381 protein-coding genes, 3 tRNA genes, 1 pseudogene and 1 riboswitch are annotated in these 387,787 nt (G+C 59.3%); of the genes and pseudogenes, 169 read left to right on the top strand and 216 right to left on the bottom strand.

All coding sequences use genetic code 11. The annotated features are described in order from the left end of the window. Positions 1-50: 50 nt before the first annotated feature. The 6 genes from ACYBHZ_RS10680 to ACYBHZ_RS10655 form a co-directional block, all read right to left on the bottom strand. The gene (locus tag ACYBHZ_RS10680; protein WP_460274269.1) at positions 51-515 is read right to left on the bottom strand and encodes a uracil-DNA glycosylase family protein; all 465 of its coding nucleotides are present in this window, start codon (positions 513-515) and stop codon (positions 51-53) included. Between the two features lie 271 nt (positions 516-786). Next, positions 787-984 carry a hypothetical protein gene (locus tag ACYBHZ_RS10675; protein WP_460274259.1) on the bottom strand — a complete coding sequence of 66 codons (198 nt, stop codon included), beginning with the start codon at positions 982-984 and terminating at the stop codon, positions 787-789. Positions 985-1,290: 306 nt separating this feature from the next. Continuing rightward, positions 1,291-2,511, bottom strand: a complete 1,221-nt coding sequence (locus ACYBHZ_RS10670; RefSeq protein WP_460274258.1) for a type II toxin-antitoxin system HipA family toxin — start codon at positions 2,509-2,511, stop codon at positions 1,291-1,293. Then, positions 2,504-2,806 carry a helix-turn-helix transcriptional regulator gene (locus ACYBHZ_RS10665; protein WP_321831838.1) on the bottom strand — a complete coding sequence of 101 codons (303 nt, stop codon included), beginning with the start codon at positions 2,804-2,806 and terminating at the stop codon, positions 2,504-2,506. Before ACYBHZ_RS10665 ends, ACYBHZ_RS10670 begins: the two co-directional genes overlap by 8 nt. A gap of 234 nt (positions 2,807-3,040) precedes the next feature. Then, positions 3,041-3,904, bottom strand: a complete 864-nt coding sequence (locus tag ACYBHZ_RS10660; RefSeq protein WP_460274257.1) for a hypothetical protein — start codon at positions 3,902-3,904, stop codon at positions 3,041-3,043. A gap of 445 nt (positions 3,905-4,349) precedes the next feature. Further along, positions 4,350-5,099: a nuclease-related domain-containing protein gene (locus ACYBHZ_RS10655; protein WP_460274256.1), complete on the bottom strand. Its 750-nt coding sequence runs from the start codon at positions 5,097-5,099 to the stop codon at positions 4,350-4,352. A 193-nt stretch (positions 5,100-5,292) separates the two neighbouring features. On the opposite strand from ACYBHZ_RS10655, the gene ACYBHZ_RS10650 reads away from it, so the two are divergent. Beyond that, positions 5,293-6,717, top strand: a complete 1,425-nt coding sequence (locus tag ACYBHZ_RS10650) for a UbiA family prenyltransferase (protein ID WP_460274255.1) — start codon at positions 5,293-5,295, stop codon at positions 6,715-6,717. Then, positions 6,714-7,151, top strand: coding sequence for a GtrA family protein (locus ACYBHZ_RS10645; protein WP_460274254.1), 438 nt, complete (start codon positions 6,714-6,716; stop codon positions 7,149-7,151). Before ACYBHZ_RS10650 ends, ACYBHZ_RS10645 begins: the two co-directional genes overlap by 4 nt. A gap of 188 nt (positions 7,152-7,339) precedes the next feature. On the opposite strand, the gene ACYBHZ_RS10640 is transcribed toward ACYBHZ_RS10645, so the two are convergent. Both ACYBHZ_RS10640 and ACYBHZ_RS10635 read right to left on the bottom strand, forming a co-directional pair. Then, a tRNA-Arg gene (locus tag ACYBHZ_RS10640) sits at positions 7,340-7,416 on the bottom strand. A gap of 78 nt (positions 7,417-7,494) precedes the next feature. Next, positions 7,495-7,806, bottom strand: coding sequence for an ETC complex I subunit (locus ACYBHZ_RS10635; RefSeq protein ID WP_460274253.1), 312 nt, complete (start codon positions 7,804-7,806; stop codon positions 7,495-7,497). A 516-nt stretch (positions 7,807-8,322) separates the two neighbouring features. Between ACYBHZ_RS10635 and uvrB the strand changes: the two genes are divergently transcribed. Next, positions 8,323-10,503: an excinuclease ABC subunit UvrB gene (gene uvrB, locus ACYBHZ_RS10630; RefSeq protein ID WP_460274252.1), complete on the top strand. Its 2,181-nt coding sequence runs from the start codon at positions 8,323-8,325 to the stop codon at positions 10,501-10,503. Positions 10,504-10,571: 68 nt separating this feature from the next. Beyond that, the gene (locus ACYBHZ_RS10625; RefSeq protein ID WP_460274251.1) at positions 10,572-10,958 is read left to right on the top strand and encodes a hypothetical protein; all 387 of its coding nucleotides are present in this window, start codon (positions 10,572-10,574) and stop codon (positions 10,956-10,958) included. Positions 10,959-11,073: 115 nt separating this feature from the next. On the opposite strand, the gene ACYBHZ_RS10620 is transcribed toward ACYBHZ_RS10625, so the two are convergent. From ACYBHZ_RS10620 to ACYBHZ_RS10610, 3 genes are all read right to left on the bottom strand, one after another. After that, positions 11,074-12,201, bottom strand: a complete 1,128-nt coding sequence (locus ACYBHZ_RS10620) for a mechanosensitive ion channel family protein (RefSeq protein ID WP_460274250.1) — start codon at positions 12,199-12,201, stop codon at positions 11,074-11,076. Positions 12,202-12,302: 101 nt separating this feature from the next. After that, a complete protein-coding gene (locus ACYBHZ_RS10615) occupies positions 12,303-12,884 on the bottom strand; it encodes a rhodanese-like domain-containing protein (protein WP_460274249.1) in 582 nt (193 codons plus the stop codon). Beyond that, positions 12,884-13,201, bottom strand: coding sequence for an antibiotic biosynthesis monooxygenase family protein (locus ACYBHZ_RS10610; RefSeq protein WP_460274248.1), 318 nt, complete (start codon positions 13,199-13,201; stop codon positions 12,884-12,886). Before ACYBHZ_RS10610 ends, ACYBHZ_RS10615 begins: the two co-directional genes overlap by 1 nt. Positions 13,202-13,623: 422 nt before the next feature. Between ACYBHZ_RS10610 and ACYBHZ_RS10605 the strand changes: the two genes are divergently transcribed. The 3 genes from ACYBHZ_RS10605 to ACYBHZ_RS10595 all read left to right on the top strand — a co-directional run bounded on the left by ACYBHZ_RS10605 (position 13,624) and on the right by ACYBHZ_RS10595 (position 15,929). Next, entirely contained in the window at positions 13,624-14,316 is a 693-nt protein-coding gene (locus tag ACYBHZ_RS10605; RefSeq protein WP_460274247.1) for a response regulator transcription factor, read from the top strand. 91 nt (positions 14,317-14,407) lie between these two features. Next, the gene (locus ACYBHZ_RS10600; RefSeq protein ID WP_460274246.1) at positions 14,408-15,304 is read left to right on the top strand and encodes a type IV pili methyl-accepting chemotaxis transducer N-terminal domain-containing protein; all 897 of its coding nucleotides are present in this window, start codon (positions 14,408-14,410) and stop codon (positions 15,302-15,304) included. A 124-nt stretch (positions 15,305-15,428) separates the two neighbouring features. Beyond that, positions 15,429-15,929, top strand: coding sequence for a HugZ family pyridoxamine 5'-phosphate oxidase (locus tag ACYBHZ_RS10595; protein WP_460274245.1), 501 nt, complete (start codon positions 15,429-15,431; stop codon positions 15,927-15,929). Between the two features lie 54 nt (positions 15,930-15,983). On the opposite strand, the gene ACYBHZ_RS10590 is transcribed toward ACYBHZ_RS10595, so the two are convergent. Beyond that, entirely contained in the window at positions 15,984-18,272 is a 2,289-nt protein-coding gene (locus ACYBHZ_RS10590) for a glycosyl hydrolase family 28-related protein (protein ID WP_460274244.1), read from the bottom strand. Positions 18,273-18,533: 261 nt separating this feature from the next. Between ACYBHZ_RS10590 and ACYBHZ_RS10585 the strand changes: the two genes are divergently transcribed. After that, positions 18,534-19,352 carry a CHAD domain-containing protein gene (locus tag ACYBHZ_RS10585; protein WP_460274243.1) on the top strand — a complete coding sequence of 273 codons (819 nt, stop codon included), beginning with the start codon at positions 18,534-18,536 and terminating at the stop codon, positions 19,350-19,352. 51 nt (positions 19,353-19,403) lie between these two features. Here the strand turns inward: ACYBHZ_RS10585 and ACYBHZ_RS10580 are convergent, their stop codons facing one another. Next, a complete protein-coding gene (locus ACYBHZ_RS10580; RefSeq protein WP_460274242.1) occupies positions 19,404-21,047 on the bottom strand; it encodes a lysine--tRNA ligase in 1,644 nt (547 codons plus the stop codon). Positions 21,048-21,160: 113 nt separating this feature from the next. On the opposite strand from ACYBHZ_RS10580, the gene ACYBHZ_RS10575 reads away from it, so the two are divergent. Together ACYBHZ_RS10575 and ACYBHZ_RS10570 are read left to right on the top strand one after the other, a co-directional pair. Further along, complete coding sequence (locus tag ACYBHZ_RS10575; RefSeq protein WP_460274241.1) at positions 21,161-21,601, top strand: tellurite resistance TerB family protein; 441 nt, start codon at positions 21,161-21,163, stop codon at positions 21,599-21,601. Positions 21,602-22,039: 438 nt separating this feature from the next. Continuing rightward, complete coding sequence (locus ACYBHZ_RS10570) at positions 22,040-22,411, top strand: hypothetical protein (protein ID WP_460274240.1); 372 nt, start codon at positions 22,040-22,042, stop codon at positions 22,409-22,411. Between the two features lie 68 nt (positions 22,412-22,479). Here the strand turns inward: ACYBHZ_RS10570 and dacB are convergent, their stop codons facing one another. The 4 genes from dacB to ACYBHZ_RS10550 form a co-directional block, all read right to left on the bottom strand. Further along, positions 22,480-23,991, bottom strand: a complete 1,512-nt coding sequence (gene dacB / locus ACYBHZ_RS10565; protein ID WP_460274239.1) for a D-alanyl-D-alanine carboxypeptidase/D-alanyl-D-alanine endopeptidase — start codon at positions 23,989-23,991, stop codon at positions 22,480-22,482. Positions 23,992-24,186: 195 nt separating this feature from the next. After that, positions 24,187-24,792: a nicotinate-nucleotide adenylyltransferase gene (locus tag ACYBHZ_RS10560; RefSeq protein ID WP_460274238.1), complete on the bottom strand. Its 606-nt coding sequence runs from the start codon at positions 24,790-24,792 to the stop codon at positions 24,187-24,189. A 169-nt stretch (positions 24,793-24,961) separates the two neighbouring features. After that, positions 24,962-26,095 (bottom strand): hypothetical protein, encoded by a 1,134-nt coding sequence (locus ACYBHZ_RS10555; RefSeq protein ID WP_460274237.1) that lies wholly within the window; start codon positions 26,093-26,095, stop codon positions 24,962-24,964. Positions 26,096-26,162: 67 nt separating this feature from the next. Beyond that, positions 26,163-27,257 (bottom strand): hypothetical protein, encoded by a 1,095-nt coding sequence (locus ACYBHZ_RS10550; RefSeq protein ID WP_460274236.1) that lies wholly within the window; start codon positions 27,255-27,257, stop codon positions 26,163-26,165. A 362-nt stretch (positions 27,258-27,619) separates the two neighbouring features. Between ACYBHZ_RS10550 and ACYBHZ_RS10545 the strand changes: the two genes are divergently transcribed. Continuing rightward, entirely contained in the window at positions 27,620-28,495 is an 876-nt protein-coding gene (locus tag ACYBHZ_RS10545) for a GNAT family N-acetyltransferase (protein WP_460274235.1), read from the top strand. A gap of 4 nt (positions 28,496-28,499) precedes the next feature. On the opposite strand, the gene ACYBHZ_RS10540 is transcribed toward ACYBHZ_RS10545, so the two are convergent. Continuing rightward, complete coding sequence (locus ACYBHZ_RS10540) at positions 28,500-29,897, bottom strand: DUF6161 domain-containing protein (RefSeq protein WP_460274234.1); 1,398 nt, start codon at positions 29,895-29,897, stop codon at positions 28,500-28,502. Positions 29,898-29,976: 79 nt separating this feature from the next. Between ACYBHZ_RS10540 and ettA the strand changes: the two genes are divergently transcribed. Together ettA and ACYBHZ_RS10530 are read left to right on the top strand one after the other, a co-directional pair. Then, entirely contained in the window at positions 29,977-31,632 is a 1,656-nt protein-coding gene (ettA, locus tag ACYBHZ_RS10535) for an energy-dependent translational throttle protein EttA (RefSeq protein WP_460274233.1), read from the top strand. Positions 31,633-31,918: 286 nt separating this feature from the next. Then, positions 31,919-32,596, top strand: coding sequence for a hypothetical protein (locus tag ACYBHZ_RS10530; RefSeq protein ID WP_460274232.1), 678 nt, complete (start codon positions 31,919-31,921; stop codon positions 32,594-32,596). 240 nt (positions 32,597-32,836) lie between these two features. On the opposite strand, the gene ACYBHZ_RS10525 is transcribed toward ACYBHZ_RS10530, so the two are convergent. Continuing rightward, on the bottom strand, positions 32,837-33,223 hold the full coding sequence (locus tag ACYBHZ_RS10525; protein ID WP_460274231.1) for a BrnA antitoxin family protein: 387 nt from the start codon (positions 33,221-33,223) through the stop codon (positions 32,837-32,839). A gap of 282 nt (positions 33,224-33,505) precedes the next feature. Between ACYBHZ_RS10525 and ACYBHZ_RS10520 the strand changes: the two genes are divergently transcribed. Then, positions 33,506-33,712, top strand: a complete 207-nt coding sequence (locus ACYBHZ_RS10520; RefSeq protein WP_066708083.1) for a cold-shock protein — start codon at positions 33,506-33,508, stop codon at positions 33,710-33,712. A gap of 61 nt (positions 33,713-33,773) precedes the next feature. Here the strand turns inward: ACYBHZ_RS10520 and ACYBHZ_RS10515 are convergent, their stop codons facing one another. Both ACYBHZ_RS10515 and ACYBHZ_RS10510 read right to left on the bottom strand, forming a co-directional pair. Beyond that, positions 33,774-34,724, bottom strand: a complete 951-nt coding sequence (locus ACYBHZ_RS10515; protein ID WP_460274230.1) for a class I SAM-dependent DNA methyltransferase — start codon at positions 34,722-34,724, stop codon at positions 33,774-33,776. Between the two features lie 130 nt (positions 34,725-34,854). Further along, a complete protein-coding gene (locus tag ACYBHZ_RS10510) occupies positions 34,855-35,364 on the bottom strand; it encodes an alkylphosphonate utilization protein (protein ID WP_460274229.1) in 510 nt (169 codons plus the stop codon). A 182-nt stretch (positions 35,365-35,546) separates the two neighbouring features. Here ACYBHZ_RS10510 and ACYBHZ_RS10505 point away from each other — a divergent pair, with 182 nt between their 5' ends. From ACYBHZ_RS10505 to ACYBHZ_RS10485, 5 genes are all read left to right on the top strand, one after another. After that, a complete protein-coding gene (locus ACYBHZ_RS10505) occupies positions 35,547-37,346 on the top strand; it encodes an autotransporter assembly complex protein TamA (RefSeq protein WP_460274228.1) in 1,800 nt (599 codons plus the stop codon). Then, on the top strand, positions 37,343-41,245 hold the full coding sequence (locus ACYBHZ_RS10500) for a translocation/assembly module TamB domain-containing protein (protein WP_460274227.1): 3,903 nt from the start codon (positions 37,343-37,345) through the stop codon (positions 41,243-41,245). Before ACYBHZ_RS10505 ends, ACYBHZ_RS10500 begins: the two co-directional genes overlap by 4 nt. Positions 41,246-41,332: 87 nt before the next feature. Next, positions 41,333-42,040, top strand: coding sequence for an ABC transporter ATP-binding protein (locus tag ACYBHZ_RS10495; protein ID WP_460274226.1), 708 nt, complete (start codon positions 41,333-41,335; stop codon positions 42,038-42,040). Positions 42,041-42,043: 3 nt separating this feature from the next. After that, positions 42,044-44,410, top strand: coding sequence for an ABC transporter permease (locus ACYBHZ_RS10490; protein WP_460274225.1), 2,367 nt, complete (start codon positions 42,044-42,046; stop codon positions 44,408-44,410). Positions 44,411-44,414: 4 nt separating this feature from the next. Next, on the top strand, positions 44,415-45,626 hold the full coding sequence (locus ACYBHZ_RS10485) for an efflux RND transporter periplasmic adaptor subunit (protein ID WP_460274224.1): 1,212 nt from the start codon (positions 44,415-44,417) through the stop codon (positions 45,624-45,626). 2 nt (positions 45,627-45,628) lie between these two features. Here the strand turns inward: ACYBHZ_RS10485 and ACYBHZ_RS10480 are convergent, their stop codons facing one another. The 6 genes from ACYBHZ_RS10480 to ACYBHZ_RS10455 all read right to left on the bottom strand — a co-directional run bounded on the left by ACYBHZ_RS10480 (position 45,629) and on the right by ACYBHZ_RS10455 (position 53,449). After that, positions 45,629-47,953, bottom strand: a complete 2,325-nt coding sequence (locus tag ACYBHZ_RS10480) for a sulfatase-like hydrolase/transferase (RefSeq protein WP_460274223.1) — start codon at positions 47,951-47,953, stop codon at positions 45,629-45,631. Beyond that, entirely contained in the window at positions 47,943-48,674 is a 732-nt protein-coding gene (locus ACYBHZ_RS10475) for a hypothetical protein (RefSeq protein ID WP_460274222.1), read from the bottom strand. The genes ACYBHZ_RS10480 and ACYBHZ_RS10475 overlap by 11 nt, the downstream gene beginning before the upstream one ends. Further along, positions 48,674-50,038 carry a hypothetical protein gene (locus ACYBHZ_RS10470; RefSeq protein ID WP_460274221.1) on the bottom strand — a complete coding sequence of 455 codons (1,365 nt, stop codon included), beginning with the start codon at positions 50,036-50,038 and terminating at the stop codon, positions 48,674-48,676. The genes ACYBHZ_RS10475 and ACYBHZ_RS10470 overlap by 1 nt, the downstream gene beginning before the upstream one ends. Positions 50,039-50,130: 92 nt before the next feature. Continuing rightward, positions 50,131-51,927: a glycosyltransferase family 2 protein gene (locus ACYBHZ_RS10465; RefSeq protein WP_460274220.1), complete on the bottom strand. Its 1,797-nt coding sequence runs from the start codon at positions 51,925-51,927 to the stop codon at positions 50,131-50,133. Positions 51,928-51,968: 41 nt separating this feature from the next. Further along, complete coding sequence (locus ACYBHZ_RS10460; RefSeq protein ID WP_460274219.1) at positions 51,969-52,619, bottom strand: sulfotransferase family protein; 651 nt, start codon at positions 52,617-52,619, stop codon at positions 51,969-51,971. A 20-nt stretch (positions 52,620-52,639) separates the two neighbouring features. Next, positions 52,640-53,449: a hypothetical protein gene (locus ACYBHZ_RS10455; protein WP_460274218.1), complete on the bottom strand. Its 810-nt coding sequence runs from the start codon at positions 53,447-53,449 to the stop codon at positions 52,640-52,642. Positions 53,450-53,689: 240 nt separating this feature from the next. Between ACYBHZ_RS10455 and ACYBHZ_RS10450 the strand changes: the two genes are divergently transcribed. Continuing rightward, on the top strand, positions 53,690-54,802 hold the full coding sequence (locus ACYBHZ_RS10450; RefSeq protein ID WP_460274217.1) for a glycosyltransferase 61 family protein: 1,113 nt from the start codon (positions 53,690-53,692) through the stop codon (positions 54,800-54,802). Here the strand turns inward: ACYBHZ_RS10450 and ACYBHZ_RS10445 are convergent. The 3 genes from ACYBHZ_RS10445 to ACYBHZ_RS10435 are packed head-to-tail and all read right to left on the bottom strand — an operon-like array spanning position 54,799 to position 57,499. After that, positions 54,799-55,608, bottom strand: coding sequence for a capsular polysaccharide synthesis protein (locus ACYBHZ_RS10445; protein WP_460274216.1), 810 nt, complete (start codon positions 55,606-55,608; stop codon positions 54,799-54,801). The genes ACYBHZ_RS10450 and ACYBHZ_RS10445 overlap by 4 nt on opposite strands. Further along, positions 55,605-56,336, bottom strand: a complete 732-nt coding sequence (locus tag ACYBHZ_RS10440) for a hypothetical protein (RefSeq protein ID WP_460274215.1) — start codon at positions 56,334-56,336, stop codon at positions 55,605-55,607. Before ACYBHZ_RS10440 ends, ACYBHZ_RS10445 begins: the two co-directional genes overlap by 4 nt. A 17-nt stretch (positions 56,337-56,353) precedes the next feature. Then, positions 56,354-57,499 (bottom strand): hypothetical protein, encoded by a 1,146-nt coding sequence (locus tag ACYBHZ_RS10435; RefSeq protein WP_460274214.1) that lies wholly within the window; start codon positions 57,497-57,499, stop codon positions 56,354-56,356. A 164-nt stretch (positions 57,500-57,663) separates the two neighbouring features. On the opposite strand from ACYBHZ_RS10435, the gene ACYBHZ_RS10430 reads away from it, so the two are divergent. Beyond that, positions 57,664-58,476: a glycosyltransferase gene (locus ACYBHZ_RS10430; RefSeq protein ID WP_460274213.1), complete on the top strand. Its 813-nt coding sequence runs from the start codon at positions 57,664-57,666 to the stop codon at positions 58,474-58,476. A gap of 6 nt (positions 58,477-58,482) precedes the next feature. Here the strand turns inward: ACYBHZ_RS10430 and ACYBHZ_RS10425 are convergent, their stop codons facing one another. Continuing rightward, on the bottom strand, positions 58,483-59,394 hold the full coding sequence (locus ACYBHZ_RS10425) for a LysR family transcriptional regulator (RefSeq protein ID WP_460274212.1): 912 nt from the start codon (positions 59,392-59,394) through the stop codon (positions 58,483-58,485). 83 nt (positions 59,395-59,477) lie between these two features. Here ACYBHZ_RS10425 and ACYBHZ_RS10420 point away from each other — a divergent pair, with 83 nt between their 5' ends. Further along, entirely contained in the window at positions 59,478-60,083 is a 606-nt protein-coding gene (locus tag ACYBHZ_RS10420; RefSeq protein WP_460274211.1) for a flavin reductase family protein, read from the top strand. Here ACYBHZ_RS10420 and ACYBHZ_RS10415 read toward each other — a convergent pair. The 13 genes from ACYBHZ_RS10415 to katG form a co-directional block, all read right to left on the bottom strand. Beyond that, positions 60,073-61,173 (bottom strand): amidase, encoded by a 1,101-nt coding sequence (locus ACYBHZ_RS10415; RefSeq protein WP_460274210.1) that lies wholly within the window; start codon positions 61,171-61,173, stop codon positions 60,073-60,075. The genes ACYBHZ_RS10420 and ACYBHZ_RS10415 overlap by 11 nt on opposite strands. Next, positions 61,173-61,391: a hypothetical protein gene (locus ACYBHZ_RS10410; protein WP_460274209.1), complete on the bottom strand. Its 219-nt coding sequence runs from the start codon at positions 61,389-61,391 to the stop codon at positions 61,173-61,175. The genes ACYBHZ_RS10415 and ACYBHZ_RS10410 overlap by 1 nt, the downstream gene beginning before the upstream one ends. Before the next feature lie 57 nt (positions 61,392-61,448). Beyond that, positions 61,449-62,015, bottom strand: coding sequence for a nuclear transport factor 2 family protein (locus tag ACYBHZ_RS10405; protein WP_460274208.1), 567 nt, complete (start codon positions 62,013-62,015; stop codon positions 61,449-61,451). A gap of 12 nt (positions 62,016-62,027) precedes the next feature. Next, positions 62,028-62,531 (bottom strand): flavin reductase, encoded by a 504-nt coding sequence (locus ACYBHZ_RS10400; RefSeq protein ID WP_460274207.1) that lies wholly within the window; start codon positions 62,529-62,531, stop codon positions 62,028-62,030. A gap of 1 nt (position 62,532) precedes the next feature. Next, positions 62,533-63,480 carry a PDR/VanB family oxidoreductase gene (locus ACYBHZ_RS10395; protein ID WP_460274206.1) on the bottom strand — a complete coding sequence of 316 codons (948 nt, stop codon included), beginning with the start codon at positions 63,478-63,480 and terminating at the stop codon, positions 62,533-62,535. 114 nt (positions 63,481-63,594) lie between these two features. Further along, positions 63,595-64,089, bottom strand: coding sequence for an aromatic-ring-hydroxylating dioxygenase subunit beta (locus tag ACYBHZ_RS10390; protein WP_460274205.1), 495 nt, complete (start codon positions 64,087-64,089; stop codon positions 63,595-63,597). Positions 64,090-64,092: 3 nt separating this feature from the next. After that, positions 64,093-65,352 (bottom strand): aromatic ring-hydroxylating oxygenase subunit alpha, encoded by a 1,260-nt coding sequence (locus ACYBHZ_RS10385; protein WP_460274204.1) that lies wholly within the window; start codon positions 65,350-65,352, stop codon positions 64,093-64,095. A gap of 98 nt (positions 65,353-65,450) precedes the next feature. Continuing rightward, positions 65,451-66,257: an ABC transporter permease gene (locus ACYBHZ_RS10380; protein WP_460274203.1), complete on the bottom strand. Its 807-nt coding sequence runs from the start codon at positions 66,255-66,257 to the stop codon at positions 65,451-65,453. Then, a complete protein-coding gene (locus ACYBHZ_RS10375; protein ID WP_460274202.1) occupies positions 66,254-67,051 on the bottom strand; it encodes an ABC transporter ATP-binding protein in 798 nt (265 codons plus the stop codon). Before ACYBHZ_RS10375 ends, ACYBHZ_RS10380 begins: the two co-directional genes overlap by 4 nt. Before the next feature lie 3 nt (positions 67,052-67,054). After that, positions 67,055-68,011, bottom strand: a complete 957-nt coding sequence (locus tag ACYBHZ_RS10370; protein WP_460274201.1) for an ABC transporter substrate-binding protein — start codon at positions 68,009-68,011, stop codon at positions 67,055-67,057. Between the two features lie 90 nt (positions 68,012-68,101). After that, positions 68,102-68,620 (bottom strand): V4R domain-containing protein, encoded by a 519-nt coding sequence (locus ACYBHZ_RS10365; protein ID WP_460274200.1) that lies wholly within the window; start codon positions 68,618-68,620, stop codon positions 68,102-68,104. 12 nt (positions 68,621-68,632) lie between these two features. Further along, a complete protein-coding gene (locus tag ACYBHZ_RS10360; RefSeq protein ID WP_460274199.1) occupies positions 68,633-69,844 on the bottom strand; it encodes an acyl-CoA dehydrogenase family protein in 1,212 nt (403 codons plus the stop codon). Between the two features lie 530 nt (positions 69,845-70,374). Continuing rightward, on the bottom strand, positions 70,375-72,549 hold the full coding sequence (gene katG, locus ACYBHZ_RS10355) for a catalase/peroxidase HPI (RefSeq protein WP_460274198.1): 2,175 nt from the start codon (positions 72,547-72,549) through the stop codon (positions 70,375-70,377). A 654-nt stretch (positions 72,550-73,203) separates the two neighbouring features. Here katG and ACYBHZ_RS10350 point away from each other — a divergent pair. Beyond that, a complete protein-coding gene (locus tag ACYBHZ_RS10350; RefSeq protein ID WP_460274197.1) occupies positions 73,204-73,548 on the top strand; it encodes a hypothetical protein in 345 nt (114 codons plus the stop codon). A gap of 124 nt (positions 73,549-73,672) precedes the next feature. Here the strand turns inward: ACYBHZ_RS10350 and ACYBHZ_RS10345 are convergent, their stop codons facing one another. Then, entirely contained in the window at positions 73,673-74,725 is a 1,053-nt protein-coding gene (locus ACYBHZ_RS10345; RefSeq protein ID WP_460274196.1) for a cytochrome-c peroxidase, read from the bottom strand. Positions 74,726-74,928: 203 nt separating this feature from the next. Here ACYBHZ_RS10345 and ACYBHZ_RS10340 point away from each other — a divergent pair, with 203 nt between their 5' ends. The 7 genes from ACYBHZ_RS10340 to ptsP all read left to right on the top strand — a co-directional run bounded on the left by ACYBHZ_RS10340 (position 74,929) and on the right by ptsP (position 82,122). Then, complete coding sequence (locus ACYBHZ_RS10340) at positions 74,929-76,227, top strand: 3-deoxy-D-manno-octulosonic acid transferase (RefSeq protein ID WP_460274195.1); 1,299 nt, start codon at positions 74,929-74,931, stop codon at positions 76,225-76,227. 167 nt (positions 76,228-76,394) lie between these two features. Beyond that, complete coding sequence (locus ACYBHZ_RS10335; protein ID WP_460274194.1) at positions 76,395-76,838, top strand: NUDIX hydrolase; 444 nt, start codon at positions 76,395-76,397, stop codon at positions 76,836-76,838. Between the two features lie 75 nt (positions 76,839-76,913). Further along, positions 76,914-77,408, top strand: a complete 495-nt coding sequence (locus tag ACYBHZ_RS10330; protein ID WP_460274193.1) for a DUF1178 family protein — start codon at positions 76,914-76,916, stop codon at positions 77,406-77,408. A gap of 81 nt (positions 77,409-77,489) precedes the next feature. Next, complete coding sequence (locus tag ACYBHZ_RS10325; RefSeq protein WP_460274192.1) at positions 77,490-78,137, top strand: SDR family NAD(P)-dependent oxidoreductase; 648 nt, start codon at positions 77,490-77,492, stop codon at positions 78,135-78,137. A gap of 108 nt (positions 78,138-78,245) precedes the next feature. Continuing rightward, positions 78,246-79,481: an aspartate kinase gene (locus tag ACYBHZ_RS10320; RefSeq protein WP_460274191.1), complete on the top strand. Its 1,236-nt coding sequence runs from the start codon at positions 78,246-78,248 to the stop codon at positions 79,479-79,481. Continuing rightward, positions 79,435-79,686 carry a DUF4260 family protein gene (locus ACYBHZ_RS10315; RefSeq protein WP_460274190.1) on the top strand — a complete coding sequence of 84 codons (252 nt, stop codon included), beginning with the start codon at positions 79,435-79,437 and terminating at the stop codon, positions 79,684-79,686. The genes ACYBHZ_RS10320 and ACYBHZ_RS10315 overlap by 47 nt, the downstream gene beginning before the upstream one ends. A gap of 183 nt (positions 79,687-79,869) precedes the next feature. Then, complete coding sequence (gene ptsP / locus ACYBHZ_RS10310; RefSeq protein WP_460274189.1) at positions 79,870-82,122, top strand: phosphoenolpyruvate--protein phosphotransferase; 2,253 nt, start codon at positions 79,870-79,872, stop codon at positions 82,120-82,122. Positions 82,123-82,147: 25 nt separating this feature from the next. On the opposite strand, the gene ACYBHZ_RS10305 is transcribed toward ptsP, so the two are convergent. Together ACYBHZ_RS10305 and ACYBHZ_RS10300 are read right to left on the bottom strand one after the other, a co-directional pair. Next, positions 82,148-82,918, bottom strand: coding sequence for an EcsC family protein (locus ACYBHZ_RS10305; RefSeq protein WP_460274188.1), 771 nt, complete (start codon positions 82,916-82,918; stop codon positions 82,148-82,150). Between the two features lie 15 nt (positions 82,919-82,933). Then, positions 82,934-83,425: a GNAT family N-acetyltransferase gene (locus ACYBHZ_RS10300; protein ID WP_460274187.1), complete on the bottom strand. Its 492-nt coding sequence runs from the start codon at positions 83,423-83,425 to the stop codon at positions 82,934-82,936. A 106-nt stretch (positions 83,426-83,531) separates the two neighbouring features. Here ACYBHZ_RS10300 and ACYBHZ_RS10295 point away from each other — a divergent pair, with 106 nt between their 5' ends. After that, positions 83,532-84,116, top strand: a complete 585-nt coding sequence (locus ACYBHZ_RS10295; RefSeq protein ID WP_460274186.1) for a flavin reductase family protein — start codon at positions 83,532-83,534, stop codon at positions 84,114-84,116. A gap of 83 nt (positions 84,117-84,199) precedes the next feature. Here ACYBHZ_RS10295 and ACYBHZ_RS10290 read toward each other — a convergent pair whose 3' ends face one another. Next, the gene (locus tag ACYBHZ_RS10290; RefSeq protein WP_460274185.1) at positions 84,200-85,810 is read right to left on the bottom strand and encodes a SulP family inorganic anion transporter; all 1,611 of its coding nucleotides are present in this window, start codon (positions 85,808-85,810) and stop codon (positions 84,200-84,202) included. A 168-nt stretch (positions 85,811-85,978) separates the two neighbouring features. On the opposite strand from ACYBHZ_RS10290, the gene ACYBHZ_RS10285 reads away from it, so the two are divergent. Next, on the top strand, positions 85,979-86,863 hold the full coding sequence (locus ACYBHZ_RS10285) for an S-methyl-5'-thioadenosine phosphorylase (protein WP_460274184.1): 885 nt from the start codon (positions 85,979-85,981) through the stop codon (positions 86,861-86,863). Positions 86,864-86,868: 5 nt separating this feature from the next. Then, a complete protein-coding gene (locus ACYBHZ_RS10280) occupies positions 86,869-87,399 on the top strand; it encodes an adenine phosphoribosyltransferase (protein WP_460274183.1) in 531 nt (176 codons plus the stop codon). A 156-nt stretch (positions 87,400-87,555) separates the two neighbouring features. On the opposite strand, the gene ACYBHZ_RS10275 is transcribed toward ACYBHZ_RS10280, so the two are convergent. From ACYBHZ_RS10275 to coxB, 10 genes are all read right to left on the bottom strand, one after another. Then, positions 87,556-88,968 carry an FAD-binding oxidoreductase gene (locus tag ACYBHZ_RS10275; RefSeq protein ID WP_460274182.1) on the bottom strand — a complete coding sequence of 471 codons (1,413 nt, stop codon included), beginning with the start codon at positions 88,966-88,968 and terminating at the stop codon, positions 87,556-87,558. A gap of 152 nt (positions 88,969-89,120) precedes the next feature. Then, complete coding sequence (locus ACYBHZ_RS10270; protein ID WP_460274181.1) at positions 89,121-89,711, bottom strand: GNAT family N-acetyltransferase; 591 nt, start codon at positions 89,709-89,711, stop codon at positions 89,121-89,123. Continuing rightward, positions 89,711-90,970, bottom strand: a complete 1,260-nt coding sequence (locus ACYBHZ_RS10265) for a M16 family metallopeptidase (RefSeq protein WP_460274180.1) — start codon at positions 90,968-90,970, stop codon at positions 89,711-89,713. Before ACYBHZ_RS10265 ends, ACYBHZ_RS10270 begins: the two co-directional genes overlap by 1 nt. Beyond that, on the bottom strand, positions 90,967-92,349 hold the full coding sequence (thrC, locus tag ACYBHZ_RS10260) for a threonine synthase (protein ID WP_460274179.1): 1,383 nt from the start codon (positions 92,347-92,349) through the stop codon (positions 90,967-90,969). Before thrC ends, ACYBHZ_RS10265 begins: the two co-directional genes overlap by 4 nt. A gap of 12 nt (positions 92,350-92,361) precedes the next feature. Next, entirely contained in the window at positions 92,362-93,042 is a 681-nt protein-coding gene (locus ACYBHZ_RS10255; RefSeq protein WP_460274178.1) for an SURF1 family protein, read from the bottom strand. Positions 93,043-93,116: 74 nt separating this feature from the next. Continuing rightward, positions 93,117-93,932 (bottom strand): cytochrome c oxidase subunit 3, encoded by an 816-nt coding sequence (locus tag ACYBHZ_RS10250; RefSeq protein WP_460274177.1) that lies wholly within the window; start codon positions 93,930-93,932, stop codon positions 93,117-93,119. 78 nt (positions 93,933-94,010) lie between these two features. Further along, the gene (locus ACYBHZ_RS10245; protein WP_460274176.1) at positions 94,011-94,592 is read right to left on the bottom strand and encodes a cytochrome c oxidase assembly protein; all 582 of its coding nucleotides are present in this window, start codon (positions 94,590-94,592) and stop codon (positions 94,011-94,013) included. After that, positions 94,592-94,753, bottom strand: coding sequence for a hypothetical protein (locus ACYBHZ_RS10240; protein WP_460274175.1), 162 nt, complete (start codon positions 94,751-94,753; stop codon positions 94,592-94,594). The genes ACYBHZ_RS10245 and ACYBHZ_RS10240 overlap by 1 nt, the downstream gene beginning before the upstream one ends. A gap of 1 nt (position 94,754) precedes the next feature. Further along, a complete protein-coding gene (gene cyoE / locus ACYBHZ_RS10235) occupies positions 94,755-95,693 on the bottom strand; it encodes a heme o synthase (RefSeq protein WP_460274174.1) in 939 nt (312 codons plus the stop codon). A 114-nt stretch (positions 95,694-95,807) separates the two neighbouring features. Then, positions 95,808-96,695: a cytochrome c oxidase subunit II gene (coxB, locus tag ACYBHZ_RS10230; RefSeq protein WP_460274173.1), complete on the bottom strand. Its 888-nt coding sequence runs from the start codon at positions 96,693-96,695 to the stop codon at positions 95,808-95,810. Between the two features lie 177 nt (positions 96,696-96,872). Here coxB and tldD point away from each other — a divergent pair, with 177 nt between their 5' ends. Together tldD and dprA are read left to right on the top strand one after the other, a co-directional pair. Further along, complete coding sequence (gene tldD / locus ACYBHZ_RS10225; protein WP_460274172.1) at positions 96,873-98,294, top strand: metalloprotease TldD; 1,422 nt, start codon at positions 96,873-96,875, stop codon at positions 98,292-98,294. A gap of 200 nt (positions 98,295-98,494) precedes the next feature. Then, on the top strand, positions 98,495-99,634 hold the full coding sequence (gene dprA, locus ACYBHZ_RS10220) for a DNA-processing protein DprA (RefSeq protein ID WP_460274268.1): 1,140 nt from the start codon (positions 98,495-98,497) through the stop codon (positions 99,632-99,634). 9 nt (positions 99,635-99,643) lie between these two features. Here the strand turns inward: dprA and ACYBHZ_RS10215 are convergent, their stop codons facing one another. Further along, positions 99,644-100,099 carry a hypothetical protein gene (locus tag ACYBHZ_RS10215; RefSeq protein ID WP_460274171.1) on the bottom strand — a complete coding sequence of 152 codons (456 nt, stop codon included), beginning with the start codon at positions 100,097-100,099 and terminating at the stop codon, positions 99,644-99,646. 160 nt (positions 100,100-100,259) lie between these two features. Between ACYBHZ_RS10215 and topA the strand changes: the two genes are divergently transcribed. Beyond that, positions 100,260-102,932, top strand: coding sequence for a type I DNA topoisomerase (topA, locus tag ACYBHZ_RS10210; protein WP_460274170.1), 2,673 nt, complete (start codon positions 100,260-100,262; stop codon positions 102,930-102,932). A gap of 82 nt (positions 102,933-103,014) precedes the next feature. Here the strand turns inward: topA and ACYBHZ_RS10205 are convergent, their stop codons facing one another. Both ACYBHZ_RS10205 and ACYBHZ_RS10200 read right to left on the bottom strand, forming a co-directional pair. After that, a complete protein-coding gene (locus tag ACYBHZ_RS10205; RefSeq protein ID WP_460274169.1) occupies positions 103,015-103,242 on the bottom strand; it encodes a hypothetical protein in 228 nt (75 codons plus the stop codon). A 99-nt stretch (positions 103,243-103,341) separates the two neighbouring features. Beyond that, positions 103,342-104,241, bottom strand: a complete 900-nt coding sequence (locus ACYBHZ_RS10200) for an MBL fold metallo-hydrolase (protein WP_460274168.1) — start codon at positions 104,239-104,241, stop codon at positions 103,342-103,344. Between the two features lie 234 nt (positions 104,242-104,475). Here ACYBHZ_RS10200 and ACYBHZ_RS10195 point away from each other — a divergent pair, with 234 nt between their 5' ends. The 6 genes from ACYBHZ_RS10195 to ACYBHZ_RS10170 all read left to right on the top strand — a co-directional run bounded on the left by ACYBHZ_RS10195 (position 104,476) and on the right by ACYBHZ_RS10170 (position 109,974). Continuing rightward, positions 104,476-105,180 carry a CoA transferase subunit A gene (locus ACYBHZ_RS10195; protein WP_460274167.1) on the top strand — a complete coding sequence of 235 codons (705 nt, stop codon included), beginning with the start codon at positions 104,476-104,478 and terminating at the stop codon, positions 105,178-105,180. A gap of 9 nt (positions 105,181-105,189) precedes the next feature. Beyond that, positions 105,190-106,251: a GSCFA domain-containing protein gene (locus ACYBHZ_RS10190; RefSeq protein WP_460274166.1), complete on the top strand. Its 1,062-nt coding sequence runs from the start codon at positions 105,190-105,192 to the stop codon at positions 106,249-106,251. Beyond that, a complete protein-coding gene (locus ACYBHZ_RS10185; RefSeq protein ID WP_460274165.1) occupies positions 106,248-107,039 on the top strand; it encodes a hypothetical protein in 792 nt (263 codons plus the stop codon). Before ACYBHZ_RS10190 ends, ACYBHZ_RS10185 begins: the two co-directional genes overlap by 4 nt. Positions 107,040-107,059: 20 nt before the next feature. Next, the gene (locus tag ACYBHZ_RS10180) at positions 107,060-107,704 is read left to right on the top strand and encodes a 3-oxoacid CoA-transferase subunit B (protein WP_460274164.1); all 645 of its coding nucleotides are present in this window, start codon (positions 107,060-107,062) and stop codon (positions 107,702-107,704) included. 217 nt (positions 107,705-107,921) lie between these two features. Further along, positions 107,922-109,235 (top strand): FAD-binding oxidoreductase, encoded by a 1,314-nt coding sequence (locus ACYBHZ_RS10175; protein ID WP_460274163.1) that lies wholly within the window; start codon positions 107,922-107,924, stop codon positions 109,233-109,235. Position 109,236: 1 nt separating this feature from the next. Next, positions 109,237-109,974, top strand: a complete 738-nt coding sequence (locus tag ACYBHZ_RS10170; RefSeq protein WP_460274162.1) for an SDR family oxidoreductase — start codon at positions 109,237-109,239, stop codon at positions 109,972-109,974. A gap of 33 nt (positions 109,975-110,007) precedes the next feature. Here the strand turns inward: ACYBHZ_RS10170 and ACYBHZ_RS10165 are convergent, their stop codons facing one another. Then, the gene (locus tag ACYBHZ_RS10165) at positions 110,008-110,862 is read right to left on the bottom strand and encodes a lytic transglycosylase domain-containing protein (RefSeq protein WP_460274161.1); all 855 of its coding nucleotides are present in this window, start codon (positions 110,860-110,862) and stop codon (positions 110,008-110,010) included. 385 nt (positions 110,863-111,247) lie between these two features. On the opposite strand from ACYBHZ_RS10165, the gene ACYBHZ_RS10160 reads away from it, so the two are divergent. The 13 genes from ACYBHZ_RS10160 (at position 111,248) to ACYBHZ_RS10100 (ending at position 122,336) form a co-directional block, all read left to right on the top strand. Next, positions 111,248-111,442, top strand: a complete 195-nt coding sequence (locus ACYBHZ_RS10160; RefSeq protein WP_460274160.1) for a Flp family type IVb pilin — start codon at positions 111,248-111,250, stop codon at positions 111,440-111,442. Between the two features lie 30 nt (positions 111,443-111,472). Next, positions 111,473-111,667: a Flp family type IVb pilin gene (locus ACYBHZ_RS10155; RefSeq protein ID WP_460274159.1), complete on the top strand. Its 195-nt coding sequence runs from the start codon at positions 111,473-111,475 to the stop codon at positions 111,665-111,667. A 29-nt stretch (positions 111,668-111,696) separates the two neighbouring features. Continuing rightward, positions 111,697-111,888, top strand: a complete 192-nt coding sequence (locus tag ACYBHZ_RS10150; protein WP_460274158.1) for a hypothetical protein — start codon at positions 111,697-111,699, stop codon at positions 111,886-111,888. 269 nt (positions 111,889-112,157) lie between these two features. After that, positions 112,158-113,000, top strand: a complete 843-nt coding sequence (gene cpaB / locus ACYBHZ_RS10145) for a Flp pilus assembly protein CpaB (protein ID WP_460274157.1) — start codon at positions 112,158-112,160, stop codon at positions 112,998-113,000. 258 nt (positions 113,001-113,258) lie between these two features. Then, positions 113,259-114,629 carry a type II and III secretion system protein family protein gene (locus ACYBHZ_RS10140; RefSeq protein ID WP_460274156.1) on the top strand — a complete coding sequence of 457 codons (1,371 nt, stop codon included), beginning with the start codon at positions 113,259-113,261 and terminating at the stop codon, positions 114,627-114,629. A 4-nt stretch (positions 114,630-114,633) separates the two neighbouring features. Then, complete coding sequence (locus ACYBHZ_RS10135; RefSeq protein ID WP_460274155.1) at positions 114,634-115,287, top strand: OmpA family protein; 654 nt, start codon at positions 114,634-114,636, stop codon at positions 115,285-115,287. Positions 115,288-115,495: 208 nt separating this feature from the next. Continuing rightward, positions 115,496-116,749 carry an AAA family ATPase gene (locus tag ACYBHZ_RS10130; protein WP_460274154.1) on the top strand — a complete coding sequence of 418 codons (1,254 nt, stop codon included), beginning with the start codon at positions 115,496-115,498 and terminating at the stop codon, positions 116,747-116,749. Between the two features lie 34 nt (positions 116,750-116,783). Further along, positions 116,784-118,250 (top strand): CpaF family protein, encoded by a 1,467-nt coding sequence (locus tag ACYBHZ_RS10125; RefSeq protein WP_460274153.1) that lies wholly within the window; start codon positions 116,784-116,786, stop codon positions 118,248-118,250. A gap of 12 nt (positions 118,251-118,262) precedes the next feature. Next, complete coding sequence (locus ACYBHZ_RS10120) at positions 118,263-119,234, top strand: type II secretion system F family protein (RefSeq protein ID WP_460274152.1); 972 nt, start codon at positions 118,263-118,265, stop codon at positions 119,232-119,234. A 15-nt stretch (positions 119,235-119,249) separates the two neighbouring features. Next, positions 119,250-120,230, top strand: coding sequence for a type II secretion system F family protein (locus ACYBHZ_RS10115; protein WP_460274151.1), 981 nt, complete (start codon positions 119,250-119,252; stop codon positions 120,228-120,230). Between the two features lie 49 nt (positions 120,231-120,279). Next, on the top strand, positions 120,280-120,855 hold the full coding sequence (locus ACYBHZ_RS10110; protein ID WP_460274150.1) for a tetratricopeptide repeat protein: 576 nt from the start codon (positions 120,280-120,282) through the stop codon (positions 120,853-120,855). Between the two features lie 120 nt (positions 120,856-120,975). Then, positions 120,976-121,836: a tetratricopeptide repeat protein gene (locus ACYBHZ_RS10105; protein WP_460274149.1), complete on the top strand. Its 861-nt coding sequence runs from the start codon at positions 120,976-120,978 to the stop codon at positions 121,834-121,836. Positions 121,837-121,844: 8 nt separating this feature from the next. Beyond that, positions 121,845-122,336 carry an A24 family peptidase gene (locus tag ACYBHZ_RS10100; RefSeq protein ID WP_460274148.1) on the top strand — a complete coding sequence of 164 codons (492 nt, stop codon included), beginning with the start codon at positions 121,845-121,847 and terminating at the stop codon, positions 122,334-122,336. A 7-nt stretch (positions 122,337-122,343) separates the two neighbouring features. Here the strand turns inward: ACYBHZ_RS10100 and ACYBHZ_RS10095 are convergent, their stop codons facing one another. After that, the gene (locus tag ACYBHZ_RS10095) at positions 122,344-123,978 is read right to left on the bottom strand and encodes a hypothetical protein (protein WP_460274147.1); all 1,635 of its coding nucleotides are present in this window, start codon (positions 123,976-123,978) and stop codon (positions 122,344-122,346) included. A gap of 172 nt (positions 123,979-124,150) precedes the next feature. Here ACYBHZ_RS10095 and ACYBHZ_RS10090 point away from each other — a divergent pair, with 172 nt between their 5' ends. Further along, on the top strand, positions 124,151-125,467 hold the full coding sequence (locus ACYBHZ_RS10090; protein WP_460274146.1) for an ATPase: 1,317 nt from the start codon (positions 124,151-124,153) through the stop codon (positions 125,465-125,467). A gap of 204 nt (positions 125,468-125,671) precedes the next feature. Here the strand turns inward: ACYBHZ_RS10090 and folD (ACYBHZ_RS10085) are convergent, their stop codons facing one another. From folD (ACYBHZ_RS10085) to ybgC, 12 genes are all read right to left on the bottom strand, one after another. Beyond that, complete coding sequence (gene folD, locus ACYBHZ_RS10085) at positions 125,672-126,589, bottom strand: bifunctional methylenetetrahydrofolate dehydrogenase/methenyltetrahydrofolate cyclohydrolase FolD (RefSeq protein WP_460274145.1); 918 nt, start codon at positions 126,587-126,589, stop codon at positions 125,672-125,674. A 3-nt stretch (positions 126,590-126,592) separates the two neighbouring features. Further along, the gene (locus ACYBHZ_RS10080) at positions 126,593-126,934 is read right to left on the bottom strand and encodes a chorismate mutase (RefSeq protein ID WP_460274144.1); all 342 of its coding nucleotides are present in this window, start codon (positions 126,932-126,934) and stop codon (positions 126,593-126,595) included. 69 nt (positions 126,935-127,003) lie between these two features. Continuing rightward, positions 127,004-127,777: a methyltransferase domain-containing protein gene (locus tag ACYBHZ_RS10075; protein WP_460274143.1), complete on the bottom strand. Its 774-nt coding sequence runs from the start codon at positions 127,775-127,777 to the stop codon at positions 127,004-127,006. A gap of 69 nt (positions 127,778-127,846) precedes the next feature. Beyond that, positions 127,847-129,757, bottom strand: a complete 1,911-nt coding sequence (gene ftsH / locus ACYBHZ_RS10070; protein WP_460274142.1) for an ATP-dependent zinc metalloprotease FtsH — start codon at positions 129,755-129,757, stop codon at positions 127,847-127,849. An 88-nt stretch (positions 129,758-129,845) separates the two neighbouring features. After that, positions 129,846-131,120 carry a tRNA lysidine(34) synthetase TilS gene (tilS, locus tag ACYBHZ_RS10065; protein WP_460274141.1) on the bottom strand — a complete coding sequence of 425 codons (1,275 nt, stop codon included), beginning with the start codon at positions 131,118-131,120 and terminating at the stop codon, positions 129,846-129,848. Continuing rightward, a complete protein-coding gene (ybgF, locus tag ACYBHZ_RS10060; protein ID WP_460274140.1) occupies positions 131,111-131,953 on the bottom strand; it encodes a tol-pal system protein YbgF in 843 nt (280 codons plus the stop codon). The genes tilS and ybgF overlap by 10 nt, the downstream gene beginning before the upstream one ends. A gap of 22 nt (positions 131,954-131,975) precedes the next feature. Continuing rightward, on the bottom strand, positions 131,976-132,509 hold the full coding sequence (gene pal / locus ACYBHZ_RS10055; RefSeq protein WP_460274139.1) for a peptidoglycan-associated lipoprotein Pal: 534 nt from the start codon (positions 132,507-132,509) through the stop codon (positions 131,976-131,978). Between the two features lie 189 nt (positions 132,510-132,698). Further along, complete coding sequence (tolB, locus tag ACYBHZ_RS10050; protein WP_460274138.1) at positions 132,699-134,036, bottom strand: Tol-Pal system beta propeller repeat protein TolB; 1,338 nt, start codon at positions 134,034-134,036, stop codon at positions 132,699-132,701. After that, positions 134,033-135,211: an energy transducer TonB gene (locus tag ACYBHZ_RS10045; protein WP_460274137.1), complete on the bottom strand. Its 1,179-nt coding sequence runs from the start codon at positions 135,209-135,211 to the stop codon at positions 134,033-134,035. Before ACYBHZ_RS10045 ends, tolB begins: the two co-directional genes overlap by 4 nt. A 12-nt stretch (positions 135,212-135,223) precedes the next feature. Beyond that, positions 135,224-135,691, bottom strand: coding sequence for a protein TolR (gene tolR / locus ACYBHZ_RS10040; RefSeq protein WP_460274135.1), 468 nt, complete (start codon positions 135,689-135,691; stop codon positions 135,224-135,226). A gap of 1 nt (position 135,692) precedes the next feature. Continuing rightward, entirely contained in the window at positions 135,693-136,388 is a 696-nt protein-coding gene (gene tolQ, locus ACYBHZ_RS10035; protein WP_460274134.1) for a protein TolQ, read from the bottom strand. A gap of 133 nt (positions 136,389-136,521) precedes the next feature. Then, the gene (ybgC, locus tag ACYBHZ_RS10030) at positions 136,522-136,911 is read right to left on the bottom strand and encodes a tol-pal system-associated acyl-CoA thioesterase (RefSeq protein WP_460274133.1); all 390 of its coding nucleotides are present in this window, start codon (positions 136,909-136,911) and stop codon (positions 136,522-136,524) included. Between the two features lie 67 nt (positions 136,912-136,978). Here ybgC and ACYBHZ_RS10025 point away from each other — a divergent pair, with 67 nt between their 5' ends. Next, positions 136,979-137,377 (top strand): hypothetical protein, encoded by a 399-nt coding sequence (locus ACYBHZ_RS10025; RefSeq protein WP_460274132.1) that lies wholly within the window; start codon positions 136,979-136,981, stop codon positions 137,375-137,377. On the opposite strand, the gene ACYBHZ_RS10020 is transcribed toward ACYBHZ_RS10025, so the two are convergent. Beyond that, positions 137,364-137,990, bottom strand: a complete 627-nt coding sequence (locus ACYBHZ_RS10020; protein ID WP_460274131.1) for a hypothetical protein — start codon at positions 137,988-137,990, stop codon at positions 137,364-137,366. The two genes, ACYBHZ_RS10025 and ACYBHZ_RS10020, sit on opposite strands and share 14 nt — an antisense overlap. A 116-nt stretch (positions 137,991-138,106) precedes the next feature. Here ACYBHZ_RS10020 and aroQ point away from each other — a divergent pair, with 116 nt between their 5' ends. Next, positions 138,107-138,544: a type II 3-dehydroquinate dehydratase gene (gene aroQ / locus ACYBHZ_RS10015; RefSeq protein WP_460274130.1), complete on the top strand. Its 438-nt coding sequence runs from the start codon at positions 138,107-138,109 to the stop codon at positions 138,542-138,544. Between the two features lie 3 nt (positions 138,545-138,547). Here aroQ and ACYBHZ_RS10010 read toward each other — a convergent pair whose 3' ends face one another. The 8 genes from ACYBHZ_RS10010 to ACYBHZ_RS09975 all read right to left on the bottom strand — a co-directional run bounded on the left by ACYBHZ_RS10010 (position 138,548) and on the right by ACYBHZ_RS09975 (position 145,276). Further along, positions 138,548-139,360 carry a hypothetical protein gene (locus tag ACYBHZ_RS10010; RefSeq protein WP_460274129.1) on the bottom strand — a complete coding sequence of 271 codons (813 nt, stop codon included), beginning with the start codon at positions 139,358-139,360 and terminating at the stop codon, positions 138,548-138,550. An 89-nt stretch (positions 139,361-139,449) separates the two neighbouring features. Continuing rightward, the gene (ruvB, locus tag ACYBHZ_RS10005) at positions 139,450-140,478 is read right to left on the bottom strand and encodes a Holliday junction branch migration DNA helicase RuvB (protein ID WP_460274128.1); all 1,029 of its coding nucleotides are present in this window, start codon (positions 140,476-140,478) and stop codon (positions 139,450-139,452) included. Between the two features lie 3 nt (positions 140,479-140,481). After that, positions 140,482-141,156 (bottom strand): Holliday junction branch migration protein RuvA, encoded by a 675-nt coding sequence (ruvA, locus tag ACYBHZ_RS10000; RefSeq protein ID WP_460274127.1) that lies wholly within the window; start codon positions 141,154-141,156, stop codon positions 140,482-140,484. Further along, entirely contained in the window at positions 141,153-141,662 is a 510-nt protein-coding gene (gene ruvC, locus ACYBHZ_RS09995; protein WP_460274126.1) for a crossover junction endodeoxyribonuclease RuvC, read from the bottom strand. The genes ruvA and ruvC overlap by 4 nt, the downstream gene beginning before the upstream one ends. Before the next feature lie 181 nt (positions 141,663-141,843). Next, positions 141,844-142,191 (bottom strand): hypothetical protein, encoded by a 348-nt coding sequence (locus ACYBHZ_RS09990; RefSeq protein ID WP_460274125.1) that lies wholly within the window; start codon positions 142,189-142,191, stop codon positions 141,844-141,846. 108 nt (positions 142,192-142,299) lie between these two features. Next, the gene (locus tag ACYBHZ_RS09985) at positions 142,300-143,178 is read right to left on the bottom strand and encodes a 50S ribosomal protein L11 methyltransferase (RefSeq protein WP_460274124.1); all 879 of its coding nucleotides are present in this window, start codon (positions 143,176-143,178) and stop codon (positions 142,300-142,302) included. 69 nt (positions 143,179-143,247) lie between these two features. Beyond that, entirely contained in the window at positions 143,248-143,949 is a 702-nt protein-coding gene (gene msrA, locus ACYBHZ_RS09980; protein WP_460274123.1) for a peptide-methionine (S)-S-oxide reductase MsrA, read from the bottom strand. 85 nt (positions 143,950-144,034) lie between these two features. Next, on the bottom strand, positions 144,035-145,276 hold the full coding sequence (locus tag ACYBHZ_RS09975) for an MFS transporter (protein ID WP_460274122.1): 1,242 nt from the start codon (positions 145,274-145,276) through the stop codon (positions 144,035-144,037). 128 nt (positions 145,277-145,404) lie between these two features. On the opposite strand from ACYBHZ_RS09975, the gene ACYBHZ_RS09970 reads away from it, so the two are divergent. Next, positions 145,405-146,466 (top strand): YeeE/YedE family protein, encoded by a 1,062-nt coding sequence (locus ACYBHZ_RS09970; RefSeq protein WP_460274121.1) that lies wholly within the window; start codon positions 145,405-145,407, stop codon positions 146,464-146,466. A 192-nt stretch (positions 146,467-146,658) separates the two neighbouring features. Here ACYBHZ_RS09970 and ACYBHZ_RS09965 read toward each other — a convergent pair whose 3' ends face one another. Next, positions 146,659-148,851: a primosomal protein N' gene (locus ACYBHZ_RS09965; RefSeq protein ID WP_460274120.1), complete on the bottom strand. Its 2,193-nt coding sequence runs from the start codon at positions 148,849-148,851 to the stop codon at positions 146,659-146,661. 105 nt (positions 148,852-148,956) lie between these two features. Between ACYBHZ_RS09965 and fsa the strand changes: the two genes are divergently transcribed. The 4 genes from fsa to ACYBHZ_RS09945 all read left to right on the top strand — a co-directional run bounded on the left by fsa (position 148,957) and on the right by ACYBHZ_RS09945 (position 151,700). Further along, entirely contained in the window at positions 148,957-149,610 is a 654-nt protein-coding gene (gene fsa, locus ACYBHZ_RS09960) for a fructose-6-phosphate aldolase (RefSeq protein WP_460274119.1), read from the top strand. A gap of 167 nt (positions 149,611-149,777) precedes the next feature. Beyond that, a complete protein-coding gene (locus ACYBHZ_RS09955; protein ID WP_460274118.1) occupies positions 149,778-150,497 on the top strand; it encodes a DUF484 family protein in 720 nt (239 codons plus the stop codon). After that, positions 150,494-151,438, top strand: a complete 945-nt coding sequence (locus ACYBHZ_RS09950; RefSeq protein ID WP_460274117.1) for a tyrosine recombinase XerC — start codon at positions 150,494-150,496, stop codon at positions 151,436-151,438. Before ACYBHZ_RS09955 ends, ACYBHZ_RS09950 begins: the two co-directional genes overlap by 4 nt. Positions 151,439-151,514: 76 nt before the next feature. Further along, positions 151,515-151,700, top strand: a complete 186-nt coding sequence (locus tag ACYBHZ_RS09945) for a hypothetical protein (RefSeq protein ID WP_460274116.1) — start codon at positions 151,515-151,517, stop codon at positions 151,698-151,700. Between the two features lie 110 nt (positions 151,701-151,810). On the opposite strand, the gene ileS is transcribed toward ACYBHZ_RS09945, so the two are convergent. Beyond that, positions 151,811-154,816: an isoleucine--tRNA ligase gene (ileS, locus tag ACYBHZ_RS09940; RefSeq protein ID WP_460274115.1), complete on the bottom strand. Its 3,006-nt coding sequence runs from the start codon at positions 154,814-154,816 to the stop codon at positions 151,811-151,813. A 338-nt stretch (positions 154,817-155,154) separates the two neighbouring features. Further along, entirely contained in the window at positions 155,155-155,334 is a 180-nt protein-coding gene (locus tag ACYBHZ_RS09935; protein ID WP_460274114.1) for a hypothetical protein, read from the bottom strand. Positions 155,335-155,650: 316 nt separating this feature from the next. On the opposite strand from ACYBHZ_RS09935, the gene ACYBHZ_RS09930 reads away from it, so the two are divergent. Beyond that, entirely contained in the window at positions 155,651-156,070 is a 420-nt protein-coding gene (locus ACYBHZ_RS09930) for a group III truncated hemoglobin (protein WP_460274113.1), read from the top strand. Between the two features lie 16 nt (positions 156,071-156,086). Here the strand turns inward: ACYBHZ_RS09930 and ACYBHZ_RS09925 are convergent, their stop codons facing one another. Further along, positions 156,087-157,088 carry a YcjF family protein gene (locus tag ACYBHZ_RS09925; protein ID WP_460274112.1) on the bottom strand — a complete coding sequence of 334 codons (1,002 nt, stop codon included), beginning with the start codon at positions 157,086-157,088 and terminating at the stop codon, positions 156,087-156,089. Continuing rightward, positions 157,085-158,488 (bottom strand): YcjX family GTP-binding protein, encoded by a 1,404-nt coding sequence (locus tag ACYBHZ_RS09920; protein ID WP_460274111.1) that lies wholly within the window; start codon positions 158,486-158,488, stop codon positions 157,085-157,087. Before ACYBHZ_RS09920 ends, ACYBHZ_RS09925 begins: the two co-directional genes overlap by 4 nt. 108 nt (positions 158,489-158,596) lie before the next feature. Between ACYBHZ_RS09920 and truA the strand changes: the two genes are divergently transcribed. The 4 genes from truA (at position 158,597) to ACYBHZ_RS09900 (ending at position 162,369) form a co-directional block, all read left to right on the top strand. Beyond that, the gene (gene truA / locus ACYBHZ_RS09915; RefSeq protein WP_460274110.1) at positions 158,597-159,376 is read left to right on the top strand and encodes a tRNA pseudouridine(38-40) synthase TruA; all 780 of its coding nucleotides are present in this window, start codon (positions 158,597-158,599) and stop codon (positions 159,374-159,376) included. A gap of 107 nt (positions 159,377-159,483) precedes the next feature. Beyond that, positions 159,484-159,633, top strand: coding sequence for a hypothetical protein (locus ACYBHZ_RS09910; RefSeq protein ID WP_460274109.1), 150 nt, complete (start codon positions 159,484-159,486; stop codon positions 159,631-159,633). Between the two features lie 209 nt (positions 159,634-159,842). Further along, positions 159,843-161,591 carry a sugar phosphorylase gene (locus ACYBHZ_RS09905; RefSeq protein ID WP_460274108.1) on the top strand — a complete coding sequence of 583 codons (1,749 nt, stop codon included), beginning with the start codon at positions 159,843-159,845 and terminating at the stop codon, positions 161,589-161,591. Between the two features lie 121 nt (positions 161,592-161,712). Beyond that, a complete protein-coding gene (locus ACYBHZ_RS09900; RefSeq protein WP_460274107.1) occupies positions 161,713-162,369 on the top strand; it encodes a TetR family transcriptional regulator in 657 nt (218 codons plus the stop codon). 6 nt (positions 162,370-162,375) lie between these two features. Here ACYBHZ_RS09900 and ACYBHZ_RS09895 read toward each other — a convergent pair whose 3' ends face one another. The 14 genes from ACYBHZ_RS09895 to ACYBHZ_RS09830 form a co-directional block, all read right to left on the bottom strand. Further along, on the bottom strand, positions 162,376-162,690 hold the full coding sequence (locus ACYBHZ_RS09895) for a DMT family transporter (protein ID WP_460274106.1): 315 nt from the start codon (positions 162,688-162,690) through the stop codon (positions 162,376-162,378). Positions 162,691-162,704: 14 nt separating this feature from the next. Beyond that, positions 162,705-163,745, bottom strand: a complete 1,041-nt coding sequence (locus ACYBHZ_RS09890) for a heme-dependent oxidative N-demethylase family protein (RefSeq protein ID WP_460274105.1) — start codon at positions 163,743-163,745, stop codon at positions 162,705-162,707. Positions 163,746-163,757: 12 nt separating this feature from the next. After that, entirely contained in the window at positions 163,758-164,702 is a 945-nt protein-coding gene (locus ACYBHZ_RS09885; protein WP_460274104.1) for a PDR/VanB family oxidoreductase, read from the bottom strand. Next, positions 164,699-165,301 (bottom strand): dimethylamine monooxygenase subunit DmmA family protein, encoded by a 603-nt coding sequence (locus tag ACYBHZ_RS09880; RefSeq protein WP_460274103.1) that lies wholly within the window; start codon positions 165,299-165,301, stop codon positions 164,699-164,701. Before ACYBHZ_RS09880 ends, ACYBHZ_RS09885 begins: the two co-directional genes overlap by 4 nt. Before the next feature lie 103 nt (positions 165,302-165,404). Continuing rightward, positions 165,405-166,538, bottom strand: coding sequence for an aminomethyltransferase family protein (locus tag ACYBHZ_RS09875; RefSeq protein WP_460274102.1), 1,134 nt, complete (start codon positions 166,536-166,538; stop codon positions 165,405-165,407). 118 nt (positions 166,539-166,656) lie between these two features. After that, on the bottom strand, positions 166,657-166,833 hold the full coding sequence (locus tag ACYBHZ_RS09870; protein WP_460274101.1) for a hypothetical protein: 177 nt from the start codon (positions 166,831-166,833) through the stop codon (positions 166,657-166,659). Between the two features lie 27 nt (positions 166,834-166,860). Further along, the gene (locus tag ACYBHZ_RS09865) at positions 166,861-168,240 is read right to left on the bottom strand and encodes an ammonium transporter (RefSeq protein ID WP_460274100.1); all 1,380 of its coding nucleotides are present in this window, start codon (positions 168,238-168,240) and stop codon (positions 166,861-166,863) included. A 402-nt stretch (positions 168,241-168,642) separates the two neighbouring features. Further along, positions 168,643-169,356: a FadR/GntR family transcriptional regulator gene (locus tag ACYBHZ_RS09860; protein WP_460274099.1), complete on the bottom strand. Its 714-nt coding sequence runs from the start codon at positions 169,354-169,356 to the stop codon at positions 168,643-168,645. A gap of 186 nt (positions 169,357-169,542) precedes the next feature. Continuing rightward, positions 169,543-170,427, bottom strand: coding sequence for a formyltetrahydrofolate deformylase (purU, locus tag ACYBHZ_RS09855; RefSeq protein WP_460274098.1), 885 nt, complete (start codon positions 170,425-170,427; stop codon positions 169,543-169,545). Positions 170,428-170,532: 105 nt separating this feature from the next. Then, positions 170,533-171,450: a bifunctional methylenetetrahydrofolate dehydrogenase/methenyltetrahydrofolate cyclohydrolase FolD gene (gene folD, locus ACYBHZ_RS09850; protein WP_460274097.1), complete on the bottom strand. Its 918-nt coding sequence runs from the start codon at positions 171,448-171,450 to the stop codon at positions 170,533-170,535. A gap of 30 nt (positions 171,451-171,480) precedes the next feature. Next, on the bottom strand, positions 171,481-172,050 hold the full coding sequence (locus tag ACYBHZ_RS09845) for a sarcosine oxidase subunit gamma (protein WP_460274096.1): 570 nt from the start codon (positions 172,048-172,050) through the stop codon (positions 171,481-171,483). Further along, positions 172,043-174,988 carry a sarcosine oxidase subunit alpha family protein gene (locus ACYBHZ_RS09840; protein ID WP_460274095.1) on the bottom strand — a complete coding sequence of 982 codons (2,946 nt, stop codon included), beginning with the start codon at positions 174,986-174,988 and terminating at the stop codon, positions 172,043-172,045. Before ACYBHZ_RS09840 ends, ACYBHZ_RS09845 begins: the two co-directional genes overlap by 8 nt. After that, on the bottom strand, positions 174,985-175,266 hold the full coding sequence (locus tag ACYBHZ_RS09835; RefSeq protein ID WP_460274094.1) for a sarcosine oxidase subunit delta: 282 nt from the start codon (positions 175,264-175,266) through the stop codon (positions 174,985-174,987). The genes ACYBHZ_RS09840 and ACYBHZ_RS09835 overlap by 4 nt, the downstream gene beginning before the upstream one ends. 11 nt (positions 175,267-175,277) lie before the next feature. Further along, positions 175,278-176,528, bottom strand: coding sequence for a sarcosine oxidase subunit beta family protein (locus ACYBHZ_RS09830; protein WP_460274093.1), 1,251 nt, complete (start codon positions 176,526-176,528; stop codon positions 175,278-175,280). A 120-nt stretch (positions 176,529-176,648) separates the two neighbouring features. Between ACYBHZ_RS09830 and ACYBHZ_RS09825 the strand changes: the two genes are divergently transcribed. After that, positions 176,649-177,581 carry a GlxA family transcriptional regulator gene (locus ACYBHZ_RS09825; protein WP_460274092.1) on the top strand — a complete coding sequence of 311 codons (933 nt, stop codon included), beginning with the start codon at positions 176,649-176,651 and terminating at the stop codon, positions 177,579-177,581. 201 nt (positions 177,582-177,782) lie between these two features. Here the strand turns inward: ACYBHZ_RS09825 and glnT are convergent, their stop codons facing one another. The 6 genes from glnT to ACYBHZ_RS09795 all read right to left on the bottom strand — a co-directional run bounded on the left by glnT (position 177,783) and on the right by ACYBHZ_RS09795 (position 184,246). After that, positions 177,783-179,099, bottom strand: coding sequence for a type III glutamate--ammonia ligase (glnT, locus tag ACYBHZ_RS09820; RefSeq protein WP_460274091.1), 1,317 nt, complete (start codon positions 179,097-179,099; stop codon positions 177,783-177,785). A gap of 59 nt (positions 179,100-179,158) precedes the next feature. Continuing rightward, a complete protein-coding gene (locus ACYBHZ_RS09815; protein ID WP_460274090.1) occupies positions 179,159-180,484 on the bottom strand; it encodes an FMN-binding glutamate synthase family protein in 1,326 nt (441 codons plus the stop codon). Positions 180,485-180,495: 11 nt separating this feature from the next. After that, positions 180,496-181,182, bottom strand: coding sequence for a GltB/FmdC/FwdC-like GXGXG domain-containing protein (locus ACYBHZ_RS09810; protein ID WP_460274089.1), 687 nt, complete (start codon positions 181,180-181,182; stop codon positions 180,496-180,498). Between the two features lie 4 nt (positions 181,183-181,186). After that, positions 181,187-182,077, bottom strand: a complete 891-nt coding sequence (locus ACYBHZ_RS09805; protein ID WP_460274088.1) for a class II glutamine amidotransferase — start codon at positions 182,075-182,077, stop codon at positions 181,187-181,189. 205 nt (positions 182,078-182,282) lie between these two features. After that, positions 182,283-182,918, bottom strand: coding sequence for a helix-turn-helix domain-containing protein (locus ACYBHZ_RS09800; protein WP_460274087.1), 636 nt, complete (start codon positions 182,916-182,918; stop codon positions 182,283-182,285). Between the two features lie 41 nt (positions 182,919-182,959). Next, the gene (locus tag ACYBHZ_RS09795; RefSeq protein WP_460274086.1) at positions 182,960-184,246 is read right to left on the bottom strand and encodes an ABC transporter substrate-binding protein; all 1,287 of its coding nucleotides are present in this window, start codon (positions 184,244-184,246) and stop codon (positions 182,960-182,962) included. Positions 184,247-184,427: 181 nt separating this feature from the next. Here ACYBHZ_RS09795 and ACYBHZ_RS09790 point away from each other — a divergent pair, with 181 nt between their 5' ends. Both ACYBHZ_RS09790 and ACYBHZ_RS09785 read left to right on the top strand, forming a co-directional pair. Then, on the top strand, positions 184,428-185,771 hold the full coding sequence (locus ACYBHZ_RS09790) for an NAD(P)-binding domain-containing protein (RefSeq protein WP_460274085.1): 1,344 nt from the start codon (positions 184,428-184,430) through the stop codon (positions 185,769-185,771). 128 nt (positions 185,772-185,899) lie between these two features. Beyond that, the gene (locus ACYBHZ_RS09785; RefSeq protein ID WP_460274267.1) at positions 185,900-188,269 is read left to right on the top strand and encodes a DUF1989 domain-containing protein; all 2,370 of its coding nucleotides are present in this window, start codon (positions 185,900-185,902) and stop codon (positions 188,267-188,269) included. 61 nt (positions 188,270-188,330) lie between these two features. Here ACYBHZ_RS09785 and ACYBHZ_RS09780 read toward each other — a convergent pair whose 3' ends face one another. The 6 genes from ACYBHZ_RS09780 to ACYBHZ_RS09755 form a co-directional block, all read right to left on the bottom strand. Further along, positions 188,331-188,531: a formate dehydrogenase subunit delta gene (locus tag ACYBHZ_RS09780; RefSeq protein ID WP_460274084.1), complete on the bottom strand. Its 201-nt coding sequence runs from the start codon at positions 188,529-188,531 to the stop codon at positions 188,331-188,333. After that, positions 188,528-189,259, bottom strand: coding sequence for a formate dehydrogenase accessory sulfurtransferase FdhD (fdhD, locus tag ACYBHZ_RS09775; RefSeq protein ID WP_460274083.1), 732 nt, complete (start codon positions 189,257-189,259; stop codon positions 188,528-188,530). Before fdhD ends, ACYBHZ_RS09780 begins: the two co-directional genes overlap by 4 nt. Further along, positions 189,256-192,180, bottom strand: a complete 2,925-nt coding sequence (gene fdhF / locus ACYBHZ_RS09770; protein WP_460274082.1) for a formate dehydrogenase subunit alpha — start codon at positions 192,178-192,180, stop codon at positions 189,256-189,258. Before fdhF ends, fdhD begins: the two co-directional genes overlap by 4 nt. Positions 192,181-192,256: 76 nt before the next feature. Further along, a complete protein-coding gene (locus ACYBHZ_RS09765) occupies positions 192,257-193,783 on the bottom strand; it encodes a formate dehydrogenase beta subunit (RefSeq protein WP_460274081.1) in 1,527 nt (508 codons plus the stop codon). Continuing rightward, complete coding sequence (locus ACYBHZ_RS09760) at positions 193,780-194,277, bottom strand: formate dehydrogenase subunit gamma (RefSeq protein ID WP_460274080.1); 498 nt, start codon at positions 194,275-194,277, stop codon at positions 193,780-193,782. Before ACYBHZ_RS09760 ends, ACYBHZ_RS09765 begins: the two co-directional genes overlap by 4 nt. A gap of 102 nt (positions 194,278-194,379) precedes the next feature. Beyond that, positions 194,380-195,267 carry a LysR family transcriptional regulator gene (locus tag ACYBHZ_RS09755; protein WP_460274079.1) on the bottom strand — a complete coding sequence of 296 codons (888 nt, stop codon included), beginning with the start codon at positions 195,265-195,267 and terminating at the stop codon, positions 194,380-194,382. 126 nt (positions 195,268-195,393) lie between these two features. On the opposite strand from ACYBHZ_RS09755, the gene ACYBHZ_RS09750 reads away from it, so the two are divergent. The 11 genes from ACYBHZ_RS09750 to ACYBHZ_RS09700 all read left to right on the top strand — a co-directional run bounded on the left by ACYBHZ_RS09750 (position 195,394) and on the right by ACYBHZ_RS09700 (position 208,170). Continuing rightward, positions 195,394-197,790, top strand: a complete 2,397-nt coding sequence (locus tag ACYBHZ_RS09750; protein WP_460274078.1) for a Tex family protein — start codon at positions 195,394-195,396, stop codon at positions 197,788-197,790. 90 nt (positions 197,791-197,880) lie between these two features. Continuing rightward, a riboswitch (cobalamin riboswitch) is annotated at positions 197,881-198,080 on the top strand. Between the two features lie 128 nt (positions 198,081-198,208). Beyond that, positions 198,209-200,032: a TonB-dependent receptor plug domain-containing protein gene (locus tag ACYBHZ_RS09745; RefSeq protein ID WP_460274077.1), complete on the top strand. Its 1,824-nt coding sequence runs from the start codon at positions 198,209-198,211 to the stop codon at positions 200,030-200,032. Next, entirely contained in the window at positions 200,033-200,911 is an 879-nt protein-coding gene (locus ACYBHZ_RS09740) for an ABC transporter substrate-binding protein (RefSeq protein ID WP_460274076.1), read from the top strand. After that, entirely contained in the window at positions 200,908-201,891 is a 984-nt protein-coding gene (locus ACYBHZ_RS09735; protein WP_460274075.1) for a FecCD family ABC transporter permease, read from the top strand. Before ACYBHZ_RS09740 ends, ACYBHZ_RS09735 begins: the two co-directional genes overlap by 4 nt. Then, positions 201,888-202,634 (top strand): ABC transporter ATP-binding protein, encoded by a 747-nt coding sequence (locus tag ACYBHZ_RS09730; RefSeq protein ID WP_460274074.1) that lies wholly within the window; start codon positions 201,888-201,890, stop codon positions 202,632-202,634. The genes ACYBHZ_RS09735 and ACYBHZ_RS09730 overlap by 4 nt, the downstream gene beginning before the upstream one ends. Then, positions 202,631-203,320: an adenosylcobinamide amidohydrolase gene (locus ACYBHZ_RS09725; RefSeq protein WP_460274073.1), complete on the top strand. Its 690-nt coding sequence runs from the start codon at positions 202,631-202,633 to the stop codon at positions 203,318-203,320. Before ACYBHZ_RS09730 ends, ACYBHZ_RS09725 begins: the two co-directional genes overlap by 4 nt. Before the next feature lie 33 nt (positions 203,321-203,353). Beyond that, entirely contained in the window at positions 203,354-204,271 is a 918-nt protein-coding gene (locus ACYBHZ_RS09720) for a homocysteine S-methyltransferase family protein (protein ID WP_460274072.1), read from the top strand. A gap of 264 nt (positions 204,272-204,535) precedes the next feature. Next, complete coding sequence (locus tag ACYBHZ_RS09715) at positions 204,536-205,444, top strand: metal ABC transporter substrate-binding protein (protein WP_460274071.1); 909 nt, start codon at positions 204,536-204,538, stop codon at positions 205,442-205,444. A 124-nt stretch (positions 205,445-205,568) separates the two neighbouring features. Further along, positions 205,569-206,480, top strand: coding sequence for a manganese/iron ABC transporter ATP-binding protein (locus ACYBHZ_RS09710; RefSeq protein ID WP_460274070.1), 912 nt, complete (start codon positions 205,569-205,571; stop codon positions 206,478-206,480). Further along, positions 206,477-207,340, top strand: a complete 864-nt coding sequence (locus tag ACYBHZ_RS09705) for a metal ABC transporter permease (RefSeq protein WP_460274069.1) — start codon at positions 206,477-206,479, stop codon at positions 207,338-207,340. The genes ACYBHZ_RS09710 and ACYBHZ_RS09705 overlap by 4 nt, the downstream gene beginning before the upstream one ends. Then, positions 207,337-208,170, top strand: a complete 834-nt coding sequence (locus ACYBHZ_RS09700) for a metal ABC transporter permease (RefSeq protein WP_460274068.1) — start codon at positions 207,337-207,339, stop codon at positions 208,168-208,170. The genes ACYBHZ_RS09705 and ACYBHZ_RS09700 overlap by 4 nt, the downstream gene beginning before the upstream one ends. Positions 208,171-208,231: 61 nt before the next feature. Here the strand turns inward: ACYBHZ_RS09700 and ACYBHZ_RS09695 are convergent, their stop codons facing one another. The 24 genes from ACYBHZ_RS09695 to ACYBHZ_RS09580 form a co-directional block, all read right to left on the bottom strand. Next, positions 208,232-209,008 carry a MetQ/NlpA family ABC transporter substrate-binding protein gene (locus tag ACYBHZ_RS09695; RefSeq protein WP_460274067.1) on the bottom strand — a complete coding sequence of 259 codons (777 nt, stop codon included), beginning with the start codon at positions 209,006-209,008 and terminating at the stop codon, positions 208,232-208,234. 22 nt (positions 209,009-209,030) lie between these two features. Continuing rightward, complete coding sequence (locus ACYBHZ_RS09690; RefSeq protein WP_460274066.1) at positions 209,031-209,705, bottom strand: methionine ABC transporter permease; 675 nt, start codon at positions 209,703-209,705, stop codon at positions 209,031-209,033. Beyond that, positions 209,695-210,756 carry a methionine ABC transporter ATP-binding protein gene (locus tag ACYBHZ_RS09685; RefSeq protein WP_460274065.1) on the bottom strand — a complete coding sequence of 354 codons (1,062 nt, stop codon included), beginning with the start codon at positions 210,754-210,756 and terminating at the stop codon, positions 209,695-209,697. The genes ACYBHZ_RS09690 and ACYBHZ_RS09685 overlap by 11 nt, the downstream gene beginning before the upstream one ends. Positions 210,757-211,066: 310 nt before the next feature. After that, the gene (locus ACYBHZ_RS09680; RefSeq protein WP_460274064.1) at positions 211,067-212,653 is read right to left on the bottom strand and encodes a gamma-glutamyltransferase family protein; all 1,587 of its coding nucleotides are present in this window, start codon (positions 212,651-212,653) and stop codon (positions 211,067-211,069) included. A gap of 135 nt (positions 212,654-212,788) precedes the next feature. Then, positions 212,789-213,814, bottom strand: a complete 1,026-nt coding sequence (hypE, locus tag ACYBHZ_RS09675; protein ID WP_460274063.1) for a hydrogenase expression/formation protein HypE — start codon at positions 213,812-213,814, stop codon at positions 212,789-212,791. Positions 213,815-213,866: 52 nt separating this feature from the next. Further along, positions 213,867-215,009: a hydrogenase formation protein HypD gene (hypD, locus tag ACYBHZ_RS09670; protein WP_460274062.1), complete on the bottom strand. Its 1,143-nt coding sequence runs from the start codon at positions 215,007-215,009 to the stop codon at positions 213,867-213,869. Next, positions 215,006-215,305 (bottom strand): HypC/HybG/HupF family hydrogenase formation chaperone, encoded by a 300-nt coding sequence (gene hypC, locus ACYBHZ_RS09665; protein WP_460274061.1) that lies wholly within the window; start codon positions 215,303-215,305, stop codon positions 215,006-215,008. The genes hypD and hypC overlap by 4 nt, the downstream gene beginning before the upstream one ends. Before the next feature lie 3 nt (positions 215,306-215,308). Then, a complete protein-coding gene (locus tag ACYBHZ_RS09660; protein ID WP_460274060.1) occupies positions 215,309-216,799 on the bottom strand; it encodes a sigma-54-dependent transcriptional regulator in 1,491 nt (496 codons plus the stop codon). Between the two features lie 2 nt (positions 216,800-216,801). Further along, on the bottom strand, positions 216,802-217,659 hold the full coding sequence (hypB, locus tag ACYBHZ_RS09655; protein ID WP_460274059.1) for a hydrogenase nickel incorporation protein HypB: 858 nt from the start codon (positions 217,657-217,659) through the stop codon (positions 216,802-216,804). Further along, positions 217,659-218,000: a hydrogenase maturation nickel metallochaperone HypA gene (gene hypA / locus ACYBHZ_RS09650; protein ID WP_460274058.1), complete on the bottom strand. Its 342-nt coding sequence runs from the start codon at positions 217,998-218,000 to the stop codon at positions 217,659-217,661. Before hypA ends, hypB begins: the two co-directional genes overlap by 1 nt. Then, a complete protein-coding gene (locus ACYBHZ_RS09645; RefSeq protein ID WP_460274057.1) occupies positions 217,993-218,877 on the bottom strand; it encodes a hydrogenase expression/formation protein HupK in 885 nt (294 codons plus the stop codon). The genes hypA and ACYBHZ_RS09645 overlap by 8 nt, the downstream gene beginning before the upstream one ends. Positions 218,878-218,880: 3 nt before the next feature. After that, positions 218,881-219,735, bottom strand: coding sequence for a [NiFe]-hydrogenase assembly chaperone HybE (hybE, locus tag ACYBHZ_RS09640; RefSeq protein WP_460274056.1), 855 nt, complete (start codon positions 219,733-219,735; stop codon positions 218,881-218,883). Further along, a complete protein-coding gene (locus ACYBHZ_RS09635) occupies positions 219,732-220,571 on the bottom strand; it encodes a hydrogenase expression/formation protein (RefSeq protein ID WP_460274055.1) in 840 nt (279 codons plus the stop codon). The genes hybE and ACYBHZ_RS09635 overlap by 4 nt, the downstream gene beginning before the upstream one ends. 12 nt (positions 220,572-220,583) lie before the next feature. Further along, positions 220,584-220,970 (bottom strand): hydrogenase accessory protein, encoded by a 387-nt coding sequence (locus tag ACYBHZ_RS09630; RefSeq protein WP_460274054.1) that lies wholly within the window; start codon positions 220,968-220,970, stop codon positions 220,584-220,586. Then, positions 220,967-221,287, bottom strand: coding sequence for a HypC/HybG/HupF family hydrogenase formation chaperone (locus ACYBHZ_RS09625; RefSeq protein ID WP_460274053.1), 321 nt, complete (start codon positions 221,285-221,287; stop codon positions 220,967-220,969). Before ACYBHZ_RS09625 ends, ACYBHZ_RS09630 begins: the two co-directional genes overlap by 4 nt. A 1-nt stretch (position 221,288) precedes the next feature. After that, on the bottom strand, positions 221,289-221,897 hold the full coding sequence (locus ACYBHZ_RS09620; RefSeq protein WP_460274052.1) for a HyaD/HybD family hydrogenase maturation endopeptidase: 609 nt from the start codon (positions 221,895-221,897) through the stop codon (positions 221,289-221,291). Positions 221,898-222,202: 305 nt separating this feature from the next. Beyond that, a complete protein-coding gene (cybH, locus tag ACYBHZ_RS09615) occupies positions 222,203-222,985 on the bottom strand; it encodes a Ni/Fe-hydrogenase, b-type cytochrome subunit (RefSeq protein ID WP_460274051.1) in 783 nt (260 codons plus the stop codon). Between the two features lie 2 nt (positions 222,986-222,987). Next, complete coding sequence (locus ACYBHZ_RS09610; RefSeq protein WP_460274050.1) at positions 222,988-223,188, bottom strand: hypothetical protein; 201 nt, start codon at positions 223,186-223,188, stop codon at positions 222,988-222,990. A gap of 14 nt (positions 223,189-223,202) precedes the next feature. Beyond that, a complete protein-coding gene (locus ACYBHZ_RS09605; protein ID WP_460274049.1) occupies positions 223,203-224,993 on the bottom strand; it encodes a nickel-dependent hydrogenase large subunit in 1,791 nt (596 codons plus the stop codon). A 3-nt stretch (positions 224,994-224,996) separates the two neighbouring features. Continuing rightward, positions 224,997-226,118 (bottom strand): hydrogenase small subunit, encoded by a 1,122-nt coding sequence (locus tag ACYBHZ_RS09600; protein ID WP_460274048.1) that lies wholly within the window; start codon positions 226,116-226,118, stop codon positions 224,997-224,999. Positions 226,119-226,339: 221 nt separating this feature from the next. Beyond that, entirely contained in the window at positions 226,340-228,598 is a 2,259-nt protein-coding gene (gene hypF, locus ACYBHZ_RS09595) for a carbamoyltransferase HypF (RefSeq protein ID WP_460274047.1), read from the bottom strand. 11 nt (positions 228,599-228,609) lie between these two features. Beyond that, positions 228,610-230,043, bottom strand: a complete 1,434-nt coding sequence (locus tag ACYBHZ_RS09590) for a nickel-dependent hydrogenase large subunit (protein WP_460274046.1) — start codon at positions 230,041-230,043, stop codon at positions 228,610-228,612. Then, positions 230,036-231,031: an NADH-quinone oxidoreductase subunit B family protein gene (locus ACYBHZ_RS09585; protein ID WP_460274045.1), complete on the bottom strand. Its 996-nt coding sequence runs from the start codon at positions 231,029-231,031 to the stop codon at positions 230,036-230,038. The genes ACYBHZ_RS09590 and ACYBHZ_RS09585 overlap by 8 nt, the downstream gene beginning before the upstream one ends. Then, entirely contained in the window at positions 231,028-232,359 is a 1,332-nt protein-coding gene (locus ACYBHZ_RS09580) for a PAS domain-containing sensor histidine kinase (RefSeq protein ID WP_460274044.1), read from the bottom strand. The genes ACYBHZ_RS09585 and ACYBHZ_RS09580 overlap by 4 nt, the downstream gene beginning before the upstream one ends. A gap of 250 nt (positions 232,360-232,609) precedes the next feature. Here ACYBHZ_RS09580 and ACYBHZ_RS09575 point away from each other — a divergent pair, with 250 nt between their 5' ends. From ACYBHZ_RS09575 to ACYBHZ_RS09565, 3 genes are read left to right on the top strand one after another with little or no spacing between them, the layout of a single operon-like run. Further along, positions 232,610-233,035 carry a MarR family winged helix-turn-helix transcriptional regulator gene (locus ACYBHZ_RS09575; protein WP_460274043.1) on the top strand — a complete coding sequence of 142 codons (426 nt, stop codon included), beginning with the start codon at positions 232,610-232,612 and terminating at the stop codon, positions 233,033-233,035. Further along, positions 233,032-234,672: an efflux MFS transporter permease gene (locus tag ACYBHZ_RS09570; RefSeq protein ID WP_460274042.1), complete on the top strand. Its 1,641-nt coding sequence runs from the start codon at positions 233,032-233,034 to the stop codon at positions 234,670-234,672. Before ACYBHZ_RS09575 ends, ACYBHZ_RS09570 begins: the two co-directional genes overlap by 4 nt. Next, on the top strand, positions 234,669-235,709 hold the full coding sequence (locus tag ACYBHZ_RS09565; protein WP_460274041.1) for an HlyD family secretion protein: 1,041 nt from the start codon (positions 234,669-234,671) through the stop codon (positions 235,707-235,709). Before ACYBHZ_RS09570 ends, ACYBHZ_RS09565 begins: the two co-directional genes overlap by 4 nt. A 59-nt stretch (positions 235,710-235,768) precedes the next feature. On the opposite strand, the gene ACYBHZ_RS09560 is transcribed toward ACYBHZ_RS09565, so the two are convergent. The 9 genes and pseudogenes from ACYBHZ_RS09560 to ACYBHZ_RS09520 all read right to left on the bottom strand — a co-directional run bounded on the left by ACYBHZ_RS09560 (position 235,769) and on the right by ACYBHZ_RS09520 (position 241,877). Next, the gene (locus ACYBHZ_RS09560; RefSeq protein WP_460274040.1) at positions 235,769-236,752 is read right to left on the bottom strand and encodes an asparaginase; all 984 of its coding nucleotides are present in this window, start codon (positions 236,750-236,752) and stop codon (positions 235,769-235,771) included. Positions 236,753-236,865: 113 nt separating this feature from the next. Further along, positions 236,866-237,024 (bottom strand): annotated as a pseudogene (locus ACYBHZ_RS09555) (integrase core domain-containing protein); the annotation flags it as partial. Between the two features lie 67 nt (positions 237,025-237,091). Continuing rightward, positions 237,092-237,298 carry a YgaP family membrane protein gene (locus ACYBHZ_RS09550; RefSeq protein ID WP_460274039.1) on the bottom strand — a complete coding sequence of 69 codons (207 nt, stop codon included), beginning with the start codon at positions 237,296-237,298 and terminating at the stop codon, positions 237,092-237,094. Positions 237,299-237,378: 80 nt separating this feature from the next. Beyond that, positions 237,379-237,795: a PaaI family thioesterase gene (locus ACYBHZ_RS09545; RefSeq protein ID WP_460274038.1), complete on the bottom strand. Its 417-nt coding sequence runs from the start codon at positions 237,793-237,795 to the stop codon at positions 237,379-237,381. After that, positions 237,792-238,469: an SOS response-associated peptidase gene (locus tag ACYBHZ_RS09540; RefSeq protein ID WP_460274037.1), complete on the bottom strand. Its 678-nt coding sequence runs from the start codon at positions 238,467-238,469 to the stop codon at positions 237,792-237,794. Before ACYBHZ_RS09540 ends, ACYBHZ_RS09545 begins: the two co-directional genes overlap by 4 nt. 228 nt (positions 238,470-238,697) lie before the next feature. After that, positions 238,698-239,003 (bottom strand): DnaJ family domain-containing protein, encoded by a 306-nt coding sequence (locus tag ACYBHZ_RS09535; protein ID WP_460274036.1) that lies wholly within the window; start codon positions 239,001-239,003, stop codon positions 238,698-238,700. Continuing rightward, a complete protein-coding gene (locus tag ACYBHZ_RS09530) occupies positions 239,004-239,477 on the bottom strand; it encodes a GFA family protein (RefSeq protein WP_460274035.1) in 474 nt (157 codons plus the stop codon). Between the two features lie 107 nt (positions 239,478-239,584). Then, positions 239,585-241,147, bottom strand: a complete 1,563-nt coding sequence (locus ACYBHZ_RS09525; protein WP_460274034.1) for a bifunctional metallophosphatase/5'-nucleotidase — start codon at positions 241,145-241,147, stop codon at positions 239,585-239,587. A 127-nt stretch (positions 241,148-241,274) separates the two neighbouring features. Then, positions 241,275-241,877, bottom strand: a complete 603-nt coding sequence (locus ACYBHZ_RS09520; RefSeq protein WP_460274033.1) for a TetR/AcrR family transcriptional regulator — start codon at positions 241,875-241,877, stop codon at positions 241,275-241,277. Positions 241,878-241,955: 78 nt separating this feature from the next. Between ACYBHZ_RS09520 and ACYBHZ_RS09515 the strand changes: the two genes are divergently transcribed. From ACYBHZ_RS09515 to ACYBHZ_RS09505, 3 genes are read left to right on the top strand one after another with little or no spacing between them, the layout of a single operon-like run. Continuing rightward, a complete protein-coding gene (locus tag ACYBHZ_RS09515) occupies positions 241,956-242,186 on the top strand; it encodes a hypothetical protein (RefSeq protein ID WP_460274032.1) in 231 nt (76 codons plus the stop codon). Between the two features lie 60 nt (positions 242,187-242,246). Continuing rightward, the gene (locus tag ACYBHZ_RS09510; RefSeq protein WP_460274031.1) at positions 242,247-242,594 is read left to right on the top strand and encodes a DUF952 domain-containing protein; all 348 of its coding nucleotides are present in this window, start codon (positions 242,247-242,249) and stop codon (positions 242,592-242,594) included. Further along, on the top strand, positions 242,595-243,668 hold the full coding sequence (locus ACYBHZ_RS09505) for a quinone-dependent dihydroorotate dehydrogenase (RefSeq protein ID WP_460274030.1): 1,074 nt from the start codon (positions 242,595-242,597) through the stop codon (positions 243,666-243,668). Between the two features lie 9 nt (positions 243,669-243,677). Here the strand turns inward: ACYBHZ_RS09505 and ACYBHZ_RS09500 are convergent, their stop codons facing one another. Genes ACYBHZ_RS09500 through ACYBHZ_RS09490 form a run of 3 tightly spaced genes read right to left on the bottom strand, consistent with a single transcriptional unit; the run spans position 243,678 to position 245,918 of the window. Beyond that, entirely contained in the window at positions 243,678-244,994 is a 1,317-nt protein-coding gene (locus ACYBHZ_RS09500; RefSeq protein ID WP_460274029.1) for an MATE family efflux transporter, read from the bottom strand. Between the two features lies 1 nt (position 244,995). Next, on the bottom strand, positions 244,996-245,493 hold the full coding sequence (locus ACYBHZ_RS09495; RefSeq protein ID WP_460274028.1) for a PaaI family thioesterase: 498 nt from the start codon (positions 245,491-245,493) through the stop codon (positions 244,996-244,998). Next, the gene (locus ACYBHZ_RS09490) at positions 245,490-245,918 is read right to left on the bottom strand and encodes a PaaI family thioesterase (RefSeq protein ID WP_460274027.1); all 429 of its coding nucleotides are present in this window, start codon (positions 245,916-245,918) and stop codon (positions 245,490-245,492) included. The genes ACYBHZ_RS09495 and ACYBHZ_RS09490 overlap by 4 nt, the downstream gene beginning before the upstream one ends. A gap of 277 nt (positions 245,919-246,195) precedes the next feature. On the opposite strand from ACYBHZ_RS09490, the gene ACYBHZ_RS09485 reads away from it, so the two are divergent. From ACYBHZ_RS09485 to ACYBHZ_RS09460, 6 genes are all read left to right on the top strand, one after another. Beyond that, positions 246,196-246,579 carry a MerR family transcriptional regulator gene (locus ACYBHZ_RS09485; RefSeq protein ID WP_460274026.1) on the top strand — a complete coding sequence of 128 codons (384 nt, stop codon included), beginning with the start codon at positions 246,196-246,198 and terminating at the stop codon, positions 246,577-246,579. Positions 246,580-247,000: 421 nt separating this feature from the next. Further along, positions 247,001-247,375: a MerR family transcriptional regulator gene (locus tag ACYBHZ_RS09480; RefSeq protein WP_460274266.1), complete on the top strand. Its 375-nt coding sequence runs from the start codon at positions 247,001-247,003 to the stop codon at positions 247,373-247,375. 36 nt (positions 247,376-247,411) lie between these two features. Beyond that, the gene (locus ACYBHZ_RS09475) at positions 247,412-249,184 is read left to right on the top strand and encodes an acyl-CoA dehydrogenase C-terminal domain-containing protein (protein WP_460274025.1); all 1,773 of its coding nucleotides are present in this window, start codon (positions 247,412-247,414) and stop codon (positions 249,182-249,184) included. Positions 249,185-249,277: 93 nt separating this feature from the next. Then, positions 249,278-249,490, top strand: coding sequence for a hypothetical protein (locus ACYBHZ_RS09470; protein WP_096806898.1), 213 nt, complete (start codon positions 249,278-249,280; stop codon positions 249,488-249,490). A gap of 42 nt (positions 249,491-249,532) precedes the next feature. Continuing rightward, positions 249,533-250,744 (top strand): acetyl-CoA C-acetyltransferase, encoded by a 1,212-nt coding sequence (locus ACYBHZ_RS09465; protein WP_460274024.1) that lies wholly within the window; start codon positions 249,533-249,535, stop codon positions 250,742-250,744. Positions 250,745-250,758: 14 nt separating this feature from the next. Then, the gene (locus ACYBHZ_RS09460) at positions 250,759-252,966 is read left to right on the top strand and encodes a 3-hydroxyacyl-CoA dehydrogenase NAD-binding domain-containing protein (RefSeq protein WP_460274023.1); all 2,208 of its coding nucleotides are present in this window, start codon (positions 250,759-250,761) and stop codon (positions 252,964-252,966) included. Between the two features lie 57 nt (positions 252,967-253,023). Here the strand turns inward: ACYBHZ_RS09460 and ACYBHZ_RS09455 are convergent, their stop codons facing one another. The 3 genes from ACYBHZ_RS09455 to ACYBHZ_RS09445 all read right to left on the bottom strand — a co-directional run bounded on the left by ACYBHZ_RS09455 (position 253,024) and on the right by ACYBHZ_RS09445 (position 255,191). Further along, on the bottom strand, positions 253,024-253,221 hold the full coding sequence (locus ACYBHZ_RS09455; protein ID WP_460274022.1) for a hypothetical protein: 198 nt from the start codon (positions 253,219-253,221) through the stop codon (positions 253,024-253,026). A gap of 257 nt (positions 253,222-253,478) precedes the next feature. Continuing rightward, on the bottom strand, positions 253,479-254,183 hold the full coding sequence (locus ACYBHZ_RS09450; RefSeq protein WP_460274021.1) for a Hint domain-containing protein: 705 nt from the start codon (positions 254,181-254,183) through the stop codon (positions 253,479-253,481). A gap of 342 nt (positions 254,184-254,525) precedes the next feature. After that, positions 254,526-255,191 (bottom strand): sulfotransferase family 2 domain-containing protein, encoded by a 666-nt coding sequence (locus ACYBHZ_RS09445; RefSeq protein ID WP_460274020.1) that lies wholly within the window; start codon positions 255,189-255,191, stop codon positions 254,526-254,528. A gap of 101 nt (positions 255,192-255,292) precedes the next feature. On the opposite strand from ACYBHZ_RS09445, the gene ACYBHZ_RS09440 reads away from it, so the two are divergent. Continuing rightward, positions 255,293-256,318 carry a hypothetical protein gene (locus ACYBHZ_RS09440; RefSeq protein WP_460274019.1) on the top strand — a complete coding sequence of 342 codons (1,026 nt, stop codon included), beginning with the start codon at positions 255,293-255,295 and terminating at the stop codon, positions 256,316-256,318. A gap of 78 nt (positions 256,319-256,396) precedes the next feature. On the opposite strand, the gene ACYBHZ_RS09435 is transcribed toward ACYBHZ_RS09440, so the two are convergent. The 6 genes from ACYBHZ_RS09435 to ACYBHZ_RS09410 all read right to left on the bottom strand — a co-directional run bounded on the left by ACYBHZ_RS09435 (position 256,397) and on the right by ACYBHZ_RS09410 (position 262,576). Next, complete coding sequence (locus tag ACYBHZ_RS09435) at positions 256,397-257,950, bottom strand: SPOR domain-containing protein (RefSeq protein WP_460274018.1); 1,554 nt, start codon at positions 257,948-257,950, stop codon at positions 256,397-256,399. 72 nt (positions 257,951-258,022) lie between these two features. Then, positions 258,023-258,655, bottom strand: a complete 633-nt coding sequence (upp, locus tag ACYBHZ_RS09430; RefSeq protein WP_460274017.1) for a uracil phosphoribosyltransferase — start codon at positions 258,653-258,655, stop codon at positions 258,023-258,025. After that, on the bottom strand, positions 258,648-259,625 hold the full coding sequence (locus tag ACYBHZ_RS09425; protein WP_460274265.1) for an adenosine deaminase: 978 nt from the start codon (positions 259,623-259,625) through the stop codon (positions 258,648-258,650). The genes upp and ACYBHZ_RS09425 overlap by 8 nt, the downstream gene beginning before the upstream one ends. A 26-nt stretch (positions 259,626-259,651) precedes the next feature. Next, a complete protein-coding gene (locus ACYBHZ_RS09420) occupies positions 259,652-260,863 on the bottom strand; it encodes a phosphopentomutase (RefSeq protein WP_460274016.1) in 1,212 nt (403 codons plus the stop codon). Positions 260,864-260,879: 16 nt separating this feature from the next. Further along, positions 260,880-262,187 carry a thymidine phosphorylase gene (locus ACYBHZ_RS09415; protein ID WP_460274015.1) on the bottom strand — a complete coding sequence of 436 codons (1,308 nt, stop codon included), beginning with the start codon at positions 262,185-262,187 and terminating at the stop codon, positions 260,880-260,882. 2 nt (positions 262,188-262,189) lie between these two features. Then, positions 262,190-262,576, bottom strand: coding sequence for a cytidine deaminase (locus tag ACYBHZ_RS09410; RefSeq protein WP_460274014.1), 387 nt, complete (start codon positions 262,574-262,576; stop codon positions 262,190-262,192). A gap of 303 nt (positions 262,577-262,879) precedes the next feature. Here ACYBHZ_RS09410 and ACYBHZ_RS09405 point away from each other — a divergent pair, with 303 nt between their 5' ends. The 4 genes from ACYBHZ_RS09405 (at position 262,880) to ACYBHZ_RS09390 (ending at position 270,454) form a co-directional block, all read left to right on the top strand. Next, positions 262,880-265,162, top strand: a complete 2,283-nt coding sequence (locus tag ACYBHZ_RS09405) for an NADP-dependent malic enzyme (protein WP_460274013.1) — start codon at positions 262,880-262,882, stop codon at positions 265,160-265,162. Between the two features lie 296 nt (positions 265,163-265,458). Then, positions 265,459-267,357: a propionyl-CoA synthetase gene (locus tag ACYBHZ_RS09400; RefSeq protein WP_460274012.1), complete on the top strand. Its 1,899-nt coding sequence runs from the start codon at positions 265,459-265,461 to the stop codon at positions 267,355-267,357. Between the two features lie 210 nt (positions 267,358-267,567). Next, positions 267,568-269,094: a response regulator gene (locus ACYBHZ_RS09395; RefSeq protein WP_460274011.1), complete on the top strand. Its 1,527-nt coding sequence runs from the start codon at positions 267,568-267,570 to the stop codon at positions 269,092-269,094. Beyond that, positions 269,084-270,454, top strand: a complete 1,371-nt coding sequence (locus ACYBHZ_RS09390) for a sigma-54-dependent transcriptional regulator (protein WP_460274010.1) — start codon at positions 269,084-269,086, stop codon at positions 270,452-270,454. Before ACYBHZ_RS09395 ends, ACYBHZ_RS09390 begins: the two co-directional genes overlap by 11 nt. Positions 270,455-270,480: 26 nt before the next feature. Here the strand turns inward: ACYBHZ_RS09390 and ACYBHZ_RS09385 are convergent, their stop codons facing one another. After that, positions 270,481-271,242: an NAD kinase gene (locus ACYBHZ_RS09385; RefSeq protein ID WP_460274009.1), complete on the bottom strand. Its 762-nt coding sequence runs from the start codon at positions 271,240-271,242 to the stop codon at positions 270,481-270,483. Positions 271,243-271,531: 289 nt separating this feature from the next. Between ACYBHZ_RS09385 and glyA the strand changes: the two genes are divergently transcribed. Next, the gene (gene glyA / locus ACYBHZ_RS09380; RefSeq protein WP_460274008.1) at positions 271,532-272,827 is read left to right on the top strand and encodes a serine hydroxymethyltransferase; all 1,296 of its coding nucleotides are present in this window, start codon (positions 271,532-271,534) and stop codon (positions 272,825-272,827) included. Positions 272,828-272,896: 69 nt separating this feature from the next. After that, entirely contained in the window at positions 272,897-273,745 is an 849-nt protein-coding gene (locus ACYBHZ_RS09375; protein WP_460274007.1) for a DUF817 domain-containing protein, read from the top strand. On the opposite strand, the gene ACYBHZ_RS09370 is transcribed toward ACYBHZ_RS09375, so the two are convergent. Next, positions 273,720-274,079, bottom strand: a complete 360-nt coding sequence (locus ACYBHZ_RS09370) for a hypothetical protein (protein ID WP_460274006.1) — start codon at positions 274,077-274,079, stop codon at positions 273,720-273,722. The genes ACYBHZ_RS09375 and ACYBHZ_RS09370 overlap by 26 nt on opposite strands. Before the next feature lie 65 nt (positions 274,080-274,144). Between ACYBHZ_RS09370 and ACYBHZ_RS09365 the strand changes: the two genes are divergently transcribed. Next, positions 274,145-274,927: an alpha/beta fold hydrolase gene (locus ACYBHZ_RS09365; RefSeq protein WP_460274005.1), complete on the top strand. Its 783-nt coding sequence runs from the start codon at positions 274,145-274,147 to the stop codon at positions 274,925-274,927. 3 nt (positions 274,928-274,930) lie between these two features. On the opposite strand, the gene ACYBHZ_RS09360 is transcribed toward ACYBHZ_RS09365, so the two are convergent. Next, the gene (locus tag ACYBHZ_RS09360) at positions 274,931-275,119 is read right to left on the bottom strand and encodes a CTP synthetase (RefSeq protein ID WP_460274004.1); all 189 of its coding nucleotides are present in this window, start codon (positions 275,117-275,119) and stop codon (positions 274,931-274,933) included. A gap of 262 nt (positions 275,120-275,381) precedes the next feature. Between ACYBHZ_RS09360 and ACYBHZ_RS09355 the strand changes: the two genes are divergently transcribed. From ACYBHZ_RS09355 to ACYBHZ_RS09340, 4 genes are all read left to right on the top strand, one after another. Then, positions 275,382-275,519: an entericidin A/B family lipoprotein gene (locus ACYBHZ_RS09355; protein WP_460274003.1), complete on the top strand. Its 138-nt coding sequence runs from the start codon at positions 275,382-275,384 to the stop codon at positions 275,517-275,519. Positions 275,520-275,613: 94 nt separating this feature from the next. After that, complete coding sequence (locus ACYBHZ_RS09350) at positions 275,614-275,751, top strand: entericidin A/B family lipoprotein (RefSeq protein ID WP_460274002.1); 138 nt, start codon at positions 275,614-275,616, stop codon at positions 275,749-275,751. A 207-nt stretch (positions 275,752-275,958) separates the two neighbouring features. Continuing rightward, a complete protein-coding gene (locus tag ACYBHZ_RS09345; RefSeq protein WP_460274001.1) occupies positions 275,959-276,129 on the top strand; it encodes a hypothetical protein in 171 nt (56 codons plus the stop codon). A gap of 77 nt (positions 276,130-276,206) precedes the next feature. Continuing rightward, the gene (locus ACYBHZ_RS09340) at positions 276,207-276,782 is read left to right on the top strand and encodes a hypothetical protein (protein WP_460274000.1); all 576 of its coding nucleotides are present in this window, start codon (positions 276,207-276,209) and stop codon (positions 276,780-276,782) included. Positions 276,783-276,839: 57 nt separating this feature from the next. Here the strand turns inward: ACYBHZ_RS09340 and lepA are convergent, their stop codons facing one another. Beyond that, complete coding sequence (gene lepA / locus ACYBHZ_RS09335; RefSeq protein WP_460273999.1) at positions 276,840-278,639, bottom strand: translation elongation factor 4; 1,800 nt, start codon at positions 278,637-278,639, stop codon at positions 276,840-276,842. A gap of 303 nt (positions 278,640-278,942) precedes the next feature. Here lepA and ACYBHZ_RS09330 point away from each other — a divergent pair, with 303 nt between their 5' ends. Together ACYBHZ_RS09330 and ACYBHZ_RS09325 are read left to right on the top strand one after the other, a co-directional pair. Then, a complete protein-coding gene (locus ACYBHZ_RS09330) occupies positions 278,943-279,260 on the top strand; it encodes a hypothetical protein (protein ID WP_460273998.1) in 318 nt (105 codons plus the stop codon). Continuing rightward, positions 279,257-279,988 carry a DUF4336 domain-containing protein gene (locus ACYBHZ_RS09325; protein WP_460273997.1) on the top strand — a complete coding sequence of 244 codons (732 nt, stop codon included), beginning with the start codon at positions 279,257-279,259 and terminating at the stop codon, positions 279,986-279,988. The genes ACYBHZ_RS09330 and ACYBHZ_RS09325 overlap by 4 nt, the downstream gene beginning before the upstream one ends. On the opposite strand, the gene ACYBHZ_RS09320 is transcribed toward ACYBHZ_RS09325, so the two are convergent. Beyond that, the gene (locus tag ACYBHZ_RS09320) at positions 279,985-280,431 is read right to left on the bottom strand and encodes a low molecular weight protein-tyrosine-phosphatase (protein ID WP_460273996.1); all 447 of its coding nucleotides are present in this window, start codon (positions 280,429-280,431) and stop codon (positions 279,985-279,987) included. The genes ACYBHZ_RS09325 and ACYBHZ_RS09320 overlap by 4 nt on opposite strands. Before the next feature lie 105 nt (positions 280,432-280,536). On the opposite strand from ACYBHZ_RS09320, the gene ACYBHZ_RS09315 reads away from it, so the two are divergent. Continuing rightward, entirely contained in the window at positions 280,537-281,226 is a 690-nt protein-coding gene (locus ACYBHZ_RS09315; RefSeq protein WP_460273995.1) for an NAD-dependent deacylase, read from the top strand. A 229-nt stretch (positions 281,227-281,455) separates the two neighbouring features. On the opposite strand, the gene ACYBHZ_RS09310 is transcribed toward ACYBHZ_RS09315, so the two are convergent. The 5 genes from ACYBHZ_RS09310 to meaB form a co-directional block, all read right to left on the bottom strand. Beyond that, positions 281,456-282,007: a 2OG-Fe(II) oxygenase gene (locus ACYBHZ_RS09310; RefSeq protein WP_460273994.1), complete on the bottom strand. Its 552-nt coding sequence runs from the start codon at positions 282,005-282,007 to the stop codon at positions 281,456-281,458. Between the two features lie 147 nt (positions 282,008-282,154). After that, positions 282,155-282,643: a copper chaperone PCu(A)C gene (locus tag ACYBHZ_RS09305; RefSeq protein WP_460273993.1), complete on the bottom strand. Its 489-nt coding sequence runs from the start codon at positions 282,641-282,643 to the stop codon at positions 282,155-282,157. A 39-nt stretch (positions 282,644-282,682) separates the two neighbouring features. After that, positions 282,683-283,030: a hypothetical protein gene (locus ACYBHZ_RS09300; protein ID WP_460273992.1), complete on the bottom strand. Its 348-nt coding sequence runs from the start codon at positions 283,028-283,030 to the stop codon at positions 282,683-282,685. Positions 283,031-283,166: 136 nt separating this feature from the next. Continuing rightward, positions 283,167-283,454: a 50S ribosomal protein L28 gene (rpmB, locus tag ACYBHZ_RS09295; protein WP_090062109.1), complete on the bottom strand. Its 288-nt coding sequence runs from the start codon at positions 283,452-283,454 to the stop codon at positions 283,167-283,169. Positions 283,455-283,712: 258 nt separating this feature from the next. Further along, entirely contained in the window at positions 283,713-284,690 is a 978-nt protein-coding gene (meaB, locus tag ACYBHZ_RS09290) for a methylmalonyl Co-A mutase-associated GTPase MeaB (RefSeq protein ID WP_460273991.1), read from the bottom strand. Between the two features lie 144 nt (positions 284,691-284,834). On the opposite strand from meaB, the gene hrpB reads away from it, so the two are divergent. Continuing rightward, a complete protein-coding gene (gene hrpB, locus ACYBHZ_RS09285) occupies positions 284,835-287,243 on the top strand; it encodes an ATP-dependent helicase HrpB (protein ID WP_460274264.1) in 2,409 nt (802 codons plus the stop codon). Between the two features lie 161 nt (positions 287,244-287,404). Here hrpB and ACYBHZ_RS09280 read toward each other — a convergent pair whose 3' ends face one another. Both ACYBHZ_RS09280 and gndA read right to left on the bottom strand, forming a co-directional pair. Then, a complete protein-coding gene (locus ACYBHZ_RS09280; protein WP_460273990.1) occupies positions 287,405-288,832 on the bottom strand; it encodes a TrkH family potassium uptake protein in 1,428 nt (475 codons plus the stop codon). Positions 288,833-288,922: 90 nt separating this feature from the next. Next, entirely contained in the window at positions 288,923-290,344 is a 1,422-nt protein-coding gene (gene gndA / locus ACYBHZ_RS09275) for an NADP-dependent phosphogluconate dehydrogenase (RefSeq protein WP_460273989.1), read from the bottom strand. Between the two features lie 200 nt (positions 290,345-290,544). Between gndA and ACYBHZ_RS09270 the strand changes: the two genes are divergently transcribed. Both ACYBHZ_RS09270 and ACYBHZ_RS09265 read left to right on the top strand, forming a co-directional pair. Continuing rightward, positions 290,545-291,003, top strand: a complete 459-nt coding sequence (locus ACYBHZ_RS09270) for an NUDIX hydrolase (protein ID WP_460273988.1) — start codon at positions 290,545-290,547, stop codon at positions 291,001-291,003. Between the two features lie 105 nt (positions 291,004-291,108). Then, the gene (locus tag ACYBHZ_RS09265) at positions 291,109-292,590 is read left to right on the top strand and encodes an inorganic phosphate transporter (protein ID WP_460273987.1); all 1,482 of its coding nucleotides are present in this window, start codon (positions 291,109-291,111) and stop codon (positions 292,588-292,590) included. An 82-nt stretch (positions 292,591-292,672) separates the two neighbouring features. Here the strand turns inward: ACYBHZ_RS09265 and argF are convergent, their stop codons facing one another. The 4 genes from argF to ACYBHZ_RS09245 all read right to left on the bottom strand — a co-directional run bounded on the left by argF (position 292,673) and on the right by ACYBHZ_RS09245 (position 296,816). Continuing rightward, positions 292,673-293,596 carry an ornithine carbamoyltransferase gene (gene argF, locus ACYBHZ_RS09260; RefSeq protein ID WP_460273986.1) on the bottom strand — a complete coding sequence of 308 codons (924 nt, stop codon included), beginning with the start codon at positions 293,594-293,596 and terminating at the stop codon, positions 292,673-292,675. A 22-nt stretch (positions 293,597-293,618) separates the two neighbouring features. After that, positions 293,619-294,785, bottom strand: coding sequence for an acetylornithine transaminase (locus tag ACYBHZ_RS09255; protein ID WP_460273985.1), 1,167 nt, complete (start codon positions 294,783-294,785; stop codon positions 293,619-293,621). Between the two features lie 285 nt (positions 294,786-295,070). Continuing rightward, on the bottom strand, positions 295,071-295,874 hold the full coding sequence (locus ACYBHZ_RS09250) for a trypsin-like serine peptidase (protein ID WP_460273984.1): 804 nt from the start codon (positions 295,872-295,874) through the stop codon (positions 295,071-295,073). 129 nt (positions 295,875-296,003) lie between these two features. Next, positions 296,004-296,816 carry an ABC transporter permease gene (locus tag ACYBHZ_RS09245; RefSeq protein WP_460273983.1) on the bottom strand — a complete coding sequence of 271 codons (813 nt, stop codon included), beginning with the start codon at positions 296,814-296,816 and terminating at the stop codon, positions 296,004-296,006. 185 nt (positions 296,817-297,001) lie between these two features. On the opposite strand from ACYBHZ_RS09245, the gene ACYBHZ_RS09240 reads away from it, so the two are divergent. Further along, entirely contained in the window at positions 297,002-297,583 is a 582-nt protein-coding gene (locus tag ACYBHZ_RS09240) for a GcrA family cell cycle regulator (RefSeq protein WP_460273982.1), read from the top strand. 290 nt (positions 297,584-297,873) lie between these two features. Beyond that, complete coding sequence (locus ACYBHZ_RS09235; RefSeq protein ID WP_460273981.1) at positions 297,874-298,446, top strand: YceI family protein; 573 nt, start codon at positions 297,874-297,876, stop codon at positions 298,444-298,446. Between the two features lie 261 nt (positions 298,447-298,707). Here ACYBHZ_RS09235 and ACYBHZ_RS09230 read toward each other — a convergent pair whose 3' ends face one another. Then, positions 298,708-299,901, bottom strand: a complete 1,194-nt coding sequence (locus ACYBHZ_RS09230) for a cytochrome b/b6 domain-containing protein (RefSeq protein ID WP_460273980.1) — start codon at positions 299,899-299,901, stop codon at positions 298,708-298,710. A gap of 338 nt (positions 299,902-300,239) precedes the next feature. On the opposite strand from ACYBHZ_RS09230, the gene rimO reads away from it, so the two are divergent. Both rimO and ACYBHZ_RS09220 read left to right on the top strand, forming a co-directional pair. After that, entirely contained in the window at positions 300,240-301,652 is a 1,413-nt protein-coding gene (gene rimO / locus ACYBHZ_RS09225) for a 30S ribosomal protein S12 methylthiotransferase RimO (RefSeq protein ID WP_460273979.1), read from the top strand. A 99-nt stretch (positions 301,653-301,751) separates the two neighbouring features. After that, positions 301,752-302,810, top strand: coding sequence for a type I restriction enzyme HsdR N-terminal domain-containing protein (locus ACYBHZ_RS09220; RefSeq protein WP_460273978.1), 1,059 nt, complete (start codon positions 301,752-301,754; stop codon positions 302,808-302,810). A 166-nt stretch (positions 302,811-302,976) separates the two neighbouring features. Here the strand turns inward: ACYBHZ_RS09220 and ACYBHZ_RS09215 are convergent, their stop codons facing one another. Continuing rightward, a complete protein-coding gene (locus ACYBHZ_RS09215) occupies positions 302,977-303,657 on the bottom strand; it encodes a DUF2270 domain-containing protein (RefSeq protein WP_460273977.1) in 681 nt (226 codons plus the stop codon). A gap of 142 nt (positions 303,658-303,799) precedes the next feature. On the opposite strand from ACYBHZ_RS09215, the gene ACYBHZ_RS09210 reads away from it, so the two are divergent. Both ACYBHZ_RS09210 and ACYBHZ_RS09205 read left to right on the top strand, forming a co-directional pair. After that, positions 303,800-304,192 (top strand): rhodanese-like domain-containing protein, encoded by a 393-nt coding sequence (locus tag ACYBHZ_RS09210; RefSeq protein ID WP_460273976.1) that lies wholly within the window; start codon positions 303,800-303,802, stop codon positions 304,190-304,192. Between the two features lie 9 nt (positions 304,193-304,201). After that, positions 304,202-304,585 carry a thiol-disulfide oxidoreductase DCC family protein gene (locus tag ACYBHZ_RS09205; RefSeq protein WP_460273975.1) on the top strand — a complete coding sequence of 128 codons (384 nt, stop codon included), beginning with the start codon at positions 304,202-304,204 and terminating at the stop codon, positions 304,583-304,585. Here ACYBHZ_RS09205 and ACYBHZ_RS09200 read toward each other — a convergent pair. Further along, positions 304,567-304,917, bottom strand: a complete 351-nt coding sequence (locus ACYBHZ_RS09200) for a YigZ family protein (protein ID WP_460273974.1) — start codon at positions 304,915-304,917, stop codon at positions 304,567-304,569. The genes ACYBHZ_RS09205 and ACYBHZ_RS09200 overlap by 19 nt on opposite strands. 95 nt (positions 304,918-305,012) lie before the next feature. Here ACYBHZ_RS09200 and ACYBHZ_RS09195 point away from each other — a divergent pair, with 95 nt between their 5' ends. Next, complete coding sequence (locus tag ACYBHZ_RS09195) at positions 305,013-305,696, top strand: hypothetical protein (protein ID WP_460273973.1); 684 nt, start codon at positions 305,013-305,015, stop codon at positions 305,694-305,696. Between the two features lie 24 nt (positions 305,697-305,720). Here the strand turns inward: ACYBHZ_RS09195 and ACYBHZ_RS09190 are convergent, their stop codons facing one another. The 3 genes from ACYBHZ_RS09190 to ACYBHZ_RS09180 all read right to left on the bottom strand — a co-directional run bounded on the left by ACYBHZ_RS09190 (position 305,721) and on the right by ACYBHZ_RS09180 (position 306,872). Next, complete coding sequence (locus tag ACYBHZ_RS09190; RefSeq protein ID WP_460273972.1) at positions 305,721-306,083, bottom strand: diacylglycerol kinase; 363 nt, start codon at positions 306,081-306,083, stop codon at positions 305,721-305,723. 194 nt (positions 306,084-306,277) lie between these two features. Continuing rightward, on the bottom strand, positions 306,278-306,562 hold the full coding sequence (locus tag ACYBHZ_RS09185) for a DUF6455 family protein (RefSeq protein WP_460273971.1): 285 nt from the start codon (positions 306,560-306,562) through the stop codon (positions 306,278-306,280). Between the two features lie 52 nt (positions 306,563-306,614). Continuing rightward, positions 306,615-306,872: a DUF6455 family protein gene (locus ACYBHZ_RS09180; RefSeq protein WP_460273970.1), complete on the bottom strand. Its 258-nt coding sequence runs from the start codon at positions 306,870-306,872 to the stop codon at positions 306,615-306,617. A gap of 327 nt (positions 306,873-307,199) precedes the next feature. Between ACYBHZ_RS09180 and ACYBHZ_RS09175 the strand changes: the two genes are divergently transcribed. Further along, positions 307,200-307,439: a hypothetical protein gene (locus ACYBHZ_RS09175; protein ID WP_460273969.1), complete on the top strand. Its 240-nt coding sequence runs from the start codon at positions 307,200-307,202 to the stop codon at positions 307,437-307,439. Positions 307,440-307,548: 109 nt separating this feature from the next. On the opposite strand, the gene ACYBHZ_RS09170 is transcribed toward ACYBHZ_RS09175, so the two are convergent. Further along, positions 307,549-307,812: a DUF167 domain-containing protein gene (locus tag ACYBHZ_RS09170; RefSeq protein WP_460273968.1), complete on the bottom strand. Its 264-nt coding sequence runs from the start codon at positions 307,810-307,812 to the stop codon at positions 307,549-307,551. A gap of 82 nt (positions 307,813-307,894) precedes the next feature. On the opposite strand from ACYBHZ_RS09170, the gene ACYBHZ_RS09165 reads away from it, so the two are divergent. Both ACYBHZ_RS09165 and ACYBHZ_RS09160 read left to right on the top strand, forming a co-directional pair. Further along, complete coding sequence (locus ACYBHZ_RS09165) at positions 307,895-308,473, top strand: nitroreductase family protein (RefSeq protein ID WP_460273967.1); 579 nt, start codon at positions 307,895-307,897, stop codon at positions 308,471-308,473. Next, positions 308,473-309,168: an EI24 domain-containing protein gene (locus ACYBHZ_RS09160; protein WP_460273966.1), complete on the top strand. Its 696-nt coding sequence runs from the start codon at positions 308,473-308,475 to the stop codon at positions 309,166-309,168. Before ACYBHZ_RS09165 ends, ACYBHZ_RS09160 begins: the two co-directional genes overlap by 1 nt. 12 nt (positions 309,169-309,180) lie before the next feature. On the opposite strand, the gene ACYBHZ_RS09155 is transcribed toward ACYBHZ_RS09160, so the two are convergent. Then, positions 309,181-309,462, bottom strand: coding sequence for a DUF1467 family protein (locus tag ACYBHZ_RS09155; protein WP_460273965.1), 282 nt, complete (start codon positions 309,460-309,462; stop codon positions 309,181-309,183). A gap of 1 nt (position 309,463) precedes the next feature. Further along, a complete protein-coding gene (mce, locus tag ACYBHZ_RS09150) occupies positions 309,464-309,868 on the bottom strand; it encodes a methylmalonyl-CoA epimerase (protein WP_434288486.1) in 405 nt (134 codons plus the stop codon). Between the two features lie 181 nt (positions 309,869-310,049). Here mce and ACYBHZ_RS09145 point away from each other — a divergent pair, with 181 nt between their 5' ends. Further along, positions 310,050-310,769 (top strand): response regulator, encoded by a 720-nt coding sequence (locus ACYBHZ_RS09145; protein WP_460273964.1) that lies wholly within the window; start codon positions 310,050-310,052, stop codon positions 310,767-310,769. An 81-nt stretch (positions 310,770-310,850) separates the two neighbouring features. Here ACYBHZ_RS09145 and aspS read toward each other — a convergent pair whose 3' ends face one another. After that, complete coding sequence (aspS, locus tag ACYBHZ_RS09140) at positions 310,851-312,644, bottom strand: aspartate--tRNA ligase (protein WP_460273963.1); 1,794 nt, start codon at positions 312,642-312,644, stop codon at positions 310,851-310,853. 104 nt (positions 312,645-312,748) lie between these two features. After that, positions 312,749-313,843 (bottom strand): phosphatase PAP2 family protein, encoded by a 1,095-nt coding sequence (locus ACYBHZ_RS09135; protein WP_460273962.1) that lies wholly within the window; start codon positions 313,841-313,843, stop codon positions 312,749-312,751. Positions 313,844-314,124: 281 nt separating this feature from the next. On the opposite strand from ACYBHZ_RS09135, the gene carB reads away from it, so the two are divergent. Then, positions 314,125-317,484 carry a carbamoyl-phosphate synthase large subunit gene (gene carB / locus ACYBHZ_RS09130; RefSeq protein ID WP_460273961.1) on the top strand — a complete coding sequence of 1,120 codons (3,360 nt, stop codon included), beginning with the start codon at positions 314,125-314,127 and terminating at the stop codon, positions 317,482-317,484. A 68-nt stretch (positions 317,485-317,552) separates the two neighbouring features. Here the strand turns inward: carB and ACYBHZ_RS09125 are convergent, their stop codons facing one another. Then, entirely contained in the window at positions 317,553-317,753 is a 201-nt protein-coding gene (locus ACYBHZ_RS09125; protein ID WP_460273960.1) for a hypothetical protein, read from the bottom strand. A 348-nt stretch (positions 317,754-318,101) separates the two neighbouring features. Between ACYBHZ_RS09125 and ACYBHZ_RS09120 the strand changes: the two genes are divergently transcribed. Beyond that, a complete protein-coding gene (locus ACYBHZ_RS09120; RefSeq protein WP_460273959.1) occupies positions 318,102-319,418 on the top strand; it encodes a DEAD/DEAH box helicase in 1,317 nt (438 codons plus the stop codon). Between the two features lie 191 nt (positions 319,419-319,609). On the opposite strand, the gene ACYBHZ_RS09115 is transcribed toward ACYBHZ_RS09120, so the two are convergent. Next, complete coding sequence (locus tag ACYBHZ_RS09115; protein ID WP_460273958.1) at positions 319,610-320,068, bottom strand: hypothetical protein; 459 nt, start codon at positions 320,066-320,068, stop codon at positions 319,610-319,612. A 363-nt stretch (positions 320,069-320,431) separates the two neighbouring features. Here ACYBHZ_RS09115 and ACYBHZ_RS09110 point away from each other — a divergent pair, with 363 nt between their 5' ends. After that, positions 320,432-321,034, top strand: a complete 603-nt coding sequence (locus tag ACYBHZ_RS09110; RefSeq protein ID WP_460273957.1) for a thymidine kinase — start codon at positions 320,432-320,434, stop codon at positions 321,032-321,034. Between the two features lie 62 nt (positions 321,035-321,096). Here ACYBHZ_RS09110 and ACYBHZ_RS09105 read toward each other — a convergent pair whose 3' ends face one another. From ACYBHZ_RS09105 to ACYBHZ_RS09090, 4 genes are all read right to left on the bottom strand, one after another. Beyond that, complete coding sequence (locus ACYBHZ_RS09105) at positions 321,097-321,438, bottom strand: tRNA-binding protein (protein WP_460273956.1); 342 nt, start codon at positions 321,436-321,438, stop codon at positions 321,097-321,099. Beyond that, complete coding sequence (proC, locus tag ACYBHZ_RS09100; RefSeq protein ID WP_460273955.1) at positions 321,435-322,241, bottom strand: pyrroline-5-carboxylate reductase; 807 nt, start codon at positions 322,239-322,241, stop codon at positions 321,435-321,437. Before proC ends, ACYBHZ_RS09105 begins: the two co-directional genes overlap by 4 nt. A 122-nt stretch (positions 322,242-322,363) precedes the next feature. Then, positions 322,364-322,864 (bottom strand): type III secretion system chaperone family protein, encoded by a 501-nt coding sequence (locus ACYBHZ_RS09095; RefSeq protein ID WP_460273954.1) that lies wholly within the window; start codon positions 322,862-322,864, stop codon positions 322,364-322,366. Between the two features lie 299 nt (positions 322,865-323,163). Next, positions 323,164-323,412, bottom strand: coding sequence for an accessory factor UbiK family protein (locus ACYBHZ_RS09090; protein WP_460273953.1), 249 nt, complete (start codon positions 323,410-323,412; stop codon positions 323,164-323,166). 118 nt (positions 323,413-323,530) lie between these two features. Here ACYBHZ_RS09090 and lgt point away from each other — a divergent pair, with 118 nt between their 5' ends. The 5 genes from lgt to ACYBHZ_RS09065 all read left to right on the top strand — a co-directional run bounded on the left by lgt (position 323,531) and on the right by ACYBHZ_RS09065 (position 327,719). Beyond that, positions 323,531-324,400, top strand: coding sequence for a prolipoprotein diacylglyceryl transferase (gene lgt / locus ACYBHZ_RS09085; RefSeq protein ID WP_460274263.1), 870 nt, complete (start codon positions 323,531-323,533; stop codon positions 324,398-324,400). After that, the gene (locus ACYBHZ_RS09080) at positions 324,397-325,464 is read left to right on the top strand and encodes a class I SAM-dependent methyltransferase (protein WP_460273952.1); all 1,068 of its coding nucleotides are present in this window, start codon (positions 324,397-324,399) and stop codon (positions 325,462-325,464) included. Before lgt ends, ACYBHZ_RS09080 begins: the two co-directional genes overlap by 4 nt. Then, positions 325,461-326,219: a peptidoglycan editing factor PgeF gene (pgeF, locus tag ACYBHZ_RS09075; RefSeq protein WP_460273951.1), complete on the top strand. Its 759-nt coding sequence runs from the start codon at positions 325,461-325,463 to the stop codon at positions 326,217-326,219. Before ACYBHZ_RS09080 ends, pgeF begins: the two co-directional genes overlap by 4 nt. Positions 326,220-326,517: 298 nt before the next feature. Beyond that, positions 326,518-326,658, top strand: coding sequence for a hypothetical protein (locus tag ACYBHZ_RS09070; protein WP_460273950.1), 141 nt, complete (start codon positions 326,518-326,520; stop codon positions 326,656-326,658). Positions 326,659-326,867: 209 nt separating this feature from the next. Further along, positions 326,868-327,719 (top strand): Hint domain-containing protein, encoded by an 852-nt coding sequence (locus tag ACYBHZ_RS09065; protein ID WP_460273949.1) that lies wholly within the window; start codon positions 326,868-326,870, stop codon positions 327,717-327,719. A 101-nt stretch (positions 327,720-327,820) separates the two neighbouring features. On the opposite strand, the gene ACYBHZ_RS09060 is transcribed toward ACYBHZ_RS09065, so the two are convergent. Then, the gene (locus tag ACYBHZ_RS09060) at positions 327,821-328,321 is read right to left on the bottom strand and encodes an Lrp/AsnC family transcriptional regulator (RefSeq protein WP_460273948.1); all 501 of its coding nucleotides are present in this window, start codon (positions 328,319-328,321) and stop codon (positions 327,821-327,823) included. 247 nt (positions 328,322-328,568) lie between these two features. On the opposite strand from ACYBHZ_RS09060, the gene trxB reads away from it, so the two are divergent. Together trxB and ACYBHZ_RS09050 are read left to right on the top strand one after the other, a co-directional pair. After that, positions 328,569-329,513 carry a thioredoxin-disulfide reductase gene (trxB, locus tag ACYBHZ_RS09055; protein ID WP_460273947.1) on the top strand — a complete coding sequence of 315 codons (945 nt, stop codon included), beginning with the start codon at positions 328,569-328,571 and terminating at the stop codon, positions 329,511-329,513. 294 nt (positions 329,514-329,807) lie between these two features. Next, complete coding sequence (locus ACYBHZ_RS09050) at positions 329,808-331,520, top strand: bifunctional sulfate adenylyltransferase/adenylylsulfate kinase (protein WP_460273946.1); 1,713 nt, start codon at positions 329,808-329,810, stop codon at positions 331,518-331,520. A gap of 419 nt (positions 331,521-331,939) precedes the next feature. On the opposite strand, the gene ACYBHZ_RS09045 is transcribed toward ACYBHZ_RS09050, so the two are convergent. From ACYBHZ_RS09045 to ACYBHZ_RS09035, 3 genes are all read right to left on the bottom strand, one after another. Next, positions 331,940-332,812: a glycosyltransferase family 2 protein gene (locus tag ACYBHZ_RS09045; protein WP_460273945.1), complete on the bottom strand. Its 873-nt coding sequence runs from the start codon at positions 332,810-332,812 to the stop codon at positions 331,940-331,942. 79 nt (positions 332,813-332,891) lie between these two features. Continuing rightward, positions 332,892-333,125: a DUF1150 family protein gene (locus ACYBHZ_RS09040; protein WP_460273944.1), complete on the bottom strand. Its 234-nt coding sequence runs from the start codon at positions 333,123-333,125 to the stop codon at positions 332,892-332,894. A gap of 3 nt (positions 333,126-333,128) precedes the next feature. Continuing rightward, the gene (locus ACYBHZ_RS09035) at positions 333,129-333,542 is read right to left on the bottom strand and encodes an Hsp20 family protein (RefSeq protein ID WP_460273943.1); all 414 of its coding nucleotides are present in this window, start codon (positions 333,540-333,542) and stop codon (positions 333,129-333,131) included. Positions 333,543-333,765: 223 nt separating this feature from the next. Here ACYBHZ_RS09035 and ACYBHZ_RS09030 point away from each other — a divergent pair, with 223 nt between their 5' ends. The 4 genes from ACYBHZ_RS09030 (at position 333,766) to pepT (ending at position 336,958) form a co-directional block, all read left to right on the top strand. Beyond that, positions 333,766-333,984: a YdcH family protein gene (locus ACYBHZ_RS09030; protein ID WP_460273942.1), complete on the top strand. Its 219-nt coding sequence runs from the start codon at positions 333,766-333,768 to the stop codon at positions 333,982-333,984. A gap of 54 nt (positions 333,985-334,038) precedes the next feature. Then, entirely contained in the window at positions 334,039-334,524 is a 486-nt protein-coding gene (gene purE, locus ACYBHZ_RS09025; protein WP_460273941.1) for a 5-(carboxyamino)imidazole ribonucleotide mutase, read from the top strand. Further along, positions 334,517-335,596 (top strand): 5-(carboxyamino)imidazole ribonucleotide synthase, encoded by a 1,080-nt coding sequence (locus ACYBHZ_RS09020; protein WP_460273940.1) that lies wholly within the window; start codon positions 334,517-334,519, stop codon positions 335,594-335,596. Before purE ends, ACYBHZ_RS09020 begins: the two co-directional genes overlap by 8 nt. A gap of 117 nt (positions 335,597-335,713) precedes the next feature. Then, positions 335,714-336,958 (top strand): peptidase T, encoded by a 1,245-nt coding sequence (gene pepT, locus ACYBHZ_RS09015; RefSeq protein ID WP_460273939.1) that lies wholly within the window; start codon positions 335,714-335,716, stop codon positions 336,956-336,958. 344 nt (positions 336,959-337,302) lie between these two features. On the opposite strand, the gene ACYBHZ_RS09010 is transcribed toward pepT, so the two are convergent. After that, the gene (locus ACYBHZ_RS09010; protein ID WP_460273938.1) at positions 337,303-339,027 is read right to left on the bottom strand and encodes an ATP-dependent nuclease; all 1,725 of its coding nucleotides are present in this window, start codon (positions 339,025-339,027) and stop codon (positions 337,303-337,305) included. Positions 339,028-339,426: 399 nt separating this feature from the next. Between ACYBHZ_RS09010 and ACYBHZ_RS09005 the strand changes: the two genes are divergently transcribed. Further along, positions 339,427-340,062: a recombinase family protein gene (locus ACYBHZ_RS09005; RefSeq protein WP_460273937.1), complete on the top strand. Its 636-nt coding sequence runs from the start codon at positions 339,427-339,429 to the stop codon at positions 340,060-340,062. A 74-nt stretch (positions 340,063-340,136) separates the two neighbouring features. On the opposite strand, the gene ACYBHZ_RS09000 is transcribed toward ACYBHZ_RS09005, so the two are convergent. Both ACYBHZ_RS09000 and ACYBHZ_RS08995 read right to left on the bottom strand, forming a co-directional pair. Continuing rightward, positions 340,137-340,652 (bottom strand): hypothetical protein, encoded by a 516-nt coding sequence (locus ACYBHZ_RS09000; RefSeq protein WP_460273936.1) that lies wholly within the window; start codon positions 340,650-340,652, stop codon positions 340,137-340,139. Positions 340,653-340,794: 142 nt separating this feature from the next. Then, positions 340,795-341,607, bottom strand: a complete 813-nt coding sequence (locus ACYBHZ_RS08995) for a helix-turn-helix transcriptional regulator (protein ID WP_460273935.1) — start codon at positions 341,605-341,607, stop codon at positions 340,795-340,797. Between the two features lie 482 nt (positions 341,608-342,089). On the opposite strand from ACYBHZ_RS08995, the gene ACYBHZ_RS08990 reads away from it, so the two are divergent. Further along, the gene (locus ACYBHZ_RS08990) at positions 342,090-342,593 is read left to right on the top strand and encodes a ribonuclease H family protein (protein WP_460273934.1); all 504 of its coding nucleotides are present in this window, start codon (positions 342,090-342,092) and stop codon (positions 342,591-342,593) included. Beyond that, positions 342,593-343,480, top strand: coding sequence for a hypothetical protein (locus ACYBHZ_RS08985; RefSeq protein ID WP_460273933.1), 888 nt, complete (start codon positions 342,593-342,595; stop codon positions 343,478-343,480). The genes ACYBHZ_RS08990 and ACYBHZ_RS08985 overlap by 1 nt, the downstream gene beginning before the upstream one ends. A 134-nt stretch (positions 343,481-343,614) precedes the next feature. On the opposite strand, the gene ACYBHZ_RS08980 is transcribed toward ACYBHZ_RS08985, so the two are convergent. Then, a complete protein-coding gene (locus ACYBHZ_RS08980) occupies positions 343,615-345,192 on the bottom strand; it encodes a DUF6538 domain-containing protein (protein ID WP_460273932.1) in 1,578 nt (525 codons plus the stop codon). 79 nt (positions 345,193-345,271) lie between these two features. Next, positions 345,272-345,346, bottom strand: a tRNA-Thr gene (locus tag ACYBHZ_RS08975). Positions 345,347-345,695: 349 nt separating this feature from the next. Between ACYBHZ_RS08975 and ACYBHZ_RS08970 the strand changes: the two genes are divergently transcribed. The 14 genes from ACYBHZ_RS08970 (at position 345,696) to ACYBHZ_RS08905 (ending at position 354,166) form a co-directional block, all read left to right on the top strand. Continuing rightward, positions 345,696-345,854: a hypothetical protein gene (locus tag ACYBHZ_RS08970; protein ID WP_460273931.1), complete on the top strand. Its 159-nt coding sequence runs from the start codon at positions 345,696-345,698 to the stop codon at positions 345,852-345,854. Positions 345,855-345,863: 9 nt separating this feature from the next. Then, a complete protein-coding gene (gene murA, locus ACYBHZ_RS08965) occupies positions 345,864-347,132 on the top strand; it encodes a UDP-N-acetylglucosamine 1-carboxyvinyltransferase (RefSeq protein ID WP_460273930.1) in 1,269 nt (422 codons plus the stop codon). Next, the gene (locus tag ACYBHZ_RS08960; protein WP_460273929.1) at positions 347,132-347,611 is read left to right on the top strand and encodes a DUF2948 family protein; all 480 of its coding nucleotides are present in this window, start codon (positions 347,132-347,134) and stop codon (positions 347,609-347,611) included. The genes murA and ACYBHZ_RS08960 overlap by 1 nt, the downstream gene beginning before the upstream one ends. Positions 347,612-347,700: 89 nt before the next feature. Continuing rightward, a complete protein-coding gene (hisD, locus tag ACYBHZ_RS08955; protein ID WP_460274262.1) occupies positions 347,701-349,005 on the top strand; it encodes a histidinol dehydrogenase in 1,305 nt (434 codons plus the stop codon). Between the two features lies 1 nt (position 349,006). After that, positions 349,007-349,483, top strand: coding sequence for a UPF0262 family protein (locus tag ACYBHZ_RS08950; RefSeq protein ID WP_460273928.1), 477 nt, complete (start codon positions 349,007-349,009; stop codon positions 349,481-349,483). A gap of 4 nt (positions 349,484-349,487) precedes the next feature. Then, on the top strand, positions 349,488-349,943 hold the full coding sequence (locus ACYBHZ_RS08945; protein ID WP_460273927.1) for an arsenate-mycothiol transferase ArsC: 456 nt from the start codon (positions 349,488-349,490) through the stop codon (positions 349,941-349,943). Between the two features lie 31 nt (positions 349,944-349,974). Further along, entirely contained in the window at positions 349,975-350,388 is a 414-nt protein-coding gene (locus ACYBHZ_RS08940; RefSeq protein WP_460273926.1) for a ketosteroid isomerase-related protein, read from the top strand. 6 nt (positions 350,389-350,394) lie between these two features. After that, a complete protein-coding gene (locus tag ACYBHZ_RS08935) occupies positions 350,395-350,982 on the top strand; it encodes a GNAT family N-acetyltransferase (RefSeq protein ID WP_460273925.1) in 588 nt (195 codons plus the stop codon). Beyond that, positions 350,979-351,848, top strand: a complete 870-nt coding sequence (locus tag ACYBHZ_RS08930) for a nitrilase-related carbon-nitrogen hydrolase (protein WP_460273924.1) — start codon at positions 350,979-350,981, stop codon at positions 351,846-351,848. Before ACYBHZ_RS08935 ends, ACYBHZ_RS08930 begins: the two co-directional genes overlap by 4 nt. Positions 351,849-351,930: 82 nt before the next feature. Further along, positions 351,931-352,149 (top strand): translation initiation factor IF-1, encoded by a 219-nt coding sequence (infA, locus tag ACYBHZ_RS08925; protein WP_009573923.1) that lies wholly within the window; start codon positions 351,931-351,933, stop codon positions 352,147-352,149. Between the two features lie 18 nt (positions 352,150-352,167). Continuing rightward, positions 352,168-352,746: a Maf family protein gene (locus tag ACYBHZ_RS08920; RefSeq protein ID WP_460273923.1), complete on the top strand. Its 579-nt coding sequence runs from the start codon at positions 352,168-352,170 to the stop codon at positions 352,744-352,746. After that, a complete protein-coding gene (locus tag ACYBHZ_RS08915) occupies positions 352,743-353,783 on the top strand; it encodes a ribonuclease E/G (protein WP_460273922.1) in 1,041 nt (346 codons plus the stop codon). Before ACYBHZ_RS08920 ends, ACYBHZ_RS08915 begins: the two co-directional genes overlap by 4 nt. Beyond that, positions 353,780-353,998 (top strand): DNA gyrase inhibitor YacG, encoded by a 219-nt coding sequence (locus tag ACYBHZ_RS08910; RefSeq protein ID WP_460273921.1) that lies wholly within the window; start codon positions 353,780-353,782, stop codon positions 353,996-353,998. Before ACYBHZ_RS08915 ends, ACYBHZ_RS08910 begins: the two co-directional genes overlap by 4 nt. Before the next feature lie 93 nt (positions 353,999-354,091). Next, positions 354,092-354,166 (top strand) — tRNA-Phe (locus ACYBHZ_RS08905). 676 nt (positions 354,167-354,842) lie between these two features. On the opposite strand, the gene ACYBHZ_RS08900 is transcribed toward ACYBHZ_RS08905, so the two are convergent. Then, positions 354,843-355,241 (bottom strand): helix-turn-helix domain-containing protein, encoded by a 399-nt coding sequence (locus tag ACYBHZ_RS08900; protein ID WP_460273920.1) that lies wholly within the window; start codon positions 355,239-355,241, stop codon positions 354,843-354,845. A 291-nt stretch (positions 355,242-355,532) separates the two neighbouring features. Between ACYBHZ_RS08900 and ACYBHZ_RS08895 the strand changes: the two genes are divergently transcribed. Continuing rightward, positions 355,533-356,399, top strand: coding sequence for a recombinase family protein (locus ACYBHZ_RS08895; RefSeq protein ID WP_460273919.1), 867 nt, complete (start codon positions 355,533-355,535; stop codon positions 356,397-356,399). A 31-nt stretch (positions 356,400-356,430) separates the two neighbouring features. On the opposite strand, the gene ACYBHZ_RS08890 is transcribed toward ACYBHZ_RS08895, so the two are convergent. Together ACYBHZ_RS08890 and ACYBHZ_RS08885 are read right to left on the bottom strand one after the other, a co-directional pair. After that, positions 356,431-357,669, bottom strand: a complete 1,239-nt coding sequence (locus ACYBHZ_RS08890; RefSeq protein WP_460273918.1) for a type II toxin-antitoxin system HipA family toxin — start codon at positions 357,667-357,669, stop codon at positions 356,431-356,433. Then, a complete protein-coding gene (locus ACYBHZ_RS08885) occupies positions 357,666-357,965 on the bottom strand; it encodes a helix-turn-helix domain-containing protein (RefSeq protein WP_460273917.1) in 300 nt (99 codons plus the stop codon). The genes ACYBHZ_RS08890 and ACYBHZ_RS08885 overlap by 4 nt, the downstream gene beginning before the upstream one ends. 726 nt (positions 357,966-358,691) lie before the next feature. Here ACYBHZ_RS08885 and ACYBHZ_RS08880 point away from each other — a divergent pair. The 5 genes from ACYBHZ_RS08880 (at position 358,692) to ACYBHZ_RS08860 (ending at position 366,257) form a co-directional block, all read left to right on the top strand. After that, the gene (locus tag ACYBHZ_RS08880) at positions 358,692-360,242 is read left to right on the top strand and encodes a type I restriction-modification system subunit M (protein ID WP_460273916.1); all 1,551 of its coding nucleotides are present in this window, start codon (positions 358,692-358,694) and stop codon (positions 360,240-360,242) included. After that, entirely contained in the window at positions 360,239-361,543 is a 1,305-nt protein-coding gene (locus tag ACYBHZ_RS08875) for a restriction endonuclease subunit S (protein WP_460273915.1), read from the top strand. Before ACYBHZ_RS08880 ends, ACYBHZ_RS08875 begins: the two co-directional genes overlap by 4 nt. Before the next feature lie 17 nt (positions 361,544-361,560). Beyond that, positions 361,561-364,443, top strand: coding sequence for a type I restriction endonuclease subunit R (locus ACYBHZ_RS08870; protein WP_460273914.1), 2,883 nt, complete (start codon positions 361,561-361,563; stop codon positions 364,441-364,443). Between the two features lie 795 nt (positions 364,444-365,238). Beyond that, a complete protein-coding gene (locus ACYBHZ_RS08865; RefSeq protein ID WP_460273913.1) occupies positions 365,239-365,655 on the top strand; it encodes a type II toxin-antitoxin system death-on-curing family toxin in 417 nt (138 codons plus the stop codon). A gap of 101 nt (positions 365,656-365,756) precedes the next feature. Further along, a complete protein-coding gene (locus ACYBHZ_RS08860) occupies positions 365,757-366,257 on the top strand; it encodes a hypothetical protein (protein WP_460273912.1) in 501 nt (166 codons plus the stop codon). Between the two features lie 3 nt (positions 366,258-366,260). Here ACYBHZ_RS08860 and ACYBHZ_RS08855 read toward each other — a convergent pair whose 3' ends face one another. Then, a complete protein-coding gene (locus tag ACYBHZ_RS08855) occupies positions 366,261-366,941 on the bottom strand; it encodes a hypothetical protein (RefSeq protein ID WP_460273911.1) in 681 nt (226 codons plus the stop codon). After that, positions 366,934-367,104 (bottom strand): HNH endonuclease signature motif containing protein, encoded by a 171-nt coding sequence (locus ACYBHZ_RS08850; protein WP_460274261.1) that lies wholly within the window; start codon positions 367,102-367,104, stop codon positions 366,934-366,936. The genes ACYBHZ_RS08855 and ACYBHZ_RS08850 overlap by 8 nt, the downstream gene beginning before the upstream one ends. Before the next feature lie 133 nt (positions 367,105-367,237). Here ACYBHZ_RS08850 and ACYBHZ_RS08845 point away from each other — a divergent pair, with 133 nt between their 5' ends. Next, the gene (locus tag ACYBHZ_RS08845; protein ID WP_460273910.1) at positions 367,238-367,384 is read left to right on the top strand and encodes a hypothetical protein; all 147 of its coding nucleotides are present in this window, start codon (positions 367,238-367,240) and stop codon (positions 367,382-367,384) included. Here ACYBHZ_RS08845 and ACYBHZ_RS08840 read toward each other — a convergent pair. From ACYBHZ_RS08840 to ACYBHZ_RS08830, 3 genes are all read right to left on the bottom strand, one after another. Continuing rightward, positions 367,370-368,746: a tyrosine-type recombinase/integrase gene (locus ACYBHZ_RS08840; RefSeq protein ID WP_460273909.1), complete on the bottom strand. Its 1,377-nt coding sequence runs from the start codon at positions 368,744-368,746 to the stop codon at positions 367,370-367,372. The genes ACYBHZ_RS08845 and ACYBHZ_RS08840 overlap by 15 nt on opposite strands. A gap of 399 nt (positions 368,747-369,145) precedes the next feature. Beyond that, a complete protein-coding gene (locus tag ACYBHZ_RS08835) occupies positions 369,146-370,588 on the bottom strand; it encodes a trehalase family glycosidase (protein ID WP_460273908.1) in 1,443 nt (480 codons plus the stop codon). A 211-nt stretch (positions 370,589-370,799) separates the two neighbouring features. After that, a complete protein-coding gene (locus ACYBHZ_RS08830; RefSeq protein WP_460273907.1) occupies positions 370,800-371,567 on the bottom strand; it encodes a DeoR/GlpR family DNA-binding transcription regulator in 768 nt (255 codons plus the stop codon). Between the two features lie 181 nt (positions 371,568-371,748). On the opposite strand from ACYBHZ_RS08830, the gene ACYBHZ_RS08825 reads away from it, so the two are divergent. The 6 genes from ACYBHZ_RS08825 to ACYBHZ_RS08800 are packed head-to-tail and all read left to right on the top strand — an operon-like array spanning position 371,749 to position 377,534. Continuing rightward, complete coding sequence (locus ACYBHZ_RS08825; RefSeq protein ID WP_460273906.1) at positions 371,749-372,729, top strand: ABC transporter substrate-binding protein; 981 nt, start codon at positions 371,749-371,751, stop codon at positions 372,727-372,729. Continuing rightward, positions 372,729-374,432: an ABC transporter permease gene (locus ACYBHZ_RS08820; RefSeq protein ID WP_460273905.1), complete on the top strand. Its 1,704-nt coding sequence runs from the start codon at positions 372,729-372,731 to the stop codon at positions 374,430-374,432. The genes ACYBHZ_RS08825 and ACYBHZ_RS08820 overlap by 1 nt, the downstream gene beginning before the upstream one ends. Next, positions 374,420-375,472: an ABC transporter ATP-binding protein gene (locus ACYBHZ_RS08815; RefSeq protein ID WP_460273904.1), complete on the top strand. Its 1,053-nt coding sequence runs from the start codon at positions 374,420-374,422 to the stop codon at positions 375,470-375,472. Before ACYBHZ_RS08820 ends, ACYBHZ_RS08815 begins: the two co-directional genes overlap by 13 nt. Positions 375,473-375,523: 51 nt before the next feature. After that, a complete protein-coding gene (locus tag ACYBHZ_RS08810) occupies positions 375,524-376,540 on the top strand; it encodes an MBL fold metallo-hydrolase (RefSeq protein WP_460273903.1) in 1,017 nt (338 codons plus the stop codon). 26 nt (positions 376,541-376,566) lie between these two features. Further along, the gene (locus tag ACYBHZ_RS08805) at positions 376,567-377,076 is read left to right on the top strand and encodes a histidine phosphatase family protein (RefSeq protein ID WP_460273902.1); all 510 of its coding nucleotides are present in this window, start codon (positions 376,567-376,569) and stop codon (positions 377,074-377,076) included. Beyond that, entirely contained in the window at positions 377,073-377,534 is a 462-nt protein-coding gene (locus ACYBHZ_RS08800) for a phosphatase domain-containing protein (protein ID WP_460273901.1), read from the top strand. The genes ACYBHZ_RS08805 and ACYBHZ_RS08800 overlap by 4 nt, the downstream gene beginning before the upstream one ends. Positions 377,535-377,639: 105 nt before the next feature. Here ACYBHZ_RS08800 and ACYBHZ_RS08795 read toward each other — a convergent pair whose 3' ends face one another. The 4 genes from ACYBHZ_RS08795 to ACYBHZ_RS08780 all read right to left on the bottom strand — a co-directional run bounded on the left by ACYBHZ_RS08795 (position 377,640) and on the right by ACYBHZ_RS08780 (position 384,845). Beyond that, a complete protein-coding gene (locus ACYBHZ_RS08795) occupies positions 377,640-378,992 on the bottom strand; it encodes an HlyD family type I secretion periplasmic adaptor subunit (RefSeq protein WP_460273900.1) in 1,353 nt (450 codons plus the stop codon). A gap of 3 nt (positions 378,993-378,995) precedes the next feature. Continuing rightward, the gene (locus ACYBHZ_RS08790) at positions 378,996-381,110 is read right to left on the bottom strand and encodes a type I secretion system permease/ATPase (RefSeq protein ID WP_460273899.1); all 2,115 of its coding nucleotides are present in this window, start codon (positions 381,108-381,110) and stop codon (positions 378,996-378,998) included. Positions 381,111-381,188: 78 nt separating this feature from the next. Continuing rightward, a complete protein-coding gene (locus ACYBHZ_RS08785) occupies positions 381,189-383,291 on the bottom strand; it encodes a hypothetical protein (protein ID WP_460273898.1) in 2,103 nt (700 codons plus the stop codon). 90 nt (positions 383,292-383,381) lie between these two features. Continuing rightward, entirely contained in the window at positions 383,382-384,845 is a 1,464-nt protein-coding gene (locus ACYBHZ_RS08780) for an autotransporter outer membrane beta-barrel domain-containing protein (protein WP_460273897.1), read from the bottom strand. Between the two features lie 926 nt (positions 384,846-385,771). On the opposite strand from ACYBHZ_RS08780, the gene ACYBHZ_RS08775 reads away from it, so the two are divergent. Together ACYBHZ_RS08775 and ACYBHZ_RS08770 are read left to right on the top strand one after the other, a co-directional pair. Then, a complete protein-coding gene (locus ACYBHZ_RS08775; RefSeq protein WP_460274260.1) occupies positions 385,772-386,518 on the top strand; it encodes a helix-turn-helix transcriptional regulator in 747 nt (248 codons plus the stop codon). A gap of 42 nt (positions 386,519-386,560) precedes the next feature. Then, positions 386,561-387,073, top strand: a complete 513-nt coding sequence (locus ACYBHZ_RS08770; protein ID WP_460273896.1) for a hypothetical protein — start codon at positions 386,561-386,563, stop codon at positions 387,071-387,073. A gap of 217 nt (positions 387,074-387,290) precedes the next feature. Here the strand turns inward: ACYBHZ_RS08770 and ACYBHZ_RS08765 are convergent, their stop codons facing one another. Next, a complete protein-coding gene (locus ACYBHZ_RS08765) occupies positions 387,291-387,428 on the bottom strand; it encodes a hypothetical protein (protein ID WP_460273895.1) in 138 nt (45 codons plus the stop codon). A 135-nt stretch (positions 387,429-387,563) separates the two neighbouring features. Beyond that, the coding region (locus ACYBHZ_RS08760) for an SGNH hydrolase domain-containing protein (protein ID WP_460273894.1) at positions 387,564-387,787 on the bottom strand (224 nt) is incomplete at its 5' end.

Genomic DNA, 387,787 nt, shown 5'->3' with positions numbered 1-387,787 from the left:
CTCAGAACAGAGGCAACCCAATTTCGCACGCTTCGGGCCGTGCGCCGACTTCACTCAACTGCAGCGAACTGGTCTTCAGCCCAGCGGCGGATTTTTTCTTCTCGCGGCATGCCTCGATATTGGCGCGGAGTATTCCAGGCTTGGGTTGATGGGTGCCCTGTTCGGTAGGCTCTTATGTCAGGAATATGCTCTTCAAACACTTCGTGGGCGAACTGTGCCGCCTTTCCCAGGTAAACGATGATTTCGGGCTGAACGCGCTGCAAACGGGCAATGAACCTAGCTCGGTTCTCGGGTGCCAGAACGTCCTGTTTGCGTGGCTGCGTGCTCCCATCATATCCCTCGCGCTCGGGATATCTTGGCAGTGAATGTGCATTGACTAAGCTGTAGGCATCTAGTTGCGGCGATGGAAAAACCAGCGGATGCAGGACCTGCAAGCGTCGCAGCATGATTTCAAGATTTTGGCCGGACTGCCCTGCGAAAGGCCTTCCGTCCCGTTCCTCTTCACGTCCAGACAGGCCCCGACCAGCAGTACTCTTGGATGTACATGGACAAATCTGAAATCAGCGGCGTTCCTACACATCTCGAAAGCCTAGCTGACCATGATCGGGAACCCAAGGGCACCGGCGACGTGGTGCGAATACGTCCTTACAGTCCAGCCGATAGCGAAGTGAATACGGCAGAAATAAATCGCCCATGCCCACGAAATTTCACCTGAAAGCCGAACTACAGCTTAGTTCTGTCGCCCCAGAAGAATGCCAGAGCGGGAAACCCGCCCTGGCGCTAAGATCACTCGGTGACCGGATTTTCATCGCGGCGCGGGAAGGCGACCATTTCGACATCGGGAAACATGCTGTGTTTGACGTTGATCGATGTGATGTTGCCGCTGTCGTCGGTGTTGACGAAGAGGACGCCGCAGCGGTCCCAGAAGTTTTTGCCGTCCTTTTCGCCGGATTTGACGTTCAGTTTCAGAGTTTGAGTAGCCATTTTTGATCCTCACTTTGAGTGTTTCGATGAACATGGCCAAAGCTGGCAGCAAGTGGCTGTCAGCGAGAAACTTGCTTCGCGAGGAATGCGCTGGCGCAGGGGAATTTTCTTGTTGAAGCGGGGCTTACACCGCGCCTGCTACGGCTGCCCGCTTATGTTCAGCAATCAGAAACACGGCGTTGAGGGTCTGAGTTCGGCACTCCACAACCGACTGCCACGTCGTAACGCATCGTAAAGACCAAGGACCTCAAAATCCCGCTGCAGCCAAACGGCTCTCGGTCAATCCAATTCCACAACGGCCCCAGCTCACGTTAGCGCCAAATCCGCTTCCTCGTGCTCGAAGGCTGTCGCCATCTCCTTGATTTCCCTCTCCGGAGCCCCCAAAGTCCGAGCAACGTCACGCCAAGCCATAGTTGCTTCGGCTACCTCTGCAATGATGCGGTCTGCCTCGCCGCGTTCGAGAAGATAGGATTCATGTTGCGCGCGGTGCAGGGCAATGCTGGCGTCCGGATTGTTGTCATCAACGTAGCTTTTGAGCACACGCGGTTGGTTCGGCACAGGGTTGATGTCGTAGGCCGGTGAGAGGTGCCATCCGCCACGCCCCCGCAGAAAACCGTGATTGCGCATATGGTCATCGAGGTTCGTGACGAGAATGGAAAAGGCAACCCGCCGGTAGAGCTCTTCTCTATCTTGGTCAGGCGTGACGCTTTCCGAGGTAATAATATCTGCCAGGTCCAAATAGCTGTAGCTTTCGCCGTCTTTGCCGCCCAGCATCGCCATGGCTGAGATGAACGGGATCCTGCCGTCACCGTTCCGGTCAAACCGATGGGACAAGAAAACCGGCTTGTCGCCTGCCATCTCAAGCGTGTGATCACAAACCGTGATTCCGGCGCGTCTTGCCAATTCTAGTGCAATGGTTTCCCAGCGTTCCACGCAATAGGTGTCGGTCTCTTTCGGGAACTTGGCGACAGACAGGCGGCCGTGTTGGTCGAGAATGCTGGCCTTCGGCCGAGCGCCGCCCAGAGAACTTCCCGGTGCAAACAGCATCTTGAGGTCCTCAGCAGTCTCTTCACCGCGCAGAACGCGCTGAGACGCATGAAGCAAATCCCCGAGGCTTACGAGCGCAGGCACGCCGATGCCTTCGCGCGCTTGAAACTCGCTATCAACCTTGAAGCGCAGCGCACCCAACCGGGTCTCGTCATTCACCCCAAGCAGGTAGTCGGTTTCTTGCAGCGTCCTCGGACGTCGCCCCTCGGCCTCTGCCATGCGCCCCTCATAGCGCCGCATCACCGTTCGTCCCCAGGTGTCGGGGGCAGAATCCCCAAGCGGTGCAAGCATGTCCTGCCCTGCCTCAGGCACGAATTGCCCTCTGACGAGAGGCATGTCCGGCGAAAGCCCGAAGGCATTTTCGTCGGCAAGCCAATCGTCATGATACGTAAAGGACACCCGCTCTCTGCCACGCCCCGCTGTGCGGTGGAGCGTGCCAACCCGTTTCAGCCCTTTCCAGTCGATCCAGACCTCAACCATTTTTCAGTCTCGCACGCTGCGGGAGGTCATCCAGGGCCATCTGCTCGCCAACCGGGTCATCGAGATCCCCCCAGCCTTTCAGAAGGCCGAGCGCCTGCAGTACTGCCACGTAAGTGCCGATCTTAACTGCAGGGTTCCCGCTTTCGATCTTGGCGATGGTCTGCCGCGTTGTGCCAGCACGCTGCGCAACAATCTCAGCGGTCAACTTGCGGCGCAGTCGCGCAACACGAATGTTTTCCCCAAGTGTCACGAGCTCCTTACGCGCCGCCCTGGGCATTTTGATTGAAACAGCCATAATGAAACCTCCAAGCAACACTAAGCGTCAATATGTTACGTTGAAATAACATTATTGTCAATTTTCACTGCTTAACCTTACGATCCAACGCCACTGCTTGCACCACTGCTTATGTTATCTAAATATAACATTGAGAGCATTAAGGTCACCCTTACGAAACATGGCTTATTACCTAACCGCACTCATCCAACGCGTCGTCTCGAACGAAACAATTGCGTTCCCTTCCCTCGAAAGTCACACCTGCAGCCCCGCAGCGCGCACCTGCTCGGGCGTCACCAGTTTTGACGCGACCAAATCCTCAATCTGCCGGTTGGTGATGTGGCGGCACAGGGGATGGCGCTCGTGGATCCACTCGGCGAGGCTGGCGCGCCCCTTGGCTTCGGCCTCTCGCGCTTTCTCTCGGTCGGCCTGGATCTGGGCCAGCCCCTTTTCCCAACGCCGCATCTTGAACCAGTTGTCCGAGAAACAAACCTTGCTGCGCGTGTAACCTTCGCTTTCCTTGGCATAGGCTTTGACCGCCTGCTTCAGATCATCGGGCTTCAGCCCTGCCTTCAGGGCCGCAGCGATCAAGCGCAGACTGGTCCGCCGGTCTCGGATCCTGTCTTCGGGATAGGCCGCCAAGATCCTCTCAACTTCAAGATCTTCAAGCTCCGCCGCCGCCTCGCGCCTGCGCGTAGGTGGTTTATGGATGGTTCTAGGATGGTTTGGGGTCCACCGTGAACCCCGTACCCCGTTCACCGTGGACCCCGTACCGGGTTCAGGCTGGACGGGGTTCACAGTGAACCCCGTCTCAATTTCGGGCTCTGCAGTGGGTTCTAGCGCGGCCACGCGCTCCAGAACGATGCGGTAAATAACGGTGTAGCCGTTCTTGCATTGCCGCCGCCCTGTCTCGATCAGAATGCCTTCACGCAGGAAGTCGATGATGGTGCGTTTGACGGTGCTTTCGCTGAGCTCAGTGTGGCGCTGGATCGTCCCCTTGGAACACCAGATGCCCGAGCCATCATCGCTCGCCTTATCGGCCAGGAACATGATGATCTGCTTGCGTGCGGCGCTGCCAAAGCGGCGCTCGGCGCATTCATTTGCGATGCGCCAGCTCATGATCTCACCGCCAATTGGGTTGAGGTCAGACCGGAAATGCCGTAGGTATTGGGGAGGAAATATTCTTCTATGCCGTTGAGGTGGGTGGCCGCCCCCTCAGCGGTTTTTCTTTGCCCTTTCGCCAGAGCGGGAGACTGTGAAAAACCGTTTACTTGGGCCTCGTAACCTACTGAAAAGTGACCCTGAACGAAACAAGTCCGTTTACAATTTTCCCCTTTGAAATCAACGAAATTTTCCGGATTGCAAATCCGTGTACACCGGTTCGATTCCGGTACTCGCCTCCACAAACTTCTCGAAGTTTCGACAGTGGTCCCACACACATTTCCCGACCGTTCTTCGCCGTCGTGAAGCCAATTCTACGCCAGTCGTCGTCAGCACCATTCCGTCAGGCTAGCCTCCCCCGCAGACAACGAGCGCAGCAAGACAATTGGGAACAAGAAGCCTCTCAGTTCTTCCGTGACCCTCGACATTTCGGGTATCGCGAACATCCCCGAAAAGTTTCTCCCGTTTTCCTATTGGTGCGCTCAACCATTTTTGCACCGCACAGCGGACATTTGCTTTTATCAATGGCCTTGCCTGCAACATGCGTTTTCACAGACCTCACATGCTCTCGTCGTGTTCGCCGGGTCGCCTCTAACGCGCGCGACTTGAGCCGCTCTTCAAATCGATGAAGATCACTTTCCGAAAATACAGGGTTTCGACGCATTTTGATGTAATCCGACAATCCCGAAGCCCCCCACAGAACATTTGGAGGCATAGGACTTTTCGGCTTAGCGTCACCGACAAAGACCACAACATTGTAGACATGCTCAGAAGGAATTTCGAGCAGCGCTTGCACAACCTTCACATGGCCATAGTTTTGTCGAAGCGGATTTTGAAACTGCTTTTTGAATTTCGGCAGCACTTGTGTCCAACGCGCTTGCCCTGCAGCGCCGAAAATCCAACCCGACATATTCTTGGTTTCGACGACAAAAACACCGGAACGCAAAAGAACGATGTGATCAATCTGCGTCGTTCCTCGCGACGTGGGCAGGGTCACATCTTTAAGCATTCGATACTGAACGTCACCAAGATGACTTTGGAGCGATGCGTTCACCCGCGCCTCACCCAGCGCGCCACGAACAGAGGGCGATTTCAGATAGGCGACAATCGTGACAAAAATTACAGAAACAATGACAACAACTGCCACTTCCATGGCTCACCTCCCCAACACGCCGAGAGGCTAGCAAGATTGTTCTGCAAAATCATGCAAAATGAAATATCACCGCCAAGCCTCACCCCGCTCCAATTCCCAACAGATTAGCCCTCCCTACCCGCTCAAGCATTGACACGCCCCCTCACGCCATACAGTCTTTGCACCATCTCGTGTTGTCGCTCGGAAAATTGTTTTGAAACAGGCCCCTCAGACCCTTGTTGTCGATCTCGACGGCACGCTTCTTCGCTCTGATATGATCTATGAAACCTTCTGGTCCGGCTTTGCGCGGGATTGGAAGCTGCCGTTTCGCGCCCTCAAAGCGCTCTCGAACGGCAAGGCGGCGCTCAAGCGGCTCTTGGCGGAACGCTCCGATGTCGATGTGACCACCCTGCCCTATGATGCGGCGGTGATCGAACGGGTGCGCGCATGGCGCGAGAGCGGCGGGCAGACTGCGCTTGTCACCGCGACGGACCAAGCCATCGCCGATAAGATTGCCGCGCATCTCGGGCTGTTCGATGTGGTGATTGGCTCCGACGGTCAGTCCAATCTCAAAGGCCCCGCAAAGGCAGAGCGCCTTGTCGCGGAGTTTGGCGAGGGCGGGTTTTGCTATGCCGGCGATCACGAGGCCGATCTGGCGATTTGGAAGGTCGCCGATGCCGCGATCACCGTGAATGCCAAGCCGGACCTGCGCGCTCAGGTCGCGTGCGAAGGCCCGATTGAGCATCTGACAACGAAAACCCGCGATCTGCGCCCCTATGCCAAGGCGATCCGCCCGCATCAGTGGCTCAAGAACATCCTGATTTTTGTCCCGATGCTGGCCGCGCATGAGTTGAACCTCGGCGTCTTTTTCCGCGCCTTCGTCGCCTTCGTCGCCTTTAGCCTCATCGCCTCCTCGGTCTATGTGCTCAACGACCTGCTCGATCTGAAAGGCGACCGGGCGCACCCGCGCAAACGCCTGCGCCCCTTCGCCGCCGGAACGATTCCGATTGCGCGCGGCACGGTCATGGCGATCTCGCTGCTGTTGGCCGGGTTGATCCCGGCGATCCTGCTGGGCCTGCCGTTTCTCAAGGTCATGCTGATCTATTACGTCCTGACCACGGCCTATTCGCTCTATCTCAAGCGTCAGCTCGTTGTGGACGTCTTCGCCTTGGCCGGGCTCTACACGATCCGCATTCTCGCGGGCGGCACAAGCTCCGGCATCCCCATGTCGGTCTGGCTCTTGGCCTTCTCGATCTTTTTCTTCTTCTCGCTGGCCGCCGTCAAACGTCAGGCCGAACTGGTCGACAGCCGCAAGTCCGGCAAGCTCCAAGCCCATGGCCGCGGCTATCATGTCGATGACGTGCCCGTCGTGACCATGATGGCGCTCGCCTCGGGCTATGTCTCCGTGCTGGTCTTGGCACTCTACATCAGCGCGCCGAAAGTGGCGGAACTTTACGCCCAGCCCGTCTACCTCTGGGGCGCCTGTCTGGTGCTGTTCTACTGGATCAACCGCATGGTAATGATCACCCATCGCGGCCAGATGAATGACGACCCGGTGCTCTTCGCCGCGAAAGACAGGGTCAGCCTGCTGTCCTTTATGCTCATTCTCGCTCTGGGCGTCGCGGGGGCGGTTCTGTGAAAGCCACACCGCTCTCGCTGCCCGCTCTGGTTCTGCGCTACGGCCTTTTCGCTGCCGTGGCGACGCTGGCCAATCTCGGTGCCCAGCGCATCGTGATCGCCCTCTGGACCCTCCCCGGCGCCCTCCTCGCGGCGCTGATCACCGGCACGGGCATCGGGCTTGTGGTCAAATACCTGCTCGATAAGCGCTGGATTTTTTACGACATGGAAACCGGGGCCAAAGCGCATGGCCGCAAATTCGGGCTCTATACCGCGATGGGGCTGATCACCACCGCGATTTTCTGGGGCATGGAAGCGGGCGCGTGGTGGATCTGGCACAGCACACCCGCGCGCGAAGCAGGCGCAATCCTCGGCCTCGGCATCGGCTATGTGGTGAAATTCCAACTCGACCGCCGCTATGTCTTTCGCCCGAACGTGACCGAGACAGTCGCTTGAAACTGACCGGCCTACTTTGCACCTTTTGCCGGATATATCCAGCGACGTCCTACTTCCGAGCGCCAAACATATCGCTTTAGGGCTCATATATTTTCGAGAGCGCGATATGTCCGAGCGCTGCCCCCCACCCCCATATTTCGGCGGGGAAGTGGCGAAACGCCTAGTACACAGATTAAATGATATAAAATTGGCGATCCCTTGAGGACTCGAACCCCAAACCTGCTGATTAGAAGTCAGCTGCTCTATCCAGTTGAGCTAAGGGACCGCTCTTTGGCCGCGAGGGCCGGGTTAGAAAAAGCGCCGGGACGAACCGGCGCTCATCTGTCGTCACAAATTGGCCGGATCAGTGCGTCCAGGGCGCGCGTCTGTCGGTGGCGAAATTCTCGCCGTACCCACCGGCGCGTACGTTATGTTTGCGCTTATGCGGCTCTTGCACGACGTAGTCGAGCCCATGCGTCTCGGCATAGGCGATGGCATGTTCCTTGGTGTCGAATTTCATCCGCACCTGAGTTTGTGTGTCGGTCGAAGAGGTCCAGCCCATCAGCGGATCAATGTCGCGCGAGGAGGCGGGCGCATAATCGAGATGCCACTGCTTGGTCTTGCCTTGCCCGGACTGCATGGCATTGCGGCTGGGCTGATAGATACGAGCGCGCATCGGGTGACTCCTTTTTGCCTTGCGCCGGTTATCCCCGTTTCCGCAAGCCGTTTCAAGCCCTTCGCAGGGCGAAGCCTCTGACGCACAAAAAAAACCCGCCGAAGCGGGGTAAATTTCAAGATCAAACTTATCTGGAGGGAATTGGCAAACAGACGAAGCGACTGCCCGACCGGGTATGAGGGAGCGAGGGGGTGTGTGGGTGTATCACGCCCGATCGAGACAGTCTTTTCTGCTACTTGCACAATCAGGTTAGGCACTGTGCCCCTTCTGATGCAAGAGAAAAATACCGCATAGGTTGTAAAAATTTTAAATGTTATATCCCTTAGGTGGTAATGCTATCTTTACCTTTCCGTGCTTCCGCACGCGTATCCCCCATAAGACTTGCCCATGAGATTTACCCAAGCACCTCCCCCAGGAGGCTTGATGAGACCCGATGAGACTTGAAAGGCGAACAAAAAGGGATCATCTGTTAACCACGCCTCAGAAAACGACCCTTAAAAGACGAAAAGAGTGCCCATGGACCCGCGCCTGATGACCGATCCGCCGAAGGAGCTGAAACATCGCCCCAAACTCGAAGGCGGCAAGAAATTCGTCATGCACAGCGCGTTTGAGCCCTCCGGCGACCAACCCACCGCCATTGCCGAGATTTCCGCCGCCATCGAAGACGGCGAGCAAAACCAAGTGCTTCTGGGCGCCACCGGGACGGGGAAAACCTTCACCATGGCCAAGGTCATCGAGGCGACCCAACGCCCGGCGATCATTCTTGCCCCGAACAAAACCCTCGCCGCCCAGCTTTATGGCGAGTTCAAAGGCTTCTTCCCGGAGAACTCCGTCGAGTATTTCGTCTCCTACTACGACTATTACCAACCCGAAGCCTACGTCCCGCGCTCCGACACGTTCATCGAGAAGGAAAGCCAGATCAACGAACAGATCGACCGGATGCGCCACGCCGCCACGCGGGCGCTTCTGGAACGCGATGACGTGATCATCGTCGCGTCTGTCTCCTGTATCTACGGCCTCGGCTCGCCCGAGCTCTACATGGCGATGACCATCGATCTGGAGATGGGCAAGGACTATGACCAGCGGGAGCTGATGGGCGAGCTGGTCGAGCTGCAATACCGCCGCAACGACACCGCCTTTGACCGCGGCTCCTTCCGGGTGCGCGGCGACAGTCTTGAGATCTGGCCCGCCCACATGGAGGACCGCGCGTGGAAGTTTTCCTTCTTCGGCGAGGAGCTTGAGAGCATCACCGAATTCGACCCGCTGACCGGCAAGAAAACCGACACGCTCGAACATGTCCGAATCTACGCCAACAGCCACTATGTGACGCCGAAACCGACGATCCGTCAGGCCATCGCCGGGATCAAAAAGGAGCTGAAACAACAGCTCGTCAAATTCACCGATGAGGGAAAACTCCTTGAGGCGCAGCGCCTTGAGCAGCGCACCAATTTCGATCTTGAAATGCTGGAAGCCTCGGGCTTTTGCAACGGGATCGAGAACTATTCGCGCTACCTCACCGGCCGCGCCCCCGGCGAGCCGCCTCCCACCCTGTTCGAATTCATTCCCGACAATGCCATCGTCTTTGCCGATGAAAGCCACGTTTCCGTCCCGCAGATCGGTGGCATGTATCGGGGCGACTACCGGCGCAAATCGACCCTGTCGGAGCACGGTTTCCGCCTGCCCTCCTGCATGGACAACCGCCCGCTCAAGTTCGAGGAATGGGACGCCATGCGGCCGCAATCGGTGTTTGTCTCCGCCACCCCCGCGAAATGGGAGATGGCGCAGACCGGCGGCGTCTTCACCGAACAGATCATCCGCCCGACCGGCCTTCTCGATCCCGTGGTCGAAATCCGCCCGGTCGAGACGCAGGTGGACGACCTTCTCGATGAGGTCAAGAAAATGGCCGAGCTGGGCCGGCGGGTGCTTGTCACCACGCTGACCAAGCGCATGGCCGAAGACCTCACCGAATATCTCCACGAGCAAGGCGTTCGTGTGCGCTACATGCACTCCGACATCGACACGATCGAGCGGATCGAGATCCTGCGCGATCTGCGTCTCGGCGCGTTCGATGTGCTGATCGGGATCAACCTTCTGCGCGAGGGGCTCGACATCCCGGAATGTGGTCTCGTCGCCATTCTCGACGCCGATAAGGAGGGCTTCCTGCGCTCGGAAACCTCCCTCATCCAGACCATCGGCCGCGCCGCACGGAACGCCGAGGGGCGGGTCATTTTGTACGCCGACAAGATCACCGGCTCGATGCAGCGCGCCATGGACGAAACCGACCGCCGCCGCGCGCGGCAGATGGCCTATAACGAGGAACACGGCATCACGCCGCAGACGGTGAAGAAAAACGTCGAAGACATCCTCGCCGGCCTCTACCAAGGCGACGTCGACATGAACCGCGTCACCGCCACGGTCGACAAACCGGCGGCGGGACAGAACCTTCAGGCCGTGTTGGAAGGCCTCAAAACCGACATGCGCGTGGCCGCCGAGAACCTGGAGTTCGAAGAAGCCGCCCGGCTCCGCGACGAGATCAAACGTCTGGAAACCGTCGATCTGGTGCTCCACGACGACCCGCTGGCGCGGCAATCGGCGGTGGACGATGCCGTGGCGGATGCGAAGGCGAAGAGCGGGCGGTCTACGGCTGGGAGACCGGGGATGCGGGGTGGTAAGGCTGGACGGGGGAGGAAGAAGTAACAAGACTAAGTTGCATAGCTTAAGCGTTTAACGCAAATATGTTCGCATTTGATGTAACGGGGGGCTTTATGCGCTATCTTTCTATTCTCGCTCTAACAATTCTCACCGCCTGTAGCGGCACAATGACTGGCCAAGTGCGTGGCACTGGCGAAAAAGTTCAAATCAACTTCGAAGAAGATATGGGGTTCACAACCTACACCACCCAAATCGGATCCGAAAATTTCTCCGGAAAAGCCGTTCCAGATGGAGCTACAACATATACCGCTTGGGGTCCGGACATGACCCCAATTTACGGCAGCGGTGGCACCAACAAAGTCGTAGCAGTTCTACTTGGTGATCAAGGCAACTCATTGAATTGCCAGATGCGCTATGCAGATTCTATGCTCATTACAGCATCAGGTGGCGTCGGCGTGTGCAAGCACTCTAACGGACAAACCATAGATATCGTCTGGTAAGCCAAAGCGCCCGGCCCGAGGGCTGGTGCGTGAAACGCGCCCGCCCATGGGGACGGGTCGGGCGCGTTCGGACATGCGAGCATGTCCGATTGGCCGAGCGCGACGATGCGTTCTACTACTCCGCCGCCAGCCCCTTGCCCAAAGGCCCATCCCCGCTTGGCGTCTCGCCCTTGATCTCGAAACTCGCCCGTGTGCGCGGCAGTGCATGCGGATGCGCGCCTTGCAGCCACGTCAGCAATTTCTCCCGCACCTCACAGCGCAACTCCCACAGTCGAGGCGAGGTTCGCGCCGACATCAGCCCCCGCAGTTCCACAACATCCGACGCGCTATCCACGACCTGAAGGTTCACCACCTGCCCGTCCCAATACTCGCTCTGCTGCACGAATTCCTTCACCTTCGCCCGGATCGCATCAATCGGCGCGGTATAGTCCACCCGCCACATCACGGCCCCGATCACGTTGGTGCTGTCACGGGTCCAGTTCTCGAACGGGTTCTCGATGAAATAGGTCAGCGGCACGACCAGACGCCGCCAGTCCCAGATGCGGATCACCACATAGGTCGCGGTGATCTCCTCGATCCAGCCCCATTCCCCCTCGACGATCACCACATCATTGATCCGAATGGGCTGGGTCAATGCAATCTGAATGCCTGCAAACACATTCGACAGCACGGGCCGCGCCGCGATCCCGAGGACAAGACCGGCGACACCAGCGGAGGCAAACAGCCCCGTGCCGATCTCTCGCACACCGGGGAAGGTCAACAGGATGCCGCCAGCGGTGAACATGAAGATCACAAAGAACAACACCTGCCGCAGCACTCTGAGCTGCGTGAGCGTCTTGCGCGCGGTGAGGTTTTCCTCGTCATCCGTGTGATAGCGCCCCATCGCCCGCGTGGTGAAATGGTTCGCCACGATATAGGCCGCCCAGCCGAGCGCGAGAATAAAGATGATCCCCATCGCATGCCGGATATTCGCCACCCAGACCGAGGGCAGTGACACCAGAGGCAGCACCACCATGAGCGAGAGAAACACCGTCATGAGCCGCATCGGGATCACCGCTTGGCGCATGGTGACCCGCGCGACATGCGAGCGATCGGAGAACAGCCGGCGAATGATCGCCCTGAGCCCCCAGTTGACGGCAAGCCCCAAGAGGATGGCGCCCACGACGATGGCGACATCGACAAAGAAGTAATCGAGACGGAATAAAAAGCTGCGAAGTTCGGAGAGAAGCTCTTCGAAGGTCAAAAGGGAGGCCCCTGATTTTTTTGGCGTGATACCTTTTACCTAGGTCCCTCAGCCCAAGATCAAGCCCCCCTTCTGAAAAGAGCGCAATTCGCCTCCTTCCCCTAGCCGCCCGTCACCGTCAGCCCCAGCATGCGCCAAACCTGCATGCCGCCGCGGTAATAATGGATTTTCTCCGCCGGGAAGCCCGCCTCGATCATCCGCCGCGCCGCCGTCGGCGACTGGCCACACCACGGCCCGTTGCAATAGAGCGCCACGGTCTTCACCTGATCGCCCTCGCAGATGAAGCCTTCGAAATCCGGCTCACAGCCCAGCTCGCCCAGCCGGTCCGCCGCCTCCGTGTACGGCATATGCACCGCGCCGGGGATCGCCCCGCCGTCAAAGTCCGGCTTCACCCGGCTGTCGAGCACCATCGCATCCGGGTCCTGCAACATCGCAATGAGTTCCAACTCGCCAATCGTCGTGACGCCCACGGCGGGCGTCATCGGCTGGATGCAGAAATTCGGGCAAGGCCGTGAGGTCTGCGCCCAGTCCCCGCTCAGCCTATTCCCATTGTCCTGAATGCGAGAGATTTCCACCGCCCCCGAAGGCGTCTCCACCGTCGCCGACATCATATCCGCCGTGATCCCCACCGGATCGGCGCAGGCCGCCCCGGCAAGCACCGAGAGCATCAAAGCCAAGCGCATCAATAGACCCCCTCCACGTCATACATCACCGGTTCGAACGACTTGCACATGCCGTTGATCACCCGATTGCGCTCCCGCATTTCATCGGTGCGCAGCATCGCCTGAAAATCCTCCCGCTTCTGCCATTGCGAGTAATTGGCGACCCGCGTTTGCGCATCATTGATGTGCAGCGCCGCCGAAATGAAACCGGGCTGTTTGGAGATCACCTCCGCATAGGCCGCTTGCAACGCCTCCATGAGATCATGCGCCAAACCCGGCGTGGTTTCGAATGTCGTCAGAACCGTCTGACAGGTTTTGTCCTTGGAAATAACCGGCATCGTCTCCTCCCTGAAATGAGCCAAGGAAAGCTTAGCACGGATATCTCGCATTTTAGCCAGTCCGGTTTTGAAGAATCGCTCTTCCCCCGGTTACGGTGCCGCATCCCGCGAAACGTCCCGGCGTTTCCGCGACGGATTTACCAAAGTTTTCCGGCTATTCTCCCCACTCACTCCGCGCTTTTGCCCAAGCCTCGCCGCATTTGCGACGACCGCGCCGTGAATTTCCATTTTCCTCACGATTCCTGACGGTTAACCATAACAAATCCTTGCCAAAGCCCCGGTCGATTTCGCTAAAATTCAAACGATCTCTCATCAAGGCCCGCAAAAGCGTCGCCCGGACATGTCCAGAACGGACCCACTCTCCCCGCCCCAGACCGCTGCGTCACCACGGGCTCGGGATGTGCTCTGAAAGGACATTTCAAATGCGTGTGCTGCTTGCTGAAACCAACTGGAACGCCATGATCGCCGCCGTCGGCCTCGCCGAGGCTGGCATGCTCGTCACCCGTGTCAACGACGGGCGCGAATTGATGGATTTTGCCGATTTCGGAGAACAGAACGCCATCGTGCTCGATCTCGACATGCCCGACATTAACCCGTTCAATCTCATTGCGCAGCTGCGGCGCAAAGACCCGGTGATGCCGATCTATGCCCTGACCGAGCGCACCGATTGGGAGAGCCGCAAACGCGCCTATGATCATGGCGCCGACGACGTGCTCTCGGGCCCTGTCGAAGCCGACCTGCTCGCCGCCCGGATCAAGGCCGCAGTGCGCCGCAGCGGCGGCTATGCCAGCAAGGCCTTGCAGGTCGGCGAGCTGATGATCAATACGGAGACCCTCACCGCAACCCATTCCGGCACGCCCCTGCAACTGACGCGCAAGGAATATGAAATCCTCGAACTGCTCATGCTCAACCGCGAACGTCTTGTGACCCGCGAAATGCTGATGACGCATCTCTATGCTTGGGACGATGAACCGGACGCGCGGATCATCAATGTCTATCTGAGCCGCATCCGCCAACAGATCGCGGCCTGCGGCGGCGCACCCGAAATTGTCGAGACGGTCTGGGGGCTTGGCTACCGGATCACGGCGGGGGCACGTCTGGAAAACGCCGCCTGAGCGCGCGTTAAGACCCTGTCAAACCTTATGGCCTACCCTGCGGGCGAGTCACATTCCCGCCCGCAAAGGCGTCGCCATAAAAGGTTTCATCATGCCCCGCATCTCGTCGCGCCTACCCCTGCGCGCCTTTGCAAGCTTTCTGCTGACCGCTCTGCTCATGATCCTTGAGCCGACGGGCGCTTTTGCGGATGCGGAGCTACAGACAAAAATCGACGTCGCCGGGCGGCAGCGCATGCTCAGTCAACGCATGATGCGGACCATGTGCAATGTCGAGATCGGCGTCGATACGATGGCCAACAAGAAGACGCTTCTGACTTCTGAATTTCTATTTCGAACCTCTCTTCAGGCGTTGAAGGAGGGCGGCGGTCCGTCAAAATTCACGCCGGAAACCGATCCGCACTCACTGACCCTCATCACCCGGATCGAAGAGGTGTGGGAGGAATTTCGCAGCGGCATTGACGCCTTCAATGCCGGACGCCTCAAAGGCTACGAGGATTTCGCCGCCATGTCGGAGCTTTCTCTGGACTTGCTCAAAGTCTCCAACGCCTTGGTTCAGCGCCTTGAAACCCGCTACCAAGCGCAAGCCACGCAATCGGACCCGGCGCTAGGCAAGATGATCAACATTTCCGGGCGCCAGAGGATGTTGATCCAAAAGGCGGGCAAAGAGGTCTGCCTGCTGCATATGGCCGACGGCACGCCCGAAGCAGAGCGTCAGATTGAGCACATGCAACAAACCCTGACGCTCTTTGAAGACTCCGCCTTCGGCCTCACGTTTTCCTCGCCAACCCTCGGATTGCCGCCCCCTCCGACAGAAGACATCGCCGTGGACAATTTCCAGCATTGGCAGGAATGGAGCAATCTCGTCACGCTTTTCGAGGCTTCGCAATCCTCGCGCCTCGACCCGCACGAGCTGCATGAAATCTCTATAAGCGTTGAGTTTTTTCTCAAAGCCCTGAACGAAACAGTCGGTCGCTACGCGGCTCTTTAGCCAAACAAAGACCGCCCCCCCCAAAGGGGCACATGAGGACCGCGCCCGACCAAACCAACAAAAAAGATCAAGTATTCACGCATCCCCTCTGGTCAGACGGTCTTGCCCTATTTAAAAAAGGGGGATGACCAAGGATACGCACTCTCCAATCCGCCCCACCGACGACGGGGCCCGCACCATGGCGCGAGACTTGATCGCCGGGGCGCGCATCGCCGCGCTGGCCGTGATCGATCCGGACAGTGGTGCGCCCTATGTCTCCCGCATCGCCTTCGGGCTTGGTGCGAAAGGGGCATGGTTGACGCTGGTCTCCGATCTCTCGGCCCACACCAAAGCGCTGCGCAGCTCGCCCCGCGCTGGTCTGCTTTTGGGCGAAGCCCCTGACAAGGGCGATCCCCTCGCCTTCCCCCGCCTCTCCGTGCGCGCCGATGCTCGTTTCGTACCGCATGGCACCGAAGAGCATCTGAGCCACCGCGAGGCCTGGCTCAAGCATCACCCGAAATCGCAGCTTTACGTTGATTTCGCGGATTTCTCCTTCGTGAGCTTCGTCCCCTTCGGCGCGGATCTCAATGGCGGGTTCGGAAAAGCCTATCAGCTCACGCCGGACGATTTGCATCGCCCCATGTAAAAAAACCGGACGGTCAAACCGCCCGGTTTCCCCTGTTTTGAACGCTGACACGTCTCAGATCGGCCGGTCCATCCGCGCGATCATATTGACCGTGCCTTTCACGGCCTGCGGAAAACTGAGCCGGATCTGGTCGCTGTTACTGCCGTAATTCACCGTCACATAGGGCGTCGCGAAAACCGTGTTGCCCGAACCGTCGGTCAGCTCATTGCGGAACACGAGGCTCTCCACCACCCGCGCCCAGCCGCCGAAAGGCAGATAGCCGGACGGGTCCAGAACCCAATCGCTCGACGCCGTGTTCTGGGTAAATTCCGCCGACACCGGGTTGATCGTGAGCTGGCTCACCCCGTTGAACGTATTGCCCTCGAAAATCACATTGCGCGTCGAATTGTATTCGAGATCGGCAAAGGTCGTGTCGATCCTATCCACCCGGTCGATGAACCCGTTCAGCGTTTTGAACGTGTTGTTCTGCACCGCCAGCCCGTGAAGGAAATGGCCCGCCCCGTAAGGCTTGATCACGATCCAGCAGAAGCTGCTCGCCACATCATTCGCGGTGAAAATATTTCCGGTGATGGTCAGCCCGCCAAAGGAATATTCCGAGGAAAACTCCGGTGCGGCGTCGTGTTCGTTGGTCATCTCGATATAGGAATTGTCGATATAATTGCCCGTCACCACAGATTTCACATTGGGATAGGTAAAGACCAACCCCGCCATGCGCGGGCTGTCACTGTCCTCATCGCCTTGGAACCAGTGATTGCCGATGAACATATGCCCGTTGCCATAAACGATCCCGGTATGGCCAAAGCGCTGGAACCGGTTGTCGCGGATTTTGCAGTCATTCGCATTGATGTTGAACGCCACCGACTGACGCGCCACGGCGCTCAAAGTCTGCTCGTTGGAGACAAAGGAGCAGCGGTCGATATGCAGATCCTGACAGCCGCCCCCGATCGAGGTCACGCCCCGGTTGAGCGGTGATTTGATGTGGCAGTCGCGCAGCTGGAAATTGTTGCCGCCGGGCGCAAGCATCACGCCGGAGGCGCGCCCGTTGCACAGAAGCTCGACATCCGAGAGATGAAACTGCGACAGTTTTGAGAGACCCGAGAAATCGAACACATATTTGAACCGCGTGAACGTGTAGCTCTGGCTCGCGCTCGGCGCATAAAGCGGCTGGCTCAGCGTCAACGACTGATCTCCGACATTGACCGCCCGGACATAGACCTCCCGCCCGACGCCCGTGCCGGTGACGAGGCTGCCGACCGGGATATTGGCAATATTCGTGACATTGGTCAGGGTCTTGGGCGAGGCCGCGCTGTAGCTCGCGGTCGAGGCCACCTCCTCATTGTCCCAATGACTCGACGTGTCGGTGGTGATCTGACCGTTGCGGATCACCCGACGGACCTCAAGCGTATCGGCACCGGTGATCGCCGCGATGTCCAAGGGCTCGTCCAGCTCGATGCGCCGCCCGCGCATGTCGAGACTGTCGTGATCGGTGTAATAGAACATCGCCTGAATGGCGCGTTTCAGCCCTTCGACCTCATCCCCGAAGGCATCAATATAGGCGTTGAGATGGAAATTTTGGCGCAAAACCAAACGGCTGCCAGAAGGCATCGTGACGGTGCCGTCGAACACCACCTCTTCGGTGAAGGCCACGGTATCGGAGAGGTAATATGTCCCTGCGGGCACCAACACTTTGCGCCCGGCGGCGGCGTCATTGGCGGCGTTGAAGGCCGCGTGATCGTCGGTGACGCCATCGCCCACCGCGCCGTAATCGCGCACGTCGATCATGCCGGAACTCTCGGCAAGGAACCACTCGGAAACGTCTGCAATCTCGATATCGTCGATCCGCACGGTGCCGCCGTTGGCCCCGGTCAGGTCCAACCCGAAATGGCCATAGACCGGCGCAATGCCCCAAGCCATATCGACCCCGCCGCGCTGGCCCGTGCCGACAATGGCCGTGATTTCGACCACCTCACCATAGGCGGTCAGGAGCGTTTCACTGCCGATCTCGGTCAGGCCGGAGACATGCGCCAAGGACGCGTCGCCCGCCCAGCCCGCGATGCGCACCGACGGGAGATTGCCGGAGATGGCTTTCACACGGGCCTTGATCTGAAGATACATCCCCGGCTGAAGCGGCGTCTCGCCCATGTAGCGCAAGGAGGTTTCCGTGTCGTTTTTGACGATCTCAAGACAGGCGCCGAAATCGGTATCCGCCACCACCAGAGATGCGTTGGCCACGCCGTCATAGGTCGCGGAACCGGGCGTGCCGTCCTCGCTCGACCACACGTCCAAACCGTCCTCGAACGCCGGCGGCATCAGCACCAGCTCCTCTGTAATCGCCTTGTTCATCCGAACCCCTTTCAATCCATCACTCGATGCGTCTTGAGATGTGAAAAGGTCTACCGCAGCAGGGTTAACGACGCCGTTAAGACCCCGTGCGCTGCGGGCTCTCGTGGCGCAACAGGGCCGCGAAAGGAGGCATGAGGGGGTTGCGGCATCTCTGTCATTGGCGGGTCACAGATCCCGTCCTATCATCGCGTTATGAGCTATCGCATCCGCCCCAAAGATTCCGACACAGGCGCGGCCCTCCGGCGCCTCGCAGAGGACCGATTGAGCCGTGCAATCGAGGCGACACGCGCCGCCACGCCCGAAAAGCGAATGGTCGCGGTGCATGATATTCGCAAACGTCTCAAGGAGATGCGCAGCCTCCTGCGCCTCGTGCAGCCGGATTTCGACGGGTTCAAACCCGCCGACCGCACCGTGCGCGACATCGGGCGCGGCCTGTCGGAACTTCGGGATATCAAGGTGCGCTGCGACACGCTGGGGCATCTGGCGGACTATGTCGATCTGCCGGACACGCATCTCGCGCCCTATCTCGCGGATTTGGCGGCGCGGCGCGATACGGCCTATGGCGCGCCCTCCGTCGCGCTTTTGGATGAGGCCCGCGCAGCGCTCACCGCTCTGCACAAGGACAGCCGCGACTGGACGTTGCGCCACTCGGGTCGCAAAGCGCTCTTTCCGGGTCTGTCGAAAACCTATGGCGCGGCCCGCGACGCGATGGAGCGCGCCCGCGAGACCCGCGCCGCCGAGGATTTCCACGACTGGCGCAAACATGTGAAATATCATTTCTACCACGCCCAAATCCTCGCCCCGATCTGGCCGGAGGCAATGAAAGCGCATATCGCCGCCGCCGAAAGCTTGGGCGAGCTGTTGGGACGGCATCACGATCTGGTGGTCTTGGGGGAGGAGGCGGCTGCGGCGGGTCTGTCCCCGCAGACGATTGCCGCGCTGGAAGACGGTCTCAAGGATCGCATCGCCGCGCATGAGAAACAGGCATTTTTAGACGGCGCACGGCTTTTGGCGGACACGCCCGAAGCGCTCTCGCGCCGCTGGTCGGTCTGGTATCGGCTCTGGCGTCACGCCAAATAAAAAGGGCCACCCCAGAGAGCAGCCCTTTGAAAAGATGCGTCTTTCCAGACCTTACGACAGTTCGCCGCTCAGGCCTTTCTCGATCAGGCCGATGGTCTCCTCGACACCGTAAAGCGCCGCGAAAGACCCGAAACGCGGACCTTGGGATTGCCCCAAAAGCACCTCGTAGAGCGCCTTGAACCAGTCGCGCAGGTTCTCGAACCCGTGGTTCTTGCCAACCGCGAAAACCACCGATTGCAGGAAATCACCGTCAGCGAAATCCGCCTCCGGCAGTGCCTCGTCGGAGCCCATATCGGCGTTTTTCTTGGCAATCGCGGCCAGCGCCAGATCGGCAGAGCCAAAGGCCGCCTTGAGGTCTTCCATCGCCGCACGCTCTGCCTCGGTCGGGGCGCGGAAGGTTTTTTCCGGCTTCACGAAGTCATTGTAATAGCGCACCGCATAGCCCGCTGCCGCATCAAGCTGCGGGTTGGCTTCCGGGGAGGCCTCCGGCGCGTACCGCTGGATGAAGCCCCAAAGCTGCTCTTTCTCCTCGGCACCCGCCACGGAGGCGAGGTTGAGAAGCATCGAGAAGGGCACGACCATATCGGAGACCGGCACATCCGCGCCGTGGATGTGGAACACCGGGTTCGCCGCCTGTTTGGCCGCATCCTGCGTCGGATAGGCGCGCAGCTGTTGGTGATATTCGTCCATCGCCCGCGGGATCACGTCGAAATGCATGCGCTTCGCCGTCTTCGGTTTCTGGTACATGAAATAGGCCAGAGACTCGGTGGAGGCGTAGGTCAGCCATTCGTCGATCGACAGGCCGTTGCCCGAAGATTTGGAGATTTTCTGACCGTTGGCATCGAGGAACAGCTCATAGGTGAAGTGTTCCGGTTTCTTGCCGCCAAGGATTTCGCAAATCCGGTCGTAGATCGGCGTGTTGGTCGAGTGGTCCTTGCCGTACATCTCGAAATCGACGCCGAGCGCAGCCCAGCGTGCGCCGAAATCCGGTTTCCACTGCAGCTTGACCGCCCCACCGGTGACCGGCAGGGTCCATTCCTTGCCGTCCTCGTCATCGAACGTGATCGTGTAGTTTTCCTTGTTCACCTCTTTCATCGGCACATAGAGAACGCGGCCGGTTTCCGGGTGGATCGGCAGGAAGATGGAATAGGTCGCAGCACGTTCTTCGCGCAGAGACTTGAGCATGACTTTCATCACGTCATCGTATTTCTCGACGGCGCGTTTGAGGATGTCGTCGAACTGACCGGATTTGTAGAAATCGGTCGCCGAGTAGAATTCATATTCGAACCCGAAGGTGTCGAGGAAGCGGCGCAGCATGGCGTTGTTGTGGTTGCCAAAGCTGTCGAACTCTTCAAACGGGTCCGGCACCGAGGTCAGCGGGCGGTGCAGGTTCTCTTTCAGAAGATCCTGATTGGGCACGTTCGAGGGGACTTTGCGCATCCCGTCCATGTCGTCCGAGAAACAGATCAGACGCGTCGGCACATCCGAGATCACCTCGAAGGCGCGGCGGATCATCGTCGTGCGCAGCACTTCGCCAAAGGTGCCGATATGCGGCAGACCCGACGGACCATAGCCGGTCTCAAAGAGCACGTAGCCCTTCTTGTCCTTGGATTGCTCATAGCGTTTGAGTACCTTCCGAGCCTCATCGAAAGGCCAGGCTTTAGAGCTCATACCAGCGTCACGCAGGTCCGTCATTGTAAGCAATCCTTTTGTCGCGCGGGTCCGTCCCGCAAGCTCCGCTTCCTATTGCCCCTCCCCGCTTCCGTCAATATTGTTTGAGCGCACATGCCCCATGAGGAGCCAAGAAAATGAACGATATTCCCCATTCCCTGACCCCGCAGGACTGTCTCGTCGCCGTGATGATCGCCCAGTCGATGTCCGACGAGAAAATCCGCACCGCCGAACTCGTCACAATCGAGAATATCGTGAACCACCTGCCGGTCTTCGGCGAATACGATCCGGACCGGATCAAAGTGGTCTCCTCGACGGTGTTCGATCTGTTTTCCGAAGAGGATGGTCTCGACGCGCTATTCGGCCTGATCCGGGACAACCTGCCGGAGTATCTCTATGAGACCGCCTATGCGCTGGCCTGCGATGTTGCCGCCGCTGACGGCCACACCTATGAGGCAGAGCTGCGCCTTTTGGAAGAAATCCGTTACGAGCTGACCATCGACCGTCTGCATGCCGCCGCCATCGAACGCGGGGCGCGGGCGCGGTATATGCTTGTGCATGATGACGTGGTGCTCTGAGGCAGTTTTCCACAAAGAAACGCCTCTAAAGCGTCAGATGAAGACGCGGCGCGATGAAGGCGGGCGCGTGCAATGTTTATACCTTGCACCGCAGCCCGCCAAAATCTGTGTTCCTGGCTTTAGCGGACCGCGTCAACATTCAATTATAAAATCGTTTTATACCCGTGAGAAAGACAGGTTTCGCTCCTGTTCCTCCGTGGGTATTTTGTGCAGATCGGAGCGATTTCCCCCCTCTCCCCTGCGCCACGCGGTCGACACGCCTTTCATGTAAACAGTTTTTTAACTTTTTTCATGTGAAGTGAGAAAAACCAAAATTTGACGCAACGAAGTTTAAGGTCTAAGCCTAGCCGCAGTTTATTCTTATGTAGAACCTGTATCATTATGAAATTTTCTTCTTTTCCAATGTTTCTCCCCGCCGTCCTACTGCTTGTCATAATCGTGGCCGCCACCCTCAAGTTCAACGCCGCGTCAACCGCCAACGCGTCCGAGAGCGGATATGTCAGCGTCACAATCGATGGCACGCCCGACGGTAAGGAGATTGATCTATTATGCCACCCGAGAGAACAAGAAACTCAAGCCGAGTTTGCCCAGCGGATCAAACAGGCCAGTGTCGACCTTTTCTCTGATATCCAAACCGTTCCCGACGATGCCTCCTACGCACGTCTCAATGCGGATTTGACGACGGAAAGCGACACTTCCGAAGACCCGATCACAAAAGCCAATTCGACTTCGGCGGCTCAAATGGACATGCTCCTCAAGCGTTTGGCGGTAAAAAAATACGACTGCAAACTGGCACCGGGGCAATCTTAAATCGGCCTACGAAGCGCGAAGCTTCCTCAACGATTGAGCGCGTTGCACAGCAGAGGACCAGAGCCCCCTCACCCCGCATAAACGCCTCCCCAGCGCTGGATCAGCGCCTGTTGCAGCCGTTTGGCGCGGGTGTTGAAGGTGCGCGCACCTTGTGGGCGTTCTCCGGCCCCCGCCGCTTTCGCAGCCTCCCGTTTTGGCAGATCGGCGGCAAAGATCGCAAAAGCCATGCGCTGACCGCCCGGCGCGTCGATATAGCCCGCAAGACTGGACACGAAGTCCAGCGTGCCGGTCTTGGCATGGACGCTGATCGCGCTGTTTTGGATCGGATTGCCCTTCTGATCGAGCATCTTGATCGGCTTCATCAAGGGCGCAAGTGTCGCCTCGACGCCCGGCGCGGTCAGCATGTTCACCATGTCCGCAGTGGTGACGCGGGACGCCCCGCCAAGGCCCGAATGATCCACCAACGCCAGATGCCGCATACCAAGCGCGTTGCGCGCCCAGTCGCTCATTGCGCCGGCGGACGCCTCCAGCGTCCCGGCGCGCACACCCCGCGCCCGGCTTGCCGTCAGCCCGATCACCTCCGCCGTCAGGTTGGTCGAATATTTCAACATGTCGCGGACCACGATGCTCAAGGGCGCGCTCTCGATCCGGGCGACTTCCGTGCCGCTCAGAGCTTTGCGCGTCCCTTGCGGAAGCTTGAGCCCCTGCGCCCCGGCCACCGCCTGAAACACCTCGGCCGCATAGAGCCCCGGCAAGCGCACCGGCAACCACCGCGCCCCGCCATTGCCCAGCGCCGCCTTGGCCACCGTCCAATCGTCATGCCCCTGCCCGGCCACATGATCGAAGACCGGCAGATCGCGCGCCGCCACGCTGATCCGGGCGATGCGCACATCCGGCGCATAGCGTTCGGCGCGGGCGTCCATCTTGAGACTGTAGCTCTCGCCCTGCCGTTTCCATTCGAAATGCACCCGGTTGTAATTCAGGTTCAGCCCGGAAATCGTCGGGTTATAGCCCGCATATTCCACCTGCCCCGCGTCGATCTCCTCGACCCGCGGCAGCGCCGTGTCATCGACATAGAACCGCCCTTTGACGTCCGTGATCCCGGCACCGCGCACCAGCCCCGCCAGCGCGCCAAGCCCGTCGGTGTCCAGCGTCGGATCGCCGCCGCCGACCAGCACCAGATCGCCCTGCACCACGCCGTTCACCACCGGACCGGTCGCCAGCACGCGCGTCACAAAACGATAGTCCGCCCCGAGATGATGAAGCGCATAAAGCGCCGTCACGGTTTTCGCCACGGAGGCAGGTGGCAAGCGCAACAAGGGCTCGCGCACCTCCTGCGTCTCGCCCGTCCCCGTCTGCGCCACGGCATAGCTGATCTTGCCGCTCAGCCCCGAGGCGGCCACAAGCTCATCGCCCGTTGGAAGCGCCTGTTTCGCAAGCTCCGCCGGGCGCGGTTTCGGGATCGGAGAAGCGCCAAGCCCTTCGGCCCAAGCGCCCTGCGTCAAGGCCTGCGCTGCGCCGCCGAGCAGGAGGCCAAGGGCTGTTCTTCGAGGAATGCGGGGGGATGCGTGCCGTGTCATACCCGCGAGTTAAGCGCGACTTTGCGACATCAGCAAGACGGGAAATCAAGCCTTTCGCTCCCCGTGTTCCTTCGTGACGGGCACAGAGGCCGGAACGAACACATTTCCCGGCCAACTCTTCCAGCGTTAACCTTAATCAGATTAACCTTAACAACCCGAGACAAACCCCAAGAGACACATGCCAGAGACGGCCACTCAGTCCCGCGCCCAACCGCCCTGCGCCCGGATTTCCGTCGAGGAGGCATCCGACATTGGCACATTGATGAAACACCAGCGCGGGACCGGCCCCCGCCCCAAAAGCCGCGAAGCCTTGGGCGACAGCTTGGCATGGGCAAAGCTCTGCGCCGCGACCGAATTGCGCGCGGCACCCCGTGTGCCGGGCCGGGCAATCACACCGACGGGCGTCGTCTCCATGATGCCCTTCCAGTCCTGCCAGAGATGGAATTGCGCCATATTGTCCCCGCCCATCAGCCACACGAAAGTCACCCCCGGATAAAGCCCCCGGATCGCCTTGAGCGTCGCCGCCGTGTAGCGCGTGCCGGTATAGGCCTCCAGTGCCGTGACCTTCACGCGCGGATGCTGCATCACCGCACGGGCGCGGGCGAGACGTTTGTCCATCGACGCCGGCCCCTCGGCCTTGAGCGGGTTGCCGGGGCTGACCAGCCACCAGACCCGATCCAGCCCGAACCGTTTCAACGCCATTTTCGTGATATGCACATGGCCTTCATGCGCGGGGTCAAAAGACCCCCCGAGAAGCCCGATCACCTGACCGGGGCGGGCATATGGCAGCTCGTAACGCATAGCGCCCTCCATGGCGTCATGGGCGGGGGCTGTCAATCTTTCTGACTTGGGCCAAGTGTTTAGGGGCTGTCGGGGCGCCATGTATCCCCAGATCTGGAGCAGAAAACAGCCGTGTAAATTCTATGCCCACGCCCGTTCCAAGAAGTCGGCCAGTCGCCTTTGGGCAGGTTCACTCCGAGCAGATTTCCGCCAGCCATTTTTTGCGCGCCCGCAGAGATGAGCTGCGTTCTTTGAACCATTTCGGAGAGAGAAAGGGAGAAAACCGACGTTGGCGCGCCCATTCTGTGGTGAGCAAAGCCTTTGCAATCTTCTTCGTGAGCTCCGCGTCAGTCACCAGAATTTCCTCAATTTTTAGCTTTGCGCCATACAGATCACGGCTTGCCTGTTCCCGTTCCGGGTCCAAAAGGCGCGCATAATCATAATTGGGAAACTCAAGGCCATATTCGTCCCTCAGCCACAGGAGATCCGTATTTTGATAGTCCAATGCTTCCGCAATGTGAGGGTATATCTGCGGCCGAGAAGCCCCTGTGGATTTGTCCAGTTTTTGGAGTGTACGCACCAAATATCGTGTGTCTGGCGTAAAGATATTTTCTCGATTGGAATGAAATTTTTCCCGATAGTCGCGCACCAAACACGTGGATTCCGCAGACATGGTCTCATTTGTTTTGCTTGGCTCAGATAACCGGTCTCTTTCTATTCCCATATCAGGAAGAAACTCTGTGACAAAGTCAGAGACAATGTCGCCATCGTGCAGGCAGGAGCGATCAAAGACACGGGGGCGGATATTCTCGCGCTGGAAAGCTTGCGCATAATCTTCAAATATTCTTCGAACAGGTCGGGGCGTCAGTGCCGCAAATCTGGATGCAGCCTTGATGCGTTGCTGTATCCGGGAGGGGTAATCAGAAGAGGGTTTTCGGACATATGCCGCCACTGTAATTTTTGACGGCGAAAGCGCCTCTATATAGGCCTGAAACTCGGAAAAAACGTCCCATTGAATTGGAAAGAAGAGCGTTTCATCCGACAAAATCAGTCGCTGGATGTTTTCCTCTTTGATCTGTTTCGCAAGCGATGCAAACCAGTCCCTCTGAAGCTTGCGGAGGCGGAGGGGATCAAACATGACTGGTTTGTTGTTGCGTGGCACTTTCCCTGAGAAAAGCCCAACGATGCGTTGTTTGTTTCGGTGAAACGGACAACGCGGATAGAGAACACCCTTGCTTTTCAAGTAGTTTTCGGAATTGCGAAGTGTTTGCTGTAGCGACGTGGACCCTGTTTTGGGAGATCCGATATGCAGTATCAATTCCATGGTTTTCTTTTACCCTTAAAAGAAGTTGATCGCGGAGTACCACACCTTCTGACAGTCGCGATATTATTCACCGCAGAAACCGCATAATTTTGCGCAGCGGGGATCGTTTTCGCGTCCCCCAGTTAGACACAATTTCCTCTATTTTGGCGAGGGTTTCGTCTGGAATGTCACCAAGAGTTTCGGCCTCTTTACGGCTTTTCAAACTCTCGCGCCAATTCGACGTGTTCAATCCGAATTCGTTTTCCATGATCTCGATATTCGCGCCCAACGCCTCAAACAACGCGGTCTGTTGCCCTTTGCCCTCCCAAAACTGCTTACCCTTGTTCGCTTGCGCATAGTCTTCAATGATGAGCTGCAGCTTGTCATCTCCAAGCAAGTCTTTCATGTCAGACCGTTCGACAGTGTGCGAGGCGAAGCGTTTCGCGGCGTTCAGAATATGCGCATGCGCGGGCGTCGGGCTTTTTCTGACGACTTTCGGCTCCGTGAAGCCTCCGTCCGAGATTGAATGCCCCAGCTCTTCAAAGAAGGAAGGGATGAGGCCATTCTCGCAGAGGTTTTCATAATTCAGACATTGAACCGGCGCGATGAGATCGCGGAAGAGCTGCGTATTCTCACCGTATCTCAACAGAGTTTTCTGAGCGCGATCAAGATACTCCGCAAACCCTTCGTCCATACCGTGAGATCGGGTATTAATGTTCTCAATATAAAGTGACTGGATAAAATCTATTGGATTTCGAAAGACCAAAACAACGGTCGTATCAAACCGCTTCAAAACATCTGCCAGCTTGAGCAGATACGCGCGGCGCTCAGCCAACCATTGATCTTCCTGATCTACGCTGCCCTCCTGAGACGGGCCACTGGCACCAAATTGGCGCCATAATGGTTCAGCACTGAGCAGAAGTGTGGTGTCCGTGCCTTGAAGCTCCTGCGCCCAATCCTCCACGAGCTTAGCTGCCGTCTTTATCGTGAGCCGTTGAGATTTTTCAGCAAGCGCATGCGCAATATCATGATGTTGCTGGGCGGCTTTTTTCCCGTGAAGCGGAAGTGTCGGGTAAAGGAGACCTTGCTGTGCGAGCATATCCCGATTGGCCGCACAAAACGCCTGAATCGCGGTTGTTCCGGTTTTATGCGTCCCGGCGTGCAAGATGAGCTTAGGTTTCATATCGATATCCTCGTCGCAACTTCGCCGGAAAACCAATGGACGCTCGTGACCGAGACGGGTCACGCAGCCGCTCCAATCCTTGCGGGCATTTACGCAACCTTGTCGCCGAATGCCAAGGGGCGTTTCCGACCCGAGGTGAGCTCACCCCCCATTGATTTGAAAATTGAAGACATTACAGTCAGTTATCAATTTCGTCGCATTTGGAGCCTTGAGCGGCTTCTCGCAACACGCCCTTGCCGGATGAGCAGCGCCATGCCTCGTCCGAAAGCGCCGCCCCTCGCATCGCCGCATGTCCCGGCTTGACCCCGCCCATTAGCTGACTAAAGTCTGACAAAACAACAGACCAAAGTCAGGTATCCTCCATGTCCCTCTCCCCAATCGACCGCATCCGCCGTTTCAACCGCTCCGTCACCACGGAAACCGGCGTGCTGGACCAGAGCTTTCTCGGCCGGGGTCGCCCGCTCGGCGCGGCGCGGGTGTTGAACGCCATCGGCCCGGACGGGCGCGCCGTCTCGGACATTCGTGACTTTCTCGACCTCGACACCGGCCTCCTGTCGCGCCTCTTGCGCGGTCTCGAAGACGAAGCCCTCGTCACCGTCTCGGAAGACCCCGCCGACAAACGCCGCCGCATCGCGAGGCTGACGCCTGAGGGGCAAAACGAATACGCGGCCTATGAGGCGCTCTCCAACGACCGTGCGCAGGCGCTTCTGGACCGTCACCCGCACCCGGAGCAACTTCTCGCCGCGATGGACCTGATCGCCTCCGCGCTGGGCCGCGACCGGATCGAGATCGAGGCAATGGACCCCGACAGCCCCACCGCCTTTCACTGTCTGGAAAGCTACTACGCCGAGTTGGCCACCCGCCTCTCCATGGGCTACGACCCCGCCAAAGCCGCCCGCGCCGGTTCTGACGACATGCGCCCCCCGCGCGGGACATTCCTTGTCGCCTTGTCCGACGGGTTGCCCTCAGGCTGCGTCGGCCTCAAGGGCACGGATAAAGACTATGCCGAAATCAAACGCCTCTGGGTCGCCCCATCTGCGCGCGGTCTGGGATTGGCCAAACGCCTGATGGCCGAGGCGGAGGCCCAGGCGCGGGCGATGGGCATCACGACGTTAAGGCTGGACACCAACTCAGCCCTGCCGGAAGCGGCGGGCTTGTATCAGCGGCTGGGGTGGAGCGAGATCGAACGGTTCAATGATGATCCCTACCCGGATTTGTTTTTTGAGAAACGGGTGTGAAGGGCTACGGCTTACTAAATTGCTTGGCTAAAATTGCCGCCGCCGAAACATCCAATCCGCTTTCATCATCTTTAATAATGCCGTCCTGAGTTGGTCGGAACAGCGCAGCAAGGACGACTGCCTCACTATCCTTGCTGACTTCCTGATCTCTGCGCAGAGAGCGATATGATTGCGCGAATGCTTTTTTCTCAGCAGCATCCAACATCAAATGCCGTTCGCTCAAAAAGACTTTATATTGCAAGCGAATAATCCAGAGCAAAATGGACATCGTGGTCAAGATTCCACCAATCAGCAAAGGCCCCTTTGCCGAAAACTCGCTCTCCGCATTGAAGAAACTCTGTGCAATTTCATCCCCGAAAAACACCGGAACGGTGATCGCCACCAAAACAGCAAGAACCGCCAATCCCATAAAAAATCGAAAGGCATTTTGCGATGCTTTTTTATGCTGCTTCTCTCGCAAACCCCACAACCGAACAGGGGCTTGAAATTTCATATCTTCGGTGAAAAGCTTTTTAATTGCCTCATATTCTCTCTTATTGTGTTCATTTTGCTGTTTCCCACTCAGAGTGGTTTGACGCATGTCAGCAAAGGCCGCTGCGCGATCTGTTTTGAATTGCTCCTCAATCTCAGAAAAAAGCTCGTGCTCAACACTACGCATATCTTCAGCCTCGGAGTTCCGGGCTTTGATTTCTGCACTAAACTCTTGTGTTTTTTTCGCCTTTAATTGCTCAAACTCTTCTGCCAGCTGATCTCGCAAACTCTGAAGCTTTTCGACTTCTTCTTTCACCGCAGCGAGCTGGACGTCTAATGCGCGTTTTGCGGCACCAACTTTAGCCCCAGAGACCTTGCCAAAAGGCATCGCCTCAACGGCATAAGCCGCTTCGAAATAGCGCTGCCCGCGAGCTATAGCAGAACTTAAATTACGAAAATTTTGCCCTCTTCCGGGAAGTGAAAGATAATAAACGTAAACGTCGACAGATTGCGGCATATATCCCGATGAGAACAGGCCAATGATCAATCTGCCAAGCAAGCTATCTGACGGAGGCGGCCCCATGGTATCCGCCTGCCAGTTTCGACCTGTTTCAGAACTTTTTAAAAGGTCGTCACGCATTCGTTTAAAAGGCTCCAAGAGCAAGACAAAGTTCACGCTCTGATGCCTATGCGTGAACGCTTGATGATGCCTCTGGATTAAAGAACCCTCTTTCAAAACCTCATCGAGAAACGGTTGCCAAACTTCCTGTTCTGTATCCAAGAATTTCCGGACAGATGTCGCGTTTGGAAACTCCTTTTTCTGTTGATCCGCATAAGTGATTTGGAAAATTGGCTTCGGCATATCAATCTCGGTTTCAATGGTTTCGAAGAGCTTAGCGGCATGAAACATGCGGGCATAGCGAAATCCCATACAGAGATACCCCTTCCCATCCCCCCCGCTCTCACGCTAAACCACCGCCCAAACCATTCCCCCCAAAGGAGCCCGTACAATGGCAGCCTATCAATACGTCTACCACATGGACGGCGTGTCCAAGACCTACCCCGGCGGCAAGAAGGTGTTCGAGAACATCCGCCTGTCCTTCCTCCCCGGCGTCAAAATCGGTGTGGTCGGTGTCAACGGCACCGGTAAATCCACCCTCATGCGCATCATGGCGGGCATGGACAAAGACTACCAAGGCGAGGCCTGGGCCGCAGAGGGCGCGAAGGTCGGCTATCTGCCGCAGGAGCCGGAGCTTGACCCGTCGCTCGACGTGCGCGGTAACGTGATGCTGGGCGTGGCCGCCAAAAAAGCGATCCTCGACCGCTATAACGAGCTCGCCATGAACTATTCTGATGAGACCGCCGAGGAGATGGCCAAGCTGCAAGACGAGATCGACGCCCAGAACCTCTGGGATCTCGACAGCCAGATCGACGTCTCCATGGAGGCGCTGCGCTGCCCCCCCGATGACGCCGATGTCACCACGCTGTCTGGCGGTGAGAAACGTCGTGTCGCGCTGTGCAAGCTCCTGCTCGAAGCCCCCGACATGCTGCTCCTCGACGAGCCGACCAACCACCTCGACGCCGAGACCATCGCGTGGCTGCAACAGCACCTCATCGAGTACAAGGGCACGATCCTGATCGTCACCCACGACCGTTACTTCCTTGATGACATCACCGGCTGGATTCTTGAGTTGGACCGTGGCGCCGGCATTCCTTACGAGGGCAACTATTCCGCGTGGCTGGAACAGAAAGCCAAGCGTCTGGAACAGGAAGCCAAGGAAGACAAATCCCGCCAGAAGACCCTTGAGCGCGAACTTGAGTGGATGCGGCAGGGCCAGAAAGCCCGCCAGTCCAAGCAAAAGGCGCGTATCGATCGCTATAACGAGCTTGCCGGTCAGTCCGAGCGCGACAAGATCACCCGCGCCCAGATCGTCATCCCGAACGGCCCGCGCCTCGGCTCCAAGGTCATCGAGGTCAATGGGTTGTCGAAACACATGGGCGACAAGCAGCTGATCGAGGGGCTGGACTTCTCCCTGCCGCCGGGCGGCATCGTCGGCGTCATCGGCCCGAACGGCGCCGGCAAATCGACGCTCTTCCGCATGCTCACCGGCCAACTCGAACCGGACAATGGCACGGTCGAATACGGCGACACGGTCAAGCTGTCCTATGTCGATCAGTCCCGCGACGATCTCGACCCGAACGAGACCGTGTTCGAGGCCATTTCTGATGGCCAACAGGTCATCGCCCTCGGCGACGCGGAGATGAACGGCCGGGCGTACTGTTCCGCCTTCAACTTCAAAGGCGGCGATCAGCAGAAGAAAGTCGGCGTCCTCTCCGGCGGTGAACGCAACCGCGTCCACATGGCGCGCCTGCTGAAATCCGGCGGCAACGTGCTGCTGCTTGACGAACCGACCAACGACTTGGACGTGGAAACCCTGCGCGCTTTGGAAGACGCCCTGACCGACTTCGCCGGCTGCGCCGTGGTCATCTCCCACGACCGCTTCTTCCTCGACCGCATCTGTACCCACATTCTGGCGTTCGAAGGCGACGCCCATGTGGAATGGTTCGAAGGCAACTTCGAGGATTATGAGGAAGATAAGAAGCGCCGGTTGGGACCGGATGCGCTTGAGCCCAAGCGACTGAAATACAAGAAATTCTCGCGCTAAAAGCGCGGGGAGTTCTTGTAGTTCCGCTTGGGCTTCGAGGCGCGCGAGGCAGTGTATTTTCAAAGAAAATACGCGTTCGCGCCCGGTGGAGCAGGGGCGGAAGGTTTCAGATCAGGAAGATTGACAAAGGCGCCCTCGGGCGCCTTTCATGTGTATTCACCATAAAACGAATTATTTTCATGGGCCCCAAATGGAACAAAGCAGTCTTTCTGAATATATACATTTCGGAACATCAGTCAGGTACATACAAGACGCCCGAGCAGGTTGGTACTTTCACGGAGAGGGGATGCTCAAAGAAAATATAGATCAGATATTTGAATTTATTACAAAAAATCAAATGAAAGTCTCGATCAACGCTTCTTGGAAAATGAGGGAGTATGTTGAACAACTCACAGAGATTTTTTCATCTGATGACAATCAAATATCAGCCGATCAAGCAAATGATCTGTGCAGACTTATGAATGATCTTCGTTTTGTTATTGATAGCGAAGCACAGGAGGTAACCGCCTTCTTTCCTAAAGAAAAAAGATACAATGCCGACTATCTATTCAACAACATTGGAGCCGTAGTCGGTGAGACTATTTTTGCTTCGCTACCTCCAAATGCTCAAATGGACGTCGAGTGCGCAGGAAAATCAATTCTACTAGAGCAACCCACTGCAGCTGCTTTTCATATCATGCGTGCCTGTGAATGCACATTAAAACAATTGTATTTATCGGTGGTTAAAAAAGGCCGCAAAGATCCTGCAATGTGGAACAACATGGTCCAGCATCTCGTCGAAAGGAAAGCCCTTGATGACGCTCAAAAAGGTACTTTGGACATTTTCCGCAAAGGTTTTCGCAATCCAACGGCTCATCCAGACACCTTTTACACCTCCGATCAGGCACAAGACCTGCTTGCGACGACTGCGCAGCTATTAAACCAGTTGGTTACACACCCTAGATACGATCGCGAAGCATCCTAACCCCGCGCCTGACCCTTAGGGGAAGGTGCGTGAAATGCGCCTTCCCGTCGCACCAAAGGTGCGCCGATCATAGTCGGCACGCCTCCGGCGTGGCGGGGGAAGGGTAAGGCGCGTCAAAGATGCTGCGCATCTTTGATTGGTCTCCATTTAAAAGCGACTTCTCCATCCCCCCCGGCGCTCCGCTTCACTCCGCGCGTTCGACCCTGAAAACAGTCCCCCGGACTGTTTTCTTTACGGGCCTCACTCCGCCTCCCGCCAAGCCGCCAACTGCTCCTCCACACTCAACCCTGCCTTCCGCGCGCGGTCCATCGCCTTCATCTTCCGCTCCGTCACCGCCACCTCCGCGATCTTCATCTGCGCGTAAGTCCCCAGCACATGGTTGATCCGCGCCTGATAGCCCGGCCCCTGCGCCCGGAAAAACTTCGCGACACTCTCATCGAGCCGCAAAGTCACTTTCATCTTCTTCTCGGTGACGTCGAAGTCTTGTTCCAGCGTGGCCCAGGCTTCGGGGACGATCTGCGCCACGTCCCAGTCAAAGGCATCGAACCGGCCCAGCGCATCGGCGTGGCGTTGCAGGCGCTCTTGGGCGAGGCGCTTTGTCTTGGTGAGGCGGGATCTCGGGGGCATGGCAGGTCTCCAACGGCGGCGACATACACCCTAACAGGCACGGGTTAACCCCGTCTGATCAAAGCGTTCGCGGGGTCCGACAGAAGTCCGACGCAAAGCCGACACTTTGCCGACCCCGCAAAATTCCCCTATCCAGCGGCGCGCAAACATGTCATAAGTCGCGCGCTAAGTTACCTCTTTCGACCCTTCTGTTCTCCTTCACCGGCCACAGTTATCGAACGATTACGACAACGCCGGGTCGCTGCACTCTCGCGAGCGACGCATACATTAGGAGTACTAAAAATGGCCAATGGCACCGTGAAATGGTTCAATTCCACCAAAGGTTTCGGCTTCATCCAACCGGAAGGCGGCAGCAAAGACGTGTTCGTGCACATCTCTGCCGTTGAGCGTTCCGGCCTCACCGGCCTGGCCGATGGCGCGAAGGTTACCTTCGACATCGAAGCTGGCCGTGACGGTCGCGAATCTGCGGTGAACCTCGTTCTCGCCTAATTTCAGGCAAACGCAGGAATATAAGAGGCCCGGGCGTGTCGCGTCCGGGCCTTTTGCTATCTCATACGAGCGCCATCAGATCGCCATCGCCCTCACGCGCGACCTGCGGCACCAGCCCGCTGGCCACGACCGCAAGCCCGTCAATCGGCGTGCCGCGATCCTCGCGCAGGATGCAGGGCGTCAACTGCACGGAGGCAAATCCGGCCTCGGACAAAAGCGCCTCGACATAGCTCTGCGCATGGGCAAACCGCCGACTGTCGCGCAGCTCCACCGGCCGCTCGCCCAGCTCCACGGTAAAGGCCAAGACGCCGCCCGCTGCCAGAGACCCGGCGCACCAGCCGATCACCCGCTCCAACGCACCAAGGTAGATGAACACATCCGCCGCGACGATCAGATCGAACCTCTGCTCCGTCACCTCAAGCCGGGCAATGTCGCGTTTGTCGAGCACATCGTAAATGCCCTTGCGATCCGCCTCGACCAGCATGCCGTCGGAAATGTCATAGCCGACAAGATGCCCCGAGACAGGCCGCAACACGGCCCCCATCAGCCCGGTGCCGCAGCCGAGATCGAGCACCGCGCCGAACTGTGTCCGCCCGGCCAGATGCAAGGCCTCCATCACGATCTCAGGCCCGCGATAACAGAGTTTGTTGATCAGAGAGGCCTCAAACCGCGGCGCATATTGGTCAAAAAGCAGCTCGACGAAAGCCGGAGGCATGGCCTCCACCACAGACACTTTGCGCAACAGATCGCGTTTCAGCCCCGCCCCCAAAGGGTCACTCGGGTCGGCCAGAACCGCCTTGTCCCAAGCCTCACAGGCTGCCTCAGTCTCGCCCGCCAGTTCAAGAAATTCACCCATTCGGAACCACCCGGCGGCCCAACTCGGCGCAAGCGCGAGCGCACCGGACAGGGTTTCGATCGCACCGGCCAGATCGCCCAGATGCGCCAAGGTTTCGGCAAAAGACGCCCGACGGTCCGCCGTCAGATCGCCCGAGGAAAACAACGTCCCCGCCATCGCTTAAACTTTCAAAGGGGTTCGCTCATTTGCCGGTTTCAGGCCACGCGACGAACGACACGCTGCACGTCCGTGCGTGCATCGGTGCCGCAGTACTGCGACACCGTATTTGCTGTCAAGACAATCGTTTTTAACGCTTTTTCACGAACTCGGTGAGGATCACGATGCGCTGACCTTCAACGCGACCCTCGATGTGGTTTGCGTTGTCCGGAACGAGGGAAATCCCCCGCACAGCCGTGCCGCGTTTGGCGGTGAAGCCCGCGCCCTTGACCGGCAAATCCTTGATCAGGACGACCGTATCTCCCGCCGAGAGTACCGCACCGAGACTGTCGCGATGGATCACTTCGGGACCGGCGGCCTTGGCCCAGTCTTCGATCTCGGGTTCCAGATACAGCATATCGAGCGCATCTGCGGCCCAGCCTTCCTCCTTGAAGCGGTTGAGCAGACGCCAGGACACGACCTTGACGGCGTCGCGCTCGGACCACATCGAAGTGGTCAGGGCCTGCCAATGGCCTTCGGGGACGGTGTCGCCCTTCAGACCGTTTGCACATGTTTCACAAAGGCTTACGACATCCAAGCGCGGCTGAACCGTCACATCTGTCAACGGGCCTGCGGCACCGCAAATCTCACATTCGGCCATCACGCCCTCCTTTATTGCGCGCGCAACCTAAAACCCACGCCGCGACAGAACAAGCGACAAACTGCCGCTCATTGCCCCGCCCCTGTTAAAGGGGGAGAAAAATACACGCAGAACCCCTTTCATCTCGACGGCGAACCCCGCATAGTTGGGGTGACGGGGGGGCTGTCCGAGGGAAAACGACCGTGCGAAACGCGCTCAAATCACCTGCATTCAAAACAGTTGCATTCTCGGGCGTTCTGCTGCTCAGCGCCGCGAGTGCACAGGCCTTTGACGCGAAGCTCACCACCACGGCCGATGACGATCTCAAGAAACAGCTCGAAAGCGCTTCCGCGACCCTGACGGCAGCCGAAAATGACGTCACCACGCCGGAAGAAATCATCGCCGCCGTGCAAAGCGATTATCGCAATCTGATCGGCGCGCTCTACCGCGAAGGCTATTACGGGCCGACGCTTTCCATTCAGGTGGACGGGCAGGAAGGCGCGTCCATGTCCCTGATTTCGCTACCGAACGCCATCGACAAGGTGGTCATCAAGGTCAAACCCGGCCCGCAGTTCGTCTTCGGCACCACCAAGATCGGCCCGCTGGCACCGGACACGGTCTTGCCGGAGGGATTTGCCAGCGGAGAGATCGCACGGTCGAACCTCATTGGCGACGCGGCAGATGTGGCGATTGAAAGCTGGCGTCAGGCGTCTCACGCAAAGGCGGATCTCGTCGATCAGACCGTGACTGCGGATCACCGGGATCAGACGCTGGACGCCGAATTGACGGTAGATCCGGGGCCGGCGGTCAGACTTGGAGAGCTGCATTTCTCCGGCAAAACCACGGTCCGCAAAGACCGCCTGAGACGGATCGCCAATCTGCCGACGGGAAGTGCCTATGATCCAGACAAGCTCAAACTTGTGACCAAACGGCTGCAAGCCACCGGCACCTTCCGCTCCATCACCTTGCGCGAGGCGGAAACCCTGAATGCGGACAACAGCCTCGACATCACCGCCACGCTGATCGACGACAAACCGCGCCGTTTGGGCTTTGGGGCGGAACTCTCCTCGCTCGAAGGCGCGACGCTCAGCGCCTATTGGATGCACCGCAACCTGACCGACAATGCCGACCGTCTGCGCTTTGACGGAGAGCTGTCGGGGATCGGCAGTTCCACGGGGCTCGATGCCACGCTTGAGGCCAGCTATCGCCGCCCGGCCACGGTAACGCGCAAGACCACGCTGATGCTCAACGCCACCATCGAACATCTCGATGAGCCGGAATACCTCTCGGATAGTGGCGAGTTCACGGTTGGCTTCGATGTCGAAACCTCACCCAATACGACCTTCTCGGCGGGGATCGGGTATCGCTATTCCGAGGTCGAGGACGATCTCGGATCGCGGAGCTTCTCGCATATCATCCTGCCGATCGAGGGCAGTCGCGACACCCGCGACAATTCCCTGAATCCTGCCTCCGGCACCTATGTCGAGGCGGAAATTGAGCCCTTTATCGGGGTGAACGGATCGGCCACCGGTACACGCATTTTCACCGACGCACGCGCCTATCGCGCTTTCGGGGCGGATGATCGCTTCACGCTGGCCGGACGGGTGCAGCTCGGTTCCATCCTCTGGGCCGACTACACCGAAGTGCCGCCCGATTTTCTGTTCTTCTCCGGTGGCGGCGGGACCGTGCGTGGTCAACCGTACCAATCGCTTGGCGTCGATATCGGCGGCGGGGATGAGACCGGCGGATCAAGCTTCTTCGGTTTCTCCGGCGAATTGCGCACCAAAATCAAAGGCGCGATCTCTGTCGTCGGCTTTTACGATCTGGGCGGGATCGGCACCACTGCGCTGCCCGGCGAGGATGCCGAATGGCACGCGGGGGCAGGTCTTGGGCTGCGCTATGACACGGGCTTCGGCCCGATCCGCTTCGACCTTGCTGGCCCGGTCTCGGGCGACACGGGCGACGGGATGCAAATCTATATCGGGATCGGACAGGCGTTTTGAAAAAGCTTCTCCCCATCACTGTGGCCGCCACCTTGCCGCTCGCGCTCGTCGCGCAAGACAATGCTCAGGACACAGCCACGCAGGACGACACCAATCGCGATCGGTCGATGATCGTCGGCTTTCTCGAAGACAACCTCTCCGGCGGCGGGCGTGACATTCGGATTGAGGGTTTCAAGGGCCTTCTGTCCTCCACCGCCACGATGGAGGAGATGACAATCTCCGACGCGGAAGGCACATGGTTCACGCTGCGCGACGCGGAGTTGGAATGGAGCCGCAAGGCGCTTTTGTCGGGCCGTGTCGAAGTCACCAAGATCACCGCAGGCGAGATCATCCTCGACCGCCTGCCGGAAACGACGGAAGACGACAGCGTCGATCTTCCCGATCCGGAAGCCACGCCATTCTCCCTGCCCGAGCTGCCCGTCTCCATCGACATTGGCCAGATCGAAGCGGAACGCGTGCGCCTCGGCGCGCCGGTGCTCAAACTTGGCGAACCCGTGGAGCTTTCGCTGTCCGGTTCGGCCAAGCTGGCCGATGGCTCCGGCTCGACCGCACTGGAAATTCAGCGGATCGACGGCACGGAGGGCAACTTCTCCGTCGATGTGTCCTACACGAATGAAACCGAAGTGCTCGATCTCGACATTTCGCTGAAAGAAGGTCCGGGCGGGATCGTCTCCACGCTCGGCAACCTGCCCGGTTCTCCGTCTTTGGCGCTGGTCGCAAAAGGGGCCGGGCCGCTTGACGATTTTGCCGCCGATCTGTCGCTCGCCACCAACGACACCCCGCGCCTGACCGGTAAGGTGTCGCTCACGGCAGAACCCGATCCAGAAGCGCCGGACGCCCCTGCCCCGCGCCGATTTGCGGCCAACCTGTCGGGCGATCTCACCCCATTGTTCAGCGCCGAATACGCCCGCTTCTTTGGCCCCTCCTCGACACTGGACGCGCAGGGCCTGTCCTATCCCGAAGGCGGTTTTGATCTCGACCGGTTCACCCTATCGACCCAGACCCTGTCTCTTGTCGGCGCGACACGGATTGCCGCAGACGGCCTGCCGAGTTCCTTCTCGGTCTCCGGCACGCTCGACAGCATCGACGACCGCCCCGTGCTCCTGCCGTTTGGCGATGCGCGCAGCCAAGTGGATCACGCCAAAATCCTCGCCGAATATGATGCCGAGAAAGCCGAAAGCTGGACCGCGCAGATCGACATGGACGGCTATACGCAGGATGGGCTGAGCATCGGCAAGGCCAGCGTTGAGGCGGATGGTACGATCAGCCGCAAAACCGTTCAGGATACCGAGACAGGGAGCAACTCTGTCCTTGGCGCCGTCACCGCGAAATTCGCCTTGGCGCTGCAAGAGTTCGCCTCCGAGGATACTGCGTTGCAAGACGCGGTCGGGTCCACCCCCGCGCTCACCGGCTCGGTGGCCTGGGAAGAAGGTCAGCCGTTCCAGATCGAAAGCCTGATCGCCAAAACGGATGCGACCAAAGCCACCGTGACCGGGGACATCAACGGGTTCGACGCGGGCTTTGAATTCACCGGCGATCTATCCATCGACACGCCCCGGCTGGCGCGGTTCTCCGGGCTTGCAGGGCGGGATCTGTCCGGCACGCTTTCGGCCAAGGCGAGCGGCAGCATCTCGCCGCTCAACGGCACGTTCGATCTGACAGCGGAGGCGACGGGCAGCGATCTGCGCTCCGGCATCGCGCAGCTTGATGCGCTGACCGACGGCAAAAGCACCGTGTCCATTGCAGCGCGGCGCGATGGCACCGGGCTGACGCTCCGCAAAGCGGACATCACCACGCCTGCTCTAAGCGTGCGTGCGAGCGGCGCTTTGAAATCCGACAGTGGCGCGCTGTCTCTGGATGCGAAACTTGATGACGTGGCACGGCTGGAGCCGAACGCCACCGGGCCACTGAGCCTGACACTCAACATGAGCCATACGGGGGCGGAGACGCCTTGGAGCACCGCCGCACAAGTCACCGGCCCCGGCAATTCGACCGTGGCGCTGTCCGGTTTGCTCTCCACCGGGCAAGAGGCTCAGGCGAGCGAGGACACGACAAGCGAGGCCACAACCACTGATGAAACCGCCGCGCAAGGCGAACTGGCCTTCACCGGCGATCTGGACATCGATGTTGCAGAGCTTGCCACCTTTGCGGGACTGGTTGGTCAAGACCTGTCCGGTGCGCTGAAAGCCAAGATCAACGGCAGCGTCACCCCCCTCGCGGGCTATTTTGACGCCACCGTGGACGCCACCGGCACCGATCTGCGCTCCGGCATTGCGCAAGTCGATGCGCTGACGCGCGGCGAGAGCACCGTCTCGCTGATCGCCAAACGCGACGAGACCGGCATCACCGTGCAAAAGGCCGAGGTCGCGACCCCGGCGCTTGAGGCCAGTGCAAAAGGCACGTTGTTGAACGACAGCGGCGATTTCACCTTTGATGCGAAACTCGACGATGTGGCGCGCCTTGGCATGGGGCTCAGCGGCCCCCTGACCGTGGCGGCGGACATCACCCGCGCCAATGCGCAAAGCCCTTGGGAGACCGACGCCACGGTTGATGGCCCCGGCGGCTCTGCGGCGACGCTCTCTGGCAGCCTGACGCAAGACCTCAGCACCGCAGACCTGACCCTCAAAGGCACCGCGCCGCTCGGCCTCGCGAACAGCTTTACCACAGCCGTGGTGACCCAAGGGACATCCGCTTTCGATCTCTCGGTCAAAGGCCCCCTCGCGCTGTCCTCCGTCAGCGGTCAGGTCCAGCTCCAATCCGGGGCGCGGATCATCGTCTCCGCTGCCAATCTCGCGCTCGCTGTGGATCGCGCAACCGTGTCCTTGAACGGTGAGCAGGCGCAGGTCGATTTTCTCGCCAGCGCTGACAGCGGCGGGTCCATTTCGACCAGCGGCAGCGTCGGGCTGAGCGGATCGCTTCCGGCCAATCTGGCCATCGGCCTCAACGATCTCGGCCTCACGGACTCGCAGCTTTACAGCACCTCGATTGACGGTGATTTGACCGTCATCGGCGGGCTGACCGGCGGGGCGAATATTGCGGGGGCGCTGACGCTTGGCGAGACCGAGGTCAACATCGCCACCAATTCCTTCGGCAGCGGCGGCGATGTCCCCGACATCATCCATCGCGGCGCGAGCGCGGCCGTAACCGAGACCCGCGACAAAGCCGGGCTGATCGCCCAAGCCGCCGCAAGCGGCAGCAGCAGCGTGGCCTATGGCCTCGACATCAGCATCAACGCACCCGGCAAGATCTATATCCGTGGACGCGGCCTCGACACCGAATTGGGCGGGCGTCTCCGGGTGCGCGGCACCACGGCGGATATCGTTCCCGTCGGGCAATTCTCCCTCCTGCGCGGACGCATGTCCCTGATGGGCAAACGCATCGTGATGGAAGAAGGCTATGTCACCTTGCAGGGCGAACTTGACCCGGTCATTCGCTTGGTTGCCGAGACGGAAACCGATGATCTGACGGTCCAGTTGATCACCGAAGGCACGGTCAGCTCCCCGGAACTCACCCTGTCCTCTTCACCGGAAATGCCCGAAGACGAGATCCTCGCCCAGCTTCTGTTCGGCAAAAGCATCAGCGAAATCTCCGCTTTCCAAGCCGCGCAAATGGCCTCTGCCGTGGCGACGCTCACCGGCAATGGCGGCGGGCTTGTGGGATCGATCCGTGACAGTTTCGGGCTGGATGATCTCGACGTTCAGACCTCTGAAGAAGGCGACACTTCACTCAAGGTCGGCAAGTATCTGACCGAAAATATCTACACAGATGTGACGGTAGACAGCGCCGGGACATCGGAGATCAATCTGAATTACGATGTGACCAAAAACATCACGCTGAAAGGGACCACCTCGTCCGATGGCGATTCCAGCATCGGTGCCTTTTTCGAGAAGGATTACTGAGCACAGCGTAACGCGTCGGGTTTGACCGCGCTCAAGGCGGGGCATGAGAAATGCCCTAAACTGGGCACCGGATTTGGGAGGTGCGCTGTGGCGGAGACGGTATTTCATACCGATAAACTGGTCAAAACCTATCACACCGGCGGCACGGAAGTGCGGGCGCTGGATGGGGTGGATTTGGACCTGTTTGCCTCAGAGCTGACCGTGCTTTTGGGGCCGTCCGGGTCGGGCAAGTCGACGCTTCTGAACATTCTGGGCGGGCTTGATCATGCCACCTCCGGATTGGTCGAATTTCGCGGACGCGATCTGACCGTTTTGTCGGACCGCGCGCTGACGCGCTACCGCCGCGATCATGTCGGCTTCGTGTTTCAGTTCTACAACCTCGTGCCCTCGCTCACCGCGCGCGAGAATGTGCAGATGGTCACCGACATCGCCCCCAATCCGATGAGCGCCGCAGAAGCGTTGGAACGCGTCGGAATGGGGGACCGGATCGACCACTTCCCCGCCGAACTGTCGGGCGGGCAGCAACAGCGCGTCGCCATCGCCCGCGCCATCGCGAAACGGCCCGAGGTGCTGCTGTGCGACGAACCCACCGGCGCTTTGGACAGTTCCACCGGGGTTCAGGTTCTGGAAGCGATCCGCGAGATCAACGAAGATTTGGGAACCACCGCCATCGTCATCACCCATAACGCCGCCATTCAGGCCATGGCGCATCGGGTGGTGCGGTTTCAAGACGGCAATATCTCCTCTGTCGCCACCAATGACACCCGCGTCAAACCCTCCGAGATCGTGTGGTGAGCCATGCATGCGCTCGACAAGAAACTCCTGCGTGATTTCCAGCGGCTTTGGGGGCAGTCGCTCGCCATCGCTCTGGTTCTGGCTTGCGGGGTGATGATCCTTCTCACGGCCTTCGGCATGTACCGGGCTTTGGACGACACGCTTGAAGCTTTCTACGAGCGCAATGAATTCGCCGATGTCTGGGCCGCTGCCGAGAAAGCCCCGCGCCCGCTCCTGACCGAGATTGCCTCAATTGAGGGCGTGCAAACCGCAGAAGCGCGGGTGCAGGAATATCTCATGCTCGACATTCCGGGCCGGGTGAAATCGGCGACGGGGCTGGCGCTCAGCCTGCCGGAGAATGGCGCGCTTCCCGTGCTCAACCTGCCGATCCTGCGTTCCGGTCGCCTGCCCGATCCGCAAGCGAGCGGCGAGGTGCTGGTCACGGAACCTTTCGCAGAGGTCAATGGCTTTGCCTTGGGCGACACGTTCGATGCGTTGATGTCGGGGCAGAAACGCACGCTGACGATCACCGGCACCGCGCTTTCGCCCGAATTCGTCTACGCCATCGGCCCCGGCTCTCTCATGCCGGACGACGAAAGTTTCGGCGTGATGTGGATGCCGCAGCACATGCTGGCCTCCGCCTTCGACATGTCGGGCGCGTTTAACACCGTCACGCTCTCCCTGTCGCGGGACGCCAATGAAGACAGGGTGATCGACGCGCTGGACGATCTTTTGTCGCCTTACGGCGGCACCGGGGCCTATGGCCGTGTGGATCAGGCCTCAAACGCCTTTGTCGCGACCGAGATCAAACAGCTCAAGAACATGGCCACCATCCTGCCACCTGTATTCTTTGGCATCTCCGCCTTTCTGGTGAATATGGTGATCGGACGGATCATCGCATTGGAACGCGCCGAAATCGGCCTCCTGAAAGCGCTTGGCTACACCGACCTGCACATCGCCGCGCATTATGTGTTGATGGCGGGGCTCACCGCGGTTCTCGGCATTGTCATCGGCTGGATCACCGGCGGCATGTCGGCGCGTTGGATGGCCGGGGAATATGCGCAGTATTTCAAATTTCCCTACCTGATCTTCAACGTCTCCTATGACGCCTATGCGATCTCCGGGTTCCTCGCCCTTCTGACCGCCGGAGCCGGGGCGCTGCGCTCCGCGATGGGGGCGGCCCGGCTGCCGCCCGCCGTCGCCATGTCGCCCCCCGCCCCGCCGCGCTACAAGCGCACGCTGTTCGACCGGATGCTGGCCTCGGCGCAGCTCAGCCAGCCCTCGATGATGATCTGGCGCTCGATTTTCCGTTGGCCCCTGCGTGCGGCGCTTTCGGCCCTTGGCCTGTCGCTGGCGGTGGCGATCATGATCGCGGTCGGGTTCTTTTCCTATTCGATGGAGGAAATTTCCGACGTCGCCTTCAACCAGTCGAACCGCGAAGACACGGCGCTTTTGTTCTCCAAAGACCGCGCGCTGTCCGCCCTTGAGGACGTGCGCGAACTGCCGGGTGTGATCGAGGCCGAGGGCGAACTTTATACCGCCGTCAAACTGCGCCACGGCCATTTGGAAAAACAACTGTCGATCATCACGCGTGGCAAGGGCGCGACGCTTGCGCGCTCCATCGACGAGGACGGCCATGTGGTCGAGGCGGCGGGCACCGGCCTTTTGATCACCACCCGCGTCGCCGAGGTGCTCGATCTCGCGCCCGGCGATCTGGTCGAGGTCGAATTCATGACCGGGCGGCGGGAGACCTACACGCTTCCGGTGGCGGGGATCACCGAGCAGTTCTTCGGTCTCGGCGCCTATATGACCCGCGATGAAATGGCCCGCCTGACCCGCAGCATCCCGCAAATCTCCGTCGCCAATGTCACGCTTGATCCCGCCGAGGATGCGGCGTTCAACAAGGCGATCAAGGACACGCCGATGATTTCCGGCGCGGTGCGAGTGACGGATATGAAAGCCTCGTTTCAGGCCACGGTGGATGAGAATATCTCGATCATGAACGGGCTGTTTGTGATCGTTGCCGTGCTGATCACCGTCGGGCTGACCTATAACAGCGCCCGCATTCAACTGTCCGAGCGCGCCCGCGAACTGGCGTCCCTGCGCATTCTGGGCTTTTCGAATTGGGAAGTCTCCTATGTGCTGGTCGGAGAGATCATGCTGATTGCGGCGCTGGCGCAGCCGATGGGCTGGCTGATCGGCTACGGGCTGGGCGAGCTGATGGCCGCGAGCTTTACCTCCGATCTCTACAATATTCCGATGGTCCTGCCGCCTGCTGCCTATGCGACGGCCTCGCTCGTGGTCTTGGCGACTGCGCTCGTCTCCGTCATGGTGGTGCGGCAACGCGTGGACCGACTTGACCTTGTCTCCGTGATGAAAACCCGGGAGTGACACGATGACTTCGAAATCCCGCAAATCGCTTTTGACCCTGATCGTGGCGGCCTTCGTCGCTGCGCTTCTGTTCATCGCGTTTCGCCAGCATCCTGTGGCCGTGGACCTTGCCGAGGTCACACGCGGCCATATGGAAGTGACGATCAACGCGGACGGCAAAACCCGTATTCGCAACCTCTACGAGATTTCCTCTCCCATCGCCGGCACCGCCCTACGCTCCCCGGTCGAAGAAGGCGACGCGGTCGTGGCAGGAGACACCGTCGTCGCACAGGTGGAACCCGTCGCACCGTCCCTCATAGATGCCCGCAGCCGGGTGCAGCTTGAAGCCGCCGTGCGTGAGGCCGAAGCCGCCGCCGATCTGGCCCAAGCGCAACTGCGTCAATCCGAAGAAGAACTCTCCTACGCGCAAAGCCAGTTCGAACGCACCAAGGCGCTTGTGACCAAAGGCGTCTCCTCGGTCACCGCCTTGGAAGACGCGCAACAGGTGCTATCCGTCCAGAACGCAGCCCGCGACGCCGCCGTGTCGAATGTGCAGATGGCGCAGTCCTCGCTCGCCCGCGCCCAAGCTGCGCTGATTGAACCCGGCGCAGAAGACGTCACAGGGAACAGTTGCTGCGTCTCCCTGACCGCGCCGACTTCAGGCAAGGTGCTGTCGATCACACAGGTGTCCGAACATGCGGTGTCGGTCGGCTCGTCGCTCCTGTCGATCGGCGATGTCACCGATCTGGAGATCGAGGCGGATCTGTTGTCCTCGGACGCGGTGGGCTTGAAAATCGGCGCGCGCGCCAATGTCGAACGCTGGGGCGGCACGCCCGCGTTGGAAGCCCGCCTCAAAAGCCTCGCCCCCGAAGCCGAAACCCACACTTCTTCGCTCGGCATCGAAGAACAGCGCGTTTCTGCCGTGTTCGATCTGATCACCCCCGCGGAGGAGCGCCCCGGCCTCGGCCATCAATACTCGGTGTTCCTCGAAGTCGTGGAATGGGAGGCCGATGATGTGCTGATGATGCCGGTCTCCGCGATGTTCCGGGAAGGCGCTGGCTGGGCGGTTTTCGTCAATGACGGCGGCAAAGCCCGTCTGCGGACCATCGAGATCGGCCACCAATCGGACCGCATGGTCGAGGTGCGCTTCGGTCTGAGCGAAGGCGATCAGGTGATCCCCCACCCCGCCGATACGATTTCGGACGGGGTGAGCATCGTGGATCGGGACAGTCTTTGAGGCTAGTTCGCTTCAGCCGAGGGCATGGTCACGCTCCGCATCACCGCTGACACATCCTGCACCCCTTCTAAAATCACCACAGTCGCGCCCAGTCGGAGATGAATATCATCGGCCACAGAGCGTAGATCGGGCTCACCCGGCCAGTCCGACAGATCAATCGTCACACCCGAATGCCAATCCGTAATCCGGGTCAGCCCGCCATAGGCGATGACATAGGTTGTCTTGCCCGGCCCGCCCGTCAGGGTGTTTTCCCCCGTACCGACACGGATCGTGTCATCGCCCTCATCCGAGATCACCCGGTTGCGTCCCGGCCCCGTGTCGATCTCGGAGGCGCCTTCGCCGTCATAGATCACATCGTTGCCATGCCCGCCGATGATCGTGTTGTTCCCGGCGTTGCCGTGAATTTCGTCGTCGCCCGTGCCGCCATCGAGATGGTCATGCCCGCCGCCGCCCCAAAGGTAATCGTTGCCCGCGCCGCCGAAGAACCGGTTGCGATCCTTGCGCCGTTTCGAGCGCGCGATCAGCCGGTCGTTGCCCGCGCCGCCATGGAATTCCGCCCCCGCGTATTTCGGCCCGATCATCACGTCATCGCCGAGAGAGCCCTGCACCTCGATGGTTACACGCTCGGAGGTTTCAAACTCGATCGGGCTGTCGGGATGGGCGACGATGCGCAGGCGCTTGCCATCGCGCGAGCCGTCCTCATTGGCGGTTTCATTGCGCGACACCACCGTGGCAATACGGATTTTCTCGATATTGGCGGGCGCGTGCAGCACGTAATCATCCGGCCCCGCCATGTACCAAAGCGTGTCGGTGCCGCCATCTTTCTCTTCGACGATCTTCTCTGCGTCCGAACCGTAAGCCCAGTAATCGTTGTCGCCCCGCCCCCCGGCCATCACGACCGTGCCGTCCACCGCCATCATGGCGTTCACGCCGTCAGCGGGGTTCTCGAAACCGCGCAGGTCGAGTCCTAAGTCGAGCGCACCTTTGACAAGCTCCTCGCGCAGCCGCTCCAAAGGTGCTGTCTCCACGATGTTCGTGGTCTCCCCGGGGTCCGCGACCAGATCATAAACATTCTCTTCGCCGTTCGGGTAACGGAAGTAGCGATACTGGCTCAGCCCTTCGACCGAAGGCCGCACGGAGAGCGTGCCGAACACGCAGGTGATCGGTGATTTCGTGGTGTCGAAATCCCCAAAGCTCGCGTCGATCAGCGGCAAAAGACTCTGCCCCGACACCCAGTCGGGCCGGTAGGGCAGCCCCGCCAGATCCATGATGGTTTTCGGCACATTGTGGAGCGAGACCGGCAGGGCCACGTCTGTGCCCTGCTCCATCCGAGGCGACCAGACGCAAAGCGGCACATGGGCGGCGCTGTCCCATTGGCTCATCTTGTGAAAACTGTCATGATTGCCGAGGTTGAAGCCGTTGTCAGACAGCAAAAGCACCGTGGTCTTGTCGCCGATCTCGGATGCTTCCAGCGCATCCAAGAACCGCCCGATCTCGTGATCCACATGCGAACAGGCCGCGAAATAGGCCCGCACGACTTGCCGCCAGCCCTCGTCCCCCGCTTTCTCCGGCGTCCATTGACCGTTGACGATATAGGCCAGCTCATAGACCGCCATGCCGGGCTGCGGGCCGTGGTAATCTTCTTCTGCTGCGATCTCCGGCCAGGTGATCTTCTCGACATCATACATCTGATAGAACCGGTCCGGCGTCACCAGATTGTAATGCGGATGCTTGAACCCAAGCTGGATCAGGTGCCGCCGCGCCGGGTCGATCTTCGCCAGATGGTCGATGGCGTTCTGCGCCACCCAGAAGTCATAAAACTTATTGTCCTGCGCGCCGTCGTCATTCGGGTGATTGACCCCCGCCACCCCCGGCCCTTTGCCGTTGAGGTAATCCTTAACGCCCTTGCGCCCGCCTTTGTCGCTGGCTTCGACATCGTGATGGAACAACAGGCGTTTGTAGTCTTCGGGCATCGGCTTGTAATTGCCGTCGGTCTTACCCGTTGTGAAGGTCTCGAACCCCGCCCGGCGCAGGTCGTATTGCCACGCCGCCGTCGGGGGCAGCACATCGCGCCAGAGCCGATTGAGATCCACAAGCCCGGTGCGAAATGGCGACAGACCCGTGGCAAGTTCCGCGCGGCAAGGCGCACAGAGTGGCACGGTCGCATAGGCATTCGCGAAGCGCGCCCCCCGCGCCATCAGCCGGTCGATATTGGGCGTCTTGATCTCGATCCCGAAAGCATTGCGCCATGTGAAAATGTCGATCATGTCATCGATCCAGATGACACAGAGATTGTCGCCCCGGACGCTATCGCGATCAAAGCCCATAGGTCGCCTCCTTTTGCCATTGGGCAATCAGCTTGCCATAGGCCTCACCCGCGAAAATATCCTCACCCGGCCAAATCCAGACCCGCGCGATCTGTGCCTCGCCCAGAGTTTTGACGATCCCGGCGCGATCGCTGCGACAGCCGATGAATAAATCATGAAACCCGGTCTCAAGCCCTGACGGCACGGCCAGCCCGCCGGGGGCCTCGCCATTCACCGCCAGTTTCATTTTGCCACCATCCACGGAGGCGCAGACCAGCGTCATAGCGCCCTCAGACATCGGGCAAGGGCGAGACAGGCCCGCAACCCCATCGCGGAATTTCAACTCCACGGCCCCGTCGGCCTCCGACAAGAACAGATAATCACGCCCTTCGCGCGGGTTCAGCGTCATCAGCGTGCTGGCGCGCCCCACGGGCGAGGCAAACATCACCGCCACGCTAAATCGGGGCTGTGCGAGCGCCAGCTCTTCCAGCGCAAAGCCACAGTTCACGCCGTCGCGAAGCCGCAGGACAGGACGCTCTCCAAGCACGTCTCGGCGCGCATTCCCCTCATTCGGGATCGAGGGGCGCGCCAAACGCGTCCCTGTCTGATCCCGCCATCCAGTTACGACCTCACCCTCGCACAGCAAATCCACCGCATCGAAAACGATGCCGCCGGGATTTTCAGCCGCGTCGAGATCGGGCAGCAACGCGCCTTGCGGCAGGTCCATATCGACGTAAAGCATCAGCCATGCACCTCCAGCTCGGTCGGCAGAGCCCATCGCTTCACCTCGCCGCCATAAGGCGCAGTCCATCTGTCGCGCAGCGCTCCGGGCGTCTCCCATGCATAGCGCAGCATCACCCCTTTGCGCGGAGCGTCGTCTTTCAACGCGATCAGAAGATCGCGCGGCTCACCCGCATCCACAGTGACCGAGGCAATCGCCAAAGCCCCCTCCGGCCCGTCGATCACCAGCCCATGATCCGGCCCAGCTCCGAACGGATCATCCCCGTCGATCACCAGCGGCGCATCAGCGTTCGAGCGCAGCCGGATCACGCGCGTATCCTCCCATTCCGCCAATAGGAACACCGGGCAGTTCCAGCCGCGCCCGGCCTCCATCTCCGACAGGGCAACTGCTTCGGTCCGCGCCCTTTGGCGCATTCCCGCCTCTGTCGGGCGTAGGGTGTCGTCCATCTCGACCGCATAGCTCGGCAGGGTGAAAATTGGTCCCATCTCGCCGCCATAAACGGCAAGCTGCCATTGCGCCTTGCGCCGATCCCGCCCGGTCTCGCGGGCCGTGGTGTCGAACAACATCAAAGCGGGCACCGGGCGCAGGTCCTGCTCCCAGAAAGCCTTGGCGAGTTTTTCAAGCAATGCGCGCATCGCAGAGGCGAAGTCCTCTTCGGGCGTCAGCACGTCTTCGAGCGCGAAATCAATGCTGAGCGCGGCGAGCTTTGCGGGTTTGTTCAGGGCCACAGCCAGCGCTTTGAGATTGGCGGCGGCCCGCATCAGATTGTCGAAGGCCTTGCCCGAGGCCAGCGCCGCAAGAGAGGCCGCGCGGTCGGTCTCACACCGCGCCACAATGAGCGGCAAACCTCGGCCCGCCTTTTGCCGAAGCCGCAGCAGCTCTTCCGCCATCAGCGCATCGAGCGTCTGCTCGCGCAGCCCTTCGGCACGGACTGTCTCAGAGGCGTCTTCGATCCCGGCCATGCCGACCGCACCGATGTCATCCTCGGGCGCCACAACATGATAGGGATACGCCCCCTGCCCGGAGATGGCGCGCGTCCGGCGCGCCCCGCCAAGGCTCAAGACGCCCAAAACAGGCCCCGGCGTTTCCGCCAAAATGGCCCCGCCCTCTACGGCACGGCGATAGCCTCGCGGGCCATCCGCGCCCGGCAGGTTTGCATCAAAGAAAATCCAATCGCCCATCTGGCGCAGGTTCCATGCATCCAGATCGCCCAGCACCTCGGCATCCATCGGCACAAAAAGACGCCTGCGCAAGTCATCGACGACCTGATCGGACAGTTTCAAGATCAACCCGGTCTCATCGAACCGGATCACATCCCCATTGCGCGCGCGCAAAAGCACGTTTCCGGCGCCGCTTTGTTTCATATGCCTAAATTCGTCAGAAGACATTGGCTGCCCTTATTGAAATTTGCTTGCAGACTAATCCGGAAACTTGCCCCCTGTCACGCGGGATAGATTTAAGAAACGCTTTGACGATCAAACACCAACATGCCGCGATCCAGCCACTCCTCGTTCTGGCGATAGCCGATCTTTTCAAGCGCTGCGCGATAGGCCTCTTCCGGGGCGTCCTCGCAGAACAATTCCATCGGCAGGATGATCCGGCGCAGGCGTTTCAGGTCAAGCGCAGACAGCACGCCCGGCGTGATATCGCGGTCGCACACCCGCAGCACGGTCGGTCTGAAATTTCCGACATAGGCCATGAAACCGCGCGCTTCATCCGGACCGTCCGCCTCGAAGACCAAAGGCCCGTCGGTCACCTTGAGCCGCGAGCTGTCCATCAACCCGTTGCGCGCGGCGAGACCTTCGGTCACGCGAGCGATGTCGGGGCGGCTGTGCTGCGCCATGGCGATCAGGTCGGGGATGTTCTGAAGCGCCTGCAACGGCACGACTCCGGCTTCTCCTCCGACGTTCAAAAAACGATCCCCCGCCTGCAATTGCCCGGCAATAAACCGCATGTGCCGGCGGGCATATTTTCCCGCCGCGATCTGATCGAGTGCATCAGGGCCAAAGACCGCAGCGTCAGCGGGGATCATGAGGTCGTGGTTTTGCACCACGTCGATATAGGGATTGTCCTGAAGCTTCACTTTCGGCGGCAGGAAATCATCATGCCAGCCATCCGCAACCGGATTGCGGCGCTCTTCTTTCGGCTTGTCGGAAGCGGTCTTTTCGACCTCGCTCATCAGCGCCGCGATCTTGGCCGGATCGCGCGCTTGTGGCGGTTTCGCGACCACCTTGTTGATCGGCACCTTGCCCGCCTCGATCAGGCCACGCTTCATCTCGGCATAGGCTTCGGTTTGCTTATACTCGTTCAACCGCGCCTCAACGCGTTCGAGCGCCGCAAAATGCAGCTTGTTCAGGACCGGGTCTTTGAGCAGTTCTTCCATGATCTCCGCCCGGCGCTTGGCGTGGCGCAGCATCGAGTCGTCTTTGACCTCGTTACGGTCTTGAAGCGCCCAGTAATCCGCGTTGTACTTATCTTTCTTGTTGTTCACGTTGCCGCGGAACTTGCGGATCGCATAGGCGTCGATGCCCTTGACCGCGTAGTGGTTCATCTGCGCCCAGTCATAGCCCAGCGTGCGGCGGATCGAGCGCCAGCCGCGGAACTTGAAATAATCTTCCATCGGCTCGCCCGAACCGTTGAGCCAATGCACCGTGTCGGGGAACCCGTCTTTGAGGTGTTTGTTCTTGATCTTCGGGCGGTGAATGCCGAGCTTCCAATATTCCGGGTCGAATTTGAACAGGGTCTTCACCCCCCAGCCCTTGTTCCACAAGGGCGGCGCGGCATAGAGATATTGCTCGGTCACCGGATCGCGCGACCAGTCCTCGACATAGCCCGACCCGAAAATCCGCCATGTGATGACGATACCGTTCGCGCCTTTTTCTTCGGCCTCCGTCAGCATTCCGTCCAGCGTGCCATCGCCATGTTTGATGCAGAGGAATTCATCGGCATCAAACACCAGCACCCAATCCGCCGCCCCCACCAGCGGCTCATCCTGCGCATAGTTGAGCGCGGAAGGCTGCGGCTTGATACCTTCGGGGATGTCGTTGCGGCGATGATAACCCAGCCCCAGCTCTTCAAGCCGGATCAGCATGTCATCGGTGCCGTCGCTACAATCGTTGGTGTAAACGAGAATATCCGTGAACCCGACCGCCATGTGATGGGCGAACCACTCCAAAAGATAGGGCGCTTCGTCCTTCATCATCGACACGGCCATCACCGTGCCGTGGGGGCTTTTGTGCTTCAAATGCTGCACGTCTGTTCGTCCTATCTTTCGGGGCTGCTCGGTCCCGGATGTTATGTCTCGTAGCCGAAACGCGCAAAATCCGGTGCGTAGAAGTCGCGGATCCAGTCCTCCACCTCCGGCGTCAATACGGGATCGATCTTCTTTGGCGCGGCGTTGATCTTTTCGATCTCAGAGTTCTCGAGACCATACATCTCCGCCAGTTTCGCCATGAACCCGTCCTCGAATGCCACGATCCGGGTGTCCGGGGTGACAAAATCTACCTGCCGCCGGAAATGCACATTGATCGCAGAGGGTTTCTTATCATGACGACGGCTGATCTTGTCGATCTGGGCGTCGCGGAACTCTGCCAAAGTCTTATGCCGCTTGTGCAGGCTGTATTGGTATTTCATCGCAGACTCGAACCGTTTCACCGGATTTCGCACCACGGCGAAACTGTCGGAAAACGGCCCCCATGCCTGCCAGACATCGGCCGTGGCATGCTGGATCGAGTCCGGGAAATTCCCGCGCTCGCCTTCCATCGGGATATCCGTGATACCGAACTCCTTGTGCAGCCGATGCCCGATCCGGCGCGGCCCCAAACCGGTCTCCACATTCGACAGAGACCAGCCGTTTCGCAGGAACAGCACGTAGATCGCACTGCCTGCGGTTTTGGGGATATGAGCGAAATAAATCCGCTCATCGCCACGGGTGAAAATTGGCATCCTGCTGTCTCGTCCTTCGATTACTCCAATGCCAGAGACGGGTCGATCCCCACCTCCTTGCACATGCGGTCGGCATAGGAGTTTTCCAGCGGCACGTTCTTGCGCCACCACGGTTTGGTGCCGTTGGTGTAGAGATGCACGCTGATCGTGTTCTCGGTGAACCAGCCTTCGACGCGCCCGTAGGGATCGTAGAAAATATCGTTGAGCTGGAACGGCACCGGGTAAAGCACATCGTTGGTCATCGCATGTTTGATGTCGCCGGTCTGCTGCGCGAAATAGGTGAAGGCCTGCGGACCAAACGCCGTGCGCTCGGTCTTGTAGATCCGCACCGGCAGCGGGATCGACGGGTCGAGACGGTCCATCTTCTTGCGCTGGTTCTTGTTCCACCACGCCGGGTAGTCGGGCAGGTTTTCGTAATAGTCGAGCAGCTGATCCATCAGCTCGCCTTTCTGCGGGATGCCGACCACACCACAGTTCAGCGCCCCGCGCATGCCGTGGCCTGCGTAGATATGCTCCCATTCGTCCGGGAAGGGTTTGTGACAAAACGCGTCGCAGTCGATCCAGATCGCGCCGGTCTTCTGGATCATCTTGTAGCGGAACACGTTCGACAGAAAGGAGGCGGAGGTCTTCTCAACCACGCTCATGTCGATATCCATGATCTCAGAGGCAGGACGAATTTCCACGCCTTCCGGCGCGTTCGTCACCTCATCGGTGCAATAAAGCGTCGTGGGATGGCCATGCCGCAAGTGCGACTTGAGACACAGCTGATTGAGATATTGCAGCTTCTCGCCGATCCAAAGGGAGGCGACGGGACGACGGTTCAGTTCCATATTGATGATAATCTCTGCCCTGGTTGACCATGTGAACAGGGTCTGCGCCCTTTTCCCGGAAAGCTTACCGCAAGGCCCGGAGCCTGTCTATCGCCCTGCACGGTCTCGCAAGGGTGAAACCCCAAAGAAATCATGAGAAACCCGCAGTTTGCCGGTTCTCACGCGCCCGCCCAACGCGATTGCACGCCACGCGATATCTGCTAGTCTCTGCGAGACATTCATGAGTTGTGAGCCCCTTCCGTGTTCGATCCCCAGACCTCCCTGACCGGCGACATTATCACCCTTGAAAATGCGCTCATCGTGCCTTGGGGAGAAGGACGCAAGCGCGGCATTTCCCGCCCCGCTGGCGTTTATGACGCAAACGGCGTTTACCAACCCATCAGCCAGTGCTTTCGCAACACCTCTGCGGCCACAACCACCGAGCCCAAGGGCCCACCGCCCGAAGCAGAGGAAGAGCTCAAGGGATCATGGCTCTTTGGCGGACTTTTGTATCAGCACTTCGGCCATGCGCTCCTAGAGTCTACATCAAGGCTCTGGGCGCGAAGCGTTATGCCGGAGGTCGAGAATGTCGCCTTCCTGATGAAGAAAAATCCGACTTGGCCGAACCGTTTCCTCCGCCCCATGCAACCGATGATCGATATGTTTTCGGGCGGTATCGGAGAGATGGCAGGTATAAAAGTTCCGACCCGCGTCGAGCGTCTCGTACTGGCGCCACAGGCTTTTGGCACAGGCGACATGATCACCGGAAGCCCGGAGTTTCGCGACCACATCCACAAGGTTCTGGCCGACCGCGCGCAGCCCGAGGGGCCGGAGAAAATCTATATCTCGCGCACCGAGCTGTATTCCAAACGTGGACGGTATTTGGCAGAGGACCGCATAGAGGCCCTCCTGAAGGCGGAAGGCTATCACATCTATCACCCTCAGACCCATGACCTTGAGGCTCAGGCCGCCCAGTACGCCGCCGCCCACACGATCATTTCCAGCGACAACTCCGCCCTGCATCTGGCGGCGTTTTTCGCGCGTCCGCAGACCCGGCTCGCAATCATTCAACGCCGCCCGGCCGATGTGCTCGATGATTACCTGTCGCAATACAAATGGTTCGCGGAAGTTCAGGTCAATGTCATCGATGCCCTGAATGGCCGATACTATCAGGTTGAAGGCAGCAAGACGCAATCCAGCGAGCTTTATTCCGAGCTGGACTTTACGAAGCTTGGCGCAGCTCTGGCGGAGGCGGGCTATATTGGCACAGCCACAGATTGGACCAATCCAAGCACCGGTGATCTCGCCGCAGAACGCGAGCTTCTGGCCGAAAAACTCGGCGCAAATCTTCAGGCGTCCGACCTCTCGGATTAAGCCCCCCGCCGATCGAGATCCCGTTCAAGCTGCGCCAACGCAGCATCATAGAATTCCGAATTTTTCTTCCAGCGGATTTTGTGAACGGGCGCTGATGTCAAAAACGCGCTCAACGCATCTTCCGCAAGCTGCCCTTCGCTTTTCGCAATCACCGACTGCAGTTTCAACGGCCCGGCTGCCGGAATATCCGGGACGCGCGCCCAAGCCTCCGCCAAATCTGGCCGGGTCTCGACAAGCCATGCGAAGTGATAGTGCATGATGAAATAGGGATAGTATTTCGTAACATCGGCGATTTCCGGCCTGCAAAAAGAGGCCGGATCACGCCGGATGCGGCGACGATTTTTGAAACGGACCCAATAGGGTGCCTCACGCGACACGAGGCGCGGCGTGCGGAAGTAATCAACACAGGAATCTCGCCATGCACTGATCAGAGGATGCCCTGCCTTCGCCGCCAAAAACCATGTTGAGACAATACGATCCGCGCCGGGATTGCGGAACGCAAAGAAACCTTCGGGATCGAGACATTGCGGCAGCCATTGATCTATCGGCTCAGAAGGAATGAGCGAAACATCATGCCAGACGCCGCCTCGCTCCGCCAAAAGCACAGCTCTCACGATATCGGCCCGGATTTGCATGCTGAGCTTTTGCGGATCAATGCCTTCTGCCGAGATCATGTCATCGGCTTCCTCGCCGGTCACGACATGGGTTTCCTCCTCCGGGTTCATTCGGAGCCAGATATCGTGAATGCGCCGCACGAAATCCGGGGCCTGTTCAAGCCCCTGATACCACATGGAATAAATCGTCATGCCCTATCCTTTTTCCCGTCGCCGCCCGCGCCCGCACCTCTGCCATGCAAGCGTTGCTCCAGCTCCTGACACAGATGATAGAGCGCATATTCATCGGTCAGCCGTGCCGCGAGGATGTCTCGTCCCTTCGCACTAAGCGGGGTTCGAAAGTTTGCCGAGGAATGGCTGCGAGCTTTCGGCGCCTTGCGGAACGGCGGCAGGCGATACGCCCGCGCGACCTCATCAAGGTTCGAAGACAGCTGCGCCGTGTCCAGACACATAATGACCCGCGAAGAGGCAGAATTCAAACGATCGGTACTGCCAAAATAATGCGTGAGGCCGCGATAGAAGTGACGGACGTTCTTGAGCGCCAGTTCCGCCTCACTCGCCCGCGCGGCATCCCTCCCGTCAAAAGCACAGGCCAGCTCGTCAAAGGTCTCAAAGGTGGAAAAGCACCGCGTTTCCGCCTCGCGCCAAGGAATATAGCGCGTCGGCTGGCTCAAATTCTTGCGGCTGTCGAAAGCGGAATGGAGACGCGACACCGGGTCACGGAACACAAACCCGAAACGCGCGTCGGCCCCGAATTGCGCGTCGATATCATCCAGCGTGAAGTCATGCCCCAACCGTTTGATCCTGAGCTTGCGCCGGATCGGGTTTTGCGTGCGGATCATGTCATTGAGCCATGTCCCGCCAGTCTTGGGGATGTGCAGCAAAAGCGGCCGCTGCAACACTGGAAAAGAGAGAGGCATGGGCTTGACCTTGTCTGTCAGGAGGACACACCTGCGAACGCAGGCGGACAATAGCCGCGCGCGGCCTGCTCATCCAGCCAGTACCGACGCCGATGAGACGCAGCATCCAACCCTGCGACCAGACGAGATTCCAGACGGGCATTCCTGATCCATGAACTTCGGCCCAATCGTTCAGCGAGCTTCCGATACATATCCTCGTGGATCGTGATCAGTTCACGCAGATCGAGCGGAGCTTTCACCTCATCTGAGCGTTTCGTCTCCAACCGCTCATACGCCAACGCAGGAAATTGAAAAGACAGGGTATCGCGCAGCCACAAAAGCGGCGCGGCATCCGCATCAATCTGTTGTGCTACGGTCTCGTGGAGACGTATTTTGGTTGTCGCAAATTCCTTTTCCAGACGGGACAAAACGGCGCCAAGGCTACGGCTATCTGCCGTAAATCGGTCCTCTTGAGAACGCAGAAAGGCGAAACGGTAAGATTGCATCAGCGCAATGGATTCTGCGCTGAGGCTTTGGTTCAGTTGGCTCTTGGCTACGGCCTGCGCCTGCAAGCCGTCCATAGACAGAACCTCCCGGCAGAAATCCCGAATGATGTCGTCTCCCTCCGGCCACACTTCAGGATACAGCCGCAATTGCAGGGCTTGATCGCCAAAGACCTGCAGGTATGGCGCGAAAATTCTCTCATAGGGCGGTGGCGTCATCAGCGGCGGCACATAAGACGCTTTGAGCGTCTGCTGGAGCCAAGACCTGTAAAAAGCCGAAGGTTGGCGCAAGTAAGCCACGAAATGGAAAGACTGAATGCCAATCGCGGTCAGTTCCGCTTTCAAATGCGCAAGCCCCTCCTCCGCCATTGGGGTGAAGAATTCTTCCGACGAGAGCAGGATCGTATCGTGCTTGCCAGCCGCAACAATTTTGCGAAGTGCGGCCAGAGCACGTTTCTTTCGAAATTTCCTTCGCTGCTCGGTTCCAGAGAAACGCGCGATCCTCGGCAGATCAGCCTCAGGCACAAGTCCAGACAGCAAGGCATAATGCATCGGAATATCAGCTTTCGGCCTGGGATAAGCAACACCTGCCGCTGAGAGCGTCGGAGAGACAGAGCTTAAGAAGTCCTGTAAAGACGTCGTACCTGTTTTGTGGCTACCTATATGAAAAATGAGCTTCATGGAGTCCTACTAAAACTTGCGGACTTACTCCCCCTTGCCGCAGCATCAATTGCTTTAATCGGAAATTTCCAATTTGCAAAGATTTGAAGAGTATGGAAAACAGGGAAACCGCACGGAAAAGGCAGAAAAATCCGGCGATCCCTTCAATAAACAGGATGCTGTTTATGCGATCTGAAATCATCATCGCCACGTACAACAAACCGTCCTATCTGCGGCTCTGCCTTCAGACCTGTCTTGAGCAGACCTCCCCGGCGACAAGCATCTGTCTGGCCGATGATGGCTCCGGCCCGGAAACCGCCGAGCTGGTGGAGACAGTCCGTCAAAGCTCGGGCGACGTTGAGATCAGACATTCCTGGCATGAGGACAACGGATTCCGCAAATGCGCCGCGCTCAACAAGGCCATCGAGACGAGCCAAGCGGATTACCTGATCTTTATCGACGATGATTGCCTGCTTCACCCGACGTTCGTGGCCCGGCATCTCGCTCTCGCCAATCCGAAACGTTTTCTGACCGGCAGCCTCATTCGCCTGAGCCCGGAAGATACCGCGACCTATCTCAAGGCGGGACATGTGCAGTGGGATGCAGAGGGCAAGCTCGAAGGCTGGCATCCGGTCAAACGCTCGGACATGCCCAAATCGATGCCCTACGGCCCGATGCTCAACCGCATCAGAGAAGTGATGTCCCCCGTGAAACGCAACTGGCAAGGGGCCTGCGCCTCGACCTTCCGAGACAATGTGATCGCGGTGAACGGTTTTGACGAGAGTATGACTTACGGCGGTCTGGACAAGGAATTCGGCGCGCGGCTGATCAATGCCGGCATTCGGGGCCGCCACCTGCGTTACTCCGCGCCGGTCTATCACCTCGATCACTCACGCGGCTATGAGAGCGCTGAACTGCGCGCGTCCAACCGCAAAAAAATCGAGACCACCCGCAAAAAGCATCTGACTTGGACCGAAGACGGCATCGTCAAACGCTGACGCACCTCACCTAAAAATCGTCTGCATCAAGTCATTCAGCCACATAATGCTGGAATCGCTCCGGAAATTTGAGTGAAAATGCGTGCAGATATCCACAGCGGGGAACATGGCGGGCAATTCCAAAGCCCTGAACTCGCCGCTGGCAACGAGCCGCGAGGACACTGAGGCCGGGTAAAGCGCAACGAGATCGGTCGAGCGCACGACTTCCGGGACAACCGTGAAGTGTTCGATCTGGGCGCGAATATTCTGCTCAATGCCACTTTGATGCAGCAGGGTTCGCACCATCTGATAACCGGTCGCCCGCACCGCCACCTCGACGAATTCCAACTCGGCGATGCGCTCTGGCGTGAGCCGTTCATCGCGGCACGGATGTTCCTGCCGCACGATACAAAGGAACCTGTCCTCAAGCAGGAACGTGCTTTCAAACTCCGGCGCAGCGAGGTTTGGCAGATAGCCGAAGGCCATATCGACCTGCCCGGAGCGCAGTTTGCTTTCGATCTCCTCCGCATTCAGCTGCACCGAGCGAATGTGCACCCCCGGCGCGCGCGGCAACAGCGCCGCGAGCATGCGCGGGAGAACATAGCTCTCGGAAATATCCGACATGGCGATGGTGAACACCCGGCTTGATTGGGCCGGATTGAAGTCACCATGACTCGTCATGGTTTCCCGCAGCATCTCCAGACAACTTTTGAACGGGACATAAAGCCGCCGCGCGGCGGGCGTTGGCTCCATCGCCTTCCCCACCCGCGTGAACAAAGGATCGGAGAAATGATCCCGCAACCGTTTCAGCGCATGGCTGACCGCAGGTTGGGTCAGATTCAACCGATCCGCCGCCGCCGTCACGGAGCGCTGTTCCCACAGCGCCAGAAAGACACGGACGAGGTTCAGGTCGAAAGTGTTAAAATTGATCTGGCTCATGATCTCAATTTAGATAATTCATTTTTGTAATCCAAGCTTCACGCATAGCCTGACGAAAACACCAGAAAAGACCGCACAGCCTCATGCCCCCCAAAACCTTCCGCGAATTCGACCTGTCCGCGCTTGCCAGCACGGACGCCTATAAAATTCTGAGCGGCACCGTCCTGCCCCGCCCTATCGCACTGATCACCACGCGCTCGCCGGAGGGCATCGCCAATGCCGCGCCGTTCAGCTTTTTCGGCATCCTGAGCCATGACCCGGCCACTGTGGCGGTGGGGATCGAGCCGCGCCCGGACGGCACGCGCAAGGACACCGCCCGAAATATCCTCGAGACTGGCGCCTTCACCCTGCACATCCCCGACGCGGATATGGCGCGACAGGTGCAGGCCCTCGCCAGCCCCGACGCGCCCGACGTCGATGAGATCGCGCTCAACGGCCTCAAAACCGTTCCGGGCGTACATGTCGATTGCCCGAGACTGATCGACGCCCCGGTCGCCTTGGAATGCCGGTTTGAGCAAAGGCTGGACCTTGGTCCCGCCCGCGACATTCTGATCGGCACCGTCAAAGCCGTGTTTGTCCGTGATGACGCCGTCAACGACCGCCATCACGTCGATCCGGAAAAGATCGACGCTCTGGGACGGTTGGGCGGCGCGACATTTGCCACGACGCGCGACCGCTTCACGCTGTGAGCAACGCCGCGACGGCACAGACCAGCGCGTCGCGTTGCTTCGGCCCAACGATCTGCAAAGACACGGGAGCCGCACTAAGCGCGCCAAGCGGGACAGCGAGAGCCGGATGGCCGCTGAGATTGAACGCCCGCACATTGCGGGTGACCGCGACGGCGGTCGGATCGGTGCGGGCGCGCTCCAGCGTAGGCGGGGCTTCCGACAGGGTCGGCAGGGCGATTACATCATAGGTCTCGAACAGAGCGTCTATCTCAGTAGTGATGCGCGTGCGGACCTCTTCCGAGGCGGCCACATCGTCAGGCGTCACAAGGCGGGCGGCATAGATGCGGTCGCCGACATCCGGGTTCACCTTGCCGGTGGCCTGAATGGGCCCGAGCGCGGCCCAGTTTTCGGCGTTGATGATGGCGACACCGGCCTCAAACGCGTCCATGAAGGACGGCAGATCAATCTCTTCGACCGTGACGCCGTCATGGGCCAGTGCCGCGCGCACCATGGCGTCGATCTCCGGCGTGGCCTGACCGGGCAGATAGCCGATGCGAGCGGCTTCAATTCGTTCCGCTTCAAAGCTCGGATCGATGGCGCTCATCGCCCATTCGATATCCGCGATAGAATTGGCGAACGGGCCGACACAATCGAGGCTGGTGGCGTCGGGCATCACACCTTTGCGGCTGACGCGGCCATAGGTGGGTTTCAGACCGTAGACGCCGCAGCAGGCCGCCGGAATACGCACAGAGCCACCAGTGTCGGTGCCAAGCGCGACGCGCGCGCTGCCCTCGGCCACCGCCGCCGCACTGCCGCTTGAGGAGCCGCCGGGGATCAGATCGGGGAATTTGGCGTTCACCGCCGTGCCCGCATAGTCGTTGATCCCGGAAACGCCAAAGGCCAGCTCATGCAACGTGGTCTTGCCGACAATCCGCGCACCCGCGTTCAACAGCCCCGCGACAACCTCGGCATGGGCCGTCGCAGGCGCGGCATCGTCCAAGGCTTTCGACCCGGCGCGAGTCGGGAGACCTTCGATATCGATGGTGTCCTTGATGGCGACCGTCACACCCTCTTCGGGGCCGAGATCAAGCGGGCAGACATAGGTGGTCATTAGCGCGCGCCCTCGACAAGCTCGTCGCCATTGTCCCGCAGAAAACTCGCTTCCGCGAGGAACTCCGCCTCGGACATGCCGACGGCCAGAACCTCCCCGTCGCGCTCCAAGCCGAAACGCAGCATGGGCACGCCGAACGGGTCCACCCATTGCTGGATCACGGTCACCTCGACCTCTTGGTAGAGATAGACCTGCCACATATCGGTTTTATGCGTCATTGCTGCGTTCCTTTTCTGCTTATTTGACTTGGCGTTTCAGACGATAGTCGCCTGCGCTTACGGCTTCATCAGCACGGATTTCGACGGGTAGTCCGAAGCCCAAGTCGCCGGAAGCGGTGCCACGAAGACGTTCTCCGTGCGGTTGCGGGTGTAGCGCCATTTGCCGTCGTCGCACTTCTTATAAGAGTTGAAGAGACGCGAAGAGCGCAGCAGCGCCTTGCCGTCGGAGAAGAGCCACGGTTGCATATGCACCCATTGGCCAGTTGCGGTCAGGCCATCCTCCGCCACATGGATTTGCTCGGAGGTCACATAGTGGCAATTGAGGATCAGCGCCGGATCGGTCTTGCCGCCCCAGAAGCCCTCAAAGTGTTTGCGGACGGCGGCTTTCCCCTCGGCGCGACCGAACTGACCGTCGTAATATTCGCCAACGCCTTCCCAGACGGCTTCCTCGGAGAACAGCTCCATGATCAGGTCGATGCGTTCGGCGTCGTCCTTGACGCCGTATTCCGGCAGAGGGGTATCGCAGAGGAACATGTAGCGCATCTGAACATTGCGCACCTCGTTGGCGGCTTCGAGGTTTTCGATCCGGCGGGTGAGGGTTTCGATGGTGTGCGTGTCGGTCATGTTTGATCCTTTTTATGAGTGCGAAGACACCGAGCCGAGCCGGTGAAAATTGCGGTCGAAATACACGAGGCTCTGGCTGTTCTCGTGGATGTTGAGAGCGATCACCTCGCCCATGATGACGCTGTGTGTGCCGACGGTCTCGACATTGCTCACGCGGCAGTCAAAGCTGACCATCGCGCTTTTGAGCGCCGGGGCGCCTGTCTCCAGCGTGATCCATTCCTCGCCTTCAAAGCGCTCTTCGGGTGTGAAGCCGGGACGACCGAATTGCATCGCCAGATCGGCATGGTCATGGCCCAGAACATTGACGCAGAACACGCCATTCTCGACGAACATGTCATGCGCGCTGGAGCTGCGGTTCACACAGACCAGAAGCGTTGGCGGCGTGTCGGTCACCGAACAGACGGCGGAGGCGGTGATGCCGTGACGCCCGGCGGCGCCATCGGTGGTGACGATATTCACAGCCGCGCCCAGACGGGACATGGCTTGGCGGAAGAGGCTTTGATCGGGAGTCATCATCTCACAAGTCCAATACGAGTTTCGGGGATTTGGCGCGCGAACAGCAGAGCATGATCTGATCGCCATCGGCTTTTTCCTCGTCCGTCAGGAAGCTATCGCGATGATCCGGTTCGCCCTCAAGCACATCGCAAAGGCAGGTGCCACAGATACCCTGTTCGCAGGACACTTCGACCTTCACGCCGATCTCGGCGAGCGCCGCGACGATGCTCTGGCCTTCGTGAACCGTGATGGTCTTACCGGTCTGCGCAAGCTCCACCTCAAAACTGTCGCCCGTGTTGTCCACCTCGGCGGAGAAGAATTCCTGATGCAGGGTCTCGGGCGCATAACCGCGCGCTTCGGCGAGACCGTGCATGTAGCTCATGAAGCCTTCCGGGCCGCAGGTGTAAACATGCGCGCCCTTGGAGGGATCGGGCAGATCGGAAGCAGCGTCGAAACAGGCGGTGCCTTCGCCGCTGTCGAAATGCAGATGCACCTTGTCGGCGAAGGGGGCACTGGCCAGCTCACTCAGGAAAGCCGCCGTCGCTTGTTCACGGGCGCAGTAATGGAGCGTGAAGGGCTTGCCCTCCGCATGGAGGCGATAGGCCATCGCGATCATCGGGGTGATGCCGATACCGCCGCCAATCAGGATGCTCTCGGGGGCGCTTTCATCAAGCGGAAAAAGGTTGCGCGGCGCGCCGATCTGGATGGTCTTGCCCTCGTCGAACAGCTCATGGAGCTTGACGGAACCGCCGCGGGATTTCGGGTCTTTGAGGACGCCGATCCGGTACTGGCCGAGATCGGAAGGGTCGCTGCAAAGAGAATATTGTCGGGTCAGCCCCGGCTCGATTTCCACATCGATATGCGCACCGGCCTCGAAAGCGGGCAGCGGCGCACCGTTTGAGGCGACGAGATCGAGGACGATGATGTCACGCGCCTGGGTTTCGCGTTTCAGGATTTTGGCTTCGATCATGACTTGAACCTTTGTCTCAGGGCCTTGGTGTTGAAGTGTTGGGGGGGCCCGGTTCACAGAAAATTTCTGGTGGGGAGAGAGAACCGGGCCCGAACGCGCAGGAAGAGGAGCGCGTCAGAGAATGTAGGAAATGCCCGACAGCGTGTGATCGGCATTGATCAACCGCACGACTTTCTTGGCGAGCTTGAACCCGCTGCCTTCGCGCACAAGCGTGAACTCGACATCGGCAACATGGGTCTTGAGGCGCTCACGGCGGTACTCGGTCAGCGTCTGCATGCAGCGCAGCTCGACGGTCTTGCCATCGTCCGACAAAAGCCGGAAGCGCGACAGGGAGCGTACGGTTTTCGCCAGCGGCGAGGCGGAAACGGAGTCGCCGCCCATCATCCGCTCCACACGTTTGGCGCGCATTTCGGCGTCGTCATAGGCGTAGTTCAGATGCGCTTCGAAATCCGTCACACCCGGCTCCACGGGAACGATGTATTTCGCATCCTCGGTCCACATGGTGAGCCAGTCGTCGAACTCGCGCATATCGAGCCGGTCGGCCTCCAGCCAGACAAAGGCCATTGCATCGAGCAGAGCGGTGTCTTTCACAGGTGTCATCATGTCCATGGGTCAGACCTCCATCAGCTTTTTCCATTGGCGATAAGCGGCGCGCATCCCGATCTCGGAACTCACATCACCTTTCACCGTGCCCTCTTCCGTGGGCTCTTCCAGTTCGGTCGAGCGGTTCAAGAGAAGCCAAAGCTCCTTGCCGCCCTGCGCGCCTTGCTGCACGCGGTCCCAGACCTCGGCGTCATCCGGCGAACCGAACCCCATCGGGCCTTGGAAGAATTCGTGGATGCGCAGTCGTTCGCGGTTGGCGATCTCCGGGCCTCCGTCCATGCCGAGCGCGATGTGGCGCACTTCGGTTTCATTGACCGACAGCGGTTGCAGCACGCGAAAGAACGCAGCGGAGCAGCCGAGGTTCGGGAACAGGTTCACGTTGAACCCGGAACCGCCCACAGCGCGGATGATGCGGCGCACTTCCAGGTCTTCGTGACCTTCGTCGCGCAGCGCCTGTGCCAGATCGGCAAATTTGTCCGGGATCGGGGCGTCGAGGTTTTCCTCGAGGTCCACAAGCTCCGGCATCATGACCATCACGGAGTGACCATTGCCGAGATCTTCGACCCAGCCGCCCTTGTTCATGATGTCGAACTGTTCCTCGGTCTCAACGTCGGTGAGTTTCAGGAACGGTTTGTGCACCAGCGGGAAGTGATAGGCGTCGGTGGTGTTCTCCAGCTGGATTTTCCAGTTGCCCGGGAAGGTGAACTTGTGTTCGCCATTGGCTTTGACCGGGTAACCTGCGCCCTGTTTCATGAACAGGTCGATCCATTTCTTGGCGCCCGCAAGGAAATCGTCGAGCGGTTCGATCTCGTCGTTGAAAGTCGCGAAGATCAGACCGTTGTAAATCTCGGTGCGCAGCGTTTTGAGGCCAAGTTTGCCGCGTTCGAGTTTGCCGGCATAGCTTTCCTCGTAAGGCACACCGCGCAAGCTCCCGTCGAGACCATACGCCCAGCCGTGGTAAGGACAAACAAAGCTGTTGGTCTTGCCTTTATGGGCTTCACACACGGTGGCGGCGCGGTGACGGCAGCGGTTGATCAAAACATGCACGTTCTTTTTCCGGTCGCGCGTGACGATCACCGGCTCAAGACCGACCTTGGCCATCTTGTAGGAGCCCGCATCGGGAATCTCGCTCTCATGTGCGACCCAGACCCAAGTGTTCTTGAAGACCTTCTCCATCTCCGCATCGAACAGGTCGGCGTCTGTGTAGAGCGTGGTCAGGGCCTTGTCGCCCTGTACGAGCTCGGTGAAAGCTGTGTCCAAATCTTTCATGTGTTTGTCCTCTTGTTTGGCGAACGCTGGGCAAAGGGCCCCGAGCGATGGCGCGCAAGACGCCATCACGGACACGTTCCGTTTGGGGAAAATTCAGTTCAGAACAGGAAGCGTTTGAACCATTTCTGGGAGGCCAGCCGGAAAGCCCGGTCGAACAGGTAGCCGAGGATGCCAAGGGAGATGATCCCCACGAACACCCAGTCGGTGCGGCCAAAGTTCCGAGCGGTCCAGATCATCGCACCAAGACCGGTCTGGGCGGAAACGATCTCTGCCGACACAACGGTCAGGAAGGAGTTCCCCATAGCGATCCGAGCGCCGGTGATCATGAAGGGCACGGCAGACGGGAAGATGACGGTGGTCATTTCCGTGAGCTTGGAGGCCCCCATCGACCGCGCCGCCTGAAGGCGCAGCGGGTTCACCGCACTGACACCGGCGATGGTGTTGATCGTCACGATGAAGATCGTGGTGTAGAAGATCAGCACGATCTTGGTGAATTCACCCGGCCCGAACCAGATCACGGCAAGCGTCACGAAGGCGATCGGCGGGATGAAGCGGAAGAACTCGATATAGGGATCGACGATCAGACGCACGACATTGAAGCGGCCCATCAAAAGACCAAGCGGCACGCCGAGCACCACGCCCATCACCCACCCGGCGGCGATCCGCCAGGCCGAAGCGCCGATGGCGACGAAGAGCGAGCCATCCGCGATCATTTCTGCCGAGGTTTTCGCGACCGTCAGCGGCGAAGGCAGGAACAGTGGCGAGGTGCGCATCGAGATCAGATGCCAGATGAACACACCACAGATCACGGAGAGCACCCCGATCAAAGCCTTTTTGGATTTGGGGCCCATCGCAAATTTCGCAAAACCGTTTTTCATCGGCGTCTCCTGAGTAGCGTCGCTCATGTCACCGGCTCCTCTTTCTTCAGCCCTTGTTGTTCAAGAGCGCGTTGGACCTCTTCGCCGATGTCTTCCCGCAGACGGCGGTACAGCTCGAGAGCTTCGGCTGTGCCCGGATCACGCGGGTGCGGCAGGTCGATCTTTTCAATGGTTTTGATCCCGGCTTTCGGCCCTGCGGTCATCACCACGACACGGTCGGCAAGCAGAAGTGCTTCCCAGATATCATGGGTCACGAACACGATGGTACAGCCGGTCTCACGCCAGATGCGGTCCAGCTCATGCTGAAGCACCTCACGGGTCTGCGCATCGAGCGCGCCGAACGGTTCGTCCATCAGAACCACAGAAGGTTCGTTGATCAGAACCCGAGCGATCTGCGCACGTTGGCGCATGCCGCCCGAAAGCTGTTTGGGGAATTTGTCGGCCGCGTGTGTGAGGCCGACAAGAGACACGAACTGATCTGCTTTCTTCACACGTTCCTCTTTCGGAACGCCTGCAAGTTTGAGACCGTATTCGACGTTTTCACGGATGGTCAGCCAAGGGAACAGCACCTCAGCCGACTGGAACACCACGCCGCGGTCGAGCCCCGGTTTGGTGACAGTCTTATCGCCGACACGGATCTGTCCTGCGACCGGCAAGAAACCCGCAATCGCGTTGAGCAGCGTGGATTTCCCGCAGCCACTCGGACCGAGAAGACAGATGAATTCACCCGGGCGGATGTCGAGGTTCACGTTGGAGACGATATGCGCGTCCCCGAACGAAATCCCGACATGATCGAGCTGGATAGAAGCTCCCTTGGTCATAACTTATCCTTTGTAGAAGCCGCGTTGCATGTCGTCGCGGTAGGGCACGAGACCGTCCGTCACCTTGTTATCGGCAAGGAATTTCGCAATGCCGTCGAAGCTTTCGTAATCGGCGTCGGTGAAGTCGCGAACCGTCAGGAACATGTCTTTCGACACTTTCAGCGTGGTTTCGACCGGGATACGGGTGATGGCCTTCACGCCTTCCGCACCGCGTTCCGGGTCGTTTTGCATGATGTCGCTGGCGCGTTTCACAGCGCGCAGCACGGCTTGCAGGCCTTCCGGGTTGCTGTCGAACATGGCTTTGCTGGACGTCGCCCAGATCGTGTCGGTGTAACCAACATCGCGGGAGGTGAGCGCCACTTTCGCGCCTTGGCCAACAGCCGTCGACGGCCACGGTTCCCACGCAAAGAAGGCATCGATATCGCCGCGCATCAACAGAGCCGGAAGCTCAGGCGGACCCGACGGCACCATTTTAAGCGAGGTGGCATCAAGGCCGTAATGCTCGATGGTCAGACCGGTGCAATATTCGGAAATCGACCCCGGCACGATGCCGAAGGATTTGATGTCTTTCGGATCTTCCAGACCCGGACGCAGCACGAGTTTCACATAGAGGCCGGAGTAGTAAACAACGGCCAGCGGGCACATCTCGGCACGGTTCATGCGCACCATGATGGTGGATTCAGACGCGGAGGCCAGATCGACCTGATCGGCGACCAGCGCGTTCATCGCTTCACCGCCACCGGAATAGGTTTGCAGATGCACGTCCACGCCTTCTTCTTCGAAGAAACCTTCATGCTGGGCGATGAAATAGCCGGCGAACACCGGGTCGGAACCAACGCCGATGCGGATCTTGGAAGATGCCGCGCGCGCGATCGACGGCGCGCCAAGCACGAGGCTGGAGGCTGCGAGACCTGCGGTAGAAGCCATGAAACCACGGCGGGAGATGTACGTTTTTTTCATGTCACGTCCTGTTGGGCTGTGTGTTTGTGATGACGAGGTGGTTTTTGTCTTTATTGGCCGCGGGCGCGTTGTGCGCCTTAGGCAAGGATTTCACGAAATGGACCGTTTCAAAGTAAAGCGGCAGGGCCCTTTTCCGGTTTGCGCGTGACAGGATATCTCGACCGCTTCGACTGCATCGCAGTTCAGAAGAAGCGGCCCGATCGCGGTGAGCATACCTTTGATCGGGGCACAAACCGGCTTGTCTGAATGGCCGATCCCGTCGGCGAACGGACTGTTGGTAACAGTAATATCGATCCGCTCGGGGCTGACGGTCTCGAAAGACCAGACGCCCCAGCCCAGTTCGCCCGAGGTATCCGCGATGGTTTTCATCATCGCGGCCGGGTCCACGGCGCCGCTGTCACGATAGGCCTTCACCGATTTGCCACCGTTCTCGGCCACGGAAGCCGTGAGGGCGGTCAAAGCTTCGGCGCGCGCCGCGTCTGGCAAGCGCGCGAACATTCCCATGAGAACATCCGGGCGCATCATCAGATAGCGGATGCCCCCGTCGCGCATTTCGCCTTTTTCCGGGGTGATGTTCAGTCGCTGGTGAAAACTCTGGCTAAGGTCCATCTTATCCGTTCCTTATGGGTAACCCGCTGGGGCCGGAAGACCGGAGAGAACAGCGCCCGCGTTTTCCATCGTCGCATCGTTCAGAGCGGCGTGCTGGGTCACCACGAGACAGTCACGCAGGATGCGCTGCATCTGGTGGGTTTCCTGAATGGCCGCCATGCCGACGATGCGGAAGCAGGTCTGGATCGCTTCTTCCGAGGCGCGCGCCGCGTGGCTTGCGGACAGGCGCATCAGGTTGTTGGTTTCCAGAGCGACCTCGTCATTGTCTTGGAGCTCGTCCCAGGCTTTCTCGGCCATCTCGTAGTAGAAGGCCCGTGCCGCGCGCAGTTTGCCCTCGGCTTCGGCAAGACCCATGCGGAAATATCCGCGATCAGCCAGGCGACGTGCGCCGGGCATCAACTTGGCGCCGCCGGACATTTCCTTGGCAAGTTCCACAGCAGAGCGCGCCAGACCGAGGTTACAGGCGGCGTGCACCTGAGCCTGATAGGCGAGCGGCGGGTAGCGGTAGAGCGGTTCGTCGAAAATCCCCATCGCACCGCGCTTGCAGGTCCACATATCGGCGTAGAACTTGTCTTTGACGACGGTATCGTTGCTGCCGGTGCCCTGCATCCCCATCACGTTCCAGGTCTCGATGATCTCGACCTCGGAGGCGGGAGAAACGGCCATGATCACGTCCGGCGACACGCCTTCAGCCGCTTTGGTCACAGCGTCCGACCCGATCAGGCCGACTCCAATCCAGTCAGCGCCCATGCAGCCCGAGGCGAATTTCCAGCGACCAGAGGCTTTCCAGCCCCCCTCGACGCGCTCGGCCTGTTGCAGCGGGTAAAGACCGCCAGCGTAGACCTGATCCGGGCCGTCTGCGTAGATGACCGCTTGCGCCTCTTCCGGCAGGGCCGCGATATAGGTGTTGGCCGAACCGAACGCGGCAACCCATGCCGCAGACCCGTCAACTTCGCCGATTTTCTCCACCATTTTGAGGAAATGATGCGGCGCCATGGCGTCCCCGCCGAATTTCGTCGGCGTGGCGGACCGGAAAATCCGGGCCTTTTTCATCTTGGCGACGATGTCGCGCGGCACGTGGCGTTTGGTATGAATTTCATCACGCCGCGTGCGAATTTCTTCAAGCATGTCAAGAAAAGCAGGCTGTCCCGTGAGCGTCGCGAAATCGACCGCTTCTTCGCCTTGGCTACCCGGTGCTTCCTGCACCAAATTGATCTGGTTCATATCCAACCTCGTCGTTCCGATTGATTTGGATCAAACCGAGCGCCGAGAAATAAATGAAATAGATTGTTGTAATTTTATCCATAAATTTTGTGCATATTTATGGATGTTTCTGTTCACAAAACGCCTGCATCGGCGACATCAACGAGAGACGAAGTCTGCGGGAACACCGAAATATTTACATATAATAACAGAATGTTAGAAATTTTACGAAGATGCGAAGCACTGCCGCCCTGAAAACCACCTCACATGCGGTCACCCGGCCCGGCTTCTTCACTCCGAAACACGCCTTGCACAGCAAAGACCGAACGCTGGCGTCAAAAAATGAGCAATTGCGCATAAGATTTAACCTAAAAAGAATGCAAACCTTGCGCGCCGGCCTGCCCTAAACTCCAAATCTCCGCTCTCAGAGCCCTCTCTCCCGACCGTTCGACTCATTGTATGCAGACAAATTCAAACGCACCTTGCCGCCCAGAATGAAAAAGGGCGCCCCATGAGGGACGCCCGCCTTCGTTTCAGGGAAGGAAGTCAGATCAGGACAGGTCGAACCGATCCGCGTTCATCACCTTGACCCAAGCCGCGACGAAATCGTTCACGAATTTCTCCGCGTTGTCGTCTTGGGCGTAGACTTCGGCATAGGCCCGCAGGACGGAGTTCGAACCGAACACCAGATCGACGCGGGTCGCGGTGTAAGCCGTTTCTCCGTTTTTGCGGTCCACGATGTCATAAAGACCATTCGCTTTCGGAACCCATTTGTAGGCCATATCGGTCAGGGTGGTGAAGAAGTCGGTGGTCAGAGCGCCTTCGCGCTGGGTGAAGACACCGTGTTTCGTGCCGCCGTGATTTGTGCCGATGACACGCATGCCGCCGGTCAGAACCGTCATCTCAGGCGCGGTCAGCCCCATGAGCTGCGTGCGGTCGAGCATCAGCTCCTCAGTGGAGACCAGATAGTCCTTCTTGACCCAGTTGCGATAGCCATCGTGGATCGGCTCCAGCGGCGCGAAGCCTTCGACATCCGTCATCTCCTGCGTCGCGTCGCCACGACCCGGCGCAAACGGCACTTCGATGTCAAAGCCCGCGGCTTTTGCCGCCAGTTCCACACCGACATTGCCCGCCAGAACGATAGTGTCAGCAATGCTTGCACCGGCTTCAGCCGCCAGCGGTTCGAGCACGGCCAGCACTTTCGCCAGACGCTTCGGCTCGTTGCCAGCCCAGTCTTTTTGCGGAGCCAGACGAATACGGGCGCCGTTGGCCCCACCGCGACGGTCGGAACCACGGAACGTCCGCGCGCTGTCCCATGCGGTAGACACCATCTCGGAGACCGTCAGACCAGAGGCCGCGATTTTGCGTTTCAGCGCGCCAATGTCGTACCCAACGGTGCCGACCGGGATCGGGTCCTGCCAGATCAGGTCTTCTTTCGGCACATCCGGGCCGAGATAGACCGATTTCGGCCCCATATCGCGGTGGGTCAGTTTGAACCACGCACGGGCGAAAGCATCGGTGAACGCGTCGAAATCTTCTTTGAAGCGCAGAGAAATCTCGCGATAGCCCGGGTCGACCTTCAGCGCCATATCGGCATCCGTCATCATCGGGTTATGACGGATCGACGGGTCTTCGACATCTTCGGGCTTGTCAGCCTCGGCAATCTCGACCGGCTCCCACTGCCACGCGCCAGCGGGCGATTTGCGCAGTTCCCATTCGTGGTTGAACAGCATTTCGAAGAAGCCATTGTCCCATTTCGTCGGGTTGGTCGTCCACGCGCCTTCCAGACCGCTGACCATGGTGTCACGACCAATGCCACGCTTCGAGGTCTTCATCCAGCCAAGGCCTTGGAACTCCGGGCCCGCCGCTTCGGGATCGGGGCTCAGATCGTCCGGGGAGCCCATGCCGTGGGTTTTACCGATGGTGTGACCGCCCGCCGTCAGAGCAACGGTTTCCTCGTCATCCATCCCCATACGGGCAAAGGTTTCACGCATGTGCTGCGCGGTGGCCAGCGGATCGGGCTTGCCGTTCACCCCTTCCGGGTTCACGTAGATCAACCCCATCTGCACGGCGGCCAGCGGGTTTTCCAGCGTCTCGGCATGTTCGACGTCGCCATAACGGCCATCGGACGGCGCGAGCCATTCTTTCTCTTCACCCCAGTAGATGTCTTTCTCCGGGTGCCAGATGTCTTCGCGACCGAAGGCAAACCCGTAGACCGGCAGACCGGCCTCTTCATAGGCCATGGTGCCCGCCAGCATCAGAAGGTCGGCCCAGCTGATCTTGTTGCCGTATTTCTTTTTGATCGGCCAAAGCAGACGGCGGCCCTTGTCGGTGTTGACGTTGTCCGGCCAGGAGTTCAGCGGTGCGAACCGCTGGTTCCCGGTGCTCGCCCCGCCGCGACCGTCGGTGTTGCGATAGGACCCGGCCGTGTGCCAGGACACGCGGCCCATCATGCCGATGTAGCTGCCCCAGTCGCCCGGCCACCAGTCTTGGCTGTCCATGATCAGAGCGCGCAGATCGGACTTGAGCGCCTCGACATCGAGCGTCTTGACCTCTTCACGATAGTCAAAGGCCTCCCCCATCGGGTTGGTCTTTTTGTCGTGCTGGTGCAGGATGTCGAGGTTAAGCGCATTCGGCCACCACTCCATCACGTTGCTGCCCATGGCAGTGTTGCCGCCGTGCATGACCGGGCATTTGCCCGCCGGTTTCATATCGTTGCCGTCCATCTGGGATCCTCCGTAAAATGACGTTTGATAACCTCGATGTGCCCCGGCCCTTCAGAGCCTCGGTGGCGACACGCTGCCATCTCTTGCGCACTGGAGTAACAACGGCATTAAATAAAATGAAATTGTATTAACTTTGCATAACTATAACTTTTTCTAATAATTTGGTTTAAGCATGCCTTTCAGGCATGCGTATTTCGCATTGAACGGGAAAAGATAATGCTCCATACACGCATTAGGGGAAGCGTCAGACATCATCGGGGAACAGAAATTGCGAGACCAGACGTTACACCGCGTCCCGAACGGGACAGATATGCAGCTTGGGCTTACACGCCCCGAGCCCTGCTTTTTGAAGCGCCCCCTGCCCCTTTGCGTTCGCGCCCAAAAGACGAAAGCGCAGACGCGCGAGCTCTCATAAGCCAGCCTTATCACACGCGCTGCGAAGCTGTGCCGGTGTGTAGCGGCTCTTGCACGCGTTCAGATTGTAACTGTTGCGCCACACAGCAAAAGCATCGCTTGGGCCTTGTCTTTTCGACCTGCGTCACCACGTTGTAAACGATTAACTTCGGTTTCAGCCCACCAAAGACAAACTGCAGACTCCGCCCCCCCGACTGCATTGCGACACTGAACAGACAGGCGTCTCCAAAGGATCATATCATGAGGATTTCCTCACATCGCCCCAGATTTCGCACGGTCATTTCGGCCGGGCCGGATTTGCTGCGTCTGTCGTTTTCCACGGAGATCGCCCACCCCGTCGCCAACCGCCCGCTCGAACCCCGGTTCGACGAAGACTTCGGCCTTCCCGATCTGCAGGAACGCGACACGGAGGTGATCGGACGTCTGCTGGATGTTTGTAATGAATATCAACAGCAAGGCGAGGAAGAGCTATCCGTTCTGGTGGACCGGATCGGCATGCGGATGATGGAGCTTTTCATGCATCGCGTTGAAAACCCGACATCCTCTGACATCTCAGCTTCTTCTCAAAGCGAGAAAGACGACTGAAGGACGATGCCTCTACTCGGGGTGAAACGGACAAGGGACGCCTCCGCATCATCTCCGCATCAAAGGCCTCCGCCGGACGTCAGCCCCAAGCGAATTTGGGGCTGAAATCTATTATAAGCCCCTGTTATTGCGGCAACAGTTCCGCCGTCGGTCGCGGGGTCGTCGCGGTCTCAGCCGGCAGGACAGGCGTGGTGATCTCCGGCACAGCGCCCGTGAGGGAGCCGAGGAAGGCCACGATCTGTTCGGCTTCATCATCGCTCAGCTCTTCGCCAAGCTGGCTTTCCGCCATGATCTGCACGGCCACTTTCAGATCCCAAACCTTGCCGGAGTGGAAGTACGGCGCGGTCATCGCAATATTGCGCAGCGGCCCGGCGCGGAAGACATATTCGTCGTCCACAGTGTCGGTCACGGCGAAGCGGCCCCGATCCCCTTCCGGCAGAATATCCGAGCCCGGTTTTTCGATCAGGCCGAAGGGATAGTAATCCTCGCCGCCGACATTGACGCCGGAGTGGCAGGCGATGCAGCCCTTATCCATAAACAGCTCAAGACCCGCGAGCTGAACGTCACTCATCGCGTTGTCGTCGCCATTGAGCCAGGAGTCGAACGGCGCGGGCGTGATCAGAGTGGCTTCGAACGCCTCGATCGCCTTGGCCATATTGTCAAAGCTGACCGGCTCCGCATCCTCCGGGAAGGAGTCCTCGAACCAGTCCACGTACTGCCCCATAGACGACAGGGTCGCGACCACGTTTTCGGGCGTGTTGGCCATTTCGACGCTGGCCTGAACCGGCCCTTTCGCCTGTGCTTTCAAATCGTCCGCACGGCCATCCCAGAACTGAGCTACGTTGAACACTGCGTTCAGAACCGTTGGCGAGTTGCGCGGGCCTTTTTGCCAACCATGGCCGACGGAGGTTTCCATATTGTCATCCCCGCCCGTGGTCAGATTGTGACAGGAATAGCAGGAAAACACACCGGAGGCGGACAGGCGCGGATCAAAGAACAGCGCCTTGCCGAGATCAATCTTTTCGTCGGTAATCGGGTTGTCGGCCACAGCGGGAACCGTGGACGGCAGTGGTTTGAAAAATTCGAGCGCGTAGTCTCTCAACTCATTTGCCGAAGCGGCAGACGCGCCGATCACGGCCGCACTGGTTAATAGGGCAATACGCGGTGCAAGTTTCATAAATTTCTCCCTCGCATCTTGGATGCAATGACGATGTCGCGCGTCTGAGGAGACGTTAGAATCCTTCTAAAAATGATCCATGATTTAGATCAATTCTAAATTCATGAGGCCGCTTGATGCGCCTGCTGCAAATCACGCACACTTGCAAACGCGCCCCTCCCCGTCGTAAGCGAATTTGATCTGTTGTCACCTGAGGCGATGCCGTGTTTCTGTACCGCACCCTTCTCACACTTCTGAGCCCGCTCTTCGCGCTCGCTTTGCTCCGGCAATTGCTGCGCGGGCGTGAGACGTTTGGCGATGTGATGGAACGGTTTGGCGTCGGTCTGAACAAGACGGCTGTGTCTTCCGCCACACGGCTTTGGGTGCATGGCGCCTCGAATGGCGAACTGACCGCCGCGCGAAGCCTGATTGAGGAGGCGCTCGACCGCGCCCCCGAGCTTGAGATACTCGTGACGGTCAACACGGTCAGCGCCCGGCGCATGGTGCGCAAATGGGATCTGCCACGCCTGAGGGTGCAGCTCGCGCCGATGGACCTGCGCCCGGTGCTGCGGCGGTTTCTCGATGTGATGCAGCCCGTCGCGCTTGTCTCTTTGGAAAACGAGATTTGGCCCAACCGCTTCACCCAGCTCAAAAAACGCGGCATTCCGGTGATTGTCGCAGGCGCGCGCATGTCCGAACGCACCGCACGGCGCTGGTCGCAAATGCGTCCGATCTTTGGCGGCACGATGCGCGCGACGCTCAACGCCATCACGCGGCTGGCGGCACAGGATACCGCCTCGGAGCAACGTCTGCTGCAAATCGGCCTGCCGGTCGAACGCCTTTTGCCGCGTATGAACCTCAAGACAACGGTGGAGGTGCAAACCGCCCGCGCTGACGCACTGGCTCCACTGGCTGCACATTTCCCGCGCACCAAGACCTTGCTGGCCGCCTCGACCCATGAGGGCGAAGAGCGCTTGGTCCTCGAAGCCTTCGACGCCTTGCTGAAAACCCATCCAGACGCGCATCTGATCCTCGCCCCGCGCCACCCGCGCCGCGGCGAGGCGGTGGCCAATGAGCTGACCCGCGCAGGCCATTCCTTTGCGCGCCGCTCCAAAGGCGACGCGCCCGAAAGCGCGCGGATTTATCTCGCAGACACTTTGGGGGAGATGGCGCTTTGGTACGCGCTTTCCGGGATTTGTTTCGTGGGCGGTTCCCTCACCGATCAGGGCGGGCACACGCCGTTTGAACCGGCCCAATTCAATTGCGCGCTGCTCCACGGTCCGCACGTCTCCAACCATTTTGCCGCCTATCGCCGTCTCGATGCGGTCGGGGCGGCCCTTGAAGTCGGTGACAGCGCCGCACTTGCAGAGGCCGTCGCCCGACTGATGTCCACCCCAGATCAGGCCGCAGCCATGGCCCAAAACGCCCATGAGGGGCTTGCTCCGCTGCGCGCTGCCCAGCTCCGTCAGGAAGCCTTCTGGAGCGCGCTGGCGGAACTGCCTCATTTGCAAGCGCTGGCCTGAGACCGAAACCGCGCACACGCGAATTTTCTTTCCAGCTGTCACATCACTTTGATAGTCATAGCTCAGTCTGCTGCATTGCTACGTGTTCGGAGGGGAACCGCATAAGCGCCAGACCCGGAGGATGACGAGCAGTGTCATTAATCAGAGCCAGACAACACCCGGTCCGCATGGGCCGAAGCCGCAAAGATGGCGTGCGCACGCAATTCGGCGCACTCATCTGGCGTTGGCGCAAAGACAAGCTGCAGGTGCTTCTCGTCCAATCCCGCCGCCGCAAGCGCTGGATCATCCCGAAAGGCTGGCCCATGCACGGCACAACCCCGGTGCAGGCCGCCGCGACCGAGGCCTGGGAAGAAGCCGGGATCAAAGGCCGCCCGGCCCCGATCTGTATCGGCCTCTATTCTTACACCAAATTCCCGCAGGACAGCGATGAGCCCCTGCCCTGCGTCGTCGCGGTCTTTCCGCTCAAGGCGCGCTGGGTGTTCGACAAATACCCGGAAGCAGGCCAGCGCAAACGCAAATGGGTCTCCGCAAAAAAGGCCGCAAGCCTCGTGGACGAACCGGAACTGGCGCAGATCATCCGGCATTTCGATCCCAAAGCCTACCACCTCTGAGCCGGGCAGATTGCACAGATTGCAAAGCCCCGCACAGGCGGATACTCTGATGCCCTTCTTAGGACCGGAAACGCCATGATCCGTTACACGCTCAAATGTGCCGAAGGCCACCAGTTCGAAAGCTGGTTCCAATCTGCGGACGCTTTTGAAACGCTGCAAGCCAGCGGACAGGTGGAGTGTCCGCTGTGCGGATCGCTCAAAGTCCGCAAAGCGATCATGGCCCCCCGTGTCAGCACCGCCCGCAGCCGCGCCGCTCAGGAGGAGCCTCAGCCGCAGGAGGTCACTCAGCCCTCCGCCGAACAGCCTAAGCCCGCCCAGCCTCCGGCAAAGGCCCCGACTCCGACCCCGGAACAGGTTGAGCAGGCGGTCGCAAAGCTGCGCGCCGAGGTCGAGGCCAATTCCGATTACGTCGGCGTCGAATTCGCCAAGGAAGCCCGCAAAATGCATGAGGGCGACGCCCCGGTTCGCGCGATTTATGGCGAGGCGAAACTTGATGAGGCCAAAGCCCTGATCGAAGACGGCGTGCCTGTCATGCCGCTGCCCTTCACCCCGAAGCGGAAGATGAATTAATCCCGTCAAATGCCTTGCATGGCGCGCACCCTACCCTGATTGTCCCGGCACGGACCGAACAGCATTTAGGATGACTTTCAAATGCCGACAGCTTTGATCACCGGCGCTTCCCGCGGCATCGGCGCCGCCCTGTTCCGCGAACTCACCGCCCGTGGCTATGACGTCATTGGCACGTCCACGAAGGGCGGCGACGGGCTCTATGCGCTCAATGTCACCGACCCGGCGGCCCCCGCAGCTCTGGCGCAGGACCTGGCCGACACCCCGATCGACCTACTGGTCTGCAATGCCGGGCTGTATCTCGACAAGGGCCAGTCCCTTGAGACCGGCTATCCCGCACAGATGTGGGCCGACGAATTTGCCGTCAACGTCACCGGCGTCTTCCTGACCGTGCAGGCCTTTCTGCCCGCAATCCGTCCGGTGACGGGCAAGATCGCGATCATTTCCTCGCAAATGGCGTCTCACACCCGCGCGCCGGGCGGCTCGTATATCTACCGCGCCACGAAAGCCGCCGCGCTCAACCTCGGACGCAACCTCGCCACCGACCTGAAACCCGAAGGCATTCCGGTCGGCATCTACCACCCCGGCTGGGTGAAAACCGACATGGGCGGCGCGGGTGCAGAGATCACGCCCGAGCAAGCGGCGCGCGGTCTCTCGGACCGGTTCGAGGCGCTCAGCCCCGAGACCACCGGTTGTTTCGAGACTTGGGACGGGCACGCTCACGCCTTTTAAGGCGCCTTTGCTGTAAAAATACTCGCGCAAAGACCCGTCACCCTTGCGCTTTGCCAGCAAGCCACTTAGAGAACCGTGACCAGTTTGAGACGGGGGAACCGGGCAAAAATGCCAATTCTCGTGATGAAATTCGGCGGCACATCCGTCGCCACGCTCGACAAAATCAAACGCGCCGCCAAGCGCGTCGGCCGTGAAGTGGCCAATGGCTACGACGTGATCGTCGTGGTTTCAGCGATGTCGGGAGAAACCAACAAGCTCGTGGGCTTCGTGAACGAGACCTCGCCGATGTATGACGCGCGTGAATATGACGCCGTTGTCTCCTCGGGCGAAAACGTCACCGCAGGCCTCATGGCCCTGACGCTTCAGGAAATGGACGTGCCCGCACGCAGCTGGCAGGGCTGGCAAGTGCCGCTCAAGACCAACTCCGCACACAGCGCCGCCCGGATCGAAGAAATCCCGACCGACAACATCCTCGCCAAATTCGGCGAAGGCATGAAAGTCGCCGTTGTGGCGGGCTTCCAGGGCATTTCGCCCGAAGGCCGGATCACCACGCTGGGCCGTGGCGGCTCCGACACCACCGCCGTGGCCTTCGCTGCCGCCTTCGAGGCCGAGCGCTGCGACATCTACACCGATGTGGACGGGGTCTACACCACCGACCCGCGCGTCGAGGCGAAAGCCCGCAAGATGGAGAAAGTCGCGTTTGAAGAGATGCTGGAAATGGCCTCTCTCGGTGCCAAAGTGCTCCAGACCCGCTCCGTGGAACTTGCCATGCGCTACGGCGTGCGCCTGCGCGTTCTGTCGTCTTTCGAGGAATATAACCCCAATGCCGGCACGCTGATCTGTGCCGAGGAGGATATCGTGGAAAACAAACCTGTCTCCGGCATTGCCGCCTCCCGCGAGGAAGCCAAGATGACCCTTCTGTCCGTGGCTGACCGTCCGGGCATCGCCGCCGCGATCTTCGGCCCGCTGGCCGAGGCCGGGATCAACGTGGACATGATCGTTCAGAACATCTCCGAAGAAGGTCGCACCGATATGACCTTCTCCTGCCCGATGGATCAGGTGACCCGCGCTGCGGCTGCCCTCGAAGAGGCGAAAACCAAAGGCGATCTGAACTTCGGCGAGCTGATCTCCGACAAGGACGTCGCCAAGATTTCTCTCGTCGGCATTGGCATGCGCTCGCAATCTGGCGTCGCCGCCAAAATGTTCAAAGTGCTGCGCGACGAGGGCATCAACATCAAGGTGATCGCCACCTCCGAGATCAAAATCTCCGTGCTGATCGACCGCAAATACACCGAGCTTGCGGTTCAGTCCCTGCACGACGCGTTCGAGCTCGACAAAGCCTGATCTCAGATCAAAGCAGCAAAGCCAAACATTCCCAAGCCCCCGCCACCGGCGGGGGTTTTCTTTTGCCCGATCTCCCCCAGATGACAGGGACCACAACGGAAGGATTCCCCATGCGGGATTCGACCGGGCGCTTGGCTACGGGCTGAAATCTCCCGAAGCTTTTGTGATCACACTTCTTGGTCGCATCGGAAAATCCGAGCCTTAAATTGCAGATGCAGCAAAATATTCTGCACCTGCATCCACAACTGACGGATTTTTCTGCACTTTTTCCACGCAAATCTGGAATTAGAGCGCCAGCTGCGGTTGATTTCCTCTGGGCAATCCCCACATCTGTGCTCTAAAGAAGAGACGCCCAAAGCAAGGCGCGCGAGAGGACCGGCGGGGACACATGCCACAGAACATGGAGAGCGAAAGCCGGAAGCTTCTGGGCCGGCTCAGGGACACTCTGGCTGAGGACAGTGCCGGACAGGCACGTCTTGACCGCATCACCCATCTCATCGCCGACAGCATGCAGACCGAGGTCTGCTCGATTTACCTGTTCCGCGACAAGGACACGCTTGAGCTTTGCGCCACCGAAGGCCTCAAAGCCGAAGCCGTACACAAGACCCGCATGCGGGTCGGTGAAGGCCTCGTGGGCCGCGTTGCACGCACCCGCTGTCAGGTGAACACCGCCGACGCCCCGTCAGAGCCGGGCTTCCGTTACATGCCGGAAACCGGCGAAGAAATTTACTCCAGCTTCTTCGGCCTGCCGATCCAGCGCCTTGGCGAAATCCTCGGCGTGCTCGTCGTGCAGTCGAAAGAGGCCCGCGCCTTTACCGATGACGAGGTCTACGCGCTCGAAGTGGTCGCCATGGTGCTCGCCGAGATGACCGAATTGGGCGCTTTCGTCGGAGAGGAAGGCGGGCTGGCCGCGCTTCACACTCACCCGGTGCTTTTCCGCGGCGCGACCGGTCAGGAAGGTGTCGCCGAGGGCCATGTCTACTTGCACGAACCGCGTGTCGTTGTGACCAACCCGGTGGCCGACGATCCGGACGCCGAATCCCTTCGCTTGCGCGAAGCCGTCGACAAGCTGCGTATCTCCGTCGACAGCATGCTCGCCAAAGTGGAAACCTCAGACAAAGATCAGCGCGAGGTGCTTGAAGCCTATCGCATGTTCGCCAATTCCCGTGGCTGGATGCGCCGCATGGAGGAGGACATCCAGCGCGGCCTCTCCGCCGAAGCCGCCGTGGAAAAAGAACAATCCGCCGCGCGCACCCGCCTCGCGACCGTGCCCGATCCTTACATGCGCGAGCGTCTGCACGATCTCGACGACCTGTCGAACCGATTGCTCCGCATCCTCACCGGTCAGGGTAAGGAAACCGGCGCCGAGATGCCGGAGAACCCCATTCTCGTCGCCCGCAACATCGGCCCTGCCGAGCTTTTGGACTACGGCAAGAACCTCAAGGGCATCGTGCTGGAACAGGGCTCCGTTGGCTCCCACGCCGCCGTGGTCGCCCGCGCCTGGGCCATTCCTTTGGTGATCCATGCCGAGGGCATTTCCACCGAGGCGCTCAACGGCGATTCCATTCTGGTCGATGGCGATCAGGGCATCGTCCACCTGCGCCCCGAAGACACGGTCGCCACCGCCTTCCGCGACAAGATCGCGATGCAAGCCGAGGCGCAAAAGCGCTATGCGGGTCTCGTTGGCCTTCCGGCGCATACGCTCTGCGGCAAGAAAATCAACCTGCTCATGAATGCCGGGCTGATGGCCGACCTGCCGTCTCTGGCCACCTCGGGGGCGGAGGGCGTAGGCCTGTTCCGTACCGAATTGCAGTTCCTGATCCGCAATAAAGTGCCCCGCCGCGCCGAGCTCGCCTCGCTCTACGCCCGCGTGATGGATGCCGCTCAAGGCAAGCGCGTCGTGTTCCGCACGCTCGATATCGGCTCCGACAAGGTGCTGCCTTACATGAAGCCACAGGAAGAGCCCAACCCCGCGATGGGGTGGCGCGCGATCCGTGTGGGGCTTGATCGAGGCGGTGTGATGCGGATGCAGCTTCAGGCGTTGATCCGCGCGGCCTCCGGCCGCCCTCTGACGATCATGTTCCCTTTCGTGGCGCAGTTCGATGAGTTCCGCGAGGCGAAAGCCATGCTCACCAAAGTGCTCGAAAGCGAACGCAAACTTGGCCATGTCCTGCCCGCATCGCTCGAAGTTGGGGCCATGCTTGAGACCCCGTCTCTGGCCTTCGCGCCCGATCCGTTTTTCGAGGAAACCGACTTCATCTCCATCGGCGGCAACGATCTGAAACAGTTCTTCTTCGCCGCCGACCGGGAAAACGAACGCGTGCGTCGCCGTTACGACACGCTGAACTATTCGTTCCTGAGCTTCATCCGGCAAATCGTCGCCCGTTGCGATCAATTCGACACGCCGATTTCCTTCTGTGGCGAGGATGCCGGGCGTCCGCTGGAGGCTGTGGCACTGGCCGCGATGGGCCTGCGCACCCTGTCGATGCGCCCTGCCTCCATTGGCCCGGTGAAAGCAATGCTGCGGCGTCTCGATCTCGATGACGTGGCCCGCGTCATTGATGAGGCCGCCGCCGCCGGAGCGCAATCCGTGCGCGAGGCTTTGTCCACGCATCTGGCACAACAAGGCTTCACAGCCTGAGCGCTCTGCTCTCTGAGCCGCGACGTTACCGCTGCATCTCCTGACGCAGCACCTCTTTGAGCTGATCAAAGGTCTGATCGCTGTCCTCAGCCATGCGCAAAAGACCAAAGCTCACATGCGCCACGTCCTGATAATAGGCGGTATAGGCGTAATTCGTCGCCGCCCCCGCCACCGCGCCCAGCACCGGCACAGTCTGCGCCGCAAGCTTTTGGCCCAGCACCACGGAAAGACGCGGGGCGACCCGCGCGATGATGCCGTTGAGCGTTGTGCCCGTCAGCGTCGTGCGCGCCGCGAGGAACCCCAGATCGGCCCCGTCATCGGCCTCCAAAGGACCAGCGGCGGCAAAGACCTGAATACAGGCTTTGCGAACGTGATCGCGCTCCGGGTCAAAGCCATGTTCTTCGGCCACGGTCTGAATCGCGTGGAGCAGCACCGTCGTGGTGACGGGAAGCTCGGCCAGTGCGGTCGGCAAACCACCTGCCCCGCCCACGGCCCCGAGACCAGAGGTTACGGCGCGCGACAGCCATGTGTTGCCCTTGACCCGTTTCCGCCCGCGTGACGCGCCTTCAAAGGCAAGCTCAAGCGCCGACATGGTCGCGCTTTCCAATTGGCCGCGCACCGGGCCCGGCAATTTGTCAAAAAGCCCGTCGGCGGTCCCGCCCACCATGTTCAAAAGCTGCATACCGGGATGATTGGCCCTTTTGAGACGCCGTGCCAGAGCACGGATCGCTTCAGGCGTTGGCGCTTGCAGCACCACATGGGTGCCATCGGTGAGAGGCGGCAAATCTTTGGTCATGCCTCATATTTGGGGTCAGTCGTCCTTGTGGACAAGCCCCTCGACCCCGTTCCACGCATCGGGACGCAACGCCACGCCAAGCACCCTGTCCGGGTTCGTCGGCGGCGGCATCTGGACGTGATCGAGCTTTTCAAAGCCGAACCGAGCGTAATAAGGCGCATCGCCCACAAGCATCACCCGTTCCCAGCCCAGCCGCACGGCTTCGGCCATCGCTTCATTCATCAGCATACCGCCAAGCCCTTCGCCCTGACGGGTCGGGTGAACGGCGATGGGACCAAGCAAAAGCGCGCGGTGTTCTCCGGCCCCGATACGGATCGGCCAGAATCGGATCGCTGCGGCCAAAACCCCGTTTTCATCGCGGGCGATCAGGCACAAGTCCTGAACCTTCTGCACGCCGTCGCGCAGTCGATAAGAGGACAAAAGCTCGCGTCCCGGTGCAAAACAGGTGTCATAGAGGGCTTCGACCTCCCACCAATCCTCTGCCGTTTCCACGTCGAGCTTGTACACGTCTGCCTCTTTTCTCACTGCATGCCGTGCAGCATGCTGGTTTTGCTCGAAATCCTGCTATCACGACGCTACATGAGGGGCAACGCGTACAAGAGGACCAAACAGCATGTTCTACCGCCCCGAAGACGGTCACGGCCTACCGCACAACCCGTTCAATGCCATCGTCTCCCCCCGCCCGATTGGCTGGATCTCCACCCGCTCATCTTCCGGGCATGAAAACCTTGCGCCCTACTCGTTCTTCAACGCTGTCGCCTACATCCCGCCGCAGGTGATGTTTTCCACCGTCGGCGCTAAGGATTCCCTGCGCAATCTACGCGAAACTCGGGAGTTCTGCGTCAATCTCGTGGGCGCCAATCAGATCGCGGTGATGAACGCCTCTTCCGAGGCGCTCGGGTTCGAAGAAGATGAGTTCTCCCATTCCGGTGCGCTTCGCGCCCCCTGCCGCGAAATCGCCTGCTCGCGGGTCGAAGACGCCCCGGCCTCTCTGGAGTGCAAAGTCACCCAGATCGTGCAGCTTGAGGGCAAGGAAAACTACGCGGTCTTCGGCGAGGTCGTTGGCGTCCACATGCGCGAGGATTGTGTCATCGACGGACGGTTCGATGTCGTCCACGCGCGTATGCTGTCGCGTCTCGGCTATCGCGACTATGCGGAAGTGAAAGAAGTTTTCGAACTGACGCGGCCGAACGACTGATCTTCGCTGAGTATTTTTCCAGCAAAGGAAACGAATAAGGGGCCGCGCGGGCCCCTTTTCTTGTCTTTATCGAACAATCCGCCTTAGTGCCCCGCACCAAGCACCCCGGTGCGCACGGAATAATCCGTGGCGATCTGGTACTCCGGGTCGTCGTCGCTCTCGACCATCAGGTGCCCTGCGTTTTTCAGGAGCTGGTGACAGTCCCGCGACAGGTGGCGCAGCTGGATTTCCTTGCCCTGCGCCTCGTATTTTGCGGCAAGGCTTTCAATGGCGTTCAGAGCGGATTGGTCGGCAACACGGCTGTCGCCGAAGTCCACGATAACCGTCGAAGGATCGTGCGCCGGGTCGAACATTTCGAGGAAACCTTCAACGGAGCCAAAGAACAGCGGGCCTTGGATTTGATAGACCTTCGCGCCTTCCGGCGTGTCGTAGGTTTTGGCGTGGATGCGCGAGGCGTTCTGCCATGCGTAGGCCAGCGCCGAGACGATCACACCGACGACCACAGCCACGGCGAGGTCTTCGAACACAGTCACGACGGTCACCAAAACGATCACGAACGCGTCCACACGCGGCACTTTGCGCATGACGTTAAAGGAGTTCCACGCAAACGTGCCGATCACGACCATGAACATCACGCCCACGAGGGCCGCGAGCGGGATTTGCTCGATGAGCGGAGAGGCCACCACGATGAACAGCAGCAGGAAGACCGCAGCCGTGATGCCTGCAAGCCGCGTACGGCCCCCGGATTTCACGTTGATCATCGACTGACCGATCATGGCGCAACCGCCCATGCCGCCGAAGAAGCCGGTGACGAGGTTTGCCGTGCCTTGCGCCACGCATTCCTGAGACACGCCGCCGCGCTCGCCCTTGATCTCGCCCACGAGATTGAGGGTCAGAAGGCTCTCAATAAGGCCCACAGCCGCGCCGATCAGCGCATAGGGGAAGATGATTTTCAGCGTCGCGACAAAGCTGTCCATGCTCTCAAACATCGGCACGGCAGGGATATGGAACTGCGGCAGCCCGCCCTTGATCGTCGCCATATCGCCCACACGCGGCACGTCGATGCCAAAGGCGATCACCACACCGGCAGTCACAAGAATCCCGGCCAGCGGCGCGGGGATGATATTGGTAACTTTCGGCAGGAAATGCACCACAGCCATGGTCAACCCGACCAGTCCGAGCATGATCATCAGAGGCAGACCGGACATGTAATGATCCGCCCCCGGCTCTTTGAACTGCGTCATCTGCGCGAGGAAAATCACGATGGCGAGGCCGTTCACAAAGCCCAGCATCACCGGATGCGGCACCAGACGGATGAATTTCCCGAGCCGGAAAATCCCCGCGAGGATTTGCAGCACGCCCATGAGCACCACGGTGGCAAAGAGGTATTCAACCCCATGCTCCGCAACAAGGCTCACCAGCACCACGGCAATCGCGCCGGTGGCCCCGGAAATCATCCCCGGACGCCCCCCGATCAGCGCGGTGATCAGCCCCATCAGGAAAGCGGCATAGAGGCCAACGAGCGGGTTCACCCCGGCAACAAAGGCGAAGGCCACGGCTTCGGGCACAAGCGCCAGGGCAACGGTCAGCCCCGACAACAGATCGGTTTTGATCTGCTTCGGCGTCAGCGGATAGGAGGGCGAGGAGGTAATGGAGAGGTTCTTCGCAAAACTTGCGAGCGCGGATTGGATCACGGGTGTCCCCCAGATGTCAGGATTTGTGCGGTTAATGGCTCTATAACGGCTTTGCTGTGTTTGCGAAAGCCTGTGAAGACCAAGGAAGCTCTGACTGTGGCGCATTGCCCCTTGCGCCCTTCGCCGCAGCGCCGCAAGGTTGGCGCGCGCAATCAAGGAGGCATCAGCATGGCAGAGCAACAGCGTGTGATCGGGGTGATGGGCGGCTCGGGCGTCTATGAGATTGACGGGCTGGAGAATGCCAGCTGGCAGACGGTTTCCACGCCTTGGGGTGATCCATCTGATGCGCTTTTGACCGGCACGCTTGAGGGCATCAAAATGGTATTTCTGCCCCGTCACGGGCGCGGCCATGTCCATTCCCCTTCGACCGTCAATTACCGCGCCAATATCGACGCGATGAAACAGATGGGGGTCACGGACCTGTTTTCCGTCTCCGCCGTCGGCTCCTTCCGCGAGGAAATGGCGCCCGGCGATTTTGTCATCGTGGATCAGTTCATCGACCGAACTTTCGCGCGCGAGAAGAGCTTCTTCGGCACCGGCTGCGTCGCGCATGTCTCTGTCGCCCATCCGGTCTGCGAACGCCTGTCTGGCATTGCTTACGAGGCTGCCCGCTCCACGGGCGTCGCGGTCCATATGGGCGGCACATACCTCGCCATGGAAGGCCCGCAGTTCTCCTCCATTGCCGAAAGCAAAATGTACCGCGAAAGCTGGGGCTGCGATGTGATCGGCATGACCAATATGCCGGAGGCCAAACTCGCCCGTGAGGCGGAAATTTGCTACGCCTCCATCGCAATGGTCACCGATTACGACAGCTGGCACCCGGACCACGGCGCCGTGCAGATCACCGATATCATCAAGACGCTCAAGGCCAACACGGCCCACGCCAAATCGCTGGTCGCGGCGCTTCCCGGCCTGTTGGGCGGCACCTATGAGCCCTGCCCCCATGGCTGCGACCGGGCGCTGGAGTACGCAATCATGACCGCCCCCGAGAAACGCGATCCGGCCGTGGTAGAGAAACTGACCACCGTCGCTGGGCGGGTGTTGAAAGGATAACAAAGATGAAAACCGTCAAAGACTACATCCGCACCATCGTCGATTTCCCACATGAAGGCATTCTGTTCCGCGATGTCACCACGTTGTTCGCTGACCCGCGCGGCATGCGGCTTGCCATCGACCAGCTGCTCGATCCTTACGTCGGCATGCAGATCGACAAGGTCGTCGGGCTTGAGGCGCGCGGGTTCATCCTCGGCGGCGCGATCGCGCACCAGTTGTCGATTGGCTTCGTCCCGATCCGCAAAAAGGGCAAACTGCCCGGCGCGGTGATCTCCGAAGAGTACAAGCTCGAATATGGCGAGGCCGTCGTGGAAGTGCATGACGATGCGATCCTGCCGGGTGAGAAAATTCTCGTGGTGGACGATCTTTTGGCCACAGGCGGGACGGCAGAGGCCGGGATCAAACTGGTCGAGCGTCTCGGCGGCGAGATCGTCGGCTGCGCCTTTATCGTGGACCTGCCGGAGCTTGGCGGCCGCAAACGGCTTGATGATCTGGGCTATGACATCCACGCCCTGTGCCAGTTCGAGGGGCTGTAAGCGCTTCTGAAGCGTCCCGGATGTAGCCCTGTTCTCGTGCGGGCCGGACCGACTTCGCAGCTTTGAGCACATCCAGCGCCCTGATCACCGTCAGGGCGCTATTTCATGCGCAGAACGGACGCCAAGCATGGGGTTCCCCCTCCACCCCGCGCGTTTTCACCCCCGCAAAACAGCGCCGGGGTTCATGATCCCCTTCGGATCGAGCGCCGCCTTGATCGCCCGCATTGCAAACAATTTGGCCGGATCGCCATAGCGCTCCAAATCCTCGGCCTTGAGCCGTCCGACGCCATGCTCGGCACTGAACGAGCCGTCATATTCGGCAACGAGATCATGCACCACGCGCTTCACCTCAAGCCGGATATTCTCATATTCCGACCGATTCCGCCCCTTGGCCGGGAAGACGTTATAATGCAGGTTGCCGTCGCCCAGATGGCCAAACGCATTCACCCGCACATCCCCGAGCACAGACAAGCGCTCAATTCCTTCCGGGATAAACGCGGCAATGCGCGACAGCGGGATCGAAATGTCATGCGAGGAAATCGAGCCGATCCGCTTGTTGCCTTCGGGGATTGTCTCGCGCAGGGTCCAGAATTCCTGCCGTTGCGCCTCGCTCTGGGCGATCACCCCGTCGCTCACCAGTCCGACCTCAAACGCCCGCTCGAACAGTGTGGCGAGCATCTCGTCCGGGTCCGCCCCGCCGGACACGCCCAGATCGATGAAAACACACCATTCCGGATGCGTCTCGAACGGTTGGCGAATGTCGGGCACGGTCTCGGACAGAAAATCCAACCCCACACCGGAGATCAACTCGAACGCGGAAATCCCCTCCCCCGCAATGCCCTGCGCCATGTTCAAAAGCGCCAGCGCCGCCGCCGGAGACGGAACCTCAAGGATCGCCGCCGCATTATGCTCCGGTCGCGGGAACAATCGCAGCGCGGCGGCGGTAATCACGCCAAGCGTCCCTTCTGCCCCGATCAGCAGGTTGCGGATGTCATATCCCGTGTTGTCCTTGCGCAGCCGTTTCAACCCGTGGAAAATCTGCCCATCCGGCAGCACCGCCTCGATCCCGAGGCACAGCTCACGCGCATTGCCATAACGCAACACATTGAGCCCACCCGCATTGGTCGAAAGGTTCCCACCGATCCGGCAGGTCCCCTCCGCGCCCAGAGACAGCGGGAACAAGCGGCCCGCCTCTTCCGCCGCGTTTTGCACATCGGCAAGGATCGCCCCGGCCTCCGCAACGATCATGTTCTCTTCCGGGTAGACCGCACGGATTTTGCTCATCCGCTCCATCGACAGGATCACAGGTGCCGCGCCCTCAAAGGCGATCTGGCCCAGCACCAACCCGGTGCCGCCGCCAAGCGGCACGATGCCCACACCGGCCTCATTGCAAAGCCGCACGATGGTCGAGACCTCCTCGACCTCTTGGGGACAGGCAATCACCGCCGCCTGACCGTGATAACGTCCACGCGGGTCTTCCAACTCCCCGGCCCGACGCTCACGCAGCGTTCCGGGCGGCAGGGCCTTTTCAAGCGTGTCGAGGAATTCGGGCGTGGCAGGCTGGGTCATCGGAAGGCTCCTTCGCCCCTGATGTAGCCCAAAGCAGCGGACACGGAAAGAAGCAGCACGCGCGCAAGGGGGCCGACAGAAGTCCGACGCAAGTCCGACACTTTGCCGACAGCGATTTCAGAGCAAAATTCAGGGACGTTTTCGGGTCTGTTTTAGGCCAATCCGATATCCGTCGGCCCGCGTCGGTCATGACGGAGTGAGGAATAAAGCACATGATTGCGCCAGCGCCCGTTGATCTGAAGATAGGATTGCGCGACGCCTTCATATTTGAAGCCCGCCTTTTCCAAAGCCCCGCGAGAGGCCGCATTTTCCGGCAGGCAAGCCGCCTCGATCCGGCTCAGATCAAGCTTGGTAAAGGCATAATGCACAACGGCAGCAATGGCTTCTTTCATATAGCCCTGACGGGCATAACGGGCGCCGATCCAATAGCCGATGGTCCCCGCCTGCGCCGGGCCACGGCGCATGTTATCGAGCGTCAAAGCCCCCAAAAGCGCATCGTCTTCGCGGCGGAACAGGAAGACCGGGAGGCCCGTATCCCCCTTGAACGTCCGCTCTGCCCAGAACACCCGATTGGTGAAGGCTTTGCGCGTCAGGTGATCCACCGACCATGTCGGCTCCCACGGCTGTAGAAAATCGCGGCTCTCGTCGCGAAGCCCCGCCCAAGCGCGGTAGTCCGAATGCTGCGGAAGGCGGAGCACCATGCGCTCCGTATCAATCCTAACCTTCGGACGGCGCTTGAGCATCAGGCGGCGAACCTTTCGCGCAGATGCTCCAGTTCAGGGGCGGATTTGACCGGACCATAAAGCGCCATGGACGCCCGGCCCATACCGGTTTTCACAAGGAAATCCCGCACGTTATCAAGCGTGACAGCATTGATCCGCGTGACGGTTTCCTCAAGCGACGGCACCCGTCCCCAGATGCCGATCATGCGCGCATTGCGCTCGGCACGCGACGACGGGCTTTCCAGCCCCATCAGCAACCCGGCCTTGATCTGCGCCCGCGCGCGGTCCACTTCGACCATGGTCATCTCGGAACCAGCGCGCTTCATCTCGTCGATGGTGACTTCCGCCAGATCCTTGATCTGATCGCCGGAGGTGCCCGCGTAGATCGTGGTCAGACCGGTGTCGGAATAGGCCCCCGATTGCGCGTAGATCGTGTAGCACAGACCGCGCTTTTCGCGCAGTTCCTGAAACAGGCGCGAGGACATGCCGCCGCCCAGCGCGGTGGTCGCGGTTTGCGCGATATAGATGTCTTCGTCGCGATAGGCCGGGCCCTCAAAGGCCAGCGTGAAATGCGCCTGTTCGAGTTTCTTGACCTTGCGATATTCGCCGCCCTGAAAGATCGCCGGATCGGCATGATCGCGGCCATGCGGTTTGAGGCCGCCGAAGATCTCCTCGGCCTCGGCGACAATCCGGTCGTGATCGATATTGCCAGCGGCAGACAGCACCATACGCTCGGGGCTGTAATGCTCTTCGACAAAGCCTGCGAGATCGTCCCGGCTAAAGTTCCGCACGCGCTCGGCGGGGCCGAGAATGGTGCGGCCTAGGGCTTGTTTCGGGTAGGTCGCTTCCTGCAACCAGTCGAAAATCACATCGTCCGGCGTGTCCAGCGCCTGCCCGATTTCCGAGAGGATCACACCGCGCTCAAGTTCAAGCTCTTTCGGATCGAAAATCGGGTTAAGAACGATATCCCCGATCACATCGAGCGCCAGAGACACATCGTCTTTGAGCACCCGCGCGTAATAGGCCGTGACCTCGCGCGAGGTGTAGGCGTTGAGATACCCACCCACGTTTTCAAGCACTTCGGCGATTTCCAAAGGCGTGCGGCGCTCCGTGCCCTTGAACGCCATATGCTCAAGGAAATGCGCGATGCCGTTCTGTTCAAGGCGCTCGTGACGTCCGCCCGCCATGACCCAGACGCCAATGGAGGCGGACTGCATCGAGGGTTGCAGCTCCGTCACAATGCGGAAACCGTTGGACAGGGTGTGAATGCGGGGGCTCAAGCGAGGCGCTCCTTGACCAGAGCTTTCAGCCCTTCAAGATCGTTCGGCACCACGGTGAAGCGCTCATCGCGCTCGAACAGGTCCGCCATATGCGGCGGCAGTTCCGGATGAACGCCGCAAGCCGCTTCGACCGCCGCCGGGAATTTCGCCGGATGCGCGGTGGAGAGCGAGATCATCGGCACGTCCGAGAGGTTCTCTTCGCCGACCTTCACCGCGACAGCCGTGTGCGGGCAGAGCACTTCGCCAGTACGCGCGAACATGTCGGTGATCGTCGCGCTGGTTTCCTCCTCCGAGGCACGCCCAGAGGTAAAGGTCTCGCGCAGGCGGTCCATCGCGCCTTGGGAGATCGCGAAAGAGCCGGATTTCAGCTCGTCCATGAGCTGGGCAATCGCAGAACCTTCACGGTCGTAGACATCAAACAGGGCGCGCTCGAAGTTCGAGGAGACCTGAATGTCCATCGATGGCGAGATCGACGGCGTCACGCCTTCTTTCGTGTAAGCGCCCGTCACCATGGTGCGGTGCAGAATGTCGTTCTGGTTCGTCGCGATCACCAGTTTCTCGATCGGAAGCCCCATGCGTTTCGCGATATAGCCCGCGAAAATATCGCCAAAGTTGCCGGTCGGCACGGTGAAGGACACTTTGCGATGCGGCGCACCGAGGGAGACGGCAGAGGTGAAGTAATATACCACCTGCGCCAGCACCCGCGCCCAGTTGATCGAGTTCACGGCAGCGAGTTTCACGCCATCGCGGAAATCGTGGTCGGCGAACATCTCTTTGAGCGCAGCCTGACAATCGTCAAAATCGCCTTCGACGGCGAGCGCGTGGACGTTGGCCTCAGATGGCGTGGTCATCTGGCGACGCTGCACATCTGAGACCCGGCCATGCGGGAAGAGGATGAAGACATCGACGTTGGAGAGGCCCTTGAAAGCCTCGATCGCAGCGGAGCCGGTGTCGCCGGAGGTCGCGCCCACGATGGTCACACGTTTGCCGGAGCGCGACAGAGCCGCCTGAAACAACTGGCCGATCAGCTGCATGGCGAAGTCTTTAAACGCCAGCGTCGGACCGTGGAACAGCTCCAGCAGGAAATGGTTCGGACCAAGCTGCACCAGAGGCGCGCGGGCGTCGTGTTTGAACCCGGCATAAGCCTTGGCGATGATCTCTTTGAACTCTTCGTCGGTGAAGGTCTCGCCGATAAACGGCTTCATCACCTTGAACGCCGCCTCTTCATAGGACAGCCCCGCCAGAGACGCGATGTCCTCCGCGCTCAGGGTCGGAATGGTCTCAGGCACATAGAGCCCGCCATCGGAAGCGAGGCCGGTCAGCATGGCCTCTTCGAAATTCAGCACCGGCGCTTGGCCACGGGTCGAAATATAACGCATTTGGTCCGCTCGTTAGATCGTTCGCGCCCTGATACGCCACAGAAGGAAAAGAGTCATCCCTAACCAGACAATACAAAGCGAAAACCACGTCATTGCGTATTGAAGATGGTCATTCGGGATGCCTTCGACGCCCACAGGCATCGGTTCGATGCCCTCTCCCGTACTTTCGCGCGCCACGATCAGCACGGGTTCGGTCTTCAAAACCGCCGCCATGGCGGGGATGTCACGCCCAAACCAGATGTTCCGCCCCATGTCGGGCGCGGGCGTGGAGTTGTTCATATCATCCGGCCAATGCAGATTTCCGGTCACCGTCACCGCCCCCGCGCTCCGCGCCGCATCTCGCAGCGCGTCCTTGGCCTCGTCCGGTACAAACCCGCGATCCAAAAGCACGCGTCGCCCGTCCTCCGTCACGAAAGGCGCGATGATGAGATAGCCCGCACCAACTTGCTTGCGGGACACCAGCACATGCAACTCTTCCGCCCCGATCTCTCCAGAGACCACGACGGGCAGATATTTCATCGATGGATCAATCTCCGCAGGCAATGGCGCGGGCGCAGCGGCGATCTTGGCCTCAATCTCCGCCAAGACGCCCTGTTTCCACTCCAGCCGCCTGAGCTGCCATGTGCCGAGCGCGATGAGGATCGCGCAACCGGCGATCCCGATCACCAGAGGAAAGATCATGCGTCGGATCATGGTGTCTCCGATACGACGGGGCGCAAGATGCGCCCAGTCTCCCTACCTGTCTTCATTGCAGCACACTCAGGGGCTTACTGCCCCCAGATATAGACCACGACAAAGAGGAAAAGCCACACGACGTCAACGAAGTGCCAATACCATGCGGCGGCCTCGAAGCCGACGTGGTTCTCCGGCGTGAAATCGCCGCGCATCGCCCGCACCAGACAGACCGTCAGGAAGATCGTGCCGATGATCACATGGAAGCCGTGGAAGCCCGTCGCCATGAAGAAGGAACCGTAGAAGAAATCGCCGCCGAACGTGTAGCCCTCATGCACGAAAAGCTCGTAATATTCATAGGCTTGGAACATGGTGAACGTCGCCCCGAGACCGATGCCGAGCGCCAGACCAGCCACGATATCCTTGCGGATATTGCCATGCACAAGCGCATGGTGCGCCCATGTCACCGCCGAGCCGGAGAGCAGCAGAAGCACGGTGTTGATCAGCGGCAGATGGAACGCATCAATCGGGATGATCTCCGGCTTGACGTATTCGGTGCCCTGATAGGTGTACATCGGGTAGAGCGCGTTCTTGAAAAACGCCCAGAACCACGCCGCGAAGAACATCACTTCCGACATGATGAACATGATGAACCCATATCGCAGGCCGATCCGGACCACCGGCGTATGATCGCCCGCCGCGTTCTCGCGGATCGTGTCGCCCCACCAGCTCCACATCACGTAAAGCGTGCCGACCAGCCCGACAAAGAACAGCCACGGCATATCGTTCGCCATCCACATCACCGCGCCGAACAGCATGATGAAGGCTGATACCGCCGCCATCAGCGGCCAAGGTGACGGGTCGATGATATGATAATCGTGGTTCTTCTGATGTGCCGTATGTTCCGACATATGCGTCTCCTCCCAGAGCCTGCCCGTTCGGGCTTTATCCGTCTTTCGCCGCCAATCTCTCCTCCGGCGGCGAAGCGTTTAATTCAATCCGGTCTCCCTCTCAGCACCGCTCTCCAGTGCGGCGTAATCCTCGGGCAGATCGGTTTCGTGGAACGTGTAAGACAGGGTGATGCGATGAATGAATTTCGCATCCCGGTCCGTCGTGATCTCAGGATCGACATAGAAGGTCACCGGCATCAGCACCCGTTCGCCGGGCGCGAGAACCTGTTCGGTGAAGCAGAAACAGTCGATCTTGGTGAAAAAGCCGCCGGCCTCATAGGGCGCGACATTGTAAGACGCCGTGCCTGCGATCACCCGGTCGGTGGGATTGTAAGCCTCATAGAACGCCAGCCCGGTCTCGCCGATACGCAGTTCCATGACGTTTTCAACGGGTTTGAAAGCCCAGGCCATATCCGGGTCGGTGTTGGCATCAAAACGGATTTTGATCGTCTCGTCGAGGATCACATCGGAGCCGGTCTCTGCCACATCCGTGGTGCCGCCAAACCCGGTGACGGCGCAGAACCAGCTGTAGAGCGGAACGGAGGCCCAAGCGAGCGCGCCCATGACGGTGACGACACCGACAAGTTTGAGCACGGTCTTTTGTGGACCTCCAAGCGCCATCAGGGCGAGCCCTCCTGCGCCATTTGAGCGGGATCGAGAATGGTGACTTTCACCACGGTCAGCCCCATCAGCAAGACCACCAGAAGCCCGAGCGTCAGACCCAGCCCCAAATTGCGGGACCGGCGGCGTGTGTGAAGCTCATGCAGTCTGGTGATTGCCATGTCAGAACGGTCCTCCGACCCCGAGCGCGAACAGGGCCTTGTCGCCCATCAGCGCGAGGAAATGCAGGAAAGTGTAAACGAGCGACAGCTTGAAGAAAGCGCGCTCAGCTTTGTAATTGTCCGCCTCGGCCTCGGTCTCATCGCGACGCCAAAGAACAACCGCACCGCGCAGGAACAGCCCGTTCATGACGATGGCGACCACAAGGTAGCACCAGCCCGCCAGCGGCGTCGCGAACATCGCAGCGGCGAATCCCGCCAGAAGGATGGTGTAGACAAGGATGTGATTGCGGGTCGTGCGCTTGCCGTGGGTCACGGTCAGCATCGGAACCCCCGCCTTGTCGTAATCCGAGTTCATGAACAGCGCGAGCGCCCAGAAGTGCGGCGGCGTCCACATGAAGATCAGCATGAACATCAGAATGGAAGACAGGGTGATGTCCCCCGTCACAGCCGCCCAGCCGATCATCGGAGGGAAGGCCCCCGCCGCGCCGCCGATCACGATGTTCTGCGGCGTCGAGCGTTTCAGCCACATGGTGTAGATCACGACATAGAAGAAGATGGTGAAGGCCAGAAGCGCCGCCGCGACCCAGTTGGTCGCCAGATAGAGCATGACCACGGCAAAGCCGGACAGGCCAACGCCAAGCCCGAGCGCTTCCTCGCGCGTCACCTTGCCAGCCGGGATCGGGCGCGTCTGGGTGCGTTTCATCACCCGGTCAATGTCCGAGTCGTACCACATGTTCAGCGCCCCGGAGGCCCCGCCGCCGATGGCGATGCAAAGCACGGCGAAGATGCCGAGGAACGTGTGGATGCCGCCCGGCGCAACGATCAGCCCGGCGAAGGCCGTGAACACGACAAGAGACATAACCCTCGGCTTCAACAAGGCGAAGTAATCGCCAAATTCCGCATCACGGCCATCATCTAATACTACTGTCGCGTCAGTCATCGCGTCTTTCACCTGAGTTGTGCGCCCGGACGGGTGTTTTCACCTCTGTCGGGGAATTTTCGGACATGGCTGAGGCGCCTAGACATCCCGGCCACATCCCAATTCGTGTCGATTTCAGTCAGCCAAAGCCAATTTCACCGTGCTTTGCCCCAAATCCGTGGCGGCGTAAAGCTCTTTGGCCTCAATAAGCCAAGCGTCATAGGCCTCTTGGGTCACAACCTGCACCGTAATCGGCATAAAGGCATGATCTTTGCCGCATAGCTCGGAACACTGGCCAAAGAAAGTGCCGGTTTTCTCAGGTTTGAACCAAAGTTCCGCCACCCGGCCCGGCACAGCATCCTGTTTCACGCCAAACGCGGGAATCGTCCAACTGTGAATCACATCCGCGCCCGTGACGCCCATCACGATGGTTTTACCGACCGGCACGACGACCTTGGTGTCCGTCGCCAAGAGATAGAGATCATCGCTATACCCATGTGAGGCAAGTTCCTCGCGCGGCAAGAGGAAACTGTCGAAGGCAATCTCCTCATCGGTGTATTCATAGCCCCAGAACCACTGATAGCCCGTGACCTTGATATAGATGTCGCCTTCCGGGATTTCCTGTTGCTTGAACAGCACCGGAAGCGAGAAGGCCCCAATCACCACAAGGATCACAATCGGGATCAGCGTCCATGCAATCTCGACCGGCGTGTTGTGGGTAAAGGTCTTGGGCGTTTTGTTGGTCCGGCTGTTGTAGCGAACGATCACCCAGAGGATCAGACCGGTCACGAACAAGACAATCGCCGCAATGATCAGGAGGATCATGTGATCCAGCCCCTGAAGATCACGGGCCAGCTCGGTTGCGGCGGGCTGAAAGCCCATCTTGCCGCTGACCGGCGCGCCGAGAAGCTCACCTTGATCTTGAACCTTTTCCTGCGCCACCGCCCCGACGGGGGTCGATAGCAGGATCAGAATAGCCGAAGAAAGGGCCGCAAATGCGGTCCTGATCGGGTATGCGCGCATAGTTCTCCTCCCATGTCGCATCAGGGGCTGTCCCCAATGTGCGTGCCCCGGCTTTGCGGGTGCGTTTTCGTTTGAGTCTCCCCCGTCAAACCCCATATTAGGCTTATCGAAACCGGGAAGCTCACTTCATCTTGGTACGGTTTTTCCGTTTCGATCAAGTATAAAAGGAGAATTTCAGTGGCCTCTGCACCCTTCGACCCTTTCCAAAGCACCCTCGACATCGACGCGGCCCGCGCCGTATTGCGCGAGGCCGTCGCGGGCGCGGATGACGGCGAACTGTTTTTGGAGCGCCGCACCTCCGAAGGCTTGGTGCTTGATGACGGCCGCATCCGCACCGCCTCTTATGACGCTTCCGAAGGGTTTGGGCTGCGCGCGGTGAAGGGCGAGACCGCAGGCTTCGCCCATTCCACGGAAATCTCCGAAGACGCCATCCGCCGCGCCTCAGAAACCGCGCGTCTCGCAGTGGGTGACGGGGGCGGCACGATGGCAGAGCCGCCGCGCGCCACAAATGTCAAACTTTACACGGATGAGAACCCGCTCGACGGCGCGGCCTTCAACGTCAAGATCGACACGCTGCGCGAGATCGACGCCTACCTGCGCGATCTCGATCCGCGCGTGGTGCAGGTCACGGCCTCCCTCGCCGCCTCGCATCAGGAAGTCTTCATCCTGCGCCCCGAAGGCGGGCTGGTCTCCGACGTGCGCCCGATGGCACGGCTGTCGATCTCCGTCATCGTCGAACAGGCCGGGCGGCGCGAAAGCGGCAACGCGGGCGGCGGTGGGCGCTTTGGCCTCACGGGGCTGATCGCGCCGGATCACTGGCAAGGCGTGGCGCGCGAAGCCCTGCGTATCGCGATCGTGAACCTCGATGCGGTCCCCGCCCCTGCGGGCGTCATGGACGTGGCGCTTGGACCGGGCTGGCCGGGTGTGCTGTTGCACGAGGCCGTCGGCCACGGGCTCGAAGGCGATTTCAACCGCAAGAAAACCTCTGCCTTTGCCGGTCTCATGGGCCAGCAGGTCGCCGCCAAAGGCGTCACCATTCTCGATGACGGCACCATCCCGGACCGGCGCGGGTCCATCTCTGTCGATGACGAGGGCACGCCCTCCGGCAAAACCGTTCTGATCGAGGACGGCATTCTTGTCGGCTACATGCAGGACCGCCAGAACGCGCGCCTCATGGGCGTGAACCCCACCGGCAACGGGCGGCGCGAAAGCTACGCCCATGCGCCAATGCCGCGGATGACCAACACCTATATGCTCGGCGGCGACATGGCCCCCGATGAAATTCTCTCCGGCATGGATGACGGGATTTACGCGGTCGGCTTCTCCGGCGGGCAGGTTGATATCACCAACGGCAAGTTCGTATTCAACTGCACCGAAGCCTACCGCGTCGAGAAAGGCCGCGTCGGCGCGCCCGTCAAAGGTGCGACGCTGATCGGCGATGGGGCGACCGCGATGAAACATGTGCGCGCCATTGGCAATGACATGGCGCTCGATCCCGGCGTCGGTAATTGCGGCAAGGCCGGGCAATGGGTGCCGGTGGGCGTGGGGCAACCGACCCTGCTGATCGGTGGTCTGACCGTCGGCGGCTCCGGCGCTTGAACCGCGCCTTAGCGGCAATGACAGACGAAGGATCGAGGGCGGATCACACCGCCCTTTTTCGTCCTCCGCCCCTCTCCCGTCAGAAAAATGCAGTCGACGCGCGCAAAATCTGAAGTTTTCAAAATTCGGTAACGGCTCATTAACCATTTTAGGAGATTCTGAGGGGGCAAGAGACGGAGAGAGTCGGTTCATTGGAGTTTATCCCTTCCCACCACCCCCTCACCCCACCCCACACAGAGGAAGATCGGGCTGACTGGCTTCGGCTCTTGCGCTCCCGCCGCGTTGGCGTCAGCACGTTTTACCGATTGATGCAGGAACACGGCTCCGCCCGCGATGCGCTCAAGGCCCTGCCTGAGATCGCCCAAGCCGCAGGTGTGACAGACTATCAAACCTGTCCGAAAGGCGTTGTTGAGGCCGAATTGCGCAACGGTCGCAAACTCGGCGCGCGGTTGATCCTGCGCCCAGATGCCGACTACCCTGCCCTGCTCGCCCTGATCGAAGACGCCCCGCCTGCTATTTGGGTGAAGGGCGACCTCTCCCTGTTGGAACGCCCGGCGCTGGCCGTGGTCGGGGCACGCAATGCCTCATCGCTTGGCACACGGTTCGCTCGTTCTCTGTCCCGCGAATTGGGGGCGGAAGGCTTTGCCATCACCTCCGGCCTCGCGCGGGGCATCGACGCAGCCGCCCATGACGCCGCGCTGGACAGTGGCACGATCGCAGTTCTTGCCGGTGGGCTGGACCAGATTTACCCGGCGGAGAACACCGCCCTCTATCATGCCATCTCGGAGCGGGGGCTTTTGATCTCCGAACAGCCCTTCGGCATGAAACCCTTCGCCCGTCACTTCCCGATGCGCAACCGTATCGTCGCGGGGCTGGCCCGCGCCACGATTGTGGTCGAGGCCGCTGCGCGCTCCGGTTCGCTCCTCACGGCGGGCAACGCGCTCGATCAGGGGCGAGAGGTCATGGCCGTGCCCGGTCATCCCTTTGACGGGCGCTCTGCGGGCTGCAATCTGCTGCTGCGCGACGGGGCCACGCTCATTCGTGGCGCGCGCGATGTGATCGACGCGCTGGCCGGGGCCTCGCCACTGGCGCAAACCGCAATGGAGACGCCGGAGATGGCGATACAAGTGCCGGAAGCGCCACCCGACACACGCGATCTGGTCGATCACGCCGCCCTACACGCTGAGATTCTGTCTCGCCTCTCGGGAAGCCCTCTGCCCGAGGACGATCTCATCCGCGACATCGGCGCTTTGCCGGAACGGATCAGCTCGGAGATTCTTACGCTCGAACTTGAGGGACGAATCTTTCGCAAACCCGGCGGGCTGCTGGCGCTCGGCTAACGCGAAATGTCACGGCAACGGGCAATAGCCAGTCAGAACATTTGGAAAGACCGTGCAATAGGGCTCACGCGCAAACCACACATCCGTCGCCCCGATACTGTGATCGACCACCGCCCATTGATCGCCCTCGCGGATCAGAAAGGCAACCACATCAATGCCCCCGACTTCTTCATAGAAATAGGGATCATCTCCGAAAAAACGCACCATGGGAGTCTGACGAATGTCGATATGCCCGCCGCCCGGCCTCTGCGGCACGACAATGGCAAAGGCGCGGTCCTCAGAAGCGCGCAACTGCTGCACGACGAATTCCACGGGCGCGCCCAGTTGCCATTCGACCACCGGACGCAGAGCATTCATGATCTGCCCGCGTTCCTGACTGCCGCGTGCAGGTTCGTACCAGTTTTGCGCTTCAGCCAACGCCGGAATGACAAAAGAAAGAATGAAGGGCAAAAACAGGGCACGCATACAGATCTCCAAAACGAATTACGCGAGTAACTCTTTCGAAAAGCGGGCAGCATGGGAACAATAATCCGTGCTTTGCATTGACATTCCGTCCCTGCTGACCCCATTTTCCGCCGCCATAAGCCCCAGTTTTACAGAATCCCGTTAAATCCAAGGACCGTCCATGCCAGTTGTTGTCGTCGAATCCCCCGCGAAGGCCAAAACGATCAACAAGTATCTTGGCAAGGATTACACCGTCCTCGCCTCTTACGGCCACGTCCGCGACCTTCCGCCGAAAGACGGCTCTGTCGACACCGACAATGAGTTCGACATGAAGTGGGAAGTGGGCGCGGACTCGCGCAAACACGTCAAAGCCATCGCCGATGCGCTCAAAGACGATGACGCATTGATCCTCGCAACTGACCCTGATCGCGAAGGGGAAGCCATCTCTTGGCACTTGCAGGAAGCGCTCACCAAACGCCGCGCGATCAAGAAATCGACCGCCGTGTCCCGCGTGACCTTCAACGCGATCACCAAGCCCGCCATTCTCGAAGCGATGAAACACCCCCGCCAAGTCGATGTGCCGCTGGTCGACGCCTATCTGGCGCGCCGGGCGCTCGACTACCTTGTGGGCTTCAACCTTTCGCCAGTGCTGTGGCGCAAACTGCCGGGCGCGCGCTCGGCGGGCCGTGTGCAATCCGTGTGCCTGCGTCTGATCGTCGAGCGCGAACAGGAAATCGAAGCGTTCAACGCGCAAGAATACTGGTCGGTCAAGGCGCTGCTGGAAACCCCGCGCGGTCAAAGCTTTGAGGCGCGCCTGACCCAGCTGTCCGGCAAGAAGCTCGACAAGTTCGATCTGAAAGACCGCATGAGCGCCGAAATGGCCGTGCAAGCGGTCAGCTCCCGCGCTCTGAAAGTCGCGACGGTCGAGGCCAAACCCGGCTCTCGTAACCCCTCCGCGCCGTTCATGACCTCAACGCTTCAGCAGGAAGCCAGCCGGAAATTCGGCATGGGCGCGCGCCAGACAATGAACGCGGCGCAACGTCTCTACGAAGCCGGTCTCATCACCTATATGCGGACCGACGGGATCGACATGGCGCCCGAAGCCGTGGCGCAGGCCCGCGATGCGATCAAGGATCGTTACGGCGACAAATACGTCCCGGCCTCCCCGCGCATCTACAAGAACAAAGCCAAAAACGCGCAGGAAGCGCACGAATGTATCCGCCCGACGGATATGTTCAACGCGCCGGACAAGCTGAACCTGAGCGATGCGGATCAGCGCAAGCTGTACGATCTGATCTGGAAACGGACCGTCGCCTCGCAAATGGAAGGTGCAAAGCTCGAACGCACCACCGTGGACATCACCTCCGATGACCACGAGGTCGTTCTGCGCGCCACCGGTCAGGTCGTGGTGTTCGACGGTTTCATGGCGGTCTACACCGAGGGCCGCGACGATGTCGAAGAGGATGACGAAGGCCGCCTGCCGCAGATCACCGAGGGCGATGCGCTCAAACGCGTTGCCGGTGGTCTGAAAGGTCAGGCCGCCGAAAAAGAGGCCGTTCTGGGTGGTGAAGACGCCGTTCTGGGCCTGCAACACCACACCAACCCGCCGCCGCGCTACACCGAGGCGACGCTGGTGAAACGTATGGAAGAGTTGGGAATCGGGCGTCCGTCCACCTATGCCTCCGTGCTCTCGACCATCGTGGATCGCGAATATGTCCGCAAGGAACAGAACCGCCTGATCCCGGAAGACAAGGGCCGGATCGTTACGATCTTCCTGATGAACTTCTTCCGCAAATACGTCGGCTACGAATTCACCGCCAATCTCGAAGAACAGCTCGACGAGATTTCCGCAGGCGACATGGATTACAAGGAAGTGCTGGCGCGTTTCTGGCGCGACTTCCACGCAGCGATCGAGGAAACCTCGGACCTGCGCATCTCCGAAGTGCTTGATAAGCTTGACGATGCGCTCGCACCGCAGCTTTACCCGCCGCGCGAAGACGGCTCTGATCCGCGCATCTGTCCGAAATGCGGCAACGGGTCTTTGCATCTCAAAACCTCGCGCACCGGCGGCTTCGTGGGCTGTTCGAACTACCCGGAATGCACTTACACCCGCCCCATCGCGGGCGAAGGTGCAGAGGGCGACGAGCGCGTTTTGGGCGAAGACAATGGCGACGAGATCTGGCTCAAGTCCGGTCGCTTTGGCCCCTATGTCCAACGCGGCGAACCGACGCCGGAGAACAAGAAGCCGCCACGCGCCTCGCTGCCGAAGGGCTGGTCGAAAGATGACATGGACCTAGAGAAAGCCGTGACGCTTCTGTCCCTGCCCCGCGAGATCGGCGAGCACCCGGACGGTGGGATGATCAAGGCGAACTTCGGTCGCTTCGGCCCCTATCTGATGCACCAGTTGCCGGATGAGGCAAAACCGGTTTACGCCAACCTCAAGGACCCGAACGACGTGTTCGAATGTGGCATGAACCGCGCGGTGGAGCTGATCACCGAGAAGCGCAACAATCCGGGGCGTGGACGCTCCGCGGCGGCGAAACCGCTCAAGGAGCTGGGCGAGCACCCACAAGAAGGCGGCCCGGTTCAGGTGTTGGACGGGCGCTATGGCCCCTATGTGAAATGGGGCAAGGTGAATGCGACGCTGCCGAAAGACGTAAAACTCGAAGACCTGACCATGGAGCAGGCCGTCGAGCTGATCACCGAAAAGGCGGCCAAAGGTGGCAAGAAAACCACCAAGAAAGCGGCCCCGAAAAAGGCAGCGGCGAAGAAGACGCCCGCCAAGAAGACCACAGCTAAAAAGACCGCAGCCAAGAAACCGGCCGCGAAATCGAAGGCTGAAGATCAGGACTGATCCCCTCCCCACAGGGCAAGATCAGTTCGGCTGGCAAGAGATACAAAAGGGCGCTCCGGAGCGCCCTTTTTCTTTGCTGAGATCAGCTTGCCGGATGAAGCCGCCCGCCGAGATTGCGGATGCAGCCGCCCACGCTGGCCTTGAGATAAAGCTCCGCGCCGGGCTTGACGATCACATTGCCGCCGATCGAGCCTTTGAGCGTCAGTTCAACGCCCTCCTCGATCACCGCGTCTTTTGCGATCATGCCTTCGAAGGTGCCGCTCTTCGAGAAAATATGGTTGCCACGGTCGATGGAATACAGCTGAGACATAATGTTCTCCTCCCCTGGAAAGTATGCTCATTTGGAAAGGTTACGCAGTTTCCTAACAAAATAGCAAAGGCGCTCCGCAGTGGAGCGCCTTTTCGCCGATCAGCGTTTCGGCTCGAAGCGGTTGAGCGGAATGCGCAGCACGGCCCGCCCTTTCTCATCCGGCTCCGGCAAACGCCCGCCCCGGATGTTGATCTGAAGCGCATAGAGCATCTGTTTCGGCAAAGGCAGCGTGGCGTCGCGGGCGTCGCGCGCCGCGATGAACTCCGCTTTGCTGATCCCGTCTTTCACGTGAATATTCGAGGCCTTATGCTCCGCCACCGTCGCCATACAGGCCTCTTCACGACCGCCTTTGCGGTAATCGTGCCCCACGAATACGCGGGTATCGCCGGACATCGCCAGAATGGTCTGCAAACTGTCCCAAAGCTCCTCGGAAGAGCCGCCCGGGAAGTCCGCGCGCGATGTGCCGCTGTCGGGCACCATAAAGGTATCATGAGCAAAGACCGCATCGCCGATCACATAGGAAATCGACGCCAGTGTGTGACCGGTCGAGAGAATCACTTTGGCGGTCAGGCTGCCGATACCGAACTCATCGCCGGGCTCGAACAGGCGGTCCCAGTAATCGTCGCGGTTCTTGAGGCTGTCGTCGGCATAAAGATCGGCCCAGATGTTCTGGACGTCGAGCACTTTGCGCCCGATGGCCTGCGGTGCTTTCAGCTTTTCGGCCAGATAGGGCGCGGATGAAAAGTGGTCCGCATGTGGATGGGTGTCGAGCACCCACAGGACGTTCAGTCCCTTCTCGTTCACATATGCGAGAATCTCATCGGCGCTATCGGTCCAAGTCGCGCCAGCGGCGGCATCGAAATCGAGCACCGGATCAATGATCGCGGCGGCTTTGGTTCTCGGGTCAGAGACCACATATTGCCATGATCCGGTCACCTCCTCGTAGAAAGCGGCGACATCGGGGCTTGCGGGGTTGTCGGACGCGGCGAAAAATTGCATGGGGGTTCTCCCTCTCTGTGCGTTGCATTCGTATTCTTATTTTTGAATTTAATGCGCCCGCCAGCGAGCCTCAAGTCCGACCAAAACAGTAAGCCATTTTGCCGCAGGGCAAACTGCGCACAAAAAGTTCGCATTCTGAACCTCATGCGTTGCAGTGCAGCATATGATTGACTTGCAGGGGCAGAACCCGATTTAGTTTGTCCGAGGAATTTTGAAATTTCCGGGAGGAGTGACATGAAGAAAGTATACGGATCAGCAGCAGAGGCCCTCGACGGCTTGTTGCAAGATGGAATGTTGATCGCGTCCGGTGGATTTGGTCTTTGCGGCATTCCGGAATTGCTGATCGACGCCATTGTCGAAAGCGGCGTCAAGGATCTGACCATTGCGTCCAACAACGCGGGCGTTGATGGATTTGGCCTCGGCAAACTGTTGGAAACCCGCCAGATCAAGAAGATGATCTCTTCCTACGTCGGGGAGAACGCCGAGTTCATGCGGCAATACCTGTCCGGCGAGCTGGAGCTTGAGTTCAACCCGCAAGGCACCTTGGCCGAACGCATGCGCGCGGCGGGCGCTGGCATCCCCGGCTTTTACACCAAAACCGGCGTCGGCACGGTGATCGCGGACGGCAAGGAACACAAAGACTTCGGCGGCGAGACCTATATCCTCGAAGAGGGCATTTTCGCGGATATTTCCATCGTGAAAGCGTGGAAAGCCGACGAGACGGGCAATGCCGTGTTCCGCAAGACCGCGCGCAACTTCAACCCGCCGGCCGCGATGTGCGGCAAGGTCTGCATCATGGAAGTCGAAGAGATCGTGCCGACCGGCTCGCTCGACCCGGATTGCATCCACCTGCCCGGCGTCTACGTGCACCGCGTCATTCAAGGCGCACACGAAAAGCGCATCGAGCAACGCACCACCCGTCCGCGTCCGGCGGCGTAAAGGCGCGTTTTGGGCACCCCATACGATTATTTGCCCGGCTCCGCCTTTTGGCGGAGCGGCGTTGCCGAGGCAGACCCCACGGCGATCAACGGTCTGTTTGTGCCCAAATTCCCGATCACACCGCGCGACCGGATCATGACCGCAGGCAGTTGTTTCGCGCAGCATGTCCACCGCACTCTCGTCACCCGCGACTGGACGGTGATCGACACGGAAACCCCGAACGGCCCCTTCCCGCGCGATGTGCTCAACCGTTACGGCTATGCGCTCTATTCTGCGCGCTACGGCAATATCTACACCGTGCGGCAGATGGTGCAGCTTTTGCGTGAAGCCCAAGGGCAGGTCAAACCCGCCGAGCCGGTCTGGGAAAAGGATGGGCGATATGTCGACGCCCAGCGCCCGAATGTCGAACCCCACGGCTTGACCACACCTGAGCATGTGCTCGAAGCGCGCGCCGTGCATTTGCGGCGGGTGATGCGGGCGGTGCGCCGGGCCGATGTGTTCATCTTCACGCTCGGTCTCACCGAGGTCTGGTTCCATCGCGACACCGGCACGGTCTACCCCACAGCCCCCGGCACGTTGGCCGGGCATTATGATCCCGAGGTCTTTGACTTTCACAATTTCAGCCTGCCGGAAATGCGCGACGATCTTGAGGAATTGCGTGGGCGCCTAATGGCGCTCCGCCCCGACATCCGCATCCTGCTCACGGTCTCGCCAGTGCCCCTGACCGCCACCGCGACGGGCGGGCATGTGATGGCGGCGACGAGCTATTCCAAGGCCACGCTTCGCGCCGCAGCCGGGGAGGTGGCTGGGAAATACGACAATGTCGATTATTTCCCATCATATGAACTTGTGACCAACCCGGCGGCACAGGGAAGGTTCTACAAAGACAACCTGCGCTCCGTGACCGAAGAGGGCGTCGCCGCCGCGATGCGCATGTTCTTCTCTGCCCATGACCCTGATCATAAGACCGGCGAGAACGCCCCTGACCACGCAGCTCCGGCTCAAGATCACGGCTTGGAACAGGCCGATCTTGTCTGCGAAGATGCCCTGATCGAGGCGAGCCGCACATGAGTGAGAAAACCAACATCCTCGTCATCGGCACCTCGCACACGGGCGCGTTCTACGCGACGCGCGCCCAGATCGCAGAGGCCTTCCCCTCGCTCGACGTGACCTATTTCGGCCTGCCCGGCCTGATCTACAGCGCGGCGCGGTATGAAGACGGCGTGTTCCGCGCCCCAGAAGATGCGTCGCACCAACTGGCTTGGATGGAGCGCAACGAGATTGATTGCACGCGCTTCACCCGCATCCTTCATGTCGGCGAGCGCTACACGCTGAACCATGCGATGCGGCTTTTGGTGTTTCATGACGTGCTTGAAGAGCCGGAACGCACCAAACGCGCGTTTCTCTCAGAGGCGGCCGCCTGCGAGATGCTGCGCGGACTGGTGCGGCAACGCGCCGAGATGTTGCTGGATCGGTTCGGTGCGGACCCGCGCCATTGCTTCCTGCCCGCCCCCTACCCGCTCGCCCGCTCGGTCGCGCCGGGGCCCGGACATGAGTTTGCCCTCGCCGCCTTGCGCAAGCGTCCGCATGGCGCGCTCTGGATGCAGCGCTATGAGACGATGATCACCGAAGAAATGGCGACGGTGGGGCTCGACGTGATGCTGCAACCGCAGGAGACACGCGCCAGCCAGTTCATGACCGCAGATCGCTACGCCCGCCCCGGCACCGACTCGGAAGCTGGCCCCGGCGCCACCGACCATCGTCATATGAATGCGGATTACGGATGGCAGGTTTTCTGCGCCTTTGCAGAAAGCCGCCTTGGACTTTGCCCCGAAGGCGCAGACGCGCTCGCGGATTGAGAGATAATGGAGGAGAAAACATGGCCGAGAAAACCAATGGCTGGGATCGCAACCAAATGGCGGCACGCGCCGCGCAGGAGCTGGAAGACGGCACCTATGTGAACCTCGGGATCGGGATCCCGACGCTGGTGCCGAACTTCATCCCCGAAGGCGTCACCGTGACGCTTCAGTCGGAAAACGGCATGCTCGGCATGGGGCCGTTCCCCTATGAGGGCGACGAAGACGCGGATCTGATCAACGCGGGCAAGCAGACCATCACCGAGTTGCCCAACACCGCCTATTTCGACAGTTCCTTTTCCTTCGGCATGATCCGCGGCGGCAAGATTGCCATGGCGATCCTCGGCGCGATGGAAGTGGATGAGAAAGGCGATCTGGCGAACTGGATGATCCCCGGCAAGCTCGTGAAGGGCATGGGCGGTGCGATGGATCTGGTTGCGGGCGTTGGTCGTGTGGTCGTGGTGATGGATCACACCAACAAACACGGCGTGTCGAAACTCCTGCATGAATGCACCCTCCCGCTGACAGGTCAGGGCGTGGTGGACCGGGTGATCACCAATCTGGGCGTTCTCGATGTGGTCGAAGGCGGGTTGAAAATCGTCGAGCTCGCCGACGGCGTGACCGAAGCGGACCTGCGTGCAGCGACCGAGGCAACCATCGTCGACTGAGACGCTGATCCGATTGGCGTCATCACCATAATCATCAAGCGCGGCCCAGATCAGGCCGCGCTTTTTTCACGCCAAATCATGCGGAAATATTGTTCGAAATTTCGAAACAGCATCATATTCTCGCCTAAATTGTTTTTTAACTCCAAGGCAACGCAAACAAGGTCAAAGACAATGATCACAGAGCAGTCGCCAACCCTTCGCCGACAGGACATGCCCTATGGCTTGGAATAAACTCATCTATGCAGGCTGGGGCCGCGCGCGCACCGCGTCTGGCGAGGTTGCCCGCCCCGAACGTCAATCCGCGCTTCTCCGCGATGTGGCTCAGCGCCCCGCCCCGGCCTATGGGCTGCGTCGGTCCTATGGTGATGTCGCTCTCAATGACAGCGGTGCCTCCTATGACATGTCCCGCCTCGACCGAGTCCTATCCTTTGACGTCGAAACCGGCCTCGTGACGGTCGAAGCGGGCTTGCCGATCGGCGATCTGGCGCGCGTCAGCGCCCCGGAAGGCTGGTTGCCGCCCGTGATGCCGGGCACCGGATTTGCCACGGTCGGTGGCTGTATCGCCAATGACGTGCACGGCAAGAACCACCACACAGAAGGCACCTTCGGCCAGCACGTGACCGAGATCACCCTTCTGCAAGGCGAGACCTCCCTCACGATCACGCCGGAGAGCGGCGAGATTTGGCAAGCGACCATCGGCGGGCTCGGCCAGACCGGTGTGATCGCCAAGGCGACCTTGCAACTCATGTCCTGCCCCGGCGAAATGATGCGCCTCACGGAACGCCGGCTCGAAAACCTCGACGCTTTCCTGCGCGCTTTTGACGAGAGCAAGACGCCCTACACGGTTGGCTGGATCGACGGCACCGCGACGGGCGATCAGCTTGGCCGCGGCATCCTTGAGGAAAGCGAACTGGTGGCTGGCAAAGACACCTCCGGCAAAGGGTCGCTCTCCGTGCCGATGAATGCGCCCGGTTTCGCGCTTTCAAGCCCCATCGTACGCCTGTTCAATGCCCTCTATTACCGCAAGGTTCCAGTTGAGGGCCGGACTTCCGTCAAGCCGATCAGCAAGGTGCTGTTCCCACTCGATGCGATCCATGACTGGAACCGCCTCTACGGCAAACGCGGCTTCAACCAGTTCCAATGCGTCGTCCCGGTGGACCGCGTAGATGTGCTGCGCGCAATGCTGGAAAAGATCAGCGCCTCTCATCTGTGTTCGCCGCTTGCCGTGCTCAAAAAGATGGGAGCGGGCCGTGGCGGCTATATGTCCTTCCCGATGGAAGGCTACACACTTGCCATCGACTTCCCGAACCGCGACAGCGCAGAGGACCTGATTTCTGAGCTGACCCAGATGACACAAGACGCAGATGGCCGGATTTACTTTGCCAAGGACGGCGTCGCCGATGCCGCCCAGATCAAGGGCATGTACCCGGATCAGGACCTTTGGGCCAATGCGGCCAATGCGGCCGACCCCGAGCGTACGCTTGAGACCGATCTCGTGCGGCGATTGAAATTGCGCGGGGAGGCTCTCTGACATGCAGCACACTTGGATTATACTTGGCGCCACCTCCTCGATGGCTCGCGCCATGGCACGACAGTTGGCCGAGGACGGCGCGACGCTCCTGTTATGCGGGCGCGACATGGACGATCTCTCCGCCACAGCCGCAGATTGTCTCGCACGCGGGGCCGCCAAGGCGGAAGCACTCCCCTTTGACGCTCGTGACAGCGCCACTTTCGCACCGATCATCACCCGCGCCACATCTGAGGAAGGCGAGATCAACTGCGCCGTGTTCGTCGGCTCCATGCCCGAACAATCCGCCATTGACGCCGACCCCACGCTGATCGACGGCGTGGTGCAGGACAGCCATATCGGCCCAGCGAGCTTCCTCTCCCTGCTCGCCCCGCATATGGAAGAGCGCGGACAGGGCACGGTCGTGGGCGTGACCTCCGTCGCGGGCGACCGGGGACGGATCGGCAATTACGTTTACGGCTCCGCAAAAGCAGGATTCGCCACGTATTTGTCCGGCCTGCGCAACCGGCTGACCCGTTCCGGCGGGCATGTGGTGACGGTGAAGCCCGGCTTCGTCGATACCGCCATGACCTGGGGCATCGAAGGCATGTTCCTTGTCGCCACTCCGGCAGCCGTCGCCAAAGACATTCTCAAGGCGGTGCGCAAAAAGAAGAACGTGATCTATACGCCATTCTTCTGGCGCTACATCATGCTCATCATCCGGCACATCCCGGAATTCATTTTCAAGAAAATGTCGATCTGAGCAAAGGGGCCTGCGGGCCTCTTTTCATTTGCGTCAGTTCTGCGCCCGCACTGCGTTGGTCGCGAAGACGCAGCCGTCCGAATAGAGATCGGGTTGGGTCAGGCACAGCCGCTTGGCGACGTCCCAAGCTGCAAGCACTTTCGGGACATAGGCCCGCGTCTCTGCATAGGGCGGCGGGCCATTGTTGGCCTTCACGGCGTTCTCCCCGGCATTGTAACCCGCAAGCGCCAGCGCCAGATCGCCGTTGAATTCCTTCAACAGCCAGTCGAGATAAGCGATCCCACCCTGAATGTTCTGATCCGGATCGGACGCATCGACCCCGAACCGCTCCGCCGTTGCCGGAATGAGCTGCATCAGCCCCTCTGCGCCCGCACCACTGACCGCCGTCTCATGGCCTGACGACTCGACTGCCATCACGGCGAGCGCCAAGGCCGGGCTGACCTTCGTCCCGATCGAATGCAGCAACAGTGCAGAGCCGTAGCGGTTGGCCAGATCGGTCACATGCTGAAATGACGGGCGTGGTATCGTTTTACCCGGTTCAAGTTCGAGCGCCGCCAAAGCCGCGACAAAGCGCTCCGGCCCCGCTCCCGCCAAATCATGCGGCACCGCATCCCAATACCAATTCAGCAAATTCACCGCAGCCTCATCCGCAGGCGCGACTTGTGCAGAGGGTTTCGACGGCGGCTTAACCGTTTTCGCGCCGGGCCGTATCTGTACATTAATTAAGGAACCGGCCCCTTGCGTGGGAACGCCGATCCGTTTCGGGCGCACCTCCGGCCAGGGCGGCGGATCACTGGCCTCTTCCGCCATCAAAGGGGAGAATGAAACGGTGCAGGCCAGAGACGCAATCAGGGCCAAAGCCCCAGCGCGCCGCAGAAAAAATGTCATGATCATACTGCTCTTTCGGGACGATTCTATGTGAGCTGTTCGAGCCGCTCTTGGTCCCAGTCTCGCAAAAAACTGTCTTTAAAACCAGAATTTTGGACGATTCGACCGCCTGATGTGGGCCGAACCGGCCCCTCCAAACGCCAACAAAGCATTTTTTGCGAAATTCGTTAATATTTTTATCATTTATTAACAGCAAGTTAACATGAAACCCCTCATAAACCATGGCGTTTCCAAAATCGTACCAATGCTGCCCAACTCTCGCCCCAGTTAAACGGCCATATAGGCTCATCGAAAGCGAGAAAGAGCAGTCTGGCTAGGGAAACGCCAAGCTCCGCACCGCTAAGACGTGGAAACTGAGCTGAATACATCCTTGGAGGGATACCAAATGAAATTCTTCAAACTCGCCAACAAATTCTCCCGCGATGAAGACGGTGCTGTGACCGTTGACTGGGTTGTTCTGACCTCTGCCGTCGTGGGCCTCGGCATCGCCGTTCTGACCACCGTTGCTTCCGGCACCAAATCTCTGGGCGAAGCGATCTCCTCCGACCTCGCCGGTCGTGACGTGATCACCACCTACTAATTCGCGCAACTCTTATTCGGAGCAAAAGCTATGAAATTCTTCAAACTTTCCAACAAATTCTCCCGCGACGAAGACGGTGCTGTGACCGTTGACTGGGTAGTTCTGACCTCTGCCGTTGTGGGCCTCGGCATCGCCGTTCTGACCACCGTTGCTTCCGGCACCAAATCTCTGGGCGAAGCGATCTCCTCCGACCTCGCCGGTCGTGACGTGATCACCACGTATTGATCCGCCCTCCCTGACACGGTGACGAAGCAATGAAGCCCTTCAAACTCGCAAATGAATTCTCTCGCGACGAAGAAGCTTCTGTGACCGTTGACTGGGTTGTCCTGACCACTGCCGTTGTGAGCCTCGGCATCGCTATTTTGGGAACTGTTGCAAGCGGGAGCAAAGATCTTACCGCAGATGGCTCTCAAGACCTCGTAGCGCGTACCGTGATTTACTACTGAACGGTGATGGCAGAGCGCCGAAAGGCAAACATTAAAAGCCGCGCCCTCTAGATAGGGTGCGGCTTTCCCCTTTGTTGTCGGATGAGAAAAGCCCGACAAGATGTGGACAAAAACTCAACAAGTCCACCTTTGTCTACGAATTCGCAAGAATTCATTCATGCGCCGCGACATGACCACCAAATCGCCGCATTCTGATGGAAAGTTGAGCAAATGTTCGCAATTGCATGCGCCGAGCTCCGGTATTCATGCACGCAAGCAGAGGAAAAGTGATGCGTATTATTTTCGGATTGGTGCTGGTGATCGGCGTAGCTCTCGCGGGCTTTGCTGTCCATATGACCCGCGGGTATCTGTCGACCTATCAGGCCGAGTTGAACCGCGAAAAGGCGATGCGGAACAATATAATCCAGACCGAAGAAATCTTTATCGCAACGAAGCCTCTGGCTTATGGCGATGCAATTCTTCCTGAAATGGTGAAAAAGGTCCGCTGGCCCGTGGAAGCCATGCCCAAGGGTGTTTTCCATAGCGAAGAGGAAATTTTCCCGGAAGGTCCTGAAACTCCGCGCCGCGCCCTGCGATCAATCGAAGCGATGGAGCCCCTGCTTGCCGTGAAGGTGACCGAGCCCGGCGAAAGCGCCGGCGTGGCGGCACGCCTGAACAAAGGCATGCGCGCTTTCGCGATCCGAGTTGACGTGACGACCGGGGTGTCGGGGCTATTGCACCCGGGTGACCGCGTTGATGTCTATTGGACCGGCCGCCTTCCGAACTCCGGCGGTGAAGTGACAAAGCTCATCCAAGCGGCCATCCCGCTCGTCGCGGTTGATCAAACCTCGAACAGTGAGCGCCAGACCGCCAGCATCGCGCGTACAGTGACTGTTGAAGCCACCCCCACGCAGGTTGCGGCCCTTGCCACGGCGCAAAGCACCGGTCGCCTGTCCCTCGCTCTCGTCGGGCGCTACGATGATACGGTCGTGAGCAATGTCGAGATCGATAAAAACACGCTTTTCGGAATTTCGCAGGAGGCGGCCATCGAAGCCCCAAGGGAAAAGGTCTGCACAGTCCGCACGCGCAAGGGTGGTAACATCATCGACACGCCGGTGCCTTGCCCCGAGTGAGGCCATTTATCGCAAGTTCAGTAGCAGCCGGAAACCGGATGGGGGATTATGCCTCTGTCCGGTCTTTTTATGGATTGGTTCAAAGACTTGCTCTCTCAGGAGCGTGCATTCCACCCCCGAGAATTGTGACTTATCCACATCATAAATGGCGGCCAAGAGATTGATTCTTGCAAAAAATCTCAAATTAAAGCATGGTCGTCGAAAATGGGTCGGAAAGAACCCGATGATTTGAGGCGTGGTCGACAGAGGCAGGATCACATGAAAATGTTGAATTTATTCAAGGCAGCTCTACTTGGGTTCGCCTTTATCGGTGCAACCCCGCACGGGGCATTTGCTGACAAGCTCCGCGTCCTGACCGGCGCGCCTTCTGGGGTCCTGAACGTCCCCATGAACAGGGCCGTAGTTGTCGAAAGCGATGAACCATTCGCGGAGATTTCAGTCGCCAACGCGGATATCGCAGATATTTCCACTCTCTCCGAAACATCCATCTATGTTCTCGGACGCACCCCCGGCATGACGACCATGACGCTTCTTGCGCCGGACGGATCCCTGATCACCAATGTTCAGATTCAAGTCACTCCGGATGTGACCGAGTTCAAGGAACGTCTGCGTCAGATCATGCCGAATGAAAAAATCGAGGTCCGGACCGCCAATGACGGCATCGTGCTGTCCGGCACGGTTTCTTCCATCGCGATGATGGATCGCGCCAACGAGTTGGCGGAGCGCTATGCTCCCGGCCGCGTCTCGAACATGATGAACATTGGCGGCACGCAGCAGGTCATGCTCAAAGTGCGGTTCGCGGAAATGTCTCGCTCCGTTTCGAAAAACCTGTCCTCCTCTCTCGGCGTCACATATGGCGGCAATGACGGTTCCAGCAGTTCAACACTCGGGGCCTCCGGCTCCGGCAACGGGCAAGGGCAATTTTCCTTCACCGGCACGCTCGGCGATACGGAACTCTCCGTGCTTCTCGAAGCCATGGAAGAAAAAGGCGTGTCCCGCACCCTGGCCGAACCGAACCTGACGGCACTGTCGGGGCAACAAGCCAAATTCCTCGCGGGCGGCGAATATCCGATCCCGGTGTCCGACGATGACGGCATCACCATCGAATACAAACCCTTCGGCGTCGAGCTCGAGTTCATCCCGCGGGTGATCAACGGCGACCAGATCAATCTGGAAATGAAAGCCGCCGTGTCCGGCATCGATTCCACCGTCAACTACACGATAGATGGTTTCACACTGAACTCCTTCAAACGCCGCGAAACTTCCACAACGGTGGAACTGCGCGACGGACAAAGCTTTGCTATCGCCGGGCTTCTGCAAGACGATTTCGAAGACCTTGTGGGCCAAGTCCCATGGTTGGGCGATATCCCGGTGCTCGGCGCTTTGTTCCGCTCGACGGATTATGAACGCAGCCAGTCCGAACTTGTGATCATCGTCACCCCGCATCTTGTCACCCCGACAAACGGTCTTGCGCTCGCCCTACCGACCGATCGCGTGAAAATTCCGACCGAAAGCGAAATGTTCCTGTTCGGCAAAACTTTGGGTGGCGTCTCGGCTCCCAAAAAAGGCGGGGCGGCCGAAGTGGCGAAACAAGACTTCTCCGGCTCCTATGGCTATGTGATGGAGTAAGGACATGCGGAACACTTTGAAACTGACCCTCGCGGGCTCCGCCCTTCTCGCTCTCGGTGCCTGTTCCGATCAGAAGGTTTTCTCCTCCTGGTATCAGGAAGCCGGCGGCTATCTTGACCAAGGCACCTTCGGCAATGCCACGATGAACAACACCCTCGTTCAAACCGGACAGTTGAACTATGTCATCGACCTGAACGAACGCTTCGCCGCGACCGTGCCTTCTACCGTGAACTTCGAGTTCAACTCGGCCATGCTCGACGGCGCCGCGCGGGACGCGATCCGCAAACAGGCGCATTTCATGGCGCAATTCCCGGAAGTTCGCTTCCGCGTTTACGGTCACACCGATCTTGTCGGTTCCAACGCCTACAACAAGTCGCTTGGCCTGAAACGGGCGCAGGCGGTGGTGTCCGAACTGGCCCGCAACGGGATCTCCCGCTCGCGGCTTGAAGCGATGGTGTCCTATGGCGAAACGCAACCGCTCATCGTGACACAGAACCCGGAACGCAAGAACCGCCGCACTGTGACCGAAGTGTCCGGTTTCGTGGAAAATTCGAAGCTGATCATGGATGGCAAATATGCCGAAGTGGTTCACCGCGATTACATTGAAAGCGCAGTTTCGCAGCCCACAGTTGAAGCAACAAGCACACTCACCGAATAATCCGTGTGATCGTCTCCGAATAGCGAATTATTACGCGATTTCGGCCCCATTGTTGCCCCAATAGCCCGGCACCTTACCCTCAATGGGAGCAGTATGTCCGTCACTTGAGTCGGGCAAACGCGTCAGGGGAGTAAGGGCCGGGTCTTTCTTTTTGAAATAGCTTGGCGGCTTGAAAACCTGTCGTTCGAGAAAAAGGACGCTTTGAGCAATGACGAGTGAAGCTCTATTGCAAAACGAACCGGCCCAGCTTGTGGCTTGTACGATCAGCCGGGACGTTCAGAACTTCGATCTCTTGATCGAAGATATGGAGACCGAACTGGGCGAAGCCTGGGGGGATCTCTCCTTTGAAGATGCACGGCTTTTCCTGCGCCAGCCGGAAAGCGGTGGCTTGAAATTCGTGACAATTGCGCTGGACAGCGAAGACGAGACGCTGCTCGCCATGATCGCCGACATCATCAAGTCGGCTAAAGCACAGAATATTAAGGTGATCTTGATCGCTGATGAAGTCTCGCCAATGGCCCTACACCAGCTCTTGCAGCTTGGCGCGGAGGATTTCATTCCCTACCCGATCCCGGAGAACGCGCTGCATGAGGCGATCAAACGGCTCGATGAACCGCGCAAGGTGCCTGCCGCCGATTTCGTCGATCCGAACGCGTCGGCACAAGCCTCAGGCGGTCGCGCCAATGGCATCATCCTGCCGGTCCAATCCATCGCAGGCGGCGCAGGAGCGACGACCATCGCGGTCAACCTCGCCTGGGAACTTGCCAATATCGAGAAAAAGGGGCCGCAACCGCGCGTGCTTTTGATGGATTTCAGCCTGCAATACGGCTCGGTCTCGACCTATCTCGACCTGCCCCGTCGCAATGCGGTCTACGAATTGCTGTCCTCCACGGAAATGATGGATGACGACTCGTTCAAGGGCGCGTTGATGAATTTCAACGACAAAGTTTCCGTTCTGACGGCTCCGCCGGAAATCCTGCCGCTCGATTTCATTGAGGCCCCCGATGTCGAGCGCCTGCTCGAAATGGGCCGCAAGCATTTCGATTACATCATCATCGACATGCCGATGACGCTCGTGAGCTGGACCGAAACGGTGTTGAACGCCGCCGAATTCTATTTCGCGCCGATTGAGCTGGATCTGCGTTCGGCCCAAAACATCCTGCGCCTGCGCAATGCTCTGCGAGCAGAAGAGCTTCCCTTTGAGAAGATGCGCTTTCTGCTGAACCGGGCTCCGAAGGCGATGGATCTCTCTGCAAAGGCACGTCTCAAGCGCATGGCGGAGAACCTCGAAATCGCCATCGACGTGCAATTCCCCGATGGGGGGCGCCCTGTCCGGGAAGCCTGCGATCAGGGCATGCCGCTTGGCATCGAGGCAGCGAAGAACCCGCTTCGCAAGGAAATCCAAAAACTCGCTGCATCGATCCATGCACGGCAATCCGAGCATCTTGAGGCGGCACAATAACCTTTTCATCAGGGGCATGAGGTAAGAGCAAACGATGTTTTCGCGTTACAAAAAATCCGAAGGCCAAAAGGGAGAGCCGATCAAGTCGGCGGCTCCTGCGGCAAGCACGCCCGCCTCCCCTGCCCCGTCCCCGGCACCTGAAAAGGTTGCCCCGCCACCGGTCACGCCCAAAGCGCACGCGCCCCGCGCAGCTGCGCAAGTCACGCCGCAGGACAAGGAACGCCGCCGCAAGGAACGTCTGGGCGAGATCAAGGTGGAGATGCACAAGCGGCTTCTCGAAGACCTGAACCTCGCCGCATTGGAAACCGCGCAGGAAAAAGATCTACGTGCCGAGATTTCCGACATCACCGCAGAGTTTCTGGCCGATCAAGGTCTCGTTCTGAACCGTGATGAACGCATCCTGCTCAATCAGGACCTCTATGACGAGGTGCGGGGCCTCGGCCCGCTGGAGCCGCTCCTGAAAGACGAGTCCGTCAACGATATTCTCGTCAACGGCCCGCAACAGATCTTCATCGAACGCGCGGGCAAACTTGAACTGTCCGACATCACCTTCAAAGACGAAAAGCACCTTTTGCGGATCATCGACAAGATCGTGTCCGCCGTGGGCCGCCGCGTCGATGAATCGAACCCTTACGTTGACGCCCGCCTCAAAGATGGCTCGCGTTTCAACGCTATGGTCCCGCCCGTCGCGGTGGACGGCTCGCTCGTCTCCATCCGTAAATTCAAAAAGGACAAGCTCGGGATCGACGATCTGGTGCGGTTCGGCGCCTTTACCGAGGAAATGGCCGCCTATCTTCAAGCCGCCGTATCCACCCGCCTCAACGTCATCGTCTCCGGCGGTACTGGCTCTGGTAAGACCACAACGCTCAACGCGCTCTCAAGCTTCATCGACAACTCCGAACGCATCCTGACGATCGAGGATACGGCCGAACTTCAGCTCCAGCAGACGCACGTGGGCCGGATGGAAAGCCGCCCAGCGAACGTCGAAGGCAAAGGCGCGGTCACCCAGCGCGACTGTCTCAGAAACGCGCTTCGTATGCGTCCGGACCGCATCATCGTCGGGGAAACCCGTGGCGAAGAGGTGATCGACATGTTGCAGGCCATGAACACCGGCCACGACGGGTCGATGACCACAATCCACGCCAACTCCGCGCGCGATGGGGTGTCACGTCTGGAAAACATGATCGCCATGGCCGGCATCGAGATGCCGCTGAAGGCGGTGCGTTCTCAGATCGCCTCGGCTGTGAACCTGATCGTTCAGGCCTCGCGTCTGCAAGACGGCTCCCGCCGCATGGTCTCCATCACCGAGATCACCGGCATGGAAGGCGACGTGATCTCGATGCAGGAAGTGTTCCGCTTCCAACGCACGGGCCTGACGCCCGACAACAAGATTATCGGTCATTTCACTGCGACCGGGGTCCGAAGCCACTTCTCGGACCGTTTCCGGATGTGGGGCTACGACCTGCCGCCGTCGCTGTTCGAGCCGACCAACCCGCGCTAAGGAGCCCACCTCATGATCATCTCTATGGAACCGATCATTTATGGCATCATCTTTGTTGCCGTGCTGCTTCTCGTCGAGGGCATCTACCTGACCGTGTTCGGCAAATCGATCTCGCTGAACTCCCGCGTCAACCGACGCTACGAATTGCTCGAAAAAAGCTCAGGGGACCGCGAAGAGGTACTCAACCAGCTTCGCAAGGAGATGAGCCAACACCTCAAGTCGCGTCAGGTGCCGCTCTATTCCGTGCTGGCCGAAAAGGCGCAGAAAGCCAATATCGCCTTCTCACCGACCCAGCTCGTCATGGTGATGGCGCTTCTGAGCATGGTGGCTTTCGTTGGCCTTTCGGTCGGCACCGCCGCCTCTCTGCCAATCCGACTTGTGGTCTCAGTCGCTATGGGCGTCGGGGCCGTCTATGTCTGGATTCAGGGCAAGGCCAAAAAGCGTCTTGGTCTGATCGAAGAACAGCTGCCAGATGCCGTAGAGCTCATGGTGCGTAGCCTTCGCGTCGGTCACCCCTTCTCCAACGCGCTCACCATCGTCTCCAAAGAAGTGCCCGACCCGCTGGGCACAGAAATGGGCGTAATCTCGGATGAAAGCGCCTATGGCCGCGATGTGGGCGAAGCCCTGAAAGACATGGCCGAACGTCTCGACATGCAGGATTTACGCTTCCTCGCGGTCGCCGTATCGATCCAACAGCAATCCGGTGGTAACCTCGCCGAAGTGCTCGACGGCCTCGCCAAGGTGATCCGGTCGCGCTTCAAACTGTTCCGCCGCGTGAAAGCCATCACCGCAGAGGCGCAATGGTCCGGCAAGTTCTTGTCGGGGTTCCCGCTCGTTGCTCTTTTGCTGATCTCATTGATGAAACCCGACTATTACGACTCGGTGAAAGACACCTCCGCCTTCATCCCCGCCTGTCTCGTCGTTGCAGGCTTTCTGGTGGCGAATATTTTCGTGATGAAGTCGCTTGTGAACATCAAGGTCTGAGGGAGGTCATATATCATGCAAAATCTCTTTGCTTCGCTTCTCGGCGATCAACTTGGCCCTTTCGGCCCACTGATCCTCATTGGCTCGCTCGGCGTGGTGTTGATCCTCTTCGCCCTCCCTGTGCTGCTGAACAAGAAGCAAGATCCGATGGATCGCTTGAAAGAGAGCAACCAGGACAAAAAGGTCAACAGCACCTCTAAGGCCAAACTGCGCTATGAGGATAAGAAAGGCGCGAAGCTTGAAAAGTATTCCGCCTTTCTTGAGCCGCAGGATGAAGAAGAATATTCCGCTGCCCAGCTGAAGATGATTCAGGCGGGCTATCGCGGCAAAAACGCGGTCCGCATGTTCCACTTCGCACAATTCGCGATGGGCCTTGGCGCTCTGGCCTTCGGCGTCTTGTTTGCAATGTTCAAATCCACGCAACAGGACATGACCCCGAAATCCTTGATCCTGACCGTCCTGCTTCCGGCCTGTATCGGTTACATGGCCCCGAAATACTGGGTCACCCGCCGCGTCGAAACCCGCAAGGAAGAGATCACCAACGGCTTTCCCGACGCGCTCGACTTGATGCTTGTCTGCGTCGAGGCTGGTCAGTCTCTCGATCAGGCCATCATCCGCGTGTCCAAGGAAATCCGTTCTGGCTTCCCTGCTCTGGCGGATGAATTTGAAATCGTCTCCTATGAAATCAAGGCCGGCAAGGACAAGACCATCGTGCTGCGGGACATGGCCGAGCGCTGCGGCGTGCCCGATGTCGCCTCTTTCGTTACCGTGCTGATCCAATCGCAACAATTCGGCACCTCAATCGCCGACGCCTTGCGGATTTACGCCGCAGAAATGCGTGACAAACGCGTAATGCGCGCCGAAGAAGCCGCAAACAAGTTGCCTACAAAGATGACCCTTGCCACAATGATGCTCACCGTGCCGCCGCTTTTGATCATTCTGATCGGACCTTCGGTTTATGACATCTATGTTCTGCTTTCTGAGGCCCAGTTCTGATCCCGGTCCGCGCCTCAGAAATGCAAAACAGTTAACAGCAAGGGACACCATGTCTCGACATCATGCGCGCCGCCCCATCGGGGCCGCGCTTTTCCTCTTTCTCCTAACCGCCTGCGCCGATGATCGGCTTAAACCAATCAAGGATGCGGGTGATTATCCGCCCCCCGGAATCGATCTTGCCGAAGATTCCCAAGACGGGTTGATCGTTGGTCATCGCCTGATGTCCGCCGGGGAGTATGAATTGGCGCTCAAAGCCTATTACCGCGCCGTGCCCCATCAGGGCATGACCGTCGATACCCTGTCCGCAATCGGGTCGGCCAAACTGAAACTTGGCCGTCTCGGACAGGCCGAAACCGATCTGCGGCGCGCGACAGATCTGGATGACAGTTTCGTTCCGGCCTGGAACAACCTTGGCGTCGTGCTGATGGAACAGGGGAAATACGGCGAGGCCGAACGCGTCTTCCGTACCGCCTTTGCCCTCGACAGTGGCCAATCTGCCGAAATTCGAGAAAACCTGCGCTTGGCGCTCGCAAAACTCGAAAACCCCACGTATAGTGGGGAAAACGAGAGCAATTTTACCTTGGTGCGCAGCGGGACGAGCGAATATTTGATCCTCGCACGCTGAGCTGATCAAGAGCCCGAAAATGGGCCAATTGGCGAAACCGAGGAAGACACTGAGTTGAGGCATACGAGGGACAAAGAGGCATAACGCCCGAGCCCGAGCAGACAGAGGATAGCAGGCATCATGCGTAACCTTCATGTGATCACCCTCGCGCTGGCGGGCTCCGTGGCCTTGACGGCCTGTCAAAAGCCCTTTGGCGGCGATGTCCGGCGCGCCGATCTGACCGTCAACGCGATCGAAGGCACCGGCCTCTCCGATGTGATGCTCAACGCCGCCGACCCGGCAGAATCCGTAAACTATTTCACGCGGGCAAGCGCTGAGAACCCGGACCGCATCGATCTGCAACGCGGGCTGGCGAAATCGCTGATCCGTGCAGGGCAAAACGATGCAGCTGTCACGGCGTGGAAAAAAGTCACCACTCATGGCGAGGCCACAATGGATGACCGCGTCGATTATGCCGATGCGCTGATCCGGACCGGCAACTGGAAAGAGGCCGAAGCCCAGCTCGATGCCGTGCCGCCGACCCATGAGACCTACAAACGCTACCGTCTTGAAGCCATGGTCGCCGACAGCCATCAGGAATGGAAGAAAGCCGATAGCTTCTACCAGACCGCCGTCGGCCTCACGACCCGCCCCGCTGGCGTGTTGAACAACTGGGGCTATTCGAAGCTGACCCGCGGCGACTACTCGGAAGCCGAGAAACTCTTCGCCAAGGCCATCACCTACGACCCGAGCCTCTTCACCGCCAAGAACAACCTCGTTCTGGCCCGTGGCGCACAGGGCAAATACGATATGCCCGTGATGGAGATGACCCAGACCGAGCGCGCCCAGCTGCTTTACACGCTGGGCCTCGCCGCCGTGAAAGCGGGCGATGTGAACATCGGTAAAGGCTTGATAAAGGAAGCCATCGACACCCATCCGCAGCATTTCGAAGCGGCCGTGCGCTCGCTGCGCGCGCTGGAAGCCAACGTCTCGAACGGCTGATCTGATCCATGCTCACCCTGCCCTCTCAGGCCGCGCTCTGGTTCCTGCTGCCCGTCGCTCTGGTGTCTTTCATCGCCGCCTTCAATGACCTGAAGCGGATGAAACTGCCCAACCCCGTCGTCTTGACGCTGGTCGCGATCTACGTGGTCATGGGACCGTTCCTGTTGCCTTTTGATCAATATCTTTGGGGCTTCCTGCATGGTGCAGTGATGTATGTCGTCGGCATGTTCGCCTTCGCCTATCTCGGCGTTGGCGCCGGAGACGGCAAGTTTGCCGCCGCCATGTCGCTTTTCATCCCTCTGGCCGATGCGGGACCGGTTCTCACCCTCTTCGCGGCCTTCCTGATCGGCGCTTTCCTAACCCACCGCGCCCTACGCGCCCTGCCCGCTGTTCGGCGCGCGACGCCCGATTGGGTGTCCTGGGAGCACCGAAAATTCCCGATGGGTCTAGCGCTTGCGGGGACGATGGTGAGCTATCTCGCCCTCGCGATCTACCTCTAAGCCGCGCTCAATCCTTCACGACCGGATAGACCAACATCATAGGATCACGCAGCGGTGCCCCAAGTGTGAGCCCCGCCATCTCAAGTTTTGCCAGTATATCGCGTTGCACATCCGGGCTCATCGGACAGAGCGGCACGATGATCGCATCAGCATTCTCAAGACCTGGCGTCCCAGAATAATACCATGGCGTGCCCCCTTCGAGCGGCGCGAACCCGCCAAAGATCCAGACCGAGGACACAACATCTGCGACGAAAAACTGGGTATCGGCGCCGAAATTGAACGGCGACTCCTTTAAGCGATCTGCCGTGTAAGCGTCTACAGCTTGATCTCCCCCCAGCAATCGGCAGTAGGGCAGTGTTTCTCCTAGGAAACTGGCCGGCTCAAACTCTTCATCCTCGTATGCATAGGGCGCAAGCTCTGGATGACGATCCACAAAGGACTCACGCGCCAGAACAACACGCATGCGCCTCGGCTGCACGAACAAACCCCTCATCTCCGCCCGGTCTTTAAATTGCGGCTCATACTCCTCCACATTCACCGCGAAATTGCGAAACGCACTCGTGGCAATATTTTGCAAAGAAGGCGCAACAAGCGCAAAGGAGACCAACGCCAAGGCTGATACGGCATTGCGGGCCTCTGTATTGAAAAGCACCCGCCGTCCTCGCGCGGGGCGCTCTGCCAGAAGAAGCAGACACAACAGGATAAGCCACTGCGGATCATTCCCGAAATTCTGATAGGTGACATAGATAAATCCGGGGGCAAGCAACAAAAGCAACAACCCCACACGGTCGCGTCCCGCTTGTCGTAGGACGATGATCGACAGAACCAGTGTGAGACTGGCAATCAGGAAACGCGGCGCATTCAGCACTTCGATTAAGGACATGCCGGGTGCAGCCCTGCTCTCGGATGCGGTGACGGACAGAAGATCCGCAATATAGGCCGGAAAGAACTCAACCCCATAGATCGCCACAACAAAAACTGCGATCAACAGCCCCGTCACAAGCCCGGAAATCAGGCTCCGCCAAGCGCCGCGCAGAATGATCCCGAGCGTGATCGGAAGAACAAACCCAACGAAATAGGTGGGTTTGATCAGCGCCAGAAACGCCAGCATTGCACCAATAATCACGCCGTCCCACACCAGAGCACGCGCCCCGTCGCGTTCCGGCAGAACCGCCAAAAGAATTGCGATAAAGGCGGCCACCCAGGCCCAGCGATTATAATACATAGACACAGAGATGGCCGTCGTGCTTTCCCCGTGAATGAGCCCCAGCAACATCACCATTGCCACGACACCAAACCCCCAGGCTGCCAGCCCGGTCAGCCGCGACAGCGCCACGCGCATCACCAGAGGGAGGGCGAGAACGGCCAGCATGATCTGCGCAGCCAGAAAGGCCAGCCCCACCCCGAAACCCAAATTCATGAGAAATCGGATCGGCAAAAAGGCAAGAATCCCGATCGGAGTCGAGAAATCCAGATGCGGCACTTGCCCCAGCCCCATACGCAGCAAAATCTCGATCATATGTGCGGCATCGCCCTCGTGCCGATCGAGGTAAAGACCGCCTTTGGCAAGCTCCAAACCGCCGAGAACAAGGATCAAAACAGCAAGAAAAATCGCGTATTTACCCGTGGAAATTCTACTCATATGCCCTGCCCTGTTCATTTTTGCGAAAGGTTATGACCAAACACTGCGCAATGCAAAGCCCCAGGCAAATGAAAGCGCGTGAAAATCTTGGCTTTGCCCCGCTGCCTACGTACACTTGCAGCAAAAGAACAGCCCCGGATCGATACCGGGACCAGAACAGAGGGCAGTAGCCATGACCATGATGGATCCGACACCGAACGTGATCGCGCCTGTCGCACCCCGCCGCGCCGAGGACACGGGGCTTTCCCCGGTGATGATGCGCGACATCGTCTTGAAAACCATGTTCCGCACCAACCTCGAACAAGTGTCACGCCTGTCCGAAGTGCTCTGCCTGCCGGTGTCGATCACCCAAGACCTCGTCGACCGCGCCCGCGAACAGGCGCTCGTCGAAGCCACCGGGACGATGCACGCCGGCGCGGGCTCGGAAATGGGGTTCCGCCTCTCGGATACCGGCAAGGCCCGCGCCATGGATGCGCTCAGCCAGTCGGAATATTACGGTGCCATGCCGATCCCGCTCGACGTCTACGCCGAACAGGTCAAACGCCAGTCCGTGCGCAACATGAAGGTGACGCGAGACGCTCTGCTCGGCGCGATGGGGCACCTCATCTTGCCGCCCTTCCTCCTCGATCAGCTTGGACCCGCGGTCGGGGCCGGTCGCTCGATCCTGATGTACGGCCCGCCGGGCAACGGGAAATCCTCGATCTCCAACGGCATTCGCGATGCGCTTGGCGATCTGATCTACGTGCCCCGCGCGATCGAGTACAATGGCTCCGTGATCACCCTCTATGACCCTTTGATGCATGTGAAGCGCGAGGATCTGGATGATGACCCCAATGCGCTGCGTAAGACCGCAAACCGGTTTGACCGCCGCTATGTGCGCTGTGAGCGCCCTTCTGTCGTGACCGGCGGTGAGCTCTCCCTCGACATGCTCGATCTGGTCTACAACCCGGTCGCACGGACCTATCAGGCGCCGTTGCAGCTCAAGTCCACCGGCGGGATTTTCATCGTCGATGACCTTGGCCGACAGGAAGAGCCTCCGCAGAAACTGGTCAACCGCTGGATCGTTCCGCTGGAAGAGAGCAAGGATATTCTTGCCCTGCAATCGGGTGAGAAATTCGAGGTGCCCTTCGACACGCTCGTCATCTTCTCGACCAACTTCCACCCGAACACGATCTTTGACACCGCGGCTTTGCGTCGTATTTTCTACAAGATCAAGATCGACGGCCCAGATCAGGAAGGCTTCCTGAAGATTTTCGCCATGGTCGCCCGCAAGAAGAAAATGCCGTTGGACGAAGCGGCACTGGTCTACCTGCTCAAGGAAAAATACCCGACCATCGACAGTGTCTATGCGAACTATCAGCCAACCTTCCTGATCGATCAGATGATTTCGATCTGCGAATTCGAGGACATTCCCTATCAGATGACCCCGGAACTTGTGGACCGTGCTTGGGCCAACATGTTCGTCGAGGAAAGCGAATTCGCGCACTAATCACAGGTTGCGCAACGGACAACAAACGCCGCGCAGGAGCCTCTGCGCGGCGTTGTCATGCTTTACTCCAACGCAGTCGGCCTCGGCTGCCCCTCCCTCGCATTAACCTTAATCAAATTAACCTTAACGTGTGGAAGTACCGCAAAAGCACATAACAAAAGAGGCCCCGAAGGGCCTCTGAAACGCAATGCGTTGACTATAGCGTTACGCCGTCAGCCCCTCAGGTTCGGCAAACCCATGCGCCCGGCAACAGGCGGTGAGCGTGTTCGCCAGCAGGCAGGCGATGGTCATCGGACCGACCCCACCCGGCACCGGCGTGATGGCCCCGGCCACCTCTTTCGCCGCGTCGAAATCCACGTCGCCCACGAGCCGCGTTTTCACGCTTCCGTCGTCCTTGTAGCCCTTTTCCGGCGCCGGAATACGGTTGATGCCCACGTCGATGATCGTCGCACCCGGTTTGACCCAGTCGCCTTGGACGAAATTCGGGCGGCCCACGGCGGCCACCACGATATCCGCGCGCTTGACCACGTCCGGCAAATCCTTCGTGCGGCTGTGCGCGATGGTCACCGTGCAGCTGTCGCCGAGCAAAAGCTGCGCCATCGGTTTGCCGACAATATTCGAGCGTCCGATCACCACCGCCTCAAGGCCGGAGAGATCACCAAGCTGATCACGCAGCATCATCAGACAACCGAGCGGCGTGCAGGGCACCATGGACTTCTGCCCGGTCCCCAGAAGGCCGACATTGGAGATATGGAACCCGTCCACATCCTTCGCCGGATCGATTGCATTGATCACGAGGCTCTCGTTCAAATGCTTCGGCAAGGGCAGTTGCACGAGAATGCCGTGCACATCCTTGTCCGCGTTCAATTGTTCGATAAGTGCAAGAAGATCAGCCTCAGAAGTCTCTGCGGGCAGTTTATGCTCGTAAGAGTTCATGCCGACTTCGACGGTCTGTTTGCCTTTGGAGCGCACATAGACCTCGGACGCCGGATCATCCCCGACCAGCACAACCGCCAGTCCGGGCGTTACGCCCTGCGCTTCCTTGATCCGCGCCACATGGGTCGCGACCTTCTCACGGACGCTGGCCGCGAAAGCCTTGCCGTCGATCAGAGTTGCCGTCATGTCTTACTCCTTGTCCTCTGCGTCGTCCTCGACCGCATCAGGGCCCAGCACACGTTCCTCGCGCACGATCATGTCTTCGACCATCATCGCCCACATCTGACGCGCGAGCAGCGGTTCAAACCCCGCACGCAACGCTTCCACTTCGATATTGTCCAGAACCTCGTTCACCCGCGACGGGATGCGGGCCGGCAGGCCTTCCTTGGTCTTGATCTGGGCGGCGCGGTCCACATGCGCCTGCCGCAGCGCCAAGAGATCAATCAGCGCGGTGTCGAGACGATCGATCTGTACACGCAGCTCAGCCATGGTCTCGATCTCGGCAGGGTCTTTGAGCGGCATGTCTGACATCGGCGGTCTCCCATTTTTTCGCCATGTAACATGAGCGCCCGGCGGAGGGAACCTCGGGCGCAATGTCTCTCAGCTTTTCTGCAGCACCACGAAGAGCCGCTGGAACGGGAACCACGCCCGGCCCTGACGGTCGATCGGATAGGCCGCCTCTAGGTCGAGATCATAGGCCGCGAGGAATTCGTCCAACCGGCCTTTCTCTTCGAAATGATCCATGTAGGGGCGCAGATAGGTGGCCTGTGTAAAATGGCGCACGGGATGACCGAAGGGAGTCTTGATCTCCTGCATATACTCCGTGCGCCAGACCCGGACCTCACCGAAGGGCTCCAGAATATTCACATAGCTGCGCGGCGTCAGGACGTTGGAATTGGCATCGGTTTCCGGGAAAGCCTCCGGATCGAGGCGATGCGCCACTTCGCGAGCCAGCACATGCGACGGGGCCTCGTGTTGATAAGGCACCTGCATCGCGAACCAGCCCTTCGGGGCGAGATGTTCCATCAAACGCGGCAGGACCGCCCGGTGATCAGGCACCCAGTTCATCGCCGCATTGGTGAAGATCATAGCAAACCCGTCGCCCGGATCGAGCGTTGCGATATCGCCCTCGATAACCGTCTCGTAATAGCCGCAGTCCAAGGCCGCCGCGCGCATCGACGGGGACTGTTCAATGCCATGCAGCGCACGCTCGGGATAGCGCTCGGCAAATTCCGGGGCCACACCGCCAGAGCCACAGCCCAGATCGGCAATCGCTCCCTCCGGCAACGCACCAACGGCGTTCAGAAGTTCACGCGCCGGACGCAAACGCAGGTCGGCATATTGCGCGTATTTTCTGGGGCTCCAATCACTCATGTGGCTCTCCTCAAAGCAAAAAACGCGCCCGGTAAGGGGCGCGGTTTCTCTCTATCAGGCTTTCGGGCCTCAGGCCATGGGTTCGGGTTCCATCCCGCCATCGCCTTTCGGCTTTTTCGCGGTTTTCGGAATGGCCGTCACAGAGGCCTCGCCCGAACCGCCGGAACCGCCCTCATCCTCTCCCGCTTGCGGCGGCAGACCGGCGATCACGCGTTTGATCTCCTCGCCGGTGAGGGTTTCATATTCCAGAAGACCCTGAGCCAGACGCTCCCACTCTTCTTCATACTCGGTGATGATCCGATACGCTTCGGCATAGCCCTGATCGATAAAGCTTTTCACCTCTTCTTCGATCAGTTCCTTGGTGTGGGCGGACACGGAAAGACCCGTGGTGTTGCCCTGATAACCTTCGGCAGCTTCAGCGTAATCGACGTTGCCGACCTTGTCGGACATGCCGTAGCGCATCACCATGGCGCGCGCGAGTTGCGACGCTTGCTGAATGTCGCCGACCGGACCGGAGGACACTTCGTCGGGGCCGTATTTGAAGATCTCGGCCGCCTTGCCCGCCATGGTCATGGCGATGCGCTGATGCGCCTCGTCCTTGAACATCTGCAGCTTGTCCATCTCCGGCAGGCTCATCACCATACCGAGGGCACCGCCGCGCGGGATGATCGTGGCTTTATAAACCGGATCGCATTTCGGCAGTTTCAGACCGACGATGGCGTGACCGGCTTCGTGATAGGCGGTCTTCTCTTTCTGGTCGTCGGTGAGCACCATGGAGCGGCGTTCCGCGCCCATCATCACCTTGTCCTTGGCCTGTTCGAAATCTTCCATCGTCACCTGACGACGGCCGACACGGGCCGCCATAAGCGCGGCCTCATTGACGAGGTTGGCCAGATCGGCACCCGAGAAGCCCGGCGTCCCGCGCGCGATGATGCGCAGGTCCACATCGGGACCGAGCGGCACTTTGCGGGCGTGGACGTTGAGGATTTTCTCACGGCCTTTGATATCCGGGTTCGGCACGGTGATCTGGCGGTCGAAACGACCGGGGCGCAGAAGCGCCGGATCAAGCACGTCACGACGGTTGGTCGCAGCGATAATGATCACGCCTTCATTCGCTTCAAAACCGTCCATCTCGACGAGCAACTGGTTGAGCGTCTGTTCGCGCTCATCGTTGCCGCCGCCATAGCCCGCGCCACGGTGGCGACCCACAGCGTCGATCTCGTCGATGAAGACGATACAGGGCGCGTTCTTTTTCGCCTGCTCGAACATGTCGCGCACGCGGGAGGCACCGACACCGACGAACATCTCAACGAAGTCAGAACCCGAGATGGTGAAGAACGGCACGCCCGCCTCGCCCGCAATGGCGCGCGCCAGAAGCGTTTTACCGGTGCCCGGAGGACCAACAAGCAAAGCGCCTTTCGGGATTTTACCGCCGAGGGCCGAGAATTTCTGCGGGTTGCGCAGGAATTCAACGATTTCTTCAAGCTCTTCCTTGGCCTCATCGATGCCCGCGACATCGTCAAAGGTCACACGGCCCTGCTTTTCCGTCAGCATTTTCGCTTTGGATTTGCCAAAGCCCATCGCGCCGCCTTTGCCGCCGCCCTGCATCCGGTTCATGAAATAGATCCAGACACCGATGATCAGGAAGATCGGCAGGAAGGACAGGATGAAGGGCATGATGCCGCTTTCTTCCTGCGGTTTGCCTTCGACGTTCACGTCCTTGGCCAGAAGCTCGGACACGAGGTTCTGATCACCCGGGTTGATGGTATATTTCTGACGGCTGTCTGCGCCGGTAAAGTAGACCTTTTCCCCATCGACTTTGACAGAAGTGACCGAGCCATCGTCCACTTTCGTCATGAATTCGGAATAGGGAACGACTTCCGACGACATGCTCGATTGATTGCCGCCCAGCACCTGAAACAGGGCCAGAACCAGCATCAAGAGCACGAGCCAGAAGGCGAGATTGCGTGCATTGCCCAAAGGGGATCTCCTCGATTGATCTTAAACGCGCGAAGGAACTCTCACGCGCGCGCGGGTTTCCCTTAAAATAGGCATCAACGGCTCAAGTTCAATGCGATAAAAGCGATGTTAGGAAACCGTTTTGCGGGTGAATGAGCCTCGCCCGTGCCGGACCGTGCCCTGCAAGCGGTGCCGAAACCAGTGTATTGCCCTCAAACACCGCCGGTGAGGCCGACAGGGTTTCGCGCGGCGGTGCATCCGCCGGGCGCTCGCCCAGTTGCAACAACCCGTCCTCGCCCAATGCCCGGACGATATAGTCTTGGCCGTCAACACCTTCGATGATCCAGCGCCCGTCCCAGATCGCCCCCGGCGTGGCGACAGTTCCGGCGACTGCGGCATGTTCGCGCGTCAGACGAAAGCTCGCCTTTCCGCCCAAAAGCCGCACCCCGTGCAAGGTCGCATCGCGCCCGCGCAGCATCGCCGACAGGAACTCCTGAAGCTTCATCCCGCGTGGGCCGTAATCCGCCGATGAAATCCAGCGAAGCCCCGCCTCAACCAGACGTCGGTTCACTTCCGGCGCGGCTTCCGCGAAGCGGCGGCGATCAATAATCAGATCCCCCCGATCTTCGCGCACGCAGCGGAGCGCATGGTCATGGGTCGCGTAATCCAGTGCGGAGCGCACCTGCGACAGGTGATCCATCACGCGCCCGACGACATGCGCATCGATGCCAAGCTTGGTCAGCTCTCCCATCGCGCGGCGCGCCTTGACGCGGTCATAGGCCTCATCCTCGTTGGACGGGTCTTCCACCCACACTTCGCGCAGCTCCCGCAGATAGTGTCTGAGGTCGGACCGTTCCTGCATCAACAGAGGCCGCACCCATGTGATGCCATCCGACACCCGCCGCCGCTGCATCCCGGTCAGCCCATCGATCCCCGACGCACGCGCCAGACGCATAAAAAATGTCTCTGCCTGATCGTCGGCAGTATGGGCCAGCGCGATGGTGGAAATCCCCTGCCCTTTGGCCCAGTCGGCCATGAGGCCATAGCGCGCCCGGCGCCCGGCGTCCTGAATATTGCCTTTTGCGGTCTTGCCCGCCCAGTTGAGCGTTGTGTGCTTGACCCGCAACCGTTCACAAACTTCAGCGACGAACCGGGCCTCTTCCGCAGCCTCAGGGCGCAGACCATGGTCCACCGTCACCGCTTGGAGCCAGACCTTTTCCTCCTCCGCCCATTCGGCGAGGAGATGCAGCAAGGCCATGCTGTCGCCGCCACCGGAGACAGCGACGGCAAGATGATCGGGTTTGTCATATGCGAAAGCGGTGCCGACGAAATGGCGCAGCATCGCCCGGTTCGTCCCCGCCTCGGTCATCTGACTTACGGACATCCCAAAGCGGCAGAGTCCGAGACGGCCTGAACGGCTGCCGTGGAGCCCGGGAAGCGGCTGCCCACCTCGCCATACATGACACAGGCCTTGTCGGTCTGGCCAAGCTGTCCGAGCGATCCGGCCAAATGCAGAAGCGCATCCGGCGCACGCGCGCCCTCCGGGTCGCCGGAGAAACTATCGAGATAGGCGCGCGCCGCATTCGCGGTTTGGCCTGTCTTGGCCAGCGCTTCACCGCGCATGAAATGCGCCTCGGCATTGAGCGAACCGCCGGTGTAGGTTTGAGAGAACACGGCGAATGCATCGGCGGCTTGCTGATACTGGCCGCCTTCATAGAGCGCCTTGGCCGCGTCGAAATCGCTTTGCTCTGCAATCGCCAGATCGCTGCCACCGTCCTGCGGCGCATCCAGCCCCGGCGCGGCCACGAGATCGGAGGCCCCGGCCCCGGAGCCGGCTTCCCCGCCCAGCGGTGTGAGCGGCGGCAGATTGCCGACATCGCACCCCGGCTCAAGCTCGCAGAGCCGGAAGTTGAGATCGTCGAGTTGGTTGGTGCCGTCCTTGACCACACGGTTGATCCGGAATTCCAGCGCCTCCAATTTGGAGGTCACATTCGCCAGTGACGCCTCAAGAAGATCGACGCGCTCCAGCACCCCGGCCCCGCCGAAAGCGGTGTCCGGTGCGCCGGTGGTGGAAAGCTCGCGTTTGAGCTTGTTGATCTCGACGGAGAGCACCGCCGCCTCCTGACGGATATCCGCCAGCGTCTGTGCATCCTGCGCCACAGCCGCACCGCCAAAGGAGGCGAAGGTCAGCGCCGCACCAAGGATCATCGCTTTCATCGCAAGCTTCCCCTTTTCGCGCTTACATGCCTGCGCCCGCGGCGAGCACGGTCACAGCACGGCGGTTCTGGGCATAGCAGCTCTCATCCGAACAGATCGCGATCGGGCGTTCCTTGCCGTAAGGAATGGTTTTCAGACGCGCCGGGCTCACGCCCTGGCTGATCAGATATTCCTGAACGGAGGCCGCACGGCGCGCGGAGAGGGCAAAGTTGTAATCGCGAGTGCCCTGCTCGTCGGCATGGCCTTCGATGATCGCGGTGTAGGCCGGGTTGTCATTCAGCCAACGGGCCTGTCCGGCGAGGACCACACGGGCCTCATCCGAGAGGGTGGATTGGTCCACGGCAAACAGGATGCGGTCGCCGACCGTTTGGTTGAAATAGGCGACCGAGGTCGGATCGGAGACCGAGCCATCCATCATGCCGTTGGCCCCGGCAGCGCCGGTCCCGGAACCGGAGCCATTGGCACCGAAACGACCGGGGTTGGTACAGGCCGAAAGGCCGAGGGCGGCGACAAGGAGAAGCGCGCGGGATGCAGGGGAATTCAGAAACTTGGACATATGAAGGATCCTTTTGGATGCTCGTAACTGCTCTGGGTTATCGGGACTATAGCAGCCTCCCCCGGACTTGGGGAGGGTGCAGAATTTCACTTAAGCGTTTTGCGCCGCGAGGCGTCATCAGACGGGAGGCCGGGACTGGGTCCGACAAAAGTCCGACAGAAAGCCGACGCTTTGCCGACACGCAAAACCTCATTTCAACAGCGGCGACCAGGCCGGGTCGGAGGCCCCCGCATTGGTCGGCACACGTTTCAGGTTCCGACCAGAGATATCCACCGTATAGAGCGCGCTTTCACCGCCTGCCCCCTGGCTTTCGCGGGTGAACATGATCACCCGGCCATTCGGTGCCCAGCTCGGGCTTTCATCGAGAAAAGACGCGGTCAGAAGGCGTTCTTCAGACCCGTCCGTGCGCATCACGCCGATATGGAAGCGGCCCTGATTTTGTTTTGTAAAAGCAATAAGATCGCCGCGCGGAGACCAGACAGGGGTGCCGTAGCGACCGATGCCCGAAGAGATCCGCCGCGCTTCGCCGCCAGCGGCCGGCATGATGTAAAGCTGCTGGGTGCCGGAGCGGTCAGATTCGAACACGATCTGCGTGCCATCCGGCGAAAAGCTCGGCGCGGTTTCAATGGCGGGCGTATTGGTCAGACGGGTGATCTGCCCGGAGTTGATATCCATGCGGTAGAGATCGGTATTGGTGCCCGTAGACATGGAATACACAATCGACTGCCCATCCGGCGCAAACCGCGGCGCAAAGGTCACGGATTCGGCAGGCACTGGCAGACGACGGCGCGTCACCGTGCCCACGTCGAGCATCATGATCTGCGGCGTGCCGCTTTCATAGGACGTATAGAGCACCCGGTCGCCCGTCGGCGAAAAACGCGGAGCGAAAACAATGTAATGGTCGTCGGTCAGGTATTGCAGACCCGCCCCGTCGTAATCCATCACAGCAAGGCGTTTCTTGCGATCGTTCTTTGGGCCGGTCTGGGAGACGAAGACCACACGGCTGTCGAAATAACCGCCCTCTCCGGTGATCCGGGAATAGACCACGTCGGCCACCTTATGGGCAATCCGGCGCCAGCTCGCGGTGGTGCCGCCGAGTTGCAGGCCGAAGCCAAGCGGCGCTTCGGCGTAGATGTCGAAAACCCGGAACTTGACCGACAGGTTGCCGGACGCGTCGATCCCAACGGCGCCCGTCACAAGCCCCTGCGCGTTGATCGCTTTCCAGTCGGCATATTGCACGGCGGAGGAGAAATTCGTCACCTGCGAGATATAGGCGGAAGACGGGATCTCGCGGAACAGCCCCGCTCCCACCAGATCGGCAGCGATCACATCGGAAATTTGTTTCGCATACTCGGCGGCCTGCGGGGTCTCCGCGATGAAATCCGGCAGCGCGAGCGGCAAGGGTTCGATCACCCCGCGCGTGATGTCGAGTTTCAAGGGGCCCGGATCCTGTGCAAGGGCGGGTGCGGTGCCTCCGAGGGACAGCGCAGCGGCAAAGGCACAGGCGAGCGTGGTCAGGCGTTTCATTTGAACCTCATCTGTTCGGGATCGAACGTCATTTCAATGGTGCGCCAATGGGCATATTTTTCCACCGGCAATGGGAAACCTTTCGATCCACAGCGGATAATTGCGCGTCGGGCCACTTCGAAGGCGGCTTGTGCGCCCGCATCCGTGCCGCCCGTGTGGGACAAAAGTTTGATGGAGCCGTTTTGCGGCGTGCCATCTTCATTCATGGAGACGCTGACGGTGATCACCGTGCGCATGGCGTCCGTCGACATGGCGCCGACGTTCCAGCATTGCGACACGGCCACGCGCATGCCTTCGCGCTCGCCAGCCGTCAAAGGCGGACCAACCGGGCGCTCGGGCGCGGCAGGTGTGCCGGTGCTTTCGGCTGCCAGCGCAGCAGCAGCGGCAGCGGCCGCTTCGGCCACAGCATCAGACGTGTCCTCTTTCGGCTCAGCCTTCGGTTCTTCCTTCGGCGTAGCCGGTTTCGGCGTTTCCTGTTGTTTCTCAGCAGCCGCCGCCTGCGCCGCCAGATTGGCGGGGCGCGATTTCGGACGCGGTGAAGAGGACATGCCGGAGGGTTTCTCCGCCTCGGTCACGATCTCCGTCGTGGTTTCCTGCGGCGCGGCTTCCTCGACCTTCTCCTCCACAACCTCGGGGCTGTCGCTTTCCTCATTGGCCGCTTCGACCGGCGCGTCGGAAATCTCCGGCTTCGGCTCAGGCGCTGTCACATTGCGGTCGGAAATACGCGGCACCGGGCGCGGCGTCGGCTTTTGATCTGCGACATCCGGCAAACCGGCACCGGGATCTTCCGGGGAAATCTCCGGCTCGATCTGCGGACTGGGCGGTGTCGGCTGGACTTCAACCGGCGGGGCCAGCGTTTGCGGCGTCTCAGGCCTCGGCTCCGGCGCGGTCGGTGGTGGCGTTTGCGGCGCGGCCTGCTCCGGCGTGGTTTCTTCGGGCTGGCTCACCTCGGGCGCGCTCTCCGTCTCCGGCGCGCGCATCTCTGGGGCAACCTCATAGGTATCGGGCGCAGAGCTCCGATCCACCATGGCGGCGAATTCGCTCTCCGAGATCAGCGCCACCTCCTGCACAGCCACGTCCTGCGGTTCTTCGGGACGCAAAAACAGCCCCCCGAAAAGCACATAGGCGATCAGGGCCAAATGGCCTCCAGCAGAGATATATTGGCCCGCGTTCACGCGATCTGCCCCTTAATTCGACCCGTCGAGACGCGGCCCGCCCTGATCGGTCACGAGACCGATGGAGCGAAACCCGCCCGCGTTCAAAGCGCCCATCACCTGAGCCACACGCTCATAGGGCACCGATCCGTCGGCGCGCAGGAAGATTTTGTCGTCCTGACGCTCGGCAGCAATGGCTTTGAGCTTGGCCACAAGATCCGTTTCCGGCGTCTCGTTCGCCATCAAAAGCACCTGCCCATCGGCAGTGAGCGTGATGGTCAGCGGCTCCTGCTCTTCCTGCGGCAGCGCGGTCGCCGCCGTTTCCGGCAGCTCAATCGGCACGCCCACGGTCATCATCGGGGCGGCGACCATGAAGATGATCAGCAGAACGAGCATGACGTCAACGAAGGGCGTGACGTTGATCTCGCTCATCGCGGCGGGGCGACGACGGCCTCTCCGGCGACCGCCTCCCCCTGATTTCTGTACAACACCCGCGCCCATATCAGCTGTCCAATTCGCGCGAGAGAATGGTGGCGAACTCGTCGGCAAAAGCCTCGTAGCCGCCAAGGATACGATCGCTGTCGGCGTTAAGCTTGTTGTAGAAGATCACGGCAGGGATAGCGGCGAGAAGACCCAGTGCAGTGGCGAGAAGCGCCTCCGCGATCCCGGGCGCCACAACGGCGAGGTTGGTGGACTGCGCCATGGCGATGTCCTCGAACGCCGTTTTAATCCCCCAGACCGTGCCGAAGAGACCGACGAACGGCCCTGTCGAGCCGACGGTCGCGAGGAAGGACAACCCCTTGGTCATCTCTTCGCTCTCTTTGGCGATGGCCACATCCATGGATCGGTCGATACGCGATTGCGCGCCTGCGATCAGGCCGCCATCGGCGCGATGCGAGCGCCGCCATTCAGTCATGCCCGCCGCAAAGACCCGCTCAGGTGCGGTCATCGGCCCGCCGGAAATCTGGTCATAAAGCTCATCGAGCGGCTCGCCCGACCAGAACGCATGATCAAAGGCCGCCGCCTCGGCGCGGGCTTTTTTGTAGGAGATAAATTTCTGGATGATGATCGACCATGACCAGAAGGAAGCCACGATCAGCATCAGCATCACGATTTTCACAGTGAAGGTGGCGCGCATGAAAAGCGCGAGCAAGGAGAAGTCGATCTCCTGCGCCATCGCAAGGGTTTGTTGGTCCATGAACCTGCTCTTTAATCGCCTGTCGGCCGCATTTGCACGGCTCTCATCATTAGCGATGATTCTACCGCATCGTCAGGGGAAGCGCCAACACGAACATGTGAGGCGGGGCGCAAATTCGCGGAATTTCGACTGTTTAGTGCAGATTTCGGCGGAGATTTGCCGGAAGTCGCGCCGGATGGCCCGTCGCGGTCAGCGCCACGATGGTCACCTGTGCCGCAAAGAGCACATCCTCGTCGCGCTTGACCGTCTGGTTCAACACGATCCGCGCGCCCGTCAGCGCCTCCAGAGTGGTTTCGACAGTCAGATCGTCATCGAATTTCGCCGGGCTGAGATAATCCGCCTCGACCCGCCGCACGGCAAAGACGATCCCGTCCTCGTCCTTGAGCTTGACCTGATCGATACCTAAATCGCGCACCCATTCGGTCCGCGCACGCTCGATGAATTTGAGGTAATTGGCGTAATAGACGATGCCCGCGAGATCGGTGTCCTCGTAATAGACATGGACGGGGAATGTGTGGGTCATCAGACGGGCCTTTCGTTTCTGCGTCTCAAACTGTACAAATGGACCAGCTATTTTCACGAGGTACAATTTGAAAAAACTCTTGTCAAAACTGCACCGTCTGCGTTGGCATTCCGAACTTCATGTTCTGCGTTTTTCTCGCAAGCTGTGGCTGTTAGCCCCGATGCCAATCTTTCTCATGATCTTCTTTTGGTGTTTTGTATATGCGCTTCCAATCCTGCCGGTGGCGATTTTCACCATCTTGATCGTGGAACATGATCCGCAACCGCCCTCTTGGCTCTTCCTTGCGGCGACATTACTCCAAATGATCATCGCACTTCCCATGACGATCATCGGTTTCATCTACATGATCAAATGGTATGTGGTTGCCGTCAGCCTGATGTTCGGGAGAACCAAATTTGCCGACAGAAAAGAGGCTTTCCTGCGCGAGAGACTTGGCCTTCCTACAACCAGTTCTACCCCGCAATAACCCGCGCATAGAGCCGGAGCGCATGCGATGCATCCCGCGCCGAAGCCGGCAACATCGGATCATAAGACGCGCGCAGCACATTCGCCACGTCCGGCCTCACCACCGTGCCTTCTGGAGAGACAGCCAAAGGACTGTCCTGTGTGAATTCCACATCCGACCAGAGCAACATCGCCTGCACCGCCTGTGACAGCGCGATTACCTCGGCGGGCACCTCGTCCATTGCGCCGCCCATGCGCACGAAGGTGAAACACGCCTTGATCGCGCCCTGATCGTCGAACCGGAACGCCCGATACTGATGTGCCCCGCGCTCTTGCAGGGTCGCAACCCGTGCCTCCAGATCGGGGATGAGATCGCCCATATGCGGCACGTCCAGAAGCTCCGCCCAATCGGACAGGAAGAACACCATGAGGTTCGATCCGAGCTCCGGGTCCGTCTCCGCCATCTGATGCCCGGCAATCGCAACACAGGCCTCAATCGCGGATTTCACCGTCACAAGCGTTTCGTCCTCGACCCCAAAGACCACCGGCGCAATGGGGCGGCCCCAGCGCGCAAACACATAGTCGCCGTTTGAGCGCGTGAAAAACGCTTCGATGCTTTCCGGTGTGACGTCCATCTTGCGGCCCTTCTTTGCTACACCCCGCCTTTTGCACAGCGACGACTTGCGCGGCAACCCCCGAGACGCGTATCGTCCGCCCGGAAAGACACATGAGGCGCACGCCGGAGACACGCATGAGCAAGACGATCTATATCCTGAACGGCCCCAACCTAAATCTTCTCGGCAAACGCCAGCCGGAGATTTACGGCGCGGACACGCTTGCCGATGTCGAAGCGCTTTGCGCGACTGAGGCTGGCCTGCACGATCTCGATATCGTTTTCGCGCAGTCCAACCACGAGGGCGAGATCATCGACCTGATCCACGAAGCGCGCGAGAAAGCCGATGGCATCGTGATCAACCCGGCGGCCTACACGCATACCTCTGTCGCCATTCTCGATGCGTTGAACACCTTTGAAGGGCCGGTGATCGAAGTGCATATCTCGCAAGTTCACAAACGCGAGGCGTTCCGCCATCACTCTTATGTCTCCATGCGCGCCGATGCAGTTATGGCGGGCTGCGGCGTGAACGGCTACAAACTGGCCGTGGCGCAGATGGGGCATCTGCTCGGCTGATCGTCACTCCGTGTGGTCAGCAAAGACTTGAAGGATCGCGGGCGGCAAAGCTTTGTCCCCCGCATCCCCATAGAAGCGCAGACCTGCGGGCGGCTCAAACTCCGAACGGTCGACGACCGCGACGATCGCCTGCCCGTCCCGACTGAGCGCCACAGCGCCCTCTAGGTAGCCACAGGCATCGGTCTTGCAGCCCCTTGCGACAAGCCACTCCCCTTCCCAATGCAGCCAGCTCGCCTGTTCAAAAAGGGCGCGCAGATTAAGCAGCCCAACGGGGCCGACCGTCGCCAAAAACCGCCCCTCCCAAGCCGGATCATTGACCAAAAGCTTGGGGTGCTGCCCGTCCCATTCCTCAACTTGGGTATAGCCCATGGATTTCGGCGGCCCGAGGCTTTCATGGACCGCGTCGTTCTCGATCCAATAGGTAACATCCGCGCTCTCATCCGGCTTTGCGGACGGGGTCACCACTTCGATCCCGCGCGCGGTGAGCGACACTTTCGCGTCGTCATGACAGGTGCCGAACATCTCGGAGACCTTGGCCGGGGTCTCGGAGGCATCGACATAGACCCACATCTTTGGACAGGCTGTCCCACCCGAGCCGAGCATGACGAGCAGCATATCGCCATCCTGCGCCGCGATATCGAGATGATCCGCCGATTGCGGCAGATCGACGGGCTCATCGGCTAAATAAAGTGCATCGGTCTGAAACGGCCCCAGCGGCAGGATTTCGGCGATGCCCGACGCGGTTTCCGCACGATCTGCAGCCACGGCCATCATCGGAGTGAGGAAGAGACCGAAGCCCATCAGAAAGCGAAACATAAAGATATCCTGCCAGAGAAATTTGCCCCATTTGCGCGCGAAAAATCCTGAGAGGTCAAGCCTTTCGGTTTCCTTTGTGGCTCAAATACTCACTTCCCGAACAGATCGGACTGATCCGGCGCCTTCGGGGCTTCCAGCCCAAGGTGCTTCCACGATTTCTGCGTCAGCATCCGCCCGCGCGGGGTGCGTTGAATAAGCCCCTGCTGCAAAAGATAGGGCTCGATCACATCCTCAATCGCATCACGCGACTCTGAGAGCGCCGCCGCCAGCGTCTCCACGCCCACGGGACCGCCGCCATAGTTCTCTGCAATCATGCCAAGATAACGCCGATCCGCGCCATCAAGGCCCATCAGATCCACGCCAAGCCGCGTCAACGCCCCATCGGCCAGAGACTTCGTGATCCGCCCGTCACCCTCGACCACCGCGAAATCGACCACGCGGCGCAGGAGCCGCCCGGCGATCCGGGGCGTGCCGCGGGCGCGTTTGGCGATCTCATGCGCCCCGTCCGCATCGGCGGGCACACCAAGCAATCGCGCGCCACGGGTGACGATCTCATGCAGCTCTTCAGTGGTGTAGAATTGAAGCCGGGTCGGGATGCCGAAGCGGTCGCGCAAAGGCGTGGTCAAAAGCCCGAGCCGCGTGGTCGCCCCGACCAAAGTGAAAGGCTGCAACTCGATCCGCACCGTGCGGGCGGCGGGGCCTTCGCCGATCACCAGATCAAGTTCGAAATCCTCCATCGCCGGGTAGAGCACCTCTTCTACGACCGGGTTCATCCGGTGAATCTCGTCGATGAACAACACGTCGCGCGCCTCAAGGTTGGTCAGGATCGCCGCCAGATCACCAGCCTTTGCCAGAACCGGGCCGGAGGTCATCTTGAAATTCACCCCCAACTCGCGCGCCATGATCTGCGCCAGCGTTGTTTTGCCGAGACCGGGAGGGCCGTGGAACAGCACATGGTCCATCGCCTCTTCGCGCATTTTGGCGCTCTCGATGAACACCCGCAGGTTGGCGCGGGCCTCATGCTGGCCGATGAACTCCTCAAGCGCCTGCGGGCGCAGGGCGCGGTCGGCATCTTGCGGTTGGCGTTCTGGGCGTAATGTCGGGTCGGGCTGATCCATCTGTTACCCTTTCGGCGCGAGCAAGCGCAGCGCGGCTTTGATCAGGCCAGAAGTGTCAGCCTCAGGCGCATCCTGCGCGGATTGCGCCACGGCCTGCGCCGCATCAGACGGAGAATAGCCGAGGTTTTGAAGCGCGGACAGGGCTTCGGCCTCTGCCGAGGCATTGGCTTTGGCAGGTTTTGGAGCAGGTTTCGAGGCGGGAGCGGATGTTTCGATCACCTCTACCGCCTCCGGGGCCTCCAGTGTCGCGGACAGCTTGCCGCCCATCGACATGACGGTCGGCGCTTTATCCTTAAGCTCATTGACCACACGCTGCGCGATTTTTGGTCCGACGCCCGGCGCAGCTTTGACGGCTGTCCAGTCGCCCAGAGCAATCGCGCGCCCCGTGGCCTCCGGCCCGAGCGTCCCGAGTATCGCCATTGCGGCTTTCGAACCGATGCCCTGAACGGAAATCAGCAGGCGATACCACTCTTTTTCCAGCAAAGATGTGAAGCCGAAAAGCTGCATCAGATCTTCACGCACCAGCATATCGGTATAAAGCGATACGGGTGCGCCCTGCCCCGGCAGCGCCATACGCGTGCGCTCGGACACATAGACGATATATCCGACACCGCGCACGTCGATCATCACATGATCCGTGCCGATATAGTCGATCACACCCGTGAGTTTACCGATCATGAGGCAGCCTTTCTGAGCGCTTCCGTCAGTCGCGATGAGGACTGCGCGTGGTAGGAATGGGTGATCGCGATGGCCAGAGCATCGACGGCATCGGGCCCTTCGAGCTTGGCCCCCGGCAGTTGCAGCTTGATCATATGTTCGACCTGTTGCTTGGCGGCATGGCCAACGCCGACAACCGTCTTTTTCACCGCGTTCGGGGCGTATTCCCCGATGGGTATGCCCGCCCGCGCAGGCACCAAAAGCGCCACGGAACGCGCCTGACCGAGTTTCAGCGTCGCAACAGCATCCTTGTTCACAAAGGTCTGCTCTACGGCGGCACTGTCCGGGCGGTAGGTCTCGACAATGGCGGTGAGTTGGTCAAAGAGCGACAGGAGCCGCGTGGCCAGATCATCGGAGGAGGCCGAGCGGCAGATGCCGTTGGCGACATGGCTGATACGCGTCCCTGCGACATCGATGATGCCCCAGCCCATATTGCGCAGCCCAGGGTCGATACCCATCACACGCATGATCTCACCTGCTCGTTTATTCGTTACAATTTGATTAGCACGAAACGAGAACATTTGCCAAGCACTCACAGGCGGAGTGACGAAAAGAGAAACCCGCGCCGACAAGCGGCGCGGGTTTCGACGCGAAAGAGGCGAGTGGCATTATGGGAAACAGCCACCCGGCCCCTGAATGTCCTATCTGTCAGACCAGCAGCATCTTAATCTGCAGGGCGAGCCAAATGGTGAACTGATCGGCGTGCATCACCCATGCACCGGCTTTCTCAACGAACGTCCCGGATGCAAGCTCCGCGACGCGTGTTCCATAGGTCGAAGCCCCGAGGCTCGCGTAAAGGACCGCTTTGAACGCCATAACGCCAGCCAGCGCAAAAAACACAAGGTAAAGCGGACGGCGCAGCCCACGCCGACGCGGGCGAGCGATGATCAGACCATCCTGATTCACCGAATAGATCACACCGTGTTTGATCGCACGACGACGCGCCTCGATCCGAGTGACCCGCTTTTCCAATTGCTGCGAACCGGCGTAAGCCATGGCAGCCTCCTCGTAACTTTCAATGCACTCACTATGACATCAGTGCGGCGAAATGTGGCACAAATGAGGCAAAACCGTCGAAAAGAGGCAAAAAGATGTCTCAATGCCTTAAAGTGAGGTCGATTTCACCATGGTTAGCGTTGTCCAGTCAACAATCTCCTGTCGCTCGACAAGATTGAACCCGGATCGTGTATAAACCTCAACAACCTCATCCGCCTGCGGATTGAGGATACCGGACAGAATCACATGCCCTTCGGGCGCAACATTGGCCGCCATATCGGGCGCAAGCGCGACAAGCGGGCCTTTGAGGATATTCGCGAACACGAGATCGAAGGGCGCTTTTTCTGCCAGCACCGGATGATTGAACCCGGCAGCTTCGAGACATTCCACCTGCCCGGCGAGATCATTGGCGCGCACATTGCTTTCCGCCACCTCGACCGCGACTTCGTCGATGTCTGAGGCGTAGACCGTCTTGTCGGAAATTTTAGCTGCCGCCATTGCGAGCACGGCGGTCCCGCAGCCAATGTCAGCCACTTTGTCGAAGGTCTTCCCTTCGGCCATCAGATGATCCAGCGCCTTGAGGCAGCCAAGCGTCGTGCCGTGATGGCCCGTCCCAAAGGCCATAGCGGCCTCGATCAAAAGACCGATCTTGTCGGTCGGCAGCTTGTCAGCATCATGCGAGCCATAGACAAAGAAGCGCCCCGCCTCGACCGGCGCCAAATCGCGGCGCACTTTGGCGACCCAGTCGGTTTCCGGCAGCTCGGAAATCACGAAGTCCGGCGCTTCATGTGCCTTGGCCAGAAGCGCCAGAGCGATCTCGTCGGGCGCTTCCGTAAAATAGGCGCCCACTTCCCAAAGACCGGACCCATCCTCGATCTCGAAAACGCCAACCCCGGTCGGTTCCGGATCGATGAATTCGAGCGCTTCGCCGATGGCTTCGGCAGGGGCTTTGCCTTGGGTCTTGGTGAAGGCGGTAAAGGTCGGCATGATGGCACTCCGGACAGAACTTTTCTTTGCCTTAGCGGCCTGACCGGATTTGCACAAGCCTCGCCCGAGTTATGCCGGGCTGTCAGGCCGGTGCATTTCCTCATTCCATTGCACGGAGCGCTCCATCGAGAGCCCTACGGGGCAGCTCACTCCAGTGCCGCCGAGGCCGCAATAGCCGTTCGGGTTCTTCGCCAGATATTGCTGATGGTAGTCTTCCGCGAAGTAGAATTCGCCAGCGGGCAGCACCTCGGTCGTGATCGCCCCGAAGCCCTTATCCTGAAGCAACACATTATAGCCCGCCAGGCTCGCCTCGGCTTCTGAGCGCTGCGCATCGCTCGTCACGTAGATGCCGGAGCGATATTGTGTGCCCCGGTCATTGCCCTGACGCATGCCTTGGGTCGGATCGTGGTTTTCCCAGAAGGTCTTGAGCAGCGTCGCGTAGCTCACCTTGGCAGGATCGAAAATCACCCGAACCACCTCGTTATGGCCGGTTTTGCCGGTGCAGACCTCTTCGTAGGTCGGGTTCGGCGTATAGCCCGCGCTATATCCCACTGCCGTGTTCACAACGCCCGGCACCTGCCAGAAGATGCGTTCGACGCCCCAAAAACAGCCCATACCGAAAATCGCCTCTTGGCAGCCCTGGGGAATGTCTCCCTCTAGCGGCACATGAAACACGAAATGCTCCTTGGCCGTCGGGATCGCCTCGGGACGCCCCGGCAAAGCCTCATCCGGCGTCGGCATGGAAAGTTTCTTGGTCAGAGCGGCAAACATGACAGGTCTCCCTATGTGCGGTTTCCGTTCAATATAGTCTGCAATTGGCTTTGCGCCAATCACCCAGCCAGATAACACGGCCAGTTTACTCCGCCGGAGCAACCTCACGCACGCGCGGGAAGAGCCGCCATTCGTTGCCCTTCTCCGGGTGACGCGGGATCAGGGCGGAGAGACCGACAGACCCCATCGCCAGCGCCGCAGCCAATCCGAAAACAGCGCCCGGAGACACCACCCAGAGATAGCCCAGAAACGCCGGAAGGAAGACCGCCGCGATATGGTTGATCGTGAAGGCCACCGCCGCTGTCGGCGCAATGTCCTCGGGATCGGCGATCTTTTGGAAATAGGTTTTCAGCGCGAAAGCCAGCCCGAAGAGCATATGGTCGATCACATAGAGCGCCGCGCCAACGACCACGCCCCATCCCAGCCAGTAAATCCCGCCATAAGCCATGAACACCATCGTCAGGCCGATATATTCGAGCATCAGGACAAAGCGCTCACCCTTGAGGAAGACGATTTTGCCCATCAGAGGCGCGATGATCATATTGGCGAGATAGTTGATCAGGAACAGGCCAGTGATCTCTTCAACCCCGAGGCCGAATTTCTCGACCATCATGAAGGCTGCGAAGACCACGAAAATCTGCCGCCGCGCACCCGCCATGAACTGCAACGCATAATAGAGGCCATAGCGACGTTTCAGGATCAGTTTCTTGGCCTGTGGGTTCGGCGCTTCAAACTGCGGGTAGGCAAAGAACGCAAAAAGCGCGACCAGCGCGGTGAAGCCACCAGAGACCAGATAGACCAGATTGTAAGACAGATCGAAGGTCTTCCACGTCAGGACCAGAAGCCCGTATGCCACCAGAGACGCCGCAGATCCCGCCGCCAGCAAACGCCCCAGAACAAGCGGCGCGCGGTCTTTCGGCAGCCATTGCAACTGGAGCGACTGGTTCACCGTCTCGTAATAGTGAAAGCCGATGGACGACAGCATGGTGATGGTCAGGATACCGCCCAAGGAGGGGAACCAAGCCGTCACCGCCGTCGCCACGCCCAAAAGCAAAAGCGACACGATGCCAAGCACTTGCTCGCGGACAATCATGATCAGAGCGATCACCCCGATGGCGAGAAAGCCCGGAATTTCCCGTACCGTATGCAGCCAGCCAATCTGAACACCGGTGAACCCGGCGACTTCGATGACGAAATTGTTCAGAAGCGCATTCCATGTGGCGAAGGCCACCGGCATGGCAAAAGCCATGAGGAACAGAAGCGACTCGGGCCGCCGCCAGCGCGGCAGGTGGGAGACGTCATGGAGGGATACAGGTGCTTTGCTCATGATCCGCCTTTAGAGAGGAAACGCCGTTCTGAATAGCCGAAATTCCTGCACACCCCCCTCTGCAGCGGGCTTGACGTGAGCGCCGCCTCACCGCGATCATAGGCCACTACGCGGGAGGAGGACCGCTCATGGATATACTGACCCTTGTGGAGGGGATCGGGGAAAGCCCGTCTGCGGCGTTGTTCGGCCTGATCACGGGCCTGATTTTCGGCGTCTCGGCACAGCGCTCGCAATTTTGCCTGCGCGCGGCGACGGTCGAATTCGCCCGCGGGCGGCTCGGCCCCAAGGTGGCGGTCTGGTTCCTGACACTCTCGACCGCCATCGTCTGGGTTCAGGGGGCGCAGCTTCTGGGACTGTTTCGCGAAATGGACGCGCGGATCATGGCCGTGCCCGGATCATGGTCCGGCGCCGTGATCGGCGGACTGATGTTCGGAGCGGGCATGGTCCTCTCGCGCGGCTGCTCAGGCCGTCTGCTTGTGCTGGCCTCAACCGGAAACCTGCGCTCCGTCGTCTCTGGCCTGATCTTTGCCGTCACCGCTCAGATGAGCCTGCACGGCATCCTTTCGCCCTATCGCGACAAGCTCGCTTCGCTGTCGATCACCGGCAGTGAAAACGTCAACCTTCTGAATTCATTGCATCTTCCAACCGGTTCAGGCCTCATCCTTGGGCTCGCTTTCGCGGCGCTTGCGCTGTTCCTCGCAGTTAAAAACCAGATCAGCCCGAAAACGTGGATTTTCGCCTCTGGCGTGGGCTTTGCCGTGGCCGTCGGCTGGTATCTCTCTTGGCAACTGGCGCAAGTGGCTTTTGATCCGGTTCCCGTGACGTCTGTGACCTTCTCCGGCCCCTCGGCCAACACGCTGATGTTCTTTCTCGACCGCAATGCCGTGCTTGAATTCGACGTCGGCCTTGTTCCCGGCGTGGTGCTTGGCGCGTTTTTGGCGTCGCTCATCTCCGGAGAATTCCGCTGGCAGAGCTTCGACTCGGTCCCAGTGATGCGGCGCTCCATGATCGGAGCCGTGCTCATGGGGTTTGGCGCAATGCTCGCAGGCGGTTGCGCCATCGGCAATGGCGTCACCGGAAGCTCCGTCTTTGCCGCGACAGCCTGGCTCGCCCTGTTCTGCATGTGGATCGGAGCCATCGCGACGACGCTTCTGGTTGACCGACAAGCCGACCCTGCGCTGCCCTGCTAAAGCGTTTCTACTTAAACCTGAATCAGGGTTTGAGCAGAAACGCGGTGCAACGTCCAAGCGGAGCGGGCGTTTCGACTTTATGTGATAGATCAAGTTAAAGTCGAAACGCTTTAGGCCGCTTCTTTTGTCGCAAAATATCCCGGGGTGACTTGCGCGCAAGAGGGGCAGCGCCCCTTCTCTCACCAGAAGCGCTCACCAAAAACTCTGGGGATCGATATCGATCTGCAGCCGCACATTGTTGGGCAGCTTGATCTGCCCCACCCATTCCGCAAGCGCCACCTGAATGGGCGCGCTTTTCTCCGCCTTGACCAAAAGCCGGATACGATGCCGCCCGCGCACCCGCGCAATCGGGGCGGGGGCGGGACCGAAAAGCTGCGCTCCGATCCGCTGCAATGGTCCGGCAATGCGCGCCAGATGGTTCGCCACATCCGACACCACAGCCAAATCGGGACCGGACAGAATGATCCCGGCCATCCGCCCATAGGGCGGCACACCTGCCATCTTCCGCTCCGCAGCTTCGGCGCGCCAAAACCCTTCCTCATCCCCGGCAAGGATCGCGCGGATCACCGGGTGTTCGGGTTGGTAGGTCTGAAGCAAAGCGACGCCCTTCTTCTCCGACCGCCCGGCCCGTCCGGCCACCTGCCGCATGAGCTGAAACGTCCGCTCGGCCGCGCGCAAATCCGAGCCTTGCAGCCCGAGATCGGAATCGATGACACCCACGAGCGTGAGGTTCGGGAAGTTATGGCCTTTCGCCACAAGCTGCGTGCCGATGACGATATCCGTATCACCCTCGGCAATCAGGCGGATTTGCTCTTTAAGCGCCCGCGCCGAGGCAAAAAGATCCGAAGACAGCACCGCGCATTTCGCGTCCGGGAAGCGTTCGGCGACCTCTTCGGCCAGACGCTCCACGCCCGGACCGACCGGGGCCAACCGCCCCTCGACGCCGCAGGAGGGACAGGCCTCCGGCATCGGTTTCGTTTCGCCGCATTGGTGACAGACGAGGCGTTTGAGGAAACGGTGCTCGACCATGCGCGCATCGCAATGATCGCATTGGATTTGATAGCCGCAGGCCCGACAGATCGTCACCGGCGCATAGCCGCGACGGTTCAGGAACAGAAGCGATTGCTCGCCCTTCTCCATCCGTTTGCGCACCGCCCCCACAAGCGCATCGGAGATGAACCGCGTCGCCGGGAGTTTCTCGCCCCGCATGTCGATCGCATGCATGTCCGGCATCACAGCGGGACCGTAGCGGCTCTCCAAATCAAGGCGCTTGTACTTGCCCGCCTCAACATTCGCCCATGTCTCAAGTGAGGGCGTCGCAGAGGCCAGCACCACGGAGGCCGAGCACAGAGACGCGCGCAGCACCGCCATGTCGCGGGCGTTGTAATGCACCCCGTCCTCTTGCTTATAAGACCCGTCGTGTTCCTCATCGACCACGATCAACCCGAGGTTCTGAAACGGCAGGTAGAGCGCCGAACGCGCCCCGATCACCACCTGCGCCCCGCCCTGCCCGACCATTTTCCACACGCGGCGGCGTTCGGTCATGGTGACGCCCGAATGCCATTCGGCCGGGCGCGCGCCGAAGCGCTCTTCGAACCGCGTGAGAAAGGCGGAGGTCAGGGCGATCTCCGGCAACAGAACCAAAGCCTGCCGCCCGTGACGCAGGCATTCAGCGACGGCTTCGAGATAGACCTCGGTCTTGCCCGAGCCGGTCACACCTTTCAAAAGCGTCGTCGAATAATGCTCAGTGGCCACCGAGTCGCGGAGCGCCGCAGCCGCCTCGGCCTGCGCCTCGGTCAGGTCTTTGCCCGGCGCGTCGGCATCAAGGCGGCGATAAGGCAGATCGCGCGGCGTGTCTTCCTCGATGATCGCCCCCGATGGCAAAAGCCCCTTGATCACCGATGTGGTCACATCGGCGGCGTCCGCGAGTTCTTTCAAAGTGAAAGACAGGCCACCATATTCGTCCAACGTGTCCAGAACCTTGCGCCGGGCATCAGTCTCGCGCGGCGGGCGGCCTTCGCCCCGGCGATAGACCTTGCGCATCGATGGCGGGTCCATAAGCCCCGGCGCACGGGTCGCAAGACGCAGCATGGCGGGCATGGGCGTTAACGTATAGGCAGCGACTTTCTCAAGAAACAGCCGCATCTCTTCGCGCATCGGGGCAATATCGAGTATAGTGGACACAGAACGCGCCTTGGAAAGATCAAAGCCCCCGACACCCGCGCCCCAAACACAGCCGAGCACCTTGCGCGGCCCGAGCGGCACCTCGACATAGGCCCCGCGCTCCACCCCGCCCTCCGGCGCTTTGTAATCCAGCGTCCGGTCCAGCGGTTCGGTGGTCAGCACGGCGACCAATGCGCCTTCGGGAAAAAACTCGGTGTCCATGCGCAAGAGATAGGGGTTTTCGCACAAGCGAACCAGACCCCCTTTGCTAACTCGGTCTCTTGATCTATGTAGGCGCCAACGGACAGGCGAAAGGAGAAGCGCCCCATGAAATTCTTTGTCGATACCGCCGATGTAGATGCAATTCGCGAACTCAACGAACTGGGCTTCGTCGATGGCGTCACCACCAACCCCTCGCTGATCAAGAAATCCGGTCGCGACATTCTTGAAGTGACCAAAGAGATTTGCGAACTGGTCGATGGTCCGGTTTCCGCCGAGGTCGTTGCCCTCGATTACGACAGCATGGTCAAAGAAGGCCGCAAGCTCGCGACCATCGCAGACAACGTGGTGATCAAACTGCCGCTGACGCTCGACGGTCTCAAAGCCTGTAAAACGCTCTCCGGCGAGGGTCATCAGATCAACGTCACGCTGTGTTTCTCCGCAAACCAGGCGCTTCTGGCCGCCAAAGCCGGCGCGACCTTCATCTCTCCCTTCGTCGGTCGTCTCGACGACATCAACCTCGACGGGCTTGAGCTGATCGAAGACATCCGCACGATCTACGACAATTACGGTTTCGAGACCGAAATTCTCGCCGCCTCGATCCGCACCGTGAACCACATTTCCGATTGCGCGAAAATCGGTGCCGACGTGATCACCGCGCCGCCCGCCGTGATCAAGGCAATGGCGAACCACGTGCTGACCGACAAAGGTCTGGCGCAATTCGTCAAAGACGCCGAAGAGGCCGGGATCAAGATCGTCTGATTCACCCGAAATCGGAAGTTTCAAAGAGTCCCCCGCGCCACAGGTTCGGGGGATTTTTCTTGCCCGGCGGATGTCCGCACACAAACATTTGCACCCTTGCCCGGTTTTCGGGCATAGTCAGATCAACGACCGGAAAACCGGCGGTTCGAGACAGTAGACGAGGCAACATGACCACCCAACTTCCACGGGCCGTGACCCCCATGGCCGATGAATTGCGTGAAAAGATCATTTCCGACCCGGATATGGTGCTCGAAGATCTGGATGTGATGCGCGCCCTGATCGCCGCAAATGAGCGGACCTCGGGCTCGAACGTCGTCGATCTGCGTGGCCTTGCGATGGAACGGCTCGAAGAACGCCTTGAGCGGCTTGAAGACACCCACCGGGGCGTGATCGCCGCCGCCTACGAGAACCTCGCAGGCACCAATCAAATTCACCGCGCCGTGTTGCAGCTCATGGAGCCGACACAGTTCACCGACTTCCTCAATGCCCTCTCCAGTGATGTCGCCCAGACCCTGCGCCTCGACAGTGTGAAATTGCTTTTGGAAACCAAGAGCGAGAGCGAGGAACCCGCCCTCAAGAAACTCGGAAAGGTTCTGCTCACCGCCGAACCCGGTTTTGTGCAAAGCTACGTCACCCTTGGCCGCAACATCCCGCTGCGCCAAATCACCCTGCGGCAGGTCTCGCCTGACACGAACGTGCTGTATGGCGACACCGGCTTTATCCATTCCGAAGCGCTCATGACTCTTGATTTCGGGCCCGGTCGCCTGCCCGGCCTGCTGATCTTCGGCTCGGAAGACCCGCATATGTTCCGCCCCACACAAGGCACCGACCTGCTCACCTTCTTCGCGGGCGTGTTCGAGCGGCTGATGCGCCGTTATCTGGGATGAGCCTCGCGATTTCAGATGCGTTGCGCGACCGGCTATCCGGCTGGCTCGACCATGAGCGCGCTCTGAAATCTGCCTCAGATCATACGATCACCGCCTATGGGCGCGATGTCTCCGGCTGGCTGTCCTTTTTGGCCGAGCATGAGGGTGGCACCTTTGGTCCCGCCCAGATCGCACGCCTCAAAATCACCGATATGCGCGCCTGGATGGCGCATGAGCGCGGGCGTGGTGTCGCGCCGCGTTCCTTAGCCCGCTCACTCTCTGCCGTGAAAACCTTCACCCGCTGGCTGGCAGAGCGCGAGGGGTTTGATCCCACCGCGATCCTCTCCACCCGTTCGCCAAAGTTTCAGAAAAAACTGCCCCGCCCGCTCTCCCCCGACGCCGCCCGAGACATGCTCGCCACGGTCGAAGCGCAACACGAGGAACCGTGGATCGCCGCCCGCGATGTGGCCGTGGTCACGCTCCTCTACGGCTGCGGCTTGCGGATTTCGGAGGCCTTGTCGCTCACCGGCGGCGCTTTGCCCTTGGGCGTGGTCATCCGCATTGTCGGCAAAGGCGACAAGGAACGCATCGTCCCCGTCCTGCCCGCCGCGCGTAGCGCCGTGGCGGAGTATGCCCGGCTCTGCCCTTATGATCTCACGGCCGAAGCTCCGCTGTTTCGCGGCAAGCGCGGCGGCGCACTGAACCCAAGGCTGATTTCCAAAGTGACGGAAGCCGCTCGAATGCAGCTCGGCCTGCCCTCGTCTGTCACTCCGCACGCCATGCGCCACTCCTTCGCCACGCATCTTCTGAACGCAGGCGGCGATTTGCGCGCGATCCAAGAGTTGCTCGGCCATGCCTCGCTCTCGACGACACAGGCCTATACGGCGGTGGACGGTGCGCGCTTGCTCGAAGTCTACGAGGCCGCTCATCCGCGCGCTCGGACTCAAGGCGCAAAACCCTAAAATCCTCCACATCTCCTCACCTTTTGTTCATGCCTCTGCGCATACCCTGCACATGTTATGGGATGCGGAGGGAGCCATGCCAGAGACCGAGAACTGTGAAGTTGCGCCACGCCTGCGCGAAGTCGCCATGATCACGCGCATCTCGCGCAAGGCTTTGCTCGTGCAATTGTCACGCCTTCTGGCGCAAGACGATGCCGAGGACATTCGGAGATCGGACGAGGAACTGAAATGGCTTGAGGATGCATTTCACGACAACGGGTGACGGTGGATCGTCACCGGCACGGTCTCTCGACAAGTTCGTCCCACCAGAAAAGACAAACGGCAGAGCCCGCAAAGGCCCTGCCGTTCTCAAGTTTCAAAGGATCAATCAGATCAGCCGAGCGCTTCGTCGCAGCGACCGCAGACACCCTCATGGCTGTGGGTGCCCACATCCGGCAGAATTTTCCAGCAGCGCTGACATTTATGCCCATCGGCTTTCTCGAACACGACACCAATGCCTTCAACCTCGCCTTCCAGACGGAAGGCCTCATTCGGCGCCGGATCACCGGAGAGGGTGATCGCGGAGGTGATGCAGAGATCGTCAAAGGCGATGGATTTCAGCGCATCGAGCAAAGCAGCGTCTTCGACATGGACTGTCGGCGCGGCTTCCAGCGAAGCCCCGATCACCTTGTCACGGCGCTGCACTTCGAGCGCTGCGGTCACGACGCGGCGCGCCTTGCGGATGCCCGCCCATTTCGCGGCGAGCTCGCCATCGAGCCAGCCCGGCGTTGCGTCCGGGAAGTCCACGAGGTGCACGGAGCTGTCGTCGCCCGGGAAGCGTTCGAGCCAGATTTCCTCCATCGTGAACACGAGGATCGGGGAGAGCCAGGTGGTCAGGCGGTGGAACAGGATATCCAGCACGGTGAGCGCCGCGCGGCGGCGATCGGTGTCGCCATCGCAATAGAGCACGTCCTTGCGGATGTCGAAGTAGAAGGACGACAGATCGACGGTCGCGAAGTTGAACACGGCCTGCCAGACGCCGGAGAAATCAAACGTCTCGTAGCCCTCACGCACCGTGGTGTCGAGTTCCGCGAGGCGATGCAGCACCCAGCGTTCCAGCTCCGGCATATCCGCCGCGGCGACGCGATCTGCCTCGTTGAAATCACCGAGCGAGCCGAGGATGAAGCGCATGGTGTTGCGCAGACGGCGGTAGCTGTCAGCGGTGCCTTTGAGGATTTCCGGCCCGATCCGTTGGTCGGCGGTGTAATCCGTCTGCGCCACCCAAAGACGCAGGATGTCTGCGCCGTATTGTTTGACGATCTGCTCCGGCACGATGGTGTTGCCCAGAGACTTGGACATTTTCATGCCCTTCTCATCGAGCGTAAACCCGTGCGTCACGACGTTTTTATAGGGCGCGCGGCCTTTCGTGCCACAGGCCTGCAACAGAGACGAGTGGAACCAACCACGGTGTTGGTCGGTGCCTTCAAGGTAGACATCCGCGATGCCGTCCGGCGTGCCGTCTTCACGGTCGCGCAGCACGAAAGCGTGGGTCGAACCCGAGTCGAACCACACATCGAGAACGTCGAACACTTGCTCGTATTCGGCCGGATCGGCGATGCCGTCGAGAACCTTCTCTTTGAAGCCCTCTTCGTACCAGACATCCGCACCGTTTTCCTCAAACGCGGCGGAGATACGCTTGTTCAGTTCATCATTGCGCAGCAGGAAGCCTTCATCGGTCGGCAGCAGACCCTTCTTGGTGAAGCAGGTCAGCGGCACACCCCAAGCGCGTTGACGCGAGAGCACCCAGTCGGGGCGGTTCTCGATCATCGAATAGAGGCGGTTGCGGCCCGTTTGCGGGGTCCATTTCACCAGTTGGTCGATGGAGGTCAGCGCGCGTTCGCGGATGCTGTCACCATAGGTGCCCATGCCGTCGTCGAGTTTCTTATCGACGGAGGCGAACCATTGCGGCGTGTTGCGGAAGATCACCGGGGCTTTGGAACGCCAGGAGTGCGGGTAGCTGTGGGTCACACGGCCACGGGCGATGATGCCGCCCACTTCGACGAGCTTGGCGATCACGGCGGTGTTGGCTTTGCCCTCTTTGCCCTTCTGATCGAACACTTGAAGACCGGCGAAGAACGGCACATGCGGCAGGAACTCGGATTCCTCACCGACGTTATGGGTCATCCGGTCGAGCCAGTTGCGCTTAACGAAGCATTCATAGTCGTCGGCACCGTGGGACGGTGCGGTATGAACGAAGCCGGTCCCGGCGTCATCGGTGACGTGATCGCCATCGATCATCGGGACTTCGTAATCCCAATAACCATTCGCGCCTTCGGCACCAGCAAACGGGTGCGCGAGGATAAGTCCCTCAAGATCTGAACTTACTACATCTCGGATCTTGGTGAACTTTGTAACTCGCGATTTGCCCAGTGCGTCTTCTGCGAGTGCATCGGCAAAGACATAGAGATCGCCAGGTTTAGTCCAACTTTCTTCTTCAGTTTCATCAACACGATAGAGCCCATAAGCAATGCTATCATTGTATGCTACAGCCTTGTTCGAGGGAATCGTCCAAGGAGTCGTTGTCCAGATTACGATGCGAGCATCCCCAAGCATCCCCGCGCACGACTTATTGTATGGCTCTTCAACGTATTCACTAGCTCCATACATTTTGTCGGCCAGACGCTTCGTATTTTCAGCGCGTTCTTCGGTCACACCTAGCACCTTAAACGGCACCCAGATCGTATGAGACTTGTGATCGTGATATTCGATCTCCGCCTCGGCCAGCGCGGTTTTCTCAACCGGCGACCACATCACGGGTTTGGACCCTTGATAAAGCGTTCCGTTCATCAGGAACTTCATGAATTCCTCGGCGATCACCGCCTCGGCGTGGAAGTTCATGGTGAGGTAGGGATCGTCCCAAGTGCCATAGACACCAAGGCGTTTGAACTCCTCGCGCTGGATCCCCACCCACTCTTCGGCAAAGGCGCGGCATTCCTGACGGAAATCCACGACAGGCACCTCATCCTTGTTCTTGCCCTTCTTGCGGTATTGTTCCTCGATCTTCCATTCGATCGGCAGACCGTGACAATCCCACCCCGGCACATAGCGCGCATCAAAACCCATCATCTGATGCGAGCGCGTGATGATGTCCTTGATCGTCTTGTTCAGAGCGTGACCGATGTGCAGGTGACCGTTGGCGTAGGGAGGACCATCGTGCAGCACGAAGGACGGGCGGCCATCCGCTTTACCCTTTTCGCGCAGCTTTTCATAGACGCCAATCTTTTCCCAACGCTCCAGCCAGCCGGGCTCGCGCTTCGGCAGGCCCGCACGCATCGGGAAGTCGGTTTTCGGCAGATTGAGAGTGTCTTTATACTCGGGCGTGGTCGTCTCGGAACACATATTATTCGGTCCTTGAGGGAGGTGTGGTCATGTCGAATTCAGCGCGGGTCTCCATACGCCTTGTCCCGGCGGCTCGTATCGTCAGAGCGCCGGGCTGATAATTCGAATAATGATCGCCACAAAAGTCATGCGCGCCTTATAGGACGCCGCATCGGAGCGGTAAACCCGTCTTGACAGGCGCGAAATACAAAAATGGACATGAAAAAGGGACGCCGCAGACCCAATCTGTGGCATCCCTTTTCATTTTGCTTTCTGGCGAAAGAGCGGCGTGGCTCGCTGGGTCAAAGGGCCGGGCTTGCTGCGTCGCTGTCTGGCTGGATCGCGGATCTCTTAAAAGATCAGGCGGCGTCTTTTTCGAACTGACCGCACCAATCATCGGATTTCACAACCGGCCACATGCCTTTGTGCTCAGCTTCGGTGAGGAAGCTCGGCGGGTTGAAGCGGCACTCGCCTTTGCTGTCGGTTTCGACGGCTTTGATTTCGAAGAAGGCGCAGGTTTTGCAAGCGGTATCGGACATTGTGACACTCCTCGTAGATGACTTTGGCTGTTTGGCTAAGTTGGCTGGGAGGGCTTGCTGGCCTGAGCTTGGGACCTGGGAAAACTTGCGTTCGCCTGGGTGCCTTGCGGCTGGCTGCCTCTTGGCTTTGAGAGAGATATAAAACGACCCAACAGAAGTTTCAAGGATTTTATTCAATAAAATCAAATAGTTGACATATTTACTCAACAATTAAAACAGTCAGGAATAGAAAGAAAAACGGTCAGGAAATGCGCGACATTCCGGCGCTGGCGTAAAAAACCTATTCAGAATATAGCTTTGGCAAAAGGAGCCCGCGATGACCGAGACCCGTTCCGCCCTGCCGCCGAAATTCGAGATCACCCACGAAGAGATGGACCGCGTCCTCAAACGCTTCTACGCGGGCGTGCGCCAACACCCCGAGCTTGCCCCGGTCTTTGGCGCGCATGTCGAGGACTGGCCCGCCCATGAAGAGAAAATCGGGCGCTTCTGGCGCAATGCGATTCTGCATGAGCGCAATTACGACGGGTTCCCCCAACGGGTGCACCTCATGGCGCCGGAAGTGAAGGAACATCACTTCGCCCTGTGGCTTGCCCTGTTCGATGAGACTTTGGACGCGGAACTAGACGCCGAGACCGCCGCGAAATGGTCCGAGATCGCCCACCGCATCGGCCGCGCCTTTCGCATGGGGATCATGAGCCGCGACCAACCGAAGGACGCGCCGCCGAAGCTGTTTTGATGAAATCAGCCTGAGCTTACTCCCCGCCCCGATCAAACAACCCGGTCAGCGCCCGTTTCACTGTGCCGGACACAGACGGCTTCTTGGCCTTCATGAATGGCAGCGGGCGGCAAACCTCGATCGCAGCCACACCAACGCGCGCCGTCAAAGCGCCGTTGACGACCCCCTCGCCAAAGCGGCGCGAGACCTTGGCCATGACACCGCCCCCGGCCATGGTGCCGATGAGATCATCGCCCACAGCCACGGCCCCGGTCGCGACCAGATGGGTGAGCACGGATTTCGTCACGCGCCAGCTGCCCAAGGTGCCGGATCGTCCGCCGTAAATCTCCGCAATCCGCCGGATCATCCGCAGGTTCGCAGTCAAGGCGGTGAACACATCCGCCAGCGCCAAAGGCACTAGCGCCGTCACGGTCGCCACCTGACGCGCAGCCGCCTCGACCTCGCGGCGGGCGCTCGCATCAAGCGGGGTCAGAAGTTCGGTTTCCGCCAGCGTCAAAAGCCCATCAGCATCGAAAACTTCTACCTCGCGCTCGCGAAACCGTTCCTTACCCCAGTTCAGTTCATCGCGATGCGCATAGACGGTCAGGAGCTTGTCCGCGACGGATTTCGCCGCCTTGAGATCGGACCCCGCGATGGCTTCGCTCGCCGACTTTTGCAGCGTGTCGATGCGTTTGAGCCGGGCAAAGGCGGAGAGTTCTTTCACTGCAATCGCGGCCAGAACGAAAAGGAAAGCCCCCGTCAGCCCAAGCGCAACATAGCCCAACAACGGATGCGAAGCGACCAACCCCATGATGGCGTCATAGGTCATAATCGAGACCGTGAAGGCAAAGAGCGCCGCAAACAGTCGCCAGAACCAGCGCGCCAAAGCCGAGGGCTTGCGCGCCGCCAGAACCGCCACCCGCTCCATCGCAGCCGGGCGCGCGAGCGGCGCGAGATCGGGCACAGGCTCGGCTGTGGACGGGGTCACCGACGCCTCTTCGTCCAATTCGATCAGGATCGGGCCGCGTTTCTCTGTCATAGCTTATCTCCGATCAGAAACTCGGCGGCGCGGTCGAGGCGAATATGCGGCGGCCCCTCGCCGGGACGCAGCACCATCCGCGCGGGGCGGAATTTCATGATCTCATATTGCGCATCCAACCAGCGCTCCGCCCCTTTGCGGGCGGGCGAGAGGATATGCGCCGGGTCTTCGGGCAACTCGCCCGGATAAAACGCCGCCTGCTTGCCGCCCTCCGTCATGCCGCGCACCACATCGAGACTTTGACCATCATGCTCCATGGTTTCTTCCACCGTGGCCCGCAGCGCCGCAAGCGACATGGCCTGCGTCGAGGCCCCTGCGAAATCGGCACGGTCACGGGCATCGCGCACCAGCGCCTCCATGATCGCAGCCAGGCGGGGATGTTGATTGTGGTGGATATGGTCCGCCTTGGTCGCCGCGAAGAGGATTTTCTCCACCTTATGCTGACCGAGCAGAGACATGATCCGCCCCACCCGACCGGGCCGGAAGGCAGAGAGAATGTCGGCCATGGTGCGGCGCAGGTCTTCCACCGCTTTCGGGCCGGAATGGATCGCACCCAGCGCGTCCACCAAAACCACTTGCCGGTCGATGCGAGAGAAATGATCGCGGAAGAAGGGTTTCACAACCTCGCGCTTGTAGGCCTCAAACCGCCGTTCGAATTCTCGGCGGAGAGATCCGCGCGGGGCATCGCCCTCCGGCAGAGGCGCAAAGGTCAGAACCGGGGAACCGTCCAGCTCGCCGGGCAAAAGAAACCGCCCCGGCGTGCAATCGGAATAGCCCTCCGCACGGGCAGATTGCAGATAGGCGGTGAAACTTTGCGCCAACGCCTTGGCCGCAGGTTCCTCGTGTTTCCTGTCGGGGTCCGCCGTCTCAAGCAAGGCGACGAAGGTCTCTCCTTCCTTGCGATCCCGTGCCGCGCTCAGCGCCTCGGCGGACCACTCAGCATAGGATTTCTCCATCAGACCAAGGTCCAAAAGCCATTCGCCCGGATAATCCACGATATCGAGATGCACGGTTTTCTGGCCGGTCAGCCCGCCCAATAGCCCGGCAGGACGCACCTTGAAAGACAGGCGCAGCTCGGAGACCGCGCGGGTACTGTCGGGCCAATGCGGCTCCGGCGAGGTCAGCGCCGAAAGATGCGCCTCGTAGTCAAAACGCGGTACGGTGTCGTCCGGCTGCGGTTGCAGATAGGCGGCGGTGATCGCCGTCGCCGGGCCAAATTGCGGCATCCGACCGCGATCCAGAAGGTTGGCGACCAGAGAGGTGATGAACACCGTCTTGCCGGAGCGCGACAGGCCGGTGACGCCCAGACGGATCACGGGCTCGAACAGCGCCTCATGGACGCCATCCTGCACGGTTTCAACGCCTCGAAAAATCCGGTCTGCAATGTCGTTCAGGATCAACCCAATCGTCCCTATGCTCATGTTTACAAGAACAACATAGGCACGCAGAGGCACGGTTGTAAGGGAGAAAGACTGGACGACCTCCCCGCGCCACGCTATTGCCCGCACATGCCCAGATACGCCCTTTTGATCGAATATAACGGCGCACCCTTTGCCGGATGGCAACGCCAGAAAGAGCATCCTTCCGTCCAACAGGCGGTGGAGGACGCTTTGCGCAAGCTTGAACCCGATTGCCCCGGCATCGGCGCCGCAGGCCGGACCGACGCGGGCGTTCATGCCACGGGTCAGGTCGCCCATTGCGACATGGCGAAGGACTGGTCTCCGTTTCGGCTCTCCGAGGCGCTGAACCATCACCTCAAACCGAACCCCGTCGCGATCCTTGAAGCGGCGCGGGTCGATGACGAGTGGCATGCACGCTTTTCAGCGAGAGAACGGCGGTACATGTTCCGACTGATCTCGCGCCGCGCGCCTCTGGTGCATGAGGCGGGGCTGGCGTGGCGTGTCAATCATGAGCTCGACGTTGATGCGATGCAGGCCGGGGCCGACCGGCTGATCGGACTGCATGATTTCACCACCTTCCGATCGACCATGTGTCAGGCAGACAGCCCGGTGAAAACGCTTGATGAGGCGCGCGTGGAAGTCATGGACATTCCCTATGGTCAGGAGTTCCGCTTCTATTTCCGGGCGCGTTCTTTCCTTCACAACCAAGTGCGCAGCTTTGTCGGCACGCTGGAACGTGTCGGCGCAGGTGCGTGGTCTCCGGAGGATGTGACCGCAGCCCTGGAGGCCAAGGATCGCGCTGCTTGTGGCCCGGTCTGCCCGCCGCAAGGCTTGTATCTGACCGACGTTGGATATCCCGACGATCCTTTCGCACCAAAAACCACCTAAGGTTGCATTTGTAAAATTTGATTCATCTCGAAGCTGCCTTGCAAGTGCCGCATTTCGGCCCGATTTCCCTGTCAGCACTGAGACCACGTATTCTTGGGGGTATTGTTATGGATCTGTCCGCCATCACATTCGATCAACTGGCTCTCGCCATCATGACCACCATCGCCATCCGCGAGGTTTTGATCGTCACACTTCCCGACCACATCGCGGGCCCCGGTGGCTGGCTCATCGACACCAGCTTGGGCGACCATATTTAAGCCCTCAATTTGGTCTCCGAGTCTCGCGTCTCAGACATCTAAATTTACCGAAACCGTTTCGACCGCCCTATTTTTGGGCGGTTTTTGAATTCATTGGCGCCTTTCCCTAAAATTCGCACAACAAACACACTGTTTCACCCGGCAGTCCATTGAACCTGTGCATCGGGTTTGATCTACCAAAGGAAAAGAGCAACAGAAGGGGACGCCCGATGGCAAAACCGTCTTCGCAATTCAGCACGCGCCTGCGCGCGCTGATCGGACAAATTTATCCGGACCAGAACAGCAAGCAGCTTGGCGAGCAAATCGTCGAGGCCTTTTGGCCCGAAGGCACGAAACCGCGATCGCGCGCGCGCGCTCCCGGCCACAACCTTTGGAACGAGACGGACACGCTCGTCATCACCTATGGCAACTCGCTCATCGACGGCCAGCACAAGCCGCTCGATCTTCTGCGCGATTTCCTAAACCGCTATCTGAGCGGCACGGTGCACGGCGTTCACATCCTGCCGTTCTTTCCGTTCACCTCCGATGACGGGTTCGCCGTCACCGATTACCGGCAAGTCAACAGCACGCTGGGCGACTGGGCCGATATTCAGCGGATCGGCAGCGAATTCCGCCTGATGTCCGATCTGGTGCTCAACCACGTGTCGTCCATGTCGACATGGTTCACTGAGTATCGTCAGGGCCATGAGCCCTACGACAAGTTCTTCGTCGAGGCCTCGCCTGACGATGATGTTTCCATGGTCACACGCCCCCGCACCTCGCCCCTGCTGCGCGAGGTCTCGACGGTCAACGGGCCGAAGCATGTCTGGTGTACCTTCAGCCACGACCAGATCGACGTGGATTTCAAAAACCCGGAAGTGTTGCTGGAATTCCTGCGCATCATGCGACTGCATGTCGACAACGGCGTGCGGATCGTGCGTCTCGATGCCGTTGCGTTTATCTGGAAAGAGCTGGGCACCTCCTGCATCCACCTGCCCCAGACCCACGCCATAGTGCGTCTGATGCGCCTGCTCTGCGATTATGCGGACGAGCGGGTTGTGCTCCTCACCGAGACCAACGTGCCGAATGCCGAAAACCTAAGCTATTTCGGCAACCGCAACGAAGCGCATATGATCTACAACTTCTCGCTGCCGCCTTTGCTGCTGCATGCGCTGCTGTCGGGCACCTCGACCTATCTCAACCAATGGGTCATGCGGATGCCGCCGGCGCAGCTCGGTTGTGCCTATCTGAACTTTGCCGCCTCCCATGACGGCATTGGCGTGCGCGGAGCCGAAGGGCTTCTGGCGCCGGAAGAGCTTGGCGAAGTGATCAAATGCGTCCGCGACTTTGGCGGGCTGGTCTCGATGCGCGCCCTGCCCGACGGGTCCGAGAAACCCTATGAGCTGAACATCACCTATTTCGATGCGCTCAAAGGCACCATCGAGAAGGGCGAGGACGACAAGCAGGTGGATCGGTTCATCTGTTCGCAAACCATCGTCATGTCGTTGGAAGGTGTCCCCGCCTTCTATATCCACTCCCTGATCGCCACCCATAACGATCACGCGGGCGTGGAGAAAACCGGCGTCAAACGGGCGATCAACCGGCACCGCTGGGATTACCCGGAGCTGCGTACGCTTCTGGATAATCCGGAGAGCCAGAACGCACAGGTGCTCAATGAGATGAAGCGCCGTATCTCGATCCGGACCGCGCAAAAGGCGTTCCACCCGAATGCGACGCAGTTCACCATGCATCTGGGCGACGAGATTTTCGGCATCTGGCGGCAATCCCCCGCCCGCGACCAGTCGATCTTTGCCCTGCACAACGTCACAGATCACGATGTCGAAGTGCCGCAAATCGCGATCAACCTGATCGATGGCGAAATCTGGTATGACCTCCTGACCGGGGAACAGCTTGATCTGAGTGGGCAGAACATCCATTTCGCGCCTTATCAGTGCCGCTGGATTTCCAACCATCTCTGAACCTCAAACGGCCTGCCTGCCCCTGCAAGGCGGGCCTTTTCCATAGATCAAACAATTGACCTTACCGCATGTGAGGGTTAGGGGCAGCGCGTTGCCCTTTCTGTGATCAGAGCTTTTTGACATGTCCCTTTCTCTCGATGACGCCCTGTTGCGACTGACCTCCAGCGATTTGCCCAATGAGCTGTACGGCGTCACCACCCCCTCCCCCAAAAGCCGCGCCACCGTTGAGAAAGTTCTGGAAGAGGCAGAAACCGTCTTGGCCGAAGACGGCGTCAGCGGGCTCAGTTTTCGCGCACTCGCCCGGCGCTGTGACATGCGGCTGAGCAACCTGCAGTATTACTTCTCGACACAGGAAGACCTTTTGACCGCCGTGACGCGCTATGTTCTGGCCCAGCGGTTAACGGAGTTGAAAGAACGCGGCCCGCTCGGCCTTGTCGAAGTGCCGCAGCGCTTCACCGCCTATCTCGAATTCCGCATGGATCGCGCTTTGGACCCGAGAGCCCGCTCGATCACCACCGGCTTGAAAGACCTCGCGCAGCGCGAAGACGGCCCTGCCCTGCATTTTGCAGAAACCTGCCGCTTCCACATCGATGCGCTGAAAGAGATGATCTCTCTGCTGACCCCGAAGACAGCGCCCGAGGTCGTCACGTATAAAGCGGTGATGATCAGCGGTCTCGTCGACTCGCTTGGCCCGACCTGCGGCAAGCTTCTCGATGCCCCCGAAGGTCTGCGCAATGCGATCTTGGCTCAGGCGCGGAGCATGGTCGGAATTGCCTGACGCCCCTCAGGCGCTAAGTTTCATAAGCCCCATCCCTGCCATGATCAAAGCAGCGGCGGCTACCCGCGAGAGGTTCAGCGCCTCTCCATGAAGCACAATGCCGGCAACAAACGCACCAAGCGCTCCGATGCCGACCCAAACCATGTAGGACGGCCCAAGTGGCAAGGTCTTCATCGCAACCGACAACATAAAAAACGATATCAGCATCGTGATGACGGTTGCGACGCTTGGCCAGAACAGCGTGAATCCGTTAGAATATTTCATAGTCGTCGCCCAAATCGCTTCGAGCAACCCCGCCAAAACCACCAGCATCCACGCCATTCTTCCGCCTTTCCTTAGTCCGGGAAAATCCCGGGAGATGTTTCTGCACCATCATCGAATTGCGCCAGATAGTTGACGATCATCTCCTGATTGACCGCGAAACCTTTATACTCGGCCAACGCCGGGTCAATATCGCGCAGGACGCGGTGCAGGCGGCGGCCCCATTTCGGTTTCGTCGCAATGTCTTCGAGGTTCATCAAATAGCAACGGATCGGGAAGGCGATCGCATTGGACCGCGGCAGACGGAAGAAGGTCTGAAGCTCCACGCGCAGGAATTGCTTTTGCCCGACATTCTCCGGCGTGATGGTCCGCTTTTCGGGCCCCCATTTGTGATAGTTCTCGGGGCTGGTGTCGAGACGCGGGTTCACCGTCATCGTCCAGTTCAGGCGACGATAATGCTGATCCTGTCCGACGGCCAAAAGGAACTTCAGCGCCTTGTCGAACACCCCCATCTTGCGGGCTTTCGGCACCGGGGCATGCCATTCGAAAAAGTTCATGCCGACGTCGAAATCGAGAGACCAGTCGGCCTGAGACGTCACCATACCGGCGTCCATCCAGAGGTTCCCGTCGCGCTCATGCAGAAGGGCAAAGTCGCCCTGCGTCTGGCGGGTGATGTATTCCATCGGGCCGCAAGGCAGCGTGGTTGGATCGAGGAAGGTGAACTTCTTCTCGATGCCGAGCGGCTTGTTGATCCAGTGCCAGGCATTGCCGTCACGATGCAGGGTGAACAGCTCCGGATAGTCTTTCGCCTTGGTCACCATGATGAGTTCGAGCAAATCCCACCCGGCCAACTCCATATGCGGCAGGGATTGGCAGCGCAGCGGATCTTCCGCGAGGGTGATCTCGCGGTCTTTCATTTCCGCAACGTAATGCTCATCCACATCGAACATCTTCTCGAACGGCGTGCCTTTGCGCCCGCCGGGATGCTGCTCGATGTTGACCGAGTACATGTAGGTGTCCTGATCGAACGGGAAGGGAAAGCGATTGATCGCCTCTTTCGAGTTGAAATACGTATATTCGCCCCGGAAGGTCTCGTCATTAAATTGCATGGTCATCGGACAGTCTCCTCACAGGTCCAGTTCAAGCCGCGCGCCTTTGAAACGCGACATGCAGGGCATGATGTCTTCTTGCGCGGCCCGCTCATCGTCAGAGAGCCAGTGATCATTGTGCAGAATGCGCCCGTCACAGCTCGTCACCTTGGTCTGACAACGGCCACAGGCCCCGCCGCGGCAGGAATAATCCACCTCGACCTTGGCCTCTTCGAGCGCTTCCAGAAGGCTCTGATCGGCTTTCACATGAACGGTCTGGCCGGTCGATGCGATCACCACATCGAACGGCTCGCCCGGCGGCGGTGCGGCGAAGGCTTCGGAATGCACGGAGGTTTTCGGCCAGCCGAGACGCGCGGCCTGATCGGCCACGGATGAGATCAGCCCGTCAGGCCCACAGGTGTAGATATGCGTGCCCAGAGGTTGCCCATCAAGCACGGCACCGAGGTCCATGCGCGAGCCTTCTTCCGAAATGTGGATATGGATATGCGCCGCCTGCGGCAAAAGCTTTACCCCGGCCGCTTCCTCGCGCGAGCGTGCAGCGTAATGCAGCTCATAGGGCTTTTGCTCCATATCGAGCTGGCGCAGCTGCGACAGGAAAGGTGTGATACCAATGCCGCCGCCGATCAGAACGTGTTTCTTTGCACGCAGATCGAGCTGGAAGAGGTTCGAGGGCAGAGACACAGTGATCTCGTCGCCTTCAACCACTTTCGTGTGCATGTAGAGAGACCCGCCCCGTCCCTTGTCTTCACGACGGATGGCAATCTCGTAGCCCGACCCATCATAGGGGTCGGAAATCAGAGAATAGGAATTGCGGCGGATCGTGTCGCCTTCCGGCATCTCCACCGTGATATGCGCCCCGCCGGAGAACACCGGAAGCGGCGCACCGGACGGATGCTCAAAGCGGAAACGCTTGACGAGCGGGGAGAGTTGTTCGACCTCGGTCACTTTCAGAGCAAGTTTCATGCGCGGATCTCCACGGTCTCGGGCACAACGCCGGGTGTTTCGGCATCGACGCAGACACCTTGAAACACGCCCAGACGGCGGGAGAAATGATCGCGCACGAACAGCGTCAGCCCGCAGTGGGAGCAGGTGAACGGATCGGTTGCCACATCCTCGGTGATGCCCTTGCAATGCACGCATTGAATGCGGCGCGCGATGGAGCCGCGATGTTCGGTTTGAATTTCGTCCAGCGGCAGTCCGGCGGCGAAAGCCAAGGCGGACACATGCCCAATCAGCCCTTCGGAGCCCGCAAGATAAAGCTGCGTGCCCATACGCGCCTCGCCCAGAAGCTTGTCGACCAGTGGCGTGGCGGCGTCGAAATCGGGGGCTGCGTGTACGGCAACGGGTTTCAGGCCATTGAGCTGCTCGGCCACGTCGGTAGATTTTGCAACGAGCACGATATGCGCACGGTCCATGACGGATGCATCGGAAGCGGCGAGATCGATCAGCGCTCCGGCACCGGCCTCATCAGCGACCATGATCGCGGGGGCAGAACCTTGCGAGACAAGCCCGGCATAGGTCGGGCGACTGTCGATCGACGGGGAAAATTCAGTGTTGGGCATTGAAATACCTTGGGACGTCCTGTTGGTCTCATGAGGCGGGCACGGGATTGCCCCCGCCTCGTAAGTCTTTGTGCGTTTTGACTTTACGGCTTTGAATTGACGCTTAGCCTTTGGCGGTACGGCGTTTCTTGTCGACGTCGTAGAAAGGCATCGGATGGGCGATGGCCTTGATCTCGCCGTCCGGGTTCTTGACGGTGAGTTCCGTGCCTTCCACAGCGCAATCAACCGGCATACGGGCGATCCCGACGTTGTGCTCGTTCAGCGGCGAGTACATGCCGATGGTCACAACGCCGACCTCTTTGCCGTCTTTGAGAAGCGGCGCACCTTCGGCGGCGGGCGTGGTGCCTTCGAGTTTCACACCGTAGATTTTGAAACGCTCTTTGCCTTGCAGACGGTAATGCTCTTCAGCGCCCCGGAAGCCGGTTTTGCCTTTGGAGACGGTGAAATCGAGGCCAAGTTCCCAAAGCGTGTCGCCCGGACCTTCGTTCTCGAACGGGTACATTTCCGAGTTGTCATAGGGGAAGAACAGCAGATAGCTCTCAGCACGCAGCCAATCGAGCGTGGTGAAGCGCGTCGGGATGATCCCCATCGCCTCGCCTTCCGCGACAATCGTGTCCCAGATTTCCACGGCGTCTTGGCGACGGCAGAAAATCTCATAGCCGCGCTCACCTGTGTAGCCCGTGCGGGAAATCATCACCGGCTTCCCGAAGAGCGTCGTTTGCATGTGGCTGAAATAGACCACGTCGCGGATGCCCGGCACGTGCTTTTCGAGATAGTCGACGGCCATCGGCCCTTGCAGCGAAATGTCATGCAGGTCATCGTCGAAGATCACCGCGACATTGCGGCCAGCGGCGTACATGGTCAGTTGTTCATGACCCGCGCCGGAACCATGGACAACCATGAAGTTCTGCGGCCCGAGGCGATAGATCACACAGTCATCGACGAACTTGCCGGCGTCATTCAGCATGGTGGCATAGGTCGAGCGACCGGGTTTCAGCTTTTCGATGTTCCGGGTCGTGGCCTTGTCGAGCACGTATTGCGCATGCGGACCCACCACATAGACCTTTTTCAGCCCCGAGACATCCATGACGCCCGCTTTCGTGCGGATCGCCAGATATTCCTCCGTCTGATCCTTGTCATAGCTCCAGGCTGTGCCCATGCCGCTCCAGTCTTCCAGATCGGAGCCAAGGGCGCGGTGCCGGTCCGCCAGTGCGGAAAATCTCCATGATGCGATCATTGTTTTTATCCTTAGGGTCGTATTTCAGTGTCGTATTTGAATTCTGTTTGTGGGAACCGGCGACAGGGACCGCCGCCGGTTCAGGGGAAGGGATTGAAACCCTGTCAGAGGGCTGGGATCAGCCTTTCTTCTCGGTCGCCTTGTAGGCATGTTCCTCGTGGCGCCAGCCGAAGATGATCGCGATCACGACCATGGCGAAGCAGGCGAGGAGCCAGAGGCCTTCCACAGAGCCATAACCTGCGTAGATCGCACCGGTGATGCCGTCCCAGGAGGTTGCGTCAAAAGGAGCTTCCATTTGATATTCCTTTCCTTGTTAGAGGGATCACTCAGCCGGGCTGACCGACGGGTGAAGCGCTTCGGGGTAGGCTTCGGCGGGCACTTTGACCGCGTCGAGGCCGAGGATTTCTGCTTCTTCCGGCACACGGAGCTGGCCCGTGACCTTGAGGATGAAGGAGATCGCGTAGCCCGGAACAAAGCCCAGAAGGCCCATGACCACGGCACCGACGAGCTGACCGAGGAAGGAGGTCTCGATGACATCCTCACCGAACAGCGCCGGGTAACCTTGTGCCGCGATACCGACGGCGAGCAGGCCCCACATGCCGAGGAAACCGTGCACAGCGAAGGCACCCACGGCGTCGTCAATGCCACGGCGCTCAATAAAGGACGCGACGAAGGGCATGGCGACTGCACCAAGGAAACCGATCACGAAGGCCATCGGCGGATACCACAGGTCGAGACCGGCAGCACAGGAGATGATCCCGCCCAGAGCGCCGGACATCATCCAGAACGGATCGCGTGTGACCATCCAAGCCCCGATGATACCGCCAGCAAAGCCCATCAGCGTGTTGAAGGTCATGCCCGAAAGGGTCATCGGCGTACCGTAGATGGTAGCCTCAATGGCATTGCCCCAAGACCAGGCTTCGCCCGGAACGATGACACAGCCCATCAGGAAGCCCCAGAAACCAGCGATGATCAGCATAAGACCGATCAGCGTCATCGGCATGGAGTGACCTGCGATGTGGTTGGCGGAACCGTCGGCGTTGAACTTGCCGATCCGCGGTCCAAGGTTGATCAGAACGCCGAGCGAGAAGAAGCCTGCGATCATGTGCACGACACCTGCGGCGCCGAAGTCATGATAGCCGAACTTGGTCACGAGCCAGCCGTCTGCATGCCAGCCCCAAGCGGCAGCAAGGATCCAAACAAACGCGCCCAGAACGATCGCCAGCACAACAAAGCCAGTCAACTTGATGCGTTCGATCACACCGCCCGAAAGGATCGAGGCTGTGGTCGCAGCAAAGAGCACGAAAGCGCCCCAGAACACGCCGGAGGCACGGTCGTCTAGGTTCGGCCCCATGTACTGGCTCCACGGCAGGGCGACGTCATTGGCATAGGCCAGACCGGAGGTGCCCATGGCGCCTTCTGAGAGGGACAGCCCTGTCGGGAAAGCCCAGTAGATCCACCAGCCGATGAAGTAGAAGAACGGCACGATCATCGCGAAGGCGAGAATGTTCTTGATGCCCGAGGCCAGCGCGTTTTTCGACCGCGATGCGCCCATTTCATATGCGAGGAACCCAGCATGGATCAGAACCATGAGCGGGATCGTCAGGTAATAGAAAGTCTCGGAAAACGTACCGTTTGTCGCGGCGTGGTTTCCCTGAAGCTCCGCAACCGCGGCAGCCAAGGATGCAAGATCCTGTTCCAAGTCGTTCTCCCTGTCCTGTTGAACTTGATTGGAATACCAAGCCAGCTTCGGTCCATTGGTTTGGACCAATTGTGCGAACTGGCTCACTCAGTAAGGTCATGAAAGAGGACCAGATCACCTTCGGTCAAAGTTTTTTCCTGTGAGGAATTTAACTTCACCCCACCCACGCCGCTTTTTAGGTCAAACGACCACCCTTCTGCCGCGCAATGATGAAAATATGTGCGCGAGACAAACAGGGTTGAGTTTTCGAGGGAAGCGCAAAGCCACATAGACCTCGCACAACGACGCAGAGGACAGCCCAAAGCGGGCACCGAAACATGCAAGATTCGCGGATTTTTTCTAGATCAAACGGTCAGAAAATTCATCGCCAGCGATACAGTGATTGGTTGGGCCAATATTGGCTCAATCTTCTTGAAGCAGGAGCCGTTGATCCTCGATCAAGGCCAGCTTCATGAACTCGCTCGCCTCTTCGATATCGCGCGCGGCAATGGCATTGAACAAGCCATTGTAGCCCTGCTGATAGATCGCAATCCGCCCCGGCGTCAGGTGTCGGCGGTACATCGCAGTGCGAAAGGACTGCCGCCGCGCATCGAGAACCAGATTGTAACAGGCGATCAAAAGCGGGTTGCCCGTGCCCTCCGCCAGAAGGCGATGGAATTCTTCTTCCAAGCGCACAAAAGCAGTCGCGTCGGTTTGCACCGCTTCCATTTTTGACAGCACAACAGACAGGGCTTCGATCTGTTTCGGCGACATATTGACGATGGCCAGCCGTACCATCTCGGGCTCCAAGATGCCGCGCATCACCTGCAATTGCAGCGGACCTGTTTCCGAGGACACCGGAGACAGCGCCTCCCCCTGCCCGTCCGGATCATAGGTGACGAAAGAGCCGGAGCCCGCGCGACGGCGGATCATGCCGCGCGCTTCCAATTGATCGAGCGCCTCGCGCACCGTATTGCGCGCCACGCCCAATTCCTGCGCCAACTGCCGCTCGGACGGCAACCGCTCTTCCGTGGCATATTCCTGCGTCACGATCCGCGTCGAGAGCGTTTCGATCACATATTTCACTGTCGCGCCGGGAAGCGAGGCGGCAGGAGAGGACGGTGTGGCGTTGGGCAATAGATCAGTCCTTCAAGGTCTCCGCCTATTAGACCAATTTTTCACAACTGGTCCAGAGCAAGCGCGCTGGGATCGCTGCGAAACGCGAAAGAGGCGCGGAAAAACCGCGCCTCTTTGGGAGTTTATCGTCTTGGAGACTTGCGTCGCGACCGGTACGCTCGCAAGCATGCTCGGGCGTTCGGCGCCTTACCCCATCCGTTCCGAAGAATAGGACCCGGGCGAAGCTTGGAACACGACGGTTTTATTGCCGTTCAGGAACACACGGTGGTTGGCGTGAGCATGGATCGCACGGGCCAGAACCTGGCTTTCCACGTCACGGCCCAGCGAGACGAAATCTTCCGGGCTTTGGGCATGGGTGATGCGCACCACATCCTGTTCAATGATCGGACCTTCGTCGAGATCCGCCGTCACGTAGTGCGAGGTCGCACCGATCAGTTTCACGCCGCGGGCATAGGCCTGTTTGTACGGGTTGGCACCTTTGAAGGACGGCAGGAACGAGTGGTGAATGTTGATAATACGGCCGGACATCACCTTGCACATCTGATCCGACAGGATCTGCATATAGCGCGCCAGGACGATCAACTCGGCACCGGAATCTTCGACCACTTTCATGATCGCAGCTTCCGCCTCCGGCTTGTTCTCTTTCGTCACACGGATACAGTGGAACGGGATGTCGTTGTTCACGACAACCTTTTGATAATCCATGTGGTTCGAGATCACGGCAACGATTTCAACCGGCAGCGCGCCAATGCGAACGCGGTAGAGCAAGTCATTCAGACAGTGGCCAAAACGGGACACCATGATCACGACTTTCATCTTCACGCTCTCGTCGTGGAACGCGAAGGTCATGCCGAACTCTTCGCCGATTTTGGCGAAGTCCTTTTCCAGCTGCGCCTGATCCGCGCCTTCCTCAGAGGCAAAGCTCACGCGCATGAAGAAATGGCCGGTTTCGGTGTCGTCGAATTGCGAGCTGTCGGTGATGTTGCAACCATGCTCCGCGAGGAAGGTGGCGATGGCGGCGACGATCCCGCGCGTCGTTGCGCAGGTCACGGTGAGACAGAATTTCGTCATCTTTTTCTCCAGATGCAAGGCGCTCCCCTGACACGCGCCCTCGATGTTGGTGTGTTGTTTTTGTTATATTTTATCGTTGATTAAGTGGAGCGCCCTTCGGGCGGTTTAAGCGGTGAGCCCCTCGGGCTCAGGCAAATCGTTGGCGCGGCAGGCGGCGGTCACCGTGTTGGCGAGCAGGCAGGCGATGGTCATCGGACCGACCCCGCCCGGCACAGGCGTGATCGCTCCGGCAACCTCGGCGGCACTCGCGAATTCCACGTCGCCCACCAGCTTGGTTTTCACCGTGCCATCTTCGCGCAGGCCCTTTTCCGGCGCATCGACGCGGTTGATGCCTACGTCGATCACAGTCGCGCCGGGTTTGACCCAATCGCCCTTGATCATTTCGGGGCGACCAACGGCCGCGACGAGAATATCCGCGCGGCGGCAGACCTCTTCGATATCCTTGGTGCGCGAATGCGCGATGGTCACGGTGCAGCTGTCGCGCAGCAACAGTTGCGCCATCGGCTTGCCGACAATGTTCGAGCGACCGACGACGACCGCGTTCAGTCCGGACAGGCTGCCGAGTTGATCGCGCAGCATCATGAGACAACCGAGCGGCGTGCAGGGCACCATCGACTTTTGACCGGTGCCCAAAAGGCCGACATTGGAAATATGGAACCCGTCCACGTCTTTTGCCGGAGAGATGGAGTTGATCACCAGATCGCTGTCGAGATGATCCGGCAGCGGCAGTTGCACGAGAATGCCATGCACCGCCGGATCGGCGTTGAGCTGTTCGATGAGGGCCAGAAGGTCAGCCTCGGACGTATCTGCGGCCAGCTTGTGCTCGTAAGAGTTCATCCCGCATTCAACGGTCTGTTTGCCCTTGTTGCGCACGTAAACCTGGCTTGCGGGATCTTCCCCCACCAGCACCACGGCCAGACCCGGCGTGATCGCGTGAACTTCTTTCAGACGCGCCACATGAGCGGCGACTTTTTCGCGGACGGTCGCGGCGAAGGCCTTCCCGTCGATGATCTGTGCAGTCATTATGTTTCCTCCAATCGGTGTCCGAGAACCTCAGTCCTCAAGGCGGCGGGCGGCAACGGCCAAGGCGTGCCACAGCGATCCCGCCAGTGTGCGCATCCCAATCACGGCCAGCCGGTCATCGGCGCGGCGGATCAGGAAAACAGTCATATGTTCCAGCCCCGTGCGTGTCGTTTGACCCGCGCTCAAAGCTTTCGGATCAATGTTCACCAGCTTGGTCAACAGCGCGTCAATGGGGGCCGCGCCCTGTGAAGAGGCGATCTCGAAGGTCGTGAAACCGTCGGTCTGCTCCGTCACGGAATAGTCCGGAGCTTCGGATTTCAGCATGGCGGCGAAATCGACATCCGCCTTGCCCGTCGCTTCGATCATCCATTGGCCCGGCCCGGTCCAGAAGGCGGCGTAATCGCCCGCAGAGACGGCCTTCGCCACATCCGGAAGCGTCAAGCCGAAAGGCGATGGAGCCTCCTGCCCGGTGCGCAAGGCCAAAGAGGCGAGGCCAAGATCGGCATTTTCCGAGATGGTCAGCGCGCCGAACATCTCAGAACGTGCCACGGTGCCGCCCAAGGCGGTGATGGGAGTCAAATCAGTCACAGTATCAATCACGGAGACGTCCTCCTTCGGGGTCAACGAAATGGGCGGAGACCACTTCGACCTTGTATTCCTGTCCTTCGAGCGGGTTGGCGGCAATCACCACCTCGCCCATCCGCGCATCGCCGTTCTCAAGGAACCCGAGCGCGATGTAGCTCTCCAGATGCGGGGAGTAGCACGACGAGGTGATCCAGCCCTGATCTGTTGTCATATTGTGTGCCGTCCCTTCGGTGAAGAGGTGCGACCCCGCCATAACCTGCTTTTGCGCGTCCAACGGCTTGAAACCCACCAGTCGCCGGGTGTCTGCCGCCATACCTTCGCGCCGCGACATCACCGCGCCGATGCTGTCTTTCTTGGCGGAGACCATCTTGCCGAGCCCCAGCATCTGCGCCGATGTCTGACCGTTGAGTTCCGCCCCAGCCGCGTGACCTTTCTCGATCCGCAGAACAGCCAGAGCCTCGGTGCCGTAAGGTGTCACGCCCAGATCAGCACCTTCCGCCATCAAACGCTCCATCAACGCCTGACCGTAACGGGCCGGAACAGCGACCTCATAGGCCAGCTCGCCCGAGAAGGAGATGCGGAACAAACGCGCCCGCAGACCCTTGCACACCGTCAACTCGGCGCAACCCATGAAGGGGAAGGCCTCGTTGGACATGTCGAAATCATCGACAATCCGCGAGAGCAGTTCACGCGACTTCGGCCCCGCCACGGCGATCTGCGCCCAGGCGTCGGTGGTCGAAATCAGTTGCACGTCCAGCTCCGGCCAGAGGCACTGATGCGCGAATTCCATCTGGCGATACACGAGGCCCGCGTTGGCGGTCGTCGTCGTGACCACATAATGATCCTCGCCCATCCGCGCGCAGGTCCCGTCGTCATAGGCATGCCCGTCTTCGCGCAGCATCAGACCATAACGGACTTTGCCCACTTTCAGCGTGCCCATCATGTTGGAATACATGCGGTTGAGGAACTCGCCAGCGTCAGCACCTTGCACATCGACCTTGCCGAGCGTGGTCACGTCGCAAAGACCAACCCCGGAGCGCACGGCCAAAACCTCACGGTCCACGGTCTGACGCCATGTGGTTTCGCCTTTTTGCGGGTAATACTGCGCCCGCATCCACTGACCGACTTCGACGAATTCCGCGCCAAGGCGTTCGGCCCAGAAATGCGTCGGCGTCAGACGGCGCGGACGGAAGAGAGGCCCGGTATCGCCGCCGCCCAAAACCGCAAGGGAGACCCCGGTATAAGGAGGACGGAAAATCGTGGTGCCGGTCTCAGGGATCGACTTACCGGTCAGCTCGGCCATGACCGCCAGCGCGGAAATGTTCGAGGTTTTGCCCTGATCGGTCGCCATGCCAAGCGTGGTCCAGCGTTTGAGATGCTCGACCGGACGCATGTTTTCTTTATGCGCCAAGGCGATGTCTTTGACGGTCACATCGTTCTGGAAATCGACCCAAGCGCGCTTGCTCCCCGGCACATGCCAGAAAGCCACCTGCTCCGACGCTGCGTTTTCAGCTTTCGGCAAAGCAATCTCAGACGCCGCAAACCCGATTTCCGAGAGCGCCTTGATCGCCGCTTTCATACCGTCTTCCAGAGCCTCCGCCGTGCCGCCTTTGCCGACAGCAGCACCTGCCGGAATAAGGCCTTTCGGACCATCCGGGCTCGGAACAAAGGCCAGCAGGCCTTCGTTCCACACAGGACGCCCGCGGTGATGCGAGGCCAGATGCACGTTCGGGTTCCAACCGCCTGCGACGCCAAGCGCACCGACAGTGTGCCATTGCGACTGGCCATTGCAGGTGATCTCGATGGAGCTCAGCCCCAGACGACCTTTCGTACCGGTCACGGTCGAACCCGCGAAGACTTCATAGTCGCCAAAGGCCTTGGCCTCGGCGCGGGCATCAATGACACCCAGAACCTTAGCTCCTTTGGCAATCAGGTCCATCGCCGTGCGGTGCCCGTCATCGCCATTGGTAAAGATCGCGATCGCGTCGCTGTCGCGTTTCACCGGGCTTGCGGCCCAGCGGTTCGCATAGGCACGCATCGCGCCCGCCATCATCACGCCGGGACGGTCATTGTCAGCGAAGGGAATATGCCGCTCGGTCGCGCCTGCGGCCAGAACCGTGCGTTTCGCGGTGATCCGCCAAAGCGTCTGGCGCACCTTATCACCCGGCGTCGGCAGGTGATCGGATACCCGCTCCACCGCGCCGAAAATGCCGTGATCATAGACACCGAACACCGTGGTGCGGGTCATGATCTTCACATTCGGCAGGCTTTCCAGTTCGGCCTGAACAGCCGCAATCCATGCAGACGCCTCCGCCTCATCCAGCAGATCGCTTTCCGCGAGAAGCCGACCGCCGAGAGCGAAATCTTCGTCGGCGAGAATGACATTCGCACCGGCACGCCCAGCGGTGAGTGCCGCCGCAAGCCCGGTCGCGCCCGCGCCGACGATCAGAAGATCGCAATGCAGGAAGCCTTTGTCATAATCATCCGGGTCCGGAAGCATCGAGAGAGAGCCAAGACCGGCCGCCTTGCGGATCGCAGGCTCATAAAGTTTTTCCCAGAACGCCTTCGGCCACATGAATGTCTTGTAGTAAAAACCCGCGGCAAAAAAGGGCGACAGCAGGTCATTCACCGCAAGGAAGTCACGCTCCAGCGGCCCCATATGGTTTTGCGAACGGGCCGACAGCCCTTCGAACAGCTCGGCCACCGTGGCCCGCGTGTTCGGCTCCTGACGTGCACCGGTACGAAGCTCGACCATGGCGTTCGGCTCTTCGGAACCTGCCGCGAAAACACCGCGCGGGCGGTGGTATTTGAAACTCCGGCCCATCAGCTGCACGCCGTTGGCGAGCAGGGCGGAGGCCAGCGTATCGCCTTGGAAGCCTTTGTAGGCCTTGCCGTTGAAAGTGAAGTTCAGCGGCGCGGTGCGGTCGATCAGACCACCTTTGAGACGGGTCATTGCGCAGCTCCCAGTTTGACGTTTTTGGCGAGTTCCGCGCCGAGAATTTCATGCGTGGTGGTGTCGCGAGTGACGACCAGCCAGCTGCGGTCGCCCTGTTCGTGGAACCACAATTCGCGATGTGCGCCCGCCGGGTTGTCGCGCAGGAACACGTAGTCGCAGAATGCGGCTTCGGCATTTTCCGCCGCCGGGTCGGGACGGAGCATCAGGTTCGCGTCGCCCAGATAGGTGAACTCTTGACTGTCGCGCAGTCCGAGAAGGGGATGAGGGATCAACATTGCTCTCTACCTCAGTGCAGGTTCGGTTGGGCGCCAACGCCCTTTTCATCGATGACGTAACCGCGATTGAAGCGGTCGAAACGGAAGGCGGTCGCCACCTCGTGCGGGGTGTCCTTGGCCAAGAGATGCGCGAAGCAATAGCCCGCCGCCGGAGTCGCCTTGAACCCGCCGTAGTTCCATGCGCCGTTGAAATAGAGGCCGTCGATCTCGGTCTTGTCGATGATCGGCGAGCCGTCCATCGACATGTCCACGAGACCGCCCCAAGCACGCAGAAGACGCGCGCGGCCGATCATCGGCATGAGCGCCATGCCGCCTTCGAGCACGTCTTCGACCACCGGAAGGTTGCCGCGCTGCGCATAGGAATTGTACCCGTCGATATCGCCGCCAAAGACGAGGCCGCCCTTGTCCGACTGGCTCACATAGAAGTGCCCTGCCCCGAAGGTGATCACACCGGGGATCGTCGGCTTGAGCCCTTCAGACACAAAGGCCTGAAGCACATGGCTCTCAATCGGAAGACGCATTCCGGCTTTCGCCATCACCCGACCCGAAGACCCGGCAACCGAGACACCGACCTTTTTCGCGCCGATAAAGCCGCGCGAGGTCTCAACGCCAAGCACCTTGCCACTCTCGATCTTGAAGCCGGTGACTTCGCAGTTCTGGATAATATCGACGCCGCGCGCATCGGCGCCACGGGCATAGCCCCAGACGACACCGTCGTGACGCGCCGTCCCCGCGCGCGGCTGCATCAGACCGCCTTTGATCGGGAAACGTGCGTTGTCAAAATTGAGGAAAGGCACCATCTCCTTCACCTCGTCCCGCGACAAAAGGCGCGCGCCCGCCTCAGAAATCATCATCGCATTGCCGCGGCGTCGATAGGCGTCGCGCTGACCATCGGTGTGGATCAGGTTGATGATCCCGCGCTGGCTGACCATCGAGTTGAAGTTGGTTTCCTGCTCCAGATTTTCCCAGAGCTTCATCGACAATTCGTAAAACGGCTGGTTCCCCGGAAGCAGGTAGTTGGAGCGAATGATCGTCGTGTTCCGACCTGCGTTGCCGGATCCGATCCAGCCTTTTTCCAGCACGGCGACCTTCAGTTCGCCAAAGGTCTTTGCCAAATAGAAGGCCGTCGCCAGCCCGTGCCCGCCGCCACCAACGATGACGATATCATAGGCGGGTTTCGGGTCTGGATTGCGCCACAGGGGCGTCCATCCCTTATGGCCCGTCAGGGCCTCTTTCACGACTTTGAAACCTGAGAATTTCATGCATTGCGCTCCTTCGTCTCATAGCCTTTGTAGCGGTGAATTTTGCCCTGTTCCTCCATTGTCAGGTCATATAGTTATATATTTAGGACGCTATTTCAGATTAATCGCAAGGCCCGAAACATGAAGAGAATCGCCTTCCTTTTGGTCGATGGATTCGCCCTTTTGTCGACCGCTTCAGCGCTTGAACCACTGCGTGCGGCGAACCTGTTTTCGCCCACTTTGCGTTATGAGGTGACACTGCTTTCGCATGGCGGAGAGATGGCGAAATCCTCGGTCGGCGGACTGTTTGAAACCCGGTCTTTCCGCGATCTTTTTCCCCGATTTGATCTGGTTTTCGTGGTCGCGGGAGGTGACCCGGCACGGGTCAATGACCCCGCGCTTTTCTCTTGGCTCAGACAGGCGGATCGCTCAGGCGTTGCCCTCGGGGGCATCTCCGGCGGGGCGGTGATTTTGGCCAAGGCGGGACTTTTGGCAAACCGCCGTTTCACTGTCCACTGGCACCATTACGGCGACTTCGAAAAGCTCCCCGGCGAGTGGCTTTTGGAGCGCCGTTTGTTCGTCATCGACCGCGACCGCTACACCTGCGCGGGGGGCTCCGCGCCCTTGGATATGATGCACGCCATCATCGCTCGCGACCACGGAACGAGCTTTGCGCAACGCATTTCTGACTGGTTTATTCAAACCGAAGTCCGGGGCGCCGACGCCCCGCAACGCACCTCGATCACAGGGCGATACGGCGTCATTCCCGAACCCGTCGAAGCCGCGTTGGAACTGATGGAAAGTCACATCGCCGACCCGCTCGGCCAAGACCAGATCGCCACGCTTTCCGGTCTTTCGACCCGCCAATTGCAGAGACAGTTTCGCGAGACGACCGGGCGATCGATCATGGAGGAATACCGCCGTATCCGATTGGAAACAGGGAAGGAATTGATCACATCAACGCGCATCCCCCTGACAGAGATCGCCCAGATGACCGGATTTTCTTCACAGGCGCATTTCTCCGACGCCTTCCGCAAATTCTTTGGCGCGGCCCCCTCCTCGCTGCGCAAATAAAGCGTTTCTACTTAAACCTGAATCAGGGTTTGAGCAGAAACGCGGTGCAACGTCCAAGCGGAGCGGGCGTTTCGACTTTATGTGATAAATCAAGTTAAAGTCGAAACGCTTTAGAACAAAAAAGGCCCGGCAAAAAACCGGGCCTTGGGGACGATGGCGGGTCTGGCCGCCATCCAGGGAAGTACAGTCGGAAGGGACCGATCAGATGTCCAGCGTGTTGTCTTTTTCCCAGCGGGAGAAATGCGACACGAAGGAATTCCATTCCTGATATTTCATCTTGATGTAGGAGGCCGAGAAATCATTTCCCAGCATTGCTTTGAGAGCCGGATCCGCGTCATAGGCGCGGATCGCGTCAAGCATGTTGAGCGGCAGTTTCGGCGCGCCTTCGATCTTGTGACCTTCGGCATACATGTCGATGTCGTAACGCGGGCCGGGGTTGGCTTTGGAGCGGATGCCCGACAGACCGGCGGCGATGATCACGGCTTGCAGCAGGTAGGGGTTCACGGCCCCGTCCGGCAGGCGAAGCTCGAAACGGCCCGCCCCCGGAACGCGAACCATGTGCGTGCGGTTGTTGCCGGTCCAAGTCACCGTGTTCGGCGCCCAGGTCGCGCCGGACATGGTGCGCGGTGCGTTGATGCGTTTGAACGAGTTCACCGTCGGGTTGGTGATCGCGGCAAGCGCTTCTGCGTGCTTCATGATCCCGCCGAGGAAGAAACCGCCCTGCTCAGAGAGACCCACTTCACCAATCTGACCACCGGCATCGCCAGCGAAAGCGTTGGTTTTACCATCGAGATCCCAAACGGAGATGTGCGCGTGGCACCCGTTGCCGGTCAAGCCTTGGATCGGCTTCGGCATGAACGTGGCGCGCAGACCGTGTTTCTCTGCGACAGACTTCACCATGAATTTGAAGAAGCTGTGACGGTCGGCTGTGATGAGCGCATCGTCGAAGTCCCAGTTCATCTCGAACTGACCATTGGCGTCCTCGTGGTCGTTCTGATAAGGGCCCCAGCCCAGCTCCAACATGTAATCGCAAATCTCGGCAATCACGTCATAGCGGCGCATCACGGCCTGTTGGTCATAGCAGGGTTTTTCCGCCGTATCGAACGGGTCGGAGATCTCATCGCCTTCCGGGGTCAGCAGGAAGAATTCCGCTTCGATCCCGGTTTTGACGCGGAGACCTTCTGCGGCGGCCTCTTTGATGAGTTTCTTGAGGACGTTGCGCGGGGCTTGCTCGACCGGCTCACCTTCCATGACGCAATCGGCGGGCACCCAAGCCACTTCGGGTTTCCACGGTAGCTGAATGGCGGCATCCGGATCCGGAACAGCCAACATGTCCGGATGGGCCGGCGTCAGGTCGAGCCATGTCGCGAAGCCTGCGAAGCCCGCACCGTCTTCCTCCATACCCGCGATCGCAGCAGTCGGCACCAATTTGGCGCGCTGACCACCGAACAGATCGGTGTAGGAGATCATGAAATATTTCACGCCGTTCTCTTCGGCGAATTTGGCAAGTTTGCTCATCTGTCTTTTCCTGTTCCCTGTCAGAGAAAGAGGGGCTCTCAGGCCCCTCTTCGTGGGCCTCAGAAGCCCGGTTTCCCCGGGTACCAATTGGTCCCGGCGAGCGGAATTTGCGCCATGGCAGCGGCCTCCATGGTCAGCGCGCAGAGATCCTCGGGTTCGAGGTTGTGCACGTGGTTGTGACCACAGGCCCGTGCGATGGTCTGGCATTCCAGCGTCATCACGTTGAGATAGTTGCGCAGCATGCGAGCGGCTTCCACCGGATCGACGCGCTTCATCAGCTCGGGGTCCTGTGTGGTGATACCCGCAGGGTCTTTGCCCTCATGCCAGTCATCGTAAGCATCGGCGGTGGTGCCCAGAGCCGCATATTCCGCGCCCCATTTCGGGTCTTGCTCGCCGATGGCGATCAGAGCGGCCGTGCCGATGGACACAGCGTCAGCACCCAGAGCCAGAGCTTTGGCGACGTCGGCACCATTGCGGATACCGCCGGAGACCACGAGTTGAACCTTGCGGTGCATGCCCAGATCCTGAAGCGCTTGAACGGCAGGGCGGATACAGGCGAGGATCGGCTGACCCACGTGCTCGATGAACACGTCCTGCGTCGCGGCGGTGCCGCCCTGCATCCCGTCAAGCACGACGACATCAGCGCCCGCTTTCACGGCCAGCGCGGTGTCGTAATAGGGACGCGCGCCGCCAACCTTGATGTAGATCGGTTTTTCCCAGTTGGTGATCTCGCGCAGTTCAAGGATTTTGATCTCGAGATCGTCCGGGCCGGTCCAGTCGGGGTGACGACAGGCGGAGCGTTGGTCGATGCCGACCGGAAGGTCACGCATACCGGCAACGCGCTCGGTGATTTTCTGACCCAGCAGCATACCGCCACCGCCCGGTTTAGCGCCTTGCCCCACAACGATCTCGATGGCGTCAGCACGACGCAGATCGTCCGGGTTCATGCCGTAGCGAGACGGCAGGTATTGGTAGACGAGCTTCTCGGAATGTCCGCGCTCTTCTTCGGTCATACCGCCGTCACCGGTGGTCGTCGAGGTGCCAGCCATGGTCGCACCGCGACCCAAAGCCTCTTTCGCCGGACCGGAAAGCGCGCCGAAGGACATGCCCGCGATGGTCACCGGGATTTTCAGCTCGATCGGCTTTTTCGCGAAACGCGTGCCGAGGGTAACGGAGGTATCGCATTTCTCACGATAGCCTTCGAGCGGATACCGCGACATCGACGCGCCGAGGAACAGCAGGTCATCGAAATGCGGGACGTGGCGCTTGGTGCCACCGCCGCGAATGTCGTAGATGCCGGTGGCCGCAGCGCGACGGATTTCGGCGTTGGCGGCGTTGCTGAACGTGTAGCTGTCGCGCGGCGGGGTGTGGGGTGTCTTGTCCATCTTTGCGCTCCTCAGTATTCGCCAGCGTGGTCGATGTTGAAGTTGTAGAGTTTGCGCGACGAACCGTAGCGTTTGAACTCTTCCGGTTTGGCATCCGCCCCGGCTTTCTCAAGAAGGTCCTTGAGGATCTCGATATGCTCCGGGCGCATCTCTTTTTCGACGCAGTCGGCGCCCAGAGATTTCACGGAACCGCGGACAAACAGGCGGGCTTCGTAGAGAGAGTCGCCAAGCGCATCGCCCGCATCTCCCAGAACAACAAGATTGCCTTTTTGCGCCATGAACGCGCACATGTGGCCGATATTGCCGTGCACGACGATATCGATGCCTTTCATCGAGATGCCGCAGCGCGAAGAGGCGTTGCCTTTGATGTTCAGAAGACCGCCGTGACCGGTGGCGCCCGCATATTGCGAAGCGTCGCCCTCGATGGTCACAACGCCAGACATCATGTTTTCCGCAACACCAGGACCGGTGGAGCCTTTGACGGTGATGTCGGCTTCCTTGTTCATCCCGGCGCAGTAGTAGCCGGTGGAGCCGTTGATGGTCACGGAAACCGGACCGTCGAGACCAACGGCGACCGCATGCGCGCCGCGCGGGTTGGTCAGTTCGAAAGCTTCGTTCGCCTTGCCTTTGGCAGCGGCTTGAAGCGTGGTGTTGACCTCACGGAGTTCCGTTTTGGTCAGATCGAGCGTGTTGGTCATTGGATCAGCGCTCCCAGAAGTAAACAGTTGCAGGTTCCGGTTCCCAGACGCGGGCGGCATCGATGCCCGGCAGGTCGGCAAACGCGCGGTATTCGGAGGCGAAGGCGACGTAATCGTCGGTTTCTGCCATGATCGCCGGTTTGCAAGCGATCGGGTCACGCACGACGCCGAAGCCGTTCTTGGTGCCGGTCACGAAGGTGAAGAAGCCGTCGAGATCTTCGATCGTGCCTTCGAGCGCTTCGCCGAGGGAGGCACCATCTGCGATGCGCGACGAGATGTAAGCCGCGCCCACTTCGGTGTCGTTCTCAGAGCGGGTGAACACGCCTTTCTTGGCGAGCGTCCGGCGCATTTGGTTGTGGTTCGACAGCGAACCGTTGTGCACGAGGCACTGATCGTCAGCGGTGGAGAACGGGTGAGCGCCCATCGTGGTCACAGCGGACTCGGTGGCCATACGGGTGTGACCGATGCCGTGGGAGCCGCCCATCGCGCGCAGACCGAAACGGGCCGCAACGTCTTTCGGAAGACCGACTTCTTTGTAGATTTCCATAGAAGCGCCAGAGCCCATGATGCGCAGACCCTTTTCTTCCAGGAAAGCAATGGCAGCCGCTTCAACCGCTTCCGGCAGGGTCAGAACCGCGTGGGTGTCGACGACTTTGATCGTCACCGGCGCATCGACAGCGGCGCACACGGCGGCGTCGAGATCGGCGAACGCCTCATCCGGCGTGTCCGACTGGACCGTGATCTTCACCATGCCTTCCGTCTCATCGCCATAAATCGCGATACCGGCGCTATCAGGGCCGCGTTCGGTCATGGTGATGAGCATATCGGTCAGCATATCGCCCAGCTGCGGGCGCAGTTCATCCTTTTTCAGGAAGAGGCCAACAATGCCACACATAGGTTCCTCCATAGTGGGTGTTATCTCGGCGTTCTAGCGCCGTCACAAACTCACTAATGGGAAACCTATTTTCTCTTCAAGAAAGTTTTTGTCCTGTCCGGAAAAAATACTTATCGACAGGAAAGTCGCCTCAATTTCACTCACTTTCGCCCTCAGGGCCAGAAGTCTGCCCGCAATTTGAGCAGACTGCGAACTCGCACCCCGTTCAACGGGCCTGCGGATAGGTGATGATCGACAGGTATTTTGCCGGAAGCTCGACAATTTCTTCGGGACCATGCGGCGCATCCGAATCGAACAAGAGAGAGTCGCCCGGCTCCAGCAGGTAAGTTTGATCGCCATGGCGGTAGTTCACGACACCTTCGAGCATATAGAGAAGCTCAATGCCTTCATGCTGAAACGCCGGGAAGCGATCAGAGGCACTGTCGAGAGTGATGAGATAAGGCTCAACCACAACACCCGAATTGTTCGACCCGATATGGCCCAGAAGATTGTATTGATGCCCGGCCCGCGTGCCTGCCCGCTCGATCTCGACCCCCTCGCCCGCTTTGACATGCATGCAGCCGCGTTCTTCTTCATAGCCAGAGAAAAGTTGTACCAGCGGGACGCGCAGCGCATGAGCCAGTGCGGAGATCGTATTGAGCGACGGAGAAATCACCCCGTTTTCGATTTTGGACAGCATCCCGACAGACAACCCCGTCTGCGCCGCCAAATCGGCCCCGGTCATGCGCTGACGTTTGCGCAGCTCGCGCACTTGGCGCCCGATGGCCACCTCAAGGTTCTTTTCCCGCTGCTCCTTCACCGCATGCGGGTTCTGCCGCAAAATATTCTGTTCCGTTTTCAAATCATACTCCTGTCGTCTTTTCTTTTTATTTCAATGCCGGATCACTCTTCGGCAAGCGCGCCCGCCAGATCGGGCTTGCCGCGCTGATGCCAAAGCTGCCCCAGATCACCAAGCTCCTGCATGAGCCGCGCCCCGTGGCTTTCCAGCCAGTTTAGAACCGAACCGAATTCCTGAATCTGCGCCTTGCCACCCCGGATCGTAACCACCGGCCAATCGCCGACCAGCGCATTGTCGATGCCATAGACCTCGGTGCCCCACCAATTCGCCAAGCCGAAAGCATGAGGCATCCGCCGTCCACGCTTTAGAGCCGTAAGAACCGAGGCCGGGCTCAGACTGTCCGCCGTTTCCACCGCCTCGTGCCACAAATCGAGGATCGAGGCATATTCCCAACTCACCGCCGACCAATGCGCCGGGAAACGTTCATTATAAGAGTCGAAAAACGCTTTCGGCCGGTGAAAGAAGAATGCTGTATCCGCCAGTTTGGGATCATCGAAATCCGGGAACTGGAAGGTGAACTGTTCCATGAAGGCTTCTGAGGTTCGCGCGATCATCCTTTGATAATTGTCGCAGGTACAGGCGAGGATTTCGCCCTCGAACCCGGCCTCATAGGCGGCGACCGTCATTTCCTCGATCATTGGCGGTGAGGAAGAGCACCAGCACAACACATCCGGATTTTGCAGCATCATCTGCGCCACGATCTGGCGCGGATCGCCATGTTCCTCCTGATAGATCACCTCGCTCACAATCTCGCGCTCCGCGACATCGAACGCCGCGCGGTAGACCGCAAGGGACGGCAGCCCCAGCAAATCAGTCTGTGAACACAGCGCCACGCGTCGGGCCTCTGGGCGCTCGCGTGCGAGCCATTCGACGCCCGTGACATTGAAGAACGGATGCACCTCCGCCGGGGCGATCAGATACGGGTGATCCGGCGACAAATCCGACGGCAAAAGCGTCGCGGTCAGAACCCGACGGTCCATCAGATAGGCCAGCGCCAGCCCGAGATCGCCACCGCCGAGCGTCAGAACAAGACGCACACGCTGGGTCTCGACCATCTGACGCGCCGCCTCCAGAGAGCTAACCCCGCCTTCGGCACTGTCATGCACGATCAACTCAACAAGGTGCCGCCGTCCACCGACCATCATGCCGCCATGCGCATTGATCCAGTCGACCCAAAGCTCGCAGCCTTCGATCCCCGGCCGCCCCCAGGGTTCTTCCGGTCCAGACATAGGCACCAGCGCCCCGATCCGGATCGGCGCTCGATCCTGCACGCTCAATCGCGGCAGCGAGCCTCCGACAACCAGTCTCTGCGCCAGCGACGCGCTGCTCATTTTTTCACCTCACGCTCAAAAATAGGCCAGATGACCCATTCATCTCCTGAATCTCATATTCCTCTAAAGAAAATTCATTGACCACCAGAAAATTTTTGGACCAAACCGGATTAAATCCAAAAGAACCAATCTTGATTATTGGTCCATACCAACACACGCTCAACCAACGGGAGTTATAAACATGACCAAACGAGTCGCCGTCATCGGCGCGGGCCCCTCCGGCCTCGCTCAGCTGCGCGCTTTCCAATCCGCCGCCCAGAAAGGTGCGGAGATCCCGGAAGTCGTCTGCTTTGAAAAGCAATCGAACTGGGGCGGGCTGTGGAACTACACCTGGCGCACCGGCGTCGATGAAAATGGCGAACCGGTTCATGGCTCCATGTATCGCTACCTTTGGTCGAACGGCCCGAAAGAGGGTCTCGAATTCGCCGACTATTCTTTCGAAGAACATTTCGGCAAACAAATCGCCTCCTACCCGCCGCGCGCCGTGCTGTTCGATTACATCGAGGGCCGTGTGAAAAAAGCCAATGTCCGCGACTGGATCCGCTTTTCCTCCGTCATCCGCTGGGTCGAATATGACGCCGAGAAAGGTGACTTCGAAGTCACCGTACACGACATGAAAGAGGACCGCGTCTACAAGGAGCGCTTCGACAACGTGATCGTCGCCTCCGGCCACTTCTCCTCCCCGAACGTGCCGGAATATGAAGGCTTCGCCCAGTTCAATGGCCGCATCGTCCACGCCCATGATTTCCGCGACGCCCGCGAATTCGAGGGCAAGGATGTGCTCCTGATGGGCTCCTCCTACTCCGCCGAAGACATCGGCTCGCAGTGTTGGAAATACGGTGCGAACTCGGTGACCACCTGCTACCGCTCCGCGCCGATGGGGTTCAACTGGCCGGACAACTGGGAGGAAAAACCCGCCCTGCAAAAGGTCGAAGGTAAGACCGCCTATTTCGCCGATGGCACCACCAAGGACATCGACGCGATCATCCTCTGCACCGGCTACAAACACTATTTCCCGTTCCTGCCCGACGATCTGCGCCTGAAGACCAAGAACCGTCTGGCGACCGCAGACCTCTACAAAGGCGTGGTCTACAACAACAACCCGAAGATGTTCTACCTCGGCATGCAGGACCAATGGTTCACCTTCAACATGTTCGACGCCCAAGCGTGGTACGTGCGTGACATCATCATGGACCGCATCGAAGTGCCCGCCGACAAAGCCGTGCTAGAGGCCGACGTCAAGGAACGCGTGGAGCGTGAAGATGCCTCTGACGATGTGAAATACGCGATCAACTATCAGGCCGAGTACATCAAGGAACTCATCGCTGACACGGACTACCCGTCCTTCAACGTCGACGGCGCAACCGAGGCCTTCATGGAATGGAAAAAGCACAAAGCGAAAGACATCATGGCCTTCCGCAACAATTGCTACCGCTCCGTGATCACCGGCAGCATGGCGCCCGTCCACCACACCCCGTGGAAAGACGCGCTGGACGACAGCCTGGAAGTCTATTTGCAGAATTGATCAGCCAGAACTGATCACGCGAAACCAATCAGGGCGCCCCGCCTCGGGCCCCCTTCCCTCTCCCCCTGATCCGGGGGCCAGCGATCCTCGCACCCCCGGATTTTTTTATACCGTTGGAGATCCCGTTGATCCTCGATCCTTCCGGCCTTCCCTTCCGTCCCGGCGCCCCTAAAGGGTCCATCCCCCGCCGCGCCTCCGCATTTACCCTCGCCTCAAACGAGGAACGCCACACTGTCCAAGGCGGTGGGGCATCTTTGCTTGAGATGAAGCCCGGTGATCGGATCACCCTCACCAACACGGAGGGCGGGCAGCGCTGTGAGTTGCTTGTCGCTCACAAGGACGGGCGTGTTGACCCCGGCGTTCTCGGCTGGTCCGCCGATGCCTCGGGCGAGGCGCTCCGAGCGACGGTAAACAGCCCCCTGCCCGGCATGGCCCGCATCCGCCTTGGCCTCGCCAAACGTCAGATCGACATCACGCGCGCCAAGGCCATCGGCCTCTTCTCCGGCACCAGTGCCGCAGGCGAAGGCGTCAGCTTCACCGCGCAGGATGCGGGTTGGGTGCTGATCACCGCGCCCGCGCCAGAGCCGGATTTCGAGGCGCAAACCACCGCCACGCCGATCACCGTCACGATCACCCGCGCGGAGGCCCGCCATGCCGGGTCTTTCGCCCTGCCCGATCCTCTTGCGGACACGCTGCAAGACATCCGTATCGCCTCCGCCACGGCGCAAGCCTACACGGTCAAAAAAGGCGAATTCATCCAGATCATGGATGTCGATGGCCGTCAGTGCACCGATTTCCAGTGCTTCGACGCGCGCAAAGTGGACAAAGGCATTTTCCACCCGCTCGACGTCACGACCACCCGTACGATCCAAGGTCACGCCTACCCGATGCCCGGCCTGCATTCGAAATATTTCGACCATGACCTGACGCCCTTGGTCGAAGTCGTCCAAGACACGTGCGGTCGCCACGACGCCTTTGGTCTGGCCTGTAATGCCAAGTATTACGACGACATCGGCTACCCCGGTCACGCGAATTGTTCCGACAATTTCAACGCAGTTTTAAACCCTTACGGCATCCCCGCCCGTCCCGGCTGGATGGCGGCCAACTTCTTCTTCAACACTGCGATCGACGAACATGGCGTGATGCTGGCCGACGAACCGTGGTCCCGTCCTGGCGACTACGTCCTCCTGCGCGCGCTCACCGATCTCGTCTGCGTCTCGTCGTCCTGCCCCGATGACACCTCTGCCGCCAATGGCTGGCACCTCACCGACATCCATCTGCGCACTTACGCCGCCGAAGAACGCTTTTCCCGCGCCACCGCATGGCGCCCGACCCCTGACGAGGATCCGATCATGACGCGTGAAAGCGCTTTCTACGACTCCTTCGCCGCGATGACCCGCGATTTCACTGACTACAACGGCTTCTGGCTGCCGAATTCTTTCCCGGACTGCGATCCGGTGGAAAGCTACTGGGCCTGCCGCGAGGGCGTGGTGGTCATGGACCTCTCCGCGCTGCGCAAATTCGAAGTCACCGGCCCCGATGCCGAGGCGCTGATGAACTGGGTTCTGACCCGTAACGTCGAAAAACTCGCCGTGGGCCAAGTCGTCTATTCCGCGATGTGCTATCCACACGGCGGCATGATCGACGACGGCACTCTGTTCCGTCTGGGCGAGCATAATTTCCGCTGGATCGGTGGCTCGGATGAGGGCGGTGTCTGGATGCGCGAAGAGGCCAAGCGCCTCGGCCTCAACGTCATGATCCGTTCCTCCACCGATCAGATGCACAACCTCGCCGTCCAAGGCCCGAAATCGCGTGATTTGATCAATGATCTGTTTTGGACCGCGCCGCATCATCCTGATTTGATGGAAATGGGATGGTTCCGGTTCACGCCCGCGCGTCTTGGCGATCACGACGGCATTCCTGTCGTGATCTCGCGGACCGGCTACACCGGCGAACTGGGCTATGAGATTTTCTGCCATCCGAAACATGGCGCGGAGATTTTCAAAGCGGTCTGGGAGGCCGGTCAAAAGGTCGGTATGAAACCCATGGGTCTCGCCGCTCTGGACCTCGTCCGCATCGAAGCCGGGCTTGTCTTCGCGGGCTATGATTTCTCCGATCAGACCGACCCGTTCGAGGCGGGCGTGGGCTTTACCGTCCCGCTCAAATCCAAAACCGCCGATTTCGTCGGGCGCGAGGCGCTTCTGCGCCGCAAGGAAACCCCGTCGCGCAAATTCGTGGGTCTGGAGATCGACGGCCAGAACGCCGTCGCCCATGGCGATTGCATCCGCATCGGGCGCGCACAGGTAGGCGAGATTTGCTCCGCCATGCGCTCCCCCCGGACGGGTCAATGGATCGCACTCGCCCGCATCGACGTGGCGCACGCGGAAGAGGGCACGCAGATCGAGGTCGGCCAACTTGACGGCCATCTCAAACGCTACTCCGCCCGTGTCGCCCCCTTCCCGCATTACGACCCGAAAAAGGAACGCCCGCGCTCCTGATCGCCAGAAACAACAAAACCCCGCCAAATCGGCGGGGTTTTTCATTGACCTTTTGAGGATGTCAAAGCGCCTGACCAGCCTCAATCACCAGAGCATGCAGGCCTTCGCCACCCTGTCCCAGATAGGTTTTAAGCTGGTTCAGCATCCGCGGTTCCCAAAAATCCTTGAGATGCGCCGCCACGCCCGCCGCCTGATCCCCGGGCTGCGTGGCAAAAAAACTCGCGATCTGATTGGCCATCAGCACCATTTTCGCATCGGTCATGCGCAGTGTTCCTTTTCATCCGTATAGGCTACCACCGCCTCGCGGCGCAGCACCATCAAAGTCAGTCCTGTGTCTTTTGCCAGCTCCACCGCCGCGCGCGTCGGCGAGGACAATGCGAAGAGCCCGGAAATCCCCGCGCGCACGCATTTCTGCACCAGATCGACGGAGAGCCGCGAGGTGATGATCACCGCGCCATGGCTCACATCCGTCCCAGCCAGCGCGCCGATCAATTTGTCGAGCGCATTATGGCGCCCAACGTCCTCGCGCAGGGCCATCAGCCCATCGGAGGTGAAGAACCCGGCGGCATGCATCGCGCCCACCTGATCGCGCCGCTTTTGCCCGGAGTTCAACGCCTCCAAAGCAGAGCGCGCATAAGCCTCAAGCCCCGCCGCCATCGGCGTCACCATCCCCGGAAAACCCGTCGCCTCATCAAGACTTTCAATCCCGCAAAGCCCGCAGCCCATCGGCCCGACAGAAGCCCGTCGCCGCGCATCCATCGCGCCGGAGCGCTCTTCAGGAATGCGTCCGCGTACCTCATAGCCGTTGGAATGCTTGATTGCCGTGATTTCCGTCACCTCCGACGCATCCGCGACAATGCCCTCGGACACAGCAAAGCCGTTCAAAAACTCAGGCAAATCAAAGGGCGACGCCATCATGACCGCCGCCGTCGAGCCGTTATACACGAGCGCGACGGGGGCTTCTTCCGGGAGGGCGTCGACCGTGGTCATTCAGCGGCCTCAATCCGGCGCGATTGCTCGGCCTGCGCGTTGTAGCGCTCCTGCCATTCCGACGGGCCGTTCGATGGCGACACCTGCACCGCCGTCACCTTGTATTCCGGGCAATTCGTTGCCCAGTCGGAGTAATCCGTGGTGATGACATTGGCCTGCGTGTCCGGGTGGTGGAAGGTGGTGTAGACCACGCCGGGGCTGACGCGGGTCGTGATCTTGACCCGCAGCGAGGTCTCGCCAAAGCGCGACGCCAGACGCACCCAATCGCCATCCCGCAAACCGCGATTTTCGGCGTCATGCGGGTGAATTTCCAACACGTCCTGATCGTGCCAGACGGAGTTCTCCGTCCGACGCGTCTGGGCACCCACGTTGTACTGGCTGAGGATACGGCCCGTGGTGAGCAAGAGCGGGAAGCGCGGCCCGGATTTCTCGTCCGTGGCAATATATTCGGTGACGATGAACCGCCCCTTGCCGCGCACGAAACCGTCGACATGCATCAAAGGCGTGCCCTCCGGGTGCGCCTCGTTACAGGGCCATTGGACAGAGCCTTTCTCTTCAAGAACCGCGTAATCGACACCTGCGAAGGACGGCGTGGTCGCGGCAATCTCCGCCATGATCTCCGCCGGATGGGTGTAGCGCCACGGCTTGCCGCCCGTCTCTTTCAAAACGGCGTTAGCGAGCATCTGCGTGACCTGCCAATCCTCGAACCCATTCTTAGGCGACATCACCTTGCGCACGCGGTTGATGCGGCGCTCAGCGTTGGTGAATGTGCCTTCTTTCTCCAAAAAGCTCGATCCGGGCAGGAAAACATGTGCGTAATTTGCAGTTTCGTTCAAGAACAGATCATGCACGATGACGCATTCCATCGCAGCGAGACCGGCGGCCACATGTTTGGTGTCCGGGTCGGATTGCAGGATGTCTTCGCCCTGACAATAGAGCCCTTTGAAGGTGCCATCGACAGCCGCGTCCAGCATATTCGGAATGCGCAGACCGGGTTCCGCATCAAGCTCGACGCCCCAGGTGTCTTCGAAAATCTTGCGCACTTCCGGCAGTTTCACATGGCGATAGCCCGGCAGTTCGTGCGGGAAAGAGCCCATATCGCAGGAGCCCTGCACGTTGTTCTGACCGCGCAGCGGGTTCACACCCACGCCTTGACGGCCGATGTTGCCGGTCATCATCGCAAGGTTGGCGATGGCCATGACCGTGGTCGAGCCTTGCGAATGTTCGGTCACACCGAGGCCATAATAAATCGCTCCGTTGCCGCCCTGTGCATAAGCACGCGCGGCTTCGCGGAGCGCCAGTGCAGGCACGCCTGTGAGGGCTTCGGTCGCTTCCGGCGCATGGCGTTCGTCGGAGATGAACGCCTTGTAATCTTCCCAGGCATCCACATCACAGCGCTCCGCGATGAAGGTCTGATCATAAAGCCCTTCGGTCACGATCACATGCCCCAGCGCAGAGACCACGGCGACGTTGGTGCCGGGTTTGAGCGGCAGGTGATGCGATTCATTCAGGTGTGGCGTTTCCAAGAGATCGATGCGGCGCGGGTCGATCACGATCAGCTTGGCCCCTTCGCGCAGACGTTTGCGCAGGCGCGAGGCAAAGACAGGGTGTCCATCCGTCGGGTTCGCGCCGATCACCACCACGACATCGGATTTCTCGACCGAGTCGAAATCCTGCGTCCCCGCCGAGGTGCCGAAGGTCTGCCCCAGACCATAGCCGGTCGGGGAGTGGCACACCCGCGCACAGGTGTCGGTGTTGTTGTTGCCAAAGACCGCGCGGGTGAGTTTTTGGACGAGATAGGTTTCCTCGTTGGTGCAGCGCGAGGAGGTAATAACCCCGATGCTCTTCTGACCGTATTTCTTCTGAAGCCCGACAAGTTTCTTCGCCGCGAAAGACAGCGCCTCATTCCAGGACACTTCGCGCCACGGCTGATCGACGCTGTCGCGGACCATCGGGCTCAAAATACGATCCTTATGGGTGGCATACCCATAGGCAAATCTGCCTTTAACACAGGAATGCCCCCGGTTCGCCTTGCCGTGTTTATAAGGCACCATGCGGACCAGTTGATCGCCCTGCATCTCCGCCTTGAACGAACAGCCAACGCCGCAATAGGCGCAGGTGGTCACAACGGAACGGTCCGGCGTGCCCATCTCGATCACAGATTTTTCTTGCAGCGTCGCGGTCGGGCAGGCCTGAACACAGGCGCCACAGGACACGCAATCGGAAGCCAAAAAATTCTCTGCGCCCACGGCCACGCGGCTGTCGAACCCGCGGCCTTCGATAGTCAGAGCAAAGGTCCCCTGTACCTCTTCGCAGGCCCGTACACAGCGGTTGCAGACGATGCATTTCGACGGATCGTAGGAGAAATACGGGTTGCTGTCGTCTTTGGGCAGCCATTCGGGATTGGCCTCTCCAGAGGTGTTGCGCGTCTCGAAATGGTTTGCGAGCGGCGCGCTTTTCGGCGCTTCATAGCGCACATCGCGCAGGCCGACCGCGCCTGCCATATCCTGCAATTCGCAATCGCCATTGGCCGAACAGGTCAGGCAATCGAGCGGGTGATCGGAGATATAAAGCTCCATCACGCCCTTACGAATGCGGCGCAGTTTGTCGGTCTGGGTGTGGACCTTCATCCCGGCGTGCACCGGCGTGGTACAAGACGCGGGCGTGCCACGACGGCCCTCGATCTCGACGGCGCAAAGACGGCAGGAGCCAAAGGCCTCAAGGCTGTCGGTGGCGCAAAGCTTCGGCACCTGAATGCCCAGTTCAGAGGCCGCGCGCATGACAGACGTCCCCTCCGGCACGGTGATCACCATCCCGTCGATGGTCAGCGTCACCGGTTTTCCGGTCTTGGCGGGCGTGCCACGATCCACATCGTCATAGACACCCGTCCCATTCTCCCAGGGAATCACAAAATCCTTCATGCCACCGCCCCTTTCTTTTGTCCGCAAATATCCCGGGGAGCGCGAGGGGCTGGCCCCTCGCTCCAAAGCTCAACACTCATTCTGCGGCCTCCTTCTGCGCGATCTTCGGCGCAAAATCTTCCGGGAAATGCCGCAGCGCCGACATCACCGGATAGGGCGTGAACCCGCCCAGCGCACAGAGCGATCCGTCCACCATCACCTCGCACAAATCGGTCAAAAGCGGGATCGCAGCCGTATCCCCCTCGGCAATCCGATCAATCGTCTCAACGCCCCGCACCGCCCCGATGCGACAGGGCGTACATTTGCCACAGCTTTCGACCGCGCAGAATTCCATCGCGAACCGCGCCATCGACAGCATATCCGCGCTGTCGTCGAACACCACGATTCCGGCATGGCCAATCAGTGCCTTTTGCCCGTCGAACTCTTCGTAGCCAAAGGGCGTGTCGAACTGATCCGGGTGCAGATAGGCGCCCAGAGGCCCACCAACCTGCACGGCCTTAACCGGACGCCCGGAGGCGGTGCCGCCCGCGATCTCGTTGACCAACGTGCCGAGCGGCATACCAAAAGCGGTCTCGAACAGCCCGCCTTGTTTGACGTTCCCCGCGATCTGGATCGGCATGGTGCCTTTCGAGCGACCAAGGCCAAAATTGGCGTAATGCTCCGCGCCCTTGGCGAAAATCGCCGGCACGGTCGCCAGAGAGATCACGTTGTTCACCACGGTCGGACGGCCCAGAAAGCCCTCAAGCGCCGGAAGCGGCGGTTTGGCACGGACCACCCCGCGTTTGCCTTCGAGCGAATTGAGCAAGGACGTTTCCTCGCCGCAAACATAGGCCCCCGCGCCAACACGGACTTCCATGTCAAAGGCACGACCACAGCCCAGCACATCAGCCCCCAGCACGCCCGCACCGCGCGCAATCTCAATCGCCCGGCGCATCACGGCCACGGCATCCGGATATTCGGAGCGGGTGTAGATGTAACCCTTCGTCGCCCCACAGCCGAGGCCTGCGATCGTCATGCCTTCGATCAGGGTAAAGGGGTCGCCCTCCATAATCATCCGGTCGGCGAATGTACCACTGTCGCCTTCATCGGCGTTGCAGACGATATATTTCTGCGGCGCACGGGCGAGCCGCACCGTGTCCCATTTGATCCCGGTCGGGAACCCCGCCCCACCGCGACCGCGCAGGCCGGAGAGTTTCACCTCGTCGATGATATCGTCTTGCGACATGCCAATCGCACGCTTGAGACCTGCGAGTCCGCCGTGCGCCTCATAATCCGCAAGAGACAGCGGATCGGTCAGGCCACAGCGCGCAAAGGTCAGCCGGGTCTGACGCGCAAAGAACGGAATGTCCTCGACCTTGCCCAGTGTCTCGACCTCGCCATCCAGAAGCGCCGCGACATCGTCCTCGGACACCGGCCCATAGGCCAGGCGTTCGCCATCCGTCTCGATCTCGACCAGCGGTTCCAGCCAGATCATCCCACGCGTGCCGTTGCGGATGATCTCTGCATCCAGACCGCGCGCAGCAATCTCTTGCGCCAGCGTCGCAGCCACGTCGTCAGCGCCCAGCGCCTTGGCCGCCGAATCCATCGGAACGTAAATTTTCATGCCGACACCCCAATTTTCGTGGCCGCCAAAGCCTTCTCCACCCGCGCCTCATCGGCCCGCGCGATCAGCTTGTCATCCACCATCGCGGCGGGCGCGCAAGCACAAAGGCCAAGGCAATAGACCGGCTCCACCGTCAGCTTCCCATCCGGCGTGGTGCCATGCCACTCAAGGCCGAGTTTGTCCAAAAGCCGTTCGGCCAAAGCGACCCCACCCATCGACTGGCAGGCCTCAGCGCGGCAGATTTTCAGCACATGCTTGCCTGCCGGTTTTTCCCGGAAATCATGGTAGAACGAGATCACGCCCTTTAATTCGGCTGAGGTGATCGAAAGCGCCTTGCAAATCGGCGCATGGGCCGCCGCCGGGATCACACCGAACGCATCCTGCAACGCGTGCAGGATCGGCAAAAGCGGACCTTCGTGTGAGACATGTGCAGAGATAATTTCTGCAATGGTCCCGTCATCTGCAGACAGAGCGAGAGCGTGGGCTGGCGACATGGCTGACCTCATGGAATACGACCGTATACATTTTGACCATGTGACCACGCGCGACATCGTTAAATCAATATCGTTAAATCGTTAAATGATAGAGAAAAACTATCAAACTAGATCTGAAATCCGTCGCGCCTCGGCCAACAGCGCCGCCAAAACCGGCGTATTCGGATCACGGTGTGGCGCGATGAGCCCCACGCGGTGCCCGACCTCCCCACCAGAGAGTGGAATAAGATCGAGCGCCTTACCCTCAGTGAGAAACCGCGCCACGCCTTCGGGCAGGACTGTGATCCAGCCACCGCTCTCCACATGCGCGATCAACACCACCGTCGAATTCGATTCGACGCCCACCTCCGGCACCACACCAGATGCGCTCAGGTTACGGTCGATGATCCGTCGGTTCTGCATTTCCGGCGACAAAAGGCAGATCGGCACCCCGTCGAGATCGCTCCAATCGACCGATTTGCGCCCGGAAAAGACGCCCCCCTCAGCGCTCACCACCATGTAACGCTCTTCATAGAGCGGCACGGCACTCACGCGACCAAGAGGTTCATTGTCGAGATACGTCAGCCCCGCGTCCGCATCGAGATCGTCCAGCATGGTCAGGATTTGCGACGAAGGTTTCGACAGGATCGTCAGGCGCACATTCGGATGCGCCGTCATGAACACGGTCGAAAGCCGCGCGGCCCAAGTGAGCGCCGTCGGGATCGCCGCAATCCGCAACTGCCCGGACAGGCCATGTTTCGTCGCCCGCATTTCATCGCGAAGCTGGCGGCTGTCGGCGACAATCTTGCGCGCCCAGACCAAGGCCCTTTGCCCCTCCGGCGTCAATCCGCCGAAGCGCGAACCGCGAAAAATGAGCTGCACGCCCAACTGATCTTCGAGCTGCTTGATTCCCGCCGAAAGGCTGGGTTGCGTGATGCCAAGCGAGATCGCGGCCCGCCCGAAATGGCCCTCTTTGGCGACGGCGATGAACATTTCGAGCTTGCTCAGCATAGGGAGGTTCCGATCAAAAGCGCTTCTTTTGATAGGCATATCATATCACCCCCAAACAGGCCACGTCTCCTCTTGGCGCGGCCGATCAGGACCGCTAAGACAGACGTCCCGACAGGAGGACCACAGTTGAGCACGCCCACCGATCCGCAAACATCCGCGCGTATTGCCCGCACCATCGCCACCGACATCGCCGCCTCGCAGACACAGGTCTCCGCCGCGATCGGGCTTTTGGACGAGGGCGCGACCGTCCCCTTCATCGCGCGCTATCGTAAAGAGGTCACGGGGGGCCTCGATGACACGCAGTTGCGTCTTCTCAATGACCGCCTCTCCTACCTGCGCGAGCTTGAAGCCCGCCGGGTGACCATCCTCAAATCCATTGAGGATCAGGGCAAGCTGACCGACGAGCTCAAACGAGCCATCGCAGGCGCGGAGAGCAAATCAACGCTCGAAGACATCTACCTGCCCTACAAGCCCAAACGCCGGACCAAGGCGATGATCGCCCGCGAAAACGGCTTGGAGCCTTTGTTGGACGCGATCAAATCGGACCGCTCCGCCGATCCCGAAAAACTGGCCGAAGGCTTCATCTCTGAGGCCGTCCCCACCGTCAAAGACGCGCTCAACGGCGCGCGTGACATCGCCACCGAAGAGCTCTCAGAAAGTGCAGAGCTTCTCGGCAAGCTGCGCGATTTCATGCGGCGCGAGGCGCTTGTCACCGCGAAGGTCATCGCGGGCAAGGAACAAGAAGGCGCGAAGTTTTCCGACTATTTCGACCATTCCGAGAAATGGGCTGACATCGCCTCCCACCGCGCGCTTGCCATCCTGCGCGCCGCCAAGGAAGAGATCGTCACGATGGACATCGCGCCCGAGCCGGAAGACGGCGCGGCACGCGCCATCGCCATGGTCGCGTCTTATCTGGGCACCGCATCGGAGCAGCCCGGCGATCTGTGGCTGCGCACCGTGGCGCGTTGGGCTTGGCGGGTCAAATTTGCGATCTCGCTGCACATCGACCTGCTGGGCGAGTTGCGCCAGCGTGCCCATGAGGACGCGATCACCGTGTTCTCGCGCAACCTCAAAGACCTTTTGCTCGCCGCTCCGGCGGGCGCGAAAGCCACGCTCGGCCTCGATCCGGGTATCCGCACAGGCGTCAAAGCCGCCGTGGTCGATGCCACCGGCAAGCTCTTGGAAACCGCAACGCTCTATCCGTTCCAGCCGAAAATGGATGTGCGCGGGGCAGAGGCGAAAATCATCGATCTAGTGACCCGTCACGGCGTCGATCTGATCGCCATCGGCAACGGCACCGCCAGCCGGGAAACCGAGAAACTCGTGGGCGAAACGCTCAAACTCCTGCCGCCCTCCGTCAAAGCCCCGACCAAAGTCGTGGTCTCGGAAGCGGGCGCGTCGGTCTATTCCGCATCTGAGCTTGCCGCCACGGAATTCCCCGATCTCGACGTGTCGCTTCGAGGCGCGGTCTCCATCGCCCGACGTCTGCAAGACCCGCTCGCGGAATTGGTGAAGATCACACCCGAAAGCATCGGCGTCGGCCAGTATCAGCACGACGTCGACCAGCGCCGCCTGTCACAAGCGCTCGAAGCCGTGGTCGAAGACGCGGTGAACGCCGTCGGCGTGGACCTGAACATGGCCTCTGCGCCGCTCTTGGCCCAAGTCGCGGGGCTCGGCCCGTCACTCGCCCAAAGCATCGTCATCCACCGCGACATCCACGGCGCTTTCCCCTCGCGAAAATCCCTGCTCAAAGTTTCCGGCCTCGGCCCGAAAGCCTTTGAACAATGCGCGGGTTTCCTGCGCATCCGCGAGGGCGACGAGCCGCTCGACGCCTCCTCCGTGCACCCGGAGGCCTATGACGTCGCCCGCGAGATCGTCAAAGCCTGTGGCCGCGACATCCGCGATATCATGGGCAGCCCCGCCGCGCTCAAGGGCCTGCGCGCCGAGCAATTCGTCACCACGGACTTCGGGCTACCCACCGTGCGCGACATTTTCACAGAGCTGGAAAAACCCGGCCGCGACCCGCGTCCCGAGTTTAAAACCGCGACCTTCACCGATGGCGTCGAAGACATCAAAGACCTGAAACCCGGCATGCGGCTTGAAGGCACCGTCACCAACGTCGCCGCCTTCGGCGCGTTCGTCGACATCGGCGTGCACCAAGACGGGCTGGTCCACGTCAGCCAGCTCGCCGACCGTTTCGTCAAAGACCCGCATGAGGTGGTGAAAGCTGGAGACATCGTTTCTGTGCGCGTCACCGAGGTGGATATTCCCCGCAAACGCATCGGGCTTTCGATGCGCAAGGACGGCGGCGCGTCCGAAGATCGCAAACCCCAACAGTCGCGTGGCAACCCAGCTGGCAACGGCGGCAAAGGCAATTACGGCGGCAAGCCCCGTGGCCCCAACCCCGGCGGTCCGAAAGGGCGCGGCGCGCACAACCAAGGCAAGGGCCAAGGTGGACCCCAAAGCGGTGGCCAAGGTGCCCTCGGCGCGGCTCTGCTTGATGCGATGAAAAACAAGCGCTGAGCAAACCCGCCGCCACGCGCCCTTCCGCGACGTGAAGCCATATATAATGACGCGATTGGCCGGAGAATCTTGACTTCTTCGGCCATATCGCTTTTCTGCACCCATTCAAGTTCCGGCATAACACCCGGATAAAAGGGAACATGGAACGGGCCCTAACGCCCGAAGCCGTGGCTGCCCCCGCAACTGTGAGCGGTGAGCGAGGCCAACCAGAGCCACTGGGATTTCCCCGGGAAGGCTGGCTGTCGCCGAGATCCGTGAGCCAGGAGACCTGCTTGGATGATCACCCTTTTCCGGGCGCGGGGCGTGCCATGGAAGCGGCACATCCGCAGCGGTGACGCACTCACTGTCTGCGGAGCATTCCTCCACAGGCCCAAACGGATCACGGGAAGCCGCGCGCTTCTTTTCAGGAGGATACTCCATGCACGCCCTTACCAGCCTGCGCTTTTCATTGCTGGCCTCTGCCGCATTAACCCTACCACTTGCCGCCCTCGCCCAAGACGCGGGCGAGATATACACTCTGGACGAAATCGTCGTCTCCGGAAGCCTGACGCCCGTCGCCAAAAGCGACACGGGCGCGACGGTGGAGACTTTGGGCATCGATGAGACGGGCGACGCCGCGCAATCGGTTTCTGATGTACTCTCTACTCTGCCCGGCGTCTCGATGAGCCGCAACGGCGGTGTCGGAGCCAGCACCACATTACGCATTCGTGGCCTCTCCTCCAATTACATCGGAGTACGGATCAACGGTATTGACGTGACAGATGTGGCAGGCCCTCAAGCACAATATGATTTCGGCGGGCTACTTTCCTACGGCATCTCCTCGATTGAGGTACTCAAAGGCTCGCAATCCGCGCTCTACGGCTCCGAAGCTATTGCCGGATTGGTCAGCATCGACACACTCTCAGGCGAGCCCGGACTGAGCACGACCGTTGAGGCCGGCAGCTACGGCACCTACTCCGCAGGTGTCTCCAACAAAATCGAAAGTGACACCGGCTCTCTGGCTTTCACACTTTCTCACTTCAAAACCGATGGTTTCTCTGCACAGTCCAACAACACCGAAGATGACGGGTTCGAGGAAACCACTCTGACCTTTGGCCTGGAGCAAGACGTCAGTGACACTGTAACGTTTGGGCTAAGCGGTCTCTATCGCACGTCTGATCTGGACTATGATGTCTCCTTTGATACCTACGCGACCGCAAGCCGCGAGGAAAAAGGTCTGCGGGCCTACGCTCAAATCCATGGCGATCTCGTGACGCATGAAATTGGCGCTTCAATGTTCCACGCCGACCGGACCAACCTGTCAGGCGGGGCGGCAATCGACTACATCAGCCGCCGCAAGGAATTCACATACCTCGGCTCCGCCGACATTTCCGCCATTACGACATTCACTTTTGGTGCCGAATATACCGAAGAAAAATTCAAGGTTCTCAGCGCGTGGGGCAACACCATAAACAAAGACCGCAATGCCGCCGTGAAAGGAGAGATTTTGATCGAGCCGACCTCTGGGCTGAACATTTCCGCCGCATTGCGCTATGACGACCATTCCAAACTCAGCGATCACCTTTCGGGACGCCTTGCTGCCGCATGGGAAGTCACACCCGATTGGATCATACGTGGGGTTCTGGGCACTGGTTTCCGCGCCCCCTCGCTCTATGAACGCTACAGTGACTATGGCAACCCCGACTTCACCGAAGAAACCAGCCGCAGCGCTGAATTGAGTGTTGAGCGCCGCTTCTTGGGCGATGATTTCGCAAAAGCAACGCTGTTCTACACGGAAATCGACGACAAAATTGACTACAACTACAGCACCTATGCTTACGAGCAGATCGGCGGAACCACCACGTCCAAAGGTCTTGAGCTTTCCGGGCGCTATGGTCTGTCGGAACGGTTCGCACTCTACGGTAACTATACCTATACCGATGCCGAACATAGCAACCAGCGCGCGGCACGGGTTCCGCGTCATGACGCCTCCATCGGCCTTGATACCACTCTGACGGACCGCCTTTCCGGTGCCTTCGAAGTGCAATTCGTCTCAGACCTCAAGGACATCGACACCTCCACCTCGACGCTCTTCGATCTGGATGACTACACGTTGTTCCACGCAAGCCTGTCCTATGACCTGACCGACAAGGTTCAACTCTACCTGCGCGCAGACAACCTGACCGACGAGGATTACGAAACCATCTCAGGCTACAACACGCCGGGTCGCTCCGCCTATATCGGCGTCAAAGCGTCCTTCTAAGTGCGCCCTTCTGCGCTCATAAGCTTCGCCGCCGCCCTTGTCTTCACGGGGGCGACGGCCTTTGCCGACAATCTGTCCGAGCCACCGTCGAAGTCACTGTCGAAGCCACCGTCCGAGACCGCCCCCAAACGCGTCGTCTCGATCAACCTCTGCACCGATCAGCTCGCCATGATGATCGCAGCGCCCGGACAACTGCTCTCGATCACAGACTACGCCCGCGACCCGAGCGCCTCCGTGATGGTCGAAGAGGCACAGGCCTATCCCGTCAATCACGGTCAGGCCGAAGAGGTCTACCTTCTCAAACCCGATCTCGTCCTCGCCGGGCAATATACCGCGCGGGCCACCGTTTCGATGTTACGGCGGCTGGGGATCGAGGTTGTGGAATTTGCTCCGGCGCGCTCGCTCGATGATGTGCCGGTCAACCTTCTCAAAATGGGACAGGCGCTTGACCGCGAGGATGTCGCACAAACCATCGCCGATGATTTTGCCCGACGCTTGTCCGACACAAGTCCGACGCAAAGCCGACGCCCGACTGCGGCGACTTATGCGGCCAATGGCTACAGCACCGGGGCCGAAAGTCTCGCCGGTGACATCATCGAAGCCGCAGGCCTCAAGAGCCTCGCGACAGAGCTCGGCCTGCCCTATGGCGGGTTTCTTCCGCTTGAGGCTTTGGTCATGGCCGATCCCGATCTGGTAATCTCCGGACGCGGACAAGGCGGCTACGCGCGGGCCGAAGAGGTTCTATCCCATCCCGCCTTGACCCATTTGAGCGGGGGTCATATGGCCTTTCAGGACCGCGATTGGATTTGCGGCCTTCCCGCAGTGATCGGCGCGGTGGAGCGGCTTCGGGACGTGCGCGAAAGGCTGGAAGACCAATGAAATATCCGTGGCTTATCGCACTCCTCACCGGTTTGATCATCGCCCTGTTCGCGCTCTCTTTGGTGATCGGCGTGGCGCAGGTCGGCCCTATCGAGAGCCTCGTCGCCCTGTTTTACGACAGTGATGGCCCTCTCAGCATGGTGATGCGCGAGATCCGCCTGCCGCGCGCCATTCTCGGCGTGATGGTCGGCGTGAGCCTTGGCCTGTCGGGGGCTGCGATGCAGGGCTATCTGCGCAACCCTCTGGCGGAACCCGGCGTGATCGGCATCTCCGCCTCCGCAGCGCTCGGCGCGGTCATCGCCCTGCAGACCGGCCTTGCCGCCCTCTTCGCCCTCGCCCTTCCGCTCGCCGCCCTCGCCGGCGCCGCCGTCTGCGTCACCCTCCTCCTGCTCCTCGCCGGGAGCGGCGGAACCCTGTCCCTCATCCTCGCCGGGATCGCGGTCTCCGCCTTGTCTTCGGCGCTCACGGCATTGGTGCTCAACCTCTCGCCAAACCCTTTTGCCGCCAATGAAATTGTCTTCTGGATGATGGGGTCTCTGGCCGATCGCTCGTTCCTGCATGTCTGGACCGCGCTGCCCGTCATGGCCATCGGCTGGGCGCTTCTGGCCTTCACCGGACGCGGCATCGACCGTCTGACATTGGGCGAAGAAGCCGCCGCCTCCATAGGCATCAACCTCAAGCGTCTGCGCCTTTTGCTCGTCGCCGGGGTCGCCGCCTCCGTCGGTGCAGCCACCGCCGTTGCGGGGGCCGTCGGCTTTGTCGGCCTCGTCGTGCCCCATGTCCTGCGCCCGCTCGTCGGCGCACGTCCGGCGCGGCTTCTCCTGACCTCCGCATTGGGCGGCGCGGCGCTTGTTCTGACTGCCGACATTGCCGTCAGATTGATCCTACCCGGGCGCGATCTGAAACTCGGCGTCCTGATGGCTTTGGTCGGTGCGCCGGTGTTCTTCCATCTGATCTGGCGGATGCGGGGGCGGTCATGACAGTGTTATCCACGCATAATCTCACGGTTCGCCGCGGCAATCGCATCACCCTCGACCACGCCTCCTTTACGGTCGCGCCCGGCGAATTCGTCGGCCTGATCGGCCCCAACGGCGCAGGAAAATCCACGCTCCTGCGGGCGGCCCTCGGGCTGATCGAAGCCGAGGGCGAGAGCACGCTCGCAAAACTTTCCCCCGCCGCCCGCGCCAAGGCCGCCGCATGGCTGCCGCAAGCGCGCGAAATCGCATGGCCGGTCAGCGTCGCGCATCTCGTGTCCCTCGCGCAAAACGAACGCCAAGACGCGCCGGAAGTGATCACAGCGCTTGAGCGCATGGACCTCATGAGCTTCGCCGAGCGCCCCGCGACAGGCCTGTCCGGCGGCGAACAAGCGCGCGTCCTGATCGCCCGTGCTCTGGCGCAGGATACGCCGCTGCTCTTGGCCGACGAACCCATTGCAGGGCTCGACCCGGCGCATCAAATCGGCTGCATGGACACGTTCGCAGCCCTCGCCAAAGAAGGCCGCGGCGTTGTCGCCTCGCTGCATGATCTCGGCCTCGCGGCGCGCCATTGTTCACGCATCGTCGTCATACACGAAGGGCGCATCGTCGCGGACGGCGCACCCCGCGCCGTTTTGACGGAGGCGCTTCTCGCCGAGGTGTTCGCAATCCGCTGCCACATTGCGGAAGCGCCCGAGGGCATGGTCTTGCAGCCGCTTGGACGGATCACACCAGAGGCCCGCGCATGAGCGATCTGTTTTTGCGCCCCAAGCTGGACCGCCCTTGGCTCGCCGCCGACTTCGGCGCGCCGATGCGGGTGCTGAGCTTTGCCCCCTATCGCCCCGGCTTCGTCACCGCCCGACATATTGTCTGGCGCGAATTGAAGAATGCGGACCTGCCGGTCGGGCTGAGTGTCGATGACTGGATCGCCAGTGAAATGGCGCGCCATGGTCACGCGGACGCTGTCGGCTTTCTGACCTCGCGCGACATCACCAAATTCAAGCACATGGAGGTCACCGTCGCAGACGCACATGTCGCCGCCCTCGCGACGGTCGGGCTTGGCAATGCCGAACGGATCGGCGCGAGAACCCCGCGCGATTGGGCGGTCGAGACCTATGGCACGATCAACATCGCCGTGCAGCTGAGCACACCGATCCGCGAAAGCGCCCAGATCGAAGCCCTCACCATCGCCGCGCAGGCCCGCACGGCAGCGGTGATGGAGGCCGGATTGCGCTTTGTCGATGGTCCGGTGACGGGCACAGGCACGGATTGCATCGCGCTCGCCGCCCCCGCCGGACAAGGGGCTTATGCCGGGCTTCACACCGCTCTCGGCGAGGCCATCGGGCAAGCCGTCTACCGCGCTGTTGCCATTGGTGCAGCGGAATGGGTGCGCGAAAACCCGAAGATGATGCGACAGGTGTTTGGCGACAGTTGAACATCCCCGCTCGCGAAAAGATGGACAGGCAACATGACCAAAATCACCCTGCTCGACGGCGGCCTCAGCCGCGAATTACAGCGTTTCGGCGCAGAGCTGCGCCAACCTGAATGGTCGGCCGGTGCACTCATGGAGACGCCTGACGCAGTGCGCCAAGCGCATGAGGCCTTTTTCCGCGCGGGCGCAGAGATCGCCACCACCGACAGCTATGCCGTGGTGCCCTTCCATATTGGAGAAGACCGCTTTTCGGAGCGCGGTCAGGAACTCGCCGCCCTGTCCGGCAAACTGGCACGAGAGGCTGCTGAAGCGACACGGGACGAGCAGCCCAATGGCCGCGTCGCGGGGTGCCTGCCACCCGCTTGTGGCTCCTACCTCCCCGATCAGTTCGACCCAATGAGAGCCCGTGATATCCTCGCCGTGTTGGTCGAAGGCCTCGCGCCCTATGTCGATCTCTGGCTCGCAGAAACCATGAGCAGCCTCGAAGAAGCGCGGGTGACAGCGACAGCGGTGGTCGGAGCAGGCAAACCGCTCTGGATTGCCTATAGTCTGCGCGATGACGACCCGCTTGCACCGAACCCGCCCCTGCTGCGCTCCGGCGAGCCTGTGCGCGATGCAGTGACGCTTGCCGTGGAGCTTGGTGCCGAAGCCATCCTGTTCAACTGCTCCATGCCGGAAGTGATGGAAGCTGCCGTGAGCGAGACGCGCCAGACACTCGAAACCCTTGGGAAAGATATCCCGATCGGCGTCTATGCCAACGCTTTCACGGCGCGCGGCAAAGATGGCGCGGCCAACGAGGTGCTTTCCAAAATCCGGGACGACGTCAGCCCCGAAACCTATCCGCTCTGGACCGATCTTTGGGTGAAGGCCGGCGCGACGTTGATTGGCGGCTGCTGTGGCATCGGCTCCGATCACATTGCCGCATTGAATGCCCGCTACAAGAGAAGCGCGTAACGCCTTTTAAAAGAGCCATTCGGGCGCACAGCAGAAAATCTTGGTGAGAAAAGGCGGCCAAATCCCCTCCTCTCTTGACGGGGCTATCCACGCCTTCACATTGGCAGCAAACCGGCACCCCGGCTGAGCAATGCTACCGCATGTGTTGATCACCACATTGTTGCAAATCATTCTCATCTACTTGACTCACGCACAAAGCTACGCTTTATACCCCTACATGAGAATGATTTGCATTAACGGTATCTCCTCCAATAACAGGATCACATGATGACGACCTCCCTCGCACGCCTTCTGGGCGCCACCAGTCTCGCAGCTCTGATCACCGCCCCGGCCTCCGCAGCTGAGGATCGGATGAAAGTTGTGACCACCTTCACGGTGCTTGCCGACATGGCCAGCCATGTGGCCGGGGATGCGGCGGATGTGGTGTCGATCACCAAGCCCGGCGCGGAAATTCACGGCTATGAACCGACACCGCGTGACATCGTAAAGGCGCAGGGGGCCGATCTGATCCTATGGAACGGCATGAACCTCGAACTTTGGTTCGAACAGTTCCTGTCCAACCTCAAAGATGTCCCCTCCGTCACCCTCAGCGACGGGATCGAACCGATCTCCATCACCGGTGGCTCATATGACGGAAAACCGAACCCGCATGCTTGGATGGGGCTAGACAACGCCCTGATCTACATTGACAATATCGAGACAGCTTTCGTTCAACACGACCCGGACAATGCGGACACCTATCAGGCCAACGCCGCAGCCTATAAAGACGAGCTGCGCGCGACGCTTGAACCTCTGCGTGCCGAGATCGAGACCGTGCCGGAAGACCAGCGCTGGCTGGTGACCTGCGAAGGGGCCTTCTCCTATCTCGCCCGCGATTTCGGCATGAAAGAACTCTTCCTCTGGCCGATGAACGCCGATCACATGGGCACACCGCAACAGGTGCGCAAGGTAATTGATGGGGTCAAGGAACACGACATCCCGGTGGTCTTTTGCGAGAGCACGGTGAACACCGCCCCGGCGAAACAGGTCGCCCGCGAAACCGGCGCAGCTTACGGCGGTGTGCTCTATGTCGACAGCTTGTCAGAGCCGGACGGCCCGGTGCCGACCTATCTCGATTTGTTGCGTGTCACCTCGGAAACCGTGGTGAACGGGCTTGAAGCTGGCATGAACTAAGCGCAACCTGCCTTTGACACCGCCTGTCCCGCGACCCTGCCTTCAGTTGTGCGTTTCTGGGTGTGATTGCGGGACAGGCCTTATACATTCTGGGCCGCCGTCCCTTCCGGTAGAAAGACCAGTCATGAACGAGACGACCGTACACGCCACCACAGCCAGTTCTGTCCAGTCGGACCCGGGCGGCGGCATTGCGGCCAGCGATGTGACGGTGACCTATCGCAACGGGCACACCGCCTTGCGGCACGCCTCTTTCGAAATTCCCCGCGGCACGGTGACGGCGCTCGTGGGCGTCAACGGCGCCGGAAAATCCACATTGTTCAAGGCGATCATGGGGTTTGTGCCCGTGGCCAAGGGCGACATCCGGCTTCTCGGCATGAGCGTAAAGGACGCGCTGCGCCAAAACCTCGTCGCTTATGTCCCGCAGTCCGAAGAGGTCGATTGGTCCTTCCCGGTGCTTGTCGAAGACGTGGTGATGATGGGGCGCTATGGCCATATGGGCTTTCTGCGCCGCCCGTCCAAAGCCGATCATGCAGCGGTGGAGGCCGCGCTCTCGCGGGTCAATATGCTCGACTTTCGCCATCGCCAAATCGGCGAACTGTCCGGCGGCCAGAAAAAGCGCGTCTTCCTCGCCCGCGCCCTCGCCCAAGAAGGACAAGTTATTCTGCTGGACGAACCCTTCACCGGCGTTGATGTCAAAACCGAAGAGCAAATCATTGCGCTGCTCCGAGAGCTTCGCGACGAAGGCCGGGTCATGCTGGTCTCGACCCACAACCTCGGCTCCGTGCCCGAATTCTGCGACCGCACGGTTTTGGTGAAAGGCACGGTCTTGAGCTATGGTCCGACAGAGACGACTTTTACCCGCGAGAACCTTGAGCGCGCCTTTGGCGGTGTGCTGCGCCAGTTCACACTGGGCGGTGCCGACCTGCATGACGACAACGATCCGCGCCATGTCACCATCCTGACCGACGATGAACGGCCCTTGGTCCGCTACGGCAGTCAGAACAAGACCCAGACCGCGCCGGAGGCGGGAGAATGAGCATCCTGTGGGAACCTTTCACCTATGGCTATATGACCAACGCGATGTGGGTCTCCGCCCTCGTCGGCGGCGTCTGCGCCTTTCTCTCCTCCTACCTCATGCTCAAGGGCTGGTCGCTGATCGGTGACGCCCTGTCGCATTCCGTCGTGCCGGGGGTTGCCGGGGCTTACATGCTCGGCCTGCCCTTCGCCCTTGGCGCATTTCTCTCCGGCGGCCTCGCCGCCGCCGCGATGTTGTTTCTCTCTGAACGGTCCGGCCTCAAGATCGACGTGGTGATCGGGTTGATCTTTACGTCCTTCTTTGGCCTCGGCCTGTTCATGGTCTCGCTGAACCCGATGGCGATCTCGGTCCAGAGCATCACCATGGGCAATATCCTCGCCATCACACCAGAGGACACGTTGCAACTCGCGCTGATCGGCTTCGTCTCGCTGGCTGTGTTGCTGGCAAAATGGAAAGACCTGATGGTGGTGTTTTTCGACGAAAGCCACGCCCGCTCCATCGGTTTGCGCCCCGGTCTTTTGAAAGCCGTGTTCTTCGTGCTGCTCTCCGCCTCTGTCGTTGCGGCGATGCAAACCGTTGGCGCGTTTCTCGTCGTCGCCATGGTCGTGACACCGGGCGCGACCGCTTATCTGCTCTGTGATCGCTTTCCGCGCCTGATCGTGACCTCCGTTCTGATCGGCACGATCACAAGCTTCCTCGGCGCTTACATCAGCTATTTCCTAGACGGGGCGACCGGTGGGATCATCGTCTGCCTGCAAACACTGATCTTCCTCGCGACCTTCATCTGGGCCCCGAAACACGGGCTACTGGCTGCCAAAGCCAAGGCCCGCGCGGCGCTCACAGAGGAGGCTGCAGAATGATCGACACACTCCTTATGCCCTTCCAGTTCGGCTTCATGCAGAACGCATTTCTGATCTGCGCCATCGTGGCGGTGCCCACAGCGCTTTTGTCCTGTTTTCTGGTGCTCAAGGGCTGGGCCCTCATGGGCGATGCGATCAGCCACGCGATCCTGCCGGGCGTGGTTCTGGCCTATATCCTCGGTCTGCCGCTGATCTTCGGTGCCTTCGCCGCAGGGATGGTGACCGCGCTCACAACCGGCTATCTGGCGCAGAACAGCCGGGTGAAGCAGGACACCGTCATGGGCGTTGTCTTCTCCGGCATGTTCGGGCTTGGCATCGTGATTTACACCGCAATTTCATCAGACGTGCATCTCGATCATATCCTCTTCGGCAATATGCTCGGCGTCGAACCTCATGATCTTTGGACCGCCGGCTCCATCGCCCTCTTCGTTTCCGCCGCTCTGCTTCTCAAGTGGAAAGACCTGATGCTGCACGCCTTCGACCCGGCACAGGCCCGCGCGTCGGGCCTTCCGGTCGGCCTCTTGCACTATGGGCTTTTGACGGTGATCTCACTGACCATCGTCGCGACCCTTACCGCGACCGGGCTGATCCTCGCGGTCGGGCTGTTGATCGCGCCGGGGGCCATCGCTTTTCTGCTCACCCGACAGTTTGGCCGGATGCTGGGACTGGCGGTGGTGACCTGCGTCGTCTCGATGATCAGTGGCGTCTACCTGAGCTTTTGGCTCGACAGCGCCCCCGCCCCCACGATCATTCTGATCCTGACAGCCCTGTTCCTCATTGCCCTGACCTATCGCAGCTATCAGGTCAAACGGGCGTCCGCCTCGGCTTGACCCAAAACGAAAAAGGGAGAGCCGAAGCTCTCCCTTTGAAAGATCATCTGACAGCCTGAGCTTACCAGGAGGTCAGCACCGTACCGTGATAGCTCTCTTCGATGAATTTCTTCACCTCGTCGGAGTGGTAGGCTTCGACCAGCGTCTTGACCCACGGTTCGTTTTCGTCGCCGGTGCGGACAACGATCACGTTCACATAGGGGTTCTCTGCGCTTTCCATCGCGATGGAATCTTCTTTCGGGCTGAGACCGGACGCGATCGCGTAGTTGGTGTTGATCAGCGCAGCATCAAGATCGGCCAGCGAGCGCGGCAGTTGCGCGGCGTCGAGCTCTTTGAACTTCAGCTTCTTCGGGTTCTCGGTGATGTCGAGCACGGTCGGTTTGAGACCAGCGGCCTCATCCAGCGAGATCAGACCGAGCTGTTGCAGAACGAGAAGCGCGCGGCCACCGTTGGTCGGGTCGTTCGGGATCCCGAAGGTCGCGCCTTCTTCGAGATCGGCCAGATCGGTGATCTCGTCAGAGTAAACGCCCATCGGGGTGGTGATGGTGGTGCCGACGACGGTCAGATCAAAACCGCGATCAGCCATCTGGTTGTCGAGGTAAGGAACGTGCTGGAAGGAGTTGGCTTGGATGTCGCCATCGGCCAGCGCTTGGTTCGGCACGACGTAATCAGAGAATTCCACCACGTCGATGTCGAGGCCCATCGGCTCGGCCACTTTCGCGACTTCTTCCATGATCTCGGCATGTTCGCCGGGGGATACGCCGACTTTGATCTCTTCAGCCGTGGCGACAGAGGCCATCAGGGCGAGAACGGATGTGAGGGTTGCAACGCGCAGCATGTGTAATCTCCTTATGTTGCGGTTATTGGCCACGCCCTTTGGGCGCGCGTTTGTCCACTTTGGCGGCGATCCACTCTCCGAGGGATTGCACGAGCTGGACGAGGACGATGAGAATGACGACCACCACGGCCATGACATCAGGCATGAACCGTTGATAGCCGTAGCGGATACCGAGATCGCCAAGACCTTCACCGCCGACCGCACCGACCATCGCAGAATAGCCGATCAGGCTCACGACGGCGAGGGTCAGGCCAAGCGTGATGGACGGCAGCGCTTCCGGGATCAGAACCTTGCGGATGATCTGGAACGGTGTCGCGCCCATGGCGCGGGCCGCCTCAATGAGACCGGCCTCAACCTCGCGAATGGCGTTTTCGACCAGGCGCGCGATGAAGGGAATGGCGGCGATGCTCAACGGCACGATGGCCGCAGAGGTCCCGATAGAGGTGCCTGCGATGATCCGGGTGAAGGGAATGATCGCGACGACGAGAATGATGAAAGGCACGGAACGCGTCGCGTTCACGACGAGGCCGAGCACTTTGTTCACCAGCGGCGCGGACAGAAGCTCACCCCGTTGCGACACGGCAAGATAGGTGCCGAGAGGCAGGCCGAAGACCGTCCCGATGAAGGCGGAGATCGCCACCATGTAAAGCGTCTGCCCGGTGGCCTCGATCAGAAGGTTGATAAGATTAGCTGACATAGCCAAGCACCTCCGTCAAAAGCTCATGGCGTTCGAGATAGGCCCGTGCCTCCGCCCCGCGCTCGGCGGGAAGAGAGACCAGAAGATTGCCAAACGGGTGCACGCCGATTTCCTCGACCGCACCGGCAAGGATATTCACCTCGATCCCGAGATCGCGGGTCAAAAGCGCCAGCATCGGATCGGTGGCATGTTTGCCCGCAAAGGTGACGCGGATCACCTCTTGACCGCCGCTTGTGGGCGGGGTGTCCTGCATCTTATGTTTGACGAAGGCCGGAAGGGTCACGCCCGTCACACCCGACAGGAAAGAGCGCGTCGTGGCATGTTGCGGCGCGGTGAAGACGTCATAGGTCGGCCCCGCCTCAACGATACGCCCGCCGTCGATCACGGCCACGTGGCTCGCGATGTCCCGCACCACGGCCATTTCGTGGGTGATGAGCAGAACGGTGAGACCAAGATCACGGTTAATGTCGCGCAGAAGTTCGAGAACCGTCTGGGTGGTTTCGGGATCGAGTGCGGAGGTCGCCTCATCCGACAGCAAAACCTTCGGCTCGGTCGCCAGAGCGCGGGCAATGCCGACGCGCTGTTTCTGACCGCCGGACAGTTCAGCCGGGTAGCGATCCGCCTGCGCGGTCAGCCCTACACGGTCGATTAACTCCGCCACACGCGGCTTGATCTTGTCCGAGGCCACACCGGCGATTTCGAGCGGCAAGGCGATGTTGCCTGCCACGGTGCGCGAGGACAAAAGATTGAAGTGCTGGAAGATCATCCCGACGTCGCGCCGGATCGCACGGAGCGCCGCGCCCTTGGCGGCACCGACATCGTTCTGACCGATCAGAACACGGCCCGATGTCGGGCGTTCCAAACCGTTGACCATCCGCAAAAGCGTCGATTTCCCCGCGCCGGATCGGCCGATGATCCCGGTGATCGCACCGGGTTCCACGGTCAAAGACACGTCTTCAAGCGCGGTCACGGTGCCCCCGCCCGGCTTGGAATAGGCCTTGCCCACCGTGTCGAACACGATGGAGGCCGCGTTGGTTTTACTCTCGGTCATGGTCACGCCAGTTTACGAATTCGTGCCGTCCGTAGACAGGAGTTGGACCAAAGGTTCAAGGCCCTATCCCCGCACATCCGCTCTGTTCTCAGGAGAAACATTTACCAAAGCCGCCCGATTTCACACTCGGGGTACGCAAAAAGGTCCGCCACAGCCACAGTTTTCGCACCAATCCACGCCAGCGCGGAACATTGTTCTTCTTCATGCAAGCAGCGCGATTTCCCAAATCTCTGCTGCGCATTTCTGCCCCAAAGGACAAAAGGCGCAACACCACCGATCAGAAGCGGCAACAGATCAAGAAACCTCAGGCTCAGTAGCTGAGGGCGGCCCCATCCGCGCGCGGATCACTGGCCGCCTCCAAAAGCCCGTCGGGATGGCGCAGAACAGCACCGGCATGGCCTGCCAGATCGGAGAACGGCGGCAGGAGTTCCACATCATGTCCTGCCGCCTTCAGCGACGCGACAAGTGCGGGATCGAAGCGATCTTCGAGTTTCAGCGAGGTGGCCTCGTCACCCCATGTCCGCCCCAAAAGCCAACGCGGGGCGGTGACAGCTTCCTGCAAATCCATGCCGAACTGCACATAGCGGGTGAAGACGGCGGATTGCGTCTGCGGCTGCCCCTCCCCGCCCATGGTGCCATAGGCGAGAACGCGCCCGTCCGACAGTTCTGCGAGAGCCGGGTTGAGCGTATGGAACGGGCGCTTGCCGGGGGAGAGCTGGTTCGGTCCGGGCGTGAGCGAAAATCCCGCGCCACGGTTTTGAAAATAGACACCGGTTTCCGAACAGGTCACGCCGGAGCCAAATTCCCAATAGACGCTTTGAATGAAACTGACGACCGTGCCCTCGGCATCGGCAGCGCCCATCCAGATCGTGTCGCCCTGTTTCGGCTCATAGGGCCAATCGAGCGCGGTCTTCCGGTCGATATTCGCGGTCATCGCATTGAGACGGTCCGCGTCCAGCCAGTTTTGCGCGGGCTCCCCCATCGTGCGCGGGTCACCAAGCTCAGCATTGCGCTGGATAAACGCCTGTTTCGTCGCCTCCACGAGCCCGTGGATATGCTCGAAACTGTCCCCTTCCGTCACGCCCAACCGGTCGAACAGAGCGAGGATCATCAATGAAGCAACGCCCTGTGTCGGGGCGATCATGTTGTAGAGCTTGCCATGCGAGGTCTCGACCGTCAGAGGCGTGACGATCTCCGCTTCGCAGGCTTCGAAATCCGCAAGACGCAAGGGGCTGCCCGCCGCCTCCAAGGTACGCGCGTGCGCCTCGGCAATCGGGCCGGAGTAGAAACTGTCGAGACCCTTTTCAGCAAGCGTCCTGAGGGTCTGTGCCAATGCGGGTTGACGCATCAAGTGGCCAGTGGGCGGCACGCCGCCATCCGTCAGGAACACATCGGCAAAGCCCGGCACATCGCGCAGACCGTCGAGTTTCTCTTCGGTCGTGCGGGATTGATTGCCGGTCACGGCCATGCCGTTCTGCGCGTAGTCGATGGCATTCGCCAGCAAGGTCGACAACGGCAGGCGGCGCGCCTCCGGCACAAGCGACAAGGCCTTATCCCACCCCCGGATGGTACAGGGCGCTGTGAGGGCCGCCATCCCTCCGCGCGTCGGAAGGTTCTCGGTATAGCCACGTTCCGCATACCATTCGGGCGTGGCCAGAGCCGCCGCTTGTCCGCAAGCCGAGACACCCACAGGTGCCTGACCGGGGCGATGGATGATCCAGAACCCGTCTCCGCCAATGCCGTTCATATGCGGATAGGTGACCGCGATTGTAGCCGCTGCGGCGACCATCGCCTCAATGGCCGTCCCGCCCGCCTCAAGAATATCCCGCCCCGCCAAGGCGGCGGCGCGATGCGGGGCGGACATCGCCCCTTTATATCCAAGTGCTGAATGCAGCATGTCTCACCATCCGATCGCTTCGGGCAGCCAAGTGGCCAATCCCGGAAAAAAGAACAGCACCAAGAAATCGACAGGTTGTAAAATTATCAAGAGCGGAACCGCTCAAGCGAGCAGAACTATGCCCGGAGCACGCACTCAACAAATCCGCGGGAGCTGTTCGCCGACGAGCATATCGACGATCCGCCCCGCCCCAAAGAGTGTGCGCATCGTCACGCGCGGACCGGGTCCCGCGACTTTGGCGTGACCAATGGCGACCGCGCCCTGCCCTTCCGGGACAGAGCGCATGGCGGCCAGAGCGGCCTCGACCTCTTCGGGCGCAACGAAAAGCACCAAGGTGCCCTCATTCGCAAGATACAGAGGATCAAGGCCCAAAATTTCGCACATGCCCTTGACCTCGGCCCGGATCGGCAGGCCGTCTTCTTCGATCTCCACGGCCACATCGGCCTCAGCCGCAATCTCGTTGAGTGCAGAGGCCAGACCGCCACGGGTCGCATCGCGCGCGCAGCGCAATGACGGACAGGCTTCCGCGACCGCCGCCATAAGATGCCCCAAGCCCGCACAATCGGATGGAATATCGGCGCTCAAAGCCATTTCGCCGCGCGCCGCCAGAATAGCCGCGCCGTGATCGCCCAGAACATGGTTCACAATGGCCACATCCCCCGGCTGGACCTTGGCGGCACGCAGATCGCGGCCCGGTGGGATCACTCCGACACCGGAGGTCGTGACGAAGACCTTGTCAGCAGACCCGCGCCCGACGACCTTGGTGTCGCCCGTCACGATCTTGACCCCCGCCTTCTCGGCTTCCGATTTCATCGAAGCCACGATGCGTCGCAAAAGCGCGATCTCAGTGCCCTCTTCAATGATAAAGGCCGCAGAGAGCCACAGGGGCGTCGCGCCGCCAACGGCGAGATCGTTGACCGTGCCGCAGACCGCGATCTTGCCAATGTCACCGCCGGGAAACTCAATGGGATCGACCACGAAACTGTCGGTCGTGAAGGCCAGCTTTGCGCCGTCTTCCTGAAGCGCTTCCGTCATGAGACGCGCTTGATCCTCGCTGCTTTCCGGTTCGAAAATGGAGGTAAAGACCTCGCCGATCAGATCGCGCATCGCCTTGCCGCCGCCACCATGAGCGAGCGTCACATGTTGATCCCTGAGTGCCATGTCTTTGTCTTTCTTGCTCAGATACGCAGGCGGCGATCACCGCCGCGCAGGTTTATTCAGCCGCTTCTGCCGCGCGGGCACCGCCATATTGGTAATAGGCCGCGCAGGCGCCCTCGGAACTGACCATCAAGGCGCCCAAAGGCATTTCCGGCGTACAGCCCTTGCCAAATTGCGGGCACCCCGTCGGTTTGAGCCGACCGGTCATCACCGCGCCACAAGAGCAGCCTTCGGGCTCTTGCACAGAGCGCAGCCCCGCCGCATAGCCGATCCCGAATTTCTCCTCGGCATCGAATGCGCGGTATTTCTCCCGAATGCGCAGACCGGAATGATCGATCTCACCGAGCCCGCGCCATTCAAAAGAGGGACGCATTTCATAGACATCTTCGATCGCCGCCATAGACACCGGATTGCCATGCTCCGGAACAACGCGGGCGTATTGGTTTTCAACCTCGGCCCGACCATCGCGGATTTGCTCCAAGACCATCATCACCGATTGCAACAGATCGAGCGGTTCAAACCCCGCGACCACGATGGGTTTGCCATAGTCCTCGGCAATGAAATCATAGGGATGTGTCCCGATCACCATCGACACATGGCCCGGCCCGACGAAGCCATCGAGCAACATGTGAGGGTCATCGAGCAGCGCTTTGATGGGCGGCGGGACGGTGATGTGATTGCAGAAGATCGAGAAGTTGGTGAGATCTTCGCGCGCCGCCTGTTGGATCGACAGGGCTGTCGAAGGCGTCGTCGTCTCGAACCCCAGCCCAAAGAACACCACCTCCCGGTCTGGGTTCCGGCGCGCCAGTTCCAGCGCGTCGAGCGGCGAATAGACCATACGGATGTCAGCCCCGGCGGCCTTTGCCTGCATCAGCGACTTCTTCTGGCCCGGCACACGCATCGCATCGCCAAAAGTGGTGAAAATCACCTCCGGGCGTTCGGCGATCTCGACACATTCATCGACCCGCGCCATCGGCAGCACGCAGACCGGACAGCCCGGCCCGTGGATAAACTCGATCCCGTCAGGCGTCAGCTTGTCGAGACCGTAGCGGAAAATCGCATGGGTGTGCCCGCCGCAAATTTCCATGATGTAGACCGGCTTTTCCTTGGTCGCACCGATCTCGTCGGTCAACTCGGCAATGCGGGCCAAAAGTGCCTTGGCGGCTTTCGGGTCGCGGAACTCCTCGGCGTATTTCATGCCCGTGCCTCCGTTCCCGCAAGCGCCTGATCGCCAGCCGCCATCGCCTCATGCGCCTCTTGCGTCTCTCCGAGATCATGCAGAGCCTGAAGCGTCGCGGCAGCTTCCTCCTCGTCGATCAGCGCCATCGCGAAGCCGACATGGATCAGAGCCCATTTGCCGATCAAATCCTCAATCGCCCCGGTCAGAACCGGCGCGATATTGACCTCACGTTTCACCCCAGACACATCGGCCAAAGCCATCATCCGCGTCTCATCGGTGATCTGAACGATCTGTCCCGGAATTCCCAGACACATGGCTTACTCCTCTTCGGTGGCTGTGTGTTCATCTTGCCGTTTGGGATCGGCCAGACCGTAGCGTTCAATTTTGGCGCGCAACCCGACACGCGACAAGCCAAGCTCGTTCGCGGCGCGGCTTTTGTTCCATTTCAGGCGGGTGAGCGTTTCACGCAGGATGCGCATTTCGATCAGCTCGACCCGATCCTTAAGCGTCCCCGTCCCGATCAACACCCGATCCACGGCCAGCTCCGGCTCCGCGTCGGAAATCGGATTGGCCTGCAGAATGTGGCGCGAGATAAGCTCAGGTCCGAGCAAAGCGTCTTGCGAGAAGATCAGCATACGGACGATCTCGTTCTCAAGCTCACGCATATTGCCGGGCCAGTCATATTCCGAGAGGAATTGCAGCGCATCGTCGGACAGCCCGTTGACAGGTTTGCCATGCTGCTCCGCCAATTCAAACAAAAGCGTTTGCGCCAGAATTCCAAGATCTCCAGACCGCTCGCGCAGTGGCGGAACGGTCAAGTTCGCCTTGTTGAGCGCATAGTAGAGCTCGGCATTGAACCGCCCTTCCGCCACCTCAACGCGCAAATCGCGTTCAGTCCCCGTGAGGAGCCGCACTTGTGACTGCCGCATTTCATGACCACCGACAGGGCGGAACGTCCCATCGCGCGCCACGCGGAGCAACAAAAGCTGCAACCGGGGCGACAGGTTGGACACGCCAGACAGGTAAAGCGTCCCGCGATCCGCCTTTTGAAACAGCCCGGCCTTGTGGCTCGACACGCCGGGCAACGCCCCGCGCCGGGCACCGAAAAGTTCGATCTCAAGTATATCGTCATCGACAGAAGAGCAGTCGAATTCGAAATAAGGCCTGTCAGACCGCAGCGAGCTATAGTGCATCGCCCGCGCCAGATGACGTTTGCCGGTGCCACACTCCCCGGTCAGAACGACAGGCACATCAAAGGTCGCAAACTGTCGCGCCTGTTCGATCACGGCGTTCATCGGCGAGTTGCCCGCGCGCAGCACAGCCTCGAACCCTAGCCCTTCGCGGAGCGCTTTGCGCTGTTCTTCGATCTTGGCTTCGACGGAACGCGACAGATAGCGCATCTCCAAAGACATGCGGTCATGTTCGCGGGTCAGGTGGAACAGATCGGTCGCGTTTTTCGCGACCATCAGAAGATGGTCGGGATGCCAAGGCTTGGTCAGGAACTGATAAATCCCGGCATCGTTGATCGCGGAAATCATGTCCCCGGTCTCCGTGTAGCCCGTGATGATGATCCGAACGGTCTCCGGCCACAACTCGCGCACTTGGGTCAGGAACTCGACACCCGTCGTCCCCGGCATACGGTGATCGCAGAAGATCACCTGCACGAAATGCTCCTCCATGAGCGCGCGTGCTTCCTCGGCGTTAAGCGCCGTCAGGCACTCGAAGTCATCTTCGAGCGCCATGCGCATGGCCGAGAGGCTGTGTTCCTCGTCATCAACAAGGAGGATCGTGGGCAGCGTGTCGGCCATGATCAGCTCTGAGCAGCCGGTTTCGCGGCAAGGCGATTGCGCAGCCACTCGACCCAAGCTTCCATGCCTTCCCCCGTGCGGGCGGAAATGCGGATAATCTCGATCCCCGGATTGATCCGGCGCAGGTTGGCCTCGTAGAGATCAAGATCGACGTCGCAATACGGCGCCAGATCGACCTTGTTGAGCAGGGCGATCTCGGACACGGTGAACATGTCCGGGTATTTGAGCGGCTTGTCTTCGCCTTCGGTGACGGAGATCACCGCAACCTTGCAATCTTCGCCAAGATCGAAGCCCGCCGGGCACACGAGGTTGCCGACGTTTTCGATGAAGAGCATGGCGTTCGGTTCAAGCGTCAGATGTTCCATCGCATGGCCCACCATATGCCCGTCGAGGTGACAGCCCTTGCCGGTGTTGACCTGTACCGCTTTTGCGCCGGTCGCACGGATGCGTTCGGCATCATTGGCGGTCTGTTGATCGCCTTCGATCACGGCGAGCGGCTGGTCGCCGAGCATTTCGATGGTTTTGCACAGAAGCGTTGTCTTACCGGAGCCGGGAGAGGAAACGAGGTTGACCGCGAAAGAGCCAAGCGCGTTCAAGGCCACACGGTTCGCATCGGCGTAGCGGTCGTTTTTCGCCAGAATATTGGTTTCAAGCTCGATCAACCGCTCCTGTGACATGCCGGGCACTTCGACGCCTGCGGGGCCATGGCCGAAATGCATGTCATCGCCGCTGTGGTGATGGTGGTGGTGATCGAGGTCATGATGGTGATGTCCATGCTCATGGCTGTGCTCATGATCGTGGTCATGATCATGCGCATGCCCTTCCACACTCGCCGTTCCGCATCCACATACAGTACACATCAGAGCACCTCCAAGTCCTTGATCCGCATTTCATCGCCCCCGACGGGCATCAGCTTGCCACCGCCACAGATCGGGCAAAGGTCGAGCCTATTCTCAATTTCGACTTGCTTCATGCAGTCGTAGCACATGGCCGATCCCGGCAAGTCGATCATCTCAAGCGTTGCGCCTTCGGCAACAGAGCCGCGCATCACGACATCGAACGCAAACTCAAGCGCGGGCTTCTCCACCCCCGCGAATTTCCCGATCTCGACGCGCACGGCTTTCACGCTGGAAAACCCATTTTTGACGGCAGCATCTTCGATCACGGAGCGGATGCCTTCGCACAAGGACATTTCATGCATCTGCGCGCCCTTCCCTATTCGAGCCGCCACTCAAAATCACCGGGCTGCAAGGATCGATCACATCGATCAAAAGCTGCGCCAGCCCATGTTTTTCTTCCGGTAGTCCCGCAAGAGACTGCGCCATGATGCCACCCGGCGCCATCATGTGATCGGTCGGCGTAACCCGTTCAAAACGTGTTACAACCCCATCCGCTACTTCTGCTCTCATGGCATAGGCTCCGCGCGACGCCGGGACCACAACCCAGCCATTCTCCAACTGGAGCGGCTCAGGCAGTTCGCAATTGAGACAGGCTTCCATATCCAGCATCCGCGCCGCTGTGCGCCACAATGGTCCACGGCCCCGGCATTGCTCAATAACCTGCATCAGCGGATGTTCACTATGACGCGCCGCGACCGAATTTTCACAAGCAACAGCCTGCGTCACCAGGTCTTCGGTCAGCGCAGGAACATCCGCCGTCGCCTCATAGGGTGCAAACCGCGCATCGATCCGGCGCAGAACGGGCGCAAAACCGGCATCTTCTTTGAGAAACCTCTCAAGCTCCCTTTCCGTCTCCGGCATATGCTTCGGCAGAAGTGCGCGCGCGCCCAGTCCCACGCGAAGCGATTCAAGCCCAAGCTGGCGCGGCAGGATGATCCCGAGACGCACCAGATGATCTCGGATGAAATCCTCAGCAAGCGTGGCTTCCAGTTTCGGATCGACCTCCAGACCCAGAGCCATCCTGATAGCCACGTCCTGCGCCCCGCGGCACAGGTTAAACAGGCGCGGGATCAGGGCCACCACCGCATCGACAGGCTTGCCGACCGCCAATCGCGCCACCGGCGGAGCCGGGGGCAACATGGCGCTCAGAACCTCTCTGTCAGGGGTGGCGTCAGGCATTGTTTACTCAGTCTCCTCGTCCGTTGAGGCATCCCGAACATCGCTCATTCCGGCCGTCAGAACCTGACGCCGTGTCGGCGCTGTGGCAAGCTCCTCTGCGCGCTCGGCCTCCTCAAGCGCCTCTCGCTCCGCAGCCGCCTCCTCCTCAAGGGCCTGCTCGCGCGCGGCCCGAATATCGGCACTGCGGTCCGTTTCCGCACGATGCTCCTCTTGGAACAAGGCAACCATAACGGCTTTCGCCACATCGACGGCCTGCGCCTGTGTCTTGAACTCGCCCATCGGAGAGAACAGGGAACAGGCTTTGTACCCACCGGTTTGCTCGCGCGTGTTATGAATAAATTCATACTCACCCGACGGGAAACACAAGACTTCTTTTTCTCCAGCCGTCAAAGCGTCCCAAGTCTCACTCTCAGCAGGCAGCTGAATGAGGTTCATGAACCACGGGGAAATCAGGACGCCAAGCGGGCGCCCTTCATGCTCGACAAAGCCGACCGCCTGAACATGCAGAACCTTATTCACAATCGGAACGTCCCGCATTTTCGCGTGCCAGACCTCTGTGAAATCTCGCACCAAGGCTTCCGTCTTGCGGGCAAGCCGCGCCGCCGCAAGCATGGCGTCGGAACCGGGATCGTCAGAGACAAGGAATTGCTCTTTCGGCGCATCGCAGTTCGGGCATTTCCAATCTTCCGGCAGCGCCCGAAACGGCGTTCCCGGCAGGACCTGACGGGTATCGTCGCCCTCCGCTGGATCGTAGGGGGTCCAACAGATTTTACACTCCATGATCGCCTGATCAGAGATTTTGTCCTGAGCGCCGAGATAGGAGCCCTCGAAACCGATGGTCTTCGCCTGCTCGATCATCGAATGGCCTCCAAAACCTCACGCAGACGCTCGGCACTGTCCGCGAGATCCTCACGCGCGGCCAAGGCCACTTCCGGCATGGTCGTCACCTCGAATGTGTCGAGGATCAGCGTGTCCATCGAGTTGAAAAACTGCACCCGCCAAACCTGCGGCAAGGCCGTCGCAGTCACCCGGCAATTGCCGTAACCGCGTGACAAAATATCGGTAGAACCCTGCCCCAAGGCGACATCCAGCCAAACGAGGTCTTCTTCCGTATGCGGCAACAGCGTCAGGTTGATCACATGCGGCTCTGCACCGGGGGTGTAGCCTTTGGATTTGTCCTCAAGCTCGACCAAAAGCGGCGGCGCGTTGACCACGGCGGGGTTGCGCGGCGCACCAACGCCTTGCCCGGCGCGCATCGGCTCAAAGGCACGAGACAAAGCCATCTGCGGCACGGGGGCGACCTCAATCGCATCCAGCCCAACCCCGTGCAGAAGCCAGACACCAGCAAACACGCTTTCCTGAACCTTGATGGCCGGGATGCCTTGGAGTTTCATGGCCACTTCGCCTGCGCCCATCGTCTCCCCGATCAGCGCACGATTGGCCTCATCAAGCACGGAAAGATCGAAGGGCGCGACGGCAGCACCCGTCGCAGCCTGTTCGCAAGCAATTGAAATCTTGCCCAAAAGATCAAGCGCCGGACGCAGATTGTCGGTCACCTCGACCTCGGGCAGATGCGTTGTATAGGTTCGCATGTCCTGCGGCATCGGCATATATTCAAGCTCTGCGCCGTCTTCTTCCGGCGGCTGCGAGCCCGGTCCGAACCCCATCGGCGGCAGTTGGAAATTGTTGACCATCTTCTGTCTCCCTTAGACCGCTTCAGGCGTCGGCATCGCCAGAATCTGCGCGATACGGTTCATGTAATCGTCCCAGTCGCGCACCTTCGGAATGCCCGCGAGAAAAGCGCCATCGCGATAGAAAAGCAGCGAGGGGGTTTTCAGGATACGTGTTGCCTCGCGCAGCTCGGTCTCGATCGCATCGCTGACGACAGCGCAGTCAAATTTGCCCTGAAAGGCGATCTTGAGTTCCGGCAAGATCACGGCCACGTCGGCGGTCTCCAGATTGCGCTTGGCGTCACCCGGTACGAACAGGACATGCATGCCCGGACGCGAGGCGAACTCCGCCACATCGTGATCATTCTCCAACAGAGCCCAGCCCAGCTCCGTGGTCAGGCGGTCTATCAACGGATGGCTCATGCGGTGGTGTTCCCTTTGTCCAGCGCCGCCTGAAGATGCGGCGGCAATTGTGGTTCGCGGTTGTCGAGATCGGCGAAGGCATCTCCCAACTCACGCCCCTCCATAAGGGCGGCAAGTCCACCCAGTGCATCTTTGATTTTGAGAGCTTCTGCCTCGCTCAGCACTTCGCGAGCGGTCCCGAGAAAGGTCAAAACCCATGTGCCCGGCTCAAGCGGACCAGTCAAAGCAAGGTCGATCAGATGGTGTTGCTTTCCGTCACTCGCCGTTGCGGCAAGATCTTCACCAAAAAGGATTTTCATAGGGATACCGACGCACATCTCAGGCGTCCTGCGGCAGGAAACGGTGATCGCCGACGCGGCAAGCATCTTCTTCGGACGGGCGACCGTCTTCATAGGCCGAACGCAAGATCGAGGGATCGGCCAGATCATTGCTCTCGGTCCGACCTTCGCGCACCTCGACACCAAGCCCGCGCAGTTTTTCGATCGCGATCTCAATCGCAGGCGCGATCTGGGCGGCAACGACATCACGCAGCCCTCCGCCGTAATCTTCGATCTCTTCGGGCTGGCACCCGATCAGGATCAGCTTTTCGGGGCAATAGTCCATGAGTTGCGCCGTGGCGATCACGTCCTGAAAGCCCGTCTGATGCAGCGACATCTTCTTGGCGCCCATGAAGGCCGGCACATCGTCATCCTCAACGATTTTCAGCGTTCCGGGTTCAAGACCGTAATCCACAGCATCGAACACCAAAAGCGTGTCCACCTCTTCAAGGAACGGCAAAAGATAGAGCCCTTGCGTGCCACCATCGAGAAGTTTGACCTCCGGACCAAAGGCATGTGTCTGAGCCAGTGTCTCGACACACCGCACGCCAAAGCCTTCATCCGCCCAAAGAACGTTTCCGATCCCAAGGACAAGAACCTGTGCGCCCATCCGCTCTCCTCCGCATTTGCCATCCACATCCTTGCGCTTTTGCGTCTGTCGAAAGGTGGATGGTTAGTTTCCGATATTTCCGTCCGTTGATCGTAAACCTTCTGTTTTGCGCTCACACACAAATTTTAGAATACAACGGGATACATTTAAGCTGCGAAAAAGACTGTGTTTTTCGGCACCAGGGGGCGAGCAATGACAACTAAAGTGAAAGATAGATTTCCAAAAATTTAAAAAATCGGAAACAAAAAATACAGAAAAGGCGAAGCAACGCTCCGCCTTTCCAAAATGTCTGCTCTGACTCGCCGTTATTCCGGGCGGGTGTCCTTGAACGTCCGCGTGCCCGAAATCATCGTCGACACCATCGACTGACGCGACAGGATGTCTTCGCGAATGGCGGCATAGATGTGGATGATCATGAACACCACGATGAACCACATGCCAAGATGATGCACGGAATGCACGATCTGGCTGTTGCCAAAGAGCGTCAAAACCCAACCTGCGGCATGGTCGGCAAAGCTGCCCTGCCCCGTGCCTTCGGAATAGAGCGCCCAGCCGGTCAGGATCATGAATGTCAGGCCGATTGTCATAAAGAAGAACATGGCGGTTTGCGCCAGCGGGTTGTGACCCACGTATTTCTTCGGCTCTTTCTCAAGAAAGCCATACCAGCGCAGTTCGAACACGACCTCTTTCCACCAGCGCTTTTTCCACACCGGGATGTAGAACAGCTGTTTGGCATGGTGATTGCCAACGAAGGCCCAGTAAATGCGCCCGAAGAAGCCCACCGTCACGATCATCCCCGCCGCGAAATGCGCGAAACGGATATAGCCCATGACGAACTGATGCGTGGCCTCAGCGATCTGCATCGACGGCAACGGAGAGGCGATGAACCACCCCGTCACACAGAGGATGGTGATCGCCAGAGCGTTGACCCAATGCCATACGCGCACTGGCCATTCGTAGACGAAGACCGAGGTCTGGTTGCGGATGCTCTCGATATCAGAGTCTCGCGCATCCCCAGTCAGCCGCGACGCCTCAAGCGGCAGCGGCATATTCGGGTTCGGATGGTGAATCGCGTCCTGATCCGACATCTTCACTCTTCCTTGCGCTTGGCGGTCCATGCCTTGAACGACGAGGCAACCAGCCAGATCGCCACAGCGGCCACAACGGCCATGACAGCGTGCGCTTCAGCGTGGCCATGCGCCCCCGGCAGAACGGCATGTCCGTCATGAGCCAGCATCGGCGTGGCCGGCACAGAGGCCACGATCGAAGCGATCACAATACGAGATTTCATGGACAATTCCTCCCTTAACGGACTTTCACGGTGGTCAGCTCATCGCCATCGGGCGACATGACGTGGGTCGAACAGGCAAGGCACGGATCAAAACTGTGCAGCGTGCGCAGGATCTCGACCGGCTCTTCCGGACGCTCCATCGGCGTGTCCAGAAGCGAGGCCTCAAAGGCGCCGATATTGCCCTGACTGTCGCGCGGGCTGCCGTTCCAAGTGGTCGGCACGACGCATTGATAGTTCTCGATGCGGCCGTCCTTGATCTTGATCCAGTGCCCCAGAGCGCCACGCGGCGCTTCGGTCATGCCGACGCCTTTCGCTTCGGCGGGCCAAGTGCTCGGGTCCCATTTCTCGACATTCGCCGTCGAGCTGTCGCCGTTTTTGATATTGGTGATCAGCTTGTCGAAGAAGTGTTGTTGCAAGCGCGAGCAATACTCGGATTCAAGCGCACGCGCTGCAGTACGGCCCAGCGTCGAGAACAGCGCGTCGAACGGCAGGTCCATCGTCTTGAGCAGCCCATCGACCTGCCCTTTGATGTCCTCATGACCTTTCGCGTAGCCGATGATGTAGCGGGCGAGCGGCCCGACTTCCATCGCATGACCTTTCCAACGCGGCGCCTTGATCCAGCTGTATTTCGCAGCCTCATCCAGTTCCTTGATGTTGGTACGGGTGCCTTTCGCGTTCGGACCAAGCTCGTATTTCGGCTCAGTGATACCGTCCCACGGGTGCAGGCCTTTGCCCGGCTCCCCGTAGGTGTACCAGCTGTGATCCACGAATTCCTGAACCTGTTCCGGGTCACGCGGATCGACATCATAGACGGTCGACAGATCACCGTTGATGATCGCGCCGCGCGGCAGGTGCAGTTGCTCCGGCGAGAAATCGTTCGGATGCTCCGGAATATCGCCGTAAGCCAGACAGGCTTGGGACGACAGACCGCCGCCATAGAGCCAGTTCTTATAGAACCCGCCGATGGCGATCACATCCGGGATATAGACGTTGCGGTTGAACTCAAGCGTTTGCTGGATGATCGACTGAACCATGTTCAGACGTTCCATATTGATCGCGCCGACACCGCCCACGCCATCGACGTTGATCGGGCATGGCACGCCGCCCACCAACCAGTTCGGGTGCGGGTTTTTACCGCCGAAGATGGTGTGGATTTTCACCACTTCTTTCTGAAGATCGAGCGCCTCCAGATAGTGGGTCGTCGCCATCAGGTCCGCTTCCGGCGGCAGTTTATAGGCCGGATTGTCCCAATAGCCGTTCTTGAACAGACCAAGCTGACCGCTCTCGATGAATTTCTTCAGGCGGTTTTGCACATCGCGGAAATAGCCCGGGGAGGAGTTCGGGTGCGATGGCGAAACCGCCTGCTGCAGCTCGGAGGTGGCCTTGGGATCCGCCTTCAAGGCATTCACAGGGTTCACCCAGTCGAGGGCATGCAGATGGTAAAAGTGGACGATGTGATCGTGGATTTGCAGCGCAAGCTGCATCATGTTCCGGATCGAGTTGGCGTTGTCCGGGATTTGAATGCCCAGAGCATCCTCGACCGAGCGGACAGAGGTCAACGCGTGGGTGCCGGTGCACACGCCGCAGATGCGCTCGGTAAAGGCCCAAGCGTCGCGCGGATCACGACCTTTGAGGATCACTTCGAGACCGCGCCACATGGTGCCGGTGGAGACCGCGTTGCGGATCACGCCGTTCTCATCGACGTTCACTTCACAGCGCATGTGACCCTCGATCCGGGTCACCGGGTCGACGACGATCCGCTGGCCGGTGTTGTCGAGATTGAAACCGTTCGGAGTGCTGACCATCGGTTACGCCTCTTCTTTCTTCTTATTGTCTTGGACTTTGCGTTGCGCGGTTTTCAGCGCGGAAACGGCGGCGTGAGCAGCGACACCCGCCCCCACCACACCGGCAGCAGCAATCCCGATCTTGTCGGCATTGGCCTCAACCCCGAACTGCGTCAGGTCGGTCACGCGGTCATAGAAAGAGCCCTGATCCCAGAACCCGTCTTCCGAGCAGCCGATACAGCCGTGACCCGATTGGATAGGGAAGGATACGCCCTCATTCCAACGCACGGTCGAGCAGGCGTTGTAGGTGGTCGGGCCTTTGCAGCCCATCTTGTAGAGGCAGTACCCTTTGCGCGCGTTCTCGTCGTCCCAGGCTTCGACAAACTGACCCGCATCAAAGTGCGGACGGCGGTAGCATTTGTCATGAATACGCTGAGAATAGAACATCGCCGGACGGCCCTGACGATCGAGCGTCGGCAAACGGTCAAAGGTCAGCATATAGGTGATCACCCCCGTCATGACCTCGGCAATCGGCGGGCAACCCGGCACTTTGATGATCGGCTTGTCGGTGATGACCTTGTGCACTGGCGTGGCGCGGGTCGGATTGGGCTTTGCGGCCTGCACACAGCCATAGGAGGCACAGGCCCCCCAGCTGATGATCGCTTTGGCATGTTCTGCAGCATGTTTAAGCTGCTCGACAAAGGGCTTCCCGCCAATGATGCAGAACATCCCGTCTTCATTGAGCGGCGGGTTGCCCTCAACGGCGAGAATGTAATTGCCTTTGTATTTCTCGATGGTCTCTTCGAGGGCTGCTTCTGCATGATGCCCGGCGGCTGCCATGAGTGTGTCGTCGTAGTCGAGAGAAATCATCGACAGCACCACGTCCTTCGCCAGAGGGTGCGCGGAGCGGATGAAGCTTTCCGAACAACAGGTGCATTCCAACCCGTGGACCCAGATCACCGGCGTGCGCGGTTTGGTCTCCATCGCATGGGAGATTTTTGGGACGAACGCCGGGGACAGCCCCAGTGCGGCCGCTGTCAGAGAGCAGTATTTCATGAAAGACCGACGGGTGATCCCCTGTCGGCGCATGACGTCGTAAAACGTCTCGATCTGACCATTGGTTTCTGTTGTCGATGCCTCGGTCAAAGTGCGTCCTCCCTTATCGAGCGGTTGGGCCCTAAGGCCACTTGCGAATGCGATGGCTACAATGCCTCGATCCTCAGTCTCGCCGGGAGAAGCGCGTAAAACAAACAGAGCGCGACAAACTGTCGTGTCTTATTTTTACATTAGATTCAAAAAGATGACGGAGTTGAGCCCTCACAAGGCGGGAAGCGACTAACCGCAAGAACACCGAAGCGGAAAGAGTCTTACCGCCCCACCGGGAGACGCCGCGCCGCGGCGACGAGCGCCTGCCCAAAGGCCAGCCCGCCATCATTCGCGGGCACCTGTTTATGGAGAAGCACAGGGACATCCCCAAGCGCCATGAGCGTCAGATCAAGAAGCAGAGCATTCTGGAAAACACCGCCGGTCAATGCCACGGCCTCCGCCTCTCCCGCCTCGACCAAGCCGCGCGCGACCGCTACAAAACCTTGTGCAAGCCCGGCATGGAAACGCATCGCGACAGCTTCGGGACTGCCGTCAGCCTCCCGGCCGTCGAGCCATGCTTTGATCATCGCAGAAACATCCAGCTCCCCCGAAACGCAGGGCAAAGGATAGGCTTCACCAGCCTCCATCGACACGCGCTGCGCGAGTGTTTCAAGCCACATCGCCGCCTGCCCCTCGAAGCTCTGCGCCCCCTCGAAACCGGCGAGCGCGGCGAAGGCGTCAAACAACCGCCCCACACTGGAAGACAGCGACGCGTTCAATCCTCTGTCCCGCGCCATTCTCAGCATGGCGAGAGGATGCGCGCCGAAGGCTTCATCAGCGACCTCCGACATATCGGCCTGATCCAAACGCGCCACCGCATTACGCCACGGTTCTTTCGCGGCCATATCGCCGCCAATGAGCGGCGCTGGTTTGAGCCACGCTTTGCGTTCGAACCCTCGATAATCGCCGAGCAGAACCTCGCCACCCCAAACCGTTCCGTCCGGACCAAGCCCCAAACCATCGAGCACGATCCCGGCGACTTTACCTCCGTTCAGAGGCCAATCGTTCTCGCCCAAACAGGCCGCCAGATGCGCATGGTGGTGCTGTACCTCTTCCACCGGAAGGCCCTTCGTTTGCGCATGGATTGAGGCACGAAATTCCGGATGGAGATCACAGGCCACGGCCTCCGGATGATGATCGAACAGCTCTGCATAATCCGCATCCGCCTCGAGAAACGCCTCATAACACAGCGCACCGTCGAGATCGCCAAGGTGATGCCCCAAAAGCGCCTGCCCGTCCTTGATCAGGCAAAGCGCACCTTTCATCTGGCCGCCATAGGCCGCGATCTGCGGCACAGTCTCAAAGCCTTCGGGCAGCGGCAGAGTTCCCGGCACACGGCCCCGCGCACGGCGCAAGACCATCGGCCCGTGCGGCGTGATCCGCTCCACAGAGTCGTCCAACCGCCGGGCAATCGCGCGATCATGCATCAGAAAGGCATCGGCAAAACCGGAAAGCTTTTCGCGCGCTTCTGCATTGCCGATGACCTGCGGCTCCCCCGACAGATTGCCAGACGTCATCACCAAAGGCCCGCTCACCGCCGCGATCAGCAGATGGTGCAAGGGCGTGTAGGGCAGCATCCAGCCAAGCGTTGCTTGCGCCGGCGCGATCCCTTCTGGCGCAACCCCCTCCGGCTTGTCCTTTGCCGATAGCAAAACGATGGGCGCGGTCGGGTCGTTGAGCAACGCCTCTTCCTCGCCGGAGACATGGCACCAGCGCCGGATCATCTCCAGCGTGCCCATCAAGGCAAAAGGTTTCGCAGGCCGATACTTACGTTTCCGAAGCTCAGCCACCGCATCCGCGTTCAGCGCATCACACGCCAGATGAAAGCCACCCAGCCCCTTCACCGCAACGATCTTGCCCGACCGCAAAAGAGCGGCCGTTGCGGCCATCGGATCGCCCTCCACCTCCGGTTCAAGCCAAAGGCGCGGCCCGCAATCGGGACAGGCCACGGGCTGGGCATGAAAGCGGCGGTCTTCGGGGTTTTCATATTCCGCACGGCAGGCCGGACACATCTCAAATGGCGCCATGGTCGTATGGGCGCGGTCATATGGCAGCTGCTCGACGATTGTGAAACGCGGCCCGCAATGGGTGCAATTGGTAAAGGCATATCCCGCGCGGCGTTCGCTCGGGTTGAACACTTCAGCAAGGCAGGACGGGCATGTCGCGGCGTCCGGCGTGACACGCGTATGGGCCTGACCGCCTTGCGAGGCGACGATTTCGAACCGCTCCGCCGTACCGGAAATCTCAGAGCTTTCGACCGCATCGATCCGGGCCAACATCGGAAGCTCTGCCCTCAGCCGCGCCTCGAACCCGTCGGCCTGACCGAACAGCCGGATCAGAACGCCCTCAGCGTCGTTAAGCACCTCGCCGCGCAATCCCATGTCGCGCGCGAGCCGCCAGACGAAGGGCCGGAACCCAACCCCCTGAACCTGTCCGCGCACCCGGATTTCGAGGCCTTTTTCGTTTTTCGATGCCGTCACAACCGCCGCCCTCAGTGCACCGTGCAGACCATGCAGGGATCAAAAGATCGCACGATATGCTGCACCGAAATCGGCGTATCTTCTCCCGCGCGCACCGGAGCGCCTTCCAAGGCGGCCTCCACCGGCCCCGGCACACCGCGCCCGTCACGCGGCGAGAAATTCCACGTCGTCGGAGCGATGATCTGATAGGACGCAATCTGCCCGCCTTCGACACGCATCCAATGGCCCAAAGCGCCGCGCGCCGCTTCCACCATCCCAACGCCTTCGCCGTCTTTCGGCAGTTTGACGTGCCGCATGAAAGGCTCGCGCGGGTCAATGCTGCTCAAAAGGCGTTCCATCTCGATCTGGGTTCGGGCGAGTTCCAAAAGGCGGCCCACGACACGCGCCCGGACCGACCCTTCCGCCGCGAGCGCCACGGCCAAAGGATGCCCGTCGATGATCTGTCGTGCCAACGCCCCGGTTTCAAAGGTCTCCCCCGCCAAGCGCGGCGCTTTGCACCAGCTATAAGCCGCGTCGCGCATATCCTCATCCGGGTGCGTCATCCCCTGTGACGGGTGTGCATCTTGGCCGAGCATCCAGCTGTGGGAAATCTCCTCGACGATTTGTTCCGGATTGAGGTCTCCCTGCGCTCCGCCCTGCCAGATGCCGCGCTTGAACAGCGCGCCTTTTGGGCCGGGATAGGCACCGAAGGACAGATACCGCCCCGTCCCGACGCCCGAGGCCTCAAGCGCCAGATCATTGGAAATGGAAAGGAACAGGCCCGCGTCACCGCTCTCCCATGCCTTCAGATGTTCGATCTGTGCAAGCTCAATGAAATGCTCCAGAGGTGCGCCGAATACGGTTTCTTCGAGATAGGCACGGAAGGCCGCAAGGTCAGCCCCGATCCGCACCTTGTCACGCGCAGAAGGCGCACGGGTCACCCCGCCCGGCTGGATCGCCAGCGTATGGGGCCATTTTCCGCCCAAAAGCCCGACGATATGCATGAGCGCCGCACGGGCCTCCATCGCTCGTTTGAGCGCAGAGCCTTTCGCGGCTGTAAAGCGAGTCATGGCGCGGTCATGCCATGGCCGGCCCTGATAGATGGGGCGCGCGAAATCAGGCATGAAGAACAGGTTGAAATGCGTCAGATGGTCGGAGACGTTCTCCACCATATGCAAAAGCTGCGCGACTTTCGCGCCTTCCGGACTGGGCGACGCACCAGCCAGATCGACCAGCGCCTGCGCCGCCGCCATCGACTGGCTGATCGAACAGATACCACAGATGCGCGGCACGATGGTCAAGGCGTCCATCGGGGCCTTGCCCTGCATGATCCCTTCGAAACCACGAAACAGCGGCGAGTTGACATAGGCCGCGCTCACCTGCCCGTCTGCCACATCGAGACGAATTTCGAGATCGCCTTCCACGCGGTTGAAAGGGCCGACCAAAAGGGTTGTCTCGTCAGTCATTTTTTCGGCTTTTCACGGAAGGGGGAACAAGGATGCGATCGGCGACGGCGTTCTGTGCCACCCGATCCGGCGTCGCGCGTTTTGACAGAGAGGCAAGCGCCATGAACCACGCTTTCGGCATATCCGTCGGAAGCCCCACCGGGATGCCCGCAAATTTCGGCGTCTCGGTAAAGCCATGCCCCGGCTCTTCGAACTCTGGCGCGGTGCAATTGATGCAGGGATAGCCCGCCCGCGTGCAGCTTCCCTCGCCGTTCCAAAGCCTGATGTTGCAATCGCCCACCGCCTGCGTGCCGATACAGCCCAAATGCTCCATCATACAGCCCATCTGGCTCAGCTCCTCGGCGGAGGCCTTGTATTCGTAGAACTCGTTTTTGGTGCAGGCGTGATGGACCAAATTGTCGGCATAGAAGCGCGGGCGCGCATAGCTGTCTAGGTCTTCCGGCCCAAGCTCGCCCTCCGCCAGAAGCATCAAGGTTTCGGTCACCCAATCGGGATGGATCGGGCAGCCGGAGATATTGATCACCGGAAGGCCGCCACGTGCCCGAAAATCCGATGGCAGAGCCGCCCCGCTGTGCCGCCCCTCATATTGTACGCCCGTGGCATCGGACGGATTGTCACCCGCAGAGGTCACCCCGCCATAGGTCGCACAGGTTCCGACAGCGATGACATGCTCGGCCTTTTCAGCGAGTGATTGCACCCAGTCGAGCATCGAGCGCCCGGTTCCGGCCAACATATGATAGCGCCCGGTGCCTTTCGGGCCATGAATGATGGAACCTTCGATGCAGAGAATATCGAGCGTTTGCTCGCCCGCCTCGATGGCCTCCAAAAGCTTGCGCACCTCGGCACCAGAGGCCTCCGACAGAGAGGGGTGCCAGAGGAACTCAAGCCCAGCCGCCTCGAACAGATCCAGCAGATTGGGGCTTTCCGCGCACATCAAGGACATGGTGCAGCCGCCACAGCCGCCCGATTGTAGCCAGAGTATATTCAAGCCCGCCCCCCCCGCTTCAACGCGAGACGGAAACAGGCACCTTCGGCCACATCAGAGAGATAACTCAGCGAACCGCCATGTTCCTCGACGATCTTCTGCGAAATCGACAGGCCAAGCCCGGTGCCATGGCCGACCTCTTTCGTGGTGAAGAACGGATCGAAAATGGCGGCGCGCAGATCTTCGGGCACGCCCGGCCCGTTGTCACAGACCTGCATCACGGCCAGATCATCCTCATAGGACATCAGCACCTTGATTTCCGGTTGCTCCACGCCCGCCATCGCATCGGCGGCGTTCTGGACGAGATTCATGATCACCTGTTGCACATGGCCCGACCGGCCCAGCGCGAGACAGGGGCTTTCGCCCTCGACCGTGACTTTCATCTGACGTTTCAAACCGCGCTGCACCCATTGCGCCCCGATCTGTGCGGTCTGCGTCAGATCGAAAGGCGCGATCTCGCCCGAGCCTTCCGCAGACAAGCGGCGCAGGTCTTCAACAATATCGCGCACCCGCTCGGCCCCGTCCCGAGCCCCTTCGATCGCGACACGCAGGTTTTTGAGATCGCGTTCCAGCTTCAGTTCAGAACGCAGCGCCACCAGCTCTTCGCGACTGGCGCCGGATTGCACCTGATCGAAATAGGACTCGAAACGGTCCAGATATTTCTGAAGGCTGTGGGTGTTGGCGTAGACAAAGGAAATCGGGTTGTTCAGCTCATGCGCCACACCCGCAAGCAAACGCCCCAGAGAGGCGAGTTTTTCGGTGCGCACCAACTGGGTCTGGGCCTGTTTCAGCTCTTCGTGGCTGTGCTCCAGATCATGATAGGCTTGGCGCAACTCGCCCAAGGGCCGACCGGTCAGGATGAACCCGGTGACGCGCTTGCGCCGATCAAGCCGGGCGGCGACACGAAAATCGACGGGGCTCGCGCCGCTGAGCGTTTCGAGATCGACCTCAAAGGTCTTCTCCATCTTCTCGCGTGCGACCTCGGACATCGCGCCGGTCATCCGGCTACGCATGTCGCCCTCGAAAAATTCCGCCACCGGCCGCCCGATCAGATCGGCCTTCTCTGCGCCGATTGCGGCACAGAAAGACCGGCTGAGATCGGCGATGAAGCCATCCTTATCGGTCACCACGAGATAGTCAGAGATCGAGGTCATGATCGAGCTGAGAAAGGTGCGCAGGCTGGAAAGCTCCGCATTCCGGGTCTCAAGCTGCTCCTGATAATCGACCAGCTCGGCATAGGTCTTATCGACAGCGTCGAGCACATCAACCCACGCGGCGTCGTCAAATCCAGACTTGAGCCCATCACCCAGTTTTGAGGACATATTCGCCATAAAAGCCTCCGATGCCTCAGCGTGTCAGGCAGAGAACGGGGACGCAATAGGAAATGGCGTCACACGCGCATGCCCCGACCTGTAGCAGCGCCCCAGGACACGAAGGACTACGCCCCCAAAAACTGTCTGAAAGCAGGTGACGATGCGAACTCGCAGAAGATTTGCATGCATTTTTCGACATCTCCTTGACATTTCACCGCAAAAATATAGTTAGCCTGCTAACATTATTCATTAGCAAGCTAACCAACCCATGCACGACACCTCTCTGATCGACTCCCTGCTGCACGTGATGCGCACGTTGCGCCATCACTTCGACGACTGTGCCCGCGGCATGGGGCTGACGATGTCGCGCGCCCGCGTCATCACCACGCTTGCCCGGCATGACGGCCTCTCGCAACGCGAGCTGGCCACCATGCTCGACATCGAAGCGCCGACACTGAAACGGCAGCTGGATGCGCTGGAGCGCGATGGTTTCGTCATTCGCGAAGCCATTGAAGGAGACGCACGCAAGAAAGCGGTCTGCCTGACCCAGAAAGCCAAGGACAGCGAGGTGACAGAGTTTGGAAGGAAGCTGCGTTCAGAGGTTCTGCAAGGCATCTCGAATGAGGACTTGGCGCTGACAAAACGCGTGCTGGATCAAATCGCCACCAATATTGCCGAGCGAGCCAGCAAGTGAGCACCGAAACAACAGCACCCACCCCAGAGCAACCCGCGCCCCTGCCAATCGGACAGGCCTTGGCCTATATGGCCGCGGCCACGATGATCGCCGTGACACAGGGCTTGGCGCAGGGTTTTGTCTCCGCGAACATTCCCGCCTTTGCCGGGGATCTGGGCATGACGACGACAGAGGCCAGCTGGCTGATGGTTGCCTTCATGGTTCCGCGCGCTGCTTTGCCGTTGCTCCTGATCAAACTGCGCACCCAATTCGGGCTGCGGCGCTTTGCCGAGTTCAGCATCCTGTTCTACATGATCGTCGCCTTCGCTTCGCTCTGGGTCACAGATTTCCGTTCTGCGGTCATCATCCAGACGCTTTCCGGCATCGCGGCGGCGCCGCTTTCGACACTGGCATTCCTCTATATGCTGGAACCGCTCTCTCAGAACTGGAAACTGCGGCTGGGCCTGCCCGCCGCCCTGACCGCCATGATGGTCGGCACCCCGCTCTCACGCGTTATTTCCCCCATGCTGTTGGGCGATGGCGGCCTGACGCTCATGCATCTTTGCGCCTTGGGTCTCGCGATGATCGCCCTGTCGCTCGTCTATCTTCTGCCGCTGCGCCCCACTCCGCACGCAAAGGTCATCGAACCCATCGATTTCCTGAGCTGCGCGCTGATCGTCTTCGGCTTTGCCGGTGTCATGATCGGCTTTGTCATTGGCCCCATGTACAACTGGCACGACGTGACATGGCTCGGTTGGCTCTTGGCCGCAGCGGTTGCCGCACTTGCCGCGACCGCCGTCATCGAGCTGCACCGCAGCTCCCCGATCATCGATGTCCGCTGGATCGCCAGCCCCGCGATCTTGCACCTCACCATCACGCTCTTCCTGTTCCGGCTCATCTTGTCAGAACAATCCTCCACCGTGCCGCGCATGTTCCTTGCGATGGGTGTCTCGGCGCAGGAAATGATCCCGCTCTTCAAGGTGGTCTCCATCGCGACCATCATGGGCGGGCTCGCCTGTGTCGCATGGATCAAGCCGACGCGGGTTCACTGGTTTCATCTGGCCGCACTCGTTCTCATCATGATCGGCGCGTGGCTCGACAGCCAATCGACCGTGATGACACGCCCGGAACAGCTGATCCTCAGCCAAGCGCTTATCGGCTTTGCTGGCATGCTGTTCATGCCCACAGCGATGATGGCCGGTCTGATGTCCGCCCTCGCGCGTGGGCCTCAGTACATCCTGTCCTTCGTGATCATCTTCATATCGACGCAATCGCTCGGGGCCGTGGTCGGCAGTGGCTTGTTGTCCACGCTCGCAACCCTGCGCGCCAAGCTTCACTATCAAACCCTGCTCGATCAAATCACCCTGTCGGATCCGAACATCGTCGCATCCATCACGACACAGATGAAAACACTGGCCACGCAATTCCCCGACCCCGTCATGCGCAAGGCGCAGATCGTGGCGGGCATGGCCCAAGACGCCAACCAGCAAGCCACTGTCATGGCCTATGATGACGTCTATTTCGCAGTCTTCCTCATCGCCGCCTGCGCCTCTGCCGCGCTTTTGCTTCACGTCCTGCGCGACCTGATGGCGGCCCGGCATGAGGCCATAAAACTTTCCCGCAATCCGGCACAAGCCCGCACGGAACCTACAACATGAAGAAAACGCACGCACTCCCGACCGCCATTGCCGTCTCCATCGGCATCGCGGGTATCCTCCTTTTGCTCTACGCATGGCATTTGCCGCCGTTCAACTCCGCTCAGCCGACGACGGAAAACGCCTATATCCGTGGGCAGGTCACGACCATCGCCCCGCAGCTCTCCGGCTACATCAGCGCCGTTGAGGTCACGGACTATCAGGCCGTCAAAACGGGCGACGTGATCGCCCGCCTTGATGATCGCATCTATCGCCAGAAACTGGCGCAGGCCAAAGCCCAGCTCGCCTCTGCGAAAGCCGCGCTCGAAGTTGGCAAGCAAAGCGTGTCCTCGGCAGAAGCGAGCCTGCGTGCGACTGAGGCGTCCCATGACGCTGCCAAATCGGCGCTGGAGATCGCACAAACGAATTGGGATCGCATCGAAACGCTGCACACGCGCGGGGTTGCCTCTCAATCCGATCTCGACACCTCGCATCAAAGCCTGCAACAAGCGAAAGCGACCGAGACCCAAACCGCAGCTCAGATCGTCGTGCAACAAGAAGCCCTGAAATCCGCCCGCGTGGCTCTGGCGGCCGATGACGCGGACATCGCCAGTGCGAATGCGGCTGTGGCTCTCGCCGAAATCGATCTGGACAACACCGTGATCCGCGTCCGCCAAGACGGCCATCTCGGGGCCGTGTCTGCCCGCGTCGGTCAATACGTGAGCGCGGGGACGTCGCTGGTCACGGAGATCGGCAAGGACGTCTGGATCGTCGCCAACTTCAAGGAAACCGCGATCGGCGACATTCGTTTGGGCGACGACGTTTCCTTCACCGTCGATGCCCTGCATGGGAAAACCTTCCACGGTAAAGTTGACTCCTTCTCCCCGGCCACGGCCTCTGAATACAGCCTGCTGTCCGGGTCGAACGCGACCGGCAACTTCACCAAGATCGCCCAGCGTCTGCCGATCCGGATTTCCATCGATGCCGATCAGGAGATGGCCGATCATCTCACTCCGGGGCTCTCCGTCGTTGTGGAAGTCGAAACCAAAAGTCAGACCTGATCCGGCAAGCTATCCCCAAAGTGAAACGCGCGGCCCTTCTGGACCGCGCGCTTTTTCTTTCAGGTATATGAGGCCAGTGCCGCCGCAAGGTCAGGGCCTTTCAACCCCTTACCCACAAGCGCCGAGAGCAGCAAACGCGCCTTCACTGCGGAGAGGTCTCCGGCGAGCAAAGCGCCCTTCGCGACAAGCGTGACCCCGCCACTGTCCTTGCCATAGATCGCCTGCGTGCGCCCTTCATGGCAGCGAGACGCCACCACGACCGGGCACCCCGCCGCGACCAATTCTTCGGTCACATCGGCAAATCCTTTCGGCGCATTGCCGCGCCCGAATGCCGACAACACGATCCCCGTCGCGCCATGTTCGCCCGCAAGCTTCATCAGGCGCGGCGTAGAGCCAAGGCCCAGCGCGATCAATTCCACATCGGGATCGAGGGCCGGCGTTTCCAAAACCGGACGCGGATGTGCCGGGCGAGCGTAGACATAGACCCTGCCGTGATCCACCTCTCCCAACTTCCCCTGCCCCACGGACCGGAACGTATCGACGCGCGACGTATGCGCCTTCGTCACATAGCGACCACCATGAAGATCGCCTTCAAACAGGATCACCGCACCAACGCCGACAAGAGCGGCACTCGCCGCCGCACAAATCGCATCGTAGATATTGCGCGGCCCATCCGTATCGGGCTGACCGGCGTGGCGTTGTGCGCCGGTAAAGACGACGGGCTTGTCGCTCTGGACAAGCAACCACGCGAGAAACGCGCTCTCTTCCATCGTGTCGGTGCCGTGCGTGACGACAACACCGTCCACGCCATCATCCGTCAGAACCTCGTCGATCCGGCGACACAGCCGATGGATGGTCGCGAGATCAAGCGCATAGCTGCCAGCGGCTTCGAAATTCTCGACCGAGACCTCGATCCCCTCAAGAGGCTGATGTAGACTTTTGAGAAGCGTCTCCCCGCTCAACCCTGCATTCACGGCCCCGGCCGTTTTGTCAGCCGAAGAGGCAATCGTCCCGCCTGTTGCGATCAAAGCTACGTTTTTCATTGGTGTCTTTCTTGGTCTGGTTAGCTGGCACGTCAGTGGACGCGCCCTTTTGAAACGGCGAAACTGACAAGCTCTGAGCTACTCTCCATCTCTTGGACAGAATTTGGCGTAAATTAAGCTACTCTCTGCTCCTGCTGATCGGTTTGGGTTTTGTCATTTCTCAGCCAATAGACCACGGCTGGTGGCCGTCCGCCAAGGGCTGAATGTGGGGGTTGGTTGTTGTAAACGGTTATCCATTTCCGGATGCCTGCCTTTGCCTCCGAACCGGTCTTTCTTTCACGTTACACAAAAAGCAAAACGGGGCCCCGAAGAACCCCGCATCCTACGATCTGCGACAGATCACTTGTTGAAAGCACACCCGACCGGAAGGCCAAGTTTCGCGAAGATTTTCGCCGCCGGGCACCAGCCGGAGAAAGCCGACTGGAACATGTTCGCGCCGATGAAGACGGTGAACCAGAAGAACAGCGGGTGGACGAACTGGGTCAGCAGCACGCTGACGATGATCATGATGCCAGCAAAGGCAAAGACGGCGCGGTCGATAGACATGGATTTACTCCGTGATGAGATGTCTGATTTGCGACAGGATTAGCAAACCTCGACATCTTATTCAAGTTTTTGCATATAGATCAAACACCAGAGCGCACGCGAAAAGTGCCCTGCCCCGTCGCGATCAGCTCACCGGTCTCATCGACAATCGTTCCTTCGGTGAAAAACGTCTTCGCACCGCCGCCGATCCGCTTGCCGACAGCGATCAGGTGCTGGCCCTTGGGACGTGACAAGTAGTTGATATTCATCGACAAGGTCATGGTCATCTTCTTGTCTTCCGGATCGCCCGTAAACGCCCCGCAATAGCCCATCGCCGTATCGAGCATCATCGCATAATAGCCACCATGAGGAATGCCGTGGCGGTTCTTGTGGAACTCCTGCAACACGATCTCCATCTGCGCCACATCCGGCCCCCAATGGGTCATCTCCATGCCAATGTGCTGCGCCGCCACGGAGAGCGGTTCCCAGCTGGCCGGATTGCTCATGTCATAGCTCATTCGTCGATCTCCTCGATCAGCTCAGGGCCGGAGGCCCGATTGGAATTCACCGCCTTGCCGACACGATGAAAGCGCAGGCTCTCATCGGGTGCAGACTTCATCAAAAGTGCCGCGCCATGCCCCTCTTCTCCGAGCCATTTGCCCCAGTCATCAGGCTGTAAAATAACGGGAATGCGGTGATGGATGTCGGCCATACGGCCCGTCGCCTCGGTCGTGACCATCGCACAGGAGGATAGGCGTTCGCCGCCATGTTCCCAATCCTGCCAGATGCCCGCAAAGACCATGGGGCCTTCGCCGGAGGGCTGGATATACCACGGCTGTTTCTCGCCCCCTTCGGGACGGAACCATTCGTAGAACCCATCAGCGGGAATGAGGCAGCGCCGTTGACGGCAAGCCTCGCGAAAGGCGGGCTTTTCGGCAATCGTCTCTGCCCGCGCATTGATCAAAAGCGGGCCATCCGTCGGCGTCTTGTACCAGCGCGGGATGAAGCCCCAGCGCATTGGCACAAGGCGGCGTTGCCCCATATTCTCGACGTTTTCGTGGTAGATCACATGGATTTGCGTCGTCGGGCAGACATTGAAATTCGGGATGAACGGCAAATCGTTTGCGGGCGCCGCCTGAAACAGGCGCGCCATCGCATCATTGGGAAAGGAAATCGCAAACCGTCCGCACATGGCCGCAGTTTAATCGCTCACACGGCGAGGACCAGAGCCGATCTGTGCGGGTGGGTTTTGAATATTTGGACATCAGATTTTCCGACGTCAACCTCGGTGCCCTTCGCGGTTTTCATCCCACATTAAGGTTAATCAGGTTAACTTTAATGCATGGTAAAGCGCACCGGGATGGAAGGTGTGAAGGGAGGACGCGTCAGCCATGTTTGGCACGGCACTCAGCGCCAGCCCTCACCGATGCGCTTTGCGGGCCAGATCAATCTTTGCGTCCATCATAGACATCTCTTTCATGATTTCCGTGCGGCGGGTTCGGTCCCCCGTCTCACGCAGCTCGGCACGTAGTTTTTCCAATTCGCGCGATAGGGTGACAAACTCTGGCACCCCACCATTCTCACGGATCACCCGATTGAGCAGAGCGTTCTCCGGGTCGTCCTCGCGCGGTAAAGGCTTGCCAGCGCCCGCCAAATTGTCGAACTCACCATTGGCTTCGGCCTCTGCGATCTTCTGATTGATCAGGTCGATCAGCGGGTGATCCATTTAGGCCTCCTCCGCACGGGCTCGGGCGGCTTTAAACCGGGCGAGGCTCTCCTCGGACCAGACCTCTTTCGGTTTGTAAAACCCTTCGAAAACCTGCGCGCCTTCCGGCAGGACGACCCAAGGCAGTTTGCTCGTGGTGAAAATATGCACGTCCGGAACGATCTCGGCGCGCTCCTCCAGCGTCCCGTAGCGGACGAAAGCGAAAGTGTCACCCGAGCCTGCGTAATGCGACCAGAGTGCCACTTTGCAAGAAGGACACCGCGCAATGGCCTGCCCGTGCCCGGAATTCGACGGCGTCTCGACCATTTCCGGCGCGCCCTTTGTCAGTTTCACTTCCGAGGTCTCGACATAGGCGTTCAAGGCAAAGGCCGACCCGGTTTCCCGCTGACACCAAGTGCAATGACAGCAATGCACAATCATCGGCGGAGCCGTCAGTTCAAACTCAACCTCTCCGCAAGTACAGCGCCCGTGCATGAAACGTCCCTCCCCGTTCTGCCAAAAGAAAAAGCCCCCGCATGATCGCGAGGGCTTTCCCGTTTGTCTATATCGAACCGCTTATTTCATCATCGCAGTTCCGCAACTTACTTCACGGTGATGCGACCGTCGGTGTAGGGCTCGTAGGGCGCATGCTCCATCATGTATTCCGCCGTGACATCAGCCAGATCCGGCCCGAAGTCATAGACATTCTCAGCATCAAGGAACATTTTGTAGCCGTCGCCACCGTTGCGGACGTAGTTGTTGGACACGACGCCATAGACCTTTTCCAGATCAATCGGCGCACCGCCCACCATCACGTCGGAAATCCGGGAGCCCGGCTCAGCCGACGGATCAACCGTGTAGCTCATACCCGCGACCTGCGCGAAACGACCGGCCCCTTCTTCCATCTGGGACGCACCGTTTTCGAGCGCTTCGACAACCGTAGACCCCGGCACGAAGAAGGTCGAGAGCGTGTTCTGGAACGGCAGAACAGTCAGCACGGCACCCATGGTCACTTCGCCTGCGGGGATGGAAGCACGCACACCGCCACCGTTTTGGATGGCGATCTCGATGCCCTGATCTTTCACACGATCCAGCATGGCGTCGGCGATAAGATTGGCCATCGGGCATTCCACGGAGCGACAGGTGTCACGCGAGCCGTCAATATCGGCGGAGGCCTCGGCCACAACCTTGGATTTCAACTCTTCGATCGGACCAGCCAGTTCGGCCACGCGAGCCTTGATCTCTTCGTCTTCTGCAACAGACGCGTCCAGAAGGATCGTGTCGCCCGTTGCCGCCGTCACGTTGCCGTCATCGTCGAAGGTCAGCACCAGATGGCCGACATATTTGGAATAGGCATAGGCTTGCACCACCGGCACATCGCCGACCATGGTCGGATAGGCGTAGTCAGCCTCTTCGGTGTTGGAGAACAGCGTGTGGGAGTGACCGCCCACCACGACATCGAGACCGGAGACTTTCTCTGCAATCTCAAGGTCTTTCTTCACACCAACATGGGTCAGAGCGATGATCTTGCTCACGCCTTCTGCGGTCAGATCATCCACATCCTGCTGCAAGCTTTCAATCTCGTCAGAGAAAACCACCGCGTCCGAGGGGCTGGCGGTCTCGACCGTATCGGTCGCCAGAGCAGAGATCAGGCCGATCTTTTCGCCACCGACTTCGAGTACGATGTGATCGTTGAGCTTACCGGCCAGAACATTGGAGACAGAGACATTGATATTGCCGGAAATCACCGGGAACTCCGCCCCGTCCAAGAGCTTGGCCAGCCCCGGATCGCCATCGTCGAATTCGTGGTTCCCGACGGCCATGACGTCATAGCCAATCTTGTTCATCATCTCGATTTCCACGTCCCCTTTATAGGTCGTGTACATCAGAGAGCCCTGATACTCATCGCCCGCATTCAGAACGACAAAGTTTTCACCCGCAAGCTCGTCGCGCAGCTGATTGATCATGGTCGCCACTCGCGCCACACCGCCAAAGCACTCGCCAGCCTCATTGTCTTCGGCCGCACAGGTGTTGTCGTATTTCGTGATCGGTTCGATCCGGCTGTGCAGATCGTTCACATGAATGACGTGCAGCGTGTAATCAGCATGGGCCGCACCCGCCGTCAGTGCCATTACGGCGGTGGTGGAGAGAACTTTTTTGAGCATATCTTGCCCCCTGTTGAACGTAATGAATTCCAACCTGACCGGTCTTGACCATTGAGTCAAAGCCGGAAACCAGAAATTGGCTACATCCGCAACGTAACAGATTTGTAACGATGAAATGACAGGCAGATCATCCTTTTCCAACAAGACAGCCGCAAAGCACCTCTGAAGCGAGCTGCCGGGGATCGGTGTCGAGCCGCCCGGTGATCAGGCGCATCCACGCGGCGGCCATGATGGTTTCCGCCAGCACCTTGGCCTGCATTCCGGCCCTGAGCTCTCCGCGCGCAATGGACCAATCAACCACCTCAGCCAATGACACCAGACGTTCCTTGCGGTAGCGCTCCAGAGCCTCGGCGACGTCCTCATCCGATTGCGCCTCGGCAATGATCAGGCGGAACACTTCGCCCTCCGGCGTCCTCCAGAAAGCAAAGACATAGCGATAGAAACAGGCAATCGTGTCGATGAGGTTGCCCTCGTCCTGATGCCGGTGGTCGCCTTTGGCCCGCTCATAGACAGAGACCAAAAGCGCGCCACGCGAGGGCCACCATTTATAAAGTGTGGCTTTCCCGGCCCGAGCCCGGCGCGCCACCGCCTCCATCGTCAGCCCTTTGACGCCCTTTTCGCGCAGAATATCCTGCGCGGCGGTCAGGATCGCCTCTTCCGTCGCCGGGTTGCGCTTTGCCCCGATCGAGCGCCTTTGCGGCTCTGCACATTCGGCTGTGCGATCAGACACAAGCTCCCTCCTTTACATATCGGAACGCATCGTTCATATAGAGGAAACGAAACGCACCGTTCTCTTTGGAGTTAGCACATGTCCATGTCTGCCGCCACCCCGCCTAAGCGCCCCAACCGTATTCGCCTCAGCTTTTTCGTCTTTCTCGGCGTCTACCCGTTGGTCACAGCCCTGATCTATGCACTCGCCCCGTTCACCCAAGACTGGCAAGTGTGGCAACGTAACCTCGTCATGGTGCCGATGATCGTCCTCTCGATGGTCTTCATCATCATTCCGCGCATCCACAGACATTGCCATCGGTGGCTCTGAACCACCGCAAAGACATAAAGTCTCATTGACCAAAGCCCCGGGCGCTGGCATCTGGAAGCCATGCTGATTTACAAAATCTTCCGCGCCCCTGAATGGGCTGTTCTGCAAACCAACGGCGAGACCCTCGGTGCCCCCGTCGATCTCGCCGATGGCTATGTCCATTTCTCCACTGCCGCGCAGGTCAAAGAGACCGCCGCCAAGTGGTTCGCGGGCGAAGAAAACCTCTTCCTTCTGGCCTTAGAGAGCGACAGTCTGGCACCGCATCTCAAATGGGAGCCCTCCCGCGGCGGCGCACTTTTCCCGCATCTCTACCGCGCGCTGAAACGCGACGACATCCTCTGGGCCAAGTCCTTGCCGCTTGCCCCGGACCCCTCTCCTGACAGCCATATTTTCCCGGAGGACCTCTGAATGTCCCTATTCGAACAGTTCGGCATGGTCATGCTGCGCCGCCTCGACCCGGAGACATCGCACAAGCTGGCCCTGACCGCCTTGCGTGCGGGGCTTGCGCCCCTGCCCGGCCCTGTCACCTCCTCGCGTCTGGAAACGACCTTTGCGGGCATGAAAATGCCCAACCCGGTCGGCCTTGCGGCGGGGTTCGACAAGAATGCCGAAGCCATCCCACAGCTCTCGCGCGCGGGCTTCGGCTTCATTGAACTGGGCGCCGCCACGCCGCGCCCGCAACCCGGCAATCCGAAACCGCGCCTGTTCCGCCTGACCGAAGACAAAGCCGTGATCAACCGCTTCGGTTTCAACAATGACGGCATGGAAGAGATCACCAACCGTCTCGCCCGCTGCCGCCATTCCCATCACCGCACTGAAATTCCCGTTGGCCTCAATCTGGGTGCCAACAAGGACAGCGACGACCGCGCTGCCGATTTCGCCAAAGTCCTGAGCCATTGCGGCAATTTCATCGACTTCGCGACGGTGAACGTCTCCAGCCCGAACACGGAAAAACTCCGCGACCTGCAAGGGCCGGAAGCGCTCGAAGCCTTGCTGGCGGGCGTCATGGATGCCCGAAAGGCCCTGTCTCACAACGTGGCCGTTCTGCTGAAAATCGCACCGGACCTCGACCGCACCGAGCTGTCGGAGATCGCCGAGGTGGCCCGCAAATCCGGCATCGACGGGGTGATCGCCACGAACACCACCCTGTCTCGCGATGGATTGAAATCCTCTCACAAAACCGAGGCGGGCGGCCTGTCCGGACGACCGTTGTTCGAAAAATCCACCCGCGTGCTCGCGCAACTGTCGCGCGATTTGGGCGGGGACGTGCCGCTCATCGGCGTGGGCGGCATCAGCTCTGCGCTTGATGCCTACACCAAAATCCGCGCTGGCGCGTCGCTCGTGCAAGTGTATTCCGCGATGGTCTATCACGGGCTGTCACTGGCCCCGCGCATCGCGCGCGGTCTGGACGAGCTTTTGAAAAAAGACGGCTTCGACAACGTCAGCGAAGCGGTGGGCACACAGCGCGATCCGTGGCTTTAACGCCCCGGATCACAGCACTGCGCGCTCCAAACCCGGATATTTCCAGAACAGCGTAACACCACGCGCGATGTAGCTGATGATCAGCGCTGCCCAGAGGCCGTGATTGCCGAACATCGGGATCAAAACCGCCACGGCCAGCAGATAGGCCAGCAGCGAGAGCACCATCATGTTGCGCATATCGCGCGTGCGTGTCGCGCCGATGAAAATCCCGTCAAGCATCCATGCCGCCAAACCGAGGATCGGCGCGGCAACCATCCAAGGCAGATAGCTGCGGGCTTCGATCCGGACGTCAGTTGCCGTCGTCATCAAATCGATGATCGCGCCGCCGAACAGAGCAAACCCAAGCGCCAAAAGACCGGACGCCAAAAGCCCCCAGAAGGACGCCAAAAGCGCCCCCCGACGCAGCGCAGCGCGGGAGCGTGCGCCCATGGCGTGACCAACGATCGCTTCTGCGGCGAAGGCGAAACCGTCGAGCGCATAGGCGGTGATCTCGATGAACTGCATCAGGATTTGGTTCGAGGCCAAGGTCAGATTGCCGAACCCCGCCCCGAAAAACGTAAAGCTCACCATGACCGCCAGAAGCAACACAGAGCGCATCATGATGTCCGTGTTCACCTGAAGCATGTGCAGCAGACGCGCGCGGTCAAACACCCGCGCCCAATCACGCCAGACCGCGTTGGCGAAGGCATCCCGGCACAGCCACAGCCCGAAGAGCGCACCCGTGACTTCGGCGCAGACCGTGGCAATCGCAACGCCTTCAACGCCCCAACCAAGTCCGAGAACGAACCAAAGATCGAGCCCGATGTTGAGACCGTTCATCCAAAGTTGCAGCAACAGAACGCCGCGCGTGCGTTCTTGGGCAATCAACCAGCCGGTCAGCCCATAGATCGCAATGGCGAAGGGCGCGGACCAGATACGGATCGAGATGTAACTGCGGGCAAGGGTTTCGACTTCGGGCGTGGCGGGCGAGAGTTGAAAGGCCAGCCAAAGGACCGGCACCTGAAGCAGGATCAACGCCAAACCACCCGCGAAGGCGATCATCAAAGCCCGCGTCAAAAGGGCTGCGACCTCGCCCGGTTGCCCGGCCCCACGCGCCTGCGAGACAAGCCCGGTGGTGCCCATCCGCAGAAAGCCGAAAATCCAGTAGATTGAGGCAAGGATAATCGCACCGATGCCCACCGCGCCAATCGGCGCCGCCTCCCCCATCTGGCCAACAACGCCGGTATCCACCGCGCCGAGGATCGGAACGGTCGCGTTGGAGAGCACGATGGGAATGGCGATTTGGAGCACCCGCCGGTGGCTCAACTCAATCGGCGCATCAGTCATTTCAAGCGTCTTTCAGCCCATCGGGCATCAGAAAATGCCCCAAGGCCTGCACAGTCGGACGGACGCGATTATCTTGCCAAGCTTCGACCTGAACGGAGGCATAGCGCCGTCCGGCACGGGTGATCTCGGCACGGGCATAGGCATCACGCGGCAACCCCGAGCGCAAATAGTCTACGGTGAGATCAATGGTTTTCGGCAGTTTCGGCAGGACATCGACCGTCGTGCCCCCTTCGATCTGGGGCCAGACCATCGACCAGCTCAGCGAAATCAACGCTGTGACCTCAAGGAAGGCGGCCAGAGCCCCGCCGTGCAGTGCTGGCAGCATCGGATTGCCGATCAGATCGGGACGATAGGGCATGACTGCGGTCAATTCATCGCCACGGCGTTCGAACTGAAACCCCATGAAGGAAATATAGGGCACGCGGGAGACAAGCTCGGCCAGCGCGGCATCACGGCGTTCTTTGACGACCTGAACGGGTTCGGGCTTGGGACGGCTCATGATTTGCCCCTTTCGACGGTAAACGCGCCGGTGGCTGCGGCGACGGGGACGTCGGACGTTCCGTCATTGGCAGACACTCGCACGAAGGCGACGGCGCGCGTGACATGGTAACAGATCGCATGGGCCACAATGGTCGCGCCGGGCTTCGCCGCCCGCATATAATCGATCCGCAGGTCAAGCGTTGCAGTGGCAAAGCCCGCTTTCGGATGGCTCATAACGGACGCCCCGGCACAGGTATCCATCAGCGCGGAAATCGCGCCGCCATGAATGACTCCTGTTTCGGGATCGCCGACCAGCTTTTCGGCATAAGGCATGAGGATTTCAGCCTCCCCTTCGCCAATCGTTTCGAGCGACATGCCCAAAGCGGTGCAATGCGGCAGGCTCTCGATAAATTGGCGTGCTATTTTGGTGCGCGCGTCATCCATGACGAAAAATGTGACCTTTTGGACAAGTTGGCCCAATAATGTGAGATGACGGGAGGGCCGCAAGGGTAAAACGAAAGCGGCTTCAACAATTCCAGACCTAACGTCGCGACAGGTTCGCCCTCACTAAGATGCTTTTACGCCCCCCTGGTCACCGAAGACCTCGGACCGACAGCCCTTGATCCAACGCCACACGGTTGACTATGATTTGCGCGAGGATTTGATTTGAGTTGCGAAACTGAACTCTTCAGTTTAGATGCGACGTGAGGAGAAAGAAGCCATGTCTGACGGACGTCTCACGTTCAAAGAAATGTGCGCGCAGTTCGATGTGACCCCGCGCACCCTACGATATTACGAATATATCGAGCTGCTGGCCCCTGAAAAGGAAGGCCGCTCCCGGTTCTATACGCCGCGTGAAGTGGCGCGGATGACGCTAATTTTGCGGGGCCGCAAATACGGCTTTTCTCTTGAAGAGATTCGTCAGTGGCTCCTGATGTACGAAGAAAAGGGCACGCAGGCCCAGGCTCAGGCTTTCCTTGAGCTTGCCGACCGACAGTTGCTCGCTCTCGAAGAGCAGAAACGCGAGCTTGAGAAAGCGATTGGCGAGCTGAAGGAATTGCGTGCGGAGACTGCGACGGGCACCCAAACGGTTCGCCTGCCCTAAGCTTGGCGCGAGCTTCGCGACGTGGCGTTCTTTTGCTAAGCGCCAGCCCGGCTCAAGCACGCACAGCCCCTGCAACGCACCTTCTCTGTGGAGGAGCGATGGCGGCGACAAAACCATTCAAAGCGCTTTGGCGTCAATTTTTAAAGCTTTATGAGCAAAATGACACGGACCATCACCAAACCGTTTGCATTGCAAAATATGAATGAATAATTTTATTCTTACTCGAACAGGACAACACCCGATGTTGCCTTGTGAAATGACGCCACGTTTCGAATGAAGCGGTGCCAGAAATACGATTAGGGTGAGGCCGAAGGCAAACTTCGCGCCTCGAACAGGACGGCAGGGCCGAACGATATTTTCGTCGGCCAGCAACCTAAAAGACGAGAACCGGAGTTAGGCCGACGTGACGACCAAAGAGGTGATGACCATTCGCGAAATGTGCGATGCGTATGATGTGACGCCCCGCACGCTGCGTTTTTACGAAGCCAAGGAACTGCTGTTCCCGATCCGAGAGGGTCAGAAACGGCTTTTCACCAAACGGGACCGGGCGCGACTCACGCTGATCCTGCGCGGTAAGAAATTCGGGTTTTCTCTGGAAGAGATACGGCAGCTGCTAGATCTCTATTCAGAGACCGACCACGGCGAAACGCAAATGCGTGAGACGCTCAAAGCGTATCACGAGAAACTCGCGGAGATGGAAGCGCAGAAACAGGCGCTGATCGCGGTGATGACCGATCTGGAGGATGAAATCGGGTTTGTCGAAGGACAGATCGCAGGATTGAAGCGCGAGGGGTGAGCGATCACTCCCGCGCCAAGCGAAGGGAGAGACGCCATGCCGAGCTACACGGCTCCAACGAAAGACATTCAATATGTTCTGCACGATGTGCTGAACATTTCCGGCTCCGATATTCCGGGGTATTCCGATCTTGAGCCCGAGTTTACCGAGGCCATTTTGGACGCTGCGGGGCAGCTTGCCTCCGAAGTGATTGCCCCGCTGAACGTCGTCGGCGACAAGGAAGGCTGCACCTTCGAAAACGGCGTGATCACCACGCCGACGGGTTTCAAAGACGCTTTTGAACAGGTGAAAGAAGGCGGCTGGCCCGGCCTCGACCTGCCCGAAGAGTTCGGCGGCCAAGGCCTGCCCTATCTGATGAGCACCGCCGTGGGCGAGATGTTCTCCGCCGCCAACCAAGCCTTTACCATGTATCAGGGCCTGACCCACGGTGCCGCCTCCGCGATCCTCGTGCACGGCACGGATCAGCAAAAGGCGACCTACCTGCCGAAAATGACCTCCTGTGAATGGACCGGCACGATGAACCTGACGGAACCGCATTGCGGCACCGATCTGGGACTCATGCGCACGAAGGCCGAACCGCAGGCGGATGGCTCCTACAAAATCTCCGGCCAGAAGATTTTCATCTCGGCGGGCGATCACGACATGTCGTCGAACGTCATCCACCTCGTGCTGGCCAAGATTGTCGGCGGCCCCGAGGGGATCAAAGGCGTGTCGCTCTTCATCGTGCCGAAATATGTCGTCGATGAGAACGGCAATCCGGGCGCGAAGAATGGCGTCTCTGTCGGCTCCATCGAAGAGAAAATGGGCATCCACGGCAACTCCACCTGCGTCATGAACTATGACGAAGCGACGGGGTATCTTCTGGGCTCCGAGCACAAGGGCATGCGCGCCATGTTCACCATGATGAACGAAGCGCGTCTTGGTGTGGGCATGCAAGGTTTGGCTCAGGCCGAAGCCGCCTATCAGAACGCCGTGATCTACGCCAAGGACCGCCTGCAAGGCCGCGCTGTGACCGGCGTCGCGAACCCGGACGGCCCCGCCGATCCGCTGATCGTCCACCCGGACATTCGCCGCAACCTGATGGATCAGAAAAGCTTCATCGAAGGGGCTCGCGCCTTCATGCTCTGGGGCGCACAGCTGATCGACCAAGCGCACCGTTCTGAGGACAAAGACGCTGACGGGCTGATCTCTCTGATGACCCCAGTGCTCAAGGGCTTCCTGACCGACAAGGGCTATGAGGCGACCGTGAACGCGCAGCAGGTCTACGGCGGCCACGGCTATATCGAAGAATGGGGCATGTCCCAATTCACCCGCGACGCCCGGATCGCCATGATCTACGAAGGTGCCAACGGTGTGCAGGCACTTGATCTCGTCGGCCGCAAACTCGCGACCGATGGCGGCAAGCACGTCATGGCCTTCTTCGAGATGGTGAAGAGCTTCTGCAAAGAGAACGGCGAAGGCGATATGGCGGAGTTCGTGACCCCGCTGAAAAACGCTTCGAAAGACCTGCAAGGCGCGGGCATGTTCTTCATGCAGAATGGCATGAAGAATCCGAATGCGGCGCTGTCCGGCTCTTATGACTTCATGCATCTCTTCGGCTATGTCTGCCTTGGCCTGATGTGGGCGCGGATGGCGAAGGTCTCCCTCGCCGCGCTCGAAAACGGCACGGATGATCCCGAGTTCCACCAGAACAAGCTGACCACCGCGCGCTATTACATGGCCCGCCAGCTGCCGATGACCGGCGCGCTTCTCAAGCGCATCGAGAGCGGCGCCGATCCGGTGATGACTCTCCCCGCCGAAGCGTTCTAAGCTGCGCGCAACCCGAGACTGAGGCCCCCGCCCACCACGGCGGGGGTCTTTCTATTTGAAGCGTCTGAAAAGACGAAATGACGGAGCGTAATCATGCCGAAGCGGTTCAGAATGACGCGGCGTTTTCCTGTTTCCATGACCGAAGACGGGTATCGTCGCCTCAGGCAGTTCGCGAGGGAGGCGGGCTTGGACGAGGGAGAGGCTTTGTCTTTCCTGTTCGAGAATTTCTCCTCCGTCACGGATGAAGAAAAGCTGACGCACCGCCTGCGCCTGTTCAATTCCGAACTGGCCGGGCGCAAACGCTGACGATCGAGACTGGCCTGTAGGCCGGACCCTGAGGAGGACTGAATGACTGAAGCCTATATTTACGACGCCCTGCGCAGCCCGCGCGGCAAGGGGCGCAAGGACGGGAGCCTGCACGAGGTGACCTCGGCCGCACTCTCCGCACAGATGCTGAACGCCGTGAAAGAGCGCAACGGGCTTGAAGGCCACGCGGTCGAAGACGTGATCTGGGGCAACGTCACGCAGGTCGGCGAACAGGGCGGCTGCCTTGCGCGGACCGCCGTGCTGGCCTCCGATCTCGACCAGAGCATACCGGGTCTCGCGATCAACCGTTTCTGCGCCTCCGGCATGGAAGCCGTCAACATCGCCGCCAACCAAGTCAAAGGCGGGGCCGGCATGGCCTATATCGCCGGCGGCGTCGAAATGATGGGCCGGGTCGCCATGGGCTCCGACGGCGCGGCGATTGCCGTGGACCCGGCCTTGGCGATGAAAACCTATTTCGTGCCGCAGGGCATCTCGGCGGACATCATCGCCACCGAATATGGGTTCTCCCGCGAAGAAGCCGATGCGCTTTCCGTTGAATCGCAAAACCGTGCGGCGGCGGCTTGGGCCGACAACCGCTTCGCGAAATCCATCGTGCCGGTGAAGGACATCAACGGGCTGACCATCCTCGACCGCGACGAATACATGCGTCCGGGCACGACCGTGGACGCCCTCGGCAGTCTCAAAGCTTCCTTCAAGGACATGGGCGAGGTGATGCCGGGCTTCGACAAGATCGCGCTGATGAAATATCCGCATCTTGAGAAGATCAACCACATCCACCACGCCGGGAACTCCTCCGGCATCGTCGATGGCTCCGCCGCCGTTCTGATCGGCAACAAAGAGTTCGGCGAGAAATACGGCCTGAAACCGCGTGCCCGCATTCGGGCGACCGCCAAGATCGGCACCGATCCGACCATCATGCTCACCGGCCCGGTTCCGGTGACGGAGAAAATCCTCAAAGACAGCGGCATGTCGATCAACGACATCGACCTGTTCGAGGTGAACGAAGCCTTCGCCGCTGTGGTCATGCGCTTCATGCAGGCCTTCGATGTCGATAGCTCCAAGGTCAACGTCAACGGCGGTTCCATCGCCATGGGCCACCCGCTCGGCGCGACCGGCGCGATCATCATCGGCACGCTCTTGGACGAATTGGAACGCACTGGCAAAGGCACAGGCCTGGCCACGCTCTGCATCGCATCCGGCATGGGTGCGGCCACGATCATTGAGCGCGTGTAAGGGAGGCAACGCATATGACCGATTTTCATTATTCCGTAGACGCGGACGGCGTCGCGACCATCACCTGGGACATCCCGAACAAATCCATGAACGTGCTCTCAATGGAGGGCATCGCCGAGCTGGATAGCTGCATCGACAAGGCGCTTGGCGACGAGGCCGTCAAAGGCATCGTCGTGACCTCCGGCAAGGACACCTTTGCGGGCGGCATGGACCTGAACATCATCGCCAAGATGAAGGACGCCGCCGGTGACAACCCGGCGCAGGGTCTCTTTGACGGGCTGATGGGCATGCATGCCATCCTGCGCAAGCTTGAGCGCGCTGGCATGGACCCGAAAACCAACAAGGGTGGCAAACCTGTGGCCGCTGCCCTGCCCGGCACGGCGCTCGGCATCGGCTTGGAACTTCCGCTCTCCTGTCACCGCATTTTCGCCGCCGACAACCCGAAGGCCAAGATCGGCCTTCCGGAAATCAAGGTCGGCATTTTCCCCGGCATGGGCGGCACGACGCGCGTTTCGCGCATGATCGGCGCGATGGCGGCAGCTCCGATTTTGCTCGAAGGCAAGATGCTTGACCCGAAGAAAGCCAAGGCTGCGGGGATCATTCAAGAGGTCGTGGAACCCGGTGAGTTGCTGGCAAAAGCAAAAGAATGGGTGCTCAACGCAAAAGACGCGGACATCGTGAAACCCTGGGACGCCAAAGGCTGGAAAATGCCCGGCGGCGCACCTTATCACCCTGCTGGTTTCATGACCTTCGTCGGCGCTTCCGCCATGGTCAACGGCAACACACAGGGCGTCTATCCGGCGGCGAAAGCACTTCTGTCTGCGGTCTACGAAGGCGCTCAGGTGCCGTTTGACACCGCGCTCAAGATCGAAGCGCGCTGGTTCACACATGTGCTGATGAACCCGTCGTCTTCCGCGATGATCCGGTCCTTGTTCATCAACAAGGAAGCGCTTGAAAAAGGTGCGAACCGCCCCGAGGTCGCCGATCAGACCGTGAAAAAAGTCGGCGTCTTGGGCGCGGGCATGATGGGCGCGGGCATTGCTTATGTCTCTGCGAATGCGGGCATCGAGGTCGTGCTGATCGACATGAAGCAAGAGGCCGCGGACAAGGGCAAAGCTTACTCTGAGGCCATCCTCGACAAAGGCATCAGCCGCAAAAAGGTGACGCCCGAGAAGAAAGAGCAAGTGCTGTCGCGCATCACCGCGACCACCGATCTGGACGCTCTGAAAGGCTGTGATCTGATCGTTGAGGCCGTGTTCGAAGACATCGGCGTCAAGGCGGAGATGACCAAGAAGGTTGAGGCGATCGTCGGCGAAGACTGTATCTTTGCCTCCAATACCTCGACGCTTCCGATTACTGAACTGGCCAAAGCCTCCGTGCGCCCGGAGCAATTCATCGGCATCCACTTCTTCTCCCCTGTCGACAAGATGCTCCTCGTCGAGATCATCAAGGGCAAAGGGACCGGCGATGTGGCCGTGGCGAAAGCGCTCGATTACGTGCGCCAGATCCGCAAGACGCCGATCGTCGTCAATGACGCGCGCTTCTTCTACGCCAACCGCTGCATCATCCCCTACATCAACGAGGGTGTGCGTATGGCCGCCGAGGGTGTGGACCTGCCGCTGATCGAGAATGCCGCCAAGCTTCTGGGCTTCCCGCTCGGTCCGCTTCAGCTCATCGACGAGACCTCGATTGATCTGGGTGTGAAAATTGCCAAGGCGACGAAAGCCGCCATGGGCGACGCCTACCCGGACGAGGCCGTGGACGAGGTGGTGTTCTGGATGTTTGATCAGGGCCGTCTCGGCAAGAAAGCCAACGCGGGCTTCTACGAGTACGACGAGAAGGGTAAACGCGGCTTCCTCTGGGAGGGCTTCAATACTGAGTTCCCTGTGGCCGACGCCCAGCCCGATCTCGACGAGGTGCAACATCGCCTGATGATGGCACAGGTGCTGGAAGCCGTCCGTGCGCTCGAAGAAGGCGTGTTGGAAGACATCCGCGAAGGCGACGTCGGTGCGATCCTCGGTTGGGGCTTTGCCCCTTGGTCCGGCGGGCCGTTTAGCTGGCTCGATATCATCGGCGCGGCCAAAGCGGTCGAGATTTGCGACAATCTCACCGCCACGCATGGTCCGCGCTTCGAGACGCCGAAACTGCTGCGCGAGATGGCAGCCTCTGGTGAGACCTTCTATGGCCGGTTCGGCACAGGCGTGGACAGCAAAGCCGCCTGATCCGAACGGTCATCTAAACGAGGCCAAGATAAAGCCCTCCTCTCCGGGAGGGCTTTTTCATGCGTCGTTTTTGGCGAGTTCGGCGAACATCTCACGGCCTTGAAGCTGCGGCGCCATGGTGCACCAGCGGTCCTCGACCTGCACCCAATGGGCGTCAATTTCTTCGGCGTGAACGATGATGCGCCCCGGCTCGGTCGTGACCGGTGCGACGATGAGATTGAGAAACAGCGCAAGCGCTTCGGCTGAGATACACATGTGCGGGCTCCGTTAGATCAACTGACCCTCGCATCCTCCCCGCACGAGGTTCCTGTCAGATTACTGCGGATCCTTTAAAAGCCCCTAGACAATGCTGCGTTGCGGCATAGAAAGAAGGGCCTTTGCGTGTTTTTTGAGCAAAGGCCCGTCATTTCGATGATGATTTGGCAATTAAGGGGCGGGTAAAAGATCACCGGACCCCGTGCTGCGCGCTCGGGATCCGGTGCCCTGCCTCATGCGAAGGGACACGCACGTGATCAGGAGTTCGCCGCGGCGCACGTCCAAGTGGCATCCATAGCCTGATGTTCCATGAACTGATTGCGTTTCAATACGCCGATGAATGCATCCGCTTCATCATCAGAAAGAACATCATAATCGGTGAGATCACGCGGCTTCATCAATCCGCCGCCGATCAGATCTTCCTGGACAGGACAATGGAACAAGGCGCCGACATGGGCGAACACGACCTGTTCCTCGTCGAAATGAAGCGCACTGACCTGTACGGGGATGACAACCTCAACCCGTTCGATCCCGTTGTACCCTTCGAGAGAATGCGCAGGGATCAGGGTGAACGGATCACCAAAGAACTCATCGCCCAGATCGCTTTCCACCATCACCGGCTGATCCGGCATCAGCTGCATCTGTGTCTTGTTGCCGAGAACGCCTTTGGGCACATTCAAGACATGACGCTCTGCCACTGGCGCGCTGTGGTTGAGCCCCACCCAGCTTCGTGTGACCCCGCGCAGAACCTGCAACCCGTTGTCGAAAGTGAGAACGCGATCTCCGGGAACAAGCGCATTGACGTCGCACCAGCCTCGGCCCGTTGCCACCTTGTTCCCTGTGATGATCCCGGACGTCACGGTAAAATCATCCGTACCCTGATAGGTGCCATCCCAGCTTCCGGAGCGCTCAACGACGTCGCGCAGAGGCTGTTTTTGCAACATTCGACCCAGTTTCATCATCGCGCCTTTCCCATCAGGAAACCCCGCAACCTCAGGTTTTAGGGGCTTAGATTTTCAACAACCTTAGGGAACTCAGCTTCTGCGGTCACAGTTCGGCACAAATCGGGCGCAAATGCGTCATTGATCCGTGAATTATCCCAATGCCAGTTTCAACTTGAGGACTGTCGCCCACAGACGGACAATAAATGAGTTTATTTCAACCAGGAGGAGAGAAAAAACGCCAACTTGCGGAAAATGCCCTCTATTTCGCCCGATTGTCACCACAGTGTCGGAGTGATTCGAAGGAAAATTCCGCCTCTGCCGCCTAATTATGTCGAACTCGACCCAAAAACCGTTTCGCCGTCACATTTCCGCCCCGAAGACATCAAATCTGTAAGCAAATCGGGCAATATCTTGCGCTGCGATCCGCGAAACCGTTTCTGCATCGCGATCTGAATAGAAACTCCGATAGTCCCGCGCACGTTTCGAGGCGTTCACGCGCGCAATCGGAGAGAGGTCAAATCCCAAGTGCTGCCAGAGCGGCACCAGATCCGCCTCAAGCGCCTCAAGGCGGATATAATGACTGGCTCGCTCACCCCCTGCCCCATCACACATGTAGCTCCCATAAGGGGTCGACAGGCTTTGAAGAATCTCCGGTGCATTCAAGAACTCGGAAAAGCCCGACGCCTTTGCGCGCCTTACCGCCGGGTGATCCCAGTCCTGCGTTTGCAGCCAGTGATAATAGGACACGATCCGGTCCCAAGGATTTCGCACCAGCGTGAAGATGAAATAAGCATCGAAGTCCTCGCGCTCCACCACGCCTTCGATGTCGGCAAGCGTCGCGTGCTTCCAAAGCTTTCCTGCCGCAGACAGCTTTTTCACCCGCCCCCGACGCTTCACCGCTTTAGGCGTATCACCGATCAGAATGTCATCGGCCTTCGCCCGCGCTTCCAAAGCCTGCGCCAAAGCCGTGCCTCCCGTTTTCGGGATATGCACGAAGATATAGCGACGGCCGGGTGAAATGATCATGCGAGCACCCTAACTCAGCTTATGATCCCAGCCCAGAGCGATTGTCGCCCCGGCTGTTCCCGGTTAGAGTGCCGCCAAACAGAGGAAAGAGCATCCCGCGCATGATCGCGCTCACCGAATTCGAACGACTTGAAGCGCCCGGTCTCTGGCTTCCCGAAGGGGAGAGCCAGCGCAAACCCGTGATTGTGTCCGTGGGAGAGGCCACCCTGACCCTGTCGGAATCGCGCACAGATGGACAACCGCTCACTCATTGGTCTTTGCCAGCCATCGAGCAGATTACACCTGAAGGCGAAACTCCAATCCGTTATCGCCCCGCCCCCGACAGCACGGAAGAGCTGGAGATCGACGACGAGCTGATGAACGAGGCGATAGCCCGCATCCGCCGCGCCATCGACCGCAGTCGCCCGCACCCCGGACGTTTGCGCAATGGGCTGATCGGTGTGGCTGTCGCCGCCCTGATCGGGCTCGGGGTCTTCTGGCTGCCGAATGCGCTCATTCGCCAAGCGGTCACCATTGTGCCCTCTGTCTCCCGCGCAGAAATCGGTCAGGAATTGCTGGATCGGATCAAGCGCCTGTCCGGTGCGCCTTGCGACACGGTGCATGGCGCGCGTGCGCTCAACAAACTGAAAACCCGGCTCATCCCCGGTGGCGGCGGACAGATCGTCGTCGTGACCAGTGGCGTTGCCGTTTCGCAGCATCTTCCCGGCGGCATCGTGCTTTTGAACCGCTCCGTGGTCGAAGATCACGAAGACCCGGATGTCGCGGCGGGGTATGTCTTGGCCGAAATTGAACGCGCACGCGAAGAAGACCCGCTGGAGCGCTTGCTGCATGAGGCCGGGCTCTTCACGTCTCTGCGTCTTTTGACCACCGGCCATATTCCGGCGGAAGTGCTCGACGCCCATGCTGAGAGCCTTTTGACCGCACCGCTGACGAATCCGAACCCGGCAAAGCTCATTGCCACCTTCGCCAGCGCCGAAGTGCATAGCGCCCCATACGCCTATGCGCTCGACATCACCGGCGAGAGCGTCTTGCCCCTCATCGAGGCGGATGGCGTCCAGATCGAAACCACGCGCCCGGTCCTGACCGATGGGGATTGGGTCGCGCTACAGGGGGTCTGCGGCGGCTGAAACCGCCCTCCCAGAAAAAGAAATCCCCCGCCAAATGCGGGGGTTTCTTTTTATTGTTCTGCCTCTGTAACTCAACGCTTACTTGCGTGCGAATGCGTCCCCATAGCCGGCTCCACGGACCGACGCCAAAGCGGACAGGGTTTGCTCGGGCCGGGAGAAAGGTCCGGCCAGAACAATCTTCAGAGGCTTTCCACCACGGTGCAGGATCTGCGACGAGACCGGATAGCCCATTGCCGAGAGACGCGCGATGGAGCGCTCGGCATTCTCGGGCACCCCGAAGGTGCCCACCTGAACATAGCGCAAGGTTTGCGCCGTCGGGGTTTGCTGCGGCTTCACCGCAGCAGTCGAAACCGCAGCGGGTACGCGCTGAGGCGCGGCCGATTTGGTCGACATCTGAACCGGAGCCGCATCCTGTGGAGCCGCTTGCACCGTGCGGTACTGCGTGACGCGCGGACCAAACAGCCATTGCCAGAAGGTTTTCTTGTGCGGCGCATAGAGACCGTAGGCCGGTGTCGTCTGGCTCCAGACCTGCGCCATCTGCAAATCGCCCCGCGCGGTCAAAGGACCACGGTTCGGATTCAACCGACCGTCCGTCCAAGCCCGGCTATAGCCCGGCGGCAATGACCCGGCCACGGGGGCAGGCAGATTATAGCTTGCAACACCCGCCGCGCGGGCCACCTGATTGCGATTGGCATTGTATGAGGACAGCCGCGCCTCTTCCCGAGCCTTCACGTAATCCGACGGATGAACCGCCTGAGGACCGCAGCGCACGGCATAACGTCCGTTCAAATCCATATATTGCGCAGCCGCGCCAAGATAATTCGCGCAGGCACCAGAAGGGTCTTGCGCCGGGGTCGCCGGAGCGGGAGGCGTCGGCTCGTTCACCATTACCGTCGGCAAAGGCGTCGTCACGGGAGCAGGCTCGACCGCAATCGGCGTGCGGCGTACAGGCACGCGGACCAGTGTCGGCTCGGTCGTCGTGAGGCTCCCGCCATCAGCGGTGCGCACGGTGATCCCGGCAGGCAAACGCTTGAGAATATAATCCACGTCACCGGTGGAGCAGAGCATCTGTCCGCCCGCTTCCGTCGCAACACAGCCGCGTTCACCGACCGTTTTACCCTCCAAAGCTTCAAGCGGCGGCAGAGCAGGCGCTTTTTCTACAGATGCTTGCTGCACCGGCGCTTTGGGCGTCGCGGCTTGCGCCGTCACGGGAGCTTGAGGCTCGATCAACGCGGAGGCCACCGTTGCCATCGGTTGTTCTTGAACGGTCTTCGATGTGGGCGCTGCGGGCTTGGTCGGCACCGTTTGAGCCGTCGCCACTTGGCTGGGGGCCGGATCGGGGATCACGGGCAACTGATCTTCGACATTGGCAAATGTCGGTTTGAAACCACAGAGCACTTTGCGGTCACGTGTGACGCGCGGCACCCAATGCACGGAAGCACCATCGCCCGCCCGCACATAGACGCAGCCCCGGCTGTCGACATATTGCGTGCCCTTATAGGACACCGGCGGAAACTCCGCCGGCGTGTCCGAATTGTAGAGCGATTGCGCATTGGCCTGATGATACCCGACGACGGATACCCCCAGTGTCGCCAACGCCAGCGCGACAGAAATCGTCCTAGCAGCCTGCATTATGTGGCCTCACACAATTTATTGTGTTCGAGCCTAACCCAGAACCGATTCGCTGTTAAGAGGGCAAATCGCTTATTTTGTGCCGAAGATACGGTCGCCCGCATCCCCTAGGCCGGGGACAATATATCCATGCTCGTTGAGCTTCTCGTCCACAGCGGCTGTGACGATCGGCACATCCGGATGGGCTTCTTTCATCCGCGCGATGCCTTCCGGAGCCGCCAGAAGGCAGAGGAACCGAATGTTCTTCGCGCCCGCCTCCTTGAGCTTATCAATCGCTGCGACCGAAGAGTTGCCGGTGGCAAGCATCGGATCGACCGCGATCACGAGGCGGCTCTCAAGATCGTCCGGCACTTTGAAATAGTATTCGACCGGTTGAAGGGTTTCTTCATCCCGATACAGGCCAACAAAGCCGACACGCGCAGACGGGATCAGTTCGAGGATGCCGTCAAGGAAGCCGTTGCCAGCCCGCAGGATCGAGATCAGCGCCAATTTTTTGCCATCGAGCGTCGGCGCTTCCATCTCCATCAGCGGCGTCTCAACGGTTTTCATCGTCATCTCAAGCTCGCGGGTGATCTCGTAAGCCAGAAGCAGAGAAATCTCACGCAGCAGCTGACGGAACCCCGCCGTCGAGGTCTCCTTGTCGCGCATGATGGTCAGCTTGTGCTGGACAAGCGGGTGTTTCACAACGGTCAGGTGATCAAGCATCGGTTGGCTCCAGTTTCTTGGCGACCGCAGTACGGGTCGCTTCATCGCAAAAGGCCGCATCCAGAGCGGTCTTGTTCAACTCCATGAAATCCGCCTCTTCCCAGCCGAAGGTCTCGGCGAGGCGGTCGAATTCATAACGCATGGTGGAATGGAAAAACGGCGGATCGTCGGTGGACACGGTGACTTTGACACCGCGCTTGCGCAAATCCGCAATCGGATGGTCCGACCATTTCGGATAGACCTGAAGCGCCACGTTCGAGCCAGGGCAGACTTCGAGCACGATCCCGGCCTCGGCGATCTCTTCGACCAGCGCGAGATCTTCGATGGCGCGCACACCATGGCCGATGCGCTCGACCTTCAGGTCACGAATGGCGTCTCGGACACTCTCAGGCCCGCCCCATTCGCCCGCATGGGTGGTGAGCCGCAAGCCAGCCTCGCGCGCCATGTCAAAGGCGTATTTGAAATCGCCCTGTTTCCCCATGGCCTCGTCGCCCCCCATGCCGAAACCAGTGACGAAATCACCCACGGTTTCCTGCGCACAGGCCGCTGTTTTCTTGGCCTGATCCGGTCCGAAATGGCGCACACAGGTCGGGATCGCGCGCATCACAATGCCCGCCTCCGCTTCCATCTCATCCGCAGCCTGTTTGATGGCAGCAAGGTAGTCTTTCCAAGCCTCGACATCGCCACCGCCACAGAAATCGGGAGCGAGGAAGCTTTCGGTATAGATCACATTCGACGCGACGCTTTCTTCAAGGACGGCACGGGTCAGACGATAGTAATCCTGTGGCGTTTTCAGAACCGAAGTCGCCGCCTCATAGACCTTCAGGAAATCCCAAAAGTCCTTGTACCTGTAAGCGCCTTTCTCATCGAAAATGCCGGAGAGATCGACATTCTGCTCCGCCGCCAGACCGCGAATGAACGCGGGCGGGGCAGCGCCTTCAAGATGCATGTGCAGCTCAATTTTCGGCATATGGGAAACGCTCAAAGGGAACTCCTTCACAGAAAACTTTTCCCCGGGCCTTCCGCCTCAATCCCGAGGTGATCTGCGAGCGACGCCGCCACATCGGAAAAGGCCACGGGGCCGATGGGTTTGAGACCAAGTCCGTAGCCCAGAACCGGCACCTGTTCGCGGGTGTGGTCCGTGCCCGTCCAAGTCGGGTCATTGCCGTGATCAGCAGTGAAAATCAAAAGATCGCCCTCCCGTGCGCGCTCAAAGAGGCGCGGCATCTGGCTGTCGAACCACTCAAGATGACGTGCATAGCCCGACACATCGCGGCGATGGCCATAGAGGCTATCGAATTCAACGAAATTGGCGAAGGTGAAAGAACCGTCCGGCGCTTCGTCCATCACGTCACAGAGGTGATCGAACAGCACGCGATCCGTGCCTTTGCGCACTTCATCAAGCCCCTGCATCGAGAAGATATCGCCGATCTTCCCGACGGCATAGGTCGCCCGCCCCGCCGCTTTTGCCCAATCACAGATCGTCGGAGACGGTGGCGCGATGGCGTAGTCGTGGCGATTGCCGGTCCGGGTGAAGCCCTCCTCCGGCGATCCGATGAAAGGTCGCGCAATGACGCGCCCGATTTTCATCGCGTGCAGCGTCGGCGCAATGTCCTCGCAGAGCTTCAAAAGACGATCGAGGCCAAAATGCTCTTCATGCGCAGCAATCTGGAACACGGAATCCGCGGAGGTGTAGCAGATCGGCCAACCGGTCTCGATATGCTTGGCACCGAACTCCTTGATCACTTCCGTCCCGGAAGCGTGGCAATTCGCAAGCGTGCCACCCGCGCCGCAAAGCTTCGCCGTCTTGTCCATCAAGTCCTGCGGGAAAGAGGGATGCTCATTCGGAAAATAATGCCAGTCCCACGGCACCGGCACGCCCGCCAGCTCCCAATGGCCCGATGGGGTGTCCTTGCCCGGGCTGACCTCTGCGGCCACGCCGTAAAGACCTTCCGGCATCGCCTCCAGGCCCGGCGCGGGATCGGAAGTCGCATGCGCCATCGCCGCGCCCAGCCCGAGGGCATCGAGGTTCGGCAGTCTCAAAGGCCCGGAACGACCCTCTTCCGCCCGCCCTTCGGCACAGGCCTGTGCGATATGGGCAATGGTATTCGCGCCATTGTCGGGGCGCGTTCCGTTGAAAAACTCATCGGCGTCAGGCGCACCGCCCAAACCGACGGAATCCATCACAATCAAAAAAGCTCTGGTCATAAAATCACGCTCATCATTACGACACCTTCTCATACACCAATGGCGGCTCGACCGGAGCGTCTTTTGCCACTTGGATCGCGGCCCGGATCGTCGCCTCCGCCTGATCCGCCTCCTCCACGGTGCGCGCATGGATCGTGGCCATCAGGCTGTCTTCATCGAGATATTCTCCGATCATGCAGAAATTGGAAAGCCCCACGGCGGGGTCGATCTTTTCACCGCCCTTGAGCCGCCCGCCGCCAAGATGCACGACCGCCATGCCCAAGGCATGCCCGTCCATTTTGGATGCGTAACCGGACACGCCCGCCGTCACATCGCGCACGACAGGCGCGGAGGGCAGACGGTCCCGCCAATGATCGACGAAATCGGCCGGTCCGCCCAGTTCCGTGATCATCCGCCCGAAACGCTCTGCGGCAGATCCATCCGTCAGCGTGTCCCGCACCGCCCATGTCGCCTGATCCAAATCGTCAGAGAGGCCGCTTAGCACCATCAGCTCACCGCCCAGCGCACAGGTTGCGTCGCAGAGGATGTTGTCCACCTCCCCTGTCGTCAGCGCATCCATCACCGCCATGACTTCCAAAGCATTGCCAAGCGACGGGCACAGCGGCTGGTTCATATCCGTGATCAAGGCGGAGGTTTTGCATCCTGCACCGTTCGCCGTGGCCACAAGGCTTTGCGCCAGCGCACGGGCATCTTCGAGCGTCGTCATGAACGCGCCGGAACCGCATTTGACATCAAGCACAAGCGCTTCGAGCCCCGCCGCGAGTTTCTTGGACAGGATAGAAGCGGTAATCAGGTCGATGCTCTCAACAGTGCCAGTCACATCCCGGATCGCATAAAGCCGCTTGTCGGCGGGCGCGATGGCGCCAGAGGCCGACACGATGGCGCAACCGACCTGCTCGACGATCTCGTGGAACCGCTCATCCGACACTTCGGTTTTAAGGCCGGGAATGGCTTCCAACTTGTCGAGCGTCCCACCCGTATGACCGAGACCACGCCCGGAGACCATCGGCACATAGGCCCCGAGTGCCGCCAGCGCCGGAGCAAGCAAAAGCGACACGCAATCACCGACGCCGCCGGTCGAATGTTTATCGATTGCCGGGGCGGGCAAGTCCCAGCGCATCACATCGCCACTGTCGCGCATCGCCAGCGTCAGAGCCACACGCTCCGGGTCTGACATCCCGTTTAAAAGCGCAGCCATGGCAAAGGCCCCGGCCTGCGCATCCGTCACGGCTCCAGTCGCCAGCCCCTGTGCAAAGAGGGTCAGCTCCGCCTCGTTCAAAGGCTGATGATCGCGCAGTTTCTCGATGATCTGACGGGCGTCCATGATCACTCCATATGATCGGGGGTAAAGGCCCCCGGCAACAATTCCGCCACCGTCAGGGTCAGAACCTTGCCCGTGCGCGACATCATACTCACCTTGACGTCCGGCCCCGCGAATTCGCGGATTTTCTGGCGGCAACCACCACAGGGCGGCACGGGCTCGTCACTATCGCCAATCACGGCAACTTCGGCGATCTCGGTTTCCCCGCCCATGACCATGGCAGCAATCGCTCCGGCCTCGGCGCAGGTGCCTTCCGGGTAGGCGACATTCTCGACATTCACGCCCGTGAACACCGCGCCAGATGTCGTGCGGATCGCCGCCCCGACACGAAAGTTCGAATAGGGCGCATAGGCCTTCGGCTGAGCCTTTTGGGCCTCATCGAGCAGAGACATGGATCACCTCATTTTTGACGGTTTGGTCAAGACTGCGCCGCCCCCGTAGCGGATGCAAGCAAGATGCGCAAACAGCGCAGACAATCCGCAACAGCGGCGCGTTTGCGCACAGAACAGGCGAAGATTTGCCGCAATATCATATTTCCGTGCAGTTTTGCCTCTATTGCCCTCTTGCGCGCCACCCCGTTGCAGGCGTAGAGGCAATGCAAACTGGGACGTGACGCAGAGTAAGAAATTTAGTTTAACACTAAACAACATATCAGACATGCCGCTCACAGACCTTAAGCAGACAGGGAGAGCCCCATGCCGACGGAAAGCCGCACAACCGATCTGAAGCAGGCCGCACTGGACTACCACGAGTTCCCGAAACCCGGGAAACTCGAAATTCGCGCCACGAAACCGATGGCCAACGGTCGCGATCTGGCCCGCGCCTACAGCCCGGGCGTCGCAGAAGCCTGCCTTGAAATCAAAGACGATCCGACCACGGCATCCCGCTTTACCGCACGCGGCAATCTCGTGGCCGTCGTCACCAACGGCTCTGCCGTGCTCGGCCTCGGCAATATCGGCGCCGCCGCCTCCAAACCCGTGATGGAAGGCAAGGCCGTCCTCTTCAAGAAATTCGCCAACATCGACTGTTTCGACATCGAAGTGAACGAAAGCGACCCGGAAAAGCTCGCCGAAATCGTCTGCGCACTGGAGCCGACCTTCGGCGCAATCAACCTCGAAGACATCAAGGCACCCGATTGCTTTGTCGTTGAACAACTTTGTCGTGAGAAGATGAACATCCCGGTGTTCCACGACGACCAGCACGGCACCGCGATCGTCGTCGGCGCGGCAGCCACCAACGCGATGCAGATCAGCGGCAAGAAATTCGAAGACATCAAAGTCGTCTCCACCGGTGGCGGCGCGGCGGGCATCGCTTGCTTGAACATGCTTCTGAAACTTGGCCTGAAACGTGAAAACGTATGGCTCTGCGACATCGCCGGTCTGGTCTATGAAGGCCGCGAAGAAGAGATGACCCCGCAAAAGGCCGCCTTCGCACAGAAGAGCGATCTGCGGACCCTCGACGATGTGATCGAAGGCGCAGACATGTTCCTCGGCCTGTCCGGCCCCGGCGTGCTCAAGCCCGAGATGGTGAAGAAGATGGCGAAAAAGCCGATCATCTTCGCGCTGGCGAACCCGACGCCCGAGATCATGCCCGACGAGGTGAAGAAAATTGCCCCCGACGCGATCATCGCCACCGGACGTTCGGACTATCCGAACCAGGTGAACAACGTGCTCTGCTTCCCGTTCATCTTCCGGGGCGCACTCGACGTGGGCGCTACCGAGATCAACGACGCGATGCAGCTTGGCTGTATCGAGGGCATCGCAGCTTTGGCCCGCGCGACGACGAGCGCGGAAGCCGCCGCTGCCTATCAGGACGAACGTCTCGACTTCGGCCCCGAATACCTGATCCCGAAACCTTTCGATCCGCGCCTCATGGGCGTGGTCGCCTCCGCCGTTGCGAAAGCCGCGATGGAGAGCGGTGTCGCGACCAAACCGGTCGCCGACATGAAGGCCTACAAGGACGCGCTCGACGGGTCGGTCTTCAAATCCGCCCTGATCATGCGCCCGGTCTTTGCCGCAGCCTCGCAAGCCGAACGCCGCATCGCCTTCGCCGAGGGCGAGGACGAACGCGTGCTGCGTGCCGCGCAGGGGATGATCGAGGAAACCACCGACAAGCCGATCCTGATCGGCCGCCCCGAGGTGATCGCCATGCGCGCCGAGCGCGCCGGCGTCAAAATCCGCCCCGGCATCGATTTCGAAGTGGTGAACCCGGAAAACGACAGCCGCTACAAACAATATTGGCAGGCCTATCACGGGCTGATGGCTCGCAAGGGCGTCACGCCCGATCTCGCCAAGGCGATCATGCGCACCAACACCACCGCCATCGGCGCGATCATGGTGCAGCAAGACCACGCCGACAGCATGATCTGCGGCACCTTCGGCCAGTATCTGTGGCACCTCAACTACGTGACCCAGATCCTCGGCACGAAAGAGCACCAGCCGGTCGGCGCGCTCAGCCTGATGATTCAGGAAGACGGTCCGCTCTTCATCGCCGACACCCATGTCCACACCGAACCGACGCCGGAACAGATCGCCGAGACCGTGATCGCCACCGCACGCCATGTCCGCCGTTTCGGCATCGAGCCGAACATCGCGCTCTGCTCGCACTCCGAATTCGGCAACCTGAACTGTATGACCGGTCGTCACATGCGCGCGGCGCTTGAAATTCTCGACTCGGAGCCGCGCGACTTTGCCTATGAGGGCGAGATGCATATCGACAGCGCCCTGACCCCGGATCTGCGCGCCCGCAACTTCCCGCATTCGCGCCTCGAAGGCCCGGCCAACGCGTTGGTCTTCGCGATTGCCGACGCGGCTTCCGGCGTCCGCAACATCCTCAAGACCCGCGCAGGCGGTCTTGAGGTGGGTCCGCTGCTGATGGGCATGGGCAACCGGGCTCATATCGTGACGCCTTCGATTACCTCGCGTGGCCTTCTGAACATGTCCGCCATCGCAGGCACGCCGGTGGCGCATTACGGCTAAGCCTAAAGGCTCTACTCTCGGCCATAACTGACAATCGAAAACCAACGCCCTCCCGAACCGCCGGGAGGGCGTTTTTTGTTTGCAACACGCCCCGCCATCGAGAGAGTTTGCAAACTACATTTTTGGACTTGTTTGCGAAATTTATATAAACATTCACAAGTCATTCTGATAACAAGACTACCGGACGGGGCGCGCTCCGTATGTTTGATCCGAAACTATTCCAAAGCGACTTAGCAGATTTGCAGGGAATCACGGGTCGAGCCATTTACGCCAGACCAGCGAGGAGGACGCAGCGAGTGGCATACAAAGACGTTTACGACGCCTGGAAAGCGGATCCGGAGAAATTCTGGATGGAGGCCGCCGAAGAGGTTCATTGGTACAAGAAGCCCTCGAAAGCGCTTTTTGACGACAAGGCCCCGATTTACGAATGGTTTTCGGACGGGCTGACCAACACTTGCTACAACGCGGTGGATCGCCATGTCGAAGCCGGGCGTGGCGATGAGCTTGCGATCATGCATGAGAGCCCGATCACCCACGCGACCAAGGGCATCACCTACAAGGACTTGCAAAAGCGCGTGGCCTCTCTGGCGGGCGCGCTCAAGATGCGGGGCGTCGAGAAAGGCGACCGCGTCATCATCTATATGCCGATGATCCCGGAAGCGCTCGAAGCCATGCTGGCCTGCGCCCGGATCGGGGCGATCCATTCCGTGGTCTTCGGGGGCTTTGCCGCGCACGAGCTTGCTGTGCGGATTGATGACTGCACCCCGAAAGCGATCATCGCCGCCTCCAGCGGCCTCGAGCCGAACCGCGTCGTGCATTACAAACCGCTTCTGGATGAAGCCATCGAGATTGCGGAGCATAAGCCCGAGTTCTGTGTCATCTTCCAGCGCGAGCAAGAGGTCGCCAAGCTGATCGAAGGACGCGACTTCAACTGGCACGGCTTCCAATACGGCGTCAAACCTGCCGAATGCGTCCCGGTCGAAGGCAACCACCCGGCCTATATCCTCTACACCTCCGGCACCACCGGCCAGCCGAAAGGCGTGATCCGCTCCACGGGCGGGCATCTTGTGGCGTTGAACTGGACGATGAAGAACATCTACAACATCGACGTGGGCGATCGCTTCTGGGCCGCTTCCGATGTGGGCTGGGTCGTGGGCCACAGCTACATTTGCTACGGTCCGCTGATCAAAGGCGCACAGACCATCGTGTTTGAAGGCAAACCGGTCGGTACGCCGCACGCCGGTGTGTTCTGGCGCATCATCCAGAACCAGCGCGTGAAATCCTTCTTCACCGCACCGACGGCCCTGCGGGCGATCAAGCGCGAAGATCCGACCGGCGAATGGATCAAGCGCTATAAACTGCATGACCTGCAGGCGATCTTCCTCGCTGGCGAACGGGCCGATCCGGATACGATCAAATGGGCGCAGGAGAAATTCGGCGTGCCGGTGATCGACCACTGGTGGCAGACCGAAACCGGCTGGGCCATCGCCGCGAACCCACTTGGGATCGAAGAGCTTCCGGTCAAGATCGGCTCACCCTCTGTCGCCATGCCGGGCTATGACATCGACATTCTCGACGAGGCAGGACACCCCGTCCCGGCCGGAGAACTGGGTGCCATCGCGATCAAATTGCCGCTGCCTCCCGGCACGCTGCAAGGTCTCTGGAATGCCGACGAGCGCTATAAAAAGAGCTACCTCACCACTTTCCCGGGTTACTATGAGACCGGCGATGCAGGGATCAAGGATGCGGACGGCTATGTCTACATCATGGCCCGCACCGATGACGTCATCAACGTGGCAGGGCACCGCCTCTCCACCGGCGCGATGGAAGAAGTTCTGTCGGCGCACCCGGATGTCGCAGAATGCGCTGTCATTGGTGTGTCGGACGCTCTGAAAGGCCAATCGCCTCTCGGGTTCCTCTGCTTGAACGCTGGTTGCGACCGTGATCATGCCGAGATCGTCAAGGAAGTCATCCGCGACGTCCGGCAGGAAATCGGCCCGGTGGCCGCCTTCAAACTGGCCTGTGTTGTTGACCGTTTGCCGAAAACGCGCTCCGGGAAAATCCTGCGCGGCACCATGGTGAAGATCGCCGACAACCAACCCTATAAAATGCCCGCGACGATCGACGATCCCGCCATTCTGGATGAGATCAAAGTGGCGCTTCAAGGGTTGGGCTACGCGAAAGAGTTTACTTAAAGGCGAAAAAAAACTCTGTTCCTTAACGCTAGGTTGTTTAAGATTTAAGGAGCAACCAAGTCACGAAACCTTAAACGCGGTCAGACTGGCCGCGTTTTTCGTTGCCTGAGCCAGGTCTTAAATAAGGGGTCAGAATTGAAACAAAGCGACTTGCAAAGCCATACCCTTCTAATCGAAGACGCTGGCCGCCTTTCGCTTTTGGCACATGACGTGCGTGCCACTTACTCCGAATTACAAAGCGCCCTGATCACATTCGGGGACAATCACGAGACATCCCCTGAAGTAGAGCAGGAAATCAGCCGCCTCTCTCATACAAGCGCCCACCTCGGGCGTTTGCTCGACGAAGTCTCACGTGCGCTGTTCCAAAACCACCAAGATCGCCTTTATTCCTCGGTCGTCAGCACGCCGCGCCGAACCCTTGCCGGGCTCGTCGAGCGCTGGCGCAGCATCACGGAGCAACTTGGCTCACAACTCCTGCTGACCGGCGAAGAGCAGATGCCGGAGACCGCGACCTGCGACATGCTCGCCTTTGAACGCGTCCTCTCCAACCTTGTCTCGAATGCCCTGCATCACGCCGGACCGGGGCCGATCTCCATCGATATTTCCCGCTCCGGTCAAGGCGCACATGAAGACCTTCTGGTGCGCATCCGCGATTCTGGCCCCGGCTTTCCGCAGCATATCCTGAACCGTCCCGACGATAGCCCGCTTCCAATTGGATCGGGCGAACCCGGCTCTGGTTTTGGCATCCGAATTGCCTGCCAAGCCATGCAGCATCTCAAAGGTCGTTTGACGCTACAAAACCCGCCCGACGGCGGCGCAGAGGCCAGTATCAGCATTCCGCTGTCAGAACTCGCCCTTCCGGCAGATCACAAGAGCCCCCTGGCGCCGTCCCTGACCGACGGGCTCACAGCCTTGCTGGTTGAAGACAGCACGGCCCTGCGCCTGCAAATGCGCCATCATCTTGAAGGCCTCGGGTGTAGTGTCATCGAAGCCAAAGATGGCATCGATGCCCTGAACATGTTGATGGACAAAAGCGCCCAGATTGACGTCGTCTTTCTGGACATCGAATTGCCGTTGCTGTCTGGAAAACAGGTTCTTTCCATTCTCCGGAGCCGCCATTTGGAGCTGCCTCCGGTGATTGCCATCACGGCGCATGTGTTCGAAAACAATCTGCAAGCCATTCAAGCGGGCGGCGCGGATGTGGTCCTCCGGAAACCGATTTCTACTCGCGCGGAAATTTTGAATGGGATCACCCAAGCTATGCAACAACAGGGCGTTGGCGAGAATACGCATGATCTTACGACCATCCCTGCGCCCAAAGATCCGCCCTCACTCTCGCCCCCCAACCAAGATCCGACGGCCCAGTGTCTGCGCAACATGGTTCGTCATTTGCCCCTGCCCCTCCGCAAAAAGGTTTTGAAACAGGTCTCATCTGATCTGGAAAAGTATCTCGACATAGCTTGGTCTGCAGCACATGCTGCGCCTTCCCCGGAAGCCGAAGCGAACTTGTCGCGCGCGACCCATACGCTTTCTTCGCTTTTCGCGGCAGCTTGCCACAACGAAGCGCGCGGGCTGTCTCAAGCGATGTTCAACACGGCAGACAGGAGAGATACATCAGAAATCATTGCATTTTTGACCCAACTCCGACAAATTTCAGAACACATTCAGAAAACAATTCATTCCATTATAGATAGCGAAACAAACGATTATGTCTCGATCCCCCATCTTGATTGTTGACGATGTCGAGTCACATCTGGCGCTGTTCTCGGCCACCCTAGAGGCAGCAGGTCATAGCGTGATTACGGCAGGTAGTATCAGCGAAGCCCGCGAAATGGCCCTGCACCACAAGCCAGGTATCGCCCTCATCGACGTCGTATTGGCAGACGGCAACGGACTTGACCTCATCGCCGAACTCAAGGACAAACTGCCCTCGCTCAAACCCATCGCGATCACAGCTTTTGCCTCTGTTGATCGCGCTGTGACAGCTATGCAAAACGGCGCTGTTGATTTTCTCGCGAAACCTCTGGACTGCGATCAGCTGCTGACCACGATCTCGAATGTCATCAACGGCCGCAGCATCGGTCAACAAATGGATGATTCCGCCCCGATCACGGGCGCGTTCAATGGCCATACCGGTTCATCACAAGCCATGCGGGACGTGTTGAACACCATCAATGCCGTAGCGGGCTCCGCAGCCCCCGTTTTCATCACCGGAGAAAGCGGGAGCGGAAAAATCATGGCCGCTGAGAGCATTCATCGGCAATCAGGCTTTCGTGACGGCCCCTGCATCATATTCGACTGCTCAACGGCGCCCCCCGACCAAATCGAAGCTCAGCTCATCGGTCACCAGTGGGATGGCGAAGAATCTGGATATGCCGGGCTGATCGCACAGGCAGATGGCGGCACCTTACTGCTTGATGAAATTTGCGCCCTTCCCTTGGCCATGCAGGCCCGTCTTCTTGGCATTCTACAAATCGGTGCCGTCACCCCTTTGGGCAGCCTCACACCGCAACCGGTCAATTTTCGCCTGATCTGCACCTCAACGACAGACCCCCGCGCTGAAGTGACCGCCGGACGTTTCCGCACCGATCTTTTCTACCGCCTAAATGTTGTCCCGCTCCATATCCCCCCATTGCGCGCGCGCGGGATGGATGTTTTGGAAATCGCCGAGACCGAGCTTGATGTCATATGCGCTCGTGAAGGCCGCCCATTCAGAACTCTGTCGCACAATGTGAAGACAATTCTTATGAACCACTCTTGGCCAGGCAATGTGCGCGAACTTATGAATGTTCTGTGGAACATCGCTGTCCTACACGACGCGCCTGTGGTCAACACTTCAGCCCTGCCACCGTATCTGCGCAACGTGCATGCATCGCCTGACTGGACGCAAACACCGGCTTCTGCGGCCTCGACGCTGCCAAACGCCTTCGACGGGAAGACCCTCGCGGAAATCGAGCGCCAAGCCATTGAGCATGCGATCCAAACCGCAGAAGGCTCCATTCCCACGGCGGCCCGAGCATTGGACGTATCGCCCTCAACGCTCTACCGAAAGCTGGAAGGATGGGGCAAACCGGTGCGCAGCAAACGCGAGATTTGATCTCGCGCGCTGCAACCGCAGCCAGATCAAACGAATTGTTCGCGCAGCAAACGCTCTTCAAGCCCGTGCCCCGGGTCAAAAAGGATGCGGTGCTTCACCTTCGGCTCCGAGGCAATTTCGACCCAAAGCACTTTATCCGTATGCCGACTGTCTGCGTCGGCCATGACCGGACGCTTATGCGGCTCCAGAACATCGAAACGCACTTTGGCGGCACTGGGCAAAAGCGCCCCGCGCCAGCGCCGGGGCCGGAACGCAGCCATCGCAGTCAGGGCCAGCACATCCGAGCCAATCGGCAAGATGGGACCGCGTGCGGAATAGTTATAGGCCGTCGAACCAGCCGGCGTGGACACCAGAACCCCGTCGCAGACAAGTTCCTCCATCCGCACCTTACCATCAATCGAGACCTGCAATTTCGCAGCCTGAGGACCGGCGCGCAGCAAGGACACTTCGTTGATCGCCAGCGCTCGGTGCTCACGCCCATCTACGCCAGCGGCGACCATCGAGAGCGGGTTGATCACCTCTTCCTCAGCCTCGGCAAGACGCGCCCCGAGCTCATCTTCCCGGAACTCATTCATCAGAAAGCCGATGGTACCGCAGTTCATGCCATAGACGGGCGTGTCGAGATGCATTGTTCCGTGCAGGGTCTGCAACATGAACCCGTCCCCGCCAAGCGCCACAATCACGTCAGCCTCTTCGAGAGGCACGGACGCATATCGATCAGAAAGCCGTTTCAGAGCGGACTGAGCAATCTCAGCATCGCTGGCGGCAAAGGCAATCTTGACCATCACGGACCCTCTTGGAACAAACTGTTTGCGCCATGACTATCAAAGCATTGCGGGGATTTCATCTTCTTTCATGAGCACGCATTTGCATCCCGCATGTGCGCAGACCGGTGCAAGGATCGGCGTAGGGATAGACGCGTGACGGCGACAAAGGACGCGGATCGGAAACCTTTGCCCCACTATAGGTGGCATCCGCAGGCGGATTCATGATGATTATGCACCGACAAAGGGTTTTCCATTTGTGACAGAATGGCTAATACACGCGCGACACTCCCACGCTGCCAAGGAGCATATCATGACGGCCAATGTCCGCGATTCCGGCTTTTTCACCGAGGCGCTCGCCTCCCGCGACCCTGAGCTGTTCGGCTCGATCACCAAAGAGCTTGGCCGTCAGCGCCACGAGATCGAACTGATCGCCTCCGAGAACATCGTTTCCGCCGCTGTGATGGAAGCGCAGGGTTCCGTCCTGACCAACAAATACGCTGAAGGCTACCCGGGCCGACGCTACTACGGTGGCTGCCAGTTCGTGGACATCGCCGAAAACCTCGCCCGTGACCGCGCGAAAGAGCTGTTCGGCTGCAAATATGTCAATGTTCAGCCGAACTCCGGCTCCCAGGCGAACCAAGGCGTCTACACCGCCCTGCTGCAACCGGGCGACACGATCCTCGGCATGAGCCTCGACGCCGGTGGCCACCTCACCCACGGCGCCAAAGTCAACCAGTCCGGCAAATGGTTCAACGCCGTGCAATACGGTGTGCGCCAGCAAGACCAGCGCATCGACTACGATCAAGTGCAGGAACTCGCAAACGAGCACAAACCGAAGCTGATCGTCGCCGGGGGCTCCGCCATCCCGCGTCAGGTTGATTTTGCGAAAATGCGTGAGATCGCCGACTCGGTGGGCGCTTACCTCATGGTCGACATGGCGCACTTCGCCGGTCTCGTCGCCGGGGGCCAGCACCCGTCGCCCTTCCCCTACGCAGATGTCGCGACCACCACGACGCACAAAACGCTCCGCGGCCCGCGCGGCGGCATGATCCTGACGAACGACGTCGAGATCGCGAAAAAAGTGAACTCCGCCATTTTCCCGGGCATTCAGGGTGGTCCGCTGATGCATGTCATCGCTGCAAAAGCCGTGGCCTTTGGCGAAGCTCTGCGTCCCGAGTTCAAGGAATACGCCAAACAGGTGATCGTGAACGCTCAAGCGCTCGCCGATCAGCTGATGAAAGGCGGCCTCGACATCGTGACCGGCGGCACCGACACCCACGTCCTGCTCGTCGATCTGCGCCCCAAAGGTGTGAACGGTAAAATCACCGAAGCCGCTCTGGAACGTGCGCATATCACCTGCAACAAGAACGGCATCCCGTTCGATCCGGAACCGCCGATGGTCACCTCCGGCGTGCGTCTCGGCACCCCGGCCGGCACCACCCGCGGCTTCGGCGAAGCCGAGTTCCGTCAGATCGCCGACTGGATCGTCGAAGTGGTCGATGGTCTCGCAGCGAACGGTGAAGAGGGCAACGCCGAGGTCGAAGCCAAGGTGAAAGCCGAGGTCGAAGCCCTCTGCGAGAAATTCCCGCTCTACCCGAACTTGTAAGTTCCGCAGAGATACGTTCATTTAAGGGGCCTTCGGGCCCCTTTTCTTTTATGAGTGCTGAGTTTCTTTATGTCCCACCCCACCTCTCTTGAGCGCCGTCTGGGCGACTGGCTCCGCGCCCGCTTGCCCCATGGCGTCACCGAACTGGTCATGTTCACCGTCAAGATGGGCTGGGCCTCGCTCTTTGGCGGCCTGCTCCTCATCGCCATGCTGATCACCAACAGCTTCTGGCAGGAGGGCTGGCCCCTCGCGCGCTACGATGCGCTTTTGCTCTACGCGCTGACGCTGCAAATCCTGTTCCTGATCTTTCGATTAGAGACCTTCGGCGAGGCCAAGGTGATCCTTCTGTTCCACCTCACCGGCACGGTCATGGAGATTTTCAAGCTCCACATGGGCAGTTGGGATTACCCCGGCGCGGGTCTCATCAAAATCGGCGGCGTGCCGCTGTTCTCAGGCTTTATGTATGCCTCCGTCGGGAGCTTTATGGCGCGCGCCATCCGTCTCTTCGACATGCGCTTCGCCCCCTACCCGCCCTATTGGACCACCTTGCTCTTCGCCGGAGCCATCTATCTGAATTTCTTCACGCATCACTTCGGACCGGACATCCGCATCGCGCTCTTCGCCGCGTCCCTGCTGCTCTATGCCCGCACCCGTGTCTGGTATCGGATCGGCCGTTGGTACTGGATGCCCATGCCTGTGGCGGGTTTTTTGTCGGCCTTCTTCCTCTGGATCGCGGAGAATATCGGCACAGCCACGCGCATCTGGCTCTACAAAGGACAGATCGCCGGGGAGATGGTCAGCTTTGCCAAGATGGGCTCGTGGTATCTCTTGCTCTACGTCAGCTTTGTCACGGTCACAGTGGTGCAACGCGACGCCTTGCAGCCGGATCGCTTCACACCAAGCCGCGCCAAATCATAACGCCGAGCACCAGCCCGACTGTCACAAAGATCACGAAAGCAATCGCCGTGACAAGATCGAGAACGCGGTTCTTCCGGCGGGTTTTCAAATCTTGCCTCTCAAGGAAATATTTCAACTCCTTGAACGCCTTATCGACTTTCTTATGCGCGACCTGCTGCGCCAATTTGGGATGCGCCTCAAGCCCAATCGCCTCGATGATCACCGCCGATTGCTTGCGCGCCCAGCGGGGCAAACGCCGACCGGCATGGTGCACCTTAGCCTCGAACCCCTCCCCTTTGCGCACGCCGAGATGATCGCGCAGCAGCGCGGCCAGCTCTTCGGATCTGTGCGTCACGGAATGGTCCATGGCGCTCTTTTAGGGACTTTGCGGGCGAGCGCCAAGGCGCTATCTGTGGTGCCATGCTTAACACCGTCCTCACCGGTCACCCGACCGACCGCGCGCCCCTTCTGATCGTCCACGGCCTGTTCGGCTCCGCCCGCAACTGGGGCGTGATCTCGAAACGTCTTTCCGATCAACGCCTTGTCGCTTCCGTCGATCAGCGCAATCACGGCGAAAGCCCGCGTTTCCCGACCCAAAGCTACGAAGACATGGCCGCCGATCTCGCCGAGGTTCTGGAGCCGCTCGTGGCCGAGCATGGCCCGCTGCATGTCATGGGGCATTCGATGGGCGGCAAGGCGGTGATGGTGCTGGCGCTCACCCGCCCTGAACTAATCAAGTCCTTGATTGTCGCGGATATTTCCCCCGTCGCCTACAGCCACGACAACACGCCCCTGATCGATGCGATGCGCAAGATCGACCTGTCCACCGTCGAGAAACGGTCTGATGCCGACCAGCAACTGGCGCGCGATGTACTCGATGCGGGCGTCCGGGCGTTTTTGCTACAAAGCCTTGTGGTCAAAGAGAAAAAATGGCTCCTGAACCTCGATGTTCTGGAGGCTGAAATGCCGAAAATCGTTGGCTTTCCGGAAGTGTCTGGCCGCTATGACGGTCCGACCTTTTTCCTCTCCGGCGGTGAAAGCACCTATGTCGAGCGCGACCACCGGGACCGCTCCAAAGCGCTGTTCCCGCACGCAAAATTCGCGTCCATCCCCGGCACGGGCCATTGGCTCCATGCCGAGAAACCACGCGAATTCGAAGCGGCGATGCGCGCTTGGATGGACGCGGTAGACGCCAAGGGCTGAGCCCTAGGCGAACTCTTCCAAGATTTTCTTCGCAATATACCAAGTGATTGGAATCGCGACTACAAATCCGATCGCTGCGGAGATCAGGATGGGTTTCAACGTGTCCTGCCCCGTGGTCAGGGCAACCACCACAGCGCTGCCCATGAGGGTCGTGGAAATGAGCGAAAACAGGATACCGGCGAGTCGGTTCATGGGTTTGGTCCTTCGTGTCTCGACAAACATTCATTCGCGCGCATGTGACAATAAGATGTTTCCGCAATACCGCTTTGATCGGCATCAAATCGATTGTCGGCAAAGCGTCTGACATGTGTCGGACTTTTGTCGGGCACGGATCGCCGCCGATCACCCTCCCAAGCCGCCGCAGCGCATCAGAAACAGTTGAGGCCTCCCCCCTCTGTCGCTAATAAATCTTTAGCAACGCGCCGAATGGGGCGCCCCCGTTCTGGAGACGACAATGAAACGTGTGATTTTGATCGGACTGACCCTCTGCGCACTGGCCGCCTGTGAAACCGTGCAAGGCGCAGGCCAAGACATCTCGAAAGCCGGTCAGGCCCTCTCAAGCGCAAGCCGCGACGTCCAGTCGAGCATGTAATCGCGCAGCGAAAATCGCAGAGAAAGCCAATCGGCGGGAACCGAACCGCCGCCCCGCGCGTTACCTCCCTGAATGCAATTCAAGGAGACGAAACATGAAACGCGTGATGATTTTGGGCTCTGTCCTTCTTGCCCTCGCCGCCTGTGAGACCATCGAAGGTGCCGGTCAGGATATTTCGAAAGCCGGTTCCGCCATTTCTCAGGAAAGCCGCGAGGTTCAGAGCGAGATGTGATCACAAGCCTTCACGAGATGGCCAAAATAAGTGGACAAAGCACACGATTTGCGTCAGTGTTGCGTGAGAACAGGGGTAAAAATACCACGAGGTAAGAAAAATTTCATGCCTTCGAAGCACAATTGCTCGAAAGTGCCCTAGAAATTTCAAAATTGTGGCGCTAGATACCTCAGCAGATTCTTGAAACACACACTAGAGGAGGTGCACATGGAAAAGCTGCTTCAAGCAATAAGCGACAAGCACCCCGGTTGCGAATTGCGTGATTTTCGACTGTTGGCTAATTTGGTAGAGGCCAACGATCAAAACGGAAAAGACATTGATGGCGAGTTTGCGACCGCCATCGTGAATGCCGAAGAGAAGACCTTTGGCGAGATCTGATATTTTTTTTCAGATCAACAGTAGACACTAATCAAAACTTTGTGTACCACCTCTAAGCTACAACTAGAGGTGGTACATTGCGTTTTGTAGATTTAGCCCAACATTTGCATGAGCTTCGCTTCCAAAAAACTGGTCGCGCAATTGGTATGCGCATGAGATTGTCAGAAGTTTGGACTGCTGCACTAGATTGCCCCAAGAACGGCATCTCAGACATTCGCTACTTCGAGACAGACTTACCTAGGCCTTTCGACGGCTTATTCCTTCGACTGTTCAAGAAAGAAACCGAGAAGGACTTTGCCGCGATTTACGTGAACAAGAGCCTTGAGGACCACTTCAAAGAATTTGCCGCGATAAAGGAACTCATGCACTGCTGGTCCCCCGGCAAAACCTATGTGAGCACGCCAGAGGAAATTCAAAACCTCGTCTCAGCTTTGTCCGCGAAAAAAAGTCGGTATACCGCAAATGTTGCATCAGACATGAAAGCAATTTTTGCTGCAGCTGAGGTAATTCTACCGCACTACATCGTAGAAAAGCATATTGCATTGGGTCACGATCATAATCAGATCGCATTTGAGCATGATCTGCATCCTGAAATTGCGCAGATGATTTGCTCTATGGATGTATTGCAGGAAAGAAAAAACGGCGGCCTCTAAAAGCGTTTTATCGGCTTAAAACAGAAACAAAAAAGCCGCCCCGAAGGGCGGCCTTTTTTAGTTGTCCATTTTCAGCGCGTTAATAAACGCTTCCTGCGGGATTTCCACTTTCCCGAACTGGCGCATTTTCTTCTTACCAGCCTTCTGCTTTTCCAGAAGTTTCTTCTTCCGGGTGGCGTCGCCGCCGTAGCATTTCGCGGTCACGTCTTTGCGCAGCGCAGACAGGGTTTCACGCGCGATCACCTTGCCGCCGATGGCCGCCTGGATCGGGATTTTGAACATGTGGCGGGGGATCAGCTCTTTGAGCTTTTCACACATTGCCCGGCCCCGTTGTTCGGCGCGGTCGCGGTGGACCATCATCGACAGCGCATCGACCGGTTCGTCGTTCACGAGGATCTGCATCTTGACGAGATTGTCCTCGCGATACTCGGTGAACTGATAATCGAAGGAGGCGTAACCTTTCGTTACCGATTTGAGCCTATCGTAGAAGTCGAACACAACTTCGTTGAGCGGGAGGTCATACACCACCATCGCGCGCGGGCCGGCGTAGGTCAGGTCAAGCTGGATGCCGCGGCGGTCCTGACAGAGTTTGAGCACGTCGCCGAGATATTCGTCGGGCACAAGGATCGTCGCTTTGATGCGCGGTTCCTGAATGTGATCGACATAGGTCAGATCGGGCATATCGGCGGGGTTATGAAGCTCCTCGACCGAACCGTCTTTCATGTGGATTTTATAGACCACGGAGGGGGCGGTGGTGATCAGGTCGAGATCATATTCGCGCTCAAGACGGTCGCGGATCACTTCGAGGTGCAAAAGCCCGAGGAAGCCACAACGGAAGCCAAAGCCCAGCGCAGCAGAGGTTTCCATTTCCGAGCTGAACGAGGCATCGTTCAGTTGCAGTTTTTCGATGGCGTCGCGCAGGTCTTCGAAATCGTTGGCATCGACCGGGAAGAGGCCACAGAACACCACCGGGATGGACGGCTTAAAGCCCGGCAGCGGCGCGGCGCAGGGTTTCTTGTCATGGGTGATCGTATCGCCCACCTTGGTGTCGCGCACCTGTTTGATCGAGGCGGTGAAGACACCGATCTCGCCCGGACCGAGCGCCGCGATGTCGACCATCTGCGGCTTGAGCACCGACAGCTTGTCGATCTTATAGCTCGCGCCGGTCTGCATCATCTTGATCTGGTCGCCCTTCTTGATCGTGCCATCGATGACACGGATCATGACGACCACGCCGAGGTACGGGTCGTACCAGCTGTCGACCAGCATGGCCTTGAGCGGCGCATCCACATCGCCCTTCGGCGCAGGCAGACGGGTGACAATGGCTTCCAGCACGTCAGGGATGCCGAGGCCGGTTTTGGCGGAAATCTCGACAGCCTCAGAGGCGTCAATGCCGATCACATCCTCGATCTGCTCTTTCACGCGCTCGGGTTCGGAGGCGGGCAGGTCGATCTTGTTGAGGACAGGGACGATCTCGTGATCGGCGTCGATGGCTTGGTACACGTTGGCAAGCGTCTGGGCCTCGACGCCTTGGGTGGCGTCCACCACCAAAAGCGAGCCTTCAACGGCCTGCATGGAGCGCGACACCTCATAGGCAAAGTCAACGTGGCCGGGGGTGTCGATCAGGTTGAGAATATAGGTCTGACCGTCCTTCGCCGGGTATTCGATCCGCACGGAGTTCGCCTTGATCGTGATCCCGCGCTCGCGCTCAATGTCCATAGCGTCGAGCATCTGCTGTTTCATGTCGCGCTCGGCCACCGTGCCGGTCAGCTGGATCAGCCGGTCGGCAAGGGTCGATTTCCCGTGGTCGATATGGGCCACGATGGAGAAATTGCGGATGTTTTTCAGCTCGGTCATGACAGGCCTCAGCAGATGAAGGTTTGGCTGAGTTCTATGCGGGGAAAGGGGGGGAATGGCAAGGGGAGCTTGCACGAATTGCAGGTCTTTTCATGCATCGAACACTCCGACAGACATATCGGACTGCGCGCGTCTCGGCACCCCTCCGCTCACCTCCCGCCGCTGTGAAACTCCGTGATTGCCTCAGGCCAGAGACTCAGGCATCCTCCCGCGCATAGTCACATCCACGCAGCCTGCGGCATCCAAGCCAGATCAAGGTCACCCTGATCCAAGACGGGCGCGTATGTTGAGAGAGGCAGAGACATGAAAAAATCCCTAATGGCATTCGCCGCCGTCGCCACCACCGCGACCGCAACCCTGTCCCCGATCAGCGCCCACGCCGGTGCCATCGAGCGGGCCTGCATGTCGTCCGACCGGGCGGCGAACAACAGCGCGCTGTGCGGCTGCATTCAGGACGTGGCCGATCTGACCCTATCGAACAGCGACCAGCGTCAGGCCGCGAAGTTCTTCAAAGACCCGCAAAAGGCGCAGGACATCCGCCAGTCGGACAACCGCTCGCATGAAGAATTCTGGCTGCGTTACAAAGCCTTCGGCCAAACCGCTGCAAAATATTGCGGATGAGTGAGCGCGGGCTTTACCTCCCGCTCAACACACTCAAACCCGTCGCCCCCGAAATATGGATCGCGGACGGGCCGTCTGTTCCGTTTTATGGCATCAACTTCCCGACCCGGATGACGGTCATCCGGGTGGCAGGGAAACTTTGGGTGCATTCGCCGATTGCCATAGACGAAGGCCTCCTCGCGGAGATGGCCGATCTTGGCCCCATCGGCTGGCTGATCGCGCCGAATCCGATCCATTACGTTTCGCTGAATATCTGGGCCCAGCGCTTCCCGGAGGCACAGGTTTTGGCCGCCCCCGGCGTCAAGGCGCGTGCAGCGAAGTTCGGCATTCCGGTGCCCCCGCATGAGGTGCTCACTGATGTGGCTCCGACCGGCTACGCCAGCGACATCCGCCAACGCGTCGTCAAAGGGCACAGGTTCCTGCATGAGGTGGTGTTTTTCCACGACAGTTCGAAAACGCTCATTCTGACCGATCTGATCGAGAATTTCGAATCTCAGAAAGTTGGAAAAGTGAAAGCTTTCCTCATGCGGCTCGCGGGCATTCTCGATTCGGACGGCAAGGCCCCGATCGATATGCGCAACACGTTCAAGTCCAAACGCGAGGCCCGCAAAGTGATCCGAGCGGTGATTTCCTGGCAGCCCGACCGGGTGATCCTCAGCCACGGGCGCTGGTATGACAAGAACGGCACCGAAGAGCTGAAACGCGCCTTCCGCTGGCTCGGCGTTTAAAGGGTTTTCAACAGACCGTCTGCCGCCGCTTCGATCAGGTCCAGCGCCTCATTGAAATCGCGGGTGTAATAGGGATCAGGCACGGCTTTGACCCCGGCAGAGGCGGCATAGGACATCATCAAGGTGACCGGCGTCGCCGACCCGGCGGGGCGCAGCTGCTCGATATCTCGCAGGTTCGTCTCGTCCATCGCCACGATCAGATCAAACCCGTCAAAATCGTGTGCCGTGATCTGACGCGCGCGCAGGTTCGAGAGATCATAGCCCCGCGCCGAAGCCGCCGCCTGCATCGGGCCATAGGGCGGCTCACCCACATGCCAATCTCCGGTCCCGGCGCTATCCACGATCACAGGCAGACCGGCAGCCTGCGCTTTGGCCACGAATACGGCTTCTGCGGAGGGTGAGCGGCAAATGTTTCCGAGACAGACGAAGAGGATTTTCTGCATGGGGGCTCCTTTTCCGTCAGCTAAACTTGCGGGCCGGGCAAGTGCAAGGCAGGGTGGAGAAAAAGGCGGGCCAGAGACTGCGGGCCGGAGAATTAGGGGAGCGCGATGAAAGGTGGAATTTTCATATTGTCGGGCGCGGGGCTCTCAGCCGAAAGCGGCCTGAAAACCTTTCGCGCCGAGGACGGGCTTTGGGAAGATCACCGGGTCGAGGATGTCGCGACACCCGAAGCCTTTGCCCGCAACCCGGAACTTGTGCAGCGTTTTTACAATATGCGGCGCGAACAGGCGGCCAAGGCGGAACCGAACGCGGCGCACCGCGCGCTGGCGCGGCTGCAGGCGGAGTATGACGCGCCAGTTTACCTTGTGACGCAGAATGTGGACGATTTGTTGGAGCGCGGCGGTGCGCGGGAGGTGATCCATATGCATGGCGCCCTCAAAGATGCGCTTTGCGCCGCCTGCGGCCATCGCTGGGCCGCGCCGATGGTGATGGATGTAAACGCCCCCTGCCCCAGTTGCTCTGCCCCGGCCACGCGCCCGGACATCGTCTGGTTCGGCGAAATCCCCTATCACATGGAACGCATTCAAGATGCCTTGGAGGACAGCGATCTTTTCGTCTCCATCGGCACCTCTGGTGTCGTCTACCCGGCGGCGGGGTTCAGCCAAATGGCCCGGAGCCTCGGCATCCGCACGATGGAACTGAACCTTGAGGCCTCCGGCGGGCTGTTCGACGAGGTGCGCGAAGGCTTTGCCAGCACGGTCGTGCAGGATTGGGTCTCGGAGGTGTTGGGCCGTTGAGCGGGAAGGTTGAGCCGGGATGAGTATTTGAACAGCAAAGGAAATGCGCCCCGGCCGCCGGTTCATAGCACTGTCGCGTCACCGGAAGGGATTTCGTCCACACGGGCCGGGGCGTCTCCTTCGCTGACGGTCATCGGCGCTCCCGCCTGTACCGCGCTTTTAGGATAAACACGTTAAGGTTAACGCGCGGTTGAGACCTCAGGCGTGGTTTCCTTTGCTGGACAAATACTCAGCGAAACGCCGGGCCATGCACCCATGTGGAAAGAGAAAACCGCTCGCCCTCGGTCACAGGCGTCACCCGATGCAGCACGAAGGACGGGAACAGCACAGCGGAGCCCTTGGCCCGATCCGATTGCCGGATGTTGGCATCGGCCTGCAATTCCAGCGCGCCGCCTTTGTACTCCGCAGGATCGGACAGTTGCACCACCATCGTCAGCTTGCGCTTTGACGCCAGAGCGCCTTCGCCAATGTCGGAATGCCATGTGAAATGACCCTGACGCTCGGCGCCGTAGCGGGCGACCTGCGGGCTTTCGCCGAATTCAGTCAGTGCGAAATCGAAATGGCTGCGGTTGGCTTCTGCCACGAGCTGCATGATGCGCTCCATGATCCATTCACCGCCCTGGCGCTCATCGAGCCAGGCGAGATCGGCGCGGCGCAGGTTATGGTCGGAGCGATTTTTCACAAGCCCCGCATCCGTCAGCTCCTCCTCGCGGGAGAGCAGGACGATGGCATCACATTCGGCAGGCGAAAACGCCTCCGGGAACGCATAAACGCTCAGCATGATCAGTCTCTTCATATGTCAGAAAGGGCACGACTCGGGCCGTAATTTCCCGCCTCGCTCAAAGCGTCATCTAAGCCATTTTTGGGTTCACGCAAGAAAAAAGGCACGCGCAAGTGCACGTGCCTTCGCGATCGGAGCGAGAGGAGATCAGTTGCTCATCTGGCTGTGATCCATTTGACTATGATCCATGGGCATTTCCATGTCTTTGCGTTCCATGTCCACCGGGATGTCGACGGTGATCTCGCCCGCCTTCTCAAAAGTCAGGGTGACATGGACGGTATCGCCCTGCTGCATCGGCTTCAGCAGCCCCATGAACATGACGTGATCACCGCCACGGGCCAGCGCATGCATCCCATGGGCCGGGATTTCGAACCCTTCCGGGACGTGGGCCATTTTCATGATGCCATCGCCCATGTCTTTATGGGTGTGAAGCTCGGTGATCTTGGAAATATCGGAGGTCGCATCGATCAGGCGATCGGCCTCGTCACCGGTGTTTTCGATCATGAAAAAGGCCGCGCCAGCCTTGGCCATCATACCGGACGAGCGGGCATAGGGGTCCACAATGGTGATGTCGGCAAAAGCGGGCAGTGCAAAAGCGCAGGCGGTGAGCCCGGCGAGAAGAGTCGTTTTGAACATATTGGGTCCTTTGGTCTTGAAGTTGGTCTTGAGGAAAGCTCAGACCAAAGGCGGGCCACGGGCACAGGCCTGCGGCGGGACCATATCGTGGACGGACCAAGAGACGCGCGGCGGGTCAAACCGGTGCATCTTTTGCACGGACGGTTGCAGGTCAAATGCAGCCACCGTGCCAGCGATCAAACTCAAGGCGCAATCGGGACAAATATGCGCCGGGCCGACCGGCTGGCCATCCGCATCCGTCAGCACGGTGATCGGCCCCGTGCCCGTACAAATCACCACAGCGCCGGTTGCATCGCGCATGGTGCCACGCGCCACGGCCATGGACTGGGACGTGACGATGAGCAAAAGCGCGACCAGAATGGCCTTTATCGTGCGAGTGATGCGCATGGTGAACCGCACTTTAACGACCGCCCGATGAAAGAAAAGGGGACAAATCACCTCATCGTGAGGTGTGTCGGCATACGCAAAAGCCCCGCGAGAAAACTCTCACGGGGCTTTGCTAGACGTGGAAAATCCGAAAGGATTACGCGGCAGCTTGAGCTTTTGCGATGTCTTTCTTGATTTTCAGAGCGTTGTCCGACAGCTCAGCGTCCTTGGCTTTTGCAAGGAAGGCGTCCAGACCACCACGGTGGTCAACGGAGCGCAGAGCAGCAGCGGAGATACGCAGCTTGAAGGAGCGGCCGAGGGTTTCCGAAATCAGCGTCACATCGTTGAGGTTCGGAAGGAAACGGCGGCGGGTTCTGTTTTTGGCGTGGCTGACATTGTTGCCAGTCATCGGGCCTTTACCGGTCAGTTCGCAACGACGCGACATGGGTTCATCCTCGTTTCTACTTTCGAAAGCAAAAGCTCTCGCAGTTTAAAAGACTCATATTCTGTCTTGATCGGCCTCCTTTTACGCGCCCGCGCCCCGGACGCAAGTCCGAAAAGCAGCAAGGATCACGGGAAAAGACCGATTTCCAACAGAAAAGGACACCGCTGGAGAGCCGCGCCCGAAATTCAGTTTGCGGTGCATAGGCGATCACGGGAGAATCGTCAAGCCTTTCTCGGCAACGGCATTCAATGGAGCGCTTTACCCCTGCTTCAACGCCTTGAGCACATCCGCCGCCGCATGCCCCGGCGTGATCTCTCCCTTGGCCACCCTGCCCGCCAGCCCGGAAATCATCGACTTGAGCGGCTCGCGCTCAAGCTGGGACAAAAGCCCGTTGCGAATGTCCTGACCGAACCAATATTCGGCTTGCTCCGAGCGACGTTTGTCAAAAAATCCGTTCTCCCGGCGCCAATCGACCAGCGTGTTCATCTCGCCCCAGGCTTCTTGCAACCCCTTCTCTTCAATGGCGGAAACCGTCATCGCCTTGGGGAATTCTTTCGGATCTTGCGGACGTTTGCGTATGAGCCGCAGCGCACCAGCATAATCGGCGCAGGTGCGTTGGGCCGCAGGTTTGAGATCGCCGTCAGCCTTGTTCACCAAGATCAGGTCGGCCATCTCCATGATTCCGCGTTTGACCCCCTGCAACTCATCGCCCCCCGCTGGCGCAAGGAGCAGAAGGAAAAGATCGGACATCTCGGAGACCACGGTCTCGGATTGGCCCACCCCCACGGTTTCGATGAGAATCAGATCATATCCGGCCACCTCGCAGAGCGCGACCGCTTCCCGCGTGCGCCGCGCCACGCCGCCAAGCTCGGATTGCGAGGGCGATGGGCGGATAAAAGCGTTTTTCTCGCGCGACAGCATCTCCATCCGGGTTTTGTCCCCGAGAATCGAGCCCCCCGAGCGCGACGAGGAGGGATCCACGGCCAGAACCGCCACCTTCAGCCCCTCTTTGATGAGCATCATCCCGAAGCTTTCGATAAAGGTGGACTTGCCCACCCCCGGCGTGCCTGACAATCCGAGGCGCAGCGCCTGCCGCCCGGATTTCCCGACCGCTTCCATCAGTTCGATGGCCTGCGCCCGATGATCGTCCCGCGAGCTTTCAACCAAAGTGATCGCCCGCGCGAGCGCACGGCGGTTTCCGGCGATGACCTGTTCAGCTAAGCGACTGATCTCCATGTCCGGCGTCTCCCTGCTCCCTTTGGGTTTCTGACATGCACATTTCCGGCCTGACTGTCCAGTCTGGCTAGGCGTTATGAGTATTTGAGCAGCAAAGGAAACCGGGTGCTTTTCACGCCCCCTGAGATCGCCGATAAGAGCGCCATGGACAGATTGCCGATTGATGATGTGCTGGGCGAGTTGGTCTCCGCTGTGAAGGCGGACGGCCGCGCCGTGCTTATGGCGCCGCCGGGGGCGGGCAAGACGACCCGTGTGCCTCTGGCGCTTTTGCCGGAGGTTCAGGGCCGGATCGTGATGCTGGAGCCGCGCAGGCTCGCCGCGCGCTCCGCCGCCGAACGCATGGCGGAGACCTTGGGCGAACGGGCTGGGGAAACGGTCGGATACCGCATTCGCGGCGAGGCCAAAGTGTCGAAGGCCACCCGGATCGAAGTGGTGACCGAAGGCATCCTGACCCGCATGTTGCAATCCGACCCGGAGCTGTCCGGGGTCGGAGCGGTGATCTTTGACGAATTCCACGAACGCAGCCTCAACGCCGATCTGGGATTGGCCCTCACATGGGAAGTGCGGCAAGCGCTGCGCGAAGATCTGGTGCTGATCGTGATGTCGGCGACGCTGGACGCGGAGCCCGTCGCTGCCCTGCTGGATGGGGCGCCTGTGGTGCGCTCGGAAGGGCGGGCCTATCCGGTCGAAACCCGCTGGCTTGATGCTCCCATCCCGAAACGGCAGCGGTTGGAACAGGCCATTGCCGAGTTGACCCTGCGTGCGGTCGCCGATTGCGAAGGCTCGGCTTTGGTGTTTCTCCCCGGCGAAGGAGAAATCCGGCGGGTGCAGGGCCTTCTCGAAGGTCAGGTGCCGCACGATTGTGCGATCCGTCCACTGTTCGGCGCGATGAAATTCGCGGATCAACGCGCGGCTATCGCCCCGGCGAAAGAGGGACGCAAAATCGTTCTGGCGACGTCGATTGCAGAAACCTCTCTGACCATCGAGGACGTGCGCATCGTGGTCGATGCCGGACGCGCGCGCCGGGCGCGGTTCGATCCAAGCTCCGGCATGTCGCGTCTGGTGACGGAACGGGCCTCGAAAGCCGAAGCCGAACAGCGCCGGGGCCGCGCGGGGCGTGTCTCTGAGGGTGTGTGTTATCGGCTTTGGACCAAGGGCGAAGAAGGTGCCCTGCCCGCTTTCGCCCCGGCTGAGATTGAAACTGCGGACCTGACCGGGCTGGCCTTGGAACTGGCGTTGTGGGGCGCGTCGGAGGACGAGCTCGCCTTCCTCACCCCACCCCCGACCGGACCACTTTCCGAGGCGCGCGCATTGCTCGAAGGGCTCGGTGCGCTGGACGCTGAGGGGCGGATCACGGAACACGGCAAGGCGCTGGCGGCCAAACCTCTGCACCCGCGACTTGCACATATGCTGCAAATCGCGGGCGGACAGGCGGCGGACCTAGCGGCACTGTTGAACGAACGCGACCCGCTGCGCGGTGCGGGCGTGGACTTGTCTCTGCGCATCCGGGCGCTATCGCAGCCGGGCAACGCCGATCGCGGCGTCATTGAGCGGGTCAAACAAGAGGCCAAACGGTTGAGACATGGGTTGCAGCAGAGTGCCCCCATGAGCCTTGGAGAAATGGCCGCGCTGGCCTATCCGGATCGGATCGGGCTGCACCGTCCGGGCGACCAGCCGCGTTACCTTTTGTCCGGCGGTAAGGGCGCCGTCATGCCGGAAGAAGACACCCTGTCGGGCAGCCGCTTGATCGTTGTCACCGACACCGACGGTGCCGCCCGCGATGCAAAAATCCGACAAGCCGCCGTGCTTTCTGAAAGCGAGTTGCGCGGCCTCTACGGGTCTCAAATCGCATGGCGAGAGCTGTGTCAGTGGGACAAGCGCGAAAAGCGGGTCGTGGCGCGGCGGCAGGAATGCTTTGGCGCGCTGGTGCTCGATGATCGGCAATGGAAAGATGCGCCCGCCGAGGCCGTCGCACGCGGCGCGCTGGACGGGCTGCGCCAGATCGGCCTGCCTTGGAGCGGCGCCGCCCGGCGCTTCGCCGCGCGTGTGCGCCTGATGGATGACAGTTTTCCCGACATGTCGGATGCTGCGCTCATGGATCATCTGGAAGACTGGCTCCTGCCCTATCTCAAGGGGGCGAAGACCGAAGCGCAGTTGCGTAATCTCGACATTACGGACGCGCTGCGTGCGATGCTGGATTGGGACCAGATGCAGCGGCTCGACCGCGAGGTGCCCGCCGCCTTTTCAAGCCCCGTGGGGCGCAAACTGCCGATTGATTACTCCGGCGAACACCCCGAAGTGACCGGGCGGTTGCAGGAGTTTTTCGGCACGACGGTCCATCCCACGGTCGGCCCGAAACGCGTCCCCCTGAAAGTCGTCCTCACCTCCCCGGCGCATCGCCCGGTGCAGGTGACGATGGACCTGCCGAATTTCTGGAAAACTTCTTACGCCGATGTGCGCAAGGACATGCGCGGGCGCTATCCGAAACACCCTTGGCCGGAAGACCCGACCGAGGCCGATCCGACACTGCGCGCGAAACCTCGGGGAAGCTGAGGTTACCCTTTGTTTACGATTGTGACAGTCCGTCCCGAGAAATGTGACAGGGCTTTAACCTTTGCCCCGCGCTTTATGACAGACCGTTCATACATGCGCCGTTAAGGTTAATGCTTGAGAACGCGCGACGTGTCCGTTGATGGACCCAAGCGCCGAGAGCCTCAGCGCGTCGTCACCAATTCACGCCAGAACAAAGGCGCAAACAGAGCGAAGACCGTCGCCATCTCCAGACGTCCGAGATACATGCCGAAGGTCAGCACGAGTTTCGACGGTGTATTGAGCGTGGCGAAATTGCCCGCAGGCCCAATGATATCCCCCATCCCCGGCCCAACATTCGCCAAGGCCGTCAAAGCGCCGGTGATCGCGGTGGTCATATCCTGTCCGAAGAAACTCAGGAGCGAGGCGAGAACCCCGAAACTGGCAGCATAGAGCACAAAAAACGCGATGACGCCGGAGAGAGCGTCAGGGGCAACGGGGCGTCCTTCGTATTTCACGGTGGTGATGCGATGAGGCGCGTGGCTGCGGCGAATTTGCGCTTTGAGTGCGCGATACGCCACAAGCCAACGCATCGCCTTGGCCCCGCCCGCCGTCGAGCCAGTGGCCCCGCCAGACGCGGTCAGCACGAAAAAGGCGACAACCGCGAAAGGCCCCCAAAGCGTGTAATCTGTGGTCGCATAGCCCGTGGTGGTCACGACAGAGACGACGTTGAAGGCCACAAGACGCAACGCGTCAAACAGCCCTTCACCGCGCGTGTACATCAACCACGCCGACAGGATCGCAATAGCCGCCGCGAGACAGATGAGCATGGCGGAGACTTGTTCAGATTTCCAACTTCCGTGGCGCACCCCCCGAATATACCAAGAAAACGGCAGAGCGCCGCAGAGCATGAAGATCGTGCAGGTCCATTGCAGGAAGGCGCTGTCGAAATGTCCGAAAGAGGCGTCGTAGCCAGAATAGCCCCCAGTGGAGAGCGTGGTCATGGCATGGGTCACCGCGTCAAACGCCGACATGCCACCGAGGTAATAGAGCCCGCCGCAGATCACGATGAGGGCGAAATAAATCTGCAAGGTGGCGGAGGCAAACATCGTCGCGTTGCGCAGCTCGCGTTCGCCGGTCTCCGAGCTTTCCGAGCGGAAAAGCTGCATACCGCCAACCTTGAGGATCGGCAAAAGCGCGATACCGGTGACAATGAACCCGACGCCGCCCACGGCCTGTAGGATCGCCCGCCAGAGGATAATGCCATGCGGCGTGTCATCGAGGCCGGACATGACGGTGGAGCCGGTGGTGGTGATGCCGGACATCGCCTCGAACACCGCGTCTGTGAGCGATAGATCATAGGCGTAAAGCGGCAACGCACCGCACAGCGCGGCCACCATCCAGACGGAAGAGGTCAGCAAAAAGGTGTGAAGCGGGCGCAGGCCTTCTGTGCTGGATGAGGAGACAAGCGCGAGCGCGCCGCCCATGAAACCGGACAGCAGCGCGACCTCCTCGAACATCATCGAGGTGTCCGGAAAGATCAGCGCAACGATCCCCATGAGGGCGGCGAAGAAGACCATCACCAGACCGTTGATGAAGATGACGAAACTCATACGCGTCTCATATCTGGCCCGAGGAGTCGGGCGTCATGGGGGTCGAGAAATCACAAAACCCCGCCCCCATGCAAGAGCGGCGGCCTGCCGTTAACTATGTGCGACAGTTCCCGCCCAAGGGCCGTGATGGTCCGAGCCACCATCTACCCGCTCGAACCCGTGGGCGCCAAAGAAGTCACGTTGTGCCTGTACGAGATCGGTCGTGCCGCGCCCTTGGCGCATCGTGTCGAAATAGGCCAATGCGTTGGAGAACGCCGGAACCGGAAGACCGGCGGAGGCGGCATAGGCCACCGTCCGGCGCAGCGCGGAGGCACCTTCGCGGATCAGATCGGCAAAACGCGGCGCAAAGATCAGCTGGTCATGCGGCAGCCCCTCACGGATCGCACTGGCCATGTCGTCCAGAAGCGCGGAACGGATGATGCAGCCTTCGCGCCAGACCTCGGCGGCGGTGGCGAGATCGAGACCCCAGTCATAATTCTCGGACGCGGCAGACAGGATTTTGAAACCCTGATCATAGGCGATGATCTTGGCGGCCAGAAGCGCCAGCTCCAGATCCTTGTCGGACGGCATCGGCAGAGGCTCGGCGGCGAGATCGCCGAAAAGATCGGCCCCGGCCTCGCGGGAGGTTTTCTCCGACGACCAAGAACGCGCAGCGACGGCGGCCTCGATGGTCGAGGGGGATTGGCCCAGTGTGATCGCCTCAATCGCGGTCCAGCGCCCGGTGCCTTTCTGCCCCGCTTTATCGACGATGACATCCACCATCGGTTGGCCGGTTTTCGGATCGGCGGTTTGCAGCACCTTCGCGGTGATCTCGACCAGGTAGGAGCGCAGCGTCCCCTTGTCCCACTCAGCAAAGAGCGCGCCGATCTCGGCAGGCGTGCGCCCGGCCCCATCGCGCAACAGCCCGTAGACCTCGGCGATCATCTGCATATCGGCATATTCGATGCCGTTGTGAACGGTCTTGACGAAATGCCCTGCCCCGTCCGGCCCGAAATGCGCGGCACATGGCACGCCTTCGTGTTTTGCCGCGATGGCTTCGATAATATCGTGAATCACGGCATAGCTGTCGGGATTGCCGCCAACCATGATGGACGGACCGTGACGCGCGCCCTCTTCGCCACCCGACACGCCCATGCCAATAAAATTGAGCCCCTTATCCCGCAGCGCCGCTTCCCGCCGACGGGTGTCGTGGAAATCGGCATTGCCCGCGTCGATGATCATGTCGCCCGGTTCCATCAAAGGGGTCAGCGCGTCGATCACCGCGTCCACGGGGCCGCCCGCCTTGACCATGATGATCACCGCGCGGGGCGTCGCCAGCGAGGCCATCATCTCCTCATAGGTTTTCACCGGCACAAGTTGCGAGGCGAGATCACCTGCGGAAGCAACAAAGGCGTCCGTCACAGAGCCGGTTCGGTTGAACACGGCAATCGGGAAACCGCTTTCCGCAATATTGAGAGACAGGTTGGCGCCCATAACGCCGAGGCCAACAAGACCGATCCGAGCCTGAGACATGATCCGGAGGTTCCTTCTTTTTGTCGCATGAATCGCCGTGAGTGCACAGGATTGTATAGAGCGCTCCAATGGTGTATTACGCTTGAAAGATATGCTGTTCAGCCTCGGCGACAAGCGGAATCCCAAGAAAACTTGCAATTCCCAGAACGCTGCGCTATGTATATACGCAATATAGACACAAACAGGCACGCACTCATCTCATGGCAACCTTGCTTAAATCCGCTTGGGCGGGCGTCTTCGACCCGCTGTTGCGCCGACCCGACCGCGTGCAATCCGCTGCGCTGTGCTGGCGCGACGGCAAGAAGGGTAAGGAAGTGTTGCTCATCACCTCGCGGGACACCGGGCGTTGGATCATCCCGAAAGGTTGGCCGATCAACGGGCTCGACGGTGCCGGCACGGCCGCACAGGAAGCTTGGGAAGAAGCCGGCGTGAAACCCGCACAGGTTAAAAGCAAACCGGTGGGCCTCTATCACTATGTCAAAAAGCTCGACAACGGCCTGCCCGCGCCGGTGGAAGCGACAGTCTACCCGATCAAGGTGGACCATCTCGAAGGCGACTTCCCCGAGAAAGGCCAGCGCAAACGCAGCTGGATGAGCCCGTCTCAGGCCGCTGATCTGGTCGCCGAGCCGGAACTCCGGGATCTTCTGCGCGACTTCTGAACTGCAACACTCCTCACTTGGAGCGCTCCGAAAGGCTTGCAATGCAAGGCCGGGCACGTTAGCGCTGCGCCGCTTGTAACAGTTTCATGATAGAGCGGAGCTCCGATGTCGGACACGGAAGATCACGGAAAACAGTGGAAGACGCTGGATAAAGACCTGAATCGGATCAGCCAGTTCGAGCTTGCCACCTTTCACATTGCCCGTCCGATGGTCGGGCTCGGCGTGGCACTCGCCTTCATTATTGTCGCGGGCCTGATGGCTGCTCTCCTGTTCGGCGGGCAACAAGGCTCTGCCGTGGTGATCGCCGCCGCCGCTCTCGGCGCCTATATGGCGATCAACATCGGTGCCAATGACGTGGCCAACAACATGGGGCCCGCCGTGGGGGCGAACGCGCTCACGATGGGCGGGGCCATTGTCATCGCTGCGCTGTTCGAAAGCGCGGGCGCGCTTTTGGCGGGCGGCGATGTGGTTTCGACCATTTCCAAAGGCATTATCGACCCGCATTCCATGGAAAACACCCAGATTTTCATCTGGGCCATGCTGGCCGCGCTTTTGTCCTCCGCGCTTTGGGTGAACCTTGCAACATGGGTCGGCGCGCCGGTCTCCACCACCCATGCCGTCGTTGGCGGCGTGATGGGCGCGGGGATTGCCGCCGCAGGTTTTGCCACCGTGAACTGGGGTTCCATGGGCCTCATCGCAGCCAGCTGGGTGATCTCGCCGCTGATGGGCGGGGTGATCGCCGCCGGGTTCCTATGGTTCATCAAGGTTAAAATCATCTACACCCCCGACAAGATCGCGGCGGCCCGGGTCTGGGTTCCGGTTCTGATCGGCGTGATGATGGGCACATTTGCCACCTATCTCGCGGTGAAGGGTCTCAAAAAGATCGTCCATATCGACCTCATCTCCGCCGTAATGATCGGGCTTGTCGTCGGGGCCCTGACCTATGTCGCTTCCGCCCCTCTGGTGCGCCGGCAATCACAGGGCATGGAGAACCGCAACAAGTCTCTCAAAGCATTGTTTGCCCTGCCGCTGGTGATCTCCGCCGCGCTTTTGTCCTTTGCCCACGGGGCCAATGACGTCGCAAACGCGGTCGGCCCGCTCGCGGCCATCGTCCACGCCAATGCGGTCGGCGAATTCGCTGGCAACGTGAGCATTCCGCTCTGGGTCATGGTGCTCGGCGCTTTCGGGATTTCCTTTGGTCTCATCCTGTTCGGCCCGAAACTGATCCGCATGGTCGGCAGTCAGATCACCAAGCTGAACCCAATGCGCGCCTATTGCGTGGCGCTCTCTGCGGCGATCACCGTAATCATCGCAAGCTGGCTCGGCCTGCCCGTCTCCTCGACCCATATCGCAGTCGGCGGTGTCTTCGGCGTCGGGTTCTTCCGCGAGTGGTATCACGAGAAACGTCTCGACGAGGCGGCCCGCTCGAAAAAGATCAAACGCATCGCGGCAGAGGAACGCCACCGCCGCAAGCTCGTGCGTCGCAGCCATTTCATGACCATTGTCGCGGCCTGGATCATCACCGTCCCCGCCGCCGCCACGCTCTCCGCGATCGTGTTCTGGTTCCTGTCGCTTTTCGCGGCGTAAGCGCAACGATCTCCGACACGAACAAAGGGCGCCTCACCGGGCGCCCTTTTCATTGCAGGTCTAAATTTTCACGCAACGTGGATTACGAAACGCACCAGCGCATGATCGCTTTCTGAGCGTGCAGACGGTTTTCCGCCTCGTCGAAAATCACCGACTGCGGGCCATCCATGACATTGTTCGTCACCTCATCGCCCCGGTGCGCCGGGAGGCAGTGCATGAACAGCGCGTCGGGATTTGCGTGGCTCATCAGTTTGCGATCCACACGGTAGGGGCGCAGTTGATTGTGACGGCGCTCCCGCGCGGAGGCCGGATCATGCATCGACACCCAAGTGTCGGTGACAACGAGATCCGCGCCGATCACCGCTTCTTCCGCATCGCGCACGATCTCCACAGAAGAGCCTTTGGCGCGCGCTTCCTCGACGAAGCTCATCTCCGGATCGAGCGGTTCGGGGCCGGCGAAGGTCATGTCGAATCCGAACTGGCCCGCCGCATGGATAAAGGACGCACAGACGTTGTTGCCGTCGCCGAGCCAGACGACCTTCTTGCCTTTGATCGAGCCGCGATGTTCCTCATAGGTGAGAATGTCGGCCATGATCTGGCAAGGGTGGGTGCGGTTGGTCAGGCCGTTGATGACCGGCACGGAGGCATATTCCGCCATCTCCAGAAGCGTCTGCTCCTCGAAGGTCCGGATCATGATCATATCGACGTAACGGGACAGAACGCGGGCGGTGTCGGCGATGGTTTCGCCGTGGCCAAGCTGCATGTCAGCCCCCGAGAGTACCATGGTCTGACCGCCCATCTGACGCACGCCGACGTCAAAGGACACCCGCGTCCGGGTCGAAGGTTTCTCGAAGATCAGAGCGACCATTTTGTCCTTGAGCGGCAATTCGGCGTCGAGCGCAGCCTTCGGTTTGTCGGCACGTGCGTTTTTGGTGAGTTTCGCGGTCTCAATGATCCGATGCAGGTCTTTCGCGTCAGTCTTGTGAATATCGAGGAAGTGGTTCATCAGTCTCGTCTTTTCTGTCAGATCAAAGCTTGCCAGCTGCCGCGTCGATCCGCGACATGGCCTCGGCAATCTCTTCGTCGGGAATATTCAGCGCAGGCAGAAGCCGCACCACGTTGTCGGCGGCGGGCACGGTCAGAACCCCTTCGCCATAGCCTTTCGCCACCAGATCGGCCGGTGCGACTTTGCATTTCAGGCCGAGCATGAGGCCTTCGCCCCGCACGCCTTCGAACACGTCCGGATGGGCCGCGACCAGCTCTTCGAGCTTTTGGCGGAACAGGCCCGCCTTACGGTTCACCTCGGCCAGAAATGCCGGGTCGGAAACGATGGACAGAACCTTGAGGCCGATGGCGCAGCCCAGCGGGTTGCCGCCATAGGTCGAACCATGGGTGCCCGCCGTCATGCCGGAGGCCGCCTCTTCGGTCGCGAGAACCGCGCCGAGCGGGAAGCCACCGCCAATGCCCTTGGCGATCATCATGATGTCCGGCGTCACACCGGCATATTCATGCGCGAACAGTTTGCCGGTCCGCGCGACGCCGCATTGCACCTCGTCAAAGATCAGCAGCGCGCCCTTCTCATCGGCAATCTTGCGCAGAAGCTTGAGCGCCTCGTCGGGAACAATACGGATGCCGCCCTCGCCCTGCACCGGCTCGATCATGATCGCCGCGGTTTTCTCCGTGACGTGATCGGCCACGGCTTCCCATTCGCCGAAGGGCAAATGCACGAAGCCTTCGAGAACCGGGCCAAACCCTTTGACCATTTTCTCGGAACCGGACGCCGCGATCGCCGCAGAGGAACGGCCATGGAAACAGCCCGCGAAGGTGATGATCTCGACCTTCTCCGGCTGGCCTTTTTCATACCAGTATTTGCGCGCCATCTTGATGGCGAGCTCGGCAGCCTCGGTGCCGGAGTTGGTGAAGAAACACGTGTCGGCAAAGGTCAGCTCGGTCAGCTTGTCGGCCAAAGCCTCCTGCGCCGGGATTTTATACAGGTTCGACACATGCCAGAGCGTATCGGCCTGATCTTTCAGAACCTGCGCCAGCTCCGGATTGGCATGGCCCAGCGTGTTGACCGCGATCCCCGCTCCGAGATCGAGAAAACGTCGTCCGTCCGCCTCCGTCAGCCAAGAGCCTTCGCCTTTGACGAAGGACAACGGAGCCCGGTTATAGGTCGGCAATACGGAAGAAATCATCTCTTTAGTTTCCTCTGGAATGAGAGGCCTCATGGGTGGCGAATGCCAGTGGGCCTGTCAACGGTTGGGGGGTATTTTTTAAAGGATTGCGCCTCTTTGGCGCGTTTTGTGCCGCAGCGATCACGCCTTGAGCACAGATGAACGGACGTCTGGGCGCTTCAGCGTCGACGTCGGATACCGGAGACATATGCACGGGTCATGTTCATGACCTGCGCTTTACGGTCAAAAGACCGGGCATGTCAAAGAGAATCTCCGGCAAGCCCCTGTGCGGTTCAGCCATGCGGCTCAGTCCACCGTCACAAATTTGGAATTGCCTGCGGATCGGGTGCCTGAGGTTCCCCCCGAGCCGCCCACAGTGATCCGTTTGACGACAGCGGGTTTCGCCGCGACATCCGGTGCCCCCAAAGCGATCTGACGTTTGAGCGCAGACACATGGTCACTCAAAGACATGCCCAGCCCGACTTTCTTTCCGTCGCGCGTCCCGACGGCGGACACCACAGAAATGATGGCGGGACGCACCCCGTCATAGGCAAAGACCGGCGCGCCCGAGGAGCCGAAGGTGATATCGCAATCGAAGGTGTAAATGTCCTGCGCAAAGCTGAGCACATGGCATGCGCGCTGGATCGACAAAGCGCCATTGCGCCCCTGCCCGTAGGAGGCGACCATAAGCTCCCCCTGACGCTTGGAATAACGATGCACCGGAAACGGTCTGGCCAGCGCTTCGGGGATAGGAGAAGCCAACTTGATCAGCGCCACGTCATTGGGGATGCTGGTGTTCGTAGCCCCACCTCGAATGTCGTAGCCCGGTGTCACCGCCACAGCCAGACCGCGCGATGTCGCGATGACATCGCCATTGCGAAGCCCCGCCCGGAACAGGATTTTCCCGGCAGGCAAAGGCGTGTTGTCCTTATCGACGACGCAATGCGCGGCGGTCAGCACCAGATCATCAGCGATCAAAGCCCCTGTACAGGTGCCCTGCCCGGCAATATCGAGCCGCCCAACGCCCTCCCAACCGATCAACTCGGCCCGGCGATCCGCGCTGTCGAGTTCTGACGGCAGGCTGTCGGCCGCCTGAGCGATCAGGGGCATGGAACACAGCGACATGAGACAAAGGGCGATACAGTACAGGAAACGCATAAAAAACCACGGCAAGTTACTCTTACCGTGGTTCATAGCCGAGGATTCCGGCGAGAATGCGGCCAGCCCAGACTTCTCGGATCAGGATTTCAGCTTCGTGCCGCGCTTGAAAAAGCTCCAGTCGATGAGGATGACGGCAGCCGTCACCACCGTCATCACCGAAAGCCCGATCCAAGGAGAGCTGTCCGACGTCCCGATGATGCCATACCGCACCCCGTCGATCAGGTAGAACACCGGGTTGAGATGGGTCAGCACTTTGAACCACTGCGGCAAGGTCTCGACCGAATAGAACGTGCCGGACAGGAACGACAGCGGCGTGATGATGAAATTGGTGATCGCCGCCATGTGATCGAATTTCTGGCTCACGATGCCAGCCAGAACGCCCAAGCCGCCGATAAAGAGCGTGCCCAGAAGCACGAAGGCAATCGCGATCAGCGGGTGATGCAGCGGCAGTCCGACGAACACAGCCATCCCCCCCCAGATCGCGAAGGCCACGATCATCCCGCGCGCAGTCCCGCCGGACAGATAGCCAACGACCAATTCGAATGAAGAGAGCGGCGGCATCAGCGTATCGACGATATTGCCCTGCACTTTCGAGATCATGATCGAAGAGGAGGTGTTGGCGAAGGCGTTCTGGATCACCGTCATCGTCAGGATGCCGGGGGCCAGAAAATGCACGAAAGGCACGCCCATCACATCGCCGCGCGAGGGGCCGATGGCCAGCGTGAAAATCGTCAGGAACAGCCCTGCCGTGACCAGAGGCGCCAGAAGCGTCTGGGTCCAAACCGCAGCGAAGCGGCGGATTTCGCGCATGATCAGCGTGTAAAGTCCGAGCCAATTGACCCGACCAAACCGTCGCACTCCCATATGCACTTCATTTTGAGCCATTTCCATTGCCGCGCTCCCCTGATATACACTCGTGTCTGCGGATTTCCCCGCGCGCCCGCTTGTAACCGCAAGCGCCATGCTTAAAATAGGGGATAAGTAGAATTCTCAAGCGTCCTGCACTGCAAAAGCCCTGTGCAGGATCGTTTTCGTGGTGCGGGACACCCCGCCCGATGACAACCGAAGGAAACACAATGTCCTGGACCGATGAGCGCGTCGAACTGTTGAAGAAAATGTGGGGCGAGGGTCAATCCGCCTCTCAGATCGCCAAAGAACTCGGCGGCGTGACGCGCAATGCGGTGATCGGCAAGGTGCACCGTCTGGGCCTGTCGAACCGTGCTGGCGCTGGCGCAGCTGCCGCCAAACCCGCCGCGCAGCCGAAGGCGAAGCCCGCAGCCAAGCCGAAGGCGGAGGCCAAGCCGAAGCCCGCGCCGCAGCCCGCCGCCGCACAGGAAACCGCAGCTGAGCCCGCACCGAAACCGGTCGTGCCCGCTCGTCGCCAGATCATTCCCGCCGGTCAGCCCCTACCGCCGCAGCCCTCCACCAACGAAATTCCCGCCGAAGCGCTCGCCAAGGTGAACGAGGTGGAGAAAAAGGCCAAACGCCTGACGGTGATGGAGCTGACGGAAAAAACCTGCAAATGGCCGGTGGGCGATCCTGCAACCGAGGATTTCTGGTTCTGCGGACTGCCCTCCGCGCCGGGCAAACCCTATTGCGAGGCTCATGTGGGCGTGGCCTTCCAGCCGATGTCCTCGCGCCGCGACCGTCGCCGCTAAGACGCGCGCAAGCCTTTGATATGAAAAAGCCGTCCTTCGGGGCGGCTTTTTCTTGTGCCGTGCGGAGCCACATAGGAAAAACTCTGCGCAAAGGGAAAACGCTTCACAAAGTGTCATGTGCAAAAGCAGCCCCCGCAAGATTGAACAGTATTTGCACAGCTTTCTGCATTTTTGCCAAGGTCCTGTTTTCTTGCGCACAGATTATGTTTGAGCGTGCGGAATTTGAGCCTTCTCTCTGAGACGGTAGCTTTGAGCCATCTTCAAACTGCACTGTCCAAGAAAGCTCCGACATGAAAAACCTGCTTCTGACCACCGCGCTGATCCTCGGCGCTTCTGCGGCTTCCGCAGAGCCCGTAAAATACGTTCTCGATCCGTCGCATAGCCAGATCGTCTTCTCCTACCAACACCTCGGCTATTCCACCACCACCGGCATGTATTCCGGGTTTGACGGTACGATCATGTTTGACGAAGCCGAACCGGCCGCCTCGTCCGTCGAAGTCTCTTTCCCGACCGATAGCCTCTACACTGGCTGGGCCGAGCGTACGGCACACTTCATGACCGGCGACTTCTTCGGCGCCGAAGAAAACCCGACGATCTCCTTCGTCTCCACCGGCATCGAAGTGACCGGCGACACCACCGGTAAAATCACCGGCGACCTGACCATGAACGGCATCACCAAGCCGGTCGTACTCGACGCCGAAATGACCCAAAACATGGAACACCCGATGGCCGGCAAACCGTGGGTTGGCTTTGACGCGGAAACCACCGTTCTGCGCTCCGACTTCGACATGGGCATGTATGCACCCTACGTCTCTGACGAAGTGACCATCGCGATCTCCATCGAAGCGACCCCGGCAGAGTAATCCTCGCCATCGCAATCGACTGAGACGAAAGAAGGCCGCCGGAGAGATCCGGCGGCCTTTCTTGTGTTCTAAAGCGTCCGGCCTTTAACCTGAGACATCAGATACAGGCTGGGCGCGTGCGACGTTCATATGTTGCACGGCGTTCGGCCAAAAGCTGTGTTTCAGGTTTTTGGTCGAACGCTTTAACTTGTGGTCTAAGATCGCGTCCCCTTGTTGTGTTCAGGTGAAGCAGCCCCCACCCAACACAAAGACAGGGCGAGTTCACTGACGCGTAGCGGTCAGCTCAGTGGTCACATCGACCGCAAAGCCCACGGTGCTTTCGTCTTCATAACCAGCGCCCATCCCGAAATCGCGACGGTCCAGCGTGGTCGTTCCCATCATCATCGCCTTGTCGCCCTCGACAGAGAGATCGAAAGTCAGCGTCACCGGAACGGTTTGCCCAACCAGAGCGAGTGTTCCCACGGCCTCATGCTGCGATCCATCCAGACGGCTGATCGTGCCTTCGAATGTCGCGGTCGCATAGGTGTCGGTGTTGAAGAACTCCGCCCCCTTGGCCTGTTGCGTCACTGTGCCAAGCGTCAGCGAGGTCGTGTCGATGCTCACGGTCACTTCGCCCGCGCCAGTGTCTTCGTCATAGGCGATAGCTGCGTTCCAGTTGGAGAAGCTGCCTTCGACCGGCGCGCCCATCTGGTTCACCGAGATGGTCAGGAAGCCTTCATCAACCGTCCAGCTGGGCAGATCGGAAGAGACCTGCGCTTCCTGCATCGGAGCCGCACCGCCCTCTTTCGGGTGATCCGGGGCGGGCATAACGAAAGGAAAGCCCACAACCAAAACCCAAACAACGACGGCGGCCAGCGGCGGCAGGATCGAGCCATGCCCCTCCCCCGGCACGCCAGCGTCCTTGCCCGTCACCATCCGCGCGAGCACGCCGTCTTTCTCGATCAGCGCATGTTTCAGCGCCCCAAGCACGTGCAGCGCCACCGCGATATAAATCACCCAAGCCGACAGCCCATGTACGGCCCCGGCCACATGCGCGATGTCATCGGATTTCGGCACGAAGGGCAGATTCTGCCCGAACGGCCAAAGGATCGGTGCATAGCCCGTTTCCGCCGCATGCATCACCCAGCCGGACAGCGGCATGACAAAGATCGCGCCGTACAGCATCCAATGGATGACCTCGGCCAAAAACGTCTCCGCCTTGCGATTCGGATGAACCGGGACAGGCTTGGGCTGAATGATCGCCCAGAGCGCGCGCAGCACGGCCAGAAGCAGGACGCTCACACCGATTGTTTTGTGCACGGAATAGAGCGTTTGAAGCCCGCTTGCCGTGTCGGCATTGCGCGGGGTGTTTTCCCCGATCAGCCCGAGCGCGATATCAGCGAGGATCAACAGGGCGATAGCCCAATGGAAAAAGCGCGCAAGCGCGCCATAACGGGTGGCGGTGTTGGTGAACATAAGCGACCTGTGTTTTCTGCGGTTTGCCTGAAAATAACCTATCGCCTTATGTCACACATTCGCCGCCCCCGCACAGAGACTGTGCGACCAACAAGGAAAGCCCCCGAAGGGGCTTTCTGTCTTGAAGCGTGATTTGCCGCGGTCAGAAACTGCGGGTCCAGCCGATAGAAGCCGAGAGATGGCTTATTGCCAACTCCGCCGTACAGCCACCGAAGCTATGCCCCCCGTATCAGAGCAAGTATAGCCCCGATCCAGACAGAAGGCTCCGAAGCCGAAACTCAACTCACGCCCGACAGCAGGGGCTTTCCCGGCTGCGGCTTTCAGAGTATATCGCGCCAATGAGCCAGAACCCGCCAAATCTCCGCCCCGACCTTGCCCCGAAGCCCGTCTTCGACACGAACCGCCGTGACGACCAGCCGACCATCGGCATGGTCTCCCTTGGCTGTCCCAAGGCTTTGGTCGACAGCGAACGCATTCTCACGCGGCTCCGGGCGGAAGGCTATCAGATCAGCGCGGATTACTCCGGCGCGGATGCGGTGATCGTCAACACCTGCGGCTTTCTTGACAGTGCCAAGGCCGAGAGCCTTGAGGCCATCGGCGAGGCGTTGCAGGAAAACGGCAAGGTTCTGGTCACCGGCTGTCTCGGCGCAGATCCCGAATATATCACCGGCGTTCACCCCAAGGTTCTCGCCGTCACCGGCCCGCATCAATATGAACAAGTTCTGGACGCCGTCCACGCCGCCGTGCCGCCCGCGCCCGATCCCTTCGTGGACCTGCTGCCCGCCACCGGCGTCAGCCTCACGCCCCGGCATTTCAGCTATCTCAAGATTTCCGAGGGCTGCAACCACGCCTGCAAATTCTGCATCATCCCGGACATGCGCGGCAAACTGCAATCGCGCCCGGTGCATGCCATTTTGCGCGAGGCCGAGAAACTGGTGGACGCGGGTGTTAAGGAACTTCTGGTCATTTCGCAGGACACCTCCGCCTACGGCCTCGACCGCCGCTATGAATCCTTCCCGTGGAAAGACCGTGAGGTGCGCAGCCACATCACCGATCTCGCCCGCGAACTCGGGCAACTGGGCGCGGCGGATGACCTCTGGGTCCGGCTCCACTACGTCTACCCCTACCCCCATGTGCGCGAGCTGATCCCGCTCATGGCGGACGCGGGTAACGCCGTTCTGCCCTATCTCGACATCCCGTTCCAACACGGCCACCCGGACGTCCTAAAACGCATGGCCCGCCCGGCTGCCTCCGCCAAAGTGCTCGATGAAATCGCCGCTTGGCGCGCAGTCTGCCCGGACATCACCCTGCGCTCAACCTTCATCGTCGGCTACCCCGGCGAGACCGAGGCGGAATTCCAATACCTCTTGGACTGGCTGGACGAGGCGCAACTCGACCGCGTTGGCTGCTTCCAATACGAAAACGTCGACGGCGCGCGCTCCAACGCCCTGCCCGATCACGTCCCCGCCGAGGTCAAACAAGAGCGCTGGGAGCGGTTCATGGAGAAAGCTCAGGCGATCTCCGAGGCCAAACTGGAGGCCAAAGTCGGCACCATCCAGCAGGTCATCGTCGACGATATTGATGAGGACGGCATCGCCACCTGCCGGACCAAGGCCGATGCCCCGGAGATCGACGGGAACCTCTTTATTGACGCGGGGACCGAGGGGTTGAGCGTCGGGGATTTGGTGACGGTCGAGGTTGATGAGGCTGGGGAGTATGATTTGTGGGGGTGTTTGACGAAAAGCAAATGATCCCGGGGATCATTTGCCGTCAAACACGAGATTCGAAACAGTTGCGAACTGACTCATTCTTGGACTTAATGGTCTCAATTCAACAGGGGACATTGAGCTATGGATTTCAAAGAGCAGGTAAAAGAACTCGCGAAACGATCAAAGACAGCGACCGACAAGGCGCTGACAGAAGAAGCAACCAAGACCTCGGTCATTCTGCCATTCATTCAAATTCTAGGTTTTGACCCGTTTAACCTCGATGAGGTCATTCCAGAATATGTCTCCGACGTTGGCACCAAGAAGGGCGAAAAAGTTGACTTCGCTTTGAAAATCAAGGGCGAAACCAAAGTCCTCATCGAAGTCAAAGCAATCACAACCTCCCTCGGCAACACGCAATACAGCCAGCTTTACAGATACTTCGGTGTTACAGACGCTAACCTAGCAATCCTAACAAATGGTAAGGAAGCATGGTTTTTCTCCGACATTGATGCGCCCAACAAGATGGACAAAAAGCCGTTCTTCAAGTTCGACTTCCAAAAGCATGATGAGGATGAGATCACCGAACTCAGCCGTTTCCGAAAAGACGAATTTTCCATTGAAAATATTCTGGAAGCCGCGTCCGCTCTGAAATACTCGCACGCAGCCGCCCAGTATTTGAAGGCCCAACTCGACAACCCTGATGATGAGTTTGTGAAACTCATCGGTCGCCAGATTCATGACGGTATGTTGACCAAAAACGTGGTCGAACAAATTAGACCCGCCATTCAGTCCGCTATTGAGGTCATTGTAAGGGATCGTATCCAAGACAGGCTCGATATTGCTTTCCGCCCGAAATCAGAAGCCCCCAAAGCTGATGCATCTTCTGACAGTGAGGAGAAACGGTCAGACATCGTAACGACGGATGAGGAAAAAGAAGCTTACATGATGGTTAAGGCCATCGCAGCAAAGAGCATCGCCACGGATCGCGTCACCATCCGCGACGCCAAAAGCTACTGTAGCGTCTTCATTGATGACAACAATCGCAAACCACTCTGTCGGTTTTACTTCAACGCAAAATCCAAGAACGTCCTCGGCCTTTTTGATGCTGACAAAAAAGAAGAAAAGTACGATCTGACCAACATTGAAGACATCTATCAACATGCTGACGCAATAGCGAAGACTGCAGCCGCCTATTCATAAGAAGCTCCCCAGCGCCTTCCCGTGGGGGACGGGCGGGCGCTCGCGATGCGTGGCATCGCGTGGGGTGTCAGATTGAAACGCTATCATCATAGGCCTGCCCGGCGCTCCGTTACACTCCGCGCGTTCGGACCTAAAAACAGTCCCCCGGACTGTTTTTTAACGGTCCTCACCCCATCCCCGAGTGATTATTCCCCCGCTTCGCCGCTCGCCGCTTATCATCCCGCCAGCTCAGCACAGAAATCACCGCCCAAGTCCCCAGATAAACCGCGCCCATCGCCAGTATCCAACCGCCGTGCACCGGGCCGATGGCGGCGCGGGCGTAGAACTCATCCAGCGAAGTAAGCGGCGCCGGGTGGACCAGAAGTTTACCGACATAGGCGACCGTCTGGATGAGCAGAATCCAGAAGTAATTGCGCCGGATGCGGCGGCCCATCGCGACGCGGAGCGGCACGTGATAGGCGGGGAAGAGGTAGTCTTTCGCCAAAATCTTCTGCCACTCGGTCTCGCAGGTCACGGCATCGCGGTCGAGCATAGGAACGAAGAAATGCGTCTCCATCCATCTGCAGCGCGCGCGCCAGACGTTGAAATAGCGATAGCGCCGCGCTTCCAGCATCAAAAAGAAGATGATCAAGATCCCGACCAGCAGAAGCGGCAGCGGCGAGGCGGCGGGGGTCGCGAAGGCAATCGACAAAGCAATACCGAGCGTCACCACCGCCCAGTTCGTCGTGGTATCCAGCCGCGTGCGCCAGAGTGTCGAGCGGTAGACCTCACCCCGATAGAGGTGAGAGAATGCCGTGATCTCGGCATCCGAGAGCGCGGTATACGCCTTGGATGGTGCCTCTCCCATATCTCCTCCTCCCCCGACTGTGTCACGGCAGATCGCCCTCTGGCAAGCCCCGGCTCTTGACCTCCTCGTCGCACAACCGCATGAGCAGCCTATTGACCTGAGCCCGTCCGCTCATCACTCTGCCCCGCAAAGGGAGGCCCATATGCTCAAGAATTACAAAGACCTGCTCGCCGCGGCCCATGAGGTGATCGAAACGATCCCGACCGAGAGCGCGATCCGCATGACGAAGGACGAGGGCGTGGTCTTCGTGGACCTGCGCGACCGCCGCGAGCTTGAGCGCGAAGGCCGCATTCCCGGCGCGTTTCATTGCCCGCGCGGCATGCTGGAATTCTGGATCGACCCGGAAAGCCCCTATTACAAACCGAAATTCGGCGAGGATAAGACGTTCGTCTTCTATTGCGCCTCGGCGTGGCGCTCGGCTCTGGCGACGAAAACCTGTGTCGAGATGGGATTCACGAACGTGGCCCATGTCGCGGGCGGGTTTACGGCGTGGAAGATGCAGGGCGGCCCTGTCGAAGAGGTCGAAAAGCACTAGATCCGGTCTATGAAAGACGCTGAAATCAAAGTTCTCTACAACGATCAATGCCCGGTCTGTTCCTTTGAGATCAACCATTACAAGGGCTATTCGGAACGCTGTGACCTGCCGATCCGCTTTGACGATCTGAACAGGGACGCGGCCCGCTGGGGCATGGACCCGGATATGGCGGCGCGTCGGCTTTATGTCGAAAAGGACGGGGAGCTGTTGTCAGGCATGCCCGCGTTTCGGGTGCTGTGGGCCGAGATGCCGCGCTATCGCTGGCTCGCCCGCGTGACAGGTTGGCCGGTTCTGCGACACGTGACCAAATTCACCTATGACCGCATCCTCGCGCCGCTTATCTACCGCTGGCACAAACGGCGACAGGCCCGCGCTCAAAGCCGGTCGAGGTAATAACGCACCGCATCCTGCACATGGCGGAACCGGTCGCCGCCAAGGTGTTTGCCCCCGTACCAACGGGTGACGACGACGATCTGACCGGAGACGCCCTCGCGCTCCAGCATGCGCAAGATCACCATCCCCGCGCCGCTTTCCCCGTCGTCGTTTTTGACGGGCATCCCATCCGGTAAGATCACGCCCCAAGTGTTATGCGTCGCCTTGGCGAATTTCTTCTTGCGGCACAGCTCCTTGATGAAGGCCTTGGCCTCCTCCTCCGAGCTGCACACCCCGCCGGATACCGCGTATTTTGAGCCACGGTCGGATATGATGCCGTCATAACTTCGCATAATTTTTGCGTCTAAGGCCCAAAACTAAACGGTTTAGCTTGCTCAGGTTTGACAACCTGAATATGAATGTTTTGTAAAAGTTTATAAGCCATATCATGAAACATATTCCAGCCCTTGAGACCCTCCGCCCCAAAGGGGTATTTATCTCTATCACAGTCCTCATCGTCGCATCTCTCGTGTTGGGCCAAATCGCCATTGCCCGGCCCGCAATCATGTTTGAGGAAACCGGGACAATCATGCTCGGTTCCTTTGCGCTTTTGATTGCCACGGCACGGATCAACCGACGCCTCTTCACACAGCGAAGGACATCAACCCAGCCCCTGCTACAGGATAAGGCGGTCATCTGGGCCTTGATCAGCTTGGGCTTTCTCTATCTCGCTTTGGATGAAGTGGGGCAGTTTCACGAACAAATCGATTACTGGGTTCACCGAATAATGCATTGGCGCGTCACGGCTTTGAGTGATCGCCTGGATGACATGATCATCGGCCTATATGCTCTGATCGGGTTTGGTCTCATATGGATATACAAAGCGGAGTTTCACGGCGCCCCGACCCTACGTCGCTGGTTGACCGTGGGCGCGATTATCATGGTGCTCTCTATCGTCACCGATGCGCTGAGCAATCGAACAGATATCCTTGAGGCCACCGGACTGTCTCCCGAACGCGCTTGGGTCTGGCACGACTGGATCAGTATTGTCGAAGAAAGTTGTAAACTGTACGCCGAAGCCTGTTTCCTTCTCGGCTTCATCTCGCATCTGAAGCAGATCAAGCAACAGTAAGACACCCCACAAGCCGTGTCGGCCTCATCCGATTAGCACCACCAGCCAAGCGATCCCTGCGGCAATGGCCGTTACCGTCACCGCCGCAGACCCCGCATCCTTGGCGGTTTTGGCCAGAGGGTGCTCCTTGTCCGAGATGTAATCCACCGCATCTTCGATTGCCGTGTTCAACAGCTCGGCCGCAAGGATAAGGAGGCCCAGAGCAAGGATCAAACCGCGCTCCCCGGCGGTCATATCAAGGGCACATGCGAAACCGGCGGAGATAAGGTTGGCCCAGACCCATGTGCGGAAGGAATGCTCCGTCTTCCAAGCATACCGCAATCCGTCCATGCTCCAAACCGTCCGCAGAACCAACCGTTTCGCTGTATAGATCGCCTTGTCTTTCACCGCAGTTCCCCCATCTCCAGACCATGCATTGCAAAATCGTGCATCGCAAAACCATGTGCGAGGGAAACGACATAAGCAAGCGACAGAGACAAGAGAGGCTGCTGCAACACGCGACTGACGCTCTCTCACGAAGACAAACACAGCAACAAAAAGGGACCCACACACGGCCCCTTTTCCCTCTCTGAACTTTCGCGTTATTCCGCAGCGATCACCTGGTTCTGCAACGCACGCACATAGTAGAGCTTCTGCCCGTTCAGGCAGTAGTCCGGCGTCTGTTCTTGCCGCCCCTGATGTTCGAGCAACCAGAGGATGCAGGCATCATGCTGGGTGCATTGCGCACAACGGCTTTCCATCCGGGACAAATCCTCAGGGGCAATATCACCGGACGCGGCGGCGCGGACCACATCGGCGCCAATCCGTTCGGCCATCCCATGCATCAGGCAGGCATCACCCGGGCGCAAAAGCGTTTCCGTCATCATGTCGTTCTCCAATTCGTCTTTGCCATCGGCACGCGCAGGTGCCGCAGCGCCCTCATTCAGCAGCGAGGCGCTCCAGGTCGTCTTTGTTCCGGCAATAGCTCGGTGCGGCATCGGCGCCGTGTTCATGGCTGGCCAAGAAGCTTTCGCAGGCTTGCGGATCAGAGCAGCCGATGCAGCGATGTACACGGAACTCCATTTGTTCCTCGTCGCATTCCCCACGTTGGATCTTCTCGTCGAAATCGACGCCAAGTGTCTGCGCCATACGATTCATCAACCGCTCATGCGTCTCGAATGCTTTCGTCCCAGTCATGACAATCTCCGATGTTTGCGTTTCATCTTCCCGCGAAAAAGAGACCACGCGGCCCAGCTGCGAACCTTGATCCTGATCAATTCGGCCTCTGAGGCTCCGATATGCGCCCCCACATGCGGCGAACGTCGAAAAATCAGGCGTTCTTTACGGCTTTTCTGAAACTGTCAGGGCGTATGTGCGAAGAAAAACGCCTCTGTTTCTGCCGAATCTCCCGGCGTGAGGGCGAGACGACGCCCCCCCCAATGGCGCATTTAACCAAGCTCAGGGTCCAGCGATGTCCGAAATCTGTCGCTTGCTTTTGGCCACCGGCAGGTGCAGCATCGGCTTATGTTTACAATCGAACACGATTTTGACGCGACGGTCGTCACCATAGTCGATGAGGGCGAAGCCCCTCTTCAGGAAGATGTCATCATCTCTGCCTTCGCGGAATGCGTCACGGTCGAACAACACGACCCGCGCACCGACCGGGTGCACAAGATCACCTTCTCGCTCCAGCAGTTGCGCGATCTCGGGGCCGCGCTCGACCTGCCCGAGGGGGCTTATCGTCTGACGCCTGTGGAAGAGTAAGCTGCGCAGAGCCACAGAGCGACAACACGAGGGCTGACAAAAGGTCCGACAGATGTCCGACACAAAGCCGACGCTTTGCCGACAACCGATTTCAGCCGGATCGTGGCGGCTATTCCACCCGGAACACCTTGTCGCGCGAGGTCTCCCCGCGCAGCAGAACCAGTTCGCTTTTCGCCCGCCCCATCGCTTTCGCCAAAAGCTTGATGACGTCCTTCGTCGCCTTGCCGCCCTCGGGCACCGTGGTCACATAGACACGCACCTGCCCGTCCTCGACGGTGATCGCATTGCGCGACGCTTTCGGTGTCACCCGCACCGCGAGTTGCCCGTCAGAGACCGCCGCAAGCAGCGCCGTTTTCAATTCCGCTTTATCCATGCCCCCGTTTACCACGGGCACGGTTGAATTCACGGCCAAAAATGATGACATGAGACAAGACGCACACCACGAAAGGCCGCACATGCCCGCTCCGAATCCCGCCGCGCTCGATTTCCTTCTCACTCGCCGCTCCCGCCCCGCCAAGACGCTCACCGCGCCGGTGCCGGATCGCGAGACCCTGATGACGCTCCTGACGGCGGCGGCCCGCACACCGGACCACGGCAAGCTCGAACCCTGGCGCTTCATCGTGCTTGAGAAAGCCGCCATGACCCGGCTTTCCGAGCGGATCAAACCCTTGGCCGCTGAGCTCGGCATCGAGGAGGGCAAGATCGAGAAGGCCTATCGCCAATATGCCGATGCCGATCTCGCCGTGGCCGTCGTTTTCTCTCCGAAAGAAAGCGAAAAAGTCCCTGAAATCGAACAGTTGTACTCCGCCGGCGCGGTTTGCCTGTCGCTTCTGAACGCCGCATTGGCGGCAGGCTGGGGCGCGAACTGGCTCTCGGGTTGGGCCTCTTTTGATCGCTCCTTCGTCGAAGAGGGGCTTGGTCTTGCCGCCCATGAAAGCATCGCGGGCTTCATCCACATCGGCACCGAAACCATCGCCCCGCCGGAGCGCCCACGCCCGGATATGGATCAGATCGTGACATGGATGACCGAGTGATGTTCGGAGATTTCACGAAGGCCATCGGCCAGTTGAGTGACAAGCGGTTCCAGTCCGTTCTGCTCAAAGGCCTCGGCCTCACCGTCGCCCTTCTGGTGGCGATCTATCTTGTGTTTATCTGGGTGATCGGCGCCTTCGTCCCCGACACGTTCACCCTACCCGTGATCGGCGAAATCACATGGATCGACAATGCGCTGTCCATCGGTTCGTTCTTTCTGATGATCGTGCTGTCGATGTTCCTTATGGTGCCCGTCGCCTCGGCCTTCACCGGCCTCTTTCTCGAAGAGGTGTCCGAAGCCGTCGAGGATCGCCATTACCCCGACCTGCCGGACGTGCCGCGTCAGTCCTTCTCTGACATGCTCATGGATTCCTTGGGCTTTCTCGGCGTGATCGTGCTCGCGAACCTGATCGCTCTGGTGCTTTACCTGATCCTGAATATTGCCGCCCCGGTGATCTTCTGGGCGCTGAACGGCTTTCTTCTGGGCCGCGAATATTTCCAGATGGTTGCCATGCGCCGCCTTGGCCGCGAGGGCGCAAAAGCCGCCCGCAAACGCCATATGCCGCAGATTTGGCTGGCGGGGGCTTTGATGGCGATCCCGCTCTCTGTCCCCTTGGTGAACCTGCTGATCCCGGTTCTGGGCGCGGCCACCTTCACCCATATGTTCATGCGGCTGGAGGGCAGCACTCTGCGCTGATCGGCGGGCGGTTCAGCTATCCGCCACGGAGGGCAGTTTCGCCGTCCAATCAAGGTCGTGCCAGCTGATCCAGCCTGACAGGATAACGGCAACCAAGGCCGCCCAGATCACGGTGGCGAACACGGTCACCCAGATCAGTTTGCGTTTGAGATTGAAATTCGCGGGCGCCCCGTCATGGGTGCCCGCTATTTTTTCGCCCTCGTCGCCTTGCGTCCTCAACCCGATGGGCAGGGCCACGAACAGCGTCATGAACCATGTCACCGCATAGAGAACGATGGCCGAGGTGATGGCCATGTCAGACCTGTTCCAGCTCGATCAGGCAGCCGTTGAAATCTTTCGGATGCAAGAACAACACCGGCTTGCCATGCGCGCCGATTTTCGGCTCGCCGGTCCCAAGCACCCGCGCGCCTTCGGCCTTGAGCTTGTCCCGCGCCGCGAGGATGTCATCCACCTCATAGCAAATGTGGTGAATGCCGCCCGAGGGGTTCTTGTCGAGAAAGCCTTGGATCGGGGAGTTTTCGCCGAGCGGATAGAGAAGCTCAATCTTCGTGTTCGGCAATTCGATGAACACCACGGTCACACCATGATCCGGCTCATCCTGCGGCGGATTTACCTTTGCGCCCAGAGTGTTCGCATATTGCGCCGAAGCTGCTTCGAGATCCGGCACCGCGATGGCGACATGGTTCAGACGACCGATCATGTTTCTCTTCCTCCATGAGATTCACTGGTCTGTTATCGCCCGAGAGACAGGGGCCTCGCAAGAGATTTGGCGCGCAGATGCCGCAAGGGTAAAGCGCAGATTGACGCGCCTCACGCAGAGTTAACGGCCCGTTCACCCCTTTCGCGCTTTAATCCGAGTCGCCCTTGATGGAGTTGGAAACATGCCCGACGATCTCGACACACTGATGATCCCTCAAATGCCGACTGCGGAGCGCCCGCTTTTGGGCCTCACAGTTCTCGTGGTGGAGGACAGCCGCTTTGCCTCCGAAGCCATGCGTCTTCTTTGCCTCAGGTCCGGCGCTCGCATCCGGCGCGCCGACTGTCTTGCGACCGCACGCAAACATCTTCGCGTCTACCGACCGAATATTGTCATTGTCGATCTCGGACTACCCGACGGCTCCGGCACCGAATTGATCCATGAGTTGCGGCAGGCCCGCCCCCGCGTCGACGTTCTGCTCGGCATGTCGGGCGACAGCGGCGCGGAAACGCTTTGCCTTGCCTCCGGCGCGGACGGGTTTATCGAGAAACCGATTGCCTCGCTCGGGGTGTTTCAAGAATGCGTTCTGTCCTGCCTCCCGGTGGAGGGACGCCCCGAAGGCGTGCATATTGTCAGCACGGAAGAGGTCAGCCCCGACCCAATCGCCCTACAGGATGATTTCGTGCATATCGCCGATCTTCTGACCACGAATGAGGGTGACGGGCTGCTGGATTACATCGCGCAATTCCTGTCCGGCGTGGCCCGAACAGCGGGCGATACGGAAATGGAAAGCGCTGCACAAACACTGGCATCTGAGCGCCGCAACGGTCGGCCCTATGGCTCCGCTGTCGCGCATATCGCCGGGCTTGTGCAGGCCCGGATCGAACCGCGCAAAGTCGTCTAAGCCTCTGCGTTCCGTCATAGAAAAAGGGCGCAGGAAAGTCCCGCGCCCTTTAAAATCTGTTTATAGCTCAGCCAATGCGGCTCAGTCTTCCTGAGGAATAACCCGCAGGTTCAGCTCGCGAAGCTGTTCATTGGTCGGCTCCGACGGAGCGCCCATCATCAGGTCTTCGGCACGCTGGTTCATCGGGAAGAGCATGACTTCGCGGATGTTGTCCTGATCGGCGAGGATCATCACGGCACGGTCGATCCCGAGGGCACAGCCACCGTGCGGCGGAGCGCCGTATTGGAAGGCGTTGACCATACCGCCAAAGCGTTTCTCGACTTCTTCCTTGCCGTAACCAGCAAGTTCGAACGCCTTGAACATGATCTCCGGCTTGTGGTTCCGGATGGCGCCGGACACAAGCTCGTAGCCGTTACAAGCCAGGTCATATTGCCAACCGAGCACTTTGAGCGGATCGCCCATGAGCGCGTCCATCCCGCCTTGCGGCATGGAAAACGGGTTGTGCTCAAAATCGATCTTACCGGTTTCTTCGTCCTGTTCGTAGATCGGGAAGTCCACGATCCATGCGAATTTGAACGCATCGCGCCAGTTCTCGTCTTCCGGTGCTTTCGGGGTTTCTTCCCAAATCACGGTACGAGCTTTGCCAGCCACGCGCTCAAACGACTTAGGCTTGCCGCCAAGGAAGAAGGCCGCATCGCCCACTTCGAGACCAAGCTGCTGACGGATCGCCTCGGTGCGTTCCGGGCCGATGTTTTTCGCCAGCGGACCGGCGGCTTCCATGCCGTCGCCCTGATCGCGCCAGAAGATGTACCCCATCCCCGGCAGACCTTCTTGTTGGGCGAACTTGTTCATCCGGTCGCAGAATTTGCGAGAGCCGCCTTTCGGGGCCGGGATCGCGCGCACTTCGTTGCCATCCTGCTCCAGCAGTTTCGCGAAGATCGCAAAACCAGAGCCACGGAAATGCTCGGACACATCCTGCATCTTGATCGGGTTGCGAAGATCCGGCTTGTCGGTGCCGTACCACAGAGCCGCATCGCGATAGGATATCTGCGGCCAGTCGCGGTTCGATTTGCGGCCTTTGCCGAACTTGTCGAACATGTCAGCGATCACCGGCTCCATCACGTCAAAAATGTCCTGTTGAGTGACAAAGGACATTTCCATGTCGAGCTGGTAGAAATCGGTCGGCGAACGGTCGGCACGCGGGTCTTCGTCGCGGAAGCACGGTGCGATCTGGAAATACTTGTCGAAACCCGACACCATGAGCAGCTGTTTGAACTGCTGCGGCGCTTGCGGCAGGGCATAGAATTTGCCCGGATGCAGACGGGACGGCACGAGGAAGTCACGCGCGCCTTCCGGGGAAGAGGCGGTGATGATCGGCGTCTGGAATTCGTTGAAGTTCTGGGCCCACATGCGCTGACGCAGATCGGCGACAACCTGAGAGCGCATGATCATGTTCTTCTGCATCTGCTCGCGGCGCAGGTCGAGGTAACGGTATTTCAGGCGGGTTTCTTCCGGGTACTCCTGATCGCCGAAGACCATGAGCGGCAGCTCAGCGGCGGCACCCAGCACTTCGAGATCGCGGACGAACACTTCGATCTCACCGGTCGGCAATTTCGGGTTCACCAGTTCCGGGTCACGCGCCTTCACTGTGCCGTCGATGCGGATACACCATTCGGAACGCACCTTCTCCATATCGGAGAAGACCGGGCTGTCGGGATCACAGAGAACCTGCGTCATGCCATAATGGTCGCGCAGATCGACGAACAGAATGCCGCCATGGTCACGGATGCGGTGCACCCAACCAGAGAGGCGCACGGTGTCGCCGACGTTGGAGTTGTTCAGTTCGGCGCAGGTATGGCTGCGATAGACGTGCATGAGCTTACCCTTCGGGAAATCGGATAGTTTGTGCCGATACACCCGCCCGCGACGGGAAAGTCAAGGGCAGGCTGCCCCGGAGCCGCCCGGACACGGAATACTGATCAGGATTGAGCCTGCAAAGCCGGTTTCCAAAGGGTTTCCCGGCGGCGCAGGAGCGCATAAAGCCCTCCGATCACCAGAATGGAGACATAGCCGTCCAAAGCGTAATGCCAGCCGAGATAGACGGACAGGACGAGGTAGACCGCGACATAGCCCGCTGCGATGAACCAGCTCGCAATCCGTGCGCCACATCCCAGCACCCGCGGCAAGCGCAGAATACGCATCCAATCGCTCACCAGCCGGATCAGATACAGGGCAATGACTGTCGCCATACCGACATGAACCGAGGGAAACGCGGAAATCCCGGAGCCCGCCATAGGAAGTTCCCCGCTATAGGCGGTCCAGAGTTTCATCTTGACCTCTTCCAGAGCCCAGGCGTCATCGCGCTGCAACATCCCCAGAACGCCTTCATGCATCTGGGCATTTCCGTCAGCAAACAGATCGGAAAAAATCGGCCCGTAGGACATGAAGCATACAGCGATAAGATTCCCGAGTACGATCCAGCAGCCCATCCAGAGAAGGATGAACGTCCGGCGCCGTTCCGGGTTCGGATCCAAAGCGGTCAGAATGAATGGCAAATAAGTTGCCGGAACCACCCATGAATTCAGGTAAAAACGCAGCAAAGTAGAGACATCCATCCCGGACAGCCACGACACCATCGCGTGGGGCGCATGCCCAAAATGCAGGGCCAGATCCGCAGACGCCAGCACATCATCCGCCCAGAAAGGGATCACGGAGGGCAGGTTGTTTTTCACAAGCCCGAACATCAGGACGAAGATCGAGCAATACACCAATGCGGCGAGAGACGGCACTTTCTGGGCCCAGACATGCCGACGCAGCGGCCCATTCAGCACCAAAAACGCAATTCCAGGCAAAAGGAGCCATAAAGGCACCAGCGACGAGACCAGTTGAGCAAACAATTCGAAGGCACCGGAAAAGCCGAGCAGCACGAGAAGCGGATTCTCTCCGAGGGACAAAAGGAAAAGACCGCCGAGCGCGACATAAAGCAGTGTCCCAGTGCTCAGGACACTCGCAGAAGGCGCTTGCCGACGACCGACCCGCTCCTCTTTGATTCCTGCGATTTCCGCTTGCTGCATGTCTTTATCCTGCTCACGTATCGTTGAAACAAAGAAATGCCGCCCGAATACGTCTCTAATGGGGCAGCATATAGGAGTTTCTCTGGCGTGACCCATATGTCATCCGGCTGCGAACAAAGGCACCTTTTCCAAAACTCTCAAAGTTTTGCGGTTTCAGACGCAAAACCCCGGCCTTCGGCCCTTGCGTCCGCGCGCTCCATGACTATAACCCACGACAATTTGCGCGTGCCCTGCTATGAGGTGCGCGCGAAGTGCTGCTCAACATATAGCCGGGGTCTGCCATGCCGAAGAGAACCGATATTTCCTCCATCATGATCATTGGTGCGGGGCCGATTATCATCGGGCAGGCCTGTGAGTTTGACTACTCCGGGGCCCAAGCCTGTAAGGCGCTGCGCGAAGAAGGGTACCGGGTCATTCTCGTGAACTCGAACCCGGCGACGATCATGACCGACCCGCATATGGCGGACGCAACCTATATCGAGCCGATCACGCCCGAGGTTGTCGCCAAGATCATCGAGAAAGAGCGCCCCGACGCACTGCTGCCGACGATGGGTGGCCAGACAGGCCTCAACACCTCTCTGGCACTCGCCGACATGGGCGTCCTTGAAAAGTTCAACGTCGAGTTGATCGGCGCGAAACGCGAAGCCATTGAAATGGCTGAAGACCGCAAACTGTTCCGCGAAGCGATGGATCGTCTCGGCATCGAGAACCCGAAAGCCGACATCGTCGCCGCGCCGAAGCGCGAAGACGGCAGCTACGACATTGGCGCGGGCATGAAAATCGCCATGGAAGCGCTCGAACATATCGGCCTTCCGGCGATCATCCGTCCGGCCTTTACGCTCGGCGGCACGGGCGGCGGCATTGCCTATAACCGCGACGATTATGAGAAAATCTGCCGTTCTGGTCTTGAGGCCTCCCCCGTTGCGCAGATCCTCGTCGATGAAAGCCTTCTCGGCTGGAAAGAATTCGAGATGGAAGTTGTCCGCGACAAGGCCGACAACGCCATCATCGTCTGCGCCATTGAGAACGTCGATCCGATGGGGGTCCACACCGGCGACTCGGTGACTGTCGCTCCGGCGCTGACGCTGACCGACAAAGAATACCAGATCATGCGGACCCACTCGATCAACGTGCTGCGTGAGATCGGCGTGGAGACCGGCGGGTCCAACGTGCAATGGGCGGTGAACCCTGCCGATGGCCGGATGGTCGTGATCGAGATGAACCCGCGCGTGTCGCGCTCCTCCGCTCTGGCGTCCAAAGCCACCGGCTTCCCGATCGCCAAGATCGCCGCGAAACTGGCCGTGGGCTACACGCTCGACGAGCTGGACAATGACATCACCAAGGTGACCCCGGCCTCCTTCGAGCCGACCATCGACTATGTCGTCACCAAAATCCCGAAATTCGCTTTCGAGAAATTCCCCGGCGCAAAACCGGAACTCACCACCGCGATGAAATCCGTGGGCGAGGCGATGGCCATCGGTCGGACCTTCCACGAATCGATGCAGAAAGCCCTGTCCTCGATGGAATCGGGCCTCACCGGCTTTGATGACATTGAACTGCCCGACATGCCGAAACCGATGCAGATCGTCGAGGCCGAAGGCGCGGACGATACCCTGCCGCGCATCCTGCTTGGTGCCGATGAGGCCGCCCAGCAGATGATCGACAAATCCGTGACCCGCGAGCTTGCGAAAGCAACGCCGGATCGTCTCCGCGTCATCGCTCAGGCCATGCGCTTTGGTTTCACCGACGAAGAGATCAACGAGATCAACTCTTTCGACCCGTGGTTCCTCGCCCGTATCCGCGAGATCATGGTCTCCGAATGCGAGATCAAGAAAGACGGCCTGCCGGTCACTGAAGAAGGCCTGCGCAAGCTCAAGATGATGGGCTTCACCGACGCACGTCTGGCGAAACTCACCGGCCGCGACGAGGCCAATGTCCGCCGCGCCCGCCACAACCTCGGCGTCAATGCCGTGTTCAAACGCATCGACACCTGCGCCGCAGAGTTCGAAGCGCAGACGCCCTACATGTACTCCACCTACGAAATGCCGATGATGGGCGAAGTGGAATGCGAAGCGCGTCCGTCGGATCGTAAGAAAGTCGTCATCCTCGGCGGCGGTCCGAACCGGATCGGTCAGGGCATCGAGTTCGACTATTGCTGCTGTCACGCCTGTTTCTCGCTCACCGAGCAGGGCTACGAGACCATCATGGTCAACTGTAACCCGGAAACCGTGTCCACCGACTATGACACCTCCGACCGTCTCTATTTCGAGCCGCTGACCTTTGAGCACGTCATGGAAATCCTCCGTGTCGAGCAGGAAAACGGCACGCTGCACGGCGTCATCGTTCAGTTCGGCGGCCAGACCCCGCTGAAACTCGCCAACGCGCTGGAAGCAGAAGGCATCCCGATCCTCGGCACCACGCCGGACGCGATTGACCTTGCCGAAGACCGTGAGCGTTTCCAAGACCTCGTCAACCGTCTCGATCTCAAACAACCGCGCAACGGCATCGCGCATTCCGACGCCGAAGCCATTGAGATTGCGTCCGAGATCGGCTTCCCGCTGGTGATCCGCCCGTCCTACGTTCTGGGCGGGCGCGCGATGGAAATCGTGCGCGACATGGATGGCCTGAAACGCTACATCCGCGACGCGGTTGTGGTGTCCGGTGATAGCCCCGTTCTTCTGGACAGCTACCTGTCGGGGGCGACCGAGATCGACGTCGACGCGCTTTGCGACGGCGAGAAGGTGCACGTTGCGGGCATCATGCAGCACATCGAAGAAGCGGGCGTCCACTCCGGCGACTCCGCTTGCTCCTTGCCGCCCTACTCGCTCAAGCCCGAGATCATCGAAGAGCTGAAACGTCAGACCGAAGCTCTGGCGCTGGCGCTCAACGTGGTCGGTTTGATGAACGTGCAATACGCGGTCAAAGACGACGTGATCTACCTCATCGAGGTGAACCCGCGTGCCTCCCGGACCGTGCCCTTCGTCGCGAAAGCGGTGAACAGCCCGATCGCCTCCATCGCCGCGCGCCTTATGGCTGGCGAAAAACTCGACACGTTCGAGCTGGTCGATCCGGCAAGCACCGGTCGCTATGCGGTCAAAGAAGCGGTTCTGCCCTTCGCCCGTTTCCCGGGCGTCGACACCATCCTCGGGCCGGAAATGCGCTCCACGGGTGAGGTCATGGGCGCGGACAAGAGCTTTGCGCGCGCCTTCCTCAAGTCGCAGATGGGCGCAGGCACCAACCTGCCGAGCTCTGGCAAGGTCTTTGTCTCCGTGAAGAACTATGACAAGAAGCCGAAAATGGTCGAGGCGATGAAAACGCTGTCCGATCTGGGTTTCGAAATCATCGCGACCCGCGGCACGGCGAAGTTCCTCAAGGAAAACGGCGTCGAGAGCAAGATCGTCAACAAGGTCTATGAGGGCCGCCCGAACATCGTCGACATGATGAAAGACGGGGACATCGCGCTCGTGCTGAACACGACGGAAGGCAATCAAGCGCTGGAAGACAGCCGCGAGATCCGCTCCGTCGCGCTTTACGACAAGATCCCGTATTTCACCACCGCCGCCGCCAGCCACGCCGCCGCCATGGCGATCAAGGCCCGGCTCGAAGGTGAGATCGAGGTGTTGAGCCTTCAGGACGTGTAAGCGTCGAAACCATCAAAAGTCTAAAGAAACGCCCCGCCTTTGCGCGGGGCGTTTTCTTTTGGAACACATTATTCAGAGGCATCGCCAAGCAACCAAAGAAAAAAGATCGCGACGAAAGGGCTACAGAAGATCGACATGAGAAGCCAAGAAGCAGGATCACGACTACGGGCTTCCGCCATATCCATCGGAAGCCTCACATAGAGCAAATAGCCCGCATACAGTCCAAGTATGATCGCAACGATTGCAAATATTGTGGTGATGAAATCCATATTGGCCTTCTAGCCACATAGCTCAGACGCCTCTATACAGTTCGTTTGCAGGGGGCAGGTCAACTCAATATCCTTGACTTTCTCCACATCTTCCCCCATTTGGCCACTATCGACATCCCGTGCTGCCGCGTGAGCAGCCGCTTTTCGCGATAGAAATGCCGCTGGTTGTCGATCTCGGGCGGGCGCAACAGGCGCTGACGTCCGACCAGGTTCCCAAATCACGCAGGGGTCCGGCGGAAAGACGGGACGGGCATGTGGCCTTTTCCGGAGACCTTTTCCGCGACCAAACTGCGCTGGCCCGCTATGGGCGGCGTTTTCGCGTGTGGGTCCGCCCACCAAAGGACGTATATGACTGATTTTTCCATGCTCGGCCTCAAGCCGAAGCTTCTCGATGTGCTCAAAGACATTGGCATCGCCTCCCCGACCCCGATTCAGGCCCGCGCCATTCCCGAAGTGATGAATGGCCGCGACGTGATGGGGCTGGCGCAAACCGGCACCGGCAAGACGCTGGCCTTCGGCCTGCCGCTGATGCACATGGCCTATTCCGATGGCACGAAACCCGCGCCGAAAACCGTGCGCGCGCTCATTCTTGCGCCGACCCGCGAGCTGGTGAACCAGATCGCCGACGGGCTGTTTCCCTTCATCAAGGGCTCGCACCTCAAACTGAACCGCGTCGTTGGCGGCGTCTCGATCAATGCTCAGATCAACCGTCTGGACCGTGGCACCGACATTCTCGTCGCCACCCCCGGCCGTCTGATCGACCTGATCGACCGCAAGGCCGTGCGTCTCGATGAGACCACCTTCCTCGTGCTCGACGAAGCGGATCAGATGCTCGACATGGGCTTCATCCACGCTCTGCGCAAACTGGTTCCGATGCTGGCGAAAGAGCGTCAGACCATGCTGTTCTCCGCAACCATGTCGAAGGACATGAACGAGATCGCCCAGAGCTACCTGAAATCGCCGGTTCGTATCGAGGTCTCCCCTCCGGGCAAGGCCGCCGACAAGATCGACCAAGAGGTGCACTTCATTCCGCAGCAGGAGAAATTCGAACTGCTCAAAGAACTGCTCTGCGATCACTCAGACGAGCTGGCGCTGGTCTTTGCCCGCACCAAACATGGCGCGGAGCGGATTGCGAAAAACCTTGTGCGTGATGGATTCGAAGCGGGCTCCATCCACGGCAACAAATCCCAAGGTCAGCGCGAGCGCACGCTCGCCGCGGCCAAGAGCGGCAAGATCAAAGTGCTGGTCGCGACCGACGTCGCCGCGCGCGGGATCGACATCCCGGCGGTGCGCCATGTCTATAACTTTGAGCTTCCGAACGTGCCGGAGAACTTTGTGCACCGGATCGGCCGGACCGCGCGCGCGGGACGTGATGGTAAGGCGGTTGCTTTCTGTGCGCCGACCGAGCTTGACGATTTCCGGGCAATCCAGAAGGTCATGAAGATCAAGATCCCGGTCGCAACCAATGCGTCTTGGGCGGCGGACGATCAAAAAGCTAAGCCCAAGCCGAAGCCACAAGGCCGTCGGCGCGGCGGTGGCGGTGGTGGCCCGCGCGGCGGCAAACCCGGCGGAAAACCGGGTGGCGGCAAGCCGGGCGGTGGCCGTCCGGGCAAATCCGGTCGTCCCGGAGGCGGTCGCCCCCAGCGGCAAAGAAGCCGGGGCTAAAGCGTTTCTACTTAAACCTGAATCAGGGTTTGAGCAGAAACGCGGAGCAACGTCCAAGCGGAGCGGGCGTTTCGACTTTATGTGATAGATCAAGTTAAAGTCGAAACGCTTTAAATGACGAAAAGGCGGCCTTCATGGCCGCCTTATTCATATCAAGAGATTGAAATCGCGAAATTTCAACAGCGCTGCGATCAAGTCGCTTCGTGTTCCAGATGCAGCTTCATGTTGATCAGAACCTGCTGAAGCTCCAAGGTTTCGCGCAACAGACGTTTGGCCTCATTGATCGTAATAATGCCGTCCTCGATCGCATCGGAATACTCCGCCATGAGCATGGCGAAACGCTGAGACAGGGCCACCACGTCGGAATTCACACCGCCTTCTTTCGGGTGCTCGTTGCGAGTCGCGTCATAGGACAAGGCTATGCCTTTGAGTTCAGCCAGCGCGGAGGTGACATGCGGATAGCCCGCCGCCGCCTCAAGCTGAGCTACGGCATCCGCAGGAATAAAGCGATCCGAGTGCTCTTCCGCCGTGGAGTAATAACGGCCCAAAGTTGCCTTCGACTTGCCTGTCAGAGCACAAGCTGCCTCCAGCCCCACATCCTTGACCAAAGCCTCGGTGTGTTTTTTCAAATACGTTCCGGCTGCATCCATAACTTGTGCCCCCTACCCTCAACGTCCCCTCAGATGGGGAATTCGCCTAACCATTTCCCATTAAATTCCCGATTTTTACATGACATACAAGTGCGTACCTGCCGTCGCAGGGTATGAACGAGTATCCGGTGCATTTGTGCCGGAACGGGTGGAGGTCGTTTCAGGGAAGGAAGGCAGGTTTTCGTGTTCAGATTTCCGGCGCCCTCATCCCCTAGCCCTTCCGGGCTTTAGCCGGGGTCAGTTACCAAGTATTACCTTTTTTCCGACCTTCACCCGTGCACGTTTCCCACGTCATCAGGTTTTCCGAGATCAACAACACGGAACCTCTTGATCCCCCTGCCCGCGATCTGGCAGACCCGCCTCATGGCAAAACTTTACTTTCAATATTCGACCATGAATGCGGGGAAATCGACCCTGCTGCTTCAGGCCTCCTACAACTATCGCGAACGCGGGATGGACACCTACCTCATCACCGCGAAATTCGATGACCGTGCAGGAGATGGCCGGATCGGCAGCCGCATCGGTATAGGCTCCGAAGCCGATACGTTCGAGGAAGGGGAAGACCTTTTTGCCAAGATCGAGCGCCGACTGGCCGAGGGACCCGTGGCCTGTATCTTCATCGACGAGGCGCAATTTCTGACGAAAGAGCAAGTCTGGCAACTCGCCCGCGTCGTGGACGATCTGCGCGTTCCCGTCATGTGCTACGGTCTGCGCGTTGATTTTCAGGGCAATCTCTTCCCCGGTTCCGCCGCACTCTTGGCGCTGGCCGATGAAATGCGCGAGGTCCGCACGATTTGCCATTGCGGCAAGAAGGCGACGATGGTCGTGCGCATGTCGGAGAGCGGCATGGTTCTGACCGAAGGGGCGCAGGTCGAAATCGGCGGCAATGAGCGCTACGAATCCCTTTGTCGCAAGCATTGGCGCGAGGCGATGGGCGATGTGCCGCGCTCCGCTGAGGACACGTAACCCGGCGCAAATGCAAAGAAGGGGCCGCTGGCCCCCTCTTCCAAACAGCTTTCCAAACGGTTTTAGTGCAGCCGCCCGCCTTTCGGCACCGGAAGTCCCGGCTGGGCCAGCACAACCGCGCCGTTTTCATCCGGGAAACCCAGCACCAGCACTTCGGACATGAACCGACCGATCTGGCGCGGCGGGAAATTCACTACGGCCATCACCTGCTGGCCGACAAGGCTTTCGGGCGTGTAATGCACGGTGATCTGCGCCGAAGATTTCTTTTCCCCGATCTCCGGCCCGAAATCGATCCAGAGCTTGATCGCAGGCTTGCGGGCTTCCGGATAGGGCTCGGCGCGCAGGATGGTCCCGACGCGCACATCGACTTTGAGAAAGTCGTCGAAGGAAATTTCATCGCTCATCCGGCCAGTTCCTTGGAGCGATCCGCTGCGGCTTTGACCGCTTTCTTCAAGAGCGGCGGGAAACCCGTTTCTGCATCCATCAACACGTCCAGCGCCGCCGCCGTCGTGCCGTTCGGAGAGGTCACGTTCACGCGCAACTGCGCCGGGTCTTCCTCAGCATCTTCCGCCAGTTGCCCGGCACCGCCCACAGTAGCCTTGGCAAGCTGCATCGACAGTTCCGGCGACAGACCCTGCTCCACACCAGCAGCTGCCAGCGTCTCTATCAGGTGGAACACATAGGCCGGACCGGAGCCGGAGACCGCCGTGACGGCATCCATCTGGGTCTCGCTCTCAAGGCGCACCACCTGCCCGACCGCTTCGAGCAGGCTTTGCGCGAGATCGAGATCCGCAGGCATCGTTTTCGCATTGCCGATGATGGCGGTGATCCCACGTCCGACAGCGGCCGGCGTGTTCGGCATCGCCCGGATCACCGGTGTCTGATCCCCGAGAATGCGTTCGTAAGCCTCGATGGTGATCCCCGCCGCGACGGAGAGGAAGGTCGTAGAGCCATTGCCCAGCGCCTGCAGCTTCGGAAGCGCGTCGCCCATCATCTGCGGCTTCACGGCAACCAGCACGATGGCCGGATTTTCAGGCAGCTCAGCGTTGAGGTGAACCCCGGTGGATTGCAGCCAGTCGGACGGGCGCGGATCGAGCACGGTCACGGAACTCGGCGGCAGGCCACCATCAAGCCAGCCCTTGAGCATCGCCGAACCCATTTTGCCACAGCCCAAAAGCACCAGTCCACGCGCTTTGAGATCATCCATGATTGCACCTTTCCTTCGTCCAAAAGAAAACCCCCTGAGGGTCTCAGGGGGCACTCTATCAATCAACCGGGCGAGCGCAACGCGATGCAGCGGCATTCCCCGGTGCGTTTTCGCGCGGGCGCTTATGCGCGCCCGTAAGCCTCGCGGATCGCGACATCCATCGCTTCTTCCGGGGTCTGGTCGGACCATGCGACCAGCTGGAAAGCCGGGTAGAACCGTTCGGCCGCTCCGACAGCGGCACCGATCAGGCGATCCACCTGTTCAGGGCTGGCGATCTGGCCGCCCGAAAGGACGAGACCGTAGCGATAGACCATCAGGCGCTGCTCGTGCCAGTAGGTGAAGGCCCCGGTCCAGATTTTGTCGTTGGTGCGATTGAGGATCTCGAAGATTTGCGGCAGCTTCTCTTCGGGCGGCTCCATTTCAAAGGTGCAGATGAGGCGCAGCGTCTCATCAAAGTCAGACCACGCCAGAGTGATGGAATAGGTGCGCCATTGGCCCTCGACCGCCATGGCGATCTGGTCTTCGGCGACCCGGTCGAATTCCCAATCATTGTACTCGCACAAGTGCTCGCACAGGTCGATCGGGTGGATCTCGGTGGAAAAGCTCTGCTCAATAAGCGACATACACGGGCCTCTCTCGGTCTGCGTCCTGTGGCTGTGCGACATCCCCCTACGCGACATCACAGTTTGGCCCACAAAGACTTGGTGCCTGCTCTAAGGGTCGACGGGATTTCGCCTCCCCTTACTAGATATGGTGTGATGAAAGTGACAAATCTGTAAAGCGAAATATTTGTGTTATCCCCAGCATTCGCGGCTCATCCACAACTTGCTTAATTTTTCCCCAGCCCTGCAAACCTGCCTGTGGACAGAAAAAAGGCCCCCGAAACGGGAGCCTTTCTGCGGTCGCGATGGCCTGAAAAGGATCAGGCGTTTTTCTTGGCCTCAAGCGCATCAAGACGCTTTTTCAGCTCTTCGTTTTCCTCACGCGCCTTCTGCGCCATCATGCGCACGGCGTCGAATTCTTCGCGGGTGACGAAATCACGGTCGGCGAGCCAACGGTCCACAAGGCTTTTCAGAGCGGTGTCGGCCTCGTCCTTCGCACCCTGCGCCACACCCATGGCGTTGGTCATGAGTTGGGAAATATCGTCAAGGATTTTGTTGCGAGTCTGCATGGCGGTCTCCGTCCAGCGCATTCGTGAATATCTTGTGATCTATATGGGGCGGTTGGACGCAAATCACAAGGTTGACTTCCGCCCCGCTCTCGCGACAGTTGCGCCCATGTTGACACGTCTGCCCGCCGTTCTGAATTTCCCGGACCTTTCGCCAATCCTGTTCGAGATCAACCTCGGCCCGGTGCATTTCGCATTGCACTGGTACGCGCTGGCCTACATCGGCGGGTTTCTCGTTGGCTGGTTCCTGATCCTGCGCGCCCTCAAAGCGACGCGGCTTTGGGCCAATGACACGCCGCCGCTCAACAAGACTGAATTCGAAGACCTTCTGACATGGCTGATCCTTGGCGTGATCCTCGGCGGACGGCTGGGCTATGTGCTGTTCTACAAACCCGACTATTACCTCAGCCATCCGCTCGAAATCCCGATGGTCTGGCAAGGCGGCATGGCCTTCCACGGCGGCTTTCTCGGCGTCATCGTCGCAGCGCTTCTGTGGGGGCGCAAACATCACAAACCGCTCTTGTCTCTCGGCGATCTCCTCGCGATGGCGACGCCGCCGGGCCTTCTGCTCGGACGGATTGCGAATTTCGTGAATGCCGAGCTTTGGGGCAAGCCTTGGGACGGGCCTTGGGCGGTGATTTTTCCCGGTGCAGAGGCGCAGGCCTGCGCCAATGTCGGTCCGCTCTGTGCCCGCCATCCTTCGCAGCTCTATGAAGCCGGGATGGAAGGGCTAATCCTCGGCGCGCTGATCCTCAGTCTGGTTTGGGCCGCAGGCATGTTCAAACGCCCCGGTTTCATCATGGGTCTGTTCTTCTCGGGCTATGGCGTGTCGCGCTTTGTCGTCGAGTTCTTCCGGCAGGCGGATGCGCAGTTCATCACCCCTGAAACCCCGACCGGCGCGGTCTTCCTCGGGATGCACATGGGTCAACTTCTGTCCCTGCCGATGATCCTGATCGGGTTGTTCTTCATGCTCCGGGCCAAGCGGGCATGACCGCCCTGAAAGACAGCCTCATCCGCCGCATCACCCAGACCGGGCCGATCTCGCTCGCCGCCTATATGGCGGACTGTCTTTTGCATCCGGAACACGGCTATTACACCACCCGCGATCCCTTCGGCTCTGCGGGGGATTTCACCACCGCGCCAGAGATCAGCCAGATGTTTGGCGAGCTTCTGGGCCTCAGCCTTGCGCAAAGCTGGCTCGACCAGGGCGCACCATCGCCCTTTACACTGGCCGAGATCGGCCCCGGCCGCGGCACGCTTATGGCCGATATCCTCCGCGCGACACGCGGGGTTCCGGGGATGCATGCAGCGATGCGGGTGCATCTGGTGGAAGCCTCCCCAACCCTGCGCGCTGCGCAGAAGGACACGCTATCGGGCTATGAGATCACATGGTGCGATCAGATTTCTGATCTTCCGGATGCACCGCTTTGGCTGATTGCCAACGAGTTCTTCGACGCTCTGCCGATCCGGCAATTTACCCGCAAAGGCGACACCTGGGCCGAAACGCAAATCGGCCTCATGAACGGATCTCTCGCCCTCGGCCTCTCCGCCCCCGCGCCCTTGGCTGATCTCGCGCACCGTCTCGCGGACACCAAAGACGGGGAGATCGTCGAGATTTGTCCCGCCGCACCGTCGATCATGGAAGAGATCGCCCGCCGCGTTGCCAAAGGTGGCGCCGCAATCGTGGTCGATTATGGTGACTGGCGCTCGCTCGGCGATACGTTTCAGGCCTTGGAAGCGCATCAAAGCGTCGATCCGCTCGCCCGTCCCGGCCAGGCCGATCTGACCGCCCATGTGGACTTTGAAGCACTGGCGCAAGCTGCGACACAGGCCGGGGCGACAGCTTCACGGATGATCCCACAGGGCGAGCTTCTCGCGCGCCTCGGCATCGCCAGCCGCGCAGAGGCCCTTGCGCACAAGCTGACCGGTGCAGACCTCGACACGCACATGGCCGCATTTGAGCGGTTGACCTCGCCGCAAGAAATGGGAACCCTTTTCAAAGCGATGGCTTTCGCACCCACCCCCGACTTACTGCCACCGGGATTTGACGCATGACACTCGACATCATCACCTCAGACGCGCTGGACGGGATCCAGCACGGTTTCTTCACCCGCAAAGGCGGCGCCTCATCCGGCGTCTTCGAGGGGTTGAACTGCGGGTTGAGCTCGTCGGATCAGGCCGACATCGTCAAAATCAACCGCACACGCGCCGCGCAGGCTCTGGGCGTTGGGCCGGAAGCGCTCTGCTCCGCCTATCAGGTTCATTCCGCCGATGTCGCCCGGATCGAAGGTCCGCAAAATGGCCCCGCCCCAAAGGTCGATGCTTTGGTCACCGATCAACCGGGGCTGGCCCTTGTGATCCTGACCGCCGATTGTCAGCCCGTGCTGTTCGCCGATCGCGAGGCAGGCGTCATCGGCGCAGCCCATGCCGGGTGGAAGGGCGCGATCTCTGGCGTGTTGGAGGAGACTGTTGAGGCGATGGTCGGTCTTGGCGCGACGCGCGAGAACATTTCCGCCGTCATCGGCCCGACGATTTCCCAGCGCGCCTACGAGGTCGGCCCCGAGTTTTTCGAAGATTTCCTTGCCGAAGATCAGGAGAACGCACGCTTCTTCGCCAGTGGCACAGGCGACCGATATCAGTTCGATCTTCCCGCGTTCGGATTGCATCGCTTACGGCAGGCAGGCGTTGGCCAGGCCGAATGGACCCGGCACTGCACCTACTCCGACCCGGAGCGTTTCTATTCCTATCGCCGCTCCGTGCACCGCAAGGAAGCGGACTACGGACGACTCATTTCCCTGATCCGCCTCTGAAGCGCCGTTCGAAAAAACAACCCTGACGCGATTAAGGCGGAAATAGGCCAGAAACCGCCCCATTTCCGCCAGAAACAATACAGAAAACGCACTCAAATTGTTTCTCAAAATCAGAAATTATATTTAATTTTCTTATAGTTAACAAAATACAAAGCCTTTCGAGGACCGGAGAAATCCTACGTCGCATTTTCTGACTCTTCTCGCGGCTCTCGCCCCATTTTCGCCGAAGCGACCCGGCATATTGTTCCCAAGATCGAAACAGACGCCGAGCTGGCGTTCACCACGAGAGGGGCAAACCATGAAAAACCGTCGTTGGATGAAATCGATGATCGCGGAAGCCAAAAAATCCGAGGTCGAAATGCCCTGGACCCGTGGCACCCGCCGCGCTGCTTTCATCGCAAAGAAAAGCGGCAAGCAAACCTGGCGCGCATCCGCATAAGCTGATTCGGACATTCGCGCAGTCCGGCGGCACAGCTGCCGACCGAAGAGAGCGTGATTGCCCCACAATGAAGAAACAAAGAAACGGCGGGCCAGAGCACTGGTTCCGCCGTTTGCTGTAATTAGATAAAATTTTTGACAAGCCAGCGACAAATCTGAAATTCTATCAGGACTGTTATCGGTGGGGGCCGACACAGTACGAGGTTTTCGATGTCGCAGCCCCTGTTCGGCCTTCAGTCCGGCACCTATCGCCAGATTTCCCCCAAAGACGACTCCATGCCAGGCCCCGATGCTCTCCAGCAACGGGCGAAGACCGCTTGGACAGCGCGCCGCGCCAAAGCCATGCAGAACCTCGCGCCCAAGCCCGTCCAAGTTCAGCGCCGCTACAACATTCAATGGCAGATGCCCGGTGGCGACATTTGTGCGGCACATCACATCGCGCCCGCCCTGCCCGTCTTTGAAACGGCCTTCAACGGCTTCGCCCGCGGCGCGCTCATCCCCACCGCCTGCGGCCCGGTGGCGATCGAAGATCTGATGCCCGGTGATGAGGTGATCACGGTTGATCATGGTGTTCAGACGGTGGAATGGATCGGCTCCATGACACTCGACACCCGTGGTCGCCGCTATCAGGATGCCCCCGCCGAACGCCTCTATCGGATCACGGCAGATACATTTGGACTGGGTCGCCCCTCCATCGACCTGATGCTCGGCGCAGGGGCGCAGTATCTCGTTCAAATCGATACGCTCGAATCCTATCTCGGCAGCAAACAGGCCATGGCGCCCATCGCCGGGATGGTCGATGGGGTTTCCGTGATTGAAGTGACCCCGATCTCAAGCGTGCGCAGCTATCATCTCGCTCTCTCACGCCACAGCCTTATTCGCGTCAACGGCCTCGAAATTGCGAGCTATCACCCCGGCCCTTCCGCACTCAGCGCGTTGCATGGCGACTTGCGGACCCGTTTTATGGCGCTGTTCCCGCATTTGGTCTCGATGGGTGATTTCGGCGCTCTGACGTATCCGCGTCTGACCATGAATGATCTGACGAACCTTCTCGCTCAGTGAGCTCGCTTTTTCTGACGCCGGGCACTCCCCCTGATCGGCATTCACGAAACGGCCCGCAAAAGCGGGCCGTTACTCATTCGAATGTAAAATTTTGGATCGGCTCAAGCACTCTGAGCGATGCGCGCTTCCAGAACGTCGAAAGGCACACCCGGCTCATCCTTGGCGCAGCGAATGACCAAGGAGGTTTTCACAGAGGCCACATTCTCAGTCGATAGGAGCTGCCCCGTCAGGAAGCTCTGAAACGTCGACAGATCCGGCGCGACGCATTTGAGGATGAAATCCACTTCACCGTTCAGCATGTGGCACTCGCGGACCAGCGGCCACTCGCGGCATTTCGCCTCGAATTTCGACAGATCGGCCTCGGCCTGGCTCAAAAGTCCGACCATGGCGAAGACTTCGACCTCGAAATTCAGCGCGCGGGCATCCACCACGGCGTGATAGCCCTTGATGTAACCGCTTTCCTCAAGCGTCCGAACCCGGCGCAAACAGGGAGGCGCGGAAATTCCGACGCGTCGGGCCAATTCCACGTTGGTCATACGCCCGTCCGCTTGCAGTTCAGCAAGAATTTTGCGGTCGATCTCGTCGAGTTTATGTGAGGGCATCTGTCTTCCGCCTTGGCCCAAAGGGCCCCAATTTCTATAGATGTGCGCAAAACCACGCGTGCGCGCAACATTCTTTCTCATTATAGCAAGAAAGTTTCAAGAGGATTTCACGCGACACAAGTGCAGGAAAAGGTCGGTTGCCCATTTTTTCACCGCGCCTGTGCAGCGCACAGGGTTTGATAAGCCGCAGCGCGGTGTCTATATCGGAGCCGACAACAAAGACAACACGCAAAAATGAGGTCCCGACATGGCCGAAACGAAACATACGAAAGTTCTGATCATCGGCTCCGGTCCCGCTGGCTATACGGCAGGCGTTTACGCCGCCCGCGCCATGCTCTCGCCGATCCTCGTTCAGGGGATGGAACCGGGCGGACAGCTGACCACCACGACCGAAGTCGAGAACTTCCCGGGCTTCACCGAAGTTCAGGGCCCGGACCTGATGGTCAAAATGGAAGAGCACGCACGCGAGATGGGAACGGAAATCATTTCCGATCTGATCGTCGAGCTCGACACCGACAGCCGTCCGTTCGTTGCCAAGGGTGACAGCGGCACGATCTATACCGCCGATGCCGTGATCCTCGCAACGGGCGCGCGCGCGAAATGGCTTGGCCTCGACACGGAAGAAGCGTTCAAGGGCTATGGCGTTTCCGCCTGTGCAACCTGTGACGGGTTCTTCTATCGCAACATGGAAATCGTCGTGATCGGCGGCGGCAACACCGCCGTGGAAGAGGCGCTGTTCCTCACCAACTTCGCCTCGAAAGTGACCCTGATTCACCGCCGCGACACCTTGCGGGCCGAAAAAATCCTGATCGATCGCCTGATGAAGAACGAAAAGATCGTGCCACTCTGGGACAACGAACTGGTCGAAGTTTATGGCGATGAAGCTCCAATGAAGGGCGTGAACGGCGTGAAGGCCCGCAACGTCAAAACCGGCGAGATCACCGACATCCCGGCCAAAGGCGTTTTCGTCGCCATCGGCCACGCCCCGGCCAACGAGCTGGTGAAAGACAAGCTCGAAATGCACAATGGCGGTTATGTCTCGGTGAAGCCGGGGTCCACGGAAACCTCCATCCCCGGCATCTTTGCCGCCGGCGACTTGACGGACCACAAATACCGTCAGGCAGTCACGTCGGCGGGTATGGGCTGCATGGCGGCTCTCGACGCCGAACACTGGCTCGCTGCGCAAGAGTGAGCCGCACTCTGACGACACTCTATCGTTTGGTCGCTCCGGGACAAACCCCGGAGCGACCAAACAACGCCGAACCAATTCACGGCCTCCAAAGACATTGATCGCATAACGGCGACATTGCCGGGACAAATGTTTTGCCCAGCCCTGAAAAATGAGACCTTTGGGCCTCTTTTCCCATTTCTTGGCCTGCATCTATTGATTTAAAGAGCCGCATGGGAGTATGGCCCCGACAGCCCGTGGCGACAGATCTGTGCGGGCTCATTTCGTTCGTCCGACCAGTGTAAGAAGGTCCATCACATGCCGCAAAACCTCGCCCCGATTCCCGAGCTCTACGTCTCCTACGACAGCGCTCAAAAGCTCAAAGTCGAAGCAGGAGATCTCGTTAGCTGGGATCTGACCCCGCGCCAGATTTGTGACCTCGAACTGTTGATGAACGGCGGGTTCAACCCGCTCAAAGGGTTCCTTTCTGAGAAAGATTACGACGGCGTTGTCGAGAATATGCGGCTCGCGGACGGCGCGCTCTGGCCGATGCCGATCACCCTCGACGTGTCCGAAGAGTTTGCCGCCAAGCTCGAAGAAGGTCAGGACATTGCGCTTCGTGACCAAGAGGGCGTGATCCTCGCCACCATGACCGTCACCGACAACTGGGTGCCGAACAAATCGAAAGAAGCCGAGAACGTGTTCGGCGCGGACGATTTGGCCCACCCGGCCGTGAACTACCTGCACAACACCGCGGGCAAAGTGTACCTCGGCGGCCCGGTCGTCGGCATTCAACAGCCGGTTCACTACGATTTCCGCGCCCGCCGCGACACGCCGAACGAGCTGCGCGCCTATTTCCGCAAGCTCGGCTGGCGTCGTGTGGTTGCGTTCCAAACCCGCAACCCGCTGCACCGTGCGCACCAGGAGCTGACCTTCCGCGCTGCGAAAGAGGCTCAGGCCAACCTTCTGATCCATCCGGTTGTCGGCATGACCAAACCGGGCGACGTGGACCACTTCACCCGCGTGCGCTGCTATGAGGCCGTGCTCGACAAATACCCGCAATCCACCACCACGATGAGCCTTCTGCCGCTCGCCATGCGCATGGCGGGCCCGCGCGAAGCTGTGTGGCACGGTCTGATCCGTAAGAACTACGGCTGTACCCACCTGATCGTCGGCCGTGACCACGCTGGTCCGGGCAAGAACTCCGCCGGTGAAGATTTCTACGGCCCCTATGACGCTCAGGAACTCTTCCAGAAACACGAAGAAGAAATGGGCATCGAAATGGTGCCGTTCAAACACATGGTTTATGTGCAGGAACGCGCCCAATACGAGCCGAACGATGAGATCGCCGATAAGGACAGCGTGACCATCCTGAACATCTCCGGCACCGAACTTCGTCGCCGTCTGGCCGAAGGTCTGGAAATCCCGGAATGGTTCTCCTTCCCCGAAGTCGTGAAAGAACTGCGCCGCACCAAGCCGCCGCGTTCGAAACAGGGCTTCACCGTGTTCTTCACCGGGTTCTCCGGCTCCGGCAAATCCACCATCGCCAACGCGCTTATGGTGAAACTGATGGAAATGGGCGGTCGTCCGGTAACGCTCCTCGATGGCGACATCGTGCGGAAAAACCTGTCCTCCGAGCTGGGCTTCTCGAAAGAGCACCGTGACCTCAACATCCGCCGCATCGGCTATGTGGCCTCCGAGATCACCAAGAACGGTGGCATCGCGATCTGTGCGCCGATCGCGCCCTACACCGCGACCCGCCGCGCCGTGCGTGAAGATGTCGAAGCTTTCGGCGCCTTTGTCGAAGTGCACGTCTCCACCTCCATCGAGGAATGCGAACGCCGCGACCGCAAAGGGCTCTACAAACTGGCCCGCGAAGGCAAGATCAAAGAGTTCACCGGCATCTCCGACCCGTACGAAGTGCCTGAGAACCCGGAACTCCGCGTCGAGACCGAAGGCCATGATGTGGACAACTGCGCGCATCAGGTCATCCTCAAGCTCGAGTCGATGGGCCTGATCGCCGCGCACTAAAGCGTTTCTGCTCAAACCCTGATTCAGGTTTAAGTAGAAACGCTTTAAGCCTCGACAATCCAGCAATGAAAAAGCCCCGGCCAATCGGTCGGGGCTTTCGCGTATTGAGAGGCGCGATATCAGTGGGAGGCTGCGACCAGAAACGCCGCATTATCAATGCAGTGCAGGACCGTTTCTCGCTCAATCTCGTGCAGATTAAACGGAAAACTCTTTAACCGCTGAAGGCGTCCGCGCACAGAAACTGCGTTAAAAGCCGATCCGCCTCTTCGAGGTCTTTACGGGCAAACACGTCAGCCTCCTGTACCTTTTCTCAAAATCGCAAAGAAAACGTCGGATCAAGACAGAGCCGCCCTTTGAAACATGACAATACGCGCTATGCTAGATCTCAGTCAGCGGACGATCACCGGCGCGAAATGCGCTCAACCATTCCAGTAACGCGGCTCCGCCAGATCGCGATCAAAACGCATCGCGGGATCATCGCCCCCCCAGAGCCCGTATTCGCGCCGGAAATATTCGATACAAGCCGTATCGGCCTCCGCCCGGCCATGCCCTTGATACACGAAATCAGCAAGTGCCTCTGCGCCCCGGTTATGGCTGAACCGCAGCGTATCCGTCGGGCGCCAGATGCCATGACCGTTCTTGGTGAAATGCCCGGAAAGCCAGGGGTCGTCGACCGTCCAGAGAATCTCGGGAATGTCATACATGTCTGGTGTAAAAAACGATGGGCGCGCCAGAACCCCACCGAATCCTTCGGCAACATCCATATAGCCGGGCGTTCCGACGAAGGCGCGTTTCTTGCGCAACCCCGTCTTGAGCCGCCAAAGTCGGTAGTGCCAGTCCTTGCGCTTGCGCATCGCACGCGGCTTCAAGCTACGCGGAAAATCATAACAGGGATTGGCCAGCCTTTCATTAAGGTTATAGCCCATGTTCGCGATCACATCGTTTGGATGGGCCTCTGCGGCGGTGCCGAGTTTGTAAAGCAGATCCGGCTCGTAGCGCTGATCGTCGTCACAAAAGAACAAGAGTACATCCTGTCCTGCATAGTCCTGCGCGGCAGGGAGGATTTTCGTTGCCGGCCCGTAGTCCTGCTCATGCAGATGGAGCGACACCCACTCCGGCAGAACGGGCAACTCCGTGGCTGGATCAAACGCGAAACGACGGTAGCTCTTCGGCAGTTCGAGACGGATCTCACGAATATTGACATTTTTCTGAGCTTTGAGAGACAGAAGTGTCGGCATGAGATCGCCGAACCGTGGCGGGATCGCGGTCAACGAAACAACGAAATCTTTCATGGAGGCCTTCCTGGGGAGCACAACTTTGCTCTTCGGTAGGCCAGCCCCCTAGGTTTTACAAGAGGGCCGTGCCCTGTCCTCAGTGGACATTCACCGGGGCGAAATCATGCTCGCGCGCCAGGGCGAAGGCAAGCTGCCTGTTCGCGACCAAAGCCAAACGGGTGCCTTCCGCGTTGTTCACGGAATAGATATGATCAAGCCCTTCGGCCTGCGCTTGAACGTCTTCGGGCAGATCGGCGACCGCGACCGGACGGACGTAAGCGATTTTTTCTGCGCCCCCATCAAAGGGCAGATGCGGATAGTGCGTGTTCATGGCTTATCCCTTCCTGATCTGAATGGTCTGAACAACTGTGTCGGGCATGGCGCGGGTCAGATCGATGTGCAAAAGCCCGTTTTCCATCGAGGCTCCGGTCACATCGACGCCATCGGCCAACACGAAGGAGCGTTGGAACTGCCGCCCGGCGATGCCACGATGCAGAAACACGCGGGTTTCTTCCAGGTCGGACTGACGCCCACGCACAACGAGCTGGCGGTCTTCGACGGTGATTGAGAGATCCGATTCCGAGAACCCCGCCACAGCCAGCGTGATCCGATAGGTATTCTCAGAGGATTGCTCAATATTATAAGGCGGATAGCCACCCGCGTCGGTTTTCGCCGTGCGCTCTACAAGGCGCTCCAACTGGTCAAAGCCCAGTAAAAACGGATGGGCGCCAAAGCTTACTTTCGTCATCTCCACGTCCTCTCTCAGAAGCGACTGTGTTCGTGTCACGGGCCCCGAATGCGGCAACCCTTCATAAGAAAATATGGGGAAGCGAGAGACTGGCTTCAAGCCCTCTCAGAGTGCTTTGAGTTTGGCGCCTTTGCGGCTAAACTATATCCAAGCGCAACGCGTCCGCAGCTTTCTGCTTCGGACTGAGGTGCAAAGGAAGAACCACAATGACAGAGACAACGCGATGAACGTGTCCAACCGTATGGATCATCTGGAGGTCCTTAAGGTCAAACTCGAGATGCTCAAACGCGAGCACCGCGATCTTGATGCCGCAATTGATGCGATGCAGGAGACCGGCCATCTGGACGCCCTGCGCCTGCAACGGATGAAAAAGCAAAAGCTCTCTCTCAAAGACCGGATCGCGGTGTTGGAAGACGAGATCACCCCGGACATCATTGCGTAACGTCACGCATCGGCTATAAGGCGGGAAAGCGACATTTTCTCGGGAGATAGCCATATGAGCGTCGAGGTCGGCATCATCATGGGCAGCCAGTCGGACTGGCCCACCATGAAGCGCGCAGCGGACATTTTGGATGAACTGGGGGTAAGCTACGAGGCGAAGATCGTCTCTGCCCACCGCACACCGGACCGACTTTGGAGCTATGGCAAGGAAGCCGCCGGACGTGGCCTCAAGGTGATCATCGCCGGCGCTGGCGGCGCGGCGCATTTGCCGGGCATGATGTCCTCCAAGACCCGCGTGCCGGTGATCGGCGTTCCCGTCCAGACCCGCGCCCTTTCCGGTGTCGACAGCCTCTATTCCATCGTTCAGATGCCGAAAGGTTTCCCGGTTGCCACCATGGCCATCGGCGAAGCGGGTGCGGCCAATGCGGGTCTGATGGCTGCTGGCATTCTCGCGATCCACGATCCCGCGCTGGCCGAGCGTCTCGACGCCTGGCGCGAAGCTCTTTCCGCCTCCATTCCCGATGAGCCTTCCGATGTCTGACGTGCAAACCCTCGCCCCGAACGCAACCATCGGCATCTTGGGCGGCGGTCAGTTGGGACGGATGCTCTCCGTCGCGGCCTCGCGCCTCGGGTTCAAAACCCACATCTTCGAGCCAAGCGCCACCCCGCCCGCCGGTCATGTGGCCGAAACCGTGACCACCGCCTCTTATGAAGACGAGAATGCCCTGCGCGCCTTTGCCGAGAGCGTCGATGTGGTGACCTACGAATTCGAGAACGTGCCGACCTCCGCGCTTGATCTCATCGAGTCCATCGTGCCGATCCGCCCGAACCGCAAAGCGCTGGCCGTCTCGCAGGACCGTCTTGTTGAGAAGAACTTCCTGCAGGAACTCGGCCTCAAAGTCGCACCGTTCGCCGCCGTGGACGACGATGTCGATCTGGCCGAAGCACTCGTGGAAATCGGTGCCCCCGCGATCCTGAAAACCCGCCGCTTCGGGTATGATGGCAAGGGACAGGCCCGGATCATGAAGCCGTCCGAGGCCGACCAGGCACTCAAGGACATGGCTGGCGCCCCTGCGATTCTCGAAGGGTTCGTGGACTTCACCCATGAGGTCTCCGTGATCGCGGCACGCGGTCAGGCCGGGGATATCTCCTGTTTCGATCCGGGCGAGAACGTCCATAAATCCGGCATTCTGCACACCACAACCGTCCCTGCCCGCCTCACCCCGGCGCTGCGCAGCGATGCCGTGCTGCTCGCCGCCAAAATCCTGAACGCGCTAGATTATGTCGGAGTGATGGGCGTGGAGCTTTTCGTCACCCCCGGCGGCCTGATCGTCAATGAGATCGCCCCCCGTGTTCACAATTCCGGCCACTGGACGCAAAACGGCTGTGTCATCGACCAGTTCGAACAGCACATCCGCGCCGTGGTGGGCTGGCCTCTGGGCGACGGCAAACGGCATTCCAATGTCGAAATGCTGAACCTGATCGGCGACGACGTGGATCGCATCCCCGAATTCGCCAAGGACGGCTCCGTCGCGATCCACCTTTACGGCAAGGCGGATGTGAAACCCGGCCGCAAAATGGGCCATGTGAACAAGATCACCGGCGCCGCGTAAACGCGCCGAAGATCACGTGAGGCGGCAGATCAGTCGCCTCACAGCACCTTGTCCGCCGAGAGCTTGACTCTTCGGCCCCAAGGTTCCCTTCTCACTGCATTAGAGAAGGACACTCCCATGACACATGCTTTTGACAAAAGCCTTGAGGACCGTCTGGTCCGCTATGCCGCGATTGACACCCAGAGCGACGAAGACGCGCCCGGCGCACCGAGTACAGCCATTCAATTCGATCTTTTGCGGATGTTGGAGCGCGAACTGACCGACATGGGGGCCTCTGACGTGGAGATCACGGATTACGGCGTCGTTCTCGCCACCATCCCCGGCACGGCCGAAGGCCCAACCGTCGGCTTTCTCGCCCATGTCGACACCGCACCGCAGTTCAATGCCACAGGCGTGAAGCCTCGTGTCGTGCGCGGCTATAACGGCGGCGACATCACCTATCCCGACAATCCCGATCTTGTGCTCTCGCCCGCAGAGTTCCCCTATCTCGCCGAGAAACAGGGCCATGACATCGTCACAGCTTCCGGCACCACGCTTCTGGGCGCGGATGACAAGGCAGGCATTGCGATCATCATGACCGCCGCCGAGCATTTGCTCACCCATCCGGAAATCCCCCACGGCCCGCTGCGCATTGCCTTTACCCCGGACGAGGAAATCGGACGCGGGGTCGCCAAAGAGCTGCCGAAAGACCTCGCCGTCGATTTTGCCTACACATTCGATGGGGCCGAAGTCGGTGAGGTTGTGTTCGAGACCTTCTCCGCAGATGCCGCCGATGTGACCGTCTCGGGCGTGTCGATCCACCCCGGCCACGCCAAGGACAAGATGGTCAATGCGATTCATCTGGCCTCGAAAATCATCCAGACCCTGCCCCATGTCACCATGACGCCGGAAACCACAGACGGGCGCGAGGGTTTCATCCACGCCACCGACATGGTGGGCGGCTCCTCAGAAATGAAAATCCGCTTCATCCTGCGCGATTTCGAGCGCGAGGACTTGGAGGCGAAAGGCAAGCTTTTGCGTGAAGTCTGCGAGGCCGTCGCCGCGACCGAACCGCGCGCGACCATCACCTGTGACATCCGTCCGCAATACCGCAACATGCGCTATTGGCTGGAAAATGACATGACCCCTGTCGACCTCGCCAATGCTGCCTGCAAAGAGCTCGGCATCGAGCCGATTTCCGTGCCGATCCGGGGCGGAACGGATGGGTCTCGATTGACGGAGATGGGGGTGCCGACGCCGAACCTGTTTACCGGGATGCAGAACATCCACGGGCCTCTGGAATGGATTTCGGTGCAGGATATGGCCGTCGCCACCAAGCTTTGCCTGACCTTGACCGAGCTGGCCGCGCAACAGGATTCGTAAGTGCGATCCGGGCCATGTGCCTTAGCGCGCCTTGGCCGGAGCCTCTTGCGTTCCGGTCAAGGCGACATCCAAACAGCAACGCTTCCGAACAAACGGCGACAACGTAAAACAGCAGACTTAAAGCATCAAAGCGTTCATTTCACGGGGGTTTTAACTGGTGCTGCTGGAGAGAATTGAACTCTATTATTGCGGGCCTTTAGCATTGATTTATAAAGGAATTTTTTGGATCAAACAAGACACTGTGTCACACCTTCCGGTCACAACCAACAGACACTTCCGCGATGCACTTCAAAAGTGCGCGGCAATTGAGCTCAGCAGAAATGATAAGTTTGCGATCTTCGCGGTCACTCCTGTGGCGCAGTTTCGTCAAGCGAATTCCAGCGACGAATATGCCCAACCAACTCATCCAGTCGTTGCTTCAAGTCGAGATGCCCCTCCAAGTCTTCCCGGCGAAATTCATCTACGACCGCATGTGCCAGCACAACTTTGGTCGACTTGCTACTCTTAACCTTCGGCATGTTTGGGATATCCTCGAAATCATGCTTAAGGACAAATGTTTCGCCAAATAGGCGCAGCCAAACCTGCAAAGGGACATAATTCTCGATTTCCTTCCCTGCGGTGACCCAAGACATGCCCCCCCGCTTTGCAACCTCATCTCGCATCCGCATTTTGGTCTCGTTCAACCGCATCTGAGGCATCCGATTACTTCCCTTTTTCCACTTTCGATCACTGTCCATAACCACCGCGAGGTTTCTGTTCAAAGTGACCATTGAGATGAGTGTTGATAGCTCGGAAGTCGGCATCGCCTCAAAATGCGACAGGATCTTCCCGCCGTAGTACATGAAGGTGTAGTGAGCACCTTCAACAAGCTCGCCATCAGAAATCAAGTCAAGCCAACGCCGTAAGTAGACGCGATCACTCGGCCCTTCGACCCAGATGACGCCGTTCGACTGCAAGATGTCTGACCCCCTAACATCCAAATCATCAAGAATGTTGGTATGACCATCGTAGTCCATCACGTTTCGGCAAGCCGACTTCGAGCCATTTCTGGTGACATGAATAATGCCAGCGTCTTCTCTCGAAGCAGCCCAATCGATGCAAACTGGAGAGTGCGTGGTAAGAACGAGGGAGAAGCCTAACTTCTTTCTTTCTGCCGCGAGGAAGTTGATCAGTCGACGGAGCAAAGCTGGGTGAAGGTTATTTTCAGGCTCTTCGACGGCAAGTATCAGAGACTTCCAGTTGATCTCCTGAACAAGAGGAACGAGCCGCAGATATGAAAGTATGATAAAGATTGACTGGAGGCTCGAACCTGACTCGGACAACCTCACATCTCCTTTGCCTTCCTCATGTAAGAAAATCTCCCAGAGCCCAGTGCTGTCATTCTCCTGACAAATAATGGAGTCGAAAGCACTATCACCCGCATAGATTTCGTTGAGGTCCCGTAGGAGGTCAATCTCAACGACTTCTCTCGGGCGAGCGTCGCTAATGATGAAATAACGAATTAGGTTTGTAATTCCCTTACCAGTAGGCTCTGGTGCCGGAGCACCTCGTCCTTCCGGTACCACGCTCCTTTCGGCAGCCACTCTCAGCAAGGAGCATTTCTGCAAAGACCAGTTCGAGCAGCCGGAAAAAGCTTCTTTCACCTTGCTGTCCAACTTCTGGAATTCTTCAGCAGAGTCCTTTACCCCAACAAGCGACACTTTGTCCTTGTCGAGGTACCTCCAAACTGCCACTTCGCCGACATAAGCTTGCGCAAATTTCCAGTTATTTCCGGGCACAATTCCGCCACTATGGGTTGGATGAAATTTGCCCCTGAGGATCGTATCGACCATTGGTGCTCTGATATCAATCGCAGCTTGGAACCCTGTGCGCTGCTGAGAAGCTGAGGCAAGTTTTCCTCGCGCCATATTTGTGCAAATATCAAGCAAGTCAACGACTGTAGATTTCCCACTATTGTTCTTTCCGATAACGACACTGATTGGTTCAAACCTGAAAAAACCGCTGCCACTTTCATCAAAGCACTTAATATTTACGCCTTGGATATCGAAGCCGTTCAATGGATGAGACATTTCTGGAAAACCTTTGGGGAGATGAAAGTAATTTGATTGTTCGAAAAGGATAATTTCTTAGTTCTCACAGATTGAAAAGGCTTATGTCGAAAGCACTTTTGACCCGAAAATTTTAACCCCCTTTTGGATAGGGGCGCGAAGGCGAATTCCCCCCATGCCTAGATCACGCGGGGAGGCGCTACAGGGGGCCACTTCATCTCAATCACGGCACGGGGTCTTTACCCAGAACGCAAGAGCCTCCTCCTTCAACGAACTGGGCGGTGAGCATCGGGTGTCCAAAAGGGCATACCCCTACGTACACCCCCAAAGGTGACCGCAGAGGTGTTCGTAAGGGTTGACTTTAATCAACGGACATGAAATCCAACGTACATAACCCTTGCCTACACCAGAGAGGCCACCATGTCCAAGACCATCCTCTATGCCCGCGTCTCGACCACCGACCAAACCCTTGACCATCAGAAGACCCAAGCGGAGGCAGCCGGGTTCAAGATTGATGATGTCGTTTCCGATCATGGGGTCTCTGGCGTCAGCACTCTCCTCAAAGACAGACCGGAAGGGAAAAGGCTCTTCGATATGCTCCGCAGCGGGGACACCCTCGTGGTGCGCTGGGTGGATCGCCTCGGGCGCAACTATCAGGACGTGACAGACACCATTCGGGAGTTCATGCGACAGGGTGTGGTGATCCGCACGGTGATCAATAACATGACCTTTGACGGAGCCACAAAGGACCCCATGCAGGAGGCCGTGAGAGACGCTCTGATCGCCTTTATGGCCGCTACGGCACAGGCACAAGCAGAAGCCACCAAGGAGGCCCAGAGGGCGGGCATAGAGGCCGCAAAGGCAGACAAGACCCGCTACCGTGGCAAAAAGCCCAGCTACAACCGCAAGGCCTTCGAAAAGGTGCAGAATATGACGGCGCAGAACGCGGGGACAACGGAGACGGCGAAGGCCACAGGTCTCACCCGACAGGCCGTGATCCGCATAAGGAAAGACCCCGCAGCAGCAGAGGCCGCATTGACCCGCTGGGGAATGTGAGGCCGTGCGTGTCGGCTATCTGTTTTGCCTTTCTCGAATTGAAGCGAGTAAGGCGACCATAGAAAGTTTAGACCTTACGATCTGCTCTCTAACTGTTCTTTAAGCCGGGCCAACTCAGGGGAAGCATCACCAAGGGTTGGTTTGGAGGCCTCGAACTCGCTCTTGATCTCTTCAAGCCGAGATTTGACAACGCGTCGAACTAAGTCATGAAATTCACGGTCGCTGCGCGATTGGTTAACATGGCTCTTAGTGGGGTGCAGGGCTTTACCATGCGAATTGACCGCACGTTTAACGAACCATGCCAACCTAGGTGTCCATTTCTCACCAATTGCAGTCTTAATCATCAGCTTGTTTAGGAGCGTGCTGATTTCCGAGGAAGTGTCTATCTCATTCTTTCTAGCCGCCTCGACGATCATTTTGATCCGGGCCACGTCTTTCAGGCTGCCGTATTTTTGGAAATCTAGATGCGGTTTATCGATGGAGGAAAGTTGCGGTGGGTGTTTCTTGTATATATCCTGCATCTTGATCGGGGGCTTGGAAGATCGCTTCTGTGCTCCTCGCTGCATCGACCGAATTTTTGCCTTGCTCAATTTCGTACCCTCAGAATTCTCTCATGTATTTCGCATTCCTTAAGGGGCTGAATGCAAATGATTTATTTCCCAATTACATCGCGAAGCCAACAGTTAAGTTCATGTCGCAATATGAACGGCGCGGCCTTCTTTGAGAATAAACTTACTCAGAACGGATTAGCCGATGAAAGCGATCCGACGGGAATTGGACCATCGCAACATTTTGAAGGTTGACCAGTTGGCTCCTGTCATGACCTTCCTCCTCAAGCATCACGAAGACCGACACGTTTGTCTTCGGTGCTTCGCAGGTGAGATCAAAGAGTTCCGCTGCTATATCTGCATCGAGAAAGCCGCTCAGTTTTTCACCATCATCGAAAACGACTACGACATCATTTGTCAGAGCCCAGACCCATTCTTGGCCACGTTCATCGACAATCCTTTTGCAAACTTCGAGCATTTCTCCTGAGGGAGGGTCACTCTCCATCTGCTCAAGTGCGCGATATACTTCTGGATTTTCAAAATCAGGCATTTCCTCAACAGCGTCAGAATACCACTCTAGATGTTTCACTTTTGTTGGATTGATCAGAAGTGTGCGGTTGTCCAGCGTCCAAGTTTGCATCCAGTGCCCTCCATTTCTATCGAAAGCAAAGCGATCTCGCCCCAGCTGGTTCTTGAGTGAACTCAGAGCGTCCTCGTCGATTGGGCAGAGAGAACTCCCGGAAAGGAAGTCGATCTTCAGTGTCCCATAGGGGGTACCTTGCTTGCCGATTGCAAAAGGGCTCTTCCGAATTTCTTCTGGCTCGACTTCAAACCCTAAAAGTTCTTCCGCTGAGCAGCCAAGCGCCAAGCAAAGGTCTCTAACTTGATCAACATTCAAGGGCGTTTTTCCGCTCTCCCAACGGGCGACGGTTTGCTGTGTCGTGTTCATCTTCAAAGCGACATCTTTCTGGGTCATGCCCAGTTTTTGGCGGATCATCTTCAGCTTCATAACGCACCTATTGTGTTTATCACTCATTGTGTGTGTTTTATGCATCTCTCACAAAAACACGTCAAGGGTGTTTTTAACACATATTGAGTGTTTATTGCGGTGGTGCGAAGATGGGCACGCGGTCGAGCGGAGGGACGCCTTCGAAACGATTGAAAGGGAGCGAGTGCCGCCCAGTACCTGAAGCGGACCTCATAGCCCGAAATAGCAACAACAAAGGAAATTCATGCAAGAGAATATGGAAGAGCGGAACGTGACTGACCGCCCAGCGCCACTGAATGATGTCCACAATGGCCCTTTCGGGGCTTCCTGCAAGGCCAATACGAGGACGGAAATGCTCTCTTTTTTCCTTGACAATCAGCACCTTGTCGCCCTGAGGAACGCGAAGCGAATAGGTTGCACTATTTAGAGTATAGGCGTGTCTGGCCTCCCTTCTCGACAACCAACACCACAACATTTCTCAAGGAAACGTCATGAACGATCTTATGAAAGCGGCTTTGGCCGAAGGATGCTACATTGCCTACACAGACGGTAGCTGCAAACCCAACCCCGGTCCCGGAGGCTGTGCCTATCGGCTCTATGCTCCTGATGGATCAGCCCCCAGCGAGTTCTCCCGCAAAAGCACGAACACCACCAACAACATCGCTGAGATGCAAGCAGTTATCGACGTCTTGAAGGCGACCCCCGAAGGTGCCTTTGTGACGATCTGCCTCGACAGCGACTATATCAAGAACAGCTTTGAGAATTATCTCCCCAAATGGTCTGTCAACGGCTGGAAGAAATCCAACGGCAAACCCGTAGAGAACCGCGAGAAGTGGGAGACCATCAAGACGCTTGCCGACAGTCGAGCGGTGACTTTCCACAAAGTCAAAGCTCATGCAGGAGACCCCGACAATGAACGCGTTGACCAACTGGCCGGAGAGGCCGCAGACAGAGCCGCGCAGAAACTGAGAAGAGCACTGAGGGAGGTGACCTGATGGAGTATTCTAACGAGACGCGGAGCGCAGCAATAGAGCGGCTCAAGGTGGAGAGGGAGGCAAACCCTCTCCCGCCCCCGAAGGTGCCCCGAAGCCTGCCCCTAGACGCGCTCCATGTAGAGCCTGCGGTGTTTCAACCCAGAGAGATCGGGCTAGATCAGGAGCGCGTCAAGGAGATCAGTGAGGGCCTGAACGGAGGTGCGCTGGATGAGCGGGTCCATATCTGGTGGAGCGGCAAGAGGTGGATCGTGATTGATGGTCATCACCGACACGCGGCCTACATGCTCTTGCGGGAGACCTCAGGGGAGACCCTGAAAGTCCCCGTGGAGGCACACCCTCAGTTCTCCCTAGGGGAAGCCATGGGCGCGGCGGCCAAGATCAACTCACGGGACCGCGTGAGGATCACCCGAGAGGAAAAAGGCAACAACGCGTGGCGCTTGGTCTGTCTCGGGGAAGGGTCGATTGCGGAGCAAGCCGAGTGGTCGGGTGCTTCAAAAGCCCAGATTTCGATTATGCGGAAAACCTTCGAAAGCCTTCGGGAAAGAAGGATCAAAGCCCCGACCATGATAGATCGTGGTTGGGATTGGTCGCGACAGATAGCCAAAGGAGATAGCCCTCGGGAATTCACCGAGGAGGTCCAAGAGGGCATGGCACAGGATTGGGCCAAGAAGATCGGAAATGCGCTGGGCGGGAAAGCTACGGAATGCCCGGGCGTCCTCGCAAGGGCCTTGCAGATCATATCCCCCACGCTCCCCGCGCGGCTCCTAGATAGCGAGGCCTTCTGGGATGCCCTTAATGAAACCGGACGGGAAATCCTTGCTGATGCCGATCAATACCGGAAGGACGAGGAGGTCACCTTTGAAGCTGAGGAAGAAGAAGATTTCTGATTGAGGATGATGGATGGCCTGATGACCATCCTGACCTTGTGGGTGACCCAAGAGGGAAGCCCACAGGTCACCTAAAGCTTTGAAGCTCTAATTAGGGAGGTGTCGAACCTAGAAAGATCGGCCCTTCCAGCCCATCAAAGATCGACCTGACGGGGGATTTTCTCAATCTCTCGGCGCATCGTCTCAACCTCAACATCGCCGTAGTTAAAGCTGGAACGACCATCACTGTGACCTTGGATCGCAAATAGGTATCTCTCCCCAATATCAGCGCGACCAGCCAAAGTCGTAAAGCGATGACGCCACCCGTGGTTCGGCTGGATGTTCGGGTCATCAATGCCGACAATATCGCGGACCCATTCCCGCACTTTATTTCCCGCATTCCGTGCCTTGCTTTTTCGCAATTTTGCATCTGGCGGGTCAGGAAAGAACAATGGACCATCCGCACAATCTTGAATGAACCGATCAAGTCCGATCTCCAAGAGATGCGGGTGAACAGGAACCACGCGATATTCGCCACTCTTTACGCTGCGACCATCCTCAATGGAAATATGGATAGCCAGACCCCCCGCTTTCTCCAAGAAGTCTTCCTTGTGCAATTGAGCGATCTCAGTCACCCGCGCTCCCGAGTATGCACAAAGCCACGGCACCCAACGGATCGCACTTTTGTTATATGGTGTCCGGCGTCCCAATGTTGCGGGATCGCACCTTGCCGCCTTCAATATCTGCGCAGCCTCAGCATCAGTGAAACCCTGCTCGCGTAGCTTCTTCTTTGGGGGGACCTTAACAGTGACCTCCGCAGCAGGGTTGGCAATCTTCTCACCACGCGAACGAGCCAAACGATATATAGCTGATAACGCGGTCAGATAGCCCCCTGACACCGTCTTTGCAGACAGCCGCTTTTCAAACTTGAGAAAATCGACCCAATTACCAACGTCTTTTGGGGTAACTCGCTCAGCGTCCCCGTGACCAATAAAGTCCTTGAATGACTGAACTTTGGCGCGGCGGTCTTCGATGGTCTCCTCAGTCTTCCCGTCCGCCCGGTGGTTCTTTTCCCAACGATCAAACAGGCTATCTATGGTGACCCCCGAAGAGACCTCTACGGGAACCGAGGGGGTTACAACCTGCGAAGCATCAGGTGCGCTCCACGCGGGAAATCTGTTGGCCTTCGGGTCAGGCGAGTAGTCACCCTCGGCGAAACGCTCAAAGGCCTCTATGGCCTGCAAGGCGGCGTCGTAGAAGGCTTCTCCTAGTCGGATGTAGCTGTCCTCATCGACAGCCAGACCTTCCTCGCTCAACAGATCGTCCATGACCCTGCGAAACCACTTACCCCGGCTTCCCCTCAGATGCCGGATACTGCCCAGCGCTTTGAGTGTCTCACGGGTCTCAGCGACTTCTGGGGGATCATCTTCGAAACGCTTCATGAGGTCTTGATAATGGACCCCCGCAAGCGCCGTGACTTGCTTGTTGGTCAATCGGACTGTGTTGCCCGCTTCCTCACTTCGCAACCTCGCGAAGGTGTTTAGGAGGGCGCTATATTCTTCGGCAAAGCGCTTCTTGGCCTCTGCAGCATCACCTGTCTCTAAGGATTTTCGGACCCTTTCGCCCTTCATGCCTTTATATTTTCGATAGGCAGCGAGCACATCCGCAGGGATACGGACGTCAAGATACCACTTGTTATTTCGAAGAACGGGATGGGGCATAGCAAAAGCCATGTGTCACACCTTTGTGTCACACATCAACCCCCGCAAAGGCCTGTTTTCTCTTAAGTTTTTGAGAAATAACGGGAAGTGATGGTGCTGCTGGAGAGAATTGAACTCTCGACCTCTCCCTTACCAAGGGAGTGCTCTACCTCTGAGCTACAGCAGCGCCGGGTGCGGTGGTGACCGTGTCACCGTCGCCGTGGGCGGCTAATTAGACGTGATCGCGGCGCGGTGCAAGCGCATTTTCGAGAAAAAATTCACCTCGGGCAAAGTTTCTTTTTCCGTCAGGCGATCCTGCGCTCTTCCCCCCGCCGTCTCAGGGCAAGAGGGCTCATAAACGCCTGTCGGCATCGCGTCGGACTTTTGTCGGACTTCTGTCGGCCCCAGAAGCGGGCGGCCTCGGGCGCCTCCCCCAGCCCGGCGCGCGACCCAGACATCGGTTTCGGCAAGGAAACGCCATCCATACTGGGTTCCAACACTGGACGGGCCGAACGGCTTTGGCTACATGGAACAGCATGGACAACAAGACCGATCCCAACCGGAAAAACGCCAAGCCCGTGCCGAAAAGCCGGGACGAGCGTCTTAAAGCGGCACTGAAGGCCAATCTTCAGCGGCGCAAGGCACAGGCGCGTGCGCGCAATGCTTCCGATGAGAGTGACGGCAAGGGCGAGTGAGGCGAGCGGATGGATTCGATTCTGGTGCGGGGCAATGGCCCCCTGAATGGCGATATTGAGATTGCGGGGGCGAAGAACGCCTGTCTCGCGCTCATGCCTGCGACGCTGCTCTCGGATGAGCCGCTGACGCTGACCAACGCGCCGCGCCTGTCGGACATCAAGACGATGACCGCGCTTCTGGCCTCTCTCGGCGCGGAAGTGACCGCGCTTCAGGATGGCAAAGTGCAGGCGATGTCCTGTCACGGCGAGATTAACCCGGTCGCGGATTATGACATCGTGCGCAAAATGCGCGCCTCTAATCTGGTGCTCGGCCCCCTGCTCGCCCGTCTCGGCCATGCCGTTGTGTCGCTTCCGGGCGGCTGCGCCATCGGGGCGCGTCCGATGGACCTGCACACCACGGCGCTCGAAGCGCTTGGCGCCGAGATCGAGTTGAAAGACGGTTATCTGCACGCCAAGGTCGCGGGCGGACGCCTCAAGGGCGCGGTGCACAAGATGCGCTTCCCGTCCGTGGGCGCGACGGAGAATTTTGTCATGGCGGCGTCCCTCGCCAAAGGCACCTCGGTTCTGGAAAACGCCGCACGGGAGCCGGAGATCGTCGATCTTTGCGACTGCCTCAACAAGATGGGCGCGCAGATTTCCGGCGCGGGCACCTCGCGGATCGAAATTCAGGGCGTTGACCGACTGCATGGCGCAACGCACCCGGTTGTGACCGACCGGATCGAGCTTGGCACTTTCATGCTGGCCCCGGCGATCTGCGGCGGCGAAGTCACATGTCTCGGCGGTAAGCTGTCTTTGGTCGAGAGCTTTGTCGAAAAGCTCGAACAGGCCGGGATTTCGGTGACGGAGAACGAACGCGGCCTGACGGTCAAACGCAATGGCGACCGCGTCAAAGCGGTCGATGTGACCACCGAGCCCTTCCCCGGCTTCCCGACCGACCTGCAGGCGCAGATGATGGCACTTCTCTGCACGGCAGAGGGCACTTCTGTTCTCGAAGAGACCATTTTCGAGAATCGTTTCATGCACGCCCCGGAACTGATCCGCATGGGCGCGAATATCGAAGTGCACGGCGGCCACGCCACGGTGCACGGCGTCGATAAGCTCAAGGGCGCGCCGGTGATGGCAACCGACTTGCGGGCCTCCGTCTCGCTCATCCTTGCGGGGCTGGCGGCCGAGGGTGAAACCGTGGTGTCGCGGGTCTATCACCTCGATCGCGGCTATGAATTCATCGAGAAGAAACTCTCGGGAATCGGCGCGCATATCGAAAGGATCAAAAGCTGATGGTGGAAGACGCACGGTTCGAAGACGGCGGCGAGCGTCCCTTGGCGCTCAAGGCGATGGACACGGAAGACCTGACGGTGATCTCCGCGCTGGTACAGGACGCGGTCGTGCCGATGGGCGAAATTTCTTACGACGCCACGAAGCGCCGCTTCGCCCTGCTTCTGAATCGCTTCCGCTGGGAAGATGTCGAAACCGCCGAGAAACGCGGCCGCCCGGTAGAGCGGGTGCAGGCTGTGCTGCTGTTCGATGATGTGATGGCGGCGCGCTCGACGGGGGTGCCTTCCGGCGACAAGGAAATGATCCTTTCCGTTCTCGCCCTGAGCTTCGCGCCCTCCGAGGACGGCATGGGGCAGGTCGAAATCACGCTCGCAGGCGACGGCACCATCGCACTTGACGTCGAAGCACTGGACGTGACGCTCAAGGACGTGACGCGGCCTTATGTGGCCCCGTCCAAACATATTCCGACACACGACGAGTAAGAGGCTCCGCGCCGGGCTTGCCCGCGCTTGTCCGCCGCTCTGCGGCGCTGTATGCCGAAAAGACCGCCGAGAAGATCAAAGAGACCGACATGCCCCATTTCCTGTCCACCACGGATTCCGATTTCGAGACCCGCTTTGCAGAGCTGCTCACCATGAAGCGTGAGGACAGCCCGGATGTGGATGACGCTGTGGCGGCCATCATCAAAGATGTGCGCGCGCGCGGCGATGCGGCGGTCTTGGAGCTGACCGCGAAATTCGACCGGATGGAATTGACGGCGGACAAGCTGCGGTTTTCCGACGAAGAGATCGATGCGCTTTGTGCCGAGGTCTCCGATGAGGACCGCGAGGCTCTGGAGCTCGCCGCCCAACGCATCCGCGCCTATCACGTCCGCCAGATGCCGGACGACCAGATGTGGACCGATCCGGACGGGGCGACGCTTGGCTGGCGCTGGACGCCGGTGTCGGCTGCGGGGCTTTATGTGCCGGGCGGTCTCGCCTCTTACCCGTCTTCTGTCCTGATGAACGCGATCCCGGCGAAAGTGGCGGGCGTCGAGCGTCTGGCGATCACCGTGCCGACCCCGGATGGAATTGCAAACCCGCTGGTGCTTCTGGCCGCGCGGATCGCGGGTGTCGATGAAATTTACCGCGTGGGCGGCGCGCAGGCGATTGCCGCGCTCGCTTACGGCACCGAAACCATTGCCCCGGTCGATAAGATCACCGGGCCGGGCAACGCCTTTGTCGCCGCAGCCAAGCGCCGGGTGTTCGGCAAGGTCGGCATCGACATGATTGCGGGCCCCTCGGAGATTCTGGTCATCGCAGACAAGCATAACGACCCGGACTGGATCGCAGTCGATCTGATGTCTCAGGCCGAGCATGACGAGAGCGCACAGTCGATCCTGATCACCGATGACGCGGCCTTTGGCGCGGCTGTGGCGAAGGCTGTTGAAAAACGGCTGGAGACGCTGGAGCGCCGGGCGATTGCGGGCAAGAGCTGGGAAGATTTCGGTGTGGTGATCACCGCGCGCGATCTCGATGAGGCGGCGAAGCTGTCGGACCGCTTTGCGCCGGAACACCTTGAGCTTTGCGTCGAAGACCCGGATGCGCTCTCTGCGAAAATCCACCACGCAGGCGCAATTTTCCTCGGGGCCTGGACGCCGGAAGCAATCGGCGATTATGTCGGCGGCCCGAACCACGTGCTGCCCACCGCCCGTTCGGCACGTTTTTCCTCTGGCCTGTCGGTCATGGACTTTGTCAAACGCACCACTTTGGCAAAAATGTCGCCGCAAGCGCTCAAGACTATTGGCCCGGCGGCAGAACGTCTGGCACAGTCCGAGAGCCTTGAGGCGCACGGACTGTCGGTTCGCGCCCGCCTCGACCGGCTGAACGAGGATTGATATGAGCAAGCTGATTTCCGTCACGATCGACGACAAGGGCCTCGCCCCGCCGACGCCTGAGATCGAGCAGGAGCGCAAGGTCGCGATTTTCGATCTGCTCGAAGACAATTCCTTCAACCTGCCCGCGCGGGACGATCGTGCGGTGGCGGAAGGGCCGTTCAAGCTTTTGCTGGCGATCCGCGAGCGTCGCCTCGTGTTCGATCTCAGTACGGAGAGCGGCGAGAAGGCGGCGGAGTTTCATCTCTCGCTCGGACCGTTTCGTCAGGTGGTGAAGGATTACTTCCAGATTTGCGAAAGCTATTTCGACGCTGTCAAAAAGATGCCCCCCTCCCAGATCGAGGCCATCGACATGGCCCGTCGCGGCATTCACAACGAAGGCGCGCGGGTGCTGCAGGAACGGCTTGAAGGCAAGGCCGTGGTCGATATCGACACAGCGCGGCGGCTGTTCACCCTGATCTGCGTGTTACACTGGGGGTAAGGACGTGACGGCAGATCTTCCCCATTCGATCCTGTTCTGCTGTGACCACAACGCGGTGCGCTCGCCGATGGCCGAAGGGCTGATGAAGAAATTCTACGGCAGCAAGGTCTATGTCCAATCTGCGGGCGTGCATTCCGATCTTGAGGTCGACGGGTTCGCTGTTGCGGTCTGTGACGAGCTGGGCATCGAGTTGCATCGCCATCAGTCGCGGTCCTTCGACGATCTGAAAGACTGGGGCGATGACATTTCCTCCTATGACCTGATCATCGCGCTCTCCCCCGCTTCGCAACGCCGCGCACTTGATCTCACGCGCTATTACCACCTCGACGTGGAATATTGGCCGATCATGGACCCGACGGGCATCGGCGAAACGCGGGACGCGAAGCTCGACGCCTATCGTCAGGCGCGCGATCAGATCATCACTCGGATGCAGGCACGGTTCGGCCCAGCTCATTCGTAACGCTCTCCTTCAAGCCTTTCAGGACATTCTCATGACCCAATCCCGTGCAGAAACGTTGGCCCTTCTGACCCGTTATTACGAAGCTTTTGCGGAGCATGACCACAAGGCGATGCTCGATTGCCTGACGGACGATGTCGAACACCGGATCAACCAAGGCCCGGTGGAACATGGCAAAGAGGCCTTTGCCGCTTTCATGATCAGCATGGACACGGCCTATGAAGAGACCCTCACCGATATGGTGCTCTTCGCCAATGACGCGGGCAGCCACGCCGCCGCCGAGTTCCGGGTGCTGGGCAAATACCTGAAAACCGCAGAGGGCTACCCGGAGGCGAAAGGCCAGCGCTACAACCTTCCGGCGGGCGCGTTCTTCGACATTCGCGACAGTAAGATCGCCCGCATCTCGGTCTATTATAATGCCGAGGATTGGGTCGCGCAGGTTTCGTGAGCCAACATGAGCCTGACGTTTCGAACCCTGAAAGGCCCTGAGGTCGAGGCCGCGCTGGACGATCTGGCGCGGTTGCGCATCACCGTTTTTCGCGAATGGCCTTATCTCTATGACGGTTCTCTCGACTATGAGCGCGACTATATGGCGAGCTACATCGGCAATGACCGCGCCGTTCTGGTCGCGGCTTTCGATGGCGAGCGGATCGTCGGTGCAGCCACCGGATCGCCATTGGCCGAACATGCCGAAGATTTCGCCTCCGCCTTCGCGAGTGTCGATCTGCCGCTGGAGAGCGTCTTCTACTGTGCCGAATCCGTGCTTTTGCCCGAGTATCGTGGTTTTGGCGCGGGACATGCGTTTTTCGACGCGCGCGAGGCCCATGCCCGGAGCCTTGGCCTCAGCTATTCGGCCTTTTGCTCCGTCATCCGGCCCGAAGACCATCCGCTGCGCCCGAAAGGCGCGCGCAGCCATGACCTGTTCTGGCGCAAACGCGGCTACACCCCGATGGAGGGCGTGATTGCCACGTTTGAGTGGAAAGATGTGGACGAGGCGCAAAGCGCGGACAAGCACCTGCAATTTTGGGGGAAACAGTTGTGAGACTGATCGCCGCGACATGGCAGCCGATTTGGCATGACACCCCGGACGTATGGCTCGCGCGCTATCGCGACGCGCTGTCGGAGCTTGCGGCGGATCGCGATACATTGGTGGTCTTCCCGGAATATGCGGCGCTTGAGGCGGCGTTTTACGGCGATGTGTCCCTTGATGCGGCGGGTTGGATGAACCGGGGCGCGGATCATTTCGAGGCCTATTGCGAAGGCATTCGCGCACTGGTTCGCGACACAGGTGCAACGCTTCTCGGCGGGTCAGGTTTTGCCCGCAAGGGCGATACCATCGTCAACCGCGCGCTGTTTTGCGGCCCGGAAGGCGAAGCCTGGCTGGAAAAACAAATGCCGACCCCTTACGAGCGCGCACTCGACATGGCAGGCGGGGACGCAATGCCGATCCTTGAAACCCGTTTTGGCAAGGTCGCGGCTGTGATCTGCTACGACAGCGAATTCCCCCTGATCTCGCGCCGCTTTGCCGAGGCTGGGGCCGAAATCCTTTTGGTCCCCTCCTGCACTGACACGGAACAGGGCGCGAGCCGGGTTGAGATCGGCTGCCGCGCGCGGGCGCTCGAAGGCCAGATGATTGTCGCCATGGCCCCGCTTGTCGGAGAGGTGCCGCAATGCGAGGTGATTGACGTGAATGTCGGTCAGGCGCGTGTGTTCTGTCCGCCTGACGGGAGCGCTCCGGAAGATGGCATTCTCGCGCGCGGACCGCGAAATGCGGCGGGCTTTGCCGTCCTGAACAGCTTGGGCGAGTCGCTCGCTGAGGCGCGCAAAGGCACGGAGGTGAGCGTTTTCTCCCATTGGCCAGAGAGTGAAACGCCGCAAAACCCGCCTCAGACCCGCATTTTCCGTTAAAACCAGCTTGAAAACGGGGCGGTAAAGGCGCATTTACTAGCGCGCCCGCAGACTGGCGGGAGAAATCAATTACGGAGTGACCATGGCCAAGGAAGAAATGCTCGAATTCCCCGGTGTCGTTAAGGAACTCCTGCCGAACGCGACATTCCTGGTCGAGCTGGAAAACGGCCATACGATCATCGCGCACACGGCAGGCAAAATGCGGAAAAACCGTATTCGTGTTCTGGCTGGCGACAAAGTGCAGGTCGAAATGACCCCTTACGATCTGACCAAAGGTCGGATCAATTATCGCTTCCGCTAATAAGGCGAAAGCATCTTTATGAAACTGATCCTCGGTTCAGGCAGCCCGCGCCGGAAAGAGCTTCTGGCGCAACTCGGACTTGTGCCCGACGAGATTCGGTCCCCCGACATCGATGAAGATCCGCATAAGGGCGAATTACCCCGCCCCTATTGCGCGCGGATCGCCCGTGAAAAGGTGCTGACTGTGCCGCGCGCGGGTGATGAGCTTGTGCTCTGCGCCGATACCACCGTCGCTTTGGGCCGCCGCATCATGGGCAAGCCTGTCGATGAAAAGGAATGCGCCGAGTTTCTTCTCGCCATGTCGGGACGTCGCCACAAGGTGATCACCGCCGTGGCCATCGCCCATGGCGATCGCGTGTGGGAAGCCGATGTGGTGACCACGGTGAAGATGAAGCGGCTCTCGGACATTGAGGTGAACAGCTATCTTGCCTCCGGTGACTGGCGCGGCAAGGCGGGCGGCTACGGCATCCAAGGCCCCGCCGGCGCGTTTATCCCGTGGATTCAAGGCAGCTATTCCGCCGTCATGGGGCTTCCCGTGGCGGAGACCGCCAATTTGTTGATGGCCGCGGGCTATCCTGTTTATGGAGATCGCACATGAAGGGCTCTGTGATTGCACTGGGCGAGGTTCAGGGCAAACGCGCCGCTGCGTGGATTGTCGATGGCCGTCTCGAAGACCTTTTGATCGACGCGGGCGAAGACGCGCCCCCTGCCCCCGGCTCGATCTTCCGCGCCAAGGGCGGTCGGAGCCTCAAAGGTATGGGCGGCGCGCTGCTCGACCTGCCGGATGGTGACAAGGCGTACCTGCGCGGCAACAAGGGTCTCAAACCCGGCGCGCCGATGCTGGTGCAAGTCAGCCATATCGCCGAAGAGGGCAAAGCGGTCCCCGTCACCACGCGCCTTCTGTTCAAGTCGAAATACGCCATCGTGACCCCCGATGCGCCCGGCCTGAACATTTCGCGGCAGATTGCCGAGGATGAGGAACTCATCCGGCTCCACGACCTTGCCGAAGAGGGCATGGACGGTGCCGACGAGAGCATGGGTCTGATCCTGCGCTCTGTCTGTGAAGGCGCGTCCTCCGAGGCCATCGCCGAAGACATCGCCGCCATGCGCGAATTGGCCGAGGCTGTTCTTGCCGACGAGGCGGGCGATCCCGAATTGCTCGTCGCAGGCGCAGACGCCTGGGAAGCCGCCTGGCGCGACTGGCCCGAAGCGGATGTGTTCGACGACAGCGAAGACGCCTTTGACAATCACGGTGTCCATGAGCTCATCGACGCGGCCCTCGACATTCGAGTGCCACTCAAGGGCGCGGGCTATGCCTTCATCGAGCCGACACGCGCCATGGTGACCGTGGATGTGAACACCGGCGGCGACTTCTCTCCGGCGGCGGGCCTCAAAGCCAATATCGCGGTCGCCCGTGACCTGCCCCGCCAGCTGCGCCTGCGTGGCCTTGCCGGTCAGATCACCGTCGAACTCGCCCCGATGGCCAAGAAAGATCGTCGCCAGTTCGAACAGAGCCTCAAGGCCGCCTTCAAATCCGAAGGCAACGATACGGTGCTCGCCGGCTGGACGCCGCTCGGCAATTTCGAAATCCAGAAGAAACGCACCCGCGTGCCGATCTCGGAGCTGGTCGCATGAGCTGCCCCATTTGCGGCGGTGAGAGCGTCAAAGCCTACCGCCCCTTCTGCTCGAAACGTTGTGCCGATATTGATCTGGCGAAATGGATGAACGGCTCCTACGCCGTTCCTTCCATGCGTGAAGAAGACCCCGAAGAGATCGCTGCGGCTCTGGAAGAGGCGCTCGAAGAACAGCTGCGGGACCAGTTTGGCGAGGCTTTGAAAAAACCTCACTGAAGAGGTGATTTTCCTCTGGACACTCCCGAAGCCGCCGACTAGAAACCCGCTACCCGAACGACAGAGACGTTCAACGACAAAGTCGTTCCCGGTGCCCGGGTAGCTCAGGGGTAGAGCAGTGGATTGAAAATCCTCGTGTCGGTGGTTCGATTCCGCCCCCGGGCACCATTTAAACACCTCAAGACATTGAACATTTTGTCGAGCGCACTTTGAAGTGCATTCGATCACAATGCTCCTAGGCTACACCTAGGCTACATTTTCGCGTCCATAGCGCAGGCGGTCGTAATTTACCCGCCCCTCATAAAACGCGGCTTCAGAAAATTTTTCGGCGTTCCCATGCGACGATCTGCTGCCTTCGCTGTATAACTAAGCACCATGAAATTCCCGAAAAGGATAATCAGCTTGCTTACGGCAGAACCACAATCCCACCAATTCTTGAACGTCGATGAAGTCGCGGAACGCTACAATACAAGCAAAGCGTCAATCTGGCGCTGGTGCAAGACCGTCCCGCACTTTCCCAAACCTCTGAAGATTGGACCCAACTGCACGCGCTGGAGAACCGCCGATCTTGAGAAATACGAGCAGCACCTTCACGACATCAGCATGACCGCCTTTCCGTCACCCTATGATGATTGAGACAATCCGTTCAGGAAAGGCTCAATTTCTCGACCGACGCCTCATCCCGCGTCAAGCAGATCCTGAAGTTTTCGAATGCGCTCAGGCGTAGGAAATGGATCACGTCCGGCAGAAATCACGCGGATGAATTCGATCCAAGCCTTTTCGTTCTCTGAAAGCTGCTCCCATTCACCAGTCGGGGACGTTGGTAGAGTAAAATATGATGTCGTCATTTCCCAAAAATTCCTCTCAGTGCTGTTCTCGATCGTGCAGTGATGCGCGGATCAGTGTCATCGGATGCATCTCGAATTTCGTCGATCCACTGCTTCTCGCGTTCCGTGACCGGCGTGCCGCAGACATCGATGATCGCCTTGGCCGCGGTCGCGCCGACCGATTGTTCGAGCGCCAGCCTCATCAGGTATGCCGGATCCACTTCAAGCGCCTTTGCCAACGCGGGAACACGGTCGATCGGGATTTTGTTGGTGCCCGCCTTCAGGTAGCTCAGCATGTTTGGGTTCGGAAAGCCCGCTTCATGCGCGATTTGCTTTTGAGTTTTGCGCCGACGAAGCGTGTTGATCCGGTCCGTCAAAAATTTTGCTGCGGGTGTGCTTGCATGAGGTTCAGCCATCTCTACTCCTGGTCATGGTCACTGTGTCACCTTGATACCAGTGCGCACCTGACGAAGCGGGTGGGATGTCGTGTTCGATCATCCGAAACGACCGAAGTCCTAGAAGAAATCACTCAGTATGATGGGGATGCATTCTGTGCCCGAGATGTTTCAGCGCCTCTACCCTCCACCCTTTAGTGCGCGTTTAGACAATATTGGAATTGGGCCAATATGGGGCTGTTTCTATTTGCCCGAATTCAATATTTCTGGTAAGACCGTATACAAATGACCCACCCCACAAACACATCAGATATGACGATTACACTCAAAGAAACAAAGGCTATCGGCTACATCCGCGTCTCCACTGAGAAACAGGGGGAAGAAGGCGAAGGTTTGGAGCGTCAAGCCGAGGCAATCCGGAACTGGTGCAGGAAGAAAGGCATGCAACTTCTCAGCATCCATCAGGACATCGCTTCTGCTGTAGATGCACATAGCTACGAGAAACGCTCCGGCCTGTCTGAAGCTCACAGGCAAGCCCTCAGAGAGAACGCCATCATGGTTGTCTATGAGCCGACACGCCTGTTTCGGAACATCGATGCCGCGCAAGAATTTCTGGAAAATCTTCCGGTCGGCGTCTTTTCTATCAGGAACAATCGCTACCTCGGAAAGCCGGGCCTGACATCTGCGATCCTCAGAGGAGCTGAAGCTGCCAAGAATATTGCAGCAGGAACCCAGCACGCACTTCAAGATTTGAAAGACAGCCAGAAGAAATCGCTCGGCTCGCCGAAAGGATTGGATAAATCTCGTGTCGCAGCGCTGAAATCTCGGAAACTCCGCGCCCAAGACGTCGTTGAAGCTGTGGCGGCCGTTTTGGAAAGAGACGCAGCTTACCAAGACCTAAGCAACAGAGCGTTGGCGGATCTACTGAATAGAGAAGGCATTCTGACCGGCTGGAACCGTCCCTGGACGCGAGATGCCGTTAAGAAGACACGAAAGAAAGCTGAGGAGCATATTCGCGAGCGCAATGCTCTTGAAGCCGAACTGGATGCTGAAGAAGCCGTGAAGCAGCCTCTCCCGGCTGAACCGGCATTGCCATCTGATGAAGCTCGTCCGGAACTTGAAGAAGTAGAACCGGATCAAGCAGAGTTGGAGAAGAACCCAAATTTCGGCATCTTCTGAGCAGGACACCCAATCGCACGTCTGGCATGCATCACCATGTCAGTGCGATCTTGATCTCCTCGGCGATCTGCTTTCGCAGCACAGAGGGCACGTCGCGGGCATCCGCGTAGCCTGACCAGTCGCGCACGACGCCATCAATCTCCTCGACGATCTCAGTGGCACGCTTATCTTTGATCCCCGCCTTTTTTGCAGCATTCAAGAAATGTTCCCTTCCCGGTCGCCGCCCTTCACCAGAGATTAGGAGCGTGTGCTCACCACCCGGTCCGAGGCTGAAACTCACATCATAGGCCGGTGCAAGACGCCATTCACCAGACATATCCATTAGGAAGGCATGGTTTTTAAGGTGATCATCGCGGTTCATGACACGCGCATTGAAGACCATCCGGCGAAACATCTGCTCGACCTCTCGGTAGTCACGCGTCATCAGCCGCACGACCTTCAGAAGCTCGATGTAATCCAGCTGCGCCGTTCTGAAATCGACATCCAACAGGGCCGCAACGGTCTGCATGTGCAGCCGCTCATTTCCCTGCCGGTCGAACCTATCCGTGATGAAATACGGCTCACCTCCAGAGGCGCGCAGAACAGCCACAGGAGTCATCTCGACACCTGCAGCGCGCGCGAGGTCGGAATAAGCCGCTTCAGCCTCCACGGCACCCTCTGAGTCGCTCTGTGCGCGTCTCTTCGCAAGAACATGCCGCCATCCTACTTCAAGAGGCTTCCGGTGGTCATGCAGGCGTGCATTCTTGCCATCGAGGATGGCGACGAACTTCGGCCTCGCCCCCTGTGACCCACCTGCGATCCCGCGCAGACGCTCCAGGTCCTTGGAGGCGACATCATTACCGATCTCCGGCACCAATCCATCGAACCAATCGAGGTCCAGGTCATCCTCGATGGGGTAGTCATCTTCCGGTCGATAACACAGTGCACCCATGCCATGCGTGCCGACCATCGCGAGACGATCCAAATCGGTGATCTCTGTGCGCGACAGACCTCGGGATGTCAGCGTGCGATCGATCAGGAGACGCCCCCATCCGTCCGGCAGACTATCACCGAAAAGACCTGGCAACTCACCGAAAGCGCGTGCCTTGGAACGCAGGAGGCCGGAGTAGGCTTTCACAAGCAGCGGGCTTAACTGTAGGCCTGATCGTGACAGATCTGGATCCCATTCCGCGACAGCTTCGCGGCGCGCGGCATCCCAGCCCAGCTGCGCGACCACGACCTCGTCTCTCGCATCACCGAAGTCCAGCGCAACATTGAGACGTGTCGTCATGACTTTTTACCTTTTGAGCTGGCGCGTTTGCGCGGCTGTTCGCGTTGCTCCAAATCATCGAGTGTTGCGATCTCTGGTTCTGGAAACAAGCCGAGAAACCCTTCCAGAGCGTCGAGTGCCTCTGCGAGCGCGAGCAGGCTGGCGAAGGATATCTCTCCGGTGCGCTCAAATCGCTTCAGCGTTCCCAGTGACACCCCAGACCTCTCAGAGAGCACCGCCTGCGTCATACCCATCGCCACCCGCCGCTGACGCATGGCGTCACGCACTGCCGTTTGAGTATCGATGGCCGTCGCCAAAATTGGAATCATCTTAACCCCCGTCAAGAGATAACATATTATCTTTTAATTCGATAAAATCAAACAAAGACTAAAATATTACCCTTTAAAAAGACCTGAGATATCCGTGCAAAAGTTGACAATGGGTTGCCAAAGGTTGCCATGAGGGGTGGTGATGTAAACCTTTGGGGCAAAAATGGAAACTTTACCGCTCGAAACGTAAACCTTTCGAAGAAAAGATCGACAACCAAGGCAACCTGTGAACACAGTAAAACACCTTGTTTTATTGGCTCGGACTGGACGAAGGTTGTCAAAAGTTGACAAAATCAGCCCTTTTCAGGCTTTTTCCCGCTGGTCTCTGCACCACCCCCAATCGAAATCCACACAATAGGAACGAAACCTCTGGCCTAGGAAGGATATGGTTTACTTGGCCCGAATGAGTTCACCAGGCTGGTTTCGAATTCGAAAACCGCATTTCGCTCACTGTCGAGCAACTGTCCTCACCTCCACGAGCAACGTAAAGGCTCTAAGAAAGTCGAGAAGACGAAATCGAAAGGGTGGAGCAGGTAGGAGCGACTGGCGATCATTCTTTGATCCATTCTCCGGCGCGCCTCTCCACCTTTACGCACGATCCGCAGATGATCTGTTGCATCGAGACGCCACTGACCGATACCTTGGCGGCGAAGATAGATTTCAAGCAAATCACCAAAGGCGCATTACGGCGCTCAAAACAGGCATTTGGAAGACATGACGGAAGAACAAAAGAAATCTCTGGAGCGCAAACTCTGGAGTATTGCGAACGAATTACGGGGCCGGATGGATGCGGATGAGTTTCGCGACTACATCCTCGGCTTCATCTTCTACAAATACCTTTCCGAGCGCCTGAACCTCTACGCCGACGACGCACTCAAGCACGACGGGCTCAAGTTCGCTGCGCTGGACGACACCAAAGACGCCGAAATTCTCGCTGCCGTCGAAGACGCCTGTCTCGAAGCTCTGGGCTACTTCCTCAAACCGTCCGAACTTTTCTCCGCGATCGCCACGAAAGGCGCGCAGCCTGGTCAGTTCATTCTCGAAGACCTCACACAGATTCTGAACAACATCCAGAAATCGACCATGGGCACCGAGTCCGAGGACGATTTCGACAACCTGTTCGAAGACCTCGACCTCACCTCCACGAAACTCGGCCGCACCGTCGAGGCGCGCAATACGCTCATTGGCAAGGTGCTCGGGCACCTCGACAGCATCGATTTCGAGATTTCGAATTCCAACTCCGATGTGCTCGGCGATGCCTATGAATATCTGATCGGCCAGTTCGCCTCTGGTGCGGGCAAGAAGGCCGGCGAATTCTACACGCCGCAGCAGGTCTCGACCATTCTCGCGCGCATTGTGACCACCGGCAAGGATCGTCTGCGGTCTGTCTATGATCCGACCTGCGGGTCCGGCTCTCTTCTGTTGCGCGTCTCTCGCGAGGTCTCGCATGTCGGCGACTTCTTCGGCCAGGAGATGAACCGCACGACTTACAACCTCGCGCGGATGAACATGATCCTGCACGGGGTCCACTATCGGAACTTCGACATCAAACAGGACGACACGCTCGAACATCCGCAGCACGACGGACAAAAGTTCGAAGCCATCGTCGCCAACCCACCGTTCTCAGCGAAATGGTCCGCGAACAAGCTGTTCGATTCGGATGATCGCTTCTCAGAATTCGGGAAACTCGCGCCGAGTTCCAAGGCCGACTTCGCTTTCGTTCAACACATGCTGCATCACCTCGATGAGGACGGCACCATGGCCGTGGTGCTTCCGCATGGTGTGCTGTTCCGTGGCGGCGCGGAGGGCGCGATCCGGCAGTTCATTGTCGAGAGCAAGAATTGGCTCGATGCGATCATCGGTCTTCCAGCCAACATCTTCTACGGCACCTCCATTCCGACCTGCATTTTGGTATTCAAGAAATGCCGTGAGGCCGATGACGTGCTGTTCATCGACGCCTCAACCTGTTTTGAGAAGGGCAAGAACCAGAACAACCTGCGCGACGAGGACGTGGACCGCATCGTCACCGCCTACCGCGCGCGGACCGAAGAAGAGCGGTTCTCGCACAAAGCCACGCGCACGGAGATCGCGGAGAACGATCACAATTTGAACATTCCGCGCTACGTCGACACGTTCGAGCCGGAGCCGGAGGTGGACCTTGCGGCGGTCACGGCGGAGTTGCAGCGGATCGAGGGCGAGATGGGCGCGGTGGATGCGACCATCCGGGCGTTTTGTGCCGAGCTTGGGCTGGAGACACCGGTATGAGCGGAGGAAAGGCTTTGGTGCCGGAACTGCGGTTTCCGGAATTTGTGGAGGCTTGGGAGGAGAAACAAATTGGTTTTTTCATTTCCTCTCTCGATGCAGGTGTAAGCGTTAACTCGGGTGACAGACCTGCGTTTAAAGACGAAAAATCGGTTTTGAAAACGAGCTGCGTGACACTGGGAACGTTTGACCTTTCAGAAAACAAAGTCGTCAATGAACCCTCTGAAATCTTCCGTTTGAAAGAACCTGTGAAGGCAGGAACTATAATTATTAGCCGAATGAATACGCCGCAGCTTGTTGGAGCGAACGCTTTCGTTACTGAAGACGCGCCAAATGTTTATCTGCCTGATCGGCTCTGGGCCGCAAAGATTTCTGAGGGCGGAGACCCTGCTTGGATTGGCTATGTTCTATCTCATCCGAAAATTCGGAGTGGCTTCACTGATCGAGCGACAGGAACCAGCGGTTCAATGAAGAACCTTTCGAAAGAAGCTGTTCTTTCGTTGCCAATTTTCGCCCCAGTCAAACCTGAACAACAAAAGATCGCCTCCTTTCTCGATGCGGTGTCGAAAAAGATCACACTCCTGACGGAGAAGCGGGACGGGCTTGTGGCGTATAAGCGCGGGGTGATGCAGCGGCTGTTCTCCGGCGCGCTGCGCTTCACCCGCCCCGACGGCTCTGCTTTTCCGGATTGGGAGGAGCGGAAATTGGGGGATGTGTTTGACTGGATAGGCACAAACAGCCTTTCTCGTGAACATCTCACCTTTGATGATGAGAGTGGAATACAGAATATTCACTACGGCGATATCCATACAAAATTCCGAGCTCTCTTTCGGCAATCGAAAGAAGCAGTGCCTTATATCTCCGTGTCCGCGCCCCTGCGAGAGATCAAAGAAGTGCAATATTTGAAAAAAGGCGACATCGTCATCGCCGATGCGTCAGAAGATTACGCTGATATTGGCAAGACTATCGAGGTTCTTGAGGTGGATGAGGCAAGCCTGATCGCGGGCCTTCACACCTACATTGCTCGTCCGAAAGACGGCGTATTCGTTTCAGGGTTCGCTGGATACATGTTGAGAAGTGCAGCGCTGAGAACACAGATCATGCGGATCGCACAGGGCATCTCTGTTTTAGGTGTCTCGAAGGGAAACTTAGAGAAGCTTGATTTGCTCGTTCCCCACCCCGACGAACAAACCAAAATCGCCGCAGCCCTCTCCGCGCTCGACGCTAAGATCGACTCGGTGAATGCCGAAATTTCCCAAATGGAGACCTTCAAGAAAGGCCTCCTGCAAAAGATGTTTGTTTAAGAGTTCAAAGGAAGTCCATGTCGATTCAGTCCGAAGCGCAGCTTGAGAAAGAACTGATCCAGCGGCTCACCGGGCTTGGCTGGGCGGAGGTGTCAGTGCCTGATGTCGCGACGCTCCACGCCAATCTCAAGGCGCAGTTGGAGGCGCATAACGGGCTGACCTTCTCCGATGAAGAGTTCAAGCGCATCCTGAACCATCTCGAAAAGGGCTCGGTGTTCGACAAGGCCAAGGCGCTGCGCGACCGCATGGTGCTTCACCGCGATGACGGGACCGTCACGCATATCGAATTTTTCAACAAAGTGGAGTGGTGCAAGAACCGCTATCAGGTGACGAGCCAGGTGACGGTCGAGGGGAGCTATAAGACCCGCTACGACGTGACGCTGCTCGTGAACGGGTTGCCGCTCATCCAGATCGAGTTGAAGCGCCGCGGGCTAGGCCTCAAGGAGGCGTTCAACCAGATCAACCGCTATCAGAGACACAGTTTCTGGGCGGGATCGGCGCTTTTTCAATATGTCCAGATTTTCGTGATCTCGAACGGCGAGAACACGAAATACTACGCCAACAACCGCAACCAGAGTTTCAAACAGACGTTCTACTGGGCGAAAGAGAACAACGACACGATCCAGCCGCTCGAGAAATTCGCGGATGCGTTTCTGGAGAAGTGTTTCGTCTCCAAGATGATCGCGAAATACATCGTGCTGCATGAGGGCGACAAGATCCCGATGATCCTGCGACCGTATCAGTATTACGCAGTGGAGGCGATTGTGGACCGTGTGCAGAAGGGCCGGAAGAACGGCTATATCTGGCACACGACCGGATCGGGGAAGACGCTGACCTCGTTCAAGGCGAGTCAGATCATTGTCGAGAACCCGAAGGTGGCGAAGGTGGTCTTTGTCGTGGACCGCGCCGATCTCGACTACCAGACGACGAAAGAGTTCAACGCCTTCTCCGAGGGGTCGGTGGACGGCACGGACAACACGACCAATCTGGTGAAGCAGCTCGCCGACCCGAAGGTGAAGTTGGTCGTGACGACGATCCAGAAGCTGAACACCGCGATCACGCGCGAGCGTCACGACGCGGCGATGGCTTTGATCAAGGACGAGCGCGTGGTGTTCGTGTTCGACGAGTGCCACCGCAGCCAGTTCGGGGAGACGCATAAGAACATCGTGAACGCGTTCTCAAAGGCACAGATGTTCGGGTTCACCGGCACGCCAATCCTCGCCGAGAATGCGGTAGGCAAGAAGACGACGACCGATCTGTTCGGCGAGTGCCTGCATAAATACGTCATCACGGACGCGATACGCGACGAGAACGTGCTCCGGTTCTCCGTCGAGTATTGGGGAAGACTGAAGAAGAAGGATGGGTCGCTTTTGACCGACGAGGAAGTCGGCGGGATCGATCTCAAAGAATTCTTCGAGAGCGATCAACGTGTCGAGGGCGTCGTCGATTGGGTGATCGAGAACCATAAGGCCAAGACGCATGATCGGGACTTTTCCGCAATTATGTGCTGTAGCTCGGTCGATGCGCTGACGAAGACGTATGAGGCGTTCGCGAAACGCAAGGCCGAGGGTGCGCATGATCTCAGAGTGGCGACGATTTTCACGTTTCAGGCCAATGAAGATGATCAGGACGCGGATGGTCTGATCGGTGAGCCGGACGTGACGGGCGGCCCCGTGAATGCGCAAACAATGCACAGCAGAGACAAGCTGGCAGGCTTCGTCGACGACTACAACGCGATGTTTGGCACCAATCACTCGGTGAAGGACGGAAAGACCTTCTACGCCTACTACAAGGCCGTGGCGAAACGCATGAAATGGCGAGACAAGAAGGACTTCGTGCCTGAGAAGGGCATCGACATCCTGCTCGTCGTCAACATGTTCCTGACGGGGTTCGATGCGAAGACCTGCAACACGCTCTACGTCGACAAGAACCTCAAATACCACGGATTGATCCAGGCATTCTCGCGGACCAATCGCATCCTCGGACAGAAGAAGTCGCAGGGGAATATCGTCTGCTTCCGGAACCTGAAAACGAAGGTAGACGAGGCGATCGCCCTGTTCTCGAACAAGGACGCGAAAGACAAGATCCTGATCGAGCCCTACGAAGTCTATGTGGACCGCTTTAACGAAGCTGTGAGAGCGCTCCTGGACGTCGCCGAGACGCCTGGTGCAGTTGACCGACTGGAAAACGAAGAAGACACTCTGGCGTTCGTTCAGGCGTTCAGGGAGCTCATGCGCATCCGCAACGTCCTCACGACGTTCGCCGAATTCAGCGATGATGATCTCTCGATGGAGGAGCAGAGGTTCGAGAAATACAAAAGCAAATATCTCGACATCTATGATCAGGTGAAATCAGACCGCGACGGCCAACCAAAAGCCTCGATCATCGACGAGGTCGATTTTGAACTCGAGCTGATCCGGCGCGACAACATCAACGTGGCCTATATCCTCGCACTACTCGCTTCCATCGGAGACGAAGAGGACGATGAGGCCGGGCGAGCCACGGCGGATGCTAAGAAGAAAGCCGTGCTTGATCTTCTCGGCTCGGAAGCGCGCCTTCGCAGTAAACGAGAATTGATCGAAGAGTTCATCGCCTCGTATCTGACAACGCGCCGTGGCGGCGACGAGACGCGCGAGGCGTTCAACGAATTCTGGGACGAGAAACGCGAACAGGCTTTCAAAGACCTTTGTGCGGAAGAAGGCCTCGATCCGGACGGGTTCGCGAAACTGATGCAATCCTACCAGTTCACCCAGAAAGAGCCTCTCGCCGACGATGTTCTGCCGGTGCTCAAAGAACCCGTTGGCATTCTACAGCGGAAGTCCGTGATCTCACGCATTGTGGAACGGCTGAAGGGATTCATCGAGACGTTTGATGAGAACATGGGGGACGTGGAGGGCTGAGAGGCATTCCTTGAACATGCCTATTCAGCGAGACACTGACAATGATATGTAATCACATCACAAATTTGCGCGGGTGGGGAATTTTGTCAGAAAGTAAACAGGTTTTTTTTGCGCAAAACGACGTCCAATATTGCGCCCTACATGGCGCAGATCATGTCGGAAAGTGTTGACGAAACCGCACCATATATGCGGAGAGCCTAATCTGATCCACTTCCAGAAAAGAATATCGCTTGCGACCAGAAAGAACGCTAGGTCGCACTGCAATTTCGACGCAACGCGGGCGAGGATACTGGGTTGAGACAGGCCAATGGAAAGACAGAGAGTGAATACTCTTCGAAAAGCTGAAAAAGTTATTTAACGCACATCGTGTGCGAACCTCCCCCCGCCGGTCCCCTAAGTTAGGGGAAAGTTCAGGACTACCCCGGCCTCCTGTAGACAAGGTCTAAAACACAACATAAGAAACAGCGGAAATGCGGCACCAGTCATTGACCGTTAGCCTTAAGTAGCAGCGTTCTTGCTATTCATTGGATAACAACTTACTTTGTGCTATCTATACAGCCGATGAATCACGAGAGAAACAATGTCGTTCCATATGCCCACATGCCCTAAATGCGGTCGTTTCCACGGCTCTATTCCGCATGAACTGGCGAATGCGGTATGTTTCTCGTCGTTGATCGCTGCGAACACTGACTTCCGGAAAGAAGACAAACCAGTGACACGCAAGCGCATGTCTGCTCGCGAAGCTATGGCACGCACCAAGGCTCGGTATAAAGAGACCCTTGAATACTTGAAGTAATGCTTCGGTTTGAGCCTCTGCCAGCCCCAGAGGATACCACTTTCCTTACGCAAGAAGACGTGGATTATTTCCATGAGGAAATTCTCGAACCCGAACAACTTCGCGGATACAAATGCCTAGATGATCTTCTGGGAGCAATTGGTAGGCCACAAAATGCGCTCTACTATGAAGAAGGCTGTGACCTAGTTAGGGTCGCAGCTTATTATTGGCACGGAATATCAACCAGCCACGGTTACATTGACGGCAATAAGCGCACTGGTTTCGCGTGCGCAAACAACTTCCTTTTAATGAATGGTGTGAGCTTTGAAGCTCCAGATAATTCCCTCGGACCACTCATTGAGAGACTTTTTGTAGAAGACCGATTTAAACTCGAAACCCTCGAAGACATTTTACGCCGCCACTGCCATTGGCTCTAACGTCCGGCCCATTAGCAGACCTTCCCGGCACTCTTTACTATTGTGCCCACACATCTGCCGGAACTATGAATTAGAAAAAGATCATATAGGGAACATTCAGAATGGACATTGAGACGATAAAGCAGGCAATTGAGTTCGCAGGCACATCGGGAACCGCTGTGAAGAACCTTGGATCGGGCATTGAATCAATCAAGAGTGCCTTCAGCTCAAAGAGCAAAGAGATACCTTCGGAGGTCAAAGACCTACTGGTAACACTATCTTCAAACGTAGCGGACGCCAAACTTGCGAATGCGGACCTGAAATTAAAGCTTGCCGATCTTCAAACAGAGCTTGAAAAGCGCGTCTCGTTCGAAAGAAGGAAGGCTCGCTATAAGCTAATACAGACCCCAGCAGGAAATCTGTTGTATCAACTGCAAACTGATATGGCAGAAGGAGAGCCGCTTCACTATGCCTGTCCAATATGCATGGAGAAAGATCAAATTTCGATCCTACAGGGTGACTCATCCGGGGTTAGATGCATTCCCTGTGATCACTGGTATGAAATATCTTCTTCATCAAGTTCCAGCTACATAGAAGACCACGACTATAATGTGTTTCCTTGACAGCTAAGTCACTTTATCGAAATCACTTCTCAGATCACCCGCCGTTAGCACCTTCTCAGGCGGCATTCCTTTTCTGAGGCGCGTCTTGATCGTCGCGGCGTTGATACCTGTGCGCCGTGACCATTCTTTCACGGTCAAGGTCTCGCCGTTGTGGGAGATCCTCAGTGCTGGCAAGCCGCGCTGCCAAGTCTTCTTTGTTGCTTGCCGCGCCTGTCTGTTTGCCGCACCCACGCTCACCGATAGCGCTTCTGCCAAAGGCCAGCCACTATTGAAGCGGCTGTAAATAGTCATTGCCTTTATGCCGGTGCGTTCGGACCATTCCGTAAGCGTCAGGGTTTCGCCGTTGTGCGTGTATGTGGCGGGCGTTCGCTTTGGCTTTTGTTCACGTTCGCGGCTGCGGGCCGCAATCTTGGCTTTCCGCTTTGCCACACCGCCCAAAAGCTCTTCTGCGGGCGGTGCCTCTCCGATCCGTTTGCGCATGTGCTCGACAACCTCAGCAATATCAAGACCGGCACCATCACAGACGATTTGCAAGTCTTCGCTTTTGGTCGTCAGGAACGTGCGCGCCTCTTCGATCATGCGTAGCTTCGTTTGTCGTGAGGAAGCACTTTCGCCACCAATTCCGATTGTCGCGTCTTCCACCGCAAGCAAGAGCACAGCGGTCCATAGATCGCGCTCAGACATTGGCGCGTTCTTCCCGTTGCTTCTGCCGGTCGTGGCACGGCTTACACAGCGCTTGCCAGTTGGTCTTATCCCAGAACAGCCGGTCGTCGCCCTTGTGCGGAATGATGTGATCCACCACGGTCGCGGGCGCGCCACACCGGACGCATACGGGGTAGTATTTCAGGAACTCAACGCTCCCGCACTGGTCCGCCTGAATTCGAGATAGAAGCTCTCATGCCGCCCCCAACACTAGACAAGGCCAGTTCCAAAGATCAGACTTGGCACGTTGAATAGGTTCATCAGACGGAAGAAATCTCATGACCTCCTACGAATTTGTTGTCCCGGCAGCCATACTCCTCGTAGCCTATATCGGTTGGCTCGACGTGAAACGAATGGAGCGCGACCTAGAGAAAAACCTGAAGAAGAAGGCCGAAGTTTCAAAACCCCAATCAAGGAACATCTGACACAGTCTCAGCGCCCGCCTCGATCAGCTCGAAAGCTTCGGCCAGACGCGACAGCGCTTCTTCTTGCGGATCTCTTGAATTTGTCATGATCTTCGTGACGTGAAGATAGTGAGAAGCGGCGCCACCAAGGTTCTCAGCCTGCAGAGGCTCTTTGTGAGCAAGAATGCGTTCGACCTCTGAAAGCGGGACATGGAGCTCTTTCATTAACGTCGCTGCAGTCCGTCTCAGGTCATGCCTATTCCAATCGCTCGTTCCTGTCTCTTTGTAAATCGCTGTCTGAATACGCGTCCAGTTCCCGAGTTCACCGCCCACACTGTTTGGAAAGACCAGCTCCTCAGGTTTCCCCTGATCCCAACCTGGCAGCGAACGCAAGATATCAATGGCTGCGCCCGACAGTGGAAGATCTTGGCCTCGCGCACCTCCTTTTGTCGATTTCACGCTGGGCTTTCTCCAAACACTGTTTTTCCGATCCAGATCACGCCAACGCATGGCAACGACCTCCTCGCGACGCGCAGCAGTGTAGAGCATGAAGCGCAAAGCGATCGGGCGAAAATCTTTGACAGCGTCGATCTTCATTCCTCCGATTTGTGGCGCGGGATATTTCAGGAGAGGTAGAATTTTTTCCAACTCGACTTGGGTCAGAACGCGCTTCCGCATTCCGGTGATCGACGGATCAGTCGTGGCGGGGTCATGCACAGCATCAAGGCTCGCAACCTCCAGCTTGGGAACTCGACCAGCCCCAAGCTTTGCATATGATTTCCGCCCTGCAGCCCAATCAAGCACAGGCGCAAGATAGGCGCGTGCTTTCGAGGCTTGTCCGTTTGCAGTTTTTTTCTCTTCGGTCTGACGAGCCGGTTTGTAATTGTTCACGCACTTTGCGAAAGCTTCCACTTTGATTGTCAAAATGGACTTATCAAGCAGCGCCTCAAAGACGCGTTCAACAACGCGCCCAGCCTGTGTCTTTTCGGTTTTAGGGCCCGCGGGAGACCAGACCTTCTTTTTTGCGCCGAAGGTAGCTTCGTATTCGCGAAGCAATTCTCTAAGCGTTGGTGCGTCTTTCGCACCTTGCACTGCAGCGCGCTTACGTCGTTTCTCTGCAGTAACGTCCACGCCCGCCTTCAACTCAAGACGCCTTCGCGCCGCCTCCTCTCGCGCCTGCTTGAGTGACATCTCTGGATATTGTCCGAGGGTAACGGTTTTCAGTTCGTTGCTGGCGTCTCGTGCTTGGAGAGCGAAAGAGATTTTGCCCTTTGCTGAGATTCTCGCGCGGAGGCCGGTCATCGCGGCATCGCTGATTGTCTGGGACTTTCCAGTGGGTTTCAGTTTTCGAAGGTAGGCATCAGTAAGGGCAGTCTTGGTCATTCGCTTTTCTAGGCTACATATAGGCTACATTTTGAGTGATATTCATTGAAATCCACTGCGACGCAGTGCAACGCCATGTAACGATAGAATTTCAACAAATATCTGTTTATAAATAGTTTTTATAAGAATACGCTCAGACATAAAAGAGCAAATCAACAATACGATACAGAGATTGAAAATCCTCGTGTCGGTGGTTCGATTCCGCCCCCGGGCACCATTTATCAAAACAAGATATTGGTTCTCTTCTGTTTTCCTCCGAAAACGGTGCTCCGTAGACCATAGCGGCGAGCAACGCGTCAACTCAGTTTCTGAATTGTGCGCGCAGCCCCGTCTGTGGCCACGCCTTCCAATATGTCCGTCTCTGCGGCGTTCTCATGCTCTCCTGCACTTGGCGCTATCTCATTGAGACTTCAGGTCGATATAGACTCCGTTGGTCCAGCCAAAGCCATCCTGCAATTCGTATTCGCCGCCGCCACTGCGGGCGAGCGGGTCGATCACGTTGTATTTCTCGACAAACTTGCCCGACTGATGGAACACGGCGTCACAGGTCGCCAGCCAGCGCGTGCGCAGCGTCTCGGCCAGATCGTTGAACCCATAGCGTTTCAGCCCCTGCACCGCGATCCATTGCAACGGCGCCCAGCCATTGGGACTGTCCCATTGCTGGCCGCTCTCAATATCCGTCGTTAAAAGCCCTCCAGCGCGCAGGAGGAGGCGTTCCGCCCAATCCGCAGCGCGTTTTACCTGCTCTTGCGTCGCAGCGCCCGCCCAGAGCGGGAACAGCCCGGCAGCGCTCGTGACCGGGATCAAGGTGCCCTCGCCCGAGAGCAAGTCGAAGAAATAGCCCCGCTCCATGTCGAAGAAGCGATGCGAGATCGCCTGTCTCCGGGCATCGGCCGCAGCCGCATAGGTCTGTGAGCGCTCAGCCGCACTGGTTCGCGTCGCATCAGCCAGAATCTCTTCCATCCGCAACATGAGACAATTGAGATCGACCGGCCAAATCCGCGTCGTGCGGATCGTCCCGAGGTCTTGCGGATCTTCGAGCCAGCGTGAGGAGAAATCCCAGCCGCTTTCACAGGCTGCGCGCAGATCGCGGAAAAAGCCCGGATGGGTCTCTGCATGCGCCTGCCACTCCAGATCAGTGCCGTACATCTCGATCCGCGGGCTATCGCTGGCGTCCCAATAACGCGCGAGGCCCTGATGATTGCGTGGCGTCTCCATGAAGAAACGATACTCGGCCTCCATCGTTGGCAGATAGGTCGCGAAGGTGCCGGGCAAGTCTCCGATGGCACGACCGTAATCAGCCACCATCGAGGAAAAGAAAGGCGGCTGCGAGCGGGTCAGGAAATAGGACCGAAAACCGTTCGGGATAAAACCGATCTGATCGATCACATAGGCGAAATTGTCGAGCATATCCCGGACCAGCGCCGTGCGGCCCGTGCGGAGCAAGCCGAGCTGCGTGAAATAGCTGTCCCAGTAATAGGCCTCCTGAAAGCGTCCACCCGCGATCACATAGGAATGCGGCAGCGGGAAGCGCGAGGACCGTTCATCGAGCAGGTCGGCTGGGCGTGTCAGATGTGGCCAAACGGCCTCCAGATGCTCAAGCGGCCCATGATCGGGGTTCGTGCGATAACCCTCCCCCTCCGGCTGCACGGGACGGAACCAGCGGGCATAGAAGGCCCGCAAATCGAACTCCCCCGCCGCTTTCTCAGCCGCATAGGCGGAACGAATGTCTTCGGCCGGCGCCAACAGAATGGAATCTGAGATGGCCTTCTCATCGCCCCAGAGGCCAGAGCTGTGCAGATCGACGAACACGTCTTTCAGGCTCTGCTCAAGATATTCCATGCCCTTGCCTCCATGATTTGCGCATTCAGGCCGATCCTATTGTCTTTGAGGAACCGCGAAAATGGGGAACGACACAGAACGCGCCACAGACTACGCCAGACAGCAGAGTATGGACGCCACAAGAAAGAGCAAGGGCCAGGCCACAGCCCGCACCATTCAGTTGAATGTTTCAGACGGCATCAGCCAAATCGCTTAACGCGTTGGGCATCCCTCAGACCTGCACGATTTGACACTCATGTTGCGCACACCGTCGCACGATCTCCTCCGGGAAATCCGCGCCCGTGACGACCAGATCATAGTCCCATAGCACGCCGCTTCGACACGCCAAATCAAGATCAAGCTTCTCTGTATCAACGACCAGAATCGTCTTATTCGCACAGCCTGATATCGCCTTGCGCGCTGTGATTTCGTCAGAATTATAATCCATCACGCCACCTGTAGACGCGATCCCCCCACAGCTGAAAATCGCGTAGTCCACACGGTATTGCGCGAAAAACTCAAACGCGGCGAGGCCGATCAAATCCAGATCGCGCATCCTCACGCTGCCGCCCGCCATTTCAACCACGGCCCCCGGCGCGTTTTGCAGGGCGCACACCGCATGAATGCTGTTGGTCGCGACGAAGAGATTTTCGTGCGACGACAGAAGGCGCGCACAGTGCTCGACCGTCGTTCCCGTGCCCAGCGCCACACGCGCCCCGTTGGGGATCAGGTTCTTGACCGCCAATGCGATCCGCTGCTTTTCCTGACGTGAGATGCTTTCGCGCGGCAGATAGCCAATGTTTTCGCTTAGCTGACGCAACCGCGCGGAACCGTTGCGCCGCTGCACCAAGCTCGCCTCATCCAGATCACGCAGATCGGTTCGAATGGTCTGAACGGAGACAGACAGACAATCGGCCAGCTCCGCCGCTGAGAGCGCGCCGTTTTCCAGCAGAAGTGAAATGATGCGGTCTCTCCGCTCTGTCATATCCAGCCGCTTCATAGCTTTCCTTCGAAAACAATCCTTAATTTCGACAAGGGTACGAACAGAGACGCTTTCGCGCAATGTAATTAAAAAAGTTAATAAATTGTCGCAAAACCGTTACCCCAGAAGGAAATAAGGCCCCTGTGAATAGCTTTCGAACGAAAGATACCCTTCAGGCCAAATCCTCAGGAGAGCCCCCATGAAGACCTTCCTCACCACGTCCCTCTCTGCGTCCGCTTTTGCCCTCATGGCCAGCACGGCTATGGCAGACACCATCACGCTTTACACCTCCCAACCCAACGCCGATGCGCAACAGACCGTTGACGCTTTCATGGCGGCCAACCCCGGCACTGAGGTTGAATGGGTGCGTGACGGGACGACCAAACTGATGGCGCGCCTGCGTGCCGAGATCGAAGCGGGCAACCCGCAGCCTGACGTGCTGTTGATCGCCGACACCGTGACGCTCGAAGGCATGGCGCAGGAAGGCCTGCTGACCGCCTATCACTCGCCGGAAGCCGAAAACTACGACGCCGCGCTCTACTCGCCGGAAGGCTACTATTACTCCACCAAGCTGATCACCACCGGGATCGTCTACAACACCGGCGTTGAAACGGCTCCGACCGCGTGGAAAGACCTTGAGGATGCCGCGATCAAAGGTCAGATCGCCATGCCCTCCCCGCTCTACTCCGGTGCCGCGCTGATCCATCTCGCGACCTTGACGGGTGACGCAGACCTCGGCTGGGACTATTACGGCAAACTCGCCGTCAACGAGGCGCGCGCTCAGGGCGGCAATGGCGGCACGTTCAAAGCCGTGGCCTCTGGCGAAAAGCCCTATGGCATGGTTGTGGATTTCCTAGCCATCCGTGCCAAGGCAGAAGGCTCCCCGGTCGAGTTCGTCTTCCCAGAGGAAGGTGTCTCCTACGTGACCGAGCCGGTTGCGATCCTCTCCACTGCGAAGAACCTCGAAGGCGCTGAGAAGTTCGTCGATTTCGTCCTGAGCCAAGAGGGGCAAGACCTTGTTCTCGACATGGGCTACATCCCGGCGCGTGACGGCATGGGCGTTCCCGCTGGTTTCCCGGCCCGCGAAGACATCAAGCTGATGTCCTTTGATCCGGCCGAGGCGCTCGCAAACGCCGAGACCAACAAAGCCAAATTCACCGAACTGTTCGGCGCGGAATAATGCATATCGCCCTGAAAAAAGGAGGCAGCCGGTCCGAGGCCCGGCTGCTTTCCGCCATTCTGGTTCTCGCGATCTGCCTGACGCTTGCGCCCGTTCTGCGCCTGTTTGTCGAGGGGATCACGGATCAGGGCGCGCCCTCCCTGTCTCTGGCGCAGACGGTTCTGTCCCAGCCCTCGACGCTCAGCGCCCTCAAACACTCGCTCATCACCGCCGGTCTCGGCACGCTGGTGTCTCTCGTGCTCGGCTCCGCCTTTGCCTTTCTCGTGGCGCTCACCGATCTGCGCGCGAAAGCGGCTTTGGTGTTTTGTCTGATGATCCCGATGATGATCCCGCCGCAGATCACGGCGCTGTCGTGGACACAGATCATGGGGCCCTCTTCCGTTCTGCTCAAAACGCTCGGCCTCGCCCCCCCTCTCGGCGCACCGCAGCCGCTCTATTCCGTGGAAGGCATCATCCTGCTTCTCGGCATTCAGCACATGTCGATCATCTTCCTGACGCTCCGCGCGGGCCTGCGCGCCATTCCGCAGGAGGTCGTCGAGGCCGCCCGGATCAGTGGCGCACGCGGATTGCGCACATGGTGGCAGGTGATCATGCCCCTGACCTTGCCGAGCCTTGCCGCAGGCACCGCCATCACCTTTGTAACGGCCTTGGGCAATTTCGGCATCCCCGCGATGCTCGGCATTCCGGCAGGCTATGTGACACTTCCGACGTTGGTCTATCAAAAGCTCGCGGGGATGGGCACGACCGTGCTGGCCGAAGTCTCTGTTCTCGCCATGCTGATCGGTGCCGTCGCCATCCTCGGCATTCTGGTCCAGCGGTTTTTCCAAAGCCGCCAAAAAGTCTATCTCGTCGGCTCCACCTCCCGCCCGCTCGCCATTCCCTTGGGCGCGGCGCGTTTGCCGATGGAAATTCTGCTCTGGGGCGTGGTCTTCATCATCCTCGTCCTGCCCATGTTCGGCCTACTGGCCACCTCTCTCGTTCCAGCCTACGGCGTACCTTTGCGCTTTGACACGGTCACGCTCGCCTCATGGACCGAGGTTCTGTTCCGCCAACCCGTCACCGCCCGCGCCTTTCTCAATTCGTTCGGCCTCGCCACAGGGGCGGCGGTGGTCCTGATGCTGATCTGCCTGCCACTCGCGTGGCTGATGGAACGGCACCCGACCCGGCTGTCGCGACTGTTCGACAGTCTGCTCGACCTGCCCTACGCACTTCCCGGCGTCGTCTTGTCGATCGCCATGATCCTTTTGCTGATCAAACTGCCCTTCACCGACGCCACGCTTTACGGCACGATCTGGATCATCTTCCTCGCCTATCTCGCGCGCTTCTTCGCAGTGATGTTCCGCCCTGTGCAGGCGAGCCTCAAACAGCTTGATCCGGCGATGGCAGAAGCCGCGCAATCGGTGGGTGCAGGTCTGTTCCAACGTCTGCGCGATGTGATCCTGCCGCTCTCCGCCCCTGCGGCGGCGGCGGGTGCGATCCTCGTCTTTCTCACCGCATTCAACGAACTCACCGTGTCCGCCCTCCTGTGGTCCTCCGGCACCGAAACCTTGGGCGTGGTGATCTTCAACCTCGATGACAGCGGCGAAACCGCAATGGCCAGTGCGCTCGCCATGACCATCGTCTTCGTGGTCATGGCACTCATGAGCCTAATCCAGCTTTTCTCACGCCGTTTCCCGAAAGGAGTTGTCCCATGGCAGACATAGAAATCACCTCTTTGGGCAAGACCTTCACGGGCGCGCCCGCACTTGAGGACATCACGACCCGATTTGAAGACGGCGAGTTCATCGCCCTGCTGGGACCGTCGGGCTGTGGCAAGACCACACTGTTGCGGCTTCTGGCCGGGTTCGACATGCCCACAAGCGGCACCATCCGCATCGGCGCGCGCGACATGGCGACGGCCACCACGATGGTCCCGCCGGAAGACCGCAACATCGGTTTCGTGTTTCAAAGCTATGCGCTCTGGCCGCATATGTCGGTGCGCCGCAATGTCTCCTACCCGTTGGAAATCCGCAGATTGACCAAACCCGAGATTGCGGCTCAGACCGAGGCCGCCCTCGCCGCCACCGGGCTGACCGACTACGCCGACCGCATGCCTTCGGACCTCTCCGGCGGGCAGAGGCAAAGGGTCGCCCTTGCACGTTGTCTCGTGTCGGAGCCGGACGCCGTTTTGCTCGATGAACCGCTCGCCAATCTCGATGTCGCGCTACGCGCCTCGATGCAGGCGGTGTTCACCGATTTTCACAAACGCACCGGCGCAACGATGGTTTATGTCACCCATGATCAGGCCGAAGCCATGGCCATGGCCGACCGGATCGCCGTGATGGATCAGGGCCGTATCCAGCAATTCGACACGCCGCAAAATCTCTATGAACGTCCAAAGAACCGCTTCGTGGCGGAGTTTGTCGGGCGCGGCACCGTCGTGCCGGTGAAATCGGTTGAGCAGAGCAACAGCCAGCTGACCGCGCATGTTCTGGGCACGAGGATCGCAGTTGCAAGCGATGCCGCGGCCTCGATCAGCCCCCGAATTAGTCATGTCTGCCTGCGCCCCGAAAACCTGACCATTTCCGAGACAGGCGATCTGCGCGCCAAGGTGGCGCGTGTGACCTATCTGGGCGGGAAATACCTGCTGGAAACCGTCTCCGCCTGCGGCACGCGTTTGCTGGCTGAAACCCGCGCAAAATTCGAGGTCGGCGCACAGCTCGGCCTGACCATCACCACCCCATGGGCCTTCTCCGAGGACTAAATGCAAAGCGTAAGACTTCTATCCGGCATCGGGGACAAAGGCCCTGCGTGCATGCAACTGACCATCGACGACCGCATCTGGCTTTTGGATTGCGGTTTCGGCCCTGAGGCCAATGCCCACTTCAATCCCGACTGGCTCAAGGGGGCCGAGGCGGTCTTCATCACCCATGATCACATCGACCATATCGGCGGGGCCTCTCATGCGGTGGAGGCGGGACTGCCAATCTATGCCACCGCCCAAACCGCCAAGTCGCTGCCCCCCGCCGCCAAAGTGCATCTAATCCCGGAACAGGGCGAAACCGTCATCCAAGGGGTGAAACTCACCACCGGGCGCAACGGGCATGCTATGGGCGGCGTTTGGATGCATTTCGATCTGGGAGACGGGCTGTTCTATTCCGGCGACTGGTCGGAAGAATCCGATTGGTTCCCGCTTGACCTGCCGCCCTCTGCGGCGACCGCTATTCTGGATTGCTCCTATCACCTCGACGATGTGCCGCAATCCGAGCGTTTCGCCGCCCTGGATCGCCTGCTCGACGAATTGCACGGTCAGGTGCTTTTGCCCGTGCCCCCATCGGGGCGCGCGGGAGAGATGGCGCTGCATCTGATCCGACGATACGGGCTCGAAAGCGTCATGCTCGACCCGGAATGTCAGGCCGCTCTGCGCGTGGCCCTTGCCAGTCACACATTGAGCCCAGAGGTGCAGGAAATCGCCCCGCTCCTAAACCGCAATCCGATGGATATGGCGCGGTTTCTGATCTGCGACACGCCCAATGCCGATGGCGGTGCCGCTTGGGGCTATGTCAGGGCATGGAATGAGAGCGGACGTCTTGGTCGCGACGCACATGTGGTCTTCACCGGCCATATGACCGCCCACGCGCGCGGCATCTGCGCCGTGCCCGGCGGGTATTTCCAGCGCTGGAACGTACACCCGCCGCTGCGCGATCAGATCAAGATGCTGAAACGTCTGGGGGCCCGACGCTTTGCCCCCGCCTTTTGCGCTCAGCCGGAAGATTACCTGATCGAAAACTTGGGCGTCGAGATTTTCCTTCACGATCCGGTGCGGCTATGAGGCCTTTTCCCACGAGAAGCTTTTGCTTGATCCGACATGGCGAAACCACGGCCAACGCCGATGGCATCATTGCCGGGCGTACGGATGTGGCTCTGACGGAGCTTGGCCGCCAACAGGCCCGCGCCCTCACCCGACGCACTTGGCCCGAGCAGATTGCGCTTTACGCCAGCCCGATGCAGCGGGCGCGTGAAACCTGCGAACTGGCCTTTCCCGGCCAGCCTTACGCGGTGCAAGAGGGCTTGCGCGAACGCAACTGGGGCGTTTTCGAGGGCCGCCCTTTGAGCGAGCAACCTGACCGGGATGCAACCCCAGAGGATGGCGAAAGCTGGCCGGACATGATTGCCCGTGTGGAACAGGCGATCATGGACATTTGCGCGGCCTGCGGAGAGACCCTTCCCGTTCTGATCTGCCATTCCGGCGTGATCCGTGCGGCGCGTGTGCTCTGGGCCACCGGGCATACGGGCACCCGCCCCCCAAATGCCGTGCCTCTCCTGTTCGAGAGGTCCGGAGAAATTTTCAAGGAGACAGTTCTATGACCCAGCCCAACAAACCCTGCGTGGTTTTCGATGTTGACGGGACACTTGCGGAATTCGATGCCGGAAAGCTCGGGCATCTTGTGCACGGGATCGAAAAACAATGGGACGCGTTTCACCTCGCCATGGCCGATGCTCCGCTCATCGCGCCCGTTGCGAAACTTCTGCGGCGGTTGAAAGAAAGCGGTGAGACCATAGTGATCTGCTCAGGGCGCCCGAGCGGCTGGGCCGAACACACGATGGCATGGTTACGCAAGCATGATCTGCCTTTCGATGGCATCTACCTGCGCGCCGAGGATCAGGACCAAGCCAGCGACCCCGAGGTCAAACGTCGCGCCCTAGCCGAGATGAAAGCGGATGGGCTTGCCCCATGGCTCATTATCGACGACCGCAGCTCCGTTGTGGATGCATGGCGCGCAGAAGGGCTTGTCTGTCTGCAATGCGCGCCCGGTGATTTTTGAGCGTGACGCCCGAGGCCCAGCCTCGCCTCCATATGGATGCCCTCCGCGCGTTGCAGACCGTTTGATCATCACGCCTTTCAGGCATGGCACAGCACTGAACTATAATCATTCCTCCCGGAAGGCGCGCTGCATGGAGTCCGCGATGGGCTTGGTCAGGTATTGAAAAAACGTGCGTTCCTCTGTCTTGATCAGGATTTCCGCAGGCATCCCCGGCGTCGGGCGATAGCTGTGAACGCGCGCAAGCTCTTCGGGCGGCAACATGACGCGCACGATATAGACTTCGCGCAAAAGCCCCGTGCTTTTATCTGGCACGGCATCGGCGGAGACATAGCCCACGCGGCCCGAGAGCATCGGCGTTGTCCGCTGGTTCAGCGCCACAAGGCGCACGGTCGCGACCGATCCGGGCAAGACACGATCGATCTCTGCTGAGGGCACCATGGTTTCGATCATCAGGGGCGCTTGCTCGGGCAGGATTTCGAGGATCGGTTTGCCACCTTCGATCACACCGCCGGTGGTGTGATAGTAGAGCCGAACAACCGTGCCGGACACAGGCGCAAGTATCGTTGTCCGGCTCAACACGTCGCGGGCATGCAGCGCCTGTTCGCGGACACTGTCCAGCTCGGCCTCCACATCCTGCAATTCGTCAAGTGCGGCTTGGCGATAGGCTTGTTGAGTTTGCATGCGCTGGCGGGCGTATTTTTCGATCAGCGCCTCGCTTTCACCGATTTCCGCGACAATCCTCTCGGTCTGGCCACGCCCCTCGATCAGAGCGCGGGTCAGGGCATTGATTTCACCCTGACGCAAGAGTTTGCGATCAAGAAGCGTCTGTTTGACCTCAAAATCGGTTTCGAGGATGGCAATCTGCGCGCCCAGCGCGCTGTGTTGTGCCTGATGGCCTGTGATGCGCCGGTTGAGGGCAAGAATATTCGCCTCGATCAGTTTCAGGTCATTGTCGAGCTTCGCCAAAGACACGTCGAAATTGCGCCGCTGGGTTTCCAGAATTTCCGTGATTTTCGGATTGCTTTCCCGCTCCAGCAAATCCGCCGGAAACCGGATCGCGCGCGCGCCCTCATATTCCGCGATCAACCGTGCCTGAATGGCTTCAAGCCGATCATGACGCAGGGACAGCTCGGTCAGCCGGGTCTCCGCCGCCGTCCGGTCGAGATCGACGAGAGGCGTTCCAGCGGCGACCTGATCGCCTTCTTCGACATGCAGGGATTTGATGATCCCACCTTCGTAATGTTGAACGATCTTGTTTTGGCCCATCGCCATGAAACTGCCGGGAGCGATGACGGCGGCGGCGAGCGGGGCAAACATAGCCCAACCTCCGAACCCCCCAAAGAACGCCAGCAAAAGCAGAATGCCGAACAGGCCGATCCGACCGGTTTTGCGGGGCACCTCTTCATACCATTCCACGGCGCTGAACTGATTGGCCTCATAGCGGGTGATATTGCTCATGGCTCAGGCTCCTTGTAGTCCAGAAGTTGGTCCGGCACGTTGCGGTCCGGGCTGCTGGGTTGGCGGCTGCATTTGCTGTGGACGATTGCTATGACGGCGCGTTTCCAATTCGCGCAGCACCTGAGCACGGGCACCAAAGAGGCTCACGCCGCCCTGCGCCATCAGCATGATCTTGTCGACCTCAGCCAACAGGGAGGGCTTTTGAGTGATGACCACCACGGTGATCCCGGCGCGTTTGGCGTGGCGCATCGCTTGCGCGAGGGCCAGATCGCCCGCCGTATCGAGATTGGAGTTGGGCTCATCGAGGACCAGAAGACGAGGATTGCCAAAGAACGCACGCGCGAGGGCGATACGTTGTTTTTGCCCACCCGACAGCGGCGTGCCATCGGAGGCCACCACGGTTTCATAGCCTTGCGGAAAACTCGCGATCATGTCGTGTACATCGGCGAGCACAGCCGCTTCGTGGATTTGCGCATCCGTCGCATCGGGCCGCATCCGGGCGATATTGTCTTTGATTGTGCCGGGGAAAAGTTGCACATCCTGCGGCAGGTAGCCGATGTTTTCGCCAAGCTGGCGCTGATCCCAGTTGCGAAGATCCATCAGATCGAGGCGCACACAGCCCGAGGTCGGCAGGATCGATCCGACGAGCATCTTGCCCAAGGTGGTTTTCCCGGCTCCGGAGTTGCCGATCACGGCCAGACTCTCACCGGGGTTGAGGGCAAAGGAAATGCCATTGAGCACGACATTCTTTGTCCCGCGCGGCACGAACAAAAGGCGTTCCACATCCAACCGTCCTTCCGGATGGGGAAGGATCAGCCGTTCATGGTTGAGCGGCGAAGCGCGCAGCAGCCCTTCGATCCGACCATAGGCGGCACGGGACAACAGGAAATGGCTCCAGCCTTCGATTGCACCTTCCACGGGGGCAAGGGCCCGCCCGGCGATGATCGATGCGGCGATCACCATCCCGCCGGTGATTTCGCCGTGCAGGGACAGATATGCGCCCCAGCCAAGAATGGCGATCTGGGTCATGAGACGGAAGGCACGGGAGAAGGCCGCTGTGAGGATGTTTCGATCCTGCGCACGCACCTGAGATTTCAAAGAATTGGCCGTGTCCCTGCCCCAGATCGACACCGCTTCCGGGATCATCGCCAGCGCGTTGATGATCTGGCTGTTGCGGGACATGCTGTCGAGGTGAAGGTTGGCCCTGCTCTGCGCCAAATTGGCTTCGGCAAAGGGTTTCGCCGTGATCTTCTGATTGATCAGGGCGATCACCGTCAGGACCAACCCTGTGAGAACGACGATATGGCCGAGATGCGGATGCACCATGTAAATCGCCAGAACGAAAATCGGCGCAAAGGGGACATCGAGAAAGGACAGCAGCGTACCGGAGACGAGGAAGGAACGGATCTGCTGCAGGTCTCCCAAGGTCTGATATTCGCGCCCATTGCTATGAAGCGCGGCGCGGGCGGCAGCGGAGAGGATTGGAGATCCGAGACGGGCTGCAACCTCGACCGCCGTGCGCATGAGGATAAAACGTCGCACCGCGTCGAGCATGGCCTGAAGCAAAATGGCCCCGGCGACGACAATGGTCAGCATGATCAGCGTGTCGATGGAGCGGCTCGTGAACACGCGGTCGGAAATCTGGAACAGGTAGATAGGGATAGAGAGCACCAGAATATTGGTGGCCAAAGTGAACATCCCGACCAGCATGAGATTGCGGCGAACGGCAACCTTCCCCTGTTTCAAGGCACCTGAGAAATCGGTCGGACCGAGGCGTTTGTGAAACTGTGCACCACTGCCACCACCACCGGTTCCGTTGCCGCCTTGGGCGGAAAGGTGCGGAGCATCCCGGTGTCCGGGAGATGCTCCGCGCGGCGCCGGATGGGGGTCAGAGGGGGACGCGTCCTCCGGCTGCCGCAGCTTCGCGTTTTCCGGTCCAGTCTTCGGGGCAGTTTTGGCCGGTTCATCCGCGCGAAGGTCTTTGTCCAAAGAAAGAGGGGGAAGCTTTTCTGAGGCATCTGGACGCCCGTGTGATGATTGCGCGGTGTTGGCCGTCTCAGACGCCTTTGCTGAGCCATCATCAGCCCGCGGTTTGAAATCCTCTGGTGTATCTTTCATGTGCCCCTCCTTGAAAATGTAAAAATGCTACGGGGAGACCAAGCCGCGCTCGGCCTCATCTACCCCGCGCCCAGCGCGTCAGGTGATGTGCATGACATCCGCCTGCGCACCATCCTGGCTCATGGCGGCGATCACGGGCCCCTCTGCCCCGTCGCCCTGACCATCGGCGTTCATCATGTCGTCGCTCAGGAATGCGACGGCTTCGGATGCCAGCTCACTCGTGTCCATCGGCATAAGAGGATCGTCCTCACTGACGAATTCCGCCTGATAGATCAGCGCATCGGAATAGCTTTCCCCGCCGACATGTATGGTGCTGTCCATTCCGCCTTCGTTGACAATGGCGAGGTTGCCCTGAGCGTTCTGGCCCGTGGTAACGCAGACATCGTCGCCCATCTGGGACAACATGCCTTCAGCGATCAGGGCGATCTGGTCGGCATCGCCCAGCACATTGGTCTGTTCAATACAGTGCATGTTGATCACGTCGCCTTCGACATACAGCACCCGAAGGACCCCGACACCGAGCAGGGCCGGATCGTTCAGAAGGTCCGAAGACGCGTCTTCTTCGCCCTTCGAAAAGTCCTTCAAATCCTTGGCATAAGAGCCTTCCAGCGCGATGGATGTATCAAGGCCCGTTTCGGAAATATGCGCCTCGTTCCACATCAGGTTGCTGCCACCGATCAGCTCGCCGCCGAACCCGTCGCCAACATGAATTTGATCGCCGTCCAGCATCACGTTGGTCTGGGAGATCATCGTCAGATCGATGACATTCCCACCGACGACAATGACGTCATAGTAGAATCCGAGCGTCATCAGATCGGCGACGTTCACAACCGTGTTGTCGCCCATCTGGAGATAGGTTTCCGCAGCGGTGATCTCCATCGTCACCTGATCGAAGTCGCTCACCAGATTGATTTGCTGGATATGACTGGTGTTGATCAGATTGCCGCTGAAGGTCACCACCTCGATATAGGCGGCGGGGCTAAGTTCGGCCTCCGTTCCGTCGCTCTCCGCCTCTTCCGCCCCCGGCTCAGGTGTTGTGATCTCACGGCTGATTTCCGCGATAGAGATTGCTTCGGTGCCTGCCCATGGTGTGGCGGCGATGTCTTCCTCCGTTGAGGATGTCAAGAAAGCAGGCAGAGCTGACGCGCCTGCCGTCATGTCATCGGCCCCAAAATCCACATCGTGCCAGACGTGAACCTGCGAAATCACATCGAGTTCAAGATAATCGCCCGCCACCAGCCAAACAGGGGCATCCAACCAGTTGAACTGGATGATGGCCTCATTGATCATCAGGTTTTGACCAAGAGTGATCTCATGCAGCGGGCCATCTGGTTCCGCATTTGCGGCATCCTCAGCACTTGCGAAGTGCCCGCTGTCCGACGTGGGACCATCCTCGCTCGTCACGCCGAGGTCTTCTGCTTCCTCATCCTCTTCGGCTTGCAATGCAGGCGGCAGGCTGTCCTGAAATGTCGCGACGTCCTCGACTTCCTCGCCGTTCACGACAAGCGTCATCGCGGCCGCGCCAAAGAGCAGTGAGATTTGCACCCCATCTGCGCAGGGCGTTGCGCCAGAGCCTTCAAGCGTTTGGACCCAACCTGAGATCTCAAAGGCCGTGTCGCTCATAGCGGTTTCATTTTCCGGGAACACCAAATCTGGCGCGATTTGGAGCGCTTCCGCGATCTGCGTCAGCTGCGCCATCATCGGCGCGTAATCCTCAGCCGTGGCAAAAGCGATCTCGTAATCCACATTTGAGAAGATGTCGTTGTCCTCAAGGACGTTCATCTGGACATGAACCCCTGCCTGAGCAGAGGGCGGCGGGACGTAAAAGCTCGGCTCGAATGTCATGTTCAAATAAGGTTTGGGCACAGAGAGTATATCTGTCGGATGCCCATAAATATGGACGCCAATCGGTGCCGCGTAGTGCTGAGCAGGCCCCGTAAGCCACGGGAAAACCTCCTGCACCTGCTGCGGCAAAGAATACTTCAGGCTTGGCTCATAGCCGCCCGACGCGTCGGGGCTTGAGACATTGATCGTGATTTTGAGCAGATCAGCAGGGTCGCTCGTATCCTGTTGGGCGGCGCGCATTTCTTCATAGGCTTGGCGCAGCCGCGAGGCCTCTTCGAACTGGTGCAACATCCCGATGAAATGGGCGATGATTTCCGTTGAACTGTCCAGGGGCATGGCGTCCCCTCCGCTGATGTGAGGTTGGGAAAAGTCGATCTGCGCGGCCTTTCTCAGAAGACCGCGCAGACCAGCTACAGAGGCGTTCGATCAGGAGAGATCGTCGTCGCCGATCATGGTCGTCGAGTTCAGGTTGCCACCAACAACCGTGGTATCCACGCTGTTGCTCATGACATTGGCACCGAGAACGACGGTCTGGTTGAAGGCAGAGGTATCGACCAGAGCGCTGGCGGATGCATAGGATTCGCCCGTGACATAGCCGTCATCGCCATTGTTCGATCCCCAGTTGCCACCGACATAGCCATCGCCGGTCGTGGCTGCGCCAGCTGCACCGCCAGTGATTCCGTCAACAGTTGCCATGCCGCTGGAGGCCTCGCCGCCATAGGCAAAACCGCCCGTAGCGCTTGCGTTGCCGCCGCTGCCACCGTCACCGGCAATTGCGCCAGACATTGCTGCGCCCATGCCCATTGCCGCAGCGAGCGAACCGCTATCGCCGCCTTCCGCGTCACCGGCATTGCCCGCGTTGCCGCCTTGGGCCGAGCCAACACCGAGGCCAGCGGCCACAAGACCAAGCCCGATCCCGGCACCAAGTGCGCCAGCATCACCGGCGTCGCCGGCATCACCACCGGTTCCACCGTCACCACCTGCGCTGCCGGACAGGCCCAGCCCGCCAAGACCAACGCCGAGGGATCCTGCGTCGCCGCCGTCATCGCCTTCGGACTTGCCGCCTTCGACATCGTCATTCGCACCGCCGGTGGCGCCCGCAGGGCCGGTCAGGCTCGCGCCGACTGCAAAGCCGCCGAGGGAGCTGGCGTCTCCGCCACCTTCACCTTCGTTGGAAATACCTTCCTCGGCCTTGGCTTCGCCCCCGGACGCATCACCATTCTGATTGAACTCGCCATCATTGCTGATGCTGGCGTTTTCAAGCGTGTCGGAGTCATCGAGAATGTTCTGCTGAGCAGAGATATTCGCGGTGTCGGTTCCTGCACCATTGAGCGAGCCGCTCAGGATGCCGTTCAAGTCGACGTCGTGGCCGGTATCGTAGACATAGTCATAGTTGAGATTGCCATCGGCCATGATGATGTTGTCGATGCTGGAGTTGTCCAGATTGAAATCGGCAAAATCATCGTCAGACGGCATTTCATCAATCCCGATGCCGACCTCAACACCGACGCTGACTGTGGACGTGTTACTTACAAGCACCTCTGCGTCACTGCTGCTTTCCGACCCAGCACCGGCACCCGCGCCGGCAAGGCCAACACCGACACCCAAGGCACCTGCGCCAGCTCCGGCTCCCGCACCAGAGGTACTTTCGGAATCCGAGCCGGTTTCACTGTAGTTAAAGTTGCCGTTCAGATTGCCGTTGCCATTGCCGTTCAGATTGCCATTACCATTGAGGTTCAAGGATTCAGAACTTTGCTCCTGACCCTGGCTCTGGAATTCGCCCTGAATCTGACCTTGGCCCTGACCTTGGCCCTGATCTTGATCCTGTTCCTGATCTTGCATCTGGAAGTCGAGGGGCATCATCATGAAGTTATTCTTGGGACCGGGCATAATAGCCTCCCTTTCGGAATTGCGAGATTTCCGGGCCACTCATTTTCTATCACGTGGCCATATCGAATCTCTGGTTCACTGATTCGACATTTTGAACATCCAAAACGCCGCGGGTCCGCAGCGTGCGGCCCTCTGTTCGGTAGTTTTCAGCTGTCTTTCTTCCCACCCCATGGGCTGTCGCGTGCCCTCTAAATCAGGCCAGTGTGCGCACCCTTTTATTCTGGGTCGTCGATATGTCCGGAACCGCTTTGCGGGGGCTCAGTGATCCGTCCTCATCGAAGACGCCTAAACCTTGCCCTCTTCGATAGCATCCGAGTAGCCGGACATTGGAGCAGGTCTAAAACCTCATCGTTCGGGGAGCGCTTTCCGTTTGAGACTTAAGGATTTGTTAAGGAATGGCCGATCAATCTTTCTGGCCGTTCTGTGTGCAGACTCAAAGCGTCACCCTAATCATTCGATTTAGCGATCTGCTACATCTGATCCTTTAGATTGGACTGAGATTAAGCTCGAAGGGTGAAAATTCTGACCAATTTCACAAAGCGCTTTGAACGCAGAAACTCAAAACGAGCCAGTATGTCCTATTGGAGTGAACGGCGTTTTGAAATGCGTAGAAAAGGGACGTTTTGAGAAAAATCAGGATCAAAAACCGCAAAACATGTTAGCATATGACCCGTGAGTATATCCAAATGACGCTGCGCGAGTGGGATGGCTGCGGGGTCTTTGGGAGTGTTGTGTGTAGAACCAGCTCTTGGGTGTTTTCTGGCGCATTTGTCAAAACACTTGGTGCCACAAGAACGTCACAGGGTGCGGCGCTGTCATCGCCCATGTGGTTCAGTGGCACGCTAAAGTGTGATGATGGCGCAGGGGAGTTGGAACAAGTGGGGGGGAAGGCTTTGTAGTCCAAAGCCGACCTAAAAGTGATCGAAATGAAAACTACTGTTGCTTCGGCGCGGCGCGATGGCGTTTTGGCTTTTGTCGGATCTCAACGCGGATTTTGCGATGCATTTTTACGTGTCATTCAATCTGAGATTCCCAGTGTAGAACCTGTGCGTTATGTGGAGGTTGAGCAAATGCTGGAAGCGGCGCAGGACATCTCGCGTCGGATTTGGCTTGTGGTGCTGCATGAACAATGTTTCGCGGAAGCCAGCGATCCATGTGAGCTCATTCGAAAGGTTCAGGAAGACGTGAAGCGCGCCGGACAGCCGAAACCATCGGTGGCTGTCAGTTATACCGGGGATTCTGTCGCCGGGATTTCCTCAACAGAAGGCCTGAACCTTTTGCGTGAGCTGCAAGGACTGAGAGGATTTGCCGGATTTCTACCGATGTCGCGCCCAATGGAGGTCTGGCTAGATATTCTGCGTCTTCAAATCAACAAAGGTCACTATTTCCCAGTGGAGTTGCTCATGAAGCTGCTGGAGGAAGACACTGGAGTGCTTCCCCCACGCGATGCCCTGCAGAAATCCACCAAACCAAAAGCGGGCTGCGATGCCCTGACGCGACGTGAAACTCAGGTGCTCGAAATGATTTCCTGTGGCCTTCAAAACAAACAGGTCGCGGAACGGTTGGAGCTTTCCGAACATACGGTGAAACTGCACGTCCACAATGTGATCACCAAGCTCAAAGTTCGAAATCGGACAGAAGCTGCGGCCCGGTTCGCCGACATGCGGGGGTGAAGGGACGAAAACCGCATACAAGGCAAGGGGAGGACGCCTGTCATGGAAGGTCACTCAGACCCGGACAGCCCGGAGCAAATCTTGCAACCCATTTTCCTTAAAGTGGGGCAGCTGAACTATACGTGGACAAACACTGAGAGTCTTTTGATCCATCTGATCGCCGGATTGGCCGGCACCTCGAAAGATGTCGCCACAGTAATCTTTCTCACGCTGAACACGACACGGGCCCGGATTGATCTTGTCGAGCGTTTGGTCAAGATCGGTCCCCTGAAAGATAGGCAGGGGCAGGTCATCATCGACACGATGCGAGCACTTGCGAGAGAAGGCGGCGTGCGCAACCGTTTGAACCATTGCATCTATTCCTTTGATCCAGAGTCAGGTGAATTCAGCACCATCCTGATGCGGATTCAGGATCGGAAAACAGAAATTCGAATGGGGAAAGAGCAGAAGCTAAATGCAGACGAAATGGCACGACTTGATCGCACCATTTCGCGCCTCCAGGAACTTAATCGCGAGATCTGGCAGATTGTGAAGGAGAACGACTTTCCGATTTAGAGTCGGGCCCCAATTGGCCCACCAGAGGATGGCGGCCGACGGGAAGACATCTGTCCGCTTGTCGCAACGTGTTGCAATACGACGGAAATCCTTAATACGGCAGAACATCCGCTCCCCCACATTGCGCCCGCGATAGCCCTCCTTGTCGTAGGAACGCGGCTGCTTGCGGGTGGGGTTTGGCAGGATGACGGGATCGCATCCGCACTCAGTCAGCCAGTCACGCAGCCGCCGCGCCTCGTCGGTCGGGGCATGAACCTTGGTCGTCCACCCGACGCCCCCCGCGCCGCCCAGTTGGCAAATGCGGTTGGATCGACGCCCATTCCTCGTCGCTGACCCAATAAAGGTTCCTGGCCATGACAATCTCCCGCCTGCTTCCGGCAGCAGTGAAACAGATTAAAAATCCAAGGGAAACCGGTAATGGAGTACGATCCCTAGAGCCCCCACAATTCCAAACGTTACACACTTTTTCAGGTCCGGCATTAATTTTAGGTTAGTTTAGGGTCTCAGAACCCGCGCCGATAATTGCCTCAACAATTCGAGGAACAACGCGTCTTGCCCCGAAATTCGAGAGGTGGTCGTCATCAAAATACAGCGGACCAGCATCTATTATATTATCACAACGTCCGGTGCCCTCATGGCAAAATAGATCATTGAGCCGCCTCGGTTTTACCGGGGACTGTTGATTTCGTATTTCAAGCTGCGATTTTGTCCGCT

Source organism: Celeribacter sp. ULVN23_4 (assembly GCF_054788345.1).
Note: the sequence above shows the minus strand (reverse complement) of the source record. Positions and strands in the feature narration are given on the sequence as shown.

What these genes read in the sequence shown, in the direction of transcription:
- ACYBHZ_RS10675 (WP_460274259.1), bottom strand. Translation starts at nt 984, where the DNA reads ATGGCTACTCAAACTCTGAAACTGAACGTCAAATCCGGCGAAAAGGAC.
- ACYBHZ_RS10670 (WP_460274258.1), bottom strand. Translation starts at nt 2,511, where the DNA reads ATGGTTGAGGTCTGGATCGACTGGAAAGGGCTGAAACGGGTTGGCACG.
- ACYBHZ_RS10665 (WP_321831838.1), bottom strand. Translation starts at nt 2,806, where the DNA reads ATGGCTGTTTCAATCAAAATGCCCAGGGCGGCGCGTAAGGAGCTCGTG.
- ACYBHZ_RS10660 (WP_460274257.1), bottom strand. Translation starts at nt 3,904, where the DNA reads ATGAGCTGGCGCATCGCAAATGAATGCGCCGAGCGCCGCTTTGGCAGC.
- ACYBHZ_RS10655 (WP_460274256.1), bottom strand. Translation starts at nt 5,099, where the DNA reads ATGGAAGTGGCAGTTGTTGTCATTGTTTCTGTAATTTTTGTCACGATT.
- ACYBHZ_RS10635 (WP_460274253.1), bottom strand. Translation starts at nt 7,806, where the DNA reads ATGCGCGCTCGTATCTATCAGCCCAGCCGCAATGCCATGCAGTCCGGG.
- uvrB (WP_460274252.1), top strand. Translation starts at nt 8,323, where the DNA reads ATGGACCCGCGCCTGATGACCGATCCGCCGAAGGAGCTGAAACATCGC.
- ACYBHZ_RS10625 (WP_460274251.1), top strand. Translation starts at nt 10,572, where the DNA reads ATGCGCTATCTTTCTATTCTCGCTCTAACAATTCTCACCGCCTGTAGC.
- ACYBHZ_RS10615 (WP_460274249.1), bottom strand. Translation starts at nt 12,884, where the DNA reads ATGCGCTTGGCTTTGATGCTCTCGGTGCTTGCCGGGGCGGCCTGCGCC.
- ACYBHZ_RS10610 (WP_460274248.1), bottom strand. Translation starts at nt 13,201, where the DNA reads ATGCCGGTTATTTCCAAGGACAAAACCTGTCAGACGGTTCTGACGACA.
- ACYBHZ_RS10605 (WP_460274247.1), top strand. Translation starts at nt 13,624, where the DNA reads ATGCGTGTGCTGCTTGCTGAAACCAACTGGAACGCCATGATCGCCGCC.
- ACYBHZ_RS10600 (WP_460274246.1), top strand. Translation starts at nt 14,408, where the DNA reads ATGCCCCGCATCTCGTCGCGCCTACCCCTGCGCGCCTTTGCAAGCTTT.
- ACYBHZ_RS10595 (WP_460274245.1), top strand. Translation starts at nt 15,429, where the DNA reads ATGACCAAGGATACGCACTCTCCAATCCGCCCCACCGACGACGGGGCC.
- ACYBHZ_RS10590 (WP_460274244.1), bottom strand. Translation starts at nt 18,272, where the DNA reads ATGAACAAGGCGATTACAGAGGAGCTGGTGCTGATGCCGCCGGCGTTC.
- ACYBHZ_RS10580 (WP_460274242.1), bottom strand. Translation starts at nt 21,047, where the DNA reads ATGACGGACCTGCGTGACGCTGGTATGAGCTCTAAAGCCTGGCCTTTC.
- ACYBHZ_RS10575 (WP_460274241.1), top strand. Translation starts at nt 21,161, where the DNA reads ATGAACGATATTCCCCATTCCCTGACCCCGCAGGACTGTCTCGTCGCC.
- dacB (WP_460274239.1), bottom strand. Translation starts at nt 23,991, where the DNA reads ATGACACGGCACGCATCCCCCCGCATTCCTCGAAGAACAGCCCTTGGC.
- ACYBHZ_RS10560 (WP_460274238.1), bottom strand. Translation starts at nt 24,792, where the DNA reads ATGCGTTACGAGCTGCCATATGCCCGCCCCGGTCAGGTGATCGGGCTT.
- ACYBHZ_RS10555 (WP_460274237.1), bottom strand. Translation starts at nt 26,095, where the DNA reads ATGGAATTGATACTGCATATCGGATCTCCCAAAACAGGGTCCACGTCG.
- ACYBHZ_RS10550 (WP_460274236.1), bottom strand. Translation starts at nt 27,257, where the DNA reads ATGAAACCTAAGCTCATCTTGCACGCCGGGACGCATAAAACCGGAACA.
- ACYBHZ_RS10545 (WP_460274235.1), top strand. Translation starts at nt 27,620, where the DNA reads ATGTCCCTCTCCCCAATCGACCGCATCCGCCGTTTCAACCGCTCCGTC.
- ACYBHZ_RS10540 (WP_460274234.1), bottom strand. Translation starts at nt 29,897, where the DNA reads ATGGGATTTCGCTATGCCCGCATGTTTCATGCCGCTAAGCTCTTCGAA.
- ettA (WP_460274233.1), top strand. Translation starts at nt 29,977, where the DNA reads ATGGCAGCCTATCAATACGTCTACCACATGGACGGCGTGTCCAAGACC.
- ACYBHZ_RS10530 (WP_460274232.1), top strand. Translation starts at nt 31,919, where the DNA reads ATGCTCAAAGAAAATATAGATCAGATATTTGAATTTATTACAAAAAAT.
- ACYBHZ_RS10525 (WP_460274231.1), bottom strand. Translation starts at nt 33,223, where the DNA reads ATGCCCCCGAGATCCCGCCTCACCAAGACAAAGCGCCTCGCCCAAGAG.
- ACYBHZ_RS10520 (WP_066708083.1), top strand. Translation starts at nt 33,506, where the DNA reads ATGGCCAATGGCACCGTGAAATGGTTCAATTCCACCAAAGGTTTCGGC.
- ACYBHZ_RS10515 (WP_460274230.1), bottom strand. Translation starts at nt 34,724, where the DNA reads ATGGCGGGGACGTTGTTTTCCTCGGGCGATCTGACGGCGGACCGTCGG.
- ACYBHZ_RS10510 (WP_460274229.1), bottom strand. Translation starts at nt 35,364, where the DNA reads ATGGCCGAATGTGAGATTTGCGGTGCCGCAGGCCCGTTGACAGATGTG.
- ACYBHZ_RS10490 (WP_460274225.1), top strand. Translation starts at nt 42,044, where the DNA reads ATGCATGCGCTCGACAAGAAACTCCTGCGTGATTTCCAGCGGCTTTGG.
- ACYBHZ_RS10485 (WP_460274224.1), top strand. Translation starts at nt 44,415, where the DNA reads ATGACTTCGAAATCCCGCAAATCGCTTTTGACCCTGATCGTGGCGGCC.
- ACYBHZ_RS10480 (WP_460274223.1), bottom strand. Translation starts at nt 47,953, where the DNA reads ATGGGCTTTGATCGCGATAGCGTCCGGGGCGACAATCTCTGTGTCATC.
- ACYBHZ_RS10475 (WP_460274222.1), bottom strand. Translation starts at nt 48,674, where the DNA reads ATGCTTTACGTCGATATGGACCTGCCGCAAGGCGCGTTGCTGCCCGAT.
- ACYBHZ_RS10470 (WP_460274221.1), bottom strand. Translation starts at nt 50,038, where the DNA reads ATGAAACAAAGCGGCGCCGGAAACGTGCTTTTGCGCGCGCGCAATGGG.
- ACYBHZ_RS10460 (WP_460274219.1), bottom strand. Translation starts at nt 52,619, where the DNA reads ATGCCAATTTTCACCCGTGGCGATGAGCGGATTTATTTCGCTCATATC.
- ACYBHZ_RS10455 (WP_460274218.1), bottom strand. Translation starts at nt 53,449, where the DNA reads ATGGAACTGAACCGTCGTCCCGTCGCCTCCCTTTGGATCGGCGAGAAG.
- ACYBHZ_RS10445 (WP_460274216.1), bottom strand. Translation starts at nt 55,608, where the DNA reads ATGACGATTTATTCCATGTGGTATCAGGGGCTTGAACAGGCCCCGGAT.
- ACYBHZ_RS10440 (WP_460274215.1), bottom strand. Translation starts at nt 56,336, where the DNA reads ATGCCTCTCTCTTTTCCAGTGTTGCAGCGGCCGCTTTTGCTGCACATC.
- ACYBHZ_RS10435 (WP_460274214.1), bottom strand. Translation starts at nt 57,499, where the DNA reads ATGAAGCTCATTTTTCATATAGGTAGCCACAAAACAGGTACGACGTCT.
- ACYBHZ_RS10430 (WP_460274213.1), top strand. Translation starts at nt 57,664, where the DNA reads ATGCGATCTGAAATCATCATCGCCACGTACAACAAACCGTCCTATCTG.
- ACYBHZ_RS10425 (WP_460274212.1), bottom strand. Translation starts at nt 59,394, where the DNA reads ATGAGCCAGATCAATTTTAACACTTTCGACCTGAACCTCGTCCGTGTC.
- ACYBHZ_RS10420 (WP_460274211.1), top strand. Translation starts at nt 59,478, where the DNA reads ATGCCCCCCAAAACCTTCCGCGAATTCGACCTGTCCGCGCTTGCCAGC.
- ACYBHZ_RS10415 (WP_460274210.1), bottom strand. Translation starts at nt 61,173, where the DNA reads ATGACCACCTATGTCTGCCCGCTTGATCTCGGCCCCGAAGAGGGTGTG.
- ACYBHZ_RS10410 (WP_460274209.1), bottom strand. Translation starts at nt 61,391, where the DNA reads ATGACGCATAAAACCGATATGTGGCAGGTCTATCTCTACCAAGAGGTC.
- ACYBHZ_RS10405 (WP_460274208.1), bottom strand. Translation starts at nt 62,015, where the DNA reads ATGACCGACACGCACACCATCGAAACCCTCACCCGCCGGATCGAAAAC.
- ACYBHZ_RS10400 (WP_460274207.1), bottom strand. Translation starts at nt 62,531, where the DNA reads ATGATGACTCCCGATCAAAGCCTCTTCCGCCAAGCCATGTCCCGTCTG.
- ACYBHZ_RS10395 (WP_460274206.1), bottom strand. Translation starts at nt 63,480, where the DNA reads ATGATCGAAGCCAAAATCCTGAAACGCGAAACCCAGGCGCGTGACATC.
- ACYBHZ_RS10390 (WP_460274205.1), bottom strand. Translation starts at nt 64,089, where the DNA reads ATGGACATGATGACACCTGTGAAAGACACCGCTCTGCTCGATGCAATG.
- ACYBHZ_RS10385 (WP_460274204.1), bottom strand. Translation starts at nt 65,352, where the DNA reads ATGAAAGATTTGGACACAGCTTTCACCGAGCTCGTACAGGGCGACAAG.
- ACYBHZ_RS10380 (WP_460274203.1), bottom strand. Translation starts at nt 66,257, where the DNA reads ATGAGCGACGCTACTCAGGAGACGCCGATGAAAAACGGTTTTGCGAAA.
- ACYBHZ_RS10375 (WP_460274202.1), bottom strand. Translation starts at nt 67,051, where the DNA reads ATGACCAAGGGAGCTTCTATCCAGCTCGATCATGTCGGGATTTCGTTC.
- ACYBHZ_RS10370 (WP_460274201.1), bottom strand. Translation starts at nt 68,011, where the DNA reads ATGAAAAAAACGTACATCTCCCGCCGTGGTTTCATGGCTTCTACCGCA.
- ACYBHZ_RS10365 (WP_460274200.1), bottom strand. Translation starts at nt 68,620, where the DNA reads ATGGACCTTAGCCAGAGTTTTCACCAGCGACTGAACATCACCCCGGAA.
- ACYBHZ_RS10360 (WP_460274199.1), bottom strand. Translation starts at nt 69,844, where the DNA reads ATGAACCAGATCAATTTGGTGCAGGAAGCACCGGGTAGCCAAGGCGAA.
- katG (WP_460274198.1), bottom strand. Translation starts at nt 72,549, where the DNA reads ATGGACGGCAACGATATGAAACCGGCGGGCAAATGCCCGGTCATGCAC.
- ACYBHZ_RS10350 (WP_460274197.1), top strand. Translation starts at nt 73,204, where the DNA reads ATGAGGATTTCCTCACATCGCCCCAGATTTCGCACGGTCATTTCGGCC.
- ACYBHZ_RS10345 (WP_460274196.1), bottom strand. Translation starts at nt 74,725, where the DNA reads ATGAAACTTGCACCGCGTATTGCCCTATTAACCAGTGCGGCCGTGATC.
- ACYBHZ_RS10335 (WP_460274194.1), top strand. Translation starts at nt 76,395, where the DNA reads ATGGGCCGAAGCCGCAAAGATGGCGTGCGCACGCAATTCGGCGCACTC.
- ACYBHZ_RS10330 (WP_460274193.1), top strand. Translation starts at nt 76,914, where the DNA reads ATGATCCGTTACACGCTCAAATGTGCCGAAGGCCACCAGTTCGAAAGC.
- ACYBHZ_RS10325 (WP_460274192.1), top strand. Translation starts at nt 77,490, where the DNA reads ATGCCGACAGCTTTGATCACCGGCGCTTCCCGCGGCATCGGCGCCGCC.
- ACYBHZ_RS10320 (WP_460274191.1), top strand. Translation starts at nt 78,246, where the DNA reads ATGCCAATTCTCGTGATGAAATTCGGCGGCACATCCGTCGCCACGCTC.
- ptsP (WP_460274189.1), top strand. Translation starts at nt 79,870, where the DNA reads ATGCCACAGAACATGGAGAGCGAAAGCCGGAAGCTTCTGGGCCGGCTC.
- ACYBHZ_RS10305 (WP_460274188.1), bottom strand. Translation starts at nt 82,918, where the DNA reads ATGACCAAAGATTTGCCGCCTCTCACCGATGGCACCCATGTGGTGCTG.
- ACYBHZ_RS10295 (WP_460274186.1), top strand. Translation starts at nt 83,532, where the DNA reads ATGTTCTACCGCCCCGAAGACGGTCACGGCCTACCGCACAACCCGTTC.
- ACYBHZ_RS10285 (WP_460274184.1), top strand. Translation starts at nt 85,979, where the DNA reads ATGGCAGAGCAACAGCGTGTGATCGGGGTGATGGGCGGCTCGGGCGTC.
- ACYBHZ_RS10280 (WP_460274183.1), top strand. Translation starts at nt 86,869, where the DNA reads ATGAAAACCGTCAAAGACTACATCCGCACCATCGTCGATTTCCCACAT.
- ACYBHZ_RS10275 (WP_460274182.1), bottom strand. Translation starts at nt 88,968, where the DNA reads ATGACCCAGCCTGCCACGCCCGAATTCCTCGACACGCTTGAAAAGGCC.
- ACYBHZ_RS10270 (WP_460274181.1), bottom strand. Translation starts at nt 89,711, where the DNA reads ATGCTCAAGCGCCGTCCGAAGGTTAGGATTGATACGGAGCGCATGGTG.
- thrC (WP_460274179.1), bottom strand. Translation starts at nt 92,349, where the DNA reads ATGCGTTATATTTCGACCCGTGGCCAAGCGCCGGTGCTGAATTTCGAA.
- ACYBHZ_RS10255 (WP_460274178.1), bottom strand. Translation starts at nt 93,042, where the DNA reads ATGATCCGACGCATGATCTTTCCTCTGGTGATCGGGATCGCCGGTTGC.
- ACYBHZ_RS10250 (WP_460274177.1), bottom strand. Translation starts at nt 93,932, where the DNA reads ATGTCGGAACATACGGCACATCAGAAGAACCACGATTATCATATCATC.
- ACYBHZ_RS10245 (WP_460274176.1), bottom strand. Translation starts at nt 94,592, where the DNA reads ATGGCGCTTGGAGGTCCACAAAAGACCGTGCTCAAACTTGTCGGTGTC.
- ACYBHZ_RS10240 (WP_460274175.1), bottom strand. Translation starts at nt 94,753, where the DNA reads ATGGCAATCACCAGACTGCATGAGCTTCACACACGCCGCCGGTCCCGC.
- cyoE (WP_460274174.1), bottom strand. Translation starts at nt 95,693, where the DNA reads ATGACTGACGCGACAGTAGTATTAGATGATGGCCGTGATGCGGAATTT.
- coxB (WP_460274173.1), bottom strand. Translation starts at nt 96,695, where the DNA reads ATGCGCGCATACCCGATCAGGACCGCATTTGCGGCCCTTTCTTCGGCT.
- ACYBHZ_RS10215 (WP_460274171.1), bottom strand. Translation starts at nt 100,099, where the DNA reads ATGCGTGCCCTGTTTTTGCCCTTCATTCTTTCTTTTGTCATTCCGGCG.
- topA (WP_460274170.1), top strand. Translation starts at nt 100,260, where the DNA reads ATGCCAGTTGTTGTCGTCGAATCCCCCGCGAAGGCCAAAACGATCAAC.
- ACYBHZ_RS10205 (WP_460274169.1), bottom strand. Translation starts at nt 103,242, where the DNA reads ATGTCTCAGCTGTATTCCATCGACCGTGGCAACCATATTTTCTCGAAG.
- ACYBHZ_RS10200 (WP_460274168.1), bottom strand. Translation starts at nt 104,241, where the DNA reads ATGCAATTTTTCGCCGCGTCCGACAACCCCGCAAGCCCCGATGTCGCC.
- ACYBHZ_RS10195 (WP_460274167.1), top strand. Translation starts at nt 104,476, where the DNA reads ATGAAGAAAGTATACGGATCAGCAGCAGAGGCCCTCGACGGCTTGTTG.
- ACYBHZ_RS10185 (WP_460274165.1), top strand. Translation starts at nt 106,248, where the DNA reads ATGAGTGAGAAAACCAACATCCTCGTCATCGGCACCTCGCACACGGGC.
- ACYBHZ_RS10180 (WP_460274164.1), top strand. Translation starts at nt 107,060, where the DNA reads ATGGCCGAGAAAACCAATGGCTGGGATCGCAACCAAATGGCGGCACGC.
- ACYBHZ_RS10175 (WP_460274163.1), top strand. Translation starts at nt 107,922, where the DNA reads ATGGCTTGGAATAAACTCATCTATGCAGGCTGGGGCCGCGCGCGCACC.
- ACYBHZ_RS10170 (WP_460274162.1), top strand. Translation starts at nt 109,237, where the DNA reads ATGCAGCACACTTGGATTATACTTGGCGCCACCTCCTCGATGGCTCGC.
- ACYBHZ_RS10165 (WP_460274161.1), bottom strand. Translation starts at nt 110,862, where the DNA reads ATGACATTTTTTCTGCGGCGCGCTGGGGCTTTGGCCCTGATTGCGTCT.
- ACYBHZ_RS10160 (WP_460274160.1), top strand. Translation starts at nt 111,248, where the DNA reads ATGAAATTCTTCAAACTCGCCAACAAATTCTCCCGCGATGAAGACGGT.
- ACYBHZ_RS10155 (WP_460274159.1), top strand. Translation starts at nt 111,473, where the DNA reads ATGAAATTCTTCAAACTTTCCAACAAATTCTCCCGCGACGAAGACGGT.
- ACYBHZ_RS10150 (WP_460274158.1), top strand. Translation starts at nt 111,697, where the DNA reads ATGAAGCCCTTCAAACTCGCAAATGAATTCTCTCGCGACGAAGAAGCT.
- cpaB (WP_460274157.1), top strand. Translation starts at nt 112,158, where the DNA reads ATGCGTATTATTTTCGGATTGGTGCTGGTGATCGGCGTAGCTCTCGCG.
- ACYBHZ_RS10140 (WP_460274156.1), top strand. Translation starts at nt 113,259, where the DNA reads ATGAAAATGTTGAATTTATTCAAGGCAGCTCTACTTGGGTTCGCCTTT.
- ACYBHZ_RS10135 (WP_460274155.1), top strand. Translation starts at nt 114,634, where the DNA reads ATGCGGAACACTTTGAAACTGACCCTCGCGGGCTCCGCCCTTCTCGCT.
- ACYBHZ_RS10130 (WP_460274154.1), top strand. Translation starts at nt 115,496, where the DNA reads ATGACGAGTGAAGCTCTATTGCAAAACGAACCGGCCCAGCTTGTGGCT.
- ACYBHZ_RS10125 (WP_460274153.1), top strand. Translation starts at nt 116,784, where the DNA reads ATGTTTTCGCGTTACAAAAAATCCGAAGGCCAAAAGGGAGAGCCGATC.
- ACYBHZ_RS10120 (WP_460274152.1), top strand. Translation starts at nt 118,263, where the DNA reads ATGATCATCTCTATGGAACCGATCATTTATGGCATCATCTTTGTTGCC.
- ACYBHZ_RS10115 (WP_460274151.1), top strand. Translation starts at nt 119,250, where the DNA reads ATGCAAAATCTCTTTGCTTCGCTTCTCGGCGATCAACTTGGCCCTTTC.
- ACYBHZ_RS10110 (WP_460274150.1), top strand. Translation starts at nt 120,280, where the DNA reads ATGTCTCGACATCATGCGCGCCGCCCCATCGGGGCCGCGCTTTTCCTC.
- ACYBHZ_RS10105 (WP_460274149.1), top strand. Translation starts at nt 120,976, where the DNA reads ATGCGTAACCTTCATGTGATCACCCTCGCGCTGGCGGGCTCCGTGGCC.
- ACYBHZ_RS10100 (WP_460274148.1), top strand. Translation starts at nt 121,845, where the DNA reads ATGCTCACCCTGCCCTCTCAGGCCGCGCTCTGGTTCCTGCTGCCCGTC.
- ACYBHZ_RS10095 (WP_460274147.1), bottom strand. Translation starts at nt 123,978, where the DNA reads ATGAGTAGAATTTCCACGGGTAAATACGCGATTTTTCTTGCTGTTTTG.
- ACYBHZ_RS10090 (WP_460274146.1), top strand. Translation starts at nt 124,151, where the DNA reads ATGACCATGATGGATCCGACACCGAACGTGATCGCGCCTGTCGCACCC.
- folD (WP_460274145.1), bottom strand. Translation starts at nt 126,589, where the DNA reads ATGACGGCAACTCTGATCGACGGCAAGGCTTTCGCGGCCAGCGTCCGT.
- ACYBHZ_RS10080 (WP_460274144.1), bottom strand. Translation starts at nt 126,934, where the DNA reads ATGTCAGACATGCCGCTCAAAGACCCTGCCGAGATCGAGACCATGGCT.
- ACYBHZ_RS10075 (WP_460274143.1), bottom strand. Translation starts at nt 127,777, where the DNA reads ATGAGTGATTGGAGCCCCAGAAAATACGCGCAATATGCCGACCTGCGT.
- tilS (WP_460274141.1), bottom strand. Translation starts at nt 131,120, where the DNA reads ATGTCCGTAAGTCAGATGACCGAGGCGGGGACGAACCGGGCGATGCTG.
- ybgF (WP_460274140.1), bottom strand. Translation starts at nt 131,953, where the DNA reads ATGAAAGCGATGATCCTTGGTGCGGCGCTGACCTTCGCCTCCTTTGGC.
- pal (WP_460274139.1), bottom strand. Translation starts at nt 132,509, where the DNA reads ATGTCCAAGTTTCTGAATTCCCCTGCATCCCGCGCGCTTCTCCTTGTC.
- tolB (WP_460274138.1), bottom strand. Translation starts at nt 134,036, where the DNA reads ATGAAACGCCTGACCACGCTCGCCTGTGCCTTTGCCGCTGCGCTGTCC.
- tolR (WP_460274135.1), bottom strand. Translation starts at nt 135,691, where the DNA reads ATGGGCGCGGGTGTTGTACAGAAATCAGGGGGAGGCGGTCGCCGGAGA.
- tolQ (WP_460274134.1), bottom strand. Translation starts at nt 136,388, where the DNA reads ATGGACCAACAAACCCTTGCGATGGCGCAGGAGATCGACTTCTCCTTG.
- ybgC (WP_460274133.1), bottom strand. Translation starts at nt 136,911, where the DNA reads ATGACCCACACATTCCCCGTCCATGTCTATTACGAGGACACCGATCTC.
- ACYBHZ_RS10020 (WP_460274131.1), bottom strand. Translation starts at nt 137,990, where the DNA reads ATGGACGTCACACCGGAAAGCATCGAAGCGTTTTTCACGCGCTCAAAC.
- aroQ (WP_460274130.1), top strand. Translation starts at nt 138,107, where the DNA reads ATGAGCAAGACGATCTATATCCTGAACGGCCCCAACCTAAATCTTCTC.
- ACYBHZ_RS10010 (WP_460274129.1), bottom strand. Translation starts at nt 139,360, where the DNA reads ATGTTTCGCTTTCTGATGGGCTTCGGTCTCTTCCTCACTCCGATGATG.
- ruvB (WP_460274128.1), bottom strand. Translation starts at nt 140,478, where the DNA reads ATGGATCAGCCCGACCCGACATTACGCCCAGAACGCCAACCGCAAGAT.
- ruvA (WP_460274127.1), bottom strand. Translation starts at nt 141,156, where the DNA reads ATGATCGGTAAACTCACGGGTGTGATCGACTATATCGGCACGGATCAT.
- ruvC (WP_460274126.1), bottom strand. Translation starts at nt 141,662, where the DNA reads ATGCGTGTGATGGGTATCGACCCTGGGCTGCGCAATATGGGCTGGGGC.
- ACYBHZ_RS09990 (WP_460274125.1), bottom strand. Translation starts at nt 142,191, where the DNA reads ATGGCTTACGCCGGTTCGCAGCAATTGGAAAAGCGGGTCACTCGGATC.
- ACYBHZ_RS09985 (WP_460274124.1), bottom strand. Translation starts at nt 143,178, where the DNA reads ATGCCGACCTTTACCGCCTTCACCAAGACCCAAGGCAAAGCCCCTGCC.
- msrA (WP_460274123.1), bottom strand. Translation starts at nt 143,949, where the DNA reads ATGTTTGCCGCTCTGACCAAGAAACTTTCCATGCCGACGCCGGATGAG.
- ACYBHZ_RS09975 (WP_460274122.1), bottom strand. Translation starts at nt 145,276, where the DNA reads ATGAGCAAAGCACCTGTATCCCTCCATGACGTCTCCCACCTGCCGCGC.
- ACYBHZ_RS09970 (WP_460274121.1), top strand. Translation starts at nt 145,405, where the DNA reads ATGGATATACTGACCCTTGTGGAGGGGATCGGGGAAAGCCCGTCTGCG.
- ACYBHZ_RS09965 (WP_460274120.1), bottom strand. Translation starts at nt 148,851, where the DNA reads ATGGACACCGAGTTTTTTCCCGAAGGCGCATTGGTCGCCGTGCTGACC.
- fsa (WP_460274119.1), top strand. Translation starts at nt 148,957, where the DNA reads ATGAAATTCTTTGTCGATACCGCCGATGTAGATGCAATTCGCGAACTC.
- ACYBHZ_RS09955 (WP_460274118.1), top strand. Translation starts at nt 149,778, where the DNA reads ATGACCACCCAACTTCCACGGGCCGTGACCCCCATGGCCGATGAATTG.
- ACYBHZ_RS09950 (WP_460274117.1), top strand. Translation starts at nt 150,494, where the DNA reads ATGAGCCTCGCGATTTCAGATGCGTTGCGCGACCGGCTATCCGGCTGG.
- ACYBHZ_RS09945 (WP_460274116.1), top strand. Translation starts at nt 151,515, where the DNA reads ATGCCAGAGACCGAGAACTGTGAAGTTGCGCCACGCCTGCGCGAAGTC.
- ileS (WP_460274115.1), bottom strand. Translation starts at nt 154,816, where the DNA reads ATGTGTTCCGAGACGACCACGCCCGAGTATAAAGACACTCTCAATCTG.
- ACYBHZ_RS09935 (WP_460274114.1), bottom strand. Translation starts at nt 155,334, where the DNA reads ATGTCCGATACCGCTTGCAAAACCTGCGCCTTCTTCGAAATCAAAGCC.
- ACYBHZ_RS09930 (WP_460274113.1), top strand. Translation starts at nt 155,651, where the DNA reads ATGACCGAGACCCGTTCCGCCCTGCCGCCGAAATTCGAGATCACCCAC.
- ACYBHZ_RS09925 (WP_460274112.1), bottom strand. Translation starts at nt 157,088, where the DNA reads ATGACAGAGAAACGCGGCCCGATCCTGATCGAATTGGACGAAGAGGCG.
- truA (WP_460274110.1), top strand. Translation starts at nt 158,597, where the DNA reads ATGCCCAGATACGCCCTTTTGATCGAATATAACGGCGCACCCTTTGCC.
- ACYBHZ_RS09910 (WP_460274109.1), top strand. Translation starts at nt 159,484, where the DNA reads ATGGATCTGTCCGCCATCACATTCGATCAACTGGCTCTCGCCATCATG.
- ACYBHZ_RS09905 (WP_460274108.1), top strand. Translation starts at nt 159,843, where the DNA reads ATGGCAAAACCGTCTTCGCAATTCAGCACGCGCCTGCGCGCGCTGATC.
- ACYBHZ_RS09900 (WP_460274107.1), top strand. Translation starts at nt 161,713, where the DNA reads ATGTCCCTTTCTCTCGATGACGCCCTGTTGCGACTGACCTCCAGCGAT.
- ACYBHZ_RS09895 (WP_460274106.1), bottom strand. Translation starts at nt 162,690, where the DNA reads ATGGCGTGGATGCTGGTGGTTTTGGCGGGGTTGCTCGAAGCGATTTGG.
- ACYBHZ_RS09890 (WP_460274105.1), bottom strand. Translation starts at nt 163,745, where the DNA reads ATGACCATGCAATTTAATGACGAGACCTTCCGGGGCGAATATACGTAT.
- ACYBHZ_RS09885 (WP_460274104.1), bottom strand. Translation starts at nt 164,702, where the DNA reads ATGAAACTTGCTCTGAAAGTGACCGAGGTCGAACAACTCTCCCCGCTC.
- ACYBHZ_RS09880 (WP_460274103.1), bottom strand. Translation starts at nt 165,301, where the DNA reads ATGCCCAACACTGAATTTTCCCCGTCGATCGACAGTCGCCCGACCTAT.
- ACYBHZ_RS09875 (WP_460274102.1), bottom strand. Translation starts at nt 166,538, where the DNA reads ATGATCGCATCATGGAGATTTTCCGCACTGGCGGACCGGCACCGCGCC.
- ACYBHZ_RS09870 (WP_460274101.1), bottom strand. Translation starts at nt 166,833, where the DNA reads ATGGAAGCTCCTTTTGACGCAACCTCCTGGGACGGCATCACCGGTGCG.
- purU (WP_460274098.1), bottom strand. Translation starts at nt 170,427, where the DNA reads ATGACGAAATTCTGTCTCACCGTGACCTGCGCAACGACGCGCGGGATC.
- folD (WP_460274097.1), bottom strand. Translation starts at nt 171,450, where the DNA reads ATGACTGCACAGATCATCGACGGGAAGGCCTTCGCCGCGACCGTCCGC.
- ACYBHZ_RS09840 (WP_460274095.1), bottom strand. Translation starts at nt 174,988, where the DNA reads ATGACCCGTCTCAAAGGTGGTCTGATCGACCGCACCGCGCCGCTGAAC.
- ACYBHZ_RS09835 (WP_460274094.1), bottom strand. Translation starts at nt 175,266, where the DNA reads ATGTTGATCCCTCATCCCCTTCTCGGACTGCGCGACAGTCAAGAGTTC.
- ACYBHZ_RS09830 (WP_460274093.1), bottom strand. Translation starts at nt 176,528, where the DNA reads ATGAAATTCTCAGGTTTCAAAGTCGTGAAAGAGGCCCTGACGGGCCAT.
- ACYBHZ_RS09825 (WP_460274092.1), top strand. Translation starts at nt 176,649, where the DNA reads ATGAAGAGAATCGCCTTCCTTTTGGTCGATGGATTCGCCCTTTTGTCG.
- glnT (WP_460274091.1), bottom strand. Translation starts at nt 179,099, where the DNA reads ATGAGCAAACTTGCCAAATTCGCCGAAGAGAACGGCGTGAAATATTTC.
- ACYBHZ_RS09815 (WP_460274090.1), bottom strand. Translation starts at nt 180,484, where the DNA reads ATGGACAAGACACCCCACACCCCGCCGCGCGACAGCTACACGTTCAGC.
- ACYBHZ_RS09810 (WP_460274089.1), bottom strand. Translation starts at nt 181,182, where the DNA reads ATGACCAACACGCTCGATCTGACCAAAACGGAACTCCGTGAGGTCAAC.
- ACYBHZ_RS09805 (WP_460274088.1), bottom strand. Translation starts at nt 182,077, where the DNA reads ATGTGTGGCATTGTTGGCCTCTTCCTGAAAAAGGATGAACTGCGCCCG.
- ACYBHZ_RS09795 (WP_460274086.1), bottom strand. Translation starts at nt 184,246, where the DNA reads ATGAGCAGCGCGTCGCTGGCGCAGAGACTGGTTGTCGGAGGCTCGCTG.
- ACYBHZ_RS09790 (WP_460274085.1), top strand. Translation starts at nt 184,428, where the DNA reads ATGACCAAACGAGTCGCCGTCATCGGCGCGGGCCCCTCCGGCCTCGCT.
- ACYBHZ_RS09780 (WP_460274084.1), bottom strand. Translation starts at nt 188,531, where the DNA reads ATGACCGATGCGAAAATGGTGCTGATGGCCAATCAGATCGCGAGTTTT.
- fdhD (WP_460274083.1), bottom strand. Translation starts at nt 189,259, where the DNA reads ATGACCACGGTCGACGCCCTCCCGGAAGAAGCCCCCGTCGCGCTCGTG.
- fdhF (WP_460274082.1), bottom strand. Translation starts at nt 192,180, where the DNA reads ATGAAGGATTTTGTGATTCCCTGGGAGAATGGGACGGGTGTCTATGAC.
- ACYBHZ_RS09765 (WP_460274081.1), bottom strand. Translation starts at nt 193,783, where the DNA reads ATGAAAATTTACGTTCCGATGGATTCGGCGGCCAAGGCGCTGGGCGCT.
- ACYBHZ_RS09760 (WP_460274080.1), bottom strand. Translation starts at nt 194,277, where the DNA reads ATGTCGCCAGCCCACGCTCTCGCTCTGTCTGCAGATGACGGGACCATT.
- ACYBHZ_RS09755 (WP_460274079.1), bottom strand. Translation starts at nt 195,267, where the DNA reads ATGCTGAGCAAGCTCGAAATGTTCATCGCCGTCGCCAAAGAGGGCCAT.
- ACYBHZ_RS09745 (WP_460274077.1), top strand. Translation starts at nt 198,209, where the DNA reads ATGCACGCCCTTACCAGCCTGCGCTTTTCATTGCTGGCCTCTGCCGCA.
- ACYBHZ_RS09735 (WP_460274075.1), top strand. Translation starts at nt 200,908, where the DNA reads ATGAAATATCCGTGGCTTATCGCACTCCTCACCGGTTTGATCATCGCC.
- ACYBHZ_RS09730 (WP_460274074.1), top strand. Translation starts at nt 201,888, where the DNA reads ATGACAGTGTTATCCACGCATAATCTCACGGTTCGCCGCGGCAATCGC.
- ACYBHZ_RS09725 (WP_460274073.1), top strand. Translation starts at nt 202,631, where the DNA reads ATGAGCGATCTGTTTTTGCGCCCCAAGCTGGACCGCCCTTGGCTCGCC.
- ACYBHZ_RS09720 (WP_460274072.1), top strand. Translation starts at nt 203,354, where the DNA reads ATGACCAAAATCACCCTGCTCGACGGCGGCCTCAGCCGCGAATTACAG.
- ACYBHZ_RS09715 (WP_460274071.1), top strand. Translation starts at nt 204,536, where the DNA reads ATGATGACGACCTCCCTCGCACGCCTTCTGGGCGCCACCAGTCTCGCA.
- ACYBHZ_RS09710 (WP_460274070.1), top strand. Translation starts at nt 205,569, where the DNA reads ATGAACGAGACGACCGTACACGCCACCACAGCCAGTTCTGTCCAGTCG.
- ACYBHZ_RS09705 (WP_460274069.1), top strand. Translation starts at nt 206,477, where the DNA reads ATGAGCATCCTGTGGGAACCTTTCACCTATGGCTATATGACCAACGCG.
- ACYBHZ_RS09700 (WP_460274068.1), top strand. Translation starts at nt 207,337, where the DNA reads ATGATCGACACACTCCTTATGCCCTTCCAGTTCGGCTTCATGCAGAAC.
- ACYBHZ_RS09695 (WP_460274067.1), bottom strand. Translation starts at nt 209,008, where the DNA reads ATGCTGCGCGTTGCAACCCTCACATCCGTTCTCGCCCTGATGGCCTCT.
- ACYBHZ_RS09690 (WP_460274066.1), bottom strand. Translation starts at nt 209,705, where the DNA reads ATGTCAGCTAATCTTATCAACCTTCTGATCGAGGCCACCGGGCAGACG.
- ACYBHZ_RS09685 (WP_460274065.1), bottom strand. Translation starts at nt 210,756, where the DNA reads ATGACCGAGAGTAAAACCAACGCGGCCTCCATCGTGTTCGACACGGTG.
- ACYBHZ_RS09680 (WP_460274064.1), bottom strand. Translation starts at nt 212,653, where the DNA reads ATGCTGCATTCAGCACTTGGATATAAAGGGGCGATGTCCGCCCCGCAT.
- hypE (WP_460274063.1), bottom strand. Translation starts at nt 213,814, where the DNA reads ATGGCACTCAGGGATCAACATGTGACGCTCGCTCATGGTGGCGGCGGC.
- hypD (WP_460274062.1), bottom strand. Translation starts at nt 215,009, where the DNA reads ATGAAATACGCCGAGGAGTTCCGCGACCCGAAAGCCGCCAAGGCACTT.
- hypC (WP_460274061.1), bottom strand. Translation starts at nt 215,305, where the DNA reads ATGTGTCTGGGAATTCCGGGACAGATCGTTCAGATCACCGATGAGACG.
- ACYBHZ_RS09660 (WP_460274060.1), bottom strand. Translation starts at nt 216,799, where the DNA reads ATGGCCGACACGCTGCCCACGATCCTCCTTGTTGATGACGAGGAACAC.
- hypB (WP_460274059.1), bottom strand. Translation starts at nt 217,659, where the DNA reads ATGTGTACTGTATGTGGATGCGGAACGGCGAGTGTGGAAGGGCATGCG.
- hypA (WP_460274058.1), bottom strand. Translation starts at nt 218,000, where the DNA reads ATGCATGAAATGTCCTTGTGCGAAGGCATCCGCTCCGTGATCGAAGAT.
- ACYBHZ_RS09645 (WP_460274057.1), bottom strand. Translation starts at nt 218,877, where the DNA reads ATGCCTGACGCCACCCCTGACAGAGAGGTTCTGAGCGCCATGTTGCCC.
- hybE (WP_460274056.1), bottom strand. Translation starts at nt 219,735, where the DNA reads ATGATCGAGCAGGCGAAGACCATCGGTTTCGAGGGCTCCTATCTCGGC.
- ACYBHZ_RS09635 (WP_460274055.1), bottom strand. Translation starts at nt 220,571, where the DNA reads ATGGTCAACAATTTCCAACTGCCGCCGATGGGGTTCGGACCGGGCTCG.
- ACYBHZ_RS09630 (WP_460274054.1), bottom strand. Translation starts at nt 220,970, where the DNA reads ATGAGCCATCCGTTGATAGACCGCCTGACCACGGAGCTGGGCTGGGCT.
- ACYBHZ_RS09625 (WP_460274053.1), bottom strand. Translation starts at nt 221,287, where the DNA reads ATGTGCGTCGGTATCCCTATGAAAATCCTTTTTGGTGAAGATCTTGCC.
- ACYBHZ_RS09620 (WP_460274052.1), bottom strand. Translation starts at nt 221,897, where the DNA reads ATGGGCGCACAGGTTCTTGTCCTTGGGATCGGAAACGTTCTTTGGGCG.
- cybH (WP_460274051.1), bottom strand. Translation starts at nt 222,985, where the DNA reads ATGTCGGATCAGGACGCGATTCACCATCCGAACCCGAATATGCCGCTG.
- ACYBHZ_RS09610 (WP_460274050.1), bottom strand. Translation starts at nt 223,188, where the DNA reads ATGAAATCTCGTATTGTGATCGCTTCGATCGTGGCCTCTGTGCCGGCC.
- ACYBHZ_RS09605 (WP_460274049.1), bottom strand. Translation starts at nt 224,993, where the DNA reads ATGGTCAGCACTCCGAACGGTTTCAATCTCGACAACACCGGCCAGCGG.
- ACYBHZ_RS09590 (WP_460274046.1), bottom strand. Translation starts at nt 230,043, where the DNA reads ATGACTGACGAGACAACCCTTTTGGTCGGCCCTTTCAACCGCGTGGAA.
- ACYBHZ_RS09580 (WP_460274044.1), bottom strand. Translation starts at nt 232,359, where the DNA reads ATGGCGAATATGTCCTCAAAACTGGGTGATGGGCTCAAGTCTGGATTT.
- ACYBHZ_RS09575 (WP_460274043.1), top strand. Translation starts at nt 232,610, where the DNA reads ATGCACGACACCTCTCTGATCGACTCCCTGCTGCACGTGATGCGCACG.
- ACYBHZ_RS09565 (WP_460274041.1), top strand. Translation starts at nt 234,669, where the DNA reads ATGAAGAAAACGCACGCACTCCCGACCGCCATTGCCGTCTCCATCGGC.
- ACYBHZ_RS09560 (WP_460274040.1), bottom strand. Translation starts at nt 236,752, where the DNA reads ATGAAAAACGTAGCTTTGATCGCAACAGGCGGGACGATTGCCTCTTCG.
- ACYBHZ_RS09550 (WP_460274039.1), bottom strand. Translation starts at nt 237,298, where the DNA reads ATGTCTATCGACCGCGCCGTCTTTGCCTTTGCTGGCATCATGATCATC.
- ACYBHZ_RS09545 (WP_460274038.1), bottom strand. Translation starts at nt 237,795, where the DNA reads ATGAGCTATGACATGAGCAATCCGGCCAGCTGGGAACCGCTCTCCGTG.
- ACYBHZ_RS09540 (WP_460274037.1), bottom strand. Translation starts at nt 238,469, where the DNA reads ATGTGCGGACGGTTTGCGATTTCCTTTCCCAATGATGCGATGGCGCGC.
- ACYBHZ_RS09535 (WP_460274036.1), bottom strand. Translation starts at nt 239,003, where the DNA reads ATGGATCACCCGCTGATCGACCTGATCAATCAGAAGATCGCAGAGGCC.
- ACYBHZ_RS09530 (WP_460274035.1), bottom strand. Translation starts at nt 239,477, where the DNA reads ATGCACGGGCGCTGTACTTGCGGAGAGGTTGAGTTTGAACTGACGGCT.
- ACYBHZ_RS09525 (WP_460274034.1), bottom strand. Translation starts at nt 241,147, where the DNA reads ATGCTCAAAAAAGTTCTCTCCACCACCGCCGTAATGGCACTGACGGCG.
- ACYBHZ_RS09515 (WP_460274032.1), top strand. Translation starts at nt 241,956, where the DNA reads ATGTCCATGTCTGCCGCCACCCCGCCTAAGCGCCCCAACCGTATTCGC.
- ACYBHZ_RS09510 (WP_460274031.1), top strand. Translation starts at nt 242,247, where the DNA reads ATGCTGATTTACAAAATCTTCCGCGCCCCTGAATGGGCTGTTCTGCAA.
- ACYBHZ_RS09505 (WP_460274030.1), top strand. Translation starts at nt 242,595, where the DNA reads ATGTCCCTATTCGAACAGTTCGGCATGGTCATGCTGCGCCGCCTCGAC.
- ACYBHZ_RS09500 (WP_460274029.1), bottom strand. Translation starts at nt 244,994, where the DNA reads ATGACTGATGCGCCGATTGAGTTGAGCCACCGGCGGGTGCTCCAAATC.
- ACYBHZ_RS09495 (WP_460274028.1), bottom strand. Translation starts at nt 245,493, where the DNA reads ATGAGCCGTCCCAAGCCCGAACCCGTTCAGGTCGTCAAAGAACGCCGT.
- ACYBHZ_RS09490 (WP_460274027.1), bottom strand. Translation starts at nt 245,918, where the DNA reads ATGGATGACGCGCGCACCAAAATAGCACGCCAATTTATCGAGAGCCTG.
- ACYBHZ_RS09485 (WP_460274026.1), top strand. Translation starts at nt 246,196, where the DNA reads ATGTCTGACGGACGTCTCACGTTCAAAGAAATGTGCGCGCAGTTCGAT.
- ACYBHZ_RS09480 (WP_460274266.1), top strand. Translation starts at nt 247,001, where the DNA reads ATGACCATTCGCGAAATGTGCGATGCGTATGATGTGACGCCCCGCACG.
- ACYBHZ_RS09475 (WP_460274025.1), top strand. Translation starts at nt 247,412, where the DNA reads ATGCCGAGCTACACGGCTCCAACGAAAGACATTCAATATGTTCTGCAC.
- ACYBHZ_RS09470 (WP_096806898.1), top strand. Translation starts at nt 249,278, where the DNA reads ATGCCGAAGCGGTTCAGAATGACGCGGCGTTTTCCTGTTTCCATGACC.
- ACYBHZ_RS09465 (WP_460274024.1), top strand. Translation starts at nt 249,533, where the DNA reads ATGACTGAAGCCTATATTTACGACGCCCTGCGCAGCCCGCGCGGCAAG.
- ACYBHZ_RS09460 (WP_460274023.1), top strand. Translation starts at nt 250,759, where the DNA reads ATGACCGATTTTCATTATTCCGTAGACGCGGACGGCGTCGCGACCATC.
- ACYBHZ_RS09455 (WP_460274022.1), bottom strand. Translation starts at nt 253,221, where the DNA reads ATGTGTATCTCAGCCGAAGCGCTTGCGCTGTTTCTCAATCTCATCGTC.
- ACYBHZ_RS09450 (WP_460274021.1), bottom strand. Translation starts at nt 254,183, where the DNA reads ATGATGAAACTGGGTCGAATGTTGCAAAAACAGCCTCTGCGCGACGTC.
- ACYBHZ_RS09445 (WP_460274020.1), bottom strand. Translation starts at nt 255,191, where the DNA reads ATGATCATTTCACCCGGCCGTCGCTATATCTTCGTGCATATCCCGAAA.
- ACYBHZ_RS09440 (WP_460274019.1), top strand. Translation starts at nt 255,293, where the DNA reads ATGATCGCGCTCACCGAATTCGAACGACTTGAAGCGCCCGGTCTCTGG.
- ACYBHZ_RS09435 (WP_460274018.1), bottom strand. Translation starts at nt 257,950, where the DNA reads ATGCAGGCTGCTAGGACGATTTCTGTCGCGCTGGCGTTGGCGACACTG.
- upp (WP_460274017.1), bottom strand. Translation starts at nt 258,655, where the DNA reads ATGCTTGATCACCTGACCGTTGTGAAACACCCGCTTGTCCAGCACAAG.
- ACYBHZ_RS09425 (WP_460274265.1), bottom strand. Translation starts at nt 259,625, where the DNA reads ATGCCGAAAATTGAGCTGCACATGCATCTTGAAGGCGCTGCCCCGCCC.
- ACYBHZ_RS09420 (WP_460274016.1), bottom strand. Translation starts at nt 260,863, where the DNA reads ATGACCAGAGCTTTTTTGATTGTGATGGATTCCGTCGGTTTGGGCGGT.
- ACYBHZ_RS09415 (WP_460274015.1), bottom strand. Translation starts at nt 262,187, where the DNA reads ATGGACGCCCGTCAGATCATCGAGAAACTGCGCGATCATCAGCCTTTG.
- ACYBHZ_RS09410 (WP_460274014.1), bottom strand. Translation starts at nt 262,576, where the DNA reads ATGTCTCTGCTCGATGAGGCCCAAAAGGCTCAGCCGAAGGCCTATGCG.
- ACYBHZ_RS09405 (WP_460274013.1), top strand. Translation starts at nt 262,880, where the DNA reads ATGCCGACGGAAAGCCGCACAACCGATCTGAAGCAGGCCGCACTGGAC.
- glyA (WP_460274008.1), top strand. Translation starts at nt 271,532, where the DNA reads ATGACGGCCAATGTCCGCGATTCCGGCTTTTTCACCGAGGCGCTCGCC.
- ACYBHZ_RS09375 (WP_460274007.1), top strand. Translation starts at nt 272,897, where the DNA reads ATGTCCCACCCCACCTCTCTTGAGCGCCGTCTGGGCGACTGGCTCCGC.
- ACYBHZ_RS09365 (WP_460274005.1), top strand. Translation starts at nt 274,145, where the DNA reads ATGCTTAACACCGTCCTCACCGGTCACCCGACCGACCGCGCGCCCCTT.
- ACYBHZ_RS09360 (WP_460274004.1), bottom strand. Translation starts at nt 275,119, where the DNA reads ATGAACCGACTCGCCGGTATCCTGTTTTCGCTCATTTCCACGACCCTC.
- ACYBHZ_RS09355 (WP_460274003.1), top strand. Translation starts at nt 275,382, where the DNA reads ATGAAACGTGTGATTTTGATCGGACTGACCCTCTGCGCACTGGCCGCC.
- ACYBHZ_RS09350 (WP_460274002.1), top strand. Translation starts at nt 275,614, where the DNA reads ATGAAACGCGTGATGATTTTGGGCTCTGTCCTTCTTGCCCTCGCCGCC.
- ACYBHZ_RS09345 (WP_460274001.1), top strand. Translation starts at nt 275,959, where the DNA reads ATGGAAAAGCTGCTTCAAGCAATAAGCGACAAGCACCCCGGTTGCGAA.
- lepA (WP_460273999.1), bottom strand. Translation starts at nt 278,639, where the DNA reads ATGACCGAGCTGAAAAACATCCGCAATTTCTCCATCGTGGCCCATATC.
- ACYBHZ_RS09330 (WP_460273998.1), top strand. Translation starts at nt 278,943, where the DNA reads ATGAAAAAATCCCTAATGGCATTCGCCGCCGTCGCCACCACCGCGACC.
- ACYBHZ_RS09325 (WP_460273997.1), top strand. Translation starts at nt 279,257, where the DNA reads ATGAGTGAGCGCGGGCTTTACCTCCCGCTCAACACACTCAAACCCGTC.
- ACYBHZ_RS09320 (WP_460273996.1), bottom strand. Translation starts at nt 280,431, where the DNA reads ATGCAGAAAATCCTCTTCGTCTGTCTCGGAAACATTTGCCGCTCACCC.
- ACYBHZ_RS09315 (WP_460273995.1), top strand. Translation starts at nt 280,537, where the DNA reads ATGAAAGGTGGAATTTTCATATTGTCGGGCGCGGGGCTCTCAGCCGAA.
- ACYBHZ_RS09310 (WP_460273994.1), bottom strand. Translation starts at nt 282,007, where the DNA reads ATGCTGAGCGTTTATGCGTTCCCGGAGGCGTTTTCGCCTGCCGAATGT.
- ACYBHZ_RS09305 (WP_460273993.1), bottom strand. Translation starts at nt 282,643, where the DNA reads ATGTTCAAAACGACTCTTCTCGCCGGGCTCACCGCCTGCGCTTTTGCA.
- ACYBHZ_RS09300 (WP_460273992.1), bottom strand. Translation starts at nt 283,030, where the DNA reads ATGCGCATCACTCGCACGATAAAGGCCATTCTGGTCGCGCTTTTGCTC.
- rpmB (WP_090062109.1), bottom strand. Translation starts at nt 283,454, where the DNA reads ATGTCGCGTCGTTGCGAACTGACCGGTAAAGGCCCGATGACTGGCAAC.
- meaB (WP_460273991.1), bottom strand. Translation starts at nt 284,690, where the DNA reads ATGGAGATCAGTCGCTTAGCTGAACAGGTCATCGCCGGAAACCGCCGT.
- hrpB (WP_460274264.1), top strand. Translation starts at nt 284,835, where the DNA reads ATGGACAGATTGCCGATTGATGATGTGCTGGGCGAGTTGGTCTCCGCT.
- ACYBHZ_RS09280 (WP_460273990.1), bottom strand. Translation starts at nt 288,832, where the DNA reads ATGAGTTTCGTCATCTTCATCAACGGTCTGGTGATGGTCTTCTTCGCC.
- gndA (WP_460273989.1), bottom strand. Translation starts at nt 290,344, where the DNA reads ATGTCTCAGGCTCGGATCGGTCTTGTTGGCCTCGGCGTTATGGGCGCC.
- ACYBHZ_RS09270 (WP_460273988.1), top strand. Translation starts at nt 290,545, where the DNA reads ATGGCAACCTTGCTTAAATCCGCTTGGGCGGGCGTCTTCGACCCGCTG.
- ACYBHZ_RS09265 (WP_460273987.1), top strand. Translation starts at nt 291,109, where the DNA reads ATGTCGGACACGGAAGATCACGGAAAACAGTGGAAGACGCTGGATAAA.
- argF (WP_460273986.1), bottom strand. Translation starts at nt 293,596, where the DNA reads ATGAACCACTTCCTCGATATTCACAAGACTGACGCGAAAGACCTGCAT.
- ACYBHZ_RS09255 (WP_460273985.1), bottom strand. Translation starts at nt 294,785, where the DNA reads ATGATTTCTTCCGTATTGCCGACCTATAACCGGGCTCCGTTGTCCTTC.
- ACYBHZ_RS09250 (WP_460273984.1), bottom strand. Translation starts at nt 295,874, where the DNA reads ATGCCCCTGATCGCTCAGGCGGCCGACAGCCTGCCGTCAGAACTCGAC.
- ACYBHZ_RS09245 (WP_460273983.1), bottom strand. Translation starts at nt 296,816, where the DNA reads ATGGAAATGGCTCAAAATGAAGTGCATATGGGAGTGCGACGGTTTGGT.
- ACYBHZ_RS09240 (WP_460273982.1), top strand. Translation starts at nt 297,002, where the DNA reads ATGTCCTGGACCGATGAGCGCGTCGAACTGTTGAAGAAAATGTGGGGC.
- ACYBHZ_RS09235 (WP_460273981.1), top strand. Translation starts at nt 297,874, where the DNA reads ATGAAAAACCTGCTTCTGACCACCGCGCTGATCCTCGGCGCTTCTGCG.
- ACYBHZ_RS09230 (WP_460273980.1), bottom strand. Translation starts at nt 299,901, where the DNA reads ATGTTCACCAACACCGCCACCCGTTATGGCGCGCTTGCGCGCTTTTTC.
- rimO (WP_460273979.1), top strand. Translation starts at nt 300,240, where the DNA reads ATGAGCCAGAACCCGCCAAATCTCCGCCCCGACCTTGCCCCGAAGCCC.
- ACYBHZ_RS09220 (WP_460273978.1), top strand. Translation starts at nt 301,752, where the DNA reads ATGGATTTCAAAGAGCAGGTAAAAGAACTCGCGAAACGATCAAAGACA.
- ACYBHZ_RS09215 (WP_460273977.1), bottom strand. Translation starts at nt 303,657, where the DNA reads ATGGGAGAGGCACCATCCAAGGCGTATACCGCGCTCTCGGATGCCGAG.
- ACYBHZ_RS09210 (WP_460273976.1), top strand. Translation starts at nt 303,800, where the DNA reads ATGCTCAAGAATTACAAAGACCTGCTCGCCGCGGCCCATGAGGTGATC.
- ACYBHZ_RS09205 (WP_460273975.1), top strand. Translation starts at nt 304,202, where the DNA reads ATGAAAGACGCTGAAATCAAAGTTCTCTACAACGATCAATGCCCGGTC.
- ACYBHZ_RS09200 (WP_460273974.1), bottom strand. Translation starts at nt 304,917, where the DNA reads ATGCGAAGTTATGACGGCATCATATCCGACCGTGGCTCAAAATACGCG.
- ACYBHZ_RS09195 (WP_460273973.1), top strand. Translation starts at nt 305,013, where the DNA reads ATGAAACATATTCCAGCCCTTGAGACCCTCCGCCCCAAAGGGGTATTT.
- ACYBHZ_RS09185 (WP_460273971.1), bottom strand. Translation starts at nt 306,562, where the DNA reads ATGATGACGGAAACGCTTTTGCGCCCGGGTGATGCCTGCCTGATGCAT.
- ACYBHZ_RS09180 (WP_460273970.1), bottom strand. Translation starts at nt 306,872, where the DNA reads ATGACTGGGACGAAAGCATTCGAGACGCATGAGCGGTTGATGAATCGT.
- ACYBHZ_RS09175 (WP_460273969.1), top strand. Translation starts at nt 307,200, where the DNA reads ATGTTTACAATCGAACACGATTTTGACGCGACGGTCGTCACCATAGTC.
- ACYBHZ_RS09170 (WP_460273968.1), bottom strand. Translation starts at nt 307,812, where the DNA reads ATGGATAAAGCGGAATTGAAAACGGCGCTGCTTGCGGCGGTCTCTGAC.
- ACYBHZ_RS09165 (WP_460273967.1), top strand. Translation starts at nt 307,895, where the DNA reads ATGCCCGCTCCGAATCCCGCCGCGCTCGATTTCCTTCTCACTCGCCGC.
- ACYBHZ_RS09160 (WP_460273966.1), top strand. Translation starts at nt 308,473, where the DNA reads ATGTTCGGAGATTTCACGAAGGCCATCGGCCAGTTGAGTGACAAGCGG.
- ACYBHZ_RS09155 (WP_460273965.1), bottom strand. Translation starts at nt 309,462, where the DNA reads ATGGCCATCACCTCGGCCATCGTTCTCTATGCGGTGACATGGTTCATG.
- mce (WP_434288486.1), bottom strand. Translation starts at nt 309,868, where the DNA reads ATGATCGGTCGTCTGAACCATGTCGCCATCGCGGTGCCGGATCTCGAA.
- ACYBHZ_RS09145 (WP_460273964.1), top strand. Translation starts at nt 310,050, where the DNA reads ATGCCCGACGATCTCGACACACTGATGATCCCTCAAATGCCGACTGCG.
- aspS (WP_460273963.1), bottom strand. Translation starts at nt 312,644, where the DNA reads ATGCACGTCTATCGCAGCCATACCTGCGCCGAACTGAACAACTCCAAC.
- ACYBHZ_RS09135 (WP_460273962.1), bottom strand. Translation starts at nt 313,843, where the DNA reads ATGCAGCAAGCGGAAATCGCAGGAATCAAAGAGGAGCGGGTCGGTCGT.
- carB (WP_460273961.1), top strand. Translation starts at nt 314,125, where the DNA reads ATGCCGAAGAGAACCGATATTTCCTCCATCATGATCATTGGTGCGGGG.
- ACYBHZ_RS09125 (WP_460273960.1), bottom strand. Translation starts at nt 317,753, where the DNA reads ATGGATTTCATCACCACAATATTTGCAATCGTTGCGATCATACTTGGA.
- ACYBHZ_RS09120 (WP_460273959.1), top strand. Translation starts at nt 318,102, where the DNA reads ATGACTGATTTTTCCATGCTCGGCCTCAAGCCGAAGCTTCTCGATGTG.
- ACYBHZ_RS09115 (WP_460273958.1), bottom strand. Translation starts at nt 320,068, where the DNA reads ATGGATGCAGCCGGAACGTATTTGAAAAAACACACCGAGGCTTTGGTC.
- ACYBHZ_RS09110 (WP_460273957.1), top strand. Translation starts at nt 320,432, where the DNA reads ATGGCAAAACTTTACTTTCAATATTCGACCATGAATGCGGGGAAATCG.
- ACYBHZ_RS09105 (WP_460273956.1), bottom strand. Translation starts at nt 321,438, where the DNA reads ATGAGCGATGAAATTTCCTTCGACGACTTTCTCAAAGTCGATGTGCGC.
- proC (WP_460273955.1), bottom strand. Translation starts at nt 322,241, where the DNA reads ATGGATGATCTCAAAGCGCGTGGACTGGTGCTTTTGGGCTGTGGCAAA.
- ACYBHZ_RS09095 (WP_460273954.1), bottom strand. Translation starts at nt 322,864, where the DNA reads ATGTCGCTTATTGAGCAGAGCTTTTCCACCGAGATCCACCCGATCGAC.
- ACYBHZ_RS09090 (WP_460273953.1), bottom strand. Translation starts at nt 323,412, where the DNA reads ATGCAGACTCGCAACAAAATCCTTGACGATATTTCCCAACTCATGACC.
- ACYBHZ_RS09080 (WP_460273952.1), top strand. Translation starts at nt 324,397, where the DNA reads ATGACCGCCCTGAAAGACAGCCTCATCCGCCGCATCACCCAGACCGGG.
- pgeF (WP_460273951.1), top strand. Translation starts at nt 325,461, where the DNA reads ATGACACTCGACATCATCACCTCAGACGCGCTGGACGGGATCCAGCAC.
- ACYBHZ_RS09070 (WP_460273950.1), top strand. Translation starts at nt 326,518, where the DNA reads ATGAAAAACCGTCGTTGGATGAAATCGATGATCGCGGAAGCCAAAAAA.
- ACYBHZ_RS09065 (WP_460273949.1), top strand. Translation starts at nt 326,868, where the DNA reads ATGTCGCAGCCCCTGTTCGGCCTTCAGTCCGGCACCTATCGCCAGATT.
- ACYBHZ_RS09060 (WP_460273948.1), bottom strand. Translation starts at nt 328,321, where the DNA reads ATGCCCTCACATAAACTCGACGAGATCGACCGCAAAATTCTTGCTGAA.
- trxB (WP_460273947.1), top strand. Translation starts at nt 328,569, where the DNA reads ATGGCCGAAACGAAACATACGAAAGTTCTGATCATCGGCTCCGGTCCC.
- ACYBHZ_RS09050 (WP_460273946.1), top strand. Translation starts at nt 329,808, where the DNA reads ATGCCGCAAAACCTCGCCCCGATTCCCGAGCTCTACGTCTCCTACGAC.
- ACYBHZ_RS09045 (WP_460273945.1), bottom strand. Translation starts at nt 332,812, where the DNA reads ATGAAAGATTTCGTTGTTTCGTTGACCGCGATCCCGCCACGGTTCGGC.
- ACYBHZ_RS09040 (WP_460273944.1), bottom strand. Translation starts at nt 333,125, where the DNA reads ATGAACACGCACTATCCGCATCTGCCCTTTGATGGGGGCGCAGAAAAA.
- ACYBHZ_RS09035 (WP_460273943.1), bottom strand. Translation starts at nt 333,542, where the DNA reads ATGACGAAAGTAAGCTTTGGCGCCCATCCGTTTTTACTGGGCTTTGAC.
- ACYBHZ_RS09030 (WP_460273942.1), top strand. Translation starts at nt 333,766, where the DNA reads ATGAACGTGTCCAACCGTATGGATCATCTGGAGGTCCTTAAGGTCAAA.
- purE (WP_460273941.1), top strand. Translation starts at nt 334,039, where the DNA reads ATGAGCGTCGAGGTCGGCATCATCATGGGCAGCCAGTCGGACTGGCCC.
- ACYBHZ_RS09020 (WP_460273940.1), top strand. Translation starts at nt 334,517, where the DNA reads ATGTCTGACGTGCAAACCCTCGCCCCGAACGCAACCATCGGCATCTTG.
- pepT (WP_460273939.1), top strand. Translation starts at nt 335,714, where the DNA reads ATGACACATGCTTTTGACAAAAGCCTTGAGGACCGTCTGGTCCGCTAT.
- ACYBHZ_RS09010 (WP_460273938.1), bottom strand. Translation starts at nt 339,027, where the DNA reads ATGTCTCATCCATTGAACGGCTTCGATATCCAAGGCGTAAATATTAAG.
- ACYBHZ_RS09005 (WP_460273937.1), top strand. Translation starts at nt 339,427, where the DNA reads ATGTCCAAGACCATCCTCTATGCCCGCGTCTCGACCACCGACCAAACC.
- ACYBHZ_RS08995 (WP_460273935.1), bottom strand. Translation starts at nt 341,607, where the DNA reads ATGATCCGCCAAAAACTGGGCATGACCCAGAAAGATGTCGCTTTGAAG.
- ACYBHZ_RS08990 (WP_460273934.1), top strand. Translation starts at nt 342,090, where the DNA reads ATGAACGATCTTATGAAAGCGGCTTTGGCCGAAGGATGCTACATTGCC.
- ACYBHZ_RS08985 (WP_460273933.1), top strand. Translation starts at nt 342,593, where the DNA reads ATGGAGTATTCTAACGAGACGCGGAGCGCAGCAATAGAGCGGCTCAAG.
- ACYBHZ_RS08980 (WP_460273932.1), bottom strand. Translation starts at nt 345,192, where the DNA reads ATGGCTTTTGCTATGCCCCATCCCGTTCTTCGAAATAACAAGTGGTAT.
- ACYBHZ_RS08970 (WP_460273931.1), top strand. Translation starts at nt 345,696, where the DNA reads ATGGACAACAAGACCGATCCCAACCGGAAAAACGCCAAGCCCGTGCCG.
- murA (WP_460273930.1), top strand. Translation starts at nt 345,864, where the DNA reads ATGGATTCGATTCTGGTGCGGGGCAATGGCCCCCTGAATGGCGATATT.
- ACYBHZ_RS08960 (WP_460273929.1), top strand. Translation starts at nt 347,132, where the DNA reads ATGGTGGAAGACGCACGGTTCGAAGACGGCGGCGAGCGTCCCTTGGCG.
- hisD (WP_460274262.1), top strand. Translation starts at nt 347,701, where the DNA reads ATGCCCCATTTCCTGTCCACCACGGATTCCGATTTCGAGACCCGCTTT.
- ACYBHZ_RS08950 (WP_460273928.1), top strand. Translation starts at nt 349,007, where the DNA reads ATGAGCAAGCTGATTTCCGTCACGATCGACGACAAGGGCCTCGCCCCG.
- ACYBHZ_RS08940 (WP_460273926.1), top strand. Translation starts at nt 349,975, where the DNA reads ATGACCCAATCCCGTGCAGAAACGTTGGCCCTTCTGACCCGTTATTAC.
- ACYBHZ_RS08935 (WP_460273925.1), top strand. Translation starts at nt 350,395, where the DNA reads ATGAGCCTGACGTTTCGAACCCTGAAAGGCCCTGAGGTCGAGGCCGCG.
- infA (WP_009573923.1), top strand. Translation starts at nt 351,931, where the DNA reads ATGGCCAAGGAAGAAATGCTCGAATTCCCCGGTGTCGTTAAGGAACTC.
- ACYBHZ_RS08920 (WP_460273923.1), top strand. Translation starts at nt 352,168, where the DNA reads ATGAAACTGATCCTCGGTTCAGGCAGCCCGCGCCGGAAAGAGCTTCTG.
- ACYBHZ_RS08915 (WP_460273922.1), top strand. Translation starts at nt 352,743, where the DNA reads ATGAAGGGCTCTGTGATTGCACTGGGCGAGGTTCAGGGCAAACGCGCC.
- ACYBHZ_RS08910 (WP_460273921.1), top strand. Translation starts at nt 353,780, where the DNA reads ATGAGCTGCCCCATTTGCGGCGGTGAGAGCGTCAAAGCCTACCGCCCC.
- ACYBHZ_RS08900 (WP_460273920.1), bottom strand. Translation starts at nt 355,241, where the DNA reads ATGGCTGAACCTCATGCAAGCACACCCGCAGCAAAATTTTTGACGGAC.
- ACYBHZ_RS08895 (WP_460273919.1), top strand. Translation starts at nt 355,533, where the DNA reads ATGACGATTACACTCAAAGAAACAAAGGCTATCGGCTACATCCGCGTC.
- ACYBHZ_RS08890 (WP_460273918.1), bottom strand. Translation starts at nt 357,669, where the DNA reads ATGACGACACGTCTCAATGTTGCGCTGGACTTCGGTGATGCGAGAGAC.
- ACYBHZ_RS08880 (WP_460273916.1), top strand. Translation starts at nt 358,692, where the DNA reads ATGACGGAAGAACAAAAGAAATCTCTGGAGCGCAAACTCTGGAGTATT.
- ACYBHZ_RS08875 (WP_460273915.1), top strand. Translation starts at nt 360,239, where the DNA reads ATGAGCGGAGGAAAGGCTTTGGTGCCGGAACTGCGGTTTCCGGAATTT.
- ACYBHZ_RS08870 (WP_460273914.1), top strand. Translation starts at nt 361,561, where the DNA reads ATGTCGATTCAGTCCGAAGCGCAGCTTGAGAAAGAACTGATCCAGCGG.
- ACYBHZ_RS08865 (WP_460273913.1), top strand. Translation starts at nt 365,239, where the DNA reads ATGCTTCGGTTTGAGCCTCTGCCAGCCCCAGAGGATACCACTTTCCTT.
- ACYBHZ_RS08860 (WP_460273912.1), top strand. Translation starts at nt 365,757, where the DNA reads ATGGACATTGAGACGATAAAGCAGGCAATTGAGTTCGCAGGCACATCG.
- ACYBHZ_RS08855 (WP_460273911.1), bottom strand. Translation starts at nt 366,941, where the DNA reads ATGTCTGAGCGCGATCTATGGACCGCTGTGCTCTTGCTTGCGGTGGAA.
- ACYBHZ_RS08845 (WP_460273910.1), top strand. Translation starts at nt 367,238, where the DNA reads ATGACCTCCTACGAATTTGTTGTCCCGGCAGCCATACTCCTCGTAGCC.
- ACYBHZ_RS08840 (WP_460273909.1), bottom strand. Translation starts at nt 368,746, where the DNA reads ATGACCAAGACTGCCCTTACTGATGCCTACCTTCGAAAACTGAAACCC.
- ACYBHZ_RS08835 (WP_460273908.1), bottom strand. Translation starts at nt 370,588, where the DNA reads ATGGAATATCTTGAGCAGAGCCTGAAAGACGTGTTCGTCGATCTGCAC.
- ACYBHZ_RS08830 (WP_460273907.1), bottom strand. Translation starts at nt 371,567, where the DNA reads ATGAAGCGGCTGGATATGACAGAGCGGAGAGACCGCATCATTTCACTT.
- ACYBHZ_RS08825 (WP_460273906.1), top strand. Translation starts at nt 371,749, where the DNA reads ATGAAGACCTTCCTCACCACGTCCCTCTCTGCGTCCGCTTTTGCCCTC.
- ACYBHZ_RS08820 (WP_460273905.1), top strand. Translation starts at nt 372,729, where the DNA reads ATGCATATCGCCCTGAAAAAAGGAGGCAGCCGGTCCGAGGCCCGGCTG.
- ACYBHZ_RS08815 (WP_460273904.1), top strand. Translation starts at nt 374,420, where the DNA reads ATGGCAGACATAGAAATCACCTCTTTGGGCAAGACCTTCACGGGCGCG.
- ACYBHZ_RS08810 (WP_460273903.1), top strand. Translation starts at nt 375,524, where the DNA reads ATGCAACTGACCATCGACGACCGCATCTGGCTTTTGGATTGCGGTTTC.
- ACYBHZ_RS08800 (WP_460273901.1), top strand. Translation starts at nt 377,073, where the DNA reads ATGACCCAGCCCAACAAACCCTGCGTGGTTTTCGATGTTGACGGGACA.
- ACYBHZ_RS08795 (WP_460273900.1), bottom strand. Translation starts at nt 378,992, where the DNA reads ATGAGCAATATCACCCGCTATGAGGCCAATCAGTTCAGCGCCGTGGAA.
- ACYBHZ_RS08790 (WP_460273899.1), bottom strand. Translation starts at nt 381,110, where the DNA reads ATGAAAGATACACCAGAGGATTTCAAACCGCGGGCTGATGATGGCTCA.
- ACYBHZ_RS08785 (WP_460273898.1), bottom strand. Translation starts at nt 383,291, where the DNA reads ATGCCCCTGGACAGTTCAACGGAAATCATCGCCCATTTCATCGGGATG.
- ACYBHZ_RS08780 (WP_460273897.1), bottom strand. Translation starts at nt 384,845, where the DNA reads ATGCCCGGTCCCAAGAATAACTTCATGATGATGCCCCTCGACTTCCAG.
- ACYBHZ_RS08775 (WP_460274260.1), top strand. Translation starts at nt 385,772, where the DNA reads ATGAAAACTACTGTTGCTTCGGCGCGGCGCGATGGCGTTTTGGCTTTT.
- ACYBHZ_RS08770 (WP_460273896.1), top strand. Translation starts at nt 386,561, where the DNA reads ATGGAAGGTCACTCAGACCCGGACAGCCCGGAGCAAATCTTGCAACCC.
- ACYBHZ_RS08765 (WP_460273895.1), bottom strand. Translation starts at nt 387,428, where the DNA reads ATGGCCAGGAACCTTTATTGGGTCAGCGACGAGGAATGGGCGTCGATC.